The organism is Streptomyces sp. NBC_01390, assembly GCF_045040105.1.
Classification (GTDB): Bacteria; Actinomycetota; Actinomycetes; order Streptomycetales; family Streptomycetaceae; genus Streptomyces.
The window spans coordinates 10214624-10675996 of record NZ_CP109551.1 but is presented as its reverse complement, the minus strand read 5'-3'; the positions used below and the strand labels follow the sequence as shown (position 1 = coordinate 10675996).

The 461373-nt window shown below is 70.0% G+C and carries 373 protein-coding genes, 3 tRNA genes, 9 pseudogenes and 1 riboswitch (2 of these 386 only partly in view); of the genes and pseudogenes, 187 read left to right on the top strand and 198 right to left on the bottom strand.

Annotated elements, in window-relative coordinates:
- Positions 1–639 carry the 5' portion of an SDR family NAD(P)-dependent oxidoreductase gene (locus OG241_RS47605; protein ID WP_405825115.1) on the bottom strand. 153 nt of this gene lie to the left of the window's left edge, so the window shows 639 of its 792 coding nt (coding positions 1–639); it begins with the start codon at positions 637–639; its stop codon lies off the left edge, out of view.
- Between the two features lie 193 nt (positions 640–832).
- Between OG241_RS47605 and OG241_RS47600 the strand changes: the two genes are divergently transcribed.
- Entirely contained in the window at positions 833–1411 is a 579-nt protein-coding gene (locus OG241_RS47600) for a TetR/AcrR family transcriptional regulator (RefSeq protein WP_405825113.1), read from the top strand.
- Between the two features lie 171 nt (positions 1412–1582).
- Here the strand turns inward: OG241_RS47600 and OG241_RS47595 are convergent, their stop codons facing one another.
- The 5 genes from OG241_RS47595 to OG241_RS47575 form a co-directional block, all read right to left on the bottom strand.
- Positions 1583–2593 carry an enoyl-CoA hydratase/isomerase family protein gene (locus OG241_RS47595; RefSeq protein WP_405825111.1) on the bottom strand — a complete coding sequence of 337 codons (1011 nt, stop codon included), beginning with the start codon at positions 2591–2593 and terminating at the stop codon, positions 1583–1585.
- Positions 2594–2693: 100 nt separating this feature from the next.
- The gene (locus OG241_RS47590; RefSeq protein WP_405825110.1) at positions 2694–3296 is read right to left on the bottom strand and encodes a TetR/AcrR family transcriptional regulator; all 603 of its coding nucleotides are present in this window, start codon (positions 3294–3296) and stop codon (positions 2694–2696) included.
- 186 nt (positions 3297–3482) lie between these two features.
- On the bottom strand, positions 3483–4289 hold the full coding sequence (locus tag OG241_RS47585; protein ID WP_405825108.1) for a strictosidine synthase: 807 nt from the start codon (positions 4287–4289) through the stop codon (positions 3483–3485).
- A 33-nt stretch (positions 4290–4322) separates the two neighbouring features.
- Positions 4323–5189, bottom strand: coding sequence for an alpha/beta fold hydrolase (locus tag OG241_RS47580; protein ID WP_405825106.1), 867 nt, complete (start codon positions 5187–5189; stop codon positions 4323–4325).
- An 82-nt stretch (positions 5190–5271) separates the two neighbouring features.
- The gene (locus tag OG241_RS47575; RefSeq protein ID WP_405825104.1) at positions 5272–6267 is read right to left on the bottom strand and encodes an NADP-dependent oxidoreductase; all 996 of its coding nucleotides are present in this window, start codon (positions 6265–6267) and stop codon (positions 5272–5274) included.
- Between the two features lie 148 nt (positions 6268–6415).
- On the opposite strand from OG241_RS47575, the gene OG241_RS47570 reads away from it, so the two are divergent.
- The 4 genes from OG241_RS47570 (at position 6416) to OG241_RS47555 (ending at position 10412) form a co-directional block, all read left to right on the top strand.
- Positions 6416–7054: a TetR/AcrR family transcriptional regulator gene (locus tag OG241_RS47570; RefSeq protein ID WP_405825103.1), complete on the top strand. Its 639-nt coding sequence runs from the start codon at positions 6416–6418 to the stop codon at positions 7052–7054.
- A gap of 125 nt (positions 7055–7179) precedes the next feature.
- Entirely contained in the window at positions 7180–9054 is a 1875-nt protein-coding gene (locus OG241_RS47565) for an AMP-binding protein (RefSeq protein ID WP_405825102.1), read from the top strand.
- A gap of 145 nt (positions 9055–9199) precedes the next feature.
- Entirely contained in the window at positions 9200–9832 is a 633-nt protein-coding gene (locus OG241_RS47560; protein ID WP_405825100.1) for a LysE/ArgO family amino acid transporter, read from the top strand.
- 130 nt (positions 9833–9962) lie between these two features.
- Positions 9963–10412 carry a nitroreductase family deazaflavin-dependent oxidoreductase gene (locus OG241_RS47555; RefSeq protein WP_405825098.1) on the top strand — a complete coding sequence of 150 codons (450 nt, stop codon included), beginning with the start codon at positions 9963–9965 and terminating at the stop codon, positions 10410–10412.
- 68 nt (positions 10413–10480) lie between these two features.
- Here the strand turns inward: OG241_RS47555 and OG241_RS47550 are convergent, their stop codons facing one another.
- The 3 genes from OG241_RS47550 to OG241_RS47540 all read right to left on the bottom strand — a co-directional run bounded on the left by OG241_RS47550 (position 10481) and on the right by OG241_RS47540 (position 12706).
- Positions 10481–11509, bottom strand: coding sequence for a cation diffusion facilitator family transporter (locus OG241_RS47550; RefSeq protein WP_405825096.1), 1029 nt, complete (start codon positions 11507–11509; stop codon positions 10481–10483).
- The gene (locus OG241_RS47545; RefSeq protein ID WP_405825094.1) at positions 11509–11901 is read right to left on the bottom strand and encodes a VOC family protein; all 393 of its coding nucleotides are present in this window, start codon (positions 11899–11901) and stop codon (positions 11509–11511) included. The genes OG241_RS47550 and OG241_RS47545 overlap by 1 nt, the downstream gene beginning before the upstream one ends.
- A 76-nt stretch (positions 11902–11977) precedes the next feature.
- Entirely contained in the window at positions 11978–12706 is a 729-nt protein-coding gene (locus OG241_RS47540; protein WP_405825092.1) for a helix-turn-helix domain-containing protein, read from the bottom strand.
- Positions 12707–12848: 142 nt separating this feature from the next.
- On the opposite strand from OG241_RS47540, the gene OG241_RS47535 reads away from it, so the two are divergent.
- On the top strand, positions 12849–14384 hold the full coding sequence (locus OG241_RS47535) for an APC family permease (RefSeq protein WP_405825090.1): 1536 nt from the start codon (positions 12849–12851) through the stop codon (positions 14382–14384).
- 171 nt (positions 14385–14555) lie between these two features.
- The gene (locus OG241_RS47530) at positions 14556–16187 is read left to right on the top strand and encodes an amidohydrolase (RefSeq protein ID WP_405825089.1); all 1632 of its coding nucleotides are present in this window, start codon (positions 14556–14558) and stop codon (positions 16185–16187) included.
- Positions 16188–16207: 20 nt separating this feature from the next.
- Here the strand turns inward: OG241_RS47530 and OG241_RS47525 are convergent, their stop codons facing one another.
- A complete protein-coding gene (locus tag OG241_RS47525; protein ID WP_405825087.1) occupies positions 16208–16699 on the bottom strand; it encodes a GNAT family N-acetyltransferase in 492 nt (163 codons plus the stop codon).
- A 137-nt stretch (positions 16700–16836) separates the two neighbouring features.
- On the opposite strand from OG241_RS47525, the gene OG241_RS47520 reads away from it, so the two are divergent.
- A complete protein-coding gene (locus OG241_RS47520; RefSeq protein WP_405825085.1) occupies positions 16837–17199 on the top strand; it encodes a DUF1304 domain-containing protein in 363 nt (120 codons plus the stop codon).
- The gene (locus OG241_RS47515; protein WP_405825083.1) at positions 17196–17759 is read left to right on the top strand and encodes a TetR/AcrR family transcriptional regulator; all 564 of its coding nucleotides are present in this window, start codon (positions 17196–17198) and stop codon (positions 17757–17759) included. The genes OG241_RS47520 and OG241_RS47515 overlap by 4 nt, the downstream gene beginning before the upstream one ends.
- Before the next feature lie 95 nt (positions 17760–17854).
- Here OG241_RS47515 and OG241_RS47510 read toward each other — a convergent pair whose 3' ends face one another.
- Together OG241_RS47510 and OG241_RS47505 are read right to left on the bottom strand one after the other, a co-directional pair.
- A complete protein-coding gene (locus OG241_RS47510) occupies positions 17855–19009 on the bottom strand; it encodes an NAD(P)-dependent alcohol dehydrogenase (protein ID WP_405825081.1) in 1155 nt (384 codons plus the stop codon).
- Between the two features lie 40 nt (positions 19010–19049).
- Positions 19050–20504, bottom strand: a complete 1455-nt coding sequence (locus OG241_RS47505) for an aldehyde dehydrogenase family protein (protein WP_405825080.1) — start codon at positions 20502–20504, stop codon at positions 19050–19052.
- Positions 20505–20607: 103 nt separating this feature from the next.
- Between OG241_RS47505 and OG241_RS47500 the strand changes: the two genes are divergently transcribed.
- The 3 genes from OG241_RS47500 (at position 20608) to otr(A) (ending at position 23708) form a co-directional block, all read left to right on the top strand.
- Complete coding sequence (locus OG241_RS47500) at positions 20608–21036, top strand: MarR family winged helix-turn-helix transcriptional regulator (protein WP_405825078.1); 429 nt, start codon at positions 20608–20610, stop codon at positions 21034–21036.
- A 231-nt stretch (positions 21037–21267) separates the two neighbouring features.
- Entirely contained in the window at positions 21268–21648 is a 381-nt protein-coding gene (locus OG241_RS47495; RefSeq protein WP_405825076.1) for an anti-sigma factor antagonist, read from the top strand.
- Positions 21649–21830: 182 nt separating this feature from the next.
- Positions 21831–23708, top strand: a complete 1878-nt coding sequence (gene otr(A) / locus OG241_RS47490) for a tetracycline resistance ribosomal protection protein Otr(A) (protein WP_405825074.1) — start codon at positions 21831–21833, stop codon at positions 23706–23708.
- Positions 23709–23774: 66 nt separating this feature from the next.
- Here the strand turns inward: otr(A) and OG241_RS47485 are convergent.
- Both OG241_RS47485 and OG241_RS47480 read right to left on the bottom strand, forming a co-directional pair.
- Positions 23775–24392: pseudogene (locus OG241_RS47485) on the bottom strand (recombinase family protein).
- Between the two features lie 264 nt (positions 24393–24656).
- Positions 24657–25616 carry an AraC family transcriptional regulator gene (locus OG241_RS47480; protein WP_405825072.1) on the bottom strand — a complete coding sequence of 320 codons (960 nt, stop codon included), beginning with the start codon at positions 25614–25616 and terminating at the stop codon, positions 24657–24659.
- Positions 25617–25729: 113 nt separating this feature from the next.
- Between OG241_RS47480 and OG241_RS47475 the strand changes: the two genes are divergently transcribed.
- Complete coding sequence (locus OG241_RS47475) at positions 25730–26482, top strand: SDR family NAD(P)-dependent oxidoreductase (RefSeq protein ID WP_405825070.1); 753 nt, start codon at positions 25730–25732, stop codon at positions 26480–26482.
- Positions 26483–26837: 355 nt separating this feature from the next.
- Here the strand turns inward: OG241_RS47475 and OG241_RS47470 are convergent, their stop codons facing one another.
- Positions 26838–27179: a DUF4158 domain-containing protein gene (locus tag OG241_RS47470; protein WP_405825068.1), complete on the bottom strand. Its 342-nt coding sequence runs from the start codon at positions 27177–27179 to the stop codon at positions 26838–26840.
- 464 nt (positions 27180–27643) lie between these two features.
- Here OG241_RS47470 and OG241_RS47465 point away from each other — a divergent pair, with 464 nt between their 5' ends.
- Positions 27644–28303, top strand: a complete 660-nt coding sequence (locus OG241_RS47465; RefSeq protein ID WP_405825066.1) for a DUF4230 domain-containing protein — start codon at positions 27644–27646, stop codon at positions 28301–28303.
- Between the two features lie 112 nt (positions 28304–28415).
- Positions 28416–29156 carry a VanZ family protein gene (locus OG241_RS47460; protein WP_405825064.1) on the top strand — a complete coding sequence of 247 codons (741 nt, stop codon included), beginning with the start codon at positions 28416–28418 and terminating at the stop codon, positions 29154–29156.
- A 34-nt stretch (positions 29157–29190) separates the two neighbouring features.
- On the opposite strand, the gene OG241_RS47455 is transcribed toward OG241_RS47460, so the two are convergent.
- Positions 29191–29430 (bottom strand): hypothetical protein, encoded by a 240-nt coding sequence (locus tag OG241_RS47455; RefSeq protein WP_405825062.1) that lies wholly within the window; start codon positions 29428–29430, stop codon positions 29191–29193.
- A gap of 139 nt (positions 29431–29569) precedes the next feature.
- Between OG241_RS47455 and OG241_RS47450 the strand changes: the two genes are divergently transcribed.
- Positions 29570–30670 carry a PHP domain-containing protein gene (locus OG241_RS47450; protein ID WP_405826824.1) on the top strand — a complete coding sequence of 367 codons (1101 nt, stop codon included), beginning with the start codon at positions 29570–29572 and terminating at the stop codon, positions 30668–30670.
- Between the two features lie 39 nt (positions 30671–30709).
- Here OG241_RS47450 and OG241_RS47445 read toward each other — a convergent pair whose 3' ends face one another.
- The 3 genes from OG241_RS47445 to OG241_RS47435 all read right to left on the bottom strand — a co-directional run bounded on the left by OG241_RS47445 (position 30710) and on the right by OG241_RS47435 (position 33311).
- Positions 30710–31372 (bottom strand): M15 family metallopeptidase, encoded by a 663-nt coding sequence (locus OG241_RS47445; protein ID WP_405825061.1) that lies wholly within the window; start codon positions 31370–31372, stop codon positions 30710–30712.
- A gap of 26 nt (positions 31373–31398) precedes the next feature.
- The gene (locus OG241_RS47440) at positions 31399–32349 is read right to left on the bottom strand and encodes a phosphotransferase family protein (protein WP_405825059.1); all 951 of its coding nucleotides are present in this window, start codon (positions 32347–32349) and stop codon (positions 31399–31401) included.
- Positions 32350–32441: 92 nt separating this feature from the next.
- Complete coding sequence (locus OG241_RS47435) at positions 32442–33311, bottom strand: DUF3626 domain-containing protein (protein WP_405825057.1); 870 nt, start codon at positions 33309–33311, stop codon at positions 32442–32444.
- Positions 33312–33471: 160 nt separating this feature from the next.
- Here OG241_RS47435 and OG241_RS47430 point away from each other — a divergent pair, with 160 nt between their 5' ends.
- The 3 genes from OG241_RS47430 (at position 33472) to OG241_RS47420 (ending at position 37174) form a co-directional block, all read left to right on the top strand.
- Entirely contained in the window at positions 33472–34728 is a 1257-nt protein-coding gene (locus OG241_RS47430) for an FUSC family protein (protein ID WP_405825055.1), read from the top strand.
- A gap of 49 nt (positions 34729–34777) precedes the next feature.
- Positions 34778–35821 carry a hypothetical protein gene (locus OG241_RS47425; protein ID WP_405825054.1) on the top strand — a complete coding sequence of 348 codons (1044 nt, stop codon included), beginning with the start codon at positions 34778–34780 and terminating at the stop codon, positions 35819–35821.
- 114 nt (positions 35822–35935) lie between these two features.
- Entirely contained in the window at positions 35936–37174 is a 1239-nt protein-coding gene (locus tag OG241_RS47420) for a lactonase family protein (RefSeq protein ID WP_405825052.1), read from the top strand.
- Here the strand turns inward: OG241_RS47420 and OG241_RS47415 are convergent.
- Positions 37142–37867, bottom strand: a complete 726-nt coding sequence (locus OG241_RS47415) for a DUF2470 domain-containing protein (protein WP_405825051.1) — start codon at positions 37865–37867, stop codon at positions 37142–37144. The two genes, OG241_RS47420 and OG241_RS47415, sit on opposite strands and share 33 nt — an antisense overlap.
- Before the next feature lie 105 nt (positions 37868–37972).
- Positions 37973–38581, bottom strand: coding sequence for a TetR/AcrR family transcriptional regulator (locus OG241_RS47410; protein WP_405825049.1), 609 nt, complete (start codon positions 38579–38581; stop codon positions 37973–37975).
- Between the two features lie 107 nt (positions 38582–38688).
- On the opposite strand from OG241_RS47410, the gene OG241_RS47405 reads away from it, so the two are divergent.
- Together OG241_RS47405 and OG241_RS47400 are read left to right on the top strand one after the other, a co-directional pair.
- Positions 38689–40164, top strand: coding sequence for a cytochrome P450 (locus OG241_RS47405; protein ID WP_405825047.1), 1476 nt, complete (start codon positions 38689–38691; stop codon positions 40162–40164).
- 106 nt (positions 40165–40270) lie between these two features.
- Positions 40271–40471: a DUF5999 family protein gene (locus OG241_RS47400; RefSeq protein WP_405825045.1), complete on the top strand. Its 201-nt coding sequence runs from the start codon at positions 40271–40273 to the stop codon at positions 40469–40471.
- Positions 40472–40485: 14 nt separating this feature from the next.
- Here OG241_RS47400 and OG241_RS47395 read toward each other — a convergent pair whose 3' ends face one another.
- The 8 genes from OG241_RS47395 to OG241_RS47360 form a co-directional block, all read right to left on the bottom strand.
- On the bottom strand, positions 40486–41787 hold the full coding sequence (locus OG241_RS47395; protein WP_405825043.1) for an alpha/beta fold hydrolase: 1302 nt from the start codon (positions 41785–41787) through the stop codon (positions 40486–40488).
- A gap of 124 nt (positions 41788–41911) precedes the next feature.
- Positions 41912–42943, bottom strand: coding sequence for a LacI family DNA-binding transcriptional regulator (locus OG241_RS47390; protein ID WP_405825041.1), 1032 nt, complete (start codon positions 42941–42943; stop codon positions 41912–41914).
- Between the two features lie 91 nt (positions 42944–43034).
- Positions 43035–44459 (bottom strand): BNR repeat-containing protein, encoded by a 1425-nt coding sequence (locus OG241_RS47385; RefSeq protein WP_405825039.1) that lies wholly within the window; start codon positions 44457–44459, stop codon positions 43035–43037.
- 55 nt (positions 44460–44514) lie between these two features.
- The gene (locus tag OG241_RS47380) at positions 44515–44835 is read right to left on the bottom strand and encodes an L-rhamnose mutarotase (RefSeq protein WP_164413693.1); all 321 of its coding nucleotides are present in this window, start codon (positions 44833–44835) and stop codon (positions 44515–44517) included.
- Positions 44836–44867: 32 nt separating this feature from the next.
- Entirely contained in the window at positions 44868–45950 is a 1083-nt protein-coding gene (rhaS, locus tag OG241_RS47375; RefSeq protein WP_405825037.1) for a rhamnose ABC transporter substrate-binding protein, read from the bottom strand.
- 126 nt (positions 45951–46076) lie between these two features.
- Complete coding sequence (locus tag OG241_RS47370; RefSeq protein WP_405825035.1) at positions 46077–47075, bottom strand: ABC transporter permease; 999 nt, start codon at positions 47073–47075, stop codon at positions 46077–46079.
- Positions 47068–48108 (bottom strand): ABC transporter permease, encoded by a 1041-nt coding sequence (locus OG241_RS47365; protein WP_405825033.1) that lies wholly within the window; start codon positions 48106–48108, stop codon positions 47068–47070. Before OG241_RS47365 ends, OG241_RS47370 begins: the two co-directional genes overlap by 8 nt.
- A complete protein-coding gene (locus tag OG241_RS47360; protein ID WP_405825031.1) occupies positions 48105–49622 on the bottom strand; it encodes a sugar ABC transporter ATP-binding protein in 1518 nt (505 codons plus the stop codon). Before OG241_RS47360 ends, OG241_RS47365 begins: the two co-directional genes overlap by 4 nt.
- Before the next feature lie 288 nt (positions 49623–49910).
- On the opposite strand from OG241_RS47360, the gene rhaI reads away from it, so the two are divergent.
- The 8 genes from rhaI to OG241_RS47320 all read left to right on the top strand — a co-directional run bounded on the left by rhaI (position 49911) and on the right by OG241_RS47320 (position 60009).
- Positions 49911–51071: an L-rhamnose isomerase gene (gene rhaI / locus OG241_RS47355; RefSeq protein WP_405825029.1), complete on the top strand. Its 1161-nt coding sequence runs from the start codon at positions 49911–49913 to the stop codon at positions 51069–51071.
- A gap of 134 nt (positions 51072–51205) precedes the next feature.
- Entirely contained in the window at positions 51206–53245 is a 2040-nt protein-coding gene (locus OG241_RS47350; protein WP_405825028.1) for a bifunctional aldolase/short-chain dehydrogenase, read from the top strand.
- On the top strand, positions 53242–54693 hold the full coding sequence (locus OG241_RS47345; RefSeq protein ID WP_405825026.1) for a rhamnulokinase family protein: 1452 nt from the start codon (positions 53242–53244) through the stop codon (positions 54691–54693). Before OG241_RS47350 ends, OG241_RS47345 begins: the two co-directional genes overlap by 4 nt.
- A gap of 71 nt (positions 54694–54764) precedes the next feature.
- A complete protein-coding gene (locus OG241_RS47340; RefSeq protein ID WP_405825024.1) occupies positions 54765–55520 on the top strand; it encodes a (Fe-S)-binding protein in 756 nt (251 codons plus the stop codon).
- Positions 55517–56995 (top strand): LutB/LldF family L-lactate oxidation iron-sulfur protein, encoded by a 1479-nt coding sequence (locus tag OG241_RS47335; protein ID WP_405825022.1) that lies wholly within the window; start codon positions 55517–55519, stop codon positions 56993–56995. The genes OG241_RS47340 and OG241_RS47335 overlap by 4 nt, the downstream gene beginning before the upstream one ends.
- Positions 56992–57648, top strand: coding sequence for a lactate utilization protein C (locus OG241_RS47330; RefSeq protein WP_405825020.1), 657 nt, complete (start codon positions 56992–56994; stop codon positions 57646–57648). The genes OG241_RS47335 and OG241_RS47330 overlap by 4 nt, the downstream gene beginning before the upstream one ends.
- A gap of 127 nt (positions 57649–57775) precedes the next feature.
- A complete protein-coding gene (locus OG241_RS47325) occupies positions 57776–58633 on the top strand; it encodes an AAA family ATPase (protein ID WP_405825018.1) in 858 nt (285 codons plus the stop codon).
- A complete protein-coding gene (locus OG241_RS47320; protein WP_405825017.1) occupies positions 58630–60009 on the top strand; it encodes a vWA domain-containing protein in 1380 nt (459 codons plus the stop codon). The genes OG241_RS47325 and OG241_RS47320 overlap by 4 nt, the downstream gene beginning before the upstream one ends.
- Positions 60010–60016: 7 nt before the next feature.
- Here OG241_RS47320 and OG241_RS47315 read toward each other — a convergent pair whose 3' ends face one another.
- The 4 genes from OG241_RS47315 to OG241_RS47300 all read right to left on the bottom strand — a co-directional run bounded on the left by OG241_RS47315 (position 60017) and on the right by OG241_RS47300 (position 64043).
- Complete coding sequence (locus tag OG241_RS47315) at positions 60017–60385, bottom strand: cupin domain-containing protein (protein ID WP_405825015.1); 369 nt, start codon at positions 60383–60385, stop codon at positions 60017–60019.
- A gap of 97 nt (positions 60386–60482) precedes the next feature.
- The gene (locus OG241_RS47310; RefSeq protein ID WP_405825013.1) at positions 60483–61526 is read right to left on the bottom strand and encodes a ComEC/Rec2 family competence protein; all 1044 of its coding nucleotides are present in this window, start codon (positions 61524–61526) and stop codon (positions 60483–60485) included.
- A 28-nt stretch (positions 61527–61554) separates the two neighbouring features.
- Positions 61555–62838, bottom strand: a complete 1284-nt coding sequence (locus OG241_RS47305) for a hypothetical protein (RefSeq protein ID WP_405825011.1) — start codon at positions 62836–62838, stop codon at positions 61555–61557.
- The gene (locus tag OG241_RS47300) at positions 62835–64043 is read right to left on the bottom strand and encodes a caspase domain-containing protein (protein ID WP_405825009.1); all 1209 of its coding nucleotides are present in this window, start codon (positions 64041–64043) and stop codon (positions 62835–62837) included. Before OG241_RS47300 ends, OG241_RS47305 begins: the two co-directional genes overlap by 4 nt.
- Positions 64044–64154: 111 nt before the next feature.
- On the opposite strand from OG241_RS47300, the gene OG241_RS47295 reads away from it, so the two are divergent.
- A complete protein-coding gene (locus OG241_RS47295; protein ID WP_405825008.1) occupies positions 64155–65216 on the top strand; it encodes a DUF2235 domain-containing protein in 1062 nt (353 codons plus the stop codon).
- A gap of 42 nt (positions 65217–65258) precedes the next feature.
- Here the strand turns inward: OG241_RS47295 and OG241_RS47290 are convergent, their stop codons facing one another.
- The 5 genes from OG241_RS47290 to OG241_RS47270 form a co-directional block, all read right to left on the bottom strand.
- Positions 65259–65924, bottom strand: coding sequence for a response regulator (locus OG241_RS47290; protein WP_405825006.1), 666 nt, complete (start codon positions 65922–65924; stop codon positions 65259–65261).
- A complete protein-coding gene (locus tag OG241_RS47285; protein WP_405825004.1) occupies positions 65921–67204 on the bottom strand; it encodes a sensor histidine kinase in 1284 nt (427 codons plus the stop codon). Before OG241_RS47285 ends, OG241_RS47290 begins: the two co-directional genes overlap by 4 nt.
- Positions 67205–67307: 103 nt before the next feature.
- A complete protein-coding gene (locus OG241_RS47280) occupies positions 67308–68456 on the bottom strand; it encodes an ABC transporter substrate-binding protein (protein WP_405825002.1) in 1149 nt (382 codons plus the stop codon).
- Positions 68457–68602: 146 nt separating this feature from the next.
- Positions 68603–69760, bottom strand: a complete 1158-nt coding sequence (locus tag OG241_RS47275; protein ID WP_405825000.1) for an alpha-hydroxy-acid oxidizing protein — start codon at positions 69758–69760, stop codon at positions 68603–68605.
- A 37-nt stretch (positions 69761–69797) separates the two neighbouring features.
- Positions 69798–70391, bottom strand: a complete 594-nt coding sequence (locus OG241_RS47270; RefSeq protein WP_405826822.1) for a TetR/AcrR family transcriptional regulator — start codon at positions 70389–70391, stop codon at positions 69798–69800.
- 171 nt (positions 70392–70562) lie between these two features.
- On the opposite strand from OG241_RS47270, the gene OG241_RS47265 reads away from it, so the two are divergent.
- The 5 genes from OG241_RS47265 to OG241_RS47245 all read left to right on the top strand — a co-directional run bounded on the left by OG241_RS47265 (position 70563) and on the right by OG241_RS47245 (position 75616).
- Entirely contained in the window at positions 70563–71537 is a 975-nt protein-coding gene (locus OG241_RS47265) for an SMP-30/gluconolactonase/LRE family protein (protein WP_405824998.1), read from the top strand.
- A 107-nt stretch (positions 71538–71644) separates the two neighbouring features.
- Positions 71645–72475, top strand: coding sequence for an SDR family NAD(P)-dependent oxidoreductase (locus OG241_RS47260; RefSeq protein WP_405824996.1), 831 nt, complete (start codon positions 71645–71647; stop codon positions 72473–72475).
- A complete protein-coding gene (locus tag OG241_RS47255) occupies positions 72472–73704 on the top strand; it encodes an amino acid deaminase/aldolase (protein WP_405824994.1) in 1233 nt (410 codons plus the stop codon). Before OG241_RS47260 ends, OG241_RS47255 begins: the two co-directional genes overlap by 4 nt.
- The gene (locus OG241_RS47250) at positions 73701–74480 is read left to right on the top strand and encodes an SDR family NAD(P)-dependent oxidoreductase (protein WP_405824992.1); all 780 of its coding nucleotides are present in this window, start codon (positions 73701–73703) and stop codon (positions 74478–74480) included. The genes OG241_RS47255 and OG241_RS47250 overlap by 4 nt, the downstream gene beginning before the upstream one ends.
- 170 nt (positions 74481–74650) lie before the next feature.
- Positions 74651–75616: a pirin family protein gene (locus OG241_RS47245; RefSeq protein WP_405824990.1), complete on the top strand. Its 966-nt coding sequence runs from the start codon at positions 74651–74653 to the stop codon at positions 75614–75616.
- 284 nt (positions 75617–75900) lie between these two features.
- Here OG241_RS47245 and OG241_RS47240 read toward each other — a convergent pair whose 3' ends face one another.
- Positions 75901–78168 carry a M4 family metallopeptidase gene (locus OG241_RS47240; RefSeq protein ID WP_405824989.1) on the bottom strand — a complete coding sequence of 756 codons (2268 nt, stop codon included), beginning with the start codon at positions 78166–78168 and terminating at the stop codon, positions 75901–75903.
- Between the two features lie 947 nt (positions 78169–79115).
- Here OG241_RS47240 and OG241_RS47235 point away from each other — a divergent pair.
- From OG241_RS47235 to OG241_RS47215, 5 genes are all read left to right on the top strand, one after another.
- Positions 79116–80039 carry a hypothetical protein gene (locus OG241_RS47235; RefSeq protein ID WP_405824987.1) on the top strand — a complete coding sequence of 308 codons (924 nt, stop codon included), beginning with the start codon at positions 79116–79118 and terminating at the stop codon, positions 80037–80039.
- A 117-nt stretch (positions 80040–80156) separates the two neighbouring features.
- Entirely contained in the window at positions 80157–81356 is a 1200-nt protein-coding gene (locus OG241_RS47230; RefSeq protein ID WP_405824985.1) for a permease, read from the top strand.
- Positions 81357–81443: 87 nt separating this feature from the next.
- Positions 81444–82103 carry a class I SAM-dependent methyltransferase gene (locus tag OG241_RS47225; RefSeq protein ID WP_405824983.1) on the top strand — a complete coding sequence of 220 codons (660 nt, stop codon included), beginning with the start codon at positions 81444–81446 and terminating at the stop codon, positions 82101–82103.
- 76 nt (positions 82104–82179) lie between these two features.
- Positions 82180–82383, top strand: a complete 204-nt coding sequence (locus OG241_RS47220; protein ID WP_405824982.1) for a hypothetical protein — start codon at positions 82180–82182, stop codon at positions 82381–82383.
- A gap of 396 nt (positions 82384–82779) precedes the next feature.
- Positions 82780–83319: a hypothetical protein gene (locus OG241_RS47215; protein ID WP_405824981.1), complete on the top strand. Its 540-nt coding sequence runs from the start codon at positions 82780–82782 to the stop codon at positions 83317–83319.
- Positions 83320–83443: 124 nt separating this feature from the next.
- On the opposite strand, the gene OG241_RS47210 is transcribed toward OG241_RS47215, so the two are convergent.
- Positions 83444–85894, bottom strand: coding sequence for a glycoside hydrolase family 2 protein (locus OG241_RS47210; RefSeq protein WP_405824980.1), 2451 nt, complete (start codon positions 85892–85894; stop codon positions 83444–83446).
- 227 nt (positions 85895–86121) lie between these two features.
- On the opposite strand from OG241_RS47210, the gene OG241_RS47205 reads away from it, so the two are divergent.
- Genes OG241_RS47205 through OG241_RS47190 form a run of 4 tightly spaced genes read left to right on the top strand, consistent with a single transcriptional unit; the run spans position 86122 to position 91424 of the window.
- Positions 86122–87804 carry an ABC transporter substrate-binding protein gene (locus OG241_RS47205; RefSeq protein ID WP_405824978.1) on the top strand — a complete coding sequence of 561 codons (1683 nt, stop codon included), beginning with the start codon at positions 86122–86124 and terminating at the stop codon, positions 87802–87804.
- A gap of 9 nt (positions 87805–87813) precedes the next feature.
- A complete protein-coding gene (locus OG241_RS47200; RefSeq protein WP_405824976.1) occupies positions 87814–88803 on the top strand; it encodes an ABC transporter permease in 990 nt (329 codons plus the stop codon).
- A gap of 12 nt (positions 88804–88815) precedes the next feature.
- Positions 88816–90579 (top strand): dipeptide/oligopeptide/nickel ABC transporter permease/ATP-binding protein, encoded by a 1764-nt coding sequence (locus tag OG241_RS47195; RefSeq protein ID WP_405824974.1) that lies wholly within the window; start codon positions 88816–88818, stop codon positions 90577–90579.
- Positions 90576–91424: an ABC transporter ATP-binding protein gene (locus OG241_RS47190; protein WP_405824972.1), complete on the top strand. Its 849-nt coding sequence runs from the start codon at positions 90576–90578 to the stop codon at positions 91422–91424. The genes OG241_RS47195 and OG241_RS47190 overlap by 4 nt, the downstream gene beginning before the upstream one ends.
- A 202-nt stretch (positions 91425–91626) precedes the next feature.
- Here OG241_RS47190 and OG241_RS47185 read toward each other — a convergent pair whose 3' ends face one another.
- On the bottom strand, positions 91627–92880 hold the full coding sequence (locus tag OG241_RS47185; protein WP_405824970.1) for an ROK family protein: 1254 nt from the start codon (positions 92878–92880) through the stop codon (positions 91627–91629).
- Positions 92881–93056: 176 nt separating this feature from the next.
- Here OG241_RS47185 and OG241_RS47180 point away from each other — a divergent pair, with 176 nt between their 5' ends.
- Positions 93057–94577: a cellulase family glycosylhydrolase gene (locus OG241_RS47180; protein WP_405824968.1), complete on the top strand. Its 1521-nt coding sequence runs from the start codon at positions 93057–93059 to the stop codon at positions 94575–94577.
- Positions 94578–94821: 244 nt separating this feature from the next.
- Positions 94822–96495: a CocE/NonD family hydrolase gene (locus tag OG241_RS47175; RefSeq protein ID WP_405824966.1), complete on the top strand. Its 1674-nt coding sequence runs from the start codon at positions 94822–94824 to the stop codon at positions 96493–96495.
- A gap of 159 nt (positions 96496–96654) precedes the next feature.
- On the opposite strand, the gene OG241_RS47170 is transcribed toward OG241_RS47175, so the two are convergent.
- Positions 96655–97515, bottom strand: coding sequence for a response regulator transcription factor (locus OG241_RS47170; protein WP_405824964.1), 861 nt, complete (start codon positions 97513–97515; stop codon positions 96655–96657).
- A gap of 181 nt (positions 97516–97696) precedes the next feature.
- Complete coding sequence (locus OG241_RS47165) at positions 97697–98344, bottom strand: hypothetical protein (protein ID WP_405824962.1); 648 nt, start codon at positions 98342–98344, stop codon at positions 97697–97699.
- A 241-nt stretch (positions 98345–98585) separates the two neighbouring features.
- Here OG241_RS47165 and OG241_RS47160 point away from each other — a divergent pair, with 241 nt between their 5' ends.
- Complete coding sequence (locus OG241_RS47160; RefSeq protein ID WP_405824960.1) at positions 98586–98945, top strand: tetratricopeptide repeat protein; 360 nt, start codon at positions 98586–98588, stop codon at positions 98943–98945.
- A gap of 57 nt (positions 98946–99002) precedes the next feature.
- Here OG241_RS47160 and OG241_RS47155 read toward each other — a convergent pair whose 3' ends face one another.
- Positions 99003–100430, bottom strand: coding sequence for a PepSY-associated TM helix domain-containing protein (locus tag OG241_RS47155; protein ID WP_405824958.1), 1428 nt, complete (start codon positions 100428–100430; stop codon positions 99003–99005).
- Positions 100431–100638: 208 nt separating this feature from the next.
- On the opposite strand from OG241_RS47155, the gene OG241_RS47150 reads away from it, so the two are divergent.
- Positions 100639–101280 carry a peptide deformylase gene (locus OG241_RS47150; protein ID WP_405824956.1) on the top strand — a complete coding sequence of 214 codons (642 nt, stop codon included), beginning with the start codon at positions 100639–100641 and terminating at the stop codon, positions 101278–101280.
- 79 nt (positions 101281–101359) lie between these two features.
- On the opposite strand, the gene OG241_RS47145 is transcribed toward OG241_RS47150, so the two are convergent.
- Positions 101360–102796 carry a dihydrolipoyl dehydrogenase family protein gene (locus OG241_RS47145; RefSeq protein ID WP_405824954.1) on the bottom strand — a complete coding sequence of 479 codons (1437 nt, stop codon included), beginning with the start codon at positions 102794–102796 and terminating at the stop codon, positions 101360–101362.
- A gap of 126 nt (positions 102797–102922) precedes the next feature.
- Here OG241_RS47145 and trxA point away from each other — a divergent pair, with 126 nt between their 5' ends.
- Positions 102923–103300: a thioredoxin gene (gene trxA / locus OG241_RS47140; protein ID WP_405824952.1), complete on the top strand. Its 378-nt coding sequence runs from the start codon at positions 102923–102925 to the stop codon at positions 103298–103300.
- Between the two features lie 107 nt (positions 103301–103407).
- Here the strand turns inward: trxA and OG241_RS47135 are convergent, their stop codons facing one another.
- The 3 genes from OG241_RS47135 to OG241_RS47125 all read right to left on the bottom strand — a co-directional run bounded on the left by OG241_RS47135 (position 103408) and on the right by OG241_RS47125 (position 107105).
- Positions 103408–104853 (bottom strand): benzaldehyde dehydrogenase, encoded by a 1446-nt coding sequence (locus OG241_RS47135; protein WP_405824950.1) that lies wholly within the window; start codon positions 104851–104853, stop codon positions 103408–103410.
- A gap of 225 nt (positions 104854–105078) precedes the next feature.
- Positions 105079–106113, bottom strand: a complete 1035-nt coding sequence (locus OG241_RS47130) for a LacI family DNA-binding transcriptional regulator (protein ID WP_405824948.1) — start codon at positions 106111–106113, stop codon at positions 105079–105081.
- Positions 106114–106412: 299 nt separating this feature from the next.
- Positions 106413–107105, bottom strand: coding sequence for a TetR/AcrR family transcriptional regulator (locus OG241_RS47125; RefSeq protein ID WP_405824946.1), 693 nt, complete (start codon positions 107103–107105; stop codon positions 106413–106415).
- A 118-nt stretch (positions 107106–107223) separates the two neighbouring features.
- On the opposite strand from OG241_RS47125, the gene OG241_RS47120 reads away from it, so the two are divergent.
- Positions 107224–107781, top strand: coding sequence for an NAD(P)H-dependent oxidoreductase (locus OG241_RS47120; RefSeq protein ID WP_405824945.1), 558 nt, complete (start codon positions 107224–107226; stop codon positions 107779–107781).
- 99 nt (positions 107782–107880) lie between these two features.
- Here OG241_RS47120 and OG241_RS47115 read toward each other — a convergent pair whose 3' ends face one another.
- The gene (locus OG241_RS47115) at positions 107881–108762 is read right to left on the bottom strand and encodes an LLM class F420-dependent oxidoreductase (RefSeq protein ID WP_405824943.1); all 882 of its coding nucleotides are present in this window, start codon (positions 108760–108762) and stop codon (positions 107881–107883) included.
- 69 nt (positions 108763–108831) lie between these two features.
- Positions 108832–109803, bottom strand: coding sequence for a TerC family protein (locus OG241_RS47110; protein WP_405824941.1), 972 nt, complete (start codon positions 109801–109803; stop codon positions 108832–108834).
- A 262-nt stretch (positions 109804–110065) separates the two neighbouring features.
- Here OG241_RS47110 and OG241_RS47105 point away from each other — a divergent pair, with 262 nt between their 5' ends.
- Positions 110066–111040, top strand: a complete 975-nt coding sequence (locus tag OG241_RS47105) for an alpha/beta hydrolase (protein WP_405824939.1) — start codon at positions 110066–110068, stop codon at positions 111038–111040.
- A 387-nt stretch (positions 111041–111427) separates the two neighbouring features.
- Complete coding sequence (locus tag OG241_RS47100; protein WP_405824937.1) at positions 111428–112486, top strand: helix-turn-helix domain-containing protein; 1059 nt, start codon at positions 111428–111430, stop codon at positions 112484–112486.
- Between the two features lie 12 nt (positions 112487–112498).
- Here OG241_RS47100 and OG241_RS47095 read toward each other — a convergent pair whose 3' ends face one another.
- Entirely contained in the window at positions 112499–113887 is a 1389-nt protein-coding gene (locus OG241_RS47095; RefSeq protein ID WP_405824935.1) for a glycoside hydrolase family 43 protein, read from the bottom strand.
- A 310-nt stretch (positions 113888–114197) separates the two neighbouring features.
- Here OG241_RS47095 and OG241_RS47090 point away from each other — a divergent pair, with 310 nt between their 5' ends.
- The 3 genes from OG241_RS47090 to OG241_RS47080 all read left to right on the top strand — a co-directional run bounded on the left by OG241_RS47090 (position 114198) and on the right by OG241_RS47080 (position 116604).
- On the top strand, positions 114198–114422 hold the full coding sequence (locus OG241_RS47090) for a hypothetical protein (protein ID WP_405824933.1): 225 nt from the start codon (positions 114198–114200) through the stop codon (positions 114420–114422).
- 174 nt (positions 114423–114596) lie between these two features.
- A complete protein-coding gene (locus OG241_RS47085) occupies positions 114597–116084 on the top strand; it encodes an SPFH domain-containing protein (protein ID WP_405824931.1) in 1488 nt (495 codons plus the stop codon).
- A gap of 73 nt (positions 116085–116157) precedes the next feature.
- Positions 116158–116604, top strand: a complete 447-nt coding sequence (locus OG241_RS47080; RefSeq protein ID WP_405824930.1) for a type II toxin-antitoxin system PemK/MazF family toxin — start codon at positions 116158–116160, stop codon at positions 116602–116604.
- Between the two features lie 229 nt (positions 116605–116833).
- Here OG241_RS47080 and OG241_RS47075 read toward each other — a convergent pair whose 3' ends face one another.
- On the bottom strand, positions 116834–117643 hold the full coding sequence (locus OG241_RS47075) for a TIGR02452 family protein (protein ID WP_405824928.1): 810 nt from the start codon (positions 117641–117643) through the stop codon (positions 116834–116836).
- 279 nt (positions 117644–117922) lie between these two features.
- Here OG241_RS47075 and egtA point away from each other — a divergent pair, with 279 nt between their 5' ends.
- The 4 genes from egtA to egtD are packed head-to-tail and all read left to right on the top strand — an operon-like array spanning position 117923 to position 122320.
- Positions 117923–119239: an ergothioneine biosynthesis glutamate--cysteine ligase EgtA gene (egtA, locus tag OG241_RS47070; RefSeq protein ID WP_405824926.1), complete on the top strand. Its 1317-nt coding sequence runs from the start codon at positions 117923–117925 to the stop codon at positions 119237–119239.
- Positions 119236–120558: an ergothioneine biosynthesis protein EgtB gene (gene egtB / locus OG241_RS47065; protein ID WP_405824925.1), complete on the top strand. Its 1323-nt coding sequence runs from the start codon at positions 119236–119238 to the stop codon at positions 120556–120558. The genes egtA and egtB overlap by 4 nt, the downstream gene beginning before the upstream one ends.
- The gene (egtC, locus tag OG241_RS47060) at positions 120558–121343 is read left to right on the top strand and encodes an ergothioneine biosynthesis protein EgtC (protein WP_405824923.1); all 786 of its coding nucleotides are present in this window, start codon (positions 120558–120560) and stop codon (positions 121341–121343) included. The genes egtB and egtC overlap by 1 nt, the downstream gene beginning before the upstream one ends.
- Entirely contained in the window at positions 121340–122320 is a 981-nt protein-coding gene (egtD, locus tag OG241_RS47055; RefSeq protein WP_405824921.1) for an L-histidine N(alpha)-methyltransferase, read from the top strand. Before egtC ends, egtD begins: the two co-directional genes overlap by 4 nt.
- A 31-nt stretch (positions 122321–122351) precedes the next feature.
- Here egtD and OG241_RS47050 read toward each other — a convergent pair whose 3' ends face one another.
- Both OG241_RS47050 and OG241_RS47045 read right to left on the bottom strand, forming a co-directional pair.
- The gene (locus OG241_RS47050; protein WP_405824920.1) at positions 122352–122966 is read right to left on the bottom strand and encodes a TetR/AcrR family transcriptional regulator C-terminal ligand-binding domain-containing protein; all 615 of its coding nucleotides are present in this window, start codon (positions 122964–122966) and stop codon (positions 122352–122354) included.
- Positions 122963–124552, bottom strand: a complete 1590-nt coding sequence (locus OG241_RS47045; protein WP_405824919.1) for an MFS transporter — start codon at positions 124550–124552, stop codon at positions 122963–122965. Before OG241_RS47045 ends, OG241_RS47050 begins: the two co-directional genes overlap by 4 nt.
- 236 nt (positions 124553–124788) lie before the next feature.
- Here OG241_RS47045 and OG241_RS47040 point away from each other — a divergent pair, with 236 nt between their 5' ends.
- From OG241_RS47040 to OG241_RS47010, 7 genes are all read left to right on the top strand, one after another.
- Positions 124789–126018, top strand: coding sequence for a cytochrome P450 (locus OG241_RS47040; protein ID WP_405824917.1), 1230 nt, complete (start codon positions 124789–124791; stop codon positions 126016–126018).
- Positions 126019–126104: 86 nt separating this feature from the next.
- Positions 126105–126314, top strand: coding sequence for a ferredoxin (locus tag OG241_RS47035; RefSeq protein WP_405824915.1), 210 nt, complete (start codon positions 126105–126107; stop codon positions 126312–126314).
- Positions 126315–126360: 46 nt separating this feature from the next.
- Complete coding sequence (locus OG241_RS47030) at positions 126361–127293, top strand: TIGR03619 family F420-dependent LLM class oxidoreductase (RefSeq protein ID WP_405824913.1); 933 nt, start codon at positions 126361–126363, stop codon at positions 127291–127293.
- A gap of 59 nt (positions 127294–127352) precedes the next feature.
- A complete protein-coding gene (locus OG241_RS47025) occupies positions 127353–128183 on the top strand; it encodes an SDR family NAD(P)-dependent oxidoreductase (RefSeq protein ID WP_405824911.1) in 831 nt (276 codons plus the stop codon).
- A 211-nt stretch (positions 128184–128394) separates the two neighbouring features.
- Positions 128395–129963, top strand: coding sequence for a class I adenylate-forming enzyme family protein (locus OG241_RS47020; protein ID WP_405824909.1), 1569 nt, complete (start codon positions 128395–128397; stop codon positions 129961–129963).
- Positions 129964–130019: 56 nt separating this feature from the next.
- Complete coding sequence (gene hemA, locus OG241_RS47015) at positions 130020–131249, top strand: 5-aminolevulinate synthase (RefSeq protein ID WP_405824907.1); 1230 nt, start codon at positions 130020–130022, stop codon at positions 131247–131249.
- A gap of 65 nt (positions 131250–131314) precedes the next feature.
- Positions 131315–132850 carry a long-chain-fatty-acid--CoA ligase gene (locus tag OG241_RS47010; protein ID WP_405824906.1) on the top strand — a complete coding sequence of 512 codons (1536 nt, stop codon included), beginning with the start codon at positions 131315–131317 and terminating at the stop codon, positions 132848–132850.
- Between the two features lie 48 nt (positions 132851–132898).
- Here the strand turns inward: OG241_RS47010 and OG241_RS47005 are convergent, their stop codons facing one another.
- The 15 genes from OG241_RS47005 to OG241_RS46935 all read right to left on the bottom strand — a co-directional run bounded on the left by OG241_RS47005 (position 132899) and on the right by OG241_RS46935 (position 156828).
- Positions 132899–133573, bottom strand: a complete 675-nt coding sequence (locus OG241_RS47005; protein ID WP_405824904.1) for a response regulator transcription factor — start codon at positions 133571–133573, stop codon at positions 132899–132901.
- Positions 133574–133626: 53 nt separating this feature from the next.
- On the bottom strand, positions 133627–134619 hold the full coding sequence (locus OG241_RS47000; RefSeq protein ID WP_405824902.1) for an AfsA-related hotdog domain-containing protein: 993 nt from the start codon (positions 134617–134619) through the stop codon (positions 133627–133629).
- Positions 134620–134674: 55 nt separating this feature from the next.
- Complete coding sequence (locus tag OG241_RS46995; protein ID WP_405824901.1) at positions 134675–136063, bottom strand: NAD(P)/FAD-dependent oxidoreductase; 1389 nt, start codon at positions 136061–136063, stop codon at positions 134675–134677.
- Positions 136064–136090: 27 nt separating this feature from the next.
- Positions 136091–137095 (bottom strand): beta-ketoacyl-ACP synthase III, encoded by a 1005-nt coding sequence (locus OG241_RS46990; protein WP_405824900.1) that lies wholly within the window; start codon positions 137093–137095, stop codon positions 136091–136093.
- A 29-nt stretch (positions 137096–137124) separates the two neighbouring features.
- Positions 137125–137883 (bottom strand): thioesterase II family protein, encoded by a 759-nt coding sequence (locus OG241_RS46985; protein WP_405824899.1) that lies wholly within the window; start codon positions 137881–137883, stop codon positions 137125–137127.
- On the bottom strand, positions 137880–141002 hold the full coding sequence (locus OG241_RS46980) for a type I polyketide synthase (RefSeq protein WP_405824897.1): 3123 nt from the start codon (positions 141000–141002) through the stop codon (positions 137880–137882). The genes OG241_RS46985 and OG241_RS46980 overlap by 4 nt, the downstream gene beginning before the upstream one ends.
- Complete coding sequence (locus tag OG241_RS46975; protein ID WP_405824896.1) at positions 140999–146920, bottom strand: SDR family NAD(P)-dependent oxidoreductase; 5922 nt, start codon at positions 146918–146920, stop codon at positions 140999–141001. Before OG241_RS46975 ends, OG241_RS46980 begins: the two co-directional genes overlap by 4 nt.
- A complete protein-coding gene (locus OG241_RS46970) occupies positions 146920–148698 on the bottom strand; it encodes a fatty acyl-AMP ligase (protein WP_405824894.1) in 1779 nt (592 codons plus the stop codon). The genes OG241_RS46975 and OG241_RS46970 overlap by 1 nt, the downstream gene beginning before the upstream one ends.
- 268 nt (positions 148699–148966) lie before the next feature.
- Positions 148967–150052, bottom strand: coding sequence for a transposase domain-containing protein (locus OG241_RS46965; protein ID WP_405824892.1), 1086 nt, complete (start codon positions 150050–150052; stop codon positions 148967–148969).
- A gap of 338 nt (positions 150053–150390) precedes the next feature.
- Entirely contained in the window at positions 150391–151239 is an 849-nt protein-coding gene (locus OG241_RS46960; protein WP_405824891.1) for an SDR family NAD(P)-dependent oxidoreductase, read from the bottom strand.
- The gene (locus OG241_RS46955; RefSeq protein WP_405824889.1) at positions 151236–152579 is read right to left on the bottom strand and encodes an FAD-dependent oxidoreductase; all 1344 of its coding nucleotides are present in this window, start codon (positions 152577–152579) and stop codon (positions 151236–151238) included. The genes OG241_RS46960 and OG241_RS46955 overlap by 4 nt, the downstream gene beginning before the upstream one ends.
- Before the next feature lie 76 nt (positions 152580–152655).
- Complete coding sequence (locus OG241_RS46950; protein ID WP_405824888.1) at positions 152656–153615, bottom strand: enoyl-CoA hydratase/isomerase family protein; 960 nt, start codon at positions 153613–153615, stop codon at positions 152656–152658.
- 53 nt (positions 153616–153668) lie between these two features.
- The gene (locus OG241_RS46945; protein ID WP_405824886.1) at positions 153669–155042 is read right to left on the bottom strand and encodes a flavin monoamine oxidase family protein; all 1374 of its coding nucleotides are present in this window, start codon (positions 155040–155042) and stop codon (positions 153669–153671) included.
- Positions 155043–155076: 34 nt separating this feature from the next.
- On the bottom strand, positions 155077–156063 hold the full coding sequence (locus tag OG241_RS46940; RefSeq protein WP_405824884.1) for an oxidoreductase: 987 nt from the start codon (positions 156061–156063) through the stop codon (positions 155077–155079).
- A gap of 282 nt (positions 156064–156345) precedes the next feature.
- Positions 156346–156828: a MarR family winged helix-turn-helix transcriptional regulator gene (locus OG241_RS46935; protein ID WP_405824883.1), complete on the bottom strand. Its 483-nt coding sequence runs from the start codon at positions 156826–156828 to the stop codon at positions 156346–156348.
- Positions 156829–157063: 235 nt separating this feature from the next.
- Here OG241_RS46935 and OG241_RS46930 point away from each other — a divergent pair, with 235 nt between their 5' ends.
- The 3 genes from OG241_RS46930 to OG241_RS46920 are packed head-to-tail and all read left to right on the top strand — an operon-like array spanning position 157064 to position 160853.
- Positions 157064–157639, top strand: a complete 576-nt coding sequence (locus OG241_RS46930; protein WP_405824881.1) for a (2Fe-2S)-binding protein — start codon at positions 157064–157066, stop codon at positions 157637–157639.
- Positions 157639–158616, top strand: a complete 978-nt coding sequence (locus tag OG241_RS46925) for an FAD binding domain-containing protein (RefSeq protein ID WP_405824879.1) — start codon at positions 157639–157641, stop codon at positions 158614–158616. The genes OG241_RS46930 and OG241_RS46925 overlap by 1 nt, the downstream gene beginning before the upstream one ends.
- On the top strand, positions 158613–160853 hold the full coding sequence (locus OG241_RS46920) for a xanthine dehydrogenase family protein molybdopterin-binding subunit (protein ID WP_405824877.1): 2241 nt from the start codon (positions 158613–158615) through the stop codon (positions 160851–160853). The genes OG241_RS46925 and OG241_RS46920 overlap by 4 nt, the downstream gene beginning before the upstream one ends.
- 135 nt (positions 160854–160988) lie before the next feature.
- On the opposite strand, the gene OG241_RS46915 is transcribed toward OG241_RS46920, so the two are convergent.
- On the bottom strand, positions 160989–162431 hold the full coding sequence (locus OG241_RS46915; protein ID WP_405824875.1) for a GMC oxidoreductase: 1443 nt from the start codon (positions 162429–162431) through the stop codon (positions 160989–160991).
- 537 nt (positions 162432–162968) lie between these two features.
- Here OG241_RS46915 and OG241_RS46910 point away from each other — a divergent pair.
- Positions 162969–164129, top strand: coding sequence for an XdhC family protein (locus OG241_RS46910; protein WP_405824873.1), 1161 nt, complete (start codon positions 162969–162971; stop codon positions 164127–164129).
- 198 nt (positions 164130–164327) lie between these two features.
- Positions 164328–164543 (top strand): dodecin, encoded by a 216-nt coding sequence (locus OG241_RS46905; RefSeq protein ID WP_006379393.1) that lies wholly within the window; start codon positions 164328–164330, stop codon positions 164541–164543.
- 18 nt (positions 164544–164561) lie between these two features.
- Here OG241_RS46905 and OG241_RS46900 read toward each other — a convergent pair whose 3' ends face one another.
- On the bottom strand, positions 164562–165095 hold the full coding sequence (locus OG241_RS46900) for a hypothetical protein (protein WP_405824871.1): 534 nt from the start codon (positions 165093–165095) through the stop codon (positions 164562–164564).
- A 98-nt stretch (positions 165096–165193) separates the two neighbouring features.
- Here OG241_RS46900 and OG241_RS46895 point away from each other — a divergent pair, with 98 nt between their 5' ends.
- The 6 genes from OG241_RS46895 to OG241_RS46870 all read left to right on the top strand — a co-directional run bounded on the left by OG241_RS46895 (position 165194) and on the right by OG241_RS46870 (position 175336).
- Positions 165194–166408 (top strand): right-handed parallel beta-helix repeat-containing protein, encoded by a 1215-nt coding sequence (locus OG241_RS46895; protein ID WP_405824869.1) that lies wholly within the window; start codon positions 165194–165196, stop codon positions 166406–166408.
- 200 nt (positions 166409–166608) lie between these two features.
- Positions 166609–168039 carry a family 43 glycosylhydrolase gene (locus OG241_RS46890; RefSeq protein ID WP_405826821.1) on the top strand — a complete coding sequence of 477 codons (1431 nt, stop codon included), beginning with the start codon at positions 166609–166611 and terminating at the stop codon, positions 168037–168039.
- A 52-nt stretch (positions 168040–168091) separates the two neighbouring features.
- On the top strand, positions 168092–170896 hold the full coding sequence (locus OG241_RS46885; RefSeq protein ID WP_405824867.1) for a beta-L-arabinofuranosidase domain-containing protein: 2805 nt from the start codon (positions 168092–168094) through the stop codon (positions 170894–170896).
- A 201-nt stretch (positions 170897–171097) separates the two neighbouring features.
- The gene (locus OG241_RS46880) at positions 171098–173311 is read left to right on the top strand and encodes an MMPL family transporter (protein ID WP_405824865.1); all 2214 of its coding nucleotides are present in this window, start codon (positions 171098–171100) and stop codon (positions 173309–173311) included.
- A gap of 115 nt (positions 173312–173426) precedes the next feature.
- Complete coding sequence (locus OG241_RS46875; protein ID WP_405824863.1) at positions 173427–174656, top strand: sensor histidine kinase; 1230 nt, start codon at positions 173427–173429, stop codon at positions 174654–174656.
- Entirely contained in the window at positions 174653–175336 is a 684-nt protein-coding gene (locus OG241_RS46870) for a response regulator (RefSeq protein WP_405824862.1), read from the top strand. Before OG241_RS46875 ends, OG241_RS46870 begins: the two co-directional genes overlap by 4 nt.
- A gap of 44 nt (positions 175337–175380) precedes the next feature.
- Here the strand turns inward: OG241_RS46870 and OG241_RS46865 are convergent, their stop codons facing one another.
- From OG241_RS46865 to OG241_RS46855, 3 genes are read right to left on the bottom strand one after another with little or no spacing between them, the layout of a single operon-like run.
- On the bottom strand, positions 175381–176613 hold the full coding sequence (locus OG241_RS46865) for a cation:proton antiporter (protein ID WP_405824860.1): 1233 nt from the start codon (positions 176611–176613) through the stop codon (positions 175381–175383).
- Positions 176614–176620: 7 nt separating this feature from the next.
- Positions 176621–177106, bottom strand: coding sequence for a cation:proton antiporter regulatory subunit (locus OG241_RS46860; protein ID WP_405824858.1), 486 nt, complete (start codon positions 177104–177106; stop codon positions 176621–176623).
- A 46-nt stretch (positions 177107–177152) separates the two neighbouring features.
- A complete protein-coding gene (locus OG241_RS46855) occupies positions 177153–177683 on the bottom strand; it encodes a DinB family protein (protein ID WP_405824857.1) in 531 nt (176 codons plus the stop codon).
- A gap of 97 nt (positions 177684–177780) precedes the next feature.
- Here OG241_RS46855 and OG241_RS46850 point away from each other — a divergent pair, with 97 nt between their 5' ends.
- Entirely contained in the window at positions 177781–178839 is a 1059-nt protein-coding gene (locus OG241_RS46850) for an LLM class flavin-dependent oxidoreductase (protein ID WP_405824856.1), read from the top strand.
- Here OG241_RS46850 and OG241_RS46845 read toward each other — a convergent pair.
- The 5 genes from OG241_RS46845 to OG241_RS46825 all read right to left on the bottom strand — a co-directional run bounded on the left by OG241_RS46845 (position 178803) and on the right by OG241_RS46825 (position 184147).
- Positions 178803–179717 (bottom strand): lysophospholipid acyltransferase family protein, encoded by a 915-nt coding sequence (locus OG241_RS46845; RefSeq protein ID WP_405824854.1) that lies wholly within the window; start codon positions 179715–179717, stop codon positions 178803–178805. The two genes, OG241_RS46850 and OG241_RS46845, sit on opposite strands and share 37 nt — an antisense overlap.
- Positions 179717–180490 carry a GNAT family N-acetyltransferase gene (locus OG241_RS46840; protein ID WP_405824853.1) on the bottom strand — a complete coding sequence of 258 codons (774 nt, stop codon included), beginning with the start codon at positions 180488–180490 and terminating at the stop codon, positions 179717–179719. Before OG241_RS46840 ends, OG241_RS46845 begins: the two co-directional genes overlap by 1 nt.
- A 285-nt stretch (positions 180491–180775) precedes the next feature.
- On the bottom strand, positions 180776–181525 hold the full coding sequence (locus OG241_RS46835) for a succinate dehydrogenase/fumarate reductase iron-sulfur subunit (RefSeq protein ID WP_405824851.1): 750 nt from the start codon (positions 181523–181525) through the stop codon (positions 180776–180778).
- Positions 181522–183474: a fumarate reductase/succinate dehydrogenase flavoprotein subunit gene (locus tag OG241_RS46830; protein WP_405824849.1), complete on the bottom strand. Its 1953-nt coding sequence runs from the start codon at positions 183472–183474 to the stop codon at positions 181522–181524. The genes OG241_RS46835 and OG241_RS46830 overlap by 4 nt, the downstream gene beginning before the upstream one ends.
- Before the next feature lies 1 nt (position 183475).
- Complete coding sequence (locus OG241_RS46825; RefSeq protein ID WP_405826819.1) at positions 183476–184147, bottom strand: succinate dehydrogenase; 672 nt, start codon at positions 184145–184147, stop codon at positions 183476–183478.
- Positions 184148–184277: 130 nt separating this feature from the next.
- On the opposite strand from OG241_RS46825, the gene OG241_RS46820 reads away from it, so the two are divergent.
- The gene (locus tag OG241_RS46820; protein WP_405824847.1) at positions 184278–185162 is read left to right on the top strand and encodes a LysR family transcriptional regulator; all 885 of its coding nucleotides are present in this window, start codon (positions 184278–184280) and stop codon (positions 185160–185162) included.
- 87 nt (positions 185163–185249) lie between these two features.
- Here the strand turns inward: OG241_RS46820 and OG241_RS46815 are convergent, their stop codons facing one another.
- The 3 genes from OG241_RS46815 to OG241_RS46805 form a co-directional block, all read right to left on the bottom strand.
- Entirely contained in the window at positions 185250–187394 is a 2145-nt protein-coding gene (locus tag OG241_RS46815) for a putative bifunctional diguanylate cyclase/phosphodiesterase (RefSeq protein WP_405824845.1), read from the bottom strand.
- Positions 187391–188203 carry an SAM-dependent methyltransferase gene (locus OG241_RS46810; protein WP_405824843.1) on the bottom strand — a complete coding sequence of 271 codons (813 nt, stop codon included), beginning with the start codon at positions 188201–188203 and terminating at the stop codon, positions 187391–187393. Before OG241_RS46810 ends, OG241_RS46815 begins: the two co-directional genes overlap by 4 nt.
- A gap of 368 nt (positions 188204–188571) precedes the next feature.
- Positions 188572–189570, bottom strand: coding sequence for an SCO0930 family lipoprotein (locus tag OG241_RS46805; RefSeq protein ID WP_405824841.1), 999 nt, complete (start codon positions 189568–189570; stop codon positions 188572–188574).
- A 273-nt stretch (positions 189571–189843) separates the two neighbouring features.
- Between OG241_RS46805 and OG241_RS46800 the strand changes: the two genes are divergently transcribed.
- From OG241_RS46800 to OG241_RS46790, 3 genes are all read left to right on the top strand, one after another.
- Positions 189844–190581 carry a hypothetical protein gene (locus OG241_RS46800; protein ID WP_405824839.1) on the top strand — a complete coding sequence of 246 codons (738 nt, stop codon included), beginning with the start codon at positions 189844–189846 and terminating at the stop codon, positions 190579–190581.
- A gap of 18 nt (positions 190582–190599) precedes the next feature.
- The gene (locus tag OG241_RS46795) at positions 190600–191364 is read left to right on the top strand and encodes a hypothetical protein (protein WP_405824837.1); all 765 of its coding nucleotides are present in this window, start codon (positions 190600–190602) and stop codon (positions 191362–191364) included.
- Between the two features lie 272 nt (positions 191365–191636).
- Positions 191637–192161, top strand: coding sequence for a hypothetical protein (locus OG241_RS46790; protein WP_405824836.1), 525 nt, complete (start codon positions 191637–191639; stop codon positions 192159–192161).
- Positions 192162–192235: 74 nt separating this feature from the next.
- Here the strand turns inward: OG241_RS46790 and OG241_RS46785 are convergent, their stop codons facing one another.
- The gene (locus OG241_RS46785; protein ID WP_405824834.1) at positions 192236–192724 is read right to left on the bottom strand and encodes a hypothetical protein; all 489 of its coding nucleotides are present in this window, start codon (positions 192722–192724) and stop codon (positions 192236–192238) included.
- 331 nt (positions 192725–193055) lie between these two features.
- Between OG241_RS46785 and OG241_RS46780 the strand changes: the two genes are divergently transcribed.
- On the top strand, positions 193056–193718 hold the full coding sequence (locus OG241_RS46780) for a class F sortase (RefSeq protein WP_405824833.1): 663 nt from the start codon (positions 193056–193058) through the stop codon (positions 193716–193718).
- A gap of 45 nt (positions 193719–193763) precedes the next feature.
- Here the strand turns inward: OG241_RS46780 and OG241_RS46775 are convergent, their stop codons facing one another.
- Positions 193764–194609 (bottom strand): polysaccharide deacetylase family protein, encoded by an 846-nt coding sequence (locus OG241_RS46775; protein WP_405824831.1) that lies wholly within the window; start codon positions 194607–194609, stop codon positions 193764–193766.
- Positions 194610–194753: 144 nt separating this feature from the next.
- On the opposite strand from OG241_RS46775, the gene OG241_RS46770 reads away from it, so the two are divergent.
- From OG241_RS46770 to OG241_RS46755, 4 genes are all read left to right on the top strand, one after another.
- Positions 194754–195230: a universal stress protein gene (locus OG241_RS46770; protein WP_405824829.1), complete on the top strand. Its 477-nt coding sequence runs from the start codon at positions 194754–194756 to the stop codon at positions 195228–195230.
- Positions 195231–195383: 153 nt separating this feature from the next.
- The gene (locus OG241_RS46765) at positions 195384–195932 is read left to right on the top strand and encodes a sigma-70 family RNA polymerase sigma factor (protein ID WP_405824827.1); all 549 of its coding nucleotides are present in this window, start codon (positions 195384–195386) and stop codon (positions 195930–195932) included.
- Between the two features lie 147 nt (positions 195933–196079).
- Positions 196080–196595, top strand: a complete 516-nt coding sequence (locus OG241_RS46760; protein WP_405824825.1) for a hypothetical protein — start codon at positions 196080–196082, stop codon at positions 196593–196595.
- Positions 196596–196734: 139 nt separating this feature from the next.
- Positions 196735–197388, top strand: coding sequence for a zf-HC2 domain-containing protein (locus tag OG241_RS46755; RefSeq protein WP_405824823.1), 654 nt, complete (start codon positions 196735–196737; stop codon positions 197386–197388).
- 78 nt (positions 197389–197466) lie between these two features.
- On the opposite strand, the gene OG241_RS46750 is transcribed toward OG241_RS46755, so the two are convergent.
- The 3 genes from OG241_RS46750 to OG241_RS46740 all read right to left on the bottom strand — a co-directional run bounded on the left by OG241_RS46750 (position 197467) and on the right by OG241_RS46740 (position 200777).
- Positions 197467–198330 carry an Fpg/Nei family DNA glycosylase gene (locus OG241_RS46750; RefSeq protein WP_405824821.1) on the bottom strand — a complete coding sequence of 288 codons (864 nt, stop codon included), beginning with the start codon at positions 198328–198330 and terminating at the stop codon, positions 197467–197469.
- Between the two features lie 31 nt (positions 198331–198361).
- Entirely contained in the window at positions 198362–200449 is a 2088-nt protein-coding gene (locus tag OG241_RS46745) for a SpoIIE family protein phosphatase (protein ID WP_405824819.1), read from the bottom strand.
- A gap of 64 nt (positions 200450–200513) precedes the next feature.
- Positions 200514–200777, bottom strand: coding sequence for a hypothetical protein (locus OG241_RS46740; RefSeq protein ID WP_405824817.1), 264 nt, complete (start codon positions 200775–200777; stop codon positions 200514–200516).
- Between the two features lie 125 nt (positions 200778–200902).
- Between OG241_RS46740 and OG241_RS46735 the strand changes: the two genes are divergently transcribed.
- Positions 200903–202327: a lipase maturation factor family protein gene (locus OG241_RS46735; protein WP_405824815.1), complete on the top strand. Its 1425-nt coding sequence runs from the start codon at positions 200903–200905 to the stop codon at positions 202325–202327.
- Here the strand turns inward: OG241_RS46735 and OG241_RS46730 are convergent.
- From OG241_RS46730 to OG241_RS46695, 8 genes are all read right to left on the bottom strand, one after another.
- Positions 202315–203151, bottom strand: a complete 837-nt coding sequence (locus OG241_RS46730) for an amidohydrolase family protein (RefSeq protein ID WP_405826818.1) — start codon at positions 203149–203151, stop codon at positions 202315–202317. The two genes, OG241_RS46735 and OG241_RS46730, sit on opposite strands and share 13 nt — an antisense overlap.
- An 11-nt stretch (positions 203152–203162) precedes the next feature.
- Positions 203163–203477 carry an L-rhamnose mutarotase gene (locus OG241_RS46725; protein WP_405824813.1) on the bottom strand — a complete coding sequence of 105 codons (315 nt, stop codon included), beginning with the start codon at positions 203475–203477 and terminating at the stop codon, positions 203163–203165.
- Complete coding sequence (locus tag OG241_RS46720) at positions 203474–204457, bottom strand: aldo/keto reductase (RefSeq protein WP_405826817.1); 984 nt, start codon at positions 204455–204457, stop codon at positions 203474–203476. The genes OG241_RS46725 and OG241_RS46720 overlap by 4 nt, the downstream gene beginning before the upstream one ends.
- Before the next feature lie 148 nt (positions 204458–204605).
- Positions 204606–205361 (bottom strand): SDR family NAD(P)-dependent oxidoreductase, encoded by a 756-nt coding sequence (locus OG241_RS46715; RefSeq protein ID WP_405824811.1) that lies wholly within the window; start codon positions 205359–205361, stop codon positions 204606–204608.
- Positions 205358–206716, bottom strand: a complete 1359-nt coding sequence (locus OG241_RS46710) for an L-fuconate dehydratase (RefSeq protein ID WP_405824809.1) — start codon at positions 206714–206716, stop codon at positions 205358–205360. Before OG241_RS46710 ends, OG241_RS46715 begins: the two co-directional genes overlap by 4 nt.
- An 81-nt stretch (positions 206717–206797) precedes the next feature.
- Positions 206798–207820: an ABC transporter permease gene (locus OG241_RS46705; RefSeq protein WP_405824807.1), complete on the bottom strand. Its 1023-nt coding sequence runs from the start codon at positions 207818–207820 to the stop codon at positions 206798–206800.
- The gene (locus tag OG241_RS46700; RefSeq protein WP_405824806.1) at positions 207813–209402 is read right to left on the bottom strand and encodes a sugar ABC transporter ATP-binding protein; all 1590 of its coding nucleotides are present in this window, start codon (positions 209400–209402) and stop codon (positions 207813–207815) included. The genes OG241_RS46705 and OG241_RS46700 overlap by 8 nt, the downstream gene beginning before the upstream one ends.
- A complete protein-coding gene (locus tag OG241_RS46695; protein WP_405824805.1) occupies positions 209399–210481 on the bottom strand; it encodes a sugar ABC transporter substrate-binding protein in 1083 nt (360 codons plus the stop codon). Before OG241_RS46695 ends, OG241_RS46700 begins: the two co-directional genes overlap by 4 nt.
- Before the next feature lie 166 nt (positions 210482–210647).
- Between OG241_RS46695 and OG241_RS46690 the strand changes: the two genes are divergently transcribed.
- Complete coding sequence (locus tag OG241_RS46690) at positions 210648–211385, top strand: FadR/GntR family transcriptional regulator (protein WP_405824803.1); 738 nt, start codon at positions 210648–210650, stop codon at positions 211383–211385.
- A gap of 104 nt (positions 211386–211489) precedes the next feature.
- Here OG241_RS46690 and OG241_RS46685 read toward each other — a convergent pair whose 3' ends face one another.
- Together OG241_RS46685 and OG241_RS46680 are read right to left on the bottom strand one after the other, a co-directional pair.
- Entirely contained in the window at positions 211490–213043 is a 1554-nt protein-coding gene (locus OG241_RS46685) for an alpha-L-fucosidase (RefSeq protein WP_405824802.1), read from the bottom strand.
- A 19-nt stretch (positions 213044–213062) separates the two neighbouring features.
- Positions 213063–214913, bottom strand: a complete 1851-nt coding sequence (locus OG241_RS46680) for a family 20 glycosylhydrolase (protein WP_405824800.1) — start codon at positions 214911–214913, stop codon at positions 213063–213065.
- Between the two features lie 261 nt (positions 214914–215174).
- Between OG241_RS46680 and OG241_RS46675 the strand changes: the two genes are divergently transcribed.
- The gene (locus tag OG241_RS46675) at positions 215175–216518 is read left to right on the top strand and encodes an amidase (RefSeq protein WP_405824798.1); all 1344 of its coding nucleotides are present in this window, start codon (positions 215175–215177) and stop codon (positions 216516–216518) included.
- A gap of 15 nt (positions 216519–216533) precedes the next feature.
- Here OG241_RS46675 and OG241_RS46670 read toward each other — a convergent pair whose 3' ends face one another.
- A complete protein-coding gene (locus OG241_RS46670) occupies positions 216534–217031 on the bottom strand; it encodes a GNAT family N-acetyltransferase (RefSeq protein WP_405824796.1) in 498 nt (165 codons plus the stop codon).
- Between the two features lie 57 nt (positions 217032–217088).
- Positions 217089–217262, bottom strand: coding sequence for a hypothetical protein (locus OG241_RS46665; RefSeq protein WP_405824794.1), 174 nt, complete (start codon positions 217260–217262; stop codon positions 217089–217091).
- Between the two features lie 402 nt (positions 217263–217664).
- Between OG241_RS46665 and OG241_RS46660 the strand changes: the two genes are divergently transcribed.
- Positions 217665–218123 carry a hypothetical protein gene (locus OG241_RS46660; protein WP_405824792.1) on the top strand — a complete coding sequence of 153 codons (459 nt, stop codon included), beginning with the start codon at positions 217665–217667 and terminating at the stop codon, positions 218121–218123.
- A gap of 53 nt (positions 218124–218176) precedes the next feature.
- On the top strand, positions 218177–218977 hold the full coding sequence (locus OG241_RS46655; protein WP_405824790.1) for an SDR family oxidoreductase: 801 nt from the start codon (positions 218177–218179) through the stop codon (positions 218975–218977).
- A gap of 84 nt (positions 218978–219061) precedes the next feature.
- Here the strand turns inward: OG241_RS46655 and OG241_RS46650 are convergent, their stop codons facing one another.
- The 6 genes from OG241_RS46650 to OG241_RS46625 all read right to left on the bottom strand — a co-directional run bounded on the left by OG241_RS46650 (position 219062) and on the right by OG241_RS46625 (position 227966).
- Positions 219062–220582: an SDR family NAD(P)-dependent oxidoreductase gene (locus tag OG241_RS46650; protein WP_405824788.1), complete on the bottom strand. Its 1521-nt coding sequence runs from the start codon at positions 220580–220582 to the stop codon at positions 219062–219064.
- Positions 220583–220696: 114 nt separating this feature from the next.
- Complete coding sequence (locus OG241_RS46645) at positions 220697–222043, bottom strand: wax ester/triacylglycerol synthase family O-acyltransferase (protein ID WP_405824786.1); 1347 nt, start codon at positions 222041–222043, stop codon at positions 220697–220699.
- A 167-nt stretch (positions 222044–222210) separates the two neighbouring features.
- Positions 222211–224514: a GH92 family glycosyl hydrolase gene (locus OG241_RS46640; protein ID WP_405826816.1), complete on the bottom strand. Its 2304-nt coding sequence runs from the start codon at positions 224512–224514 to the stop codon at positions 222211–222213.
- Positions 224515–224741: 227 nt separating this feature from the next.
- Positions 224742–225962, bottom strand: coding sequence for a glucose-1-phosphate adenylyltransferase (gene glgC / locus OG241_RS46635; protein WP_405824785.1), 1221 nt, complete (start codon positions 225960–225962; stop codon positions 224742–224744).
- Between the two features lie 53 nt (positions 225963–226015).
- Positions 226016–227185, bottom strand: coding sequence for a glycogen synthase (gene glgA, locus OG241_RS46630; RefSeq protein WP_405824783.1), 1170 nt, complete (start codon positions 227183–227185; stop codon positions 226016–226018).
- Positions 227186–227222: 37 nt separating this feature from the next.
- The gene (locus OG241_RS46625; protein ID WP_405824782.1) at positions 227223–227966 is read right to left on the bottom strand and encodes an IucA/IucC family C-terminal-domain containing protein; all 744 of its coding nucleotides are present in this window, start codon (positions 227964–227966) and stop codon (positions 227223–227225) included.
- Between the two features lie 227 nt (positions 227967–228193).
- On the opposite strand from OG241_RS46625, the gene OG241_RS46620 reads away from it, so the two are divergent.
- Entirely contained in the window at positions 228194–229321 is a 1128-nt protein-coding gene (locus OG241_RS46620; RefSeq protein ID WP_405824781.1) for a DMT family transporter, read from the top strand.
- Here the strand turns inward: OG241_RS46620 and OG241_RS46615 are convergent.
- A pseudogene (locus tag OG241_RS46615) lies at positions 229311–230030 on the bottom strand (M23 family metallopeptidase); the annotation flags it as partial. The gene OG241_RS46620 and the pseudogene OG241_RS46615 sit on opposite strands and share 11 nt — an antisense overlap.
- 168 nt (positions 230031–230198) lie before the next feature.
- Positions 230199–230360, bottom strand: a pseudogene (locus tag OG241_RS46610) (transglycosylase family protein); the annotation flags it as partial.
- A gap of 472 nt (positions 230361–230832) precedes the next feature.
- Here OG241_RS46610 and gndA point away from each other — a divergent pair.
- On the top strand, positions 230833–232272 hold the full coding sequence (gene gndA / locus OG241_RS46605; protein WP_405824779.1) for an NADP-dependent phosphogluconate dehydrogenase: 1440 nt from the start codon (positions 230833–230835) through the stop codon (positions 232270–232272).
- 437 nt (positions 232273–232709) lie between these two features.
- Here gndA and OG241_RS46600 read toward each other — a convergent pair whose 3' ends face one another.
- The 4 genes from OG241_RS46600 to OG241_RS46585 form a co-directional block, all read right to left on the bottom strand.
- Positions 232710–233375, bottom strand: a complete 666-nt coding sequence (locus tag OG241_RS46600) for an aspartate/glutamate racemase family protein (RefSeq protein ID WP_405824778.1) — start codon at positions 233373–233375, stop codon at positions 232710–232712.
- A 73-nt stretch (positions 233376–233448) separates the two neighbouring features.
- Positions 233449–233793: a GNAT family N-acetyltransferase gene (locus tag OG241_RS46595; protein ID WP_405824776.1), complete on the bottom strand. Its 345-nt coding sequence runs from the start codon at positions 233791–233793 to the stop codon at positions 233449–233451.
- 61 nt (positions 233794–233854) lie between these two features.
- Complete coding sequence (gene panD / locus OG241_RS46590; protein WP_405824774.1) at positions 233855–234274, bottom strand: aspartate 1-decarboxylase; 420 nt, start codon at positions 234272–234274, stop codon at positions 233855–233857.
- Positions 234275–234486: 212 nt separating this feature from the next.
- Positions 234487–234822, bottom strand: a complete 336-nt coding sequence (locus OG241_RS46585) for a hypothetical protein (RefSeq protein ID WP_405824772.1) — start codon at positions 234820–234822, stop codon at positions 234487–234489.
- A gap of 457 nt (positions 234823–235279) precedes the next feature.
- Between OG241_RS46585 and OG241_RS46580 the strand changes: the two genes are divergently transcribed.
- Positions 235280–236143, top strand: coding sequence for a DUF5937 family protein (locus tag OG241_RS46580; protein ID WP_405824771.1), 864 nt, complete (start codon positions 235280–235282; stop codon positions 236141–236143).
- A gap of 16 nt (positions 236144–236159) precedes the next feature.
- Here OG241_RS46580 and OG241_RS46575 read toward each other — a convergent pair whose 3' ends face one another.
- Both OG241_RS46575 and OG241_RS46570 read right to left on the bottom strand, forming a co-directional pair.
- On the bottom strand, positions 236160–236477 hold the full coding sequence (locus OG241_RS46575) for a deoxyxylulose-5-phosphate synthase (RefSeq protein ID WP_405824769.1): 318 nt from the start codon (positions 236475–236477) through the stop codon (positions 236160–236162).
- A gap of 131 nt (positions 236478–236608) precedes the next feature.
- Positions 236609–237469, bottom strand: coding sequence for a helix-turn-helix transcriptional regulator (locus tag OG241_RS46570; RefSeq protein WP_405824768.1), 861 nt, complete (start codon positions 237467–237469; stop codon positions 236609–236611).
- Positions 237470–237644: 175 nt separating this feature from the next.
- On the opposite strand from OG241_RS46570, the gene OG241_RS46565 reads away from it, so the two are divergent.
- Together OG241_RS46565 and OG241_RS46560 are read left to right on the top strand one after the other, a co-directional pair.
- Positions 237645–238454, top strand: a complete 810-nt coding sequence (locus OG241_RS46565) for an SDR family oxidoreductase (RefSeq protein ID WP_405824766.1) — start codon at positions 237645–237647, stop codon at positions 238452–238454.
- Between the two features lie 80 nt (positions 238455–238534).
- Complete coding sequence (locus OG241_RS46560) at positions 238535–238750, top strand: tautomerase family protein (protein WP_405824764.1); 216 nt, start codon at positions 238535–238537, stop codon at positions 238748–238750.
- A gap of 68 nt (positions 238751–238818) precedes the next feature.
- Here the strand turns inward: OG241_RS46560 and OG241_RS46555 are convergent, their stop codons facing one another.
- From OG241_RS46555 to OG241_RS46545, 3 genes are all read right to left on the bottom strand, one after another.
- Positions 238819–239421 carry a hypothetical protein gene (locus OG241_RS46555; protein WP_405824763.1) on the bottom strand — a complete coding sequence of 201 codons (603 nt, stop codon included), beginning with the start codon at positions 239419–239421 and terminating at the stop codon, positions 238819–238821.
- 68 nt (positions 239422–239489) lie between these two features.
- Positions 239490–239894 (bottom strand): hypothetical protein, encoded by a 405-nt coding sequence (locus OG241_RS46550; protein WP_405824762.1) that lies wholly within the window; start codon positions 239892–239894, stop codon positions 239490–239492.
- The gene (locus tag OG241_RS46545) at positions 239891–241036 is read right to left on the bottom strand and encodes a molybdopterin-dependent oxidoreductase (RefSeq protein WP_405824760.1); all 1146 of its coding nucleotides are present in this window, start codon (positions 241034–241036) and stop codon (positions 239891–239893) included. The genes OG241_RS46550 and OG241_RS46545 overlap by 4 nt, the downstream gene beginning before the upstream one ends.
- A gap of 299 nt (positions 241037–241335) precedes the next feature.
- On the opposite strand from OG241_RS46545, the gene OG241_RS46540 reads away from it, so the two are divergent.
- A complete protein-coding gene (locus OG241_RS46540; RefSeq protein ID WP_405824758.1) occupies positions 241336–242844 on the top strand; it encodes a DUF1996 domain-containing protein in 1509 nt (502 codons plus the stop codon).
- Between the two features lie 26 nt (positions 242845–242870).
- Here OG241_RS46540 and OG241_RS46535 read toward each other — a convergent pair whose 3' ends face one another.
- On the bottom strand, positions 242871–244136 hold the full coding sequence (locus tag OG241_RS46535) for a MalY/PatB family protein (RefSeq protein ID WP_405824756.1): 1266 nt from the start codon (positions 244134–244136) through the stop codon (positions 242871–242873).
- Between the two features lie 150 nt (positions 244137–244286).
- Here OG241_RS46535 and OG241_RS46530 point away from each other — a divergent pair, with 150 nt between their 5' ends.
- The 3 genes from OG241_RS46530 to OG241_RS46520 all read left to right on the top strand — a co-directional run bounded on the left by OG241_RS46530 (position 244287) and on the right by OG241_RS46520 (position 247255).
- Positions 244287–245372, top strand: coding sequence for a GDSL-type esterase/lipase family protein (locus OG241_RS46530; protein ID WP_405824754.1), 1086 nt, complete (start codon positions 244287–244289; stop codon positions 245370–245372).
- A 281-nt stretch (positions 245373–245653) separates the two neighbouring features.
- On the top strand, positions 245654–246985 hold the full coding sequence (locus OG241_RS46525) for a Gfo/Idh/MocA family protein (protein WP_405824752.1): 1332 nt from the start codon (positions 245654–245656) through the stop codon (positions 246983–246985).
- Positions 246986–247126: 141 nt separating this feature from the next.
- Positions 247127–247255, top strand: coding sequence for a hypothetical protein (locus OG241_RS46520; protein WP_405824750.1), 129 nt, complete (start codon positions 247127–247129; stop codon positions 247253–247255).
- A gap of 10 nt (positions 247256–247265) precedes the next feature.
- Here the strand turns inward: OG241_RS46520 and OG241_RS46515 are convergent, their stop codons facing one another.
- Positions 247266–248234, bottom strand: a complete 969-nt coding sequence (locus tag OG241_RS46515) for a helix-turn-helix transcriptional regulator (protein ID WP_405824748.1) — start codon at positions 248232–248234, stop codon at positions 247266–247268.
- Between OG241_RS46515 and OG241_RS46510 the strand changes: the two genes are divergently transcribed.
- The 4 genes from OG241_RS46510 (at position 248212) to OG241_RS46495 (ending at position 254168) form a co-directional block, all read left to right on the top strand.
- The gene (locus OG241_RS46510; protein WP_405824746.1) at positions 248212–249684 is read left to right on the top strand and encodes an FAD-binding oxidoreductase; all 1473 of its coding nucleotides are present in this window, start codon (positions 248212–248214) and stop codon (positions 249682–249684) included. The two genes, OG241_RS46515 and OG241_RS46510, sit on opposite strands and share 23 nt — an antisense overlap.
- 24 nt (positions 249685–249708) lie before the next feature.
- Positions 249709–251436, top strand: a complete 1728-nt coding sequence (locus OG241_RS46505; protein ID WP_405824744.1) for an ABC transporter ATP-binding protein — start codon at positions 249709–249711, stop codon at positions 251434–251436.
- Entirely contained in the window at positions 251433–253361 is a 1929-nt protein-coding gene (locus tag OG241_RS46500) for an ABC transporter ATP-binding protein (RefSeq protein ID WP_405824743.1), read from the top strand. Before OG241_RS46505 ends, OG241_RS46500 begins: the two co-directional genes overlap by 4 nt.
- A gap of 297 nt (positions 253362–253658) precedes the next feature.
- Positions 253659–254168 (top strand): ATP-binding protein, encoded by a 510-nt coding sequence (locus OG241_RS46495; RefSeq protein WP_405824741.1) that lies wholly within the window; start codon positions 253659–253661, stop codon positions 254166–254168.
- A gap of 319 nt (positions 254169–254487) precedes the next feature.
- On the opposite strand, the gene OG241_RS46490 is transcribed toward OG241_RS46495, so the two are convergent.
- Positions 254488–256389: an ABC transporter ATP-binding protein gene (locus OG241_RS46490; RefSeq protein ID WP_405826815.1), complete on the bottom strand. Its 1902-nt coding sequence runs from the start codon at positions 256387–256389 to the stop codon at positions 254488–254490.
- A gap of 151 nt (positions 256390–256540) precedes the next feature.
- On the opposite strand from OG241_RS46490, the gene OG241_RS46485 reads away from it, so the two are divergent.
- From OG241_RS46485 to OG241_RS46475, 3 genes are all read left to right on the top strand, one after another.
- Complete coding sequence (locus OG241_RS46485) at positions 256541–257503, top strand: YbhN family protein (protein WP_405824739.1); 963 nt, start codon at positions 256541–256543, stop codon at positions 257501–257503.
- An 82-nt stretch (positions 257504–257585) separates the two neighbouring features.
- Positions 257586–258785 (top strand): GTP-binding protein, encoded by a 1200-nt coding sequence (locus OG241_RS46480; RefSeq protein ID WP_405824737.1) that lies wholly within the window; start codon positions 257586–257588, stop codon positions 258783–258785.
- 209 nt (positions 258786–258994) lie between these two features.
- Complete coding sequence (locus OG241_RS46475) at positions 258995–260119, top strand: mechanosensitive ion channel family protein (RefSeq protein WP_405824735.1); 1125 nt, start codon at positions 258995–258997, stop codon at positions 260117–260119.
- 37 nt (positions 260120–260156) lie between these two features.
- Here the strand turns inward: OG241_RS46475 and OG241_RS46470 are convergent, their stop codons facing one another.
- The gene (locus OG241_RS46470; RefSeq protein ID WP_405824733.1) at positions 260157–261722 is read right to left on the bottom strand and encodes a M1 family metallopeptidase; all 1566 of its coding nucleotides are present in this window, start codon (positions 261720–261722) and stop codon (positions 260157–260159) included.
- A gap of 190 nt (positions 261723–261912) precedes the next feature.
- Between OG241_RS46470 and OG241_RS46465 the strand changes: the two genes are divergently transcribed.
- Complete coding sequence (locus OG241_RS46465; RefSeq protein WP_405824731.1) at positions 261913–264132, top strand: NADP-dependent isocitrate dehydrogenase; 2220 nt, start codon at positions 261913–261915, stop codon at positions 264130–264132.
- Between the two features lie 139 nt (positions 264133–264271).
- Here the strand turns inward: OG241_RS46465 and OG241_RS46460 are convergent, their stop codons facing one another.
- On the bottom strand, positions 264272–264988 hold the full coding sequence (locus OG241_RS46460; RefSeq protein ID WP_405824729.1) for a FadR/GntR family transcriptional regulator: 717 nt from the start codon (positions 264986–264988) through the stop codon (positions 264272–264274).
- Between the two features lie 319 nt (positions 264989–265307).
- Here OG241_RS46460 and OG241_RS46455 point away from each other — a divergent pair, with 319 nt between their 5' ends.
- From OG241_RS46455 to OG241_RS46430, 6 genes are read left to right on the top strand one after another with little or no spacing between them, the layout of a single operon-like run.
- A complete protein-coding gene (locus OG241_RS46455) occupies positions 265308–266204 on the top strand; it encodes a proline iminopeptidase-family hydrolase (protein ID WP_405824727.1) in 897 nt (298 codons plus the stop codon).
- Positions 266205–266260: 56 nt separating this feature from the next.
- Positions 266261–267988 (top strand): ABC transporter substrate-binding protein, encoded by a 1728-nt coding sequence (locus OG241_RS46450; protein ID WP_405824725.1) that lies wholly within the window; start codon positions 266261–266263, stop codon positions 267986–267988.
- Complete coding sequence (locus tag OG241_RS46445; protein ID WP_405824723.1) at positions 267985–269016, top strand: ABC transporter permease; 1032 nt, start codon at positions 267985–267987, stop codon at positions 269014–269016. The genes OG241_RS46450 and OG241_RS46445 overlap by 4 nt, the downstream gene beginning before the upstream one ends.
- A 4-nt stretch (positions 269017–269020) precedes the next feature.
- Positions 269021–269989 carry an ABC transporter permease gene (locus OG241_RS46440; protein WP_405824721.1) on the top strand — a complete coding sequence of 323 codons (969 nt, stop codon included), beginning with the start codon at positions 269021–269023 and terminating at the stop codon, positions 269987–269989.
- A complete protein-coding gene (locus OG241_RS46435; RefSeq protein ID WP_405824720.1) occupies positions 269982–271007 on the top strand; it encodes an ABC transporter ATP-binding protein in 1026 nt (341 codons plus the stop codon). Before OG241_RS46440 ends, OG241_RS46435 begins: the two co-directional genes overlap by 8 nt.
- Positions 271004–272032 (top strand): ABC transporter ATP-binding protein, encoded by a 1029-nt coding sequence (locus OG241_RS46430; RefSeq protein ID WP_405824718.1) that lies wholly within the window; start codon positions 271004–271006, stop codon positions 272030–272032. The genes OG241_RS46435 and OG241_RS46430 overlap by 4 nt, the downstream gene beginning before the upstream one ends.
- A gap of 46 nt (positions 272033–272078) precedes the next feature.
- Here the strand turns inward: OG241_RS46430 and OG241_RS46425 are convergent, their stop codons facing one another.
- Genes OG241_RS46425 through OG241_RS46415 form a run of 3 tightly spaced genes read right to left on the bottom strand, consistent with a single transcriptional unit; the run spans position 272079 to position 274746 of the window.
- Positions 272079–272621, bottom strand: a complete 543-nt coding sequence (locus tag OG241_RS46425; protein WP_405824716.1) for a hypothetical protein — start codon at positions 272619–272621, stop codon at positions 272079–272081.
- Positions 272618–273262, bottom strand: a complete 645-nt coding sequence (locus tag OG241_RS46420) for an RNA polymerase sigma factor (RefSeq protein ID WP_405824714.1) — start codon at positions 273260–273262, stop codon at positions 272618–272620. Before OG241_RS46420 ends, OG241_RS46425 begins: the two co-directional genes overlap by 4 nt.
- A gap of 41 nt (positions 273263–273303) precedes the next feature.
- Positions 273304–274746, bottom strand: coding sequence for a S8/S53 family peptidase (locus OG241_RS46415; protein WP_405824712.1), 1443 nt, complete (start codon positions 274744–274746; stop codon positions 273304–273306).
- Between the two features lie 216 nt (positions 274747–274962).
- Between OG241_RS46415 and OG241_RS46410 the strand changes: the two genes are divergently transcribed.
- Entirely contained in the window at positions 274963–277530 is a 2568-nt protein-coding gene (locus tag OG241_RS46410; RefSeq protein WP_405826813.1) for a CHAT domain-containing protein, read from the top strand.
- A gap of 189 nt (positions 277531–277719) precedes the next feature.
- Here OG241_RS46410 and OG241_RS46405 read toward each other — a convergent pair whose 3' ends face one another.
- On the bottom strand, positions 277720–279567 hold the full coding sequence (locus tag OG241_RS46405) for a LuxR C-terminal-related transcriptional regulator (protein ID WP_405824710.1): 1848 nt from the start codon (positions 279565–279567) through the stop codon (positions 277720–277722).
- Positions 279568–279662: 95 nt separating this feature from the next.
- On the opposite strand from OG241_RS46405, the gene OG241_RS46400 reads away from it, so the two are divergent.
- The gene (locus OG241_RS46400; protein ID WP_405824708.1) at positions 279663–280748 is read left to right on the top strand and encodes a M12 family metallopeptidase; all 1086 of its coding nucleotides are present in this window, start codon (positions 279663–279665) and stop codon (positions 280746–280748) included.
- A gap of 133 nt (positions 280749–280881) precedes the next feature.
- Here OG241_RS46400 and OG241_RS46395 read toward each other — a convergent pair whose 3' ends face one another.
- The 9 genes from OG241_RS46395 to OG241_RS46355 all read right to left on the bottom strand — a co-directional run bounded on the left by OG241_RS46395 (position 280882) and on the right by OG241_RS46355 (position 292734).
- Entirely contained in the window at positions 280882–282258 is a 1377-nt protein-coding gene (locus OG241_RS46395; protein WP_405824707.1) for an NtaA/DmoA family FMN-dependent monooxygenase, read from the bottom strand.
- Between the two features lie 22 nt (positions 282259–282280).
- Positions 282281–283507, bottom strand: coding sequence for an LLM class flavin-dependent oxidoreductase (locus OG241_RS46390; RefSeq protein ID WP_405824705.1), 1227 nt, complete (start codon positions 283505–283507; stop codon positions 282281–282283).
- Between the two features lie 46 nt (positions 283508–283553).
- Positions 283554–283643 carry a putative leader peptide gene (locus OG241_RS46385; protein ID WP_405824704.1) on the bottom strand — a complete coding sequence of 30 codons (90 nt, stop codon included), beginning with the start codon at positions 283641–283643 and terminating at the stop codon, positions 283554–283556.
- A gap of 108 nt (positions 283644–283751) precedes the next feature.
- Positions 283752–284633: a glutathione S-transferase C-terminal domain-containing protein gene (locus tag OG241_RS46380; RefSeq protein ID WP_405824702.1), complete on the bottom strand. Its 882-nt coding sequence runs from the start codon at positions 284631–284633 to the stop codon at positions 283752–283754.
- 87 nt (positions 284634–284720) lie between these two features.
- A complete protein-coding gene (locus OG241_RS46375; protein WP_405824700.1) occupies positions 284721–284840 on the bottom strand; it encodes a putative leader peptide in 120 nt (39 codons plus the stop codon).
- Positions 284841–285107: 267 nt separating this feature from the next.
- Complete coding sequence (locus OG241_RS46370; RefSeq protein WP_405824698.1) at positions 285108–285569, bottom strand: (2Fe-2S)-binding protein; 462 nt, start codon at positions 285567–285569, stop codon at positions 285108–285110.
- Between the two features lie 44 nt (positions 285570–285613).
- Positions 285614–287725, bottom strand: coding sequence for a molybdopterin cofactor-binding domain-containing protein (locus OG241_RS46365; RefSeq protein ID WP_405826811.1), 2112 nt, complete (start codon positions 287723–287725; stop codon positions 285614–285616).
- Between the two features lie 292 nt (positions 287726–288017).
- Complete coding sequence (locus OG241_RS46360; protein WP_405824696.1) at positions 288018–289646, bottom strand: protease pro-enzyme activation domain-containing protein; 1629 nt, start codon at positions 289644–289646, stop codon at positions 288018–288020.
- Between the two features lie 121 nt (positions 289647–289767).
- Complete coding sequence (locus OG241_RS46355; protein ID WP_405824694.1) at positions 289768–292734, bottom strand: AAA family ATPase; 2967 nt, start codon at positions 292732–292734, stop codon at positions 289768–289770.
- Positions 292735–292996: 262 nt separating this feature from the next.
- Here OG241_RS46355 and OG241_RS46350 point away from each other — a divergent pair, with 262 nt between their 5' ends.
- Both OG241_RS46350 and OG241_RS46345 read left to right on the top strand, forming a co-directional pair.
- Positions 292997–293794, top strand: coding sequence for a serine/threonine protein kinase (locus OG241_RS46350; RefSeq protein WP_405824692.1), 798 nt, complete (start codon positions 292997–292999; stop codon positions 293792–293794).
- A 373-nt stretch (positions 293795–294167) separates the two neighbouring features.
- Positions 294168–295100 (top strand): M23 family metallopeptidase, encoded by a 933-nt coding sequence (locus OG241_RS46345; RefSeq protein WP_405824690.1) that lies wholly within the window; start codon positions 294168–294170, stop codon positions 295098–295100.
- A gap of 6 nt (positions 295101–295106) precedes the next feature.
- Here OG241_RS46345 and OG241_RS46340 read toward each other — a convergent pair whose 3' ends face one another.
- Entirely contained in the window at positions 295107–296624 is a 1518-nt protein-coding gene (locus tag OG241_RS46340; protein WP_405824688.1) for a serine/threonine-protein kinase, read from the bottom strand.
- 452 nt (positions 296625–297076) lie between these two features.
- Between OG241_RS46340 and OG241_RS46335 the strand changes: the two genes are divergently transcribed.
- Entirely contained in the window at positions 297077–298021 is a 945-nt protein-coding gene (locus OG241_RS46335) for a LysR family transcriptional regulator (RefSeq protein ID WP_405824686.1), read from the top strand.
- 642 nt (positions 298022–298663) lie between these two features.
- Entirely contained in the window at positions 298664–301552 is a 2889-nt protein-coding gene (locus OG241_RS46330) for an FG-GAP-like repeat-containing protein (protein WP_405824684.1), read from the top strand.
- A 109-nt stretch (positions 301553–301661) separates the two neighbouring features.
- On the opposite strand, the gene OG241_RS46325 is transcribed toward OG241_RS46330, so the two are convergent.
- Positions 301662–301735, bottom strand: a tRNA-Pro gene (locus OG241_RS46325).
- A gap of 271 nt (positions 301736–302006) precedes the next feature.
- Here OG241_RS46325 and OG241_RS46320 point away from each other — a divergent pair.
- Complete coding sequence (locus OG241_RS46320) at positions 302007–302414, top strand: excalibur calcium-binding domain-containing protein (protein WP_405824682.1); 408 nt, start codon at positions 302007–302009, stop codon at positions 302412–302414.
- Positions 302415–302430: 16 nt separating this feature from the next.
- On the opposite strand, the gene OG241_RS46315 is transcribed toward OG241_RS46320, so the two are convergent.
- The 5 genes from OG241_RS46315 to OG241_RS46295 all read right to left on the bottom strand — a co-directional run bounded on the left by OG241_RS46315 (position 302431) and on the right by OG241_RS46295 (position 308106).
- Positions 302431–303198, bottom strand: a complete 768-nt coding sequence (locus OG241_RS46315) for an NPP1 family protein (RefSeq protein WP_405824681.1) — start codon at positions 303196–303198, stop codon at positions 302431–302433.
- A 116-nt stretch (positions 303199–303314) separates the two neighbouring features.
- The gene (locus tag OG241_RS46310; RefSeq protein WP_405824679.1) at positions 303315–304226 is read right to left on the bottom strand and encodes a YceI family protein; all 912 of its coding nucleotides are present in this window, start codon (positions 304224–304226) and stop codon (positions 303315–303317) included.
- A 76-nt stretch (positions 304227–304302) separates the two neighbouring features.
- Positions 304303–305388 carry a maleylacetate reductase gene (locus OG241_RS46305; RefSeq protein WP_405824677.1) on the bottom strand — a complete coding sequence of 362 codons (1086 nt, stop codon included), beginning with the start codon at positions 305386–305388 and terminating at the stop codon, positions 304303–304305.
- Positions 305385–306317 (bottom strand): intradiol ring-cleavage dioxygenase, encoded by a 933-nt coding sequence (locus OG241_RS46300; RefSeq protein ID WP_405824675.1) that lies wholly within the window; start codon positions 306315–306317, stop codon positions 305385–305387. The genes OG241_RS46305 and OG241_RS46300 overlap by 4 nt, the downstream gene beginning before the upstream one ends.
- 49 nt (positions 306318–306366) lie before the next feature.
- Positions 306367–308106 (bottom strand): FAD-dependent oxidoreductase, encoded by a 1740-nt coding sequence (locus OG241_RS46295; protein WP_405824673.1) that lies wholly within the window; start codon positions 308104–308106, stop codon positions 306367–306369.
- A 177-nt stretch (positions 308107–308283) separates the two neighbouring features.
- Between OG241_RS46295 and OG241_RS46290 the strand changes: the two genes are divergently transcribed.
- Complete coding sequence (locus OG241_RS46290; protein WP_405824672.1) at positions 308284–310065, top strand: sigma-54-dependent Fis family transcriptional regulator; 1782 nt, start codon at positions 308284–308286, stop codon at positions 310063–310065.
- Between the two features lie 10 nt (positions 310066–310075).
- Here the strand turns inward: OG241_RS46290 and OG241_RS46285 are convergent, their stop codons facing one another.
- Positions 310076–311086 (bottom strand): LacI family DNA-binding transcriptional regulator, encoded by a 1011-nt coding sequence (locus OG241_RS46285; RefSeq protein ID WP_405824670.1) that lies wholly within the window; start codon positions 311084–311086, stop codon positions 310076–310078.
- A 166-nt stretch (positions 311087–311252) separates the two neighbouring features.
- Here OG241_RS46285 and OG241_RS46280 point away from each other — a divergent pair, with 166 nt between their 5' ends.
- The gene (locus OG241_RS46280; protein WP_405824669.1) at positions 311253–312410 is read left to right on the top strand and encodes a Gfo/Idh/MocA family protein; all 1158 of its coding nucleotides are present in this window, start codon (positions 311253–311255) and stop codon (positions 312408–312410) included.
- A gap of 482 nt (positions 312411–312892) precedes the next feature.
- Here OG241_RS46280 and OG241_RS46275 read toward each other — a convergent pair whose 3' ends face one another.
- Positions 312893–313915: a LacI family DNA-binding transcriptional regulator gene (locus OG241_RS46275; RefSeq protein ID WP_405824667.1), complete on the bottom strand. Its 1023-nt coding sequence runs from the start codon at positions 313913–313915 to the stop codon at positions 312893–312895.
- 114 nt (positions 313916–314029) lie between these two features.
- Here OG241_RS46275 and OG241_RS46270 point away from each other — a divergent pair, with 114 nt between their 5' ends.
- From OG241_RS46270 to OG241_RS46260, 3 genes are all read left to right on the top strand, one after another.
- Positions 314030–315205: a phytanoyl-CoA dioxygenase family protein gene (locus tag OG241_RS46270; RefSeq protein WP_405824665.1), complete on the top strand. Its 1176-nt coding sequence runs from the start codon at positions 314030–314032 to the stop codon at positions 315203–315205.
- A gap of 14 nt (positions 315206–315219) precedes the next feature.
- Positions 315220–315996, top strand: coding sequence for an SDR family oxidoreductase (locus OG241_RS46265; RefSeq protein WP_405824664.1), 777 nt, complete (start codon positions 315220–315222; stop codon positions 315994–315996).
- Between the two features lie 76 nt (positions 315997–316072).
- A complete protein-coding gene (locus OG241_RS46260) occupies positions 316073–317077 on the top strand; it encodes a Gfo/Idh/MocA family oxidoreductase (RefSeq protein ID WP_405824663.1) in 1005 nt (334 codons plus the stop codon).
- A gap of 31 nt (positions 317078–317108) precedes the next feature.
- On the opposite strand, the gene OG241_RS46255 is transcribed toward OG241_RS46260, so the two are convergent.
- From OG241_RS46255 to OG241_RS46240, 4 genes are all read right to left on the bottom strand, one after another.
- Positions 317109–318128, bottom strand: a complete 1020-nt coding sequence (locus tag OG241_RS46255; RefSeq protein ID WP_405824661.1) for a Gfo/Idh/MocA family protein — start codon at positions 318126–318128, stop codon at positions 317109–317111.
- Positions 318129–318251: 123 nt separating this feature from the next.
- The gene (locus tag OG241_RS46250) at positions 318252–319196 is read right to left on the bottom strand and encodes an ATP-binding cassette domain-containing protein (protein ID WP_405824659.1); all 945 of its coding nucleotides are present in this window, start codon (positions 319194–319196) and stop codon (positions 318252–318254) included.
- Positions 319197–319200: 4 nt separating this feature from the next.
- Positions 319201–320274: an ABC transporter permease gene (locus OG241_RS46245; protein ID WP_405814043.1), complete on the bottom strand. Its 1074-nt coding sequence runs from the start codon at positions 320272–320274 to the stop codon at positions 319201–319203.
- 5 nt (positions 320275–320279) lie between these two features.
- Complete coding sequence (locus OG241_RS46240) at positions 320280–321293, bottom strand: substrate-binding domain-containing protein (protein WP_405824657.1); 1014 nt, start codon at positions 321291–321293, stop codon at positions 320280–320282.
- A 286-nt stretch (positions 321294–321579) separates the two neighbouring features.
- Between OG241_RS46240 and iolC the strand changes: the two genes are divergently transcribed.
- The 5 genes and pseudogenes from iolC (at position 321580) to OG241_RS46215 (ending at position 326501) form a co-directional block, all read left to right on the top strand.
- Positions 321580–322569, top strand: a complete 990-nt coding sequence (gene iolC, locus OG241_RS46235) for a 5-dehydro-2-deoxygluconokinase (RefSeq protein WP_405824655.1) — start codon at positions 321580–321582, stop codon at positions 322567–322569.
- Positions 322570–322652: 83 nt separating this feature from the next.
- Positions 322653–322790, top strand: a pseudogene (locus tag OG241_RS46230) (deoxyribose-phosphate aldolase); the annotation flags it as partial.
- A 70-nt stretch (positions 322791–322860) separates the two neighbouring features.
- On the top strand, positions 322861–323757 hold the full coding sequence (gene iolB, locus OG241_RS46225) for a 5-deoxy-glucuronate isomerase (protein ID WP_405824653.1): 897 nt from the start codon (positions 322861–322863) through the stop codon (positions 323755–323757).
- Positions 323757–325634, top strand: a complete 1878-nt coding sequence (gene iolD, locus OG241_RS46220; protein WP_405824651.1) for a 3D-(3,5/4)-trihydroxycyclohexane-1,2-dione acylhydrolase (decyclizing) — start codon at positions 323757–323759, stop codon at positions 325632–325634. The genes iolB and iolD overlap by 1 nt, the downstream gene beginning before the upstream one ends.
- An 81-nt stretch (positions 325635–325715) precedes the next feature.
- Positions 325716–326501 (top strand): GntR family transcriptional regulator, encoded by a 786-nt coding sequence (locus OG241_RS46215; RefSeq protein WP_405824649.1) that lies wholly within the window; start codon positions 325716–325718, stop codon positions 326499–326501.
- A gap of 40 nt (positions 326502–326541) precedes the next feature.
- On the opposite strand, the gene OG241_RS46210 is transcribed toward OG241_RS46215, so the two are convergent.
- The 4 genes from OG241_RS46210 to OG241_RS46195 all read right to left on the bottom strand — a co-directional run bounded on the left by OG241_RS46210 (position 326542) and on the right by OG241_RS46195 (position 347503).
- Positions 326542–326778 carry a hypothetical protein gene (locus OG241_RS46210; RefSeq protein WP_405824647.1) on the bottom strand — a complete coding sequence of 79 codons (237 nt, stop codon included), beginning with the start codon at positions 326776–326778 and terminating at the stop codon, positions 326542–326544.
- Positions 326775–328349 (bottom strand): amidohydrolase, encoded by a 1575-nt coding sequence (locus tag OG241_RS46205; RefSeq protein ID WP_405824645.1) that lies wholly within the window; start codon positions 328347–328349, stop codon positions 326775–326777. Before OG241_RS46205 ends, OG241_RS46210 begins: the two co-directional genes overlap by 4 nt.
- A 75-nt stretch (positions 328350–328424) precedes the next feature.
- Complete coding sequence (locus OG241_RS46200; RefSeq protein ID WP_405824643.1) at positions 328425–328652, bottom strand: MbtH family protein; 228 nt, start codon at positions 328650–328652, stop codon at positions 328425–328427.
- Positions 328653–328699: 47 nt separating this feature from the next.
- The gene (locus OG241_RS46195) at positions 328700–347503 is read right to left on the bottom strand and encodes an amino acid adenylation domain-containing protein (RefSeq protein WP_405824641.1); all 18804 of its coding nucleotides are present in this window, start codon (positions 347501–347503) and stop codon (positions 328700–328702) included.
- 167 nt (positions 347504–347670) lie between these two features.
- Here OG241_RS46195 and OG241_RS46190 point away from each other — a divergent pair, with 167 nt between their 5' ends.
- The 4 genes from OG241_RS46190 to OG241_RS46175 all read left to right on the top strand — a co-directional run bounded on the left by OG241_RS46190 (position 347671) and on the right by OG241_RS46175 (position 351452).
- Positions 347671–348696, top strand: a complete 1026-nt coding sequence (locus OG241_RS46190; protein ID WP_405824639.1) for a FecCD family ABC transporter permease — start codon at positions 347671–347673, stop codon at positions 348694–348696.
- 2 nt (positions 348697–348698) lie between these two features.
- Complete coding sequence (locus OG241_RS46185; RefSeq protein WP_405824637.1) at positions 348699–349799, top strand: FecCD family ABC transporter permease; 1101 nt, start codon at positions 348699–348701, stop codon at positions 349797–349799.
- A 64-nt stretch (positions 349800–349863) separates the two neighbouring features.
- On the top strand, positions 349864–350718 hold the full coding sequence (locus OG241_RS46180; protein WP_405826810.1) for an ABC transporter ATP-binding protein: 855 nt from the start codon (positions 349864–349866) through the stop codon (positions 350716–350718).
- The gene (locus OG241_RS46175) at positions 350715–351452 is read left to right on the top strand and encodes a hypothetical protein (RefSeq protein WP_405824635.1); all 738 of its coding nucleotides are present in this window, start codon (positions 350715–350717) and stop codon (positions 351450–351452) included. Before OG241_RS46180 ends, OG241_RS46175 begins: the two co-directional genes overlap by 4 nt.
- A 17-nt stretch (positions 351453–351469) precedes the next feature.
- Here OG241_RS46175 and OG241_RS46170 read toward each other — a convergent pair whose 3' ends face one another.
- Positions 351470–352015 carry a GNAT family N-acetyltransferase gene (locus tag OG241_RS46170; protein ID WP_405824633.1) on the bottom strand — a complete coding sequence of 182 codons (546 nt, stop codon included), beginning with the start codon at positions 352013–352015 and terminating at the stop codon, positions 351470–351472.
- 79 nt (positions 352016–352094) lie between these two features.
- On the bottom strand, positions 352095–353042 hold the full coding sequence (locus OG241_RS46165) for a methionyl-tRNA formyltransferase (protein ID WP_405824631.1): 948 nt from the start codon (positions 353040–353042) through the stop codon (positions 352095–352097).
- An 85-nt stretch (positions 353043–353127) separates the two neighbouring features.
- Here OG241_RS46165 and OG241_RS46160 point away from each other — a divergent pair, with 85 nt between their 5' ends.
- The 4 genes from OG241_RS46160 to OG241_RS46145 all read left to right on the top strand — a co-directional run bounded on the left by OG241_RS46160 (position 353128) and on the right by OG241_RS46145 (position 359187).
- Positions 353128–354474 (top strand): lysine N(6)-hydroxylase/L-ornithine N(5)-oxygenase family protein, encoded by a 1347-nt coding sequence (locus OG241_RS46160; protein WP_405824629.1) that lies wholly within the window; start codon positions 353128–353130, stop codon positions 354472–354474.
- A 128-nt stretch (positions 354475–354602) separates the two neighbouring features.
- Positions 354603–356300, top strand: a complete 1698-nt coding sequence (locus OG241_RS46155) for an ABC transporter ATP-binding protein (RefSeq protein ID WP_405824627.1) — start codon at positions 354603–354605, stop codon at positions 356298–356300.
- Positions 356297–358126, top strand: coding sequence for an ABC transporter ATP-binding protein (locus OG241_RS46150; protein WP_405824625.1), 1830 nt, complete (start codon positions 356297–356299; stop codon positions 358124–358126). The genes OG241_RS46155 and OG241_RS46150 overlap by 4 nt, the downstream gene beginning before the upstream one ends.
- The gene (locus tag OG241_RS46145) at positions 358126–359187 is read left to right on the top strand and encodes an iron-siderophore ABC transporter substrate-binding protein (protein WP_405824623.1); all 1062 of its coding nucleotides are present in this window, start codon (positions 358126–358128) and stop codon (positions 359185–359187) included. Before OG241_RS46150 ends, OG241_RS46145 begins: the two co-directional genes overlap by 1 nt.
- Before the next feature lie 86 nt (positions 359188–359273).
- Here OG241_RS46145 and OG241_RS46140 read toward each other — a convergent pair whose 3' ends face one another.
- Positions 359274–360761, bottom strand: a complete 1488-nt coding sequence (locus OG241_RS46140; RefSeq protein ID WP_405824621.1) for a family 43 glycosylhydrolase — start codon at positions 360759–360761, stop codon at positions 359274–359276.
- Positions 360762–361046: 285 nt separating this feature from the next.
- Between OG241_RS46140 and OG241_RS46135 the strand changes: the two genes are divergently transcribed.
- Complete coding sequence (locus OG241_RS46135; RefSeq protein WP_405824619.1) at positions 361047–366266, top strand: family 43 glycosylhydrolase; 5220 nt, start codon at positions 361047–361049, stop codon at positions 366264–366266.
- A gap of 104 nt (positions 366267–366370) precedes the next feature.
- Here the strand turns inward: OG241_RS46135 and OG241_RS46130 are convergent, their stop codons facing one another.
- Both OG241_RS46130 and OG241_RS46125 read right to left on the bottom strand, forming a co-directional pair.
- Positions 366371–367345 (bottom strand): arabinan endo-1,5-alpha-L-arabinosidase, encoded by a 975-nt coding sequence (locus OG241_RS46130; RefSeq protein ID WP_405824617.1) that lies wholly within the window; start codon positions 367343–367345, stop codon positions 366371–366373.
- 250 nt (positions 367346–367595) lie between these two features.
- Positions 367596–367669, bottom strand: a tRNA-Pro gene (locus OG241_RS46125).
- A 101-nt stretch (positions 367670–367770) separates the two neighbouring features.
- Between OG241_RS46125 and OG241_RS46120 the strand changes: the two genes are divergently transcribed.
- From OG241_RS46120 to OG241_RS46110, 3 genes are all read left to right on the top strand, one after another.
- Positions 367771–368307 carry a DUF309 domain-containing protein gene (locus OG241_RS46120; RefSeq protein ID WP_405824615.1) on the top strand — a complete coding sequence of 179 codons (537 nt, stop codon included), beginning with the start codon at positions 367771–367773 and terminating at the stop codon, positions 368305–368307.
- 56 nt (positions 368308–368363) lie between these two features.
- Entirely contained in the window at positions 368364–369152 is a 789-nt protein-coding gene (cobF, locus tag OG241_RS46115; protein ID WP_405824613.1) for a precorrin-6A synthase (deacetylating), read from the top strand.
- A 67-nt stretch (positions 369153–369219) separates the two neighbouring features.
- Positions 369220–371319, top strand: coding sequence for an MDR family MFS transporter (locus tag OG241_RS46110; protein ID WP_405824611.1), 2100 nt, complete (start codon positions 369220–369222; stop codon positions 371317–371319).
- Here OG241_RS46110 and OG241_RS46105 read toward each other — a convergent pair whose 3' ends face one another.
- Positions 371320–372132, bottom strand: a complete 813-nt coding sequence (locus OG241_RS46105) for a sulfite exporter TauE/SafE family protein (protein ID WP_405824609.1) — start codon at positions 372130–372132, stop codon at positions 371320–371322.
- 167 nt (positions 372133–372299) lie between these two features.
- Between OG241_RS46105 and OG241_RS46100 the strand changes: the two genes are divergently transcribed.
- The 3 genes from OG241_RS46100 (at position 372300) to OG241_RS46090 (ending at position 374044) form a co-directional block, all read left to right on the top strand.
- Entirely contained in the window at positions 372300–373148 is an 849-nt protein-coding gene (locus OG241_RS46100; RefSeq protein WP_405824607.1) for an alpha/beta hydrolase, read from the top strand.
- An 82-nt stretch (positions 373149–373230) separates the two neighbouring features.
- Positions 373231–373524 (top strand): WhiB family transcriptional regulator, encoded by a 294-nt coding sequence (locus OG241_RS46095; RefSeq protein WP_405824605.1) that lies wholly within the window; start codon positions 373231–373233, stop codon positions 373522–373524.
- A gap of 37 nt (positions 373525–373561) precedes the next feature.
- The gene (locus OG241_RS46090) at positions 373562–374044 is read left to right on the top strand and encodes a Dps family protein (protein WP_405824603.1); all 483 of its coding nucleotides are present in this window, start codon (positions 373562–373564) and stop codon (positions 374042–374044) included.
- 252 nt (positions 374045–374296) lie between these two features.
- Here OG241_RS46090 and OG241_RS46085 read toward each other — a convergent pair whose 3' ends face one another.
- On the bottom strand, positions 374297–375463 hold the full coding sequence (locus OG241_RS46085) for a sensor histidine kinase (RefSeq protein WP_405824601.1): 1167 nt from the start codon (positions 375461–375463) through the stop codon (positions 374297–374299).
- A 152-nt stretch (positions 375464–375615) separates the two neighbouring features.
- Between OG241_RS46085 and OG241_RS46080 the strand changes: the two genes are divergently transcribed.
- From OG241_RS46080 to OG241_RS46060, 5 genes are all read left to right on the top strand, one after another.
- Positions 375616–375984 carry a DUF4333 domain-containing protein gene (locus OG241_RS46080; RefSeq protein WP_405824599.1) on the top strand — a complete coding sequence of 123 codons (369 nt, stop codon included), beginning with the start codon at positions 375616–375618 and terminating at the stop codon, positions 375982–375984.
- Positions 375985–376034: 50 nt separating this feature from the next.
- Complete coding sequence (locus OG241_RS46075; RefSeq protein ID WP_405824597.1) at positions 376035–376721, top strand: ABC transporter ATP-binding protein; 687 nt, start codon at positions 376035–376037, stop codon at positions 376719–376721.
- A gap of 156 nt (positions 376722–376877) precedes the next feature.
- Positions 376878–378884 carry an FtsX-like permease family protein gene (locus OG241_RS46070; protein ID WP_405824595.1) on the top strand — a complete coding sequence of 669 codons (2007 nt, stop codon included), beginning with the start codon at positions 376878–376880 and terminating at the stop codon, positions 378882–378884.
- 60 nt (positions 378885–378944) lie between these two features.
- Positions 378945–379655, top strand: a complete 711-nt coding sequence (locus tag OG241_RS46065) for a response regulator (RefSeq protein ID WP_405824593.1) — start codon at positions 378945–378947, stop codon at positions 379653–379655.
- Between the two features lie 91 nt (positions 379656–379746).
- Positions 379747–380274 carry an NUDIX hydrolase family protein gene (locus OG241_RS46060; RefSeq protein WP_044471876.1) on the top strand — a complete coding sequence of 176 codons (528 nt, stop codon included), beginning with the start codon at positions 379747–379749 and terminating at the stop codon, positions 380272–380274.
- 100 nt (positions 380275–380374) lie between these two features.
- Here the strand turns inward: OG241_RS46060 and OG241_RS46055 are convergent, their stop codons facing one another.
- Both OG241_RS46055 and OG241_RS46050 read right to left on the bottom strand, forming a co-directional pair.
- On the bottom strand, positions 380375–383749 hold the full coding sequence (locus OG241_RS46055; protein WP_405826807.1) for a pyruvate carboxylase: 3375 nt from the start codon (positions 383747–383749) through the stop codon (positions 380375–380377).
- Between the two features lie 99 nt (positions 383750–383848).
- Positions 383849–385663, bottom strand: coding sequence for an ABC transporter ATP-binding protein (locus OG241_RS46050; protein WP_405824591.1), 1815 nt, complete (start codon positions 385661–385663; stop codon positions 383849–383851).
- A gap of 271 nt (positions 385664–385934) precedes the next feature.
- On the opposite strand from OG241_RS46050, the gene OG241_RS46045 reads away from it, so the two are divergent.
- Positions 385935–386936 (top strand): glycoside hydrolase family 43 protein, encoded by a 1002-nt coding sequence (locus OG241_RS46045; RefSeq protein WP_405826805.1) that lies wholly within the window; start codon positions 385935–385937, stop codon positions 386934–386936.
- 374 nt (positions 386937–387310) lie between these two features.
- On the opposite strand, the gene OG241_RS46040 is transcribed toward OG241_RS46045, so the two are convergent.
- The 3 genes from OG241_RS46040 to OG241_RS46030 form a co-directional block, all read right to left on the bottom strand.
- Positions 387311–388063 (bottom strand): DUF5677 domain-containing protein, encoded by a 753-nt coding sequence (locus OG241_RS46040; RefSeq protein WP_405824589.1) that lies wholly within the window; start codon positions 388061–388063, stop codon positions 387311–387313.
- An 84-nt stretch (positions 388064–388147) separates the two neighbouring features.
- The gene (locus tag OG241_RS46035; RefSeq protein WP_405824587.1) at positions 388148–388897 is read right to left on the bottom strand and encodes a hypothetical protein; all 750 of its coding nucleotides are present in this window, start codon (positions 388895–388897) and stop codon (positions 388148–388150) included.
- Between the two features lie 121 nt (positions 388898–389018).
- Entirely contained in the window at positions 389019–390662 is a 1644-nt protein-coding gene (locus tag OG241_RS46030; protein ID WP_405824585.1) for a hypothetical protein, read from the bottom strand.
- Between the two features lie 508 nt (positions 390663–391170).
- Between OG241_RS46030 and OG241_RS46025 the strand changes: the two genes are divergently transcribed.
- The 5 genes from OG241_RS46025 (at position 391171) to OG241_RS46005 (ending at position 397329) form a co-directional block, all read left to right on the top strand.
- A complete protein-coding gene (locus OG241_RS46025; RefSeq protein ID WP_405824583.1) occupies positions 391171–392034 on the top strand; it encodes a single-stranded DNA-binding protein in 864 nt (287 codons plus the stop codon).
- Between the two features lie 810 nt (positions 392035–392844).
- Entirely contained in the window at positions 392845–394317 is a 1473-nt protein-coding gene (locus OG241_RS46020; protein ID WP_405824581.1) for a translation initiation factor IF-2 N-terminal domain-containing protein, read from the top strand.
- Between the two features lie 74 nt (positions 394318–394391).
- Complete coding sequence (locus OG241_RS46015) at positions 394392–395435, top strand: replication-relaxation family protein (RefSeq protein ID WP_405824579.1); 1044 nt, start codon at positions 394392–394394, stop codon at positions 395433–395435.
- On the top strand, positions 395432–396934 hold the full coding sequence (locus OG241_RS46010) for a type IV secretory system conjugative DNA transfer family protein (protein ID WP_405826803.1): 1503 nt from the start codon (positions 395432–395434) through the stop codon (positions 396932–396934). The genes OG241_RS46015 and OG241_RS46010 overlap by 4 nt, the downstream gene beginning before the upstream one ends.
- A 56-nt stretch (positions 396935–396990) precedes the next feature.
- Positions 396991–397329, top strand: a complete 339-nt coding sequence (locus OG241_RS46005; RefSeq protein ID WP_405824577.1) for a hypothetical protein — start codon at positions 396991–396993, stop codon at positions 397327–397329.
- Between the two features lie 99 nt (positions 397330–397428).
- Here OG241_RS46005 and OG241_RS46000 read toward each other — a convergent pair whose 3' ends face one another.
- Both OG241_RS46000 and OG241_RS45995 read right to left on the bottom strand, forming a co-directional pair.
- Entirely contained in the window at positions 397429–398187 is a 759-nt protein-coding gene (locus OG241_RS46000) for a GAF domain-containing protein (protein WP_405824575.1), read from the bottom strand.
- A gap of 1948 nt (positions 398188–400135) precedes the next feature.
- Complete coding sequence (locus tag OG241_RS45995) at positions 400136–400342, bottom strand: hypothetical protein (RefSeq protein WP_405824573.1); 207 nt, start codon at positions 400340–400342, stop codon at positions 400136–400138.
- Positions 400343–400514: 172 nt separating this feature from the next.
- On the opposite strand from OG241_RS45995, the gene OG241_RS45990 reads away from it, so the two are divergent.
- From OG241_RS45990 to OG241_RS45955, 8 genes are all read left to right on the top strand, one after another.
- Positions 400515–401267, top strand: a complete 753-nt coding sequence (locus OG241_RS45990) for a DUF6879 family protein (RefSeq protein ID WP_405824571.1) — start codon at positions 400515–400517, stop codon at positions 401265–401267.
- 19 nt (positions 401268–401286) lie between these two features.
- Positions 401287–402138, top strand: coding sequence for a helix-turn-helix domain-containing protein (locus OG241_RS45985; protein ID WP_405824569.1), 852 nt, complete (start codon positions 401287–401289; stop codon positions 402136–402138).
- A 156-nt stretch (positions 402139–402294) separates the two neighbouring features.
- Positions 402295–403047, top strand: a complete 753-nt coding sequence (locus OG241_RS45980) for a ParA family protein (RefSeq protein WP_405824567.1) — start codon at positions 402295–402297, stop codon at positions 403045–403047.
- 1460 nt (positions 403048–404507) lie between these two features.
- Positions 404508–404753, top strand: a complete 246-nt coding sequence (locus OG241_RS45975) for a helix-turn-helix domain-containing protein (RefSeq protein WP_405824565.1) — start codon at positions 404508–404510, stop codon at positions 404751–404753.
- A gap of 89 nt (positions 404754–404842) precedes the next feature.
- Positions 404843–405940, top strand: a complete 1098-nt coding sequence (locus tag OG241_RS45970) for a phage integrase SAM-like domain-containing protein (protein ID WP_405824563.1) — start codon at positions 404843–404845, stop codon at positions 405938–405940.
- A 50-nt stretch (positions 405941–405990) separates the two neighbouring features.
- The gene (locus OG241_RS45965; protein WP_405816475.1) at positions 405991–407241 is read left to right on the top strand and encodes an IS256 family transposase; all 1251 of its coding nucleotides are present in this window, start codon (positions 405991–405993) and stop codon (positions 407239–407241) included.
- Complete coding sequence (locus OG241_RS45960) at positions 407241–407609, top strand: hypothetical protein (protein ID WP_405816476.1); 369 nt, start codon at positions 407241–407243, stop codon at positions 407607–407609. The genes OG241_RS45965 and OG241_RS45960 overlap by 1 nt, the downstream gene beginning before the upstream one ends.
- 25 nt (positions 407610–407634) lie before the next feature.
- On the top strand, positions 407635–407820 hold the full coding sequence (locus OG241_RS45955; RefSeq protein ID WP_405824561.1) for a tyrosine-type recombinase/integrase: 186 nt from the start codon (positions 407635–407637) through the stop codon (positions 407818–407820).
- Between the two features lie 116 nt (positions 407821–407936).
- Here the strand turns inward: OG241_RS45955 and OG241_RS45950 are convergent.
- Positions 407937–408010, bottom strand: a tRNA-Pro gene (locus OG241_RS45950).
- A gap of 239 nt (positions 408011–408249) precedes the next feature.
- Here OG241_RS45950 and OG241_RS45945 point away from each other — a divergent pair.
- The gene (locus OG241_RS45945; RefSeq protein ID WP_405826801.1) at positions 408250–408900 is read left to right on the top strand and encodes a transketolase; all 651 of its coding nucleotides are present in this window, start codon (positions 408250–408252) and stop codon (positions 408898–408900) included.
- A gap of 71 nt (positions 408901–408971) precedes the next feature.
- Complete coding sequence (locus tag OG241_RS45940) at positions 408972–409868, top strand: transketolase family protein (protein WP_405824559.1); 897 nt, start codon at positions 408972–408974, stop codon at positions 409866–409868.
- A 15-nt stretch (positions 409869–409883) separates the two neighbouring features.
- On the opposite strand, the gene OG241_RS45935 is transcribed toward OG241_RS45940, so the two are convergent.
- The 4 genes from OG241_RS45935 to tdh form a co-directional block, all read right to left on the bottom strand.
- Entirely contained in the window at positions 409884–410243 is a 360-nt protein-coding gene (locus tag OG241_RS45935) for an MmcQ/YjbR family DNA-binding protein (protein WP_405824557.1), read from the bottom strand.
- Between the two features lie 82 nt (positions 410244–410325).
- Positions 410326–411228, bottom strand: a complete 903-nt coding sequence (locus tag OG241_RS45930; RefSeq protein ID WP_405824555.1) for a LysR family transcriptional regulator — start codon at positions 411226–411228, stop codon at positions 410326–410328.
- 55 nt (positions 411229–411283) lie between these two features.
- Positions 411284–412483 (bottom strand): glycine C-acetyltransferase, encoded by a 1200-nt coding sequence (locus OG241_RS45925; protein ID WP_405824553.1) that lies wholly within the window; start codon positions 412481–412483, stop codon positions 411284–411286.
- A gap of 28 nt (positions 412484–412511) precedes the next feature.
- The gene (gene tdh / locus OG241_RS45920) at positions 412512–413540 is read right to left on the bottom strand and encodes an L-threonine 3-dehydrogenase (RefSeq protein WP_405824551.1); all 1029 of its coding nucleotides are present in this window, start codon (positions 413538–413540) and stop codon (positions 412512–412514) included.
- A 394-nt stretch (positions 413541–413934) separates the two neighbouring features.
- On the opposite strand from tdh, the gene OG241_RS45915 reads away from it, so the two are divergent.
- Positions 413935–415821, top strand: coding sequence for a DUF2264 domain-containing protein (locus OG241_RS45915; RefSeq protein WP_405824549.1), 1887 nt, complete (start codon positions 413935–413937; stop codon positions 415819–415821).
- A 27-nt stretch (positions 415822–415848) separates the two neighbouring features.
- On the opposite strand, the gene OG241_RS45910 is transcribed toward OG241_RS45915, so the two are convergent.
- The 8 genes and pseudogenes from OG241_RS45910 to OG241_RS45875 form a co-directional block, all read right to left on the bottom strand.
- On the bottom strand, positions 415849–416430 hold the full coding sequence (locus OG241_RS45910) for a GAF domain-containing protein (protein WP_405824547.1): 582 nt from the start codon (positions 416428–416430) through the stop codon (positions 415849–415851).
- A complete protein-coding gene (locus tag OG241_RS45905; RefSeq protein WP_319091171.1) occupies positions 416427–417035 on the bottom strand; it encodes an ATP/GTP-binding protein in 609 nt (202 codons plus the stop codon). The genes OG241_RS45910 and OG241_RS45905 overlap by 4 nt, the downstream gene beginning before the upstream one ends.
- Positions 417013–417384 (bottom strand): DUF742 domain-containing protein, encoded by a 372-nt coding sequence (locus tag OG241_RS45900; RefSeq protein ID WP_405824545.1) that lies wholly within the window; start codon positions 417382–417384, stop codon positions 417013–417015. Before OG241_RS45900 ends, OG241_RS45905 begins: the two co-directional genes overlap by 23 nt.
- 2 nt (positions 417385–417386) lie before the next feature.
- A complete protein-coding gene (locus OG241_RS45895) occupies positions 417387–417818 on the bottom strand; it encodes a roadblock/LC7 domain-containing protein (RefSeq protein ID WP_105969869.1) in 432 nt (143 codons plus the stop codon).
- Positions 417819–417895: 77 nt separating this feature from the next.
- Complete coding sequence (locus tag OG241_RS45890; RefSeq protein ID WP_405824542.1) at positions 417896–420124, bottom strand: ATP-binding protein; 2229 nt, start codon at positions 420122–420124, stop codon at positions 417896–417898.
- A 372-nt stretch (positions 420125–420496) separates the two neighbouring features.
- Positions 420497–420919: pseudogene (locus tag OG241_RS45885) on the bottom strand (MBL fold metallo-hydrolase); the annotation flags it as partial.
- A gap of 91 nt (positions 420920–421010) precedes the next feature.
- Positions 421011–422993, bottom strand: coding sequence for a protein kinase domain-containing protein (locus OG241_RS45880; protein WP_405824540.1), 1983 nt, complete (start codon positions 422991–422993; stop codon positions 421011–421013).
- A gap of 148 nt (positions 422994–423141) precedes the next feature.
- Positions 423142–423966: a hypothetical protein gene (locus OG241_RS45875; RefSeq protein ID WP_405824538.1), complete on the bottom strand. Its 825-nt coding sequence runs from the start codon at positions 423964–423966 to the stop codon at positions 423142–423144.
- A 339-nt stretch (positions 423967–424305) separates the two neighbouring features.
- On the opposite strand from OG241_RS45875, the pseudogene OG241_RS45870 reads away from it, so the two are divergent.
- Together OG241_RS45870 and OG241_RS45865 are read left to right on the top strand one after the other, a co-directional pair.
- Positions 424306–424560 (top strand): annotated as a pseudogene (locus tag OG241_RS45870) (hypothetical protein); the annotation flags it as partial.
- Positions 424561–424714: 154 nt separating this feature from the next.
- Entirely contained in the window at positions 424715–424921 is a 207-nt protein-coding gene (locus OG241_RS45865; RefSeq protein ID WP_405824536.1) for a transposase family protein, read from the top strand.
- Positions 424922–424953: 32 nt separating this feature from the next.
- On the opposite strand, the gene OG241_RS45860 is transcribed toward OG241_RS45865, so the two are convergent.
- Entirely contained in the window at positions 424954–425136 is a 183-nt protein-coding gene (locus OG241_RS45860) for a hypothetical protein (RefSeq protein WP_405824534.1), read from the bottom strand.
- Positions 425137–425518: 382 nt separating this feature from the next.
- Here OG241_RS45860 and OG241_RS45855 point away from each other — a divergent pair, with 382 nt between their 5' ends.
- Complete coding sequence (locus OG241_RS45855; RefSeq protein WP_405824532.1) at positions 425519–427561, top strand: sel1 repeat family protein; 2043 nt, start codon at positions 425519–425521, stop codon at positions 427559–427561.
- A 149-nt stretch (positions 427562–427710) separates the two neighbouring features.
- On the opposite strand, the gene OG241_RS45850 is transcribed toward OG241_RS45855, so the two are convergent.
- The gene (locus OG241_RS45850) at positions 427711–427875 is read right to left on the bottom strand and encodes a hypothetical protein (RefSeq protein ID WP_405824530.1); all 165 of its coding nucleotides are present in this window, start codon (positions 427873–427875) and stop codon (positions 427711–427713) included.
- A 305-nt stretch (positions 427876–428180) separates the two neighbouring features.
- Here OG241_RS45850 and OG241_RS45845 point away from each other — a divergent pair, with 305 nt between their 5' ends.
- The gene (locus OG241_RS45845) at positions 428181–428972 is read left to right on the top strand and encodes an IS5 family transposase (RefSeq protein ID WP_405812650.1); all 792 of its coding nucleotides are present in this window, start codon (positions 428181–428183) and stop codon (positions 428970–428972) included.
- On the opposite strand, the gene OG241_RS45840 is transcribed toward OG241_RS45845, so the two are convergent.
- The 4 genes and pseudogenes from OG241_RS45840 to OG241_RS45825 all read right to left on the bottom strand — a co-directional run bounded on the left by OG241_RS45840 (position 428929) and on the right by OG241_RS45825 (position 431413).
- Complete coding sequence (locus tag OG241_RS45840) at positions 428929–429480, bottom strand: hypothetical protein (protein ID WP_405812652.1); 552 nt, start codon at positions 429478–429480, stop codon at positions 428929–428931. The genes OG241_RS45845 and OG241_RS45840 overlap by 44 nt on opposite strands.
- 609 nt (positions 429481–430089) lie before the next feature.
- Positions 430090–430470 (bottom strand): annotated as a pseudogene (locus tag OG241_RS45835) (MBL fold metallo-hydrolase); the annotation flags it as partial.
- 152 nt (positions 430471–430622) lie between these two features.
- On the bottom strand, positions 430623–431126 hold the full coding sequence (locus OG241_RS45830; RefSeq protein WP_405824528.1) for a hypothetical protein: 504 nt from the start codon (positions 431124–431126) through the stop codon (positions 430623–430625).
- A gap of 29 nt (positions 431127–431155) precedes the next feature.
- Positions 431156–431413 (bottom strand): NucA/NucB deoxyribonuclease domain-containing protein, encoded by a 258-nt coding sequence (locus OG241_RS45825; protein WP_405824526.1) that lies wholly within the window; start codon positions 431411–431413, stop codon positions 431156–431158.
- Between the two features lie 89 nt (positions 431414–431502).
- On the opposite strand from OG241_RS45825, the gene OG241_RS45820 reads away from it, so the two are divergent.
- The 10 genes and pseudogenes from OG241_RS45820 to OG241_RS45775 all read left to right on the top strand — a co-directional run bounded on the left by OG241_RS45820 (position 431503) and on the right by OG241_RS45775 (position 443005).
- Positions 431503–432390, top strand: coding sequence for an NAD(P)-dependent oxidoreductase (locus OG241_RS45820; RefSeq protein WP_405824524.1), 888 nt, complete (start codon positions 431503–431505; stop codon positions 432388–432390).
- 140 nt (positions 432391–432530) lie between these two features.
- The gene (locus OG241_RS45815; RefSeq protein WP_405824522.1) at positions 432531–433271 is read left to right on the top strand and encodes an IclR family transcriptional regulator; all 741 of its coding nucleotides are present in this window, start codon (positions 432531–432533) and stop codon (positions 433269–433271) included.
- A 44-nt stretch (positions 433272–433315) separates the two neighbouring features.
- Entirely contained in the window at positions 433316–434452 is a 1137-nt protein-coding gene (locus OG241_RS45810; RefSeq protein WP_405824520.1) for a dihydroorotase, read from the top strand.
- Between the two features lie 569 nt (positions 434453–435021).
- Positions 435022–436233, top strand: coding sequence for a cytochrome P450 (locus OG241_RS45805; RefSeq protein ID WP_405824518.1), 1212 nt, complete (start codon positions 435022–435024; stop codon positions 436231–436233).
- 32 nt (positions 436234–436265) lie between these two features.
- Positions 436266–436409, top strand: a pseudogene (locus OG241_RS45800) (IS1380 family transposase); the annotation flags it as partial.
- Between the two features lie 633 nt (positions 436410–437042).
- Positions 437043–438074 (top strand): aminotransferase class I/II-fold pyridoxal phosphate-dependent enzyme, encoded by a 1032-nt coding sequence (locus OG241_RS45795; RefSeq protein WP_405824516.1) that lies wholly within the window; start codon positions 437043–437045, stop codon positions 438072–438074.
- Positions 438071–439090, top strand: coding sequence for a polyprenyl synthetase family protein (locus tag OG241_RS45790; RefSeq protein WP_405824514.1), 1020 nt, complete (start codon positions 438071–438073; stop codon positions 439088–439090). The genes OG241_RS45795 and OG241_RS45790 overlap by 4 nt, the downstream gene beginning before the upstream one ends.
- A gap of 2 nt (positions 439091–439092) precedes the next feature.
- On the top strand, positions 439093–440085 hold the full coding sequence (locus OG241_RS45785; RefSeq protein WP_405824512.1) for a UbiA family prenyltransferase: 993 nt from the start codon (positions 439093–439095) through the stop codon (positions 440083–440085).
- Entirely contained in the window at positions 440082–441749 is a 1668-nt protein-coding gene (locus OG241_RS45780) for a prenyltransferase/squalene oxidase repeat-containing protein (RefSeq protein WP_405824510.1), read from the top strand. The genes OG241_RS45785 and OG241_RS45780 overlap by 4 nt, the downstream gene beginning before the upstream one ends.
- Positions 441746–443005: an FAD-dependent oxidoreductase gene (locus OG241_RS45775; RefSeq protein ID WP_405824508.1), complete on the top strand. Its 1260-nt coding sequence runs from the start codon at positions 441746–441748 to the stop codon at positions 443003–443005. Before OG241_RS45780 ends, OG241_RS45775 begins: the two co-directional genes overlap by 4 nt.
- 6 nt (positions 443006–443011) lie before the next feature.
- Here OG241_RS45775 and OG241_RS45770 read toward each other — a convergent pair whose 3' ends face one another.
- Entirely contained in the window at positions 443012–444031 is a 1020-nt protein-coding gene (locus OG241_RS45770; RefSeq protein ID WP_405824506.1) for a methyltransferase, read from the bottom strand.
- Positions 444032–444234: 203 nt separating this feature from the next.
- Between OG241_RS45770 and OG241_RS45765 the strand changes: the two genes are divergently transcribed.
- The gene (locus tag OG241_RS45765; RefSeq protein WP_405824504.1) at positions 444235–445095 is read left to right on the top strand and encodes a TauD/TfdA dioxygenase family protein; all 861 of its coding nucleotides are present in this window, start codon (positions 444235–444237) and stop codon (positions 445093–445095) included.
- A gap of 161 nt (positions 445096–445256) precedes the next feature.
- On the opposite strand, the gene OG241_RS45760 is transcribed toward OG241_RS45765, so the two are convergent.
- The 3 genes and pseudogenes from OG241_RS45760 to OG241_RS45750 all read right to left on the bottom strand — a co-directional run bounded on the left by OG241_RS45760 (position 445257) and on the right by OG241_RS45750 (position 447372).
- Positions 445257–445409, bottom strand: a complete 153-nt coding sequence (locus tag OG241_RS45760; RefSeq protein WP_405824502.1) for a hypothetical protein — start codon at positions 445407–445409, stop codon at positions 445257–445259.
- 177 nt (positions 445410–445586) lie between these two features.
- Positions 445587–445742 (bottom strand): annotated as a pseudogene (locus OG241_RS45755) (helix-turn-helix domain-containing protein); the annotation flags it as partial.
- A gap of 409 nt (positions 445743–446151) precedes the next feature.
- Positions 446152–447372 carry an MBL fold metallo-hydrolase gene (locus tag OG241_RS45750; protein WP_405824500.1) on the bottom strand — a complete coding sequence of 407 codons (1221 nt, stop codon included), beginning with the start codon at positions 447370–447372 and terminating at the stop codon, positions 446152–446154.
- Positions 447373–447642: 270 nt separating this feature from the next.
- On the opposite strand from OG241_RS45750, the gene OG241_RS45745 reads away from it, so the two are divergent.
- Positions 447643–448833 carry a Glu/Leu/Phe/Val dehydrogenase dimerization domain-containing protein gene (locus OG241_RS45745; protein WP_405824498.1) on the top strand — a complete coding sequence of 397 codons (1191 nt, stop codon included), beginning with the start codon at positions 447643–447645 and terminating at the stop codon, positions 448831–448833.
- 126 nt (positions 448834–448959) lie between these two features.
- Positions 448960–449574, top strand: a complete 615-nt coding sequence (locus OG241_RS45740; protein WP_405824496.1) for a TetR/AcrR family transcriptional regulator — start codon at positions 448960–448962, stop codon at positions 449572–449574.
- A gap of 161 nt (positions 449575–449735) precedes the next feature.
- On the opposite strand, the gene OG241_RS45735 is transcribed toward OG241_RS45740, so the two are convergent.
- The 4 genes from OG241_RS45735 to OG241_RS45720 form a co-directional block, all read right to left on the bottom strand.
- Entirely contained in the window at positions 449736–450521 is a 786-nt protein-coding gene (locus tag OG241_RS45735; protein WP_405826799.1) for an SGNH/GDSL hydrolase family protein, read from the bottom strand.
- A 46-nt stretch (positions 450522–450567) separates the two neighbouring features.
- Complete coding sequence (locus OG241_RS45730; protein ID WP_405824494.1) at positions 450568–450837, bottom strand: DUF6250 domain-containing protein; 270 nt, start codon at positions 450835–450837, stop codon at positions 450568–450570.
- Positions 450838–450868: 31 nt separating this feature from the next.
- Positions 450869–451837: a peptidoglycan DD-metalloendopeptidase family protein gene (locus OG241_RS45725; protein WP_405824492.1), complete on the bottom strand. Its 969-nt coding sequence runs from the start codon at positions 451835–451837 to the stop codon at positions 450869–450871.
- Positions 451838–451841: 4 nt separating this feature from the next.
- A riboswitch (cyclic di-AMP (ydaO/yuaA leader) is annotated at positions 451842–451999 on the bottom strand.
- A 303-nt stretch (positions 452000–452302) separates the two neighbouring features.
- Positions 452303–454396, bottom strand: a complete 2094-nt coding sequence (locus OG241_RS45720; protein WP_405826798.1) for an alpha-galactosidase — start codon at positions 454394–454396, stop codon at positions 452303–452305.
- 170 nt (positions 454397–454566) lie between these two features.
- Here OG241_RS45720 and OG241_RS45715 point away from each other — a divergent pair, with 170 nt between their 5' ends.
- Positions 454567–455364, top strand: coding sequence for a tyrosine-protein phosphatase (locus OG241_RS45715; RefSeq protein WP_405824490.1), 798 nt, complete (start codon positions 454567–454569; stop codon positions 455362–455364).
- A 24-nt stretch (positions 455365–455388) separates the two neighbouring features.
- On the opposite strand, the gene OG241_RS45710 is transcribed toward OG241_RS45715, so the two are convergent.
- The 6 genes from OG241_RS45710 to hpnH all read right to left on the bottom strand — a co-directional run.
- A complete protein-coding gene (locus OG241_RS45710) occupies positions 455389–455511 on the bottom strand; it encodes a DUF6126 family protein (RefSeq protein ID WP_006377565.1) in 123 nt (40 codons plus the stop codon).
- Positions 455508–456146 carry a helix-turn-helix domain-containing protein gene (locus OG241_RS45705; RefSeq protein WP_405824487.1) on the bottom strand — a complete coding sequence of 213 codons (639 nt, stop codon included), beginning with the start codon at positions 456144–456146 and terminating at the stop codon, positions 455508–455510. Before OG241_RS45705 ends, OG241_RS45710 begins: the two co-directional genes overlap by 4 nt.
- Before the next feature lie 65 nt (positions 456147–456211).
- Positions 456212–457621, bottom strand: coding sequence for an aspartate aminotransferase family protein (locus OG241_RS45700; protein ID WP_405824485.1), 1410 nt, complete (start codon positions 457619–457621; stop codon positions 456212–456214).
- Entirely contained in the window at positions 457618–459540 is a 1923-nt protein-coding gene (dxs, locus tag OG241_RS45695) for a 1-deoxy-D-xylulose-5-phosphate synthase (RefSeq protein ID WP_405824483.1), read from the bottom strand. Before dxs ends, OG241_RS45700 begins: the two co-directional genes overlap by 4 nt.
- Before the next feature lie 42 nt (positions 459541–459582).
- The gene (gene ispG / locus OG241_RS45690; RefSeq protein WP_405824481.1) at positions 459583–460740 is read right to left on the bottom strand and encodes a flavodoxin-dependent (E)-4-hydroxy-3-methylbut-2-enyl-diphosphate synthase; all 1158 of its coding nucleotides are present in this window, start codon (positions 460738–460740) and stop codon (positions 459583–459585) included.
- 4 nt (positions 460741–460744) lie between these two features.
- Positions 460745–461373, bottom strand: partial view of an adenosyl-hopene transferase HpnH gene (gene hpnH, locus OG241_RS45685; RefSeq protein WP_405824479.1) — the 3' portion only. The gene runs 394 nt beyond the window's last position; 629 of the gene's 1023 nt are visible here — the last part of the coding sequence; its start codon lies off the right edge, out of view — the gene reads right to left on this strand; the stop codon is at positions 460745–460747.

Here is a 461373-nt window from a genome sequence, read left to right as displayed (position 1 = left end):
CACGTCGTCCGCGCTCATGATCCACTCGTCGGGGAACGCCCCGAGATCGGCGCCGGAGCCGTCCCAGAACTCGGTGCGGACAGCACCCGGCAGCACGGCCTGGACCACGACGGGGCTCTCGGCGAGTTCCTGCTGCAGGGCCTGGGTGAACGTCAGCACGTAGCTCTTGGTGCCGCTGTAGACGGCGCTGACGGGCAGGATGTTGAGAGCGAGGGCAGAGGAGATGTTGACCACGGTGCCGTGCCCGCGGGCCGTCAGACCCGGCAGGACCGCGGTGGTCAGCCTGGTCAGCGAGGTCACGTTGAGGTTGATCAGCGCCTCGGAAACCGCGGCGTCGGAGGTCTCCAGCGGCGTGAACAGCCCCCCGCCGGCGTTGTTGATCAGTACCTCGATGCTCTCGTCGGTACGTAGACGCTCCTCGACCAGGGCGATCTGCGCCGCGTCGGTGAGGTCGGCGGTGACGATGTCCACCGCGCGGCCCGTGCGGCTGCGGATGTCCGCCGCCAGCGTCTCCAGTCGCGCGGTGTTGCGGGCCACCAGGATCAGGTCGTAGCCCCGGTCGGCAAGCCGCTGCGCGTAGGCGCTTCCCAGGCCGGCGGACGCGCCGGTGACGACAGCGGTCTTGTTCTGCGTGGTCATGGGGGGATCTCATTTCTGGGCTTGCGGATGAGTGGTGAGCAGGGGGGGCCAGAGCGTCGGCCCCGCTTTAAATTACGATAGCTATCTAAAGAACTCCGGTCAACGCTGCGCGATCCCCCCAACCACCGCCCACGACCGGAGACCGCTCGCGTACGATAGATGCACATAGCTATCTAACGTGGGCAGGTGAGTGATGAGTCGGGTTTCGCAGGCACAAGCGCTCGAGAACCGCAGGCGCGCGGTCGCCGCGGCCTCGCAGCTGTTCCGGGAACGCGGCGTGAATGGCACCAGCGTCGCCGATCTGATGAAGTCCATCGGGCTGACCACGGGTGGCTTCTACAAGCAGTTCCCGTCCAAGGAGGCTCTGGTGGCCGAGGCTGCTCAAGCCGCTTTCGGGGACCTCGACGTACTCCTGGCGGGGTTCGAAACGGACCACGGCGATCACGACACCGCGCGCGCCGCCCTCGTCGACTTCTACCTGTCGGCTGAGCACCGTGACCAGCCCGGCACCGGTTGCCCCACCGCGGGATTCGCCGGCGACATGGCTCGCGAGCCCATCGCCGAGGAGGTGCGCGAAACGTACGCGACCGGAGTCCGGGAATTCGCCGCGTGGCTGTCGGCCGACGCCAACGACGGCCTCCCCATGGTGGCCACTCTGGTCGGCGCCATCCTGCTCGCCCGGGCCACGGCAGGCACAGAGCTGTCGGAGAAGATCCTGGAATCGACCCAAAGAGCCATGACTGCGTCACAAGGCCCTGAACTGGAATCCTGAGACGGGCTGTTCGACTCGCCAACGCCACGGGTGAGTGAACCTGAGCGCCCTGCGCTTCCTGGACCGCTCCCCCGCCCGCAGTCGCCCCTGGTCAGGCCCTCGCACCCCGCGTGACGTGTCAAGAATGCGATCACGGTGGACGGACAGCCTCGCATGCGTGGGCAGGCATGCTCAGGACAGCAGCGTGGGCCCGCCGAGCGACGCGCGTCGCCAGTTGGGGGTGCGGTCCTTGTCGACCAGGGCCGCACGGACACCCTCCAGGAAGTCCGGCGTGCGGATGGTCGTGCGTGTGAGGGCGAGTTCGGCGTCGAGGCACTCTCGCAGCGTGTGCTGCGTGCCCCGGGCCAGCAGGGCGTGAGTGATGTCCAGGCTCTCCGGCGAAGCGGACTCGAGGGCGGCCAACGCGGCTGCCGCCCAGGGGGTTTCGAGGTGGCGCAGGCGTTTCTCGATCTCACCGAGGGCCGGTGCGCCGAACGCCCAGTCCACGTCCCCGCGTGCCTCCGCCAGTCCACTGCCCGCCACCGGGGAACGGCCGGCCAGGCGGTTCAGGACCACGTCCACCGGGTCGCCGGGGTTGTCGGCCAGGGCCTCCCCGACCGCGTCCAGCCCGTCCGCGGGAACGAAGTGCGTGGCCAGCCCCGTGTACAGCGCGTCGGCCGCGTCGAGCCGGTGCCCGGTCAGTCCCAGGTACATGCCGATCGCGCCGGGCAGCCTCGGCAGGAAGAAGCTGGCCCCGACGTCCGGGAAGAACCCGATCCCGGTCTCCGGCATCGCCAGCACCGCGCGTTCGGTGACGACGCGGAAGCTGCCGTGGACGGACAGACCGAGACCGCCGCCCATGCACAGGCCGTCGATGAGCGACACGACCGGCACGGGATACCCGGCGATCCGGGCGTTGAGCCGGTACTCGGAGGCGAAGAACCGCTCGCTGGCCTCGGCATCCCCGGCGAGGCTGTGCTCGCGGATCGTACGGATGTCTCCACCGGCACAGAACGCCTTCGTGCTGGTACTGGCGATCAGCACAGCGGACAACGGCGTGTCCTCCCACGCGGCGAGCACACGGTCGATGGCAGCGACCATGCCTGTCGTCAGGGCGTTGAGCGCCTTGGGCCGGTTCAGCAGAATGCGGCCGACGCCCCGATGGACATCGGCGAGAATCTCGTCCGCCGCGGTGTCAGTCACGGTCGTCACCTCGCCATCCGTGCGGACCTGCTGTCATGGCCATCACGTTCCTCACCGGGGTGGACACCTCAAGATCCTGACACAGGGCGCGGAGCACCCTTCAGCGAGGCAGGAGGACTTCGACCTGCCGCCGGATGTCCTGCACGAGCTCCTCGACGCTCAAGCCGATGTTCACGCTCACCGCCAAGCTGAGGAACGCCACGGCGGACACGATGTGTGCCAGCGTCGCGGCGTCGCCCTCTGCGACCCGCTCGTCTCGGCGCAGCGCTGCGGCGATGGCCTCCTCGGTCTGCGCGACGATGGCGAGTGCCTCACTGTGTCGGGGCTCCTCGGGGTCACCGAAGATCATCTCTCGCAGGTAGGTACGTCCGTTGTCGATCTGGACGCGGTTGCACTCCACGATCGGCCGGACGATCGCCAGCACCGCGTCCAGCACGTCTGGGACGGTCTCGGCGTCCGCCCGGCCCTGCTCGAGCGCTTTGACGTACTTGGCGTTCTGTACAAGCAGGAGGAGTTCGCCCTTGGTCTTGGCATAAAGGAACAGGGTCCCGGTGCCGATGTCGGCCTTGTCGGCGATCTGTTGGGTCGTGACCTCATCGACGCCGTGTTCGGCGAACAGCTCACTGGCGGCAGCAACGATGCGGTCCAGCTTGTCCCGCTTGTTCCGCTCGCGCCGTCCGACCGAGTGGGAGGCGACAGGCATGGCGGTGTCCTCCAGAGAAAGATTCTGACTGTGATCATTCATGATGGCAGTCACTACCGCGTGGGCTCGAATGTGGCTGCGCTCATTCTCCCACGGCAGGGCAAGAAGCCCTGGCTCGCGGCATCACGCCGGGCCCCCGTGATCCATGGCGCTCTGCTCGCTCATGGTCGGCCGGCTCCGCGCTGCTCATTCCTCGTAGTGCGGGAGGATGTCGCCGTTCTTGACGTAGGTGAGGGCGGCGGCGACGTCGTACGCATGGATCGCGGAGACCTGCGGCGCCAGCCGGTTGGACAGGTGCCCGAGCACGTCACCGGTGAAGAAGGCGTCCCGTGCGGCAATGTCGGTGAACCCGAGGCTGACCGAGGCGTGGAAGTGCTGGTCGCGGGGGTTGTCGTGGGCGACGAGCGGGGTGTCCCAGAGCTTTTTGCTCCAGGGCAGGAACGTCTGTGTGCGCAGTTCCTTCAGTACTCCGGTGCCGACGAGCGCGGGAGCGAGTTCCTCGTTGACGAACTTCCGGAAGGCGCCGGCGCCGACCGCGTCTCCGCGGCGAAGGTAGATCAGAGCGCGGGCACCGACCGGCTGATCGCGGCCTCCGACGTCGTACCACCGAGAGGAGTTCGGCGGGCCGGCGTAGAGGAGGGTGCGGCGGAACACGTTGATCTCGTCGGCGTAGGCCAGCTTCGTCTGCTTGCGCCCTTTCAGGGGTGCGAGCGCCGACTGGAAGGTGACTTCCGCGACGCCGTCGATCTTCCGGTCGGCGGGGATCTCGGTCTGGACCCCGTCGATGGCCGGCCACCGGCCCGTGTTGTGCTCGGCGAGGTGGATCTGCCGGTACTCCTCCAGGCCCGGAGTGGCGGAGATGATGGCCGAGTGCGGGCCCTTCCAGTGGTCCATGCCGGTCTGGCGGGGCTGGTCGGTACGCACCCACAGCAGGATCGAGGAGGTGAGGCGCTTCTTCTCCGCCGGGGGCGCGTCGCCCGGTGACGTGCTCATGGTGTTTCCCTTCTCTTCCTGGTCAGGCGGTGGTCATCGGGCGAGGAACTCGACCGCCAGGGGGGCGAACGCCTCGTGGTACTGGAAGATGCCACCGTGCCCGGAGTCGGGGTAGATGATCACCTCGCTGCCCTTGATGCGCCGGTGCAGGTCCTCCGACAGGACCGACGGCACCATACGGTCGTTGTCGCCGTTGGCGATCAGGGTGGGCTGCGTGATCGACGACAGGTCGTCGGGGGTGGAGCGCCCCCACTTCTTGATCGCCTTCAGCTGCGTCTGGAACGCCTTGTTCTTGATCTTCGCGTCACGGTCGACGGTGCGCTCGGTGAGCCGGTTGACGAATGCGCGCCCGGCCGCCTTGCCGGCCGTGTCGCGGTTGAAGAACAGGAACTCCTTGGGGTCCGACCGGGTCAGGGTGGCGCGCAGGATGTCCCAGTAGGTGGTTCGGGCGACCTTGTCGATGTCCTTGCCGCCCTTGGGCCCGGTGCCGGTGAGAACCAGCTTGCGGATGAGCTCGGGGTGCTTCACCACCAGAGCCTGGGCGACCATGCCGCCGAGGGAGAACGAAAAGACGTCGATCTTGTCGTACCCGAGCGCCTTGATGAAGGTGTAGGCGTCGTCGGCCATCGCCTCGACACTGTCCGGCACCTGGCCGGTGGACGCCCCGACACCGCGGTTGTCGAAGGCGATGACGTGACGGCCCTTCGCGACGGGGTCGATGATGCGGGGGTCCCAGTTGTCCAGGGTGGCGGCGAGGTGGACGAAGAAGACGACGGGGATACCGCCCTTCGGGCCCAGCTCCCGGTAGGCGTAGGTGACGCCACCGGCGCTGACGGTGCGGGCCGGAGCCTTCGCGTAGGAGGTGATGACGGCTTCGTTCGGGGTGTCGGTGCTGCTCATGACGGATTCTCCTGGTCTGTTTTGTGTCGCCCGGTTTTGTGTCGCGGGTTCTGTGTCGCCCGTCGCGGTTGCGGCGGGTCGGTCAGCCGTTGCCGATGACGACCTTGCCGCGGAAGCCACCCTGGGAGAGGGACTGCAGCGCCTGCGGGGTCTGGTCGAAGCCGACCACCTTTCCCACGACCGGGCGCACGACGCCCTGGTCGATGAGGGTGGTGATCTGGCGGAGCTGGTCGCCGCTGGCGCGCATGAGCAGGAACTCGTACGTCACGCCGAGTTTCTCCGCCTGCTTGCGGATCTTGCGGCTCAGGCCTGCGACTGCCAGGCGCAACAGCGGGTTCAGGCCGGCCTCGCGCGCGAACGCGGAGTCCGGAGGACCGGCGACCCCGATGGCCTTGCCGCCGGGCTTGAGCACCCGCAGGGACTTCTCGAGGGTCTCCCCGCCAAGGCTGTCCAACACCAGGTCGTAGCCGGTCAGGAGCTGCTCGAAGTCCTGGGTGCGGTAGTCGATCACCGTGTCCGCGCCGAGCGCCCGTACGAAGTGCGCGTTGGAACCGCTGGCGGTCGTGGCGACGCTCGCACCGAGGTGCGAGGCGAGCTGGATCGCGATCGAACCGAGCCCGCCGGCGCCGGCGTGGATGAGGACCTTGTGCCCGGGCCGCACCCTCCCGCGCTCCACCAGCGCCTGCCACGCAGTGAGCGCCACCAGCGGCAGCGAGCCCGCCTCTTCCATGCTGATCGAAGCGGGCTTGAGCGCCAGGTCGCCCTCCGCGACGGCGATGCGCTCGGCGAAGGTGCCGATGCGGTCCTGGTCGGGCCGGCCGTACACCTCATCTCCGGGCTGGAAGCCGCGAACCGCCGTCCCGACGCTGATGACGGTGCCCGCGACATCGTTGCCCAGGATCAGCGGCAGCTTGTAGGGCAGGATCTGCTTGAACTCACCGGCGCGGATCTTCTCGTCCAGCGGGTTGAGCCCGGCGGCCTCCACCCGCACCAGCACGTCGTGCTCCCCCACGGTGGGCTCGGGGACGTCCGCCTCCTGCAGCGGCTCCTTGTACTTGGTGACGACGAACGCTCTCATGAGGCGCCACTCCTAACCTTGGTCCAATTTATCCAGGTATGAGACCGGGTCGGCCAGTTCGGCGCGACACCCGAGGTCTCGCCTCACTCAGTCGATCCGAGTACACTCAACTATGAGCGCACTCAGAATTCTTGTCAAGGGAGGCCCCATGGGAAGCGGTCACATGCCGATCGGGCGCCGCGAGCTGGCCAAACAGGCCAAGCGCGAGCGCATCATGACCGCGGCCCGCGAGTTGTTCGCCGAACACGGCGTCGGCGGGGTCACGACGCAGCAGATCGCCGACCGAGCCGAGGTCGCGATCGGGACGCTCTACCTGTACGCGTCCACGAAGGCCGAGTTGCTGATCATGGTGCAGAACGAGAAGTTCGCCGCCGCCATCGACGACGGCCTCGCCGCCGCGCACGCCTCCACTGCGCACGCCGCTGCCGGACAGGGCGCGCTGGAGCCTGTCGTCGCTCTCATCCGTCCCGTGGTGGAGTGCGTGAGGGAGCACATCGAGAACGGCCGCACATATCTGCACGAGCTCGTCTTCGGCGACCCGGTCGAGCCCTACCGGAATGCGGGTCTCGCCCTTGGCCGCCGCCTCGAGGACAGCGTCACCGGCCTGCTCACCCGGCACGACCACATCGATACCGCCGACGCGGCAACGCTGGCGCGGGTGATCACCGCGATCATCCACCTCAGCACGACCGCCACGGTGTACCTGCACCACAGCGACGAAGGCGTCATCGCCGACATCCGCGACCAGATCCACGCCACCCTGGCGCCCCACCGACGCGCCGCATGACCACTCGCTCCACGAGCCACCCAACGACCCTGCTCGACCATGTCGGCCGGCATGCGGTACTTGTGTCCGACACAACTCCGCAAGCGGCCCCAACACCATCCCTCGAAGCCACAAAGGAGTGCGCGATGGGAACGTACGAGGATGTCTTCGACGCCAGTACCGAGGACCCGGAGAACTTCTGGCTGAAGGCGGCGGAGGGCATCGACTGGGATGTCGCTCCGCAGCGTGCCCTGGACTCCTCGGGCGCACCGTTCTACCGCTGGTTTCCCGACGGGCGACTCAACGTCTGTTTCAACGCGCTCGACCGGCATGTCGAAGCCGGCCGGGGAGACCAGTCCGCGCTCGTCTACGACTCGCCCGTGACCGGCACCCGGCGCACCTACACCTACACGCGGTTGCGGGACGAGGTGGCGGCCTTCGCCGGAGCACTCGTGCAGCTCGGGGTGGGGCACGGTGACCGGGTGGTGATCTACCTGCCGATGGTTCCCGAGGCCGCCGTCGCCATGCTGGCCTGCGCCCGCATCGGCGCGGTCCACTCGGTCGTCTTCGGCGGGTTCGCCCCGCGCGAGCTCGCCCTCCGTATCGATGACGCGGCCCCCAAGGTGGTCGTGTCCGCCTCCTGCGGGATCGAGGGCGAGCGCGTCATCCCGTACAAGCCACTGCTCGACCGCGCGATCGAACTCGCCGCCCACAAGCCGGAGAAGCGTGTGATCCTGCAACGCCCGCAGGAGCGGGCCGAGTTGGGTCCCGACGATCTCGACTGGGGCGACCTGGTCGCCGCCGCGCAGCCGGCCGGCTGCGTTCCCGTCGCCGCCACCGATCCGCTCTACATCCTCTACACGTCCGGAACGACGGGAAAGCCCAAGGGAGTCGTGCGTGACTGCGGCGGCTACGCGGTCGCCCTGCACTGGTCGATGGGGGCCGTCTACGACGTGGGCCCGGGCGAGACGATGTTCACCGGTTCGGATGTCGGCTGGGTCGTCGGGCACTCGTACATCGTCTACGCGCCCCTGCTGGCCGGCGCGACAACAGTCCTGTACGAGGGCAAGCCGGTCGGTACCCCGGACGCGGGCCAGTTCTGGCGCGTCGCCGCCGAGTACCGGGTCAAGACCATGTTCACGGCACCCACCGCCTTCCGGGCCATCAGGAAGGAGGACCCGAAGGGTGCGCTCATTGCGGGCTACGACCTCTCCCACCTGCGCTACCTCTTCCTCGCGGGCGAGCGCCTCGACCCCGAGACCTATCACTGGGCGAGCGCCCTGCTGGACGTCCCGGTGATCGACCACTGGTGGCAGACCGAGACCGGCTGGCCCATCGTCGCCAACCCGGCCGGGATCGAAGTCGCTCCCCTCAAGCCCGGCTCCCCGACCCGCCCGCTGCCGGGGTGGGAAGTCCGTGTCCTCGACGCTTCGGGCAAGCCCGTGCCCGCGGGCGTGGACGGCGCGATCGTCGTGAAGCTTCCTCTGCCGCCCGGCGCCCTCCCGACTCTCTGGAACGACGACGACCGCTATGTCGCCTCCTACCTCTCCGCCTACGACGGCTACTACCTCACCGGCGACAGCGGACACATCGACAACGACGGCTACGTCTTCGTCATGGGCCGTACCGACGACATCATCAACGTCGCCGGCCACCGGCTGTCCACCGGCAGCATGGAAGAGGCCCTGGCCACCCACCCCGACGTCGCCGAATGCGCCGTCATCGGCGTCGCCGACGCACTCAAGGGACAGATCCCGCGCGGCTTCGTCGTTCTGAAGAGCGGGACCGACCGTGAATCGGGAGAGGTCGAGGCCGAACTCGTCCAGCTCGTGCGCGACCGCATCGGCGCCGTCGCCTCCCTCAAGGACGTCACAGTCGTGGCGGCCCTGCCCAAGACCCGCTCGGGAAAGATCCTGCGCAAGACCATGCGCGGCATCGCCGACGGCCACGACGAACCCATCCCCTCCACGGTGGACGACGCGAACGTCATCGAGGCCCTGCGCCCGGTCCTCCGCCGGTAAATGAGTTGCCGGTAGGCCGGTCCGGCCCGCAGGATCACGCCATGCCCACGATCGAAGCCCCCCGGCCGCTGTCCCCCTCCACCGCTCGTCCGGTGCGGGTCCAGCAGCAGCCCGGCCGCCCCTGGAGGCCCGTGCTTCCCCGGTCATGACAGCCGCGCTCGTCGCGGGGCTTCTCGCGGGGTACGGCATCGCCGTCCCGGTCGGAGCCGTCACGACCTATCTCGTCTCCCTCACCGCACGTACGTCTCTCAGGACCGGCGTCTGCGCAGCGCTCGGTGTCGCCACCGCCGACGGTCTCTACGCGCTGCTCGCCACGCTCGGGGGCAGCGCGCTGGCCGGTGCCCTGCAGCCGGTGCTGGTGCCGCTGCGCTGGGCCTCGGCCGTGGTGCTGGCCGCACTCGCGGTCAGGGGCGCGCTCGGCGCCCTGCGCCAGTACCGCGCCGGGGTCCTTTCCACCCGGGCCGACAGCACACCGCCGAGTCCGGCGCGGGCGTTTCTCATGCTGGTCGGCATCACGCTGCTCAACCCCACCACCGTGATCTACTTCGCCGCGCTGGTGCTCGGCAGCCGGGCCTCCGACGCCGTGTCCCCCTGGGAGCAGGGGGTGTTCGTGCTCGCGGCGTTCCTCGCCTCGGCCAGCTGGCAGGTCCTGATCGCCTCCGGCGGCGCGTTGCTCGGCCGGGCGCTGACGGGCCGGCGCGGACGGCTGGTGACGGCCCTCGTGTCCAGTGCGGTGATCATGGCGCTGGCGGTGCGGATGGTGGTGTCGCCGACGTGAGGGCGGACACGTGGAACCGGCCCGTCCGCCTCGGATGAATCCGGCCCGTTCGGGTGTTGGAACGTCGTACGCGACAGTCAAAACGTCGTATGCGACAGTCAATACGCGACGAGACGATGGGACGAACTCCATGCCTCTTGAGGGCGAGTACGAAGCCAGTCCGACCCAATGGGTGCGTGAGCAGGTGGAGTTGTACGAGAAGTCCGGCGGCACCGAAGGAACGACTCTCCTCGACACCGGTATGCCGGTTGTCCTGCTCACCACCCGGGGCGCCCGGAGCGGCAAGATCCGCAGGACTCCGCTCATGCGGGTGGAGCACGACGGCCTGTACGCGGTGGTCGCCTCGCTGGGCGGCGCGCCCAAGCATCCGGTCTGGTACTTCAACGTCCTCGCCGATCCGCGCGTCGACATCCAGGACGGGCCGGTGCGCCAGGACATGGTCGCCCGTGAGGTGACGGGCGAGGAGAAGTCCCTGTGGTGGGAGCGGGCGGTCGCCGCCTATCCCGAGTACGCCGAATACCAGAAGAAGACCGACCGCGAGATACCCGTGTTCGTCCTCGAACCGCCTGCCGGGAACTGATCCGCACCGGACGGAGAAACAATCCGGTGCCCGGAGGATTGAACTCCTCGCCTCCGGGCACCCGAGCCTCAGGCCCCGCCGCGCTCCCCCGTCGCGGCGGGGCTCCGCGCTGCCTCCTTCGCCGCCGCGTCGGTCACGTCGAGAAAGATCTCGCCGACCTCCGGGACCGCGTGGACGACCGAGCGCTTGATACGTACGGCGACCTCCTCGACCCGCTCGCTGTCGAGCCCGGGGACCAGGTCGATCCGGGCGGCCACCAGGGTGGAGTCGAGCCCCATCTTCATCGTGAACAGCGCCTCCACGCTGTCGATCTCGGGCTGGGCCGCCAGCAGTTCGCGGACCTCGCGGCTCACCTCCGGGTCGGCGGCCTCGCCGATGAGCTGGGCGCGCGCGTCCCGCCCCAGCCAGAAGGCGACGCAGACGAGCAGCACCCCGATGGCGAGGGAGGCCGACGCCTCCCACACGACCTGCCCGGTGACCATGTGCAGCGCCATGCCCACGATGGCGAGCGTCACACCGAGCACCGCGGTGCCGTCCTCCGCGATCACCGTACGCAGGGCGGGATCCCGCAGCGCGCCCGCGGCGCCCGCGCCCTTCGCGCCCTCACCGCGTGCCTGGTGCACCGCCCGCGCAAGTGAAGTGCCCTCCGCGAGCAGCGCCACCCCGAGCACGGCCAGGCCCGCCACATAACCGCCGAAGGACTCCTCCGTGTCGCTTCTGAACGCCTCCACGCCCTGGAAGAAGGAGAAGCAGCCGCCCATGACGAAGATGCCGACGGCCGCCAGCAGCGACCAGAAGAACCGTTCCTTGCCGTAGCCGAAGGGGTGCCGCCGGTCGGCGGGGCGGCGGCTTCGGCGCAGGGCGGCGAGCAGGAAGACCTCGTTGAGGCTGTCCGCCACCGAGTGCGCGGCCTCGGAGAGAAGGGCGGGCGACCCGGTGAGGAGTCCGCCCACGGCCTTGGCGAGGGCGATCAGCAGATTGGCACCCAGCGCCACCAGTACGGTCACCCGCGTCCGCCGGTCCGCGGACGCCGTACCGGCGGCCGCCCGGCTGTCCCTGCTCTCCGTGCTGCTGTCCGTGCTCTGCGTGCGGGCCATCAATGCTGCTTGGGGGCCGTCGGTACGACCTTGAAGAGGGTGAACGAGTGGCCGGCCGGGTCTGCGTAGCCGCGCTCCTCGTACGGGCCGCCGGCGTCCTTCGTCTCCAGCGGGCGACCGCCGAGCCCGATCACCTTGCGTTCCACCTCGTCGAGGTCCTCGACCCGGAAGTCGAGATGGACCTGGAGGGAGTTCTCGGGGCGCGGCCAGCTCGGCGGGGTGGCGTTGACGTCACGGCGGAACGCCATCCGGGTCCCCTCGGCACCGAGGATCTCGATGCGGTTGGCGGTCGCCTCCGTCTCCTCGGCCGCGAGGAGCTCCTTGTAGAAGGCGGCGAGTTTCTCCGGCTCGGCGCAGTCCAGCACCACGACGCCCGCTGTCACCAAGGTCATGCTTCCTCCGTACGGGGATCCGGGGCGGCCCTGTTCGCCGCTGTCCTCTCCGGTTCGGATACCCCGCACGCCGAAATCACACGGTCGGTGGGCCTTCGGACGCGGTGAGGTGGGCGAGACGCGCAGCCGCGGCCGTCAGGAAGAGGTCGAGTGCCGCCGGGTAGGAGCTGTGGCGCATGTCCATCACGAGGTGACGGGCTGTCGCGTTGATGTGAGGGTGGGTGTCGGCGGGAAGCCGGGCGTAGGTCGCCCGCCACACGGCCGTCTCCGCCTCACGGGCGGCCTTGGGCAGCGCCGCGTTCGCCGAGTCGAGGGCTCCGAAGGCGAGCGCCTGGTCGACGAAGGCGTGGTAGATCCGTACCGCCTCGGCGTCCGGGAACCCGGCGCCGCGCAGCACACCGAGGGCGGTCTCCACGGCCTGGATCTCGTACGCCCGTCCGGTCACCCGGTAGGAGCTGAGCACGGCCGCCTGCGGCTGCGCCAGCGCTCCGGCGTGCATCCGCAGGCCGAGGTCACGCAGGTCGGCGAGCCAGTCGCCGCTGGGCCGCCAGGTGCGCAGCGTACGGCCGATCAGCTCGTCGGCGATGGCGAGCATCAGCTCGTCGGTGTCCCGGAAGTAGCGGTACAGGGCGCTCGGGTCGGCGCCGAGGGCGCGGCCGAGGCGGCGCACGGAGAGGGCGTCGGCGCCGTGTTCCCCGAGCAGCCGCATCGCCGTCTCGACGATCAGCTCCTCTGAGAGGACGACGCCGTGCTTGGTGGGGCGCCTGCGACGCCGGGCGGCGGGCGGGACGACACGTTCGCTCACGGACTTCCTCCACGGACTTCCCTCTGCGCGGTGGCCGGTGCGGGCACCTTATGACAACACCGTTGACCTGTTAAGGCCTCGGGCAGTTTCATGTGCGTTCACCGGGGTCGTCCAAGGCCCCCAGGTGTGAGCGGAGACCGCCATGACCGATCCCCAGCGCTATGGAGCTGCCCCACCCGCGTCCGCCGCGTCGGCCGGGCCGCCCGCGCTGCGCAAGACCCTCGGCATGCTGGACGGCGTGGCCATCGCCGCGTCCAGCACGGCGGCAACCACCAGCATCGGCATCGGTCTCGGGGTCACGGCCGGGGTGGTCGGACTGCATCTGCCGGCCATCATGCTGCTGGCCTTCCTGCCGATCCTGGGCATCGCGGGCGCCTACTCCCGGCTGAACAAGGTGGAGCCCAACGCGGGCAACGGCTATGTGTGGGTGGGGCGTTCGCTCAGTCCCTGGCTCGGCTTCATGGTCGGCTGGGTGAACATCGTGGCGGCGGTGGTGTTCCTCGCGTACACCACTGCGGTCACCGGCTCGGCGGTGCTCCAGCTGGCGGGCGACGCGGGTGTGCACCGGGTGGCCGGGCTGGCCCTGGACCCGGGGTCGACCGCGCAGACGACCGGCGTGGGCATCGTGGTCCTGGTCGCCGTCACCCTCACCGCGGTCTCCGGCATCAGAACGGCCGCACGGCTCCAGGGCGGACTGCTGGTCTTCGAGTACGTCGTGCTGCTGGGCTTCTGCGGCTACGGCATCGTCGCCGGCCCGCGCCCCTTCAGCCTGAGCTGGTTCGACCCCTTCCAGATCCCCTCGGCGTCGGCGCTCGCGCAGGGCATGCTGCTGTCGGTGTTCTGCTACTGGGGCTTCGAGGCGGCGTTCAGCGTGAACGAGGAGGTGAAGGACCCGAGGCAGGCGTCGCGGGCCGGGATCACCACCCTGGTGACCATGCTCGGGCTGTTCCTGCTCGGCTCGATCGCCTTCCAACGGGTGCTGTCGGAGGGCGAGTTGGCGGGCCATGGCGCCGAGGGGCTGGCCTTCTTCGGCAACCGGCTCGCCGACCAGCCGCTGGCCGCGCTGCCACTCGTCGCGCTGATGTTCTCGGCGGTGGCCTCGCTGCAGGCCGGGGTGATCCCGACGGCCCGCGCGATGTTCGCGATGAGCCGCGACCGTACCCTCGGCCCGGCCTGGGCCAGGGTCAGCCCCCGGTACGGCACTCCGGCGGCCGGCACGCTGATGATCGGCGCGTTGGCGGCGGCGGTCGCCGGGCTCGCTCTGGTCATCCCGCGCCTCGCCGACATGATCCTTGCGGCGGTCAACGCGATCGGCATGGTCGTCGCCCTGTCGTACGCGCTCACCGCACTCGCCGCCGCCGTACGCTTCCGGGGCCTGCTGCGCGAGAACTGGCGGGACGGTGTACGGGCGGTGGTGCTGCCCGCGTTGAGCGCAGCCACGCTGCTGGGGCTCGGCGGCTATCTCGGCTGGTCCTTCTACACCTCCGCCGACTATCTCGAACTCAGCCCGGACAACGGCTGGTTCCTGCTCCTCGTACCGTCACTGATGGTCGCGTCCGGTTTCCTGGCCGCCGGGTGGGCGAAGTGGGGACGCAAGTCGCCGTACTTCCACACGGGCCGGGGTACCGATGCGGACGCGCCGCAGCTGCTCGCCGTAGGGGAGCCGTCGGTGCGGTGAGCTCAGCGGGGCGGCGGTTCGTTTGCCTGCGGGCCGGTGGGGGCTGATCGCGCAGTTCCCCGCGCCCCTGAAGGGGCGCGACTGCCCACCGTTCCTCACCAGCACCGCCCAGACACCGCATCCGGCCCCCGTCCCCTTCCCTCCACTCCCCACACTTCAAGGAAACGGACCATGCACGCTGACCTCCTCTTCACCGGCGGCCCGGTATTCGCGCCCGGGAGTCCCACGGCCGTCGCGGTCACCGGCGGGCGGATCACCGCCGTGGGCCGGGCCGAGGTGCACGATCTGATCGGGCCGGGGACCGAGGTCGTCGATCTCGCCGGGCGACTGCTGCTGCCCGGCTTCCAGGACGCCCACGTCCATCCACTGCCGGCCGGACTCGAACTGACCCAGTGCGATCTGACCGGCACGAGGACCGCCGAGGACACGGTGGCCGCCGTCCGCACCTACGCCCTGGCGCACCCCGAGCGGGAGTGGATCACGGGTGGCGGCTGGTCCATGGAGGCCTTCGAAGGCGGCACGCCCACCCGGGAGTTGCTGGACTCGGTGGTCCCTGACCGGCCGGTGTACCTGCCCAACCGGGACCATCACGGGGCCTGGGTCAACAGCCGTGCCCTCGAACTCGCGGGGGTCACCCGGGACACCCCGGACCCGGCGGACGGCCGCTTCGAACGGGACGCCTCCGGCGAGCCGACCGGCATGCTCCAGGAAGGGGCCATGGAGTACGTGGGCCGGCTGACCCCGCCGGTCACGGCGGCGGAGCGACTGGCGGCCCTGCTGTCCGCGCAGCGCCGGCTGCACTCGCTCGGTGTCACGGCCTGGCAGGACGCGCTGGTGGGCTCGTTCCTCGGTATGGAGGACCCGTCCGGGACCTACCTCGCCGCCGTCCGGGACGGTTCGCTGACCGCGCGGGTGGTCGGCGCGCTGTGGTGGGACCGGGAGCGCGGGGCCGAGCAGATCCCCGAACTCGTCGAGCGGCGGGCCGAGTTGAGCCGGGGCAGGTTCCGGGCGGGCAGTGTGAAGCTGATGCTGGACGGGGTCGCGGAGACGGGCACGGCCGCGCTGCTCGACCCGTACCTCGACAAGTGCGGCTGCGCCACGGCCAACCGGGGCACGAGCTTCGTGGACGCGGCTGAACTGCCCAAGTACGTCACGCAGTTGGACGCCCTCGGCTTCCAGTGCCACTTCCACGCGCTGGGCGACCGGGCGGTACGCGACGCCCTGGACGCCGTCGAGACGGCGCGCGCCGCCAACGGGCCGAGCGACACCCGACCGCAGCTGGCCCACCTCCAGGTGGTGCACCCGGACGACGTGCCGCGTTTCGCCCGGCTCGGCGCGGTCGCGAACATCCAGGCACTGTGGGCGATGCACGAACCCCAGATGGACGACCTGACGATCCCCTTCCTCGGGCCCGAACGGGCCGCGTGGCAGTACCCGTTCGGCGCGCTGCTGCGCTCCGGGGCCACGCTGGCGGCGGGCAGCGACTGGCCGGTCAGCAGCCCCGACCCACTCCAGGCGATCCATGTCGCCGTCAACCGCGCGGCCCCCGGCTCCCCCTCCTCCCCCGTGTTCCTCCCCGCCGAACGCATCGGCCTGACGGACGCGCTCACCGCATACACCGCGGGTTCGGCCTACGCCAACCATCTGGACGACACGGGCAGCGTCCGCGCCGGGGCGCTGGCCGACCTGACGATCCTCGACCGCGATCCGTACGCCGGACCGCCGGAGGCCATCGCGGAGACGAAGGTGGCGCTCACGTACGTGGGAGGCGAGCGGGTGTACGCGGCGGAGGGGGCCGGCTGAGCGCCGGCCCCGAGGGTCGCTCACAGCCCCCGGCGCAGTGTCACCGCCTGGGGCGCGAAGCCGCCACGCTCGTAGAAACGTATGGCGTCCGTGTTGGCCGCGTAGGCGGTCACCTCGGCGTGCCCGGCGCCCTGCGCGGCCGCCCAGTGGACGAAGGCCTCCACCAAGCGGGCCCCGGCTCCCGAACCCCGGTGGGCGGGACGAACGTACACGCTCATCAGCGTGGCGGCCTTCACCGGGCGCATGGCCGTGGGTTCGGTGAGCAGGCCCATCAGATGACCGACCACCGTGCCGGCATGCTCGGCCGCCAGCACCAGGCGTGCCGGGTCGTCCAGCGCCGCCGCGAACGACGCGGCCGCGTGCTCGCGCGGCCAGTTCGCGTCGACGCCCGGATCACGGGTGCCGGCGTCCTCGGCGAAGAGGCCGGTGCTGGAGGCGACGAGTCCCGGCAGGTCGTCGGCGCGAGCGGAGCGGACGGTGATCGTCGGGTCAGGGGCCGTGTGATCAGTCATGTCCGGCACGCTAGCGGCGAGGTCTGACAACCCGGTCCGCTTGCTGGACACCTGTCCATGTATGCTGGCCGCCTGTCCATGATGGACACCTGTCGAAGAAGTGGCTCTCAGGGGCCTGACGTAGGAGATTGCCGAGCATGGAGACGGTCGCGAACGTGCTGGTCGGTCTGGTGGCCGCGCTGCACCTGTACATCCTGGTGATGGAGATGTTCCTGTGGCAGCGCCCGCCGGGACGCAAGTTCCACGGCTTCGACGCGGAGATGGCCCGCGCGACCTCCGCCATGGCCGCCAACCAGGGGCTGTACAACGGGTTTCTCGCGGCGGGCCTGGTCTGGGGGCTGATCGCCGCCGATCCGACCGGGTTCCGGGCGCAGGTCTTCTTCCTGTCCTGTGTGATCGTGGCGGGCGTCTACGGCGCCGCGACGGCGAACCGGCGCATCCTGTTCGCCCAGGCGCTGCCCGGCGCCATCACCCTGGCCGCCGTCCTCGTCGCGCGGTGACGCGCGGCGCCCCGGAGGACCCGCGGGCCGCTCGCACCCGGGCGAAACTCCGTGCGGCTCTCCTCGCGGAGTGCGCCGAACACCCGCTGGCGGAGATCGGCGTCGCCGCGTTGGTCCGCCGGGCGGGGGTCGGCCGGGCCACGTTCTACGTCCACTACCCCGACCTGGAGGCGCTGGCCGTCGACGCCTGCGCGGACGTCGTACGGGAGGCCGTGGACGCGCTGCACGCCTGGCGCGGCCGGCCCGACCCGATGGTCGCCCCGGCCGCGCTGGTGGAGTTCTTCGCGGACCTCACCCCGCACAGCGCGCTGTACCGGGCACTGCTGAGCCCGGGCGGTGGGGGTCCGCTGGGTCAGGTACTGCACCGGGATCTGCGCGCGCGGAGTCTCGCGGAGCGTGAACTCGCGGGGGCGGCGGATGCTCCGCTGGTTGCCTCGGCGGTGGCCGCGACGTTCGCCGGGGTCCTGGCGGACTGGCTGCACGGGCGGATCGAGGCGACGTCGGAGGGGATCGCCCACCAGGTGTGGCAGTTACTGGTGGCGCTGCATCGCAGCCGGTAGGGGGTTTCTTTCGCCCCCGCCGCCCCTACCCGTCCCATCCCGTTCCTGGGGGCTGCGCCCCCAGACCCCCCATCGGCCCTGAAGGGGCCTCGTCCTCAAACTCCCCCAGAGGGGGGACCCCCAGACGGGCTGAAACTACTCACCCCGAAGGTCAGTACCGGCTTGATCGTTTTGCCCGCGCTCATGTCCCGTACCGCCTGGTCGATGTCCGCGAACGAGTAGGTGCTGATCAGGCGGTCCAGCGGAAGCCTGCCTGCCTTCACCAGGTCGACCAGGTCGGGGATGAAGGACTGCGTCTCGGCGTCGCCCAGGGTGATGCCGACCACGCGCTTGCCGGACAGCATCCCGTTGACGTCCAGGGCGACTTCGGTGCCAAAGGGCGGGGCGCCGACCACCACGAGGGTGCCCCGCTGGGCGAGCGCGTCGACACCCTGGCGCAGGACGGCTACGTTGCCGGTGGTCTCGACTACGCCGTCCGCGCCCTGGCCGTCGGTGATCTCCGCGACGGCCTCGGCGAGATCGGTCTCGCCCGCGTTGATCGTGTGGGTGGCGCCCAACTCCCTGGCCAGCGACAGACGTTCGCCGACCCTGTCCACGGCGATGATCCTGGTCGCGGGGGTGAGTGCCGCCGCCATGACCGCCGAGAGACCCACCGCACCGGCGCCGAGGACGAGGACCGTGCTGCCCAGGCCCGGCTTCAGCACGTTCCAGACTGCGCCGACGCCCGTCTGGACGCCGCAGCCCAGCGGGGCGATGGACTCCAGCGGTACGTCGGGGTCGACCTTGACCAGGCTGCGCTGGTCCACCAACGCCCGCTCCGCGAACGAGGACTGGCCGAAGAAATGGCCGCCCAGCTCCGTGCCGTCACGGCTGATCGTCGCGGTGCCGTCGGCGCGCCGGCCACCGAGGAGGTTCAGCGGCAGCCACGCCACGCAGTACGCGGGGTGCCCGGCACGGCAGTTGCGGCAGGCGCCGCAGGACGTGAAGGACAGGACGACGTGGTCGCCGGGCTCGATGCCGGTGACGGCGGAGCCGACCGCCTCGACGACGCCCGCGCCCTCGTGCCCCAGAACTCCGGGGAGGGGAAAGGGCAGTCCGCCGCTCGCCACGCCGAGGTCCGTGTGACACAGACCGGTGGCGACCAGCCGTACGAGTGCCTCGGTGGGCGCGGGCTCGGCCAGTTGGACGTCGGAGAGGGTGAAGGGTGCGCCGCCGGACTCGACGACGGCGGCGCGGGTGGTGATGGACATCCTGAACTCCCTTTGCGGGCAGACGAATTGACGGGGGCGCTCAGTCGAGCGAGACGACGACGGACTTGACTCTGGTGTAGGCGGCGAGCGCTTCGGGGCCGTACTCCCGGCCGAAGCCGGAGTCCTTGACACCGCCGAAGGGGATCGCGGGATCGAGCATCGCCCAGTCGTTGATCCAGACGATGCCCGCCTGGAGCCGGTTCGCGACCCGGTGGGCGCGGGCCAGGTTGGTGGTCTGGACGCCCGAAGCCAGGCCGTACGAGGTGGAGTTGGCGAGCTGGACCGCCTCGTCCTCGGAGTCGAAGGGCTGCACCGTGAGGACCGGGCCGAAGATCTCCTCCTGGACGACCCGGGAGTCGTTCGTCAGGTCGGCGATCACGGTCGGCTTGTAGTAGTAGCCGCCGTCCAGGTCGAGCCGCTCGCCGCCGCAGACGATCCGCGCGCCCTCCTTGCGGGCCAGCGCCACGTACTCCTCGACCTTGCGCAGATGCTTCTCCCCCGCCATCGGACCGACCACGGTCTCGGGCTGCCGCGGGTCGCCCACCGGCACGCCGGGCACCGCCTCGGCGAGGATGCCGATCAGGGTCTCGTACACCGGGCGCGCGACCAGCAGTCTTGGGCCGCCCATGCAGAACTGGCCGGTGTTGAAGACGAAGCCCTTGATGACCGCGCCGACCGCCTTCTCGACGTCGGCGTCCTCGAACACGATGTGCGCCGCGTTTCCGCCCAGCTCCATGGTGACCGGCTTGAGCGCCTCGCTCGCGGCGCTCGCCACATGGCGGCCGACGGCGGTGGAGCCGGTGAAGGCGATCTTGTCGACGCCGCTGTGCCGCAGCAGCGCCTCGCCGGCCACCGGGCCGGAGCCGGTGACGACGTTGACGACGCCGTCCGGGACACCTGCCTCCTGGAACAGCCTGGCCATGTAGAGGGCGCTGAGCGGGGTCTCGTCGGCGGGCTTGTGCACCACCGTGTTGCCGGCGGCCAGCGCCGGGCCCAGCTTCGTACCGGCCAGGACCAGCGGGAAGTTGAACGGCGTGATCGCGGCGACCACACCGATCGGGTCGCGCTTGGTGTAGGCGAGGGCGTTGTGGACCGTCTCGCGGGTCGCGCCGTCGAGGGAGAAGGCGAGGGCGGCGAAGTACTCGTAGTCGTTGGCCGAGTTCGTCACGTCGACCGCGTGGCACAGGCTGATCGGCTTGCCCACGTCGAGGCTCTCCAGCCGCGCGATCTCGTCCGCGTTCTCCCGGATCAGCTGGGCGACCCGGTTCAGGATCCGGCCGCGCTCACGGCCGGTCGTCGTGGCCCACGGGCCGTTGTCGAAGGCCTCGCGCGCGGCACGTACGGCCGCGTCCACGTCGGCCGCCGAGGCCTCCGCGACGGTCGTGACGACCGTGCCCCGGGACGGGTCGACCACCTCGGTACGTGCTCCGTCCGCCGCCTCGCGCCACTGCCCTCCGACGAACAGTCGCCCGGGTTCGATCTCGAAGGTGGTCATCACCGCTCCTCAGCCTCATTGCCAAGATCTCAATCAACAGGATTCCTGTTGGTCCGCAGTTTGGTTACAGACAGGTTTCCTGTCAATGCTCTAGTCTGAATCCATGGTCAGCACCAAGGCGCCCCCGTCACTGCTCTACATGGTCAAACAAGTGGAGCTCATCGTGCGCTCACATCTGGACGAGCTGGTCAGGCCCGCCGGAATCACCGCACTCCAGTACACCGCGCTCACCGTCCTGGAGCGACACGACGGTCTGTCGGCGGCCCAGCTGGCCCGCGACTCGTTCGTCACCGCGCAGTCCATCGCCGACCTCGTCCGGTCCCTGGAGAACCGCGGGCTGGTGCGCCGCGAGCGCAATCCGCACAATCGCCGCGAGCTGCTGATCCTGCTGACCGACACCGGCCGCGAGCTGCTCGACCGCTTCACGGAGCCCGTGCGGGAGCTGGAGGAGCGGATGATCCGCGACCTCACGTCGCACCAGGCGGAGCAGTTCCGGCAGTCGCTGTCCAAGGCCTGGCACGCCCTGTCGTAGCCCCGCCCCACAGCTCACGCAAAGACGGGTGGAGACACGCGTCAATTTCGAAGACATATGTCAATCGAACATGCTCAAATTCACTCCATCGGGGGTAACTTGCAGGGCGGGGAACTCATCTGCGCTCACCCGGGAACCGGAAGCACGTCCACGCTCGCCGTACGACGTCACGCCGGGCCCGGTGACCGGCGGGTCCCGCCACCACAGCGGCCGGTTGGAGGCGATGTAGTCGTGCAGCAGGATCCTGCACCGCCCACTCGGTATCTGCGTGTCCACCAGGACCGTGGCCACACCGTGCTGGAGTTCCACGGCGAGATCGACATCGCCGCGGCCGTCGAGATCATCCCGCACCTGGACGCGGCCACCGGGCATCCGGACGCCCGGGTCGTGATCGACCTGACGGACGTCGAGTTCTTCGACTGCTCCGGGCTGCGGCTGCTGTACCGGGCCCGGCACCGGGTGCTCGCCCACGACGGCCGGCTCCAGCTGGTCTGCACGCACCCGCTGACGCTGCGCGTCCTCAAGGTGACCGGCCTGGCCAAGGTGCTGCCGCCGGCCGCGTCCCTGGAGGCGGTCCTGGGGCTGCCCGAGGCCACGTCCGGCACCTTATGACCTGACCCGCGTCCACTGTCCGGCTCCGGCCGGAACCCCGGGATATTCGGTTGCGGCCGACCGCGAGGGCCACGCCATGATGGCCCCGGCCGAATCTCCCCGACCTCAGGAGCACGGAATGCGCCGTTTCCTCGGAACCCTCCGCCCATGCCGGATCACCGTTCCCGAGGACTCGACCACCCATGTGCCCTTCGCACCACCCGCACACCCTGAACATCGGGATTCTGGCCCATGTCGACGCCGGTAAGACCAGCCTGACCGAGCGGCTGCTGTTCGACTCCGGCGCCATCGACCGGCTCGGCAGCGTCGACGCCGGTGACACCCGGACGGACGACGGCGCGATCGAGCGGCAGCGCGGGATCACCATCCGCTCTGCGGTCGCCGCGTTCACGGCCGGCGACACCCGGATCAACCTCATCGACACCCCCGGGCACTCCGACTTCATCGCCGAGGTCGAACGCGCTCTGGAGGTCCTGGACGGCGCGGTGCTGCTGCTGTCCGCCGTGGAGGGCGTCCAGGCGCAGACACGCGTGCTGATGAGGACACTGCGGCGGCTGCGGCTGCCCACGCTGATCTTCGTCAACAAGATCGACCGCTCGGGCGCCCGGTCCGACGCGCTGCTCACGGAAATCCGCCGCCGGCTGACCCCGTACGTCGTCCCGCTCAGCGACGTCGACGGCGTGGGCACTCCGGCCGCCCGCGTCCGGCCCCGCCCCCTCACGGCGTCGGCCACGGCGGGGGCGATCGCCGAGGCCGACCCGGCTGTCCTCGCCGCGCTCGTGGACGGCCCCGCACCGACCCCGGACGAGCTGGACAGGGCACTGGCGGCCCGCACCGCCGACGGCTCGCTCCACCCGCTCCTCTTCGGCTCCGCGCTGGGCGGCCAGGGCGTACCCGAACTCGCCCTGGCCCTGACCCGGCTCGTCCCCCGGCCCGCCCCGGCCGCCGCGGGCGCGCCCCCACGCGGCACGGTGTTCGCCGTACGCCCCGCACCGGACGGCACCCGGACGGCGTATCTGCGGCTCTACGAGGGCGAGGTGACGGAACGTCAGCGGCTGACGTTCCTGCGCCGGGAGGCCGACGGCCGGACCACCGAGGTCCGCGGCCGGGTCACCGGTCTCGAGGTGATCGGCGGCGGGGGACCGCTCACCGCCGGGAACATCGCCGCCGTGACCGGTTTCGGCGCCGTCCGTGTCGGCGACCGACTCGGTGAACTCACCGCCCGCGCCCCGCAGTTCGCGCCCCCGACCCTGGAGACCCTGGTGCGGGCCCGGCAGCCCGAGCAGTCGGCGCGTCTGCGCTCCGCCCTGCTGGCCCTGGCCGACCAGGATCCGCTGACCCACGCCCGGCCCGCGGCCGACGGCAGCACCGCGCTGCTGCTCTACGGCGAGGTGCAGAAGGAGGTCCTCGCCGCGACCCTCGCCCAGGACTTCGGTGTCGAGGCCGAGTTCGAGCCGAGCCGGGTCCGGTTCCTGGAGCGGCCCGCGGGCACCGGCCGGGCGTCCGAGGAGAACCCGTGGCTCGACCGCGGTCACTGCTTCGCGACGGTCGGGCTGCGGGTCGAGCCCGGGACGCTCGGCTCGGGCGGGGTGTTCACGTACGAGACCGAACTCGGTGCTCTCCCCCGCGCGTTCCACCAGGCGATCGAGGACACCGTCCACGCGAGCCTGCTCGCCGGCCCGCACGGGTGGCCGGTCACCGACTGCCGGGTCGTCCTGGTCCGCTCCGGGTTCGTCGGACCGCTGAGCACCGCCGCGGACTTCCGGGCGCTCACACCGGTGGTACTGCGCCGCGCCCTGGAGCGGGCCGGGACTCGGGTGTACGAGCCGTACCACGCCTTCGAGTTGGAGATCCCGTCGACCGCGCTGGCGCCGGTGACCGGTCTGCTCGCGTCCCTCGGCGCGGAGTTCGGCCGGACCACGGACGTCGGCGGCGGCTGGCACCTCACCGGCGAACTGGCGGCCCGACGTGTGCGCGAGGCCGAGCTGCGGCTGCCCGGGCTGACGCATGGCGAGGGGGTGTGGTCGTCGCGTGTGTCGGGCGACCGCGCGCTCCGCTAGGACCTGTCCGGCCGATCAAGTCGGGGTGCCGGTAAGAACGCTGTCACCAGCCGCAAACGGCGGTGATCAGTCCTCCGACCGGGTGGGTTGGGGCAGTTCCGGCGTGCTCGTCGCCTCGGCGAGTGCGAGGCGACCACCCTTGAGTTCGGGCACGTAGTTGTAGATGGTGTTGCGGGAGACGCCGAGGAGCTTGGTGATCGAGGTGACGGTGTTCTCCGGGCGGGCGAGTAGGTCGCGGGCGTGACGTACCTGCTCCTCGGTCATCGCCGGCGGGCTGCCGAGTCGGGCGCCGCGGGCGCGGGCGGCGTCCAGGCCTTCGTTGGTGCCCTGCACGATGAGTTCGCGGATGAACTCCGCCAGGGCCGCGAACACGTGGAAGACCAGGCGCCCGCCGGGCGTGGTCGTGTCGAGGGCCTACTGCAGCGAGGTGAAGCCGATCCCACGCTTGCGCAGGCCGGACACGATCGCGATGAGGTCCTGGAGGGAACGGCCGAGCCGGTCCAGCGACGGGACGACGAGGGTGTCGCCCTCGCGCAGGCAGTCGAGGGCCTTCCACAGTTCCTCGCGTTCGGCGTTCTTGCCGGACTTCTTGTCGGAGAAGATCCGGATGCAGCCCGCTGTGTTGAGTGCGTGGATCTGCCGGTCGAGCAACTGCCCCTTGGTGGACACGCGTGCGTATCCCACGAGGCTGCCGGTCCGTACGGCCGGAACGGGGGCGAGGAGATCGGCGGCGTCGTCATCCTGAGGTGGCTGTACCTGCCAGATCGTACAGAAAAGGGTGCTCCTCAAGTTCTTGAGCACATCGACTTTCTGACACCGTTTTATGGGCATGATCCGGCGCCGATCCGGTCGCGCACCGCCACTTACCGATCTTGTTCATCAATCGGTCGACAGGTGAGCGCCACGCAAACGAGCCGTGTGTTCGCGAACATGCGCGACGCCTTTCGGTCACCCGTGCGCTTGTGCGACCTTCGGGTTGTCGGCCCCAGTGCTACTGATCCGGAATTGTTTGGGTGAGGAGCCGACCACGCGACGGAATGCGGTGCTGAACGCGCTCTCGGATTTGTAGCCGATCATGAACGCGAGTTCGGAGATCGTTCGCGTGCCGTGGCTCAGGGCGTCGCGGGCGAGGCTCATTCTCCACTGGATCAGATAGTCCAGCGGGGTGGTTCCGACCCGGCCCTTGAAGGATGAGGCGAACGCGGAACGTGACATGTGGCTGATACCGGCAAGCTCTTTGAGTGTCCAGGGGTGTGCTGCGTCGGTGTGCATGGCGCGAAGGGCTGCACCGATACCGTCGTCGTTGAGCGCTCCCAGCCAGCCGGTGGGCTGATCGGCCTGTTCGGCGTGGGCGCGCAGCATGTGGACGAACAGGACCTGTGCGAGGTGGTTCAGGACGAGAGAGCTGCCGGCGGCGGTCCTGCTCTCGGAGACCAGGAGCTCGCTGAGATGTGCCAGGAGCTTGCCGCGGGGATCTGCGGCACGGACAAGCACGAGCAGCGGTAGGACTTGAGTCAGGACTGGGGCGTTCGTGTCCTCGAACGAGAAGTGCCCGCCGCAGAGGTATGTGTCTTCCTCGGCCTCCGGGCCGATGCGTACGACACCGTCCTTGGCGCTCCCCCACACCGGCTTCGCGGGGCGCGATGGTGCGGTGAGTGTGCTGGCCAGGACGTAAGACGGGGGGTTGCCCAGCAGGTAGAAGTCGCCCTCTTCCAGCAGTACGGGCTTGTGCCCGTCAAGGGTCAGCCAGCATGCGCCGCGCGCGACGACACCAAGCTTGACATGCGAGGACTGATCGAAGCGCAGCGCCCACGGTCCTGCCGCATGAAGACCGGGGTCGATCACGGTGCGAGGGCGCAGAAGACCGATGGCGTCGGCGATCGGATCGCTGGAGCCGAGCACGCCCACCTCCTTTCTGGACGATACGTAAAGAAATACGGACTACACATGATGCACCGTACCGGACTGTTCCTGAAGTATGGCTCGAAGCAGGTCAACACAGAGGCTATGGAGACACTCGCATGGGACAGCTTGAGGGCAGGACAGCTGTGGTCACCGGCGGCAGCACCGGAATCGGTCTGGCCACCGCCGCACGTCTGGCAGACGAGGGCGCGCACGTGTTCATCACAGGCCGGCGCAAGACCGAGTTGGACGCCGCCATCGAGACCATCGGAGCGTCGAGGGCCACCGCGGTGGCCGGCGACATCTCCGAGGCAGCCGACCTGGACCGGCTCTACGACGCGGTCCGGGCCCGGGGACAGGGACTGGACGTGCTCGTCGCGAACGCGGCGGTCGGTGCGTTCGTCATGCTGGAGCAGACCACCGAAGACCACTTCGACCAGACCTTCGGAGTCAACGTCCGGGGCACTGTGTTCACCGTGCAGAAGGCGCTCCCGCTGCTCAATGACGGCGCCTCGGTCATCCTGACCTCATCCACAGCCGCCGACAACGGCATGGAGGCGTTCGGCGCGTACGCGGCGTCCAAGGCCGCCGTCCGGTCATTCGCGCGGACATGGTCCAACGAACTCAAAGGCCGGGGCATCAGGGTCAACGCGGTGTCGCCGGGCGGGGTGGAAACTCCCGGACTCGCCAGCATTTTGGGCGGCGAGGAGACACTGTCCGCTGTTAAGGAGAATGTCGCCGCGACCGTGGCCAAGGGCCGCATAGGGCGTCCTGAGGAAGTCGCCGCCGTCGTGGCGTTCCTCGCTTCCGGACAGAGCAGCTACATCGTCGGCGCGAACATCTACGTCGACGGCGGGCAGAACCAGATCTGAGAACTTGATTCGACTCTTGCTGATCGGTGAGAAACGCCCAGCCTCTGAGCTGCTTCTTCTTCGTTCTTCACGCTCTTGACGCACGGCGGCGGGGGCTGGGAGGCAGGAGGGAAGGGGGGACGGACGGAGTCGGGCGGGGCGGTGGCAGGGGCCTGCCCGAGGTGATCTGTGAGGAACGGTGGACGCCAATGGCTCCGAGATGATGCGCTGGTGCCGGCTTAGTCGGTCGTCCACGCGTCTGATCCGCAGTTCGACGGGAAGCCGTGGCTGACCGCATTTTCGCGCGAGCACCTGGCTGAGCTGGCCGAACAGTGCAAACGGCGCCCGTTCGTAGACGCCGAGCTGGTGGCCCGTGTCACCGGCACCGCGTCGGTGGCGGGACTGGACCGCCCTTACGCGTCCGCACCTTCCTCGGCCGGCTCCTCATCGCCCGCTGTACGAGGGCCTCGGCTGTGCGGCCCGTCCAGTCGTAGGACTCCAGCTCCGAAGCGGGAACCTGCACCTGACGGGCGACGAACTCCACGGCCTCACCGGGCAGCTGTGCCCGGTTCCGGGGAAACCGGCCGTACTGCGTGTAGAACTTCAGCAGCACGGCGAAGCCCAGTCTCGTCACACCACGCTTGCCGGACACAAGCGCCTGCTCGTCCTTCAACAGCGTCCAGTGCTCGACGAGTTCGTCCAGCGGAGTACGGGCCACGATCGCCGATCGTCCTCGCAGAGCTTCACCCACCGCAGCCGTACGGCCCAGGACTCACCCACACAGGTGACGCCGTCGCAAGATCACTGCCGTTTGCGGCTGGTGACAGCATTCCTACCGGCACCCCAGGTCGCAGGAAAGTGGCAGGTCCTGTTCAGCGCCGGTGAGCGGCGTGTGGGGTGTGCAGCTGCAAGGCGGAGGAGGGCGTCGACGCGATGGGGGTCCCCCCGGTCGAGCGCAGCCGAGAGTGGGGGAGTCGGCAACCGACGACAACGCCGCTGGGGGTCCCCCCTCTGGGGGAGCGCGCCCCACACCCCGCGTCTGCGGCATGACCGGCCGGACAGGTCCTGGGGCCGACGGACCCTGGGGCCCCTCTCAATTGTCTCGATACGTCAACAGGACGGTCTGGCAAGGCATTTGGCGGGCATCCGTGTCACTACGAAGAAAGAAGGAGGTCCGTCGCCATGACGACGTCCATCAAGGCCGTGCGGCGCATGCCCCTCTGGGCCAAGGTGCTGAGTGCCGTGGTGCTGGTGTTCGCGCTGCTGCTGGCCGGGCTCCGGCTGGCGGTGCTGCCGGTGCTGGGGGACATCTTCGGTGAGGAGACGCACGACCGTTCGGGGCCCGCGCTCCTCGAATCGATCCAGGACATGAGCCGTTACGACGCGGCGTCCGGCAACTTCCAGGTCGTCGTGGACCTGGAGAAGGACACCAAGTACCTCCCCGACGCGATCAAGGGCACCCGCGTGCTCTATGTGGGTGCCGGCACGGTCGACGCCTATGTCGATCTCGGCAAGGTCGCGAAGAACGACGTGACGGTCAACGGCGACCGCACCTCCGCGACGCTCCGACTGCCGCACGCGGCGCTCGGAAAGCCCGCCCTGGACCCCGACCGCTCCTACGCGGTCTCCAAACAGCGCGGAATCTTCGACCGGATCACCGACCTCTTCTCCGACAACCCGAACGACGAACAGGCGGTCCAGAAGCTGGCGGCCCGGCACATCGGCGACGCTGCGAAGGAGAGCGAACTGACCGCACGCGCCGAGCAGAACACGACCAGCATGCTCAAGGGCCTGCTCGGCTCCCTCGGCTTCACGGAGGTGAAGGTGACGTTCGGGACCTGAGGAACAGCCGGCCCGCCCGGGTCCCGGACCGGGGCGGGCCGGCGCGGATTCCCCGGCCTGTTCGGGGGTAGCTGCCGTTGCACGGGGACCAGTTGAAGACCGGAGGACGTTGATGGCCCGATCAGCTCCGCGCACCCTCGCCGCGCTGCGCCTGCGCCCGGCGAAGGCCGAGAGCAAGCCGCCCGAGAGCCCGCCGAAGTCCGCACCCAAGTCACCGTCGAAGTCCGGGCCGAAGTCCGCACCCAGGTCAGCGACCAGGTCCGACTCCAAGTCCAAGTCCGGGTCCAAGTGGTCGTCGAAGTTCTCGTCGAAGGTCCGGAAGGCCCCGAAGCCTGCCCCGGAACCCGCCCCGAAGGCCTCCCCGCCGCCGAAGCAGGCTCGGCAGAAGCGTCGCCCGTTCGCCTTCCTGGCCCGGGTGCTGACGATTCTGATCGCCTTCGTGTTCATGGTGGCGTTCGCCGTGATCCTGGCCCGGCTGACCCTGGAGCCGTCCCCGGCGTCCGTGGCGCTGACCCACAACAACCTCCATCCGGGCCGTTCGTTGCGCGCCTACCTGGACCAGCCCGAACTGCGCGACGCCGTCCGTCAGATCGGCGGAAACATCCTCCTGGGCGCGCCCTTCGGTGTTCTGATGCCCGTGGTGGCCCCCCGGACGCGCGGAGTTCTGCGGGTGCTGTTCGTGACCGCGATCGTCATGCTCATGGTCGAGGTGGCCCAGGGCGCGCTGATCACCGGACGCGCCTTCGACATCGACGACGTCATCCTCAACACCTCGGGCGCGCTGATCGGATACCTGCTCCTCGGCCGTCGCGTCAGCCGCGCGGTGCACGCACCGAAGCGGCAGCGAGCGTAGCCGGGACACGGTCCGCCGGGTCGGCCGGGGCCGGTTACCTCGACCTCGTCCAGGTGAGCTTGTCTCCGCCGACCCAGCGGACCGTGTCCGGATCGTCGAGGTCATGGACCGTGATGCCGGCCGCGGCGGCCACCTTCAGCACATCGATGAGCGCGCGCGCCGATCCGACCACCTCACCGTCGATCTCCACGATCCGGAACGGCGGGATGCCCGGCTGCACCCCGAGCACCATGATCCGCGGACGGGAGATGTACGGGCTCGCTATTTCGGTCATACATCGAGCGTAGAGCGATTTCGGCCATCATGTACCGGCCACGCAGGGTCTCGGAACGGTCACCTCCGCCCCCCCCTCCGTGGTGCGGAGGCGACGAGCCCGGGCGACGCTGGAGACGGAGGTGACGATGGCCATGGCCATGGATCCCGTCGAGGCGCTGGACCGGATCGCCTTCCTGCTGGAGCGCTCCCTGGCCCCCACGTACCGCGTACGTGCCTTCCGCACCGCGATCGACGTGCTGGCGGAGCTGTCCCCCGAGGAGATCCGGCAGCGGGCCGGCACCGGCACGCTGGAGTCCCTGAAGGGCATCGGCCCGAAGACCGCGCAGGTGGTGCGCGAGGCGCTGGCCGGGCAGGTGCCCGTATATCTGGAGAAGCTGGAGCGCGAGCAGGGGGTGACCCCGCCGCTCCGGGACGGTGAGCGGCTGCGGGCGCTGCTGCGCGGGGACTGTCATCTGCACTCCGACTGGTCGGACGGCGGCAGCCCGGTCGAGGAGATGGGCCGCACGGCGGCCCGGCTCGGGCACGAGTGGGCCGTGCTCACCGATCACTCACCGCGGCTCACGGTGGCGCACGGCCTGTCCGCCGAGCGGTTGCGCGAGCAGCTGGCCCTGGTCGAGCGGCTCAACGCGACCTGGGCGCCCTTCCGGCTGCTCACCGGCATCGAGTGCGACATCCTCGACGACGGCTCCCTGGACCAGGATCCGGAGCTGCTGGAGCTGCTGGACGTCGTGGTGGTGTCGGTGCACTCCAAGCTGCGCATGGACGCGCCCTCGATGACCCGCCGGATGGTGGCCGCCGTACGCGATCCGCACTCGGACGTGCTCGGGCACTGCACCGGGCGGCTGCTCGTCGGGGAGGAGCCCCGGGGCGGCGGTGGCGGGCGGGGCAAGCGGGGCGGGGGCCGGGCGCGGCCCGAGTCGGAGTTCGACGCGGAGGCGGTGTTCGCCGCCTGCGCGGAGACGGGCACGGCCGTGGAGATCAACAGCCGTCCCGAGCGGCTCGACCCACCGCGCCGGCTGCTGCGCCGGGCCGTGGCGGCGGGCGTGCTGTTCGCGGTCGACACCGACGCGCACGCCCCGGGCCAGCTGGACTGGCAGATCCACGGCTGCGCCCGGGCGGAGGAGTGCGGCGTACCGGCCGAGCGGGTGGTCACGACCTGGCCGGTGGACGACCTGTTGGCCTGGGCACGGGAGCGCAAGCTGCCGCCGGGCCTCGGGGAGGGCGGCAGCGCGGCTTGACCTCCAGCGCGCCGCAGTCCTTGCCGAGTCGCCCACTCGTCAGGATGAGTCTGTACCCGGTTCCGCGGGGCCGTACAGCGCGGCGGGGGCGCCGGTTGTCAGGGCCCAGTACCGGTCGCCGTACGACCAGTGCCACCACTCCGTGGGGTAGTTGACCAGTCCCGCTCCGCGCAGTGCCTTGCCCAGGATCTCCCGGTGGGCGCGGGCCTCGGCGCCGATGCCGTCGGCGAGTGTGTAGCAGGCGCCCGCGCTGTCCTCGGGGCTGGCGTTCATGGCGGTGCCCAGGTCGAGTTCGCGGCCGTCGGCGTCGACCAGGGTCAGGTCGACGGCGGCGCCCGCGCTGTGCGGGGCGATCTCGGGCGGGGAGACGTAGCGGCTCGCGGCGGAGCGGAGCCGGTCGGCGGGCCAGTCCGGGTGCTGGGCCCGCAGTTCGGCGGAGTACTCCTCGAAGTACCGGCGTTGCAGGGCAGGCGGCCGGTAGCCCTCGACGAACAGCAGCCGTATGCCGTCGGGAAGCTTCTCCTGCGCGTCGAGCAGCCGGTCGAGGACGCCCTGCCGCAGCTTGAACTGGGCGCCGGCGGACTCGTGTTGCTGTCGGTCGTCGGTGAGCAGGGCGCCTCGCACCTCCACCAGCCGCTCACCGCACTCCTCGACGGGGACAGCGGCGACCTTCGCGTCGGACATCAGGATGATCTCGCTCATGACCCGATCATCTCCCGCCGCACGGGTCAGAGATCGGCCAGCGCGGCCGTCAGCGCGGGTCCCACCACTTCCCGCGTCCACCGCACGCGCTCCTCCCCCACCGCCCGCGGCACCGTCTCGGTCAGCATGATCAGGTAGAGGTAGGCGCGGTACAGGGCGAGTCGTCGGCAGGTCGCGCTGTCGAACTCGACCTGTCCTCCCGCCTCCTGATATCCCGTCAGGAACTCCGCGTCGTCCCTGATGTCCCCCAGCAGCGCCAGCGACACGAAGTCGGCCACCGGGTCGCCCCAGAACATGCGCTCACCGTCGATGAGGCCGCCGACTCGGGGAGCACCCGCCGAACGGTCCACCAGGATGTTCCCGTCCCACAGGTCGAAGTGGACCAACTGGGGCACAGTGACCGCGTCCAGGGCGTCGTACGCGGCCCGGAGGGTACGGGCCACCTCGTCCACCGGGACGGGCAGCCACGCGTCGTAGCGCACGGCGTCGTCGAGCACGGCGTCGAGCATCGCGGTGAACGCCGTACGCCAGTCGGGGGCGAGGGGGCCGAGGGCACCGGAGGGGTAGCCGAAGGCGGACCCGGTGACCTGGTGCAGCCGGGCCACCAGGCCGCCGAGCTCGGCTCGCAGGAGCGCCCGCTCGGCGCCGGTGGTGGAGTCGTCCCAGGGAGCGCCCGGGCAGGCGGTCATCAGCAGGTGACCGTCCCCGACGGCCACGACGCTCGGCGCCGGAACGCCGACCGTGCCGGCGGCTCGGTAGAACTCCGCCTCGGAGACCAGCAGTCGGGACTCGTGGCGCAGCCCCGGCACCGTTTCGGGCGGTGGGATCTTGAGGACGTATCTGCTGCCGTCGACCAGACGGAGGTCCTCGACGGTGTTGTACGTTCCGCCGGTGAGCGGACTGCGGTCCACGAGGCCGTCCGGGGGCAGCCCCGCCGACACCAGGACCTGTCTGGCCCGCTCCCACGAATCGGTCACCGTCCGCGCCTCCCCTGTCCCGTCCGGCGCGCCCGCGCCCTGCGTACGCCCCCACAACAGGGTACGGAACGTGTGCGGGGACGCTCCCGCGGCTACACGGAGACGACGCGGTGGGCGGTCCCCGCGCCCTCGGGGGCGCCGAACCGGGCGAGGCAGTGCCACACCTTCTTCAGGTCCTGCGGTTCGTGCCGGCCGGTGCGGGCCGCGTCACCGATGATCCGCGGGTCGAGGTGCCCGTCGTCGGCGATCCGGGCTCCCAACTCGACGTACTCGGGCCCCCGGTAGTCGGCGTGACGGCGCAACTCGCCTACGGAGAGCCGGTATCCCGGATGCCATTCGAGCGGTACGGGCAGGGCACGCGCCGCCTGTTCCACCGGGGTACCGCGATAACTCGCGTCGAGGACCAACGCCTCGGCGTCCCGGGCGAGTTCGACGGGGCCGTGCACCTGGGCCTCGATGTAGTCGTCGAGCGCGTCCCGCGCGTCCGCCTCCGCGAGGGCGACGAGGGACATGCCGGCGGCGACCCCGAAGTGGACGGGTTCGGCCGCGCTGTCCGGGTAGCAGAAGGTGGCCCGCGCGAGGGCGGCGCCGGTCAGCCGGAAGTGCGAGGAGCCGAACCTCGGGGCGGCGCCCACGACTTGGCGGCGGAAGTTCAACGCCCCGTACACGGGGCGCTGATGGGCGGGCGCGCCGTCGTACGCCTCGGCGAACATGCGGCTCTCCCAGCGCCAGCGGTCGCCGCCGGGGCGGGCGGTGAGCCCGCCGTTGCTGGTGCCCGTGACGAACTGCGAGCGGTAGAAACCGTCCTGTGCCAGCGCCCTCAACAGGTGCAGGTCGCGAAACGTCCGGTCGGGGTGGAAGTTCAGGGTCACCCGCAGGTCCGAGGGCAGGGCCGGGCCGGCGGAGAGGGCCGCGACATGACGGATCGCCTTCGTGTGCGCGGAATCGGGGTCGTGCACCATGCGTACCAGGAGATCATCCGGCGGCCCGGGAGATCCACAATTTTTGGGTCAACGAGGAAACGTCCCTGATCACGTGAGGAATACCTCCTTCCGCATCACGCGCGCCCGCGGGCTTCGGTGAGTACGCTCGGTCCGCTTATGGGAAGGGAGGCGTGCACGAATGCGAGTGGTACCTGATGAGTGGACGGCATCCGTCGTCCGGTTGGTGCGGAAGCGCCACGAGCCCGTGGTCGTCCAGTCCCTGCGGTCGACGGCCGCCGCGACGATCGCGTACGTCGTCGCGCTCCGGTTCAGTCCCGAGGCGGCGCCGCTCACCGCCCCGCTGACCGCGCTCCTGGTCGTCCAGGTGACCCTCTACGCCACGCTCACCACCGGTATCCGCCGGGTGAACTCCGTGGTCACCGGGGTCGTCATCGCGATCGGCTTCAGTGTGCTGGTGGGCCTGACGTGGTGGAGCCTGGGACTGATCATCCTGGCCTCGCTGGCGGTCGGGCATCTGGTGCGGGTCAGTGAGTTCGTGCCCGAGGTGGCGATCAGCGCGATGCTGGTGCTCGGTGTCACCCGGGTCGGGGACACGGCCTGGGCGCGGGTGCTGGAGACCGTGATCGGCGCTGTCGTCGGGCTCGCCTTCAACCTGCTGTTCGCTCCCCCGGTGTGGGTGGACGCGGCCGGTGAGTCCATCGAGGGTCTGGCGCGCCGGGTACGGCAGTTGATGCTGCGCATGGGCGAGGAGGCCGCCGGGCGCACCCCGGTGGACCACGCGACCGCCCGGCTGCACGAGGCCCGCCGGCTCGACCACGACATCGTCGAGGTGGACGCGGCACTGAAGCAGGCCGAGGACAGCCTGCGGCTCAACCCCCGCGTCCGGGAGGGCCTGCTGCACCGGGTGGTGCTGCGCACCGGTCTGGACACCCTGGAGATCTGCACGGTCGTCCTGCGTGTCCTCGCCCGTAGCCTCACCGACCTGGCCAAGGAACGGGAACCCGACCCCCTGTTCGCCCCGGAGACGGGCGCCGCGCTGGAGCGGCTGCTGGCCGAGATCGCCGACGCGGTGGTCAGTTTCGCGGTCCTCGTCACCACCGACGTCAGTGTCAGCGCCGAGTCGGCGGAGAGCCGGCTCGACACCGAACTCCGGGCCGCGACAGCCACCCGCGACAAGCTGGCCCAGCTGCTTCTGGCGGAGATCCAGCAGAATGCCCAGATCGCCGCCCAGTGGCAGCTGCACGGTGCCGTCCTGACCGAGGTCAACCGCATCCTCGACGAGCTGGACACCGAGCACCGCTCCCGGCGGCTGCTGGAGGAGCTGGACCGCTGCACGCGTGAGGAGCGGGAGCGGATGCCGTGGGTGCCCCGGCTGCGGAAGTACGTGCGGGTGCCGGGCCGGAACCGTGAGGCGGTGTCACGTCGTTCTATGTGACGAAGTCACAGAGAACATGAACAGGACGACTGATGTTGGGGGGCTGCGCATGGGTGACTCCGAGGTGCGGATCGAGGGGAACACGCTGCGGCTGCCGGGCGGTGCGGCCGTCCGGTTCATCCGTACTCTCCGGCTGCCGGAGACCGGCACGCACCCGCTGCCGCCGGGGCTCGGCGAGTTCCCGGTCCGCCGGGTCGCCGACTACGCCGACACGGTGCCGGAGGCCTGGCGGGCGCGCGGTGGGGTGATGCTGCCGGTGTATCTGCGCGAGGCGATGTGGCTGAGCTTCGGGGGCACGACACTGCCCACCGCGTTGCAGGTGGGCGTGGGCAAGGTGTGCGCGGTGTCGGGCGAGCCGTGGAGCGACCGGCTGTCCAGGAAGCCGCAGAACTACGTGGTGCTGCCGCGTCAGCCGTGGCTGGACGGGATCAACTCCGGCAAGGGCACGGTCCGGCAGTTCGTGGCGGTGCCGCTCGGGCTGGGTGCGACCGTCGAGGGCCAGGTCACGGGCGAGGAGGTGTGGGGCGGCGTACAGCTCCAGTCGTTCGCGCTGACCGACGCGGAACTGGCGAAGTGGCGCGACGAGGAGCGGCTCAGGGCCGAGCGGACTCGGGCGGCGGTCGCGTCGACCGGGGGGTACGGCGGGGCCGTACCCATGGCGCCGATGGCGATGTCCGCCCCGGCGGCACCCGGTGGCGCGGCGGGGCCGCGGCGGTCGGGGGCGGCGATGGGGCTGGGTGTCGGTGGATCGATGCGCCAGGAGGTCTACCGGGACGACCGGCCGCTCACCGCATGGTCGAAGCGGCCCGCGGGGCGCGTGTTCGTGCATCTGGTGACCCCGCCCGAGTGGCGCCGCATCACCGGTGAGGCCCCGCCCCCGTCGCCCGTGGACCGCGCGGCGTACACCCGGGCCGGCCTGCCCTGGTTCGACTACTTCGACCAGGACGCCGAGGATCTCGCCCCCACGGACCCCCTGGCCGCCGTACAGCCGGTCGGCGACTGGCTCGGCGACGACCACGAGCCCTGGCAGGCGCCCTCGCCCGGGCAGGTGAAGCCGCTGACGGGGAAGCCGGTGGAGGACGGGGACTGGTAAGCCGTTCCGGCATTGCAGCATGTGCAACGTACGTTGCTTCTCTTGCGCGCGACGGGCGATCCGCGTCAGAGTTGCCGGGTGACGGCTGAGGCGACCGAGACCCGGGGTGCAGGTATGAGCGGTGGTACGGAACCGGCGCGGGGCGAGCGCCCCGGCTGGAGCAGGCGCCGGTTCGTGGGTGCGGCGGCGGGCACGGCCGCTACGGCGTCCGTCCCGGCGCGAGCGATGACGGCCGCCCCGGTGGATCCCGCCGCCGCGCCGCAAGCACCCGCGCCGACGCCGACACCTGAGCCCGCGCCCTCCACGCCGACCGTTCCCCGCCCGCTCCTCCTCGGCACGTACACCTCAGTCGAGGGCGGGGGCACCGGCGTCGGTCTCGCGACCTACGATCCGGTCTCGGGCCGGGTCACCGGCGCGGGAACCGTCACGGGTGTGGCGGACCCGTCCTACCTCGCCGCCCACCCGGACGGCCGCACCCTGTACGCGGTGAACGAGCGTCAGGACGGCGGCGTGACCGCGATCCGGCGCGACGGCGAGGGCGGCGGCCCCCAGGTGCTCGGCACACGCGGGACCGGCGGGGCGGGACCCTGCCATCTGTCGGTTCATCCGAGCGGGCGCTGGCTGCTCAGCGCCAACTACGGCTCCGGCAGCGTGGCGGTGCACCCCGTCGACGCCTCGGGCGCGATCGGTGAGCGCACCGACCTGGTCACGCACTCCAGTCCGACCCCGGGCCCGGGTCAACAGGGCCCGCACGCCCACCAGTTCGTCACCAGCCCGGACGGCGGCCATGTGCTCGCGGTCGATCTGGGCACGGACACGGTCTACACCTACCGCCTGGACCTCGGACGCGGCACGCTCACCGAGGTCTCGCGCGCCCGGACCCGCCCGGGCGCCGGCCCCCGCCATCTCACCTTCCACCCCGGCGGCCGGTACGCGTATCTCGCCAACGAGGTGGACAACACGGTCGCCGTCTGTGTCTACTCCCCCGCCACCGGGCGCCTGGACATCGGGGAGGCCCAGCCCACGGGGACGGGAGCGGGCACGAGTTACCCGGCCCAGTTCGTGGTGACCCCGGACGGCCGGTACGCGTATCTGGCGAACCGTGGGCACAACAGCCTGACGCGGTACGCCGTGGAGGCGGGCGGTGCCCGCCTCCGGCTGCTCGACACGGTGCCGGTCGGGGGCGACTTCCCGCGCCACATCGCCCTCGCGCCGGGCGGGAACCTGCTGTTCGCGGCGAACCAGCGGTCGGGTACGGTCAGCGTCTTCCACGTCGACCGGGCGAGCGGTGAACTGCGGCTCGCGGGCGAGCCGTTCGCGTCACCCGTCGTCGTCTGCGCGCTGCCGCTGTAGTGCGCGGGGGCGGGTGGCGGCACTGGCCCGGGTGAGCAGGACGTGCATGCGCTCGGTGAGCTGGGACACCGAGTCGGCGGGCCGGTGGAACGTCAGCCGTACGTCACCGTGGGTGCGGATCCGCTCGATGCGCAGGGTGAGTCCGTGCCGGTCGACGGCGAGCGGCCGGACGTTGACGGCGCCGTGCAGGCTGTCCGGCTCTACCAGGCGGGTGAGTCGCTCGACGGCGTCACCGTGGCAGTCGGCGAGATGGGTCAGCAGTTCGGCCTCGGCGGTGGCCAGCGGGTCGGGCGCGGCGGCGGCGAACTCGGCGAGGTCGACGACGGCGGCACCGGACGTCTGGCGCAGGACCACGCGCGTCGGGCGGAACGCGAGCTGCTCGTCCTCGGCGGTGAACCAGCCGGCCATCCACAGCCGGGCGCGGATCCGGTTGCGTACGGGGACGGGCGAGACGTCGGCGAACTCCAGTACGGCCGACGGCTCACCGCGCGGTGCGCAGACGGCGGCGGCGAGCAGCGCGCTGTCGGCCGGCACGTCCAGGACCACCCGGCCGTCCTCGCCGACGGTGTGCGCGCCGACGAACTCCTCGCGCCCGCCGTCAGCAGTCACCGCGCACGACCACGCGGCGGCAAGCACCGAGCGCGCGCGTTCCGCCGCGGCGGGCGCGGCCGCCCAGGTCTGACTGTCACCCATCCCGAATCTCCTTAGGTAAGCCTTGCCTAACCTATCGAAAATCCGGGTGCACGCCAACCACTTCCCACGATCCCGTGCGATTCCCGGGCCTGAGGCCGCCCGGACTCAGGGCGCCAGGATGCCGAGCAACGACCGCGCGCACAGGTCCCGCACCTGCTGCCGGGTCAGATCCGAACCACGCAGCCACTCCAGGCACACGGCGGTGGTGAACGCCAGCCAGCCGCGGACGGCGAGGCGCAGTTCGGGCCGCTCCGCGGCCGGCCGCCCGAACTCCGGGTCGGCCGCGAGCGCGGCGAGGATCTGCCGCTCCTGTGCGGCCAGCGCCCGCTGATAGACCTTCCGTACGGCCTGGTCGCCGGACGCGTCGGCACGATGGAAGGCGCGATAGCCGTGCGCGTGCTCTTCGACATAGGCGAGGAAGGCGTCGAGGTTCGCGTCCAGCTGCTCACGCGCGGGAACACCCGGCACGGCCGCCGTCATTCGCAGCATGCGCTCGCTCTCGCGCTCCACGACCGCCGCGAAGAAGTTCCGCTTGGTCGGGAAGTAGTGGTAGAGCAGCCCGCGCGAGACCCCGGCGATCTCGGCGACCTGCTCGATCCACACCTCGTCGTACGGACTCTCCGAGAACAGCCTCGCGCCGACCGCCAGAAGCTGCTCCCGGCGCTCGCCGGTACTCAACCGCCGACGTGTACGCTCCCCGCCCCTCGCAGCCATGGCCGCACTTTACTTGACGTCGGTTCAACAGCGGGATCAGACTGACCCCGCTATTGAATCCACGTACAACAGGATCAACACGCGCCTGTATCAAGGGAGATGGCGTCATGACCGAGACGGCGACCAGGACAGCCGCGTCCAGGGGATTTCGCAGTGCCGAGCTGGGCTGGCCGGAGCTGCACCGGATTCCCCGTCCGCCGCACCGGATTCCGCTGCTCGGCGACCTGGTCGGTGTCAGTCCCCGTACGCCTCTCCAGGACTCGATGCGTGTCGGGCGGCAGCTCGGGCCGATCTTCCGGCGCAGGGCGTTCGGCAAGGAGATCGTGTTCGTGTGGGGCGCGGATCTCACCGCCGATCTCGCGGACGAGACCCGTTTCGCCAAACACGTGGGCCTCGGGGTGGCCAACCTCCGCCCGGTCGCCGGGGACGGCCTGTTCACCGCGTACAACGACGAGCCCAACTGGCAGCTGGCACACGACGTTCTCGCCCCCGGTTTCAGTCGCGAGGCGATGGCCGGCTACCACCCGATGATGCTGGCGGTGGCCGGGCAGCTCACGGATCACTGGGACCGCGAACTGGCCGCGGGCCGTGCGGTGGACGTGCCCGGGGACATGACGAAGCTGACCCTGGAGACCATCGCGCGCACCGGCTTCGGGCACGACTTCGGCTCCTTCGAACGGGCCCGCCCGCACCCGTTCGTGACGGCGATGGTGGGCGCCCTGAACCACGCGCAGTATCTGAACATCGTCCCCGCGCCGCTCGCCCCGCTGCTGCTGCGCCGGGCAACACGGCGCAATGAGGCGGCCGTCGCGTATCTGAACCGCACCGTCGACGAGCTCGTACGGGCCCGCCGGGAGTCGGACGGCGGGGGCGGCACCGCCGGTGACCTGCTCGATCGCATGCTCGACACCACCCACCCGGAGACCGGTGAACGCCTCGCGCCGCAGAACGTGCGCCGACAGGTCCTCACCTTCCTCATCGCCGGCCACGAGACGACGTCCGGCGCGCTCTCCTTCGCCCTGCACTACCTCTCCCGGCACCCGGAGATCGCCGACCGCGCCCGCGCCGAGGTGGACCGCGTCTGGGGCGGGGCGGAGGTCCCCGGCTACGACCAGATCGCCAAGCTGCGGTATGTGCGCCGGGTGCTCGACGAGTCGCTGCGGCTGTGGCCGACGGCGCCCGGTTTCGCCCGCGAGGCCCGTCACGACACGGTGCTCGGCGGTGAGCATCCGATGCGCGAGGGTGCCTGGACGCTGGTCCTGGCACCACTGCTGCACCGCGACCCGACGGTCTGGGGCACCGACGCGAACCGTTTCGACCCGGACCGTTTCGACGCGGCGGCCGTGCGCGCCCGCCCCGCCCACGCGTTCAAGCCCTGGGGCACCGGAGCCCGGGCGTGCATCGGCCGCCAGTTCGCCCTGCACGAGGCGACCCTGGTCCTCGGTCTGCTGTTGCGCCGCTACGACCTGAAGCCCGACCCGGACTACCGGCTGCGGGTGGCGGAACGCCTGACGGTGATGCCGGAGGGGCTCCGGCTGCGCCTCGAACGCCGGTCCCCGGGCAAGGAGTTGGCGGCTGCCTGACCCGGCACCTCACAGATGAATTTTCCTGCGTGTCGGGGTCTCCACATACAGAGGTAAACAACCTCCGGTACTACTGGGGCAGACCCCCTGAGACGCGGGAGAGACCATGTGCACACATCAGCCTTCGTGCCCGCCCGTCGACAGTACGGACCACGATGCCGCGGTCATCGTCAAGGCCCACCCCGAGCAGGGCTGGAACCTGCTCTGCAACGGCACCATCGTCTTCGACGACACGGGTGAACTCCTGCCCGACGGACGGGTGGTGGGCCCGCAGCGCGGCGGCGGCGCGCTGTCCGCCGCCGCCTGAGCAACCGGGTGTCGTCACACCTCGTCGCGGGTCAGGGCCAGCAGGCGGTCGAGCACCCGGGGGCCGCCCGCCCGCACCCCGTCGTGCTCGAACTCGTCCGTGACCCAGGTGCGCAGGCCCCGCACGGCGCGGGCCGTCCGCAGGGAGTGGGCGGTGTCGACGTACATGTCGTCGTGGTAGACGGCGGCCGCGACCGGCACCTCGTTGACGGCGAGCCGGCTCGGGTCGTACAGGGGTAGCCAGCCCCGCTCCTCGGCCAGATCTGCCGCGGTCTCCCGCAGCGGGCGCAGCGCGGGGTCGTTGTCGAACATCCAGGGGTGCACGGACTCGCCCGTGAACAGCAGCGGGCTGTCGCCGGTCAGCGTCTTGGCGGCGTCGAACTGCGGGAACTCACCGCGCACCCGCTCCGCCGCCCAGTCCGTGGGGCTCGCGTCCTGGCCGTAGATCGCCTCGTGGAGAAGCGCGTACAGCGGGTGCCCCGCGTACGACAGCAGCCCCTGGACCTCCTCCTGGAAGGAGTCGGACAGGGCGGGGCCCTGCGGGGTGCGGACGAAGGCGTCCTCCAGCAGGAAGTGCAGCCGGTGGCTGCCGTCGCCGCGTCCGAGCACGATGCCCAGCGACTGGAACGCCTCGACGGTGAACCGGTAGCCGTTCGGCAGGACGACGTCGTGCTGGAGAAGGTGCTCGGCGATCCGGCGGGCCCGCTCGACGTCCTGCGGGTAGCGCTCGTAGTGCGCGGCGACCTTGCGCTCGATGCGCGGGTAGGCGGCCCGGTAGACGTCGTCGGCACTCGCGTCGAGGGAGGGCAGTCCGCCGGTGATCAGGACGGTGCTCAGGCCCTCGGGCGCTTCGGACAGATAGGCGACCGCGCAGAAGCCTCCGAAGCTCTGGCCGAGGACGGCCCAGGGCGCGCCGCCGGTGACCTTGCTCCGGATGGCCTCGCAGTCGCGGACGATCGAGTCGGCACGGAAGTGGGCCAGATAGTCGGCCTGTTCGACGGGGCCGCCGCGCAACGGGAGGGTCTGGCGGTTGGCGGGCGTGGAGGCGCCGGTACCGCGCTGGTCCAGGAGCAGCACCCGGTATTCCCGCAGGGCCCGCTCCAGCCAGGCCTCACGGCCGATGAAACGGTTCGCCCCGAAGCCGGGGCCGCCCTGCAGATAGACCAGCCAGGGCAGTTCGGCGTCCGCCTTGTCGCTCGCGACGACCTCGCGGGCGTACAGCCCGATGGTCTCGCCTCCGGGGTCGTCGTGGTTCAGGGGGACGGTGAAACGGCGGTCGGTGAGGACGACACCGGGCTGTCGGTAGCTGGCGGACAACAGGGCTCCTTGAACGTACGAATTCCAGGCCGGTGCCCAGTCCAGCACAGATTCTTCGCCCGGCCGACCCGGTGGATCAAGAAATTCCCAGGAACCTCAACCGAATCCGCTACTGAACGGTGACTCAGCGGGCCGACAGGCTGGAGCGCCGGACCACCAGCTCCGGCTGGAGTACGACCCTGCGGTGCGAGTGCCGCCTCGCGCCGGATTCCGCCTCCGTCTCGGTCTCCTCCAGGAGGAGTTCCGCGGCCAGGGCACCCATGGTCACGGCGGGCTGACGGACGGAGGTGAGCGGAACGGCCGCCGCCGCGGCGAACTCGATGTCGTCGTAGCCGACGATCGCGAGGTCTTCGGGGACGCCGACACCGGCCGCGTACATGGCCTGCAGGACGCCGAGGGCGAGCAGGTCGTTGGCGCAGAAGACCGCCGTCGGACGGTCGGCGAGGCCCAGGAGGCGGGCGCCCGCGTCCCGTCCCGCGGCCACGTCGAGGCGCTCGGTGGGCAGCTCGCGCAGAGCGGTGGGGCCGAGGCCTGCCTCGGCGAGCGCGTTCAGGGCGCCCGTGCGGCGGTCGCGCACCTGGTTGAAGCCGGGCGGTCCGCTGACGTACGCGATCGAGCGGTGTCCGGCGTCGATGAGATGGCGTACGGCCAGTGCGCCGCCCGCCACGTCGTCCACGGACACCGAGCACTCGGTGGTGCCCTCGGCGACCCGGTCGACCAGGACGAACGGGATGCCGTGCCGGCGGAACGACTCGATGTTGCGGCCGGTCGCGTCCGCCGGGGTGAGCAGCACTCCGCGCACCCGCTGCTCGGCGAAGAGCGACAGGTAGTCGGCCTCCTCCCCGGCGCTCTGCGCGCTGTTGCAGACCATCACGCCGAGCCCGGCGTCCCGCGCGGCCCGCTCGGCGCCGCGTGCCACGTCCACGAAGAAGGGGTTGCCCATGTCGAGGACGAGCAGCCCCATGATGCGGCTGCGCCCGGCGCGCAGCTGACGGGCCGACTCGCTGCGGACATAGCCGAGGCGGTCGATCGCGGACAGCACCCGCGCGCGGGTCTCGGTGGCGACCGAGTCCGGGCGGTTGATGACGTTCGAGACCGTTCCGACGGAGACTCCGGCGGCGCGTGCGACGTCCTTGATACCCACCGGCTGGGCCATCAGGCGGGGACCTCCAGGGAAACGAACGGTACCGGGCAGACCCTTACATTAGCGGCCTGCCCGGCTTTGACTAATCCGCCGATCATTCCGGTCACGACGGCAGCCGGAAGTCGACGACGTGGAGCGCCGAGGGGGTCGTACCGCTCGACTTCTCCTGGTAGAGGACGGACAGGACGTTGTCCTGGGCGATTCGCGTCTCGTCGATCACGACCTCACCGAAGGCGTTCAGCCCGCTGCCGTCGAACAGCACCGTCCAGTCGGTGTAACCGGAGGACTTCGAGGCGCCGGCTATGCGGCCGAACGGGAAGATCGCGTAGGCGTTGTCGTACTTGTCGAGGATCAGCTTGGTGCGCTGGCTGGAGCCCAGTACGACCGGGATCTCGGTCTTCTGCCAGCTGCCGGTGGAGTTCTTGCGCAGATGGAAGGCGCGGCCATTGGCGGTGCGGTTGGCGACGTAGTCGGTGGTGCACTGGCCGAAACGGCCGGGTACGTAGCTGATGATCGCGTGCGGCAGCCCGGACGAGTCGGTGAACTGGCTCTCCTGGTTCATCAGGGAGTGGTCCGGGTTGAGCGCGTCGACCACCAGACCGCTGTCCGTCACGGCGACCTTGTCGGAGCCGCCGGTGGTGCCGACGACCGTGCCCGCGTTGTTGCGCCAGGTGCGGCCCCGGTCGTCGGAGTAGACGTAACCGGTGTCGTGGTTGGTGATGCCGCCGCTGTTGCACATGACGGCGCCGTTCTGCTCGCGCCAGGTGAAGAACGAGTGCAGGCGGCCATTCTTGTCGTAGTCGATGCCGTGCAGGTACATGTTGCGGGCCGTCGAGGAGCCGTGCTCGCTGGTGTACGTGCCGGTGGAGCTGGACCACTCGCCGAGGTTGGTCCAGGACGTGCCGTCGTACTCGGCGATGGCGTTGCGGCCGTTGCCGGAGATGCCGACGCGGTAGCTGAGCTGGAGCTTGCCGTCGGGCAGCGAGACGAACTGCGGGTACGTGAACTGCGTGGTGAGCGCGAGTCCGTCGAGTGTCGACTGGGGAGCGCCGAAGCGGGCGGTGGTCCAGCTCAGGCCGGACGGGTTGTCCATGAGCCCGGCCACCGACTTGACGTAGGTGAAGCCGTCGCTGTGCGAGTCCATGTTGAGGTGGAGGCGACCGTCGGTCTTGGAGACGCCCATGGAGATGACGTTGTGCGAGTCGCTCGACTTGAGGGTGTGCCCGACCTGGACCGTCGACCAGGTGCTGCCGCCGAGGACACGGCGGCCTACGACGGCGTTCTTGTCGGCGGTGTACCAGACGGCGTACTGGTAGCCCTTGTAGGTCAGCAGGGCGTTCTTCTGGAACGAGTTGTTGTTGACCAGGCCGTCGTAGGAGACGAAGAAGACGGCCTGTGAGTCGAGTGTGGTGTTACCGGTCTGGGTGACCGAGGGGCCGGGGTCGGCGGCGCGGGCGCTGCCGGCGGCGAAGGCTGGGGCCACCACGGCGCCGGCGAGGGCGGCGCCCAGCAACGTACGTCTGTTCATCTCGGGGACTCCGTTGTCTTGCGAAATGAGAAATGAGAGGGCTGCGGCAGGGGGATCAGGCGAGGTGGAACACCTCGGTGAGGGGCTTCATGGCCTCGTCGGGGCGGGCGCCGTCCAGCGATTCGAAGAACGGCGCCATCTCCGTCTGCCAACGGGCGTTGACCTCGGCGGCTTCCATACCGGCCTGGGCGGCGGCGAAGTCCTCGGTCTCCAAGTAGCCGACCAGGAGGCCGTCTTCGCGCAGGAAGAGCGAGTAGTTGTGCCAGCCGGTGGCCGAGAGCGCGTCGAGCATCTCCGGCCACACGGCGGCGTGCCGCTCGCGGTACTCGTCGAGGCGGTCCGCCCGGACCTTCAGCAGAAAGCACACACGTTGCATCAACAGCCCCCGGGGAATCAGAAGTCGACCTGTCAGAAGTTGAACTGGTCGATGTTGTCCTTGGTGAACACGGTCGGCTTGCCGAGGCTGATCACACCGTCCGCGCCGATCGTGTACTCGCCCATGTCGCCGGCCTTGAAGGTCTCGCCCTCCTTGCCGGTGATCTGACCCGAGGCCAGCGCGACGGCGGTGTACGCGGCCAGCGAGCCGAGCTTCGCCGGGTCCCACAGCTCGAAGCCCTCGACCGTGCCGTTCTTGACGTACTTGCGCATGTCGTTGGGGGTGCCGAGGCCGGTCAGCTTGACCTTGCCCTTGTACTTCGAGCCGGACAGGTACTGGGCGGCGGCCTTGATGCCGACGGTGGTCGGGGAGATGATCCCCTTCAGGTTCGGGTACTCCTGGAGGAGACCCTGGGTCTGCTGGAAGGACTGCTGGGCGTCGTCGTTGCCGTACGCGGTCTTGACCAGCTTGATGTCCTTGTACTTCGGGTCGGCCAGCTCCTTCTTCATGAAGTCGATCCAGACGTTCTGGTTCGTCGCGGTCTGCGCGGCGGACAGGATCGCGATCTCGCCCTTGTAGCCGATCTGCTCGGCGAGCAGCTGCACCTCGGTACGGCCCAGGTCCTCGGCGCTGGCCTGCGAGACGAAGGCGTTGCGACAGTCGGTCTTGGTGTCCGAGTCGTAGGTGACGACCTTGATGCCGTTCTTCATGGCCTGCTTGAGCGCGGTGCACAGGGCGCCCGGGTCCTGCGCGGACACGGCCATCGCGTCGACCTGCTGCTGGGTGAGGGTGTTGACGTACGACACCTGCCCGGAGGTGTCGGTGGCGCTGCTGGGGCCGACCTCCTTGAAGCTGGAGCCCAGCGTCTTCAGCGCGGCCTCGCCGCCCTTGTCCGCGGAGGTGAAGTACGGGTTGTTGACCGCCTTCGGCAGGAAGCCGACGGTCAGACCCTTCTTGGTGGCCGCGTTCGGGTCGGCCTTGCCGGTCGCGGCGGCGGAGGCGCCCTCGTCCTTGACGTCGTTCTTGGTGGTACCGCCACAGGCGGTGAGCGCCAGAGCGAGCGAGGTGGCAGCGGCAAGAGCCGCGGAGGCACGACGGACAGATGATCTACGCATGACGGTTCCTTAAAAGAGAGGGTGAGGAGGAGCGCCCCGAAAGGGGCGCGGGGCTGTTTTCGATGTGCGGCTCCGCCGCGCGGGCGCGACCAGCCACAACGGACCGGCAGCCGACGAACAGCCCTTCTACGTCAGCCTTTGTGAAGCCCGAGCAAGTGAGACCTGCCGAGCGACCCGAGGTCCCAGCACGGAAAGCACCAGCAAGATGCCCGTGACGACGATCTGCGACTGGGCCGAGACATCCTGAAGGCTCATCACGTTCTGCAGCGCGCCGAGCAGGAAGACCCCCGCGATCGCACCGCCGAGCGTCCCCTTGCCCCCGTCGAAGTCGATACCGCCCAGCAACACGGCGGCGATGACGGAGAGTTCGAGCCCGGTGGCGTTGTCGTAGCGCGCGCTGGCGTAGTGCAGCGCCCAGAAGATCCCGGTGAGGGAGGCCGTGAGCCCGGTCACCATGAACAGGATCAGCTTCTGCCGCTTGACCCGGATACCGGCGAACCGGGCGGCCTCCTCACTCGCGCCGATCGCGAACAGCGAGCGGCCGAACGGGGTGGCGTGCAGCACGACCACGGCGATCGCGAGCAGCACGAGGAAGGGGAACAGGGCGTACGGGATGAAGGTGTCGCCTATGCGTCCCGCCGCGAAGTCCAGGTACTGGGTGGGGAAGTCGGTCACCGCGTCGGAGCCGAGCACGATCTGTGCGATGCCCCGGTAGGCGGCCATGGTGCCGATGGTGACGGCGAGGGAGGGCAGCCCGAGCCGGGTGACGAGCAGTCCGTTGACCAGCCCGCAGACCACTCCGAGGAGCAGACAGATCGGGATGATCATCTCGATCGTCAGGCCCTGGTTCCACAGGGCGCCCATCACCGCGCCGGAGAGGCCGGCGGTGGAGGCGACCGACAGATCGATCTCGCCGGAGACGACGAGAAGGGTCATGGGCAGCGCGACGAGGGCGATCGGGAGGGTGTTGCCGATCAGGAAGGACAGGTTGAGCCCGTTGCCGAACCCGTCCACGAACCCGAAGGACAGCAGGAGGACGACGACCAGGAGGGCTCCGACGGCCGAATCCCACCTTTTCAGGGAGGACAAGCGGCCGGCGCCGCGTGCGAACGACGAGTCAGCCATGGCGGGCGTTCCTCTTCTTCAGTGCGGACGCCACGCGCAGGGCGACGATCCGGTCGACCGCGATGGCGAGGATGAGCAGGATGCCGTTGATGGCCATGACCCACACCGAGCTGACGCCGAGGGCGGGCAGCACGCTGTTGATGGAGGTCAGCAGCAGCGCGCCGAGCGCCGCCCCGTAGACGCTGCCGGAGCCGCCGGTGAAGACGACACCGCCGACCACGACCGCGCTGACGACGGTGAGTTCGTACCCGTTGCCCGTGCTGGAGTCGACGTTGCCGAACCGTGCGAGGTACAGCGCGCCGGCGAGTCCGGCGAGGGCGCCGCAGAAGGTGTACGCGATGAGGATCCGCTTGCGCACGGGGATGCCGGCGAGCCGGGCGGCCTCGAGGTTGGAACCGAGGGCGTACAGCTCACGGCCGCTGCCGAACTGCCTGAGGTAGTAGGCGGTGACGACGAGTACGGCGAGCGCGATCAGCGCGAGATACGGGACCGCCGAGATGCCGCCGGAGCCGAAGTCGACGAATCCGTTCGGGAGGTCGGCGGCCGTGATCTGCCGGGAGCCGACCCAGATGGAGTCGATGCCTCGGATGATGTAGAGCGTGCCGAGGGTGACGACGAGGGCGGGTACCTGGCCGAAGCTGACGAGCAGCCCGTTGAGGAGCCCGAAGCCGATACCGAGGAGGATGGCCAGGGCGATGGCCACGACGGGGTTTCCGCCGCCCTGGAGGTAGAGGCCCGCGGCGAAGGCGCTGATGCCGAGGGTGGAGCCGACCGACAGGTCGACGTTGCGGGTGATGACCACCAGCGACTGGCCGGTGGCGACCAGGACCAGGATCGTCGCGTTCAGCAGTAGGTCCTTGATGCCCTGTTCGGACAGGAACTCGCTGTTGCCGGCCTGGGTGACGGCGATCATCACCAGGAAGACGAGCAGGATGGCGAGTTCGCGCATCTTGAAGACGCGGTCCACCAGCCGGGTACTGCTGGACTTCGGCACCTCGGCGGCGGGGGCGGGGTTGGGGGCGGTCACCGTCATGCGGCGGCCCTCCCGGTGGCTGCGGCCATCACCGTTTCCTCGGTTGCTTCGGAGCGCGGGATCTCGGCGGTGAGGCGGCCCTCGTGCATCACGAGCACACGGTCGGCCATACCGAGGATCTCGGGCAGGTCGGAGGAGATCATCAAAATGGCCACGCCGTCGGCGGCCAGTTCACTGAGCAGGCGGTGCACCTCGGCCTTCGTACCGACGTCGATGCCCCGGGTGGGCTCGTCGACGATCAGTACCCGGGGGCCGGTGGCGAGCCACTTGGCCAGGACGACCTTCTGCTGGTTGCCGCCGGACAGCGTGTTGACGGTGTCGGCGATCCGGGCGTACTTCACGTGGAGCTTGACCGCCCAGTCCAGGGAGCGGCTGCGCTCGGCGCCCCGGTCCATGAGTCCGGCCCTGACGGTCGTACGCAGGCCGGTGAGGCCGATGTTCCGCTCGATGGACATGTCCATCACCAGGCCCTGGGCGCGCCGGTCCTCGGGGACGAGGGCGAGCCCGGCGGCCATGGCCGTGGAGGGCGCTCCGTTCGTCAGAACCGTGCCGTCCACCTCGACCTCGCCGGCGTCCCAGCGGTCGATGCCGAAGACGGCCCGGGCCACCTCGGTGCGGCCGGCGCCGACGAGGCCTGCGAGACCGACGATCTCGCCGTGCCGCACCTCGAAGGAGACGTCGGTGAAGACGCCCTCACGGGTCAGCCGGCGCACGCTGAGCGCGACCTCGCCGGACTCGACGTCCTGCTTCGGGTAGAGCTCGTCGAGATCGCGGCCGACCATCCGGCGTACGAGATCGTCCTCGGTCATGCCGTCCAGCGGCTCGCTGGCGATCCAGGCGCCGTCACGCAGTGTCGTCACCCGCCGGCAGATCTTGAAGATCTCCTCCAGCCGGTGCGAGATGAACAGCACGGCGGCGCCCTGTTCGCGCAGGGTGCGGACGACGCCGAAGAGACGGGCGACCTCGCTGCCGGTGAGGGCGGCGGTCGGCTCGTCCATGATCAGGACGCGGGCGTCGAAGGAGAGGGCCTTGGCGATCTCGACGATCTGCTGGTCCGCGATGGACAGGCCGCGCGCGGGGCGGTCGGGGTCGAGTTCCACGCCGAGACGCCGCATCAGGGCGGCGGTCGCCGCGTGGGTGGCCTTGTGGTCGATCCGGCCGAGGGCGCGCCGGGGCTGGCGGCCCATGAAGATGTTCTCGGCGATCGACAGGTCGGGGAAGAGCGTGGGCTCCTGGTAGATCACGGCGATACCCGCGTCGCGGGCGTCGCCTGGGCCGTGGAAGACGACGGGTGCGCCGTCGAGCAGTACCTGGCCTGCGTCCGGTCGGTGCACCCCGGCGAGCGTCTTGATGAGGGTCGACTTGCCGGCACCGTTCTCCCCGGCGAGTGCGTGCACTTCACCGGGAAACAGTTCCAGGGAGACGTCCCGCAGGGCACGCACCGCACCGAAGGACTTCGAGATGTCCTTGAGTGCCAGCACAGGGGCCGGCCCCGGGTCGGACGGGTGGGTCATGAGGGCTCCTCGACGACGCCTGTGGGGCTGGCCTCACGACGTCGTGAAAGGTTTCAACTGGGTTGCCGGGACGTTAGGCATGGTAGCCATGTCACGTCAATGGGTCCGTGTCGAAATTCTTTCGATAATCGAAGGTCACAGCCAAGTCACGGTAAGCCGAATCGGTCAGGGGGCTTGACACCCCTTCGGGGGGCTCATAGCTTCCCGTTCTGAATCGTTTCATCAGATCGTCGTTCAGCGCGCTGTTTCCCAGCAGTCGTTCCGACCCGATGTCACAGGAGTCCTGAAGTGACCGAGCTCAGCGCGGTGAAGGCCGCTCTCAAGGCCCAGGCCATCGAAACGCCGTCGTGGGCGTACGGAAACTCGGGTACCCGTTTCAAGGTGTTCGCACAGCCCGGCGTCCCCCGCGACCCCTTCGAGAAGCTGGATGACGCCGCCCAGGTGCACGCCTTCACCGGGGTGGCCCCGACCGTCGCCCTGCACATTCCGTGGGACAAGGTCGAGGACTACGAGGCTCTTGCCAAGTACGCCGAGGAGCGCGGCCTGAAGCTGGGCGCGATCAACTCGAACACCTTCCAGGACGACGACTACAAGCTCGGCAGCATCTGCCACCCCGACGCGGTGGTGCGGCGCAAGGCGCTCGGTCATCTGCTCGAATGCGTCGACATCATGGACGCCACCGGGTCCAAGGACCTGAAGCTGTGGTTCGCCGACGGGACGAACTATCCCGGCCAGGACGACATCCGTGACCGGCAGGACCGGCTCTCCGAGGCGCTGACCGCGGTGTACGAGCGGCTCGGCGACGACCAGCGAATGCTCCTGGAGTACAAGTTCTTCGAGCCGGCCTTCTACGCGACCGACGTCCCGGACTGGGGCACCGCGTACGCGCACTGCCTCAAGCTCGGCCCGAAGGCGCAGGTCGTGGTCGACACCGGGCACCACGCGCCCGGCACCAACATCGAGTTCATCGTCGCCACGCTGTTGCGGGAGGGGAAGCTCGGCGCGTTCGACTTCAACTCGCGGTTCTACGCCGACGACGACCTGATGGTGGGGTCGGCCGACCCGTTCCAGCTGTTCCGGATCATGTACGAGGTGATCAGGGGCGGGGGGTTCTCGCCCGAGGTCGCGTTCATGCTGGACCAGTGCCACAACATCGAGGCGAAGATTCCGGCGATCATCCGGTCTGTGATGAATGTTCAGGAGGCGACGGCCAAGGCACTCCTTGTTGATGGGGCTGCGTTGGGTGCGGCTCAGCGGGCCGGGGATGTGTTGGCCGCCAACGCGGTGCTCATGGATGCGTACAACACGGATGTTCGGCCGTTGCTGGTGGAGGTTCGGGAGGAGTTGGGGTTGGACGGGGATCCGATCGCTGCGTATGCCCGGAGCGGGTGGGGGGCGAAGATCGTTGCGGAGCGGGTTGGTGGGGAGCAGGCGGGGTGGGGAGCCTGATTCCGGGTTTCGTCTGCCGGGTTCTGTTCGTCGCGGAGTGCCGGTCGTCCGTGGCTGGTCGCGCAGTTCCCCGCGCCCCTAAAAGCGTCTCTCCCCCACCTCTCTCGAACACTTCACGTAAGGATTGATCTCGCATGGCAACCCATCCCGAAGCCGCTGCCCTCATCGCTCGGTCTCGTCGGCTTGGTGCTGACGCCCGTAATACGAACTACGCGGGTGGCAACACGTCCGCGAAGGGGACCGACGTCGATCCCGTCACCGGGGGTGATGTCGAGCTGATGTGGGTGAAGGGGTCCGGGGGTGACCTGGGGACCCTGACCGAGGGTGGGCTGGCCGTGTTGCGGCTGGACCGACTGCACGCGCTCAAGGGTGTGTATCCGGGGGTCGAGCGCGAGGACGAGATGGTCGCCGCGTTCGACTACTGCCTGCACGGCAAGGGCGGGGCGGCGCCGTCCATCGACACCGCCATGCACGGGCTCGTGGACGCCGCCCACGTGGATCACCTCCACCCCGACTCCGGTATCGCGCTGGCCTGCGCGGCCGACGGGGAGAAGCTGACCGCCGAGTGCTTCGGGGACAGTGTGGTGTGGGTGCCGTGGCGACGCCCCGGGTTCCAGCTCGGGCTGGACATCGCCGCCGTGAAGGCCGCCAATCCACAGGCCGTCGGCTGCATTCTCGGCGGGCACGGCATCACCGCCTGGGGCGACACTGCCGAGGCGTGCGAGCAGAACTCGCTGCACATCATCCGTACGGCCGAGGCGTTCCTCGCCGAGCGGGGCAAGGCCGAGCCGTTCGGCCCGGTGATCGAGGGGTACGCGGCCCTCGCGTCCGAGGAGCGGCGGGAGCGGGCCGCCGCTCTCGCCCCGTATGTGCGGGCCATCGCCTCGCAGGACAAGCCGCAGGTCGGGCACTTCAGCGACGCGGACGTCGTGCTGGACTTCGTGTCGCGCGCCGAGCATCCGCGCCTCGCCGCCCTCGGTACCTCCTGCCCGGACCACTTCCTGCGCACCAAGGTCAGGCCGCTGGTCCTCGACCTGCCGGCCTCCGCTCCCCTGGACGAGGCGATCGCGCGCCTCAAGGAGCTGCACGCCGAGTACCGCGAGGAGTACGCCGCCTACTACGGGCGCAACGCCCTGCCCGACTCCCCCGCGATGCGCGGCGCCGACCCGGCGATCGTGCTGATCCCGGGTGTGGGCATGTTCAGCTTCGGCAAGGACAAGCAGACCGCCCGGGTGGCCGGTGAGTTCTACGTCAACGCGATCAACGTGATGCACGGGGCCGAGGCGGTCTCGACGTACGCGCCGATCGAGGAGTCGGAGAAGTTCCGGATCGAGTACTGGGCGCTGGAGGAGGCGAAACTCCAGCGGATGCCCAAGCCCAAGGCACTGGCTACCCGGGTCGCGCTGGTGACCGGCGCCGGCAGCGGGATCGGGAAGGCCATCGCCGAGCGGCTGGTCGCCGAGGGTGCCTGTGTGGTCGTCGCCGACCTCAACGCGGAGAACGCGGCGGCTGTGGCGGAGGAGCTCGGTGGGCCCGACAAGGCCGTGGCCGTCACCGTGGACGTGACCTCCGAGGAACAGATCGCCGAGGCGTTCCGGGCGGCCGTGCTGGCCTTCGGCGGGGTGGACCTCGTCGTCAACAACGCGGGGATCTCCATCTCCAAACCGCTGCTGGAGACCTCGGCGCGGGACTGGGACCTGCAGCACGACATCATGGCGCGCGGTTCGTTCCTCGTCTCGCGTGAGGCGGCCCGGGTGATGATCGCGCAGAAGCTCGGCGGCGACATCATCTACATCGCCTCCAAGAACGCCGTCTTCGCCGGACCGAACAACATCGCGTACTCCGCGACCAAGGCCGACCAGGCCCACCAGGTGCGGCTGCTCGCCGCCGAGCTGGGCGGGCACGGCATCCGGGTCAACGGCGTCAACCCCGACGGTGTGGTGCGCGGCTCCGGGATCTTCGCCGGCGGGTGGGGTGCGCAGCGTGCGGCGACGTACGGCATCGAGGAGGAGAAGCTCGGCGAGTTCTACGCCCAGCGGACCATCCTCAAGCGCGAGGTGCTGCCCTCTCACGTCGCCAACGCCGTGTTCGCGCTGACCGGCGGCGAGCTCACGCACACCACCGGGCTGCATGTCCCGGTCGACGCCGGCGTGGCCGCCGCCTTCCTGCGATGAGCCGGACCCCGAAGTCGTACGCCGCGGTCGACCTCGGCGCGTCCAGTGGGCGCGTCATGGTCGGCCGGGTGGGGCCCGACACGCTGGAGCTGGCCGAGGCGCACCGGTTCGTGAACCGGCCGGTGCGGGTGCCCGAGGGGCTGCGCTGGGACGTTCTGGCGCTGTACGGAGGCGTGCTCGACGGGCTGCGGGCGGCGGGGCAGGTCGACTCGGTCGGCATCGACAGCTGGGCCGTGGACTACGGGCTGCTGGATGCCGACGGCGCCCTGCTCGGCAACCCGGTGCACTACCGCGACGCCCGCACCGAGGGCGTCGCGGAGAAGGTGTGGGCGAGTGTCCCGGCCGCCGAGCTGTACGCGGCGACCGGGTTGCAGTACGCGCCCTTCAACACCCTCTACCAGTTGGCGGCGGCCCGCGACACCCGCCAACTGGCCGCCGCCCGGCGACTGTTGCTCATCCCCGATCTGCTGACGTACTGGCTGACGGGCGAGGCCGGCACCGAGCTGACCAACGCCTCCACCACCCAGCTGATCGACCCCCGTACCCGCGACTGGGCCCATGACATCGCGCGGAGACTGGACATCGACCTCGGGCTGTTCGCGCCGCTGCGGCAGCCCGGTGATCCGGCGGGCGTGCTGCGGGCCGAGGTGCTGGAGGAGACCGGGCTCAGCGGCTCGGTGCCGGTGACCACCGTGGGGTCGCACGACACCGCCTCGGCGGTGGCGGCCGTGCCGGCCGTGGACGAGCGGTTCGCCTACATCTGCACCGGCACCTGGTCCCTGGCCGGTCTGGAGCTGGCGGCGCCCGTCCTCTCCGAGGAGAGCCGGGCCGCCAACTTCACCAACGAGCTGGGGCTCGACGGCACCGTCCGCTATCTGCGCAACATCATGGGGCTGTGGCTGCTCCAGGAGTGCGTACGGGCCTGGGGAAACCCTGACCTGGGCGCGCTGCTGCGGTCGGCGGCCGAGGCGCCGGGGCTGCGGTCCGTGGTGGACGCCGGGGACGCGGCGTTCCTGGCGCCCGGGCGGATGCCGGAGCGGATCGCCGAGGCCTGCCGGGCCTCCGGGCAGCCGGTGCCGGGGACCCCGGGCGAGATCACCCGCTGCATCCTCGACTCCCTCGCCCTCGCCCATCGGCGGGCGGTGGCGGACGCCCAGCGGCTCGCCGGGCACAGTGTCGACGCCGTGCACATCGTCGGGGGCGGGACGCGCAACGCGCTGCTGTGCCAACTCACCGCCGATGCCTGCGGGTTGCCGGTGGTGGCGGGTCCGGCCGAGGCCGCCGCGCTCGGCAACGTCCTCGTCCAGGCGAGGGCCCACGGGCTCGTCGGCGACCGTACGGACATGCGCCGACTGCTCGCCCGTACCCAGCCACTGACCCGCTACGAACCGTCCGGTGACCCGACGGCCTGGCGTGCGGCCCAGGCCCGCCTGTTTGATCCCCGGTGAGCCGGGGATTCCCTGTCGCGTGACCTCCACGTACTCTGCACCCATCCGATGATCGATCGCTAGGAGCCGCGATGCGTGTCGCTCTGTTCCTTACCTGTGTCAACGACACGCTGTATCCGGACACGGGCCACGCCGTGGTGAAACTGCTGACCAGGTTGGGTGTCGAGGTCGACTTCCCGATGGCTCAGACCTGCTGCGGACAGGCGCACTACAACACCGGATACCGGCATGAGGCCGAGCCGCTCGCTCGGCATTTCTCCGATGTATTCGGGGGGTACGAGGCCATCGTCACGCCCTCCGGATCGTGCGGCGCGATGGTGCGGGAGCTGTATCCGCGCCTCGGTGAGCGGGCGCGGGCCGAGGGGCGCGGGGACGGTCTCGCGGCCACCCTGGCGCCCGTGGTCCCCAAGACGTACGAGCTGACGGAGTTCCTGGTGGATGTGCTGGGGGTGACGGACGTGGGCGCCTACTACCCGCACACCGTCACCTACCACCCGACGTGCCACGGGCTGCGCAGCCTCGGACTGGCCGACCGGCCGCTCAGGCTGCTCCAGGCCGTCAAGGGGCTGGAGCTGCGCGAGCTGCCCGGCGCCGACGAGTGCTGTGGCTTCGGCGGCACGTTCGCGCTGAAGAACGCGGATGTCTCGGCGGCGATGGGCGCCGACAAGGTGCGCAACGCCCAGTCGACGGGGGCGGAGGTGCTGTGCGCCGCCGACAACTCATGTCTCATGCACATCGGCGGGACCATGACCCGGCTGAGCACCGGTATGCGGCCGGTGCACATCGCGGAGATCCTGGCGAGCACGGAAGAGGAGCCCCTGGCATGAGCGGGACGTTCGTCGGAATGCCGGCCTTCCCCAAGGCGGCCCACGAGGCGGTGGGCAACCAGACCCTGCGCGCCAATCTGCGGCACGCCACCCACACGATCCGCGGCAAACGGGCGAAGGCCGTCGCCGAGGTGTCCGACTGGGCTCAGCTGCGGGAGGCGGGCAAGCGGATCAAGGACCACACGCTCCGTCATCTCGACCGCTATCTCGTCCAGTTGGAGGAGTCGGTCACGGCGGCGGGCGGTGTCGTGCACTGGGCCGCCGACGCGGACGAGGCCAACCGGATCGTCATCGAGCTGGTGCGGATGACCGGTGAGTCGGAGGTCGTCAAGGTCAAGTCGATGGCCACGCAGGAGATCGGCCTCAACGAGGCCCTGGAGGCCGAGGGCATCCACGCCTACGAGACCGATCTCGCCGAGCTGATCGTGCAGTTGGGCAAGGACCGCCCCTCGCACATCCTCGTCCCGGCGATCCACCGCAACCGGGGTGAGATCCGGGACATCTTCCGCAGGGAGATGAGCGAGTGGGGCCGCCCGGCCCCCGAGGGCCTCACCGACACACCCGCCGAACTGGCCGAAGCGGCACGGCTGCACCTGAGGGAGAAGTTCCTGCGCGCCAAGGTGGGCGTCTCCGGCGCCAACTTCATGGTCGCCGAGACCGGCACCCTGGTCGTGGTCGAGTCGGAGGGCAACGGGCGGATGTGCCTGACGCTGCCCGAGACGCTCATCTCGGTCGTCGGCATCGAGAAGATCGTGCCGACCTGGCAGGACCTGGAGGTCTTCCTCCAGACACTCCCCCGCTCCTCGACCGCCGAGCGCATGAACCCGTACACCTCTACCTGGACCGGTACGACGGACGGGGACGGCCCGCAGGCCTTCCACCTGGTCCTGATCGACAACGGCCGCACCGACACCCTCGCCGACGAGGTCGGCCGTCAGGCCCTGCGCTGTATCCGCTGCTCGGCCTGTCTGAACGTGTGCCCGGTGTACGAGCGGGCCGGCGGCCACGCCTACGGCTCCGTCTATCCCGGCCCGATCGGCGCCATCCTCAGCCCCCAACTCCGGGGCACCGAAAGCGAGATCGACGCCTCGCTCCCGTACGCCTCCTCGCTGTGCGGGGCCTGCTACGAGGTGTGCCCGGTCGCCATCGACATCCCGGAGGTGCTGGTGCATCTGCGCGAGCGCGTCGTCCAGGGCGGGCCGGCCACCCGGGAGGGCAACAAGGTGGTGCTGAAGCCAGCGAAGGGGCATGCCGCCGAGCGGGCCGCGATGCGTGCCGTCCGCTGGGCGTTCAGTCATCCCGGCGCCCTGCGCACCGGCCAGCGCCTCGCCTCCCGCACCCGCCGCTTCCACCCCCGCACGCTGCCCGGGCCCGGCAGGGCCTGGAGCGGCACCCGCGATCTGCCTGCCGTACCGGCGGAGCCGTTCCGCGACTGGTGGCAGCGCACCCACGGCGGAAAGGACACCTCGAAGTGAACAGCCGCGACCTGATCCTGGGCCGGGTGCGCCGCGCCCTCGCCGACGTGCCCCGCGACGACACGCCGTACGACCAGGCCGTCGACCGCGACTATCTGCGCGAGCACGGGAACCGCGATGTCGAGGAGACGGTTGAACTCCTCGCCGAGAACCTGGCGGACTACCGGGCGATCGTGCACCGCTGCAGCGACGCGGAGCTTCCCGTCCTGCTCGCCGGGCTGCTGGCCGCGCACGGGTCGGCTTCGGTGGTTGTGCCCCCCGGGCTCCCGCCCGCGTGGCTGTCGGCCGTGGACATCACCCGGGTCGAGGACCGTGCGGTGAGCACCGCGTACGACCTGGACGAGGTCGACAGCGTCGTCACGGCCTGTGCCCTGGCCATCGCCGAGACCGGCACCATCGTCCTGGACGGCGGTCCGGACCAGGGGCGCCGCCGGATCACTCTGGTCCCCGATCACCACATCTGTGTCGTCCGGGTTCCCGACCAGGTCGTCTCCTCGGTCCCCCAGGCCTTCGAACTCCTCGATCCGGCACGGCCGTTGACCTGGATCTCCGGGCCGTCCGCGACCAGTGACATCGAACTCGACCGGGTCGAGGGGGTGCACGGTCCACGCACCCTGGAGGTGGTGCTGGTGAGCGGTGACGGCCGGGCGTGAACCGGCTTGAGGGGCCGGACGCTACGGCGGCGGAGTGCCGTCGCGCGGATTCGTGCGTGACAGGCGCGGTGAACAAGCGCTTAGATAGTGACTCAGGAACCCGTTCACGCCCGTGCTGGAGGCCCCGTTGTTCACATCCGTCGACGATGTCTCCGCACGCCTGGCCGAGACCGGGTATCTGGCCTCGCCCGCCGTGGCCACCACGGTCTTCCTCGCCGACCGCCTCGGCAAGCCGCTCCTGGTGGAGGGCCCGGCCGGCGTCGGCAAGACCGAGCTGGCCAAGGCCGTCGCCGAGATAGCCGGCGCCGAGCTGATCCGCCTCCAGTGCTACGAGGGGGTCGACGAGTCCAGGGCGCTGTACGAGTGGAACCACGCCAAGCAGCTCCTGCGCATCAGCGCGGGCCGCGACGAGACGTGGGACGCGGCCCGCACGGACATCTTCAGCGAGGAGTTCCTGCTCCCCCGGCCGCTGTTGACCGCCATTCGCGGCGACAACCCGAAGGTGCTGCTGATCGACGAGACCGACAAGGCGGACGTCGAGGTGGAGGGTCTGCTCCTGGAGGTGCTCTCCGACTTCCAGGTCACGGTCCCCGAGCTGGGCACGATCACCGCGACCCGCCGTCCCTTCGTCGTCCTCACCTCGAACGCCACCCGCGAACTGTCCGAGGCCCTGCGCCGCCGCTGTCTCTTCCTCCACATCGATTTCCCGGACCCCGACCTGGAGCGCCGCATCGTACGACTGCGCGTCCCGGAACTGGACGCGGCGCTGGCCGAGTCGGTCGTACGGGTGGTCGGGGCGCTGCGCGCGATGGACCTGCGGAAGGTGCCGTCAGTGGCCGAGACCATCGACTGGGCGCGCACCCTGCTGGCGCTGGGGGCGGACACGCTCGACGAGACGGTTGTACGAGACAGTCTGGGCGTCCTCCTCAAGCACCAGGACGACGTCCTCAAGGCGAACGCCAAGTTGGACCTGGACGCGATGTGAACGCGCCGTCGGCACACGCCGGTTCAGGGGCCGATGTCGCCGAACGGCTGACAGGGCTGGTCGGCGCGCTGCGTGCGCACGGAGTGCGGATCGGCACCGGGGAGACCGTGGACGCGGCGCAGGCGGTGGCCGTACTCGGCTTCTCTGACCGGGAGTTGCTGCGCGAGGGGCTGGCCGCGACCCTGCTGCACGGCACGGACCAGCGCCCGACGTTCGACCCGGTGTTCGACCTGTACTTTCCCCGGGGCGTCGGGGGGCCCGGCACCGGACCCGCCGAGCGGGACGAACTGCGCGACCGGCTCGCCGCCGCGCTGGCCGCGAACGACCAGGCGCTGCTGGCCCGGCTGGCCGCCGAGGCGGTCGACGGATTCGGCGGCTACGGCTCCTCGCCGGGATCGGACGGCTGGTCGTCGTACCAGACGCTGGACCGGCTGCGGCCGCAGACGCTGTTGGCCCGGGTGCGGACGAGCCTGCGGGAGGGCGCCGGGGAGACGGGGTTCGCGGACCGGCTGCTCGACGACGAGATCCGGCGGCGGATCGAGGAGTTCCGGCGGCTGGTCGGCGCGGAGGCGCGGCGCCGGGTGGCCGAGCGGCGCGGCCGGGACGAGATCGCCCGGCGGGCGGTGGCACCGACCGCCGACCGGGTCGACTTCCTGCTCGCCGGGCGTACCCAGCTGGCCGAGCTGCGCCGGACGGTTCAGCCCCTCGCGCGCAAGCTGGCCACGCGGCTGGCGGCCCGCCGCCGCAAGGCCGCACGCGGCTCGATCGATCTGCGGCGCACGGTGCGCGCGTCACTGTCGACGGGCGGGGTGCCGATGCGGCCCGTACTGCGCCGGCGCCGGCCCGCCCGGCCCGAACTGGTGCTGCTGTGCGATGTGTCGGGCTCGGTGGCCGGCTTCTCCGACTTCACGATGCTGCTGGTGCAGGCGCTGCATGACCAGTTCAGCAAGGTCCGTGTGTTCGCCTTCGTCAACCGGGTCGACGAGGTGACCGGCCTGCTCGTGCACGGCGCCGCCGACGCCGAGGGCCTTGGCGCCCGTATCCGCGCGGAGGCGACGCTGACGGGCTGGCACGGCAGCAGCGACTACGGCGTCGCCCTGGGCGAGTTCACCCAGCGGTACGCCGACGCGGTCGGCCCCCGGACGACGGTGTTCGTGCTCGGTGACGCCCGTACGAACATGAGCGACCCGAACCTGCCGGCCGTACGGCAGCTGGCCGAACGGGCCCGTCGCGTCTACTGGTTGAACCCGGAAGGGCGGCCGCAGTGGGGCACGGGCGACTCGGCGGCGCCGGCGTACGCCGAGCTGGTGGAGATGCGCGAGTGCCGCAACGCCCGCCAACTCGGCGCGCTGATCACCCGGTTGCTGCCGGTGTGAGCCCAGGTCAGCTTCCCTTCGCCTTCGCGTAGTCCTGGGCCATGGGTCCCGCGAAGTCGTGGACGATGCACTGTTCGTCGCCGACGACCCACGCGTCATGCCCGGGCGAGCACACGAAGACGTCGCCGGGGCCGACTTCCTGCTCGCCGCCGCCGTCGTCCATGACGATGTGCATTCGGCCCTGGAGGACATAGCCGTTGTGGTGGATCTCGCAGCTCTTCGTGCCCGCGATGGGCCCTACGGACTCGGACCAGCGCCAGCCCGGTTCGAAGGTTCCGATGGCGAAGTCGAGGCCGCTCATGTGTACGGCTTCGACGTGTCCCTTGGGGAAATCGCGCCGCTCGTCCGGCTTCTCTACCGTCTTGATCTCCAGCATGTCCGCTGCCTCCCATTCCCCCCATGACTGTCGGACCCCCGTCTGACTCCATCGTCCGCCCGTCAAGCCGGGGCCGCCATCGGAGGGACCTCCGGTGTCAGAGTTCGAAGGTCACGAAGCCGTCCGCCGCGTCCGGTGCCGGTGCTGTCACCGTGTAGCCGAAGCGGTCCTTGAGGGAGGCGACGTCCCAGAGCTCGGCACGGTCGCGGTAGTTGAAGACGATCTCCTTGCCGGCTCCGCCGTGCTGGAGGATGCGGGACATGGCGATGTCGTCGGGGTGGTTGTGCCGGGCGCCGCTGGTGGAGATCAGGTAGCGGTCGCAGTCCAGGAGGTCCAGCAGCTCGTTGGAGAGGTTGTGGCCGCTGCCGTGGTGGGCGACCTTCAGGACGTCGACGTGGAGCCGTCCGCCCGCCGCCTCGGCACTGGGGCGTAGCGACTCGACGAGCCGGTGGTCGTCCGCGTCGCCGGTGAGGACGATCCGCCGGTCCTGGAACTCGAAGAGCAGTCCGATGCTGGTGAGGTTCGTCGGTGATTTGTCCGGCTTGAACGGTGTCGCGGCAAGCTGCTCCACGTTCACGTCGCCGCCGAAGTGCTCGAAGCCGGGGACGACGGGCGGCTCGTCGGGGTCCCGGCCCGGGATCAGTCCATGGGCGGCGCACTCCTGCACCCACACCGGGGCCAGCTTCTCCAGCTGCCCCCGGTCGGGCGAGAGCACCTCCATCGTGGACCCGTCGTCGAACCACCCGAGCTGCCGCCCGACCTCGGCGCCGCGCCCGCCGAACGCGTCGTTCCAGGGCACCTTCTGTGCGAGCAGCGCGCTGGTGAGTTTCTCTCCGTCCTGGGCGCCGAACCCCTCGGTGTCGAGCAGGTGGTCGAAGCCGTTGAACCACACGTCCCCGATCTCCACCGGCCGCTCCGGGTCGTCGAGGAGGGCGAGCACTCCGAGGATGTGGTCCTGGTCGATGTGCGTGACGACGAGCAGGTCCACCAGCCCGTCCAGGCCGGCGAGCACCGGTTTGACCAGCGGATACGTGCCCGTGCGCCCGCCGTCGACGAGGATCCGCCGGACGAAGGTGTCGTCGCCGTATTCCAGGAGCAGACAGTCGCCGTCCTCGCCGGGCAGCATCGTGAACCGGATCATCGCGGCCTCCCTGGTCGGGTCTCTCGCGCTACTGGGGCACCCCTCGCAGTCCGACGATCACGAACGGCTCGCGCATGTCCACGCGGTAGGACAGCAGCCGGGCCTGGTCGAGGCGGGTGGCGCACTCCGGGTCGTCGGGGAACTCGGAGAGGCCGTGGATGAGGCGGCTCAGGCCCAGGGTGAAGACCGGGACGCCTCGGTCGAAGGCCTCGACGAGCGCGTCCCGTGCCTCGCTCAGCTCGGTCTCGGTGTGGGCCCGGCGCAGATGGCGCATGCCCCACAGCAGCGAGCCGTCGCTCAGCCAGGGGAACTCGCGGCGCAGATGGTCGAGCCAGTCGTCCCAGCGGTGCCGGCGTTCGGTGAGCTCGCTGCCGACCAGGATGTAGGCGCCGGCCACCGCGGCGAGGGGGTTCTCCATCTTGGCGTAGAGCATGTCCTCGGCGTCCTTGACCAGTGCCGCCGCAGTGTCGAAGGCGCCCCGGGCCATGTAGCCGAGGGCGGGCCCCACCCGGCTGTCGCGGACGGTGACGGAGACGGTGCTGCCGGTCGGGCTCTGGCGTTCGTTGACCAGGACCTCGATCTGCGCGTTGCCCCAGGGGGCGGGGAGGGTGACGACGTACTCGGCGCCGGTCAGCGAGACGACCAGGAACTGCCGTTGCCCCGTGGGCCCCTGCCGGGCGGGCTCGCCCTGTTCGTCGAGCGGGCCGTGCGGGCCGAAGCGGTAGAGGCGAGCGGCGGAGTCGCCGAGGTCGAGGCTGGGCACGGTGTGTGGCGCCGAGTGGGCCAGGTCGAGGGCGATCGGTTCCGGTGACGGGCCGCCGGTCAGGGCGAGCATCGTGGGGAAGTGCCAGCTGTCGGGCTTCGGGTCGCCGACCCAGACGGCGCTGCCCGGCGCCACCACCCCGCCCGTCTCCCACACCCCGGAACGCGAGCCCTGCGACCGGGGCACCTCGATCGTCTCGTCGTCGTGATAGGCGCCGTACGACTCGATGTTGCCCATGAGGTACTGCCAGGAGTGCGACTCGTAGGGCGAGGGCGCGGTACGCAGTGTCACATGGGTGTCCCTGCCCTCGCTGACCTCCGCGTCCTTGGAGAGCACGATGCCGGAGGGAAGCGTGGCGGAGACGAGATAGCGCCCGGGGTCGACCTCGTAGCGGGCCGCCGGCGCGGAGGTCCCGCAGGGGAAGAGGACGTCCCGGAGGGCGCTGCCGGTGCCGTCGGCCGGGTAGATGTCGCCGACGACCTTGGCTCCGTAGGGCAGGTCGGACTCGTGGAGGCTCAGCGCCACGGTCACCTGCAGTCCGGTACTCATGACGGCTTCCCCAGCTGGACGCGCCGGAACACCGGACGCACGGTGACCGGTTTTCTCCGCACCTCGTGGTCACCGAGATGTGCCTCGAAGACGTAGTTGCCGAAGCCGAGTTCGATGGCCCACTCGCTCTCGGGGTCGTCCGTGTCGATGTCGCCGGCCGGCCGGCGCAGCCGTTCCGGGCCGTCCTGTCCGCCCTCCCGGCACACGAACTCGGCCTCGGCGTTGTCGCCGGCCGGGTCGCAGCCGACGTACACCGGGACGACCGGGGTCCCGGCCAGCTGGTGGAGGACGAAGACGGGCAGCTCACCGACCGAGGGGACCTGGACGCTCGCGACGGCTCCGGCAAAGCTCGGCTGGTGCATGAAGTGGTCGATGGCCGTGAGGAGTTGGGATGTGTTGACCTGCCAGTCGCCCTCGGGGTCGTCGCTCGCGGCCCCGGCGAGGCTCTTCAGCAGGGCCTCGGTGAACAGGCTGACCTGGCCGGCCCTGCCGTACGACTTGTCGCCGGCCAGGGTGGCGTAGTAGGGGATGTGGAAGCGCCGGGGCAGGTCCAACGGGCGCGCGCCGGCGCCGAGCGGGGTGCAGCCGGCGAAATGGGTACCCGAACTCTCGATCAGCACATCGGAGTTGGCGCGGCAGGCGTCCACGAAGAACACCTGCTGGCCGGCCTTGCACCGCTTGAGGCCGTTCATGAGGCCGGCGAAGTCCAGTGCTCCGTTGAGGGGGTTGTGGTGGTCGGCGAAGACGTCGGCGGCGAGCAGCGCCATGTCCTCGCCCTGGGAGACGCCGTGTCCGCAGAAGTAGAAGAGGAGCCGGTTGTCGACGTGGCTGTCGCCTCGGTCGTACCAGTCGCCGACCGCGGTGACGATGTTGCCGATCGTGGCCTCGTCGACGTCGTGGTCGGTGCTCGTACGGGGGTCGGTGAACGGCGTCGGGTGTTCCTCGCTGAGCAGCAGGGCCACGCTGCCGAGCGGGCGTTCGGGGTCGTTGTACTCGCTGAGCAGCCAGGTGGCGAAGGCGCGGGCCGACACCGGGGGCGAGCTGAGCTGGTGCATCCCGTCGGAGTCGGCGACCGGTGACTCACCGCCGTCGAGGTGCGGGTACTTGCCGACTCCGACGACCAGCGCGTGCGTACGGGGCGGGGCGGCCGCCGCTTCGTCGGCGACGGCGGCCAGATCTTCGAGATGGATCACTGAACCGGCCATGGATCCTCCGGAACACCACCGCTCCCGAGCATGCCCATTGGCATCATTTCTCCTACTATATTTCTTAATGCGCTATATGTCCTGGCATACGTCAGTGAAGGTGAGGCCGCCATGGCCAGGAACCTCGTCATCTGTCTGGACGGCACGGGCAATCAACTCAAGGCGAAGGGCAACACGAACGTCGTACGGCTCTACGAGATGCTGGATCTCTCCGATCCCGCCCGGCAGATCGCGTACTACGACCCCGGGGTAGGCACGTTCTCCTCCGCGGGCGCCGTGACGACCGTGGGCCGCCGGCTGTCGAAGCTCTTCGGGCTCGCCTTCGGTTCCGGGATCAGGGTCAACCTCGCGGAGGCGTACACGTATCTGATGCGGGAGTACGAACCGGGCGACCACATCTACGTGTTCGGCTTCAGCCGGGGCGCGTACACGGCGCGTGCGCTCACCGGCATGCTCAAGGCGGTCGGTCTGCTGCGGCCGGGTCTGGAGAACCTCGTCCCGTACGCCGTGTCGGTCTACGCCAGGAACAAGACCTTCACCGCCGACGACTGGGCTCAACTGCACCATTTCGCGGGCACGTTCAGCATCAAGGTGGAGGCCAGGACCGGTATCCCGGTCGAGTACCTGGGCCTCTGGGACTCCGTGAAGGCGGCCGGCATCCTGCGCTGGAACCTGCGTTGGCCGCACACGCGACAGGTCCCCAACGCCCTCCGGGTCCGGCACGCCGTCTCCATCGACGAGAAACGCACGCCGTACCGCGAGTACCTGGTCACCTCGGGAGAGCAGCCGGCGCTGCCGGAGGGGGTCGAGCAGGTGTGGTTCGCGGGAGTCCACTGCGATGTCGGCGGCACCTTCGAGGACGACCACCGTCTCGCCACCGTCGCCCTCAAGTGGGTGGTTGACGGCGCCCTGGCCCCCGACGGCAAGGGCCTCCTGCTGAAGCCCGGTTCATACCGGCGCGAGGTGCCGGTCGGCCCCGCGTACGCGCTGGGCAAGGTGCACCGGATGGGCTGGATCTGGGCCCTGCTGACCTACCGGCACCGCCGAATACCCCCGTACGCCCGGGTGCATGCGAGCGTCCGCGCCCGCGTCGGTGAACTGCCGGACTACGGTTCCCGCATCCCGAAGACCGTCACCTGGGCGGACGGGGACTGGCTCACCGCCCGGGGCTGACGCCTGGGCGCTCCCCGGACGCGTCCCCAACCTCCGCCCGCCTCAGGTCAGTTCGAGCACACCCCGGCGTACGGCCTCCGAGACCGCCGCCGCCCTGTTGTCGACCTTGAGCTTGCGGTAGACGCGCACGAGATGTGTCTTGACCGTGGCCTCGCTGAGGAACAGCGCCGCGGCGATGGCCCGGTTGCTGAGACCCTCGGCCATCAGCCGTACGACCTCGATCTCGCGTCCGCTCAACTCGTGCTCCGGGCTGACCACTTGGCCGACGAGTTCGCCGACGATCTCCGGTGCCAGTCCCAGCGCCCCGGCGGCGGCCCCGCGCACCGCCCGGAACAGTTCCTCGGGCGGCCCCGCCTTGAGCACATAGCCCCGGGCGCCCGCCTCCAACGCCCTGACGACATCGGCCCGTCCGGCATAGCTGGTCAGCATCACCACCGCCACACCGGGCGCCTCGGCGGCGAGCCGGCGAATCGCCTCGACCCCGTCGATCCCGGTTCCCGGGCTCCCGAAGCGAAGATCCATCAGGGCGACGTCGGGCAGCATCCGGGCGACCAGCCCGACAGCCTCCTCACCGCTGCCGGCCTCGGCGATCACCTCGAGATCGGGTTCGCCCTCCAGGAGCGCGCGCAGACCGGCCCGTACGACGGCGTGGTCGTCCGCGATCAGGACGCGCAACGGGTCGCCCCGGCCGGGCGGGGCCTCGGTCATCGGACGGTCGCCGTGGGGACCGGCTGGGCCGGCACGACGGACCCGGCGGGGAGCTGCGGCCGGGGCCGCGCACAGACCGTGGCCCGGATCCGGGTGCCCCGGCCAGGCGCGCCGCTGACGTCCAGGTCACCGCCGTACTCGCGCAGCCTGGCCCGCGCCGCGGGCAGCCCGAAACCCCGGCCCGGGCCCGGTGACGTACGGGCGAGGACCTCGGCGGGGTCGAACCCGACACCGTCGTCGCTGACTTCGAGGTCCACCTGGTCCGGCCGCCGTCGGCTGAGAGTGACCTGCACGTTCACCGCGTGGGCGTGTTCGCGGACGTTGGCCAGTGTGCTCTGCGCGACGCGGAACAGGGTGGTCGCGGCGTGTTCGTCGAGAACGGGCTGGGGGTCGCCGACCGACCGGAACCGTACCCGCGCCGCCGTCCCGTCGGCCTGGGAGCGCGCGCACAGGACCCGCAGCGCGCCCTCGATGCCGGTCTCGGCGACGGCGGCCGGGGTGAGGTCCCGGATCATACGGCGGGTCTCGGTGAGGTTGGTGCCCAGGCCGTCGGCGACAGCGCGGACACGTGTGCGTGCCACGTCGGGGCGCTCCTCCCAGTCGCGTTCGGCGGCCTGGAGCAGCATCAGCCCGCCGGCGAGTTCCTGGGCGAGGGTGTCGTGCAGATCGCGGGCGATCCTGGTCCGCTCCGCCAGTACACCCGCGCGGCGCTGCTGCCGGGCGACGAGTTCCCGCGTGTCACGCAGTTCCTCGACGAGAAGCCGGCGCGCCTCGGCGTCCCGTTGCTGCACGCGGTAGAGGGCGACGGTTCCCCAGACGGCCGCCACGGGCACCAGCACGGTGTCGATCGCGAACCGGCCGTCGGCGTCGGCCAGTGCCGTGACCAGGACGACGGTGATCAGGGCGTGCGCCGCGGTCGCGGACCGGGGGCCGAGCACGCGCTGCGCGGCGCACGCCAGCGGCAGGGCACACCACACGAAGGCGGAGGTCAACGCGGGCGGGACGAGGAAGAGGAGGAGCCCCCACAGGGCGAGCAGCACCGGAATCCAGGCCGCCCGCCCCGCCGTCCCGAGCCGGTCCCACAGCAGCACTCCGCCCGTGTAGGCGAGCGCGAGCAATCCGCTGACGGTCGCGATGTACCAGCACAACTCACTGTTGAGCCGGGCGAGTTGCAACAGCGCCGACGCCACGATGCAGAAGAACGCCAGATGCGAGACACGTTCCAGGCTCAGCCGACCGCCGACCGTGAGCGGCGAACGGACGGGGACACGGTCGGACACGGGGATCCCCTTGGGCAGACTGATCCAATCGAAAGGACCCCCGAGTCTATCGACCGCTTGTATGACCACCGTGAAGAACTGGTGAACCGCTCAACCGGCGGAGCTACGCGCCGGGGTGCAGCCCCAGCGTGCCGGGAGTCGGCTCCCCCTTCACCTCACCGAAGTACAGCGCGAACGTCTGCTTCCAGCGCTCGATCCCCGCGCGGTCGGCCATGAAGCGGGGGAAGCCGTCGAAGTTGGCGTTCGGGTACTTCCAGACGGGCTGGAGGCCACCCGCGGGGGTGACGTCCGTCCGCACCGACCAGCCGTTGCGGGAGCTCTGCTGCTGGGCGGTGGAGAGCTGCCAGTTGAGGTAGAGCTTGGCGGCCGTGGTGTTCCGGCCCTGTTTGAGGATCGCGGCCCGCTGGCCCCAGGCCATGAACGGGTGTCCTTCGGCGACGCCCCACTGGGTGGGTGCCGTGGCCGACGGCACGAGCGAGCCCGAGCCGCCGACGCCGATCGCCTTCTGCCCGCTGGTGACGGCCAGTCCCGGGCTGTTGCTGCCACGGGCGAACTGCACGTCCTGGGCGGCGAACCTGGCGGCCCAGTCCCAGCCGTAGTGGTCCACGTACAGCTTGAAGAGGTAGAGGACGGCGTCGTCGTCGTGCGGGTAGGACGACGCGATCCGGCCCTTCCACTTCGGGTCGATCAGGTCGAGCGGGGACTTCGGGGCGTCGGCGCCGACCGCGGCGATGTTGTACAGGTAGCTGAAGCCGATCACCGCGATGGCGGTCCAGTGGCCGTGCGGGTCCTTGAGGCTGTCGTACACCTTGGAGAATCCCGCGGGCTTGTAGGGCAGCAGGCGGCCCTGTCCCGCCCAGCGGGTGAAGTCCTGGAGGGTCTGGAGCTGGACGACGTCCGGGACGAGGGTGTCGGTCGCGAACTGGTTGTCGATGCGGACGTCGTGGTACTTGCTGTAGTCCACGACGACCTTGAGGTCGATCTCCGGGAAGCGGGCCGCGAAGCCGCTGCGCACGCCGTTGCCCTGGCTGTCGACATCGCCGCCCTGGTAGAGGACGAGCTTGCCGCCCTCGGCGAGCGCGGCCTGGTACAGCTCGTCAAGCGTCCGGCTCTCCTCGGCGCCCGAGGACGAACGTGACCCGGCGGACGAGGCCGCGGCGGCGGGGGTTCCGGTGGCTCCGAGCGCGCCGACGCCGAGCGCCGCTCCGGCTCCGGTGGCGAGTACACGTCGTCGGCTGAGGAAACTGGACACTCTGCGGGCCTCTCGATGGGGGGGAGTCTTGCTGGGGTTCGAGCCTGACGTGAGCGAGAGGGTCTTCGCGTCGGCTGTACGGAGCCTCATCGGGGCTGGTGGATGAACCCCCGTTCAACCCATCGGTTGAACGGGGTCGCCGGGTGTCAGACGGCCTGGAGCGCCTCGGGGACGAGGTCCTTGAGGGACGGGTATCCGTCGACGGCCATGATCAGGTCCGTCTCGGCGAGCAGGGAGCGCAGGACGTGGACGATCCCGTCGGTGCCGCCGAGGGCGCAGCCGTAGGCGTACGGGCGACCGATCCCGACCGCCGTCGCGCCCAGGGCGAGGGCCTTGACGATGTCGGCGCCGCCGCGCACACCGGAGTCGAAAAGGACGGGCAGGTCACCGGCCGCCTCGACGACGGCGGGCAGGACGTCGAGGGCGGGAAGGCCGCCGTTGGCCTGCCGGCCGCCGTGGTTGGAGCAGTAGATGCCGTCCACTCCCGCGTCGCGGGCGCGGCGCGCGTCCTCGGGGTGGCAGATGCCCTTCACGATCAGCGGGAGGTCGGTCAGCGAGCGCAGCCAGGTCAGGTCGTCCCAGGTGAGCGGGTTGCCGAAGACCTGGGTCCAGTGGAGGATCGCGGACTGCGGGTCCTCCTCCGGCGAGCGGCCGAGCGTGGCCCGGAAGGCCGGGTCGCTGGTGTAGTTGGCCAGGCAGTGGCCGCGCAGCTGGGGGAAGTTGGCGGTCGCCAGGTCCCTCGGGCGCCAGCCGGTGATCCAGGTGTCGAGGGTGACGACGATGCCCCGGTACCCGGCCCGCTCGGCACGGTGGACGAGGCTCTCGGCGATGCTCCGGTCGGTCGGGGTGTAGAGCTGGAAGAAGCCGGGGGTGTCGCCGAGTTCGCCGGCCACGTCCTCCAGCGGGTCGACGGAGAGGGTGGAGGCGACCATCGGGACTCCGGTACGGGCGGCGGCGCGGGCCGTGGCCAGGTCGCCGTGTCCGTCCTGGGCGCACAGTCCGACGACGCCGATCGGGGCGAGGAACACCGGGGACGGGAGTGTCAGACCGAACAGCTCGACGGTCAGATCACGCTGGGCGGCACCGACGAACATGCGCGGGATCAGACCCCAGCGGGCGAAGGCGGCGACGTTGGCCCGCTGGGTGTGCTCGTCGCCGGCGCCTCCGGCGACGTAGGACCAGACGGACGGCGGCAGCGCGGCCCTGGCCCGGTCGGCCAGCTCGGCGAACTCCATGGGGTAAGCGGGCAGGACACCGCCCAGCCCGTTCAGGTAGATCTCGTTCTGGTAGTCGGCGAACGCCATGCGGGCACCCTTTCCCTCAGGTCGAGCGGCTCGTGACTCAGGCGGCTCGTGGCCGGGCATGGAGCAGCAGGTGATCGGCGAGCAGCTCCAGCGCGGCCCGGCTGTCGGCGGTGTTGCGGTCGACCAGCCATGTCATGTTGAGGCCGTCGATCATCGAGTGGACGTACCGCGCGAGCACCGGTACCGGTTCGTTCCACTCGATTCCGGCGTTCTCGGCGGCGAGTTCGAGCAGACCGGCGAAGGCGCGCAGGAAGATCTCGTACTGCTTCCTGGCGACGTCCTCGAAGCCGGGATTGCGCAGCGCGTACTGGGTGAGCTCGTAACTGATCTGGTGTTCGCCGGGGTTGGCCACAAAGCCCTTCCAGAAGGCGTGCAGACTGTCCAGGACGCTGTCCCGGATGTCCTTGTGCGGGGCGAACAGGCCGCGGACCTCGGCGACGTACCGCTCGGTGAGGGTCTCGGTGACGAGTTCGAGCAGCTGCGCCCGGGACTCGAAGCAGTAGTGGAAGGCCCCTAGGGTCATGTCCGCCTCGGTGACCACCGCGCGGGTGGTGGCCTTGGCCACGCCGTCGCGTGCCATCACCCGGATCGCCGCCTCAAGGAGCTCCGCTCTCCGGTCGCTCGCCGCCATGCGGGGCACGCGTTCTCCTCTCCACACCGGTCTCACCTGCGGGTTCGCTCGTCAGGATAGCCAACCCGCCCAGAAGAAGTAAGTCACTCGTCCAGGACGCTTGACTTACTTCTCTCCTCTGGGCCACCGTAGCGGGAAACGGACGGGTACGAGCACCCTCAGGAGGCAGGCGTGCGACCGAGGGCCACAGTCGTTCTGGACGGATTCGGCGTCCTGGAGTCGCTGCGCTGGCACGACGACGCCCTGTGGTTCTGCGACCTCGCCCACGGGACGGTGCACCGCTGGGACACCCGGGGAGAGCCGGAGACGGTCGCCGAGGTCCCCGGCCGGGCGGGGGGCCTGGGCTGGCTGCCCGACGGGCGGCTGCTGGTCGTCTCCATGGACGGGCACTGTGTGTACCGGCGGGAGCCGGACGGTTCCCTGGTCGTGCACGCCGACCTCAAGGGCATCGCCGGGGGTCCCGCCAACGACATGTTCGTCGACCGGCTGGGCCGCGCCTACGTGGGCAACTTCGGCTTCGACTACCACGGCTTCGTCCGCCGGCAGCCCAACTCGATGCTCTACGCCCCGCCGGGACCGCCGAGGACACCCATCGCCTGTTTCTCCCCCGAGGGCGAACTGCTGGGCCTGAGCGAGCCGTTGGTGTTCCCCAACGGCATGTTCCTGATCGACGACGACTCCACGCTGCTCGTCGCCGAGACGCTCGCGATGCGCCTGACCGCACTCCCCGTACTGCCCGACGGGAGGCTGGGCCCGCCCCGGCCCTGGGCTCCGCTGATCCCCTCCGCCCTGTGGACGTCCCTCAACCATCCCGGACTTCGGGGACGCGTCACCCGGCGCGTCTCCGCCTTCCTCGACCGGCCGGCGATCGCCGCCCGCTCCGCCAGTCCCATCGCCCCGGACGGCATGGCGCCGGGCCGGGACGGTACGGCGTGGGTCGCCAACGCGCTGCGCGGCGAGTGCGTCCGGGTGGGACCCGGCGGCGTGATCCTGGACCGGGTCGCCACCAGCAGGCCGACCCTGAGCTGTGTGGTCGGCGGACCCGACGGCAACACCCTGTACGCGGCCACCACACCGACCGACGACCCGGTGCGCGCGGCTCGGCTGAACGGGTCGCGACTGGAGGCGTACGTCCTGCCGTCATAACCGCGCCCCTCGTCGACTCGGCCTGTTTTCCCGGGAGTTCACATGCACGGACAGCGAACGGACGGCGCGCGGCACTCCCGCGCCGACGCTCGGGGCGGGGGCCCGCGATGAGCGTCGTACTGATCACCGGTGCCGCCAGCGGCATCGGTGCGGCGACCGCGCGCGAGGCGGTGCGCCGGGGGCACCGGGTGGCCCTCGCCGACATCGACCTGGCCGGAGCGACCCGGATCGCCGGTCAACTGGGCGACGCCGCCCACGCGTTCGAGCTGGACATCCGTGACGAGGCAGCGTGGGAAGCGGTCTTCGACGCCGTGGCGGAGCGACTCGGCCCGGTCGACGTGCTCGTCAACAACGCCGGGATCATCCACACCGGCTACGCCCGCCAGTTGCCGCCGGCTCAGCACCGGCACATGGTGGAGGTGAACCTGCTCGGACCGATCACCGGCATGCTGGCCGCCCTGCCCCGGATGCGCGCCCAGGGCCACGGGCACATCGTCACCGTGTGCAGCATGACGTCGTTCCTGCCGCTGCCCGGCTACACCACCTACGGCGCGACCAAGCACGGGCTGCGCGCCTTCCACCACAGTGTGGCCATCGAGGAACGCGACGGGCCCGTGACCTTCAGCATCGTCCATCCGCCCGGTACCCGCACCCCCATGCTGGAGCAGGAGATGGCCGATCCCAGCGCGGTGATCACCTTCGCCGAGAAACCGCTCTCCCCCGAGAAGGTGGCCTCGGTGATCGTCGACGCCATCGTGAGAAAGCCGGTAGAAATCGTCCACCCCGCCATCGGCGGACGCGTACAGCGGGTCGCCGGTGTGTTCCCCCGGCTGATGCGCTTCGTGATCCCCAAGGTGGCAGCCATGGCCAAGCGCCGCAGCACGGGCCTCGTCCCGGCACCGACCGCGGTACCCGAACAAGGAGACACCCACCGATGACCATCGACACCACCGCCCCCAGAACCGGTTCGGATCCGATGGCCCAGAGCCATTTCGACGGACTGCGGGCGGCGACCGCCGAGCTCGAACCGCCCTTCGGCGTGATCGACCTGGACGCCTTCGACGCCAACGCCCGCGACCTGGAACGCCGTGCGGGCGGCAAGCCGATCCGGCTGGCCAGCAAGTCGCTGCGCTCCCGTGCCCTCATCAGGCGAGCCCTGGAGCGCCCCGGATTCGAGGGCATCCTCGGTTTCACCCTGCCCGAAGCCCTGTGGCTGGCCGAGGAGTTCGACGACATCCTCGTCGGCTACCCGACCGCCGACCGCACGGCGCTGCGCCAACTGGCCGCCGACGAGCGGCTCACGTCCCGGGTCACCCTGATGGTGGACTGCGTCGAGCATCTCGACCTGATCGACGCCGCGACCGGCCCCCGCGAGACCCGGATCCGCGTCTGCCTGGAACTGGACGCGGCCCTGCGCCTCGCGGGCGGCCGGATCCACCTGGGGCCGCGCAGATCCCCGGTGTACACCCCCGAGGAGGCGGCGGCGTTCGCGCGTGAGATCGCCTCCCGTCCGGGCTTCGAGCTGACGGGCATCATGGGGTACGAGGGGCAGGTCGCCGGTCTCGGCGACAACGTGCCCGGCAACGCCGTCAAGCGGGCCGTCGTACGGGCGATGCAGCGTTCCTCCGTCGAGGAGCTGAGCCACCGCCGGGAAGCCGCGGTGGCGGCCGTACGGGCGGTGACACCGCTGCGGTTCGTCAACGGCGGCGGTACGGGCAGCCTGGAGACCACGACCCGCGAGGACTCGGTCACCGAACTCGCGGCGGGCTCCGGCCTGTACGGTCCGGGCCTGTTCGACTTCTACCGCGCCTTCCGGCCCGTCCCGGCGGCGTACTTCGTGCTGCCCGTCGTACGCCGTCCCTCGTCGTCGGTCGCGACCCTCCTCGGCGGTGGCTGGGTGGCGTCCGGGCCGCTCGGCAAGGACCGGCTGCCCACGCTGGCCTGGCCCCCCGGGCTGCGCGTGACCGCCACCGAGTCCTTCGGCGAGGTGCAGACCCCGCTGGTGGGCAGGGCCGCGAGCGTGCTGAACATCGGGGACCGGGTGTGGCTGCGGCATGCCAAGGCCGGTGAGCTGTGCGAGCGCATCGGCGACCTGCACCTGGTCAGCGGCGGCGCGGTGGTCGACACCGTGCCCACCTACCGCGGTGAGGGCCGCCACTTCCTGTGACCGCCACGACCACCATCACCGGCCGGACGGTCCTGATCGTCGGCGCCTCCTCCGGAATCGGGGCGGCGGTCGCCCGCCAACTGGCCCCGGCGGGCAACCGCCTCGTCCTCACGGCCCGGCGCGCCCCCGAACTGGCCGCCGTGGCCCAGGAGGTACGGGCCGCGGGCAGCGCCTGTCTGGACCTCGCCGCCGACGCCCTGGACCCGGAGGCGGCGGCCGGGGTCGTGGCGGCCGCCGTCGCGGAGTTCGGCACAGTCGACATCGCGCTGCTCAACGCCGGTCAGGGGCCCGACATGGCCATGGACCGGGTGAGCACGGCGGACGTGTCCCGGATCATGGCGTTGAACTACGACGTCGTCGTCAACTACCTGGTCCCGCTGATCCGGTGGATGGGCGAGCAGCCGCACGGCGGACTGATCGCCCACACCAACTCCCTCGCGGGGCTGATGGGCATCCCCCGCCAGGGCCCGTACTCGGCGGCGAAGGCGGCCGTACGCACCCTCCTCGACGCGGCACGCGTCGAACTGGCCCCCCGGGGCATCCGGTTCACCTCGATCCACCCCGGCTTCGTGGGAACGGACCGGGTCGGTACGGACGGTCTGCCCAAGCCCTTCCAGGTCAGTCAGGAGCGCGCCGCGCGGTACGTCGTACGCGCCCTGGAACGGGAACCGGCGCAGGCCTGTTTCCCCTGGCAGACAACGGCGTTGGTCCGGGCGCTGCGTGCCCTGCCCACGCCGGTCTCCGACCGGGTGCTGCGACTGCTGGCGGCGAGGTAGGGCCACCGCGTCACTCCGCCGTCAGGGGCAGCACACCGAACATGTGCCTCTCCCACAGGCGGCGGGATGCCTCCTCCGGGGCGGCCCCAACAGCAAGCCGGGGTTCGCGAAAGCGCGCCAACGGTTCCCTCCCCTGCGCACGGGCCTGCGGGCGCACTAGGTTGTGCGCCATGAGCAACCTTGACCGCGCGCCCGTACCCAGCGTCTGTGGCGGCCGTGGATTCGTCGTCGCCGAACCCGTGCGCGAACTGCTGAGCCCCCGGCGCGTCAAGCTCGGGGAGGGCACCGAGGTACGCCGGCTGCTGCCGAACCTCGGGCGGCGCATGATCGGCGCGTGGGCCTTCGTCGACCACTACGGGCCGGACGACATCGCCGACGAGCCCGGCATGCAGGTGCCGCCGCACCCCCACATGGGCCTGCAGACGGTGAGCTGGCTGCACGAGGGCGAGGTGCTGCACCGCGACTCGACCGGCAGCCTCCAGACGATCCGCCCGCGCGAACTGGGCCTCATGACCTCCGGCCGGGCCATCAGTCACTCCGAGGAGAGCCCCAGGTCCCACGCGCGGTTCCTGCACGGGGCCCAGCTGTGGGTCGCCCTGCCGGACGACCACCGCCACACCGACCCCCGCTTCGAACACCACGCCGATCTGCCCACGGCCACGGCACCCGGCGTGACGGCGACCGTGATCCTGGGCGACCTCGACGGCGCGACCTCGCCCGGCACGACGTACACCCCGATCGTCGGCGCCGACCTGACGCTCGCCGCCGACGCCGACGTACGCCTTCCGCTGGTGCCCGACTTCGAGTACGGGGTGCTGGCGATGTCCGGGGAGGTGCACGTCGACGGGGTCCCGGTGCTGCCGGGCTCGATGCTCTACCTCGGCTGCGGCCGCACCGAACTCCCGCTGCGCGCCGCGTCCGACGCGAGCGTGATGCTGCTGGGCGGTGAGCCGTTCGAGGAGGAGTTGATCATGTGGTGGAACTTCGTCGGCCGGTCCCAGGAAGAGATCGTGCAGGCGCGCGAGGACTGGGCGAAGGGGGCCCGCTTCGGCGAGGTGAAGGGCTACGACGGGGCCCCGCTCCGCGCACCGTCGCTCCCCGATACGCCGCTGAAGCCGCGCGGGAGGGTGCGCTGACCTGGGAAGATGTCGGCCGCTAATCCTGCGTGACGGGGAACGCCTCTTCGCCTGTCCCGCAACGACGAACTCCGGCAAAGTGGCCCCGTCGAGGGCTGCCGCACCAGCGCCTCCGGTGCCGTTCGCGTTCCAGAGTGTGGGCTTCTGCGGGCGACTTCGCCAGGACGAATGCTGACCCATTGCTGACTTACTGACGGGCCGGCGGATGGCACAGTGCCGACGCGCCGGGGTGGCTTCCCGGCGCGGCGGCGTCTGCTGGGGCGGACGGACGGGGTGGAGAGGGATCAGAAGGTGAGGCTCCAGCTGTCGAGGTAGCCGGGGTCGACGGTGAAGATGCCGGGGGTGTTGTCCGTGACGCGGAGCTTCCAGGTGCCGTTGGCGGGAAGCGCCGAGGCGTCGACGGTGAAGGTCGCGTGCAGTTCCGTTCCGGTGTCCCAGACGAAGTCCTTCACCAGCAGCACAGTGCCGTCCTCGCCGACCAGGTTGATGACCTGGCCGCCGATGAAGTCGTGCACCAGATCGACCGTCACCCTCAGTTCACGGGGCGCGTTTCCCTCTCGCCCGGTGACGGTGATCGGGGACTCGATGGTCTGCCAGTTGGGGATGTCGTACCGGTCGGGGTTGATGAAGAAACCACCGCCGGAGCCGAAGACGGGCCAGACGAAGGTCAGGGTCCGTGTCTCCGCCGCGGAGTTCCTGATGACGATGGCCGTCTCGAAGTCACCGGCCGCGGTCGGCGTGCCCGAGATCAGTCCGGTGCCGGGGTCGATCGACAGACCGGTGGGCAGACCGGTGGCGGAGTAGGTCAGACCGCCGGGGCGAGTGGTGGTCGCCTTGATCTGCCGGGCAACCGACTGGCCGACGGCCACGGCGCGGGCGGAAGGGGCCTCGGCGGCGATGTGGTTCACATAGCGCGCACCGACGTTGACCGCGGCCCATGCGTTGCCGACAGCCTCGTACGCATCGCTGGAGCTGCCGAACAGGTCGGCCGCGGCCTGCAGAGTGGCCGTGCGGGCTCCCGCGTAGTCGGTGGTGCTGGTCATGTAGCGGGTCAGCGCCCGGTACCAGACGTTGGTGGCGTTTTCCCGACCGATGCCGGAGACCGGCAGGCCGTCATAGGTCGGGCTGTCGTAGTCGATGCCGTTGATGGTCTTCTTCCCGCTGCCCTCGGCGAGCAGGTAGAAGAAGTGGTTGCCCACGCCGGAACTGAAGTGAGGGTCGAGCTTCCTGGTCTGTGCAGTCCAGTAGTCCTGGGAGGTACCGGCAGCGTTGGTCTCCTTGGAAGGCTGGTCCATGTAGCGCAGCGGCTCGCCGGTGCCGCGGAGGTCGATGAGCTCACCGATGTGGTAGTCCGGTACGTCACCCGCGCTGTGTGCGAAGAACTCGACGGCGGTGCCCATGATGTCGCTGGTGGCCTCGTTGAGCCCACCGGATTCACCGGAGTACACCAGGCCGGCGGTGGCGGAGGTCACGCCGTGGGTCATCTCGTGGCCGGCTATGTCGAGTTCGGTCACCGGCCTGTCGTTGCCGCGCCCGTCGCCGTAGGTCATGCAGAAGCAGGAGTCGAGCCAGAAGGCGTTGGCGTAGCCGACGCCGTAGTGCACGCGGGAGTAGGCGCCGCGTCCGTCGTCCGCGATTCCGTTGCGGCCGAAGCGGTCGTGGTAGAAGTCCCAGGTCTTCGCGACGCCATAGGCGGCGTCCACGGCCGCCGTCTGACGGTCGGACGGTGTTCCGTCACCCCAGACGTCGTCGTCATCGGTGACCAGTGTGCCCTTGTCGAAGGTCCCACCCGCGTCGAACGTCTGGTGGCTGCCGCGCTGAGGGTCGGTCAGCTCGAAGCGGTCGTTGTTCCGCACGCTGCCGACCTGAACCCGACCGTTGTACTGGCTGGTCCCCTCACCGTTCTGGACCTCATCGTGACTCATCAGCCGGGCACCGGTCGTGGCATCGGTCAGGACCTGCAGACGGCTCGGCGTCCCGTCCTCCCGCATACCGCTGACAACGTTTTCCCAGGCCAGTTTCGACTCACCGCCGCCCGCCCAGACGACCAGCCGCGACTGCCCCTTCAGGGCGGCGTCGCGAGTGTCCTCCCGCTTCGCGACGGTCAGAGCGGACTTCTCCGCCTTGGCCGCGGAGACGGCTGCCTCGGTCGTCGGGACGGAGATCGCCTCCCTGGACAGCTTGGTGACCGTACGGGAGCCGCCGCGGTCATGCACCACCAAGTCGCCGCCGAGGACGGGCAGTCCGGCGAAGGTGCGTTCGTAGCGGGTATGCACGGTGCCGTCGGCGTCCTTGACGATGTCCTTGGGTATCAGCTCCTCCTGCCGGCCCAATCGCAGTGCACGGGCAGTGGCGCCGTCCGCGTCGGCCGCCGTCTCGAGCATCTTCTTCCGCTCCACCGGGGCCAGTTGGACCGTTCTGGCACCCGGTCTGGGTTCCGCGGCGATCTGCCGAGGCGCTCGATCCGTGTCGTCCGCCACCGGGGACGCGCCCCAGGCGGGAAGCGCCGATCCGAGCAGTACCGCCGTCGTGCCGACCGCGATCCCCGTCATCCGTCGACGAACGTGGGAGCCACGACGGGAAGGAGGGGAACCATGGAGCGAAGTCGCCCTGTTGGCATGGAAGTTGTTCGTCACTGCTGCAACTCCTTGTGCCCGGCTGCCTGATGGGCAGCCGGTGAGAACGGGAACGGAGAACGGAAGGTCCTCCGCCGAGGAGATGTGCGTTGTGGCGCGCGGGCGTTGAGAAGATCGTTTCAGTCGGCGGGGGCATATGCCAGCAGTGCGGAGACCGTTGTCCGAAATCCGGAGAACCGGCCCTGCCCCGACAGCTTCCCGCCCTGTGGATCACATGCGCCTTTACGTGGCGGCAACACACCCTCGCCATCCCCTTTGGCCGCTTCCCGCCCATGGACCGACGGACAACGTCTCAGCCCGGCACCGGAGTCGAGACGCCGTTCGGGATTCCGGCAGGACACCGCCACCAAGGCCCCTGGGGCCGCGACATGACCGGGGACCGGCCCTCGGCAGCTCTGGCATCGCTGCGACGCAACGACCGCTGCTGCCCGGCCCCTCCGTCCGTTTCCGCCGTGTACCGACGACTTCAGCCGCTCCCCAGCCACTCCCCCCACGCTCGCCCTCCGGACAGTGCTGTCGCTGATCCCGTCGGCCATCACCTTCGTCGGGCCCACCAACGCGCCGCACACGCAGAACATCGTCGGACTCGCCGAACCGACCATCCGCCGGCTCGCGCAGGGACCCAGCGCCGACGTCGTCGACGACGCATTGGCCGCAGCCGCCGCGGTGCGGAAACCCGTGCCCGGATCGCCCTCCGGTTCAGGCTGCTCTTCTCACCGGTCACCGTCACCGCGTGATGTCCCTCAGCGCCGAAGCTGACAGGCACCCGCCGAGGCCCGGCCACCGGCCGGGACCGGCATCGTGCCCTGCCCTCTCCGCGCGCCACCGGTGTGGTGCGCCCACCCGGAAAGACCCCCGCTTCGATGATCTCCTCCTCCCGTCTCATTGCGCGCCGCCGAGCGATCGCCGCGACCGGTGCCGCAGCGGCTCTCGCACTGACCCTGGCCGCCTGCGGCTCCTCCAGCGACTCCTCCTCCATGCCCGGCATGGACCACGTCGGCAAGGCCGCCGCCCCCTCGCCGAGCACCACAGCCTCCATGGGTGACATGCCCGGCATGGATCACACGGCCGCCGGCAACGGCCTGTCCGACACCCAGGACGGCTACCGCCTCACCTCGAAGGACTCCACGCTGCCGGGCGGCAAGCAGACCGCTTACCGGTTCACGGTGACCGGCCCGGACGGCAAGCCGGTCACCGGCTTCGCCGTCGACCAGACCAAGCGGATGCACTTCTACGCCATCCGCTCGGACCTGACCGGCTTCCAGCACGTCCACCCGACCATGGCCGCCGACGGCACCTGGAGCGCCGACCTGGCCTCCCTCGTCCCCGGATCCTGGCGTATGTTCACCTCCTTCACCCCCGGCAGCGGGGCCGGGATGGGCAAGGACTTCGTGCTCAGCCGCACCGTCACCGTCCCGGGCCAGGCCACCAGGACGTCGCTGCCGGCCGCGGCCGGCAGCACGGAGGCCGACGGGTACACCGTGACCGTGCAGGGCGAGCTGATGGCGGGCATGGCGCACCCGCTGACCGTCTCCATCGCCAAGGGCGGCAAGCCGGTCACCGACCTGCAGCCCTACCTGGACACCTACGCCCACCTGACCGCTTTCCACGAGGGCGACGCCGCGTTCGCCCACCTGCATCCGACCACGAAGGTCAACGGGGACCACGGCGGCCCGGACCTGTCCTTCCACGCCGAACTGCCCAGCGCGGGCAACTGGCGGCTGTTCCTGCAGTTCCAGACCGGCGGCAAGCTCCACAGAGCGGCCCTGACCCTGCGCGTCGGCTGAATCCCGGCGGGGGCGCCACCCGCCGGGTGGCGCCCCCCACCCCCGGCTCGCGGACCACGACCCTCGGGTCTGCGCATCCGCGAACCAGGACCTGGCTGAAGGAGGAAGGCTTCACCGATGCACGCCATCCTGCACGCCCTGTCCATCGCCGGATCCATGACCTGGGAAATCACCTGGGCCCTGATCCTGGGCTTCGCCCTGTCCGCCGTCGTCCAGGCCGTGGTCCGCCGGTCCACCGTCGTCTCACTCCTCGGCGACGACCGCCCCCGCACCCTCACGGTCGCCGCCGGCCTGGGCGTGGCGTCCTCCTCCTGCTCCTACGCCGCGGTGGCACTGGCCCGCTCCCTGTTCCGCAAAGGAGCGAACTTCACCGCCGCGATGGCCTTCGAGATCGCCTCCACCAACCTCGTCGTCGAACTCGGTGTGATCCTCGCCCTCCTCATGGGCTGGCAGTTCACCGCAGCCGAGTTCGTCGGCGGCCCCGTCATGATCGTCCTGCTGGCGGTGCTCTTCCGGCTGTTCCTGCGCGACAAGCTGCTGCGCGAGGCTCGCGAGCAGGCCGAGCGCGGGCTGGCCGGGTCGATGGAGGGCCACGCCGCGATGGACATGTCCGTGCAGCGGGAAGGCTCCTTCGCCCGGCGGCTGTTCTCCCGTGAGGGCTTCACCTCCACGAGCCATGTCTTCGTCATGGAATGGGCGGCGATCCTGCGCGACCTGGTCATCGGCCTGCTCATCGCCGGCGCCATCGCCGCATGGGTGCCCGACTCGTTCTGGCGCGCCTTCTTCTTCGACGGCCACCCCCTGGCCTCCAAGCTGTGGGGGCCGGTCATCGGCCCACTGGTGGCGATCGTCTCGTTCGTGTGCTCGATCGGCAACGTCCCGCTGGCCGTGGTGCTGTGGAAGGGAGGCATCAGCTTCGGCGGCGTCGTGGCGTTCATCTTCGCCGACCTGCTGATCCTGCCGATCCTCAACATCTACCGGAAGTACTACGGCGCGAAGATGGCCGCGTTCCTGCTCGGCACCTTCTACCTCGCCGTGGTCATCGCCGGATACATCGTCGAATTCGTCTTCGGCGGCCTCGGCCTGGTCCCCGACCGCGAGGACGCGAAGATCCCCATGGAGGGCATCTCCTGGAACTACACGACCTGGCTCAACATCGCCTTCCTCCTGCTCGCCGCAGCCCTGCTGCTGCGCTTCCTGCGTACCGGCGGTGTGTCCATGCTCCGCATGATGGGCGGCTCACCCGACGGCCATGACCACGGCGACCACGCACAGCACGGTCACGAACCGGGGCAAGCCCACCACGGTCACCACTGAGGCGTTCTCTTCTCCACCCGGGGGCGGGAGCCACGTTCCACCCCCGGGCCGATCCGCGCGGCGCCCTGTACGTGGTGCAGTGGCCCGGTGACCGCCACCTTGCCGCGCACCCTGCCCAGCCCGGACGGCAAACCGCTCCCGCCGCCCGGGAGCGCGGAGGTTTTCCGGGTCTTCGCCCGCGATCTCGCCGCAGGACGACGTCCCTGGACAGCCGAGACCGCCCACTTCATCGCCGACCGGTTCGACCGGCTCGCCGCCGACTGGGACACCACCCAGGCCACCGGCCGCGACGACCCGCTGCTCGACGCCCTCACCCGCGGCGGACCGTTCCCCGCCGGCCCCTGCCTCCAAGTCGGCAGCGGCACCGGCTCCTTCACGCAGCTACTGACTTCCGCCTTCACCAGCGTGACCGGCCTCGACCTGTCCGAGCAGATGCCGCACCGGGCCGCCGGACGCTCGCCGAACCGCGTGCGCGCCGACGCCGGCCACTGCCGCTCGCCGACGCATCAGCAGCGGCCGTCGTCGCCATCGACATGCTGCTCTTTCCCGCAGAAACCGCCCGCGTCCTTGCACCCCACGGCGTCATGCCGTGGATCAACCAACTCGGTCAGGACAGTCCCCTCTACCTGGCCGCCGACGATGCGAGAGGGGCATTGCCCGGACAGTGGCAGGCCCTCGAAGGCGAACGTGATCACCGCGACAGCCACGATGTTCAGCCGGCCGGCCCGGCATAGATCCCCGCTGTGATCGGGATCGTCTCGCCCGGGGCGGGGACGCCGAAGTCCTCCATGAAGACCACGGCGCCGACCGCCCAGTAGCCGTAATGGCCGAGCAACGGGTCGAGGTGGGCCAGCGGGCCCGGCAGTGGCGGCGCCGCACCTGCACCGTACGCCGCGCCCCCGGCGCCCCGGGGCCCGTGCGCCGCTCAGCAGGGCAGGTCGAGGATGACGGCGCGCCCGTGCCCGGTGTTCTCGGCGTGCGTGCTGCCGCCGTGGCCGCTGGCCACCGCGTATACGAAGGCGAGTAGGTAGACGTCGTCGGCCTCTGACCCTGGGCGCCAGGAAGCGTCCCTTCGCCTGTCCCGCTACGACGAACTCCGGCGGCGCGGCCCTTCCGAACAGCCCGCCCATTCGTAACGGTGGGCGTCGCGCAGGATGGCGGGGGTTCATGGGCCGCCCGCGCGGCGGCCGGGAAAGAGCCGGCGGAACGCAGAGTTCATCGGGGTGCGTCGGCAGGGAGTGTGTGAAGGCAGTGTCGGCGCTGGAGCGGCCATTCAAGCCGACTTGAGGCTGTATGTCGCCACGAATGTAAAGGATTCGTGACGGACTCGTGTGCGTGTCGGATGCTGGTTCGGGCTCGAACCAGGGGCCCCGCACCAGTGACCGGCACACACATTCGTCGCGCCTGCCACAAAGGAGTACCCATGAGGAAGTTGCTCCGCCAGGGCATCGTCGGCCTCTCGGCCGCCGCCTCGCTCGCCCTGCTGCCAACAGCCGCCACCCCCGCACAGGCCGCCCCGACCGCCATCCCGTCAGGGATGACCTGGACCGTACTCGCCGAGGGAGCCGCGAACGGCACCGTCAGGGTGGGGGCGGACTCCGGGACCGATCCGTATTACGGCGACACTCCGGCCACCGCCACGCTGCCACTGCTGTGCCTGAGAGTCACCGGCAGTGGCTTACCCAGCGGGATCACCCCGGACTTCTACGCGGGCTGGGCTCGCGGCACCGTCGCCGCCACACCGCCCGTCCTGGGGAGGTCGCTGACCAGCCGCTCTGTCGCCGACAGCCTCTGCGCCCAGTACTACGGAACCGGCTGGCGCATGGCCGAGTTCCACGACGGCCGCTACGGCAGCAACCTGGAGTCGAGCGGCGGCTGGTCGTTCTGGGCGCACGGCTACCTCCCCGAAGCCACGCGTTTCTGGGCAGCCATCGACGACCAGCCCGCGAACCCCTGGAACTGAGCCCCCGGCCACAACTCGTCACAGCTTGTGCGCCCAGCTCACGGGCTGGGCGCACAAACGATGGTCGCCGCGGTCCGTCGCAGGATCCCGGCGACCACGGCAGGGAAGTTCTTCGCCGCCCGTTTCAGAGGTCCTCGGCGGCCCGGGCCACGAGGTTGGCGCAGCACAGCACCTCCGGGCCCAGCAGGGCGGACGGCTCGTGGAGGTTCGTCGACGTGCGTACGAGGAAACTGCGGGTCTCTCTCGCGGGCAAGGAGACGAGCATGTCGTCCACGATCGCGTCGGGCGCGACCTTGTCGGCCAGCAGGGCGAGATCGCGCACGTAGGAGGTGGCTCGTACGTCGATCCGGTAGCCACCGGCCACGGGCAGGACGCGGGCGGTGAACGGCGCCGGGTCGTAGGCGAGGTCGCGGTCCTCGGCGAAGAGGTGATGGGCGCGGGCATCGTCTACGGCTGCGATCAGCACTTCGGTGCGCGGGTCGGCGGGTTTGAGCAGGTCGTCGGCCAGGTCCAGCCGGCCGGTGGACCGGGGTGGCACGGCGAGTGGCAACTCTGCGGTGGCCAGCACCTCGCCGGCGAAGGTCTGCCTCGTCGCGAGGACGGTACCCGTCCACGGCTGGTCGTAGTCGTTGACCGCGACCAGCGTGGGCCTGCCCTCGCGGGGCTGCACGGTGAGCAGCCGTGGCGTGAACGCCTGCCTGATCGCGTAGTAGAGGGGTTTGGGTCGTTCGTCGCTGTCCACCGCGGACCAGGAGATGGCGGGCCAGCAGTCGTTGAGCTGCCAGACGAGTGCCCCGGCGGTGCGTGGCCACCACGAGCGGAAGTGTTCGATGCCGAACCTGACGGCGCGGGCCTGGTTGAGCTGGGTCGCCCAGTGCCAGCGCTCGAGGTCGGTGGGGACCGGCAGATGGGGCTCCAGACCGCGGTGCAGCTTGCCGTTGCCGTCTTCGGCCTTCTGGTGGAGCAGGAGCGCGGGTGAGGCGGGTGTCATCGGCTCGTCGTGGATCCAGCGGTGCAGGGTGGTCCAGGTGGGCGGGCCCTGGAAGCCGAACTCGGAGCAGAACCGCGGCACATGGTCGCGGTAGTGGGTGTAGTCGACCGCGTTCCACACATCCCACTCGTGGCGGGTGCCGTGATGGGCGTCGTTCGGTGGCAGGTCGCCGGGGCTGTAGGGACTGCCGGGTGCGTAGGGGCGGGTGGGGTCCAGTTCGGCGACGAGCCCGGGCAGCAGCTCGGTGTAGTAGCCGAGGCCCCAGCTGCGCCCCTCCAGGCTGTCCCGCCAGTTCCAGTCGGTGTAGGCGGGAAGGTTCTCGTTGTTGCCGTTCCACAGTACGAGCGAGGGGTGGGGCAGGAGCCGGGTGATGTTCTCCCGGGCCTCTGCCTCGACCTCGTGGCGCAGGGGCTCCTCCTCTGCGTAGAAGGCGCAGGAGAAGGGGAAGTCCTGCCAGACCATCACCCCGCGTTCGTCGCAGGCGTCGTAGAAGTCGTCGGTCTCGTAGATGCCGCCGCCCCAGACCCGCAGCATGTTCATGTGCGCGTCGACGGCCTGGTCGATCCGGCGTGCCGTTCGCTGCGCGGTCACGCGGGTGAGGAAGTGGTCGTCAGGGATCCAGTTGGCGCCCTTGGCGAAGACCCGTTTGCCGTTGACGACGAAGGTGAACGGCGTGCCGATCTCGTCCGGCTCGGTGTCCACGGTGACGGTGCGGAACCCGATCCGGTGCCGGAACGAGTCGACGGGCTCCCCGTCGGCCAGGAGTGTGACGGTCAGCTCGTACAGCGGCTGGTCGCCGTAGCCGAGCGGCCACCACAGCCGGACGTCCGGCACGAGGACGGTGGCACGCGCGGTGGTGCCGTGGACCTCGGCCCGGACCTGGTCGTCGCCGATCGTGACGGCCACCGTGTACTCGCGGTCGTCGGCGCTGTCGACGTCCATGCGTACGTCGACGCGGCCGGTGCCGTCGGGGTCGACGGTGACGAGCGGGCGCACCTGGGCCAGCCTGCCTGCGTCCCACCGCTCCAGCCGTACGGGTTTCCAGATGCCGGCGGTCTGCAGGTCCGGTCCCCAGTCCCAGCCGAAGGAACACGCCATCTTCCGGAGGGCGTTGTACGGGTGGGGGTAGGCGCGCTTGCGCCAGCCGAGCTGGGCCTCCGCCTCTTCGGCGTGGGTGAGCGCTGAACTCAGCGACACGGTCAGTTCGTTGAGGCCCTCGCGCAGCGACCCGCGGGCGTCGAACCGGTAGCCGCGGTGCATGTTGGCGGTGTGGCCGAGCACGTCACCGTTCAGCTCGACGGTGGCGATCGTGTCGATGCCCTCGAAGACGAGGTCTGTCCGCTCGCCGGGGCGCGGGCCTGTGGCCCGGAACGTGGTCGTGTACTGCCAGTCGGCGCGATGCATCCAGGTCAGCGCCGCCTCGTTGCGGTCCAGGTAGGGATCCGGGATGAGACCGGCGGCCAGCAGGTCGAGGTGGGTGCTTCCCGGCACTTGAGCGAGTACCCGCCGGTCGGCGAGGGCGTCCGGTACCTGCCCTCCCACGGCCCGCAGACTCCAGCCGTCGTGCAACGTCATCCTGATCATCCGTGCTCTCCTCGTTGGTCGTCGACACGACTTCGAGACGATCACCATGCTTACGTAGCCAACCTAAGTAAGTCAACAGCCAGGGGAAACGCTGAACTTGGCAACCTTTGGAGCAGGTTCCACATCATCACGTCACCAGTATTGACCGCTTTCTTAGCGAACTTAATAATGTCAGGCGTGCTCCCACGTCGCTGCACCCCCGAGCGCCACGACGAGAGGACTTCGCCATGTTGTCGACAGAACGCGGCGCGAGAACGCGTGCCGTGGTGATCCTGGCCGCCATGACGCTCGCCGCAGCGGGATGCCAGGCGTCAGGCACGCCGGCCCAGGGCAGAACGCCGACGCTGATCGCGTACACCGGGCAGGCCAGCGACTACCAGATCAACTTCAACCCGTTCGCCCCGACGGCCATCGGTGGGACCGGGACGATCTTCCAGACGCTGTTCTTCTACAACATCGTCCGCAAGGACACCCCGGTGCCGTGGCTGGGCAGGGCGTTCTCCTGGAACAAGGACGGCACCGAACTGTCGATCACCCTCCGGGACGGGGTGAAGTGGTCCGACGGTCAACGGTTCACCGCCGCCGACGTCGTGTTCACCCTCGACATGATCACCAAGCACAAGGGCATGAACAACGCCGGATACGCGGGCCACGCCACGGCGGTCGACGACACTCATGTGACCATCGCGTTCGACAAACCGTCGTTCGTCGACGGCCCGTCGGTCCTGGGCAAGACCTACATCGTGCCCGAGCACAAGTGGAAGGACCTCGCGGATCCGGCCGTCGCCGTCCTGAAGGATCCGGTCGGCACCGGTCCGTATCTGCTGGACGACTTCAAGCCGCAGGCGTACACGCTGAAGGCGAATCCGGCGTACTGGGGCGGGGCGCCCGCGGTGAAGAGGATCCGCTACCCCGCCCTCTCCGGCAACCAGTCCGGCGTCACCGCGCTCAAGGCCGGGCAGATCGACTGGCAGACGGGGCCGGTGCCGGGCATCAAGGACGTGGCGAAGAACTACCCCGGCTACAAGTCCGTCATCACACCGGTGAACCAGATCGTCCTGGACACCTGCAGCAACGCCGATCTCGGCTGCCAGGGCCCGCAGACCGACCCGGCCGTGCGTCAGGCGATCTACCACGCCATCGACCGGACCCAGCTCAACGCGCTGGCCTTCGACAACACGGCCGGCGACATCTCGCCCGGCTTCCTGCTGCCGAACCGGGACCGTGCCCTCATGTCCGGCAAGCTGCGGAACGCGATCGCGCCCGCGAAGCCGGACGTCGCCGAGGCGCAACGCATCCTGGAGGACGCCGGCTACGCCAAGAATTCCGACGGGATCTACGCGAAGGACGGCAAGCCACTGGCGCTGACGGTCAAAACCGTCTCCGGCTGGACCGACTACATCACCGCGGTCAACACGATCGGCCAGCAACTCAAGAAGGCCGGCATCAAGCTCACTCCGCAGCAGCTGTCCTGGAACGAGTTCGTCGACTCCCGGGACCGCGGCTCCTATCAGCTGATCATCGACTCCCTCTACCAGGGACCCGCGCCGGACCCGTACTACCTCTACACGTACTTCCTCAGCACCGCGCAGACCGCGAAGGTCGGCGCCAAACCCGGCTCGAACTTCAGCCGCTTCTCCGACCCGCGGATCGACCGGGCTCTCGACGCGCTCAAGCACATCAACCCCACCGACAATGCCGCGCGGCAGCCCTACCTGGACACCATCCAGACCCTCGTCGAACAGTCCATGCCGTACATTCCGGTGCTCACCCAGGGCACGATCAACGTCTACCACGACGCGAAGTTCACCGGCTGGCCGACCGACAGCGACCTCTATGCCTTCCCCGCCGTCTGGCAGAGCCCCGACAGCGCGGAGGTCTACCTGCGTCTCAAGCCCGCCGGGAAGTGAGACCGACCCATGCGGTACTACGCGCGCAAACTCGCTTTCTACCTGGTCGCCCTGTGGGCGGCGGTGACGCTGAACTTCTTCATCCCGCGGATGATGCCGGGCGATCCGGCGGACATCCTCATGGCGAAGCTGCAACAGCACGGCGGCGGAGTCGATCCGGCCGCGCGCCGGGCGTACGAGCTTCTGCTCGGTGCCCACACGGACGAGTCGCTGCTCAGTCAGTACGTCGCGTATCTGGGCAACCTGCTGCAAGGTGACTTCGGGATCTCGGTGAGCGACTTCCCGACCCCGGTCTCGACGGTCATCGCCACCTCACTGCCCTGGACCATCGCTCTCGTCGGGATCGCGACGATCCTGGCGGTCGTCTCCGGGATCGTGCTGGGAGTGTTCGTCGGGTGGCGGCGCGGCACCTGGCTGGACTCGCTGGTGCCGGCGACGACCGTACTGTCCGCGGTGCCGTACTTCTGGCTCGCGCTCATCCTGGTCGCCGTCCTCGGCTCGTGGCTGGGCTGGTTTCCGCTTCTGGGTGGGTACGACGTCGCCATCACCCCCGGCCCGTACAACGACTTCATCGGCTCCGCGCTCTACCACGGCATTCTGCCCGCGGTCACCATCGTGATCTCCTCGGTCGGAGGATGGGTACTGGCGACGCGGAACATGATGGTCTCGGCGATGGCCGAGGACTTCGTGCTCACCGCCAAGGCGAAGGGCCTGAGCGATCGACGCGTCATGATCCGGTACGCGGCACGGAACGCGATCCTGCCGTCCGTCGCCGGATTCGCGATCTCCCTCGGCTTCGTCGTCGCCGGCTCGATCGTCACCGAACAGGTCTTCGCCTACCCGGGCATCGGGTCGAAGCTGCTGCAGGCGGTACAGAACAACGACTACGCGCTCATGCAGGCCGTCTTCCTGGTCATCACGGTCACGGTGCTCGCCGCCAACCTCGCCGTCGACCTGCTCTACGGCCTCATCGACCCACGCACCCGGACCAGCGGCTGAGGGGGCACACAGATGACGAACATCAACCCCGGCGTGCTGCCACGCCCCCGCGACGGCGGGCGCGTGCGCCGGTCACCCAAGCTGGCCGTCGGATCCGCCCTGATTCTCGCGATCACCCTGTTCGCTCTCGTCGGCCCGCTGCTGGTCGGCGACCCGGACCGGATCGACAACATCGGTCTGACCTCGCCGGGCAGCGGGCACCTGCTCGGCACCACCCAGACCGGTCAGGACGTACTCGCCCAACTCGCGTACGCCACCCGGGGCTCGCTCTCCATAGGTGTCCTGGTCGGCGTCCTGGCCACCGTGCTCGCAGCGCTGTTCGGCATCGTCGGGGCCTATCTCGGCGGCGTGGTCGACGAGGCGTTCTCGCTGTTCTCCAACGTGATGCTGGTGATCCCCGGCCTTCCCCTGATCATCGTGATCTCCGCGTTCGTCCCGCCGGAACAGCGCGGCTGGTGGACGATCGCACTGGTGCTGGCGATCACCGGCTGGGCAGGGTCGGCCCGCGTCCTGCGCGCCCAGACCCTGTCCCTGCGCAATCGGGACTATGTACTGGCCGCCCGTGTCGCCGGGGAGGGACCCGGGCGGGTCATCGGCGTCGAAGTCCTGCCGAACCTGCTGCCGCTGCTGGCCTCGCAGTTCGTGTTCTCGGTGATCGCCGCGATCCTGAGCGAGGCAGGCCTGTCCTTCCTGGGCCTGGGCGCGTCCTCCTCGTCGACCCTCGGCACGATGCTCTACTACGCGCAGAACGGCTTCGCCCTCCAGCTCGGCGCCTGGTGGTGGTTCGTGCCGCCAGGGCTGGTCATCGCCCTGTTCGGCTGCGGTCTCGCCCTGGTGAACTTCACCCTCGACGAGATCATCAACCCGACACTGCGCAACCGCCCGCGGCGGACAGGACGTACGGCCCGCCCTGCCCCGGTCCTCGAAGCGCACCCCGAGGACGACGTGGTACTCAGCCTCACCGACCTTTCCGTGACCTACCAGGGCGAACAGCCGGTGCGGGCCGTGCGGGACGTGTCACTCACGCTGCGCCGGGGCGAGATCCTCGGCCTGGCCGGAGAGTCGGGCTGCGGCAAGACCACCCTCGCGTACGCGGTCAACCGGCTGCACCTGCCGCCCGCCGAGGTCACCGGCGGCTCCGTGGCCTTCCACGACCGTGACGGCGGCGTACTCGACGTGCTCGCCCTGTCCCCGGGCGAGCTGCGCGCCTTCCGGTGGTCGAAGCTGTCCATGGTCTTCCAGGGCGCCATGAACGCGCTCAACCCCGTCCTGACCATCCGCGCACAGATGGAGGACGTCCTCACCACCCACCGGCCGACGATGTCCCGCGCGGCCCGGCGGGCCCGCTGCGCCGAGCTGCTCACGACGGTCGGCATCGATCCCCGCCGCCTGCGCTCCTACCCGCACGAGCTCTCCGGCGGGATGCGGCAACGGGTGTTGATCGCCATGGCCATGCTGCTCGATCCACAGGTCGTCATCCTGGACGAGCCGACCACCGCGCTCGACGTGGTCGTGCAGCGGGGCATCCTTCAGGAGATCATGCGGCTCCGTGACCAGAGCGGCTTCGCCGTCCTGTTCATCACCCACGACCTTCCCCTGCTGCTGGAGGTCGCGGACCGGATCGCGGTCATGCTCGACGGCCGGATCGTCGAGAACGCGTCGGCCGAGGACATCCGGGGCGGGCCACAACACCCGTACACGCGCCGGCTGCTCGCCTCCTTCCCCAGCCTCACCGGCGAGCGCGGGGCGTTCGTGCGGTCCGGAGGCGCGTCATGACCGTGCTGGAAGTGGCCGACCTGGTCAAGGAGTTCCGGGTACGCGGTGGCCTTCGCCCCACCCGACTGCGGGCCGTCGACCATGTCTCGTTCACCCTCACCCCGGGCCGCACGGTGGCGCTGGTCGGCGAATCCGGGTCGGGCAAGTCCACGATCGCCAGGATCATCGCCCGGCTCGAACAGCCCACCGGCGGCCGGGTCGCCCTCACCGGAGCGGACGGCGCGCCGGTCCCGGATCGCGACTACCGCCACCACGTGCAGATGGTGTTCCAGGACCCGTTCGCCTCGCTGAACCCGTTCCACACCGTCGCGCACCACCTGGCGCGCCCGCTCCGTCTGCACGGTCGCGCCCGGACCCGTACGGAGACCTGGTCCGCGACAGCGGAACTGCTGGAGCGGGTCAGCCTGCCGGCCGGCACCCTCACGCACCGTCGGCCGCACGAACTCTCCGGCGGTCAGCGCCAGCGCGTGGCCATCGCCCGCGCGCTCGCACCCGGTGCGACCGTGCTGGTGGCCGACGAGCCGGTCTCCATGCTGGACGTCTCGATCCGGCTGGACGTGCTCAACCTGCTGGCCCGGCTGCAGCGGGAGGAGAACCTCGCCGTCCTCTACATCACCCACGACCTGGCGACCGCACGGCACTTCGCCGACGACATCCTGGTCCTCTACCGGGGACGAGTCGTCGAGCGAGGCCCCGCGGACAAGGTGATCCGCACCCCGCAACACCCCTACACGAAACTGCTGGCCGCGGCGTCACCCGATCCGACGGCACGGGGCCGCTTCGTGAACATCGACCCCGCGGAGGTGATCAGGGCAGGCGGCATGCCGCCGTACGAGCACCGCTAGGCGCTCCGCTGGAAGTACCGCGGTGGGCCGTCAGCCGTCCGCGGCGCCGTCGTGGCTGGTCGCTCCCCCACTCTCGGCTTCGCTCGAGCGGGGGGACCCCCATCGCGGCGGAGCCGCAGATCGACACAGCCCCGCGCCCCTTCAGGGCGCTGCCGAACCGCAGCGGACTTCGCCCGACCCGCTTGGCAAGGCGGCCGAGGAGTCAGGAGGTCTCACCGGTGCCGGCGAGCAGCGGCCGGGGTCCGTCCTGCGGGTGGGCGAGGGTCAGCTCGCTCTGCAGGACGAGGATCGCGCCACCGATCGCCGCCGCGTCCGAGCCGTTCACCGACGGTACGACCCGCACCGGATGCACTCGGCGCGCGAACGTGCGCCGGTCCACCTCCTGCTGGATCACCGCCTGGTAGATCGAGCCCGCCACGGCGAAGCTCGGCCCCGCCAGCACGATCGTGTCGACATCGAACAGCGTGGCCATGGTGACGGCGGCGTACCCCAGATGGCGAGCCGACCGCTCGACGAGACCCCGGGCCTCGGGGTCACCCGCGTTCGCGGCGGCCGCGATCCGTGCGAACTCGGTGAGGAAGCTGTCGTCGGTCGGACCGAGCGCCAGCCTCTGGGCCAGTCCCGGCATCGCCATGGCCTGCCGGACCAGGGCGGAGGGGCCGGCGTAGTTCTCCAGGCAGCCGATGTTGCCGCACGGGCACTCCTCGCCGTTGACGTCGACGGAGATGTGTCCGATCTCCACGCTGTTCGAGGAGCTGCCGCGGTACACCTCGCCGGCCACCACGACCCCGCCACCGATGCCGGTGGCCATGTAGATGCAGCCATAGGTGCTGCGTGGGGCGACCGCTCCCAGCCAGTACTCGCCGATCGCGGCCGCGGCGGCGTCGTTGTCGAGCAGGACGGGCAGTCCCAGGCTCTCCGCGAGCCTCGGCGCGACCGGGCAGCCCAGCCACTCCTCGGTGGGCTGCGGGGTCAACAGCACACCCGTGCGTCGGTCCTGCGGACCGTAGCCGACCAGGCCCACGCCCAGCACCTTCTCGCGGTCGACCGCCGCGGTGGCCAGCAGCGCCTCCACCTGGGACGCCACCAGCGGCAGCGTCCGATCCGGCGACATCTCCGCGGTGCCCTGGAACGATGTCCGGGCCACCTGCCGACCGGCCAGATCGACCACCACGATCACGCACGTGTTGCGTTCGAGCTGGACTCCGACGCTGTACCGGGCTTGCGGGTTGAGCTGGAGAACCGTGCGCGGCTTGCCGCCCGTCGGCGCGCCGCGGCCGGTTTCGACGACCAGGTCGTCGGCGATGAGCTCCCGCACGACCGCGGAGATCGTCGCACCGGTCAGACCCGTCGCCGCCGCGAGCTCCACCCGACTGGTCGCGCGCGCCGACCTGATCACATCGAGGACCAAGCCGCGCGTCTTCAGCCGGCTTGCCCAGAGGGGGCTGGTCGCCACGTGTTCTCCTTCGTTCCGTGCTTTGTCACCTTAGTTTACTTAGGCCGTGCTGGGACTTTCGCCCCCGACTCGCTTCCCGCTCCAGAAGCCAGTTGCAGGCGCCTTGACTTTCATAAGTTACCGAAATAACGATGGGCATAACTCCCGTCAGTCCCGCACGGCAACGAGGAGATCAGGTGAAACGTAGACACGCCTTAACGGCCATCGGCGCCGCCGGTGCGCTGATCCTGGGTGGCATCGCGGTCGCCGCCCTACCCGCATCGGCAGCCGCCACCGGCTGCTCGGTCACGTACAAGGTGCAGAGCCAATGGTCCGGCGGATTCAACGCGGACGTGGCCATCACCAATCTCGGCGCCGCCGTACGAGGGTGGACCCTCACGTTCGGATTCCCGAACGCCGACCAGAAGGTCACCAACGGCTGGAACGCCACCTGGAGACAGACCGGGACGGAGGTGTCCGCCGCCAGTCTGGACTGGAACCAGACACTGGACACCGGCAAGTCCACCTCCATCGGGTTCACCGGTGCATGGAAGGGCGCCAATCCGGAACCGGCGTCCTTCGCGCTCAACGGCGTGACGTGCACCGGCGCGGTGACGTCCCCCACCCCCACACCCACGCCCACCCCTACCCCCACGCCCACGCCCACTCCGCCCGGCGGCCCCGGCGGTCCGGCCCCGAAGCTGAAGGTCTCCGGCAACAAGATCGTCACCGCGGACAAGAAGCCGTACCGGCTGCTGGGTGTGGACCGCTCCAGCGGTGAATACGCCTGTGTGCAGGGCAAGGGGCTGTGGGACAGCGGCCCGGTCGACCAGGCATCCGTCGACGCGATGAAGACCTGGAACATCCACGCGGTACGCGTGCCGTTGAACGAGGAATGCTGGCTCGGTATCAACGGCTCGCCCAGCGGAGCCACCTACCAGCAGGGCGTCAAGGACTACGTCACTCTGCTGGTGGCCAACGGCATCACTCCGATCCTCGATCTGCACTGGACCCGGGGCGCCTACACCAACGGGCCGGACTGGCACTGCAAGGACGCGACCGCGACATGCCAGAAACCGATGCCTGACGCGCAGTACGCCCCCCAGTTCTGGACCGGTGTCGCAGGCGCGTTCAAGGGCAACGACGCCGTGGTCTTCGACCTGTTCAACGAGCCGTACCCGGAGATCGCCAGTAACTGGGACAAGACCCTCGGCTGGACGTGCTGGCGGGACGGCGGCACCTGCACCGGCCTTCCCTATGAGACCGCCGGCATGCAGGATCTGGTCGACGCGGTGCGGGCCACCGGCGCGACGAACGTCCTCATGCTGGGCGGCCTGGAGTGGGCCAACGACATGCGGGAGTGGCTGACGTACAAGCCCACCGACCCGCTGAACAACCTCGCCGCGTCCTGGCACTCCTACAGCAACAACGCCTGCGCGACCGAGTCCTGCTGGGACAGCCAGGTCGCGCCGCTCGCGCAGCAGGTGCCGATCGTCATCGGTGAGTTCGGCCAGGACAACTGCGGCTTCGACTACATGCAGCGGTTGGTCGACTGGGCCGACGCGCACAGCCTGGGATATCTCGCGTGGACCTGGAACCCGTGGGGCTGCAGCACCGGCGCCGTACTCATCAAGGACTGGGCCGGTACCCCGGAGCCCGGCGTCGGCGAGGGACTGAAGGCCCACCTCCTGAGCCAGGATCCCTACGCAACTCCGTGACCGAGCACCCGCTTGCCCAAGCCGCCCCTGCCCCGGATGTTCCGGTGGGACAGGGGCGGTGCCGGTGAAGACGTACCCGCGCTCGTCGTAGCGGGTGACGTCTGCCCGAGCCTGCGCCAGGCACCAGCGCTCCGGTGCCGTCCGGGTTTCCAGAGTGCGGTTACCCCCGTTCGGGTGTAGTGCGCGACGCGCGCCGGATTCGACCATGTCGTCGGCAGCGTCGTGGCACGCAAAGGAGCGGCACATGGCAGACGTACAGATCGAGTTCGACGTCCCTGCGGAGATGCGTGACGGCACGGTACTGCGCGCCGATGTCTACCGGCCCGGGGGTCCCGGGCCATGGCCGGTGCTGCTGAGCCGGCTGCCGTACGGGAAGCAGATGGCCCTGGCGGTTGTCCTGCTCGATCCCCTGGCGGCGGCCAGGCGCGGCTTCATGGTGGTCATCCAGGACACCCGCGGCCGCTTCGCCTCGGAGGGGCAGTGGGAACCATGGACGTACGAGGAGAACGACGGGTACGACAGCGTGCGCTGGGCCGCCGCCCTCCCCGGCGCGAACGGCTCGGTCGGCATGATCGGTGCCAGCTACTTCGGCAACACGCAGTGGATGGCGGCGCTGTCCAAGCCGCCGGAGCTGAAGGCGATCGCGCCGATCGTCACCTGGTCCGATCCGGACGACGGGCTGTGGACGCGCGGCGGCGCGATCGAGCTCGGCATCACCGCGCCCTGGACCCTCATGATGGGCGCCGACGCGCTGATGCGCCGACACAGCACCGACCCCGCCGCTCTTGTGGGCGGCATCACCGGCCTCGTACAGGATCTCGACGGCCTGGCGGGCGGCGGTTACGGAGAGCTGCCGGCCGGGCGGTTCCCTGCGTTCGCCCGGCACGACCTGCCCGAGCTGGGCTACGAGCGTTCCCGGCGGGAGCCCGACTGGGCGCGGTCCTGCCGGGTGGCGGGCCGGCACGACGAGGTCGACCTGCCCACCTTCCAGGTCGGCGGCTGGTACGACATCTTCTGCCAGGGCACGCTCGACAACTTCACCGCCATGCGCGGTGCCGGCCGGTCCAGCACACTGATCATGGGTCCCTGGAGCCACGCCAACCAGCAGCACGTGATCGGGGACGTCAACTTCGGGTTCGCCGCGAACTCCCAGTTCATGGGTATGCGCGGACGCCTGCACGACATGCAGCTCGACTGGTACCGGCGCACGATCGGCGACGGCGAGGCTCTGGAGCCGGACACGGGCCAGGTGCTGCTGTTCGTCATGGGCGTCAACCAGTGGCGCGAGGAGAAGGAATGGCCCCTGCCACGGGCCGTGGAAACCGACTTCCACCTGCGCGCCGACGGCCGTCTGACCCTGGAGCAGCCGTCCGCCGCCGAGCAGCCCGAGGAGTTCACCTACGACCCCATGGATCCGGTACCCACCACCGGCGGCCCGCTCCTGCTGTCCGACGAGTTCCGACCCGGGCCCCTCGACCAGACGGCCGTGGAGGCGCGCCAGGACGTCCTGGTCTTCACCACCGAACCGCTCGCCGAGGACACCGAGGTGACCGGCCGGGTCCGGGCAGTGCTCTTCGCCGCCACCGACGGCCCCTCGACCGACTGGGTGGCACGCCTGTGCGACGTCGACGAGAACGGTGTCTCCCGCAATGTGACCGACGGCATCGTGCGGGTGCGCGCCGCGACACCGGGCGAGCCTGCCGAGCACGTCGTGGACCTCTGGTCGACCAGCAACGTCTTCCGCGCCGGGCACCGTATACGGGTTCAGATCACCTCCAGCAACTTCCCCCGCTGGGACCGCAACCTCAACACGGGCGAACCCGAGGACAGCGCCACCACGGCCCGAGTGGCCAGCCAGCAGGTCTTCCACGACCCCGATCGGCCCTCCCGGATCGTCCTGCCCGTGGTGCCGGCCTGACAGTGCCCGGCGAAAGATCGACTGATTGGTCGCGTCGGCCTGCGCGCGCCGGACCAGTCACGTTGGTTCTCACGGAGGCGGCCGGGCACTCCGTGAGGACCTCGTGTTCGAGGTCGTAGCCCTGGCCGCCGGGGATGGCTGCGTTCTTCGGTACGCCAGTCAGGGAAGCAGGCCCTGTCGCCGTGCGGCGACCACCGCCTCGAAGCGGGTGCTCGCTCCCAGCTTGCGCATCGCGCTGCGCAGATACGACTTGACCGTTTCCGGAAGCAGCGACAGCCGGCGACCGGCTTCGGCGTTGCTGCATCCCAGTGCCACCTCCGCCAGGACGTCGAGCTCCCGGGGCGCCAGCGCCGGGCCCGGCGCAGCGGGGGCATCGGAGGGCCGGGCCAGCCGCCCGGCCGCGTCGAGCAGCCGGCCGCGCAGGTCACCGTCGGGCACCTGCTGGGCTATGCGCCGCAACTCGGCGTGGACTTGGCGGAGTTCGTCCGGAGCCACGCCTCGGTGTCCGTCGACGGCGCCGCTCCGCGCGGCGTCCAGCAGGCGCAGGCGATGGTCGACCTCATCACGGATGACCAGCTCGGCGGCCAGTCGCCGGGAGGCCGCGGCGACCGCGTCGGCCGCCCTGTCCCCGAGCGGGGCAGGGCCGCGACCGGCCCCGTAGAGCACAGCGCGCACCGCACCCGACACCACGACGGGGACGGCGACGACAGAGCGGATCCCCTCCAGCCGCACGGGGTGGTCGTAGTCGTGCGTGATCGAGCGGGCCGACCTGTAGTCCGTCACTTTGGCCGGCCGCGCCGTGGTGAGGACCTGGCCGCCCAGCCCGGCTTCGGCTCGCACCCTGAGACCGCGCAGACTCGCCGTCCGCACACCGATGAACTGCGACAGGCTCAGCGATGTGTCCTCCACCTGTCCGCCGAACAGGACGGGGATGCCGGAGCGGTCGTGGACCTGGCGCAGTGCCTGCCGGAGCGCGTCACCGTCGTCGGGCCGCAGAAGGGTGTCGGGAGGGGAGTGCATCACCCGTACCCCTTTCCGGGGGGTCGTGCGCCGTCGTCGTGATGCGGAGCATAAACCGCCGTAACAGCACCGTCATAGAGCCGCGGCGGAATCGGAAAGGGGATGGACGTGACCATGAGCGAACGATCGGCGTCGGCGGTGACCGCGGCCGTCGGCGGCCGTCGGCCGAGCGGACCCGGGGTCAGCTGAGGCCGAGCTTGGTGAGCGCGGTGGTCCAGTCGGTGACGATCGCCTGTTGCGCCTGCGCGAGGGTGACCTTGCCGGCGCAGACCGCGGTGTGCAGCTTTGTCTCCACCGGGTCCTTCGCGTTGTTGACCCCGCTGCCCTTCTTGTGGCCCGGGTCGGCCGGCTCCACCCACAGGTTGCGGTAGTCGTTGGGGTCGCCGCCCAGCTGCAGGCTGATCAGGTGGTCGTACTCGGCGTCACGCATGTTCCCGGTGAAGCCGTAGGAGGCGGCGTTGAGCTTCTTCTCCTTGCCGGTTATGTACGTGGAGGGCCGCACGCCGGAGGTGTAGCCGCCCTTGCGGCAGATCGTCGACTTCAGGTTCGTCTGCGTGACGGCAGGGGATATCGCGCCCGGCGTGCACCGGGAGTCCTCCAGCGGCTCCCCCTTCTCGTACCGGTAGTGGCAGCTACCGGCCGCGGGCTGCTGCTGCACCGTGTACTTCTTCTGCGGGCCGGCCCCCACTGCTATCGAGCCGGCCCCGCCTGGAGCACCCGACGCAGACGGCGCCGACGGGTCCGACGTGCCCAACGGGACGGACGAACAGCCCGCCAGAAACAGGCAGGACAGCAGCGCGGGCGAAGCGACCCGGCGGGTGAAGCGCATGACGACCCCTCATGGGCAGGCGACAACTGAGCAGATGCTGCCCTACCGGGAATTCCGTACACCGGGCGGGGTGTCCGGGTGGGAGCACCCACGCCATCCGGCGGGGCGCACGGGCGGCGACCCGGACCGTCCGCGGCCAGGACGTCGCGGGGCCGGTCTCGTGCTGCCGGGCCGTGCCCAGCAGCACGACGGCGGAATGACCGGCCGCCCGAACCGGTTACCGCCTCCGAAGGAGGCAAGAGTGGAGACCACGACGTACACGTACTACGACCACGGAACCGCTGCGGAGCGCTGGGAGCGGGCGGGGCTGTTCTTCGACGCCAAGGACTACGCCGGTGCGGCGCGGGTGCTGGGCGGGCTGGTCGAGGAGGTGCCGGAGCAGACCGCACCCCGGCTGCTGCTGGCCCGCGCCTACTACCACTCGGCCCAACTGCGGCGCGCCGAGGCCGAGTTGCTCGTCCTCGTCGAGCGCGACCCAGTGGAGCAGTACGCCCGGCTGTTGCTGGGACGCACGCTCCAGCGCCAGGGCCGTCACGAGGAGGCCGCGCCGCACATGAAGCTCGCCTCGGCCCTCGCGGGCGACTTCGACAACTTCGAGTAGTCCACGACAGACAATCCGGCCCGGCTTCCCGGTTCAAGGGAGCCGGGCCGTCCCGTACTACCGCGCCCCGGCCCGTTCCCCGTACGTCCGGTTGCCCCGCCGGTGGTCGATCTCGCCCAGAATCACGTCGACGGCGATGAAGGCGGCCAGCGGAATGCCGAGCAGCGGAACGAAGTAGCCCACCACGGCCACGCCCGCCATCAGCGCCACGAGGAGCAGCGGGGGCACCTGCTGCCAGGCGCCGCGCGGGATCGGGCGGCCGAAGGCGGAGGCCCGGCCGCGCAGCCACCACATGCGGTAGCCCCAGACGATGAGCAGGACGAGCGAGAGCGCGAGGGCCATCAGCGCGAGCTGGTTGACGAACCCGAACAGGAGCCCGGTGTGGGCGTCGATGCCCCAGCGGGTCAGCTTCGCGAGTACCGGATAGTCCGCGAACCGGAGGACGTCGAGGACCTCGCCGGTCGACGGGTCCACGGCGACGGCGTCCTGCTTCTCGGGCCAGCTGCGCTGGGTCTGCCGCACCACGTACGCGGAGGACTCGTCGGCGGGCGGGACGATCTCGACCGGGTCGCCCAGCCCTTCGGCGCGGGCGGCGGCCAGCACCTTGTCGAGGCCGACGCCGTGCTCGCCGGCACTCCCGGCGCCGGCCGCCGCGCCATGGCCGGCGTGCTCGCTGCCCGCCGCGGCCGAGACCGACGGGGTGGCCTGGCCGAGGTTCGTGCGCAGGACATCGATGTTGGCACCCGCGTAGGTCGACCAGGTCAGACCGGTCGCGGAGAGGAAGACGAAGCCGGCCGCGGCCCAGACGCCGACGGTGCCGTGCAGACCGAGGGTGCGGCGGCGTCCGCTGGTGCCGCGTACCTTGCGCTGGGTGCGGCGGCGGGCGAACCACAGCACCAGGCCGCCGCCGGCTATCACCCACAGCCAGCTCGCGGCGAGTTCGCTGTAGAGGCGGCCGTTCTCGCCGAGGTGGAGATTGCGGTGGAACTCGCTGATCCAGGTGCGCAGCGGCAGCGCGCCCGACGACCCGTACTGTTCGAGCGCGCCCTCCACCTTCGCGGTGTACGGGTCGACGAACACCGCGAGCGTGTGCCCCTCGCCGACACCGGGGACGCCGGACAGCATGACCCTCGTCGTGGCGTCGTCCTCGGGTGAGGGGCGCACAGCCGCGACGGTGCCCTCGGGGTGGGCCTTGCGGGCGGCGGCCACCTGCTCGGAGATCGGGAGCTTGGTGTCTCCCACGGAGGACACGGTGAGCTCGTCGGCGTAGACGATCTTCTCGGCCTGGAACGAGGCCGCGTACAGGCATCCGGTCAACGCGGCGACCAGCAGGAACGGGGCGACGAGCAGGCCGGCGTAGAAGTGCAGCCGCAGGACCAGCGGGCGGAGCGTGGCGGCGGCGGACGGCTTCGCCGGGGCGGAGGGTTTCGACGCGTCCGGTGAATCCGGGGATTCGTCCGTCGTGGTCGTGGGAGCGGTGGACATCGGCGGCTTCTCCGGTGGGCTGGGGACGGTGAGCGGGGAAGGGGAGCGAGGAAGGCGGCCGTGGGGGCGGCGACCGACTGCGAGCGGCTACGACAGGGGGGGACGGGTCAGTAGTCGGATCGCCCGGTCGTCGAGTTCCCGCCCCCGCATGTGGCGTACGTCACACAAGAGGGCGCCGGGTGTCGGAAGTGCGTGACATCCTGACGCCATGGCAACTCCCCATCACCCGAGCCCCCTTGCCGACCAGGTCGAGCAACTCCTCGCCGTCGGCGGCCCATTGCCGATCGTCGCCGCCGGCGACCCGGTACTGCGCCGGGCGTCCGCGCCCTTCGACGGGCAGCTCAGCGCTGACTTGTTGGCCCGCTTCGTCGAGGCGCTGCGCGAGACGATGCACGCCGCGCCGGGCGTCGGTCTGGCGGCGCCGCAGGTCGGGGTGGGACTGCGGATCGCGGTCATCGAGGACCCGGCGCCGGTACCGGAGGAGGTACAGGTGGCGCGCGGGCGCGTGCCGCTGCCCTTCCGGGTGCTGGTGAACCCGTCGTACGAGGCGGTCGGCACCGAGCGGGCCGCGTTCTTCGAGGGCTGTCTGAGCGTGCCGGGCTGGCAGGCGGTGGTGTCCCGGCCCGCGGCGGTGCGGCTCACGGGCCAGGACGAGTACGGGCGGGCGGTGGACGAGGTGTTCACGGGGTGGCCGGCCCGGATCGTCCAGCACGAGACCGATCATCTGGACGGCACGCTCTATCTCGACCGCGCCGAACTGCGCTCGCTCTCCTCCAACACGGCCATGACGGAGCGCTGGGCCCAGCCGACCCCGGCACGGGCGGCCGAGGAGCTGGGTTTCACCCTCTGACCGCCCGTCTCCTCCGACCGCCCGACCGCTGCGACTCAGCCGACCGCCCGCCTTGTCTGCCTTGTCTGCCTGCCGGTTGCTACTTCGCGTCCCGGAAGGCTTCCAGTAGCCGCAGCCAGACCTCGCTGATCGTCGGATACGACGGCACCGCGTGCCACAGCCGTGCGAGCGGGACCTCGCCGGCGACGGCGACGGTCGCCGAGTGGATCAGTTCACCCACGCCGGGGCCCACGAAGGTCACGCCGAGCAGGGTCTCGCGGTCCAGGTCGACGACCATGCGGGCGCGCCCCCGGTAGCCGTCGGCGTACAGGCCGGCGCCCGCCACCGAGGCGAACTCCACGTCGACCGCGCGCACACTGCGGCCGGACTGCTCCGCCTCGGCGAGGGAGAGACCGACGGACGCCGCCTCCGGGTCGGTGAAGACCACCTGCGGGACGGCGCCGTGGTCGGCGGTCGCCGCGTGGGCGCCCCAGGGGTCGGTCTCCAGGAGGGGTACGCCGGCCGCGCGGGCCGCGATGGCGGCACCCGCGATCCGGGCCTGGTACTTGCCCTGGTGGGTGAGGAGGGCGCGGTGGTTGACGTCGCCGACCGCGTACAGCCACTCGCTGCCGGTGACCCGCAGGCTGTCGTCGACCGGGATCCAGGCGCCCGGTTCGAGGCCGACCGTGTCGAGGCCGATGTCCTCGGTGCGCGGGGCGCGTCCGGTGGCGAAGAGGATCTCGTCGGCCTCGATCCGGTCGCCGGTGTCCGTGACCGCGACGACGGTGCCGTTCTCCCTGGTCACCGACTGGACCGACGTACCGGTGCGGACATCCGTGCCCGCCTCCACCAGGGCTTCGGCGACCAGTTCGCCCGCGAACGGTTCCATGCGCGGCAGCAGGCCCTTGCCGCGGACCAGCAGGGTGACCCGGGAGCCGAGGGCCTGCCAGGCGGTGGCCATCTCGACCGCGACGACACCGCCGCCGACCACGATCAGGCTGCCGGGCACCGACTTGGCGCTGGTCGCCTCCCGGCTCGTCCAGGGCCGGACCTCGGCGAGGCCCGGCAGGTCGGGCAGTTGGGCGCTGGTGCCCGTGCACACGGCGACCGCGTGTCGGGCGGTCAGCGTCCGCGTCGAGCCGTCCTCGCCCTTCACCTTCACGGTGCGGGGCCCGGCCAGGCGCCCCTGGCCGCGGTACAGGTCGGCGCCGATGCTCTCCAGCCAGCGGAGCTGGCCGTCGTCCTGCCAGTTCGAGGTCTCGTAGTCGCGGTGGGCGAGAACCGCTTCAGCGTCCAGGGGACCTTGGACGAGGTGACGCAGGCCGGGTACCCGGCGGGCGTCGGCTCGCGCGATGACCGGGCGCAGCAGGGCCTTGCTGGGCATACAGGCCCAGTAGGAACACTCGCCGCCGACCAGTTCGCTCTCCACGATCGCGGTGGAGAGGCCGGCCGCGCGGGTGCGGTCGGCCACGTTCTCCCCCACGGGTCCGGCACCGAGCACCACGACGTCGTACACGTTGGTTTCCGTTTCCGTCATGGGGGCCAGTCTGGTGGCTGGCATGGCCCGTGGCGACACGGGTAGGGGCGCGGAATAGGCGGCGGCCGGGCCGTGTTGTGCGAGCGCCACCGGTAACGACCCGACAGCAGGAAGAGGAATCAGGTCATGAGCAGCACCGTGGAGCTCACCAAGGAGAACTTCGACCAGACGGTCACGGAGAACGAGTTCGTGCTGATCGACTTCTGGGCGTCCTGGTGCGGGCCGTGCCGTCAGTTCGCCCCGGTGTACGAGAAGGCCGCCGAGGACAACCCCGACCTGGTGTTCGGCAAGATCGACACGGAGGCGCAGCCGGAGCTGGCGCAGGCCTTCGGTATCCAGTCGATCCCGACGCTGATGATCGTCCGGGACCAGGTCGCCGTGTTCGCGCAGCCGGGCGCCCTGCCCGAGGCCGCCCTGACGGACGTCATCGGGCAGGCCCGCAAGCTGGACATGGACGAGGTCCGCAAGTCGGTCGCCGAGCAGCAGGCCCAGCAGGGCCAGTAGCCGGGTCGGGCTCGCGCCCCGCAGGGGCGCGGCCTTAGGGGCGCGGGGAACTGCGCGACCAGCCACAACGGGCCCGCAGGCGACCGTCCGCCCTTCCGACGGAACCTCTAGAAGGGGTACGGGGCGACATCTCCCCGTACCGTCGTCCACCGCACGTCCGTGAACGCCTCCAGGTTGGACTCGCCCCCGAAACGCGCACCCGTGCCGGACGCGGCAACCCCGCCAAACGGAGCGACGGCCTCGTCATTGACCGTCTGGTCATTGATGTGGACGATCCCCGTCGGGATCCGCTCGGCGAGGTCGAGGCCGCGCGAGGTGTCCCGGGTGACGATGCCGAGGGAGAGCCCGTAGGGGCCGGCCGAGGCGAGCGCGGCGGCCTCGTCGAGGGTGCTGAAGGGGCGTACGGGCGCGACCGGACCGAAGACCTCCTCCGCATAGGCGGGGGTCCGGTCGTCTGCGTCGGCGAGAACCGTCGGCCGGTAGAAGAGGTCCTCGTGCGTGCCGCCCGCCGCGAGCTTGGCGCCGCTCGCCGTGCTGGACTCCACCAGGCCGTGGATCTTGGCGAGTTGGGCGCCGTCGATGATCGGGCCGAGGTGGACCTGGGCCCGGTACGGGTCGCCGACGGCGAGGGCGTCGGCCTTGGCGGCGAGCCGCTCGACGTACTCCCCGTACAGCGACTGGTGGACGAGGTGGCGCCCGGTCGTCATGCAGATCTGGCCCTGGTGGAAGAAGGAGCCCCAGGCGGCGGTGGAGATCACCGCGTCGAGGTCGGCGTCCTCCAGGACGATCATGGCGGAGTTGCCGCCGAGTTCGAGGTGGGCGCGCTTGAGGTGGCGGCCGGCCGCCTCACCGACGGCCCGGCCCGCCGCGGTGGAGCCGGTGAAGGAGATGACCGGGACCAGCGGGTCGGCGACCAGTGCCTGTCCCGCGTCCGGGCCGCCCGGCAGGATGTGCAGCAGGTCCGCGGGCAGGCCCGCCTCGGCGAAGACCGCGGCCAGGGAGAGCCCGCCGCAGACCGCCGTGCGCGGGTCCGGCTTCAGGACGACCGCGTTGCCGAGCGCGAGGGCCGGGGCGACGGAGCGGATGGAGAGGATCAGCGGGGCGTTGAACGGCGAGATCACGCCGACCACCCCGACGGGCACCCGCCGGGTGTAGGACAGCCGGGGCGCCTCGGAGGGCAGTACCTGCCCGGCCGGGCGGGAGGCGAGGGCGGCGGCCTCGTAGCACTCCTGGGCGGCGACGTGCAGTTCGAACTCGGCCTTGCCGGGTATGGAACCGGACTCGCGGACGATCCAGTCGCGCAGTTCGTCGGCGTGCGCGGCGAAGAGGTCCCCCGCCTTGCGGAGCACCCCGGCACGGACGAAGTGCGGGGTGCGCGCCCATTCCCGCTGGGCGGCACGGGCGGCCTGCGCGGCCGGTCCGACGTCCTCTCCGGTGGCGAGCACGACCGTACCGAGCGTGTCGCCGGTGGCGGGCTCGGTGACGGCGTACTCGGGGCCCGACAGGGGACGGGCGGCCTGGGACTGCCAGGTCTTGGGGTCGAGCAACGGCATTGCGGCTCTCCGATCAGTCACCGGCGGGACGCGCGGAGCGAACACGGGTCCCGTTGTGGTTCGCGGCCGTTCGTCAGCCGCGGGGCGGGATGCGGTGATCCGGCGCGCGGCAGAGCAGCACGCGGCGTCCGGTGGTCGACGGCATCCCCACTGGTTGAGCGTGCAACATCCTAGTCACGCCGTACGGGAACCGCGCCGCCCAAGTCGCCGCGTACGTATGCCGGCTCAGCTGGAGTCGCGGTGGACGAGTGCCGCTCCGTGGACGTGATAGGTCTCGGCGTCGGCGCCGGGATTGCGCACCGCGCGGTCGACGAGTTCCGCGAGGTCCCGGCCGGCCGGGAGTTCGATGTGCACCGTGCTCAGCCGGGGCCGCAGCAGCCTGCCGAGGACCAGGTCGTCGGCACCGACCACCGCCGTGTCCCCGGGGACGGTGACGCCCGCGTCCTGCAGGGCCCGCATCAGGAGCATCGCGTACTCGTCGTTGAACGCGAAGACGCCGTCCAGGCCGAGTTCGGGCCAGCGGGCGGCGAGGCGGGCCGCGGACTCCTCCTCGTACGCGAGCGGCAGCACGGTCACCGAGGCGTCCGTGCCCTCCAGCGCGCCGCGCACCCCGTCGAGGCGGGGCTTGGAGAAGACCTTCAGGCCCGGCTCCGTGGGCATGACGACGCCGATCCGGCGGCGGCCCCGGGCGTAGAGATGTGCGCCCGCGACGCGGCCGACACCGGCGTGGTCGATGAGCAGGCTGTGGGCGCCCTCGATGCGCTCGGTACCGAGCGTGACGACGGCCCGGGCGCCGGAGCGCTTGAGGACGGCCACACCCTCCGGTCCGATCCCGCCGACGGGCACGAGGACGGCGGCGGGCCGCAGTTCGGCCCAGGCCCGGGCCGCCTCGTCTCCCCGCAGCCCGACCGAGGCGTACTGGACGACGGTGTAGTCGAGGCGGCTGAGCGCCCACTGGAGTTCGTTGATGAACTGGCTGTAGAGCGGGCCGATCGGCACGCTCGGCGCGGGCATCAGCACCATGCGGCTGTGTCCGGCCCGCAGACTGCGTGCCGCCGCGTGCGGAACGTACCCGAGTTCCTTCGCCGCCTCGTGGACGCGGCGGCGGGTGGGTTCGCTGATCCGGACGGCACTGGTGTTGTTGAGGACGTAGGAGACGGTTGCGCGCGAGACGCCGGCCAGGCGTGCCACATCCGCGCTCGTGGGCACGGAGCGCGGCTGGGGTACCGCCGGGGCGGCCGAATTCGGTATCTGCACCATGACGTACGGCATCTTTGCAGAAGCTCGGGGCATAGTTTTGACCGGGGGAACTTCGCAATCGACCCGATAGCAAAGGCGGTTGACGAAAGCGCTTTAGGAAAGCGCTTTACCAATCCGCCTTTGAAAGATCATTTCTGGTTGCCCCGGACCCGTTGGCCAACTGATTCACAGCTGCTCCCCGCGTTGTCACCCACCGAACGCGCTTTCCGGACAGGCGGAGCCAAGTCCCGGACAGGACGCACCGGTTGACCACCGCCGCACACCGTGGCGCGACCGGCGCAATTGGCCGAAACTCGCGCTCAAAGTGACGGCGTGCCGCCCGCGATCCGGTCGACGAGGTCGATCCAGCCCGCCTCCAGACGTGCCGGCGGCATCCCGCACTGCCTGGTCAGGTGATGGATGAGGGCCGGATCCAGATAACCCATCAGTGTTTTCGCGAGGAGTTCGCAGTCGGCGTCCGGAATCGCCTGACGCAGCAGCATGGTGACGTGACTGGACCGGACCAGGTGGGGTGCGGATGCGAAGCGGCGGCCGGGTTCGCCTTCGGCGGCCAGCTGCAGTTCCAGCTCGTCGAAGGCCCGGCGCAGTACCGCCACCCCGAACGCGCGCAGCCGCTCCACGGGCGGCGCCCCTGGTCCGAGTGGCGGCGGCCCGCTCAGGAAGGCGGCCTGGAGCTTTCGCTCCGAGTGGTCGAGCAGGGCCATCAGCAGGCCGGTGCGGTCCCCGAAGCGGCGGAACACGGTCCCTTTGCCCACCTGCGCCGCGGCGGCCACCGCCTCCATGGTCAGGCCGGCCGCGCCGTGCTGCTCCACCAGCCGCCCGGCGGCCTCCAGCAGACGGGCGCGGTTACGGGCGGCGTCGGCGCGCAGACACGGCTCGTCGGCCTCCCCTTCGGTGCCGACCCCGGTGTCGGCGCCGGCCCCCAGTTCCAGCAGCAGGGGTTCGTCGGTCCGCCGCGCGGGCTTCGGGAGGGGCGGCAGGGTGTCGGACATGAAGGCAGCGTAACGCGTCGGAAGAAAACTGGACCACGGTCCGTTTCACTGGTAGAACTTTAAACGGACCTCGGTCCGGATCGTAACGACGATGTTTCAACCCTCAGTGGAGTCCCCCATGTCTGTTCGTATCCTTGCTCTCGTCGGCAGCCTTCGCGCCGGTTCCACCAACCGCCAGCTCGCCGAGGCCGCTGTGAAGCACGCCCCGGAGGGTGCGGAGGTCGTACTGTTCGAAGGCCTCGGTGACATCCCGTTCTACAACGAGGACATCGACGTGGAAGGCAGCCTCCCGGCCGCCGCCGTCGCGCTGCGCGAGGCCGCCAACTCGGCCGACGCGCTGCTGCTCTTCTCCCCCGAGTACAACGGCACGATTCCGGCCGTCCTGAAGAACGCCATCGACTGGCTGTCCCGCCCGTACGGTGCCGGCGCCCTCTCCGACAAGCCGGTCGCCGTGGTCGGCACCGCGTACGGCCAGTTCGGCGGCGTCTGGGCGCAGGACGAGGCCCGCAAGTCCGTGGGCATCGCCGGTGCCAAGGTTGTCGACGTCAAGCTCGCCATCCCCGGCTCGCTGGTCCGTTTCGCCGAGACGCACCCGTCCGACGACGCCGAGGTCGCCGCGCAGCTGGCCGAGGTCATCGGCCTGGTCCACGCCGAGGCCACGTCCGCCGCCGCCTGATCGCCGTAGCGACACGGGCATAGCGACACGGACATGTGGGGAGGGCCGGAGCCCGTACGGGCTCCGGCCCTCCCCACATGTCCCCTGTCTCCCCCGGCCTCAGCCCAGCTCGGCCGCGCGCCGCACCGCCGGGGCCGCGAACTCCTCGATCCAGGCCGCCTGCTCGCCCGTGCGCGGCGCCAGCATCACCGTCTCGATGCCGAACTTCGCGTACCCCTCGATGTCCCGGACGAAGGCGTCGACGTCGTTCTTGTCCGCCGCGTCGCCCATGTAGAGAAGCGTCCTGGCGATGTCGTCGTACGGGCGTCCCACGCTGTCGCAGTGGCCGCGCAGCACGTCGAGCTTGTGCCCGATCTCCTCCGGGGTGCTGGCGAACAGGTTGCAGGCGTCCGCGTACTGGGCGACCAGGCGCAGGGTCTTCCGCTCCCCGCCACCGCCGATCATGATCTCCGGGCGCGGTGAGCTGACGGGGGCCGGGACGCAGAGGGTCTCGGCGAGCCGGTAGTGCGTGCCCTCGAAGGGTCCGTTGTCGTCCGGGTCCCACATCTGGAGACAGATCCGCAGCGTCTCCTCCAGCCGTTCGAACCGTTCGGCCGTCGACGGGTACGGCACCCCCAGGCCCTCGTGCTCCCTGTCGTACCAGGCCGCCCCGATGCCGAGGGTGGCCCGGCCGCCGGAGAGGACGTCGAGCGTGGTGGCGATCTTGGCGAGCAGACCGGGGTGGCGGTACGTCACACCGGTGACCAGCGCGCCGAGGCGGACCGTGGAGGTGTGGGCGGCGAGGAAGCCGAGGGTCGTGTAGGCCTCCAGCATGGGGTCCTCGGCGCCGCCGTTGAACTCCATCTGGAAGTAGTGGTCCATGACCGTCAGCCGGTGGACGCCCGCCGCCTCGGCCGCGGCGCCGACCGCCGCCAGCTCGGCGCCGAGCGCGGGGCCCCCTCCGGAGTGGTTGAACCGAGTGATGTGCACGCCGAGTCGCATGTCCGTCTCCGATCGCCTTCGTCGAGCCGTGTTCCCACAGCGACGCTAGTTCCTGGAGCGCACACGAAGTCAAGACTGCAGCTGGGCGGCTGCCGCTTCCTCCTGCTTCTTCGAGGCCCGCAGGCTCGTCACGGTCGTGACGGCCAGTACGAGGACGATGAAGCCGAGCGAGAAGGGGATGGAGATCTGCGGGACGTGGACGCCCGACTCGTGCAGCGCGTGCAGCACCAGTTTCACGCCGATGAAACCGAGGATGATCGACAGGCCGTAGCTGAGGTGCACCAGCTTCTTCAGGAGGCCGCCGATGAGGAAGTACAGCTGACGCAGGCCCATGAGGGCGAACGCGTTGGCGGTGAAGACGATGTACGGGTCCTGGGTCAGCCCGTAGATGGCGGGGATGGAGTCGAGCGCGAACAGCACGTCCGTGGAGCCGATCGCGAGCATGACGACCATCATCGGCGTCATGATCCGCTTGCCGTTCTCCACGATGAACAGCTTGGTGCCGTGGTACCGGTCCGCGACGCCGAACCTCTGCTCGGCCATCTTGAGCAGCTTGTTCTCCTCGTACTCCTCCTCGTGCGAGCCGGCCCTGGCGTCCTGGACCAGCTTCCACGCGGTCCAGACGAGGAAGGCGCCGAAGACGTAGAAGACCCACGAGAACGTGGTGATGATCGCCGCGCCCGCCGCGATGAACCCGGCCCGCAGGACGAGGGCGACCAGGACGCCGACCATCAGTACCCGCTGCTGGTACTGCGAGGGCACCGCGAACTTGCCCATGATCAGGACGAAGACGAAGAGGTTGTCGACGCTCAGCGACTTCTCGGTGATGTACCCGGCGAAGAACTCACCGGTGGGTTTGGTCCCGCCGTAGATCAGCAGCCCGAGCCCGAACAGACAGGCGAGGACGACCCACACCACGGTCCAGATGCCGGCTTCCTTCAGGGACACGTCGTGCGGCTTGCGGCCGATGAAGAAGTCGACGGCGACCAGGACGCACAGGCCGACGACGGTCAGCGTCCAGACGGTGAGTGAGACGTTCACAGGTGCTCCAGAGGAAAGATGTGCAAATGGCAGCGTTGTCATAGCCGGCGATCACTTCCACCCCCGCACAGTGAACACCAGGTCATCACTCGGCAAAGTCCCGAGGTCACTGCCGTTGGTACGAGTCCGGGCGGGACCAGGCCCGCCCGGGTAACCCGCCGAACGGCGGGCAGGTTCCGCCGGACGGCGGCGTGTACGGCCCCGCCGGGTGCGCGGACCATCGGCGTACGATCCGCCGCACGCAGCATGAGGAGCAGAGGCAATGACGCTTACGCCGCCGCCGTTCGACCCGGAACTCGCCGCCGTCCTGGAGATGATCAAGGACACGCTGCCGCCCAAGCTGACCATGGACGAGATCGCGACCGTGCGCAACGGGCCCGGCATCGACATGCTGGCGGACATGGACCTGACCTCGGGCGGAGCCTTCGAGGTCGAGGACCGGATCGTGCCGGGCCACGAGAACGCGCCCGACATCTCACTGCTGATCTGCCGGCCGGTCGCCCCGGCGACGGAGGGTCCGCTGCCGGTGATCTACCACGTCCACGGCGGCGGCATGGTGATCGGCAACAACCGTGTCGGCGTGGACGCTCCGTTGCGGTGGGCCAAGGAGCTGGGCGCGGTCGTGGTGTCCGTCGAGTACCGGCTGGCGCCTGAGAACCCGTATCCGGCGCCCGTCGACGACGTGTACGCCGGGCTGCTGTGGACCGCCGACCACGCGGCGGAGATCGGCGCCGACCCCGAGCGGATCGTCATCGCGGGGGCGAGCGCGGGCGGTGGCCTGACGGCCGCACTGGCGCTGCTCCTCAGGGACCGCAAGGGTCCGCGGCCGCTCGGCCAGCTGCTGATGTGCCCGATGCTCGACGACCGCAACGACAGCCCCTCCGTGCACCAGATGGAGGGCCTCGGTGTGTGGGACCGCACGGCCAACGACACCGGGTGGACGGCGTTGCTCGGCGCGGAGCGCGGTGGCCCGGACGTCTCCCCGTACGCCGCCCCGGCCCGCGCGGAGGACCTGTCCGGGCTGCCCCCGGCCTTCCTCGACGTCGGCTCCGCCGAGACGTTCCGCGACGAGGTCGTCTCCTACGCCACCCGCCTCTGGCAGGCCGGCGGAATCGCCGAGCTGCACGTCTGGCCAGGCGGCTTCCACGGCTTCGACGGCTTCGCCCCCCAGGCGTCCCTGTCCCAGGCCTGCCAGTCGTCCCAGCTGGCGTGGCTGCGCCGGCTGCTGGCGGAGTAGGACGACGCACCCCAGACGCCCTGAGACGCCGCCGGCCCCGGGGGCTCCGCCCCGAAGGAAACACACCCCCTCAGGGCCGAGCCCTGAGGGGCGCAGCCCTGAGGGGCGCGGGGAACTGCGCGCCCAGCCCCCACCGAGCCCGCACCAGAAGACACACCCCTCCCCCGCGAACCACCCAGCAGGCAGCACACAACCCCACCTAAGGGGCGCGGGGAACGGCGCGACCAGCCCCCACCGGACCCGCAGCAGAAGACCACCCTGCCCCACGGAGCACCCAGCAGGCGGCACGCAACCCCCCAAGGGGCGCGGGGAACGGCGCGACCAGCCCCCACCGGACCCGCAGACAAGGAACCGCACAACCTGCGGAGCAACTGGCACCATGGGGCCATGAAAGAGCTGGCGGGGCGACTGACCGCACTGGATCCGGACGCCGGCGCCGCCGTCCGGGTCATCGCCTACTTCGATCGGCTGGCCGAACACCGGGCGGGCCTGGAGGCGCTGGTGCGCGGAGTCGCCGTACTGGCGGGGTGCCCCGCGCGGCTCGCCGACGCCGGACGGCGGGTGCGGCTGCGGGTCGAGACCGACGGGCGCCGCCGTGACACCGACCAGCCGCCGGACCCGGCCTGGCCGTCCGCCGCGCTGTCCCCGGACGGCACCCCGGCCCTGTGGCTGGAGCGTGCCGGGGCGCCCACCGTCGTCGACGCGGTGATCCTGGAACGGGCGGCTGCCGCCATCCGGGACGTCCTCGACCGCACCCGTGGACGCGCCCCCGCGACCCCCGCCGACGACCCGGCGCTCGTGGAGACCGTGCTCGACGCCACCGCGCCCGAGCAGGTACGGCTGCACGCGGCCCGGCGTCTGGGTCTGGACCCGGGCGCCCCGGCCCGCGCGGTCGCCCCGCTCGACGGCCCGCCCCGCGTTCTCGCCGCCGGAGAGCCGCGCAGGGCGGACTCACCGGCTCAGGCCGAGCCGGCCGCGCCCTCCGACCCCAGATCCGAACGCTCCCCGCTCCCGCCCGGCCGGGCCGGCGTCGGGCCCGCCGTGCCCGTGCTCGAACTGCCGGGCTCCTGGGCCGCCGCCCGCACCGCCCTCCGGTTCACGGCCGACGGCACCCCGCACTCCCCCGGCCCACGGGTCGTGTACGCCGATGAGCTCGGCGGTATCGGACTGCTCGCCGAGCTCGTCGTGCCGGGGGCGGATCCGCCGCCCGATGTCCAGGCGCTGGAGGCGGCGGTCGCGGACGCGCCCTGGATGCTGGCCACGCTGCACGCCGTGGCCTCGACGGCGAGCCTGCGGGGAGCCGCCGTCGAGGTCAACGTCCACCACTCCACGCTCCAGGACCGGTTGGGCCACGCCGAGGCGCTGCTCGGGTGGCCCGTCCGTACCCCACAGGGCCGGCTCAGACTGCAACTGGCCCTGACCATGCGGCATTTGGGGCGAGGATAGCGGGGTCTGCGCCTACGCCCAGGCGGTCACGGGGAGGAAGGAGCTGTCCTGGCGGAAGGTGTCGGTGCCGTCCGTCACGTCCACCCGCAACTGGTAGTTGTAGTGGCGCAGGAAGTAGCCCGGGTAGTTGTACGACTCGAAGCGCACGGACCCCGACGCGGTGCCCGTCCGGGCGATGAACGTGGCGTCCTTCGCGAAGGTCGACGTACCGTCGTTGGCGTCGAAGCGGGCGCGGAAGTCCCAGTGGCGCAGGTAGTTGCCGGAGCTGTCGCGGAACGAGTAGCCGTTGCCGTCGGCCAGTCCCGCGACGACCGTGAAGGTGGACGCCTGCTTGAGCGCGGTGGTGCTGGAGCCGCTCACCACGGGGAGGTTGAGCAGGGAGGACTGCACCTGCCAGTACCGCGTCGAGTAGTTGACCGACTGGAAGGAGCGCGTGACGCCCTTCGAGAGGCTCGGGCCACCGCTGACCGTCTCCTTGACGACCGTGAAGTGGCGCGCCGTGCCGGAGACCGAGGGCAGCGCCTTCGCGGCGGTCCAGGTGGCGAACGTGTCGTAGCTGTCGCTGTAGTAGTACTTCCCGTCGCCGTAGCCGTCGAAGAAGATCCGCCAGCCGCCGTTGTCGAGCTGGATGACGGACGGGCCTTCGCGGTAGCTGCCCCAGCCGGCCCAGTCACCGGTCTTCTTAATCGTGTAGGGGCCGGCGAGGCTGGTGGCGGTGGCGTACTCGATGTACTTCGTCGTCTCGTTCTTCGGGAAGGCGTGGTAGGTCGAGCCGATCTTCACGATGCAGGTGTCGATGTGGTTCGGTCCGATACCCGACAGCGCCACCGGTGAACTCCACGCCGTGAGTGCGGAGTTGGTGGCCTTCAGCAGATACGGGGTGAAGGTCCACTCGTCGCTGGTGACCGAGCAGGACACGATGATGTTCACGCTGCTGTCGCTGTCGACGAAGAACTCGGGGGCCCACGCCCGGGACAGACCGGCGATCGGGACCGTGTAGTCGTACAGGAACGTCCAGTTGACGCGGTCCGAGCTGCGGGCGAAGCCGATGGTGGTGCTGGTGTCCTGCCAGGTGTGCGTGGTGTAGGTGACGTAGTAGTAGCCGTTGGTGTGCTTGAAGACGCTCGCGTCGCGGATGCGGTTGCTCGGCGGGGTGTAGGCCGAGGACTGCACGAGGCGGAAGTCGGTGGCGTCGTCGGACTGGTAGACGTTCACCGTGCCGTCGTTGCTGTTGAGGAACGGCACGATGGTGTAGCGCGTGGCGGAGCCACTGGGCGGGGCCGCCGCGGCGGCGGTGCCGAGCAGTCCGGGGAGTTCGCCCAGGACGAGCGCCGAGACGGGCAGGGCGGCCAGCGCGCGCAGCAGGCTGCGACGGGAGGGCGTGGGGCGGGAACTGGTCACGTACGGGCTCCTTGGTGATCCAACCGACGGCTCTCTACGTTCGACATTGCGAACGCAGTTCGGTAAATCGGTCAGACCGTAAGTCCACGTCGTGTGCGCGTCAATAGTTCGGACGTGCTCCGACCTGTGAACTTCCGGCCCAACACGGCACATTCGACATCTCGCACCGTGCCGCCCGACCGGCTGTCACCGAGCGAAGGTAAACCTGTGCAATCGCTATGGGAAACGCACTGCCGGGGCGCGGGCATGACCGCCGGTCCAGCCGGTCGCCGACTCGACGGCGGCAGATGGGCGCCCCGGCCCTTACCCTGTGGCCATGGACGACGCGCCGATGGTCGGCTTGATGGGGCGGGTGACGGGCACGATCGGGCCGGGGCTGGTGGGCGAGGTCATCGTCCGGGTGCGGGGCGGCGCCGAGCACTTCCTCGCGTATCCCGCCGCGACCCAGGACCGTATCGAGCGCGGGACGGTGGTCATGGTCGTCGAGTACCTGCCGCCGCGCACCGTGTACGTCACCGCCGCCTACGACAGTTGAGCCCGGCGGACGCGCGCCGGTGGAGCCCGTGGAGTCTGTGGGGTCCGTACGTCTGCGGATGATCACGTGTGCGTCAAGCTTGCAACAAGGATTCCTCAGCCGCTGTACCCAGGCCTCGCACAGGAGCACCCTTGCGTCGTTCGGTGCCGAAAGGGCACCAGGCAAAGGGGGCGTATGCCGATGTTCGTCGGCGTCGTTGCGGGGGTCGCGGTAGTTGCCGTCCTCGCACTCATCGGTGTTTTCAAGATGATGTGGCGGGTCGCTGAACCCAACGAGGCACTCATCATCTCCGGTTCGAAACACAGGACCGAAGGCCTTGAGGAAGGCATGGGGTTCCGTATCGTCACCGGGCGGGGCACGCTCGTGCTGCCCGGGATGCAGGCGGTGCGCAAGATCTCGCTCGACCTGAACGAGACCGAGCTGCATGTGGACTGTGTGACCACCCAGGGCATTCCGCTCAAGGTGCGGGGCGTGGTCATCTTCAAGGTGGGCGACGACTTCGTGTCGATCGCCAACGCGGGGCGCCGTTTCCTCGACCAGCAGAAGATGATGGCCGAGCGTGTGCACAACGTGTTCGCCGGTCATCTGCGGTCCATCGTCGGCGGGTTGACCGTCGAGGACATGATCCGCGACCGCGAGAAGCTCACCGGGCAGACCCGGGCCGCGTGCGGCACGGAGATGGAGAAGCTCGGCCTGATCGTCGACTCCCTCCAGATCCACGAGATCGAGGACCCGACCGGGTACATCAAGAACCTCGCCATGCCGCACGCCGCCGCCGTCCAGCGGGACGCGCGGATCGCGCAGGCCGAGGCGAATCGTCTCGCCACCGAGGCCGAGCAGAGGGCCGCGGCTCACATGTCGGAGGCCACCCGGGACAGCGAGATCCTGCAGGCCGGTTACCAGGCCGAGCGCGACAAGGCGGCGGCGAAGGCCCGGCAGGCCGGACCGCTCGCCGACGCCGCCGCCCGGCAGGACGTCGTCATCCAGGAGACGCGCATCGCCGAACTCGACGCCCTGCGCCGGGAACAGCAGCTCCAGGCGGACGTCCGCAAGCCGGCCGACGCGCAGGCCTACGAGACGCGGGCGCGGGCCGAGGCCGAGCGTGACGCGCGTATCTCGGCGGCGCAGGCCAAGGCCAAGGAGACGGAGCTCGCGGCCCTGGCCGAGGCGAACCGGGTCACGACGGCGGCGACCGCCGAGGCCGAGGCGACCAAGGCACGGGGTGTGGCAACCGCCATGGCGACCCGGGCCACGGGTGAGGCCGAGGCCGCCGCGTCCCAGGCCAAGGGACTCGCCGCCGCCGAGGCGACGAAGGCCAAGGGACTCGCGGAGGCGGAGGCCATCAAGGCACGGGCCGCCGCGCTCGCGGAGAACCAGGAAGCGGTGGTCGCCCAGCAACTCGCCGAGAACTGGCCGGAGATCGTCAAGGCCGGTGCGTCCGCGTTCGGCAGCGTCGACAACATGGTGGTGCTCAACGGCGCCGACGGCATGGCGGAGATGCTCGCCAAGGCGCTCACCATGGGCGGTACGGGACTGGGCCTGGCGCGGCAGCTGCTCGCGTCCATGAACCAGAACGGGCAGCCGGCGAACGGGACTTCGGCGCTGAACGGGCTGGCGGCGCCGACGGTTCAGAAGGTGCCGGTGGAGAAGAACGAGGGCTGATGCGGTGAGGGCCGTGCGGTGAGGTGCGGGGCGCTGCCGGGTGGGGTGGTGCGCAGGCTCTAACGTGGGCCTCGTGACCGACCTTTCCCATGACGAAGTCCCGGGCCGCTACGGCCCTTCCGCCACCACCGAGGCCGACCCTCGCGACGTGGGGCGGGTGCGTACGGAGTACTCGCCCGCCCACGACGGCGATCCCGACCCCGGGGAGATCGTGTGGACCTGGGTGCCCTTCGAGGAGAACGACGGGCGGGGAAAGGACCGGCCCGTGCTGGTTGTCGCCCGCGAGACCGCCGGGACGTTCCTCGCCGTGCAGCTGTCCAGCAAGCGGCATGACGGCGATCGGGAGTGGGTCGCGATCGGGAGCGGGCCGTGGGATCGGACCGGGCGTGATTCGTGGGTCGATGTGGACCGGGTGCTGCGGCTGTTCGAGGACGGGATGCGGCGGGAGGCCTGTGCGTTGGATCGGATGCGGTTCAACTCCGTTGTGATGCGGTTGCGGGAGCGGTACGGGTGGAGTTGAGGGGTTCGGTTCTGGGGTGCGTGCGGGCTCGCTGTGGCTGGTCGCGCAGTTCCCCGCGCCCCTAGAAGGTGACGGTTGCGGGAGCGGTACGGGTCGAGTTCAGGAGTTCGGTTCCGGCGTGCGTGCGGGCTCGCTGTGGCTGGTCGCGCAGTTCCCCGCGCCCCTAGAAGGTGACGGTTCCGGGGTGCGGGCGGGTTTGCTGTGGCTGGTCGCGCAGTTCCCCGCGCCCCTAGGGGGTGAACGTACGCTCGAAAGCCGCCTTCGTGGTCGTGGCGCTCGTGCGGTCCAGGATTGCGAAGACGATCTTCTCGAATCTGCCTTCGAAACGGCCGCCCACCAGCAGGTTTCTGAAGGTGGTGGCCACCGTCGCCGGGTCGTTCTGGAAGACTCCGCAGCCCCAGGCACCCAGGACCAGGCGGCGGTAGCCCTCTGTCGCCGCCGTTTCCAGGACCCGTTCCGCGCGGGAGGCCAGGGCCTGGGGGAGGTTCGCCGCCCGATCGGGCGATGTTCGTCGGACGACCCCCGCGTTCGGGGCCGCAGAAGTCAGGAAGCCCGCCTTGTACGGGACGTCCAGGAGGCGGCCCCGGTCGTCGCGGAACACCGGCACCCCGGGTGAGTGGATGACACGGTCCGTGTAGAACGGGTCGCGGTGGGTGCGGTGGTGGTCGTAGAACTCGCGCACCTCCGTCAGGCAGGCGTACAGCGCCGAGGCCCGGCACAGGGCCTCTTCCTGGGCCTGTGCGCCGTTGAGGTATCCGCCGCCCGGGTTGCGGGCCGAGGAGAAGTTCAGGACCGCCACCGGGCCGGGGAGGCGACGGGCGGCCTCCAGGCTGCTCTCGCCGGTGACCTCGAAGGACGTGTCCAGTGGCGCGGCGGCCGGCGGCACGTCCAGTGGGCCCGGGCCGTAGAGGCGCGTGCCCGCTCGGGCGGCCTTGATCGCCACGGCGAGTGACACCTCGCGTCCGTCGGACGCGCGGTAGGAACCGGCCGCGACGATCTCCTCCGTACCACGGGCGAGGTCGCGCAGACGAGCGCTCATGGCGCCACCCCCGTGTGCGCCATGACCGTGCCTGGTGCTCGCTCCCCCGCCGTGCCCATACCGGCATCGTGGGTGATGCTGGACGTGCTGTGCAACAGAGTTTCCCGGGTCGGCGAACAACCTGGAAACACCACGGAAACGGAGATCCGTTGTCCCGAAAGCGCCCATGCGCACCCTTGTGCGATTCGACGCGAGGAGTTTGGGTGGGACGAGTGTTGCCTGGCCGGCCCATCCGAAGCCGGTTCGGGCGACATGAAGGAATCTCAGGAGGATCCCGACATGTCCGATTCGGTAAGTGGCTGTACGAAGCGCCGCACCGCCCTGTCCGAGGCCGAGGTGGAAGCCCTGATCCGGGGCATCTGCTTCAAGACCGGGCCGCCCCGCACCCTCGGGGTCGAGGTGGAATGGCTCGTCCACGAGCTGCGTGACCCGCGGCTCCCCGTGACACCCGCACGGCTCGAAGCGGCCTACGCCGCACTGCGGAACCTGCCTCTCAGGTCGGCGCTCACCGTCGAACCCGGCGGCCAGCTGGAGCTCAGCTCCGCTCCCGCCGACTCCCTGATGGAGTGCATTCAGTCCGTCTCCGCCGATCTGGACGCCGTCCGCGCGGTACTGCGCAAGGACGGTCTCGGCCTCGTCGGCATCGGCCAGGATCCCTGGCACCCGCCCCGCCGTTTCCTGCACGAGCCGCGTTACGACGCCCTGGAGCGGTCCCTCGACCTCACGGGCCCGGCCGGGCGCGCCATGATGTGCACCTCGGCCTCCGTACAGGTGTGCCTGGACGCGGGTCACGAGGAACCTGGCCCGCTGGGGCACGGACGGCGCTGGTGGCTCGCCCACCAGCTCGGCGCGGTCCTGGTGGCCGCCTTCGCCAACTCCCCGATCGCCCGGCGCAGCCCCACCGGCTGGCGTTCCACCCGGCAGGTGCTGTGGGCGGAGATCGGCGCCGGACGGGCCGGCGCGCCCCAGCTGGACGCCGAACCCAGACAGGCGTGGGCCCGCCATGTGCTCGACGCCCCGGTGATGTGCGTACGGCGGGACAGCGGGCCGTGGGACGTCCCGGAGGACGGGCTGACGTTCCGGGAGTGGATCCGGTCCGGGGTGCCCAGACCGCCGACTCAGGAGGATCTCGACTACCACCTGACGACCCTGTTCCCGCCGGTCCGGCCGCGCGGTCACCTCGAACTGCGCATGATCGACGCCCAGCCCGGCGACGACGGCTGGATCGTCCCGCTGGCCGTCACGGCCGCGCTCTTCGACGACCCGGAGGCCGCCGAGGTGGCCTACCGGGCGGTCAAGCCGCTCGCCGAGCGCACCCTGTCCCTCCCGGCCCCGCACAATCCCCTGTGGACCGACGCGGCCCGCTACGGCCTGAGCGATCCCGAGCTGCGGGAAGTCGCTCTCGTCTGCTTCTCGGCCGCACTGGAGGCCCTGCCCCGGCTCGGCGCGAGCGCCGAGGTCGTCGACGCCGTCGACACGTTCCTCAACCGCTTTGTCGTCAAGGGCCGTTGCCCCGCCGACGACCTGCTCGACCGGCTGCCCGGCACGGACCGGCGTGCGCACGGGACCTCGTACGGAAAGGATCTCCGCACATGACCGACCCCGCCCTGGAACCGGCGGTGCTCCGCGAGCGTGCTCTCGCGGCACTCACCACCGCACGGGAGCGGACCGCGCTCCTCACTGCCGTTGACGATCCCGAACTCACCGCGCAGCACTCGCCGTTGATGTCCCCGCTGGTGTGGGACCTCGCGCACATCGGCAACCAGGAGGAGCTGTGGCTGCTGCGCGCGGTCGCCGGCCGGGAGGCGATGCGGCCCGAGATCGACGGCCTGTACGACGCCTTCGAGCACTCGCGCGCCGAACGGCCCACACTGCCGCTGCTGCCGCCCGCCGAGGCCCGTAAGTACGCGGCGGAGGTGCGCGGGCGGGCCCTGGACGTACTGGAGAGCGCCGAGTTCGAAGGTACGGGCGCACAGCTGACCAGGGCCGGGTTCGCCTTCGGGATGATCGCCCAGCACGAACAGCAGCACGACGAGACGATGCTGATCACCCATCAGCTGCGGACGGGGCCTGCGGTTCTCCGGGCCCCCGACCCGGCGCCCGCTCCCCCGTTCAACGGTCCGTCCGAAGTCCTGGTCCCCGGTGGGCCGTTCACGATGGGCACCTCCACCGAGCCGTGGTCCCTGGACAACGAACGGCCCGCGCACCGGCGGGAGGTGGCGCCCTTCTTCATCGACACGACGCCCGTGACGAACGGCGCCTATCAGGCGTTCATCGCGGCCGGCGGCTACGAGGACCAGCGCTGGTGGGCACCGGACGGCTGGGCGCATGTGCGCCAAACCTCGCTGTACGCACCGCAGTTCTGGTTCCGGGACGGCGGGCAGTGGCTGCGGCGGCGGTTCGGGGTCACCGAGGTGGTGCCGCCCGAGGAGCCCGTCGTGCACGTCTGCTGGTACGAGGCGGACGCGTACGCCCGCTGGGCCGGGCGCCGACTGCCCACCGAGCCGGAGTGGGAGAAGGCCGCGCGGCACGACCCGGCGACCGGCCGCTCGACGCGCTACCCGTGGGGCGACGCCGACCCGGGGCCCGAGCACGCCAACCTCGGTCAGCGGCACCTGCGTCCGGCGCCCGCCGGAAGCTATCCGGCCGGGGAATCGCCGCTCGGGATACGGCAGTTGATCGGTGACGTGTGGGAGTGGACGGCCAGCGACTTCGCGCCGTACCCGGGGTTCAGCATGTTTCCGTACAAGGAGTACTCGGAGGTGTTCTTCGGGCCCGAGTACAAGGTGCTGCGCGGCGGTTCGTTCGGCGTGGACGCGGTGGCCTGCCGGGGGACGTTCCGCAACTGGGACTATCCGATCCGGCGGCAGATCTTCTCCGGGTTCCGCACCGCCCGTACCCCGGAGGGTGTCTGATGTGCCGCCAACTGGCCTTTCTGGGGCCCCCGGAGGCGATCGGCGGTGTGGTGGTGGACCCGCCGCACGGGCTGTACCGGCAGTCGTGGGCGCCCCGGCGCCAGCGGCACGGGACGGTCAACGCCGATGGTTTCGGGGTCGGCTGGTACGCCGAGGGTGATCCGGTGCCGGCCCGCTACCGGCGCGCCGGGCCCGTCTGGGCGGACCCGTCCTTCGCCGACCTCGCCCGGGTCGTACGGACCACGGCGCTGCTCGCCGCCGTACGGGACGCGACGCTGGCCGGAGCCGACGGTGAGGCCGCCGCGGCGCCCTTCGCGGCCGGCGCCTGGCTGTTCGGCCACAACGGGGCGGTCAAGGGGTGGCCGGGCTCCCTGGCGCCCCTCGTACAGGCCCTGCCCGGCGAGGAGTTGCTGTCGATGGAGGCACGCACCGACTCGGCGTTCGTCTGGGCCCTGGTGCTGCACCGGCTGCACGCCGGTGACGACGTCGGACAGGCGTTGGCCCGCACCGTCCTGGAGGTCGACGCGGCGGCCCCAGGCTCCCGGCTCAACCTGCTGCTCACCGACGGCGAGACGATCGCGGCGACCACCTGGGGCGACAGCCTCTTCCACCTGACCGGGCCCGGCCCCCGCACGGTGGTGGCCTCGGAGCCGTACGACGACGATCCCCGCTGGCAGGAGGTACCCGACCGCACCCTCGTCATCGCGAGCCGCACCGAGGTACGGCTCACCCCGCTCCAGGACTTGAGCGGCGACCTGGCATCCCTTGAAATGAGGCAGTCATGACCGGCCCCCGCGCCTACGGCTACACCGACACCCTCGACGCCGAGCACTACGCCAAGGCACTGCGCGCCGACATCCGCGGCGGGCTGACCAGCACCCCCAAGTCCACAGCACCCACCTGGTTCTACGACGCCCGGGGCAGCGAACTCTTCGAGGAGATCACCCAGCTCCCGGAATACCCCTTGTGGCGGGCGGAACTGGGGTTGCTGCAGCTCCACGCCCAGGACGTGGCCGCGCTGACCGGAGCGCGCACCATGGTGGAGCTGGGGTCCGGGAGTTCGACGAAATCCAAGCTCATCATCGAGGCGCTGGGGCCCGTCGACCTGCGCTACGTCCCCGTCGACGTCAGTGCGGACGCACTCCATCAGGCAAGCGGGCAACTCGTCCAGGACTATCCCGGCGTCCGGCTGCACGCCCTCCGTGCCGACTTCACGAATGCCCTCGTCCTGCCGGCGATGCCGGAGGAGGGACCACGGCTCATCGCATTTCTCGGCAGCACGCTGGGAAACTTCCGGCGCCCCGGCCGAGGCGCCTTCCTCCGCGGGCTACGGAACCTCCTGCGCCCCGAGGACTACCTTCTCCTCGGCGCCGACCTGGTCAAGCCGGAGCACGAAATGACCGCCGCCTACGACGACGGTCAAGGCGTCACCGCCGAGTTCAACAAGAACCTGCTGCACGTCCTGAACCGTGAACTGGACGCCGACTTCGACCCCGACACCTTCGATCACGTAGCGGTGTGGAACAGCGCGGAGAGTCATATCGAGATGAGGCTGCGCAGTCGGGTCGAGCAGCTCGTCAAGGTCCGGGGACTCGACCTGGCGGTGAGTTTCGGGCGCGGAGAGGAATGGATCACCGAGCGCAGCGCCAAATTCACCGTGCCCGGACTGGAGGCGGAGATGTCCGACGCGGGTCTGCGCACCCAGCAGCTCTGGGCCGACCCGAGCGCCGGCTTCACGCTCACTCTCGCCAAAGCCGTCTGAAAGTGAGCGTGAAGGCCGCCACGTAGGGGCCTCAGCCCTTCGGCCGGACTCCCTGGAGGAACGCGTCGACGACCCGTTCGGCCAGATTTTCCTCCAGCAGCGAGTTCGGCCGCAGGGTCGCCCGGCTGAGGACCGGGCTGACCACCATGTCGACGAGGAGTTCCAGGTCGTCGCCGTACTCGGGGCGGATCTCGCCGTCGGCCAGCCCGCGTTCCAGAATGCGGGCGAAGGCCTGGCGGCGCGGGACGATGAAGGTGTCCCGGTAGGCCTGCCACAACTGCGGGCTGGTGTGGATCTGCGTCAGCATGTTGCGCATCAGGGCCGACTCGTGCTTCGCCAGGCTGCGCTTCCTCGTCGCCTCGACGGCGTTGACCAGGTCCTCGCGCAGCGAACGGCCGGCCGGTTCCGGCAGCGGGTCCTCGATCGCTTCCAGGACGTCCAGGAGCAGGGCGTCCATGGTGGGCCACCGGCGGTACACGGTGGCCCTGCTGACACCGGTCTCCCGGGCGACGGCCACCATGGACAGGTCGCCGAAGCTGACCCCTTCGATGAGCAGCCGCAGGACCGTGTCGACGACCGCGCGGTCGACGGCCACGTTGCGCGGACGTCCGCGCGGCGCGACCGTCTGACCGGGCGGCTCTGTCACTTGTCCGCACCTACCGTCTGCCGCTCGGCCGGGTCGTCACCGGCCGCTTCCTGCGGCTTGGGCTTCGGCGGCAGAGTGAACATCACGACCACAGCGCCCAGGACGGAGACGACGGCGGCGGTCACGGCCGTGATGTGCATGGCGTGGACGAAGGCGTCGTTCGCGGCCCCGACCAGTTCCTGCCCCCGGGGACCGAGTTTCCCGGCGGCGCTGAGGGTCGCCGAGATCGACTCGCCGGCGGCGTGGCGGGCGGATTCGGGGAGCGCGTCGAAGTGGTCCTGGACCTCGCTGCGGTAGACGGTGGACAGCAGGGAGCCGAGCACGGCGATGCCGATGGCCCCGCCGACCTGGCGGAAGACGTTGTTGATCGCGGAGGCGGCACCGGCCTTCTCCCGCGGCAGCGACGTCATGATCATCACGGTGGCGGGCGGCAGGATGTGTGCGAAAGCTGTACCCATCAAGGCGAAGAGTACCGCCAGGACCCAGATCGGCGTGGACCGGCCCAGCACCAGGAAGCCGGCGAAGGCCACGGCGTTGAGGGCGAGTCCGGCAGTGCAGACGGCACGTGGACCGAAGCGCTCGACGACGTGCCGCGCCCGCGGGGCGAAGTACATCTGCGCGGCGGCCAGCGGCAGGAACAGCAGACCGGTCTCCAGGGCGCTGTAGCCGCGTACCGCCTGGGTGTAGAAGACGACGAAGAACGAGACGCCGAGCAGGGCGAAGGAGACCAGCGAGATCGCGGTCACCGCGCCGGAGAAGCGCCGGTTCTTGAAATAGGAGACGTCGAAGGCCGGATGGTCCGTGCGTCGCTCCCACCAGACGAAGAGGCCGAGGGTCGCCAGTCCGCCCAGCGTGCAGCCCCACGCCTCCGGCTCGCCGAAGTCGCCGAGCTGGCCGCCCTTGATGATGCCGAAGACGAGCAGGACCATGCCGGCGATGGACAGCAGGACGCCGAACGGGTCGAGACGGCCCGCCCGTTCGTCCCTCGAGTCCGGGACGAGCACGAACATGGCGACCACGGCGATGATCACGATCGGCACGTTGACCAGGAAGATGGAACCCCACCAGAAGTGCTCGATCAGCGTGCCGCCGACGATCGGGCCCATGGCGACGGCGAAGCCGACGACGCCTGTCCAGATACCGATCGCCTTGGGCTGCTCCTCGCGCTCGAAGACCTGCGTGAGCAACGCGAGGGTCGCGGGCGGGATGAACGCGCTGCCGAAGCCCATCGCGCCCCGGTAGGCGATGAGTTCACCCGGGGAACTCGCGTAGGCGCACAGGGCGGACGTGACGCCGAACACGAGCATGCCGAAGAGCAGGACTTTCTTGCGGCCGAGCCGGTCACCGAGCACGCCACCGGTGAAGAGCAGCCCCGCGAAGACAAGGGTGTAGGCGTTGACCGCCCATTCGAGCTGGCTCTGGCTCGCGCCCAGGCCGTCCGGCGAGGGCTGGGCCAGGGTCTTCATCGCCACGTTGAGGATCGAGTTGTCCAGCACGGTGACGAGCACGCTGAGCAGCAGGACGGCGAGGATCAACCAGCGACGCCGGTGAATGGTCTCCGGGATGCCGGAGTTCTGTAAGGACATGCGGAGCATCGTAGAGTCATTTTCGATACAGTGCTGCCTTGTATCGCAACGATGACGTAAAGATGCCCCCTGGGTGCGAACCAGCGGTGGAATCCGGCCAACCTCGACCGCGCGACGATCGAGGGTTCCTGGCGGCTGGGCGGCCAGGTAGCTTATCAAGCACTTGATTCAAAGCAGCCGACTGGCAACTGCCTGTCATCAGGTAATGAGTTGACCAAGAAGGGCATGAGGCCCGCATGACGTCCACAGAACGTACGGTCACCGAAGATCCGACACATTCCCCACCGCTCGCCTTCCCGGCGCCGAAGGCCGCCGGCTGTCCCTTCGACCCACCGCCGGCCGTCGATCGCGCGCACGCGAAGGCACCGCTCACCCGGGTCACGCTGTGGGACGACTCCTCCGCCTGGCTGATAACCGGCCATCAGCATGTCCGGGAGGTTCTGGGCGATCCGCGGTTCAGCGCCGAGGCCACCCGCCCGGGGTTCCCCTTCCTCGTGGCCGGCGTCCGGGAGCTGGTCCGCACCATGAAGCCGACCTTCTTCCGGCTGGACGATCCGGAACACGCCCGGCTGCGCCGCATGCTCACACCCGACTTCATGACGAAGAAGGTTCAGGCGATGCGCCCGCACATCGAGCGCCTCACCGAGGACCTGCTCGACCGGATGACCGACGGGCGGACGACGGCCGACCTGGTCTCCGAGTTCGCGCTGCCGCTGCCGTCCGTGGTGATCTGCCTGCTGCTCGGCGTCCCGTACGAGGACCACGAGTTCTTCCAGGAGCGCAGTGCGGCGCTGTTCAGTCTGGAGGCGACGGCCGAGGAGGTCCGGAGGTCGCAGGAGGAGCTGATCGCCTACCTGGCCGAGATCGCCGAGCACAAGAAGCGCGAACCCGACGACAGCATCATCAGCAGCCTGGTCGCCCGCGGCGAGCTGGGTGTGGACGAGATCGCCGCCACGGGCCGGCTCCTGCTGGTGGCCGGCCACGAGACGAGCGCGAACATGATCGCGCTGTCGACGCTCGCTCTGCTGCGCCATCCCGAGCAGCTCGAACGGCTGCGCAGGGATCCCTCGCTGACCATGGGCGCGGTAGAGGAGCTGCTGCGCCATCTGACGATCGTCCACAACGGCATCCCCCGGGTCGCCGCCGAGGACGTCACCGTCGGCGGACACACCATCCGGGCCGGCGAGGGCGTGCTGTGCATGGTGAACACCGCCAACCGGGACGAGGAGGTCTTCCCCGGGGGCGCCACGCTCGACATCGGCCGCAACGCACGCCGCCACCTCGCCTTCGGTTTCGGCGTGCACCAGTGTCTCGGGCAGGGTCTCGCCCGGCTGGAGATCGAGATCGCCCTGAACGCACTGCTGCGCAGGCTGCCCGACCTGCGCCTCGCGATCCCTTTCGAGGACGTCGCCTTCCGCCACGACATGGCGATCTACGGACTCGGCTCACTGCCGGTCGCCTGGTGACCGGGCAGGCACCGACGGGCCGGTCCGTCCACGACACCACCATCCGCACCGGCCGCCCGGCGGCCGGACCCGCTCCGGGAGGCACCATGCGCGTACGCGTTGACCAGGACAAGTGCTGTGGAGCCGGCAGCTGTGTGCTGAGCGCGCCGGAGGTCTTCGACCAGGACGACGAGGACGGCCTGGTCCTTCTCCTCGACCCCCATCCCCCGGCGGACCTGCACGAGGCCGTCCGCGAGGCCGCCGCAGTCTGCCCCGCCGAGGTGATCGTCCTCGACCAGACGGAGCGTCCGGCCTGAGGGCGCCCGCCCGCGCCGGTTCCCACGCACACGAAGGAGTGCCCGTATGACGATCAAGATCGGTCTCGGCCTGCCCCAGCTGAAGCAGTACGACGTCGGCCGCGATGTGGCGACGGTCGCACGGGCCGCCGAGGACATCGGCTACGACAGCCTGTGGGTCTTCGAGGTCCTCATGTACCCGACGCCCATGACCCAGGGGTTCCACGGTGTGCCCGGACTGCCCTGGCCCGACTACTTCCGCAGTGTCGCGGACCCGCTGGTCACCCTCAGCCTCGCGGCCGGCGCCACCGACAGAGCCCGGCTCGGCACCGGGGTGCTGGTGGCCCCGTTGCACCTGCCCTACCAGCTGGCACGCTCGCTGGCGTCTCTGGACGCCGCCAGCGGCGGACGGCTCGTCGCGGGATTCGGCACGGGCTGGTCGACCGACCAGACCGCGGCGCTGCCCGTCGCGCCGTTCGAGAAACGCGGTGCGGTGCTGGACGAACTGCTGGACGTGTGCGCGGCCGTGTGGGGACCCAACCCCGTCTCGTACCAGGGTGAGATCACCATGATCGCGCCGTGCGAGGTGGCCCCCAAGCCCGTCGGGCCCATACCGATCTACCTGCCCGCGCTCAGCAACCGGTCGAAGCGGAGGCTGGTGGACCGGGCGGACGGCTGGATGCCGGTGGCGAGTGGGGTCCGGACGCTGGCCGAGGAACAGAAGAAGATCATGGATCTGGCGACCGAGCGAGGACGGGAGCGGCCGCTGGGGCTGATCGTGCGTGTCACCACGACCTGGACCCCCGAACCGGTCGAGGGCAAGGACCGCCGTCTCTTCCACGGCAGCGTCGCGCAGATCACGGAGGACATCGCGGCCCACGCCGAGATACCGGGCATCGACGAGTTCGTCGTCGAACTCCAGGTGACGACGCGCGACGCCGCCGAACTCGTCGACGTCGCGGCCGAGACGTACGCGTCGCTCCGCGCGGCGGGCATCTGACCCACCGCCGGCCCAGCCTGCGAGCACCAGCACCAGCACCCCAGCCATCAGAAGGCAGCATGCTTCCCGTCGATCAGCAGACCGTACTCATCACCGGCGCGACCTCCGGCCTCGGCCGCGGCCTCGCCCAGGAACTCGCCGGGCAGGGCGCCACCCTCGTCCTGCACGGCCGCAGCAAGGAGAAGGGCGAGGAGCTGCTCGCCGAACTGCGCGAGACCACCGGCAACGACAGACTCACCTATCTGCTCGCCGATTTCGCCCGGCTGTCCGACGTGCACCGGCTCGCCGAGGAGGTGTCCGCCCTCGGCCGGCTCGACTCACTGGTCAACAACGCGGGGATCGGCGTCTTCGGCCGGGAGGAGAGCGCCGACGGCCACGAACTCACCTTCCAGGTCGACTACTTGGCCGGCTACGTCCTCGCGGCGAGGCTGGCCCCGCTGCTCGCCCGGTCGGCCCCCGCGCGCATCGTGAACGTGAGCTCGGCGGGCCAGTCGCCCATCGACTTCGACGACCCGATGCTGACCCGCGGCTACGACGGTATCCAGGCCTACTGCCAGGCCAAACTCGCCCAGATCATGCTGGCCTTCGACCTCGCGGAGGCCCTGGGCAGCCAGGGCGTGACCGCCAACGCGGTCCATCCGGCCCCCTACATGCCGACCAACATGGTGGTGGGCCGGTTCCCCGTGCAGAGCACCATCGCCGACGGGGTGCGCAACACCGTGAGGCTGCTCACCGACCCCGCTCTGGAACAGGTCACGGGCCGCTTCTTCAACCAGAGCACCGATGCCGGGGCCGCGGCCCAGGCCTACGACCCACGGGCCCGGGCCCGGCTGCGCGCCCTCAGCGAAGAGCTGACGGGCGTCCCCTTCCCGGCGGGTCCCCTCGGTTAGACGGTCCCCTCGGTCGGGGGCGGGTCCCCGTCCCCGACCCTTCGGCGTACCCGATCGGGTACCCCGGTCCGCCCCGGGCGGCCCGTTGTGGCAGGTCGTTCGAGGATTGTCGCTTCCCAGGGGCCAGGACAGGCTAAGGCGAGTCGGTGGAGGGCAGCGCCCTCCCGACGTGCGTTGCGCACGGAACGGTGCGCACGGAATGGAGATGGACATGACGGTTACGGCCAGTACGGAACTCCAGCAACCCGGCGACTGCTACGCCCTCGACATTCTCTCCGCGCTGACCGACACACCGGACCGGGTGGCGGTGCACTGGCGCGGGCGGGAGATACGGGCCGGCGAACTGGCCCGGTCGGTCGCCGACACGGTCCGCACGCTGCGCAGGCGTGGCATCGGCCCGGGCAACACCGTGGGCATCCTGGTGACTCCCAACAGCCCGGAGATGCTCACCGTGCGGTACGCCACCCACCTGCTGGGCGGCGCCGTCACCTACGTACGCGGCACCAACCCCGGCTCCACCGTCCCCGTGCTGTCGACGGACGCCCAACTGCGCATCCTGTTCGACTCGTCGGCCGCCGTGCTGTACACCGACACGGAGAACTCGGGGCGGGCCAAGGAACTGGCGGACCGCGCGCCCGGCCGGTTCGCGGTCGTCGAGGCCGAGGCCCCGATGACGGTCACGGAACCCGGGGACGTCCGGGAGAGCCTGGGCGAACTGCCCGCCCCCGACCCGCGCGGCCGGGCGCTGATCTCCTTCAGCAGCGGGAGCACCGGACAGCCCAAGGGGGTCTGCGTGTCCACGCGGGTCTGGGAGGGCACGGTGCGCGGGACGGCGCCCCTGGTGGGCGAGCCCAGCCCGCGGCTGCTCGTCGCGACGCCGCTCAGCTTCGTCGTCGGCCCCATGGCCGACGCGGTCCTGCGGCTGGGCGGACTCGTCGTCCTGCACGAGCAGTTCGACGCCACGCAGGTCATGCGGGCCGTGGCCGAACACCGGATCACTCGCACGTTCATGGCGACACCCCACCTGTACCAGTCGCTGGAGGTGGTGAAGGCCGAGGGCACCGACCTTTCCTCGCTGCGCGCACTGGTCTACACGGGCGTCGCCGCGGCCCCCGCCCAGCTCGAGGAAGCGGCACGGGTCTTCGGTCCGGTGCTGCTGCAGGCGTACGGCAGTGCCGAGGCGGGCCGCATCAGCATCCTCCTGCCCGAGGACCACGACGTCGCGCGTCTCAGGTCGTCGGCCGGACGCCCGTTCCCCGAGGTCGAGATCAAAATCTGCGACCAGGTCTCGGGCGAGGAACTGCCCCTCGGCGAGACCGGCGAACTGTGGGTGCGCTCGCCGAACCTGATGGACGGATACCTGGCCGACCCGGCGACGACGGCCCGCGTGCTGCGTGACGGCTGGTACCTCACCGGAGACATCGGGCGGGTCGACGAGCAGGGGTACATCTCGCTGGTCGACCGGGTGGCAGATGTGATCAAGACCGACGGCGTCAAGATCTACCCGGCCGTCGTGGAGCGGGAGATCGGGAGCCTGCCGGGCGTGGCGAACGCCGCTGTCTACGGCGTACGGGACTCCCACAACCTGGAGCACGTGCACGCGGCGGTCGTGCCGAAGCCGGGGGCGCGGCTCTCGGCCGACACCATCCGCACCCACGTCGGCGCGAGGCTCTCCCCCGTCCACGCTCCCGAGCGGATCCGCTTCCTGCCGGAACTCCCCCTCGGAGTCTCCGGCAAGCCGGACAAGCAGCGCCTGCGCCTGCTCGACCAGGCCGGCTGATCGCCGGCCCGTGCGACGAACCCCTCAGAGAGCGACCGCAGAGAGCGAGTTACACGATGACCCAGCACCTGGACTTCTTCGCCTCCGAACTGACGGAGCTCGGCGACCACAGGCGTTCCTTCCTGGAGATAGGTCGCCGCGCCGGCCGGTTCCCGAGCGCCTTCGCCCGCACCCCGGACGAGCCGGCCGACCACGAGGTCAGCGTGTGGTGCAGCAACGACTACCTCGGTATGGGGCAGCACCCGTCGGTGCTGGAGGCCATGAAGGGGGCGATCGACGCCTTCGGCGCGGGCTCCGGCGGCTCCCGGAACATCGGCGGCACCAACAGTTACCACGTCCTGCTGGAACAGGAGCTGGCCGCGCTGCACCGCAAGGAGGCGGCGCTGATCTTTCCGTCCGGCTTCACCGCGAACGACGGGGCGCTGAGCGTCCTGGCCGGCCGGATGCCCGGCACCCTGGTCTTCTCCGACCGGCTCAATCACGCGTCGATCATCGACGGCCTTCGGCACAGCGGGGCCGAGAAGGTGATCTTCCGGCACAACGACGCCCAGCACCTGGCGGAACTGCTCGCCGCCGCCGACCCCGACCGGCCCAAGCTGATCGTCATGGAGTCCGTGTACTCCATGAACGGTGACGTGGCTCCCCTGGCGGAGGTCGCCGAACTGGCCGAACGGTACGGCGCGACCACGTTCGTCGACGAGGTGCACGCGGTCGGCATGTACGGGCCCGAGGGCGCCGGCATCGCCGCGCGCGAGGGCCTCGCCGACCGCTTCACCGTCGTGATGGGCACCCTCGCGAAGGGCTTCGGTACCGCGGGCGGCTACATCGCCGGTCCCGCCGTCCTGATCGAGGCTGTCCGCAGCTTCTCACGGTCCTTCATCTTCACCACGTCGATGCCGCCCGCCACCGCCGCGGGCGCCCTGGCCGCGGTGCAGCACCTGCGGTCCAGCGAGACCGAGCGCCGGCGGCTGCGGGAGAACGCGACGCGTCTGCACCGGCTGCTGAACGAGAGGGAGATCCCGTTCCTCTCGGACCAGTCGCACATCGTCTCCGTGCTGGTCCGGGACGATCTGCTGTGCCAGCAGGCCTCCGAACTGCTGCTGCGGCGGCATGGCATCTACGTCCAGGCGATCAACGCGCCGAGCGTGCCCGAGGGACAGGAGATCCTGCGTATCGCGCCCTCGGCGACGCACACCACGGCCGACGTCGAGAAGTTCGCCGAAGCGCTGGACGGCATCTGGGAGGAACTGGCCGTCCCCCGCAACACGCCCGCGCAGACCCACTGACCGAATCCGCCCGGTGTCCCGGACCGCGCCTCCGGGACACCGGGCGTTCGACGAGCGGAGGTCCTATGTCCATGTCCCTGGCAGCGGTGCTCGCCGAGTCCGCGACCCGTCGCCCGCGTCACCCGGCCGTCGTCCACGGCCGAACACGACTGACGTACGAGACCCTGTGGCGGCACGCCCGGCAGTACGCCACCGCGCTGGCCGGCCGGGGTATCCGGCCCGGCGACCGGGTGGCACTGCTGGTCGGCAACGAACCCGCTTTCCCCATGGCCTACTTCGGCGCGCTGGCACTCGGTGCCGCGGTGGTTCCGGTCAACACACTTCTGAAAGCGCACGAGATCGAGTACGTCCTGCGGGACGCCGCGTGCGCCGCCCTGGTCTGCTCCGGACCGTTCCTCGGGCCGGGGCGCGAAGCCGCGGCCCGAGCGGGAGTGCCCCTGCTGACCGTGTCCGCGCCGGAGGAGCCCGGCACGGTGGCGCTGGACGCACTCGCCGGGCAGGCCGAGCCGGCCGACAGCTGGGTGCCGCGCGAGCCCGGCGATCTGGCACTCGTGCTGTACACCTCCGGGACGACCGGCCGCCCCAAGGGGGCGATGCTGACGCATCTCAGCGTCACCCTGAACGTGACCGTGGGCATGCTCTCGCCCTTCGACTTCCACGAGGACGATGTCCTGCTGGGCTGTCTGCCGCTGTTCCACACCTTCGGACAGATCTGCGGCATGGCCACCTGTTTCCGTGCCGGTGCCACGATGGTGCTCATGGACCGCTTCGACGCGGGCCGGGCCCTTCGGACCATGACGGAGCACGGATGCACGGTCCTCATGGGCGTCCCGACGATGTACATCGAGCTCCTGGATGCGGCGGCGACCGATCCCCGAAGGCCACCGCTCGACCGCGCGTTCAGCGGGGGCTCGGCGCTCCCCGTCCCGGTTCTCGAGAAATTCGAGGAGGTGTTCGGCTGCCGGATCTACGAGGGGTACGGGCTGACGGAGACATCGCCCGTGGTCGCGTACAACCAGCGGGCCTGGCCCTGCCGTCCGGGAACGGTGGGCAAGCCGATCTGGGGCGTGCAGGTGGGGATAGCCCGCGCCGAACGGGAGGACGGCATCGAGTTGCTGGGACGGGACGAGGTGGGCGAGATCGTCGTCCGCGGGCACAACGTGATGGCCGGATACCTGGGGCGTCCCGAGGCCACCGCCGAGGTGCTGATGGACGGCTGGTTCAGGTCGGGGGACCTGGGGGTGCTGGACAAGGACGGTTATCTGTCGGTCGTGGACAGGAAGAAGGACATGGTCCTGCGTGGCGGGTACAACGTGTACCCGCGCGAGGTCGAGGACGTCCTGATGCGTCATCCGGCGGTCGCGCAGGTGGCCGTCGTCGGCGTGCCGCACAGCCGGTACGGCGAGGAGGTCTGCGCGGTCGTGCGGCCCCGGCCGGGCTCCCGGCCGGGGCCGGAACTCGGCGCGGAGCTGGTGGCCTGGAGCCGGGAGCGACTCGCCGCGTACAAGTACCCGCGCCGGGTCGAGTTCGTCGACGACTTCCCGCTCGGCCCGAGCGGCAAGATCCTCAAACGGGAACTGACCGCCCGGCTGAGCGGTTGAGACCCGTGGCGGGACAGCCCGCGCGGCACGCCGGGCGGGCCGTCCCGTTCACACCGCGAGCAGTCCGTCGTCCATCGCCCGTACGACCGCCAGCGTGCGGTTGGGGCAGTTCAGCTTCGCCAGCACGTTGCCCATCAGCCGTTTCACCCCGTGCTCGGAGATCAGCAGCCGGTGCGAGACCTGTTTGTTGCTCAGCCCCTCGGCGACCAGCCGCAGCACCTGCAGTTCACGGGGAGTCAGCGCCGGTGCGACGGGCACCCTGGTGGGGGCAGCGCCCGTGGTGCGGCCGGCGAGGGTGACAAGCCGGTGGGCCAGGGAGGACGAGACGTGGAACTTGCCTGCGGTGACGTCGGCGAGCGCGTCCGCGAGGCGACGCGGCTCCAGCTCCACCCAGTCGAGGAGACCCTGCGCCCGGCAGGCCGCGATCCACGGCGCGTCGAGCGCGTCCGGGCCGTCGACCAGGAGGAGCAGCCGCGGTCCCTGTACGCACAGCACGCGCACCGCCTCGCGGACCGTGTCGGCCTCCAGGTCCGCCGAGGCCGCGAGCAGGACGTCGAACCGTCGGCCGTCGTAGGCGTTGACGCTCTCGCCGCCCGGGTCCACGGGCCGGACCGGGGCGCTTCCGGAGAGTGAGTGGATCATGCCTTCGACGGCGTAGCGGTGCAGGGTGTTGCGGATGAGCAGGGCGACGCGGCATCCGGCGTCGTTCGCCTGGCTTCCCACTGGGCGCTCCTTCGGGCTTCTCACACGGTTCGCGGCAAGCGGCCGCGCCGGACTCAGGGGTACGGGGTGAACTCGATGCTGCCCTCGGCGATCTCCGAGCCGAACTGGTGGAGGCCGACGCGTACCGTGACGCGGTCCCCGGAACCGGGCCTCGCCTCCGCCGAGTACGCGAGGGGGGCCTCGAACTCGCCGAAGTCGGAGAAGGTCGTGGACAGTCCGGTCATGGCGGCGGCGGGGGAAGCCAGCAGTCCCGAGCGGGTGGCCTCGATCAGGGCCGCCTGGCGGAACCCCTCGACCATGAAGGGGCCGGGCACGTGGTCGTAGTCGTGGTCGAAGTAGGAGGGGTGGCCGCGGTCGATGACGAGCGGGTAGCGCGCGGGGCCGGCCGGGTGCGGCAGCGGGGCGGGCTCCCCGACGACCACGTTCCGCTCGTCCCGTCGGCCGACCAGCGCGGGATCGACGGCGGCGGCCGGCTGCCACGGCGGGACGTCCGCGAGCGGCTTGCGGGAGCGCTGGAAGGCGCGCAGTGCCTCGTAGTCTCCTCGCGGCAGGAAGACGACGTCGCCACTGATGGTCATCACGGGGACGCCGTCGATCTGGAGTTCGCCCTCGATGGTCATCGTGCCCGACTCGCCGCCGCGCAGCTCCTGACGCCCGGTGCGGTAGCGCAGCAGCCCCTGAAGCGGCGAGCGGCGATCGTCCCGGTAGGGCCGGTGGTCCGAGGTGACCCGGAATTCGAACCGCTGCAGGCTGAACGGCAGGTCGAGGGGGATGCCGAGATGGCGGTGCACGACCACGAAGCAGCCCTGCCGGGCGGCCTCGGCGATCGAGAAGGGGTCGTGGAACGGTGCCGTCCGGTCGCCCCACAGGCTGTGTGCCCGGGGGATCTGCCAGGCAAGCAGGAACTCGTCGTCGGTGACACGGGCGGAGTCCGTGACGAACACCTCGCCGACGGCCCGCCGGTGCGCGACGGCGCGGGGCACCGTCTGATCGAAGGTCAGTTCGGTATGGACGGGTGAGGGCCGGAGGGTCTCGTTCGTGGTCATGGGGTCCTGTTCTCCTGGTCGTTCGGTCTGTGCCGGGCCGGTGGGCGAAGGGGCGTCAAGAAGCCGGAGTGACGGGTCGGCTGCGGGTCGTGGGCCGGACAGCAGGCCGGCCGGTGGCGGCAACCTCTTCGAGGACGGGACGGCGGCCGGCCCAGCGGCGGCGCACCTCGTCGCGCAGGGTGGTGCCCAGCTCCCTGGCGAAAGCCGGCCGCCCACGTTCGGGGCTCGCCATCCGGCGTGCGGTGGCGCCCAGCACGCGGGCCGGGGTCAACAGATCGGAAGGCCCGGCGTGATGGCTGAACAGGTCGAGGAAGCGGCCGATCTCGCCGGCGCCGTACATTCGGGCGACCACCTCGGGCACGACCGACGGCAACGGCCCCACCCGGCCCAGATCGGTGGCGAGCCAGTAGTACTGCGCGTACTGGCGGTCGCGCCAGCGACCGAAGTCCGCTGTCGCCCGGTCGATCGCCGCATCGGATCCGCGCAGCGCCTTGACGAGCGCCGGCGTGAGCCGCTCGGCCTGGGTGAAGGCGTCGCCGATGCCCCGGCCGGCCGCCGGGTCCTTGAAGTGCCCGGAGTCGCCGATGAGCACCCAGCCGGGTCCGGCGGCCTCCCGAAAGTAGCCTTCGAAGCGTGAGATGCCGTAGATCCGGGTGGCGACCTTGGCCTCGGCGAGCACCTCGGCGACCGGCGGGCAGCTCTGGACATGCTCCATGAGGGAGTCGTGCCGGTTGCTGCGGAAGGCCTCCCTCTCGTGCTGCTGCGGGGACACGCCCACGATGTACAAGCCGCTGTCGGCGGGTCCCGCGAAGATGTGGCGGTCGCCCCAGCGGTGGAAGACGAAGGTGGGGGTGACGGCGAGGTCCGCGCCCTCGAAGTAGGTCCAGTAGTACCGGCGTTCGTTGCGGGTCACGTTGTAGCGGCGGGCGCCGCGCAGCTTCGCGACCGTCGAGTCGCGGCCGTCCGCGCCCACCACGAGCCGGGCACGGATCCGCGACTCCACCCCGCCGCGCACGAACCGTACGCCCGACACCCGGCCGTTCTCCTCCAGCAGGCCGGTCACCTTGGTCCCCATCCTCAGGTCGACGCCGGCCGCCACAGCCGCGTCGCTGAGGATCGGGTCGAGTACGCGCCGGCGTACGCAGGCCGCGCCGCCCACGAATCCGGGGAAGGCCGGGAAGTCCGCGACGAACCGGAAGTCACCGAGCCGGGTGTCGGTCCGGGACATGAAGGGGGCGCCGGTCGCCCGGATCCGGTCGAGTACCCCGAGCCGGTCGAGGAAGGTCAGCGCGTCGGCCTGAAGGACGTGCGAGGACAGAACAGGCTTGAGGTACTCCGACTGTTCCAGTACCGCGACCTTCAGACCGCGTCGCGCGAGCAGCGTGGCCAGCGGGGAACCCGCGACCCGTGCGCCGACCACGACCACGTCGAACTGTTCCGCCATGACATCTCCTTGGGGTTCGGGGCGGCCTCACGGCAGCCGGACGACCTGCGCCGCGTGGGCGAGGCCCGCGCCGAAGGCGAGAAGCAGCGCGAGATCACCGCGCCGGGCCCGGTTCTCGGCGCGCAGCCGGTCCAGAGCGAGCGGGACCGAGGCGGCCGAGGTGTTGCCGCTCTCGACGACGTCCCGGGCCACCACCGTGTCCTCGCTCAGGCTCAGGGACCTGGCGAGCGCGTCCACGATCCGCCGGTTGGCCTGGTGCGGGACGAACACGTCGATGTCCGCCATGGTGAGGCCTGCCTGCTTTACGGCCCGCTCGGCGACCTCGGCCATCTCGGAGACGGCCCACCGGTACACCGCCGGGCCCTCCATCCGCAGCGACGGGGCGGGACCGCTCTGTTGGTGACCTGCCGCGGCGGCCACATGGGTCATCCCGATGACGTCCCGCCGGGTGCCGTCCGAGCCCCAGACGACGGGCCCGATGTCCGGTGTGCCGGAGACTCCGACGAGCGCGGCCCCGGCCCCGTCGCCGAAGAGGAAGGCGGTGGAGCGGTCGGCGGGGTCGACGAGGTCCGTCATCCGCTCGGCGCCGATCAGCAGGACGTGGTCGGCGGTGCCCGCCCGGACCAGGGCGTCGGCAAGCGCTGTCCCGTAGCAGAAACCGGAGCACGCGGCGTTCAGGTCCATCGCCGCCGGCCCCGGAAGGCCGAGTCGCGCCGCCACCTCCGTCGCCACCCCGGGGGTGGCCTGCCGGTGCGAGATGGTCGCGACGATGAGGGCGTTCACCTCATCGGGCGCCACACTCGCGTCGGCGAGGGCGGCACGGCCGGCGGCCTCGGCCATGGCTGCGAGGCTCTCGTCGGCGGACGCGTACCGGCGCGAGCGGATGCCGGAGCGGCTGACGATCCACTCGTCGGTGGAGTCGATGGGGCCGCAGATCTCGTCGTTGCCGACAACGCGGGCGGGCCGGTACGAGCCGGTGCCCAGGATGCGGCTGTGCCTGAGGGATTCAGGCGCTTGGCAGGGTACGGACATGTGCTGCTCGTTCCTCCTCGTGCCGCCGGTCACCGGGCACCGGCCAGCCGGCGCCGGACGACGGCCAGCGCCCGGTTCTCGTCGTCGTCCAGACAGAAGTGGCCTCCGGCCAGCCGGTGGATCTCGCAACCGGCGACCGTGTGGCCGCGCCAGGCCGCCAGCCCGGCGGCGGACACCGACGAATCGCGGTCGCCCGCGAACGCGGTGACGGGGAGGCCGAGCGGGGGGCCTGACCGGTAGGTGTAGGCCAGGGCGAGTTCGAGGTCCGCGCGCAGGACCGGCAGGAAGTACGCGACCAGCTCCGGCACGGCCCGCACCTCGGCGGGGATGCCCGCGTAGTGCCGGTCGACAGCGCGGATGAGCGCCTCGTCGTCGGCGGGTACGGGAAAGACCTCACGGGCGTCGGGGGCCGCGCTCGCGGACACGATCAGATGTGCCGGCGGGCGGCGCCGGCGCTGCAGTTCGCGCGCGGTCTCGAAGGCGAGGGCCGCCCCGAGGCTCTGCCCGAGCAGCGCGTACGGGCCGGGCACGGAGGCCTCGATCGCGTCGGCCGCGTCGGCGACCACCGACTCCCAGCGGTCGGCGAAGGGCTCGTCGGCCCGGGCCGCGCGGCCCGGCAGCACCGCGGACCACACCTCGACGTCCGGGGCGAGCGACCGGGCCCAGCGGTGGAACACGCCGGGGCCCGCTCCGGAGTGGGGGAAGCAGACCACGCGCAGTCGCGCCCGGGGGCAGGGCGCGAGGCGGACGACCGACGCGCCGGTCGTCACCTGCGAGCCGGTGTTCATGAGCCGTCTCCTTCCGCGGCGGGGCCGCCTCCCGCGGAGTACGCCGGGACCGGGCCGTTCTGCGGCGCCAGCCTCCGGGCCACGGTCCGGGCCAGCGCCCGGGGTGTGCCGTCCTCCAGGAGTGCCTGGAGCGGTACGGCGACCGCGAAGTCCCGTTCGATACGGTTTTTCAGTTCGACGATGGCCAGCGACCCCAGGCCCAGCGCCCCGAGGGTGCTGTCCTCGGGCACCTCGGTGGGGCCGCCCAGGTCGAGGGCCTCCGCCAGCCGGCCGCGGACGTACTGGGCGACCGTCTCCTCCAGGTCGGCCCCGGACAGTGCGGGTGTCCCTTGGGCCGGCCGCTCGGGCGCCCGGGTCGGAGCGGCGGTTCCGCCCGGGTCGACCGGCCGCAGGCCGAGCCAGTGGCGGCGGCGCTGCCAGGGGTAGAACGGCAGCGGTACGCGGCGGTCGGCGCGTGGGAACACCTTGTCCCAGCAGAGGTCCAGGCCCGCCCGGTACAGCTCGCCGAGCGCGATGTCCAGCGCGGACCGCGCGGACCTGTCGCGCCGCAGGCTGCCGACGGCCACCCGGCGGACGTCCGAGGGGTCCAGGGGTGCGAGGTGGTCGAGCGTCGCACCGATGTCACGCAGCAGGACAGGGTGCGGGCCGATCTCCAGGAAGACCGTGGCACCGTCCCGGGCCAGCGCGGCCACCGCGCTGCTGAAGAGCACCGGTTCACGCAGGTTGCGGGCCCAGTGGACGGGGCCGAGGTCCCGCGACCGGACATGGTCGCCGGTGACGGTCGAGTACTGCGGCAACCCGCCCTCACACGGTGTCAGCCGGTCGAGGCCGGCCGCGAGTTCGGCGTCGTATCCGTCGAGCAGCGGGCTGTGGAAGGCGTACTCGACGGGCAGTCGCTGGGTCCTCGCCCCCTGCCGTTCGGCTGCGGCCTCGACGAGCGACACCCGGTTCGGGTCGCCCGCGACGACTGTGGAGCACGGCCCGTTGACAGCGGCGACCGAAACCCGTCCGCCGGTCCTCGCGATGATCGCCGCGACCTCGTCGGCCGTCAGGGCGATCTGGGCCATGGCACCGCCCCGGGCTCCCTTCTCGGTGATCCCGGCACGGGTGACGAGCAGGGCGAGAGCCTGCTCGCGGTCCAGCGTCCCGGCGACGCACGCCGCGACGATCTCCCCCATGCTGTGCCCGGTGACGGCATACGGTTCGACACCCCACGAGCGCCACAGTGCGGCCAGCCCGAGCTGCAGGACGGCGATGCAGACCTGGGCGATCTCGGTCTCCCGCAGCCGACTGCCGGGCCCGGGCCGCCGCAGTTCCTCGATCACCGACCAGCCGGCCAACTCCCGGACCAGGGCATCGCAGCGCTCCGCCTCCTCGCGCACCACCGGTTCGTCCAGCAGGTCCCGTCCCATGCCGACCCACTGGGAGCCCTGGCCGCTGAAGACGAACGCCACCCGCTGCCGGGTGGGGTGCGGGCGCAGGAACTCCGGGCGCACCGCGGCCAGTTCACGCACGAGTGCGTCCGGTGAGTCGGCGGCGACCGCCAGCCGGTACGAGTGATGGCTGCGGCCGGTCGCCGCCGCCGCGCAGACCTGCGCCACGGTCCGGGTGTCCAGCCCCGCCAGCCGTTCGGCGTACACCTCGGCCAGCGCGCCGAGCGCGGGGCCGCCCCGCGCCGACAGCGGCAGGAGCAGCCGGGGGCGGCGGATGCCGTCGTGGACGGGCTCCTCGGCGGGCTCCGGTGCCGTCGGCGCCTCCAGGATCACGTGCGCGTTGGTGCCGCCGAACCCGAAGGAACTGACGGCGGCAAGGCGTCGGTCCGCGACGGGCAGCGCGGACAGAGTGGTCGGCACGGTGATGCGAGTGCCGTCCAGCCCGATCTCCGGGTTGAGCCGCTCCAGGTGCAACGTGGGCGGCACCTGGCCGTGTTCGAGGACCAGCATCGTCTTGAGCAGCCCGATGATGCCTGCCGCGGCCTCCTGGTGCCCGAAGTTCGTCTTCACCGAGCCGACCGCGCACGGCTGATCGCCCGTGCCGTACACCTCGCCGATCGCCTCCGCCTCGATCGGGTCGCCGAGCCGGGTGCCGGTGCCGTGGGCCTCGACGTAGAGCACGTCGCACGCGTCGGTCCTGGCGTCGGCCAGCGCCCGGCGCAGCAGGTCCGCCTGGGCGGTGGGGCTGGGCGCGGTGAGGCCGTTGGAGCGCCCGTTGTGGTTGACCGCGGACCCGCGCACCACCGCCCGGACGCGCCGGCCGTGGGCGCGCGCGTCCGCGAGCCGCTCCAGCAGGAGGACTCCGCAGCCCTCGGAACGTACGATCCCGTCGGCCGAGGCGTCGAAGGTGCGGCAGCGGCCGCCGGAGGCCATGGGCAGCACCTTCTCGGTGGCCGTCATCATGGACTCGGCGAGCAGCACGTTGACCCCGCCCACCAGGGCGAAGTCGCACTCCCCGGTGCGCAGGGCGCGCACCGCCAGGTGCAGCGCGACCAAGGAGGACGAGCAGGCGGTGTCCACGGCGAGGCTCGGACCGTGCAGGTCCAGCAGGAACGACAGCCGGTTGGCGGCGATGCTGTGGGCGCTGCCGGGAGCCGTGTAGGCGGTGATGTCGGCCTGTCCGGACAGCTGTGCCGTGAGGTAGTCGGAACCGTACAGCCCGAGGAAGACGCCGGTGGGCCGCTCGCGCAGTCGTTCGGCGGGCAGCCCGGCGTCTTCGACCGCCTCCCACGCCGCCTCGAGTACGAGTCGCTGCTGGGGGTCCAGATGGTCGGCCTCGTCGCCGGACAGGCCGAAGAATCCCGCGTCGAAGCCGTCGACGGAGCGCAGTGACCCGGCCGAGCGGGCTGTGGTGCGGGTGCCGTCGCGCCGGCCCTCGGGGTCGTCCTGCCATGCGGTCACCGTGTCGGTTCCCGAACGCAGCACCTGCCAGAGCGACTCGAGGTCCTCGACCCCGCCGGGGGCACGCAGCGCGGCCCCGACGACGGCGATCGGCTCGTGCCGGGCGCCCTCGGCGGCGGCGAGCCGTGCCCGCGCGTCGTCCAGCTGGGCCCGGGCGTCCTTGAGGCGGCGCAGGGCCTGTTCCAGAAGGTGTCGTTGCTGCTCGTTCGTGGTCGGCGTACTCATCGCTCTCCTTCCGCGTCGAACGCCTCCAGTTCGGCGGCGAGCAGGGCTGCGACCTCGGAGTCGTCCAGGTGGGACAGGTCACCGCCGGGCCCGGCCGGCGTGGCACGGGCCGCGTCGGGGTGGCCGCCGGGTTCCCGGGCCGGCTCGGGTTGGTCCTGGGCCGCTTCCAGCCGGGTGAGCAGCTGGTCGGCGAGGGCGTCGACCGTGGGGTGCGCGTACACCAGCGTCGCGGACAGGCGCAGATTCAGCGCCGCCTCCAGCCTTCCCCGGAGTTCGACCGCCATGAGCGAGTCGAAGCCCAGGTGCTGGAAGGGGACATCGGCTTCGACGCCGTCCGCCCGAGCTCCCAGTACCTGACTCACCTGCTCGATGAGGAAGGCGGAGAGGGTGTGCCGACGGCGGACCGGGGTGACGAGCGCGAGCAGCTCGTCGCGCACAGCGCCGGGCCTCTGGGCACCGCCCCCACCGCCCCCTCGCGTGTCGTCCGCCGTTGTGCCGTCCGACGCCGTGTCCTCGCCGGGCAGCAGCGGGGCCAGCAGGCCGCGGGCCGCGGGCCAGATCCCGGCCCTCAGCAGCCGCTCCGGCGCGAAGGCCGACACCGCCAGGTGGGGAAGGCCGCTGCCCATGGCCTCGTCGAGCAGGGCGAGCGCCTCGTCCGGGTCGAGCGGCGGCACGCCCCGCGCGGCGAGCCGGTCGACACCACCGCCCGTCTCCGCGAGACTCGCGCCGCCCCACGGGCCCCAGTCGATGCTCTGGCCGGGGAGCCCGAGAGCCGCCCGGTGGCGGGCCAGGGCGTCCAGGCAGCTGTTGGCGGCCGCGTAGGCGCCCTGGCCGGGAGAGCCGATCAGGCCGGCGAGCGAGGAGAACAGCACGAACAGCTCGACGGGTTCGTCGCGGGTCAGTTCGTGCAGGTTCCACGCCCCGGCCGCCTTTCCCGCGCAGGCCCGGGCCAGGGCCCGCTCGTCGAGGTCTGGCAGGAGCGCGTCCTCCAGCACGCCTGCCAGGTGGAAGACGCCGCCGACGGGGGGATGGTCCACGTGTCGGCCCGGGGTGCCCTTGAGTGCCGCGCGCAGTTCGGCGGGGTTCGCGAGGTCCACGCCGGCGACCCGGACCTCGCATCCGGCGGCTCGCAGGTTCGCGATGTGCCGTTCCGCCTCGGGCGAGGGCGCGGAGCGGCCCAGCAGGAGCAGATGGCGTGCGCCGCGCTCGGCCAGCCGGCGGGCCAGGCGCAGGCCGAGCGCGCCCAGACCGCCGGTGATGACGTGGGTCCGTTCGGATCGTGGGGTGGGCGCGTCGTCCGGTCGGCGCGGCAGCTCGCCGAGGACGGGGGCGACGAGGATGCCGTCGCGCACGGCCACCTCGGTCGGCGGCTCCCGCGTGAGCAGGACGGCGACCGCCGCGTCCAGGTCCCGTGCGGTTCCGGGCTGTTCCAGCTCGACGAGCGAACAGCCCTGCTCGGGGAACTCGTTGGCCATGGTCCGGCCGAGGCCCCACCGGACCGCCCTTGCCAGGGCGGCGGCCGGGATCGGGCCGCCGTCCGTCGAGGCACCCGTGGCGAGGAACCACAACCGGGGCGCCGCACCCTGCCACTGCCGTCCGGTGACGGCCTGCACCAGGCGCAGCACGTCGCCCCCGTGCCGGTGCAGTTCGGCGGCCGACGGCAGCCCCGCGGCGCTCCCGGCCGTCGCGGCGGCAGAGGCCTGGGCGTTGACGTGCCGTGGCGAGGCCGTGGCGGAGGTGGGGTCCGTTGGGGTGGCGCGGGTGTCGATGACACCACGCAGGGTGCCGTCGTGTTCGGCGGCGGCGAGCACCGCCTCAAGGTCCGCCGGAAGTCCGGTGCCCAGTGCCGGGCCACCGGGGGTCACGTCCGTTCCGGGGCCGGCCAGGAGGCACCGGGCGCCGGCGTGGGTGAGTCGGTCGGCGAGGTCACGGGCGAAGGCATGGGAGCCGTCGTCGGCGAGGAGCAGCCACCGTCCCGGGTCCGCGGCGGCGGGGCCGGGGTGGTACGGCTGGTGGCTTACCTCGTAGACGCGACCGTCCTCGGGCCGTCGGCGCGGGGCGGTCAGGCGCAACCGGAAGCCGGTGGCGGACCAGAGGGGCCGGTCCATGTCGTCGAGGACGGTGACGTCGGCGACGATGTCGCGGTCGTCCGCCCGCACGACGCGGGCGTGGCACCAGCCCTCCCGCAGTGGCTCCCCCACGGTCCGCGCCCACACGCGCTCGGCGCCGACCGGCAGCGGGACGGCGCCCCGCGGCAACGCCTCGCCCGTCGCGGCGGCGACCGTGTGCAGACAGCTGTCGAGCAGCGCGGGATGCATCGGGGCCGCGCCCGGGCCGAGCCCCGCGGGGAGCCGGACCCGGGCCAGTGCCTCGCCGGTCCCGGCGGTCAGCCGCTCGATGGCGCGCAGCCGTGGGCCGTACCGCAGCCCGGTCGACCGCAGACGCTCGTAGAACTCCTCGACGGACGCCTCGGCGGGGCAACGGGCCGCGATCCGCTTCACGGCCTCCCCCTCGTAAGGGTCCCGGCCCTCGTACAGGGCCTGCCCGTCGGCCGGTACGCCGATCACGCCCGTGGCATGGACGACCGGCTCCCCGGCGGGCGGGCAGGAGACGACGGTGAAGTGCCGCCGGCCGTCCTCGCCCCGCCTGGCGCCGAGCTGAAGGACGGGCTCGGCCCCCTCGACCAGCGGGCAGGGCCGGGTGAACACGACATCGTGCAGCGTGACGTACCCACTGCCGGCCGCCGGACCCGCGGACTCGGCCGCAGCTGTGAGCCAGTACGCGCCGGCGACGACGGGCACGTCCTCGACCACGTGATCAGCGAGTTCGGGCGTGCCGCGCAGTCCGATGGGCAGGTCCCACAGGCGTAGCGCGGGGTCCGGGCCGACGAGGATCCGCTCCCCCAGCAGGGTGCCGTCCCGACGTCCGACATCCCGGGGCGACGGCGCGGTCCGGGCGAGCGGGGGCGGGGCGAGCCGGGTGATCGGGTGGGCGCGATGATTCCAGCCGTGCCGGGGCAGTGGGGTGTGGCCGGGGGTCCCGGGGTGCAGCGCGGCCCAGTCCGGAGAGCCACCCGCGGCGTAGTGGGTGCCGACCGCGGTCAGCAGGGAGCGCAGTTCGTCCTCGCCCCGCCGCAGCGAGGACACCACGAGTACGTCCTCGAGTCCGGTGTCGCTGATCCGGTCCAGGACCGGGCGGGCCAGTACCGGATGCGGGGTGATCTCCACGAAGGTGTCGTAGCCGTCGGCGAGCAGCCGGTCCAGAGCGGGGGCGAAGCGGACGGGCGCCCGGACGTTGGTGACCCAGTAGGCGGGGCCCAGGTCGCCCCCGGCGATCGGTGCACCGGTCACGGTGGAGTACAGCGTGGTGGTGGTGTCGCGTGGGACGAGTCCGTCGAGTGCGGTGGCCAGCCTGGGCTGCAGGGGCTCGACCTGGGGGCTGTGGGCGGCGAACTCGACCGCGATCCGGCGGGCGAAGACGCCGCGGTCGGCCAGCCGGGCAAGGACGTCGTCCAGTGCGGCCACGGTGCCGGACAGCACGGTGGCACGAGGCCCGTTGAGGGCCGCGACGGCCAGCTCGTGCTCGCGGCCCTCGACCAGTTCGGCCGCGTCGTCCGCGTCCAGCTCGACCAGCAGGAGGCCGCCGAGACCGGACAGTTCGGTGAGCAGACGACTGCGTTCGCAGACGATCCTGGCGGCGTCGTCGAGCGACAGGGCGCCCGCCACGTGGGCGGCGGCGATCTCGCCCATGCTGTGGCCGATGACGGCGGCGGGCCGCAGGCCCCACGCCCGCCAGGTCGCGGCCAGGGCGACCTGGGTGGCGAAAAGGGCGGGCTGCACCTGCGCGGTGCCCTCCACGGCCAGTCCGCGTTCGTCGTTCCAGAGGGAGCGCCCCAGGTGGCGGGCGATCGCGGCGTCCGCTTCCCGCATCGTGTCGCGGAACACGGGAACGGTGGCCGCGAGGCGGCGCCCCATACCGGTCCACTGCGGCCCCTGGCCGGGAAAGAGCAGGGCGACCTTGCGTTCCCGGCGGGCGGCCTCGCGCACTCCCACGGTGCCCGGGGCGGGATGACCGGAGGCGACCGCGGCGAGGGCCTCGGCGAGTTCGCCGGCGTCCGCGGCCACGACCGCGGTCCGGTGCCGGGCGTGCTCGACGCGCAGCGCGGCGGCCGCGCCCGCGCGGGCCGTCCAGCCGGGTTCACCGACCCTGGCCCGTGCCTCGGCCGACCAGGCGGCGGCTCGACGCGGCAGTGCCTCGGCGGAACGCGCGGACACGGGCACAAGCCTGGGCAGCGCCTCGTCCGGCGCGTCGCCCGGGCAGGCCGTCGGCGCGGCGGTGAGGACGAGGTGGGAGTTGGTGCCGCCGAAGCCGAACGAGCTGACTCCGGCGGAGGCGGGGCTGCCGTCGGGACGGGTGGGCCATTCCTCGCCCTTCGCCACCACAGTCACCGCAACGCGGTCGAGGCCGAGCAGCGGATTGGGTTTCTGGAAGTGCACGGTTGGCGGAAGGCGCCGGTGGTGCAGGGACAGCGCCGTCTTGATCAGGCCGGTGACTCCCGCGGCGGCCTCCAGATGACCGAGGTTCGACTTGACCGAGCCGATCCGCAGCGGGCGGTCGGCGGGCCGGTTCGGGCCGAGGACCGCGGCCAGCGCCGCGACTTCGATCGGGTCGCCGACCGCGGTGCCCGTGCCGTGCGCCTCGACGTAGCCGACGTCGGCGGCGGTCGGGCCGGCGCCCGCGTACGCCGCGCGCAGCACGGCCTCCTGCGCGGGACCGCTGGGTGCCGTCAGGCCGTTGGTGCGGCCGTCCTGGTTGACCGCGCCACCGCGCACGACGGCGTAGACCCGGTCGCCGTCGGCGAGAGCCCGGGAGAGCGGTTTGAGCACCACGACCCCGACGCCCTCGCTGCGGACGTAGCCGTCCGCGCGGTGGTCGAAGGGCTTGCAGCGGCCATCGGCGGCCATCAGTCCGCCCTGGCTGAAACTCAGCGCGATACGCGGGCTGGTGACGATGTTGACGCCGCCCGCCAGGGCCAGGTCGGCGTCGCCGGCGCGCAGTGCCTGGCAGGCCAGGTGCACCGCCACCAACGACGACGAGCAGGCGGTGTCCACGACCAGGCTGGGGCCGCGCAGGTCCAGGCAGTACGACAGCCGGTTGGCGACGATGCTCAGCGCTCCCCCGGTGCCGTCGTACGGTTCGGGCCGGGCCAGGGAGCTCCACAGCGCGGTGGCGTGATCGAAGGTCGACACGCCCATGTAGACACCGGTGCGTGAGCCGGCCAGTCCGTCCGCCGGGATGCCCGCGTCCTCCAGTGCCTCCCAGGCCACTTCGAGGGCGTGGCGCTGCTGCGGGTCCATACGGGCGGCCTCGCGTGCGGAGATCCCGTGGAACTCCGCGTCGAACCCCTCGACATCGTCCAGGAAGCCACCCCAGCGGGTGTTCATGTGTCCGGGTACGGAGGTGTCGGGGTCGTACAGGGCTCCGGCGTCCCAGCGGTCGGCGGGTACCTCCCGGACGGCGTCCACGCCGTCGGTGAGCAGCCGCCAGAACTCGGCGGGGCCGTTGGCTCCGGGGAGTCGGCAGCCGATACCCACGACGGCGATCGCCGCGGACTCGTCGGTGCCACCGGCCGTGTGCCGGGCTTCGGCGGTCCGGGGTCCGGACGTGCCGTCCCGCCGATCGGCGAGCTTCGCGACGTGCGCGGCGACGGCCTCGATGGAGGGATGGTCGTAGGCGACGGTGGGGCTGAGTTCCACACCTGCCCAGCGCTGCAGCCGGTCGGAGAGCTCGACCGTCTGCATCGAGGAGAGGCCGAGCGCGGTGAAAGGGGCGTCGGTCTCGGCCTCGGGTGCGGTCGGGCCGAGCAGTTCGGCGACGGCCTCGACGAGGAAGGCGACGGTCCGTTGCTGCTCGGGCATCAGGAGATTCCTTCCAGTGCGCGGGCGCGGGGCTCCTGGGCGGGGATGAGTTCGCCGTTCTCGTAGGCCGCCCGGCAGGCCCGGCGCTGGATCTTCCCGCTGGATGTCCTGGGCACCGAGGAGGGCACCACCAGATGCACGTCGTGCAGCCGGATGTCGTGGTCGGCGGCGACCGCCGTCAGCACGGCCCGCCTGATGTCGGCGAGCGACGGTGCGGGCGCGCTGGCCGCTTCGCTGCCCGGACGCCGCGTGTGCACCGGCCTGAGCACCTCCGCGACGACGACGACGACCTGTTCACGTCCGTCGCGTTCGACGGGGAACGCGGCGCTGAAGCCGGGCCGCAGCCATGGGTGGGCGGCCTCTGCGACGGCCTCGATGTCGTGCGGGTAGTGGTTGCGGCCGTCGACGATGACCAGGTCCTTGTGGCGTCCGGTGATGTACAACTCGCCCTGGTGCAGCGCGCCCAGATCGCCGGTGCGCAGAAACGGTCCCTCGCCCGTGTCGGCCGTGTACGCCTCGAAGGTCTCACGGGTGTCCTCGGGCCGCTGCCAGTAACCGAGCGGCACGTCGGGGCCGGTCAGCCAGATCTCGCCCACGGCTCCTTCCTCGCATGTGTTGCGGGTGTCCGGGTCGACGATGAGGACGCCGCGACCCGCCCGGGGCCGGCCGACGCTGATCAGGGGGTGGTCGCCGCCCGCGGCCACTCGGCCCGCGCGCAGTGCGGCGCGGTCGGCGTCGAGCGTGACGGGCACCTCGGAGCTGAACCCTCCGGTGGCGATCAGGGTGATCTCGGCGAGCCCGTACGCCGCCTGCATCGCCCGCGGCGCGAGCCCGTGCCGGGTGTATGCCCGGACGAAGGCGTCGAACGTGGCAGGTCGGATCGGCTCGGCACCGCTGAAGGCGACCCTCCAGGAACTGAGGTCGAACTCGTCCCGGTCCTCTTCCGGGATGCGCCGCACGCACATGTCGTACGCGAAGTTCGGCGCGCCGGACACCGTGCCCCGATAGCGGGTGAGGGCGCGCAGCCAGCGGGCCGGCCGCTGGACGAAGGCGCCGGGCGGCATGAGGACGAGATGGGTGCCGAGGTAGGCGGAGTGGAGCACCTTGCCGATCAGACCCATGTCGTGGAAGAGCGGCAGCCAGGAGACGATCACGTCGTCGGAGGTCGTCCCCATCACGGCGGAGAACATCTCCTCGTTGCGCAGCAGGGCGCGGTGACTGACCATCACGCCCTTGGGCAGCGAGGTCGATCCGGAGGTGTACTGGAGGAACGAGAGATCCTCCGGGCCCACGCGCGGTGCGCGGTGGTCGGCGGCTTCCTCGATCGGCACGGTGTCGACGTCGATCCATTCGAGGGCGGCCAGGTCCGGCGCCAGGTCCCGCAGGGGTTCGCGCAGTGCGGTGGTGCTGCCGGTCAGGACGACGCGGGCACCGCAGTCCGCGGCTATCGCCTGGAGGGTGGCGGCCTTGCGCGGCTGGCGCAGCGGAAGCGGCGGGGCCACGGGAACGGCGACGACGCCGGCGTGCTGGCAGGCCATGAAGGCGCGGATGAAGTGGGCGTTGTCGGTGGCGAGAATCAGTGCGCGTTCACCGGCGCGGACGGAGCGCTGCAGCCGCGCGGCGACGGCCCTGGCCTCGAGGTCGAGGGAGCCGTGTGTCATCACGTCGGTCTCGTCGTGGCCGTTGCCCAGGATCGTGCAGGCCCGCTCGTCGCCCCGGCGTTGCGCGTTCTCCGACAGCAGCGCGGAGACGTTCGGAGCCTTCAATGGCGTTTCCAATTTTCCGCTCCCCAATGTACTGAACGACGGCACAGCGATGTTTTCTGGCATGACGACGCCTGGTCGCACCACTCCATGAATACGGCGGCCCTGACGTCCGGAACCGGGGGCGCTCGGGCCCGCCCGGTCATCCGGAAACCGTTGGGAGTACTCAACGGCGATTTCGGCCGATTGACGGCCGGATACCCTCACGACATTAACCGTGGCAACATCCGGCGGTCAACGACTTTCTGCTTCCCATAAACAAGGGCACATCCGGAACGGTGACTTAAGAAATCCGGTCGTTCACGAGATTGTGGACGGCCTTGTACACCAGCAGATGCGCCCAGAGTTCTTGCTCGATCATTTCCGGCGATCGGGACCGCATGACTTTCTTGCGACTGCCGCGGAAAGCCGCGAGCTGGGCCACGGCCTCGTCGTACAACCACCGGTCGGCATGGACGGCGCGCAGTTCCGCGGCGGGTGCGGCGCGGGCGTCCAGGACGGTCGTCACCAGTCTGCGGGACCCGTCGGCGCTCTCGCCGACCACCCGCACCAGTCCGGGCCCCGTGCCCGTTCGCGGGCCCGGCGCCGCACCGATGTAGGAGTCGTCGGGCAGTAAGTCACCGGACGACGGCGTGGCCGCCGCGGGAAGGTTCCACAGCAGGTCGGCTCCGGTCGCGACCCCGGCCGGCCACAGCTCGGGGCGCGCGTACTCGGCGTCGGCCAGCAGCAGGTCGCCGGGCTGGAGCCGGCGCACGAGAGCGGCCGCGATGTCCGGGACACCGCGCGCGACGGGGGTGATGTCGGCGTCCACCAGCGTCCCCGTGCCGCCCTCGGTCAGCACGGTCACCCGAATCCGCGGTGACGCGGCCTCTGCCGCGTCCGACGACCCGGCGGGGACCTCCCCGTACGCGGCCACGTTCTCGGGGGTGTCGGGCACTTCGACGGCACGGCCGTCCAGGACCCATAATCGCCAGCGGCCGTATCGGGCGCCGGGCGGAGCCGTGTCCTGGGCGGGCGGGCGCCCGGAGGTCTCGGCGAAGAGCGCCTTGAGCGGCTCCACACCCAGGCGCGCCCGGGCCCGCGAGATGGCGGCCGTGGTCGGCACGGCCGTCAGGTTCAGAGGTTCCTGGAACTCCGAGAGGGCCAGCCCCCTGGACAGCAGCCGGGCCACTTCCCCGTAGGCCTCGTTCGGGAAGAGGCACAGGGCCAGTACGTAGTAGACCGTGACCAGTGGGGGCAGCAGGCGGTTGCGCACGCCCATCCGTCCGGTCGCCCGGACGGCCCTTTCGATCACGTCGGGCGGAAATGCCCAGGTCAGTATCCTGACGGCCAGCCGGTCGGACAGCCGTTCTCCACCTAAGTCCTTCAATTTTTCCCCCGTGCACGCCAAGCGGACCGGATTTCAGCGGAATATCCAGTCCAGGTAATTCGCCACCCGACGTCGGACCACTCTGTCCGCCACCGGTGGGCGTCGAACTCGGATCACCCGGATTTCTCGATGAACGACGGTGCGTCCCGGGTGCCCGTGTATGGCGTCTGCCGACTCCTGCGCGAGCCGTTGTTGAATTCGCGACCAAAACTGCATCTGCTCTGACCGGGCCTGATGTCCCACCCCCTCCGCACAACGAGCCGATATTTTTTTCGCGTCGCCGAGATTAGCTCAGGGAACGCGAGGACAACCGCTCGCCGTGCGGTGGTTTCCGGCCGTCAGCCGGGGCGGTGTACGCGCGTCCCGCGGCGCCTCGGAGACCTCAGCCTCGGCAGGATCAGGGTGCGCAGCAGCAGGAAGGTCACGGGGTGCGGCAGATAGCGCCCGGAAAGCCCCTGGAGCCGGGCCATCCTGCCCGGAACCGAGATCCGTCGGCCCCGCTCGGCCGCGAGCAGCGCGGTGCGCGCGACCGTCCCGGGTGTCTGCCAGGCGAACCAGCGGCGCGTCTCGAGTTCCCCGGCACCGCCCACCGTCATGAACTCGGTGCGCACCGGGCCCGGGGCGAGCAGCGTGCAGGTGACGCCGGTACCGCGCAGCTCGCCGTGGAGCGACTCGGCGAAGGTGTTCACGAACGCCTTCGTAGCCGCGTAGGTCGCCGCGCTGGGCACGGGCTGCCAGCCGGCCGTGGAGCCGGTGATCAGCACCGTGCCGCTGCCTCGCGCCAGCATGCCCGGCAGCACGGCGAGCGTCAGCTCGTGCGTGGCGACGACGTTGACCTCCACCTCCTGGGCCTCGCGCAGCGGATCGGCCCCGGACAGCGGACCACAGGTGGTGAAGCCGGCGTTGTTGCCCAGGACGTCGATCTCCAAGGCAGCCAGCTCCCGGCACAGGGACTCCCGCTCGGCACGGTCGGCGAGATCGCACGCATGGATCTCCACCTCGACCCGGTGCAGCGCCCGCAGTTCCGCGGCGAGCCGCGCCAGCCGGTCCTTGCGGCGGGCGACCAGCCTCAACCGGTGCCCACGAGCCGCCAGTTCACGGGCAAGTGCCTCCCCGATCCCCGACGACGCACCGGTCACCACGGCCCAGCCGCCCGGCAGCCCGGCACGGGAGGAGCGGCCGGTCACGACCGCACCGGCCCTGCGGTCGCCAGGTGCTCGGCGAGTTTGCGGCCGGCGGCGTCGCCGGCCCGGGTGCACGCCTCGATGGAGACACCCCACAGGTAGTCGCCGGACAGTTCGAGGCCGGGCAGGCCGTCGACTTCGCGGCGGACGTCACTGAGGAACTCACCGTGGTACGGCAGATAGGCACTGTAGGCGGCAGGCCAGATCCGGCCCACCGAGCGCACCGGCCGGGCCCGGCTCACCCCGAGGTAGCGGGTGAGACGCTGCTCGGCCTCGCCGACCCAGGTGTCCAGCTGCTCCGACGTGAGGTCGGCGCCCCGGGCCCCGGCCCCGCTGAACGTGTAGCGCACGATGTGCCGGTCGTTCATGCCGTACGAGCCGGCGTTGCTGCAGGGGCCGCCGTCGTGCATGGCGAGCGCCCGCACCTCACTGCCGAACACCGGACGGTCGTACTCGACGAGCATGACGCTGGACGGGTTGTAGCGGACCTCGGAAAGCCGCTTGCCGAGGCCGGGCAGTTCACCGCGGACGATGTCGGCGGCCGCGTAGGCGGGCGCGGCGACCACCACACCTGCGTAGTCCTCCTCGCGCACGGGGCCGCCGCTCTCCGACAGGCGCAGCCCGGCGATCCGTCCGCCGCGCACCACCAGGCCCTCGACGGTCGTGTTCAGCCGCACCGTCACCCGGTGGGCGAACGCCTCCAGCGCCGGCTGGATACCGTCGACCAGCTGGTCGTAGTGGTCCAGCAGCAGTGCCAGGTTGGTACCGAATGTGCCCAGGTAGACCTCGTCGGGCTCGGCCCCGTTCATACGGACCGTCATCGGGCGCAGCAGAGTGTCGGACAGTGCCGCGCTGAAGTGGGCGTTCAGGGGTTCGTGGTCGTAGCGGCCGGAGAGCCCGGTGAAGTACTTCGAGCCGAGGAACTTGTTGGACTCGTCTCGGCGGATGCGCGCCACCATGGCGGCCAGCCGCGCGAAGTCCCGGGGTGTGCCCATCTTCCGGATGTTGCCGAGGGAGCGACGGCGGCGGGTGCTGTCCAGGGTGAGGACCTCGTCCTCGCGCATCACGGAGGTGTTGATGCCGAAGGACTCCCAGGTGTAGCTGCCCAGGGTGTCCAGCCAGGTACGGAAGGCCGTGTAGCGCCGTCCGATGTTCTTTCCGCCCATCATGACCGGGCGTTCGCCCAGCCGTCCGATGCCGAAACGGCCGCCCGGCGTGTCCTCGCGTTCGAGGACCTCGACGTCGTACCCGGCGCGTTCCAGCCACAGGGCCGCTGACAGCCCCGAAATGCCGCTGCCGACGACCGCTACCCGCGCTCCGTCTCCGACGTGTTGTCCCAGCATGGTGTATCACTCTCTCGGCGTCGTTGAGTTGAGTGGATGTGTCGGGAGTGCCGGTGCGCTGTTCCTCGGAGGGGCGTCAGGGACGCTCGGTCTCGGCTGTGGTGCCGGACCGCCAGGCGGGCAGACAGGTCGCGGCGAACGCGGCGGGGTCGCCGCCGGTGGTGCGCCGGTGGGTACGGACGTCGTCCAGGTAGCGACGCAGAGTCGCCTGTGTGGACCGCCGGCTGGCCAGGGCGAGAAAGCGTGCCCGTTCCATGGCGAGCCCCCTGCCCAGGGAACGCGAACCGCCGCGGTAGACCGTCTGTTTCACGGCCCGGACCGATCCGGGGGCGCGCCGGGCCAGCCGCCGGGCGGTGTCCATGGCTTCCTCGTCCACCATGCCGTGCGCCACGACACGGTGGACGATTCCGGCCTCCTGCGCCTCTCGGGGTGTGAACAGGCGTCCTTCAAGCAGCTGTTCGACAGCTCGCCCGGCACCGAGCACCCGGGTGAGCAACTGGCTGCCGCCTCCACCGGGCAGCAGCCCGAAGGCGATCTCCATCAGCCCGACCTCGTAGGGCCCGTCACCGATGACGCGGATGTCGCACGCGAGCGCGAGTTCGAAGCCACCGCCGAGCGCGGTCCCCTCGATGGCGGCGACGAAGACCTTGTCACTGTTGCGGATGCGTCGCACGACATCGTGGAAGGCGAGGAGGGCTCGCATTCCGGCAACCGGGGAACGGTCCAGCAGCCGGCGCATCCCCGGCACCCTGTCGAGCGCCGCGACCAGGCGCAGCGGAGCCGGAGCCAGGTACGCCGGGACCTCCATTCCGCCCGCCTCCGCGCCTGCCAGCAGTTCCTCGATGTCGTAATGGCCGAGGAACACGCCGGGGACGGCGCTGCCCAGGACCACGGAGCGGACGGTGGGGTCCCGTTCGGCACGGGCGAGGACGTCGCTCAGTTCGGCGAGGACCGCCCCGGTCAGGAAGTTGAAGGGTTCGTTGCGCAGGCGCACTGTCAGTACCGGACCGTGCCGGTCGGTCACCAACACACTCATCGCAGCCTCTCCGGATCGTTCGGCGTTCTGGAGCCCCCGTGCTGCCGACCGGCTCACACGGGCTGTCCGACTTCTTCTGCCGTGAGCGCGGCGAGCACCTCGGCTGCCGCGCGTTCGCCGGAGGTCACGGCCCCCTCCATGCCTCCGTAGTCCTTGAGCACCGTCTCGGAACCGGCCCAGTGCACCCGTCCGAAGGGCTCGCCCAGGGCACGTGCGGACCGGGCCATGGCGCCGATCGCCGGCAGCCCGAAGTAGCCGCCCCGTGACCAGGGGTCGGCCACCCAGTCCTTCTCGGCGTACGCGTCGGGCGTGCCGGCCCCGGGGCCGAAGAGCCGTGCGAAGGTCGCCAGCACCCGCTGACGGCGCTCGGCCGTCGGCAGGCCCGCCAGGTTCCGGGCCTGCTCGCCGGGCACGAACCCGACCAGCACACCGCGGCCGCCTTCGCCGGGCGGGGAGTTGTCGAAGACGGCGGTCACCGGACCCTGGTCGGTGAGCGCCGTGCCGCTCAGACCCTGCTCGCGCCAGAACGGGCGGTCGTAGACGGCGGACACCTTGACGACCGCACCCATCGGGAGGCTGCGCAGCGCCGCCAGCCGCGCGTGCGGCAGCCCGGGCTCGAACCTGATCGCGGCGGCGAGCTGCGGCGGGACCGCCACGATCACCCGGCGCGCCCGGACGGTGCCCCGGGCGGTGTCGACCTCGACGCCCGCGCCCCTGTGGACGATCGCCCTGACCGGTGCGTCGAGCAGAACCCGCTCGCCGAGACCCTCGGCCAGCCAGTGCGGTACGCGTGCCGCGCCGCCCGTGACGCGGTCCTGGATCTTGGTAGTGGTCATGTTGTCGAAGCGGCCCGTGCTGCCGATGTAGGCCAGCGCCTGCAGCAGGTTGATGTCGTGCGGCGTCGCGCCCCACATGGTGGTGAAGGCGAGGTCCAGCAGCCGCCGTCCCTCCCGGCTGCGCACGGTGCGGTCCAGCCACTCTCCGACACTGCGGCCGTCGAGTTCCTCGGCGTGCGGTGCGCGCCAGGGTGCGCGTACCGGCACCGAGCCGACGAGCCGGTCCAGCCGCAGCCGGGCGAGCGCGACGTCGAGCAGGCCGACCGGACCCAGCGGCGGCACCTTTCCCTGCTGGCGGCGGAGGCGTCCTGAGAGCTCCAGCAGGTCCACGCCCGGCGCGCGGCTGCGAAACAGCGACCCGCCGGCCTGTCGTGCGAGGGCTCCCATACGGGTGTTGCCCTCGGCGAGCCACTGGCCGCCCAGTTCCATGACGGTGCCGTCGGCGAGCGTCTCGTTCAGCGTACGGCCGCCGACCCGGTGGCGGGCCTCCACCACAAGTGGCTCCAGTCCGGCGGCCAGCAACCCGTGGGCCGCGGACAGCCCGGCGAGCCCGGCCCCGACGACGATCACATCTGCTTCCCGGTGTTCCACTGCTCCCCCTTGTCCTCTCGTGTCCGCCGCGCGGTCAGGCACGCTGACGATCGGCGGTGAAGTCGTAGCGAACGCCGGTGGCGGCCTCGGACACCTCCCAGAGCCGGGCGGCGATCCTCGCGTCCGCGGCCCGCCGGTGCGGTCGGACGACGCCCGGGCCGCCCCGGTAACCGCCCAGGCGCCGAGGGCCGACGAACACTCCGCCAGGCAGGTCGGGAAGGGTCGCCGCGCACAGCGTGGGCAGCGCGCCGGCCTGCGGGCCGACGGCGAACAGCGCGTTGCTGACGGCCATCACCGCACGCGTCACCGGCCCCTGCCCGGCCAGTTGCAGATTGGTCGCGGCATAGCCGGGGTGTGCCGCGCAGGAGTGGATCCCGGCGCCGGCGACGGCGGCTCGGTGCTGGAGTTCGGCGGTGAACAGCAGGTTGGCGAGTTTCGACTGCGCGTAGGCACCGTAACGGCGGTAGCGCCGCTCGGCGTGCAGGTCGTCGAGGTCGATCCGGCCGAAGGCGTGGAAGGTGCTGCTCACCGTCACGACGCGGGGCGCGGGCGCGGCCAGCAGCGCGGGCAGGATCAGTCCGGTGAGCGCGAAGTGACCGAGGTGGTTGGTGCCGATCTGCAGTTCGAACCCGTCCGCGGTGGTGCGCCGTGGCGGGGCCATGACGCCCGCGTTGTTGACGAGCAGGTCCACGCGGTCGTGCTCGCGGGCGAAGCGTGTCACGAAACTCCGGACGGACGCGAGGTCGGCGAGGTCGAGTTCCCCCACCTCCAGCCGTGCGCCGGGAGCCGCCGCGGCGATCTCGGCGGCGACGGTCGCGCCCTTAGCGGTGTCCCGGACCGCGAGCACGACGTCCGCGCCCGCCCTGGCCAGCTCGCGTGCGGTGACCAGACCGATTCCGCTGTTCGCACCGGTGACCAGGGCAACGCGTCCGGTCAGGGACGGAATGCGATCGGTGGTCCATCCGGCGGGGATGTCGTGGGTCGCGTCGAAGAGCTGGCCTCGGTCATGGACGGGCGGCATCGAAGGCCTCCAGAGCGTTGCGGTCGTTCTCCTGGGCCGTACACGACCGACACTGACGCGCCCGGACCGGCAATGTCAAGTGCTATACATCCAACAGCCATTTGATGATGAGCATTTGACTGTTCAGCATAAAGCACTTGAGGCAAACGGCAGCAGAGAGGCAACGACGGAGGGGCAAGGCGGAGTCGAACCGACGGAGGCGGACGGCGTAATCGGGGCAGCGACAGACTCCGGAACCGGGCAGCGGGCGACGCGACAGGGGGAGATCGGGGCGGGTGGGGGTCAGTTCGGGGCCGGGGGCCTTGTTCTGCCGCGCACCCGGCCCCCCTGGCGGTTCTCGCCCTCCAGGCCGTCGGCCAGGTCCTCCAGCAGCCGGCGCAGCCGCTCCGAACCGTCGGCGCCCAGGATGCGGGCAATCGTCCGCTCAAGTTCGATCATGGCGGCATCGGCCTCCGCCAGCAGTTCCTCACCCTTGACGGTCACCCACATCTCCACCACGTTGCGGTGGCGGGCGTTGGGCTGACGCTCGATGAGGCCCCGCCGCTCCAGCCGGGCGGTCAGGCCGGCGATGTTCTGTGGGGTCACACTCAGTTCACGCGCCAGCTCGGCACCCATGGCACCCGGGTTCCCGGAGATCGCGGCGAGCAACGAGTAGTGCGCGGAGGACAGTTCAAGAGGGCGCAACTGCCGCTCCTTGGCGCTGCTCAGGGCACGATGCGCCCGCCGCTCCGCCCAGATGACCCGATTGAAGCCCTGATCGTTCATGGCTACAAGATAGCGCCCATAAACCGGTTGTAAAGCACTTGACGCAAGTCAGGCGCTTAGGGAAAGGTCTGAACGGCCGAGCCGTCTCGCCGCCCGTCGCGCGTCAACGCCTCATGAGTGCAGGCGTTTTCGCACGTCAGCTCGACCGTGTCGCCCGCGTTCCGGCACCGCGCGCTCCCACTCGATCTCCCGCTCGATTCCCGCACCCACTTTGCGACAATCTCGGGGAGGATCCATGACGGATTCGTCCGCAGCACCTCAACCGCCCACGCCTGGTCCGCCTTCCGGCCCACCCCGGCCGACCCCGCCGCCGCACCCTTCTTCCTCGGCCCCCGAGGTCGTGGTGCACGTCAACGGGGGCACCGTACGCCTGCGCACCGACGTGCGGACCACCCTGCTCGACGCGCTGCGCGACGGGCTCGGGCTCACCGGCACCAAGAAGGGATGCGACCGGGGCCAGTGCGGAGCCTGCACGGTGCACGTCGACGGCCGCCGCGTCCTGTCCTGCCTCACCCTGGCCGTCACCATGGCCGGCCGAAAGGTCACGACCATCGAGGGTCTGGCCGAGGACGACCGACTGCACCCCGTCCAGCAGGCGTTCCTGGACCACGACGGCTTCCAGTGCGGCTTCTGCACACCGGGCCAGATCATGTCGGCGGTGTCCGCGCTGGAGGAGGGCGCCGCCCACTCGGACGCAGCGCTCCGCGAGGCCATGTCCGGCAACATCTGCCGCTGCGGCGCGTACGAGGGCATCCTGCGCGCCGTCCGGAGCGTCGCACCACCGTCCGTCGCACAGGACGGGGCAGCCTGATGCGCCCCTTCGCGTTCACCGCGCCGCGCTCCGTCCCGGAGGCCCTGTCCGCGTACGGGGAGGACTCCGTCTACCTCGCCGGCGGCACCTCGCTCGTGGACCTCATGAAACTCGACGTGGCCCGTCCACGACGCGTCGTCGACATCAACTCCCTTCCCCTGCACGGCATCACGGCCGACGACGACGGTCTGTGGATCGGCGCGCTGGAGCGCCTCGGCGACATCGCCCGAGACCCCCTCGTCGTCGCCGGCTACCCGGTGCTGCGCCAGGCGCTGCTGGCCAGCGCCTCACCCCAGCTGCGCAACATGGCCAGCCTCGGCGGGAACCTCCTGCAGCGCACCCGGTGCGGCTACTTCCGGGACACGGCAACGCCCTGCAACAAGCGTGCGCCAGGCAGCGGTTGTTCCGCGCTCTCCGGCGAGCACCGCGGGCACGCCGTCCTCGGCACCGGCCCGGCCTGCGTCGCCACGCACCCCAGCGACCCGGCCGTGGCCCTGGTCGCCCTGGGCGCGACCTTGGAACTGCGGGACGGGGAGGGGGTGCGCACCGTGCCGCTGGAAGAGTTCCACCGGCTGCCCGGGGAGACCCCGCACCGCGAGAATGTCCTGCGCGCCGGCGAACTCATCACCCGAGTACGGGTTCCGCGACTGCCGTGGGCGACCAGGTCGCTCTACGTCAAGGTCCGCGACCGGCGCTCCTACGAGTTCGCGCTCGTCTCCGCCGCCGTGGCGCTGGACCTGAGGGAGGGTGTGGTGCGGGACGCACGCATCGCGCTCGGCGGGGTGGGTACCAAGCCGTGGCGGGTGCCCGCCGCCGAAGACGCGCTGCGCGGACGGGAACTGACCCTCCACACCGCCGCCGAGGCCGCCGAACACACCGGTGCCGGTGCCCGCCCGCTGGCGGGCAACGCCTTCAAGATCCGGCTGATGCGGCAGACCGTCACCCACGCCCTCCTCCGGCTGGGAGGCCGTCCATGACTCCTCCGCTCATCGGCAGCCCGATCAACCGCGTCGACGGAACGGAAAAGGTGACCGGCCGGGCCCGGTACGCGGCCGACAGTCACGCGCCTGGCATGGTCCATGCCCAGCTGGTACTGAGTACCGTCGGCCGGGGCTCCGTACGTTCCATGGACACTCGCGCGGCGGAACGGACCGAGGGGGTGCTGGCCGTCTACTCACCGTTCCGCCCGCTGAAGCTGCACAGCATCAAGACCACGCCCGACCTCTGTTTCGTGGGCCAGTTCTGGCTGCCCCTGCAGGACGCCGAGGTGCACCACCACGGTCAGATCATCGCCATGGTGGTGGCCGAGACGTTCGAGCAGGCGCGCCACGCGGCCTCGCTGATCACCACCGAATACACGACCCGGCCGCCGCGGGCGTCCTTCGCCCAGGGGGTGCCGGCCGCCCTGCGGCCGCCCGTGCCGGTCAACTACGAGGATCCGCAGACAGACCTGCTGGCAGAGGGTGTCGACTCGATCGACGAGGCCCTGGCCCTGGGCGCGGTCCAGGTCTCCGCGACCTACACCCAGCCGTCCCAGGTGCCGTTGGCCCTGGAGCCGCACGCCGTCCTCGCCTCCTGGGACGAGGGCAGGCTGACGCTGCGGCTCGGCTCGCAGAGTCCGCTGGGCGGCATGCTCGCCGCGGCGGAGACCATCGGCCTCGGCCTGGACCAGGTCCGGGTGATCAGCCCGTACGTCGGCGGGGCCTTCGGCGGGAAGCTGTACATCTGGCCGCACCCGCTGCTCACGGCCGTCGCGGCCCGGGAACTGGACCGCCCGGTCCGCACCGTACTGACCCAGGAACAGGTCTTCACGACGGTGGGGCACCGCTCCGCCGTCTCCCAGAACCTCGCCCTGGCAGCCGGACAGGACGGCACACTGGTGGCGCTCAAGCACGACGCCGCGTCCAGCCTCTCGCTGTCCGGCGTGATCTACGAGACGGCCGCGCACACCACGTCCCGCTACACCTACAAGTGCCCCAACATCCACGTCGGGCAGAAGGTCGTACCGATGGACACCCCGCCCACGACATGGGTCCGCGCCCCTGGTGAGGCACCGGGGTCGTTCGCGCTGGAGAGCGCGATGGACGAACTGGCCGTCGCGCTGCGGCTCGATCCGGTCGAACTGCGGATGCGCAACTACGCGACTGTCTTTCCCGGCCGGGGCGTGCCCTGGTCCAGCAAGCACCTGGACGAGTGCTACCGGGTGGGCGCCGAGCGCTTCGGCTGGCAACCGCGCACCGGCCCCCGTCCCGCGCCGTCGGACACCGACCCGGACCACGTCTGGCTGACCGGCACGGGCATGGCCGGCGCCACCTACCCCGGCCAGCTCCTGCCCGCCACACAGGCGAACGTACGACTGCTGGCCGACGGCACCGCGTCGGTCGCCTCAGCCACCTCCGACCCGGGCACCGGTATGCGCACCGTGCTCGCCATGACCTGCGCCGACGACCTGGGCATCCCTGTCGATCGCGTCGAGGCGCTGCTCGGCGACTCCACGCTGCCGCCGAACTACGGGTGCTTCGCCTCCATGGGCACGGCGAGTTCGGCCGGCGCCGTGAGGTCCGCGACGTCGGCGGTCATCGGCCGGCTCGTCGAACTGGCCGTCGAGGACGAGCGCTCGCCCTTCCACGGCATGCCGGCGGACGCCGTGACGTATCGGGCCGGCCGGCTGACCGGTGGTGGGCACAGCTTCGGATTCGGCGAACTGCTCACCGCCACGGGCCGGGCGGACCTGGAGTCCCCGGGCGGCTCCGCGCCCGGCGCCGAACGTCTGCGGTACGCCGTCCACTCCTTCGGCGCCCACTTCTGCGAGGCCGAGGTGCACCGCTGGACCGGGGAGATCCGGCTGCGACGCTGGACCACCGTGATCGACGGCGGCACCATCATCAACCGCAAGACCGCGCGCGGCCAGATCGTCGGAGGCATCCTGTTCGGTATCGGCCAGGCACTCATGGAGGGCGTCCGGGTCGAACCCCGTACAGGCCGCTTCGCCAACGCCGGCCTCGGCGACTATCTGGTGCCGGTCCACGCCGACATGCCCGATTTCGACGTGCACTTCCTCGACCGTCCCGACACCAACTTCACCCCGCTGGGCGCGCGGGGCATCGGAGAGCTCGGCACGGTCGGCGCGGCGGCCGCCATCGCCAACGCCGTCCACCATGCGACCGGGCGGCGGGTGCGCGACCTGCCCATCACTGTGGACAAGCTCGTCTGACCGCGGCCCTGCGCGAAATCGCATGAAGGGCCAGGGCGGAAAGGGCGAACGGCCCGGTCGGAATCCTTCCGACCGGGCCGTTCGTCCGCCGTCCGTCCCGCGCGAGCGCCCCATGGAGCCGCCGTGCCCGGCCGGTCAGCCGCTGTGGGCGACGATGTCATCCATCGCCCTCTCGGCGAGCGCCGTGATGAGCAGCGACGGGTTGGCCCCGCCCGCGTTGCCGGGAACCAGCGACCCGTCCAGCGCGTACAGATCGCGGTATCCCTCGACCCGGCCGTACAGGTCCGTCGCCCGGCCCAGGGGACAGCCGCCGAGCGGATGAGCGGTGCCGCCCGTCGGCGGCAGGATCGGGGACGGTCCGGCCACACCCCGTCCGATGATCGTGTTGCTGAAAGCGGCGGCCGCGGCCTCCGGCCCCAGGTTCTTCTCCGGCCCCCAGTCGAGCATCTTCACCTCGTCCGTAGCCTTGTCGTAGGTCCACGTCCCCCGGTTGTCCATGTCGACCGCGACGCTGAACTGTGACAGGTACGGTTCCCCACCGAAGGCCAGCGCGTACCAGTTCTCGATGCGCAGCGGCATCCCGAAGCCGTCCTCCACGAAGACCGCCGACGCACAGGGGGCGCCCTGACTCGCTCCGGTCGGGCCCTCGAAGGCGCGATAGACGAATGCGTCGCCGTTGCCGCCCCAGCAGGTGCCCACATGCTCGTTGAGCTCGGAGAGTTCACCGGTGTCCCGGGCTCTGACCAGCAGCCGGGTGGTGTTCACCGAACCGGCGGCCAGGAAGAGCATGTCGCAGCCGAGTTCGCGGGTCGCGACGATGCCACCGTCGGGCGCGTGCTCGCGGATCCGCACGGTGTAGCCGCGGCCACCGGGTCCGACAGCGATGGATGTCACCTCGGTGAGCTGGCTGATGCGGACGTTCCCGGTGGCAAGGGCGGCGGGCAGGTAGTTCTGCGTCAGGTCGTGCTTCGCACCGTTGCTGTTGCCGAACGACGACTCGCCGATCACTGACGACGGGCGCAGCCGGCCGGCGAGCTCCCCGCGCACCCGGCTCCAGTTGAACGTGGTACGGATCGGCTGGGTCGGGAACCCTGCCCGCTTCAACTGGGCGTCGAAGGCCCGGGAGTGGGTGAACGGGTCGGTCCGGTAGATGTCCTCGGGCATGTAGGAGGCGGACAGCATCTGCCGCACCCGGGGGAAGTGGACCTGGTCGAGCTCCGTGTAGGAGACTCCGGCCGGGAAGAGCGCCTCGAAGTGCCGACGCCTGGGCTGCACGGTCACGCCTGCATAGACCACGGACCCCCCGCCGACGCAGGCGGCCGTGCCGATCTGGATACCCCCCGCGGTCACCACCTCCATGAGCCCGGGCATACGGTCGATGAGCGTGGGCTGCATGGTGAGCCAGATGGCGAAGTCGTTCTGCCAGAACATCTGGCTCATCGGGTTCTGTTCGTTGCCGAAGACCTGCTGGGTGGGGCTGTACGTCCAGTGCCGGCCCCGCTCCAGGACCAGCGTCTGCACTCCGGCCTGTCCCAGCCGCAACGCGGCGACAGCGCCGCCGAATCCGGATCCGATCACAATGGCCCGGTTCTTTTCCGGTGCAGTGGAAATCTGGTCGCCAGAATCTAGGGAAAGTATGCCGCTGGACTGAGCTGACGTCACCTAAAATCTCCTCCAATGCCTTGTCACCCGACCTTGGCACGAGCATCGCATTCAAGAAGACATCAGCTCCGTCGCCCGTGGCAAGCGAAAACCGAGGCGAATGAGCAATTCCGCTTGTCCGGTTGGTGACTTAACCGTGCAGGAGTGGAGTCACGACCCGCACCATTCCGACCGCACAGAATCCCCATAGATTACCCACAGGCCTCTCCAACCCCATCTCCACCTGGCCTTCATCCACACAGAGCGACAACCGAAGGCGCCGGTAACGGTCTTCCGATCGGCGCGTCGAATACCTCTTAAGTCAGCAAGATTTCGCGCGGTGCAATCCAACACACGCCGGATCGTGCAGGTTGACGGTTATTCTGGAAGGCGTCAAGAGCGGTCGGCGGCACGGGATTCCTACCGAATGACTCCCGGTCGTTCCGGGCGACGGTCACGGGGAAAGGGCCCGAAATGCTGGACATCGCGGCGGAACTACGCGAGTGGTGCGAACAGGGGCGCGACTTCGCCGTCGCCACCCTCGTCGGGATCGACGGCAGCGCTCCTCGGCAGCCGGGAGCTTCCCTGGCTGTCGACGCCGCCGGGCACGCCGTCGGCAGTGTCTCCGGCGGATGCGTGGAGGGCGCGGTCTACGAAGCCTGCCGCCAGGCTCTGGTGACCGGCACACCGGAGCTGCTGGAGTTCGGGCCGCGCTCCGACGACCCGTTCGCGGCGCACCTCACTTGCGGAGGCGTCGTCGAACTGCTGACCGTGCCCGTCCTCGCGGACACACGCCGAACGGTGTCCGCCGTCCTGGCCGCGGCCGTCGAGGGCCGTGGTGCGGCCCTGGTCCGGTCGGTCGGGACCAGCGGTGACCTGCTCGGCCGCCCGCTGCTGGTGCACCCGGACGGCTCGTACCAGGGGTCGCTCGGCGGTCCGTCCGCCCTGGACCGACGTACGGCGGACGAGGTGCGGCAGGTACTCGCGGACGGCGTCCGCGTCACGCGGATCGTGCTGGAGGCGCCGGCGGGCCCAGGGGAGGCACCGGCCGAACTCTTCGTGGAGGCGAGTGTTCCGCCGCCCCGGATGCTGGTGTTCGGCGCGATCGACTTCGCGGGCGCCGTGAGCCGCGTCGGCCGGTTCCTGGGCTTCCGCGTGACGGTCTGCGACGCCCGTCCGGTCTTCGCGACACCTGAGCGCTTCCCGGACGCCGACGAGGTGGTCGTCGACTGGCCGCATCGCTATCTGCGGTCCACCGACACCGACGAGCGCACCGTGATCTGCGTCCTCACCCACGATCCAAGGTTCGACATCCCCCTGCTGACGGAGGCACTGGCCCTGAACGTGGCGTACGTCGGCGCGATGGGCAGCCGCCGTACCCACGAGGACCGCACGGCCCGCCTGCGCGCCCACGGGCTCACCGACCGGGAGTTGGCCCGGTTGCGCAGCCCCATCGGGCTCGACCTCGGCGCGCGCACACCGCAGGAGACGGCCCTGTCCATCGCCGCCGAGATCGTTGCCGTGGCCCGCGGCGGCACCGGTGTGCCACTGACGGGTACCTCCTCCGCCATCCACAGACCGGCCCCGGTCCCACAGCCGACCGCCGGCTCCTGCGCCGACCGCGCTCGGCCATGACGACCAGGTTCGCGAACGGACCGGCCTCGTCCTGCCACTGAGCACCACCCGGCGACGACACCTCGCGAACCACCGCCACATGGGGCACGGTGGAACGTGGAACGCCGCCGGCAGGATCCACCGCGGCCGGTTCGTCCAGCCCTGGACGTCCAGCACCGCCAGTCCAGCAGGTTCAGCACCGCGAAGAGGAGCACCCGCATGTCGAACCACACCTATCGGGTCACCGAGATCGTCGGCACCTCGCACGAAGGCGTCGACCAGGCCGTCCGCAACGGCATCAGCCGGGCCTCGCAGACCCTGCGCAACCTGGACTGGTTCGAGATCACGCAGGTCAGGGGCCAGATCGTGGACGGGCAGGTCGAGCACTACCAGGTCGGCCTGAAGGTCGGTTTCCGGCTGGAGGACGGCGAGTAGCCGTACGGGTCGGCCGACTCAGGTCCGGCCCTCGGTCTCCTGCGCCTCCTTCAGCGCGCCCGACTCGGCCGTCCAGCGGGCCCGTACGACGCTGAAGCCCGCGCGTTCCGCGTCCTGGCAGACGAGTTCGTCGTCGTCCACCAGGACGCGGATCTCGCGGCTCTGGGCCAGCCGGCGCAGAGTCTCCAGTTTGGTGCCGCGGGCGGGCCTGCGGTCGTCGTTGCGCCGCATCCAGAGCCGGCCCTCGGGCAGTCCGTGCGCGGCGAGCCAGGCGAGCGTGTCCCGGCGGCAGCGCTCGGGCCGGCCGGTGAGGTAGACGACCTCGCAGTCCCGCGCGCTCTCCAGGGCCAGCGCGACGCCCTCGGTGAGCGGCGGATCGTGCGGCGCGGCGGCGAAGAACGCGTCCCAGTCACGCGGTTTGCGCTCCAGGTACCGCTGTCGGTGCGTGGTGTCCGCGAGCGTGTTGTCGAGGTCGAACACGGCGAGCGGTCGGCCGTTTCTCGGGCCGCTGTTCTTCGGGCTGCTCTGCCTCGGGCTGCTGTTGTGCGTCACGGTCACCGACCCTAGCCAGTCGGCCGGACCCGGCAACCTCCACCGCCTCGGCGGCCACTCCTTGGCGACAACAGCCGAGGCAGAGGCAGGAGCCGTACATGCGCAACGCAGCGATCCGGACGGGAACGGCGGTCCTGGGCACCGCGTTAATGACAGCGGGGATGCTGGTGGGAGCCGCCACAGGAGCGTCCGCCGCGACGACCCTCGTCGTGGCGACAGGCGGCGACGACTCGGCGCCGGGCACGTCCGCGCGCCCCCTGAAGACCATCCAGCGGGCCGTCGACCTGGCGAAACCGGGCGACACGATCACCGTGCGCGGGGGCACCTACGCCCTCACCGACAACATCACCATCGCCACCTCCGGCACCGCCTCCCAGCCCATCACCCTGGGCGCCTACCCGGGCGAGCGGGTCGTGGTCGACGGCGAGCGGCTGCCCGCCAGTCACACGCCGGTCGGGGGCAGCATCCCGCGTGCCGAGCGCGGTGCGATCCACCAGGAGGCCTCCTACTGGCGGATCTCGGGGCTGGAGATCGTGAACGGGCCGTACGGCGTCTACTGCGACGGCTGCAACAACAACGTCTTCGCCCGGCTCGTCACTCACGACAACTACGAGTCCGGATTCCAGCTCCAGGGCGCCTCCGCCAACAACCAGATCCTGGACCTGGACAGTTACGGCAACCGCGACCCCCGCAAGAACGGTGAGAGCGCGGACGGGCTGGCCGTCAAGGAAGGCACCGGGACCGGCAACCTGGTGCGGGGCGCGCGGCTGTGGAACAACGTCGACGACGGCTTCGACGCCTGGAAGTTCACCTCGCCGATCACGATCGAGAACACGATCACGTACGGCAACGGCTTCAACCGCTGGAACTTCCCCGACTTCGCGGGCGACGGCAACGGATTCAAGCTGGGCGGCGGCTCTCCGGCGCCCGCCGTGGCGCATGTCCTGCGCAACACGGCGGCGTATCGGAACGCGGCGCACGGCTTCACGGACAACGGCAACCCGGGCGCTCTCGGCGTCAACCGCAGTACCGCGTACGGGAATGCGGGCACCGGCTTCGACTTCGACGTCTCCGGGGGACACGCCGCCCTCACCGCCGATCTGTCGCTCGCCGACGGACGCGCCGTCGCCCTTGGCTCCGCCACCGTCTCCACCGGCAACTCCTGGGACCTGGGCGGCACTTGGAACGCCGCCTCGGTGCTGAGCACCGACCCGGCGGCGATCACGGCCGGGCGGCGCGCGGACGGTTCACTGCCCGCCGCGCCCGACTTCCTGGTTCCGCGCGCGGGAACGAACATCGGCGCCCGTTTCTAGGTGATCTCCAAAGGGGCGTGAGGAGTCAACCGGAATTTGATCTGTCGGAAACATTGACTCACTCCCGCCCCTTACCTATCTTTCGGTCGAACCTCCGTACGTCGTTCCATATATCGAACAATGTCGGCCCGGGAACAGGCCGCTGAAGGAGACTCGCCGTGGACCGCAGCCGCAATGACGCGACCAGCAGACGCACGCTCCTGAAGGCCTGTACGGCACTGGTCGTCGCCGTGACCGTGCCGGCCGTCGTCGGTACCCCCGCGTTCGCCGCCGTCCCGGCCTCGTCGGCCGTCACCTTCACCAACCCGATCGCCGCGCAGCGCGCCGACCCGCACATCTACAAGCACACCGACGGCTACTACTACTTCACCGCCACGGTCCCCGCGTACGACAGGATCGTGCTGCGCCGCGCGACCACGCTGCAGGGTCTGGCGACCGCCGCCGAGACGACCATCTGGACCAAGCACGCCAGCGGTGACATGGGCGCCCACATCTGGGCTCCGGAGATCCACTTCATCGACGGCAAGTGGTACATCTACTTCGCGGCCGGCGCCTCGAACGACATCTGGAAGATCCGCCCGTGGGTCCTGGAGTCCTCGTCCGCCAACCCGATCACCGGGACGTGGACGGAGAAGGGCCGTATCGCGCTGCCCTTGGACACCTTCTCGCTCGACGCGACCACCTTCGTGGTGAACGGCACCCGCTATCTGAGCTGGGCGCAGAACGACCCGGCCGTCGGTGACGGCACCAACATCTACCTCGCGAAGATGTCCAACCCCTGGACCATCAGCGGCACTCCGGCGATGATCTCCCGGCCCACGCTGTCCTGGGAGATCATCGGGCACACGGTGAACGAGGGCCCCTCCGTCATCCAGCGGAACGGGAAGGTCTTCCTGGCCTACTCGGCGAGCGCCACCGACGCCAACTACTGCCTGGGTCTGCTGACCGCGTCCGCCTCCGCCGATCTGCTCAACCCGGCCTCCTGGACGAAGAGTTCGCAGCCGGTGTTCACGAGCAACGCCTCGACGGGGCAGTACGGGCCGGGCCACAACACCTTCACCGTCTCCGAGGACGGCACGTCCGACGTCCTCGTCTATCACGACCGCGACTACAAGGACATCAGCGGCGATCCGCTCAACGACCCCAACCGGCGCACCCGTTACCAGAAGCTGTACTGGAACGCGGACGGCACCCCGAACTTCGGCATCCCGGTCTCCGACGGTGTCACCCCGGTCCGCCTCTCGTCGTTCAACTACCCGGACCGGTACATCCGGCACTGGGAGTACCGGGCGAAGATCGAGGCGAACGTCACCAACCTCGCCGACTCGCAGTTCCGGTTCGTCACCGGGCTGACCGGCTCCGGGACCGTCTCGCTGGAGTCGGCGAACTTCCCCGGCTACTACCTCCGGCACAAGAACTACGAGCTGTGGGTCGAGAAGAACGACGGCACCGCCACCTTCCTGGCCGACGCCTCCTTCACCCGGCGGGCGGGCCTCGCCGACGCGGCCGGGGTGTCCTTCGAGTCGTACAACTTCCCGGGCCGTTACATCCGGCACTACAACGGCCTCCTCCAGCTCCAGCCGCTCAGCACCTCACTGGACCAGCAGGACGCGACGTACTACGCCGAGTAGAGCCCGGATCAGACACGTCGGACACGTCAGCCACCTCAGAGACGAGGCACCTGTGACCCCCCATCTGTCGAGACGGTTTCTGCTCCAGAACGCGATACTGGCCGCCGCCGCACCCGCGTTCGCCTACGCCGGATCCGGCCGGGCGGCGGCCGCGGCCCTGCCCGCGCCGTCCGCCTGGACGCTCCGCCCCTTCGAGCTGAAGGACGTCGCGCTCGGCCAGGGCGTCTTCGCGAGCAAGCGCCAGCTGATGCTGGACCACGGACGCGGCTACGACGTGAACCGGCTGCTCCAGGTCTTCCGCGCCAACGCGGGCCTCGCCACCGGCGGCGCGGTCGCCCCGGGCGGCTGGGAGGGCCTGGACGGCGAGGCCAACGGCAACCTGCGCGGCCACTACACCGGGCACTTCCTGAGCATGCTGTCGCAGGCGTACGCGAGCACCGGGGACCAGGCCTACGCCGACAAGATCGCCACCATGGTCGGTGCGCTGACCGACGTACGCGCGGCGCTGCGCACCGACCCGCACATGCTCACCGTCACCGGGAAGTGGGGCGGCGCGCACGAGAACGTCCGGGGCTCCAACCAGTACGTGGATCTCCCGGCGGCCGTGCTGGGCGGGGCCGCGGCGATCACCCTGTCGGCCTGGGTGAAGCCCACGCACGACGCCAACTGGCAGCGTGTCTTCGACTTCGGCAACGACACCACCCGGTACATGTACCTGGCCTCCCGCAACGGGAGCGGCGTGCCGCGCTTCGCCATCACCACCAACGGCGCCGGCGGCGAACAGGGCCTCAACGGCACCGCCGCGCTGCCGCTGAACCAGTGGAGCCACCTCGCGGTGACCATCTCGGGCACCACGGGCACTCTCTACGTCAACGGCACCGCCGTGGCCACGAACACTGCGATGACCGTCAACCCGTCCGTCCTGGGCACTCTGACGAACAACTGGCTGGGCCGCTCGAACTACTCCGGCGACCCCGTCTACGCGGGCGCCTTCGACGAGTTCAACGTCTACTCGCGCGCCCTGACGCAGGCCGAGATCACCTCGATGCAGAGCAACGAGGCCAAGAACTCCGCCGCCGGGCTCGGCAACCTCGCCTCGTACTACTTCTCCGCGACCACCGGCGGCACGTTCGGCGACGCCTCCGGGCGCGGGCTGACCGCCACCCTGCGCCGCACCTGGGGCGGCCCGAGCCACCCGGGCTTCCTCGCCGCCTACCCGGAGACGCAGTTCATCGCACTGGAGTCGGCGACAAGCTCCGACTACACCAAGATCTGGGCGCCCTACTACACGGCGCACAAGGTCCTCAAGGGGCTGCTGGACGCCTACCTCGCGACGGACGACGCCCGCGCACTCGACCTCGCGTCGGGCATGTGCGACTGGATGTACTCCCGCCTGTCCAAGCTGCCCGACGCCACCCTGCAGCGGATGTGGGGCATCTTCTCCAGCGGTGAGTTCGGCGGCATCGTCGAGGCGATCGTCGACCTGTACACGATCACCGGCAAGGCCGAACACCTCGCCCTGGCCAAGCTGTTCGACCTGGACTCGCTCATCGACGCGTGCGCGGCGAACACCGACACGCTGAACGGCCTGCACGCCAACCAGCACATCCCGATCTTCACCGGCTATGTCCGGCTGTACGACGCGACGGGCGAGGCGCGCTATCTGACCGCCGCGAAGAACTTCTGGGGCATGGTCATCCCGCAGCGCATGTACGGGATCGGCGGCACCAGCACGGGCGAGTTCTGGAAGGCGCGCGGGGTGATCGCCGGGACAGTCAGCGACACCAACGCCGAGACCTGCTGCGCGTACAACCTGCTCAAGCTGAGCCGGACACTGTTCTTCCACGAGCAGGACCCGAAGTACATGGACTACTACGAGCGGGCGCTGTACAACCAGGTGCTCGGCTCCAAGCAGGACAAGGCCGACGCCGAGAAGCCGCTCGTCACGTACTTCATCGGACTCAACCCCGGCCATGTGCGCGACTACACGCCCAAGCAGGGCACCACCTGCTGCGAGGGCACCGGCATGGAGAGCGCCACGAAGTACCAGGACTCGGTGTACTTCAAGGCGGCCGACGGCACCTCCCTGTACGTCAACCTGTACAGCCCCTCGACCCTGACCTGGGCCGAGAAGGGCGTCACGGTCACCCAGACCACCAACTATCCGCAGGAGCAGGGCACGACGCTCACGATCGGGGGCGGCAGCGCGGCCTTCTCGCTGCGGCTGCGGGTGCCGGTCTGGGCGACGGCCGGGTTCCAGGTGACCGTCAACGGGCAGGCGGTGAGCGGGACCCCGGTCGCCGGGAGCTACTTCGCGGTGTCGCGGACCTGGCAGAGCGGGGATGTCGTACGGATCAGCGTGCCGTTCCGGCTGCGGGTCGAGAAGGCGCTCGACGACCCGTCGCTGCAGACCCTGTTCTACGGGCCGGTGAACCTGGTCGCACGGAGTTCGAGCACCAGCTATCTGTCCGTCGGGCTGTACCTCAACGCGGCGCTCTCGGGCGACCTGCTGCCCTCCCTCACCCCGGTGAGCGGCAAGCCGCTGCACTACACGCTGAACGGCACCGAGTTCGCCCCGTTCTCCGAGGGGACCGAGGACCCGACGCACGCCTACGTCCGGCGCGCCGAGCCGACGGTGGTGTTCGGGACCGTCGACTCGGGGGTCGCCAATCCGGCGAAGACCGACGGCACCACGCTCCTCGACGAGATCTGGGCGGGGGCTCCCTTCGCGAACAAGGCGGCGCTGGTGACGCGGGTCCGGTCGACCACGGCGGCCTGGGTTTCGGCGGGGCTGCTCACACAGGCGGCGGCCGACACGGTGGTCAGCACGGCGCAGGGCGCGTCGTACGTGTCCTGATCCCCGTACGTCTCGCGAGCGCGGCGGGCGGTACCCCTACCTGAGGGGTACCGCCCGTCCTGCGCGCGGAGGACGGGTGGGGGCGCCTCTACTGCGTTCTCAGTAGTCGCGATTGTCGGCAGGCGCACGACGACGGGAGGGGGTCGGTCCCGGGAACCTTGTCGGGTACCCGAGATCCGATGATGTGGAGACCTCCCCCTCGTGGCCACCTTCCTGTACAAGCTGGGCCGACTTGCCTTCCGGCGGCGCTGGTACGTCGCCCTGATGTGGGTGGCGGTGCTGGCAGCCGTCGGTGCCGGTGCCGCGACCGCGCCCGCCGCCCCCGACGCGGACAACTCGATGCCGGGGATCGAGTCCCAGAAGGCCTTCGACCTGATGGACCAGCGGTTCCCCGGCTCCAACGCGCACGGCGCGAACGCCCGGGTGGTGTTCGTGGCGCCGGGCGGCGAGAAGGTCACCGCCACCGAGAACAGGGCGGCGATCGAGAAGTTCGTGGGCGAGGTGGCCGACGGTACGCAGGTCGCGTCCGCCGCCGACCCCTTCCAGGCGCGGGCGGTCAGCGAGGACGCCTCGACGGCGTACGCCACCGTCAACTACACGGCGAAGGCCGACGATCTCACCGACGCCACCAAGGACCACCTCAGGGACGCCATCAAGGAGGCGCAGGGCTCGGGGCTGACCGTGGAGGTCGGCGGTACGGCGCTGGCGACCACGCCCTCGGCGGGCGGCGCGGCCGAGGCGATCGGTATCGCCATCGCGGCCCTCGTCCTGATCGTCACCTTCGGCTCGCTGGCCGCCGCCGGGCTGCCGCTGCTGACCGCGGTCATCGGGGTGGGCGTCAGCATGGCGTCGATCCTGGCGCTGAGCAGCGCGCTCGGCCTGTCCTCGACGACCGGGACGCTCGCCAGCATGCTGGGCCTGGCCTGCGGAATCGACTACGCGGTGTTCATCGTCTCCCGGTACCGGGAGGAGCGCGGCAAGGGGCACGGCCCGCAGGAGGCGGCGGCGCTCGCGACCGGCACCGCCGGATCGGCGGTCGTCTTCGCCGGTCTCACCGTCGTCATCGCGCTGGCCGGGCTCATGGTGGTCGGCGTGCCGATGCTCACCAAGATGGGACTCGCCGCAGCCGGCGCTGTCGGCATCGGGGTGCTCGTCGCCCTGACCCTGGTCCCGGCCCTGGTGGGCTTCTGGCCGAACGCCCTCCTCTCGCGCTCCGCCCGGAAGTCGGGGCAGGTCAAGGCAGCCGTCGAGCACAACGGCGGCACCCGCTGGGCCCGGTTCGTGCTGCGCCGTCCGATCCCGGTGCTGATCGCCTCGGTGGCCGGTCTCGGCGCCCTCGCGATACCCGTGATGGACCTCCAGCTCGGCACGTCCGGCGACGAGGCCAAGCCGACCTCCACCACCGAGCGCCGCGCCTACGACGACCTCGCGACGGCCTTCGGCCCCGGTTTCAACGGCCCCCTGACCATCGTCGTGGACGCCAAGGGGGCCGCAGACACCAAGGGCGCGGTCGCGACGATCTCCCAGCGGATCGCCGACACGAAGGGGGTCGTGTCCGTCTCGCAGGCCCGCTTCAACCCCGCCGGCGACACGGCGATCTTCTCCGCCGTGCCGGCCGACGCGCCGACCAGCACCAAGACGCAGGACCTCGTGAAGAGCATCCGGTCCGAGCGGTCGGCCACGGTGGCCGGCACGGACGCGGAGTTCAGCGTCACCGGCACCACCGCGGCGAACATCGACGTCGCCCAGAAGATGCAGGACGCGCTGGTCCCGTACCTGATCGTGGTCGTGGGTCTGGCGATCGTGCTGCTCCTGCTGGTCTTCCGGTCGATCCTCGTGCCGATCAAGGCGGCCCTCGGCTTCCTGCTCTCCGTCCTGGCGGCGCTCGGTTCCGTGATCGCGGTGTTCCAGTGGGGCTGGGGCGCGGAGTTGCTGGGGGTGGATACCACCGGTCCGATCATGAGCATGATGCCGATCTTCCTGGTGGGCATCGTCTTCGGCCTCGCGATGGACTACGAGGTGTTCCTGGTCGCCCGGATGCGGGAGGCGTACGTCCACGGGGACGGGCCCGCGCAGGCGGTCGTCACCGGCTTCCGGTACAGCGCGCGGGTCGTCGCCGCCGCCGCGCTGATCATGATCGCCGTCTTCTCCGGGTTCATCGGGGCCGGCGAGTCCATGATCAAGATGATCGGCTTCGGACTGGCGGTGGCCGTGCTGTTCGACGCCTTCGTCGTCCGGATGGCGCTCGTCCCCGCCGTGCTGGCGCTGCTCGGCAGGGCTGCCTGGTGGATACCGGGCCGGCTGGACAAGGTGCTTCCCAAGGTCGACGTGGAGGGCGAGGCGCTCGCCCACCGGGCGGCCACACCCGAGGACGGGGCGGACGGAACGGCAGACCGGGAGGCGGTCCAGGTCTGACTTTCAGCCGTACGCCCTGGGGGTCGCCCGTGCTGGACACACGGGCGGCCCTCGCCGGACGTCGTGACCCGCTTTCGTGGACGATGGGTCCACACCCTTTGACCGGAGAGAACCGATGAGCACCAGCGTCGAGCGTTACATCGCGCGTCATCCCCGTGTCGTCGACACGGGGACGGTGGTGACGTTGTTCGTTCTCTTCATGGTCGGCGCCCGGCTCACCCTGCCCGGGGCGACCCTGCGGGAGGATCTGTGGCCCGCCGCGGTCATCGCCGTCACCGCGTGCGCGGGTGTGCTGCTGAGCCGCAGCCGTCCTCGTACGGCCGTCGCGGTGACCACGATCTGCGCCATGACCGCGAGCGCGCTCGGCTATCTGCTCACCGTGCTGACCCTGGCGCCCGCCATGGTCGCGATCTACTGGCTGGCCATCCTCACCGACCGGCGGACGACCCGCTTCTACTGCCTCGGCATGATCGTCCTGCTGGTGGCCACGGACGCACTCCTCGACCCGGTCGACCACCCGGTCGTCCTCACGACGGTCGCCCCCGTCGCCTACGTACTCCTCCCGGTCGCCACCGGCACCGCGCGACGCATGCGCCGCGCCTATCTCGACGCCGTGCACGCCCGCGCCGAGCACGCCGAGCGGACCCGGGAGGAGGAGGCCCGCCACCGGGTCACCGAGGAGCGGATGCGTATCGCCCGGGAGCTGCACGACGTCGTCGCCCATCATCTGGCCCTGGCCAACGCCCAGGCGACGACCGCCGCGCATCTCGCCCACAGCAACCCCGAGCAGACCCGCAGGATGCTCAACGACCTCACCGGCACCACCTCCTCTGCGCTGCGCGAGCTCAAGGCCACCGTCGGTCTGCTGCGCCACGCCGACGACGTCGACGCCCCGCTGGAACCGGCCCCCGGGCTCTCCCGGCTCCCTGAGCTGATCGACACGGTCCAGTCGGCCGGGATCGGGGTCACCCTCACCACCACGGGCCGGGAGCGCCCGCTGTCCCCGGGGGTGGACCTGACGGCGTTCCGGATCGTGCAGGAGGCGCTCACCAACATCACCAAGCACGCCGTCGGAGCGACAGCCCATGTGCGGCTCGCGTACTCGGCGGACCGGCTGACGATCACGGTCACCAACAACACCACCGGCACGGGCCCCACCGGTCCTGTCGTGTCCGAGGTCGTGTCCGAGGCGGCACCCGGCTTCGGCCTCATCGGGATGCGGGAGCGCGCCCACTCCGTCGGCGGCGACCTGGCGGCAGGACTCCGTCCGGAGGGCGGTTTCGAGGTCTCCACGGCGCTGCCCCTGTATCCCCAGCCCTCGGAAGAAGAAGAGCGCACCCCATGACCATTCGCGTCCTGCTCGCCGACGACCAGGCCCTGCTCCGGGCGACGTTCCGGATCCTGATCGACTCCGAGGCCGACATGACGGTGCTCGGCGAGGCCACCGACGGCCGGGAGGCGGTGGAGCTGACCCGCACCCACCTTCCCGACGTGGTCCTCATGGACATCCGCATGCCGGGCACCGACGGTCTGGCCGCCACCACCACGATCTGCGCCGACCCGGAGCTGTCGGCAACGCGGGTGCTGATCCTGACGACGTTCGAGACGGACGAGTACGTGGCCCAGGCACTGCGGGCGGGCGCCAGCGGCTTCCTCGGCAAGGACGTCACCGCCGAGGCGCTGCTCTCCGGCATCCGCACGGTGGCCTCCGGCGATTCCCTTCTCTCCCCCAACGCCACCCGCGCCCTCATCACCACCTTCCTCAACTCCCCCACGCCGGGGACCCGGTTGGCGACCCCGGAGGCGCTCGCCGCGCTCACCACCCGGGAACGGGAGGTGATGTGTCTGGCGGCCGAGGGCGGGTCGAACGACGAGATCGCGGAGAAGCTGTACGTCAGTCCGCTGACCGTCCGCACCCATGTGCACCGCGCGATGACGAAGCTGGGCGCCCGCGACCGGGCCCAACTGGTCGTCATCGCCTACCAGTCGGGGCTGGTGCGGGCCCTCCCGCCGCAGGCGTCCTGAGCCCCGGGACGAACGAGGTCCCCCGTGCCGGTTCGCCCCGCTCGTCAGTCGCCGACCGTCGTGGGCTGCACCGTCTCGTCCGTCGGCGCCGTGGCCGGGGTCTCGGGGCGGGCCCGACCGGCTCGCCATACGCGGGCCCGAGCCGCCAGGGGCTCGGTCCAGCGGGCGGTGAGCGGGCCCAGGACGACCAGGATCAGGACGTACGCCGTCGCCAGCGGGCCGAGATCGGACTCGACGCCGGCGGTGACCGCGAGGCCCGCGATGACGATGGAGAACTCGCCGCGGGCCACCAGCGCACCGCCCGCCCGCCAGCGGCCCTTGACCGAGATTCCGGCACGGCGGGCCGCCCAGTAGCCGGTGGCGATCTTCGTGCCCGCCGTGACGACGGCCAGGGCGAGGGCCGGCAGCAGCACGGGCGGGATGCTCGCCGGGTCGGTGTGCAGCCCGAAGAAGACGAAGAAGATGGCCGCGAACAGATCCCTGAGCGGACTGAGCAGGGTGTGCGCGCCCTCCGCGACCTCCCCCGACAGGGCGATCCCGACGAGGAACGCCCCCACGGCGGCGGACACCTGGAGTTCCTGGGCGATGCCCGCGACGAGGATGGTCAGGCCGAGGACGACCAGCAGGAGTTTCTCGGGGTCGTCGCTGGAGACGAAGCGGGAGATGACCCGGCCGAACCGGACAGCCACGAACAGCACCAGACCGGCCGCCCCCAGCGCGATCGCCAGGGTCACACTGCCGGCGGCGAGCGAGACACCGGCCACCAGCGCGGTGACGATGGGCAGATAGACCGCCATCGCCAGGTCCTCCAGGACCAGGATGCTGAGGATCACCGGGGTTTCACGGTTGCCGACCCGGCCCAGGTCGCCCAGCACCTTGGCAATGACACCGGAGGAGGAGATCCAGGTGACCCCGGCCAGCACGACGGCGGCGACCGGGCCCCAGCCGAGCAGCAGCGCGGCGGCGGCGCCGGGCAGCGCGTTCAGGGTGAAGTCCACCAGGCCGGACGGGTAGTGGGACTTGAGGTTGGAGACGAGATCGCTGGCCGTGTACTCGAGGCCGAGCATCAACAGCAGCAGGATGACGCCGATCTCGGCGCCGGTGGCGATGAACTCCTCGCTCGCGCCGAGCGGCAGGAGGCCGCCTTTGCCGAAGGCGAGACCGGCGAGCAGATAGAGAGGTATCGGGGAGAAACTGAACCGGGCGGCCATCCGGCCTAGCAGCCCGAGGGCCAGGATGACGGCGCCGAACTCGATCAGCAGGACCTGGGAGTGCATGGTGGTGTCACTCCCGTCCGAGTATCGCCGCGGCGGCGTCGACGCCCTCGCGGGTACCGATCACGATGATGACGTCCCCGCCCGCCAGCCGGAAGTCGGGCGTCGGGGAGGGGATCGCCTCGGCGCGGCGCAAGACGGCGACGACGGACGCCCCGGTCTCCGTTCGCATCCGGGTCTCCCCGAGCACCCGCCCGTTCCAGCGCGAGCCCGCGGCCACCTCCACCCGTTCCGCCACCAGACCCAGCGGTGTGGTGGACAGCAGGCTGGAGCTGTGGTGCGAGGGACTCAGCGCGTCGATCAGCGAGGCGGCCTCGGGCGCGGTCAGCCGCAACGACTGGGCGCACGAGTCCGGATCGTCGTCCCGGTACAGGCTCACGGTACGGCCGCCGTCGCGGTGGGCGACCACCGACAGATGGCGTTGCTCGCGCGTGACGAGGTCGTACTGAACCCCGATGCCCGGCAGCGGAGTCGCCCGAAGGCGTGGCGCAGACACGTTGAATCCCCTTGCTGATCGGTGGTGTTGATACCTCTGTGGGGGCTCAGGCCCCGGTGGCCCCGTCGACGAGTTCGCGCAGGAGGTCGGCGTGGCCGTTGTGGCGGGCGTACTCCTCGATCATGTGGACCATGATCCAGCGCAGCGAGAGCCCCTGGGTACCGGCCAGGGCCGCCTCCGCCTCCGACAGCTGCCCGGACTCGTCCAGTGAGTGCGCGGCGGCGACCAGTTCCCGGCCGCGTGCGACCTCCGCCCGCCAGACGGTCAGCGCCTCGTCGAGCCCGCGCCCGGGGACGAGGGTGAAACCGTCGCCCTTGCCCTCCGCGTAGACGGCGGGCACGTCCAGGCCCGCGAACACCCGCTGGAACCAGTTCCGTTCGACCTCGGCCAGGTGCTGGACGAGCCCGAGCAGGGTCATCTCCGAGGGCGCCGCCGAGGCCAGGCGTGACTGCCGGTCGTCGAGGCCCTTGCACTTGAGGGCGAGCGTGGCGCGGTGGAAGTCCAGCCAGGCGCTCAGCATGGCGCGTTCGTCGGCGTTCGCGGGAGGTATGGGACGGCCGTCCGGTGTAGTCGACATGTTCTGCACCCTTCCACAGGTGCCCGGGGAGTCGCGAGGAATACGGGCGTCCGGGAGATCGCTGACACGGACACACCCGAGGACGTCCGGAGCCGTTATGCCGAACCCAGCAGATCAACCGGAGCAGCCGCAGCGACCGGGTCCGGGCGCGGTGCTGTCCGCGACCCGGTTCTCCGTGCTCGACCGGTCCCGTACGCGGGAAGGGCGCCCGGACGCCGAGGCCCTGCGGGACACGGTGGCACTGGCCCGGGAGGCGGAACGGCTCGGCTTCCACCGGTTCTGGGTCTCCGAGCACCACGGCGTGCCCGGGGTCGCCGGTTCCGCGCCGACCGTGCTGGCGGCGGCCGTGGCGGCGGCGACCCGTACGATCCGGGTCGGCACCGGCGGCGTCATGCTGCCCAATCACCAACCCCTGGTCGTGGCCGAGCAGTTCGGGGTCCTGGAGTCCCTGTTCCCGGGCCGGATCGACATGGGGCTCGGCCGCTCGGTGGGCTTCACCGACGGGGTGCGCCGGGCGCTGGGCCGTGACAAGGAGGTGGCCGAGGACTTCTCGGCCCAGCTCGACGAGCTGCTCGGCTGGTTCGGCGGCACCTCACCGACCGGGGTGCACGCCCGTCCCGCGACCAGTCCCTCCGGGGCGATCGCGGTTCCGCCCTTCGTGCTCGCCATGGGCGAGGGCGCCTCGATCGCCGCCCGGGCGGGCCTGCCCATGGTCATCGGGGACCTGCGTTCCCGTGAGCGGATGCTGCGCGGCATCGACACCTACCGTGCCGGTTTCCGGCCCTCGGCCTGGGCGAGCGAGCCCTACGTCGTCATCTCGGGCACGGTCGCGGTGGCCGCCACGACCGAGGAGGCCCGGCGGATCCTCGTCCCGGAGGCCTGGTCGATGGCGTACTCCCGCACGCACGGCACCTTCCCGCCGCTGCCGCCCGCCGACCGGGTCGAGTCCCGCACGATGACCGCCAAGGAGCGCGGCTTCTACGAGTCCGGCCTCGTGGGCCAGCTCGCCGGAACGGCGGACGAGGTGGCCCACGAACTGGAGACGGTGGTGAAGGAGACGGGCGCACAGGAGGTTCTGGTCACGACCAGCACATACGACCGGACAGCCCTGCTGGACTCCTACCAGAGGCTGGCCGGCCTGTTCCGAGCCGGCTGACCGCCCCTGTGAAGGAGTGACGGCGCAGCCAGTCTCTCCTTCACAGGGGCGCGGGGAACTGCGCGACCAGCCACAGCGAGCCCGCACCCGCCCGCAACCGGATGCTGCCCCAGCGGCAGCTGGGCCGCTCGGGCCAGAGCCCGCCGGTCCGGGTGGCTGCCCGGCGCTATGGCGTCCCGTACCCCGACCTCCGCGACCAGCCCACGCGCCGACACCACCCGCCACACCGACGTGAGCAGCGAGTCCTCACCGACGAAGGCGGGCGCCGTACTGGCCGCTCCCCCGGCGAGCCGGTAGTGCAGATGCACCGGCTGGACGGGCACGCCCGCGTCCAGCGCGGCCTGGAACACCGCCCGGCGGAAGTGTCCCTGCGCCTTGCCGCACCAGGTGCTGCCCTCGGGGAAGGCGACGACCGCCGTGCCCTCGCGCAGTGCGTCGGCGATCTTCGCGACGGTCTGCGGCAGCGCCCGCAGCCGGTCGCGCTCGATGAACAGCGCACCGCTGGTCGCGGTGAGCGCGCCCGCCACCGGCCAGTGCCGGATCTCGGCCTTGGCGAGCATCCTGGCCGGCCGTACGGCGGCCAGCAACGGGATGTCCAGCCAGGAGATGTGGTTGGCGACCAGCAGCACGCCCCCGGTGGGCGGGGTGGGGCCGGTCACCCGGAGCCGGACGCCCGCGGCCCGCACGATGGTGCAGGCCCAGCGCCGCACCCACCCGGCAGGGATCAGCCTGCCGAGCGGGCACAGCACGATCCCCGCGAGCAGGACGACCAGGACGGTCACCAGTCGCAGCACGGCCAGGGGTGGGGCCGTCGTGGAACCCTCCGTCTCCACGCACGTCCTCGGGGTGCAGGGCGCGCTGGGCAGCCAGACGCTCATCAGGCCGGGACGAGGGAGAGGAAGTGCCGCAGATAGCGCTGGTTGATCCGGCGCATCGACAGCAGTACGTACAGGTCGGCGACCCCGAAGTCCGGGTCGTGGGCGGGCTCCCCGCAGACCCAGGCGCCGAGGCGGACGTAGCCGCGCAGGAGCGGAGGCAGTTCGGTGCGGCCGGCGGGACGGGTCACACCCTCGGCGGACCAGGGCAGCAGCGGCCGTACCCGGTACTCCTCCGGGGCCAGGTTCTTGGCCTGGACGCGGTCCCAGGTGCCGGCGGCGACGGTGCCACCGTCGGAGAGCGGGATGGAGCAGCAGCCGGCCAGCCAGTCGTGGCCGCGGTCGACCATGTAGCGGGCGATTCCGGCCCAGATGAGGCCGATGACCGCGCCGTCGCGGTGGTCGGGGTGGACGCAGGAGCGGCCGACCTCGACGAGCCCGGGGCGGATCGCGTCGAGCGGGGAGATGTCGAACTCGCCCTCGGAGTACAGGCGTCCGGCGATGGCCGCCCGTTCCGGGGGCAGCAGTCGGTAGGTGCCGACGACCTGGCCGGTGAGGGTGTCGCGGACCAGCAGGTGGTCGCAGTAGGCGTCGAAGGGGTCGATGTCGAGGCCGGGCTGCGGGGAGGACAGCAGGGCGCCGAGCTCACCGGCGAAGACGTCGTGGCGCAGCCGCTGTGCGGCTCGTACGTCGTCCTCGTCGCGGGCGAGGGTGACGGTGTAGCGGGTGGGTGTGGCGGGGAGCGGGGGACGTTCGATGGTGGAAACGCCGGTCATGGCTCTCTCCTGGTCACGGGCCGGGGACGGCGAGGGGTGAGCTGGCCGGTCCCGTTACGTCCGGCCGTATCAGTTCTGCCGACCTCGGCTGTCCTGCGCGTGACTCTCGAAGGGAGAGCGGGTGTGGGCTTGTTGAATGCCAGGGGTGCCTGGCGGGACCGGCAATGAGCACCACTCCCGGTCCCGCCCCGTCGCACCCTTGTCGGCGAACGGTCACTGGAGCCCCCGATAGGGGCGCGGGGAACTGCGCGACCAGCCACGACGGACGCGCACCCGACAACGGCCCTATCGGCTCGCCTCTCTCCGAGCAGCTCGCAGCCACTCCTTGTTCATCCCGGTGATGGAGACGAGGGGGATGCCCTTCGGGCAGGCGGTGGCGCACTCCCCGGCGAGCGTGCAGCCGCCGAAGCCCTCCTCGTCCATCTGGGCGACCATGTCGAGCACCCGGGTCTCGCGCTCGGGCGCCCCCTGCGGCAGCACGTTCAGGTGGTTGACCTTGGCGGAGGTGAAGAGCATGGCCGCGCCGTTCGGGCAGGCGGCCACGCAGGCGCCGCAGCCGATGCACTCGGCGTGTTCGAAGGCGAAGTCGGCGTCCGGTTTCGGTACGGGGGTGGCGTGGGCCTCGGGGGCGGCGCCGGTCGGGGCGGTGACGTAGCCGCCGGCCTGGATGATCCGGTCGAAGGCGGACCGGTCCACGACGAGATCCTTCACCACGGGGAAGGCGGCGGCGCGCCACGGTTCGACGTCGATGGTGTCGCCGTCGGTGAAGGACCGCATGTGGAGCTGGCAGGTGGTGGTGCGCTCGGGCCCGTGCGCGTCGCCGTTGATGACGAGGGAGCAGGCGCCGCAGATGCCCTCGCGGCAGTCGTGGTCGAAGGCGACCGGGTCGTCGCCCTTGAGGATGAGTTCCTCGTTGAGGGTGTCGAGCATCTCCAGGAAGGACATGTCGGCCGAGATGCCGTCCACCTCGTACGTGGACATGGCGCCGTCGGCGTCGGCGTTGCGCTGGCGCCAGACGCGCAGGGTGAGCTTCATGCGTAGCTCCGCTGGGTGGGGTGGACGTACTCGAAGACAAGGACTTCCTTGTGCAGGACGGGAGCCGTGCCCGTCCCGGTGAACTCCCAGGCGGCGGCGTACGAGAACTCGTCGTCCCTGCGCTCCGCCTCGCCGTCCGGGGTCTGGGACTCCTCGCGGAAGTGGCCGCCGCAGGACTCGGCGCGGTGCAGGGCGTCGAGGCACATCAGCTCGGCGAGTTCCAGGTAGTCGACGACGCGGTTGGCCTTCTCCAGCGACTGGTTGAACTCCGCGCCGGTGCCCGGGACCTTGATGCGCCGCCAGAACTCCTCCCGGATCTGCGGGATTCGGCTCAGTGCCTTGCGCAGCCCGCTGTCGCTGCGGGCCATTCCGCACAGCTCCCACATCAGTTCGCCGAGTTCACGGTGGAAGGAGTCGGGGGTGCGGTCGCCGTCGACGGCCAGCAGGAGGTTCAGCCGGTCCTCGGTCTCGGCCAACACCTCCTGTACGACGGGGTGTTCGGCGTCGACGGGGTCCTGGCCGGGGTTGCGGGCCAGGTAGTCGTTGATGGTGGCCGGGAGGACGAAGTAGCCGTCCGCGAGGCCCTGCATCAGCGCGGAGGCGCCGAGCCGGTTCGCGCCGTGGTCGGAGAAGTTGGCCTCGCCGATCGCGAACAGGCCGGGGACGGTGGTCTGGAGGTCGTAGTCGACCCAGAGTCCGCCCATCGTGTAGTGCACGGCGGGGTAGATCCGCATGGGGACCGTGTAGGGATCCTCGGCGGTGATCCGCGCGTACATGTCGAAGAGGTTGCCGTACTTCTCCTCGACCGCTTTTCGTCCCATCCGCCGGACGGCGTCGGCGAAGTCGAGGTAGACACCCTGGCCGCCGGGGCCCACTCCCCTGCCCTCGTCGCACACGTTCTTGGCGGCGCGGGAGGCGATGTCACGCGGTACCAGGTTGCCGAAGGAGGGGTAGATCCGCTCCAGGTAGTAGTCGCGTTCGTCCTCGGGGATCTCGTTCGCGGGCCGCCGGTCCCCCTTGGCCTTCGGCACCCAGATGCGGCCGTCGTTGCGCAGCGACTCGCTCATCAGGGTGAGCTTGGACTGGTGGTCGCCGGTGCGCGGAATACAGGTCGGATGGATCTGGGTGAAGCAGGGGTTGGCGAAGTGGGCGCCGCGCCGGTGCGCCCGCCAGACGGCGGTGGCGTTGGAGTTCATGGCGTTCGTGGACAGGTAGAAGACGTTGCCGTAGCCGCCGGAGGCGAGGACGACCGCGTCCGCGAAGTGGCTGGAGATCTCCCCGGTGATCAAATCCCGGGCGACGATCCCCCGGGCCCGCCCGTCGACGACGATCAGGTCGAGCATCTCTGTGCGGGCGTGCATCTCGATGTTCCCGGCGGCGATCTGCCGGCTCAGTGCCTGGTAGGCGCCGAGCAGCAGTTGCTGTCCGGTCTGGCCGCGGGCGTAGAAGGTCCGGGAGACCTGGACCCCGCCGAAGGAGCGGGTGTCGAGCAGTCCGCCGTACTCACGCGCGAAGGGCACGCCCTGGGCGACGCACTGGTCGATGATCTCGACGGAGATCTGCGCCAGCCGGTGCACGTTGGACTCGCGGGCCCTGAAGTCGCCGCCCTTGACGGTGTCGTAGAACAGCCGGTGGACGGAGTCGCCGTCGTTGCGGTAGTTCTTCGCCGCGTTGATGCCACCTTGGGCGGCGATCGAGTGGGCGCGGCGCGGGGAGTCCTGGTAGCAGAACTGGACGACGTGGTAGCCCTGTTCGGCGAGCGTGGCACCCGCGGAGCCTCCGGCCAGCCCGGTGCCGACGACGATGACGGTGTGCTTGCGGCGGTTGGCGGGGTTGACCAGCTTGGCCTCGAAACGGCGCCTGTCCCAGCGCTCGCCCACGGGGCCGGCGGGCGCTTTGTGGTCGACGAGGGGCTCACCGGTCGTGAACTCGGTGTATTCGGACGTCATTTCAGCTCACCACTCCGGTCATGACGCCCACGGGTACGGCGAGGAAGCCGGCCGTGAGCAGCAGCGCGAGAACGTTGGCGACGGTTTTGAGGGCGCGGTCGCGGGTGCGGCTGCCGACGCCGAGCGTCTGGGCGGCGCTCCAGAAGCCGTGCCGGATGTGCAGGCCGAGGGCGAGCATCGCGACGATGTAGATGACGTTGCCGTACCAGGTGGAGAAGGTGTCGACGACGTTCTGGTAGGGGTGGCCCGGCTGGAAGCCGCCGGAGTGGACGGTGCCAGTGGTCAGGTCGAGGACGTGCCAGACGATGAACAGGCCGAGGATGATCCCGCCCCAGCGCATGGTGCGTGTCGCGTAGCTCGCCCGCGCCTTCCTGTGCACGTACTTGCTGGGGCGGGCCCTCAGGTCGCGGCGGCTGAGCTGGTAGGCGGAGGTGGCGTGGGCGACGACTGCCACCACGAGCGCGACGCGCACGAGCCAGAGCGTCCACTCGTAGTGCATGAAGGGCTCGCCGACCGTGCGCAACCAGTGGGCGTAGTGGTTGAACTCGCCGGGCCCGAAGAAGATCTTCAGGTTGCCGATCATGTGGACGACGAGATACAGCAGCATGATCAGGCCGCTCACGGCCATCACGGTCTTCTTGCCGACGGAGCTGTCCCACACGGTGCGTGCCATGGACGGCCGTCGGTCCGTCCGCGTTGCCAGAGCCATGGGTCAGACGCTAGGCCGCACGCCCCCGATCGGTCCAAGACATGGTCCGGCTCGTTTCCATAGCCACAGCCTATGCAGGGCCTATCCTGAACCCATGCAGTTCCAGCAGCTCCAGTACTTCGTGGCGGTCGCCGAGACGCGGCACTTCACCCGGGCCGCGGATCTCGTCCATGTGGCGCAGCCGTCGCTCTCCCAGCAGATCAAGTCGCTGGAACGGGAGTTGGGGGCCGAGCTGTTCCTGAGAGCGCGCGGCAACATCACCCTCACGGACGCCGGCGAGGCGCTCCTCCCGCTCGCCCGGCGCATCCTGGCCGACGCGGACACGGCCCGGCACGAGGTGCAGGAACTGGTCCAGCTCCGGTCCGGCCGGATCCGGCTGGGCGCGACGCCGAGCCTGTGCACGGGTCTGCTGCCGGACGTGCTGCGCGCCTTCCACGACCGCTATCCCGGCATCCGGCTGCTGATCGAGGAGGGCGGCTCGCACGATCTCGTACGGGAGCTGGCGCGCGGTGCCCTGGACCTGGCCCTGGTCGTCCTCCCGCTGCCGACCCCGTCCCCGGCGCTCACCACGCTGGAGGTCCTGCGCGAGGACCTGGTGGTGGTGTCGTCCCCGGACGCGCCCGCACCCGGCCGGGGCCGGCGGACCGTCCGTGTCGCCGACCTGGAGGGCGAGCGCCTGGTGATGTTCCGGCACGGCTACGACCTGCGCGAGCTGACCGTGGCGGCGTGTCGCTCCGCCGGGTTCGAGCCGGAGTTCGCGGTGGAGGGCGGGGAGATGGACGCGGTGCTGGGTTTTGTGCGGGCGGGGCTGGGCGTGGCCGTCGTACCGCGCATGGTGGCCGGCCGGTCGGGGCGGGGGCTCAGGGTCACGCCTCTTGCCCGGCCCGGGCTGTTCCGGGCAATCGCGCTCGCCCATCGCAGTGATGTGGCTCCGCCTCGGGCGGCTCGGGAGTTGCAGCGGATGCTACTTGAGCGGTAGCGCTGCGCAGGCCAGGGGGCGCGAGGTAGTGGACCCAGTTCCGGTAGTACGTGGCTGGTCGCGCAGTTCCCCGCGCCCCTGGGTGGGTCACCCTGTCGCGTCCACCAAGGCCAGGTCGTGGAGGCGCTCGGGCGGGCCCGGGCGGGCGTAGTACCAGCCCTGGGCCGTGTCGCAGCCCAGTATGCGGAGCTGCTCCGCCTGGGCGCCCGTTTCCACGCCCTCGACCGTGACGGTGAGGTTCAGGCTGTGGGCGAGGGAGACGATCCCCTCGACGATCTTGAGGTCGACGGGGTCCGCCGGGAACTGCTGCATCCCCTGGGTGAAGGAGCGGTCGAGCTTGAGGATGCTCACGGGGAGGCGGCGCAGGTTCGCCAGGTTGGAGTAGCCGGTGCCGAAGTCGTCCAGGGCGATGTCGACGCCCATCTCGGCGAGGCGGCGCAGAGGTTTGAGGAGGTCGTCGTCGGCGCCGATCAACGCCGACTCCGTCACCTCCAGGCACAGCGCCTCGGGTGCCAGGCCCGCCCGTTCCAGGATGTCGACGGTGTCCTGCACCAGCCCGGGGTGGGTGAGCTGACACGGGGACAGGTTGACGTTGATGCGCAGCGGGCCCCCGCCCGGGTGTCCCCCGAACTGCTCCTGCCAGTCGCGGGCCTGACGCACCGACTGCTCCAGGACCCAGCGGCCGAGCGGGACGATCAGGCCGGTGTGTTCGGCGAGCGGGATGAAGCGGTCGGGGCCGAGGACACCGTGCTGCGGGTGCAGCCAGCGCACCAGTGCCTCGGCGCCACTCACGCTGCCGTCACCGAGGTGGACGAGCGGCTGGTACTCGATGAAGAACTCACTGCGGTCCAGGGCGGCCGGCAGCGCGGTGGTGAGACCGTGGCGGGTGATCGCCCTCAAGTCGGCTTCGGGATCGGCGAGTTCGAAGCGGTTGCCGCCCGCCGACTTGGCCCGGTACATGGTGATGTCGGCGCTGCGCAGTACCTCCGCCGGGCCGCGCTCCCCCGCCGGGCCCTCGACGATGCCGATGCTGCCGCGCACGGTCAGCTCCCGGCCGTCGACGCTGACCGGCGCGATCATCGCGTTCATGATGCGGGCGGCGAGGTCGTCGACCTCTCGTTCGGTGTCGGGGCCGGTGGTCAGCGCCACGAACTCGTCACCGCCCAGCCGGGCCACCATCTCGCCCGGCGCGGTCGCACAGGACTGGAGCCGGTCGGCGACCTCGACGAGCAGCCGGTCGCCGGCCGCGTGGCCGAGGCTGTCGTTGATGGTCTTGAAGCCGTCGAGGTCGAGATAGCACAGGCCGAAGCGCTGGCCCTCGCCCGCGGCCAACGCCTTCTCCAGGCGTTCGAAGAACAGGGTGCGGTTGGGCAGCCCGGTGAGCGCGTCGTGCGTGGCCTCGTACCGCAGCCGGAGGTTGAGGAGCCGGCGCTCGGTCGTGTCCTCCATCAGCGCCAGCTGGTACTGCGGACGGCCGTCGGCGTCGCGCAGGAGGGAGACCGTGAGGTTGGTCCACAGGACCGTTCCGTCGGGGCGGTAGAACGCCTTCTCGACGTGGTAGTGCTCGCGTTCGCCGCGGACGAGTTCGTCGTAGAGACGCCAGACCTGCGGGGCGTCGTCCGGGTGGGTCCACTCCGGGACCCTGCGGCCCCGTACGGTCTGCTCCGAGCCGCCGAACATACGTTGCAGCGCGCCGTTGATCTGCAGGATGTTGCCGTCGAGGTCCGCGATGCCGATGCCTATGGCCGCGCCCTCGAAGACGGCACGGAAGCGGGCCTCGCTGTCGTGCAGCGCCTCGGCGACCGCGCTGCGCGCACTCTGCGCGGCCCAGGCGATGGCCTCCTGCTCGGCCAGTGTCCGGTCGCGCAGCGCGCCGGCGTAGCCGGCGGCCATGGCGTGCTGGAGCCTCGACGAGCGGGCGCGCAGGTCCTCCTGCGGGCCGTCCGCACCGCAGTAGAGCACCAGGTAGGCGTCCACGCAGTCGAGCGAGCGCAGAAGCGTCTCGGGGTCGGTGCAGTGCGCGGAGACCAGCGCGGCGCCGACCGCCCGGCCCTCCTCGGCGTCGAACGTCCTGGCTCGCAGCGCCTCGCTCAACCGCCCGGCGAGCGGCAGGAGTTGCTCCTCGAACTCCGGCCGGGTGAGCGAGGTGGAGGTCGCCTGGTACACCGCCCGGCTCCAGATGGTCGCGAACCTGCGCAGTCTGTCCTGGGGGCCGTCCGGCTCCGCGGTCATGCCTTGCGCCCCACGCCGGCGAATCCGGAGAACGCGTACGCGTCGTCGTCCTCCGGTGCCGTCTCCGGCCGCCAGCGCGGCATCGGCACCAGTCCCGGTTCCACCATGTCGTACCCCTCGAAGAACCGCGCGATCGCATCGCGCGAACGCATGACCAGCGGATTGCGAATGTCCTTGTACACGTCGACCGCGCCCTCGGCCCGCTCCGGCGGCAGCGGGATTCCCTCGTACGAGGCATGCGTCAGGACGAGCAGACTGCCGGGCGCGAGCGCGTCGCGCAGCTCGGCGACCGCCGCGTACGGGTCGTCCGTGTCTTCCACGAAGTGCAGTATGGCAACGAGAAGCAGGGCCACTGGCCGGTTTTGGTCGATCAGGCTCTGCACCTGGGGGCTGTCCAGGATCTCCCGGGGCTTGCGCAGATCGGCGGCGAGGACGTCCGCGTGCTCGTCGCCGGCCAGTACCGCCCGGCTGTGGGCGACGGCGACCGGGTCGTGGTCGACGTACATCACCCGCGCCTCGGGGATCACCTCCCGGGCCACTTCGTGGACGCTGCCGAAGGTGGGAATGCCCGAGCCGATGTCGAGGAACTGGGTGATGCCCTCGGCGGCCGCGAAGCGGACGGCCCGGCGCATGAACGCGCGGTTCGCCTGCATGATCTTCGGAAGTCCCGGCATGAACTCCATGGCCCGGCGGGCGGCTTCCCGGTCGACCTCGAAGTTGTGCGATCCGCCCAGGTAGAAGTCGTAGATCCGGGAAACGCTCGGCACCGAGATGTCGATGCCCCGGGGGGCCCAGGCGGGACGCTCCATCTATCTCTCTCCCAGGAGTTGGCAGGCGTTGGCGGACCAGTGTTCGAGCTGAGGTTACTGATCGCCCGCCAAAGGAGCGAGCGGAAACGGAAATTGACCATCCGTTCCCGGTCACTGCCCGCGGCACGTGCCGAATTGACGTACCGCGAACTCTCTACGAAATGTATCCGGAGCATTCCAAAGAGTTCTCAAGGGTTACGAAGTATGGCTGCCGACTCCCGCCGAAATACGGCGAGTCGGGGACGATTCGCCGACAGATCGCCTTACTTACCGGCGAGTTGTGGACATGCCGAAGCGGCCTGCGCCCTTCTTCCCGCACGGAGTGTGCGGGAAGAAGGGCGCAGGCCCGGAGAAGTCCGTTCGCCCTGTTACTGGTTGGGCGCTCCGACCAGCTTGCCGTCGGGTGCCACGGCGTACCAGGTGCCGCCGACGCCCTGGCCGTTGGTGTCGCCGGGCTTCTTGTCGTTGATGAAGGTGTAGATGGGCGAGCAGTTGAGGGTCTGCTGGCTGGCACCGTTGTCGGGCCGGGTGAAGTTCATGTAGCCCTTCTCCGGGATGCCCTTGGTGTCCTTGAAGGCGACCGGTGAGACGACCGGCCACTTGTCCAGGCAGGCGCCGACACAGGCGGACACCGGCTTCGGCCAGGCCTGGTCCTTCAGGAAGCGGTAGACCGTCATGCCCTTCTTGTCGACGACGATCGTGCCGAGCTTGGGGTCGTTGCGGGTGGACAGGCCGGGCAGCGCGGCGAGCGTCGCCTTCTTGCCGTCAGGAGCGAGGCCGTACCACTTGCCGCCCACACCCTGGCCCTTGATGTCGCCGGGCGAGGTGTCCTTGGCGTAGTAGTAGGCGGCCCAGCCGCCGACGGTGAGCTGCTTGGTGCCGTCGGAACGGGTCACCTCGCCCAGGAGCGCGGAATCGACACCGGCTCCGGCCGAGACGTCGTCCGCCGGAACCGGCGGCCACGCGGTGGCGCAGTCGCCGTCACAGTTGGACTTCGGCGGTTCGGCCGTGTCCGCGTCGAAGCGGTAGAGCGTACGGCCGCTGCTGCTGGCCAGCACCTTGCCGACCGCAGCGCTCGCGACCACGTTCAGCTGGCCCGCCGACGCCGAGTTGCCGGCGGCGGCCTGCTCTCCGTTGGCCGCCGCACCGGTGTCAGTACCGGTGTCGGTGCCCGTGTCCGTACCCGTGCCTGTTCCGGCGGTGCTGGTACCGGCCACGGAGCCGTAGCCGCCGCCGGCGGCGGGAGCCGCGGCGCCGACGTTCTGGCTGCTCGTGTCCGTGCCCTTGTCCTGACCGCACGCCGTCGTCAGCACCAGCACGGCCGCAGCTGACGCTACGAGTGAGGCGCTCCGCCAGGAGGTCTTCATTACGTACTCCCCGTAATCGTTAGGGTGTTGCGACGCCCTGCTGGGCCGCCGCACGGTCCTAGATACGGGCGGCGATGGTCACCGTGTTCAACCGCGGCACAAAATTCTTTCCGAAACCTGTGGCCCCACCTGTCACAGCTCGCACACGGGGACGATCAACGGCCGCACCTAGAACGGGTGATCCAAACCGCTGCACCACATATGTCACTCGTTCGGGGCAACCTCCTCGCGCTCCCGCGCGCGCGGGAGCGCCCAGCACACATGATCTTCGTCGTGTATGGACCCACACGGACCCGATTCGCCCCCGCCATACGGGTATTGGCGCTGCTGGGCCTGACCTGGCTGCTCGTCGGCATGCCCGTCGGGACGGCCGAGGCGACGACATGCGTCTCCGTCTCCACCGGCTCGGGCAGCGACACCTCGGTGACGCTCACCGGGAACGGTGCCACGGTCACGGTCGGCACCGGTGTCCCGGTCGACGCCGCGGACGGCTGGTCGGTCAGCGCGGGCAACGGTGGAGCGGCCGTCACCGGGAACGGTACGGCGGTCGTCGTCGGCACCGGTTCCTGGTGCCCGACCCCGACACCGACACCGCCCTGCCCCACACCGACGCCGACTCCCCCACCGACGCCAACGCCCACGCCGGAACCTCCGCCACCCCCGAAACCGAGGCCCACGCCCACTCCCACACCCACCCCGAAGCCCACTCCCCCGCAGAAGCCGACGCCGGCGCCCGAGCCGAAGCCACCGGCCGCGCCGCCCGCCCCGGCACCCCGGCCGACCCCGAGTCCGCCGCCGCCCCCCGCTCCGGCACCCGCACCCGCGCGCACACCGACGCGCACCCCGGAACCGAGCCCGAGCCCGACCGCGTCACCGGCTGCGGTGTCGTATCCGCCCTACCGCGTGTCCGCCCACAAACGGACCGTCCGCGGCGGCCCCTCGCTGGTCTCGTTCACCCTGCTCATCACCCTGCCAGCCGTGATCGCCGTCGCCGCGCTGCGTCCGCGCTGACCCCTTGGAGGCATCCCCTTGTCGGAATGGCTTGTTCTCGCCCTCGCGATCGCGGCCGCGTGCGTGGTCGTCATCCTCATCACCTTCGTACGGGACCGCAGGGCCCCCGAGGACGAGGATCCGTCCGAGACCCCGGACGTGATCGAGTACATGACGATGTGGATCGGCGTGGTGTACGCCATCGTGCTGGGTCTGGCCATCGCCGGCGTCTGGGAGGCGCGCGGCGTCGCCCAGGACCACGTCTCGACTGAGGCCCACGCACTGCACGAGATCTCCGAGCGGGTCCGCGTCTACCCGCCCGACGTCCGTGACCGTATTCGGGACGACGTCAACGCCTATGTCGGACACGTCGTCAAGACCGAGTGGCAGGAGATGGCGGACAACGGCCAGGTCACCAAGCGCGGCGACCACTTGCTGGAGCGCGTCCGCGTCGACGTCACCGACTACGAGCCGACGACGGACTTCCAGGCCCAGGCCTACCAGCCGCTCCTCGACCAGGTGACCACCGCGGACCAGGCACGCGCGGCCCGCGCCGACTCGACCGGGCCGACCATGCCCGGCGTCGTCTGGTTCGGCCTGATCGCGGGTGCCGTGATCACGGTCGGCATGATCTTCGCCCTCCAGATCCGCCGCACACCCCGCGAACTGATCCTGGCCGGGCTCTTCTCCACCCTGATCGCCTTCCTGCTCTTCCTGATCTGGGACTTCGACGCGCCCTACAGTCGCGGCATCACGGCCACGGCGGATCCGTTCCTGGCGCTCTTCCCGGGCGCGGGCCGCTGACCGTCCGAGGACCGGCACCGATGGACTGACCGATCGACTGACGGTTCCTCACCGCACGCCCTGCGGGGGACACGCGCCACACGCGCGTGTCCCCCGCTTCGCTCAACAAGGTCCCCTGAGCGGCCCACATCCATGCCCCATTCGCACGACACCGATCGCGCATACGCACACGCGTTCCTAGCGTTTCGGTCATCGAGGTGCATTCTGGCGCGACCGGTACGGCGCGAGCGGAAGACGTCCGCAGCTGCTCCTCGGGGACCCGGAGGACCCATATGCACGCGATACGCGTCGCCTCGGCCGCACTGCTGGGCGTCACCGCCCTCGCCTTCGCCGCACCCGCCGCCCAGGCCGCCGTCATGAACAACGACGTCACGTCGTTCGGCTTCAGTGTCGTGCCCTCGACCATCGCGGCGGGCGGACAGGTCACCCTGCGCGTGGACGGCTGCAACGACGACACGCGGGTGTCCTCCGGAGTCTTCGATCCGGTCACCATCCCCAAGGGACACAAGTCGGCGCGGGCGAATGTCGACTGGGACGCCAAGCCGGGGGCCTCGTACCGGGTGACGTTCAACTGCGGCGGGGAGAGCGGCCGCACCGACCTCACCATCGCGATCGGGCGCCCCAGCGAGCCGACGCAGTACCCCCTGCCGGTGCAGCGGGGTGTGCACGCGGGCGAGGGCGGCAGCGTCGCCGGCTTCGACCTCAAGGAGATCGGCCTCGGCGCCGCGCTCATCGCGGGGTCCCTGACCGTGGCGTACCGCCTCTCACGCCGCCGCACGGGCGACGACAACGCCTGACGAGCCGGCACGGGCTCAGCCCTTCGCCCCGGACCCTGACGGGTTCCGGGGCGAAGGGCTGAGAATTGCGAGTGTCAGATCCGGGTCTCGGACCGGCGGCGCATCCAGAACACCCCGCCACCGACGAGCGCGGCGGCCACCAGCCCGCCTCCGATCGCCATGTCGGCCGGCGTGGCCCCGGCGGAACTGCTGCCACCGAGCCCGCCCTGGACCCCGCCGATCACCGTGAACACGCTGGTGAAGGTCTTCGTCCGGTTCTCGCAGTTGGTGGTGACGCTGTACGAACCCGCGGTGGCGTTCGAGTTGACGGTCACCGTCGCCGTCGCCGTGTTGCCGCCCATGGACCTGAACCTGGCTGTCGGGAAGGCGTTGGAACTGATGGTGCTGCCTTGCACGGTGCAGGCCGAACCATTGGCCGTGAGCACCAGCTGACCGCCCGGCGCGATGACGCTCGGTGCGGCGGTGACGCTGGACGGCTGGTCCCAGGCCGAGGCCGCCGGGGCGGCGAGCCCCACCGCGGCAGCCGTGGCGGCAGCCACCACCAGGGCACGAGTAGTACGCATGTGAACCTCCGCGGAAGGCGCCCCGGGACCCGTCCCCGGTCGATCGGCGAGAAAACGCCTCCCAGACGAACCCTCAGATGCCGTGCGCGCAGCCGCATTTCGGGAATGGTCCGTCCTGGTGAGAGGACACGCCGAAGGAAGACCGGACAATCAGATATTGCCGCAGGTCACGGACCGTCAGAAAAATACTTTCGGCGCCGACTCGGATGGCTCACCGATGACGGGCCCGCCACCCGTTCGCTGCTGCCCCGTCGCCGGTTTCCCGCCGGGCACTTAGCGTTCTGGTATGCGCGATTGACCGGGCGACGGCCGGGTCGAGAGGGGATGACGAATGTCTGCGTCGGAGCTGGCGGAAGAGGAGCAGCAGCGGAAGAGGCGCGCTCCGTGGGGCGTGATAGCGCTTGTTCTGCTGACCGGCCTCGCGCTCATCCGAAACGGTTCCGGAGAGTTCGACGTCGGTCCGCCGCAGCCCGCGTCGGCGGCGGCAGCGGACAGCCACCTCCCGGGCGGAACCTTCTCCGGTGTCCCGGCCGCACTGCCCTACTCCCTGGTCGACCGGGTGCGGATCCCGGCCATCCGGGTCGACGCCCCCCTTCTGCCGGTGGGTCTGGACGCGGCCGGGTGGGTGGACGCCCCGCCGCCGGAGGACCCCAATCTGGCCGGCTGGTTCACCGGCGCGGTGTCACCGGGTGAGAAGGGCACCGCCGTGATCGTCGGCCATGTCGACAACAAGCAGGGCCCCGCCGTTTTCTACGGACTCGGGGCCCTCAAGAAGGGACATCGCGTCGAGGTCCAGCGCCAGGACGGAAAGGTGGCCGTTTTCGAGATCTACGGCATCGAGGTCTTCGAGAAGAACAACTTCCCCGGCGACCGTGTCTACGGCAGCAAGAACACCCCCGAATTGCGGGTCATCACCTGTGGGGGCGGTTTCTCCAAACAGAACGGCTACGCCGGGAACGTCGTGGTGTTCGCCCGCCTGGTCGAGGTTCGCTGAGCGTTCCTCGGCCGGGCGGGCGAAAGCCCGTGGTCGGCGACGCGGTTATGTGTAATGCCGTGTCGGTACGGTGATGTGGTACCCGGAATCGAGCAGGTCCGGCAGATAGTCGCGCAGCGCCCGGACGCTCTGCGAGCGGTTGCCGCCCGCGTCGTGCGAGAGCACCACGACACCCGGGGCGGCGCCGCGCTCGACCCGGTCGACGATGGTGCGGGCGCCCGGGGCCATCCAGTCGAGGGTGTCGACGGTCCAGGCGAGCGGCTCCATGCCGAGTTCGGCGCCGAGCTGGAAGGCGGCCCGGTTCCAGGCGCCGTAGGGGGCGCGGAACCAGGCGGGCGCCTCGCCACAGGCGTCCTCGATGACCTCGCTGGTGCGTTCCATCTGGGAACGGATCTCGGAGCGGGTGAGGCGCGTCAGCAGCGGGTGGTCCCACGTGTGGTTGCCGACGACGTGCCCGTCGTCGGTCATCTCGGCGAGCAGGTCCTTGTTGCCGACCGCCATCTCCCCGCACACGAAGAACATCGCGCGGACGTCGTGCTCGCGCAGGGTCCGCAGGATGTCCGGGGTGTAGCGGGGGTCGGGGCCGTCGTCGAAGGTCAGCACCATGGTGCGGCCACGTCCCGACACGCGCAGCAGCGGCTCGTGGCGTACCAGGGTGCGTCCGTGGGCGACGTCGTGCGGCGGCCCGTAACCGGTGAGGGGTTCGAGGCGGTACGCGGAGGGCTTGAGCGCTTGGTGGGCCGGGGGGCCCGCGGCGGGGGCGGCGGGCCGGGCGGCCGGGGTCGTGTCCTGGCCGGTGGTGAGCAGCGCGGCCGTACCGGCCGCTCCCACGGCGGCGGCTCCGCCGATCATCAACGCCCGGCGCCGTGTGAGCAACTGATCCTTCGTCATGACTCATCAGTCGCCCGCGCCGGTCCCGGCGCCCCGCATCGACACCGGTGCGGCGGCAGGAAAGCACCCGCCTGGACCAGTACGCCCCGGTCACGCCCTCCCCCGCGCGTCCCGTCCGCCCCCGGCTCCCGATAGCCTCGCAGCGTGACGGAACAGCAGCACTCACCCCAGGACGGGCACCAGTTCGAGCGGGGCACGGACGGTCCGAAGGTCATCGTGGTCGGCGTCGACGGCTCCGACTCGTCGGCCCGTGCCGCCGCCTACGCCGCGGGGCTGGCCCGGCGCCAGCACGCGCTGCTCGCCCTGGTGTACGTACAGCCGGTGATGGCGGCGGGCGCCGCGTTCGGGGCGCCCGTGGCGGAGACGACGGACCGCATCGCGGAGGATCTCATCGCGCAGATCCGGGAGTCGACCGAGCAGGTCAAGGGGATATTCGACATCCGCTGGGAGTTCCACACCTTTCGCGGGGACCCGTACACCGGCCTGGTGAAGGCGGCCGACGACCTCAAGGCGGACGCGGTGGTCGTCGGCGCGTCCGAGCAGGCGGGCCACCGGATCATCGGTTCGGTCGCGATCCGGCTGGTGAAGGCGGGCCGCTGGCCGGTCACGGTCGTGCCGTAGCCCCGACGCCGGCGTCCGGGTCCGCCTCGGTGCCGGATGAGGAACCCGCCGTTCAGACCGTTCGTCGCACCGTTCGTCGACGGGTCCGACCGTCCGCCGCACATTCCGGTCCACGGTCTGTCCCGAATCGGGGCCTTGCGATGCCATACGGCCATGACGGCCGGAACCACCATCACCCACGGGACGACGACCGCCGAGCACGAGCTGGCCGCGCTGCAGCGCGAGCACGGCCGACCGCTCTTCGCCCTGCTGCTGCGTCTGTGCGACGGCGACCGGCAGCGCGCCGAGGACCTGGTGCAGGAGACCCTCGTACGCGCCTGGCAGCACCCCGAGGCGCTGCGCGCCGACGACTTCGAGTCCGTACGGCCATGGCTGCTGACCGTCGGGCGACGGCTCGCCATCGACGCGCGGCGGGCCCGGCAGGCACGGCCCGCCGAGGTCGGCGACGCGATCCTGGAGAGCGCGCGGGTGTGCGCCGATCACGCGGAACGGTCGGCGGCGACGCTGGATGTGCGGGAGGCTGTGAAGACTCTCACTCCCGAGCATCGTGAAGTCCTGGTGCTGGTGTATTTCCAGGGGGCGAGTGTGGCGGAGGCCGCGACGGCACTCGGAATCCCGCCCGGTACGGTGAAGTCTCGCGCGTACTACGCGCTGCGCGCCCTGCGCCGGGTCCTACCGGGTTATGCGGCCGACCTGCGGTGAAACCGACGGTCGGGTCAAGCCTCGGCAAAGTGCCTTGCTGAGGACCATGGTTGAGCAATCAGCTGTCTTCATCGGTGTCCGGACCGGGTGACGGTCCCGGAGCCCGGGGTCGGGCGACGCGCACGCACCGGAGGAAGGCAGGAAGGGATGCTGCACAGAGGTCAAGAGAGCACGGACGGCACCGGCGGGGGCGAACTCACCGTCCCCATGGCCTGGTTGTACGCCGAGTACATCGCCGACGAGCTGTTGCGGACGGGCGACCTGATGCCGCCCACGTCCTTCGAGTTCCGTGCGGGCAGAGACGCGCTGGCCCTCACCATCTTCCTGTCCGACACCAGCGGTGAGCTCTCCGGCATCCGGGTCATCACTCAGCTGGAGAAGTGGCTTTCGCTTACGGCGTACGACCAGCCCTGGCAGGACTGGGTCCGCACACGTATTTCCAGGTTGGCGGCCGACGCACTCGCATCGAGAGCACCGGCCCCGGACTTGGATCTGGCGGCCGCCGCCTGGCGCTGGCTGGAGGAGACCGAGCTGCTCGCCCCGGATCTGGACGCCGTACCGGGTGGCGGGCCCGTGCTCGGTGAGGACGACGGACCGAAGGTGTGGACCCCCGCCTGGCGGCTGGGACTGCCTCTCGGGCATCTGGCGATCCATCTTTTTTAGAATCCGACCAATCCGCGGCCCCCTCCGCTCCGAACACCTTTGGTCTCGATTCGGTATGGGCCTTGAGTGATTCCGCTGCGCGGTGCGTACCGGTGGGAGCAACACCACCCCACCCGTACCATCGGCACGAGGATTCTGCATGAGGTCCCTGGAACGGCATCGCGACGTCGGCGCATACGCGCTCGGCGTGCTCGACGAGGCGGACGCCTTCCGCTTCGAGGACCACCTCATGGAGTGCCCCCAGTGCGCGGCCCATGTGACTGAATTCGGTCCCGCCACACGGCAGTTGCTGCTGTACCGGCGAGCCACGCCGCGCTCCGTGCACCCCATGGCCCAACCCGGTCCCACCCTGCTGGACAGGCTGCTCGGAGAAGTCGCGAACCGGCGGCGCGCCGGCCGGCGGCGCTGGCTGTACGCGGTCGCCGCGGCGGTGGTCTTCGCCGTGGCCGGCCCCGGCATCGCGATCATGGCGAGCGGCGACGCGGACCGGACGCAGCAGGTCGCCGCGACCGACGAGCGGTCGGGCGTCTGGGCACAGGTCACCAGCGAGAACACGGTCTGGGGCAGCCAGATCGAACTGAAGGTCAAGGACGGCGCCGGCCCCCGCGCCTGCCATCTCGTCGCCATCGCGGACGACGGCACGGAAGAGACGCTGACCAACTGGAACGTGCCCAAGCAGGACGCGCGGGCAAGCACGATGATGGGGGCGTCCACGTTTCACCCGGACCAGATCGATCGGTACGAGCTGCGTACGGCCGACGGGCTGCACCTGGTGACGCTCGACGCGCCCTGAGCACCTGCCTTCGCTGTCGTCGGTACTCTGCGGCGCCGTTGTGGCTGGTCGCGCAGTTCCCCGCGCCCCTTCAGGGCGCTACTTCAGCAGGCGTGACAATCTGCGGTCCGCCAGTGGTTTGCCTCCGGTCTGGCAGGTGGGGCAGTACTGGAGCGAGGAGTCGCTGAAGGAGACCTCGCGGACGGTGTCCCCGCACACCGGGCAGGGCTCGCCGGTCCGGCCGTGCACCCTCAGGCCGGTCTTCTTCTCCGCCTTCAGGCGTCCGGCCGCGAGGCCCCGGGAGCGCTCGACCGCCTCGGTGAGCGTCGTGCGCAGTGCCTCGTACAGCCGCCGGTTCTCCTCCGGTGTGAGTGAGGCGGCGAGCTTGAACGGGGACATCCGCGCGGCGTGCAGGATCTCGTCGCTGTAGGCGTTCCCCACCCCCGCCAGCAGGCTCTGGTCGCGCAGCGCGCCCTTCAACTGCCGCCGCTCTCCCGCCAGCAGACCGGCGAGGCGTGCCTCGTCGAAGTCGTCGGCGAGCGGGTCCGGACCGAGGCGGGCCACGCCGGGCACCTCCTGCGGATCGTGTACGACGTACACCGCGAGCCGCTTCTGGGTGCCGGCCTCGGTGAGGTCGAAGCCCTCGCCCGTCTCCAGGGCAACACGCAGTGCGAGCGGGCCTTTTCCGGGTTTCGGCGGGCCGTCGGGGAGGCGGTCGCGCCAGTGCAGCCAGCCCGCGCGGGCCAGGTGGGTCACGAAGTGCGGGCCGCCGTCCACTGTCAGGTCGAGGAACTTGCCGTGCCGGTGCACGGCTGTGACCTCGCGGCCCTCGAGGGCGGTGACCGGTGGGTCGTACGTCTTCAGGACGCTGATCGCGACGGGCAGCACACGGACCACCTCGTGGCCCACGAGCCGTTCGGTGAGGAAGTCCCTGAGCGCTTCGACCTCGGGCAGTTCCGGCATAGGTCCAGAGTGCCACCGCCCGCCCCGGCGCTCAGCTCGTGGGCGGCACCACGAACTCGCACCACACGACCTTGCCGCCGCCCCGCGCCTCGACGCCCCAGTCGTCGCCGAGGAGATCGACCAGGAGCAGACCGCGCCCGGAGACCCCGGACTCCCCCGCATCCCGGCGCCGCGGCAGCGCGCTGGAGGAGTCCTCGACCTCGACCCGCAGCCGACGTTCCGCGCCGCTCAGCACACGCAGCGTGACGACGGCCGCGCCCTCGGTGTGCATCAGGGTGTTGGTGATCAGTTCGTCCGCCACCAGTTCGACCTCGTCGGCCCGCTCATGGGCGCCCCAGGCCCGGACCGCCGCCCCGACCATGTGCCTGGCCTGGCTCAGCGCGTCGGGGTCGGCGGGTGCGACGTGCTGCTGGAGCCGTCCGCCGGACTGTACGGCGGGCAGGCCCTGGCGGCGCAGGAGAAGCAGGGCCACGTCGTCGTCCCCGCTTCGCTCGTCGGCCACCTCGATGAGGGAGTCGGCCATCTTCCAGACGCTGTCCGGGCCTGCCGCGATGAGTGCCATCAGGGTCCGCAGCCCGTCCTCCAGGTCGGCGCCGGGCTGCTCGATGAGTCCGTCGGTGCACAGCACCAGGGTCTCGCCGGGGTCCAGTTCGAGGGTGGCCACGGGGTAGTCGAGGCGCCCGAACTCTGCGGAGAGGCCGAGTGGGAGCCCACCGTCGACCGCGACGCGGCGGCAGGTGCCGTCGGCGCGCCGCACCAGCGGGTCGAGATGACCGGCCCGGACCGCCTGGACCACCCCGGTGGACAGGTCGGCCTCCGCGTACAGGCAGGTCGCGAAACGGTCCGTGTCGAGTTCGTGCAGGAAGACGGAGGCACGGGCCATCACCGTGGCGGGCGGGTGCCCCTCGGTCGCGTAGGCCTTCAGGACGATCCGCAGCTGGCCCATGACGGCCGCGGCGTGCGTGTCGTGGCCCTGGACGTCCCCGATGACCGCGCCGACCCGGCCGCCCGGCAGCGGGATCACGTCGTACCAGTCGCCGCCGATGTCGCGGCCCAGCTGGCCGCCGGAGGAGGCGGCACGGTAGCGGACGGCGATGTCGGCTCCGGGCACGGTGGGGATGGAACGCGGCAGCATGGCCTGCTGAAGGCTCTGCGCGAGGTCCTTCTCCTGCTCGTAGAGCATGGCCCGCTGGAGACTCTGCGCGATGCTGGTGCCGAGCGCCACGAGCACGGCGCGGTCCTCCGCCGAGAAGCCGTACCGGTCGTTGTAGAGCAGGCCCATCGCGCCGATCGGGCGGGCCTGGGCGATGAGCGGCAGATAGGCGGCCGAGGTGATGTTCAGGTCGGTGAGGTGCGGCCACAGGACCGGGTACCCGGCCGCGAACTCCTCCGGCGACTCGATGAAACGCGGGCTGAGGGTCCGTACGACGTCACCCATCGGGTAGGGCTCGTCGATGCGGGTGATGCGGGTGCCGGGCACGGAGGCGCCCACCGGGCCCTCGGCGACGAGCCGGATGCGGCCGGCCTCGACCAGACCCATGACCAGGCTGGCCGCTCCGAGGTGGGGGACGCCGTGGGAGTCGGTGAGGACGTCGATGACGTCCTCGACGGTGCGGGCGTGCGCGAGGGCCGCCGTGATGACCTGCACCACGTTGGTCTGGCGGCGCCTGGCCTCGTCCTGGGCGGCCTGTTCGGTACGGGCCTGGCTGTCCCGCAGCTCCTGTGTGGCGTCGCGGACGAGGCCGATGATCCGGCGCGGGCGGCCTGTCTCGTCACGGCGGATGTAGCCCTGGGTGTGGGTCCAGCGCAGGGTGCCGTCACGGCGGCGGACGCGGAAGTAGGCCCCGTAGTTCTCGCTGCCGTCCTTCATGGCCTCGGCGACGACGGAATCGAGCCGCCTGCCCTCCATCGGAGGCACCCGCACGGCCAGGCTCTCGGGGTGGCCGTCGTATTCCTCGGGGCGCAGATCGAAGATCTCGAACGCCAGGGCGTCCATGTGGAAAAGGCCCGCGTCCAGGTCCCAGTCGAACGTCCCCATGCGATTGAGCGCCAGAACCGGGTCCGGATGGGCGGGCCAGTCGTCCGGGAGTGACAGGGCGCTCGCTCCCCGATCAGCCATGCGCCCACCCTGTCAGTTTTTGGCTGATTCTTCGACTTGTCCGACGTATTTCGGTGGGCAACTCTCACTCGCCGAAGCCCTCGCAGGGGTCGTACGGAACATAGGAGCCGTAAGCGGTGGAGTTCTCGTCGGGAATCAGGCCGCCGCCGTCGGGCAGGTCGGGGATCTCCGGGACGGTGTCGGGGCCGATGTCGTCGCAGGAGTCCTGGGCCGTACCGACACCGAGGTCGTCCGGGGACAGGACCTCCGCTCCCGGCGGGTCGCCGTCCCAGCCGCCGGCGAGCAGCGCCGCGGAGAGTGCACAGGCCGTGACAAGGGTTCGGTGCATCCCTCATTGTCTGCGTCGCCCACACGGCGTACGCAAGCCGAGAAGGTCACCCAGCGTCACACTGGAGGAAGAGAAGGAGGGAAAAGGAGGGAAGAAGGAGAGGAGAGGGAGAGGCGGACTGGAGCATGGAGTGGTTCACCGCACCCGACTACTGGCTGAGCCGTCTGCTCCTCCAGCGTGGCCTGGCCTGCGTCTACCTCGTCGCGTTCCTGGGGGCGGCGCTCCAGTTCCGGGCGCTCATCGGCGAGCGGGGCATGCTGCCGGTCCCCCGGCTGGTCGCCCGGCTGCCTTTCGGACAGGCACCGAGCGTGTTCCAACTCCACTACTCCGACCGGTTCTTCGCCTGCTGGTCCTGGACGGGCTGCGCGGTGTCGGTCGCGCTGCTCGCGGGGTTGGACGGGCAACTTCCCCTCTGGGGCGGGATGTTGCTGTGGCTGCTGCCATGGGCGATGTATCTGTCGATCGTCAACGTCGGTCAGACCTGGTACGGCTTCGGCTGGGAGTCACTGCTCCTGGAGACCGGCTTCCTCGCCGTCTTCCTGGGCAACGACGAGGTCGCGCCGCCGGTCGTCGTGCTGTTCCTGCTGCGCTGGATCCTGTTCCGCGTCGAGTTCGGCGCCGGCCTGATCAAGATGCGCGGCGACGCGTGCTGGCGGGAACTGACCTGCCTCGACTTCCACCATGAGACACAGCCCATGCCGGGCCCGTTGAGCCGGTACTTCCACCGTCTTCCGCGGCCGGTGCACCGGATCGAGACGGCCGCCAACCATCTCACCCAACTCGCCGTCCCCGTCCTGCTGTTCACCCCGCAGCCGGTGGCGACGGCCGCCGCGTCCCTGATGGCCGTCACCCAGTTGTGGCTGGTCCTGTCGGGCAACTTCGCCTGGCTGAACTGGCTCACGATCGTGCTGGCACTGTCGGCGGTGCGTCTCCCGGACACGGCCCCCACGACTGTCCCGCACACCCCGCTCTGGTACGAGATCGTGGTCCTGAGCGTCGCCGTGGCCCTGCTGGCCCTCAGCTACCGACCGGTCCGCAACATGCTCTCGCACCGGCAGGTCATGAACCGCTCCTTCGACCCGCTTCATCTGGTCAACAGTTACGGCGCCTTCGGCAGCGTCAGCCGTATCCGGTACGAGGTGATCGTCGAGGGCACGGCCGACGACGTACCGCGCGAGGACTCCGGCTGGCTGGAGTACGAGTTCAAGGGCAAGCCGGGTGAACCAGGGCGCCGGCCACGCCAGTTCGCGCCCTACCATCTGCGGCTCGACTGGATGATGTGGTTCGCCGCGCTGTCGCCCGCCTACGCCGGCTCATGGTTCGGCGCGATGGTGGAGCGGCTCCTGGAGAACGACCCCGACACGCTCCGGCTGCTGCGCCGCTCCCCGTTCCCGCCCGACGCGCCCCCGCGCTTTGTCCGCGCCCGCCTCTTCCGGTACCGGTTCACGACCTTCCGGGAGCAGCGGGCGACGGGTGCGTACTGGGAGCGGGTGTACGTACGGGAGTTCATGCCGCCGACGCGGCTGGCCGGGCCGGTTCAGAGGCGGTAGACGCGGGTCGCTGTGCCCGCGAAGACCTGCTCGCGTTCGTCCGTGTCGAGGGAGGCGGTGAACTCCTGGGCCAGGGACATCACTTGGCCGTAGGACGCGGCGAGCGTGCACACCGGCCAGTCCGAGCCGAACATCAGCCGGCCGGGGCCGAACGCCTCCAGCGCCGTGTCGGCGTACGGCCGCACGTCCTCGGGCGTCCAGGAGGCGTGGTCCGCCTCGGTGACCAGGCCGGAGAGTTTTCCCACCGTGTTGGGCAGGGCGGCCAGGGAGCGGAGGTCCGAGGCCCAGGGTTCCAGCGTGCCGGAGGCGATCGACGGCTTCCCCAAGTGGTCGAGGACGAAGGTGAGTTGCGGCAGTGACTGGGCCGCCTCGACGCATGCGGGCAGCTGGTACGCAAGGACGATCAGGTCGTACACCAGGCCCGCCTCGGCGACGGCGGCAAGGCCCCGGCGCACGTCGGGGCGCAGCAGCCACGCCGGATCCGGCTCGCCCTGAACCTGGTGGCGGATCCCCTTCAGGTACTCGCCGCCGGGGAGTTCACGCAGCCTGGCCAGCTCGTCGGCGATGTCGGCACGAGTCAGGTCCGTCCAGCCGACGACGCCCGCGATCGGCTCGTACCGCGCCGCCAGCGTCAGGAACTCCGGGGTCTCCTCGGGCACCGTGACCGTCTGGACGAGGACCGTACGGCCGACTCCGGCCGCGCGGGCCTGCGGCGCGAGGTCCTCCATGGTGAAGTCCCGGCGCAGTGGGCTGTCCTCGGCGATCCAGTCCTGGTCCCGGACGGAGAGGTCCCAGACGTGATGGTGGGCGTCGACCGCTCCCATGACCGGGAAGCTCACGGCAGCTCCCAGACGACCGGCAGCCCCGAGTCCGCACCCTCGGTGGAGTAGTCGTGCACCACGTCGAGGAGTTCGGCCATCCGTGCCTGCCAGGCCACGTTGACCGGCAGTTTCTCCAACTCGGCGAGGAGGCGGCCGTAGTCCTCGCACTCCAGGACGTGGAAGAGGTCGGTGCCGCTGCGCCAGATCGTCCAGGAGGTGGCCCCGGCGGCGCGGATGGCGTCGGTCAGCTCGACCGGCACCTCACGGTGGGCGGCGTCGTACTCGGCGACGCGGTCGGCGCGGACCCTGGTGTGCAGGGCGACTCTCATGACGGCTCCTGGGACGGCTCGTCGGCGGACAGCAGGCCGGTGTCCTGGAGCTCCTGCCAGAAGGCCGGGGGCACGGACACGGTGAACTGCTCTGCGCAGTCGCGGACTTCGGCGGCGGAACGGGTGCCGACGAGGACCCCGGCGACGGCCGGGTGGGCCGCGCAGAAGGCGAGCGCGGCGGCGCGCAGCGTGATGCCGTGGCGGTCGGCGACGGCCTTCATGCGCAGGGCGCGGTCCAGCAACTCACCTGAGGCGGTGGTGTAGTTGTAGGTCGCTCCGGGCCTGGGGTCCGCCAGCAGACCGGAGTTGAAGGCGCCGCCGATCACCACGGACTTTCCGCGTTCGACCGCGGCGGGCAGGAGTTCGGTGAGCGCGCTCCGGTCGAGGAGCGTGTAGCGGCCGGCGCACAGAACCACGTCGACGTCCGTGTCCCGGACGAAGCGGGTGAGCATCCCGGTCTGGTTCATCCCCGCGCCGATGGCGCGCACGACGCCTTCCGAGCGTAGTTTCTCCAGCGCCGGATAGGCCTCGCCGAAGGCCTCCTCGGCGTGGTCGTCGGGGTCGTGGAGGTAGACGACGTCGACGTGGTCGACGCCGAGCCGCTCCAGACTCGCCTCCAGGGTGCGGCGCACGCCGTCGGCGCTGAAGTCCCAGACCCGGGTGTGGGTGGCGGGGACCGCGAAGCCGTTGGCGAGGTCGTCGCCGGCCGGGGTCTCGGCGGGCTCCAGGCGTCGGCCGACCTTCGTGGAGAGGGTGTACGCCGAGCGTGGGTGCTCGCGCAGGGCCGCGCCGAGGCGTCGTTCGGAGAGGCCGATGCCGTAGTGCGGTGCGGTGTCGAAGTAGCGGATGCCCGCGTCCCAGGCGGCGGACACGGCGTCGTGCGCCTGTTCCTCGGTGACCTCGGTGAAGAGGTTGCCGATGGCGGCGGCGCCGAAGGCCAGGCCGGTGATCTCGACGCCGCTGCGGCCCAGCGTGTGCACCGGCATGGGCGCGGGTGCGGAGCCGGGGGCGCTCCCTGGCGTGCTGTTCGGCGTGTTCACTCGGATTCCCTCACGTTGTCCGCGCCGGTCGCTCCCGCTGACCGGAAGTTCTGCTGGAGGTCCCGGGGCTGTCCTCCGGGAAATGCGGTCACCGGCCGGCCGGGCGCAGCCGCAGGCCCTGCATACCGCCGTCGACGGCGAGTGCCGTGCCGGTGGTGGCGCCGGACAGGGGGCTCGCCAAGTAGGCGATGGCGCCCGCGACTTCGGCTGCCGAGACCAGGCGGCCGGTGGGCTGGCGGGACTCCAGCGCGGTGCGTTCGGCGGCGGAGTCGGGGGCCGCGTCGAGGAGGCGGCCGACCCAGGGAGTGTCGACCGTCCCCGGGTTGACGCAGTTCACGCGCACTCCCTCACGCACGTGATCGGCGGCCATGGCCAGGGTCAGCGAGTACACGGCGCCCTTGGTGGCGCTGTACAGGGCGCGCTGCGGCAGGCCGGCCGTGGCCGCGATCGAGCAGGTGTTCACTATGGCGGCGTGCGCCGAGTTCCGCAGATGCGGCAGTGCGGCGCGGGCGACACGGACCATGCCGAGCACGTTGACGTCGAAGACGTGGTGCCATTCCTCGTCGTCGTTGTCCTCGACGGTGCCCTGGGCGCCGATGCCGGCGTTGTTGACGAGGATGTCGAGGCCGCCGAGGTCGGCCACGGCCGCGGCGACCGCCTCCCGCACGGACGTGTCGTCGGTGACGTCCGCCTTGTGTCCGAGCAGCGGTTCCTCGACCGACGACGGGTCCAGGTCGAGGACGGCGACCCGGGCGCCGCGCGCCGCCAGCAGTTCCGCCGTCGCCCGGCCGATGCCGGACGCGCCGCCCGTGACCAGCGCCTTGAGACCCTCGAAGTCGGTCATGCGGCCTGCCCCTTCTCCTTCGCCAGGTCGGCGGCCCAGAAGGTGCCGCCGGGGAACGTGAACTCCGCGATGGACTCCGGCCGCATGGTCGCGGAGAAGCCCGGCGCGGTCGGTGCCAGGTAATGACCCTGCCTGATCACCACGGGGTCGAGGAAGTGGCCGTGCAGATGATCGACGTACTCGATGACCCGGTTCTCGGTCGTGCCGGCGAGGGCGACGTAGTCGAACATCGACAGGTGCTGGACGAGTTCGCACAGGCCGACGCCACCCGCGTGCGGGCAGACGGGGACGCCGAACTTGGCGGCGAGCAGCAGGATGGCGAGGTTCTCGTTGACACCGCCGACGCGGGCCGCGTCGATCTGCACGATGTCGAGGGCGTCGGCCTGGAGGAGTTGCTTGAAGACGACGCGGTTCTGGACGTGTTCGCCGGTGGCGACCTTGACGGGTGCGACGGCCCGGCGGATCGTGGCGTGGCCGAGGATGTCGTCGGGGCTGGTGGGCTCCTCGATCCAGTACGGGTCGAACTCGGCGAGCGCCTTCGTCCAGCGGATCGCCTCGTCGACGTCCCAGCGCTGGTTGGCGTCGATCGCCATGCGGATGTCGGGGCCGACGACGGCGCGGGCGACCCGGCAGCGGCGCATGTCGTCGTCGAGGTCCGCTCCGACCTTCAGCTTGATCTGCGTGAAGCCGTCGGCGACGGCCTCGGCGGCGAGCCGGGTGAGCTTCTCGTCGTCGTAGCCGAGCCAGCCGGCGGAGGTGGTGTAGGCGGGGAATCCCGTCGCCAGCAGCTCGGCCGTGCGTTCGGCGGCGCCCTCCCGGCCCCGGCGCAGCAGGTCGAGGGCTTCCTCGGGGGTGAGCGCGTCCGTGAGGTAGCGGAAGTCGACCTGCCGGACGAGCCACTCGGGTTCGGCCTCCGCGAGCAGCCGCCACAGCGGCTGACCTGCCCTTTTGGCTGCGAGATCCCAGACGGCGTTGACGACGGCGCCGATCGCCATGTGCATCACGCCCTTCTCGGGTCCGAGCCAGCGCAGCTGGCTGTCGCCGATCAGGTCGCGGTTCAGGGTGCCCGGGTCCGCGCACAGCTCGTCGACGGACCGGCCGATCACATGACCGCGCAGCGCGTCGATCGCGGCGACCTGGACCTCGTTGCCCCGCCCGATGGTGAAGGTGAACCCGTGCCCCTCGTGCCCGTCGCCGGCGTCGGTACGCAGCACGACGTAGGCCGCCGAGTAGTCGGGGTCGGGGTTCATCGCATCGGAGCCGTCGAGCTCCCGCGAGGTGGGGAACCGGATGTCGTAGGTGTCGACCGCGGTGACGCGGGCGGAGGGGCCGGGGGGACCGGGGGTCGGGGACACGGGATGCCTTTCGTCAGTGGCAGGGGCTCCACCAGGGGAACCTCAGGGGTACGTCAGGTACGTCAGGGGTGTGGCTCGGGATCAGTCCTGCGCACGTCCTGTCGTCAGACGGGCGATCATCAGCGCCACCAGGATGATTCCGCCGTAGATCGCCTGGATCCAGAACGACGGCACCTGGGCCAGAGTCAGCAGGTTCTGCACCACACCCAGCAGGAGTACGCCGGTCAGCGCACCGAACATCGTGCCCTTGCCGCCGTCGAGGCTGATGCCGCCGATGACGGCCGCCGCGAAGACGGTGAAGATCATGTTGTTGCCCTGGTTGGCGCTGATCGCGCCCACATACCCGGTCTGCATGATCCCGCCGACGGAGGCGAGCACACCGGCGACGACGAACACGCCGAGCATCACCCGTTCGACCCGGATTCCGGCGGCCCGGGCCGCGTCCGCGTTGCCGCCGATCGCGTACAGAGCACGGCCGACGCGGTGGTACTTGAGGACGAGTCCGGCGACCGCGAAGCAGGCCCCGGCGACCCACACCGACATGGGGACGTTGAGGAAGGTGGTGGTGGCGAGGGAGTAGAAGGAGTCGGGCATGCCGAACAGGGTCTTGCCCTTGGTCGCGCCGACGAGCAGCCCACGCAGCACGATCAGCATCGCGAGGGTCACGATGAACGCGTTGAGCTTGAACTTGACGACCAGGATGCCGTTGAACGCGCCGATCACTCCGCCGACGACGAGGATCGCCAACAGGGCCAGTACAGCAGGCAGTTCGGTCCCCCACCCGGACTGTGCGACCGGCAGCACGAGCAGCGCGCCGACGGCCGGGGCGATGCCGACGACCGACTCCAGGGAGAGGTCGAACTTGCCGGTGATGAGGACGAGCGACTCGGCCAGCACGACCATCGCGAGTGCGGCGGAGGCACCGAGGATCGAGATCAGGTTGCGTTCGGTCAGGAACGAGTCGTTGACCACCGTACCCAGCACCATGAGCAGCAACAGAGCCGGTACCAGGGCGAGTTCGCGCGCGCGGCGCAGCAGTACGGTCTTGGCCGAGCGCGGGTCCGGAGCCCGAACGGGCGTGCGCGGCACCTGCATCTCAGTCATCCCGGGCCTGCTCTCCTCGGCCGGGGGTCCGGGGGTCGTCCCCCGGGGAGCCGCTGTAGCCATGGTCCACTCCTTCGATGGAGGCGATCAGCTCGTGGTCGCGCCAGCCCGCCGGATGTTCGGCGACGACGCGGCCGTGGAAGAGGACGAGGACGCGGTCGCAGCGGCGCAGGTCGTCGAGTTCGTCGGAGACGACCAGGACCGCGGTGCCGTCCTCGCTGGCGCTGTCCATGCGGGCGAGGAGGGACTCCTTGGACTTCACGTCGACGCCCGCGGTGGGGTTGATCAGGACGAGCAGCTTGGGGTCGGAGGCGAGCGCGCGGGCCATGACGACCTTCTGCGCGTTGCCGCCGGACAGGTCGGACACCGGCTGGTCGGGGCCCTCGGTGTGAATGTCGAGACGGTCGATGAGGGCGGCGGAGAAACCGCGTTTGCGGGCCTCGGACACGAAGCCGTACCGGCCCAGACGGCGCAGCACGCTCATGGTGGCGTTGTCGCCGACGGTCATGCCGGAGACCAGTCCCTGTTCGTGCCGGTCACGCGGCACACAGGCGACGCCCGCGGTCAACGCCGCCTGCACATCGCCGAACGGCAGCAGTCCGCCGTCGAGCCGGGCGCTGCCACTGGTGGGTGTGCGCAGTCCGGCGAACGACTCGGCCAGCTCGATCTTGCCGCTGGCGCTGGAGCCGGCGAGCCCGACGACCTCACCCCGGCGCACGGTCAGGTCGATGTTCTCGTACGCCGGTGAGGTGAGCCCCTCCGCTGCCAGCAGCACCGGCGCCCCGGGCTCGACTCCCTTGGGGGTGAAGGCCTGTTCGGCGATCGACTCGCCGGCCATGGCCTCCACCAGGGCCTGGCGCGGAAGGTCGGCGACGGGTGCGGTGATGATCCAGCGGGCGTCGCGCAGGACGGTCACCGTCTGGCACACCTCGTACACCTCCTGGAGGTGGTGCGAGATGAACAGGAAGGTGACGCCGGAGTCCTGGAGTGCGCGCATCCGGCTGAAGAGCCGGTCGATCTCCCGGCTGTCGAGCTGGGCGGTCGGTTCGTCGAGGACGATGAACCGGGCGCCGATGCTCAACGCCCGTGCGATCTCCACCATTTGGCGGTCCTCGACCTTGAGGTCGGAGGTGTGGGCCTCCGGGTCGACGTGGACGTCCCAGGTGTCGAGGAGTTCGGCGGCCTCGGTGCGCAGCCGACGCCAGTTGATCGCTCCGCCGCGGCCGGTCGGCTGCCGGTTGATGAAGAGGTTCTCGGCGACCGTCAACTCGGGGACGACAGTGGGCTTCTGGTAGACGCAGGCCACCTTGGAGCGCCAGGCGTCGCGGTCGGCGAGCGGGGGCGCGGGCCGGCCGTCGAAGCTGACCGTGCCCTCGTCGGGTGCCTGGAGGCCGGTGAGGATGGTGACCAGGGTGGACTTTCCGGCGCCGTTGCGGCCGACGAGGGCGTGCGACTCACCCGGCAGGACGGTGAGCCGACCGCCCTGGAGTGCGGTGGTGGGGCCGTACCGCTTGGTGATGTCGCGCGCCTCGACGAGCGGTACGGCGGGGGTGTCCGGGTTGTCCCGTGGCTGGCTGTTCATCCGACCGTGTTGCCCCAGAGCGCGGTGTCGTCGACGTTGTCCTTGGTGACCAGGGGCGCGGGCAGCTGGTCCTCCAGGATGCCGCTGGGCAGCTTGACGATCGTGGAACCGTGGTCGGTCGGGCCCGGCTTGAAGGTCTTTCCCTCCATCGCGGCCTTGATGTAGAACATGCCGTACTTGGCGTAGAGGTCCGCGGGCTGCGAGACGGTCGCGTCGATCTCACCCTTGCGGATGGCGTCGAACTCCTGCGGGATGCCGTCGTTCGAGACGATCGCGATATGCCCGGGCTGGCCGGTCTTCTTCAGCATCCCCTTGGACTTCAGGGTCTGGAGGGTGGGCGCCAGGTAGACACCGCCGGCCTGCATGTAGATGCCCTTGAGGTCCGGGTTGGCGTTGAGCAGCGTGTCGAGCTTGGAGGCCGCGGTGTCCGACTCCCACTTGGCCGGGATCTCCAGCACCTTGAGCTTCGGGAACTTCGCCTTCACACAGGCCCGGAACGCCTCCGACCGGTCACGGCCGTTCACCGACGCGAGATCGCCCATGATCTGGACGACCTTGCCCGAGGTGATGTGCTTGCCGAGGTACTCGCAGGCCTGCTCGCCGTACGCGACGTTGTTGGCGCGTACGACCATGGCGACCTTGCCCTTCTCGGGCGCCACGTCGACGGCCACGACGGGCACGCCCTTGCGTTCGGCCTGGTCGAGCCCCGCCTCGATGGCGGCGCTGTCGAGAGGCGCGACCACCAGGCCCTTCACTCCCTGGTTGAGCTGGTTGTTGATGTCGGTGATCTGCTGAGCGGGGTCGCTGTTGGAGTTGACGGTCTTCAGCGTGTCGACGCCCTCGGCCTTGGCCATCTTCGGTACGTAGTCGTTGTACGCCTGCCAGAACGGCGACGTGAGCAGCGGCAGGATCACTCCGACCTTGCCGGTCCCGTCACCGCTGTCGCCACCCGAGGCGACGCTGTCCTTGGTGCTGCCGCAGGCGCTGAGCACCAGACCGGCACAGGCGGCCACAGCCACCGCGCCGACGGCCCTCGTCGTGCGTCGCCTCTTCGGATTCCCCACTGTTCTGTCGAACATCTGACAGCTCCTCATTGAGCGTGATCGAGCGGATGCCCGCATATTTATCAGACCACTTCCAGGTTAGAACACCCCACAGGGCCAAATTTTCCTCGATTCAGCCAGTAGTGGTCCGACCAACCTGCTGGTTAGACTGCGGCGGCACCCGGCGACAGGAGGACACGGCGTGGACGAGATCCCGGCCGTCAGCACAGCGGCCGCCCCGCAGAAGGGCTCCGTGACGCAGCGCGCCATCGAGCAGATAAAGGCGATGATCGGCGAGGGCCGCCTGGAACCCGGGCAGCGACTGCCCACGGAGCGCGATCTCGCCGTCCGGCTGGGCATCTCGCGCAGCTCGATGCGGGAGGCGATCCGGGCGCTCACCGTGATGGGCGTCCTGGAGGCCCGGCACGGCTCGGGCATCTACGTGACCCAGCTGGAGGCCGGCGATCTGCTGGAGACCTTCGGTGTGGTCGCGGATCTCTCGCGGGGCCCGCGACTGGCCGAGCTGCTGGAGGTCCGGCGCATCCTGGAGTCGACGGCGACCGCGCTGGCCGCCGCACGGATCACCCCGGACCAGCTCGCGAAGGTGGAGAAGCACCTCACGGCGATGAACGCCACCGACGATCCCGAGGAGATCCTCGCCCACGACCTGGCCTTCCATCGCGAGATCACCGCCGCGGCCGGCAACGACAGCATGGCGGCGATCCTGGAGGGCCTCTCCTCCCGCACCTTCCGCGCCCGTGTCTGGCGCGCCTACCAGGAAGAGGGCGCGTTCACACGCACACGGCGTGAGCATGCGGCGATCCACCGTGCGCTCGTCGCCCGCGACCCGGAGGCGGCCCGGGCAGCGGCGGCGGCGCACGTGGGCGAGGTGGAGCAGTGGTTGCGGGGCCAGCCTGACGTTCCACTGGGGAGGCCGTGATTCGTCCGCGGGTCCGGTCGGGGCTGGTCGCGCCCCGCGGCGGAGCCGCAGATCGTGACGGCCCGCGCCCCTCGCAGGGCGCGCGGGGCGCCCCGCCACGATCGTCAGCCCTTCGCGGACCTGTACAGCCCGAACTCCGCGATCCGCACCTCCGAGCGTGACCGTGTCACCCGGACCCGCCACCGCCGGGCCCGGACCGGTGCCGTCAGCAAAAGGATCCGGCTCGCACCGACGGTGCCCGCCCCTGCCACCCGGGTCCAGCGGCCCCCGGTGAACGCCTCGACGACGAAGTCCTCGACCTGCTGTCCGTACCGAATGTCCTCCGCGAGCCGAACCCGGTCCACCTCCCGCTCCCTGCCGAGGTCGACGGTGACGGTCCCCGGAGTCCGTGTCACCTGAGCCCCGAGCGTCAGGTCGGCCGGCAGCTCCCGGTCGACGCGCTCCCGGAACTCCCGTAGCCGGGTGACGTCGGAGGCGGCGAGGCGGCCGTCCGTGTCCGGCGGGACGTTGAGAAGGAGTACGGCGTTGCGGCCGACCGAGCCGAAGTAGATCTCGGTCAACTGGTCGACAGTCTTGGGCTGTTGGTCGGCGTGGTAGAACCAGCCGTCCCTGATCGACACATCGCACTCGGCCGGCCACCACTGGACGTAGTCGGCCACCCCACGAGCCGCGACGAGCGCGTCCCGGCCGCCCATGTCCGCAGCGTCGTACGAGAGCGCGAAGTCGGTGCGGCCGTAGTCCTTCTCGGTGACCGGTACGACGCTCCACTCGTTCTCGCGCGCCAGGCCGCCCTCGTTGCCGACCCAGCGGACATCGGGGCCGGAGACTGCGATCGTGGCGTCCGGGGCGAGGGTGCGGACGAGGGTGTACCAGCTGTCCCAGTCGTACTTCTCGACCTTGTCCGGCGGGATGCGCCCCTGGGCGCCGTCGAACCAGACCTCGTCTACGGGCCCGTACTCGGTGAGAACCTCGTAGAGCTGGTCGAGCATATGGGCGCCGTAGTCGGTGGCGGGGAGGGTGAACACCGGGCCGTCCGGCCGGTCGTCGTTTCCGACCGGCGTCGGGATGGTGTGCTCGGTGCGCGCGCTGCCGTTGGCGTAGACGCCGTGCAGATACTGGTTCTCGTCGGCCGGGGAGATGTACACACCGACCTTCAGCCCGTACCGCCGCATGGAGTCGGCGAACGAGCGCAGTACGTCGCCCTGGCCGCTTCTCCAACTGCTCGATGCCACCGAGTGGTTGGTGTACCGGGAGGGGTAGAGGACGAAGCCGTCGTGGTGCTTGACGGTGAGAATGGCGAGCTTGAAGCCGCCGTCGCGCAGGGCCCGCGCCCACTGGTCGGTGTCGAGGCCGGCCGGCTGGAAGACGTCCGGGTCCTCGTCGCCCGTGCCCCATTCGAGGCCGGTGAAGGTATTGACGCCGAAGTGCAGGAACGCGGTCCGCTCCAGCCGCTGCCAGGCGATCTGCCGTGCGGTGGGCCGCACTTGGGATGCCTTGCGGACAAGGACCTCGGCGGAGTCGGTGGGGCCGACGGGGATACGGAACACCGGCTCATCCGCGACCGGAGCCGCTGCCGGGGCGGCGAGGGCCGCCGAGGTGCCCCTGGAGGCGGCGATCGCGGCGGCCGCCGTGACGAAGAGACGTCTGGAGACTGTCATGGGGGAACGACTCCTCGGGTCAGTTGGCGGTGGTCAAGTGCCAGACAGCGGGCGGGTGTTGGTCCGGCGGGTACTGCACGAGACGACCGTCGTCGGTCACCCGCACCGCCATCCGTGTGATCGCGCTGACGAGGTGGTAGCCCCCTGCGGACTGCTCCAACTCCCAGCGCTGCAGGGTGTTCGCGGCGTCACAGGCCTGCGCGGTGAGCTCGACGCCGGGCTGGAGCGGGGTGTTGAGCGTGAGCTTTCCGCCGCGCACCTCCAGGCAGCCGTCGCCGGTGCGCAGGGTGACGTATCCGTCGGGTGTGCGGCGCACCTCGGCGGTGAGGGAGTCGGCACCCGCCGCCGTGAAGGTGTACGTCCCGTCCGTGACCGGCACCCGGGTCAGGTCCCGCCAACCGGGTGCGTGCCCGACGGCCGTCCCCCGCGCGGTGAACCGGGCGTACGTGGCGTCGGGATGCGGATCGCCCCAGGTGGCCTGCGCGAGCTGCCGCAGCGCCGGGCCGGTGTCGACGGCGACCTCGTTCTCGGTCTCGCCGCGCCCGTTGTCCGGCCAGAGGCTGATCTTCGCGCCGGTGATGCCCTCGCTGGTGGCGAGCTTCTCGCCCTCGAAGCTGCGCGGGTCCCAACTCTGGTCGTACAGGCCCTTGGTGTCACTGTGGAAGCCGCCCCGGACGAGATACAGGGCGTAGGCCGCGTTCATCAACGGGTAGCCCTGGGCGCGGAGTTGGCTCGGTTTCACGGCCACGTTCAGCCAGTGCTCGACCGTGGTGCCGACGGTCACCGGCACGGTGTTGGCGCCGGTGAGCCCGTCGTTCCAGATGCGCAGCTTCTTACCCTTGGCGGCCAGGTGGGCCTGGACACGGTTGACGAAGTCGATGAAGGCGTCCTGGGGTGTGGCGTTCGCCCCGAACCTCTCCCGGGCGTACCGGAGCATCTGCGGGTACTTGGCGAAGTCGGAGCCGAGCATGTACTCGTCGGCGCCCATGTGCCAGGAGCGGCCGGTGAACACCTGCGCGTACTCGTCGATCAGGCTCGTGTAGTAGTCGAAGGCGGCCGACTGGGTGATGTCGAGCCTGCTGGTCTGCTTGGCGCCGTCGGAGTCGGTGAGCTGGAGATCGGGGCGGTTCTCGATCCAGGGGTCCATGTGGCCCGGGGAGTTGATCTCCGGGATGATCTCCACGTGGTACCTGTCACCGAGGGCGACGAGCCGCCGTATCTCGTCCTTGGTGTAGTAGCCCCAGGTGTTGGCCTCGGGGTGGGTGTCGCTCTTCACCTTGAGTTCCAGGAGCAGCTGGTTGAGCTTGTGGTACGCCATGTCGCGTACGAGGTTCTCCAGCCACCCCGTCGAGATGTGGATGTAGCAGGCGCACACGCCGACGCCCCGTTCGGCGTACCGGGGTACGTCGACCGTGCGTCCGGCGGGGATCCGGTCGCCCTGGGCAAGGAGCTGGAGCAGGGTACGGGTGCCGTAGAAGGCGCCGCGCTCGGTCGCACCGGTCACCGACAGCCGTGCACCCGCCCGGAGTTCGTATCCCTCGGCGCCCAGTGCGGTCCGCCCCGGAGCCACGTCGATAACGATGTCACCGGCATGCGCACCGCCGCTCACCACGGGTACGGTGCCATGGCCCGCCTCCCTCAGATCGTCGGCGAGGGTGTCGGCGACTCTGCGCTCGGGCACGGAGTCGGCGACCAACCTGGCAGAGCCGAGGTACCGGTAACTCCCCTGCTCCGGCGTCCAGTTCGCGAGGGCCGGCACGGTGACGGGGACGCTCGCCGCAGCGGTGCGCGCGACGGCCGGGACCGGGGCGGCCAGCAGCAGCAAGGCCACCAGCACACCCAGAAGCCGACCTCTTGGATACCTACTCATCTGGAAGCTCCCATTCATCGGAGGTGTGATGATTGAGCGCACCCCAAAGGCTGTCAATGGGGCCCGAAGCCATGACAGTTGGGCCAGTGATCGGATGACCAGCGGCTCCACGTCGGAACCTGGCGGCCCGCACGCCAGAAAAGTCCAAGCGACCCGGCCCGAATGTCCAAGCTCGACGACACTCGACGGCCCCTGTACTCACGAGTAGCCTCATCGCCTCACGCGTAGCACGATGTGTCGTATCCACCCCGAGGAGCCCCCGTGACCAGCTGGGCCGGCCGTACCGCCGTCGAGATCGCCGCCGCCGTACGCGAGAAGCGCGTCACACCGCGCGAAGTCGTGGCCGAGCATCTCGCGCGCATCGAACTGCTGGATGCTCGCGTCGGTGCGTTCCGCCGGCTGCGGGCCCAGGAGGCGCTGGCCGAGGCGGACGAGGTGGCGGGCCGCGCGGACCTGGCGGACCTCCCGCTCGCGGGCGTGCCCATCGCAGTGAAGGACAACCTGGGCGTGCGCGGCGAGTCGACACGGCACGGCTCCCCCGCGTCGCCGGACACCCCCGCCGACCACGACCACATCACCGTGGCCCGGCTCCGCGCGGCGGGCGCGATCGTCGTCGGGGTCACCAATGTGCCCGAGCTGTGCATCTGGGGCACGACGGAGGGCCCGCTCGGCACGGCCCGCAACCCCTGGGACACCACCCGCACGGCGGGCGGTTCCTCGGGCGGCAGCGCCGCGGCCGTCGGGGCCGGGATGGTGCCGATCGCGCTGGGCAACGACGGTATGGGCTCACTGCGGATCCCCGCCGCCAACTGCGGTGCCGTCACCATCAAGCCGGGCCTCGGGGTCGTCCCGGCGGGCATCGGCAACGGCGACTGGTTCGGCATGTCGGAGAACGGCCCGCTGGCGACGACGGTCGAGGACGCCCGCCTGATGCTGTCGGTCCTCGCGGACACGGAGTTCGTACGGTCGGACGCGCACGCCGGCCGCAGGATCGCCCTCTCCGTCCGCAGCCCCATCGCCGGCGTCACCATCAGCAGGCCGTTCACATCGGCCGCGCGTGAGGCCGCCGCGCTGCTGGACAGCGCCGGTCACGAGGTGCGGCCCGCCGACCCGCCCTACCCGCTGTCGATCGGCGTCACCTCGTTCACGCACTGGACGGCGGGCACGGCACGGGACGCGGAGGGCTTCGACCGGAGCGGACTGAGCCGGCGCACCCGGGTCCACGCGGCCGTCGGGCGCCGGTTCGTCGGGTACGTCGAGCGGGGGCAGCACAAGGAACAGCTCCGCCGGCGCCTGGAGCCGTTCTTCGCCGAGCACGACGTGCTGCTCACCCCGGCACTCGCCCGGCGTTCGCCCGCCGCGGCGGCCTGGCACGAGCGGGGCTGGCTGCGCAACGTCCTCGCCAACACGAACTACTCGCCGATGACGCCCCCGTGGAACCTGACGGGCTGGCCGGCGATGGCCGTACCGTTCGGCACCCTGCCCTCGGGCGCGCCCTGCTCCGTACAGCTGGTGGGCCGCCCGGGCTCGGAGGCCGTACTCCTCGACGTGGCCCAGCAGTTGGAGGAGCTCCACCCCTGGCGGCGAACGGCCCCGCTCGCCTAGAAGCGGTGGAACCGCTCAGTCGCCGAGGGCCTTGTGCATGATGTGCAGGCCCACCCGGCCGTGGCGGGGATGGTCGAACGCGTCCGGCACGGTACCCAGGATCGTGAAACCGAGCGAGGTCCACAGCTTGACCGCGGGGTTGGTCTCGACGACGGCGTTGAAGACCATGCCCCGGTAGCCGTGGGCCTCGGCCTCGCTCAGGACGTGTTCGGCGAGGGCTCGGCCGATGCCACGGCCGCCGCAGTCGGGGTCGACCATGAAGCCGGCGTTGGCGACGCGGGCCGCGGGACCGCCGTAGTTGGGGGTGAGGAACGCGGAGCCCACGACGGCTCCGGCACTGTCCTCGGCGACGTACACCTGCTTGGCCGGGCTCATCCACAGGTCGCGGGCCGCTTCCTCGGAGGTGTCCGGGGCCCAGGCGTAGGTCTCGGCGGCGGCGACGACGCGGTGCCAGAACGGCCAGATCCGGGGCCAGTCGTCGGCCGTGGCCCGCCGGATCTCTGTGCTCAGCATGGGCGCAAGTCTGGCACGCCCATGCTGACGGCGATCTCTGCAGGTCCTGTCGGGGCGTCAGTCGACGCTGGGCAGGATGTGGGGCTCGGCGAGGTCGTCCTCGTAGCCCGCCAGGCGGATCGGGGCCGACCTGGCCCACACGTCGAGGCTGCCGAGCCGGTCGCTTCGGTCGCCGGGGGCCGCCGTGCGTTCTTCAGGGCCTTGTTCGAGATCCGTCTTCTTCGGTGTCACCGCGCACTCCTTATGTGTCGGTCACCCTCGGGACTTCGGGACCAGTCTGATGCCGGCCGCTCCACATCCACTCGGGTCTGGGTCGAGAACAGTCAGGACGCGGTGGCGCCGGTAACGGACCGTGGGTGTGGGTGGAACCCAGTCGTGCTGCCCGTCCGCACCAGTATTAACCAAATGAGCGGGCGCCCGCTCGATGGGGTGAAAACAAGGAGTAAAGAACTCAAGTCGCTCAGTGTTCATTGAGCCATAATCTGCGGTTGTTTGTAACGTTGAGAGCGTTTTGCGCATCACTCGTACGGCTCAACCGGCAGTTCAGCTTCCGTTGGCCCGCGCGCAAGTCGGCCATGGTCTGCTGCCGACGGCAACGGCTGGTCCCGCGGTGGAACTCGGGAGGACTGACGTATGGAGCTGCGCGGCGTCGAGGAACTGATGGATCTGCTGCACGCCTGCCGGGGCACCCCGGCGCACGACGGCGGCACCTCCGGTCCGGTCGACCTGCACGAGCACGCCCTCCAGACGGCTGCCCTGCTGCGCCGAAGTCGCCCCGCCGACAAGGAACTCCAGGTGGCGGGCCTGGTCCATGTCATCGGCCGGCTCCTCGTACCCGGCGCCCCCACCCGGCACGCCCGGTTCGCGGCCGACGCCGTCCGGCACCTGCTCGGCGAACGGGTCGCCCGCCTCGTACACGACAGCCCGCACGCCTCGGACCTGGACCCGCACACGGAAGCCGACACGCTGGCCCTGCGCCAGGCGGACGAGGCCGGCCGGGTCCCGGGCTTCGACGCGGGGGTCCTGGAGGACTGGCGCACCCTGCTGGAGCTGGTCGCGGAGCAGCACTCCCGGCTGGGCGCAGTCGACTGACCCCCTGGGTCCAGGGGCTGTTGGCTGACGGTCCGTCATGAGACGGTACGCGGATGACGTCGCCGTACGGACTTGAGGGGCGGGTCGCCCTGATCACCGGGGGCACGCGCGGGATCGGGCTGGCCGTCGCCCGGGCGCTGACGCGGGCGGGGGCGCGGGTGTGTGTGACGGCCCGCGACCCGGACGGGGTGCTGCGGGCCGCCGAGGAACTCGGTGGGGTCGGGCTGGCGGGCAGTGTCGCCGATCCGGCACACCTGTCGGCGTTGACCGAGTTCACACTCGACGCGTTCGGGCGGCTCGACATCGTCGTGAACAACGCGGCAACCAACCAGCCCTACGGCCCGCTCATGGACGCCGACCCCGACATCTGGCGTGCGGCGTTCACCGTCAACGTCGAAGCCCCCCTGCGGCTGACGCAGTACGTGTGGCGGGCGTGGATGCGCGAACACGGCGGCACCGTGATCAACATCTGCACGGAGGGCGCCACGCATGTCGGCCCCCACGTCGGCGCGTACGGCACCAGCAAGGCCGCACTCCTGCACCTCACCCAGCAGCTCGCGGGCGAACTGGCCCCGAAGGTACGGGTCAACTCGGTCTCCCCCGGCCTCGTCCGCACGGAGATGGCCCGCTTCGTGTGGGAGCCGGGCGAGAAGGAAATCGCCACAGGCCTACCACTCGGCCGAATCGGCGAGCCCGAGGACATCGCCCGAGCGGTCCTCTGGCTGGCCTCGGACGCGGCGGAATGGGTAACGGGAACAGACCTACTGGTGGACGGCGGAACCCGAGTACGCCCAGCACACCCGGCAGCGACACAAACGGTTCATGACCACATGCGGCTGCACAAACCCACCTAGGGGCGCGGGGCTGTGTCGATATGCGGCTCCGCCGCGTGGGCGCGACCAGCCCCCACAGCCCCGCAGACGCACGAGGACGCCCGCCTACCACTTCCCGGGCGCGTAGTCCTTCATGAAGACCCCGTACAGATCCTCCCCCGCCTCACCCCGCACGATCGGGTCGTACACCCGCGCCGCACCGTCCACAAGGTCGAGCGGCGCATGAAACCCCTCGTCGGCCAAGCGCAGCTTGTCGTAGTGCGGACGCTCGTCGGTGATCCACCCCGTGTCGACCGAGGTCATCAGAATCCCGTCCGCCTCGAACATCTCCTGCGCACTGGTCCGCGTCACCATGTTCATCGCGGCCTTCGCGGCATTCGTGTTCGGATGCCCCGCACCCTTGTAGCCGCGGCCGAACACGCCCTCCATCGCGGACACGTTGACGACGTACGCGCGCTTGCTGACCGCCTCGCGCGCCGCCCCGGACATCGCCGGCCGCAGCTTGCTGATCAGGATGAACGGCGCCGTGTAGTTGCACAGCTGGGTTTCGAGGAGCTCCACCGGGGAGATCTGCTCGATGGTCTGCACCCAGGTGTTGGTGTCGACGACGTCGGGCACGAGACCGCCCGCGTCGATGGCCGTGCCGTCGAGGTGCCGGGCGACGCTGGCGTTGCCCGCGACCAGGGCGAGATCCGCGACCTTCTGCGCGTCGAGGCCGCTGATGCCGACGGGCAGCGCGGTCAGTCCGTCGACCGCGCCGGAGTTGAAGGCGCCGATGACGTGGTGGGCGGGCAGTTCACCGGCGGGCAGCGGAGCGCTCTCCGCCTCGACCAGCGCGGCGTACGCGGAGGGCAGCCGGCGTACCGTCTGGGTCGCGTTGTTGATCAGGATGTCGAGCGGGCCCTGTGCGGCGATCCGGTCGGCCAGGGCCACGACCTGCGCGGGGTCGCGCAGGTCGGTGCCGACGACCTCCAGGCGGTGCAGCCAGTCCCCCGAGTCGTCCATGGCCTTGAAGCGGCGGATGGCGTCCTTGGGGAAGCGCGTGGTGATCGTGGTGTGCGCGCCGTCGCGCAGCAGCCGCAGCGCGATGTACATGCCGATCTTGGCCCGGCCGCCGGTGAGCAGCGCGCGCTTGCCGGTGAGGTCGGTGCGGGCGTCGCGGCGGGAGCGGTTCTCGGCGGCGCAGTTCTGGCAGAGCTGGTGGTAGAAGTAGTCGACCTCGACGTAGCGGGCCTTGCAGGTGTAGCAGGAGCGCGGGCGCTGGAGTATCCCCGCGATCTTGCCCTCCTCGGTCACCGACGACGGCAGGATGCCCTCGGTCTCGTCGTCGATGCGCTGGGCGGAGCCGGTCGCCGTGGCCTCGGTGACCGCCTTGTCGTGGGCGGTCTTGGACGCCCGGCGCTCCTGACGGCGGCGCTGCTTGACCGTGCGGTAGACGCCGGCGGTGGCGCGGCGCACGGCGATGGCGTCGGGGTGGTCGACGTCCAGCTTGTCGAGTTCTTCGAGCACGCTGAGGCAGACGGCCATGCGCTCGGGGTCGATGCCGGGACCGTAGGAGACGTCGACCACGCCGGCCACGTCGTCCATGCCGTCCACGGCCGTCGGGCCGTCCTCTGTCACCGTCATCGCGCTGCCGTTCCCTGGGTCGCCCTCGCGGCGCTCGACCGCGCCGGCTCTCGAACAGGCGATTTTACGGAAGCCCGGGCCCAGTCACCAAACCCGCGACGATCATGACGCAGGTCACAGGGCGCAGGCGGCGACCAGTGTCTCCACCTCGGCGGCCAGCGCGGCGGCGAACCGATCGAGGTCCGGGACGGCTTCCGCGTCCGCGACGAGCCCGAAGTGGACCTGCCCCCGGTAGGTGGAGATGGCGACCGCCAGTGACTGGCCCTGGGCGAGCGGGGCGAAGGGGTAGACCTCGGTGAGCGGGTTGCCGCCGAGCCTGAGGCCCAGGCTGGGCAGCGGCACGCTGGTGACGAGGATGTCGAACCAGAGCCGGGCGGCCTGCTTGACCAGCGGCCCGCCGAGCCGGTGCGCGAGCGCCGGCACATGGTCGGCGAGCAACGCGATCGCCCCCGCACCCCGCTCGGGCCCCGCCTCCTTGCGGCGGTCCATGACCATGCGTACGGCGTTGAGGCGCCCCAGCGGGTCGGGATCGTTGACGGGCAGCCGCATCAGGTACCCGGAGAGCCTGTTGCCCTGCGGATGCGCGGTGCGCGGACGCCGCTTGGAGACGGGGATCAGCGCACGCGGCGCTACTCCCTCGCTCCCGTCGCCGCGCTCGTCGAGCCAGCGCCGCAGGGCTCCGGAGACGACGGCGATGAGTACGTCGTTCACGGTACCGCCGACGGTCTTGCGCACGATGTGGACGTCGTCGAGGTCGAGAGCGACCCCGGCGGTGCGGCGGGTGCCCGTGGACTCGGCGACGAGCGCGGCCGACGAGCGGGGGTTCAGGTTGTCCAGGCCGGAGAGGGCGACGGAGGCCCCGATGTCGAGGGCGCGGCCCACGTCCGACAGGGCGCCGCGCACCAGGCCGGGCAGTCTCCGCACGTCCGGGAAGAGGCCGGCGGAGGGCTGTTCGGGGCGCGGGCGCGGCGCGGGCAGGTCGAGGGGGTCCATGACGCCGGCGGCGAGGGTCAGTGCGCGCAGACCGTCGGCCAGGGCGTGGTGGAACTTGAACAGCACGGCGAAGGAGGTGCCGTCCTCGCCGGGCAGCACATGGGCCTCCCAGGGCGGTCGACCGCGTTCGAGCGAGCGTTCCATGAGACGTCCGGCCTCGGCGTGGAAGTCGGCCGTCGGGGCGTGCAGCCGGACGTGGTCGAGCGGGTCGAAGTCCGGCGCCGGCTCGCGGGTGGCACCCCCGAAGGCCAGCGGGAACAGGGGCCGCCAGACGTCCCGGATGCGCATACGCAGTCCGGGTACGGCGACGGCGCGGGCGGCGAGCAGATCGGCCGCGTGGGCCCCGGCGGTGGGCGAGTGGGCCGAGAAGACCCCGAGGGCGCCCAGGTGCATGGGGTGCAGATCGGAGTCGATGTTCCAGAACGCCAGGTCGAGGGGGGCGAGCAGGTCCGAGGTCTCAGAGGTCAAGGGATCGCTCTCGCGTCGACGACGGGTGAGTCAGCAGTCAATCTCTCGCGGGCGATTACGGTCAAGTACGATCAAGCTACGCTCAGTTAACAACGCGTTACGTCCCGCCGCCACGGAAGCGGCGGGACTTCGGTAACTCACAGCGTTGCCAAGGGCCGCGGGGGTGCCTATGTCAGGGCCGGCGGCGCCGCATCCTCGCCGGTACCCCACCCGGACGGCTCCGGGCCGACCGTGAAGTCGAGCGAGCGGGCGCCCCTCAAGAGCCCGCTCGTCACATACGTACGGCTGTACGAGGAGCCGTCGACGGCCACCGACTGGACGTACCGTCGGCTGTCCGACGTACCCGGTGCCGTCACCGTGAGGGCGCCGAGGGGGTAGTAGCGGGGGTCGAGGGTGAGGTCGATCCGGTCGAAGACGGGTGTGGACAGTCCCCAGGTGTCGTAGCCGGGCTGCACCGGGAAGATCCCGATCGCGGACAGGACATGCCAGGCGGACATGGTGCCCAGGTCGTCGTTGCCGGTCATCCCGGTCGGGCCGTCCGTGTAGAGGGTCATGGCGGCGTGCACGACCTCGGTCGTCTTCCAGGGCTGGCCGGTGGAGAGGTAGGTGTACGGGGCGGTCAGGTCGACCTCGTTCTGCGGGTTGTACTTGTCCGCGTTGTAGTAGGCGTACGGGCCGTTCACCCACACCTCGCGGGCCGTCCCGGCCGGGTCCGCCGTCAGTTTGTCGTAGGCGAAGAAGGCGTCGAGCCGCTCGTTGGCCGCCTGTCTGCCGCCGAGCAGGTCCACCAGGCCCGGCAGGTCCTGCGGAACCAGCCACTGGTACTGCCAGGCCGTGCCCTCGTGGAACCCCTCGCCCTTCGCCGGATCGGGGTCGCCCGCGAAGGCGCCCGAGCCGTCCCGGGGCCGGAAGAAGCCGGTCGAGGCGTCGAAGACGTGCCGGTAGTTCTGCGCCCGGGCCGCGTAGCGGTCGGCGTCGGCGTCGTGGCCCAGCTCGCGTGCCATCCGGGCCAGCATCGCGTCGGACAGGGCGTATTCGAGGGTGACGGACGCGCCCCAGTGGTAGTCCGAGTCGCCGGGCTTGGTGCGCGGGCGGCCCTTGAGATAGGGCGCGTAGCCGTTCTCGATGTACTCCTGGTTCGCCTCGCGCCCGAGCATGGGCAGGGCGGCGGGCGGCACGCCGTCGGCGTTCTTCCTCAGGGCGCGGTAGGCCCGCTCCTCGTGGCCGTGCAGCAGCCCCTGCTGGTAGGCGTGGGTGAGGAACGGGGTGACCGGGTCGCCGGTCATGATGTTCGTCTCGACCGTGCCGTAGCCCCACTTGGGCAGCCAGCCGCCCTCCTCGTCGATCTTCAGCACCGAGAGCGCCATGTCCCGGGCCTCGCGGGGCGCGAGCAGCGACAGGAGCTGCGCCTGGGTGCGGTATGTGTCCCACAGGGACCAGTTCTGGTAGTACGTGAAGTCCCGCGCGCGGTGGGTCTTCAGGTCCCAGCCGGTGTAGCGGCCGTCGGCGTCGCTGCCGGTGTTGGGCGCGAGGAAGCTGCGGTAGAGGGACGAGTAGAAGGTCCGGCGCAGCGTGTCCGAGCCGCCGGTCACACCCACGTCGTCGAGGCGTGCCTCCCAGGCGTCCCGGGCCGCCTCCCGCACCTCGTCGAACGGGCGTCCGCCCTCGGCGCGCAGGTTGCCGGCCGCGCCGTCCGCGTCGACGTACGACAGGGCGGTGGTCGCCTCGACGGTACGGTCCCCGTCCGTCGTGTCGAAGCGGACGTAGGCGCCGTCGCCCCCGGTACGGGAGCCGCCGGTGACCGTGGTGCCGTCCCAGGTGCCGTACTCGGTGAAGGGCCGGTCGAAGCGGGTGACCGTGTGGACGGTGTACGGCTTGGTGCCCCGGCAGAAACCGGAGCCCGTGATCGTCGTGCGCACGGTCCGGTCGTCGAGGATCTCGACCTGGTTCGCCACCTTCGTGTGCAGCGACTGGCCCGCGTTGAGCAGCACGTTGGCCTGGGTGGTCGCCGGGAAGGTGTAACGCTGGACGCCGGTGCGGGCGGTCGCCGTCAGCTCGGCGTCGATGCCCGATTTCAGGCCGACCCGGTAGTAGCCGGGGCTCGCGGACTCGGTGTCGTGGGTGAACTCGGTGGCGTAGGCCGCGTAGTCGGTGCTCGTGATGTCGCCGGTGGTGGGCAGGACGGGCAGGTCGCCGCCAATGCGGCAGCCGACGCCGGAGAGGTGGACGAGAGAGAAGCCCCGGATCCGGGGCTGGGAGTAGCGGTAGCCGGTCGTGTGCCCGGTGTCGGGCGAGAGCTGCACCATCCCGAAGGGCACGGTCGCGCCGGGGAAGGTGTTGCCCTCGTTCTCCGTACCGATGAACGGGTTGACGAGGTCGGTGAGCCGCTCGTCACGGGCTTGGGCGGCCGGGGTGGCGAGCGCGCCCGCGAACAGGGCGGCGGCCGTCACCACCCCGGCGGTACGCAGCATCCATCTCACAGGAAAGACCTCCGTACGGTCGGGTCGGATGCCCGGGACCGTGTCCCGGATCCGTTCCTCGCCGGCCGCCGCGATCCGCGCCGCGCCGCGCACGGTCACCTCGGGGCCGTACGGCAACAGCCCGTTCGGCCCACGCGCCGGACCCCGGACACGCCGTCGGCCCCGGTGAGCACGGGCTCACCGGGGCCGACGGCACAAGCCGGGCGGCGTATCCGGGGCTACGACACGTGCTGGCCCTTCCCGAGGCCGATCACACCGCCCTTGGAGACGGTGTACAGGTCGGCGTCCCGCTCCGGGTTGACGCCGATCGTGGCGCCCGGCGGGACCTCGACGTTCTTGTCCAGGACGGCCCCGCGCACGATCGCGCCCCGCCCGATGCGCACGTTGTCGTGCAGGATCGACCCCTGCACCACGGCACCCGGATCGACGCGCACCCCGGGCGAGAGGACCGAGCGCGAGACCTGGCCCCGGATCAGGCACCCCGCACTGATGATCGACTCGCTGGCGATGCCGCCGGCGTTGAAACGCGCGGGCGACAGCTGGCCGGAGTGGGTGTAGACGGGCCAGTCTCGGTTGTAGAGGTTGAAGGCGGGCCGCTCGGCGATCAGGTCCATGTGGGCGTCGTAGTACGCGTCGAGCGTGCCCACGTCCCGCCAGTAGCCCTGGTCGCGGGTGGTCTCGCCGGGGACGTGGTTCCCGCTGAAGTCGTACAGCTGGGCCTCGCCCCGGTCGGTGAGCGAGGGCAGTATCGAACCGCCCATGTCGTGCACGGAGTCACCGTCCTCGGCGTCCCGCTGCAGGGCCTCTATCAGCGCCTTGGTGGTGAAGATGTAGTTGCCCATCGAGGCGAACACGCACCCGGGGTCGTCGGGCAGACCGGGCGGGTCCAGGGGCTTCTCCAGGAAGCCCTGCACGCTCTGGCCGTCCGAGCCGGGACTGATCACGCCGAAGGACGACGACTCGGCGCGCGGCACCCGTATGCCCGCGACCGTGACCCCCGCGCCGCTCTCGATGTGCTGGTTGAGCATCTGGCGGGGGTCCATGCGGTAGACGTGGTCGGCGCCGAACACCGCGACGTAGTCGGGCTGTTCGTCGTGCACGAGGTTGAGGGACTGGAGGATGGCGTCGGCACTGCCCAGGTACCAGCGCGGGCCCAGGCGCTGCTGGGCGGGAACCGGGGTGACGTAGTTGCCGAGCAGACTGGACATCCGCCAGGTGGTGGTGATGTGGCGGTCCAGCGAGTGCGACTTGTACTGCGTGAGCACGCAGATGCGCATGATGTCACCGTTGACGAGGTTGGACAGGACGAAGTCGACCAGGCGATACGTTCCGCCAAAGGTCACCGCCGGTTTCGCGCGGTCCGCGGTCAAGGGCATCAGACGTTTGCCCTCTCCGCCCGCCAGCACGATTCCGAGCACAGAAGGCCCACCACGACGCATCGCCGCTCCCCTCACCGTGGTTGTGCACGATGCTTGCCCGTACGCCGGTCGGGCTAAGCCTGTTGACCTTGTTTGAGGATCTCCTCATAGAGTCCTGCCGTCCGCCGGGCCACCGCGTCCCAGCCGAACTCCCCCACCGCGCGCTCCCGTCCGGCGTCCCCCATGCGCCGCGCGGCCTCCGGATCACCGATCACGGAGTCCAGGGCACGCGCGAGGTCCGCCTCGAAGATCCCCGAGTCGTCGTCCAGGGACACCAGTACCCCGGTTTTCCCGTCCTCCACCACCTCGGGGATGCCCCCGACCCGGGAGGCCACGACGGGAGTTCCGCAGGCCATCGCCTCCAGGTTGACGATGCCCAGGGGCTCGTACACCGAAGGACAGACGAACACGGCGGCGTGCGTGAGGAGCTGGATGACGTCAGGACGCGGCAGCATCTGCGGGATCCAGAAGACGCCCTCGCGTACGGCGCTCAGTTCCTGGAAGAGTTCGCGGAACTCCCGGTCGATCTCCGGTGTGTCGGGGGCGCCGGCGCACAGCACGACCTGGGCCGCCGGGTCGATGTCCCGTACCGCGCGCAGCAGATGGGGGACGCCCTTCTGGCGGGTGATGCGGCCGACGAACAGGACGTAGGGCCGGTCGGGGTCGACGCCGATCCGGGTGAGGGCGTCCGTGCCGTGGTCGGGCTGGTAAAGGGTGGTGTCGATGCCGTTGTGCACGACGTGGACGGTGGCCGGGTCGAGGGCCGGGTAGCAGGCGAGGATGTCCTCGCGCATCGCCCCGGACACGGCGATCACGGCGTCGGCGGCCTCGATGGCGGTGCGCTCGGCCCAGCTCGACAGGGCGTAGCCGCCGCCGAGCTGCTCGGCCTTCCAGGGGCGCAGGGGCTCCAGGGAGTGCGCGGTCATCACGTGCGGAATGCCGTACAGGAGCTTGGCGAAGTGGCCGGCGAGGTTGGCGTACCAGGTGTGGGAGTGGACGAGTTCGCGGCCCTCGAGGGCGGCGGCGATGGAGAGGTCCGTGGAGAAGGTGCGCAGCGCGTCATTGCTCCCGTCGAGCGCCGGCCAGGACCGGTGCCGGATGACGCCGACGCCGCGGCCCTCACCCCAGCAGTGCACCTCCAGGTCGGTGAGGGCGCCCAACTCCCGGGCGAGGAATTCGACATGGACGCCCGCGCCGCCGTACACATCCGGCGGGTACTCCCGGGTCAGCAGGCCCACACGCACCCAAAACTCCCTGTCTCGGCGGTTGGTTCCCACATGGTCACCCAGATGCGGCGTCCGGGGAAGACCATGGGGTCCTGGTGAAGCAGCAGTCGCCGCAGATTCCGCCTCCGGGCACGCGGTAGTAGAGGCAGCAGCTGCGCCGCCGGAAGGCGGTGCCGGTGAGGGTTCCGGTCGGGGCGAGGCGGGGGTGGGTGAACAGTTCGACGGCCAGGGCGCGGGCCCGGGTGCCGGCGTCGGTGCCCGCCCCGCGCGGTCCGCCCGCCCAGCGGTCGAGTTCGCGGACCGCGCCGGCCAGCGCCGAGCCCGCGTTGCCCCACAGCAGGCCCTCGGCGACGCGGTAGCGGGCGTGCAGGGCGGCCGCGAGGGGTTCCAGGTGGTCTCGTACGACGAGGTCCGCGATCGTTGCCGCGTCGGCCGCTCTGGGGCGCACCGACGACAGCCACAGGTCGTCGGGGGCGGACGCGGCGGCGTCCCAGTGGAGCAGACGCGGATCGAGGTCGGGGACGCTGCCGTACAGGACGGCGCAGCCGAGGGCCACGGACCACAGTCGGGCCGCGAGCGCCTGTTGGGCGATCGACGCGGAAACCCGCAGCTCAGAGGCGCGGAGACGATCCGTGACCGTCTGGACACGAAAAGTTATGGAATCCGCGTAAACGTCCTCTCCGCGATGTGCGTACGCCTGCGCGAGTGTCGGCGGCGGATCGGCGGGGGCTCCGGCCGTGCGTAGTACGAAGAAGCCGCCGAGCGGTCGGAGCGCCGCGAGATCGGGGTCGAGGTCCACGAAAGGCAGTAGTACCAGGTCGGGCGGGAACTGTGCGCAGCCGCTGCGCCCCCGCGTCGCCCACCCTGGGGAGGACGTGCGCAGCGGTGTACTCCATCGGCAGTAGGACCCAATGAGTGCTCTGGTACGACGACAGGGGGACCGCGAGGGGGGATCGTATTGACCATGGAAGCCGACCGTTCGCCGCGCCGGGCCCCGCGCCCTCGCTGCACGCAGAGGAGTTGCTCATGAGCGCCCTCGCGTTGTCCATTCTGCTGTCGCTCGTCTCCGCTGTCGCCTACGCGGGCGGAGCGATCCTGCAGGAACGTGTCGCTGATTCCGAACACGCCCGCTCCTACGCCGCCATACGCAGGCCGGTCTGGTGGGCCGCCGTGGCGCTGAACGGGTTCGGTGGAGTGCTGCACGTGGTGGCGCTGGCCTTCGGCCCGCTGAGCGTCGTCCAGCCGATGGGCGCGCTGACCATCGTGTTCGCCCTGCCGATGGCGGCCCTGTTCGTGCGCCGCAGGGCCGGGGCGGCCGCGTGGCGGGGCGCGATCATGGCGACGCTCGGACTGGCGGGTCTGCTGTCCCTGGTCGGCACGTCCGAGGCGCAGTCCCTGGGCACCACCGAACGCGTGCTGCTGGCCGTCTTCACCGGCGCGGCGGTGGTGACGCTGATGGTGGCGGCCCGCGCCGCGCACCGGCATCCGGCGGTGCGCAGCACTCTGCTCGCGATCGCGTCCGGTATCGCCTTCGGTATGTCGTCGGTGTTCACGAAGGTGGTCGCCGTGGACTGGTCCGGTGGCCTCACGGCCGCGGATCTGCCCTCGCTGGCCCTGATCGGCGTGCTCGGTGCCTCCGGTCTGCTGCTCTCGCAGGCGGCCTACCGGGGCGGCGGCCTCACGGCCCCGCTCGCGACGCTGACGGTCGTGAACCCGGTGGTGGCGGCGGCGGTCGGCATCACGATGTTCGGCGAAACCTTCCGCTACGGCACCACGGGCACCATCCTCGCGCTGAGCTGCGGTGTGGTCGCGGCCGGCGGGCTGATCCTGCTCACCACGGAGCGGCTGCAGCACGGCGCCCACGCCCCCGCCCACGCCGACGCCCACCCGCTGCCCTCCGCCTTTCCTGCCCCTGCTTCCGCTGCTTCGGTACTCGCGGCACCGGTACCGGAGCAGGCAGGGCTCGCCCACGAGGAGGAGGCGGCGGTGACCGAGGAGCCCGCCCGGCCGATTCCGGCCGCAGCAGTGACAGCGGCACCCTCGCAGGACACGTTCGACGAGGAGCCCCTCCACTACGGAGCCTTCTACGGCATCCCTTACGTGCCGATCCCGATTCCCGCCCGGGACCGGCACCGTATGCGGGTCAAATCCTGACGCCTCCGGCCCGGAGATAGGCCACCGGGTCGATGTCGCTGCCGAAGCCAGGCCCCGTCCGCACCTCGAAGTGCAGATGCGGGCCCGTGCTGTTGCCCGTGGAACCGGACCGCCCGATGCGCTGCCCGGCCGACACCGACTGCCCGGCCCGCACGGAGATCGCGGACAGATGGGCGTACTGCGAGTAGCGCCCGTCGGCGTGCCGGATCACCACCTGGTAGCCGAAGGACCCGCCCCAGCCCGCGTCGACGACCTCGCCCACCCCGACGGCCCGTACGGAGGTGCCGGTGGGCACCGGGAAGTCGACGCCCGTGTGGTAGCCCTTCGACCAGGAGGAACCCGCCTTGTGGTACTGCGTCCCGGTCGCGGCGTTCACGGGCGAAATGAGCGTGCTGGTGGTCGGCGCCTTGGGAGCCTTCGTCGCCGCGGGCCTCTCGGCGGTGCGCGAAGGGGCCTTCTCCGGCCGGGACTTGTGGGCGGGCTTGGCGGGGGCGCCCGGTGCGGCCTTCGTACGGAGGTTCAGCCGCTGGCCGGGGACGATGAGGTCCGGGTCGGCGCCGATCGTCTTGCGGTTGCCGGCGTACAGGCGCTGCCAGCCGCCCCGGACGGCGCGGTCGTCCGCGATGCCGGAGAGGGTGTCGCCGTGCACGACCGTGTACATCTCGGCGGTGCCCGCCTGGGACTGGGGTGTGGTCTGCGGTTTCACGTCACGGACGGTCCGCTGGGACGTCCGTTCCACGCCGACCGAGTCGCCCCGGCCGCCCGCGGGGTGGATGTCCGGAGTGTCGCCGCCCCGGGTGAGGCCCGCGCGGACCGAGCAGGCGGGCCAGGCGCCGGGGCCCTGCGCCTTGAGCACCTTCTCGGCCACGGCGACCTGCTGGTCCCGGGTGGCCAGATCCGCGCGCCCCGCGTAGGCGGTGCCGCCGTACGCCTCCCAGGTGGACTGGCTGAACTGGAGTCCGCCGTAGTACCCGTTACCGGTGTTGATGCTCCAGTTGTTCGTCGACTCGCAGGCGGCGACCTTGTTCCAGGTCGCCATGTCCGCCGCGTCCGCCACTCCGGCGCCGACGAACGGGAGCGCTATACCGGCGCCACCTGCGGTGACGGTGAGAGAGGCGCGGTTGATCCTGTTCGGTTGGTACCGGCGGTGCTTGCCGCGTACGGCCATGGAAGAGCCCCCTCACCTGTGCCAGGAGCCGCAAAAGTAAACGCTGCGAACAGGCCACACAAGCGGCAAACCAGCCTCTGTGCGGCCGAAGTACGTCTGCAGTACGTCTGCGACGAGGTCGAAGTGGCCGGGAATACGGGCCGGTTGCGTAAGTGCTGAGGCAGGTGGGGGTTCTGGTGCGTATCTGCGTACGCAGGAACGGCGAACCCGGATGTGCGGTCTGCGTACGGGCACGTCAGGATGGTCCGCAAGGGCAATACTGGCGAGCACGACACGAACGGCACCACCGGTTCCAGGACCCACCGGCACCACCGTTTTCCAGGACCCACTAGGAGTCATCCGCATGAGCAACTCAGCCCAGATCGGCGTCACGGGACTCGCGGTGATGGGCCGCAACCTCGCCCGCAACTTCGCGCGCAACGGCTACACGGTCGCGCTGCACAACCGGACGGCGGCACGCACGCACGCCCTGGTCGAGGAGTTCGGGACCGAGGGCGACTTCATCGCGGCCGACACCGCCAAGGAGTTCGTGGCCGCGCTGGAACGGCCGCGCCGTCTGGTCGTCATGGTGAAGGCCGGTGAGCCGACCGACGCGGTGATCCAGGAGTTCGCCCCGCTCCTCGAGCCCGGCGACATGATCATCGACGGCGGCAACGCGCACTTCGCGGACACCCGGCGCCGGGAGCGCGACCTGCGCGAGCAGGGCATCCACTTCGTCGGCATGGGCGTCTCCGGCGGCGAGGAGGGCGCGCTGCTCGGCCCGAGCATCATGCCGGGCGGCCCGGTCGAGTCGTACGACTCCCTCGGCCCGATGCTGGAGAAGATCTCCGCGAAGGCCGAGGACGGCACCCCCTGCGTCTCGCACGTGGGTCCCGACGGCGCCGGGCACTTCGTGAAGATGGTCCACAACGGCATCGAGTACGCCGACATGCAGCTGATCGGCGAGGCGTACCAGCTGCTGCGCGATGTCGCCGGGTACTCCCCCGCGCAGATCGCCGACATCTTCCGCACCTGGAACACGGGCCGTCTCGACTCCTACCTGATCGAGATCACCGCCGAGGTGCTGTCGCACGTGGACGCGGCGACGGGCAAGCCGTTCGTGGACGTGGTGGTGGACCAGGCCGAGCAGAAGGGCACCGGCCGCTGGACCGTGCAGATCGCCCTCGACCTGGGTGTTCCGGTCTCGGGCATCGCCGAGGCGGTGTTCGCCCGCTCGCTGTCCGGGCACGCGGCGCTGCGTGAGGCCTCGCGCGGTCTGGCCGGCCCGAAGGCGACCCCGCTGAGCGAGTCGGAGGCGGCGGCCTTCGCCGACCGCGTCGAGCAGGCGCTGTACGCGTCGAAGATCGTGTCGTACACGCAGGGCTTCCACGAGATCGCGGCGGGTGGCGCCGAGTACGACTGGGACATCGACCTCGGAGCCGTCTCCGCCCTCTGGCGCGGCGGCTGCATCATCCGGGCGGCCTTCCTGGACCGTATCCGCGCCGCGTACGACGCGCGGGCGGACCTGCCGAGCCTGCTGTCGGACGACACGTTCGCGCAGGAGATCGCGGCAGCGCAGGACGACTGGCGCGAGGTGCTGGTCGCGGCGACCCGCCAGGGTGTCCCGACGCCGGGCTTCGGCGCGGCCCTCGCGTACTACGACGCGCTGCGCGCGGAGCGGTTGCCTGCGGCGCTTACGCAGGGGCAGCGGGACTTCTTCGGGGCACACACGTACCGGCGCACGGACCGTGAGGGGGCGTTCCACACCCTGTGGGGCGGCGACCGGTCCGAGGTCACTGGCTAGGTCGCTCCGCGGGCTGGCCGTTGTTGGCCGCGGGCTCGTAGGGGTTGTTCGCGCAGTTCCCCGCGCCCCTTAAGGGGGCGCGTAAGGGTGGGCGGTCGGGTTTTCCGGCCGCCCACCTGGCGTTTTCGTCCCGTCGCTGGGTCAGTACAGGGGTGGGCCCGGTTCGGGGTCGGGTACCGGCTCTGGGCCCGGAGGTTGCGGGATCGGCGACGGGTCCGGGGGCGGTACGGGAGTCGGCCCCGGGGGCTGGGGTTGCGGGTCGGGGCCCGGCGGCGGACCCGGGGTCGGGTCCGGGTAGGGGCCGGGGGTGGGGCCCGGCGGGACAGGGCGGGGATGCGGGTCCGGTTGCGTCACTGTGTCCTCCAGCCAGTGGGTGCGTCGGCTCTGGACTTCTCCCCCGCGTACCCGGCGCACGCGCCCCCACTCACTCCTTCGCGCTACGCGCGCCGGTGGGCCGGTCCGGCCGCCCGTGTCGCCGCCGCGCCCGCCGCCAGGCCCAGCCGTGGGCTGGACAGCACCGGCACCGCGGTGGTCGTCAGCGGCTGTGCCGGGGCCATGGAGGCCTGGGCGAGGATGATCGCGTCGGCGCTGTCGCCGGGGACGGAGTCCACCGCGTCGGCCACCGAACGGACGTAGCCCTCCGTGTCGCCCGCCTGGAAGAAGGCCCAGGCGCCGCCCACGAACAGGGTCCGTACGTCGGCGGGGAGCCCGGCACGACGCGCTTCCTCCTCGACGAGGGCGACCGTGGGCCCGAACGTGCTCTCCGAGGTCGCGACGACGACCACCCTCGGGCCGATGGCCACGGCCGCGGCGGCCATCGGACGGTCGACCCGCAGCACCGGCACCCCGACCTCCTCGGCGGCGGCCTCCGCGACCCCGCCGATGGAGGAGCAGGTGCAGAGCACGGCCAGGGCCCCGTCCGCGACGGCCTGTTCAAGGACGGCTCGGACATCGTCGGCCACGGCGTCGGGACTCTCGGCCCGCGCCCTGGTCAGCAGGTCCTCGTGGACGAGGTGGGCGAGGCGCAGGCCCGAGTGGTCCTCGTCGCGCAGGGCGTCGAACACCGGGACGTGGAGGGGCGAGGTGTGCAGGAGGGCGAGCACGGGTGCGGAGGGTCCCCTTGTCGGACTGTCGACTTGTCGGACTGTCGACTTGTCGGACTGTCGACGAGGTCGGTCAGAAGCGGTCGGGGTTCGCCGCGAGCCACTCCTTGGCGGCGCGGAGAAGGTCGGGGTCCGCCACCGGGGCCTCGGCGGGGTGGCGCTCGGCCCACTTCACGACGTACGGGCAGAGGGGTGCCACGGCGATGCCCTCACGGGCGGCCATGAGGTAGAGCTCGCGGGCCAGTGAGCCCGCGATGCCCTTTCCCTCGTGTGCCGGCTCGACGATCGTGTGGACCGGGACCAGCGCGCGTCCCCGCGCGGCCAGCACGAAGTACGCGATGTGGCCCACGACCTCCCCCGCCGCCACCGCTTCCAGGCGGCCCGCCGGCCGGTCGTCACGGATCTCGATGTCGCTCATGGGCACTCCTCGTCGGATCGTCACATCGCCGGACGCGCCTGCCCGCCGGCTCGCCGGCCGGTCAGGCCGTGACCGCCTGCGGGCTGCGCTCCTGGTCCGAGCCCGGCACCGGCTCGGCCGGGTCGGCGCCCAGCGCCACGACGCGGTTGCCCTGGTCCACATGGACCACCTTCGGCCGCAGCGCCCGCGCCTCGGCGTCGGTCACCTGAGCGTAACTGATGATGATCACCAGATCTCCGGGATGGACAAGGTGGGCCGCCGCCCCGTTGATCCCGACGACACCGGACCCCCGTTCGCCCTCGATGACGTACGTCTCCAGCCGGGCGCCGTTGGTGATGTCGACGATGTGCACGAGCTCGCCGGGCAGCAGGTCGGCGGCGTCGAGGAGGTCGGCGTCAATGGTCACGGAGCCGACGTAGTGCAGGTCGGCCTGGGTGACGGTGGCGCGGTGGATCTTGGATTTGAACATGGTCCGCAGCATTCTGGACTCCTGAAAGACGGCTCCCTGCCTGCTTTCTGCAGGTCAAGGGCGTTCTTCAATGTACACCGGCCCGCTTTCGCCCCGAAGCCCTTCGAACGCATCGTGCGGCGCAACCACGTGTGCCCATGCGACGCACCACGTCCAACGTGGTGCGTCGCATGGGTGTGCCCGTCCGGTGTGGGCCGCGGCCTTCTGGTCCGTGGCCTTCGGTCTCAGTAGGCCGTGCGCCCGCCGCGGGTGCCGCCGCCGTTCGTGGTCACGAAGTAGAACGTGGTGCCGTCCAGCACGTCACTGGCCACCACCTTGTAGCCGGCGTCCTCCGTGACCAGGGTCCAGTGGTCCTGGCAGTAGCCGTGAGCGGCCCAGCACACGGCCACCCACTGGTTGCCGCCGGAGTCGATCCGCAGGTTGATGTCGTTGCAGCGCGAACTCGTCGTGTAGGTGCCGCTGTAGCCGTTCGGCGGCAGACTGATCGCCACCGATCCGCCGTAACAGGTGACCGCCGCCTGGTCGGCCCCGGCGGTGCTCGCCGACGCGGTGACCGGCACCAGAAAAGAGAGGAACAGTGTGCTCGCGGCCAGTATCCCAAGCCGACGTGTACGGAAACCTCTCTCCCGTATACGACCCATGATCTGTCCTTTCCGTTCGAAGAATGGTGATCGAATTCCAGTCGCCGAATTACGGTCGCTACAGAACCGTCCCGGTGTTTCCTTTGTGGCTGGCTTGAAGGCATGTTCCCAACGCCCGACTCGGACTGTCATGCTCGTTCGATTCCAGTGAAGATTCGCAGGTGCATCTGGGGGGAGGCAGCGGATGCTCCGCTTCCATTTCACTGCCGAGGACTTGGCGCGAACCCGGGTGGCGGCCTCGCCTCATCCGTTGTGGGAGATCGCCTGCAGCCTCCACAGATTCCAGACGCGGAGCGGTAGATGGAAATACGCGGACTGGTATGAACGTGCCTGCGGAAACCTTGAGGAAGCAGGTCTCGCGCAACCGGTGAGAACGATGTTGCTGCCACTCTTCCCGCGTGCCCGCTATTTCGCCGACTTTCTCACGCCGTTCGAAGGCGTCGACGGTCTGGAGCCCGCGCTGGAGGCCATACTCGCGACACCTGACGGGCAGGTGAACCATGAGATGGCGAGGGCGGCCAGGGCGAGCCGGGTGCCGTCCTGGACGTCACGGGTCGCCGAGAAGCCGCTGCGCGGCGACCTGGTGAACCTGTTGCGCGCCTACCACCGGACAGTCATCGCTCCCCACGAGGAGGACATCCAGGAGACCTTCCAGGCGGAGCGCGCCCGTCACGCCCGGAACATGCTGGCCGAGGGAACCGCCGGACTCCTGGCCGGCCTCTCACCGGCGGTCCGCTGGCGGCACCCGGTACTGGAGGTCCCGGACTATCCCGACGAGAACGATGTGCGGCTGAACGGCCGCGGGCTGCTGCTCATCCCGTCCTACTTCTGCTGGAAGTCACCCATCGCCCTGGCGGATCCGGGACTTCCGCCGGTGCTCGTCTACTCCGTCCACCATGTACTGACGGCCGCCTGCCCCCAGAACGAGGCCGCCCTGAACGCCCTCCTCGGCCGTACCCGCGCTGTCATCCTGCGAGCCGCCGTCACCGGGGTCACCACCAGTGAGGCGGCACGCCGGGCCGGCGTCTCCTCCGGAACCGCCACCCACCACACCACGGCCTTGCGGGACTCCGGCCTCATCACCACCCACCGGAACGCCAACAGCGCCCTGCACACCCTCACCACACTGGGAGCGGCCCTTCTTGGTCGCGGAGCGGGGACCATGACGGCGGGAAGGGGTGCACCATCCGGTGAAGCCGAGGGTCGATCGGTCGACTCGGTCTACGACTGCGGGAGTTGAGCCCCGCCCGACCCCGCTACCGGACGAGCGACCTCGCGATGGGCTCGCCACTGCGTCGGGCGTACGTCATCCGCTCGCGCACCTCCCTGAGGGTGCGGGGGCGGTAACCGGGCCCACCACAGCAGCTCTTGTGGAAGCGCACGCCGGCGTGCAGCAGTACGGACAGCGTCCGCCAGGCCGCGGTGTCACGGCGACGGGGTGCGGCGAAGGCGGAGCCCACATGGATCAGCGGCTGCGCGCAGCGGGGGCAGCTCCGCTGCCTGTGCGGGTCGTAGGGCTGCTTGTACGAGGCCCGGCAGGGCAAGCAGACGTACGACGTCTTCGCGTGGGACATGCCAGCAGGGTAGGCGTCGTCCGGGCGGAACTCGACGGAGTTTCCGCGCGGGCCGCGCGCCTCCCCGGCCTGCCCTGGCCGGCCTCCGCCCCGGGCGACGTAACGCCAGGCCATCGCCGGAAGGAGCACTCCTACCGGAGGGTGCTCTCGTCGGTGGTCATGTCCTGGGTGCCGATGACGGAGAGCAGTTCCAGCTGGGCGGCGCCCTCTGTGCCGGGCGGGGCGCTGAACCACAGGAGGCGCTGGCGTCCGTCCTCGCTGAACAGGTTGTGGCAGTCGAGTTCCACGACCCCCAGGGTGGGGTGGACGATGCGTTTGTGGTCGGTCCGCCGCAGGGCCACGTCGTGCGTGTCCCACAGGGCGGCGAACTCCTCGCTCTGACGCCGTAGTTCGGCCACCATCCCGGCGACCTCCGGATCCCGGCCGCGCCGGGCCGCGACGGCCTGGAGGTCGGCGACGAAGGCCCGGGAGTGCTGCGGGTGGTCCTCGACGGGATAGAGCAAGCGGGAGTCGGGATCGGTGAACCACCGGTACACGAAGCTCGCCGCCGCACCACGTCGCGCGGGAGCGCGGCCGAGCAGCGCGGCGGCCAACTCGTTCTGTACGAGGGTCTCGTGCAGGTCGGTGATGATCTGCGCGGGCGTCGTGGTGAGCCGGTCGAGCAGGCCCAGGAGGGCAGGCTGGGCATGGGCGTTCGGGCTGTGGGCCGTCGAGGGGACGGGCCGGTCGGCAAGATGGAACAGGTGGTCGCGTTCGTCGCCGCCGAGCCGCAGTGCCCGTGCCAGCGCGGCCAGCACCTGCGCCGAGGGCTGGACATCGCCCCCGCGTTCGAGCTCCGTGTAGTAGTCCGCCGACAGCCCGGCCAGCTGGGCGACCTCCTCACGTCGCAGACCGGGGACCCTGCGGCGCGGCCCGGTGGGCAGTCCGACGTCGGAGGGCCGTACCCGGTCGCGCCGGGACCTCAGGAACGCGGCGAGTTCAGGAAGGTTCACCTTCCCATCATCACGCGCGGGGCCGGGCGCAGCCAGGGGACGTCAACCCCAGGGTGGACAGAGCCCTGGCTGATCGTCCCGCCCGGGACGACTGTGGTGTGCACGGCGGGCCGAGCCGACGGCTTCGGGCCCGCAGCCCCACCACACCCGCTTCCTTCGCACACCGGAGATTTCCATGCCGAATCCGAATCCCACCGCCCATCAATCCGGCGATGTCAGTGCTGCCGGTGCAGTCGACTTCGCCCCCGACCCCGACCGTCCGCGCGTCGCCGTCGTCACCGGCGGCTCCCGAGGTATCGGGCGCCGAGCCGTGACCCGACTGGCCGCCGACGGATTCGCGGTGGTGGTCGGCTACGCGGGCAACCAGAAGCTCGCCGAGGCCGCCGTCGAAGAGGTCACCGCCGCGGGCGGCCGAGCCGTCGCCGTACGCGCAGACGTCGCCGACGAGCGGGCGGTGGCCGACCTGTTCGACACCGCCGCCTCGGAGTACGGCGGTGTCGACGTCGTCGTCCACGCGGCCGGCCGGGCCCATACGGCGCTCATCGCCGACCTGGATCTGACGGAACTGGACGCGTTGCACCGCACCAACATCCGCGGCACCTTCGTCGTCGCCCAGCAGGCCGCCCGCACGGTGCGCCGGGGCGGGGCTGTCGTCTTGTTCTCCACGTCCGTGGTGGGGCTGGCGTTCCCTGGTTACGGCGCCTACAGCGCGAGCAAGGGCGCGGTGGAGGCGGTGACGCTCATCCTGGCCCGCGAGCTGCGCGGCCGGGACGTGACCGTCAACGCCGTCGCGCCCGGCCCCACCGCCACCGACCTGTTCCTCGACGGCAAGGACGAGGAGACGGTGGCCCGGCTGGCCGCACAGCCACCGCTGGAACGACTCGGTACCCCGTCCGACATCGCCGAGACCGTCGCCTTCCTGACGTCCCCGGCCGGTCACTGGATCAACGGCCAGGTCGTCCGCGCCAACGGCGGCATCGTCTGACCCGGCCGACCGGCCGGCGGCATCCCCACGACGCCCCGCACACAGTCCCGTACAGAACTGCTCGCAGAGAGAGAACCGTCATGCCGTTCGCGAATTTCAAGGTCCCCGCCGGCACCCTCACCGAGAAGCAGAAGGAGCAGATCATCACCCGCACGACCGAGCTCTACGTCGACATCTACGGCGAACGAGCCCGCGCCACCACCCTCGTCCTGGTCGAGGAGGTCACCGACGGCGGCTGGGGCATCGGCGGCAACGTGCTGACCCTCGCCGCGCTCCAGCAGGCGCCGGAGAACTGAGAGCTGACCGGGGCGCCGTACGGCGTCAATCGGCGCCGGTGCAGGCGGAGTTCCTCGGGTTCTCGGAGTTACCGCACCGGCACCTCCTCGGCGGGCCGGGTCGCCGCCACCGTCAGGAGGGCGAACGCCAGAGCGAAGCCGAGCATGGTGAACACCCCCTTGGGCCAGAAGATGTGGCTGTCGACGAACGACCAGCAGGCCGCGGACAGCACGGCGGCGCCGGGCAGCACCCGCACCCCGTGCCGCCGCCCGAGCACCGCACAGGTGGCGAACGAGGCGACGGCGAGCCCGTACACACCGGCCCGGCCCAGTTCGTCTCCCACGGCGAACAGGTGGCCGGCCGCGCCGTGGACGCCGTGGTCCACCACGGTGCCGGCGGAGATGCCGGCCACCGCGTCAAGACCGGAGTAGTAGGCGGCGAACCAGAGGCAGCCGGCCCACGAGAGAACCGTCAGGGCCCCCTCCGCGTCCCGGCGCGGCCTGCCCCACAGGGGAACGACCAGTCCGAGGACGAGGAGCGGGAAGACGGGCAGCAGGACGATGTGCAGCCCGGCCCAGTGGCCGGCCGTCGCCGCCGTCAGATGCCGGGGATGCATCAGACCGGCGGCGGCCAGCAGGAGCGGAGCGGCGGTGACCAGAACGGTCACACGCACGGTACGGAGGGATCGCATCCGGTCAAGCTAGGCGGCCGTCCGCTGTTCGAACGGCCGCGGTCATCACACGTAAGACCTCCGTAACCTCATGCGACGGGCCTACGACGGCTGTGCCTGACTTTCCGCACGATCAGCCACACCGCCGTCACCGACGCCACGACCACCAGCGCGACCAGCCAGTTGCGTGGATAGTCCAGCGGCAGCACCGACGAGTTGGCCTTCCGGCCCGGCCGTAGCAGCACCGGCAGCGCCACCGCCGTCAGCGCACCCGCGACCAGCAGCGCCCCGCGGACGGGCCCGCGTACACCGCCCCGCACCAGCGCCATCCCGATCAGCAGCACCACCGGGGCGATCAGCACGTCGTGCAGCACGATCGCCCCGCCCAGCCACACCAGCACACCGGGCAGGTCACGGACGTCCGTCAGCAGGGACACGCCGACACCCATGAGGGCCAGGCCCGCCGCCCCTGCCACCACTCGCAGCGTCCTCATGCCAGCACCTCCAGTCGGCCGACCCACTTGGTCTGCAGCACACCCGGCCGGTTGGGGGCGATGAGCCGCGCCGGATAGCCGTGGTCGGGTTCGAGTTCCGCACCGTTCAGACGCAGGGCCAGCAGGGTGAGCGGGTCACGGGCATGCGCGTGGCCCATCTCCGACACCCGGTAGCCACCGCGCAGCTGCAACGACATCACCCGCACGCGCGCGTCCTCCGGCGCCCCCGCCCGCTCCAGCAGGTCCACCACACGTACGCCGGTCCAGTGCGCCGACTTGCTCCAGCCCTCCACACAGGCGATCGGCAACTCCACCTCGTGCTGCGGCAGAGCCCGCAGCTCGTCCAGGGTGAGGGTGTAGGGGCGCGGACCCGCCACGACCAGGCGGTACTCCTCGGCGGAGACCCGGCCGACCCCCGCCGCAGCGGCGGTCCGGTTGACCGGCAGGCCCTGGGGCCCCTTGTCCGGGTCACGGGGCGCGAACAGGATGAAGTCCTTCAACGGGGTGAACGCCTGTCCGACGGTGGTGAGGGTGACGGCCCCGACGGCCGCGCCCACCGCTGCCAGCAGCGAACGCCGGTCCGGGCCGTCCTGCGCGGGCAGCGCGAGTGTTCCGGGCGACCGGCGGCTCCAATGCGCCTTGATCTCAGGCGCCTTGACCGCGATGTGCAGGACCAGTGCCCCTACGACCAGCCACGCCACGGCGTAGTGCACGGGCACGAACGAGAACGGCCACGGATACCACTGGGCCGCGTTCAGCAGCCCCGTCGCCAGCTCGAAGACGGCGCCGGCCACGAGCACGGCGACCGACAGCCGCTCCAGGGCATGCCGAACCGAACGCAACGGCGGCCACGCGAACAACCGCGGGTACACCGTCCACAGCTTGGCCAGCAGCAGCGGTACCGCCGCGATTCCCGAGGCGACATGCAGTCCCTGGGTGAGCCGATAGCCCCACGAGGGGCGACTCGGCAGGCTGTCGGCCAGCCATCCCGGGGGATGCTGCATGAGGTGACTGAGCAGGCCGGTGAGGAAGCACAGGACGAATGCCGGCCCCAGCCACCGACCGATCACGGTCGCCGTGCGGGCGTCGTGCAGTCTGCCCCTGAACTCGGGTGGAGAGACACTCAGTTTCATGCCTTCCATCCCACTCCGCGCACGGCCGTTTCGGAACGATTGAACTCTTACGGAACAGGGACATCCGACGGCGGACCAGCCTCTTCGGGGGGCCTGGCGCATGAGCGGATCCGCGGAGCAGCAAGTTCTTACGGAGGCATGACATGCCGCGAAGGACCCGCCCTCACGCTGGTCCCACCCGTAACGATGGCCACAGCCGAACACCCCATGCCTGACAGCGAGTTGCCTGCCACGGCGTGTCCGGGGTCCGCACGGACCAAGCCGATTTCATCCGCACTCACCTGATTCGAACCCCGCAGAGGAATCCCATGCGACGCAATATGCGCAAGCGATCGAAGACGACGCAGCGAGCCGTGGCCGCCGCGGCAGGCCTGGCCCTGGGGGCGGGAGGGCTCATAGCGGTCAACGTGTACGCGTCCGCCCACGAGAGTGGCGACGGCGGCTCGGGGTACCGCGCGTCCCAGGGGCAGGCGAACCAGGTCCTGGCGGCCGGAGCCTCCACCATCAGCTGTCCCGACGTCCGCATGAAGCTGCCCGGGGTCCCCGACCAGGCCCGAGGACAGGTCGACAGGGAACTCGCACTCCTCGACCAGCAGGTGGCCGAGGCGTACCAACGACTGCGGAATTCGGCCCGGGCCATCCAGCAGGACAGCAACTTCGCCAACAACGCGATCATGGGTCCTCTCAGGGACAAGCGGGCCGCGACCATCGACCGGATCGCGATCGCCATCGGCAGGTCGGGCGCCAGGCCGCAGGGCCTCGAAGCCCTCGCCACCTGCTCACTGCGCGCCGCCGGCAACCAGCAGGGCACCGGCCAAGGGCAGGGACAGGGCAACGGCGCCGGTCAGAACGGAAACGGCGGCAACAGCGGCAGCGGTGGTGACGGTAATGCCGGCAACGGTCCGGTGGCCGCCGACTTCGTGGACATCACCAAGGTCCAGCCGAACGTGCGCAGCCCACGCCCCTCACGCGGTGCTTCCACGGGCACCTTCACCACGCGGTGCGGGGTCAACGCGAACAAGCTGTACAACTCCGACAACATCATCGTCGCCCCCGGTGTGACCAACGGCGCGCACCACACGCACGACTACGTCGGCAACCAGGACAACGACGCGTTCACCACCAACGACGAGTTCGCCGCCGCCGCGACGACTTGCCGCAACCAGGGCGACAAGTCGACCTACTACTGGCCCGTGCTGCGCCTGCAGGACGGCACCCGCGAGTTCGACGCCAAGCAGCTCGGCGGCGGCGCCGAGGGCAACACCGGCCGGATCCTGACCGCCTCGCGCGTCACCCTGAACTTCGTCGGCAGCCCGCGCGGCAAGGTCGTGGCGATGCCCAAGTTCCTGCGGATCATCACCGGCGACGCCAAGGCGTTCACCAACGGGACCGCGAACGCCAACGCGGCCTGGAGCTGCACGGGATTCGAGAACCGGCAGCTGACGGACAGGTACCCGATCTGCCCCCAGGGCAGCAGCCTGGTCCGTACGTCCTCGTTCCAGAGCTGCTGGGACGGGCGGACCCTGAACATCGACAGCGCCAACCACCGCGCCCACGTCGCGTTCGCCGACCGGCGGACCGGTGCCTGCCCGACCGGCTTCAAGGCCATCCCGCAGCTGGTCCAGCGCCTCGTCTACGACGTGAAGGCTCCCAGCCTCAACGACAACGGAAAGACCAGCCCGTTCTACGCGGTGGACGGCTTCCCGGAGCAGATGCACAAGCCGATCACGGACCATGGCGACTTCATCAACGTCTTCGACGACAGCCTCATGAACCAGCTGGTCCAGTGCGTCAACACCGGCCGAAAGTGCCGATGACCTCACACCACGAGTAGTCGGAGTGGTCAAAGTAGAGCGGCGGTGCGTCCCATGCGGGTGACCGCCTCGGTGAGGACGGACTGGGAGGTGGCGAAGTTGAGGCGGACGTGCCCCGCTCCTCCCGTTCCGAAGATGTGGCCGGAGGAGAGAGCCACCTTGGCGTGCTCCAGGAACAGCCGTGCGGGCCCGGCCTGGTCGGTGACCACCGCGAGGTCCGTGGTTTCCTCGTCCGGGCTGAGGGCGAGGGACCGGCAGTCGAGCCACGCCAGATAGGTTCCCTCCGGCCTGGCGTAGCCGACCCCGGGCAGGTGTTCGGCGACCAGCCGGCCCAGCAGGGTGCGGTTGGCGTCGAGCCCGGCCAGCAGCGCGTCGAGCCACGCGTCGCCGTGCCGGAAGGCCGCCGTGTGGGCGATGACGCCCAGGAGACTGGCGCCGTGGTGCACCTCCTCGGGCATCCGGCGTAGCTCTGCGGCGGCCTCGGGCCCTGCCACGGCGAGCGCGGCCTTGATGCCGGCGAGGTTCCATCCCTTGGTCGCCGACATGAGCGAGAAGGCGTCCTCGGCCCCGGGCACGCTGAGGTAGGGCGTGAACTCCGCGCCCGGCAGTACGAGCGGGGCGTGGATCTCGTCGGCGACGACACGGACCCCGTAGCGGCGGGCCAATGCGGCCACGGCAGCGAGCTCCTCGTACGTGTGGACCGTGCCGGTCGGGTTGTGCGGATTGCTGAGGAGATAGGCGATCCTGCCTTTGCCCCTCTGTTCCCGGGCATGCCGGAACGTCTTGTCGAGCGTTTCCAGGTCGATCCGGTGGTCCTGACCCAGTGGCGCTTCGACGATCCGGCGGTCGTCGTGGGTGACGAAGGCGTAGAAGGGTGCGTACACCGGGGAGTTGACGACGACCGGGTCACCGGGCTCGGTGATCAGCCGCAGGACCTGGACCGCACCCATCATCACGTCCGGGATCAGGGCGACCCGGTCGACGGCCACTCCGTGCCAGTTCCAGCGCCGCGCGGCGAATTCGGCCAGTGCCTCGGCGAACTCGGTTCCGACGGGGTACCCGGTGTCACCGGTCTCGACAGCTTCGTGCAGCGCGTCCGCGACCGCCGGGGCGAGCGGGACGTCCATCTCCGCCACCCACAGGGGCAGGACGTCAGCCGGATACGTACGCCATTTCATGCTCCGGCGCCGACGGAGTTGTCCGAGCGAGAGCTCTTCCAGAGGGTTCACCGGCTCTCCGCCACCCGCACCGCCACCAGCCGAACCACGCCCTCCACATGCCGTCACCTTCAGCATTGGACCGCCATCCCGATCTCGACGCAAGCGCCCGGAAGCGCACCCTTCTTGACGCGTAACTGACAACAGTGGCTTGATGTACTGGAACGTGGGAGCGCTCCCACGACTCACTCGCGGTGAGCCGACAACACAGCCAGGGAAGGGATCACCATGCGAAGTACCCGCAACCTGTCCCCCTTACGGATCTTTCTGGCCACGCTCCTGCTGTCCCTCGGCGTGGCACTCGCACCCCCCGCCGCCGCGGCACCCGAAGCCGCGGCGGCCGTGCGCATCATGCCGCTGGGCGACTCGATCACCGGCTCGCCGGGCTGCTGGCGGGCCATCCTGTGGAACAGTCTGCAGAGCGCCGGATACACGAACATCGATTTCGTCGGCACCCTCAACCAGCAGGGCTGCGCCCAGGCACACGACGGCGACAACGAGGGTCACGGCGGCGAACAGGTGACCGCCGTGGCGGATCAGAACCTACTTCCGGCCCGCCTCGCCGCCACCCGGCCCGATATCGTTGTCATGCACTTCGGCACGAACGACGTGTGGAGCAGCCTCACCCCTGACCGCATCCTCGCCGCCTACACCACACTGGTGCAGCAGATGCGGGCGTCCAACCCGGACATGAAGATCCTCGTCGCCCAGTTGATCCCGATGAACCCCGACAACTGCACGGCCTGTGCCCAGCGTGTCGTCGACTTCAACGCGCGGATCCCCGACTGGACCCGCGCGACGAGCACCGGCCGCTCCCCCGTGACGGTCGTCGACCAGTGGACGGGCTTCAACACCGCCACGGACACCTACGACGGCGTGCACCCCTCCGACGCCGGCAACCAGAAGATCGCCGCGCGCTGGTACCCGGCCCTGAGCGCACTCCTCGTCAAGGGCGTGCCGGGCGACCCCGGTGACCCGGGTGGCGAGGAGCCCGCCTGTACGGCCACCTTCCGGGCCGTCTCCTCCTGGCAGGGCGGCTACCAGGGCGAGGTGACGGTCACCAACGCGTCCGTCTCCCCCGTCTCGGGCTGGACCGCGACCGTCGTACCCGCCACGGGCGCACGCCTCACCCAGCTCTGGAACGGCAGCCTCACCACGGCCGCCGACGGCAGCACCACCGTCACCAACGCGGCCTGGAACGGCACCCTGGCTCCGGGCGCGAGCGCCACCTTCGGCTTCATAGCCACCACCCCGGCGACGGCCGGGACCCCCTCGGCCACCGTCGGCTGCACCGCGCGAGCCTCCGTTTCCTGACGGGCGAAGCGGGCACTTCGACCACCTCGGCCATCTTCCGGCGAGCGCCTCACGCACCCTGTCCGCGAGTGCGTGAGGGGCTCACGAGTCGGGGATCCTCTCTCGGTGCTCGGTGCTCGGTGCTCGGTGCTCGGTGAGGAAGCCGCGCGTGCACGCGCACGGTGGGGAGATGACGGGCCGACCCGACCCGCACAACACCGGCAGCGGTGTACGGCCTTGAGTGCCAGGCAGACTGGGAGGCCGAGCGGTACACGTCGTTCTCCCCACCGAATGGAGACAGCATGTCCTCCGCCACCGCACGCCGCCGCGCAGCGGTGGTCGGTCTGGGTGCCCGTGCCCGGCTGTTCACCCGGGCTCTGGCCGGTCCCTACGCGGACCGGTTCGAGCTGGCCGGCTTCTGCGATGTCAACTCCCACCGGATGGCGGTCCACAACGGCTGGCTGGCGGACGCCGATCCCGGCCGGACTCCTGTACCGGCGTACGCCGCCGAGGACTTCGACGAGATGCTGCGCCGCGAACGGATCGACCTCGTCGTGGTCTGCTCCGTGGACCGCACCCACGACGACTACATCGTGCGCGCCCTGGAGGCGGGCTGCGACGTGGTCACCGAGAAGCCGATGACGACCGACGCCGACCGGGCCCGGCGCATCCTGGACGCCGTCCGGCGCACCGGCCGCGAGGTGCGGGTGGCGTTCAACTACCGCTACAACCCGGTGCATTCGGCCGTACGGGAACTGATCGCGGCCGGGGAGATCGGCGAGGTCGGCTCGGTCCACTTCGAGTGGCTGCTCGATCTCAGCCACGGCGCCGACTACTTCCGGCGCTGGCACCGCGACAAGGCCGACTCGGGTGGCCTCATGGTCCACAAGGCAACCCACCACTTCGACCTGGTCAACTGGTGGCTCGGCTCCCGGCCGGAGACCGTCTTCGCGCAGGGCGGCCTCTTCTTCTACGGCGACGAGGCCGGCCGGCGCCGGAAACTCGCCCGGGACTACACCCGCGCCCACGGCTCCCCGGCGGCCCGGGACGACCCCTTCGCCGTACATCTGGAGGACTCGCCGGTGCTCAGCGCGCTGTACCTGGAGGCGGAGGCGGAGGACGGCTACCACCGCGACCAGAACGTGTTCGGCCCCGGCGTGACCATCGAGGACGACATGGCGGTCCTGGTGCGCTATGCGACCGGCGCGACACTGACGTACCACCTGACGGCGTACGCGCCCTGGGAGGGATACCGGATCGCCTTCAACGGCAGCGAAGGGCGGCTGGAGCTGCTGGTGGAGGAGTCGACGTGGACGCGTCCACGCCTCCGGACGATCGGCTCCGATCCCGTGCTGCGCGGCGCGGAGGCCGACGACACCGCCGGCCGTACCGAGTTGACGCTGCGCCGCTTCTGGGAGGAACCGCGCGCGATCGAGGTCACCACCGGCGAGGGCGGCCACGGGGGCGGCGACGCGCGCATGCTCCAGGATGTGTTCGGCATCCGGGTCCAGGACCCCCTCCACCGTGCGGCGGACGCGGCCGACGGCGCCCGTTCGCTGGTCACCGGTCTGGCGGCGAACCGCTCCTTCGAAACGGGCCTGCCGGTACGGACACGGGATCTGCTGGACCTCTGACGAAGGTCGGAGGTCTCGTACGGCGGGCCCGGGCCTCCCGGTAGTCGTCCCCCTGGTGGTGTCCGCCCTGCCGAATCGGGAGGACTCTGGGCAATGTTGCGCTGGCGAGCTTGTCGGTGCCGGTCGGTCGAAGGAGATGTGATGACCGCGGTTCCCGCTGGCAACAACCCGCAGCAGAAGGTGGGACAGGAGGCTCTCCACCCGCGCTACGAGTGGCGGCTGCAGGAGCTGATGGCTGTCCGCAAGAACTGGTACAGCACGACGTCCTAGCTGTTGCGGGTCAGGGCGTTGGTGGCGGCGCGTAGTGGTGGGCGAGGTCGGTGGCGAGGACGCGGAGGCGAGCCCTGGCTTCGGTGGGGCCGTGCACCGTGATGGTGCTCCCGAACTGCAGGAGTGCTCGCACGTCCTCCAGGTGCAGGAAGCGGATGGTCACCTTGTGGCCGGTGGCGGATTCTTCGTGGTCGTCCCGGACGAGTCGTTGGCCGAAGATCCGTTGCGCTCGCTCGATCTGCGTCTGGTCGATGGTGGCGCTGACCTCTGTCGCGTGGTCGTGTTCCCACTGAGTGATGAGCGCCGCGGCGACGGTGGCCAGGGTCTGGTCCTCGCGGATCCGTCGTGGCTGGTCGACCTCTCTCCACGTCGTGATCCGTTCGAGTCGGTACAGCCGTGGCACCCGGGCACAGTCGGCGACGAGGTACCAGGTGCCGGCCTTGGCGAACAGCCCGTAGGGATCCACGACCAGGTCGCGTGGGCATGGCTCGCGTGTGCTGTCGTACTCGATCCACAGCCGGCGGCCTCGCCGCACCGCGCCGATCAGCGCAGCCGGAGTCGTGCCGGAAGCTCGTACCTGATGCCAGGGGCGGCTGTCCACGTGCACCACGTCGGTGAGCGGAAGGAGCTGCTCATGAACTCGATGTGGCTGTGCAGCGGCGATCTTGGAGAGCGCGCGCCGGCTCTCGACCGATGCGTCGAGCTCCGCACGCTGCTTCTCGTCCAGCCCGGTGAGCGACAGCTGATCACGCTCGCCCGGTGTGAGTCGCGTGAGGTCGAGCCCGGATCCGGGCAGCAGGGTCACGCCTCCGAGACGGCCCCGTTGCGCGGTCACCGGCAGACCGGCGTCGCGGAGCCAGTTCAGATCCCGGGTGATGGTTCGAAGGGACACCCCGAGCGCTGAGGCGAGTTCCTGTGTGGTCACGGCACCCCGCGATGTGAGGAGCAGCATCAGGTTGAAGAAGCGATCTGGGGTCACACACCCGATCTTTACAGGAATTGCGACACGATGCGGCGCATATTCCGGTCAGGCTGGTGGCCGCGTACCTACGACCTGCCTGTTCGCCGAGTGGGTGCGCGCATGCACCCGCCGATCCAGAAAGGTGCTCGCGATGAGTGCCAGCACTACCGACGCCGAATCACCGGTGGCGTACCACCCAGGGTCTGCCGAGTACGACGAGCACCGTGCCGGCTTCCAGTTGCGGGAGCGACATCGGCCGGCCCACGTGGTGGCGGCACGGGATGCCGACGACGTCGTGGCGGCTGTCCGGCACGCCGCGGAGGCAAGTATGCCGATCGCGGTCCAGGCCACAGGGCATGGACTCGCCAACCCGCTCGCCGGTGAAGGTGTATTGGTGTCGACGCGAAGGATGGACAACGTCGATGTCGACCCCGGCGCCGGCACCGCACGGGTGGGCGCTGGAGCGCGGTGGCGCGACGTGATCGAGGCCGCCGCACGCTACGGTCTGGCACCGCTGTCCGGGAGCATGTCCGGCGTCGGCGCTGTCTCCTACACGCTCGGCGGCGGCATCGGGCTCATGGCTCGTCGCTACGGCTTCGCCGCGGACCATGTCACGCGCTTGGAACTGGTCACCGCCGACGGCTCCCTGCTGACGGTTTCGGAACACGAGGAGCCGGACCTGTTCTGGGCGCTCCGCGGCGGTGGCGGGAGCTTCGGCATCGTGACCGCGCTGGAGATCGCTTTGATGCCGGTCGCCAGGCTGGTCGGGGGCGGTCTGATGTTCGACCTGGGCGAGACGCCGGAGGTGGCCTCAACCTGGTTGCACTGGACGGCGACAATGCCCCAGGAGATGACCTCGGCGATGACCACGCTTGAGGTTTCCAAGCGGCACATGGCCCATGTCCAGATCGCCTTCCTGGGTTCGGCTGCGGAGGCCGACGAGTTGGTGGCCCCGTTGCGGGCGTTGAAACCTGCGTACGACGGTTTGCGGGAGATCCCGTACCGGCGGTCCGACACCGTCTTCAGTGAACCGGATCAGCCGCATGCGTATGTCGCCGACAACGTCCTGTTGCGGGCGATCGACGAGGAACACCTCCGCGACGCCATCGCCACCTCGGCGCCGGGCCGGTCGGTTCCCTCCATCATCTCGGTTCGTCATCTCGGTGGGGCGCTGTCCACTCCGCCGAGGGTGCCGAACGCAGTCAGCCACCGCGAGGCGAAGTACCTGCTGTGTGCGGTGGCCCCGACAACCAAGTCGAACGGCGCAAGTGCGCGGGCGCTGCAGGATGAACTGTTGGCCGGCTGGTCCGGGACCGCCGTAGGAAGCTCGCCGAACTTCACCCTCGGACGACCCGACCAACGTACCGCCGCAGCGCCGTTCGACGCCGGGCGTCGTGACCGATTGCTGCAGCTGGCCCGTAAGTACGACCCCGCCGGACTGTTGCACCCCAGCTTCGTCATCGCCTGAGCACCTCCTACGAAAGGTTGACCGATGCGGCTGGTCCTTGCTCAGTTCGCCAAGCACCGACGGTGGTTCACCGGCCTGATCGTCTTCCAGTTGGTCAGCGTCATCGCCACCCTGTATCTGCCGACGATCAATGCGGATCTGATCGACAACGGCCTACTGCGCACGGACGTCGGGCACATCTGGACGGCCGGCGGGTGGATGGCGGTCGTCAGTGTCGTCCAGTTGCTGGCAGCGGCGATCTCGTCCTATGCCGGAACGCGCGCGGCCACAAACGCTGCGCACGACCTGCGGTCAGACGTCTACGACAAGATCGCGACTTTCTCCAGCCGGGAACATCAGGACTTCGGCACGCCGACGCTGATCACTCGCAGCACCGACGACGTGCAGCAGGTACAAGCGTTTCTGCTCACCCTCGGCACAGTGGCGGCCGCCGCACCGATCACGATGCTCGGCGGGGCCTATATGGCGTTGCGTGCGGATGCCGGCCTGTCCCTTCTCATCGTCGTGGCAGCCGTCGTACTGGGTGTGGCGTTGGCGGTGATCCTTCGCTGGATGACGCGGGTGTCGTGCCGGATGCAGGACCGGCTGGATGCGATCAACCGGGTCCTGCGCGAGCAGTTGATGGGTCTCACGGTGATTCGCGCGTTCACCCGTGAGCGCTTCGAGGCCGAGCGGTTCGGGCAGGTGAACAACGAGCTGGCGGTGGCAACCCGGTCAATGGGGCTGCTGAACGGGACGTTCGTTCCGGCCGTCATGCTGATCACCGATCTGTCGATCTTGGCCGTGGTGTGGTTCGGTGGCCACCGGGTCGAGTCGGGACATCTGCTGATCGGCGGTCTGACGGCCTACGTCACCTACCTGGGCCTGATCCTCGGCGCAGCCATGATGGCCGCCTCGGCGGTGATGATGTTGCCAAGAGTGATGGTCGCGGCGGAACGTGTTCAGGCGGTGCTCGACTCCACCCCTGTGCTACGGCCATCGGGCGTACCCGCCAGGCCGGTCCCGATTCGCGGCGAGTTGGAGCTGCGCGGCGTCGCGCTGCGGTACCCGGGCGCCGATGCTGACGTCCTGTCCGGCATCGACCTACGGGTTGAGCCCGGCGGCACGGTGGCGATCGTCGGATCGATGGGTGCCGGCAAGACCACCCTGCTGTCGATCGTCGCGAGACTTCAGGACGCGACCTCCGGATCCGTCCGGCTGGACGGCGTTGATCTGCGCACCATCGATCTCACTGTGCTGCGCGGTCAGCTCGCGATCGTTCCGCAGCGTTCGCTGCTTTTCAGAGGTACGGTCGCAAGCAATCTGCGGCTCGCCAGGCCGGACGCCACTGACGCCGAACTCTGGGAGGCGCTGGAGGTCGCGCAGGCTCGCGAGTTCGTCGCCGCGATGGACGACGGACTCGAGTCACCGATCGTCCAGGGTGGAACGAATGTCTCCGGCGGCCAGCGGCAACGGTTGTGCATCGCCCGCGCACTCGTTGCCGCCCCGCGGGTCCTCCTCCTCGACGATCCGGTCTCGGCGCTCGATCCCGAAACATCCGCACGGCTACTGGCAGCGCTGCGCACAGCCACGGCCGACGCGACAGTCCTGCTGGTGTCGCAGCGGACCGCCGGTATCCACAGTGCCGAACGGATCGTGGTGCTCCACGAGGGCAGCATCGTCGGCGACGGGACACATCAGTCACTGATGGACAGCTGTCAGACGTACGAGGAGCTCGTGGCTTCGCAGGACGCGATCGGGGCATCGATATGAGCCGCCAGGAGCGTGGTCGGCTCGAAGACGGCGCGAGCTTCGCCGCAACGTCGCGCCGGATGGCAGGCCTGTTCCGGCAAGTCCGGATGTCGGTGATCGGTTCGCTCGCTCTGGCTGTGTTCGGCGTACTGGCCTACCTGGTCGGCCCGCGGATCTGGGGCCGTGCGATCGATGCGGTGCTGGCCGGCACCCTGGGCGCCGGTTTGCCAACAGGACAGACCAAAGAGGCTGCCGCGCAGGCGCTGCGCGACAGCGGCCGAAACAGCTTCGCGGACATTGTCGAGAAGCTGAACGTCACGCCCGGGTCCGGCATCGACTTCGGTTATGTAGGACATCTACTGCTGATAGCCGCCGGCCTGTACTGCCTCGGCACCCTGGCGGGATTCGGCCAGCAGTACATCCAGAACAGCGCGATCGCTCGCATCATGCAAACTCTGCGCAACGACGTTGAGGCGAAGCTCAATCGGCTTCCGGTCCGCTACCTCAACGGCTCTTCACGCGGCGAGCTGCTGTCACGGATGACCAACGACATCGACAACATCGCGACCTCGCTCAGCCAGACGCTGACCCAGTTGCTCTTCGGTCTGCTCACGGTCGTCGGCGCACTGGCCATGATGCTGAGCATCTCACCCCTGCTGACACTGCTTGCGTTGATCTCGATACCGCTGACCTTCGCTATTGGGGCCGTGATGGCGAAGCGAAGCCAACGGCTGTTCGGCGACCAGTGGCGACTGACCGGAGAACTCAACGCACATATCGAGGAGTCCTACTCCGGCCACGAACTCGTCACCGTGTTTGACCGCGGAGGCGCGTTCCGCGAGACGTTCGCGAACAGGAACGCCGAGGTGAAGAAGGCGAGCCATCTCGCGCAGTTCGTGTCCGGCCTGATCGCCCCACTGGTGCTGTTCATCGGAAACCTGAGTTACGTCCTGCTCTGCGTCGTCGGTGCCTTCAGCGTGATCAGCGGGCAGCTGACCCTGGGCGGAGTCGTCGCGTTCGTCCAGTACTCGAGACAGTACTCACAGCCACTCGGAATGCTCGCCTCGATGTCCAACCTGTTCCAGTCGGGTATCGCGTCGGCTGCCCGCGTGTTCGCCCTTCTCGACGAGCCGGAGGAGGACCCTGGCAGCCAGGGACGGCTGCCGGTCGTTCGGCCGCGCCGGATCACGTTCGAGCAGGTGTCGTTCGGCTACGACCGCGAGCTGACCATCAAGGACCTCGACCTGGTCATCGAGCCGGGGCGGACCGCGGCGATCGTCGGCACGTCGGGCGCCGGGAAGACGACCCTGATGAACCTGCTGATGCGGTTCTACGACGTTGGCAGTGGACGCATCCTCGTCGACGGCACGGACATCACCTCGGTGTCACGGGACGCGTTGCGCTCCGAGATCGGGCTCGTTCCTCAAGAGCCGTGGCTGTTCGGCGGGACCATTCGCGACAACATCGCCTACGGGCGGCCGGATGCCACGCCTGAGGAGGTCGAGCAGGCCGCTCATGCCTGTGGTGTCAGCCGCGTCGTGAACGCTCTTCCACAGGGCTACGACACGGAGGTCGACAGTGGGAACGGACGCCTGAGCGAGGGCGAGCGACAGCTGATCTGCATCGCGCGCGCGTTCATCGCCGACCCAGCCGTGCTGATCCTCGACGAGGCCACCAGTGCGGTTGACGCCCGCACCGAGCTCCTCCTGCAACGGGCGACCTCGCGGCTGCGTCATGGCCGCACATGCCTGGTGATCGCTCATCGGCTCTCCACCATCCGCGACGCCGACGTCATCGTCGTACTGCAGGACGGTCGGATCGCGGAGAAGGGAACGCACACGCAGCTACTGCGAGCCGGCGGTGCGTATCACCGGCTCAGTCAGTACCAGTTTCACGAGCCGAGCACCTTGCCGGCGCTGGCACCCGACCAGCATTCGTCGCGATGAGGAGTTCGAGGGGAGACTCGACCTGCCGATGACGCCGCACCGGGCGCGCCTTGTCAATTTCGGGGGAGACAAAGCGATCGCGTCGCGGGGCCTTGGGCGGCCAAGTCTCCTGAGCCATCCAGCGGGTTCCCTGTGACAGCCATACCCAGAGACCCCCGGCCCGCCGATCTTACGAATGACCAGCTCAGACCCACATCAGTCGACAGGATGTACTGGAACGAACGAGGGCCTTGAGCTGGCCGTGGTTGTCTTGCTCATCACCTTGGACATCAGGAGCGTCTCCGGCACATCAGCCGTTTGAGGATCCGCCCGTGTCCCTCGTCCACGGCGGTCATCGCACAAGCGCAGGCCCTGGGCGAGGACCAGCCGTGGACACGGGCGTCCTTCATCGACGAGATCGTCGCCCTGCAGCGACAGCGAGAGTTGGAGGCCACCGGTCCTGTTCAGGTGTTCGACCGTTCACCCGTCTGCACCCACGCCCTCGCCACCTACCTGGGGTGGCCGGTGTCTCCAACGCTGGCCGCGGAACTCGAACGGATCACCTCGGAAGGGGTCTACGAGCGGCAAGTGTTCTTCGTCCGCAATCTAGGGTTCTGCGAGCCGACAGCGGCTCGGCGGATCAGTTTCCAGGAATCCCTGGCTTTCGAAAGGATCCACGAAGACAGCTACCGCGCGTTCGGCTACGAGCTCGTCGCCATCCCTGCGAGCGACCTGGCTTCATCGCGTCGCCATGGTGAGCTCAATGATCGCGCCCCTGCCGAAGGAACCCACAGGATGAGTCGCATCACAGCGACTCTCTCGGAATGACAGGGTCTGCCGCACGATCGGGTGACAATCTGTCACCCGCATCAGCCCCCCGGCCAGCGGCCGTGGTGGCCTGCGCTGACCACATCCATCACGGCGAGCCAGCCGTAGCCTGATCCGACCCCGTCGAATTGTCCGACCAGGAACCCTGCCCGTATCGATGCCCGGGCTACATACCCGCCCCAACCTGTGAGAGCAGCTTGGAAGAGGCTCACAGATCGTGACGACACCGGGAGGTATCGGCATCCAAGAGCATTGCTCTCCGCCGGCACGGCCTGCGGAAACCGCGGTATGTCCGCAGGCCGCTCCCTTCCCCAGTTCCCTAGGCAGTTACCTGGGCGGCCTCCGCCACCTCCGCCGGCTCCCCGTGCCGCTGCGTGAACTGTGTCCGGTACAGCTCGGCGTATCGCCCGTCCAGGGCGAGCAGTTCGTCGTGGGTGCCGCGTTCCAGGATCTGGCCGGCCTCGATCACGAGGATCAGGTCGGCCGTGCGGATCGTGGAGAGGCGGTGGGCGATCACCACGGCCGTGCGGTCGGCCAGGGCCTCCGTCAGGGCCTCCTGGACGGCCGCCTCCGAGGTGTTGTCGAGGTGGGCCGTCGCCTCGTCGAGGATGACGACGCGCTGGCGGGCCAGCAGCAGCCGGGCGATGGTCATGCGCTGGCGTTCGCCGCCGGAGAGGCGGTAGCCGCGTTCGCCGACCACCGTGTCCAGGCCGTCGGGCAGTTCGCGGACCAGTTCGTCGAGGCGGGCCCGGGTCAACGCCTCCCACAGTTCGTCGTCCGTGGCCGTGGGGCGGGCCAGCAGCAGGTTGGCTCGCACGGTGTCGTGGAAGAGGTGGCCGTCCTGGGTGACCATGCCGAGGGTGGCCTGCAGTGACGCGGCGCTCAGGTCTCGGACGTCGACCCCGCCGATGCGTACGGCGCCCTCGTCGGTGTCGTACAGGCGCGGCAGGAGTTGTGCGATGGTCGACTTGCCGGCACCGGAGGAACCGACCAGGGCGATCGTCTGACCGGGTTCGGCGCGGAAGCTCACGCCGTGCAGGACCTCCGTACCGCCCCTGGTGTCCAGGGCGGCGACCTCCTCAAGGGAGGCGAGGGAGACGCGGTCGGCGGCGGGGTAGGCGAAGCGGACGTTGTCGAACTCGACCGCGACCGGGCCCTCGGGGGCCTCACGGGCGTCCGGCTTCTCCTCGATGAGGGGCTTCAGGTCGAGCACCTCGAAGACGCGCTCGAAGCTCACGAGGGCGCTCATCACCTCGACGCGCGCCCCTGCGAGTGACGTGAGCGGCGCGTACATGCGGGTCAGGAGGAGGGCGAGCGCGACGACCGCGCCCGGTTCCAGGCTGCCGCGCAGCGCGTACCAGCCGCCGAGCCCGTACACCAGGGCGAGCGCGAGGGCGGAGACCAGGGTGAGGGCGGTGATGAAGACCGACTGCGCGAGGGCCGTCCGTACGCCGATGTCCCGTACCCGGCGGGCGCGGGCCGCGAACTGGGCGGACTCCTCGTCGGGCCGTCCGAAGAGCTTGACGAGGGTGGCGCCCGGGGCCGAGAAGCGCTCGGTCATCCGGGTGCCCATCGACGCGTTCAGGTCGGCGGCCTCGCGCTGGAGCTTGGCCATGCGGCTGCCCATCCGGCGAGCGGGGATGACGAACACCGGCAGCAGGACCAGGGCGAGCAGGGTGATCTGCCAGGACAGGGTGAGCATCACGACGAGCGTGAGCACCAGGGTGACCAGGTTGCTCACCACACCGGACAGGGTGTTGCTGAACGCGCGCTGCGCGCCGATGACATCGTTGTTGAGCCGGGACACCAGTGCTCCCGTGCGGGTGCGGGTGAAGAACGCGACCGGCATGCGCTGCACATGATCGAACACAGCCGTCCGCAGATCGAGGATCAGCCCTTCCCCGAGCGTCGACGAGAGCCAGCGGCCGAGAATCCCGAGGACCGCCTCGGCGACCGCGATGACCGCGATCAGCAGCGCAAGCCGGACGACCGTGCTCTCGTCGCCGCCCGACACGATCGTGTCGACAACGCGGCCGGCGAGGACGGGGGTCGCGACGGCGAGCAGTGCGGTCAGCACGCTCAGGACGACGAAGCGGATGATGCGGCGGCGGTGCGGGCGTGTGAACTCCGCGATGCGGCGCAGGGTCGCGGGGTCGAAGGGGCGCCGGTCCTGCTGGGAATTCATGACGCTGTGCAACTGCATCCAGGCTGTGGTCTCCATACTCATGCAGTGACCGTACGACCTCAAGCAACCTTGAGGTCAAGGTCGGCCTCCGGGGTGGCGAAGGTCCGCGTGCCGTTGCCCGGCGCTTCGGCCGGTGGCCGTGCGTCCGCAACCCGGTGTTGGTGCGGCACGGAGAACCTCTCCGGTTGTGACAGCCGTTCTCTCTCCCCCGGCCCGGCGCCGACGCTTTCCGGTACGGCAGGTCCTCTGCCTGCTCCCGCTCCTCCTTGTCTCCGTGGTCGCGGTGCGCCACCGGCAGGTGCTCGCCGAGGGCTTCGGCCAGCTGGCGTCGGCCAAGTGGCCCTGGCTGCTGGCAGCGGCCGGAGCGACATGTCTGACCTGGGTGGCCGCCGCCGTCAGCCGGCAGGGGGCCGTCCTGGAGCGGCTGCCCAGACTGCGACTGCTCGCCACCCAGTTCGCAGCGGGCTCGGCCAACCATCTGCTGCCGACGGGGCTCGGCGCGGGGGCGGTCAATCTGCGGTTCATGACGGTGTGCGGTCTGCCACTGGCCCGTTCCTCGGCGGCGCTCGCCCTGTACATGCTCGCGGAGATCGTCGGCCGACTGGGCCTGCTGGCCGCGCTGCTGATCGCGTTCCCCCACGCCCTGCGGCTCGGAACTCTCGTTCCCGGCACGGCGCTCGGCCCGCTGCTCATCGGCGTGTGCGTGGTGCTGTCGGTGGCGGCGGGCGCGCTGATATCCGTACGGCGGCTGCGCACTGCCGTTGCCTCCTTTCTGCGCACGGCGCTCGGCGAGGCCCGTTCCGTGCACATGCGGCCGTCCCGGGCACTGGCGCTGTGGGGCGGCTCGCTGGCGTTTCCGGCGTTGCAGGCCGCCGGACTGGCCGCGGTGGGGACGGCGCTGGGGCTGCCGGTGCCGGCCTGGCACATGGCGCTCGCGTACCTCGCCGCGACGGTCGCGGTCGCACTGATCCCCACGCCCGGCGGTATCGGCTCCGTCGAGGCGGCGCTGATCGTGGCCCTGGTCGCGGTGGGCGGGCCGGTGGCCGTCGCCACGGCGGTAGTGCTCGCGTTCCGGATCATCACCGTCTGGGTGCCGCTGCTGCCGGGGGCGCTGACTCTGGGGGCACTGGTGCGGCTGAAGGTGATCTGACGGCCACCTCGGCGGCGGCCCCAGCGGCAACCCCGGGAAGCCGTTTGTGAAAATGGTTTCCAATAAGCTAGCGTATGCGGGCATGCCCACCACTTCCAGTGACCCCCGCCTGCCCGTGACCGTGCTCTCCGGATTCCTCGGCGCCGGAAAGACGACGCTGCTCAACCATGTTCTCGGCAACCGTCAGGGCCTGCGGGTCGCGGTCATCGTGAACGACATGAGCGAGATCAACATCGACGCGGCCCTAGTCCGGGACGGCGGCACCCTCTCCCGTACGGAGGAGCGGCTGGTCGAGATGACCAACGGCTGCATCTGCTGCACCCTGCGGGACGATCTCCTGGAGGAGGTCGAGAAGCTGGCCCGCGCGGGCCGTTTCGACTACCTGCTCATCGAATCGTCCGGGATCTCGGAGCCCATGCCGGTGGCCGCCACCTTCGCCTTCGCGCGGGACGACGGTGCGAGTCTGCTCGACATCTCGCGCCTGGACACCATGGTCACGGTCGTGGACGCGGTGAACTTCCTGCCGGAGCTGGACCGCGGCGACGACCTACTGGAGCGCGGGATCACTCCGGTCGAGGGCGACGAACGCACGGTGAGCGATCTCCTCATCGACCAGATCGAGTTCGCCGACGTCATCCTCCTCAACAAGACCGACCTGGTCTCCGAGGAGGCGGCCGATCGCCTGGAGGCGACCCTGCGGCGCCTCAACCCGGCCGCCCACGTCCACCGCACCGTCCGCGGCACGATCGACCCCGCCGAACTCCTCGGCACGGGACTGTTCGACCTGGAGAAGGCGGAGCAGGCGCCGGGCTGGGTGGCCGAGTTGAACGGCGACCATGTGCCGGAGACGGAGGAGTACGGCATCTCCTCGCTCGTGCTGCGCGACCCGCGCCCCTTCCATCCGGGCCGCCTCTGGGACCTGGTCACTGGCCCGCTCGGCGCGGGCGACTACGGCCAGGTGCTGCGCTCCAAAGGCTTCTTCACCCTTGCCTCCCGCCCCGGCACCACGGGCCTGTGGTCCCAGGCCGGTTCGGTGGCCCGCTTCGAGCCGATCGCGACGGGTGACACCCAGGGTGGCGAATCCCCCGTACAGGGGCAGGAGTTGGTGTTCATCGGCACCGATCTGCGTCGCCAGACGCTGCGACTCGCTCTGTCACGCTGCCTGTTGACGGAGGAGGAACTGGCCGCGGGCGCAGCGGACTTGGCGCACATGGCGGACGAGGACCCCTTCCCCGCATGGGAGGTGCACCCGGCGGACGTCTGCGATGCGCTCCCCGCCTGAGCTGCTCAATGGCGGGTTTGCCACTGCTCGGTGACGATCGGTCGGCCGGATGCGGCAGGATGAGCGGTCGCCGGACGTCGTACAGACGTCCGGGGACTGATCGCACATTCAGAACTTTTCGCACATTCGAACAGGTGGCAAGTGACGAGACTTCACATCCGGCCGTCGGTGGCGCGGGGCGCCGCGGAACCACTCCTCGGAGGTGAGCGGTGAAGCGAGAACTCACCGTGGACGATCTGGTCGTCGCGGGCATCGCCCTCGCCGTGGGCCTGCTGGCGGCCTTCCTGCTGCGCATGCTGCTGCGCTGGCTGGGCAGGCACGCGGACCGCACCCGCTGGAGCGGGGACGACGTCATCGTGGACGCGCTGCGCACGGTGGTGCCGTGGTCGGCGTTCACCGGGGGCGCGGCGGCGGCAGCGGCCGCGCTGCCCCTGACGAAGACCGTCGGGCACAACGTCAACCAGACTTTGACCGTGCTGCTGATCGCCGTCACCACGCTGACGACCGCGAGAGTGGTCAGCACGCTGGTGCGCACGGTCACCCAGTCCCGGTCGGCGGTGGCCGGCTCGGCGACGATCTTCGTCAACATCATCAGGGTCGTCATCCTCGCCCTGGGCTTCCTGGTCGTGCTGCAGACGCTGGGCGTGTCCATAGCGCCGATGCTCACCGCCCTGGGAGTCGGCGGTCTGGCCGTCGCGCTCGCCCTCCAGGACACCCTGGCGAACCTCTTCGCGGGCATCCACATCCTGGCCTCGAAGACCGTCCAGCCCGGTGACTACATCAAGCTGAGCAGCGGCGAGGAGGGATACGTCGTCGACATCAACTGGCGCCAGACGACGATCCGCCAGCTCTCCAACAACCTGGTCATCATCCCGAACGGGCAGCTCGCCGGGACCAACATGACCAACTTCAACCGCCCCGAGCAGATGCTGACGATCCTGGTCCAGGTCGGCGTCGCCTACGACAGCGACCTGGAGCAGGTCGAGCGGGTCACCTGCGAGGTCGTGACCGAGGTGATGACGGAGATCACCGGCGCCGTCCCGGAGCACGAGCCGCTGGTGCGCTTCCACACCTTCGGCGACTCGCGGATCGGCTTCACGGTGATCCTGGGGGTCGGCGAGTTCAGCGACCAGTTCCGGATCAAGCACGAGTTCATCAAGCGACTGCACCGGCGTTACCGGGCGGAGGGCATCAGCATCCCGGCGCCCGCGCGGACGGTCGCCCTGCAGCAGGGCGCGGTGGTCATTCCGCAGCAGCGGAACGGCCACGACGAACCCGACCTCGGGCTCGGCCTGGAGCAGGGCGGAGCGACGTCCGCCCTGTTCGACCGATGAGACGGACGTCTCAGCTGTCAGTCCCGGAGTCCAGGGATCAGAGGGTCGCGGAGTTGTCGTGATGACCGGCCGTACGGTTCTTCGGCGCGAGCAGTGACGTGGACACCGGGGTGACCGTCCAGTCCGGGTGACCGGGCATCCGTGGTGTCGTCGTGCCGTACAGCCAGTCCCGCAGGAAGCCGGAGAGGTCCTGGCCGGCGATCTCGGAGGCGACCGAGATGTAGTTCTCGGTCGTCGCCGAGGCGTTGCGGTAGCGGTCGAGGAAGGTGCGCTCGATCGCGGTGAAGGTGGTGTCGCCGACGAACTCGCGCAGCGCGTAGAGGACGAGGACGCCGCCCAGGTAGCGCTGACTGTCGAAGAGGTTGGCCTCGTTGGGGGCCGCGACCGGCCCGGAGGTGCGGCGCCACTGGTCGCCGCGCGCGTACGTGTTCTTCATCCGCGCTTCCATGGTGGTCAGGCCGAGGGAGTCGGTCCAGCCGCGCTCGTAGCGGTAGAGCAGTCCGTAGAAGTCGGCGTGGCCCTCGTTGAGCCAGAGGTCGGCCCAGGTGCCGGGGCTGACGCTGTTGCCGAAGTAGGAGTGGACCAGCTCGTGCATCATGTGCGAGCCGATGAACTTCTCCTCCTGGAGGAGGTAGTTCGGCTTGTAGAGCGTGAGGGTCTGCGTCTCCAGGCCGGTGAAGTCGAAGGCAGCCGGGTCGTCCGAGTTGCACGGCAGCAGGCCGTACGTCTCGAACGGGTAGGCACCGAGCCGCTGTTCGAGCCATGCCACCAGGCCGGGGGTGAGCGCCAGCGCCGGTTCGAGGGCCGCGGCGCGCGCGACCGGGACGACGTCCCGCAGCGCCAGCCCGTGCGGGCCCTGCCGGTCCTTAACCACGTAGTCACCGACGGTGATCTGCACGAGCTCGGTCGCGATCGGCGAGCCCGAGCGGTAGGTGTACGCGGTCCGGTCGCCCGCCAGGCTCTCCGTGCTCACGAGGGCACCGCTGGCGACTCCGCGCAGGCCGTTCGGAACAGTGATCCGGCATGTGAAGTCGGCCTTGTCGACCGGGTGGTCGTTGCACGGGAAGACGGTGTGCGCCGAGTTGGGCTGCGGGCACACGGCGAAGCCGTCGGGGGTGGGGACCCAGGCGGTGTGGGTCAGGGCGCGGCGCGGGTCGGCGCCGTACTCGACACAGACCGTCGTCCAGGTCTGCGCCGGCAGCGTCCGGGCCGGCGTGATCCGCAGTTTCTCGTCGACCTGCTCGTACGTGGCCGCACGGCCGGCGACGCGGACGGCGCGGATGTCCAGGCCGAAGGCGTCGAGGGAGAGGCGGGTGAGTGCCTGGGTGGTGCGGATGCGCAGGGTCGCCTCGCCCTCGACCAGCTTGGTCGTGGCGTCGTAGGCGAGGTCGAGGTGGTAGGCGGCGACGCGGTAGCCGTCGTTCCCCAGACCCGGGAAGACGGGGTCACCGAGGGTCTCGGGACCCGGGGCGGCGGTGTCGTCCCCCGAAGCCGCCCTGGCTGTTCCCCCGGACGCGGCGTGGGCCGAGGAGGCCAGGGTGGTGGCCGCGGCCGTACCGAGCAGGGCTGCCGCGGGGGCCGTCAGTCTGGTGCGATATCTCATGGGTCGCTTTCGCTCTGGCAGCCGGCTGGTCAGGTCCGGCTGTCGATCAGGTGTGCGGGTCTGCCCCCTAGACCACAAGATCGGCGAAGTCGGTTGCCTCACCGTCCGAACAGATCCCGAGCGACTTCCGCGCCGGGCTCTGAGATATCTTGATGTCGAGCAATGTTGCAGACGTGGAGCGGAGCACCCGGTGACTGACTCGACCATCATTTACACGCACACTGACGAGGCGCCCGCACTGGCGACGCACTCGTTCCTGCCCGTGATCCAGGCGTACGCCTCGCAGGCCGGGGTGAACGTCGAGACCCGGGACATCTCGCTGGCCGGGCGCATCATCGCCGTCTTCCCGGAGTACCTGGAGGAGGGGCAGCGCATCGCGGACGCCCTCTCCGAGCTCGGTGAGCTGGCGAAGACGCCCGAGGCGAACATCATCAAGCTGCCGAACGTGTCGGCGTCGATCCCCCAGCTCAAGGCGGCCGTCGCCGAGCTGCAGAGCCAGGGCTACGCGCTGCCGGACTACCCGGACGACCCGAAGTCGGACGAGGAGCGCGACATCCGCGCCCGGTACGACAAGATCAAGGGTTCCGCCGTGAACCCGGTGCTGCGCGAGGGCAACTCCGACCGCCGCGCCCCCGCCTCGGTGAAAAACTACGCCAAGACCCACCCGCACCGCATGGGCGCCTGGACCCCCGAGTCCAAGACGAACGTCGCGACGATGGGGCAGGACGACTTCCGCTCCACCGAGAAGTCCGTGGTGATCTCCGAGGCCGGTTCGCTGCGCATCGAGCTGGTCGGCGAGGACGGCTCGACCAGCGTCCTGCGCGAGTCCGTACCCGTCCTCGCGGACGAGGTCGTCGACGCCTCCGTCCTGCATGTCGCCGCGCTGCGCGAGTTCCTCACCGCGCAGATCGCCCGCGCCAAGGCGGAGGGTGTGCTGTTCTCCGTGCACCTCAAGGCCACGATGATGAAGGTCTCGGACCCGATCATCTTCGGCCACGTCGTGCGCGCCTTCTTCCCGAAGACGTTCGCCCAGTACGGCGAGACCCTCGCCGCGGTCGGCCTGTCCCCGAACGACGGGCTCGGCGGCATCTACAAGGGCCTGGAGGCGCTGCCCGAGGGTGCCGCGATCAAGGCGTCCTTCGACGCCGAGCTGGCCGAGGGCCCGGAGCTGGCCATGGTCGACTCCGACAAGGGCATCACCAACCTGCACGTCCCGTCCGACGTCATCGTCGACGCCTCGATGCCGGCCATGATCCGCACCTCCGGCCACATGTGGGGCCCGGACGGCAGCGAGGCCGACACCCTGGCGGTCCTCCCGGACTCCTCGTACGCCGGTGTCTACCAGGTCGCGATCGACGACTGCCGCGCCAACGGCGCCTACGACCCGTCGACCATGGGCTCGGTCCCGAACGTCGGTCTGATGGCGCAGAAGGCCGAGGAGTACGGCAGCCACGACAAGACCTTCGAGATCCCGGCCGCCGGTACGGTCCGCCTCGTCGACCAGGCCGGCAACGTGCTGATCGAGCAGCCGGTCGCCGCCGGTGACATCTTCCGCGCCTGCCAGACCAAGGACGCGCCGATCAGGGACTGGGTGAAGCTGGCCGTCACCCGCGCCCGCGCCACCGGCGACCCGGCGGTGTTCTGGCTGGACGAGACCCGCGCCCACGACGCCAACCTGATCGCCAAGGTCAACGCGTACCTGCCGGAGCACGACACCGAGGGCCTGGACATCCGTGTCCTGAACCCGGTCGAGGCGACCAAGCTGTCGGTGGAGCGCATCCGGCGCGGCGAGGACACCATCTCGGTGACCGGCAACGTGCTGCGCGACTACCTGACCGACCTGTTCCCGATCCTGGAGCTGGGCACCAGCGCCAAGATGCTGTCGGTCGTCCCGCTGATGGCGGGCGGCGGCCTGTTCGAGACGGGTGCCGGCGGCTCCGCCCCGAAGCACGTCCAGCAGCTCGTCAAGGAGAACTACCTGCGCTGGGACAGCCTGGGTGAGTTCTTCGCGCTGGCGGCCAGCTTCGAGCACCTCGCGACCACCACGGGCAACGCGCGTGCCCAGGTGCTCGCCGACACGCTCGACCGTGCGACGGCGACCTTCCTCAACGAGGACAAGTCGCCGACCCGCCGTGTCGGCGGCATCGACAACCGTGGCAGCCACTTCTTCCTGTCCCTGTACTGGGCGCAGGAGCTGGCGGCGCAGACGGACGACGCGGATCTGGCGAAGGGGTTCGCCTCGTTCGCCGAGGCGCTCACCGCGAACGCGGAGACGATTGTGGCCGAGCTGATCGCGGTTCAGGGGAAGCCGGCGGACATCGGTGGGTACTACCAGCCGGACGTGGAGAAGGCGAAGACGGTCATGCGGCCGTCGGTTACCTGGAACGAGACGCTGGCGACGTTGAGCTAGCGCTCGGCGGGGTGGTTCGGTCGTTTGTTGGGCGCGGGCCCGGTGGGGGCTTGTCGCGCAGTTCCCCGCGCCCCTGAAACGCCCCCCCCGCTCACCGTCTGGCCCCCGGGACGCGTATCTGCGTCCCGGGGGCCGGTTTTTATGACGGGTTGATGTTCCTGACCCTTGCCAGGACGTCTCGGATCATGTCGGCGCTGATGGTGAAGTGGGCGCGGGCGATTTCTTCCGCCTTCTCCGGGTCGCCGGCCGCTACCGCCTCGTAGAGGGCCTTGTGGTCCTCGCCGCCTCGGTGGAAGTGGGTACGTTCGCCCTTGCCCCAGGGTTCGACCGGGAAGCCGAGGCTGGCGCGGGCCAGCAGGTCGCGGCTGAGCATGGCGATCTGGGGGTTGTGCGTGGCGTCGCAGATGCTGCGGTGGAAGGCACTGTCGGCGGCGTGTTCCTCGCGCGGGTCGCGCGCGGACAGGTAGGCCGTCAGGGCGTCACGCATGGGTACGAGGTCCTCGGGGCGCCGTCGCCTGGCCGCCGTAGCCGCCACCATTCCCTCCACCAGCCCGCGCAGGTCGAAGAGTTGCTCGAACTCCGCCCAGCGCGGCACCAGGGTGCGCCGGACGGCGGCACCGGAGGACTCGGTCCAGCTGTCGCGCACATAGGCGCCGCCGTTGCGGCCCCGGCGGATCTCGATGACACCGACCGCCTGGAGCCGGCCGACCGCCTCACGCACCGTGGGACGGCTCACCCCCAGCAGCGTGATCAGCTCGCGCTCCACCGGCAGCCGCTCCCCCGGCAGGAAGTCTCCGACGGCGATCGCGGTGAGCAGCCGGTCGGAGACCTCGTCGACCGCCGAGGCCACACGCACCGGGCGCAGTTCGGGCGAGGGGGCGCCACCGCCCGACAGGGCACGGTCGAAGACCCGCGAGAACTCGTCGCCGACGCCTGGTCGGTCCGGCGGCTCGGGCGGTTGTGGTGACTCCGGTGCGACGGTCAGCGGTCCTCCCCGGTCGGTCGCGGGTTCCGGGCGCGTGAACGCGCGGTTACTTCTGCCGGGCCACCGCTAAGAAGCCTTAAAAGGTCTTGTGGACTGAGCATTTACCCAAACAGTATGTCAGCCATCCCCGAACACCAATCCTTTTCAGACGCCGACTGGCTTGATTCTGCCCTGCCCCGGAGGCTCTTCAGTGGCGATCCCCGAACCGAACCACACCGGGACCATCGACTTCAACGGCTGGTCCACCTGGTACCGCGTCACCGGTGAACCCGGCAGGACACCACTGGTGGTCCTGCACGGCGGCCCCGGCGCCGGTCACGACTACACGCTCCGCATCGCCGGCATCGCCCAGCAGGGCCGCCCGGTGGTGCACTACGACCAGCTCGGCATCGGACGGTCCACCCATCTGCCCGACGAGGGCGCCGACTTCTGGACCGTCCAGCTGTTCCTCGACGAACTCGACAACCTGCTGGGGAAGTTGGGCTTCGCCGACGCCTACCACCTCCTCGGTCAGTCGTGGGGCGGCATGCTCGCCGCCGAGCACGCCGTGCGCCGGCCGGCCGGGCTGCGCGGGCTGGTCATCGCCAACTCCCCCGCCTCCATGGAGCTCTGGCTGGCGGGCGCCGCCGAACTGCGCTCCGCGCTCCCGCCCGAGGTCCAGGAGACCCTGCTCGCCCACGAGACGGCCGGGACCACCGACCACCCCGACTACCACGCGGCCGAGCAGGTCTTCTACGAGCGCCATGTGTGCCGTACGGTCCCGGCGCCCCCCGAGGTCCAGGCCACCTGGGACAATATCGCGGCCGACCCGACCGTGTACCACACCATGAACGGGCCGAACGAGTTCCATGTGATCGGGACCATGAAGGAGTGGTCGGTCGTCGACCGGCTGCACCTGATCGACGTGCCGACGCTGCTGGTGTCCGGCCGCCACGACGAGGCGACGCCCGACACGCTCCGGCCCTTCGCCGACCTCGTTCCCGATGTGCGCTGGCACATGTTCGAGCACTCCAGCCATATGCCGCACGTCGAGGAGGAGGAGCTGTACCTCCAGGTCGTCGGCGACTTCCTCGACTCGACCGACTGAGTCGCCCAAACCCCCCGCGCCTTCAACGCCCGCTTCTCCGACGGGAGTTCCCGCCCATGCCCCGGATCACCAGACGCACCGCCCTCGCCGCGGTGACCGCCGCCCTTGCCCTCACCGCGACCGCCTGTTCGTCCTCCGACGACGGCGGCTCGTCGAACCCGACCTCCACCGCCACCGGCGGCGCCCAGTCGGCCGCGTTCCAGCCCGCGCACAAGGGCGGCACGCTGAAACTGGTCGCCCACGCGGCCGCCGGAACCTTCGACCCGCAGGTCAACTACACGCTCCAGTACTGGCAGTTGTACCAGTCGATGTACGACGGGTTGCTGGCGTTCAAGAAGACCGGCGGGCAGGAGTCGTTCACCGTCGTCCCCGATCTGGCGGCGGCCATGCCGGTGGTCGGCGACGGCGGGAAGACGTACACCTTCACGCTCCGCAAGGGCATCAAGTTCTCCACCGGCAAGCCCGTGACCACCGACGACGTGGTGGCGTCCTTCCAGCGGATCTTCAAGGTGTCCAGCCCGACCGCCGGCACCTTCTACAACGGGATCGTCGGCGCGGACGCCTGTCTCAAGACGCCGGCCTCCTGCACGCTCGCCAAGGGCGTCGTCGGTGACGCGGCGGCCGGCACGGTCACCGTCCATCTGACCGCGCCGGACCCGGAGTTCGCGTACAAGCTGGCCGTTCCGCACGCGAGCATCCTGCCGAAGGACTCGCCGGTGAAGGACGCGGGCACCAAGCCCCTCCCGACGACCGGCCCGTACATGGCGGCCTCGTACGATCCGAACCGGGCGCTCAAGCTGGTCCGCAACCCGTACTTCAAGGAGTGGTCCCGCGAGGCCCAGCCCCAGGCCTACGCCGACGACGTCGACTACACCTTCGGGCAGACCGTCGAGTCCGAGGTGACCGCCGTACAGAACGGCTCGGCGGACTGGATGTACGACCCGCCGCCCTCCGACCGGCTGAGCGAGATCGGCACGAAGTACGCCTCGCAGGCGCACGTCAATCCGCTGACCGCGTTCTGGTACGTCACGCTGAACGTCAACTCGGCCCCGTTCAACAACAAGTTGGCGCGCCAGGCCATCAACTGGGCGGTCGACCGGGACGCGGTGGTCGGGCTGTACGGCGGCAAGAACCTCGCCTCGCCCGCGTGCACGATCCTGCCGCCGGGCTTCCCCGGGCACGTCGACAAGTGCCAGTACACCAAGGGCGGCGGGAAGACCTGGTCGGCGCCGGACCTCGCCAAGGCGAAGGCGCTGGTCAAGCAGTCGGGGACGGCCGGGCAGGAGGTCGGCATCGTCGTCCAGGACGACGAGGTGAACAAGTCGATCGGGCAGTATCTGCAGAGTCTGCTGACCCAGCTCGGCTACAAGGCGACGCTCAAGCCGCTGTCCGGGAACATCCAGTTCACCTACATCCAGAACACCAAGAACAAGGTGCAGTTGGCGCTGACGTCCTGGTACCAGGACTACCCGGCCGCCTCCGACTTCCTCAACGTGCTGCTGTCGTGTGCCTCGTTCCACCCGGGCAGTGACTCCAGCATCAACATCTCCGGGTTCTGCGACAAGGGCATCGACGCGCGGATGCAGACCGCGCTGAAGACCGGGCAGACCGACCAGAAGGCCGCCGACCAGCAGTGGGGCACGATCGACCAGGACATCATGGCGCAGTCCCCGGTGGTCCCGGTGATCAACCCGAAGCTCGTCGACTTCACTTCGAAGCGGGTCGGCAACTACCGGTTCAGCAAGCAGTTCTACATGCTCGTCGGGCAGCTGTGGGTCAAGTGAGCGGCATCGCGACCCAGTTGGCCGCCCCAGAGGCCCGGCGACGTTCGCCGGGCCCCTGGCGGACCGCCGCCGCCGACCTGCTGCGCAACAGGTCGGCGGTGGCCGCGGCCCTCGTCCTGCTCGCCGTCGTCACGGTGACCCTGTGCGCTCCGCTGTACGCCGACCACATCGCGCACACCGACCCGTTCCAGTCGCATGTCTCCGGTACGACGGTCGTGGGGGGAAAAACCGTGCCGGTGCTGACGCCCAGCACCACCGGCCTCGGTCTCGGCGTCACGCCCATCGGCCCCACCTGGGACTTCAGCCACTACTTCCTCGGCTCCGACAACCAGGGCCGGGACGTCATGGCCCGGCTGCTCTACGGCGGCCGTACGAGCCTGTTCATCGGGGTCGCGGCGGCGCTGGTGTGCTGCGTGGTCGGTACGGCCGTCGGGGTCGTCGCCGGGTACGCGGGCGGGTTCGTCGACGCGGTCATCTCCCGTGTGCTGGACGTGATCTGGGCCTTCCCGGTCTATCTGCTGGCCATCTGTCTGTCCGTCGTACTGCTCACGGACGGGCTCAGTCTCGGACCGGTCACCGTCGAGGCGGGGAGTCTGTGGCTGCCCGTCGTGATCATCGCGGCGATCTACGTCCCGTACGTGGCCCGGCCGATGCGCGGGCAGGTGCTGGTGCTGCGGAACAAGGAGTTCATCCAGGCGTCCATCGGGTCGGGCGCGCCCGCGCTGCGGGTCATGCGACGGGAGGTGCTGCCCAACGTGCTGCCCACCGCGATCGTGTTCCTGCCGCTGATGACCGCGCTGGCGATGCTCACGGAGTCGGCGCTGTCCTTCCTGTCGGTGGGCGTCCAGGCGCCCGACGCCAGTTGGGGAACGATCATCGAGGACGGCCTCGGGCTGCTGTACACCCGTCCGACGGTGACGATCGCGCCCGGGCTGCTCATCGCGCTGACGACGGCCGCCCTCAACGTGCTCGGCGACGGAGTGCGCGACGCCCTCGACCCGAACGCCCGACTGCGCGGAGGGGTGTGATCCGATGCTGTACTTCGCGCTCCGGCGCTTCCTCTCCGCGCTCCTGGTGATGTTCGCGATCAGTGTGCTGGTGTTCCTGATCTTCTTCGCCACCCCGGGAGTCGACCCCGCCGCCCGTATCGCGGGCCGCAACGCCGACCCGGCCACCCTCGCCCAGGTACGGCACTCCTTCGGCCTCGACCGGCCGCTGCCCGTGCGCTATCTGCTGATGATGCGGCACCTCTTGATCGACCGGGACCTGGAGTCGTTCGTCAACCGCGGCTCGAAGGTCATCCCGCAGATCACGCAGGCCATGCCTGTGACGCTGTCGCTGGTGATCGGGGCGGCGGTCATCTGGATGACGGTCGGCATCCTCATGGGCACGGTGGCCGCCGCCCTGCGCGGCACGGCCGCCGACCCGCTGATCATGCTGGTCGGGGTCGTCGGCGTCTCGCTGCCCGCCTACTGGCTCGGCGAGGTCGTCAACCTCCTCACCCAGAAGCGGCTGCACGACTCGGTGTTCTCCTGGGTACCGCCACCCGGGTACGTGGACCTGACCAAGGACCCCGGCCAGTGGGCGCTGCACCTGCTCTTCCCTTGGCTCACCCTGGCGCTGCTGTACGCCGGTATCTACGCCCGGCTGCTGCGCGGCGAGGTCGTCAGCGCGCTCGGCGAGGACTACGTACGCACCGCCCGTGCCAAGGGACTGTCCGAGCGGCGGATCCTGGTCCGGCACGCGCTGCGCTGCTCGCTCATCCCGATCGTGTCGCTGTTCGGCCTGGACTTCGGCGCGCTGGTGGGCGGCGCGGCCCTGCTGACCGAGGTCGTCTTCGGCCTGCCAGGCGTCGGCAAGCTCACCTTCGACGCGCTGCAGAACCTGGACCTGCCCGTGATCATGGGGACGGTCATGTACGCGGCGTTCTTCGTGGTCCTCGCCAACGCGCTGGTCGACATCCTGTACGCGCGACTCGATCCGAGGGCCCGCCATGTCTGAACCTTCTGAACCCCTGCTCGACGTACGGGATCTGCGGATCTCCTTCCGTACCCGCACCGGCACGGTCACGGCCGTGGACGGGTTGTCCTTCTCGGTCGTCCCCGGCGAGATCCTGGGCGTGGTCGGCGAGTCGGGCTCCGGCAAGAGCGTCTCGATGCTGGCCGTGCTGCGGCTGCTCACCAGTCCGAACGTCACCGTCACGGGCGAAGTCCGCTTCCGTGGGCGGGACTTGCTCACCCTCCCCGACAAGGAGATGCGGTCGGTGCGCGGCCGGGAGATCGCCATGGTCTTCCAGGACCCGATGACCGCGCTGACCCCGGTCTACACGGTCGGCTGGCAGATCGCCGAGCAGATCAGGGCGCACGAGAAGGTGTCCCGGAAGGAGGCGCTCGCGCGGGCGGTCGACCTGCTGTCCGACGTGGGCATCCCGGACGCCGCCTCGCGTGTCGACGCCTACCCGCACGAGTTCTCGGGCGGGATGCGGCAGCGGGCGGTCATCGCGATGGCCCTCGCCTGCGGTCCGGCGCTGCTGATCGCCGACGAGCCGACCACCGCGCTCGATGTGACGATCCAGGCCCAGATCCTCGACCTGATGCGGGAGTTGAACCAGCGCGGTTCGGCGGTGGTCCTCATCACGCACGACATGGGTGTGGTGTCCGAGATCGCCGACCGGGTGCTGGTGATGTACGGCGGGCGGGCGGCCGAGGAGGGGCCGCGCCGGGCCGTGTTCCACGGCCCCCGGCATCCGTACACCTGGGGGCTGCTCGACTCGGTGCCCCGGGTCGGCGGGCCTCGGCTGCGCCGGCTGCCCACCATCGCGGGCGTGCCCGTGTCGCCGGACAGCCTGCCGGAGGGGTGCGCGTTCGCGCCGAGGTGCCCGGCGCGGCACGACCGGTGCGCCGAACGCCCGGTACTGCGCGGCGAGTCGGGGCACCTCGACGCCTGCTGGCTGCCGGCCGAGGAGCGCGCGTCGGCCCGTACGGCGCACTCCACACTGGACAGAAAGGCGGCACCGTGACCACGGCCCCCCAGACCGGAACCGGCGGCGCCGACGTGCTGTTGCGCGCCACCGACGTCACCAAGCACTACCCCCTGCGCGGCGACTCCCTCACCCGGCGCCGCAAGGTACTGCGAGCCGTGGACGGGGTCTCGCTGGAGGTGCGGCGGGGTGAGACCCTCGGCATCGTCGGCGAGTCCGGCTGCGGGAAGTCGACGCTCGGCCGCTGTCTGGTCCGGCTCACCGACATCACCGGCGGGCGGGTCGAGTTCGACGGGCAGGACATCACCACCCTGTCCGCACGCCGACTGCGCCCCGTACGACCGGGGATGCAGCTCGTCTTCCAGGATCCGCAGGCCTCCCTGAACCCGCGCCGCCGGGCCGGGGACATCGTCGCAGAGCCGCTGCTCATCCACCGGTACGGGGATGCCGCCGCCGTCCGGCGCCGGGTGGCCGAGCTGTTCGACGTGGTGGGGCTGGCGGCGGCCCATCTGGACCGGTACCCGCACGAGTTCTCGGGCGGTCAGCGTCAACGCATCGGTATCGCGCGGGCGTTGGCGACGTCCCCGAAGCTGGTCGTCGCCGACGAACCGGTGTCCGCGCTCGATGTGTCGATCCAGGCGCAGGTGCTGAACCTGTTCGCCGATCTCCAGGACGAGTTCGGGCTGACGTACGTCTTCATCGCGCACGACCTGGGCGTGGTCCGTCATGTGTCGGACCGGATCGCGGTCATGTATCTCGGTGAGATCGTCGAACTCGCCGACACGGAGACGCTGTACGGGGCTCCCGCGCACCCCTACACCGAGGCGCTGATGTCGGCGGTCCCGGAGATCGACGACGGGACGGGCGCCCCGGACGCGCCGCGCCGTGAGCGGATCGTCCTCACCGGGGACGTACCCAATCCGGTGGCCAAACCGGCCGGCTGCACCTTCCACACGCGGTGTCCGTACGCGCGGGAGGTGTGCGCCGTGGAGCGGCCCCCGCTGGTCACGACGGCGGCGGGGAGTGCGGTCGCCTGCCACTACCCGTTGGTGGCCGTGGGGTGAGAGCGGTTGCCGGGGGCGGGTCCGCCCCCGGCTCTCGTGCGTCGCGTCAGACGCGCAGCCACTCCGTCACGACGACCTCCGCGTCCGTCCGCAGCCGGAGCGCGAAGGGGCCGGTGACATGCAGGTCGCTGGTGAAGCGGCCCATGCCGTCGGCGGTGAGGGTGGGAGGCGAGGCGAGCTGCGGACCGCTCAGCACCTCGATCCTGGCCTCCTGCGGCGGTAACACCTGCCCCATCAGACCGTGTGCGCTCACCTCGATGTCGACCGTCAGTTCGTCCGTGTGGAAGGTCAGCATGCGGGGCGGGGCCATTTCGCCTCTGACCGGGATTCCGTGGACGAGCGAGTCGAAGGTCAGCTCCGCCAGCCGGGTGTCGAGCGAGTACAGGGCGTAGGCCTCGACCGCGGTCTGCTGGAGCTGCGCCGGGACCGGATCCATGACGGCGGCGGCCTGGCTCAGTGTCTCCTGCAGAAGGTCGTTGTCCAGCGAGTCGTCGCCCTCGAACTCCGGCAGGTCGTCGGCGTCGTCGATGTCGTCGTCGAATCCCTCGGGGTCCTGGGGCAGTCCGTCGCCGTCGTGTGCGTTGTTCACAGCACCCCCCGGGCGGCCAGTCGTACCCGCAGCCGGCGCAGGCAGCGCTGGCGCAGGGGGCCGATGCTGCCGACGGCGATACCGAGGCCGGCGGAGATCTCCTGGTAGCTCGGTGGCGGCGAGGACATCAGGATGCGCAGCAACTGCCTGCAGCGGGCGCCGAGTTCCTCGAACTCCTGCCATAACCGCCGGACGCGCTCCGCCTCGGCGGAGGCCTCCTCGGACTGGATCACCCACTGTTCGGGCGTACGGTCGTCGCTGATCCGGTCGAGCAGCTGGGCGTCGTCCGTCGGTGTCATCCGCTGGGTGCTCCTGATGACCTTGAGGCACTCGTGCCGGGCCGTGCTGGCGAGCCAGGAGCCCGCCTTCTCCGGTTCCCGGATCCGGCCCAGATGCTGGGCGAAGCGGAACCAGACGGTCGAGTAGACCTCGTGCGCGTCGGCGTCGGACAGCCGGTGGGCGCGTGCCACCGACCACACCAACGGGCTCAGCCCCTCCACCAGCGCCTTCCAGCCCGCCGCGTCACCGTCGACGGCAGACTGGACCAAGGCGCCGACCGCAGCTCGGTCCACGTCCCCACCCCTCGTGTACGGCCAGTCATCGTACGCCGTGGAAGGGGGTGCTCCACTCGTCCTACGCATGGTCCTCACTCGATTTGTCCTTGTACGGAGGCATGTTGACCTCATGGGGCGGGCTGGAGGTTCACGACCGGCACCGGGCTCCAGGTGGGCGGGATCAGCGCGGGTACGACCGCGCCCCGGACCTCGGCGAACTCGGTGTTCGCCGCGAGGAGTTGCTGCCGGGCGACGCGCGGGTCGGCCTCCTTGTGTGCGGTCATGTGGGCGGCGATCATCGCGGCGACCACCGGGGTGGCGAACGAGGTGCCGCTCCACTGGGCGAACCCCTCGAACATCACCTGGTCCGGGGTGCCCGAGGCGGTCTCGGTGTCTCCCGAGAGCACACCGAGGTGCGCGGGGGCCTGGCAGGTGCAGGCGTAGGTGAAGTGGTGCCGGCAGGTGGCGTACGTGCTGTGCTGGTAGATGTACGGCACCGGTGTCCCGAAGCCGGTGAGAGCACCGGTGAGACGCTCACCGGGGGCGTAGACCTTCACCCACGCGCCGTGGTTGCTGAAGCAGGCGCCGAACTCGCCGTCGCTGCGCAGGGCGCCCACGGAGATCACCGACTGGGCGTACTCGGGCTTGTCGGCGTAGGCGGCGGGCCAGAAGGGGGTGGCGCTGGCGTTGTTGCCGGCGGCGGCGACCAGCAGGGTGCGGGGCTGTTGGCGCAGGGCCTCCATGAACGCGGTGAGGCCGAGCAGGCCTTCCGTGCTGCCGTTCGACGTGCCGGCGGAGAGGCTGATGATGGGGGGCCAGCCGTCGCGCTCGACGGCCTCGAAGAGTTTGTCGCCGAACTCGGACTCCAGGATCGCGCCGGCGTCGTTGAGGGTGTTGCGGGAGACGATGTTCGTGTTGGGGGCGACGGCCGCGACAAGGCCCGAGATGAACGTGCCGTGCCCGGCGTACTGCTGGAGCACGCCGTTCGCGTCGCACTCGTCGAGCTGGGTGTCGCCCTGGACGTGGGCCATCGCCGGGTAGGACGCGTAGTCGTGCATGAGGCCGGTGTCGACGACCAGGACGCCGACCGCGCTCTCCGGGTCGTAACCGCTCTCCGCGACCGCCGGGTTGGGTCCCGCGGCGAAGGGGACAGGCACGGGCTCGTCGCCGGGACAGGCGTTGACAGGGGCGATGTGCACCACGTGGTTGCGGCTGACCAGGCGCCGCCCCGCGTTGCCCTCCGTCTCCCTGAGCGCACGCAGCGCGCCCGCCACCGCGCGGTCGCCGTGCCGGCCGCCCTGGGCCGGGTCGCCGACCCGGATCCGGGTGATGCCCGACCGGTTGGTCTGCGGGCTCGCGCGGCGCACGTCGTCGGCGGCGAGGCCGGCGAACGTGGTGAAGTGCGCGCGTACGGTGTCCTCCACGATCCGCGCCTCCTCGCCGTCGCGGGCGAGGACGACACCCTTCTCGTAGATGAACTCGGCGGCGTCGTCGGGCCCCATCGCCAGCTCGACGCCGGGCATGGAGCGCTGGATCTGGTCGAACTGCTCCTGGAAACGCTGAGGTGCCATGGAAATGCCCTCCCCCTTGAACCGATCCCCTGTTGCCACAATGAAGAGCCGTCCGGCCGCCGCGTGATACAGGGGTCGCGGCACGTTTCTTGATACAGGGATCGTTCAGCGATGGACAGCGAGTTATCCATGGCCAAACCTGTGTGACGCGGGGCGCGGAGCACTACCATCCGTTGGGTGACAGCGGGAAGCGACACGGTCCTCGAACTGCTCCCAATGGTGTTCGCCCGACCGAAGGACGCCCTCGCGCGCGCGGAGAACGTCCTCGGCAGCGATCCGACGCCGTTGCACGCCTCCGTCGCCCATCAGGTGATCGGTATGTGGCAGCGGGACTTCGGCGACATGCGCGTCGCCCTGCGTCATCTGCGGCGCGCCCGCGATCTCGCGGCGGACGCCGGTTCGGCGGAGCGTGAGGCGGACGTCCTCGGCACGCTCGGTGTGGCGCTGGTCCACGCGGGCCGTACCCGGCAGGGCCTGGAGGCCTTCGAGCAGGGCGTCGACCGGGGCACGGGCCATACACGCGCGCGCGTGCTGTACCGGCGGGCGTACGCCTGGTGGGTGCTGGGCCATCATCGCGAGGCCCTGGAGGACGTACGGCGGGCCATTCCCGTGCTGCGGCAGGCGGACGACACCATCTGGACGGCGCGGGCGCTGACCCTGCGGGCGACCGTGCATCTAGCGCTGGGCCGACCCGAGCGGGCCGACGCCGACTTCACGGCCGCCGAGCAGCTGTGGGACACCACCGGCCAGGAGCACGACAAGGCCGACGTCGTCGAGAGCCGGGCGCTGGCCGCCTACCGGGCCGGGGACATTCCGGCGGCGCTGCGCCTGTTCGACGAGGCGGCCGAGCGCTACGACCGGCTGGGCACGCCGATCTTCGTGTTCTACATCCGGCGCTGCGAGGTGCTGATGGCGGCCGGGCTGGTGCCGGAGGCGGTCGCGGAGGCCGACGCGGCGCTCTCCGTGCTCGACGGCATCGGCGGACAGAGCACCCGCAAGGCGGAGCTGCTGCTGACCGCCGCGAAGGCCGCCCGCCTCGCGGACGATCCGCACACCGCGATCGCCCGCGCGGCGGTGGCCGTACGTCTGTTCGCCGGGCAGCGGCGCAGCTGGTGGGAGGCGCACGCCCGGCTGGTGCTGCTGGAAGCGCGGGTCGCGACCGGGCGGACGTCGGGCAGGCTCGTCGCGGACGCGGCGGCGGTGGCCGACCGTCTCGCCGCCTTCGGGTCGCCGGCCGCGCCGGAGGCATCGCTGCTCGCGGGCCGGATCGCGCTCAAGCTGGGCTGGACCGAGGACGCGGAGAAGCATCTGAAGGTGGCCGCCCGCAGCCGGCGCGTCGGGCCACCGCTGGCCCGGATGACGGGCTGGGCGGCGCAGGCGCTGCGCGCGGAGGCGGCCGGGTCGGGGCGCGGCGTGCTGGAGGCCTGCCGGCGCGGGCTCGCCGTCCTGGACGACCACCGGATGACGCTCGGCGCCTCGGAGCTGCGGGCCCGGGCCACGGCTCAGGGTGCCGAACTGGCCGCCCTGGCACAGCGGGCGACCCTGGTGTCCGGGGGGCCGCGGCGGCTGCTGGTGTGGAGCGAGCGGTGGCGGGCCACGGTCCTGTCGGCGCCGCCCGCCCGGCCGCCCGACGATCCGGCGCTCGTCCAGAGTCTGACCGCGTTCCGGGAGATCGCCTCCCGCGCGGAGGAGGCCCGGATCGACGGCCGCCCGGTTCCCGCGCTGGAGCGTGAACAGCGTCGCCTGGAACGGGAGGTGCGCTCGCGCACCCTCCACATCAGCGGCGAGTCCCCCGGCGGCGGGCGCAGCTTCGACCCCGGTCGGCTGCTCGAACACCTGGGCAGCGGTGGGCGGTTGATCGAGATCGCCGTCGTCGACGGCAGGGTGCAGGTGCTGCTCTGTGGTGAGGGGCGGGTACGCCGCTTCGAGGCGGGGCGGCTCGCGGACGCGGTGACGGAGGCGGAGCACGTCCAGGCGGGTCTGCGGCGGCTCGCGCATCCGGGGGCGGAGGGCAGGCTGCCGGTCCTCGAGGCGTCGGGGCGCCGGCTGGAGGAACTGCTGCTGGGCGCCGCCGTTCCGTATCTGGGCCAGGGCCCGGTGGTCGTGGTCCCACCGGGGAGGCTGCACCGGGTTCCCTGGGCGCTGCTGCCCTCCCTCCGGGAGCGGGTGCTCAGTGTGTCCCCGTCGGCGAGCAGTTGGCTGCGCGCCCAGGAGACCGGGCCTCCGTCGGGCGGCCGGCATGTCCTGGTCCGGGGGCCGGGGCTGGCGAGCGGCGGGGCGGAGGTGCCCGACCTGGTCGACCGGTACGGCAGGCCGACGGTCCTCGAACACGAAGGCGCGCGGGTTCCGGCGGTGCTGGAGGCGCTGGACGGGGCCGCGCTGGCCCATATCGCCGCCCACGGCACCTTCCGGGCGGACAGTCCGCTCTTCTCGTCGCTGCGGATGGCCGACGGTCCGCTGATCGTGCACGACTTCGAGCGCCTCGGCCGCAGCCCGTACCGGATCATCCTGTCCAGCTGCGACACGGGCCGCCTCGCGACCGTCGGCGCGGACGAACTCCTCGGTCTGGTCACGGCGTTGCTCCCGCTGGGCACGGCGGGCGTGGTGGCGAGCAGCGCGCCGGTCAACGACGCGGCCGTGGTCCCGCTGATGCTGGCCCTGCACAAGGGCCTCAGCGTGGGCCTCTCCCTCGCCGAAGCCCTCCGCGACGCCCGCGCCGCCCTGCCCGGGGACGCCACCCACCAGGCGACGGGCTGGGCCTTCTCGGCGTTCGGCGCCGCCTGAGCCCGCCTAGGGGCCTGCGCCCCTGGACGGCGGCCACGTGAGCTGCGCGCGAGGCGTCGAGGCGCTCAGCATGCCGACCGGCTCGCGCCCCCTGTTCGGGAGCGGCGGGAGCCCGGCGCAGGGCAGCGCCCGAGCCCCGGCGGCGATCGTGCGGGCTGCGCCGAGAGCCGGGTCATCCCCGGACCGCGATCACGCGGGCTGCGCGGCCGGGGTGTCCTCCAGCAGCCAGGGCAGGGCGGCCCGGTCGCTCGCGCCGAGTCGGGTGTACGCGCTGTACAGGTGGTTTCCGACCGTACGGATGGACAGGGTGAGCCGGTCCGCGATCTGGCGGTTGCTCAGGCCGGTCGCCGCCAGGGTGACGATCTGGCGCTGGCGCGCGGTGAGTTCGCCGAGGACGAGACCGGACAGCGCAGGGGTACGGGCGCCCTGGCAGCGCCGGGCCAGAGTCATCGCACGGGAGCGGGACCTGCGCGCGGCGCTCGGGTCACGGTGCACCGGGACGGCCTGGGCGTGCGCCTCGGCCGCGAAGAGCAACAGGCCCCGGCGTTCGAGCAGTTCGGCGGCGCGGTCCAGCGCCGGGCCGTCCTGGCGGACGAGCGCGTCGGCGTGCCGGGCCAGGGGTTCGGCGCCCGCGCCGGGCAGTCGGGCGAGCCGGTCCGCGACCAGGTGCGGGGCCCCGAGGCGTACGGCGTCGTACAGGGTGTACGCCTCCCCCGCGCCGCCCTTGGGGTCCGTGACCGACTCCAGTGCCCCGGCGAGGTCGCCGTGCGCCGCCCGCAGCCAGGGGGTCGCGTGCCCGGGGGACGCGGTCGCCGCCTCGCTCGACTGGGCTGCCGCCAGCGCCAGTTCCGTACGGCAGGACGGGTCGTCCGGGTCGGCGAGCAGGCCTTCCCGGGCCCAGGACAGTGCTTCGCGCAGTTCTCCGCGCAGTCGGGCGAAGCGGGCCCGGACGGTCGCGTAGCCGACCGATACGGCTGGGTGCGGTCCCGTGTTCTCGGCCGTCAGCCAGTCCCCGACGGGGCCGGCCGGCTCCTGGACGTCGGTGCGTTCGATCCGGTCGGCCAGTTCGGCGCGCTCGGCCTCCAGGGCCGACGCGCACTCGGCCGGGGTACGGGACAGTCGCCTGGCCCGGAGTTGTCCGGCGCCCGCGCGCAGGACGGGGCCGTGCAGGGGGTGGGCGAGGCGGACCTCGGTCATGGCGTCGACGCTGATCAGACCATCGGCTTCGAGGCGTTCGAGGGCGTACAGGTCCAGGTCGGCGAGGTCCAGTGCGAGCGGTTCACTGAACGCCAGACGGTCCAGCGCGTCCCGTTCCGCGGTGCAGGAGCGGTTCAGTGCCTGGGCGGCTCTCTCACGTACCGCGGCGGTCACGGGAACCGGGCCTCGCCACTTCAACTCGTCCGATTCCAGGGCGAGTTCGCCGCGTCCGAGCACCGCGCCGATCAGGTCGCGCAGCAGCCGCAGGTCGCCCTGGCAGAGGTGGTGCAGACGGCGGGCGGTGAGCGGCTCGACCGGGCCGCCGACAGCGGCCGCGACCAGCTGGGCGGTCTCCTCACGGGGCAGCGGCTCAAGGGCGAGACGCGGCAGCACCTCGCCGGTCCACAAGCGGGACACCGCACCGGGCGCCGCACTGCCGTCGGTTGCCACGACGAGCAGCCGGGTACGTCCGTGGACCGCGAGCTGGTGGACCAGGGCGGCCGAGGAGTCGTCCAGCAGATGGGCGTCGTCGACCAGCAACGTCCGTACTCCGGTGAGGAGTTGGACCGCGCGATGCAGGGTCACCTGCTCCGGGAGGAGGTGGGCGAACGCGGCGAAGGGGATGTCCCGGGTCTCGGGCATGCCGGTCACCTTCGGGCACTCGATGCCCCGGACGGCCTCCGTGACGAGCCGGGTCTTGCCGCGTCCGGCCGGACCCGTCACCACGACGCCCCGCCGTTCGGCCGCCAATGACCGGCGGACCAGCTCCAGTTCGTCGTCCCGGCCGGTGAACGGCCAGGGCAGTTCCAGGGTCCTGGCATCCCGTTCGAAAGTCGTCACGTGAACAAGAGCGGGGCTACTCAGCTTTGATACAGGGTGACTTGAGTAGCCCCCGACTCAGGCGCCCGAGCGCCGCGACCCGCAGTCTGTTCCCCATGAACGCACGGTTCTGCTCACTTCCGCAGCAGCCGGCCCCCACGTTCGCACCGGGGCTGCCTGCCGAGCGGCTCAGTGCGCTCCTTTCGGGGCGCCTGATGTGGGTGAACGGCACCGTGCTCCACTACTACTTCTTCGACCGGGACAGCGACGGCTCGGTCATCCCTCTGCCGGGGACCGGGGAGACACGGTGGGAGTCATGGGTCGGCGCCGAAGCACAGCGCGACGTCGTCCGTGACTGCTTCCGGGAGTGGCTCGGCCTGGGGATCGGGCTGTCGTTCGTCGAGGTGCGCGACCGTTCAGAGGCAGAACTGCGCATCGGTTTCCAGACCGGTGACGGTTCGTACTCCACGGTCGGGCGGGACGCACTCTCGGTGGGTCTGGGGCGGCGCACGATGAACTTCGGCTGGGACCTGACCGCGCTTGGGGAGCGCGCGACGGCCCTGCACGAGATCGGGCACGCCCTGGGCCTGCTCCACGAGCACCAGAACCCGTTCGCCGGTATCCACTGGGACGACGAGGCCGTGTACGACGACCTGGCAGGTCCGCCGAACTTCTGGGGCCGCGACAGGACGAACGCCAACATCCTGAGCAAGCTCGACCCGGACGAGGTGAACGGCTCCGTCTGGGACCCGCTGTCGATCATGCAGTTCCCGTTCTCGGCGGGGCTGATCCTCGAACCGGAGCAGTTGCGCTCCGGGGTGCGGCCACCGGGGACACTCTCCCCGGCCGACAAGGAGTGCGTGCTCCGCTGGTATCCGCCGACGGGCTCGGGCAGGCCCGCCGAACTGGTGCCGTTCAGGTCGGCGCCCCTGCGTCTCGGCGCGGGCGAGCAGGCCGACTTCGGCATCGCGCCGCCGGAGACCCGCGACTACACCGTGGGGACCTTCGGGGAGAGCGACACGGTCGTCGCGGTCTTCGAGGAGATCGACGGCGAGCCCCGCTATCTGTCCGCCGACGACGACGGCGGCACTCCGCACAACGCCCATGTAAGGGTCCGGCTCGTCAAGGGCCGCCACTACTTCGTCCGCGTACGCCTCTACTCCACCTGGGGATCGGGGGAAACGGCCGTCATGTGCTGGTGATGCTGGGGGCAGAGACCAGCACATGACGGCCGCCGCGAACGACACAGACCACCTTCGGGCACCCGGGGGAGCGGTCGAGGACGTCACCTTCATGGGGGAGGGTGACGTCCTCGACCACGCCATGTACGAAGGTTCAGGACGCCGCCCGCTCCCCCGCTGCCTCGGCGTCGGGGTGGGCGAGGCCGAGCCGGTCGCGGAGGGTGGTGCCCTCGTAATCCGTGCGGAAGACGCCCCGCTCCTGGAGCAGCGGGACCACCGTGTCGGCGAAGCCGTCGAGGCCGCCCGGAGTGATGTGCGGGACCAGGATGTAGCCGTCGCTCGCGTCGGCCTGGACGAAGTCGTTGATCGTGGCAGCGACCGTGGCCGGGGAGCCGACGAAGTTCTGCCGGTTGCCAGTCTCGATGACCAGGTCACGGATCGACCAGTTGTTGGCCTCCGCCTTCTCGCGCCATTCGCGGGCGGTGGCCAGCGGGTCGCGGTACATCCGCACCTGGGCCCGGCCCCGGGAGACGGTGTGCTCGCCGAGGTCGGGATCGATGTCAGGCAGCGGTCCGTCCGGGTCGTAGGCGGACAGGTCCCGGTTCCACACGAACTCCAGATGCTTGATCGCGGTGGCCCCGCTGACCTGCAACCGCCGCACCTCGCGGGCCAGTTCCTCCGCCTCGGCGTCCGTGTCCCCCAGGACGAAACTCGCGGCAGGCAGGATCTTCAGTTCCTCCGCGTGGCGGCCGTACTTGGCCAGGCGGTTCTTGACGTCCGTGTAGAACTCCTGCCCCTCCTTGAGAGTCGCGTACCGGCTGAAGATCGCATCCGCGGTCGACGCGGCGAACTCACGGCCCTCGTCCGAATCGCCGGCCTGGAAGATGACCGGGCGGCCCTGCGGGGAGCGGGGGACGTTGAACTGGCCCTCGATGTCGAAGTGCTGCCCTTGGTGGGTGAAGGCGCCGGCTTTGGCGTCGTGCAGGAAGGTGCCGGTGGGCTGGTCGGCGAGGATCTCCTCGCCGTGCCAGGAGTCGAAGAGTTCCCCCGCCGTCTGCAGGAACTCCTTGGCCCGGGAGTAGCGCTCGTCCTGGGGCAGGAAGCCGCCGCGGCGGAAGTTCTCGCCGGTGAATGCGTCCCAGGAGGTGACGACGTTCCAGGCGGCGCGGCCGGCGGAGAGGTGGTCGAGGCTGGCGAACTGGCGGGCCACCTCGTAGGGCTCGTTGAAGGTGGAGTTGATGGTGCCGGTCAGCCCGAGGTGTTCGGTGACGGCGGCGAGCGCGGCCAGCACCGTGAACGTGTCGGGCCGTCCCACGACGTCCAGGTCGTAGATTTTTCCGCCCTGTTCCCGCAGCCGCAGTCCTTCGGCGAGGAACAGGAAGTCGAACTTGGCGCGTTCGGCGGTCTGGGCGAAGTGGACGAAGGAGCTGAACTCGATGTGGCTGCCGGCCTGCGGGTCGCTCCAAACGGTGGTGTTGTTGACGCCGGGGAAGTGCGCGGCCAGGTGGATCTGCTTCAGCGGCTTGCTCATGGGATTGTGGGGTCCTTCCGACTCAGGCGCTGGGAGCAGCGGTGGCGTAGCGGTTGGCGGGGCGGGCGAGGCGGAGGAGCCCGCGCAGGGTGTCGGCCTCGTACGTCTGCCGGAAGGCGCCCCGGCGCTGGAGTTCGGGGACCAGCTTCTGGGTGATCGCCGGGAGGTCGTGTCCGGCGACGGCGGGCCGCAGCCGGAACCCGGACAGCCCCGCCGACGCGAACTCCTGCAGCAGGTCGGCGAGTTGCGCGGCCGTGCCGGTGAAGATCCGGGCGTCGCTGGTGTACTCGTACCCCGCCAGGGCGTCCAGGCGCTCGCGGCGGGCCGTGGCCTCGGCCGGGTCGTCGTCGAGGAAGACGACCAAGTCGCCGAAGACGTGCAGGAGTTCACCGGCACGGCCGGCCGCCGCCTGCTCGGCGCGGATCTCCTCGACGATGGCGCGGGCCTGCCCGGCGTCGTGCGGAGTGACGTAACCGACGTCCGCCGCCCGGGCCACCAGCCGGTACGGGACGGTGTCGTGGGCCAGCGCCGTCACGACCGGCTGGCCCTGCGGCGGGCGAGGCGTGATGGACGGGCCCTTTACGCTGAAGTGCGGGCCCTCGAAGTCGATGTAGTGCAGCTTCTCCCGGTCGACGAAGCGGCCGGTGGCGATGTCACGGATCTCCGCGTCGTCCTCCCAGCTGTCCCACAGCCGACGCACCACCTCGACGTAATCGGCGGCCTCGTCGAAGAGGGCGGCCACGGAATCCCAGGCCCGTGGGTCGTTCAGCGGGTCGATGTGGGGTATCGAGCGGCGGCCGAAGTGGGCGGCCTCGTTCTGGCGGGCGCTGATCTGGACGCGCAGACCCGCGCGGCCGGTGCTCACATAGTCGAGGGTGGCGATCGCCTTGGAGAGGTGGAACGGCTCCGTGTGGGTGACGACGGCGGTCGGGACGATGCCGATGTGCCGGGTCAGCGGGGCGATGCGGGCCGCGATCAGGACCGCGTCGAGGCGGCCCCGGACCTGGTCGGTGCGGTCGTCCGGTTCGATGGGGTGCGAGGACTGGAGGCCGAGGCCGTCCTCGATGGTCACGAAGTCGAGCAGCCCGCGCTCGGCCTCCGCGACCAGGTCGGCCCAGTAGCGGGCGGTGAACAGTTCGGCCGGCCGGGCGACGGGTTCGCGCCAGGCGGCCGGGTGCCAGCCGGCGCCGTCCAGGGCGACGGCGAGGTGGAGGGGGGCGGAGGGATCGGGCGAAGCTGATGCGGACACGACGGGGTGCCTTCCTGATCGACCGTACGAAGGGGCGGGACAGCGGTCAGGAGCGACAGAGCGCGCCGGCGACGCGCAGGAGGTCGATGTGCCGCCGCGAGTACAGCCTCGGACGGCACGGAATGGGCTTCAGCACGACGTGGTCAACAAGGCGAGGCCATCGCGTGTTCCGGCTCTCTGTGTCAACCAGATGAACACCGGCCGGGTTCAGGAGCGTCTCGAAGGGGGCGCGGCAGCGAACGGCCTAGCCGACGGAGCGTTCGGCGGAGCGCTCCGCGTGCGCCGCCCAGTCCAGGATCTGGACGGCGGCCCCGGCGGACTCAAGTCCCTGGCAGTGGGCGTGGTGCCGGCGGGCGATGGCGTCGAGGTCGAGGTGGGGGCCGAAGGACGGGTGGGCGGCGAGGCGGCGGGCGTAGGCCCACAGGGAGGGGTGGTCGGCGACACGGTGCACGGCGGCGGCGTCCAGGTGCCAGCGGTGCACGGTGTCCAGGCGTACCAGCGAGACCCACAACTCCACGTCAGCCGCGGTCAGTTGGTCACCCAGCAGGTAGGGATCCGCCGCGAGCCGGGCGTTCAGCGAGCCCAGGGTGCGCAGCAGGGAGGCGAGCGCGTCCGCACGGTCGGCGTCCTCGACGGCGGCGTCTCCGGCCCGCTGGGCCGACGCGTCGATGCCCTGGGCGCAGAGCCGCTCGACGGCCTCGATCTCCGGCTCCAGGCCGCACGGGTACAGCGTGGGACGGCCGCCGCCGAAGTGCCGGGACAGGTCGCGCAGGATGTCCGGGGTGTGGGTGCTGACGATCCGCCCCGACCAGTCGTCGCTGAGCACCGGGACCGTGGCCGCGCCGGAGTAGCGGTGCGCGCTCGCCTCGTACAGCGGGCGCAGGGCGGAGTGTTCGCCGCCGGGGGCGTCGGGTACGGCGGGCAGTTCGGTCACCGGACAGGCCGCGCCGAGACCGAGCAGGCTGTGGGTGACGGCGATCCGGAGGCAGTCCGGGTCGGCCGGGGACAGGTGGAGGCGATAGCGGCGCGGCACGGCGTAGTGGCCGCTGCGCGCGTCCCGGCCGAGCCGGCCGCGGAAGGCCGGGGCGGGACAGGCAGAGGTGGCGGCCAGTGGTGTGACGGTCATGAGTCTCCCCAGGTGTGTGCGCAGACGTACGCGCGGCGGAAGGCGTAGTCGGGGGCCACCGGTGTGGCGCGGGGTGGGCGGCCGGGGTCAGCGCAGGGGGCTGATGGCGCTGCAGACGCGCTGGAGGTCGATGTGTCGGCGGGACGTCAGCAGCGGGGTCGGCCGGGGTGTGTGAACCACCCGACTGGCGTTCGACTCCACGCGCATCTCGTTTCCCTACCTTTTCACTAGGATTCCCACTGGGGAGTGTCGATCGGCTCGCGGCCCACGTCAAGGGCGTCTCGTACGGCGGACGGTGCGGGCCGCCGTAGCCGCTGCCCGGCCCCGCCCCTGGAGAGACGCCGGTGCCGGCGGGCCGGGGGCCTTCGCGCGCGCTCGAAGCGGCACGGGCGCGGCGGGCGCCGGGCGCAGTCGCTCACCCTGGCCGGGCGTGGCGACGACCGGGCGCCGGGCGACCTGTTTCCGCCCCGCGGATCAGCCCTCGGTCGCCTCGGCGGCCTGTTTGACGGCCTCGCGGATCCGGCAGTACGTGCCGCAGCGGCAGACGTTCTCGATCCGGTCGATGTCCGCGTCGGTCGGCTCGGAGGTCCGCCGGAGCAGCGCCACCGCCGCCATGATCTGGCCCGGCTGGCAGAAACCGCACTGCGCGACATCCTGGTCGAGCCACGCCTGCTGGACGGGGTGCAGGGTGTCGCCGTCGGCCAGCCCCTCGATGGTGGTGACCTTGCGGCCCGCGCAGTCGGCGACGGGCACGACGCAGGGCTGGATCTCCGCGTCGTCGAGATGGCTGGTGCAGGCGCGGCAGACCCCGACCCCGCAGCCGTACTTGGGGCCGGTCACGTGGAGCAGGTCGCGCAGCACCCACAGCAGCGGCATGTCGGCCGGGGCCTCGACGGTGACCGGTTCGCCGTTGAGGTCGAAGGTGTAGCGGGGCATCAGTACCTCTCGGAGGGCGCGTAGGAGTGGCGGTTGCCGGCTGGTCAGAAGGTGAGCGGGAAGCGGCGGGGCTTGCTGCCGGTCGCCCGGGCGTAGGCGTTGGCGACCGCGCCCGCCGCGGCCGGCACCCCGAGTTCTCCGGCGCCGCCGGGCTCCCCCGTGGACGGCATGATGTGCGCCTCGAAACGGAGGGGAGCGTGCCGCTGGCGGGCATAGCGGAAGTCGTCGAAGCTGCCCTCGCGGATCGCGCCCCGGTCGACGTGGAGGCCGGCCCGCAGCACGGTGGAGATGCCGTCGATCGTGGCGCCCATGAGCTGGGCCTCGAGTCCGCGTGGATTCACGGCCGTTCCGACGTCGGCCGCCAGCACCGCCCTGGTCACCCGGGGGTTCTTCGGGTCGGTGGCGTCGATCTCGATCAGACAGGCCACGCAGGATCCGTACTCCTCGTGGACCGCCATGCCCTGTCCGTGTCCGGCCGGGAGGGTCCGCCCCCAACTCCCCGCGGACGCCGCCTTGTCGAGTACGGCGCGCACGGAGCTGCTCCGGAGCACGGTGCGCCGGAAGGCGACCGGGTCCTTGCCGAGGCTGCGGGCGATCTCGTCGACCATGATCTCCTCGACGGTTCGGCTCGTCCCGGAGTCCACCGACCGCCAGGCGCCGAGCGGGATCGCCGCCAGCGGCACATCGCCCGAATCCCCGGAGAGCCGGCCGAAGTTGTACAGCCCGCTGTCGCTGGGCACCGGGCCCGCCGCCGCGCGTCCCGTCCGCACGGCCAAGGACGTCACCCCGCCCTGCGCGGCGAGGCCCTCCCCCTCCCACGACTCGCTCACCGAGGACGTCGCGTGGACGAAGGCCACCACCCGGCCGCCTTTGTGGCTCGCTCTGATCCGGTGGTGGGTGGCCGGGCGCATCCTGCCGTGCCGCAGGTCGTCGCCGCGGCTCCACATCAGCTTGACCGGCCGGCGGGCCGCCTTGGAGACGAGGGCGGCCTCGATCGCGAAGTCGTGGTTCAGCCGCCGCCCGAACGAGCCGCCGCCCCGCATGACATGGACCTTGACCTTCGACGCCGGGAGTCCGACCGCCGAGGCGATGGCATCACGGGCGTCCATCGGCGTCTGGGTGGAGAACCACAGCTCGGCCCGGTCCGCGCGGACGTCCGCCACCGTGGTCAGCACCTCCATCGGTGCATGGCTGACGAACGCGAACTCGAACTCCCCGGTCACCTGCGTCGATCCGCTCGGCGCGGTACCCAGCGGCGGGACGGCGGCGCGCAGCCGGGCTCTGATCGCCGGGTCGGACAGCGCGGCCAGCGGGCCGGGCGCCCAGGTGATCCGCAGGGCGTCCCGGGCCTGGAAGGCATGGTGGAAGGTGTCCGCGACCACGGCGACTCCGCCCGCGACCCGCACGACGGCACGGACGCCCGGCATCGCGCGGGCCGCCCGGTCGTCGACGGCGCGGATCTTTCCGCCGAGCGTCGGCGGCCGGGCCACCACGGTCGGTTTGGCGTCGGCCACCGTCAGGTCACCGGCGTACCGCGCCCTGCCGGTGATGATGTCCCGGGCGTCGATCCGGGTCGTGGGCTTCCCGATCACCTTGTGCCGGGAGGGCGGTTTGGGTTTGCCGGACACGGCCGGTCGGGTGACCTTCGCGGCGGCGGCGGTCAGTGACCCGAAGGTGGCCGTACGGCCGTCCGGTGCCACCACCATGGTGTTCCGGGTCCGCAGCGTGCGTGCGGGCAGGCGCCACTGCCGGGCGGCGGCGGTCACCAGCCGGGCGCGCGCGGTGGCGGCCAGCGCCCGGGCGGGTCCGTACAGCGAGCTGACCGAGTTCGAACCGCCGGTGTACTGGCTGCCCCTGGTGCGGGCGTCGGCGAGCGGGATGTCGACGTCGGCCAGGCGGGCGTCCAGTTCCTCGGCGATCATCATGGCGACCGCGGTGGTGACCCCCTGGCCGACCTCGACGCGCGGCAGCCGGACGACGACCCGGTTCGCGGCGGTGACCTCCAGGACCAGCATCTCGTCGTCGTCACCGGTGACCACGACGCCGGGCCGGGTGCTCGCGTCCGCCGCCAGGTGTTCGGCGCCCTCCGCGGAGGACGTGTCGCAGCCGATCGGCGCGGCCACGGTGAGGGTGGTCGCGGCCAGCGTGTAGACCATGAACCTCCGACGGGACCACTGCCGCTCCATCGCCACCCCTGCCGATTCCTGTCGGTTCCTACCGCTGTCCGCCTGTTTCCGGCGGTCCGTCGACGCACCAGCTGTCGGTGCGTCTTCTGTGTAGGAGGGGTGAGGGGGCTTCGTGGTTGCGTGCCGGCACCGGCCGGTCCGGGCGCCCCTCCCCCGGGCCCCCGGGTCCCGGTCGGCCGGAGCGGCTCGCACGCCGGACAACGGACGAAGCGCGGGCCGGGAGTGATCCCGGTCCGCGCTTCGTTTCCGTCATCCAGTGGTGTCAGCCGAGCAGCTTGGTCGCCAGGGTCGCCGCGTTGTACGAGCCCCAGCCAGTGGTGAAGTCCCAGCCGGTGGCGGCGGAGTAGGCGCCGTTGCTGCCACTGGTGATGTCGTGGAAGCCGGTGCCGCTCGCCGTGTAGAGGGCGGGGTTGGCGAAGCCGAGGTTGGCCTTGCCGGCCGCCGCGGCCTGCTGGTTGTAGAGCGCGGCGAACGCCGCCCACTCGGGCGCCGCGGCGCTGGTGCCGCCGACCGTGCCCCACGAGCCCTGGGAGTAGATCGAGACGCCGGGGCTGGGGTTGGCGTGCGCCGAGACGTCCGGGACCTGGCGGAAGCCGCCGCCGGCGGTCTTCTGCACCGCGGTCTGCCAGCTGGGGATCTTGAAGACGGAGGACTTGCCGCCCCCGCCGCCGGACCAGGCCACCTCCGTGCTGAAGGCGTTGGCCGAGGTGACGGTCAGCTTGGTACCGCCGACGCCGGTGACGTACGGGTCGCTGGCCGGGTAGTCGACGGTGGTGGTGCCGTCACCCGCGTCGTCCGAGCCGTCGTCGCCGGAGGCCGCGTAGAAGCCGAGTCCCTGGGCGGCTCCCGCCTTGAAGACGGCGTCCACGGCGTTGATGTTGGAGGTGGTGCGGGCGCTCTCGGAGGCGCCCCAGCTGATCGACGTGGTCGGAATGCCGCTGTCGACGATCGCCTGGTAGGTGTCAACCTCACCGGCGTCGGAGTTGGGGCCCTCGAAGACGGTGACGTTCGCCTTGGGTGCGATGGCGTGCAGGACCTCGATGTCCAGCTCGACCTCGACCTGACCGTCACCGAGCGCGCCGGAGCCGCCGTCCACCTTGGACACGGTCGGGGTGGGCGAACCCAGGCTGTAGTTGGTGTCGTACTTGGTGATGTTGGCCTGCTGGAACCCGTCGAACTCCAGCAGCGCGATCTTCTGGCCGCTGCCGGTGTACGTACCGGACACGTTGTAGCCGCCCTTGAGCTGGGCCGGGGTGTAGCCGCCGCCCGGGCCGTTGCGGGGGGCGACACGGGAGGACGACTGGTGGTGCAGCTGGGTGCGGTTGTTGAGGCCGGCGACGTCGCTCACCAGGGAGGCGACGGAGGCGGGCAGGGTCGGCGCGGCGTCGTTGGCGTAGAAGGAGCGACCCGACGACGCGTCCTTCCAGGTCGACAGCCTGGTGCCGAAGGCCTTCTCCAGCTGGGCGGCGGTGCCGCTCGCGTCGACGAGCAGGTTGCCCGAGTGCACCTTCCCGACGGTGAGGCCCTGGGCCCGCAGGTAGTCCTTGAGCTGCTTGACCTCGGCGTGGGTCCGGCCGAAGCGGGCGGCGAACCGGCTCTTCGTCAGGTAGTGGCCGTAGGAACTCGACCGGGGGTCGCTGACCTTGGCCACGAAGGTGTCGAGCGCCTTGGCGTTTCGGGGAGCCAGGCTGATCGCCACCGATATCCGCTTTCCGGCGGCGAGCTTGCCGGTCCGGGTCGCGCTCTTGCTCAGGCCCTTGAGGACGTCTCCGGTGACAGCGGCGCGCGTGGCGTGCGGCTGTGCGATGTTGGCCGCGTAGGCGGTGGGGACCGCGGCGGCGAGCAGCACCGGTGCGGCGACCAGGCCGAGCAGTTTCAGGCGTGACTTCACTGAGGTCCTCCGGAGAGTGGGGGGCGTGTCCCGGAAGCGGAACGTCTTCACCGTAGGAACGGCGGCCCCACCCCCGTAAGCGGGGGAACCCTTGCTCTACGTGTTAACTGCACATGTCATGTCAACGGCGTGTGTCCGGCGCCCGGGCCGGCCGGATCCGGCCGGGCTGACTCATCGTCACTCCCGGTGGCACCGGGGTGACTTGGTCGTCGTCGCTGTACGTCACGGCGGCGCCGGAGGCGAGGACGGCGACCGCCATGGCGTGGGCGAGCGCGGTGCGCGAGCGGACCCCGAGCTTGCGGTAGACCCGGGAGAGGGCGCCCTCCACCGTCTTGACGCTGATGAACAGCTTCGCGGCGACTTCCCTGTTGGTGGCCCCGCCGCCGACCAGTTCGGCGATCCTGGCCTCCGTCGGGGTGAGTTCGGGTTCGCCCGTGCCTGTCTCACCGGCGCGGTCCCTGGCGTCCAGCCGCGCCAGCTCGTCCCAGGCCCGTGCCGCCAGCGGAGCGGCGCCGATCCGCTTCGCGATGTCCAACGCCTCGTGGAGGACCGTTCGCGCAGCGCTTCTGCGCCGCGAGCGGCGTTCGACCGTGCCGAGGGCGATCAGGGTGCGGACCAGCTCGACGGGCAACGGCAGCCGGCGCAGCCGGTCCACGGCGCGACGCAGGTGCAGCGCCCCCTCCTTCGCCCGGCCGAGCGCCGCCTCTCGCAGCCCCTCCGCCCGTTCCAGAGCCGCCAGTACGCTGCCGGGCGCGTCGGCGGACAGCAGTGCGCGGGCGTCGTGGAGCACGGTTCCGGCCGCATCCGTCTCGCCCAGGACCACCAGGGCCTCGGTCAGATCCGCGTACCAGTGCAGCAGCGGCGGGTCGGCCGCGCACATCGTCTCGCCGAGCCGCTTGACGCGTCCCAGCACCTCGACCGCGGCGGCGGCGCCCGGCGGGTCGCCGGCGAGCAGTTCGGCCTGGCCGAGCACCGCCAGCGCGCGCAGCAGGAACAGCCGGTCGCCGTCCGCCTCCGAGGCGCGTACCGCCTGCTCGGCGAGAGACCGGGCCTCGTCCGCGCTGCTGGCCGCCGTCGCCGCGAGGGCCGCCGCGTAGAGCGCCGGCGCGGCCAGTACGCCCGACTCGGCCAGGATGTCCGAGCAGTGGGCGGCGGTGCGCAGTGCCTCTCGGCAGTGCCCGGCGCGCACCTGGATACGGGTCAGCGCGACCAGGGTCGCCATGACCTCCTCGACCCCCGCGTACTCGCCGATCTCCGCCAGCAGCCGGGTGACCCGCTCCCCCGCCTCGGTGACCCGGTCGGAGTCCAGGGCGAGGATCGCCCCCATCCGGATCAGTCCCCAGCTCTCCGGGCCGGTGTCGGCGCCGCCGGCCAGCGCGAGGGCCTCCTCCAGGGCCGCGTCGGCGGCGACCGCCTCTCCGGCCAGGGACCGCACTCGGGCGAGAGTGGCGAGGGCCCCGATCCCGGTGTCCGTGTCACCGGCCAGCTCCGCCTGCCGGGCCGCGCGCCGGGCGTGCCGGGCCGCGTCCGTCAACTCCCCGCACAGCAGGCCTCGTACGGCCGCCCAGTAGTGCAGCCAGGCTTCCGACCCGGGATCGCCGGCGGCCTCCCTCAGTCCCTCCTCGATCAGGTCACGGGTGCCTTCGAGGGCCTGTCCCGCGTTGCGCAGCAGGATCACCCGGGCCCGTGTCCGCTGCCGCGCGGAGCCCGACCCGGCGAGGACGGTGGCGGCCGCCTGTCCCGCCTCCTGCGACAGACCGCCGTCGCAGGCGTACTCGGCGGCGGCGAGCAGTCGTTCGACGCGGTCCGCGGTGCGGTCGGCGGGAGTGCGCAGGGCGGCGAGCGCGGCCAGCTCGAAGGCGGCTTCGGGTGTGCCGTCGCGGCGCGCCGACTCGGCCGCGGACATCAGCGTGCGGGCGGTGGTCTCGTCCTCGTGCGGGTGGGCGAGGGCGAGGTGGCGGGCGCGCTCCACCGGCTCGGTGACCGCGCCGGCCAGCAGGGTGTGCGCCGCACGGCGGCCGTACTCCGGCGCGTCGGCGTACACGGCGGCCCGGACCAGCGGATGCCGGAATCGTACGGTTCCGTCGGCGCCGGCCGTGGCGACGCCGAGCCGTTCGGCCTCCGCGAGGGCGTCGGCGGCGTCGGGGAGCCCGGCGGCGCGCAGGACGGTGAGGGTGGGGTGGGCGGCGGCGCTCGCGACCAGGAGGGTGTGCCGGGCCGTCGGCGGCAGCGAGCGCGCCTCGTCGAGGAGCCGGTCGCGCAGGCCTCGGGGCACCGGCAGCGGGCGGGCGAGGCCGAGGGACGCCGCGTCGCGCGGGGCCGTCCGCGCCAACTCCAGTGCGTACGACGGGTTTCCGGCGGCGGTGTCCTGGATCGCCCGCAGCACGCCCGGTGGTGACTCGGCGCCGACGACGGTGCGTACGAGTTCGGCCACCTCGTCGTCGTCCAGGGGCGGCACGAGGAGTTCGAGGGTGTCCGGCGGGCAGCAGCGCCGCCGTTCGGGCCGCTCGCCGTCGGACACGCGCTCGGCGGTCAGCACCCGGATGTCGAGGCCCCCGACCCGTCGTAGCGCGAAGGCGAGCACCTCGGCGGTCGGCTCGTCGAGCCACTGGAGGCCGTCGACGACCAGCAGGACGGGGCCGGCGGCGGCGAGCGCGCGCAGTACGTCGAGGACGGCGACGCGCACCGCGAGGCGGGCGCGGTCGTCGGCCGGTTCGCGCTCGTGCAGCAAGGCGGCTCTCAGTGCCGCCCGGGGTTCGGGCGCCAGTGCCTCCAGGCAGCTCTCCGGTACCCGCGCGAACAGGTCGACGAGGCCGACGAAGGGAAGCCCGGCTTCCTCGGCGGCGGGCGAGCAGCGCAGCACCGTTCCGGACGGCTGGGCACGCTCGGCCGAGGCCGCCACGAGGGACGCCACGAGAGCGGACTTGCCGATCCCGGCGGGACCGTGGAGGAGGACTCCCTGACGGCCTGCCAACTCGGCCCGGGCGGCGCCGAACAGCTCGCGGCGACCGGTCACGGACGGGACGCCCATGGCGGCGGCCCGGCCTCGGCCGTGGCGCGGCAGGTCACGGGGCAGGTCCCGAGGCACTTGATCATGCGCTCATGACAACCTTGGTGGATTCGGGTTGTCAATCGTTCAACACAGCCCACGCGAAGGTCCGTCCGGAGCCGGCGGGTCGCCTTTCCTCGCCCCCGCTCGACGTGAGCGGACCGTCGGCGACGGTGATCGAGGCGGAACTCGCCCTGCGGCCATACGTGTTGGAGGTGGCCGCGCCGTCTCCGCGGCAGCCGGAAACCGACCGTACAATCCTCGCGACCAAATCGGGGGCGACATCAGCGGGGGAGTCCGCGTGGAAACAATCATCGTGCAGTTGCCCGGTACCGCCCAGTGGGGTGTGGACGAGACGGACAGTCCCGAACTGATCCATCTGGGGCCGGGGGAAATCGCGGACTTCGGGCGCGGCGGGACGGGGGTCCGTATCGTCCTCACCGACCCGGGGATATCCCGCAGAGCCGGGCAACTGGAAGCCGCGGAGGACTACTGGCGGCTGTCCAACTTCAGCCGCAGCGTGTCGTACGTGGTGGAGAACCTGGAGGGGGCGGGTGAGTACCTCACCGTCGCACCGGGACGGCTCGGGGCGCCCGTGCCCTTCGAGTTCTCGCGCGTGGTGCTGCCCGCCCTGTCCGGCGACGCCACGTTCAAGGTGTTCGCACCCCAACACGCCTATCTCAGCGAGCAGTCCGTGCCCGGTCGCGGCGAACAGACCGTGCACCCCTTCGCCCTGGACCCGACGTCGAAGTACTTCCGCGTCCTGGTGGCCCTGTGCGAACCCAGGCTGCGCGACCCGTCCGACACGGCGCTGCCCGGCGTCGGGCAGATCGTGGAACGGCTACGGCCGCTGGAGTCCTGCCGGGACCTGACGCGCTCCGCGGTCAACTACCACATCGACTATCTCGCCTTCACCAAGCTGCGCCTGGACCCCGGCGAGGAGTCCACGACCGCGACCGACGGCGGCCGCACCGGCGCCAAGCGCACCAGGCTCGCCTCCGTCGCCCTGCGCTTCGGTCTGGTGCGCGAGGAGCACCTCAGCCTGCTGCCGCCCCGCGGCACCGGCCGCCTCACCACCGCTCAGGAGGCCGGCGCATAGCGACGCCCTCAGTCGCTGTCGCTTCAGGTGTCCGTCCCCCGAAGGACCGGGGTGGGACATCTCCCTTGTCCCAGGTGGTGGCCCCTGACGTATGTCAGGGGCCACCACCCCTTTGGCCTGCCTAAGGTGCGAGGCGAGCCCGGACGGCGCGGATCGCCTCGGGCCGGCCGGCTGAACAGGCGCAGAGGGTTTCGACCGGGCTCCTCCCCGACCAGTCGACCGCGCCAGGTGGCATCCGCCTCAGAAGCGACGCGACCGGCGGCGCGACCCGGCAGCGGTCACGCCACGAACCCTCCGGGTCCGCCCGGTCCGGCCCGGATCACCGTACGAAACGACCACCCGGCACCGAGCCGGGCTGGCAAGGAGGGATTCCATGCGCACATCCCGCAGCAGACGCGCCTTCGGGTCGCCGCTGCCCAGGCCCTTACTCCTCGTCCTCGCGACCGTCCTCGCGGTGTTCGGGCTGTCGACCGCTTCCGGGGCCGCCCCGGCGACCGCCAATGCGTCACAGGTGAGCGCGGGAGCCCGGCCCGACTTCCGGCTGCCCTTCGCCTGCGGCCAGACATGGAAGTTGCAGACGTACCTGGGACACGCTCCCGACGACAAGAAGCTCGACATGTACCGCGTCGACGGGCAGACCCTCGGCGCCTCGGTCGTCGCCTCGGCCGCCGGCACGGTCACGGAGCGCTTCCCACCCGGCGGCCTGGAGATCAACCACGGAGGCGGCTGGTTCTCCGTGTACCTGCACATGGACCGCATCGACGTGACCGTGGGCCAGCAGGTCTCCTCGGGCACGCCGCTCGGCAGGCTCGGACTGGTCGGGACCGACTCCGCCCACCTGCACTACGAGCAGCTGTACGACACCAACGGCGACAACGACGGTGAGACGGACGAAATGGTGTACCCGGTGATCCAGAACACCGAGTACCGCCTCTCCCCCTCCGGGCCGTTCCCCGACGTCACCAGCACCAACGCGTGCGGCGGCAACCCGCCCACTCCGAACCGGTTCTGGGTGGACACCTTCGCCGACGCCCCCGGCTACGCCGCCGTCGACTGTGTCGGCGACACCAGCCCCCGCTGCGCGGTCCAGGGCAAGCTGCTCAATGGCACCAACTACGTCCTGTGCAAGAAGAAGGGCGCCGAGGTCCGCGTGGGGAACTCCTACAACCACTGGTGGCTGCTCACCGACCTCGACGAGGTGGCACCGGGCGGCTCGGGCCGCGCGTACGTCTCCGCGTACTACCTCCAGCGCTGGGGGAACAACGAGGCGAAGGACAACGACGGGCGCGACATCGACCTCTGCTGACCCGGATCAGCTCGGAGAGGGCCGGGCCGGGCACTCGGCCAGCGCCGGACGGTCCTTCGTCCGCACGGCCGGCAGCCAGGCCGTGGTCCGGCCCTTCTCCGCCGTGAGACGCACCCTGTACCACCGCACCGAGCGCGTGCCCGCCTCGTCGGCCACCGGCATCCCCTGCGGGAACTGGCAGTCGGCGGTCAGTACGTCGCCGCCCCAGACCCTGGTCCGCACGACGTTGTCGATGTCGTACGGCAGCGAGGGGTCGATCGCGAGTCCGAGGCTGCACAGGTTGTGCCGCTCACCGAGCGTGCGGCACGACCGCTCGGCGTTGTACACCTCTATACGCGCGTTCGCCACGACGCTCACCGTCGCCCCGCCCCGCCCGGGCGCGGCGCCCCCGCCCGATGACCGGTCCTCGTCGTCGAACTGGAGCCACCCGGCGGCGCCAGCGGCCCCCACCCCGCCCGCGACCACCGTCAGTGCGGCGGCTGCCAGGACCCTGCGCCTGCGCAGTGTTCCCGGCGGCGCCACGGCCCGCTCCTGTTCGGCCCTGATACGGCCCAGCAGGCTTTCGGCGGTGTGCGCGGCCCGGTCGGTGTGCGCCGGGCTGAGGCAGTCGGCCGCCAGCTCACGCCAGAAGGGCGGCATCCGCAAATCCATGCGCAGCGGTGCCCGTCCGTCGGCGTACTCCTGGGCGGCGGCTCCACGAGCCGCCGGCGTGGCTCCGGGAAAGGGCAGGACGCCTCCGGTGAAGACCTGATGGATCATCACGCCGAGCGCCCAGATGTCGGTGCTCTGCCGTACCTGCACGCCCCGTTCGCCCAGCGACGCCTGCCGGCGTTCCGGCGGCAGGTAGTCAAGGGTGCCCAGGGGCGGTACGTAGGCGTGGGTGCCGGTCAGTTCCACCGAGAGGCCGAAATCCGCCAGCCGTACCGATCCGTCCGCCATGAGCAGGACGTTGTCGGGCTTGAGGTCGCCGTGCACCCAGCCCAGTTCGTGCAGGTGCGCCAGCCCTTCGCAGATCTCGGTGAGCAGCCGCGCTCCCTCCCGCACCGACAGCGGCTCCTCTCCGGACGGCGAGGAGCCGGACCGGCCGGAGGCGGACGAGGCCTCCAGCCGTTCGCGCAGGCTTTGTTCGGCCCGCTCCATCACGAGCACCACGGCCCCGTCGAAGGCCGAGCCGGCGGACTCGCCGAGGGTGATGGAGTCGAACAGCCGGATGAGCCGGGGGTGCCGGGTGCGCCGGCTGAACTCGGTCTCGCGCCGCCCGGTCTCCACCAGTCCGCGCGCCTGACGCGGCGCGAGCCCGGCCGTGGGCAGAAACTTGAGCGCGACCTCCGCCGGGGCGGTCTCCCCACCCGCAGCCGACCCACTCCCGTCGTCGCTGACGTTCCCGTCCTCACCGGCATCGACGGCGGCGGCGCGCCGGGCTGCGTATACGGTCCCCCATCCCCCGGCCCCGATCAGGTCGGTGACCTCCCACTCGCCGACCCGGTAGCCGCGCGGGACCACCTCCACGGATCCGCTGTTCACTCTCCCGCCACCCCCGTCCCCTGAAGCGACGCTCTCCTCGACGGCAGGCGAACCAGTACGCCGCGCATGCTCTCCTTCTCCTCCTCGTGTTCCTGATGCCCATGCCCACACGGTCCCGGTCCGGACGGAACTCCGCTCCAGGGCTGTGGGATTCGGCCCGGCCGGGTGCGGAACTCCGACGCCGGCGTCGATCGGATTTCCGCCCACACCGAAGGCGTGCCGGGGGCTAAGAGGCGACGGCGGCGGTACTGGTTCCCGGCCGTGGGACACGGTCACGTTCGGTCCCCCTGATTCCCTGCAACGACCGAGTACGGCAGTGCCCGGCGGCCCCGAGCCAGGATGGTCGGTCCCGCGACCAGGGCAGCGATCAGAACATTCACACGACAGCACCCCCGTTGTCATGGGATTCAGGCATGCGGAATCTCAACCCGTCGATAAGGTAATCCTCATGAATGAGAAAACGGGCAACTGCCATAGCCGGTAACAGATCCGAGCGGCCCGCTGAACCGAGCGTCCATCAGTTGCGGCTGTTCGTGGTGCTCAGTGAGGAACTCCATTTCCGGCGCACCGCCACACGTCTGTTCATCACGCAGTCCGCACTCAGCCAGCAGATCCGGGACCTGGAACAGCGCCTGGGAGTAAGGCTGTTCGAGCGCACCAGCCGGGCCGTCGCGCTCACCGCCGCCGGACGGGCCCTGCTCCCCGAGGCACGAGCGGCCGTCGACGCCGTCGCCCGGGTGCGGAGAACGGCCGACGCCCAGGCACGCCAGCTCTCCGGCCGGCTCGTCGCGGGAACCATCGGGGCCGAGGCCGCCATGCCGCACACCCGCGCCGTCCTGAGCACGCTGCTGGACCGGCACCCCCGGATGACACTGCAGGTGGTCAGCCTCAACTTCGCCGACCACTTCGCCGCTCTCCTCCGGCAGGAGGTCGACGTGATGTTCCTACGGCCCCCCGTCCCGGCCGGCATAGAGATACACCGACTCGCCACCGAGCCCCGCGTGGCCTGCCTTTCCGCGAGCGACCCGCTGGCCTCGCTGCCCAGCGTCTCCCTGGCGCAGTTCGCCGGCCGACCCGTGGTCGCCATGCCCGAGCAGGTGCCGCGGGTGTGGTGGGACTTCTGGGCGGAGGACCCGCGCCCCGACGGCAGCCCCGTACGGTACGGGCCAGTGGTCACCGACATGGAGTCCCTGCTGCACGCCGTGGCCGGCGGAGAGGCGATGTGCTTCCTCCCGGCGGCCGCACGCGACTTGTTCCCCCGCCCCGGCATCCGCTACGTCGACGTCACCGACCTCACCCCCTGCAACGCCGCCCTGGCCTGGCTCGCCACGAGACGCGACGAACCGAACATCGCCGCCGTACGGGAGGCGGCCCGTACGGTTCTCCGGAGCCGGTGAGGTACGGGAGAAATCCCCACCGGATCCCCCACCCCCGCAGGCTTCGCCCGGCCGCGCGGAAAGCCTGCACGGCGAGCCAGGACGAGGGACCGCGAACTGCGGGCGCTCCAGAACGCCGGCGCCCCCCAACGTCAGAACGTCGAAGGCTGACCAGCCCCGCCAAGCCCGGCTCGGTCTCGCTGCGCGTCGCCCTCACCGACGTCGATGGCGACCGTCCGCCCCAGACCGTCCACCGCGCCTACCGCACCACCAAGTAGACGGGCGGTCCTCGGAGTTGCCCCCTGCCGGGCGACCCGCAGGGGGCGACCGCGGTGCCGAGCCGGCATCGCGCGTGTGGTCGCGACCCGCGCACCGACCTGGCCTTCTAATCATTAATACGTATTAACGCCTACGATTCACCGGTGCTCGACCAAGCGTGCTCCGGTTCGAAGTCGCGCACCCTGGGCGCGCCGTGCGGCCTGCCCTGTCTGATGCCTGCTCAGGACTCTTCGCCACCCGCACTTCCTCACCCCCGCCGAGGCGACCGTCGCCTTGCGCAACGGACAACAATCAGGAGGCCCCGTGACTGTCCCGCATCACCCTGGCGGAAGGTCGGTGAGCAGATCCCCCATCGGCCTTGTCCCGCATGGAGGGAGGCTCGTGGTGGCGCTCCTCGTGGCGTTGAGCGCCATCGTGGCGCTGCTGACCGTCGTGCCCGCTCCGCCAGCTGCGGCTGTCGATGATGACACGGGCAGAGACCTGGTCAGCGGCTCGTGGAACATGCAGGGAGAACGTGATGGAACCGGTGGGCCGCCTGAGTCCCGATGGCTGACCGGTGTCCGGCAGATGTTTCGCGACGGCGTGGACGTGGCGGCGTTGCAGGAGGCGGGGTCCGGCCCGCCGGGTTCGTCGACGCAGACCGATCGTGTCTTCAGCGAGCCAGGTGTGACCGAGCATGTGTACCGCTTCGGCAGTACCGACGTGGTGAACATCTACTGGGCCGATGTCGGCCAGCAGCGCAACGGTCTGGCGATCGTGACGCGGGAGACCGTCCAGGACGCCGTCATGCTGCTGGTGCACAGTGGTCGTGAGTCCCGGCCGATGATGGGTGTGCTGATCGATGGGACCTGGTACTTCAGTGTTCACGCCCTCTCGCGTGGCGGCGTCGATGCCGCGGCGATCCTCGACAGGGCGTACAACTTCGTCAGGCTGCGCTCACCGGGTGCCCAATGGCAGGTGTTGGGAGACTTCAACCGTAACCCCGCAGGGATGGCCTCCCGGTTCCAGCGACACATCGTGCGTTCGGACGAGCCGACTCAATACAGCGGCGACGAACTCGACTTCGGTTTCTTCAGCAATGGGACCGACAGGACGGTCACTGCCCAACGGAGGGGTGCCGATTCCGATCACTGGTACGTCCGGTTCTCCTTCAACGCCGGCTGCCGTGGCCTGCGGGCGGCGGCAGCGACGAGCGTGTCGAGTGGCGAGGAGTGCGACGGCCCGGTGCCCGGCACGACCTACCGGGTGCGGGCGACCTCCGGCAAGTGGTCCGACCAGGTCATCACGAGCGGGGAGTCGCTCTACGGGGATATTCCGTTCACAGACCAGGTGAACGGGGATGCCACCAGCCAGACCGTCGAGGTCCTGTTCAGCGTCCGGCCGGGCCGATATGTCCTCAGGATGGGCAAAGACCGGTGTATCACACGTGATCAGTGGTCACAGGCCGTCTGGTACGAGTGCGCACGCCAAGACAAGGACTCCGACTGGGTGTTCTCCGGCGGGAACATCGTGGATCCGAACGCCAATGGACCCAGCTTTCTGCAGCCGGTGGCGAACAGCGACTTTCCCGACGACCCGTACCTGATGGCCAGAACAGAGCCGTACCACTGGCAGTTCGAGGAAATCGAGGACAACCGGAACAGGCTCGATATCCGTGCGATGCCTTTGGGTGACTCGATCACCGCGGGCGTGGCGAGTTCGGACGGCGACGGCTATCGCAGCGTGCTGTACTCCGCTCTGGAGGACACGGTCGGTGCCGGCCGGGTCGACTTCGTCGGCTCAGCCCGCAGAGGCAGAATGTCCGACCCCGACAACGAGGGCCATCCGGGCCGACGCATCGACGAGATCGCGTCGATCGCCGACTGCACCGTGGACGAGTACCAGCCGAACGTGATCACGCTGCACGCCGGGACCAACGACTTCAACCAGAACTTCGCCCTGTCGTCGGCCCCTCAGCGCATGAAGAACCTGATCACACAGGCGCTGGCGGACTCGCCGAAGGCCGTGGTCGTGGTCGCGAAGGTCATCACGACCGGGAAACCCGGCCTGCAACCCCGTATCGACGCCTTCAACGCCACGTTGCCCGGCATCGTGTCCGACCTCCGCGCAGACGGCAAGCACGTGGTGCTGGTGGAGACCAGCGACATCGAAGTCAGCGAGGGTCTGCAGAACGACGCCCACCCCGACGACGGCGGCTACGCGAAACTCGGCGGCGACTTCTACCAGGGCGTCATGGAAGCCGCGGACCAGGGCTGGATCAAGAAGCCCGACCCCCAGAAGTCGGCCTCTGGATGCCAGGCGCAGGACGATCCGTCGGACGACCCGTCGAGCGGTACCGCACTCGGCGACGGATGGCGCAGGCTGGGTGTCATCGCGCCCGGTATGCAACGACCCGCGTCCTACGACCGCACGGAGCTCGCCGAGATGAACGGCGACGACCGGGCCGACTACGTCCAGATCCGCAAGGACGGCTCGATCCGCGTCGCGATCAACACCAAGGCCCAGCCCGGGAAGCCCGACTGGAAGAACTGGGGCGGCGGCACGGGAGAGTTCTCCCCCGCCGGGACCGCCGGCACGCCGGACTCGAACTTGGGCTCCTACGTCCGGTTCGCCGACATCGACGGCAACGGCCGGGACGACTACCTTGTCGTACTCGGTTCCGACGACGAGTCCATGCTGGTGGACGTCTGGCTCAACCTCTCCGGTGACGACGGCCGGCCGACCTGGTCGGACGGGATGCCGCGTCTGCGCATACCGATGAAGAACGCCAAGCTCGACCACATCCGCTTCGCCGACGTCACCGGCGACGGCCGCGACGACGTGCTGCGCGTGGGCGACACCGGCGAAGTGCACGCCTACTTCAACATTCGTACACCGGGCAGCCTCCAGCCGCTCTGGTCGGAGAAGCTGAGCTGGGCACCAGGAGTTGCCGGCGCCAACCTGAACCTTCTCCGGTTCGCCGACGTCGACAACGACGGCAAGGCCGACTACCTCATGGTCGGCGCGGACGGCTCCGTCCACGCCTATCTCAACAAGGGCGGCAAGGACGCCGGCGGCTTCGAGGGGCACCGCAACTTCGCCAACGCATCCAACTACCCACGCAAATATGTGCAGTTCAAGGACATCAGTGGCGACGGCAGGGCCGACTACGTCGTCATCTATGACGGCGGGGCGATCCGCGCCTGGCTCAACCGCGGCGGCAACACCCCACCGCCTCCAGGACCGGTGACCGAACCGGAAGACCCCCCGCAGGGACCGAACGCCAGCCCGTAGAAGCCCCAGAGGAAGCCAGGCTCGCCGGTCCCCGACCGGTCTCCAAAAATGATCAAGGGGCCGTTTCAGATCTTCTCTGAAACGGCCCCTGACCTACGACTTCGAAAAGTCGGGACGACAGGATTTGAACCTGCGACCCCTTGACCCCCAGTCAAGTGCGCTACCAAGCTGCGCCACGTCCCGGTGCGTCGACCCGCGGTTGTCCCGCGTGATCGCACAGACAAACCCTACCGCACACCCGCCCTGCCTCCGAGCGGTTACGGAACGGTCACCGAGACATCAAAGGCCCCTTACCGCCTCATCCGCCGCACTACCGTCGTCCCACCCGAAACACAACAGGGGGACGATCATGAGCAACCCGTACAACACTCCCGGGAACGTGCCGCCTGCTCCGATACCCGGGCCGACGCCGGGCCGTCAGGGTCAGGGTCCGAGATGGGCTCGTAAGAGATTCGTGCTGCCCGCCCTCGGGCTCGTGTTCTTCATCGGCGTCGGCATCGGCGGAAGCGGTCAGGACGACGGCAAGGACCCGGTGGCCGCCGCCCCGACGCCCACGGCGACCGTGACGGCGACGGCGACCGCCACGGTCACGGTCACGAGCACCGTGACAGCCACGCCCGAACCCGCCCCCACCGTCACCGTGCGGGCGACCAGGACAGTGACGGCCGAGCCGGCCGTCGACACCAACAGCGACACCGGCTCCGGCACGGGATCGGACGACGGCTCCGGGTCCGGCGACGACAGCGTGTACTACGAGAACTGCGCGGCCGCCCGCGCCGCCGGCGCCGCCCCGGTGCATGTCGGTGATCCCGGCTACGCACCGCATCTCGACCGGGACGGCGACGGCGTCGGCTGCGAGTGACGGGCTGGGGCAGCTGTCAGGCGTTCGGGTCGAACGCGATGCCCGCCGGCATGGCCGCCGCCAGGTGGGAGGCGAAGTTGCCGTCCTTGAGGCCGAAGTTGGCGCTGCCCCAGTCGGCGGAGGTCAGCTTGTCGCGGATGCCTGACGGATAGCCGTTCCAGCCGACCAGCGCCGGGAACTGCCAGGTTCCCTTGTGGTTCTCCGGCGGCTCGTCGTTGGTGTTCGCGAGGCGGAAGCAGTGCGTTCTGATGCCGTCCTTGTGATAGACGATCTTGGGGTGTGTGCCGTCCCAGCGGACCGTGTCCCGGGTGTGGACGGTGAAGCTGCCGTGGTTGGAGGTCGAGACGTACTCCGCCACGCCGTCCCGCACCCACACCACCACGTGCTCCCAGTCGTGCCGGTGGCCCCCGATACTGCTGCCGGCGAGTGCCTGGTCCTTCTCGAAGTAGAGGCCGTAGATGATCGCGCACCAGCCGTTGTTGCACTTGTAGCGGGAGTAGCCGTTGGTGTTGTCGAGGTCGGAGGCGTCCCTGCACTGCCCGTTGAGGGAACCGGTCGGATTGAGGCCGCCGTTGAGGGTGCCCGTGGGACCGATGGCGGGGGTGGAGTAGCAGCCGTCCGTGTCGTAGTCGTAGGCCGGCTGGTACGTCTGCTCGGTGCCGTCCGCGTTGGCCGGGAGGGCTCCGGGCGGGGCGGCGAGGGCGGTGCCGGGAAAGGCGACGACCAGCGCGACCGCGCTGCCGAGGACGAGCGAGGCTCTGCGGGTGCGCACAGGTCTCTTCACGGGGGCCTCCTGATCGATGCCGTGCGGGATACGACGGTTCGGTCAGATTGGCATGCCCATATCACGGAGCGGTCACTCGGAAGGAAAGGTTCGAGGGCGCCCGGCTGAAGTGCGGGCTACTCCGGCGGCGTCGGCGTGTCACGCGTCCGGTACATCGCCTGTACGTCCAGCTCCAGTTGGACGGTCGGCCCGACCACCGCGATGCCCCGGGCCAGCATCGAACGCCAGTTAAGGGTGTAGTCCTCGCGGTGCAGTTCCGCGCGGGCGTGGGCGGCGCAGCGCAACTCCTCGCCGTAGCCGCCGTTGACGGACCCCAGGTAGGTCGTGTCCAGCGACATCGAGCGGCTCACCCCGTGCATCGACAGCGAGCCCTGCACCGCCCACTTCGCACCGGCCCGGTAGGAGAAACGCGAGCTCACGAAGTCGATGTACGGATAGCGCTCGACGTCCAGGAAGTCGGCCGATCTCAGGTGGTTGTCCCGGGTTCGGTTGCCGGTGGTGATGCTCGATGCGTCGATACGGACCTGCACCCGGGACTCGGCCATCGACTGCGCCACCTGGATGCCGCCCTCGAACCGCTCGAAGCGGCCGTGCACATGGCCCATTCCGACATGCTTGGCGATGAACCGGATCGCGGTGTGCGGCGGATCGAACAGCCAGGTGCCGGGCACCGGGAGGTCCAGCGGCCGGGCCGGCTCCAGCTGGACGCGCCGCGTCGGAAGCATCGCCCCGTCGACGAGATCGACCGTCTCGCGGTACGGCGTCAGGCCCTCGGCCATCACCATGAGGCTGTAGCGGCCCGCGGGCAGCACCGCGAGGAAGTAGCCGTACGGGTCCGTCGTACCGCGTGCCATCACCTGGTGGGCGTCGGTCGCGCTCACCGTCACATCGGCGCCGCCCATGGGCTGGCCCAACGGGTCGAGTACCTCGCAGCCGAGGGCGCCCGCACCGGACGGCAGGGAGAGTGAGAGGCCCTCACGGTCGGGGGCGCCTTTGGACCTCAGTCGTCTGAGCAGTGCGAGGGCCATCGGGGTTGGTCGCCTTTCTGTCGTTCTTCTCTCGGCACTTGACCGTGAAGGGCTGGGTCGGTGACGTACCGGGGCCTCAGCCCGCCGTCCCGGGCGCCGCGCCCCGGTACGCCGCCCGCAGCAGACCGAGCACACCCTCGGGCGTGACCTCGCGCGGGTTGGCGTACGGCCGCTGCCCGGCGACCTGGGCCGCCGCCACCGCCACATCGGCCTCGGTGAGGCCCAGTTCGGCCAGGGAACGCGGGGCGCCGAGACGTCCGGCCAGCTCCCACAGGGCGGTCGGGGCATCGGTCGCGCCGCCCAGCGCACTGGCGACGGCGTCGGCCGCGTCGGGTGCGGCGGGCGCGTTGTAGGCCAGGGCGTGCGGCAGGACCACCGTGTGGGTCTCGGCGTGCGGCAGGCCGAAGGTGCCGCCGAGGACGTGGCACAGCTTGTGGTGCAGGCCCATGGTCGTGGCGCCGAGGCAGGAGCCGCACAGCCACGCCGCGTACAGGGCCCGGCCGCGCGCGTCGAGGGACACCGGGTCGGCGGCCACGGCCGGGAGCGCCTCGGCCATCGCCCGTACGCCCTCCCGCGCCATCAGGGAGACGAGCGGCGAGCCGTCGGGTGCGTAGAGGGCCTCCACGGCGTGGGCGATCGCGTTGATGCCGCTGGTGACCGAGAGCGGGACCGGCAGGGAGAGGGTCAGCTCGGGGTCGTACACCACGCTGCGCGGGAGGACCGATCGGTCGCGGCCGGTGGTTTTCACGCCCTGCTCGGTCAGGCCCCAGACGGGGGTCATCTCCGAGCCGGAGTAGGTGGAGGGCACGGCGATCAGCGGCAGGCCTGTGCGCAGCGCGATCGCCTTGCCGAGGCCGATCGCGGAGCCGCCGCCGACCGCCACACACCCGTCGGCGCCCATCGCGAGCGCCACTTCGACGGCCCGGTCGGCGACTTCGACGGGTACGTGCATCCGCGCCTCGGCGTGCAGACCCGCCAGGGCCGGTCCGAGTGAGTCGGCGACCGCCTGCGCGGTCTCCCTTCCACGCCCGCCGCACACCACCAACAGCCGCCGCAGGCCCAGCCGTTCGGCCTCCCCGGCCGTCGCGGTCACGGCGGCCCCGGCCCGCAGCACGACCCGCGTCGGCTGGGCCTCGTAGACGAAGTCCGTCTCGCCCCTCACGCCTTCTTCTCCGGCTTCTCCGACTTGTCCAGTTCCAGTACGAGATCGAAGCGTGCGTGGCGGAAGGGGTTCGGTACGCCGAACTCCCTTGCCAGGGACGGGTCGTCGGTCTCGCTGAAGTCCTGGACCAGGCTCTCCTTCACCGCGAACACGGCGTCCGAGTCGAGGTATTGACTGCCCGCGACGAAGATGTGGGTGGTGACGGGCTCGTGGCCGTCGGCGGTGGCGATGAAGTGGATGTGGGCGGGGCGGTAGGGGTGCCGGGCGGTGGCGTGGAGCAGTTCGCCGACCGGGCCGTCCGTCGGGATGGGGTACGGGCTCGGCACACAGGTGCGGAACCAGAAGCGGCCCTCCTCGTCCGCGGTGAAGAGCCCGCGACCGTTGCCCGGCGGCTGGACGTCCGGCTGCTGGACGTCGTAGTAGCCCTCGGCGTCGGCCTGCCAGACGTCAAGCAGCGCACCGGGCAACGGAGTTCCGTCCCGATCGAGCACCCGGCCGCTGACCACGCACGGCTCGCCGGAGCCCACCAGGTCGATGTCGGCGCCCAGTTCACGTACCGGCGACTCGGTCATGTGGAAGGGACCGAGCACGGTCGACTCGGTGGCGCCCGCGTCCCCTTGGCCGTTGATGGTCTCCACGAGCATCGAGACACCGAGGACGTCCGACAGGAGGATGAACTCCTGCCGGGTGTCGGTGCAGGTCTGCCCGGTCGCCGTCAGGAAGCCGATGGCCCGCTCCCACTCGGCCATCGTCGGCTCGGTCTCCCGGACGAAGGCGTGCAGGTGGCGGGTGAGAGCGGTGAGCAGCTCGCGCAGGCGCGGGTCGGCGGTCCCGCTCATGCTGTCGACGACCGCTTCGGTGACGGCGGTCGTGAATCCCGCGCCGTCACCGCCCTCACCGCCGTCACGTGGGCTGGGTTCAGTGGTCATGCCGCGCTCTCCGTCCTGTGCGTCCTGCCGTCCTGCCCGGCCTGTCCCGTCAGGCATGTCCGAGGATCTGTCGCAGCGCGTCCGTCAGCAACTGTTCGGCGTTCTCGGCGGCTTCGGCGTGTCGGAACGCGACGAACCCGTCCGGGCGTACGAGGAGCACGCCGGCGTCGGACACCTCGCTGAGGCCGGCCCAGTCGCCGTAGGGGTCCTCGTACTCCTGGCCGGGGCCGACGACGACCGTGGCGATGTCGAGGGGCTGTGCCTTCGCCGCGCGCACCCAGGCGTCGCCGCCGATGCCGGTGAGGAGGGTGAAGCGGCCCCCGCCCACGATGTCGAGGGTGGACAGGGTGCGGGTGCCGGAGGTGAGCCAGGCGTGCGGGATCCGGGCTCCGGGGCGGGTGGTGGGCTGGTGGTGCAGCTCGGGGTCGCGGGTGAAGCCGGGGTCGGGGGTGCCGTCGGGGACGATCGCGGCGGACTCGTAGCGCTGGTTGAGGTCGACTCCGTGGGCGTTGAACTCGTACACCTTGGCGGCGATCGCCGCACGCAGCCGGGCGCGCTGTCCGGCGGCGGCCTCGGTGGCGTCCTTGCGGGCGGCGATGTTGGCCCACAGCTCCTCCGGGGTCTGCGGGGAGAGTCCGTCGAGCGCCTCGAAGATGGGTGCGGTCTCGGCGATGGACTTGTTGGCGCGGGTGACGATCTGCTTGCCCACGGGGGCCCGTTCGGCGGTGTAGCTGTCGAGCAGCGAGGGGGCGGCGACGCCGTCGAGGACCAGTTTCAGCTTCCAGGCCAGGTTGTAGGCGTCCTGGATGGAGGTGTTCGAGCCGAGCCCGTTGGACGGCGGGTGCCGGTGGACGGCGTCGCCGGCGCAGAGGACGCGTCCGTTGGCGTAGGTCTCCGCGTACATCTCGTTGACCGTCCAGGCCGAGGACGACTTGATGGTGACGGGGATGTCGTCGTCGCCGACGAGCCTGCGGACGATCGATTCGGCGTACTCGGTGGTGAGGTCGGGGGCGCCGGCGGTCACGTCGTAGCCCCAGACGATCATCCACTCGTTCCAGGGGCGGACGTTGCGGACGAGGCCCGCGCCGATGCCGCCGACGGTGGCGCCGGGGGCGAGGACCCAGTAGAGGGTGGAGGGGCGGTGGGCCGTGTACCGGGTGAGGTCGGCGTCGAAGACGATGTTGATGCTGCCCGCGACGCCCATCTGGCCGCCCATGGGCAGTCCGGCGTCCTCGGCGACCTTGGACCGGCCGCCGTCGGCGCCGATCAGGTAGCGGGCGCGGATCTCGTACGTGTCGCCGCGCAGCCGGTCGCGGACGGTGGCCGTGACACCGGCGTCGTCCTGAGTGTGCGTCAGGTACTCGGTCTGGAACCGGAGTTGGGTGCCGCGTGCGACGGCGGCGTCGACCAGGACCGGTTCCATCAGATGCTGCGGCAGGTCGCACATGCGGGTGGGACTGGCCAGTTCGTGCGCGGCCTGGACGAGCGGGTCGTTGCCCCAGGAGCGGACCCGGCCCAGTTCCTCGCCGGCCAGGCTGGTGCAGAAGGTGGTGTTGCCCATCAGGTGCTGGGGCGTCGCTCTGGCGACCACGTCCCGCTCGACGCCGAGGTCGCGCAGGACCTCCATCGTGCGCTGGTTGGTGATGTGCGCGCGGGGTGTGTCGGCGAGGCTCGCGTACCGGGTGACGACGATGTTGGGTACGCCGTAGGTGCTCAGCGCGAGCGCGGCCGACGCCCCGGCCGGGCCGCTGCCCACGATCAGTACGTCGGTGTCGACAACGGTATGCACGGGAAGCACTCCAAACGGTGGACAGGCCGCGTCCGGGAACAGCCGGGCGGCCAACCATGATCGTGGAGCGGTATGGCCGTGCGTGGGTGTCTCAATACGAGACACCCGGTACTTCCCGGATTCTCACCGCACCACCGGGGCGGCACGCGAACCCGGCCCGATACGGTGAGTCGTGCCATGACCACCGCCGAAGAATCTCCCGCCCTCCTCCTGCTCAGTCAGGCACGCCAGCGGTTCCTGACCGGGCACCCCCTGCCCGACGACGTCCCGGACGAGACCGTCGCTGCCTGGCGGCGCGCCCGCTTCCTCGGCGTACGGCACGACGTGCGTCAGACCGGCCCCGTCGACGGCCGGGCCTTCGGATCGGCCCTGCTGGCGGCGGCCCGGCCCGTCCTCGAACGGCTCGCCCCGGCCCTCGGCGGCGGGACGGCGCTGCTGCTCACCGACGAACGGCTGCGGGTGCTGTGGGCTAAGGGCGGCGTGCCCGGGGGCGAGTTGCGCCGTGATCTGGCCGAGCGGGAGGTCGGGCACAACAGTGCGGCGCTCGCCCTGCGGGTCCGGCGGCGCGCCGAGGTGCACGGTCCCGAGCACTTCCTCGACGTGTGGCAGGACGTGTCGGCGGTCAGCGTGCCGGTGTTCGCCCCGGAGTCCGGCCGGCCCCTCGGCACGATCACGGTCGTCTCCGAACTGTGCGCCGGCGCGGGTCCGCATCCCGGCGCCGCCCTCGCCGAGGCGGCTGCGGCGGCGGTGGAGGCGGAGTTGCTGGCGGGTTCCCGCTCGGCCGAGCGGGCCCTTGTGGACGCCTACGCACGGGCGGCGCGCGTGCCGGAGGGGGAGCACCGAGGCGGGAACGGTATCGGGAACGGTGGCGGGCCGGAGCGCGCGGTGGTGGCGCTGGACGGGCGCGGCCGGCTGGTCAGCGAGGCGGCGGTGCGACTGGTGTCGCCGCAGGTGCTGGAGTGGCTGGAGCGGGGCGCACGGGCGCTGTTGCAGTCGTCGGCGCCCGTCTCGTCGTACGACATCGTCCTGCCCGAAGGGGCGGGCTGCAGCGCCGAGTTCCGTCCGGTGCGGGAGCGGGACGGTGGCCGGGTGGTCGGGATCGTCGCCGTGCTGGAGGCGGACACGGAGAGGGCGGTGACCCGGGCGGCTGTACGGTCGGTGCCGCGGCCTGCGACGGGGCGGCTGGCCGGGAGTTCGGTGCCGTGGCTCCACGCGGTGGGCCGGGCCCAGGAGTTGGCGGGCGGCAGCGAACCGATCCTGCTCACCGGGGAGCGCGGATCGGGCAAGACCGCGCTGGCCCGCGAACTGCTGGACGGCGCCGAGCCGCTGGTCCTCGACGCCGCCGAGGAGCCGGAACTCGGTCTGAGGCACGGCGAGTTGACCGGAGACCGGCCGCTCCTCCTCCGGCATGCCGAGCGTCTCGCCCAGTCGGACGTCGCCGCGCTCAACGGGCTCCTCGACGAGCGTCCGGACGTCCGTCTGCTGGTCACCTACACACCCGGCACTCCCCCGGGTCCCTGTCTTCAGCGGTTCCTGGACACGCTGGGCGCCCGCTCCGTCGTCCTGCCCGCGCTGCGTGAACGCCCTGAGGACATCCGCGAGTTGCTCCCGGCCCTGGCACCGAGGCCGGCCGACGGCACACCGCCGCTCACCTGGACGCTGGACGCGCTGCGGGCTCTGGAGCGCTATCCGTGGCCGGGGAATGTCACCGAACTCGCGCACCTGGTAAGGACGTTGGCGGACAACCGACGGGCGTCGGGGCCGGTAGGACGGGCCGAACTCCCGGACCCGGTAAGGGCAGGACCGCCGGTACGCCCGCTCAGCCCGATGGAGCACGCCGAGCGCACCGCGATCCTGGAGGCGCTGCGCCGCAACGGCGGCAACAAGGCCCGCACGGCGACGGCCCTGGGCATCGCCCGCGCCACGCTGTACCGGAAACTGCGCGAGTACGGGCCCTGAGAGGGCTTCTTCACGGGATTTCGGCAGGTGCTGCCGTCGTCCCCCGGATCTCCAGTGCCGGGGCGGCGAGGTGGACGCTGCCCGGGGCGCCGGGCGTGTCGAGCCGGTCGAGGAGGCAGCGGGCGGCGCGGCGGCCGACCTCGTGGCTGGCGCTGTCCACGGTGGTGAGCCAGACGTGGCGCAGCCGGGAGATGTTCGTGTTGTCGTAGCCGATGACGGACAGGTCGCGCGGGACGCCCATCCCCAGTTCCTCGGCGGCGGAGATCGCGCCGACGGCGGTCATGTCGTTGACGGCGAAGACGGCGGTGGGCCGCTCGGCGGGGTTGCCGAGCAGTCGGACGGTACTCCGGTAGCCGCCCTCCTCGGTGAGGTCGCCGGCCTCGACGAGGGCGCTGTCCGCCAGACCGTGCGCGCGCATCGTCGCCTCGAAGCCGCGTCGGCGCAGCTCACCGACGGCGCCGTACCCGGCGATGTGGGCGATCCTGCGGTGCCCGAGCCCGAGGAGGTACTCGGTGGCGATCCTGGCGCCGTGCTCGTCGTCGTTGGCGACCACGTCGACGCCGGGCAGCTCTGGCTCGCGGGCGCCCGCGACGACGACCGGGAGGCGCTCGGCGAGGGTGCCCAGGACCGCAGGGTCGGGGAGGGTGCCGACGACGACCAGGGCGTCGACGCCGAGGTCGCGGAAGGGGCCGGTGAGGTCCTGGCCGCTACGTCGGTTGAGGCGGGCGTCGGCGAGCAGCATGTGCAGGCCGTTGTCGTGGAGGAGGGAGCCCAGGCCGTCGAGAAGGTCGACGAACCAGGGGTTGCGCAGGTCGTTGAGGAGGACTCCGACGGTCCGCGTGCGCTGCTCGCTGAGGCTGCGAGCGGCCGCGTTCGGCCGGTAGCCCAGTTCGCGTACCGCGACCAGGACGGCCTCCCGCTTCTCGGGCCGCACCTGGCCGGAACCGCGCAGCACCAGCGAGACCAGGGATTTCGACACCCCGGCTCGTTCGGCGACGTCTCGGATGGTCGGCGGTCTCATGGGTTGGACCGTTCCACAGCCTGCCATCCTCTGTCAAAGGTGCAGATCGAGGGTCCGATCATCGCTTGGGAGGGGAGAGGGAGAGCTGAGGGAGGGTTGACAGCGGCGGCAGGCGGGCCCGAGGGTGAGTGGGAAATGTTCTGGACCGGTCCAAAGAGGGGCTGTCATGGCAAGTACGCTCGGTGTCGCCGTCGTGGGGTTCGGCTGGATGGGACGGGTGCACACGCAGGCATACGTCCGTCTGGCGCACCACTTCCCCCAACTGGGCCTGCGGCCCGAACTGGTCATGGTCGCCGAGGAAGTGCCGGGCCGGGCCGAGGAGGCCGCCGCGCAGTTCGGCTTCGCCTCGACGACCCGTGACTGGCGTGCCGTGGCCGCCGACCCGCGCGTGCAGGCCGTGAGCATCACCGCGCCGAACTTCCTGCACCGGGAGATCGGCGTCGCGATGGCCGAGGCGGGCAAGCACATCTGGATCGAGAAGCCGGTGGGCCTGTCGGCGGCCGACGCGGGCGCGGTCGCCGACGCGGTCGCCAAGGCCGGCGTCCAGGGCACGGTCGGCTTCAACTACCGCAACGCGCCCGCCGTGGAACGCGCCCGGCAGCTCATCGCGTCCGGCGACATCGGCACGGTCACGCATGTCCGCGTCCGTCTGTTCAGCGACTACGCGGCCCACCCGGACGGCGCGCTGACCTGGCGGTACGAGCGTGAGCGCGGCGGCAGCGGGGTGCTGGGCGACCTCGCCTCGCACGGCGCGGACCTGGCCCGTTTCCTGCTCGGCGACATCGCCGCGCTCACCGCCGACACGGCCGTCTTCGTGCCCGAGCGGTCCCGTCCGACGGGTGCCACGGCCGGTCACACGCTTGCGGCGGGCGGTGAGCGCGGTCCGGTGGAGAACGAGGACTACGTCTCCTGCCTGCTGCGGTTCGCCTCCGGCGCGCGCGGGGTCCTGGAGGCGTGCCGGGTGTCGGTGGGCGAGCAGAACAACTACGGCTTCGAGGTGCACGGCACGAAGGGTGCGGTGTTGTGGGACTTCCGCCGGATGAACGAGCTGGGCGTGAGCACCGGCACGTCGTACCAGGACCAGCCGGTCAGCACGGTGTTCGTGGGGCCGGGCGACGGGGAGTTCGGGGCGTTTCAGCCGGGGGCGGCGAACGCGATGGGGTACGACGATCTGAAGGTCATCGAGGCGCAGCGGTTTGTGCGGTCGGTGGGTGAGGGGACTCCGTACGGGGCGACGTTGGTGGATGCGGTGCGGAGCGCTGCCGCGGTGGATGCGATGGGGCGGTCGGTGGAGTCGGGGGGGTGGGTGTCGCTCGGGGGGTGAAGGGGTTGGAGCTGCTCGCGAAGGAGTGTGTACAGGGCCGAATTAGCTCGATCGTGTGATCGTCCACGTGCGGGCTTGCGGTGGTCTGGGCTGTTCGGGCTAACGTGATCGTGCGGCCTGGCCAGTGGGTACGGCGTCAGCGTGCGGGGCCCCTGCTCCACCAGAGGATGGTTCAGGGCCTCCCCGCCGCCCTCTGGCCGTACCCACTGGCCAGGCCGCACAGGGAACTGGCCTCCCGGGCCCGGACCACGCACACGATGCGTGTCGCCACCCGGGGTCGAGTACGCCGGGGACCAGCTCGCCCAAGACCGTTCGGGGCGCGCGGCTGAACGGACTCACCCCCGCCCAGTCCACAGGAACGGTGCGGTGGCTTGTGTGGTGGAGTCATTGCGGGTGCGTTGCGGCTGGGCGCGCAGTTCCCCGCGCCCCTGGCGGGGGCGCGGGGTCGCGCCCCCGGGTTCCGCGGAACGGCTTGGAGGGGGTCAGCGTGGGGGCATGTTGTATGGGGTCACTACCTGGATCGCGGACGGGAGGGTGGGGCCGGCGGGTGGGAGGGCGCCGTGGGTGCGCATGATGGTGCGGCAGGCCTCGTGCATGTCCTGGCGGAGGTCGTGGTGGAGGACGCAGGACAGGCGGTGTTCGCGCAGCAGGCGGGTGTTGTCGTGGTCGAGGTCGTGAGCGACGAACACGGCGCACTCCCGTCCGAGGTCCGCGAAGGCCCGTAGTGTCGCGATGTTGCCGCCGCCTATCGAGTACACGGCGCGGATGTCCGGGTCGCGTTTCAGGGCGTCCCGGACCAGGTCGTACTGGGTGGCGTCCAGGCCCTGCCCCTCGGTGATCTCGACCAGGGCGCGCTCGGGGTGCCGGGCCCGCATCGCGCCCCGGAAGCCCATCTCGCGCTCCTCCTCGTTGCGGAAGAAGCCGCTGCTCAGGCTGGTGAGCACGTTGCCGGGGCGGTCGCCGAGCCACTGGCCCATCAGATAAGCGGCGGTGGCCCCGGCGGCCCGGTTGTCGATGCCCACGTACGCGAGACGGGCGCTGGAGGGCAGGTCGGTCACCAGGGTGACGACCGGGATACCGGCGGCGACCAGGCGGCCGACGGCGGCGGTGATCTCGGGCACGTCCGGTGCCTTGATGATGACGCCCTGCGAGCCGCGCCGGGCGATGCGGTCGAGGCCCGCCGCCAGCTCCGCCACCGGGCCGGTCTCGCGGAAGTGGAAGCGGGAGCGCACGACGGCCGGGTGGAGGGCGGGCAGCTCGGCCTCCAGGGCTGCCCGGACCGCGGTGGTGAACCGCTCGGGCGCCTGCATCACGATGTCGATCATGAACGTACGGCCGACCAGCCGGACTTGGGTGCGCTGTCGGTCCAGGTCGGCGATGGCCTGCCGCACCTCCCGCCGGGTGCTCTCGCGCACGCCGCCCCTGCCGTTGAGGACGCGGTCGACGGTGGCCTCGCTGAGGCCGGCCTGACGCGCGATCTCCCGGATCGGAAAGGGGTGGCCCATGGGGAGGTTCCTCGGCTTCCGCTTGAGGGGTTTTTGATGGCCGTCTGCTGGTTGTTTGACGAGTTTGTCATGACAACAATGACAGCAACACCGAGAGTCGAGAGAAGGACGACGATGTCCCTCAGCGCCGCACAGCGCCCCGCGTGGCTGTCCGAACAGGACTGCGATCTCGACGCCTTCCGCGCCGAGGTCGAGCGCACGACCGACGCCGCCGACTACCCGTACGCGACCGCCGTCCGCGACAACGTCCTCGTCTACGACAGTGAGCGGCTGCGCGCCGTCACCGCACCGGACGGACGCCGGGAGGTCCTGGCGGAGCTGGTGCGGGCGCTCACCGACGGACCCGGCGTCGTGGTACTCCAGCGGGCCTTCGCCGATCTGTCGGTCGTGGACCGGGCGACCGCCGCCTTCGAGGCGCTCATCGCCGACCAGCGCGCCGCGGGGACGGTGGCAGGCGACCACTTCGCCAGGCCGGGCGCCAACGACCGGGTGTGGAACGCCCTGGAGAAGACGGCCCTGCGCGCGCCGGAGGCGTTCGCCGACTACTACGCCAACGACATGATCGCCCTCGTCTCGACGGCCTGGCTCGGCCCCGGCTACCAGGTCACCTCGCAGATCAATGTGGTCAACCCCGGTGGCGCCGCGCAGAGCCCGCACCGCGACTACCATCTCGGTTTCCTGTCCAACGAGGCCGCCGCCACCTATCCCGCGCACGTCCACCGGCTGTCCCCCGTGCTGACGCTGCAGGGCGCGGTCGCCCACTGCGACATGCCCGTCGAGTCCGGCCCGACCCTGTATCTGCCGTACTCGCACTCGTACGAGCCCGGGTACCTGGCCTGGCGACTGCCTCGGTTCGCGGCGTACTTCGACGCCCACCATGTGCAGCTGCCGCTGTCCAAGGGCGACGCCGTGTTCTTCAACCCGGCGCTCTTCCATGCGGCCGGCACCAACCGCTCCGCGGACATCCGCCGGATGGCGAACCTCCTTCAGGTGTCCTCCGCGTTCGGGCGGGCCATGGAGACGGTGGACCGGGAAGCGATCGTGAACGCGGTCTATCCGGTGCTGCTCGCCCGCAAGGCCGAGGGAGCGGGCGACGCATGGCTGCATGCGGTCGTCGCGGCCTCGGCCGAGGGCTACCCCTTTCCCACCAACCTCGACCGGGATCCGCCGGTCGACGGCCTGGCCCCGCCCTCGCAGGCGGACCTCGTGCGGCGTGCGCTGCGCGAGGAGTGGACCCCCGAGGCGCTCCGCGACGCACTGCGGTCCGGCGCCGAACGACAGATGAGCTGAGGAACGAGAACAGCATGGGACTTCTTCAGGACAAGGTCGTCCTCGTCAACGGCGGCAGCCAGGGCGTCGGGGCGGCCATCGCCCGCGCCGCCGTCCGCGAGGGCGCCGTCGTCGCGGTCACCGGACGGCGTCCGGAACCGGGCGAGGCGCTGGTCGCGGAGCTGACGGCGGCGGGCGGCAAGGCCATGTACGTACGCGTCGACCTGTCGGACGCCGAGCAGGCGAAGGCGTCCGTGGCCGAGGTGATCGCCGCGCACGGCCGGATCGACTGCCTGGTCAACTCGGCGGGCCTGACCTCGCGCGGCACGCTGCTCGACACCACGCCCGAGCTGTTCGACGCGCACATCGCGATCAACCTCAAGGGCCCGTTCTTCGCCATGCAGGCGGCGGTGGCGGACATGGTGGGCCGTAAGGCGCCAGGCACGGTCGTCAACATCATCACGTCCTCGGCGCACGGCGGGCAGTCCTTCCTGGCCCCGTACGTCGCCGCCAAGGCCGGTCTCATCGGGCTGACCCGCAACGCGGCGCACGCCCACCGCTGGGACCGGGTCCGGATCAACGGCCTGAACATCGGCTGGACCGCGACGGAGGGCGAGGACGCAACCCAGCGGGCCTTCCACGGAGCGGGCGACGACTGGCTCGACCAGGCCGCCGAACGCCTCCCCATGGGCAAGCTCGGCCAGCCGGACGAGATCGCCGACTTCGTGGTCCTCCTGCTGTCCGACCGGTCGGGCGTGGTCACCGGTTCGGTGATCGACTGGGACCAGAACGTCCTCGGCGGACTGGACTGACCCCCGCCCCCTTACCTCCGCCCCTCGCACCACGCTCGTACCGCACCCGCACCACACCCAAGGAGCACCACAGCCCATGCGTATCGGAATCCTCGGCCTCGGCCGCATCGGCGCCTTCCACGCCGAGACCCTCTCCGGTCTCGACGCCGTCGACTCCCTCGTCTTCAGCGACCCGTTCGCGGACGCCGCGAAGACCGCCGCCGAGCGCTTCGGCGCCCAGGTGGCGGACTCCCCCGAGGCCCTGCTGGCCGCCGGTGTCGACGGCATCGTGATCGCCGCCGCGACCGACGCCCACCCGGCCCTGATCCTCGCCGCCGTCGAGGCGGGTGTCCCGGTGTTCTGCGAGAAGCCGGTGGCCCGCACGATGGCCGAGGGCGTCGCGGTACTCAACGCCGTCAAGGACAGCGGCGTCGAGATCCAGATCGGCTACAACCGCCGCTTCGACGCGGGCTTCGTCGCCGCACGGGCCGCCGTGCGCAGCGGTGAGCTGGGCCAACTGCACACGGTCCGGTCGACCACGCTGGACCCGGCGCCGCCGCCGGCCGCGTACATCGCCTCGTCCGGTGGCATCTTCCGGGACTGTTCGGTGCACGACTTCGACATCATCCGCTGGGTGACGGGCCGCGAGGTCACCGAGGTGTACGCGGTGGGCTCCAACAACGGCGCCGAATACATCAAGGAGGCGGGCGACGCCGACACCACCGGCGCCATCCTCACCCTGGACGACGGCACGATCGCCGTGGTCTCCAACTCCCGCCACAATGCCCGGGGTTACGACGTCCGTATGGAGATCCACGGCTTCCAGGACAGTATCGCCGTCGGCCTGGAGGACAAGCTCCCGCTGCGCTCCGTGGAGCCGGGCGTGACCTTCCCGGCGGGCGTCCCGCACGACTTCTTCATGGACCGCTTCATCCCCGCCTACCGCGCCGAACTGACCGAGTTCACGGAGGTCGTCGCGGGCAACCGCACGTCCCCGTGCACCGTCGCCGACGCGCTGGAGGCGGGCTGGATCGCGGACGCGTGCACGCTCTCGCTCCAGGAGCACCGCCCGGTGCGCATCGAGGACGTACGCACGGTCTGAGCATCGTCCACTCGAACGGCCCGCGCTGCCCTCACCGGTACAGCGCTGGCCGTTCGACGAGTTCCACCTCCACGCGCCGGCCCTCGGCCCGCGCGCGTACGCCGGCCTCGCAGACGGCGGCCACCGCGTAGCCGTCCCAGACACAGGGCCCGGTGACCTCGCCGCGCCGGGTGGCGTCGACCCATGCCTGGACCTCACGGTCGTACGCGTCCTCGAACCGCTCGACGAAGTCCTGGGCGATGCTTCCGCCCCAGTGACCGGCCGAGTTGACGACCATGCCGTGCCCGTCGCCGATCCGCGCGGTCCCGCGCTCGCAGACCACCTCGGCCTGCACCTGGTATCCGAAGCCGCAGTTGACGTTGATCTCGACGTCGACGATCGCGCCGCCCTCGGTCTCCATCACGACGAACTGCGGGTCCTGAAGTCCGTCCGGCGCGTTCCGGGACGGCCTCGGACACAGCACGGTGACCGCGGTGATCTCCTGGTCGAGGAGCCACCGGGTCACGTCCATCTCGTGCACCACGGAGTCGTTGATGTGCATCTCGCTGGTCCACCAGGGCGGTGAGGCCAGATTGCGATGCCGGTTGTGCAGCATGAGGGGGCGCCCCAACTGCCCTGTGTCGAGCAGTGACTTGAGCTTCAGGTACTCGGCGTCGTACCGCCGCATGAACCCGACCTGGACCCGCCGGTGCCCCAGCCTCAGCTCGGCCTCCAGCACCCGCAGTGCGGACGCCGCGTCGGGCGTGAGGGGCTTCTCGCACAGCACCGGCAGGTCGTACGAGAACGCCGCGAGAAGGGCCGCCTCGTGAGCGGCCCCGGGCGAGGCGATGAGCACGGCGTCGACATCGGCGGACGCCATGGCGGCGCGGGGGTCGGTGTGGGCCGTACAGCCGTCGACACCGGCCGCGATCGACCGGGCCCGCTCCTGGTCGACGTCCACGACGCCGACCACCCGGGCCCCACTGGTGACTTCCTGGATACGACGAACGTGATCGGCACCCATCTTGCCGGTGCCGATCACGAGAACGCCGAGCGTGCCATGGTTTTCCATGGAGATGCGGTGCCCCTTCAACAGGCGGCGCGGCGGAGCTCGCTCAGGGGCGCGGGGACCTGCGCGACCAGCCACAACCGACCCGCGCCCGCCGAACTACCGCTCATTCCCCCACGCTACGCGCTACGCCGACTTTCCCTGCGAGGAGGTGGCGACGGAAGCCTTGAGGTCCTTCGCCTCGGGGAGTTCTTCGACGTCGACGCCGCGTACCTGGGCCAGCTCGTGTTTGAGGGCTGCGAGTTCGGCGCCGCCGGCCATGTGGTTGGTGAGTTCTTCGAGACTGACGTCGCTGCGGGCGGCGGAGAGTTCCATGGTGCCCAGGCGCAGGACGCTGAAGTGGTCGCCGACCATGTAGGCGTGGTGCGGGTTGTGGGTGATGAAGATGACGCCCAGGCCCTTGTCGCGGGCTGCGGCGATGTACTTCAGCACGACACCGGACTGCTTGACGCCGAGGGCGGCGGTGGGCTCGTCGAGGATGAGGACGCGGGCGCCGAAGTAGACGGCGCGGGCGATGGCCACGGACTGGCGCTGGCCGCCGGAGAGGGTGCCGATGGGCTGGTCGAGGTCGTCCAGGACGATGCCCATGTTGCGCAGTTCCGCGTCCGCGGTCTGCTTCATCTTCTCGATGTCGAGGCGGCGTACGGGCCAGGGGCCCTTCGTCATCTCGGAGCCGAGGAAGAAGTTGCGCCACACCGGCATCAGCGGGACGGTCGCCAGGTCCTGGTAGACGGTGGCGATACCGGCGTCCAGGGCTTCGCGGGGTGTGGCGAAGTGGACGGGGCTGCCGTCGATGAGGAGTTCGCCCTCGGTGTGCTGGTGCAGCCCGGAGATGATTTTGATCAGCGTCGACTTGCCGGCGCCGTTGTCGCCCAGCACGCAGGTGACCTGACCGGAGCGGACCGCGAGGTTCACGCCGTGCAGGGCACGGACGTTGCCGTACGACTTGCCGGTGTCGCGCAGTTCGACGATCGGCCGCGCGTCCTTCGGCGCGTCGCTCTGCGGCGAACTCTCGTCGGTGAGGGTGTCGTTGGGCGAGACACCATTGGGGGAGGTTTCGTTGGTTGTCATCAGTTCACCTCCGGGTCGCCTGGCGGCGGACCCACAGATTGACGAGGGCGGCGACCAGGAGCATCACGCCGAGGAACGCCTTGAACCAGTCCGGGTTCCAGTTGGCGTAGACGATGCCCTGGGAGACCATGCCGAAGATGAAGGCCCCGATGACCGCGCCGACGGCCGAGCCGTAGCCGCCGGTCAGCAGACAGCCGCCGATGACGGCCGCGATGATGTACAGGAACTCGTTGCCCACGCCCTGGCCGGACTGCACCGTGTTGAACGAGAACAGCAGGTGCATGCCCACGAACCAGGCGCCCGCGCCCACGCCCATGAACAGGGCGATCTTCGTGAAGTTGACCGGGACGCCGACCGCGCGGGCGCTGTCGTTGCTGCCGCCGACCGCGAAGATCCAGTTGCCGAACTTGGTGCGCAGCAGGAGCCAGGTGGCGAGCGCGGCGAACACCAGCCAGTACACGATCGTGATCTTGAAGCTGACGTCACCGATGGTGAACTCGGAGGCGAAGACCTTCTTGGCCTGGTCGAATCCGTCCATGTCGGCGATCGAGTCGGACGCCACGTTCCCGGTGAAGATCTTCGTGACGGCGAGGTTGGCGCCCTGCAGGATCAGGAAGGACGCCAGTGTCACCAGGAAGCTCGGCAGTCCCGTCCTGATCAGCAGCCAGCCGTTGAACGCTCCCACGGCGAGGGAGACGATCAGGGCGACGAACACGCCGGTCCACACGTTCATGGACAGCTGGAAGCTGAGGATCGCGGCGGTCAGTGCCGAGGTGGTGACCGCGACGCCGGCGGACAGGTCGAACTCCCCGCCGATCATCAGCAGGGCCACCGGCAGCGCCATGATGCCCATCACGGACGCCTGGTAGAGCACCGTCGCCAGCGCGCTGGTCTCACGGAACGAAGGCGCCGCCGCGAAGAAGAACACGTACACGAGGATGGCGGCGATGAGAGCGCCGACCTCGGGGCGGCCGAGCAGCCGGCGTCCCAGGGAACGCTGGTTGGTGCGGCCGTCCTTCTGAATGGCCGGCGGAGCCGGCGGCGAGGAGCTCGCCGCCGGTGCCGTGGTCTGACTCATCGACATCACCGAGTACCCTTCGCCGCGAACGCGGCGATCTTCTCGACGTTGGACTTGTCGACGAAGGCGGGACCGGTCAGCACGGGCTGCTCACCGCCACCGCTGTAGTTGCCGTTGTTCTTGAAGAGCCACTGCGAGTCGACGGCCAGGTAGCCCTGGAGGTAGGGCTGCTGGTCGACCGCGAACTGGACGTCGCCCTTCGTGATGGCGTCCGTCATCTCCTTGTTGAGGTCGAAGGTCGCGACCTTGGCCTTGCTGTTGGCGTCGGACACCGACTGCACCGCGGTCAGCGCGTAGCTGGCACCGAGCGCGACCACGTAGTCGATGGCCTTGTCCTGGTTGAGCTTCGCGGTGATGGTCGACTTCACGGACGGCATGTCGGTGCCGTTGACGTTGAGGATCTCCAGCGTGCCGGTGAACGTCTTCTTCACACCGTCACAGCGCTGGGTGAGGCCGACGTTGCCCTGCTCCTGGATCACACAGACGGCTTTCTTGGAGCCGACTTCGTTCAGCTTCTTGCCGAACGCCTCGCCCGCGACGGACTCGTCCTGGCCGAAGAACTGCTGAAGACCGAGCTTCTTCCAGTCGCTCAGGCCGGAGTTGAGGCCGACCACGGGGATGCCCGCGGCCGTGGCCTTGGCGACGACGTCCTTCATCGCGTCCGGCTTCGCCAGCGTGATGGCGATGCCGTCGACCTTCTGGTCGATCGCGTTCTGGACAAGGTTGGCCTGGTTGCCCGCGTCAGGGTCGGCCGAGTAGACGAGCTTGATGTTGTCCTTGTCCGCGGCGGCCTGAGCACCCTTGCGGACGATGTCCCAGAAGGCGTCACCGGGCGCCTGGTGGGTGACAAGGGCGACGGTCATCCGGGGGGTCGTGGCCTTGCCCGCAGAAGCGTCTGCGCCACCGTCCTCGGACTTCTTGCCGCCGGAACTGCTGGAGCAGCCCGCGAGGACCAAGGCTGCTGCCGCGGCAGCGGCAACAACGGGGGCGATTCTGCGGGAGCGAGAAGAGCGAGCCATCTTTCCTGCACCTCACTGTGCGACCGGGGAGAGGGTGGGGATCCTGGTGATCCCGGGCCCGGGTCCCGGAACTCCGGGCCGTGTGCCGCGAAACACGGCAGTTCGTGTTGGGACCGAATCCAATTCCTTGGACCTGTCCGCTGTCAAGACTTTGTTAAGACATTATTTCACTAGCAGGTCAGAATGTAAGAACAAACTCTTGACAGCGTCACCCTCCGAGTCCTACACCTGGGGGGACGACAGGCCCCTCGGGACCCGCATCCTCCGCAGCTCGAAGGAGCATCGCATGACCGAGTCAGCCCCGCCCTTCGACCTGGTCACCCTGGGCCGCATCGGAGTGGATCTCTATCCGCTGCAGTCCGGAGTACCGCTGACCCTAGTGCAGACGTTCGGTAAATTTCTCGGTGGGTCTGCGGCCAACGTCGCGGTCGCGGCGGCCCGTCTGGGCCGTTCCTCGGCCGTCATCACCCGTACCGGCGCGGATGCCTTCGGCGACTATCTGCACCAGGCGCTCGGGGAGTTCGGGGTCGACGACCGCTGGGTGACGCCGGTCGACGGACTGTCCACTCCGGTCACGTTCTGCGAGCTCTTCCCGCCGGACGACTTCCCGCTGCACTTCTACCGCCAGCCTACCGCCCCTGACCTGCGGATACGTACCGACGAGCTGGATTTCTTCGGCATCCGGGCCGCCCGCGTCTTCTGGATCACCGGCACCGGCCTGAGCGAGGAACCGAGCCGTTCGGCGACCCTCGCCGCCCTCAAGGCCCGCGACCGGACGGGTATCACGGTCTTCGACCTGGACTGGCGGCCGGGGCTGTGGAGCGAGACAGCCGAGACAGCCTGGAGCGACCCGGAGGACGCCCGCCCGTACTACGCGGAGGCCCTGCGCCACGCGACCGTCGCGGTGGGCAACCTCGACGAGTGCGAGGTCGCCACCGGCGTACGCGAACCACGGGCCTGCGCCGAGGCGTTGCTGGCGGCCGGGGTCGAGCTGGCCGTCGTCAAGCAGGGCCCCAAGGGCGTACTGGCGATGCACCGCGACGGCACCGTCGCCGAGGTCGCGCCGGTCCCCGTCGAGGTGGTCAACGGCCTGGGCGCGGGTGACGCGTTCGGCGGCGCCCTGTGCCACGGGCTGCTGTCCGGCTGGGAGCTGGAGCGGACGATCCACTACGCCAACGCGGCCGGCGCCCTCGTCGCCTCCCGTCTCGCGTGCTCGTCCGCGATGCCGACCGAGTCCGAGGTCGACGCTCTCCTCGCGAGCGGATCGCCCCGATGAGCGAACGCCCGACCGCGCCGATCCCGGGGGCGACGATCCCGGGGGCGGCCGAACGGGCGCCCCGAACCCCTGGCCGACCTGGCAAAGAGGGCGCGTACGAGCGCCGGCGCAAGGCGCTGCGGCTGCCGACCGTGCAGGCTCCGGTCGTCGGCCGGTCGCTGCTCCACCCGGCTTCGGGCAGTGTGGAGGCTGCCGTGGACACGGCGGTGGGACTGCTGTGAACCGAGACATCCCAAGGACGGCCGTGAACAGGGTCAACACGGGACCCGCTGTGAACAGGAGCGACAGATCATGACCACCGCCTACCACCTCCCGGCCGGCAAGGCTCTCGGCGGCCCGTACGTCGTCGACGTCAACCCCAAGAGGGCGGGCTGGGGCTATTCCAGCCTCCGGGTGCTGGAGCTGCCCCCGGGCGGCTCGCACACTTTCTCCACCGGCGACAGCGAGTGGATCGCGCTGTCCCTGAACGGCGCCTGCACGGTCGACACGACGGACGATTTCGGCCACTCCACCTTCGAGGTGCAGGGCCGCGACAGCGTGTTCAGCGGCGTCAGCGACTTCGTATACATGCCCCGCGACGCCCGTACGACCATCACGTCGGCCGCGGGCGGGCGCTTCGCGCTCACCGGCGCCCGCTGCACCCGGCGGCTGCCCGCCCGCTACGGGCCTGCCTCCTCGGTTCCGGTGGAGCTGCGCGGCACCGGGAACTCGTCCCGGCAGGTCAACAACTTCGGCGCGGCCGGCGTCTTCGAGTGCGACAAGCTGATCGCCGTCGAGGTGATCACCCCCGGCGGGAACTGGTCGTCCTTCCCGCCGCACAAGCACGACGAGCACCGGCCGGGCGAGGAGTCCGTCCTCGAGGAGATCTACTACTTCGAGTTCGCCGAACACGAGGGCACGCCCGGCCTCGGCTACCAGCGGGTGTCCCCGTCCGGGCAGGGCCGGAACACGGATGTGCTGGCCGAGGTGCGCGGCGGGGACGTCGTCCTCATCCCGGACGGCTGGCACGGACCTTCCATGGCCGTGCCCGGCCATCACATGTACTACCTCAACGTCATGGCGGGCCCCGAGGCCGACCGCGCCTGGCTGATCTGCGACCACCCCGATCACGCCTGGGTCCGCGGCACCTGGCCCGAGACGCCCGTCGACCCCCGTCTGCCCCTCTACACGGCCCCGGAGAAGTCCTGATGAGCACCACCCCTGTCCGCCGTCTGACCGTCGCCCAGGCGCTGGTGCGGTTCCTGTCCGTCCAGTACACCGAGCGCGACGGTGTCCGCCACCGGCTGATCGCCGGCACGTGGGGCATTTTCGGCCACGGCAATGTGGCCGGCCTCGGTCAGGCGCTGCTGGAGGCCGGTGAGGACGCGATGCCGTTCCACCAGGGCCGCAACGAGCAGGCGATGGTCCACGCGGCCGTCGGTTACGCCCGCCAGCTGAACCGGCTCTCGACGCAGGCCGTCACCACCTCCATCGGCCCGGGTGCCACCAACCTCGTCACGGGCGCCGCGCTCGCCACGATCAACCGCCTCCCGGTGCTGTTGCTGCCCGGCGACTACTTCGCGACGCGCAGCGCCGACCCGCTGCTCCAGCAGCTGGAGCACCCGGTCGAGGCCGACCTGTCGGTCAACGACACCCTGCGCCCGGTGTCGCGTTACTTCGACCGGGTGACGCGCCCCGAGGCGCTGATCCCGTCCGCGCTGAACGCCGTACGCGTCCTCACGGACCCGGTGGAGACCGGTGCCGTCACGCTCGCGCTGCCGCAGGACGTGCAGGCGGAGGCGTACGACTGGCCGGAGGAGTTCTTCGCCGAGCGCGTCTGGCACGTCCGGCGCCCCGCGCCCGACCCGTACGAGCTGGCCGAGGCGGTCGCGGCGATCCGGGCCGCCGAGCGCCCGTTGATCGTCGCGGGCGGCGGGATCCACCACAGCCAGGCCGAGGAGGCGCTCAAGGCCCTGGTGGACGCCACCGGCATCCCCGTGGCCTCCACCCAGGCCGGCAAAGGCTCCCTGCGCTACGACCACCCGGCCGACCTGGGCGGCATCGGCCACACCGGTACGGCGGTCTGCGACGACCTGGCCCGTACCGCCGATCTGATCATCGGCGTCGGCACGCGCTACACGGACTTCACGACCGCCTCGAACACTCTGTTCCAGAACCCCGGCGTGCGGTTCCTCAACCTCAACATCGCCGCCTTCGACGCCCACAAGCTGGCGGCCCGGACGCTCGTCTGCGACGCCCGCGCGGGCCTGACAGCGTTGACGGAGGCGTTGTCCGGTCTCCGTGTGAACTCGGCTTACGAGGCTGAGTACCGCGCCGGTAAGGATCGTTGGGAACAGGTTGTCGAGACGGCTTTCAGCGGTGCCGACGAGCACGCCGTGCCCACCCAGACGCAGGTGCTGGGCGCCCTGGACTCGGTCGTCGGCGACGACGACGTGATCATCAACGCCGCCGGTTCCCTCCCGGGCGACCTGCACAAACTGTGGCGGGCCCGCAGCCCCCGCCAGTACCACCTGGAGTACGGCTACTCCTGCATGGGCTACGAAATCCCGGCCGGCATCGGCGTCCAGCAGGCGGCGCCGGACACCCCGGTCTGGTCGCTGGTCGGCGACGGCACCTATCTGATGATGCCGACCGAGATCGTCACCGCCGTCCAGGAGGGCCTGCCGGTCAACCTGGTCCTCATCCAGAACCACGGGTACGCCTCCATCGGCGGTCTCTCCGAGTCGGTCGGCGGCGAGCGCTTCGGTACCCCCTACCGCTACCGGGCCGCCGACGGCACCTTCACCGGCGACCCGCTGCCGGTGGACCTCGCGGCGAACGCGGCCAGCCTCGGCATGGACGTCCTGCGCGCCAAGACCGTGGGCGAGCTGCGCACGGCCCTGGCCACGGCCCGCGCCTCGGACCGGCCGACCTGCGTGTACGTGGAGACCGATCCGGCGCCGACCGCGCCCCCGGCGGAGGCCTGGTGGGACGTACCGGTCGCGGAGACCGCCACCCGCGAGTCCGCCGTACGGGCCCGGGAGGAGTACGACCGCCAGGTCGGCGACCGCCGCAGGCACCTCTGACCCCCAGGTGGGCAGCGGCCTCAACCTCGTTTCCCCCAGCCACTCCTGACGCATCGTCATCAACTGAAGGGAGGTGTCCCCGTGGCGACACCCGGTGATCGTGCCCGTGCGGTGTCCGGCTCCCCGCTCGACACCCTGGACTTCACGCTGGACCGCTCCAGCCCTGTACCGCTCTACTACCAGCTGGCCCAGCAGCTGGAGGCGGCGATCGAGCACGGCGTCCTGGCGCCGGGCAATCTGCTGGGCAACGAGATCGATCTCTCGGTCCGCCTCGGCCTGTCCAGGCCCACGGTCCGCCAGGCGATCCAGTCCCTGGTGGACAAGGGCCTGCTGGTACGCCGGCGAGGCGTCGGCACGCAGGTGGTGCACAGCCAGGTCAAGCGTCCGCTCGAACTGAGCAGTCTCTACGACGACCTGGAGACCGCCGGACAGGGGCCCACCACCCAGGTCCTGCGCGACGAGCGGCAGCCGGCGTCCGCCGAGGTCGCCGCCGCCCTCGGGGTGAAGGAGGGCAGCGAGGTCGTCGTGCTGGAGCGGCTGCGCTGCGCACACGGCGAGCCGGTGGCGTTCCTCTGCAACTACCTGCCCTCGGGACTCCTCGAACTTGACGCCTCCCGGCTGGAGTCGACGGGCCTGTACCGGATGATGCGGAGCGCCGGCATCACCCTGCACAGCGCCCGCCAGACGGTCGGCGCCCGCTCGGCCACCGAGGCGGAGGCCAAACGCCTGGAGGAGCCGGAGGGCGCGGCCCTGCTCACCATGCAGCGCACGGCGTACGACGACACCGGACGGGCCGTGGAGTTCGGCACGCACATCTACCGCGCGTCGCGCTACGCCTTCGACTTCCAGTTGCTGATGCGCTCCTGAGGCACCCCCGCCGCCGCCCCTGCTCCCGTCGGCCGTACGGCTATCGGGAGCAGGGGCGGCCCGGGTACTCCCTGCTCTCCGGTACGCCCGCCGCGCGCATCCGGCGCAGTACCTCGCCCCGGATCGCCTCGTCGTCGATGTAGAGGGGGCAGTTGACGTCCCGGTCGAACACCAACACGTCCCCGGCGGTGTCCCAGAGGACCCATCGGGGGGCGTGGGGCGAGTCCTGCCACAGCCGGGTGTATTCGCCGATGGTGTCCGTCGTCGGAGCGCTCACAGCTTTCCCTCCACTGTCTCCCGGCCGTCGACGAGTGTCGCCACGACCTCGATGTCCCCGATGCGTGAACTGTCGACGCTCCGGGGGTCGTCTCCCAGCACGACCAGATCGGCCCGCTTGCCGGGGGTGATGCTGCCCGCGCTGTCCTCCCAGTGACAGGCGTGGGCGCCTTCGACGGTGTACGCGCGCAGCGCCTCGTCGACGGTGATGCTCTCGTCCGGCCCGATCAACTGCCCCGACAGCGAGGCCCGTTCGACCATGAACTGCACGGCCCGCAGCGGCGACCCGTCCGCCACCGGCCGGTCGGAACTCCCCACCAGCCGGATGCCGTGCTCCAGGAACCCCCGCCCCCGGTACAGCCAGGGCGCCCGCTCCTCCCCCATGATCGACGCGTAGTCGTCGCCGAAGTACCGCAGGAAGTTGGGCTGTACGACGGCTGCCGCACCGAGCCGCGCCATCCTGGGCAGCTGGTCGGGCCGGATCAGTCCGGCGTGCTCGATCCGGTGCCGGGCGCCCGGCCGGGGCCGCAGGCGCTGTGCCTCCTCCAGCGCGTCCAGCGCGACGTCGGCGGCGCGGTCGCCGATGGCGTGCACGGCGAGCTGCCAGCCGGCGAGATGCCCGTCCACGATGGTGCGCCTGAGGAGTTCGGGCTCCTCCTGCAACTGCCCTGCAGTGTCGAGCCCTTGGTAGGGGTTGCTGAGGGCGGCGGTGCGGGCCATCATGCCGCCGTCGGTGTACACCTTCAGCGCCCCGACGGACAGCCAGTCGTCGCCGAAGCCGGTACGCAGCCCGAGGTCGAGGGCGCGCGGGATGCCGTCGGCCTCGTGGGCGGTGACGGAGTGCAGCCGGTCAGCGGCCACCATCAGCTGGACCCTCAGGGGCAACAGGCCGCGTTCCCGGGCCAGTTGGTAGGCGCCGAGCTCGACCGGGCTGTTGCCGAGCAGGGCGCCGCCGATACCCGCCTCGGCGCACGCCGTGACACCCTCGGCAAGGCAGGCTCGGGCGGCGCGTCCGATCGCCTCCGCCAACTCCTCCTGGGAGTGGGGCAGTCGAAGCGCGCGGGCTGCACCCATGGCTCCCTCGGCGAGGAAGGCCCCCTCGTGCGGGACCACGCCGGGCAGATGCTCCAGCACCGGGCTGCTGACCGCGCACCCGTGTCCGGAGTCGTGCATCAGGAGCACCTTGCGCCCGGCGGCGGCCCGGTCCAGCTCGGCGAGGGTCAGATGCCGGCCGAGCCCTCGCTGGTCGTACCCCGCGACGTCCACCCAGGCACCGGGCGGCACCTGCGCCGCGGCGTCCGCGACGACCGCGAGCACGTCCTCGACCCGGACGCACGGCGCCACCGTGGGCGTCGCCGCCTTGAACCCCGCCCAGGCCAGGTGGACATGGCTGTCGATGAATCCGGGCAGCACGGTCGCACCCTGGAGGTCGATCACCCGCTGCGCGGGCAGCCCGGTCACCGCCTCGTCCAGGCCCACGATCCGGCCCCGCCAGATGCCCACGTCGTGAGCGACGGGGTGGTCGGGGTCCATGGTGAGGACGCGGGCGTTGGTCAGTCGCGTGGTGAGCATGGGGAGTCGGTTCCTCGTTCCGGGTCCTGAGCCGATCCGATCGTTCCGATCGTCGCGATCGATCCGATCATGGACTCAGCCGCTCCGCTCCATGCGCTCGGCGAGGCTCCTGGGCCGCATGTCCGTCCAGTTGGTCTCGATGTGGTCCAGGCACTCCTGGCGGGGCGCGGGGCCGTGGGCGACGGTCCAGCCGGCCGGTACGTCGACGAATTCGGGCCACAGGCTGTGCTGGCCCTCGTCGTTGACGAGCACGGAGTAGACGCCGTCGGGGTTCTCGAAGGGGTTGGTGCTGCTGCCGCTCATGCGGGTTCTCCTCGGTCGGGGTGAATGAGTGGGGTGAGTGTGCGTGGTCAGTTCTGGTCGAGGTTTTCGGCGCGGGCGACCAGGGACTTGAGTGCCCGGAACCAGGTCTCCGCCAGATCCCGTACCGCCTCCTCGGACAGGACGGCGGCGGGCCAGGACCAGTGGGCGGCCAGGACGGGCCCGTCGGCACGGTCCTCGGTGACGACGTTGATGCCGAGGGCGTGCCCCTCCCGCATCTCCGGCTCGGCGCCGATGTCCGAGACGTCCTCCTCCGGGGCGTACGACCAGTCCGTCGCCTCGGGGATGCCGAAGCGGCCGAGGTAGTTGAACTCGATCGGCGGAGCCGCGAAGCCCGCCAGGACCGGGGCCGTACGGGGATTGAGGTGGCGGAGCATGCCGTAACCGGCGCCGTTCGCGGGCAGCGAGGCCAGGTGGGCGCGCACCCGGGCGAGCGCCTCCTCGATCTCGGGGCCGCCCGCGAGGGCCGCGTCCAGGTCGACGGGACCGGGATCGAGCAGGACCGGGAAGACGCTGGTGAACCAGCCGACCGTACGGGAGAGATCGGCGTCCCCCGCCAACTCCTCGTCGCGGCCGTGGCTTTCGAGGTCGACCAGGGCCGGCCCGCCCTCGGTGTCCCCGTGGCGCCGCCGCCAGTCGGCGACGGCGAGGCCGAGGCCGGTGAGCAGTACGTCGTTGACGTTCGCGGTGAAGGCGGACGGCACGGCGGACAGCAGCGGGCCGGTGATATCGGCGGGCAGTCGCAGTTCCAGGTTCCGTACCGTGCCTGCCGTGTCGCGGGCCGGGTCGAGCGGCCGGTCGAGCGGAAGGGGCGCGGCTCCTTCGAGTACGCCGGTCCAGAACGGCAGTTCAGCCTCTCGGGCCGGGTCCTGGGCCAGCTCTTCGAGCCTGCGGGACCAGGTGCGGAAGGAGGTGTCGACGGGCGCGAGGGTCGCGGGGCGCCCGGCCTCGACTTCGGTCCAGGCGGCGGCCAGGTCGGGCAGCAGGATCCGCCAGGACACGCCGTCGGTGACGAGGTGGTGGGCCATGAGGAGGAGCCGTCCGGGTTCCGTGCCCGCGTCGAACCACACGCCTCGCACCATGGCGCCGGTGTCCGGGTCCAGTGCCGCGCGGGCGGCGTGGGCGCGGTCCGCGACGACCGCCCTCAGCTCCTCCGCGTCGAGTCCGGCGACGTCCACGCGCTCGATCCACGTCCCGGTGTCCACCGTTCCGACCTCCGGTACCTCCAGGGTCCAGTGACCGGTCTCCGTGCGGACGAGGGTTCCGCGCAGCATGGCGTGCCGGTCGGCGAGTGCCAGGAGGACGGCGGCGAGCTTCGGCCGGTCCAGGGCGGCGGGCGTCTGGACGAGGGCCGACTGGTGGTAGCTCCGATACGGGCCGCCGAGTTCGCGCAGCCAGTGCATGACCGGCGTGAGCGGCACGGTGCCGGTTCCGTCGTCGACGGGCCGGGCGACGGCGGAGCCGGTCGTGGTCGCGACCTCGGCGAGACGGGCCACCGTGCGGTGGCGCAGCACGAGTCGCGGAGTGATCCGTACGCCCACCGCCCGTGCCCTGCTGACCAGTTGCATCGCCATGATGCTGTCGCCGCCGAGCGCGAAGAAGTCGTCGTCGACGCCGATCTCGTCCAGACCGAGCACGTCGGCCAGGACCCCGCACAGTGCCTTCTCCAGCTCGGAGCCGGGTGCCCGGCCCGTGGAGAGCGCGGCGAAGTCCGGTGCGGGCAGGGCGGATCGGTCCAGCTTGCCGTTGGCGAGTTCGGGCAGCCGGTCGAGGAGGACGACGGCCGCCGGAACCATGTGGTCGGGCAGTTGGCGACCCAGCTGGGCGCGCAGCCGCCCCGAGTCCGGCAGTTGTCCCGGTACGGGGACCACGTACGCCACCAGGAGCTTGTGCGCGCCTTCCTGACGCACCGTCACTACTGCCTGGGCGACGTCCGGTTCGGCAGCGAGCACGGACTCGATCTCGCCGGGTTCGATACGGAACCCGCGGATCTTGACCTGGTTGTCGGCCCGGCCGAGGTAGTCCAGGTGTCCGTCGGCGGTCCAGCGTGCCAGGTCACCGGTCCGGTAGAGACGGGAGCCCGGTGTGCCGAACGGATCGGCGACGAACCGCTCGGCGGTCAGCGCGGGGCGGCCTAGATAGCCGCGGGCGAGGCCGCCGCCGGCCAGATACAGCTCGCCCGTCACGCCGGGCGGCACGGGCTGCAGCCGGTCGTCGAGGACGTACGCCCGGGTGCCCGCCACGGGGCGTCCGACGAGCGGCCGGTCGCTGTCGCGCACCCGGGCCACCAGGGCGTCGACGGTGGACTCGGTGGGCCCGTACAGGTTGAACGCCTCGGTGCCGGTCAGGCGCCCGAGCCGCTCCCACAGCGCCACGGGGACGGCTTCGCCGCCGACGCCGACGACGGCGAGAGGGCAGCTCCCGTCGTCACGGACCAGGCCCGTCTCGGCCATCTGTGCGAAGAACGACGGGGTGACCTCCAGGAAGTCGAAGCCGTGCTCGATGACGGCTGCCGCGAGCAGCTCCGGGTCGCGGCGGGTCTCGTCCGACACGACATGGACGCAGTGACCGTCCAGCAGCCACAGCTGGGGCTGCCAGGAGGCGTCGAAGGAGAACGCCCAGGCGTGTCCGGCCCGCAGGTGACGGCGGCCGGTGGCGGCCTTCGCCGGGGCGTACAGCGTCTCGCGGTGGCTGTGGAAGAGGTTGCCGACGCTCTCGTGGGTGACGACCACGCCCTTGGGGCGGCCGGTGGAGCCGGAGGTGTAGATGACGTACGCCGGGTGGCGTGGGGTGAGGGGTGCGAGGCGGTCGCCGTCGAGGAGGTCGGCCGTGTCCTGGACGGCGAGCAGGTCGACGGTCGCCGGGGCGTCCAGCTCCAGCGTCGGCGGGCCGTCGGCGGGCAGCAGCCGGGCGATGTTGCCGGTGGTGAGGGTCAGCACCGGGCGGGCGTCGTCGAGCGTGTCGCGGAGGTGGGCGGCCGGTGCGTCCGGGTCGAGCGGCAGATAGGCGGCGCCCGCCTTGTGCACGGCGAGGACGGCCAGCAGGGTGCGGGCGGTCCGGGGCAGGGCGAGCGCCACGAGGCGCTCCGGGCCGGCGCCCCGCGCGACGAGCAGCCGGGCGAGCCGGTTGGCCTCGGCGTTGAGCCGCGCGTACGTCAGCTCGATGCCGTCGGAGGCCACGGCGGGCGCGTCCGGGGACAGCGCGGCCTGCCGCTCGAAGAGGGCCGGGACCGTGGTCGGGTCGGAGAGGAGCGGCCGGGCGTTCCACTCGGTCAGGATCCGGTGGCGTTCGGCGGTGCCGAGGATGTCGATCCGGCCGATCGGGGTGTCGGGGGCGACGGCCACCGCCTGCAGGAGGCGGACCAGGCGCTCGGCGATCGTCGCGGCGGTCGCGGGGTCGAAGAGGTCCGCGCTGTACTCCAGCACACCGTCGACGCCGTCACCTCCGGCACGTTCCACGAAGTCGAAGGAGAGGTCGAACTTGGCGGTGTCCGCGCCGAGTTCCTCCCGCCGCGACTCCAGACCGGCGAGGCCGGCCCCGTCGACGCCCGCGGCCAGGTACACGACCATGACCTGGAAGAGCGGGTGCCGGGAAAGTGACCGGGCGGGGTTGAGGGCGTCCACCACCCGCTCGAACGGTACGTCCTGGTGGTCGAAGGCGGCCAGGTCGGTCTCCCGTACCCGGGCGAGCAGTTCACGGAAGGCGGGATCGCCCGAGGTGTCGGTGCGCAGCACCAGGGTGTTGAGGAAGAATCCGACCAGATCCTCGAGAGCCTCTTCGGAACGTCCGGCGATGGGGCTGCCGAGCGGGATGTCCGTACCGGCACCGAGGCGGGTCAGCAGTGCGGCCACGGCCGCCTGGACGACCATGAACATACTGACGTTGCTCGACCTGGCCAACTCGCGTAGCCCGGCAGTCAGTTCGGCGTCCAGGTGGATGGTCGCGGCGCCACCTCGGTAGGTGGCCTCCAGCGGGCGCGGGCGGTCGATGGGCAGCGCGAGTTCCTCGGGGAGCCCGGCCAAGGTCCGCTTCCAGAAGGCCAGTTGACGGAAGGCCAGGCTTTCCGGGTCCTGCTCGTCACCGAGCATCGCCCGCTGCCACAGGCTGTAGTCGGCGTACTGCACCGGCAGCGGCGCCCGCTCCGGCGCCCGGCCCGCCACACGCGCCTCGTAGGCGACGGCCAGGTCGCGGTTGAGGGGCGCGTCGGACCACTCGTCGCCAGCGATGTGGTGCAGCAGGAGCAGCAGTACGTGCTCGTCCTCGGCGGTGCGGAAGAGGTGCGCGCGCAGCGGGGCTTCCCGGTCCAGCTCGAAGCCGTGGGCGGCGGCCTCGGCGAGCCGCTCGGCGAGTTCCTCCTCGTCGCGGACGGTCTCGGTCGCCAGCTCGACGCGGGACTGTCCCGGCTCCAGGATCAGCTGGTACGCCCGCCCGTCCTCCTCCGGGAAGACGGTGCGCAGCGGTTCGTGGCGGGCCACCAGGTCGTCGACGGCCAGTTGCAGCGCGGCGGCGTCGAGCCGTCCGGTGAGCCGCCAGGCGAGCGGGATGTTGTACGTGGGGCTGGGGCCCTCCACCCGGTACAGCACCCACAGGCGCTGCTGGGCGAAGGAGAGCGGCAACCGCTCCGGCCGCTCGGCCGGTGCGAGGACGGGCAGGCCCGCACCCATCTCCTCGCCGCTCTCCACGCCGGTCCCCTTGAGACGCTCGGCGAGCCGGGCGACCGTGGGCGCCTCGAACACGGTCCGCAGGGAGACGTCGGCGGCGAGCGTGGCCCGGATACGGGCGGCCAGCCGCATCGCGACGAGGGAGTGCCCGCCGAGGGTGAAGAAGTCGTCGTGGATGCCGACGCGGGCGAGACCCAGGACGTCCGCGAACAGGCTGCAGAGGATCTCCTCGCGCGGGGTGCGCGGCAGGCCTTCGCCCGTCCCGGCCGCCGACGCCGTCGCCGTGAAGTCGGGGGCGGGGAGGGCCCTGCGGTCGAGCTTGCCGTTGGGGGTGAGCGGCAGCGCGTCGAGGACGACGAAGGCCGCGGGGATCATGTGCCCGGGGAGCGCGGCGGCCGTGTGTCGGCGCAGCGTGGCGGTGTCGACGCCGACGGAAGCGACAGAAACGGCGGACGCGGCGGAAGTGGCTGGGACGACGTGGGCGGCGGGCACGACGTAGGCGACGAGTTGCTGGTCGCGGGCGACGACGCTGACCTGGGCGACGGTGTCGTGGCGGGTGAGCACGGCCTCGATCTCGCCCAGCTCGATACGGAAACCCCGGATCTTCACCTGGTCGTCGGTCCGGCCCAGGTATTCGAGCGTTCCCTCAGTTGTCCAGCGTGCCAGGTCACCTGTGCGGTACATGCGTGAACCGGGTTCACCGAACGGGTCGGCTGTGAACCGTTCGGCCGTGAGTTCCGGGCGCCCGAGATAGCCACGGGCCAGCTGCACACCGGCCAGGTACAGCTCCCCCGCCACACCCGGCGGCACCGGTCGCAGCCCGGCGTCGAGCACATACGCACGCGTGTTCCATACCGGCCGACCGATCGACACCCGCCCGGCCGACTCGCTGACCTGGGTCGCGGTGACGTCGACCGACGCCTCCGTGGGCCCGTACAGGTTGTGCAGCTCCGCCGGCAGTACGGCACGGAACCGCTGGGCCAGCTCGTCGGGCAGCGCCTCTCCGCTGCACATCACCCGTCGCAGCCCGAGGCAGCCCGCAGCCGTGGGCTCCTCCAGGAACAGCTGGAGCATGGACGGTACGAAGTGCACGGTCGTGATGCCCTGCTCCTGGATCAGCCCGGCCAGGTAGAAGGGGTCCTTGTGCCCCTCGGGCTTGGCGACCACGAGGGCCGCGCCGGTGATCAGCGGCCAGAAGAACTCCCACACCGACACGTCGAAACTGGACGGCGTCTTCTGCAGGACACGGTCGTCGCCGGTCAGCCCGTACTCCCCCTGCATCCACAGCAGACGGTTGACGATGCCCTCGTGCGGCACGACAACGCCCTTGGGGGTGCCGGTCGAACCGGAGGTGTAGATGACGTACGCGGGGCTCAACGGATCGTAGGACACGGGGAGTTCGCCAACCGGCGCCCCCTCCGGAAGCACATCCCGGATCACCGCCACCGGACGGGCGTCCGCCAGCATGAACGCCAGCCGCTCCTCCGGGTAGTCGGCATCGAGGGGCAGATACGCCCCGCCCGCCCGGTGCACGGCCAGCAGCGCGACCACCAGCTCCACGGACCGGGGCAGGGCAACGGCGACCGTACGTTCCGGGCCCACGCCGAGGCCGGCCAGCACTCGGGCGGTCCGCTCGACGCGCTCGTCCAACTCTGCGTACGTCAGCCGCTGTTCGCCGAAGACCAGCGCCAACGCGTCCGGGATACGGGCCACCTGGGCCCTGAACAACTCCGGAAGGCTCTGGGACGTCACCTCACGAGCGGTGGCGTTCCAGTCCCCCAGAACAGCCCGCCGCTCCGACTCCCCCAGTACCTCCAAGTCCCGCACCAGCAGATCAGGTCGGCTCGCCACTTGTTCCAGCAGCTGCACCAGCCGCGCGGCCGTCCGAGTGGCCGTCGGTTCGTCGCAGAGGTCGGTCGCGTACTCCAGGAGAAGGGTCAGGCGGTCCGGCTCGTCCACGAAGGTGAAGTGGAGGTCGAACTTGGCCATACCGGTGTCCATGTCGAACCACTCGGTCGGCATGCCGAACATGTCGGGGTCGCCGTCCGGGCGGTAGTGGTAACCCAGCATGACCTGGAAGAGCGGGTTGCGACCGGGCACACGGGCTGGGTTGAGCGCCTCGACGACCTGGTCGAAGGGCAGGTCCTGGTGCTCGAACGCGGCGAGCGACGATTCCCTTACGCGCGCGAGGAGTTGCCGGAAGGTCAGTTCACCGCCCGACAGGTCCGTCCGCAGCACGAGCGTGTTCACGAAGAAGCCGACCAGGTCGTCGAGGGCGTCGTCCGTGCGGCCGGCGATGGGAGCGCCGAGGGGGATGTCGTCAGCGGCACCGAGGCGGTGCAGGAGGGCGGCCGTGGCGGCCTGGAACAGCATGAACATGCTGGTGCCGGTGGTGCCGGACAGGTCACGCAGGGCCTGTCCGGTGTCCGCGGGCAGCTCCAGGCGTACCTTGCCGCCGCGCCCCGTGGGCTCGGCGGGGCGGGGCCGGTCACGAGGCAGCGGCAGTTCCTCAGGGAGGGCGCTCAAAGTCTCGGTCCAGTGGGCGAGTTGGTCGGCACCGACCTCGCCGAGCAGCTCGTCCTGCCACAGGGTGTAGTCCGCGTACTGGACCGGCAGCGGCGCCCACTCGGGGGCGCGGCCCGCGCGCCGGGTCCGGTAGGCGGTGGTGAGGTCGGCCAGGAACGGGCGGTCGGACCACTCGTCGGTGGTGATGTGGTGGAGGACGACAGCCACGACGTGATCGGCCGGCCCGAGCCTCAACACCTCGCAGCGCAGTGGGAGTTCTGAGGTGAGGTCGAAGGGGCGGCGCTGGGCGGCCTCTATACGCTCGGCCAGCTCCCCCTCCCCGCAGTCCGTCACGGTGAACGCGGGGTCGGCCTCGGCCGCCGCGACGATCAGCTGGTACGGCTCCCCGTCCTGCTCGGGGAACAAGGTCCTCAGCGCCTCATGGCGTCCCACCACGTCCCGTACGGCTGCCCGGAGGGCGTCGAGGTCCAGGGCGCCACGGAGGCGGAAGACGAGGGGGAAGTTGTAGGCGACGCCGCTGCCGGTGATCCGTTCGACCAGCCACAGGCGGCGCTGTGCGGCCGAGAGCGGGATGCGCTCGGGACGTGCGGTGACGGTGACGGCCGGGCGGGCCGGGCGTGAGGTGTCGGCGCGGGATGCCAGGTGCTCGGGCGTGGGTGCCTCGAACAGGTCCCGGATGGCCAGTTCGGCGCCGAGCTCGGTGCGGGCACGGCTGATGAGGCGGGTAGCGAGCAGGGAGTGGCCGCCGAGGTCGAAGAAGCTGTCCTCGGCGCCGACTTCGGGCAGGCCGAGCACCTCCGCGAAGAGCCGGCAGAGCACCTCTTCACGCGGGGTGCGCGGTCCCCGGCCGGTGCCGAGGGCGACGGCCGGTTCGGCGTCGGGCAGGGCGCGGACGTCCAGCTTGCCGTTGTCGTTCATGGGCAGCCGGTCGAGGGTGACGAACGCGGCCGGGACCATGTAGTCGGGCAGCCGCTGCTTGAGGTCGTCGCGGAGCTGTCGGATCAGGCTGCCCGCGTCTCGGGCGGCCGTCGGGGCGTTGGCGTACGGGGCCGCTCCGCCGCCGGGGAGGTAGAGCCCTGCGGTCAGCGGTGGTACCTCGCCCGTGACGAACACGGCGTCGTACGTGCCGGGTTGACCGGACCAGGTGGTCAGGACGCGATACCCGAGTTCGGCGGCGAGGTCGCGGAGCGTCTCCGGGTCGACTCCCCCGGCGGCGCCAATACGGGCGTCGGGGATGCCGGTGAGGCGTACCGGGGCGACAGCGAGCAGACCCGCCAAGTCACCGCTCTCGAGAGCGACTTGCCGCGCGTCGAAGGGGACGGCCGGGACACCGGTCAGCCGCAGGCCCGGCTCGTCGGCGTACAGCACGGCGTCGTAGCGGTAGCGGGTGAGTTCGTTGTGGTGGCGGGCCTGCTTGGTGCGGAGGTCGACGCCGTAGCCGAGGGTGGTGAAGTAGTCGGGGTCGACGAGGAGTTCCTTCTCCAGGCGCAGGCCGCGTTCCACGGCTCGGGCCAGCGCGTCGCCGGTGACGCCCTTCGCCTCCTGGATCTCCGTCTGGAAGGTGCGGGCGAGCCGCAGGTTGCGGACGTCTCCGACGAACAGCGCGCCGCCGGGGGCGAGCAGCTCCATCGCGCCCCGGATCACCGAGGTCAGGTAGTCGATGCTGGGGAAGTACTGGATGACGGAGTTGATGACGATGGTGTCGAACCAGCCGTCGCCGGGCAGGCCGGTGAGGTCGTCGGCGGGCTGGGCGCGGAGCGTGACCCTGGAGGCCAACTCCGGGTCCTGGAGCAGCTCCTGGCCGATCTTGCGGATGACGGGGGCCGCGAAGTCGGTGGCCCAGTAGGCCTCCGCGTCCGGGGCGAGCTTGGACAGCAGCAGGCCCGAGCCGACGCCGATCTCGAGAATCCTGCGGGGTCGCAGGGAGCGGATGCGCTCCACCGTCGCCTCGCGCCACTCCCGCATGTGGTCGAAGGGGATGGGCCGACCATCGTAGGAAGAATCCCAGCCGGCGTACTCCTCGGTGAAGACGGCGGTGCTGATCTCCTCGTACTCGTCGGAGTAGATCTCCTGCCACTCGCCGACCTGGTCGAGTTCGGCGAAGGCCCGGTCGGTGTCGGTGAGCCCGGTGGGGACGACGTAGCCCACGAGGCGTTCGTCGCGGACGATCACGGCGGCGTGGGCGACCCGGTCGTGCTGGGCGAGGGCGGTCTCGATCTCGCCCAGCTCGACGCGGTAGCCGCGGATCTTCACCTGGTCGTCGGTCCGGCCGAGGAAATCGAGGTTGCCGTCGGGATTGCGGCGGACCAGGTCACCGGTGCGGTACATGCGCTCGCCGGGTTCACCGAACGGGTCGGCGACGAACCGTTCGGCGCTGAGGGACGGCCGGTTCAGATAGCCGCGGGCCAGGCCGATGCCGGCGATGTACAGCTCGCCCGGCACGCCCTCGGGGACCGGACGCAGCCAGGCGTCCAGGATGTGGGCGCGGGTGCCACGGATCGGACGGCCGACGGTCGGGGTCGCGCTGTCGAGAGTGCCGCCGCCCAGGGTGTTGATGGTGTACTCGGTGGGCCCGTACAGGTTGTAGCCGTAGGTGCCCTCGGTGTCGCGCAGCCGGTTCCACACCGTCTCCGACACCGCCTCGCCGCCGAGCAGTACCAGCGGCGGGCGGTGGCCCTCCAACAACCCTTCTTCGATGAGGAGATGGGCGTAGGTCGGGGTCACGTTCACGACGTCGACGCGATGACGCTCGCAGTAGGCGACCAGGGCCTCGGCGTCGCGCCTCAACTCCTCGTCGCAGATGTGGACTTCATGCCCCTCGACCAGCCACAGCAACTCCTCCCACGACATGTCGAAGGCGAAGGACACGGTGTGCGCGATACGCAGTCGGCGTCCGCCGGCCGATGCGGTCGCCGGTTCGAAGATCTCCTTCTGGTGGTTGAGCTGCATGTTGGTCAGCCCCCGGTACGGCGTGACGACGCCCTTGGGGCGGCCGGTGGAACCGGAGGTGTAGATGACGTACGCCGGGTGTTCCAGGCTGAAGGTGACGGAGACCAAGTCGCCTGGCAGTGCGGCGAGTTCGGCGGCGATCGCCGGGTCGTCGAGCAGCACGCGGGGGGTCTCGCCCACCAGTCGCGCGGACACGGCCGCCGTGGACAGCAGCATCGCCGGGCGGGCGTCGTCGAGCATCGCGGCAAGCCGGTCGTCCGGGTAGTCCAGTTCCAGCGGCAGATAGGCGGCGCCCGTGCGCAGTACGGCGAACAGGGCGACGACCATGTCGAGGGAGCGGGGCAGTCCGAGAGCCACGACCCGCTCGGGGGCGGCGCCCCGCGCGATCAGCAGTCGGGCCATCCGGTTGATGCGGGTGTCGAGTTCGGCGTAGGTCAGGGTGCGGTCACCGAAGACGACGGCCGTGGCGTCGGGGGTGGCAGCGGCCTGGGCCGCCAGCAGATCGGCGATCGTGTCCGTGGGGTCGGGGACCCGTCCGGCGGCCCGCTCCTGCTCCAACTCGGTGTGCTCGGCCGGGAGTAGCGGGTCAAGACCGCCTACCGGGGCGTCGAGGTCGAGGGTGAGCCGGTCCAGGAGGAGGGTGAAGCGGTCGAGCAGGTCCTGGGCCCGGGGGCGGGCGATCACGTCGGCCCGGTGGGTCAGGGTGACCTGGATGGAGCGGCCGGGGGTGACGACGAGGTTGACCGGATAGTGGGTCGCGTCGACGTTGGCAACGGCAGTGGCGCCGTGCCGCTCGCTGAGCTCCGCGAGCCGCTCCTCGGTGTCGTTGTTGCGCAGCACGAACAGCGTGTCGAAGAGACGCCGGTGGCCGGTGTCGGCCTGCAGCACACCCAGGCCGAGATACTCGTACGGCATGACGGCGAGCCGCTCGTCCTGGACTCGGCGCAGCAGCCCGAGGACCGGTTCGGCCGGGTCGTAGGCGATGCGGGCGGGGACGGTGTTGAGGAACATGCCGATGACGTTCTCGATGTCCGGCACCTCGCTCGGCCGGCCGGCGACGGTCGTGCCGAAGACGACGTCGGTACGGCCGGTGGCGCTCGCCAGGGTGAGTCCCCAGGCCGCGTTGAGCACGGTGTTGAGGGTCAGCCCGTGCCGCCGTCCGATGGTGCGCAGCCGTTCGCCCACCTCGTCGGGGACGAGGACGTCGAGGCTCTCCGGGATGTCCGGTTCGAGGCCCTGGTCGGCGGCGGCGAGCAGGGTGGGCTCGTCGAGTCCGGCGAGGGCGCAGCGCCAGGCGTCGGTGGCGACGGCCGTGTCCTGGACCTCCAGCCAGGTCAGGTAGTCACGGTAGTTGCCTGGTGCGGGCAGGGTGCTCGCGTCGCCGCCGTTCTCGTACAGGGCGAAGAGCTGGTCGAGGAAGATCCAGGCGGACCAGCCGTCCCAGAGGAGCAGATGGCGCCCGACGATCAGCCGATCGCCCCGGTCCGCGCCGAGACGGACGAGGAGCATACGGAAGAGCAGCGGCCTGGTGAGGTCGAAGCGGCGGGAGCGCTCGGCCTCGGTCAACTCCCGCAGCCGCACGTCCTGTTCGGCTTCCCGCAGCCCGGACAGGTCGACCTCTTCGAGGGGGATCTCGGGGTCGCGCACGATGAACTGCACCGGCTGGCGCAGGCCCTCACTGGTGAACCCGGCGCGCAGGCTGGGGTTGCGGGCCAGCAACACCCTTACGGCGTCGCGGAGTCGGCCGGTGTCGAGGGGATCGGCGAGGTCGAAGGACTCGTGGACGGTGTAGACGTCCAGGGCGCTGTCGTCGTACGTGGAGTGGAAGAACAGGCCTTCCTGGAGCGGGGCGAGCGGCCAGATGTCCTCGACGGGGGCGGGGCTGAGCCGGTGGACGCGCTCGGTCTCCTCGGCCGTGAGGGCGAACGAGGAGCGCGGGGCGGCCACTTCGGCCACGGGCGCCGCCGCTGCCGCGAGGGCGGCCGGGGTGCGGTGCTCGAAGACGTCACGCGGGCCCAGGTCCAGGCCCGCCCGGCGGGCGCGGCTGGAGACGCCGATGGAGGTGATGCTGTCGCCGCCGAGCATGAAGAAGTCGTCGTCGACACCGACGTCTTCGAGCTTCAGTACGGCGGCGAAGATCTCGGTGAGGGCGTGTTCCCGCTCGTTGCGGGGCGCGCGCGTCTCCGTTCGTACCGCCTGCGGGGCGGGCAGGGCGGCCCGGTCGAGCTTGCCGCTCGGGGTGAGCGGGAGGGCTTCGAGGACGACGTAGGCGGCCGGGATGACGGCTGCGGGCAACTCCTGGGCAAGTGCGGCCCGGAGTTCGGCGGGCGGCGGGACGTCTGCGTCGCTGGCGGGCACGACGTAGGCGACCAACTGGCCGCCGCTGACGGTGACGGCGGCCTGGGCGACGGTCGACTGACGGCTCAACGCGGCCTCGATCTCGCCGAGTTCGATCCGGTTGCCGCGGATCTTCACCTGGCGGTCGGTGCGGCCGAGGTACTCGATCACACCGTCCGTGCGGCGGCGCACAAGGTCCCCGGTGCGGTACATGCGCGTGCCGGGTTCCCCGTAGGGGTCGGCGACGAACCGTTCGGCGGTCAGGCCCGGCCTGGCGTGGTAGCCGCGTGCCAGCTGGACCCCGGTCAGGTACAGCTCGCCGGGCACGCCTTCGGGCGTGGGGCGCAGGCAGGAGTCGAGGACGCGCAGGCCCGTGTTCCACACAGGACGCCCGATGGGCACGGTGGTGCCGGGTGCGCCGTCATAGGCGTGGTGCGCCACGTCGACGGCGGCCTCGGTGGGGCCGTACAGGTTGTGCAGCGGTACGCCGGTCAGCGCGTGCCAGCGAGCGGCGGCCGCGGCGGGCAGCGCCTCGCCGCTGCTGAAGACGTTGCGCAGGGAAGCGGCCCAGGCCGGGTCTGCGGTGATCTCGTCGGACTGGAGGAAGGCCTCCAGCATCGACGGCACGAAGTGCAGGGTGGTGACGCCCTGTTGGCGGATCAGCCCGGCGAGGTAGGCGGGGTCGCGGTGTCCGTCCGGGAGGGCGAGGACCACGGCGGCGCCCTCGCACAGCGCCCAGAAGAACTCCCAGACGCTGACGTCGAAGCTGGCCGGGGTCTTCTGCAACACCCGGTCGGCGGCGGTCAGTCCGTAGGCGCCCTGCATCCAGGACAGCCGGTTGAGGACGGCCCGGTGGGTGACGACGACACCCTTGGGGCGGCCCGTGGAGCCGGAGGTGTAGATCAGGTAGGCCGGGTCGTCGGGGTGGGCGGGGAGCGGTTCGGGGCCGCTCTCCTCGGACGGAGTGTCGAGCAGCAGAAGAGCCTGGCCGGACGGGAGTTGGGGGGCGGTCGCCGAGGTGGTCACCACCGTCGTGGCACCGGAGTCGGCGAGCATGTGGGCCACCCGGTCTGCGGGATAGTCCACGTCGACCGGGAGATAGGCGGCGCCCGACTTCAGGACGCCGAGCAGCGCGACCATCAGTTCGGCCGAGCGCGGTACGGCGACGGCGACGACCGTACCGGGCCCGGCGCCCCGGACGGTCAGCCGGCGTGCCAACTCCGCTGCTCTGGCGTCGAGTTCGCGATAGGTGAGCGTCTCACCCTCGTACACGACCGAGGTCGCGTCCGGGCTGCGAGCCACCTGTGCCTCGAAGGCCGCCGCGAGGGTCGTGCCGGGAACGTCCCGGTGTTCGCCGGTCGGGTGGGCGTCGAGGAGCTCGTCCGCCGACAGGAGTTCCACGTCGGCGACGCGCTGCCCGGGGTCTGCGGCGAGGGCGTGCAGGATGCGGGAGAGCCGGTCCGCGATCCGGCGTACGGCGTCGGCGTCGAGCCGCTGGGCGTGGTGCTTGAGCCGCAGGTCGAGTCGTCGGCCGGGCTTGACGATCAGGGCGAGCGGATAGTGGACGGCGTCGTGGAACTCGTGACCCGTCAGCCGAAGGGTGCCCGTCGGGTCGGCGAGGTCGGTCGCGGCCGGGTAGTTCTCGAAGACGACGAGCGTGTCGAAGAGTTCGCCCGCGCCCGCGAGGCCGGCGACGCGCTGGAGTTCGGTCAGGCCGAGGTGCTGGTGGTCCAGCAACTGGGCCTGTTCGTCCTGGAGGCGGACGAAGAGGTCGGCGAGGGTGTCGGAGGGCTCCCAACGGAAGCGTGTCGGGAGGGTGTTGATGAACAGGCCGACCATGGACTCGATGCCCTCGACCTCGGCGTCACGCCCCGAGACCGTCGTACCGAACACCACGTCCTGGCGTGCCGTGAGCCGCCCGACGAGCAGTCCCCAGGCGCCCTGGACGACCGTGCCCAGGGTCACTCCGTGCTCGCGCGCCCGGGCCGCGAGTCGGGCGGTCACCTGCTCGGACAGTTCGAGACGGATCTGCGCGGGTTCTACACGGGTGCCGTCCGCGGGCGACTCGACGAGCCGCGTGGGCTCCTCGACCCCCGCGAGAGCCGTGCGCCAGGCGGTGCGGGCGGCCTCGCGGTCGGCGGTGGCCAGACGGCGCAGATAGGCGCTGTAGGGCGCGGGCTGCGGCAGCGCGGCCGGGGTGTCCCCGTAGGAGGCCATCAGTTCGCGGTGCAGGACGGGCAACGACCAGCCGTCGGCGACGATGTGATGGAACGTCAGCAGCAGTCGGCTGCGGTGGTCGTCGAGTCGGACGAGCGCACAGCGCATGAGGGGCGGGTTGGCGAGGTCGAAGCGGTGGGCTCGTTCGGCGGCGGCGACCGCGTCGGCCAGCGGTGCGCGGGCGGGTCCGTCGTGGACGGTCAGGTCGACTTCGCGCCAGGGCAGTTCGAGGTCCGCGGCGATGATCTGCACGGGCTGCCCGTCGGGGAGCCGGCGGAAGCAGGCGCGCAGCGGGGCGTGCCGGTCCAGGACACGCTGGGCGGCGCGGCGCAGGGCTTCGCCGTCGACGGGACCTGTCAGGTCGAGGGCCTGCTGGACGACGTAGGCGTCGAGATCCGCGCCGTCGACGAGGGAGTGGAACCAGAAGCCCTCCTGGAGGGGGCTCAGCGGCAGCACCTCCTCGACGGTGACCGGGAACTCGGCCCGGATCTCGGCGAGTTCGGCCTCGGTGAGGGTGATCAGCGGGGCGCTCGGCTCCGTGTCCTGCCGGACCACCGCAGCTGCCGCCGCCGCGAGCGCGGCGACCGTGCGGTGTTTGAAGACGTCCCGGGAACTGAGGCGGAGGCCCGCGCGGCGGGCGTGGACGAGGAGTTGGATGGCGGTGATGCTGTCGCCGCCGAGGGCGAAGAAGTCGTCGTCGATGGTCGCCGAGCGCAGTCCGAGGACGTCGGCGTAGGCCGCGCACAGCAGTTCCTCGCGGGCGTCACGGGGCGGCCGGCCGGCACTGAGGGCGCCGCGATCGGGGATCGGCAGCGCGGCGGCGTCGAGCTTGCCACTGGGGGTGACCGGAAGACGGTCGAGGGGGACGACGGCGGCGGGGACCATGTATTCGGGGAGATGGTCGGCCGCGTACGAACGCAGCGCCCGCATCAGGGCGTTGACATCCCGGAAGGGCGCCGGGCGGTTGGCGTGCGGGCCGGAGCCGGAGGGGCGGTAGAGGCCGGTGAGCGGGGTGTCGCCGAGGGCGAACACGACGTCGAGGCTGCCGTCGTCGGCACTGCCGTTCCAGGTGACGGCGGTGCGGTGACCGTACCGGGCGCCGAGCGCGTGGAAGACCTCGGGGTCCGGGGCGTCCGCCGTACGGCTGCTGTCGTCCAGGGCGGACAGCGCGGCCAGGTCCTCGGCGAGCCGGGCGTTGGGCACGCCGGTGACCCGGAGCAGTGCGGGCCGCTCGGCGAGGCGGGCTTCGAGGGCCTCCGGCCCGCTCCAGACAACCTCCTCGACGTCGATGGGCTCCGAGGCGAGGGCGTGCTTGCTGAGCACGACGTCGTAGCGGTACCGCGTCAGTTCGTTGTGGTGTGCGCCCCGCTTGATGTGGATCTCGGCGTCGAAGCCGTCGAGGGCCGCGAAGTAGTCGGGGTCCAGGAGGAGTTCGCCTTCCCAGGCGATCGACCGCTCGACAGCGGCCCGCAGGGCCTGCTTGTCCTGCGGGTCGCGGGTGCGGCGGCTTTCGACGGCCGCGCGCAGGCAGCGCAGCAGCCGGGCGTTGCGCACATCGCCGATGAACAACCGGCCGCCGGGAGCGAGGAGCGACCCGACCGCATGGACGACGTCGGTCAGATAGTCGGCGCTCGGGAAGTACTGGGCGACGGAGTTGATGACGACGGTGTCGAAGCGGCCCTGCGGCAACCCCGTGGTGTCGTGAGCGGGTTGGGCGGACAGCCGGACCCTGTCGGCGAGTTCCGGTATCGCATCGACCTGGTCGCGCAGGGCGCGTACCGCTTCCTCGGAGAGGTCGGTGCCCCAGTACTCGGCGCAGTGGGGCGCGACGCGGGAGAGGATCAGACCGCTGCCGACGCCGATCTCCAGGACGCGTCGGGGCGAGAGTTCCTCGATGCGGGCGACGGTCGCCGCGCGCCACTCGCGCATCTCGCCGACAGGGATGGGCAGTCCGTCGTACATGCTGTTCCAGCCCGCGAAGTTCTCGCGGAACCCGGTCAGTTGCTCCTGACCGCCCTCCGATCCGGCAGCCGTGTACAGGAGTTCGTGGAGGTCCTTCCATTCCCCGACCTGCTCGGTGGCGTCCGGGACGGTCTCACCGTCCAGGGCCGGGACGACGTAGGCGGCGAGGCGTCGGTCGCCGGGCCGGTCCTCGCGGACGACGACCGCCACCTGGTCGACGGCCGGGTGGCCGCGCAGGACGGACTCGATCTCGCCCGGTTCGATGCGGAAGCCGCGGATCTTGACCTGGGAGTCGGCACGGCCCAGGAACACCAACCGGCCGTCGGCCTGCCAACGCACCAGGTCGCCGGTGCGGTAGAGGCGTTCGCCCGGGGCGCCGAACGGGTCCGCGACGAACCGCTCGGCGGTCAGGTCGGGCCGCCCGAGGTAGCCGCGGGCGAGCCCGGCGCCGCCGAGGTAGAGCTCCCCCGGAACACCGGCCGGGACGGGCTTCAGACGGGCGTCGAGGACGTACGCACGCGTGCCGGGGTCCGCGATGCCGATGGGAACGACGGAACCGGCCGGGATGTCGGGATCGCACAGGCCGAGGGTGGAGTTGGTGGTGGCCTCGGTGGGGCCGTACGCGTTGAACATCGCCCTGCCGCGCGCGTACCGCCCGACCAGTTCGGGCGAGACGCGTTCGGTGCCCGCGAGCAGGGTGGCGGGCGGGAGTTCGACGTCCTCGGGCATGGCGGCGAGCAGCGCGGGCGGCAGGATCATGAAGGTGATGCCGTGCGCGTGGGCGTAGTCGGCCAGGGCAGGGCCGGGCACCCGACGCTCGGACGGTACGACGACGAGCCGGCCGCCGGACAGCAGGCCGAGGCACAGGTCCCAGAACGCCACGTCGAAGCTGGGCGAGGCGAACTGGAGCACCCGGCTGTGCGATCCGATCCCGAACCGCTCGGTCTGGGTGGCGACCAGCTTGGCCACGCCCGCGTGCGTGAGGACGACACCCTTGGGGCGGCCGGTGGAGCCGGAGGTGTAGATGACGTAGGCGGCGTTGGCGACGGTCAGCGCGCTCGCGTCGGCGCCTGCCGACTGCCCGTCCCGCAACTCCCGCACCACGTCCGGCGAGTCGAGGACGACGACTGCCGTGCCGTCGTTCACCGGGATGTCCTCGGCGACTTCCTCGGTGGTGACCAGGCAGACGGGGCCGGCGTCGGCGAGCATGTAGGAGATGCGGTCGGCCGGGTAGTCGGTGTCGACCGGCAGATAGGCGGCGCCCGACTTCAGCACGGCGACCTCGGCGACGATCAGCTCCGCCGAGCGGGGCACGGCGAGGGCGACCACCCGCTCGGGTCCGGCGCCCCGGGCGATCAGGGCGGCTGCCAACCGGCCCGCACGGTCGTCGAGTTCGGCGTAGGTGAGGGTGATGTCCTCGAAGACCAGCGCGATGTCGTCAGGGCGCTGCCGTACCTGGTCGGCGAACATCTCGGGCCAGGTGCGCGGCGGGATGTCGTGGTCGGTGTCGTTCCACTCCCGCAGGACGCGGTGGCGCTCCTCGGCGCCGAGCAGCTCCAACTCGCCCACGGGGGCGTGCGGGTGGGCCAGCGCGTCGGCGAGGAGGGTCGTGTAGTGGTCGGCGACGCGTTCGGCGGTGGCGGTCTCGAAGAGATCCCCGCGGTATGTCACGCACAGGTCGCCGGCGCGGACTTCGAGGGCGAGGTCGAGGTCGAAGCGGGCGCCGTCGGCCGGCCCGGCACCGAAGGCCGTGTTGAACAGCAGGCCGCCGCCCCGGGTGGGTTCCGGGCTCAACCAGTCGACGAGCGCGGCGCGTTCGACGCGGTGGGCCCGCGCCTCCTCCTGGGCCGTGGTCACCTGCCCTACGAGGTCCGCGAAGGAGGTACCGCCGTCCACGGCGATCCGGAGCGGCAGACCGTCGTGTCCGAAGGTGATGTCGTGGCCGCCGCTGTAGCGGTGCAGGAGCGCGGCGTACGTGGCCAGAAGGATCGGTTCGTCGGCTGTCGCCGTCAACGGGCGGCGGAGGGTGTGCCGTTCACCGGTCGGGCGCAGCGGGTACGGGAAGTCGACCGGGAGAGCGGTCTCCTGCGGGAGCGGGTCGAGGCGCCGCAGCCAGAAGGCCGCGAGCGCGCCTTCCGCTTCGTCGTCGACACCGAGCACACGTACTTCGAAACCGGACACAGGCGACCGTGCCTCCATGGTGTACGGACCGGCTGAGCCGGAGGACCGGGCGCAATACTAAGGTAAGCATTACCTAACCAAAAGACCCCAGTCCCGGCAGACCCGCTTCCCACCCCTACTATTAAGGCCTGCCTAACCTAAGGGAGTTATCCGTTGGAGACCGCACGGTGACGCGGGGCAGAAGCGTTCGCCCCGTACTTCTCGTGGCAGTGCTCGGTGCCGTTCTGCTCGGACTGTGTCTTGCGTCACTAGCCCTCGGCGCGGCCAGCATTCCACCCGATCAGGTGATGCGGGCTCTGCTGGGTGACGCGCCCAGCCGGTTCGTGGACAACGTCATCTGGTCGGCGCGGGTACCCCGTACGGCGCTCGGGCTGGCGGCCGGGGCGGCGCTCGGGCTGTCGGGCGCGCTGATGCAGGCACTGACGCGCAATCCGCTCGCGGACCCCGGAATCCTCGGGGTGAGCGCCGGTGCCTCGTTCGCGATCGTGCTGGCTGTCGGAGTGCTCGGCATCGGTTCGTTCTACGGATACGTGTGGTTCGCGTTCGCGGGCGCGATGGCGGCCAGCATCCTGGTGTACTTCCTGGGCAGGCTCGGGCGCTCCGGGCTCACACCGGTCAAACTGGCGCTCTCCGGCATCGCGGTGACCTCTCTGCTGTCCTCCCTGACCAGCGCGATCGCGCTGACCGACGCCGACGCGCTCAACCGCTACCGCTTCTGGTCGGCCGGTTCGATGGCGGACCAGGACGGCGAGACCGTCCTCAGGATCCTGCCCTTCCTCGCCGTGGGCGCGGTGCTGGCGTTCGCCAGTGCGCCCGCCCTCAACAGCATGGCCCTGGGTGACGACGTGGCGGCCTCCCTCGGCCGGCGGCTGGGTCTGGTCCGGCTCCAGGGCGTCACCGCGGTCACCCTGCTGACCGGAGCCGCCGTCGCGGTCATCGGCCCGGTCGTCTTCATCGGGCTCGTCGTGCCCCATGTCGCGCGTGTGCTGGCCCAGTTGGCGGGCATCGGCCCCGACCAGCGGTGGCTGCTGCCGTTGTCCGCCGCCCTCGCGCCGAGCCTGCTGCTCGCCGCCGACATCATCGGCCGTCTGGTGGCCCGGCCCGTCGAGGTCCAGGCCGGCGTGATCGTCGCCTTCATCGGCGGGCCGTTCTTCATCGCCCTGGTGCGGCGGCGGAAACTGGCGGAGGTGTGAGGATGACGAACCCCGAGTCCGCAGGTGACGCTGCCGTGTTGGCGCCCGCTCCGCCCTCCCCCCGCGACCGGCGCACCTACCGGCTGACCGTCCCCCCGGTCTCCGGGATCCTCCGGCCCCGTCTGGTGACGGTCGCCGCCCTGCTCGCCGTCGGCACGCTCCTCCTCTTCTGCTGGAGTCTGACGATCGGCGACTACCCGATCGCGTTCACCGACGTCGTACGCGCCCTGACCGGCTCCGGCGATCCCGGAACCGTGCTCGTCGTGCAGGAACTGCGGCTGCCGCGCTCCCTGGTGGGACTGCTGGCCGGGATCGCGTTCGGCGTGTCCGGCGGGCTGTTCCAGACCATGACCCGCAATCCGCTGGCCAGCCCCGACATGATCGGCCTCACCCAGGGAGCGGGCACCTTCGTCGTCGCGGGCATCGTCCTGGGCTGGGACGGCGGTCTCGGCACCCAGACGCTCGGGCTGCTCGGCGCGCTGACCACGGCCCTCGTCGTGTACGCGCTGGCCTGGCGGCGCGGCACCACCGGCTACCGGATCATCCTCGTCGGCATCGGCGTCGCCTGGATCTGCACCAGCGCCACCGACTACCTGGTCGCCAGGGGCGGCCGGTTCCAGGCGCAGGCCGCGCTGGGCTGGCTGGTCGGCAACCTCAACGGCCGTACGTGGTCGGACGTCGGCCCGCTCGCGATCGCCCTGGCCGTCCTCCTGCCGACGGCACTTCTCCTCGGCCGGCTGCTGCGCACGCTCCAGCTGGGCGACGACGTGGCGATCGGCCTCGGCACCCGCGTCCAGCCCGTCCGGCTCGCCGTCCTGCTCTCCGGCGTCGGTCTGATCGCCTTCGCGACCGCCGCCGCAGGGCCGGTCGCCTTCGTGGCGCTGGCCGCCCCACAGATCGCCCAGCGCCTCGCCCGCACCGCCTGGCCGCCCACGCTCGCCTCGGGACTGACCGGGGCGCTGATGGTCCTGGGCAGCGACCTGATCGCCCGTACGGTCATCTCCGGCACGGAACTGCCGGTCGGAATCGTCACCGGCGTGCTCGGCGCGCCCGTCCTGCTCTGGCTGCTCGTCCGCGCCAACCGCGCGGGTTCAGGAGGCTGACCCCATGTCGACGAACCCCAAGGCCACCACGACCACCACGACCACCACGACCACCGAGGACGCCATGCCGGTCGCCCCCCTGCCCAGCACCGCGCAGCCGGCCGCGGACCCGGACCTCAGGGCGACGGGACTGCGGCTGTCGTACGACAACCGGGTGGTCGTGGACGGCCTCGACCTGGCCGTGCCGCCGGGCCGGATCACGGCCATCGTCGGCGCCAACGCCTGTGGGAAGTCGACGCTGTTGCGGGCCCTGGCCCGACTGCTCGCCCCCCGCGAGGGCACCGTCCACCTGGACGGCCGGGCCCTCCAGTCCATCCCCACCCGGGAGTTGGCGCAGCGCCTGGGCATCCTGCCCCAAGGCCCCGTCGCGCCCGAGGGGTTGACGGTCGTCGACCTCGTCAACCGGGGCCGTTCACCGCACCAGACGTGGTGGCGTCAGTGGTCGAAGGCCGACGAACAGGCCGTGCACGAGGCGCTCGCCGCGACCAACATGACCGACCTCGCCGATCGCCCGGTGGACGAGCTGTCCGGCGGCCAGCGGCAGCGGGCGTGGATCGCGATGGCGGTCGCCCAGGGCACGCCCGTACTCCTCCTCGACGAACCGACGACGTATCTCGACCTGGCCCACCAGATCGACGTACTGGACCTGATCACGGACCTCAACCGCCGCGAGAACCGCACGGTCGTGATGGTCCTGCACGACCTCAACCAGGCCTGCAGGTACGCCGATCACGTCGTCGCCATGAAGTCCGGCCGGATCGTGGCGGAGGGGCCGCCGGCGGAGGTCATCACGGCGGAGACGGTCGAGGACGTCTTCGACCTGACGTGCCGCATCACCCTCGACCCGGTCAGCAACACCCCCATGGTGATCCCGATGGGCCGCCACCATCAGGATGTACGTGCTAAGACGTCCCCATGATCTTGAGAGCCGAGCGAACCGACGCGCGCACCTGGCCTGTTGAGCACCTGAAGGAACTCTTCAGCGAGAGCTTCCCGGAGTTCATCACGGCTGACCGGCTGGTGTCGGAGTACATAGGCCGGGTCCGGGAGTGGTTCCCTGCCTGGGACCTCACGTTGGTGGACGAGCGTGAAGTGCCGGTGGCGGCGGGTTGGGGCGTACCGGTCCGCTGGGACGGGTCGGTCGAGGACCTGCCGTCCGGATACACGGACTCGCTGGTGCGGGCCGTCGAGGGACGGGAGCGGGGCGTGGCACCGGACACGCTGGTGATCTGCGGCGCGGTCGTCACGCCCGCGCTGACGGGGCGTGGGCTGGCCGGCGAGACGCTGATGGCGCTGCGCGGGGCCGCCCTGGAGGCCAGGCTGGTCCGGGTCGTCGCGCCCGTCCGTCCGACTACCAAGGCGCGCTATCCCCTGACGCCCGTCGAGACCTTCATGCGCTGGCGCCGCCCCGACGGGTCGGCCCTCGACCCGTGGATCCGTACGCACGAGCGACTCGGTGCCGAGATCCTCGCCGCGGCCCCCGTCTCCCAGACGATGACCGGCACGGTCGCCCAGTGGGAGAAGTGGACCGGGCTCGACCTTCCCGAGTCGGGCGAGTACGTCATCCCGGACGGCCTGGGGCTGCTGCGCGTCGACCGTGCCCGCGACGAGGGCATCTACCAGGAGCCCAACGTCTGGATGCGGCACCTCTGACACCCACCAGGGGTCGGCTAGAGCCAGGCGCCGGCCCGGATCCCGTAGACCACGTTCCGGCGCAGCGGTCCTTCCGGGACTGTCGGGTCGTCGAAGTCCTTGGCCGGGGCGTGGGTCATGCCGAGGCGGCGCATCACCGCCTGCGAACGCAGGTTGGTGGCCGTCGTGATCGCCAGGACCTCTTCGAGGCCGAGGCCCTTCTCGTCGAAGGCGTGGGCCAGCACCGCGCGGGCGGCCTCAGTCGCGTATCCGTGCCCCCACGCCCGCCGGGCCAGCCGCCAGCCCGCCTCGACGCCGTCGAACGCCATGTCTGCGTCCACCGGATCCAGCCCGGCGAAGCCGACGAACTCCCCCGTACCGGTGACCTCCACCGCCCACCAGCCCCAGCCCCGTTCGTCGAGGTCGGCCTGGAAGCCGGCGGCGGAGGCCTCGCTCTGCTCGCGGGTGAGGATGCCCCCGAGGTGCTCGCGGACCTCGGGGTCAGCGTTCATGGCCGCCCAGGGAGCGAGATCGGAGTCGCTCCAGGAGCGGAGGACGAGGCGTTGGGTTCGCAGATCAGGCATGACGCCATCCTGACGTGATCACGCACCCGCGTCGAACGGGAATCGGTCCGCCCGCACGCCCCACCGCCCCTCCCCCGGGTCAGGGCCGTGCCGTCAGATACCCGCCCATCGTGCGGAAGTACTCCGTCGCCGCGATCTCCGACCCGCCCTCGGTCCGCACCCGCTTCACCAGCAGGCCCCGCAGCCGCCCGTTCCGGGCCTCCGTGCCCGCGACCACGACGATCCCGTCGCCCTCGCGGATGAAGATCCGGCCCGGTGTGCCGCCGTAGCAGCCCTCGGACACCTCGGCCTCGACGATCCGTATCCGCTGCCCCTTGTGATGCGTGAAGGCGTTGGGGTACGGGTCCGACTGGGCGCGGATCAGGCGTTCCAGGTCCTCGGCCGGCCAGGTCCAGTCGATGCGGCTGTCTTCCAGGGACCGCTTGTGGAAGAAGCTCGCCCTGCTGCGGTCCTGGGGGATCCACTCCGCGCGGCCGGAGGCGATGAGCCCGAGGGACTCATGGACGACCGGTGTGATCAAGTCCACAGTGCGATGGAAGAGGTCGGTCACCGTGTCGCGCGCACCGACCGGCACCGCCCGCTGAAGCAGCACGTCACCGGCGTCCAGCTCGGCGTTCATCCGGTGAGCGGTGACACCGACCTCCCGTTCGCCGTTGATCAGCGCCCAGATCAGCGGGGAGAAGCCCGCGTACGCCGGGAGCAGCGAGTCGTGGATGTTGAGCGTGCCGTGCGCCGGGAGGTCGAAGATCTCGGGGGGCAGGACTGTGCGCCAGTTGTTGGCGACGATCAGGTCCGGCGCCAACTCCCGCAGTGCGGCGAGGAGTTCGGGGTCGTCCGGACGGTTCCGCAGCAGGACCGGAATGCCGTGCTTCTCGGCGAGGTCGGCCACCGAGTCGTCCCAGATCTTCTCGTACACGTGGTCGCTCTTGGGGTGGGTGACCGCCATGACCACCTCGTGATCGGAGTCCAGCAGCGCCTGGAGCGTGCGATGCCCCCAGGTCTGATAGCCGAACATGACGACCCGCATAGTCGATCCTTCCGTAGGACACACCATTGCAAGGTAAGGCTAACCTTATTTAACATCAGTGGCGCCTAGGGGAAGGGAAGTTGCGGTGAACGCACTGCACGATGAACCGGACGCCGTCCATGACGTGCTCGGTATCGGCTTCGGTCCGTCAAATCTGGCGCTGGCCATAGCCATCGCGGAACACAACGCACAAGCCGCGCCCGAGGAGCGGATTCGCGCCGAGTTCCTGGAACGCCAGCCACGGTTCGGCTGGCACCGGGGCATGCTCATCGACGACGCGACCATGCAGGTGTCCTTTCTCAAGGACCTGGTCACCATGCGCAACCCGACCAGCGACTTCAGCTTCCTGTGCTTCCTGCGGGACCGCGGCCGGCTGGTGGACTTCCTCAACGCGAAGACGCTCTTCCCGCTGCGGATCGAGTTCCACGAGTACTTCGAGTGGGCGGCGGCCCGGGTCGCGGACCAGGTGACGTACGACGCCGAAGTGGTCTCCGTGGAGCCCGTGCTGACGGAGAGCGGCGAGGTCCGCTGGTTCGACGTCGTCACCGGCGTGCCGGGCGATCCGGAGCGTACGGTGGTGCGCCGGGCCCGCAACATCTCGGTGGCCGTCGGTCTCGAACCGCATGTCCCGCCGGGAACCGCACTGTCGGACCGCATCTGGCACAACAGCGAACTGGTGCCCCGCACCAGCGAGTTGACCGCCACGGGTGCCTCGGTGGGCCGCATTCTCGTGCTCGGCGCGGGTCAGAGCGGTGCCGAGGCGGTCGACTATCTGCACCGCTCCTTCCCCGGCACCGAGGTCTGCGCGGTGTTCGCCAAGTACGGCTACACACCCGCCGACGACAGCCCCTTCGCCAACCGGATCTTCGACCCGGAGGCGGTGGACGTCTACTTCCGGTCGCGGCCGGAGGTGAAGCAGTCCCTGCACGACTACCACCGCAGCACCAACTACTCGGTGGTCGACATGGACCTGATCGAGACGCTGTACGCCACCATGTACCGCGAGAAGGTCCAGGGCACCGAGCGGCTGCGGATGCGCAACGTCTCCCGCATCCGGGACGTCGAGCAGCTGGACGACCGGCTGGACGTCACCGTCGAGTATCTCCCCACCGGAGAACGGGAGGTGCTCTCCTGCGACGTGCTCGTGCACGCCACCGGCTACCGCCCCCGGGACCTCGACACCCTGCTCGGCAGAGCGGCCAAGCTCTGTCTGCGGGACGACAACGACGCCGTACGGGTCGGCCGTGACCACCGGGTCGAGGCCGCACCCGAGGTCACCGCAGGGATCTACCTCCAGGGTGCGACCGAGCACACGCACGGTCTCACCTCGACCCTGCTGTCGACGACCGCCGTGCGCTCGGGAGAGATCCTCGACTCCCTGCTCACGCGTCGCAGCGGTGACGTCGTCGCCAGCACTGGGCAAGCGCTGTAAACTTAGGGTAGCCTCACCTACGTTTTGGGCCCGCCCGAGTGCACGCGCACACCCGTACTCAGGCAGGCCTCAGCCCCCAACTCGGGCCTTTCCGGCCTCCACTGTCGTCCGATCCCGGAGGGGTACGGGTGAGTAGTCCTTCACAGCCGTCGGGGCGGGACGTCCTGCGCCAGTCGGTCCGTGGACAGCGGCGTGACGTCGCGCTCGGCGCGCTCCTCGGCTCCGGCCACCAACTGGGCGAAGTGCTGGTGCCGGTCGTGATCGGCCTGGTCATCGACCGCGCCGTCACGGGCTCCGACACCGGCGCCCTGCTGAGCTGGCTCGCCGCACTCGCCGTCATCTACGTCGGCCTCGCGCTCAGCTGGCGTTTCGGCGCCTGGTCCACCGAGCGGGCCGCCGCCCAGGCCGAACACACCCTCCGCATCACCCTCGTCCGCCGGATCCTGGCTCCCGGGGGCGGCGCCGAGGAGGGCCGGCTGCCCGGCGCCCTCGCCAACATCGCCACCGAGGACGCCAAACGCGTAGGCGCCGTCAACATGGCCGCCATGGCCGGGATTTCGGCCCTCGCGGGCATCCTCGTGGGCGCGGTCGTCCTGCTGCGCATGTCCGTCACTCTCGGCCTGGTCGTACTGCTCGGCACGCCCGTGCTGCTGTGGCTGGGCCATCTGCTGAGCAAGCCGCTGGAAGCACGCAGCGAGGCCGAACAGGAACGGGCCGCGCACGCCTCGGCCGTCGCCGCCGACCTGGTGGCCGGCCTGCGTGTCCTCAAGGGCATCGGCGGCGAGTCCACCGCGCTGGCCCGCTACCGCGCCACCAGCGGCGACTCCCTCCAGGCCACCCTGAAAGCCGCCCGCGCACAGGCCTTCCAGAGCGGCATGGTGCTCGGCCTCACCGGGTGCCTGATTGCCGCCGTCGCTCTGGTCGGCGGCCGGCTCGCCGCCCAAGGGGACATCAGTCTGGGCCAGTTGGTGTCGTCGGTCGGGCTCGCCCTGTTCCTTCTGGGCCCGCTGGAGGTGCTCGCGTGGGTCAACGCCGAGCTCGCCCAGGGCCGGGCCTCCGCGACCCGGATCGCCGAAGTACTGGCCGCCCCGCACGCCGTCACCCCGGGCGCGGGCACCCTGGCCCGGCCGGTGCGCGGCGCGGTCCGCCTCACCGGTGTCAGCCACGGCGGCCTGAGGGGCGTCGACCTCGACATCGCACCGGGTGAGCTGCTCGGCGTGGTCGCGACCGACCCCGCGCACGCTACCGACCTGCTGCGCTGCCTGGCCCGGCAGTGCGACCCGGAGGCGGGCACCGTCGAACTGGACGGCATACCCCTGCGGGACCTCGACCCCGCCGAACTGCGCACCGCCCTGCTGGTGGCCGAGCACGACGCCGACCTCTTCGAGGGCACCGTCCGAGGCAACGTCACGGCCGCCGCCCCCGACGACGCCGACCCCGAACCGGCGATGACCGCGGCCGGCGTCGCCCAGGTCGCGCAGACCCTCCCGGACGGCGAGAACACGGCGGTCAGTGAACGGGGCCGCTCACTCTCCGGAGGGCAGCGTCAACGCGTCGCACTGGCACGGGCGTTGGCGGCCGAGCGGCCCGTCCTGGTGGTCCACGATCCGACCACCGCCGTCGACGCGGTCACCGAGGCGGGCATCGCCACCGGCGTCCGGGAGCTGCGCAAGGGCCGTACGACGGTCCTGGTGACCAACAGTCCCGCGCTGCTGTCGGTCACCGACCGGGTCGTACTGCTGGAGAACGGGCGGGTCACCGACACGGCCTCGCACGCGGATCTGATCCACCGTCATGAGGCCTACAGAGCGGCGGTGCTGGCATGAGCGACAACGAACTGACCGCCGGATCACGGGAGTTGCTTCCCACCGCGACCACGGCCCGTACCCGCGCCGCCGTCCGTGAACTGGTCCGCCCGCACCGCCCCCTCGCCATCGGCGCCTTCGCCGTGCTGGTCGCGGCGACCGCGGTCGGGCTGCTCGTCCAGCCGCTGCTCGGCCGCATGGTGGACCTCGTCGCCGAGCACCGTCCGCCCGACGATCTCACCCTCCCCGCCGTCCTCCTCATCCTGGTGGCCGTCGCCCAGGGCGCCGCCACCGCGCTCGGGCTGTCCCTGGTGTCCCGGCTCGGGGAGACCGTGCTGGCCCAGTTGCGCGAGCGGTTCGTCGAGCGGGCACTGCGGCTGCCCCTGGAGCAGGTGGAGAAGGCCGGCTCCGGCGACCTCAACGCCCGTGTCACCAGGGATGTCTCGGTGGTCGGCGAGGCGGTGCGGGGGGCGCTGCCCGAGCTGGCCCGCTCGCTGCTCGCCATCGTGCTGACCTTCGCCGCCCTGGCCGTCCTGGACTGGCGCTTCCTGCTGGCCGCGCTGCTCGCGGTGCCCATCCAGGCGGGAACCGCACGCTGGTACGTACGCAACGCCGTCCCCCTGTACGCCGAGCAGCGCATCGCCACGGGCGCCCAGCAGCAGCAGTTGCTGGACACCATCGCGGGCGCCGGCACCGTACGGGCGTTCGGGCTGGAGGAGTCGCACACCGGGTCCGTCACCCGGCGCTCGTCCGCCGCCGTCGCGTTGACGATGCGGGGCGTGCGGCTGGTGCTCGACTTCTACAACCGGCTGCACATCGCCGAGTACACCGGCCTCACGGCGGTCCTGGTCACCGGGTTCCTGCTGGTGCGCGCCGACTCCGTGTCCATCGGTACCGCCACGGCCGCCGCGCTCTACTTCCACAGCCTCTTCGGCCCGGTCAACCAGGCCCTCGCGCTGCTCGACGACGCCCAGTCAGCGACAGCGGCACTGGCCCGGCTGGTCGGCGTCACGGACATACCGGCCGCCGAGTCCGCTCCCCCGGCCCCCACGGCGCAGCACCGCGAGGCGGGCACGGTCACCGTCACCGGCGTCCACCACGAGTACGTGTCCGGGCGTCCCGTCCTTCGGGACGTGCATCTCACGCTGGCCGCCGGGGAGCGGGTCGCGCTGGTGGGGTCGAGCGGCGCGGGCAAGACGACGCTCGCCAAGCTCATCGCGGGTGTGCACGAGCCGACCTCCGGCACGGTCCGGCTCACCGGCGCCTCGACGTCCCCCGGCGGTCTGCCGGTTGCCCTCGTCACCCAGGAGACGCATGTCTTCGCGGGCCCGCTCGCCGACGACCTGCGGCTCGCCCGCGCCGACGCGACGGACGAGGCCCTGCGTGCGGCCCTGACCGAAGTGGCCGCGCTGGACTGGGTGTCGGCGCTGCCCGAGGGCCTGGCCACCGTCGTCGGCGAGGGCGGGCACCGGCTCACCGCCGCCCAGGTGCAGCAACTCGCCCTGGCCCGGCTGGTGCTGGCGGATCCGCCGGTCGCCGTGCTGGACGAGGCGACGGCCGAGGCCGGCAGTTCCGGCGCACGCCTGCTGGAGAAGGCGGCCGACCGGGCGATCGAGGGCCGTACCGCGCTCGTGGTCGCCCACCGGCTCACCCAGGCCGCCGACGCGGACCGGATCGTCGTCATGGACGGCGGCCGGATCGTGGAGAGCGGCACCCATGACGAGCTGTGCGCGGCGGCCGGAACCTATGCCCTGCTCTGGCAGGCCTGGTCCGGCACCCGTTCGCCGGCCGAGAAGCCCCCCACGCGTCCCCGCACCGATACGACCACCACCGTGAAGGACCACTGATGTTCGGCTCTCCCAGAGGCACTCGGCTCGCCGCGGCGCTCACCTCCGTACTGCTTCTCTTCGGCACCGCAGCCGCCTGCGGCTCGGGCGACGACTCCGGCGCGGCGGGCCCCGCCGCCGACGCGTCCGCCAACTCCGCCTTCCCGGTGACCCTTTCGCACAAGTACGGCAGCACCACGATCAAGTCCGAGCCCAAGCGGATCGTCACGGTGGGACTGACCGACCAGGACGCCGTGCTCGCGCTGGGCAAGGTGCCGGTCGGTACGACCGAGTGGCTGGGCGGCTACAAGGGCGCGATCGGCCCCTGGGCGGCGGACAAGCTGGGCAGCGCGGCGGCGCCGACCGTCCTGAAGGACACCGGCACCGGCCCGCAGACCGAGAAGATCGCCGCGCTCCGGCCGGACCTGATCCTGGCCGTCTACGGCGGTCTGACGAAGGCACAGTACGACACACTGTCGAAGTTCGCCCCGGTGGTGGCCCAGCCGAAGGAGTACAACGACTACGGCGTGCCGTGGCAGAACCAGACCGAGATCATCGGCAAGGCGCTCGGCCAGGAGTCCAAGGCGAAGGAACTGGTCGCCGGGGTCGAGTCCGACTTCAAGAAGGCCGCGGCCGAACACCCCGACTTCGCCGGTGCCACCGCCGTGATGGCGACCCCGTACGAGGGCATCTTCGTCTACGGCAGTCAGGACTCGCGCTCGCGCGTCCTCACGGACCTCGGTTTCAAGCTGCCCACCGACCTGGACAAGGTCATCGGTGACGAGTTCGGGGCCAACATCAGCAAGGAGCGCACCGATCTCCTCGACACGGACGCGATCGTGTGGATCGTCTCCGACACCACCAAGGACAAGGCGGCGCTGCGCAAGAACGCCCTGTACGCGGACCTGAAGGTGGCCAAGGAGGACCGCGAGGTCTTCGTCAAGGAGACCAGCGACTACGGCAACTCCGTGTCGTTCGTGTCGGTGCTGAGCCTGCCGTACATGCTGGAGCGGCTCGTCCCGCAGCTGTCGGCGGCCGTCGACGGCAAGACGGCCACGAAGGTGACCGAACCGGCCGGCTGACGAGCTGACGTGGTGACGGTTCGTCACATGGTGGTGGCCCGGCCGGAGTTCCGGCCGGGCCACCGCCGTCCGTCAGTACCTGCGGCTCAGGTGGTGGGCTTGATCTGCCACTGCTGGCAGTTGTTGCCCAGCCAGGACCACTGGCGTACGTCGGCGCCGTTCGTGGTGGAGCAGTCGGCGACGTCGGCGACCTTGCCGGTGGACTCGTTGACGATCCGGACGTAGTCGCCGGTGGCCGTGTAGACGAGCCTGAACTTCTGGCAGTTGTTGTTCAGCCAGGACCACTGGCGCAGATCGGTGCCGTCCGCCGTGGCGCAGGCCGCGGTGTCCATCACCTTGCCGGTGGCGACGTTGACCAGTCGACTGGTGTCGTCGGCCTGGTCCTCGATGCGCCACTTCTGGTTGGTGCCGCCGTTGCAGGTCCACTGAAGAATGTTGGTGCCGTCGGCGGTGTTCCCGCCCTCCACGTCAAGGCACTTGCCGCTGTTGCGGTTGACCAGCGTGTACGCGGTCGGGGTCACGGCACTCTCGCCGGACGGGCCGGGCGATGTCGTACCGAGGGCCACCGGAGTACCGAAGTTCGGTGTGCCGTCCGCGTTCCAGGTGAACTTCTGGGCTCGGGTGGTGCGGCCGTTGCCGCAGCCGCCCGAGGCCGAGTCGTTGGCGTGGTAGACGATCCAGTTCTCGGTGCCGTCGGGCGAGGTGAAGAACCCGTTGTGGCCCGGCCCGTAGACCCCGGCGGCGTCGTTGCGCTGGAAGACGGGCGTCTGCTTCTTCGTCCAGGAGGACGCCAACAGCGGGTTGGTGCCCGTGAGTTCGAGCTGACCAAGCTTGTAGTCGGGGGTCTGGCAGTAGCTCGCGGAGAAGGTGAGGAAGGTCCGGCCGTCGTGGTAGAGCGGTTCGGGTCCCTCGTTGACAGCTGCCCCGGAGGTCTCCCAGCTCAGCGTGGGCTGGGAGATGAGGCTGAAGGTGGAGCCGCTGACCGTGTACGGGTTGGTCATCGGCGCGATGACCAGGCTCTGCCTGCTGCCGCCGATGGCGCCGCTGCCGACCAGGTAGAGCTTGTTGTTGTACGTGAGCACGGTGGCGTCGATGAGCCAGCCGCCCGGGTCGAGGTTGGACCCGGTGAGCTGGTTCTTGAAGGTGTACGGGCCCATCGGATCGGTGCCGGCGCTCTCCACCACGTAGGTCCGCTGCTGGTCACAGCAGGCGGCGCCGATCGGCGCGCCGGAGTAGTACAGGTACCAGTGGCCGTCGAAGAAGTGCAGTTCGGGCGCCCAGAAGTTGTTGTTGCGGGTCGAGGTGGTGTCACTCCAGACCTGCACGCTGGGAGCCGTCGCGAGCCCGGCCAGAGTCGGCGACTTGCGCATGGTCAGGACGCCGGTGAAGGACGTGGTGACCAGGTAGTAGCTGCCGTTGTAGTACTCGAGCCAGGGGTCGGCGCCCTTCTGCGACTTGACGGGGTTCGTGTACGGACGCCCCTCGGCCGCGGCGGCGGGCTGCAGGCCGACGACAGGTACGAGCAGCGCCAGCAGCGCCGCCAGGAGGGTCAGCCAGTGACGGGTACGAAACACGAATGGCCCCTTCTCATGGTCACATTGTTCGAAATTCCGGACGTCGTGCGTAACTTCGACCAGAACATAGGTACACGGGTTGCATACGTCAACGGTTGTGGCAGGTTCCGTTCCGTTTGGCATGTCTCGCGCGGAAAACAAGTTGTCCGACCTGTCGAACGTCGTTCGAAAACTCTTGACGCCCCTGGTCGCACCGATTGACACTCTCGCAACGCGCGGACACACAGACGAAATCTGCTGTCTCCCGTTACCGCACCCCGTGTCCGAGCAGAGGAAGCCGAAACGATGCAACTCGCGAGATCACGCGGCCGCAGCAGACCCTGGTCGGAGAGGCTCGCCGGCGTGACCGCCGCATCGCTTCTGCTGGGCCTCGCGGGGCCGTTGGCCCTGGCCGTGCCCGCTCACGCCGCCGCGTCGGACATCACCGACGGTCTGGCCCTCTGGTACAAGCTCGACGCAGCTTCCGGCACCACGGTCACCGACTCCTCGGGCAACGGCCGTACGGGCACGGTGAACGGGACCACCGGCTGGTCCAACTCCGGTGACGGGCTTGCCTTCAACGGTTCCGACACCTACATCAAGGTGCCGGACAACATCATGAGCGGGATGAACTCGATCTCCGTCTCGATGGACGTGAAGGTCGACTCCACCCAGTCCAACCCGTACTTCATCTACGGCTTCGGCAACACCAGCGGCACCGCCGGCAACGGCTACCTGTTCACCACGGGCAACTCGTACCGGACCTCCATCGCCAGCGGCAACTGGTCGACGGAGCAGACGACACGGACCGCGGGCACCAACCTGCAGCGCGCGGTCTGGAAGCAGATCACGTACACGCAGACCGGCAACACGGGCGTGCTCTACGAGGACGGCGTGGAGGTGGGTCGCAACACGGCGATCACCCTCACCCCCGGCTCCATCGGCTCGGGCACGACCACCGCCAACTACATAGGCAAGTCGGTCTACCCCGGCGACAACCTGTTCAAGGGCAACATCCGCGACTTCCGGGTCTACGACCGGGCGCTGGCGAGCACGGAGGTCGAGGAACTCTCCCTCCCCATCGCCGCGCAGGGCGTCGCCGCCGACAAGGCGGCCCTCACACTGGGCGACACGAGCGCTGTGACCGCAGACCTGACGCTGCCGAGCGCGGGCCCGGCGGGCGGCTCCGTCATCACCTGGGCGACCGACAGCGCCTCCGTGGTCTCGTCCTCCGGCGCGGTCACCCGCCCGGCCGCCGGTCAGCCGGACGGCCACGCCACGCTCACGGCGACCCTGAAGAAGGGCCCGGTGAGCGACACCAAGACCTTCGACGTCACGGTCCCGGCCACCTTCGACGACACGACGGCCACCCAGCAGGCCGCCGACGCGCTGACCGTCCCGAACCTCGACGACATCCGCGGGAACGTCACGCTGCCGTCAACGGGCGCCTACGGCACGGCGGTTACCTGGTCCTCGGCGAACCCGGACGTCATCGCCACCGACGGTGTGGTCCACCGCCCCGCGCACGGCGCCGGCGGCACCACGGTCGACCTGACGGCGACGATCACCAAGGGCACCGCCACCGCGACCCGCACCCTGACGGCCAAGGTCCCCGAACTCCCCGCGAAGGCAGCCCTCAAGGGCTACATGTTCAGCTACTTCACCGGCGAGGGCACCTCGGACGGCGAACAGCTCTACGCGGCCCTCAGCAAGGGTAACGACCCGTTGAAGTGGCGGGAGTTGAACGACGGCAAGCCCGTCCTGACCTCCACGCTCGGCGAGAAGGGCCTGCGCGACCCGTTCATCATCCGCTCCCCCGAGGGCGACAAGTTCTACCAGATCGCCACCGACCTCAGGATCTACGGCAACGGCGACTGGGACGCCTCCCAGCGCACCGGCAGCAAGTCCATCATGGTGTGGGAGTCCACCGACCTGGTCCACTGGACCGACCAGCGCCTGGTGAAGATCTCCCCCGACTCGGCCGGCAACACCTGGGCGCCGGAGGCCTTCTACGACGCCAAGCTCGGCTCGTACGTGGTCTTCTGGGCCTCGAAGCTGTACGACAACGCCGACCACTCCGGCGACACGTACAACCGCATGATGTACGCGACCACCCGGGACTTCCGTACCTTCAGTGAGCCCAAGGTGTGGATCGACCGCGGCTACTCGGTCATCGACTCCACGATGATCAAGGACAAGGACACCTACTACCGCTTCTCCAAGGACGAGCGGAACAACTCCTCCTCGACGCCCAACAGCAAGTTCATCTTCGAGGAGAAGAGCGACTCGATCCTCAACCCGTCCTACGACTTCGTCGCCGAGGGCATCGGCAAGGGCGCGATGAGCGCGGCCGAGGGGCCGCTGGTCTTCAAGTCCAACTCCGAGGAGAAGTGGTACCTGTTCGCCGACGAGTTCGGCGGGCGCGGCTACATCCCGTTCGAGTCGACGGACCTCGCGTCGGGTGTGTGGACTCCGTCCACGGGCTACGACCTCCCCTCGAAACCCCGCCACGGCACGGTACTTCCGGTCACGCAGGCGGAGTACGACCGGCTGCTGAGCACCTACCAGCCGGACCAGATCATCACGAGCGCGGAGAACGTCAAGGTCGAGACGCGCATCGGTGAGGCCCCCGTCCTCCCGGCCACCGTCATCGCCGAGTCCGCGGACGGCGTGAAGCGGCCCGTCGCGGTCACCTGGGGACACGTGGACCCGTCGCAGTACGCGCAGGCCGGCACCTTCACGGTGACGGGCGACCTCGCGGGCGACTCCGCCATCGCGGTCAGCGCCGAGATCACGGTCTCCGCCGAGGGCCCCGACATCCCGGCCGACCTGCTTCTGCACTACGACTTCGACGAGACCGGCGGCAGCATCGCCCGCGACTCCAGCGGCCACGGCTTCCACGGCACCTACGTCCGTACGCCCGACTTCGGTACCGGCGTGCACGGCGGCTCGTTCAAGATGTCCGGCGGCAACAGCAGCTCCAGCTCGCCTTACGTGAAGATCCCCAACGGGGTTCTCAAGGGCACCACCAGCGTGACCGTCTCCACGTACGTCAAGTGGAAGGGCGGCGACAACTTCCAGTGGCTCTTCGGTCTCGGCCCGGACAACAACAAGTACCTGTTCGCCTCGCCCTCCAACGGCGCCGGCAAGCTGTTCTCCGCGATCACCAAGGCCACCTGGTCCGGTGAGAAGCAGATGATCGGCGGCTCCCCGCTCACCGCCGGCGAGTGGCAGCACGTCACCGTCACCCTGGACGGCGCGACCGAGACGGCGATCCTCTACCTGAACGGCGCCGAGACGGCCCGCGTGAGCGGTGTCACCATCAAGCCGTCCGAGCTGTACGACGCCTCGAAGGACTACTCCGGCTACATCGGCAAGTCGATGTACTCCCCGGACCCCTACTTCGGCGGCGAGGTCGACGACTTCCGGATCTACAACCGGGCCCTCACGCCCGCCGAGGTCCTGGAGCTCGGCGGCAACACCACCGGGATCGCCGCGGTGACCCACCCGGCGCTCAAGGTCGACGCGATCATCAACGACAAGGACAGCAAGGTCGTCCTGCCGCTCAACCCGGGCAGTGACGTCAAGGCCCTGGCGCCGCAGTTCACCCTGGCCCACGGCGCGAGCATCAGCCCCGCCTCCGGCACCCTGCGCGACTTCAGCAAGCCGCTGACGTACGAGGTCACCGGTTCGGACGGCAAGAAGCGCACCTGGACCGTGTCGGCTGTGGAGATGAGGAGCCCGGTGCTGCCGGGTCTGAACGCCGACCCGAACATCGTGCGCTTCGGCGACACCTTCTACATCTACCCGACCACCGACGGCTTCGAGGGCTGGAGCGGTACGCAGTTCAAGGCGTACTCCTCCACCGACCTGGTCCACTGGAAGGACCACGGCGTCATCCTGGACCTCGGTCCCGACGTCAGCTGGGCCGACAGCCGCGCCTGGGCGCCGACCATGGAGGAGCGGAACGGCAAGTACTACTTCTACTTCTGCGCCGACGCGAACATCGGCGTGGCGGTCTCGGACTCCCCGACCGGCCCGTTCAAGGACGCCCTGGGCAAGCCGCTGCTGAAGGCGGGTGACCACCCGGGCCAGATGATCGACCCGGCGGTCTTCACCGACGACGACGGCCAGTCGTACCTGTACTGGGGCAACGGCCGCGCCTACGTGGTCCCGCTCAACAACGACATGGTCTCCTTCGACGCCTCGAAGATCACCGACATCACCCCGAGCGGCTACAACGAGGGCTCGTTCGTCATCAAGCGGGGCTCCACCTACTACTTCATGTGGTCGGAGAACGACACCCGCGACGAGAACTACCAGGTGGCGTACGCGACCGGTTCCTCGCCGACGGGCCCCTGGACCAAGCGCGGGGTGATCCTGCAGAAGGACCTCTCCCTGGGCATCAAGGGCACCGGCCACCACTCGGTGGTCCACGTCCCGAACACCGACGACTGGTACATCGCCTACCACCGCTTCGCCATCCCCGGCGGTGACGGCATGCACCGCGAAACGACCATCGACAAGCTGGAGTTCGACGCCGACGGTCTGATCAAGAAGGTCGTCCCGACCCTGTCGAGCATCGACCCGGTGACGATCGTCCACGCGGGCGCGGACACGACGGGACCGGAAGGCAGCGCGATCCCGCTCACGGGCAGCATCTCCGGGGCAGGAACCCCGAGTTGGAGCGTGAGCGCGGCGACCCCCTGCACGTTCTCCAGCCGGACCACGATCCCGACCACCATCACCTGCCGGGACAACGGCACGTACGAGGTCACACTGACGGGCGGTCGCAGCACGGACACCCTGACGGTCACGGTCTCGAACGCGCCCCCGTCGATCACCTCGGTCCAGGGCCCGAAGACCCCGGTCCAGGCCGGCAAGAACACCCCGGCCCGTATCTCGGCGAAGTTCACCGACCCGGGCAGCGCCGACACCCACACCTGCACGATCGACTGGAAGGACGGCACCACCCCGACGGCCGGCAAGGTCACGGGCGGCACCTGCGAGGCGAGCCACGCCTATCTGAAGGCGGGAATCCTCCGCCCGACGATCACGGTGACGGACGACGACAAGGCCTCGGCCACCGCTCAGCTCCCCGAGCTGATCGTGTACGACCCCAAGGCCGGCTCGGTCACGGGCAACGGTGTGATCGCTTCCCGGCCGGGCGCCTACCCGGCCGACCCGAAGCTGACCGCCAAGGCGGCCTTCTCCTTCGGCGCCTCCTACGGAAAGGGCGGCGCAGTCCCGACAGGCACGGCTTCCTTCGACCTGAAGGCACCCGGGAAGTCCAAGGCAGCGGTGCAACTGCGCGGCACGTCCTCGGACTGGCTGGTGATCACCGGTTCCACGGCGGTCTACCAGGGTTCCGGCAAGGTCAACGGCAAGGACGGCTACGCCTTCCGCATCACGGCGACGGACAAGCCGGACACGTTCCGCATCCAGATCTGGAAGAAGTCCTCGGGCGTCGTCGTGTACGACAACCGCACGGGGACCGCGACCAAGGGCATCGTCCTCCGCCGCTAGGCCGGCGGCACAGGTAGCGCCGGACAGCTGGAACTGAGGGCGCGCACACCGAGTCGGGCTTCATCGCCCACTCGATGTGCGCGCCCTCTCCTCGTCCGGTGCGGTCACTGGGCGACGGGCCATCCGCTGCTCCAGTTCAGAAGGTTGATGCCGAGCTTCGGAGCACCGTTGCCCTGGCCGTCGTAGTAGTGATAGACGATCAGATCGCCGTCCGCGTCGTGCATGACCGACTGTCCGCCGGGGCCGATGTACCGGCCGTGCGACTCCAGCACGGGCGTCCCGCCGTTGTTCATCATGGCGACGCCGTTCCTGTCGTAGTACGGGCCGGTGACCCGCGTGGCCCGGCCGACCTTGACCTTGTACGTGGAGCTGGTGCCGGCGCAGCAGGTGTCGTACGAGGCGAACAGGTAGTAGTAGCCGTTCCGTTCGACGAGGTAGGGAGCCTCGACGGCCTTGGTTCCCGTGGGGCGTGCGGCGAGCGAGTAGCGGGCGGTGTCGGAGGAGAGCTGTTTTCCGGTCGCCGGGTCGATCTGGACCATTTTGATCCCGGTCCACCAACTGCCGAAAGACAGCCACCACTTGCCGTCGTCGTCGACGAAGAGGTTGGGGTCGATGGCGTTGTAGTCGTTCGACGGACTGGAGGTGTACACGATGCCCTGGTCGGTCCAGTTGCCTGGTCGGCCGCTCGGCGATGTCGCCAGCCCGATGGCCGAGTTCTGCGAGCCGAAGGACGAGACGGAGTAGTACATCAGGTACTGGCCGCCGTGGAACGAGATGTCGGGGGCCCAGGCCTCCGGCACGGAGGAGTAGGTGCGCCACCAGCTCGGCCTGACGGAGAAGGCGTCCGCGCCGCCACTGAAGGAGACGCGATCGCTGGAAGCACGATTGCCGATACCTCCGCCGGTGGCATAGAGCAGATACTGGCCGGACGAGGTACGGATCATCGTCGGGTCGTGGACCACGATCGAGCCGGTGACACTGCCCGGATTCGGATACGCGGACGCCGAGCTCGGGACGAGCGCGAGCAGGATCGCCGCGGGGACGGCGAGGAGAGCGGTTCTGCGGGAGGTGGGGCTCACGCGGATCCTCCTTGTGTGCGGGGACGAGGGGGGACGCTCCCGTTCAGGCAAATCCAGCCATGTTCGAAATGGTGAACACCGGTCACGGCATCGAACGGGACCGTAGAGACGAACCCCTTGCGCGTCAACGGTTCGCGCAACGACTCCCCCGGCACGACCGGCGTCGGATCACGTGGTCACCAGGAAACCTCGACCAGGACGAACACAAAAACGGGCCTGCCGCTTCCGGCAGACCCGCTGATGAACACCGTCGGGACGACAGGATTTGAACCTGCGACCCCTTGACCCCCAGTCAAGTGCGCTACCAAGCTGCGCCACGTCCCGGTGTGATGACCCGCGGTTGCCCCGCGTGATCACGCGAACAGAACCTTACCCCACGTTAGCGGCTGCCCCGAAGGCGGCGGGGAGCGCGCGACAATCGGGGTATGAGCGGTGCGTCGGAGGATCGGGCAGCAGTGGACGGGCGGGACCGGGACGAGGAGGGGCGGGCACGCAACGCACGGCCGCGGGACGGCCTCGGGCGTCCGCTGCCGTACGGCGAGCGCGGGGTCGCCCGGCAGCCCGAGGGCGTCGTACGCCGTCCCGAGGACAGCGTCGCCGAGGCGCAGGCGTTGCTGGACGCGGGGAAACCGTTCCACGCGCACGAGGTTTTCGAGGACGCCTGGAAGTCGGGGCCAGAAGAGGAGCGCGGCCTGTGGCGGGGGCTCGCGCAGCTGGCCGTGGGACTCACGCACGCCGCACGAGGGAACGTCACAGGCGGCGTCCGGCTGTTGCGGCGCGGGGCCGGCGCGGTCGAGGAGTGGGCGGCGGTGGGTGCGCGCCCGCAGCCGTACGGGATGGACCTCGCCGGTGTCGTCGCCTGGGCACGGGAGCTGGCCGCGGAGGTCGAGCAGGAGGAGGCCCCGGTCGTCGATGCGGGAGACCGGGCGCCCCGGTTGTCGAGCCGTACCGTCGGCGGCTGACCCGGCCCGCCTGCCGTGTCGTCCGGTTGTCAGTGGGGTGCGGCAGACTCGGGGGCGTGCGAAGGATCCAGGTCATCGGTATCGGCGCGGGCGACCCCGACCAGCTCACCCTGCAGGCGGTCAGGGCGCTGCGGAGCACCGACGTGTTCTTCGTCCTCGACAAGGGCGAGGCCCGGTCCGACCTCGTGGGGCTGCGCCGGCACCTGCTCGACACGCATGTGCCGGAGGGGACGTATCGCCTGGTCGAGGTACGCGATCCGGACCGGGACCGGACGGCCGGGAACGCCGCGTACTCCCGCGCGGTCGGCGACTGGCGCCGTGCCCGGGCCGAGATCTACGAGCGGCTGATAGCCGGGGAGCTCGGCGCGGACGAGAGCGGGGCTTTCCTGGTGTGGGGCGATCCCTCGTTGTACGACAGCACGCTCGGGATCCTGGAGGACGTCCTCGGGCGGGGCACGGTGGAGTTCGGGTACGGCGTCGTGCCCGGCATCAGCGGCGTCTCCGCGCTCGCCGCCCGTCATCGCACGGGCCTCAACCGGGTCGGACGTCCCGTCCAGATCACCACCGGGCGGCGGCTCGCCGAGGAGTTTCCGGCAGGGGTCGACGACGTGGTGGTGATGCTGGACGCCCATCAGGCCTTCCGGGAGCACACCGACGAGGACATCGACATCTTCTGGGGCGCCTACCTGGGCACCCCGGACGAACTCCTCGTCTCCGGGCCGATCGCCGAGGCCGCGCCGCGTATCGAGCGCCTGCGCGCACGGGCCCGTGAGCGCAAGGGCTGGATCATGGACACGTATCTGCTGCGACGGAACGCCGGGGGCAGCGGGCCCGGGCAACCGTAGGCATCGTGGGGAACCCGAGCGGGCCGTCCCCCTTGCAGTGGTGGTGCACCGGTGTGATCGTGACCTCGTGACAGCCGTCGAGGACACCACCGCACCGCCCGCCGCCGCGCAGCCGCCCGTGCTGGACTCCCGCCGCCGCAACGTCGTCTTCGTCACGATCATGCTCGGCATGCTCCTTGCCGCCCTGGACCAGACGATCGTCGGCACCGCTCTGCCGACGATCGTGTCGGACCTGGGCGGCGCCGAGCACATGTCGTGGGTGGTGACGTCGTATCTGCTGGCGGAGACCGTGGCCACGGTGCTGGTCGGCAAGTTCGGCGACCTGTTCGGCCGCAAGGTGGTCTTCCAGGTCTCGGCGATCGTCTTCATCACCGGATCGTTCCTGTGCGGACTCGCCACGAACATGACGCTGTTGATCGTCTGGCGGGCCATGCAGGGCGTCGGCGCGGGCGGGCTGATGGTCACGGCGATGGCCCTGATCGCCGACGTCATCCCGCTGCGGGAGCGCGGCAAGTACCAGGGCGCGATCGGTGCCGTGTTCGGTGTGGCGACGGTCATCGGGCCGCTGCTCGGCGGCCTGTTCACCGACCATCTGACCTGGCGCTGGGCCTTCTACGTCAACGTGCCGATCGCGATCGTGGTGGTCATCGCCGCGGCCCGCACCATTCCGGTGGTGAAATCGGCGGTGCGGCCGGTCATCGACTATCTGGGCATCGCGTTCGTCGCGATCGGCGCCAGCGCGCTGATCCTGGCGACGAGTTGGGGCGGCAACCAGTACGCGTGGGATTCCGGCGTCATCATCGCGCTGTTCGTCGGCGGCGCGGTCTCGCTCGGCCTGTTCTGCTGGGCGGAGTCCCGCGCGGCCGAACCGATGCTTCCCATGCGGCTGTTCGGCAACCCCGTCTTCACGGTGTGCTCGATCCTCAGCTTCATCGTCGGCTTCGCGATGCTCGGCGCGATGACCTACCTCCCGACCTTCCTCCAGTACGTCGACGGCGACTCGGCGACGGTCTCCGGCGTACGCACCCTGCCCATGGTGCTGGGCCTGCTGATCGCCTCCGTCTTCAGCGGCAACGTGGTCAGCAAGACCGGCAAGTACCGCCTCTTCCCGGTCATCGGCCTGGCGGTGATGGGCCTGGGCCTGTATCTCCTCTCCCTGATGGACGCCTCGACCAGCGCCTGGCTGTCCTCGCTCTACATGTTCGTCCTCGGCACCGGGATCGGCCTGGGCATGCAGGTGCTGACGATCGCCGTCCAGAACACCGTCGAGTACGCCGACCTGGGCACCGCGACCTCCGGCGTCACCTTCTTCCGTACGCTGGGCAGTTCGTTCGGCACCGCGGTCTTCGGCACGCTCTACACCAACTCGCTGACACCGAACCTCTCCGACGGCATCGCGGAGGCCGCCCGCACGGGCGCGGCGGACCAGGCCGCCATCGTCGGCGCGGCAACGAGCCCGGCAGGCCTGCACCACCTCCCCGCCCGGGCGGCCGAGCCGATCATCGACGCCTACGCGGACACCATCCAGACCGTCTTCCTGTGGACCGTGCCGGTCGCGCTCATCGGTTTCGTCGTCGCCCTGTTCCTCAAGCAGGTGCAGCTGCGCGACAGTGCGCGGATGGCTTCGACGGACATGGGTGACGGCTTCGGTACGCCGACCAGCCCGGACTCGCGCCGTCTGCTGGAAGCCTCCGTCGGCAAGATCATCGGCAGCACCGACCTGGACACCGCGCGCCGGATCGTCAGCGACTCCGACACCCGTCTGGACATCGCGGGCGCCTGGGCCGTGATGCAGGTCGAGCTGTTCACCCGGATGGTCGGCCATGCCGGTCTCGGTCTGATCGCCGCCCGTCGTCACATGCCGCCCGAGGTACTCCTGCCGGTCTTCGACCGCATGGTCGAGGAGGGCTATCTGACCCGCACCGGCTCCTTCTTCTCCCACACCGAGGCGGGTACCCGCGAGGCCGGGGTGATCGGCGGCGCCTGGGGCTCCTGGCTGGCCGAACGAGTGGAGCAGGACCTCGGCCGCCCCTCGGGCGACGACCTGCGCGCCGCGGTGGACGCCATCTCCAAACGCCTCCTGGTGGAGGACCTCAGCAGCAGCCTGCCGAGCCGACCTGCGGCGCTGGCGGGCTCAGGCGACCGGCGGAACCCGGAGAGCCGCTGATCAGCGCAGCAGCAACTGGGCTCCGCCCACCACCGTGGCCGCGATCACCAACTGCTCGAACAGCCGCTGGTTGATCCGGCTCACAGCCCATTTGCCGAGAAACGCGCCGGGGACGACGAACAGCACGAGCGCCGCGTCGAGCAGGAGCGAGTGGCCGTCGATGAGACCGAGGCCGGCACTGAAGGGGACCTTCGAGACGTTCACGATCAGGAAGAAGAACGCCGACGTCCCCAGGAAGCCGAGTTTCCGGAATCCGGCCGACAGGAGGTACATCGACATGACGGGGCCGCCCGCATTGGCGACCATCGTCGTGAAGCCGCCGAGGACACCGTACGAGCGGGCCTTGAGTTGTCCGGCGCGAGTGCTCACCGCCTCCGGCTCGTCCTCCTCCCGCTCTTCCTCTCCCTCCTCCTCCCGCTTCGCCTCCGCTTCCGCCCGCCGTCGGCGCCACACCGTCACCCCGGCCATCAGCAGCAGGATCGCCCCGATCGAGGTCCGTACGACCTCGTCGTCCGCCCACACCAGGAACACCGTGCCGACGACCACCCCCACTGCGACCGCCGGGAACAGCCGCCACAGGGTCGGCCAGTGGGCATGTCTGCGGTAGGTCAGTACGGCCAGTACGTCCCCGGCGATCAGGATCGGCAGCAGCACACCCGTGGACTCGCGGGCGGGCAGAACGGCCGCGAAGATCGCCAGACTGACCGTGTTGGCCCCGCTGACAGCGGTCTTGGAGAAGCCGACCAGCACCGCTGCGGCGGCGAGAGCGGCGAATTCCCAGTGCGTTATGTGCCAGAGCGTCATCGTGTTCATGCGGACACCGATGCTAAGCCCACCCAACTGCCACCGTCAGGACCGTCTCGCCAGGTGACACCTGCCCCACCCCGACGCGTCACCGTGGACCGGCCTCGCGAGTCCTGGGAAGATCCACGCACACCACGCTCACCACCCACGCCTTCAACGACGCACCCGGAGAAGCCATGGCCGAGTCCCGCGAGTACGTCCTCACCGGCAGCCGAGGCGAGATCGCCGTGCGCGAGTGGTCCCGGCCCGCTCCCAGTGACTCCGAACGTCCGCTCGATCCGCCCCGCTATCTCGCCCTCCTCTCGCACGGGTACGGGGAACACACGGGCCGCTACGAGGACCTCGCCGGCGTCCTCGTGGACCACGGCGCGACCGTTCTCGGCCCCGATCACCAAGGACACGGCCGGTCGGCGGGCGAGCGGGCGGTGATCGCGGACTTCGAGGACGTCGTCACCGATCTGCACGCCGTGGCCGAACTCGCCCGGTCCGTCCACCCGGACGTGCCCGTCGTCCTCATCGGCCACTCCACCGGCGGCCTGATCGCGGCCCGCTTCGCACAGCGGTGCGGCGCCGAACTCGCCGCGCTCGTCCTGTCGGCGCCCGTACTCGGCAGCTGGGACCTCCCGGAGCGGCTGCTCGAACTGGACGAGATCCCCGACCGGCCCATCAACCCGGCCGCGCTGTCCCGCGATCCCGCGGTCGGCGCGGCGTACGCGGCGGACCCGCTGGTCTGGCACGGTCCGATGAGACGGCCGACGCTGGAGGCATTCGTACGGACGCTGGAGACCGTGGCCAAGGGCGGTGACATCGGACCGCTGCCGCTGCTGTGGCTGCACGGCGACGACGACCGGCTCGTCCCGCTCGCCGGAAGCCGCGTCGGCATCGAGGAACTGCGGGGCACCGACTGGACCGAACGGATCTTTCCGGGCGCCCGGCACGACATCTTCCTGGAGACGGACCGGGCCGAGGCCTTCGCCGAGCTGACCGCCTTCGTGGACCGGGTACTCGCGCGCCGGCCCCACTGATCCCTCCCTTCTCCGCCTGATCACCTTCCTCTCCACCTGTTCGTTCTCTCTTCCCGCCGCCGATCGCTCTCCGTCGCCCCCGATGGCCTGTTCCGTCACGTTTCCGCCCCTCCGACCTGGGCACCCGCGTTCCATGGAGTGGTTGCGGCGAGCGGCCTGTGTGGGAGAGGACCCGGAACTGTTCTTCCCCATAGGCACGAAGGGGCCGGCGGTGCGCGACACCGCTGCCGCGAAACGCGTGTGCGCCCACTGCCCGGTGACCCCGCAGTGCCTGGACTGGGCCCTGCGCAGCGGTCAGACCTCGGGTGTCTGGGGCGGCACCTGCGAGGAGGAACGGGCCGCGCTGCTCCGTCCCACGAGAGAACGGGTCCGGTAGCCAGAACCCGGGCCGAGCCACGAGGAGGAGTTACCCCATGACTGTAGTGAAGAGCAGCCTGCCGGAGCCGGAACGCAAGATCACCGGTGACGCCCTGCAGGCGACCCTGGTGGATCTGCTGGCGCTGTCGCTGATCGGGAAGCAGGCCCACTGGAACATCGTGGGGCCGAGGTTCCGTTCGATCCATCTGCACCTCGACGAAGTGGTGTCGGCCGCCCGTGCGTTCTCCGACACCGTGGCGGAGCGCTCGGCGGCGCTCGGCGTGCCGCCGGACGGCCGCCCGGAGACCGTCGCCTCGGCTTCCGTGTTCCAGAGCCCGAAGGACGGCTGGATCCAGGACACGGATGTCGTCCAGCTGCTCGTCGAGGCACTGGCGACGGCGATCGAGCGTCTGCGCGAACGCATCGACGCGACGGAAGAGGCGGACCCGGTGACCCAGGATCTGCTGATCGGCATCACGGCCGAACTCGAGAAGCAGCGCTGGATGTTCGAGGCGGAAAACGCGACCCGCGGCGACTGACCGGGCCCTCCCCTCTTCTCGGTCGACTCACCCTCACCCTCGTCACCCCAACAGCCATCCCCGGCAACGAGGGTGCCGACGAGGCCGGTCACGTCGGCTTCGACGGTCGCCACCGCCATCGCGCCCGGTAGGCCCCTTCCTCGACCTGGCCGCTGAACGACCAACACCCCTTCGAGGTCAGGTCTCCTCGAAGGGGTGGTCGTGTGCTCCGGCGACGTCGTGCACCGGCGCCCATCGGAGACCCTTGCCGCGTCATGTCTTCCCCGTGGGGAAGAGTGCCCGCACCTCCCACCCCTGCGTCCGCCCGGCCGGCGGCCCGGCGCGCAGGTCCCCGCCCAGTGCCGTGACACGTTCCGTGAGGCCGACCAGGCCGAAGCCACCTCCGTGAGCGGCGGCCGGGAGCTGGGTGCCGCCCCGTCCGTCGTCGGTCACCCCGACCTCCAGGCTGCGGCCGTCGTGGCGGAGCCGGACGGTGATCTCGGTGGCGTCGGCCGCATGCCGCCGTACGTTCGTCAGCGCTTCCTGCACCACCCGGAACGCGGCGGCCTGCACCTCGTGCGGGAGGTCGTCGGGGACGGTGGGGTCACGGTCAAGGGTGACGTGCTGGAGCGGGTTCGCGAAGCCTTCCGCCAGTTCCGCGATGCCGTCCAGGTCGCCGACGGGCCGGCGGTCCGCGGCGTCGGGCCCGGTGTCGCGCAGCACGCCGACGGTACGGCGCATCGACGCCAGCGCCTCCGTGGCCGCGCGTTCGATGCCCGCAAGGACGGTGTCCAGGCGCTCCGGCTGGGTGGTCGCCATCATGCGGGCCATCTGGGTCTGGACGAGGATCCCGGTCACATGGTGGGCGACGAAGTCGTGCAGGTCGGCGGCGATCGCCACCCGTTCCGCCCGCCGGGTGGCGACGACCGCTGCGGCCCGCCGGTGGTCCAGCGCACGCAGATACCCCGCGAGACCGGCGACAAAGCCGATCAGAACGAGCTCCACCAGCATGAATCCGAGCAGGCTGGTCCGGTCGTCCCGGTAGAAGCGCACGGGGGTGCCCAGCAGCGCGGCGGCGTTCAGCGTCGCGCAGATGACGGCCCAGGGCTGCGGGCACTGGTGTACCGCCATGAACAGCAGAATCAGCAGCACGAGCGTCTCGCCCGGACCGAACGGGGCCTGCTGGTCCAGCAGCAGCGAACCCGCCGTGAACAGCAGTGAGACGACGGCCGGTACGCCCGTGCGCAGTTGCGGGGTGAACCACCGCGGCCGCCGGCTGCTCGGCCACAGCAGAGCGGCGTACCCGAGCGCCAGGACGAGCACGTGGGGCCAGACCACGTAGCCACTGTCCGTCGCGTCGAGGACGTCGACAGCCCCGGCCATGACCAGGAGTGCGACGACGAAGGCCCGGGCGCAGTTGCGGGGCGAGTCCGATGTCATGCGGATCACCGTATGCGTGGACGGGAACGGCGGGATCGGCCGAATGGCCGAGGAGCCGGTCCGCAAGGGTGGCCGGACGGCTGAGGCGCGCACTCGTGCCCGCGGGACAGAGTGGAGCCAATTCCACCCGGTCCGACCTTCAGGAGTACGAGATGCAGCGCAAGGCCCTCATCAGCGTGATCGGCGGTGCGACCGCCGCGGTCGCCCTGGCCGGCGTAGGTACCCATCTGCTCGCGGGCACCGAGTCGACAACCGCTCTGGACAAGTACACGGCGGTGACGGTGGACGGCCACAGGGCCCTGTCGGCAGACATCGTCGCGGGGCGCGCCCAGAGCAAGTTCCACCCACTGCCCTGGGTGGGCACGAAGGTCTCCCGGGTGTCCTGCCCGACCGGTCTGAAGGCCGTGGCCGGCGCGAGCATCACATGCTCCGGCCACACCGGCAAGGGCAAGGACATCGACATACCGGTGACGGTGGTCAAGGCGACGAACACCTCCGTGACCTGGAAGTTCGAGCGCTGAGCAACGGCTAGCTGAGCAACGGCGAAGAGACCAAGGAGAACGAAGAGACGATGAGCACTGTCCTGGCCGGTGTCGGCCTCACCAAGAAGTACGGCTCCACCACTGCTCTGCACGGCGTGGACGTGAAGGTCGGTGTCCGCGAGTCGCTGGCGATCATGGGTCCGTCCGGGTCCGGGAAATCGACCCTCCTGCACACGCTTGCCGGAGTGGTCCGTCCGGACGGCGGCGAGGTCCTCCTGCACAGCGGGCGTATCGACAACCTGGGTGAGAACCGGCTGAGCGAACTGCGTCGCAAGCAGTTCGGATTCGTCTTCCAGTTCGGCCAGTTGCTGCCCGAACTGCCCGCAGAGGAGAACATCGCCCTGCCGCTGATGCTGGACGGCATGCCCCGTGCCCGGGCCGTCTCCCTCGCCCGGCGCTGGTTCGCCCCGCTCGGCCTCGACGGTCTGGAGAATCGCCGCCCTGGTCAGCTGTCCGGTGGTCAGGCCCAGAGAGTCGCGATAGCCCGCGCCCTGGTCGTCCAGCCGGACGTCGTCTTCGCCGACGAGCCGACAGGCGCGCTGGACCAGGTCACCAGCGAGGAGGTCATCCGGCTGCTGACCTCCGTCACCCGTGAGCAGGGTGCCTCCCTGGTGATGGTCACCCACGATCCGGACGTAGCCGCCCACTGCGACCGCGTCCTCCAGGTCCGTGACGGCCGCATCACCGGCCATCACCAGTACACCGTCACTCCTTGAGTCACGGTCCGCAGTACACGGTCACCGTCACCGTCGCACCCTGAGCCACGTTCCTCGCCGCTCCAACGCCCCTTCTCCTGGCACTGGTTCGTCCTCGCCGCCCCCTTCTGCCCGATCACCGGCCGCCGCGCCCTTCCCGAGCCTCCCGGAGCCCTCATGTCCTCGCCCATCCCCCGGTTGACGTGGTTTCTCGCATGCCGCTCCGGCCGCCGCGGTCTGCACAGCCAGTTGCTGGCGGCCGGCGCCGCGGCGGTCGGCGCGCTGATCCTCCTGGTGCTCACGGCCGCCTACTTCGGCAGCGGCACCCGCGCTCACGACACGGCCTGGCGCACTCCCGCCCCCGACCGGCACGGCACCGCCGTCCAGACACTCGGCACGACCTATCTCGGCGACCGGCCGGTCACCGTGGTCTCCCTGGCCCAGCTGCCGGGCCGGAAGGCCACTCCGGCGCCCCCGGGGCTGACCGAGTTCCCCGAGCCCGGGCAGGTGTACGTCTCGCCCGCCCTGGCCGACCTGCTGAACCGGACGCCGGCGACTCAACTCGCCGACCGCTTTCCGAGGGTGTCCTCGTACGGCGCCATCGGCGCCGCCGGTCTCGCGGCGCCCCAGGAGCTGGTGGCCGTCGTGGGGAAGGCCGCGTCCGATCCCACAATCTCCTCCGCGGCCGAGCCGCTCGGCCTGTTCGGCCAGTTCGGCGGGTTGACCGCCCGCTCGGTGATCTCCGGCTTCGACGGCACCGATGTCAGCGTGTTCACCTCGGCGGACAAGCCGGCGGTGTCGGTCGGTGTGGCGATCGTCGCCGTTCCCGTGATCGTGCTGGCGGCTGCCGCCGGACGGCTCGGCGCGGCCCGGCGTGAGCAGCGGCTCGCCGCGCTGCGCCTGGCCGGGGCGACACCTCGACAGATCCTCGCGATGACCGGACTGGAGTCGGCGGTCGTCGGAGCGGCCGGGGCGCTGACCGGCGCGCTGGCCTACTGTCTGCTGCTGCCCGCGCTCGCGAAGATCCCGTTCGGCATCGGCAGCTGGTACACGGGTCAGTTGTGGGTGGGGCTGCCGTGGCTGCTGGCGGTCACGGTGTTCGTGGCAGGCCTGATCGCGGTGAGCGCCATGATGACGCTGCGTCAGGTGGCGGTCTCTCCGCTGGGCGTGGCACAGCAGGCGAACCCGCGCCGCACCCGCCTCATCCGTCTGGTCCTCTTCGCGGCAACCCTGCTCTACATCTACGTGACAGCCTCCTCGGGCAGCACGGGCCCCGGCAAGCAGCTCGCGATGCTGCTCATGTTCTACGGCGCCTTCTGGCTCCTCGGTCCCTGGGTCGTGGACCGTCTCGGCCGGATCACGGCCCACTTCGCCCGCCGTCCGGCGACCCTGCTGGCGGCGCGCCGGCTCAGCGACGACCCGCGCGGCTCATGGCGCACCGTCAGCGGACTGGTCCTCGCCGGGTTCGTGGCCGGGTTCTTCACCGTGGGCAACGTGGGTATCGACGACTACCACTTCCCCGCTCAGGTCGCCGTACCCACCACGAGCACCGCCACTGCCCGCACCGCCGCGACCGAGGCCCGGTCACTGCTCGACGCGGCCGGAGTGAAGGCGACCGTCACCACGAGCAAGGGCGGCGACGATTTGCTGGGCACTTCCACCGGAGTGCTGGTCCACGTCTCCGGCGGGACGGAGCAGCTCGACACAGCCGTCACCGCACTCTCGAACCTGGTGCCGGGCCAGTTGCCGTACACCCAGGAGTACGCCAACGCCGAGAACGACGCCTTCACCGGTCGGCTGGGCGAACTCGGCACCGCCGCCCTCGCGGTCAGTTTCCTCGTCGCGACCGCCTCCGCCGGGCTGACCGCCGCCGCGAACGTCCTCGACCGGCGACGTGTCTACGCCCTGCTGCGGCTGGCCGGCACTCCGCTGAAACTCCTCGACCGGGCCAGGTTCCGTGAGACGGTCCTCCCGCTGGTCGTCCTCGCCGGCGGCACCACCGCCGCCGGGATCTACGCCGCCTTCCAGGTCAACAAGATGTTCGACAGCACGATCAGCACCTCGGGAGCGGTGACCCTCGCGGTGTGCATAGCTGTGGGCGCGCTGGCCATGTTCGCGGCGATCGGAGCGAGCAGGCCCTTGCTACGGGCGGTCACGGAGAACGCCGCGCAGACGGCGGACTGAGAACAAAAGACGATGCTGCACCCCACTCCTCCCCTTCCACCCCTGAGGCATGATCGAGCCATGACTGCCGCCCCGCCCAGCCCACCGATCCGCGTCCTCATCGCGGACGACCAGGACATGGTTCGTACCGGCTTCCGCTTCTTCCTGGACGCCCAGCCCGACATCACCGTCGTCGCCGAGGCCTCCAACGGTGAGGAGGCCGTGGCGCTGGCCCGCCGTGAGCGTCCTGACGTATGTCTGCTGGACATCCGGATGCCCAAGCTCGACGGCCTGGAGGCGACCCGGCTTCTGGCCGGCCCCGGGGTCACCGACCCGATGCGAGTCGTCGTCGTCACCACCTTCGACCTCGACGAGTACGTGTACGGGGCACTGCGTGGCGGCGCCTGTGGGTTCCTGCTCAAGGACTCGGGGCCCACCCTGCTCGCGGAGGCGGTACGGGCCGCGGCGGCCGGTGACTCCCTGGTGTCGCCGTCGATCACGGTCCGTCTGCTCCAGCACATCACCGCCCCGCAGGCCACCGCGTCCCGCCCGGCAGCTCCGCCCCAGGTCTCCGCCGCGACGCTCACGGAACCGCTCACCGACCGTGAACTCGACGTGGTCCGGTTGGTCGCACTCGGTCACACCAATGCCGAGATCGCCGCCTCACTGTTCGTCTCCCTCTCCACGGTCAAGACGCATCTGTCGAGTGTTCAGCTGAAACTGGCCGCACGGAACCGGGTAGAGATCGCGGCCTGGGCATGGCAGAACGGGCACGCGCGTCCGGAGGTCTGACAGCGTCCGTACAGCCGGATGTGGCGCGTTCGACGTGCAGAGGCTCTGCAGAAACAGGACGACTTGAAAGTACGATCAGCCAATGTCTGAAATGATCGAAACCACGCCCGGCTGGTTGGCACCCGACGAACTCGAGCAGTCTCGCGCCCGGATGCCGATCCTGTACGTGGAGGCCGTGCCGGTGCGCGTCGACGACAACGGCGAAGTCACCAGCATCGGCCTGCTCCTGCGCATCGGATCGGACGGCAACGTCAGCCGCGCTCTGGTGTCGGGCCGCGTTCTCCACCACGAGCGCGTGCGCGACGCCCTCATGCGCAATCTGGAGAAGGATCTCGGCCCGGTGGCCCTGCCCAGGATCCCGGCCTCCCCGCAGCCCTTCACCGTCGCGGAGTATTTCCCGACGCTGGGGGTCACCCCGTTCCACGACCCGCGCCAGCACGCGGTGTCCCTCGCCTACATCGTCCCGGTGGCCGGCGACTGCCGTCCACGCCAGGACGCCCTCGATCTGGTCTGGTTCAGTCCGGAGGAGGCGTCCTCCCCCGTGGTCCAGAACGAGATGCCGGGCGGTCAGGGAATGCTCCTCAAGCAGGCCCTGGCCCATGTCGGCCGCCTGTCCTGAACAGGCTCGGTGGGGCGGCTCGGGGGTGACAATCCCCGAGCCGCCCGCCCCCGTCGACAACCGTTGTCCGTACGCCCGGGAGGAGCCGGCCGTTCCGGATTCAGGCGATCTCGACGAGCAGGTCGCCGCCCTCCACCTGCTGGATCCTGTTGATGGCGAGCCTTGTCACCTTGCCGGCCTTCGAGGCGGTGACCGCGGCTTCCATCTTCATCGCCTCGATGGTGGCCACCGTGGCGCCGACCGCCACCTCGTCCCCCTCGGCGACGGCGAGCGTCACCACTCCGGCGAACGGCGCGGCGACATGTCCGGGGTTGGCCCGGTCGGCTTTCTCCGTGGCCGGGATGTCGGAGGACACGGCGGTGTCGCGTACCTGGATCGGCCGCAGTTGGCCGTTCAGCGTGGACATCACCGTGCGCATGCCACGTTCGTCGGCCTCGCCCACGGCCTCCAGCTCGATGAGGAGCCTGACCCCCGGTTCGAGGTCGACCGAGTACTCCGTCCCGGGACGCAGCCCGTAGAAGAAGTCCTTGCTGGCCAGCACGCTGGTGTCGCCGTAGGTCTGACGGTGGGTCTCGAACTCGCGTGCGGGGCCGGGGAACAGTAGCCGGTTGAGCGTCCCCCGACGGTCTTTCGCCAGCCCTGTTCGGTCGTCCGAGGTCAGTTCCACCATGGGCCTGGGTGCGGCCCGGCCCTCCAGTGCCTTGGTGCGGAACGGCTCCGGCCAGCCGCCGGGCGGGTTGCCCAGCTCACCGCGCAGGAACCCGATGACGGAGTCGGGGATGTCGAACCTGTTCGGCGTCGCCTCGAAGTCCTCCGGCGAGACGTCGGCGCCGACGAGGTGGAGGGCGAGGTCGCCGACCACCTTCGACGACGGGGTGACCTTCACCAGCCGGCCGAGGATCCGGTCCGCGGCGGCGTACATCGCCTCGATCGCCTCGAAGCGGTCACCGAGGCCCAGCGCGACCGCCTGGGTGCGCAGGTTGGACAGCTGCCCGCCGGGGATCTCGTGGTGGTAGACCCGCCCGGTCGGCGAGGCGAGGCCCGCCTCGAACGGTGCGTAGATCTTCCGGACGCTCTCCCAGTACGGCTCCAGGTCGCCCACGGCCTGCAGGCTCAGCCCGGTGGGCCGCTCGGAGTAGTCGGTCGCGGCGACGATGCCCGACAGCGACGGCTGCGAGGTGGTGCCCGCCATCGACGCCACCGCTCCGTCCACCGCGTCCGCGCCGGCCTGGATCGCGGCGAGGTAGGTGGCGAGCTGGCCGCCCGCGGTGTCGTGGGTGTGGAGGTGCACCGGCAGATCGAACTCGCGGCGCAGCGCCGACACAAGGGTCGCGGCGGCCGGGGCGCGCAGCAGCCCCGCCATGTCCTTGACGGCCAGGACATGGGCGCCCGCCTCGACGATCTGCTCGGCGAGGCGCAGGTAGTAGTCGAGGGTGTAGAGCCGCTCGGACGGGTCGGAGAGGTCGGACGTGTAGCACAGGGCGACCTCGGCGATGGCCGTGCCCGTCTCGCGTACAGCGTCGATGGCGGGCCGCATCTGCCCGACGTCGTTGAGCGCGTCGAAGATCCGGAAGATGTCGATGCTGGTGGCCGCGGCCTCCTGTACGAAGGCGTCGGTCACCTCGGTCGGGTACGGCGTGTAGCCCACGGTGTTGCGGCCGCGCAGCAGCATCTGCAGGCAGATGTTCGGCACGGCCTCACGCAGCGCGGCCAGGCGCTCCCAGGGGTCCTCGGCGAGGAAACGCAGCGCGACGTCGTAGGTGGCGCCGCCCCAGCACTCCAGGGACAGCAGCTCGGGCAGGGTCCGGGCCACCACCGGGGCGATGGCGAGCATGTCCTTGGTACGGACCCGGGTGGCGAGCAGTGACTGGTGGGCGTCGCGGAACGTGGTGTCGGTGACGCCGATGGTCGGCGACGCGCGCAGCCACCGGGCGAAGCCCTCCGGGCCCAGTTCGACGAGCCGCTGCCGGGAGCCCGCGGGCGGCTCCGAGTCCGGCAGCTGCGGGACCTTGGTGACCGGGTCGATCAGTTCGGGGCGTTCGCCGTGCGGCTTGTTCACGGTGACGTCGGCGAGGTAGGTGAGCAGTTTCGTGCCGCGGTCGGCGGAGTGACGTGCCGTGAGCAGGTGCGGCCGTCGCTCGATGAACGAGGTCGTGACCCGACCGGCCCGGAAGTCCGGGTCGTCGAGCACGGCCTGCAGGAACGGGATGTTGGTGGCCACGCCACGGATGCGGAACTCGGCCACGGCACGCCGGGCCCGGCTGATCGCGGTCCCGAAGTCACGGCCCCGGCAGGTGAGTTTGACCAGCATCGAGTCGAAGTGCGCGCTGATCTCCGTACCGGCGTGGGTGGTGCCACCGTCGAGCCGGATGCCGGAGCCGCCGGGCGAGCGGTAGGCGCTGATCCTGCCGGTGTCCGGGCGGAAGCCGTTGGCGGGGTCCTCGGTCGTGATACGGCACTGCAGTGCGGCGCCGTGCAGGGTGACGGTCTCCTGGGAGAGCCCGAGGTCCGCCAGTGTCTCGCCGGAGGCGATGCGCAGCTGCGACTGGACGAGGTCGACGTCGGTGACCTCCTCGGTGACCGTGTGCTCGACCTGGATACGGGGGTTCATCTCGATGAAGACGTGGTTGCCGTCGCGGTCGAGCAGGAACTCCACGGTGCCCGCGTTGCGGTAGCCGATCTCCCGGGCGAACCGCACGGCGTCGGCGCAGATCCGGTCGCGCAGCTCCGGGTCGAGGTTCGGCGCGGGCGCCATCTCGACCACTTTCTGGTGGCGTCGCTGCACCGAGCAGTCACGTTCGAACAGGTGGATGACGTTGCCCTGGCCGTCGGCGAGGATCTGTACCTCGATGTGGCGTGGCTCGACGACCGCCTTCTCCAGGAAGACCGTGGAGTCACCGAACGCGGAGGCCGCCTCGCGGGCCGCGGCCTCGATGGACTCGCGCAGCTGGGCGGGTTCCTCGACCCGTCGCATGCCGCGCCCGCCACCGCCGGCGACGGCCTTGACGAACACCGGGAAGCCGATGTCGTCGGCGGCGCGGACGAGTTCGTCCACGTCGGCGGAGGGCGCCGAGGAGGCCAGCACCGGTACGCCGGCCGCGCGGGCGGCGGCCACCGCGCTCGCCTTGTTGCCGGTCAGCTCCAGCGTGTCGGCGCTGGGCCCGACGAAGGTGATGCCGCCCTCCTCGCAGGCGCGCGCCAGATCGGGGTTCTCGGACAGGAACCCGTAACCGGGGTACACCGCGTCCGCGCCTGCCTGTCGCGCCGCGCGGACGATCTCCTCCACGGAGAGGTACGCCCGGACGGGGTGTCCGGGACTGCCGATCTCGTAGGCCTCGTCGGCCTTCAACCGGTGCAGTGAATTGCGATCCTCGTGCGGGAAGACGGCCACGGTCCTCGCGCCCAGCTCAAAGCTGGCGCGGAACGCGCGAATCGCGATCTCACCACGGTTGGCGACCAGCACCTTGCGGAACATCCTGGATCCCTTCAGCCTGCCGGTGACGCGCCCCATGGTGTCGGCCGGGCCCGGCTCGCGCCATGTGAGCCGGGCCACTCACACCCACCAGGGGCACGTTCAGCGGAGGTCGGCCGAGGCAGGGGCGTCGTCCAGGAAGCCCCCCGACTGGTGCTGCCACAGCTTGGCGTAGGCACCCTCAGCCGCGAGCAGCTCCTGGTGCGTGCCCTGCTCGACGATCCTTCCGCGGTCGAGGACGACAAGCCGGTCCATACCGGCGACCGTGCTCAGCCGGTGCGCCACCACGAGCGCCGTGCGCCCCTCCATGAGCCGCCACAAAGCCTCCTGAACGAGGATCTCGCTCTCGGAGTCCAGGGCGCTGGTGGCCTCGTCGAGCAGCAGGATCGGAGCGTCGCGCAGGATCGCCCGGGCGAGGGCGACCCGCTGTCGCTGTCCGCCGGACAGCTTGACTCCGCGTTCGCCGACCATGGTGTCGAAGCCGTCCGGCAGCGCGTCGGCGAACTCCGTGACGTGCGCCGCCTCGGCCGCACGGCGGATCTCGGCTTCGGTGGCGTCGGGGCGGGCGAACTGGATGTTGTCGCGGAGCGTGCGGTGGAACATCGCCGGGTCCTGCGGCACGTAGGCGATCAGGCTGCGCAGGTCCCGCTGGCGCAGCCGGCTGATGTCCTGGCCTCCGATCATGATCCGCCCGGCGTCGATGTCGGTCATCCGCAGCAGCAGGCGGCTGAGGGTGGTTTTCCCCCCGCCGGAACGGCCGACGAGGCCGATCTTCGCTCCGCCGGCCACCGCCAGGTCGAGACCCTCGAAGAGCGGCTCGGCACCGGCGTGGGCGAAGGTGACGTTCTCGAAGCGGACGTCGGCAGCCCTGGACCGCAGGGCTTCCGGCGCCGGGGGGTCGACCACGGTCGGCGAGGTCAGCAGCAGTTCGGTGAACTGCGCGGCCTCCGTCATCGAGCTTTCCAGCCGGCGGTAGATCTGGTTGAACTCGAACATGATCCGGGTGGCGTTCGAGTAGTACGTGAAGGCGACCACGACCGTCTCCACACCGTGCCCGTTCCCGGCGAGGGTGACCGCGAGCAGCAGGCCCAGGGCGTTGGTGAGCACGGACAGTGGTGCGACCAGCGTGTCGATGCGCAGGTTGCCGTAGTCCCACGACCTGAGCATGAGCCGCCGTGACGCCGCGACCCGGGACCGGTGCTCGGCGGCCTCACGTTCCTCGGCGGCGAACGCCCTGACCGTGTCCATGTTCATCAGGCTGTCGGCGACATGGCCCGACACCCGAGCGATCGCCTCCTCTCGCTTGTCGACGAGTGCCTGGCGGCGCCGGATGAGGGGCACCACGCACAGCGCCGTCAGTGCGATCATCACCAACAGACCGACCACCAGCATCGGTTCGTAGCGCCACAGCACCACCGACCCGAACACGAGTGGCACGAGACTGCCCACGACCTGGAACGTGAGGGTGTCGACGAACTCCTCGAACCGGGAGGCGAAGCTCAGGACCCGTTTGGTCAGCGACCCGGCGAAGTTGTCGTGGAAGAACGCGGCGTCCTTGGCGAACAACTCGTCCATGCCGATCACGTACAGGTGCTCGATGCCACCGGCGTCGACGCGGTTCAGGCAGTGCAGGCCGATTCGCCAGAGCACCTCCGAGAGCAGCATGACGCCGGCGAAGGCGATGACGTAGGGCAGTGCCGAGCCGGCGGTGACGCCGTTGTCGTCGGCGATGCGGCCGACGAGCTTCGCGACGATCAGCGGCGCGACGTAGTTGAGGCCGATGTTGCCCAGCGCGGGCAACATCATCGCGGGCACCGTCAGCAGGCGGAGACGGGTCAACTCCCGTCCGTAGTAACGAAGGGCGAGGAGCACAGGCCCCTTGCCCGGTGGATCCTTGGGCGATTCAGGCGATCCCATTCCAACCCTGTGGTGTCGTAGGGTGGCCGGCCACTCGCCTTCGCCGGGGTCGTCCGGGCAGGCGGGCGCGACGGCGCCGCCGCCACGAAGCTCGCGGCGGCGCCGAAGTACGAGTAGGGGCAGGCCAGAAGTCGCAGTGTCCCGCGTCGGCTTCCCCGCGGTCCACGCGTTTTTCTCAGCCAACGGCATGCCCGAACACGGGTGCGACCCCAGGTCGGAGCGGTGTGTTTATCCTTCGACCGTGGCTGACACCGACACCGACAACACCCCGATGCGGCTTCCCGACATGCCGCTGCACGATCCGTTCGTCGTCGCCGACAACAGGACCCGCACCTACTACCTCTACACGTCCAACGACCCGTCCGTATCGGGCGTGGACGGCACCGGCACGATGGTCTACCGCAGCCACGACCTGCGGGACTGGACGCGCCCCGTGGTGGTCTTCCTGGCCGCCGAGCAGAAGGAGATCTGGGCGACCGACGGCGGCTGGGCGCCCGAGGTGCACGAATGGGACGGCCGGTACTACCTGTTCACCACGTTGCACGACGAGAACAGACCGCTTCCGGTCCCTCCGCCGAACCGGTGGGGCACGCCGTTCCAGATCCCGGCCTACATGCGCGGCACGATCACGGCCGTCTCGTCCTCGCTGCTGGGCCCGTTCACCGTCGTCGACCCCGCACGCCCCACCCCGCCCGAGAACCTGATGACGCTCGACGGCACGCTCCACGTCGACCCGTCCGGACAGCCCTGGATGGTGTACGCGCACGAGTGGCTGCAGACGATCGACGGAACGATGGAAGCCATCCGGCTCGCCCCGGACCTGTCCCGGACCATCGGAGATCCGGTCTTCCTGTTCAAGGGCTCGGACGCGTCCTGGCTCGCCGAGCAGATCCCCGGCGGCCTGCCGAACCAGCTCCCGCCGTACGTCACCGACGGCCCGCAGCTCCACCGCGCCCCTGACGGCTCGCTGCTCATGCTGTGGTCGACGTACGAAAAGAACGCCGTCGGCCGGGACGGGACCATCAGCGGCGGCTATGTGCAGACCTACGCCACCTCGGCGTCCGGCGCCGTCACGGGGCCGTGGCAGCAGCACCGGCCGCTGGTCCGCGAGGACAGCGGGCACGGGATGCTCTTCCACACGTTCGACGACCGGCTGATGATGGTGCTCCACCGCCCCTTCGACAACGCGCGGGGCAAGCTGTACGAGATGGAGATCGTCGGCCATGAGCTGCGGGTGCTCCGCCGGCGCGCCGACCTCGACGGCGGCGGCTGACACCCCGGTACGAAAACGCCGGAGGCCGTCTCCTCATCGCTGAGAAAACGGCCTCCGGACTCCGACTTCACAAGTCGGGACGACAGGATTTGAACCTGCGACCCCTTGACCCCCAGAAACTGATGCCCGGTCTTTCTCGTCCGTCCAGTCCACACAGTCCGCAAACGTCCAGGTCAGGGGACTGGACTCCGGGGTACGGGTTGGGGTGCGTGACACATCGGTGACACGTCGGGGCCCAGTCCGGGTGTGCCCTACGGGGTCACCAGAGCCTCCAGGAAGCCGGGCGCGGGCGTCGGTCGACTACTTGATCATGGAGCGCGAAGCGCTCGCGTAGTGGATCTATACGGCCCGCAGAACTGGCACACGGTTTGCGGCTACCGCTTCTTCACGTCGTCCGGCTCCTGCCACTGCGGGAGCGTCGTGGTGAACCCGTACTCCTTGGCGATCTCCTCAAGGTCGGTGGTCCATGGCTTCCCGGTGAGCACCTCGTTGAAGGCCAGCATCGCGAAGTGGAAGATCCATAGGCAGTACAGTTGACAGGCCACGAGCTCTTCGTAGATCGGCACCTGACTGACGTGGAAGTCCTTGCCATCGTCCTTGAAAAACATCTGTGCACCCGTGAGCGTCGGGTGCGAGAAGCGCGAATCGACCTGGTAGAACGTCCGCTCCATCGTCAGGCGGTAGCCCTCCATCAGGTGCTCGATCTTGGCCAGTCGCTCGTTTGGATCCGCCGGGATAGTCTCTTTCACCGTCTTCACGGTCTTGACCATGATCTCGTAGGCGTCCTTGTAGCGGTCCTTCGTACCGTCCGCCTTGAGGGCCTTGGCGAGTTGGATCTGGTCGGCCCCGAGCTTCCGGTTATAGATGTCGCCCATCCGGTCGCCTTGGTCCACACACCATCGCAGCGTGATGGCGTACTCCAGAGCGCTCCGTCGGTTCGGGGAAGCTGCGCCGCACGCGCCGGCCTGGTGCAGGGTGAGGATCGCACAGACCTGGTGAGCCACGTTGAAGAAGAGGCCCCAGCCGATGACTGCGGCTCGGCTCATGGGATCGATACGCCTGTCCAGATCGCCCGAGATCAAGTTCTCAAGACGGATCAAGGCTTCACCAGAGTTCGGTTCTGTCATGAGTGGCATCATGTCGAGGCTCGGGTCGGCTCCGCTACACGTTTTCTGTATCGTCCGGAGCCGCAACGCTCGCCGATCTCTGTGCTACGGCTTCCCAGCGGCGGGCAGCAAGATCGACGCACATGTGAGTTTGTCGGATTTTCCTGGTTGGCAAGTTGCCGTAGGCTCATTGGTTCCGCCTTGCGCAACCTGGATGGTGAGGCGTGTCGCCTCACCAGCTTGCCACACAACTTCCATCGTTTGCTTGATGTCACCATTACCGTCAGGACGAAGCACGGCTTTATAGACTGGCTTGTCATCTAGAGCAACTTCGCCTTTGAAGCCTTGAGCTTCCACGACCACTGCTTGACTGTTGGGTACACCATCGGCATCTACCGTGAAGTTGATTTTCACCGGAGAGCCAGGAACGACAGATAGGTTCGTGATGTTAGGTCGGCCATGGTCCGTCGCATAGCCTGCGACACCCGTGAGAGCGACATATAGTGCCGCGAGGTATGCGCCAGTTCCAATCGAAAGAACCAACACTTGAATCCAATTTTGGAGTGTGCTACTTCCGAGAAATAGTGACGCCATACTCAAAGCCACAGCACCAAGACCGAGCCCGATCACCCACCTGAAACGCTCCGGGTCGTTATTGATTGCGGCCAGTAGATTTTCCTGCGAGATCCCAAAGGTAGTTCCGACACCTGCAACCGCAGCGAACACACCGGCTAGGGTTTTTGCGATTCCGGCCAGATTTTTGTCTACTACCTTTTCTCTTTCCTTCGCTTGCGGTTCAGTTGACGATGCAGGTGCAGCCGGCGGTGGAGTATACCCGGCTCCCGAGTCAATCATAGCGTTCATACTCACCAGAGAACGACTGGTGACTACGCTTGTCAACGCAGATGATCCATTCGAGTGAATGACTCTGGTGCGGAAGCACTCGGAATAAGTACCGCAAGTCTCCGGCGCATCGCTACGGCGTTGCCCAAATTAGGCGCCAAAAGTACAGGGAAGTAGCTGTCGCCAACAAAACAAAGAGTTCTACCAGCAAGAACGAGTGTCGCAGTCTTTTAATCCGCATAGCTAGCGTCGATGTTTCTCTAACGAGCAAAAATGCAGCCACGAAAGCTACAGGGATGAGGATGACTGCGGCATCCTTTGCAGTGATGCCATGCGTGAAGTCTTCTTTTTGCATCTCATTGATGCTTCTGGGAGGCGCATCATGAGAGTCGAGTACACCACGCCAAATCAGGAGAGCAATTGCGCCACCCGTTATAGCCATGGCAAGATATAGGAACGCAGACGTCAGGCGCGTGAGCCGCAGGTGACATTTGACCCAGATACGCTTGGGGCGATCCGGTGTTGAGTCTTGCCGTAGATAGAGTTCGGCCGTTTTTTCCTCTTCATCCGGATGCTCCCGGATCGGTTCACACTTATCTCCAAGAACTAGGTGATCACCTCGCTCATGATGAAGCTTAACTGCGGTATCCGACACCCTGATACTCAAATGGTTCGTCTCGGCATCATTGAATGAAATCATCTTCCAAGCCGTTTTCCCGTAGTGCCCGGTGATCGGAAAGAGCTTCCCCCTGTTTGGCCTGGTGTGCCACTTTGCAGTAAAGTGAATTGGGCGCGTCTCTTCTAGCGTGACAATGAATTTTTCATTTCGCGGCACGGCGCACTTCGCAAAGACCATCCAGCGTAGACCATTGATGGCATATGTAGATAGGAACCCTTTAGCCGATTTCCTCTCATCACAACTACCACGCTTTTGTTTCTTGCGAGCCTCTCGCAGAACTTTACGCAACTCTTCGAGTACGTCGGTGATCATCTCTTTAGTAACCTTTTCATCCCGAAGGCGCCGCATCTCCCTAGCGAATTGCGGAAGTGCAACAAGAGGGTTCTCGCAGGAGCTCTTATAGTCCGCAGGCTCAAATTTCCGCACAATCTTTCCGATTTTAGAAGAGTATCCCTTCCAAGTTTCGTAAGTTGACTTGTCGACCTTGAACCCCAGAATAGAACTGCATTCTTTCAAATATTCACGTACGGGGTCTGCGTTCGCCACCCTTCCTTTTGACCAGTGGTACCAGCTCCCTGGACTCCAAACGTTTAGCTGGTTGTACTTGTTCCAGAACTCCCCGTACTCCTTCGACGGGAAATAGAATAGTGCACTTAGCAAAACAAGGAGGATTTCACTTACTTCGAACCCTGCAACCTTTGCCAATCGGCCGACATATTTGGCGTGGATCCAGGAACCTTCATCCAAGGGGATCCGGTAGACCTGCTTTTCGGCTACCGTGATGCGAAGGTCCAAGATGGGAACTCTTGGTAGGTACGCAATAGGTAGAATGAGATCTATTTCTTTTACATCTGGGTCTTCCGACTGGACGTCTGTGAGACTCTCCCTGAGTCCATCGTGTGCCGTGGGCGTGGAATATTCACTACTGTCTTTGAGTGACGTTACCAAATTCGGGAACTCCTTCACATGAATTTCTCGCACATGCTCAGCCCACAGCTCGCTTGACAGATCGATTCGTTCGATAGCGCGAAGGCGCCATGAAGGCAGAATATCGATTAGGCCGATAGCAATCTCCTCTAGCTTCTCATTTTCAGTCATTCTTTACTCACTCCTTTTTATGGATGGAATACCATGCAGGAGTAATCTTTTCACGGCTTCACAGCTATCGCACTCCGAGCGCACCCAACCAGGTGACGGATCATCGATGTAAATCCTCTAGATATTTAGGGGATTGACGCGATTCGAGAACATACCTGTATAATAGTTCTATATGCCAGAAGGAGGATCGAAGTCGGAGAAACAAACAGGGTTCGATGTTGACAAGGAGTTCCATAAGATAGTGGTTGAGAAACGCGCTAAAGCAGGACTCTCGCCACTTGAATTACCAAGAAATCCTGCCCTTCCTCCATGGGGAAAGAAGGAGGAGAAACGTTGGCGCAAGCAGCTCAGGAGGGCCGGTACTCTTCGAGGTTGATGCTGTTTGTAATCTACCGTACATCTTTCCTCGCTCCTGCCTCCTATAATCCGTTCTCATATGGCAGAACGAGCAAGACCTACATTTGATAAAGCAGCCGTCGCGAGGGCGCTTGGCACTCAGGCTCAAGCGGTGACCGATCCCGCGTACGGCGAGGGCCAGCACTTTCAGGTGCGAAGCAACGGCACCTTTCTGAGTCTGGATACCTTTCCTGAGCGAGGCGTTTCCCGCATCACCACCAAGGGTGCTCGTATCGAGCTCTTCGGCGACATGCTGCCCCGCGTCGAGGACGAGGGGATCGTCTTCCTACAAAAGGACCAGGGGCACGAGCACTCCACGGCGACCATTCATCCCGATGGTGGCTTGACGTTTGGCTACCAGGTCGATGCCGGGCCGGTTGCGGTCTCTGGCCTCCCGCAGGACCTGGAAGACACCGAGCAGATCATCACGCGCCATGAGGCCGTCCAGGCCCCGGCCGAGGAGGACGAGCCGCCTGTCACCGTGCAGGGAGCGAAGCCTCCGGAGAAGCCCCGGCCGGAACCATCCCGGGCACTTGGTGCCTTCCCTGATGTGCGCCCGATGATCCAGCAGGTGCAGGCCGAAGCCACGCCCGAGCCCGCCAAGCCCACGGAAGGCGCGCCACAGCAGGAGCAAGGCGCGAAGGAGGAGTCGGAGGCCGGCGAGGCCGAGCGTCAGCGAGTCAAGTTGGTTGGCCGACTGGGGCGTACCCCCACGGTGCGGGAAACTGCGGGCGGCAGGCTCGTTGGGAAGTTCCCCCTGGCCGTCCATCTCGACGACGGCACGACCAAGTGGCACAACATATTGGCGTTCGGCAAGCGCGCAGCAGCACTCAAGACGCGCACCGAGGCCGGTGAGTTGGTCAAGGGAAACGAGATCGAGGTCGTGGGCTACCTCCACGAGCGGGAGTACCAGGGCAGAGACGGCACGACCAAGATGGCGCAGGAGATCTACTCAGTTGCGGTAACACGACACTGAGAGCAAGTCTTCGGGCTTGGCCGTGGATGGCGCGTCGGCGCCTCTATTTACTTTTCTACCATGAAACAGTGGGGTCTCCCTGCGCATTTTTTTGGGACGACACAATCCTGTCGTCCCTTTTTGCTTCTTGACACCCATGTGTCAAATATGAGAAAAACAGCTATATATGTCAGAAGGTGGAGAAGGGCAACAACCGGACAGCGAAGAGGTGCAGACATCGAAACGGGTCGAGCGGCTTCCTGTTGAATCCGTATTTTCTTCCGAAGGTGCAAAGAACTTGCTACCCTACGTGGCTGGTGAGCTCCAACATATTGCGGAAGAAAAAGGCTCACTCGACGAGCGAGCCGTCAGCAGCGCGAACCAGACCCCAGCAGGAATCTTGCTTGAAGACATGCACGATCTTGGAGTTGGCACATATAACTCTTGGTTGAACCAGCGAGAGACGGGAGTGACAGAAACTCCCTCAGGCCATCCGGATGCGTACCCGGAGGCCTACGCTGATATGTCTGCGGCAACAGCTGCTTATACCCTTCTTGCATACCCCCGTTTGAGCGCGATGGAGCAAGGTCGAACCATTGATTGGGCGTTGCAAGAAGTGAAGACTTGGGGGACGCACCGTGCGGAGCGTGGAGGTAATGGAATTTGGTTGGGGTACAAAGGTGCGGAGCTTGTCCAGTCCTTGACGGAGCGCACAGGGCTACAGGGACGCTCGTTTGTTTCCACCCTGCAACCGGGGAAGACGCGGATGCATTCGCACGAGACGTCAAGGTCGAGCCACGACCCTGCGAAGATTCACCACGTAGCATTTCCTTGAACCCCATAGGCCAGCTTCTTGAGGGGAAGCATGAGTCCAGTGATGTGCAAGCCCTAGTCAGGCGGTTCCTTGATCCTATTGTTAACGGTATTGCGTACTCAAAATATGCCGGAGCGCAGATGATTCAAGGAAAACGTCTTCTGGAGGCGTTGTTGATTGATGTGATGAAGCGCAGCCTCTCGCCTGATTCCCCAGAGTTTCGCATTCGTGCCGCTGAGATCGCATATCAGTACCGCGACTACCTCAGAGTTGACTACGAATCCACTGATGGGAGCTCGTTCTCCCTTCCATGGAGCTGGGAGCAATGGAGACAAGACTTGGTCCGCCGTATAGTCGCAGGTGATCCGCAACCACTCCATGATTCGCAAGTATATGCCCGTATCAAGCAGGACCTTGACATGAAGCTTAGGGAACATCTCATTTCCTCCGAGTTGGCACTTTGGCGCTACAGCCGTCGAGAGACGCTGCTGCGCGAACATGCAGAGAAAGTGCATCCATTTCTCAGGAACCTGTGCGATCTTTGTGAGCTTCTGGCTGCAGAGCCTGTTTATACCTCCGTACCCGGGCATAGCGGCCGGCCTGCACAGACCTATGCTGATGCGCAGGCCGAGCTGTCGAACGCCATCAAGGGACTCCCCAACTACTTTGCGTTCGTCCGTCTGCGCACCGATCCGGTGCAGGTTTCCCGTGTCCGGCTCTCTCCTCCTGGCAATCCATTTCGTGATGAGCTTGAATCAGACGAACATCGCGAAGAGGTCATATGGCGTGCAATACATCTACGCGGCTCCTCAACACTTGTGATTGCCGCCGACGGTTCTCTTAGCTGGGGTGATAGTGAGGAGCGAGAAGAGAGGCGGAAACGATGGGAGGAGAGGGATTTTCGAAGTCTGAAGGATCGTAGCTCCGAAGAATTTGGAACCCCTCGTGAGACTGTTGACGCGGAGATCAGGGACAGGCGAGCGCGCCTCTTTGGACAACACGGCCCAGAATCACCAGTCAGTGCCAAGAAGTCAGCGTCGCTCCCAGTTGATCTGGCCCAGGCGACCGCACGGGCGAAGTGGCAGCGGGAACATCCAAAGACCCCGGAGACTTCCTCTCGTCAGCCGCCGGTACATGAGCAATCTGATGGGAGTTCCTCAAGGCACCCTTCCATCGGCAGGAGGTCCCCCAAACGTCGCGATGCCGCGCCTCAACAGCAGGTAGAAGAGGCCGGGAAACGACGGCAACCTCTTGGCGGTGCGGATATGCCCCGGGCGAGCCGGCCAAGCGTTGCATCGGCACTTGAACGACTCTCGTCGAGAGGCAACATGCGCATTTGCGAGTTCGCCGAAGAACTAGGTGTCGAGAGTCAGGTTGTTTTGGATGAGCTTGACAATCTGGGTCTGTTCGTCCGTTCGCCGGATTCAACTCTGAAGGCATCTGCCGTGCATAAGTTGATCGTCGCCTTCCGGAAACACCCGAAGTCTTGAGAGGGCCGACTCTCTTACGGGAGTCTTACGGCCTTGCCATGCAAGTTCTCACACGTGTTTGGCAAAGTGACTCAATGAACGACTCACTTCATACTTCCAGCGCCGCGCCGCATGGCCCGCTTCGTATCGGAGCCGTGGACGAGGAGATTCTCCGTGCCATCAACCGGTTGCAGTACATGACCGCCGCCCAGGTCGGCCGACTGCTGTATCCCGACCAGCACGACGACAATCGGTATGTTCAGCGTCGCCTTCGTAGCTTGGTCGAGGCCGGCTACCTTCTCAGGCTCCGCGAGCTGCCCACGCCTCGCATCGGTTCTGCGCCCCACGTCTTTACGCTTGCCGACCGGGGCCGGCGCTTTGTCGCGGGTCGTGGCGAGGTGCTTGCCAGTTCGTACTACCGACCGTCTGAGGAGCGGGCGAAGGCGCGAGACAACCCGTTCATGGAGCACACCCTTGCCGCCGTGGACGTTCTGGTTGCCGCCGAGAGCCTGTGCCGCAGGTTCCAGGTGTCGATGCCCCGCTTGCTTAATGAGCGCCAGCTCAAGCGGAGCAGTGTCCGGGTGCAACCCGCTGGCCGCCCCGCTCCCCGTGTCGCCGTCATTCCCGACGCATGGTTTGAGCTTCAGGTCTCAGACGATCCCTCGGTGGCAATCACCCTGGAACTCGACCGGGCCACGGAAGGCCAGAAGCACTGGCGCCGCAAGATCGCCGCCCTCACGGCCTGGGCCGAGGGCCCGTATCGGCAGGCCTTCGGGGCCGACAACCTCACGGTGGCCGTCGCAGCCCCAAGTACGCCACGTCGTGAGCAGCTCAGCGCCTGGACACATGAGGAACTTGAGGACATCGGCAAGGCGGAGCTGGCTGACATCTTCCTCTTCACCGAGGCGTCCCCCGTTGAGACTGACCCCTTCGAGCTGTTCTTCACCCCTTGCTGGTACCCAGCAGGCCAAGACGACGCTGTGAGCCTGCTCGACCCCCTGCCAGAGACGCCGGAGGCAGATGCGACCGCCACCGTTCACCCTGCCGCGGCGTCGAAGCCGGACGAGACAGCGAGTCCACCTAAGTTCACTTGGGCGCTGATGGATGTAGAAGAGGAGGTGGAGCGGGAACCCGAATGATCTTCTTTCCTGCCCGCCCACAGCCACGCATCCCGCTTGGCACCTACCGCAGGTGGCTTCTCCCCCGCACGCTCTATCTGCCGCTCAATGAAGCCCGCGTCCACATGCATGTGTTGGGCAAGACGGGATCAGGCAAGAGCTACTTCCTCGCCTCCCTCTTTCTCTCCCTCTTCCTGGCGGGCCAGCCCGTCACGCTCATCGACCCCCATGGTGATCTGGCCCAGTTGGTCTTGGCCCATCTCGTCCAGGCCGCACAGCTCGTCACCCCAGAGCAGCGCGCCCGGCTCATGTATCTGGACGTCCCCGCAGCCGCCGTTGAGGGCCGCTTCCTGCCGTTTAACTTCCTCTCCCAGCCGTACGACGACCATGCGATGGCCGAGCACGTCGCCGAAGCCGCCAGGCGGGCCTGGCCCGAGCTGGCCCATGGTGCACCGACCTTTGAGAACATCCTCAAGCACTCGGTCGTGGCACTGCGCGAGGCTGGGCTTCCGCTGACCCGCCTGTCGGATCTGCTGACGGACAAGGCCCTACGGGACGAGCTCTTGACCCATGTTCACGATCCGCAGGTGATTCGCTTCTTCAAGCTGCGCATGGATCAGTGGGGACGAGACGCACCCCGGATGAAAGAGTCAACGCTCAACCGGGCGGATCTCCTCACCCTCTCCCCCATCCTCCGCTACGCCCTGGGCAACGAGCGGAACGTCCTGGACTTTCGAGCCATCATCGACTCGGGTACGTCCCTCATCGTCAATCTGGCCGTCGCCTCACCCGACGCCCGCCGGCTTTTTGGGTGTCTCCTCACCGTGGGCATGGAGACCGCAGCACTCAGCCGGGCCAACGTCCGGGCCGCAGGATCAGGCCGTGCCCCGCATTTTCTGATCTTGGACGAGTTCTCGCAGTTCATGGCCCAGAGCGAGGAGAGCCTCACCCGCATGCTCTCGGAAACCCGCAAGTATAACCTGTTCTGTGTCATGGCTCACCAGAACTGGAGCCAGGCATCAGACCGGCTCAAGGGAGCCCTTCAGAACGTCGGCATGGAGGTCATCCTCAAGGCCGGGAGGCCCGACGCCGAGCATTCGGCCCGCCTCTTCGGCACCGTCGACCCGGACGCCGTCAAGCACATCGTCACCGACCACACCGCCGAGGAGCGCACGCATCCGACGTACTACGCCCTCCAGGAGCAGTGGGAGCGACAAGTCCAGTCCATCCAGCAACTGCGCGTCGGGCAGGCATTCATCAGGCTGCCAAGCGATGAAGTCCGAAAGGTCACCACCCCCACACTTCCCAACCTCACCGAACCACCCGAGGGCCTGGCCGAAGTCGAGCAGTACTACCTTGACCGCTACTTCGAGCCACCCGATGTCGCGGCCCCTCTCGTGACCACCACCACGCAGGCCCCGGCTCTGGCAGCCTCTATTGCCCGACGCCGTAGGACTCCCATGGGCAAGACCGGGGCAACCGTCTACCGCTTTCCGCCCGAGGCAAAAGCGTCCAGGTAGGACGCGATTTTGCCCGTTGAATCCGGTATGTAGATTTGATATAAATAAAGCATCCTATGTTTACTGAAGAACAATTGAATCAACTGCGCGGCCTCTTGTCCCCCATCGAGAAACGACTAGGCACGCTAGAGCAGGGGCAAGATGCCTTAGAGCAAGGGCAGCGAACCCTTCTCGCCCGAACCGAATCCATCGAGGCTCGTATGGGAAATTTTGAAACGAAGGTTGATGATCTCCATAAGGGACAACGTCAACTTGCAGTGAAAATCGATGCGCTTGCCCAGACGTCCGAAGAGCAGCATAAGGGAATCTTTGACGCAGTACTCGGGCTGAATGACATCGCGCACACGCGCATCGCCCGCGTTGAGAAGCACCTCAACTTACCACCCCTAGAGTAAGGTCCCTTGACCAACCTTTCCCTTTTTCCTCCCTTAATTGACGTCCCCTTGCGGGCTTTCCTCTCGCGTCACGGATTGGCGGAGCCGGCTTGCGAAGTCTTATCTGGCGACTACTGCATGGAGTCCAGCTGCGAGGAGTTGAGCAGTTACTCGGAGCAATCGCGCGTCTTCCCGAACAAGAGCACCTGGCGCACCTGCATCCATAGTTAACACCCCCCACTTTTTGCCGTTTGAACAGACACCAGCAGACATAAAAGTTGTGTACTCATTCCATCCAGGCGCAAGCCACTCAGGGGGCGGATTTTCGAAACTAGAGCCTGGGCTCGTAACGTCCTTGACGTAGATGGGCTCGCTATCGCGCTGAGCCATCCACTCCAGTAGGTAGTCTCCAGGGCCGGTTCTACCCAGGAACTTAACTTTGGACTTACTGTCACGACCAGCGTGGAACTCATCCCCATCGCATGTCAGGCGAGGAGGGTTATTCTTCGAGCCTTGGTGGTATTCGTAGAAAGAAACCCTGACGTCTGTGCCGAACGACTGAGCAAGCTGTCGCACGAAGTCCTCTTTGAGGTGCTGGCGAATCGTATTCTCAGTTCCCGAACTGATACGGACTAGTCGCTGCACCTTTGTCGCCAGGGGTTCCAGGAGATCCGCGAGGCGCTCACGCTCGGCGAGTGCAGCAGCATCTCGTTCTTGTTCCAGGCGCTCGCGCTCATGCTTGCTTTTCTCCTCTAGTTCCTGCCGTTCCTTGATTGCTTGTCTTGCTGGCATGACAATAGCCACCAGTGTGCAGACTGCACCTGGGATGCCGAACTGCGGCTCATCGACAACTTGTAGGAAATATGCGATTGCCGACACGACACCACTCAGAGCGGTGATTACGCCCCAGCGCCGCCAGTTCCATGGGTTTCCCCACCTAAGCCAATGCCATGCCACTGAACTCTATTACCACGAACTCCACCTCTCCAAACTCGCCCAAGCAGGTGACCACTTGACACAAGAGGGCAGATTGTTTATAAGGAACTAGTGCTCTAGCGCAGATAGCGCACTACCGTACCAACCCGATGAAAAATGAGCGTTACAACCTTCCCCCAGAGCCACAACTACCCAAGTGGTCTTACAAAGAAATCAAGTCGTATCCTCACGACTGGGCTTGGCGATTACACGACTGGGAAAAGGAAGCATTCAAAGGTTCCGGCGTCGAGAGAATACGCGCATGGGATCGTCGCAGGGAGAAGGTTCGACGCCTCATTCGTCGCCAGGAGAGGCGCGAATCCTTAGAGAGCATTCGACACTTCGTGGACGTTCGGCACGAGGTGCTGGTATTTCTAGGTCGACAACAACCACGGATTGAAAAGTATGTAAGATGTCCGTGCTTTAAAAGGCCCTGCCAGCACGGCAACCCCAACTCAGTCTAACTCTTCTTTCCCTTCCCTCCCTTAATTGACGTTCTCTTGCGGCTTGCCTCTCGGGTCAAGGATCGGCGGAGCCGGCTTGCGAAGTCCTTGACGCGTAGGAAAACCGCGGCATCATAACGCCATAGGGAGGAAGGCTGTCCTATAGCTCAGAGGTTCTTAGAGGCCTCATGTCGCAGAAGAAATGTTCCTCGACAGGATTTTGAGGCTGACACCCTACTCAGGACAGTTAGGTGGGTCCTATAGCAGTGGTGTCAGCCTCAGTGGTTCTTGCGTTTCTTCTCTTGTGGCTCTTCTTCGCTTTAGCTGTTACGTGAGCCTAGAGCTTTTCACTCCTCTTTGATCGATACGCTGAAGTTTCGATTGCGGATTAGAACGCGCTCGACCTCATCGCTGATCTCGAACTTGCCTTCCACGTCCGTGGGCGTGATGACTTGCGGGACGGACCCACTTGGCTCGTCTTCAGTCAGGTTCAGGTGTAGTTCGTCAGGGGTTGGAACGATCGGTGGGGGTGCAAGTTCCAACTTGAGTTTGAATTCGGGGGTTTGGCACGAACACGTGCCCTTCACCGTAACCCAGCGTCTACCCTTGCCATCTCGGTATGCCGTGGCAGTGAAGTCTTGAGCACCAGCTTTGCAGGCGAAGCCGTTCGTAGACTCAGACATGGCTACTTCCCGTCGTCTACTCGTTGCTTGACAGGTCACACGCGCATCCAGTGTCAGCACGCTTGATGACTGTCGCAATCGGAGGCGAGGTTTTCATCCATGTGGCTGCGCCTATTTTGTGGAACCTTTCGCGCGGTGGTAAGCACCAAAAGGGCCCTGAGCCTTTACCCACCTCCCTCGTAGTGGGGCCCGACGCGGGAAGACCAAATCGGACACTAAAGGGCAGCTGGAATGCTGCCCGATCCGCTGGCGAGCGTAAGGCCTTCCCGCTCCCACCACGATGCAGGCCACCGGCCAAAGCCTCAGGCCCAAGAGCCTTCCGGTTTACGACTTGCGGTCGTACGTGTGGCACGGGCACGTGCAACGGCGTACGAGCAGGATGCCGCTGGCACCAGGAAGCGGGATGTCTTCGATCTGGCGGCATCTGGTGTGCAGATCCGTGTAGTCAGGACGAGCAGCGAGGGCGCACTCAGCAGACCGCGTTTCGAGGTCGTCGGCAGCAGTCGTACTCATCCGAACCTCTGCGCCCGATTGAGTTCGGTGACGCGGGCCCGCAGCGCTTCCGTCTCAGTCGCCGGCCTGACCTTGTCGGGGTTCGCGTCCCACTCAACTCCCCCGCCCGGTGCACGCAGTTGAACGTATGGCCCTCGTGTCCCATCACGTATCCGATCTTGTCTTCCTTCGAGGTGTCAACGACCAGGGCGTCAACCGGGTGCTCCGTTGTCATCACTCACGGCCCCCTCGCCGTAGGGCGTCCGCCAGTCGCACGGCTACATCGGCGCGCACCCGTCCGAGATCAACGAGCTTCAAGTCCGGCGACACGTGGTCGACCGCGAGAGACGGAAAGACGATGCCGCCCGCCTCGTATAGCGCCTCGCGCAGGGACTCCATCGCCGTGTGCGGGTCGACGTCCCGCGTCATGTCTTTGGCCATGAACAGGACGCTAGAAAAGGGGCGTTGGGGACCGCTACGGAAGTTGCATGAAGTTGCTTGACGACTCGGGAAAGTTGCGGGATGTTGTCGACGCAGGGCAACGGAACTTCTCCCGCTGAGTGTTGGTCTCGGGGAAGCTTGGGAGATCAGTCCCCGACGAAAGGCACTGATCATGGCGCGACGACTGCGCTTCAACGGCACAGGGAGCGGTGACACCGGGTGCCCTGCCGTGCATGAAGATCTCGACACGCGAGAGGTCATCGTGCACGGTCCGCCGCTCACGGACCCCGAGGACATCGCCCGGCTTCAGCACCTGGGCCCTGGTGAAGTGCCGATCGTGGTACCGCGTGAACTTCTCGTGGACTGGGGCCCCAAGGACATGACGCGCGACGCTGAAATCATCGACCTGGACGCCTTCAACCGGCTGTTCGAGATCTTCGAGCACTCGGCATGGCGTCTGGAGACACGGCGCCGCTACGCCTCGGACGAAGCCACGGACACCTACACCCAGTTCGCTGCTACCGGCCGTGTCACCTGGGACATGGACTCCTGGTACTGCAACACCATCCGGACCCAGGTCGCTGCGGGTAAGTCCGTCGGGCGTGTACGTGTCGTCGACAACCCGCCGACCGACGGGCAGCGGTATCTCATGATCAACGCGGAGCGGAACGCGCAACTCGGCGAGAACATGTGCAACGTCTGGCGCGAGGACGCAGAGCGGCTGAACCTCGGCGATCAGGACTTCTGGATCTTTGACAGCCGCCTGGTGGCCGTCCTGAACTTCACCGACGACGACCAGTTGACCGACATTGAACTCATCACGGAACCGGGCGAGGTTGTCCGGCATTCCATGCTGCGTGATGCCGCCGTGCATCACGCCATCCCCTACGAGCGCTTCGCGGCCCTACTGCCCGCGAAGGAGTGAAACAGGCAGGTGAGTGCCGGTGGGCACGGACTATCAACAGGCGCGGGCAGCGCTCGGGCTACGCCTGAGGGAACTGCGGCTCTCGGCCCCCGGAGGCCGGCTCACCGGTACTCAGCTTGCTGAGCAACACGGCTGGCACAAGTCCAAGGTCAGCAGGCTCGAAAACGGAAAGATCACCCCGACTCCTGACGATCTGCGCTTGTGGGTCGACGCCACCGGCCAGCCCCAGGCGTACGACGAGCTGCTGTCCAGGCTCAAGGGTTTCGAGTCGCACATCCGCTCATGGCGCCGTCAGCTCGCCGCCGGGCATCAGCCCGTGCAACAGACGATCGCAGCCGAATACGCACGGTCCAGCGTCGTGCACGGCTTCGAGAGCGTCACCGTGCCGGGTATTTTCCAGATCCCCGACTATGCCCGATCGATCTTCCAGCGGTACGCGGAGCTCCAGCGCTCCCCCCGCGACACGGAAGACGCCGTGCGAGCGCGACTCCAGCGGCAAGAGCTGCTGTACACCAGGGGCAAGCGCTTCAAGATCCTCATCGGCGAGACGGCGCTTCGCTCACTGATCTGTCCGCCCTCCGTGCTAGCCGCTCAGCTGGACAGACTGACGGGGCTCATCGGCACAGACACGGTGCAGCTCGGCGTCATCCCCTTCACAGCCTCGCTGAAGATCCCACCTACAGGCGGCTTCTGGATCCATGACGAACGGCTGGTCACTGTCGAGACATGGCACGCCGAACTGTGGGTCGACGACGCGGACGCCATCGCCGCCTACCTGCGAACGTGGCGCACACTCCAGGAGTCCGCCGTCTACAGCGCCGACGCGCAGAACGTCATCAACGCCGCGCGTCGGGCGCTCAACTCACACTGAACAACGAGGGATTCTCAGTGTGGGTCCCCGCTTTCGGCGGGGCCTTTTCTAATATTCCCCCATTGACACAATACTGCACAATTCGCTATTCTAGGGTCAGTTTGAGAAATTGCGCCGAAATAACCCGTTTGGGTTTTCGGTGGATTTAACTTACCTATGGTCATTTCAATCGCATCACAGAAAGGAGGTGTCGGAAAGACATCATCTACCATCTCGTTGGCCGCAGGCCTGGCCCGCAAAGGCAAGCGCGTCTTGCTTGTTGACATCGACTCCCAGGCCAACAGTAGCAAGGTGCTCCTTCACAATTATCCGCAGGTCACCAAACAGCAGACCGTTTTTGCGACGATTCTTGAGCGCAGCCCCCTCCCTACCCACGAGACAGGCGTTCCCAACCTTCATATCGTTCCGTCACACATCCTGCTCTCCAACACAGATGTCGAGCTGACAACGGCCATCGACCACCGAGAGGAGCGGCTCAAAAAAGAACTCGATGCACTCAAAGGGAACTATGATTACGTTTTTATTGACTGTCCCCCTACTCTCTCGTGGCTTACCATCAACGCCTTTACCGCCTCAGACAAAGTGATTGTCGTTGTATCACCCGGCTACTTCGAGCTTGATTCGATTGTCCAGATCAGCAAGACGATCAAAGAGGTAAAGGAGTATTTTAATCCGCACCTTGAGCTCGCCGGCTTCCTGTTTACCATGAGTGATCCGACCGTCAACAGCAAAACCTCGCTTCAGATCTTGCGACAAACCTACACCGGCTCGGTGTTCAATACGGTGATCCCTCGCAATACCGATCTGCGTGACGCGCACTTCAACCGGCAGGATGTCTTTTCGTTCAATCCCCGATCGACAGCAGCACTCGCCTACAACAAGTTGATTGGCGAGCTTTTTGATGTATGAACAAGATTCTCAACACCGACGCAATACAAAACGATCTGGAAGAATCGGCCTTCTTTCGCCAAAGGAAGAATGATTCCGTACTACCGGTACCCCCCGTACGGGAGGTACCCCCAGGACTACCCGTACCCCTCGTCAAGCGAGTGATGAAACAGCGGCATCCGTTTGATATCTGGCGAGATCAGTATGAGTCTCTGCAACAGCTTTCCCTTGAAGAGAGAAGACGGGGCGAGGTAGGGAGCATGTCCGCCTTTGTTCGCGAGGCAATCGACAAGCTTCTCCTTGAAAGACGTCAATCGTCAAAATAGCTCACCTCAATATCGCTTACCCCGTACTACCCGTACCCCTAGTACCCCCGTACCTCTAGTACGGGCCGGCCCGTACGGGTCGTACGTTCCGTACGGAACTAGGCAAGGCCCATGTCGATTTGCTTATATCAATAAGCAGACCAGGCAGCCGCCGTCTCCCCCGCGCAAGTGGGGTTTGCGACTAAAGACGGACTAGCCTGCCGTGATCGAAGTGACCGACTGACCGAAGCAAACACGATCGATCCAGTAAGTACTGGATCTTTCTAGGACGCTGGTTCACTACCAGTCAATCTGAGTTACCTCATCGACCGAAGGTCGATAGGCAAGCGAAGGGAACGAGGGAGCCAAGAGAACGGGAAATAGGGGAGCCACCAAGGGGGACCTTAGGGGGAAGGTTCGTCGTACCCAAAAACGGTGCACGTGGCTACGAGCTTGGTTCGTAGTGAGTCACAAGATTGATCGTTTATCTTCCGTACTCGGTTTTGAGTAGGTCGGGTGTCGTACCGTCTCAGGCCGGTACGACAGGCGGTACACGAGAAGCGGGTCAGTGGAAGCGTCCTGCGGACGGTTGTAGCTGGAAGGAATGGCCCGCTGACCAGCGGGTTCGGGGTGGTCATCGGACGGGGGGAGTCAGCCGCGCCAGAGGTAAAGCTCAGCCTCCCATGCGGTCGGTGGCGCGGCTGACTCCCCCCGTCCTCTCCACCAGCACACAAGGTCTACGACCAGCCCTTCGGGTGTGTGCCGGCTCCGAGTCCACCCCCCAAGGGGGGCCACAGTGGCCACCCGACGGCATTCCTTCCAGACCTTCCTTCCGTCGGGTGGCGATAAGCCGCTAACGCGGTAGAACGGATCGCGGTGCGATCACCAAATTGGTCGCTTCGCGAAAACCGAGGGTGACTCGGTACCCGAGTAGGGGACTGATGGGTTGATGGCCTGCCGGAGGTTGCGCGGGGCGTTTTCGTCCTCTGTCGGTGGTACGGCGCGGCTGGTAAAAATGGGGAGGAGACACAAGGGCAAAAGAATCTTCCCCTTGCGTCCCTTTTCGCCCGATATTGCTTGGGTTTTGGCGGCTGGCCGGATAAAATAGAGGGAGCAGGCTGACCCTCTTCTTGTGCAGCCGAGCATCCTCATATCTCCACCAACGGTCTGTTGGGAATGTTCGCCACCACCCGCACTGGGCGGTGTCGCCAAGGAGTGATCACCTTGCAACCCACTCTTGATGAGATTCGCTCGTGGGCAGCCACGATTGATGTGTGTCAGGCCGCTTTGGCCCTGGGAATTTCCAAATCTCACTTGTACGAGTTGATCAAGCGGGGTGAAGTCCCGTTTCGGGTTGTGGCGTTTGGCAGCCGTTACCGGGTACTAACCGCCTCCTTGGTTCGGTACCTCGAAGCCCTCTAAGAGGGCGGGGGAGCCTGTTGCTTTTGTCCCGCGTCAGGCTCACAATCTGAGCACCACCTCGGGGGGTCAACCGAGAAGCAGGTGACACCGTGGGTGATCCAATCAAGAAGATCACGCTTGCGGACGGTACGGTGCGATACCGCTTCGTCACGGACGGCCCGCGTCAGGGCAGTGGTAGAAGACGCCAGATCAGAAAGACCTTCGACACCAAAAAAGAGGCTCGCGCGGAGTTGGCCCGCATTCGGCATCAGTCCACGACCGGTACGTTCGTGGTGCCGACAAAGGTCACCGTTGACGAGCTTCTCGATCTGTGGCTCAAGAGCGCGATCCGAGGCGTCGAGGACGCAACCGCCTCCAACTACGACAATGCCATCCGCCCTGCTCGGTTGTTTCTCGGGGACAAGCGGCTTCAGCTGCTGACCGAGGAGGACGTTGAGGCATTTGTTGACTGGATGCTCACCCGTGGTCGGCAGCGTGGTGGAAAGCCGGGCACAGGTCTGAGCCTTCGCTCCGTACGGCTTACCCTCGGTCGGCTTCGGTCTGCACTGCACCTTGCGGTTCGTCGAGGGTGGGTGGCGCGCAATGTCGCCGAGCACGTTCGGGTGTCTCGTGACGCCGTACGCAAAGCCGCCCGGGATGACGCTCAGCGTCGCCCCTGGGACGAATCAGAGGTCAAGGCGTTTATCGAGGCGACCAAAGGTGACCGCCTCTTTGGCGTGATGCTTCTGACGCTTATCGCCGAGCGGCCCGCCGAGGTGTGCGGTACTCGCTGGGAGCAGGACGTTGACCTCACTGGGGATGGCACCATCGCTGTGGGGAATACGCGCACCATTGTGTATGACCGGAGTCTGCCGAAGGGGCAGCGGAACAAGGTGGTCGAGAAAGACCCCAAGACTCAAAACGGGAAGCGTATCCTCCCGCTGCCCACGCTTCTCCAAGCAGCGCTTGTTACCTTCCGCACTCGGCAGGCGGAGGAGAAACTCGCTGCGGGTCAAGCGTACGAGGACAGCGGTTATGTCGTCGTTGACGAGCTGGGACGCCCCTTTAAGACGGACAAGCTGCGCCGTGAGGCTCACCGGCTGATGGCCGAGGCCGGTGTTCGCAAGGTGCGTCGAGCAATGCTCAGGACTTGTGGATCGGTTCCGGGAGGGCGTGCGAAGGGCGTACCTTCCCGAATGATCCTTTGATGGTCACCGAGTAGGCCCGCGTTCGCAGCGCGGGTCGGGAAGGCACGCCCGTGCTCAGCGTAGTGAACGCCGATGGCTCGACCGAGACCGGCTCCCTGATCGACGAGATCGTCCGCGAGGGCGCCCGCCGGATGCTGGCCGCCGCCTTGGAGGCCGAAGTCAACCAGTACATAGCCGAGTTGACGACCGAGACCGACGAGCGGGGGCGTCGGCTCGTGGTCCGCAACGGTCATCACCGGCCCCGGACCGTGGTCACCGCAGCCGGGCCGGTCGAGGTCACCGCGCCTCGGGTGAACGACCGTCGAGTGGACGAGGCCACCGGTGAGCGCAAGCGGTTCTCGTCGAAGATCCTTGCGCCGTGGTGCCGCAAGTCGCCCAAGGTCAGCGAGGTGCTGCCGCTGCTCTACCTGCACGGACTGTCCTCTGGGGACTTCGTGCCGGCGCTGGAGCAGTTCCTCGGCTCGGCCGCCGGACTGTCGTCGGCCACCGTGACCCGGCTGACGAAGCAGTGGGGCGACGACCACGCCGCCTTCCAGGCCCGTGACCTGTCCGACCGGGACTTCGTCTACGTGTGGGCTGACGGGGTGCACCCCAAGGTCCGGCTCGGGCAGGCGCACTCATGCGTCCTGGTCCTGCTCGGGGTGCGCGTCGACGGCACGAAGGAGCTGATCGCGATCGCGGAGGGGCTGCGTGAGTCCACGGAGTCGTGGGCCGACCTGCTGCGCGATTGCCGCCGGCGCGGCATGCGCGACCCGGAGCTGGTGGTCGGTGACGGCGCGATGGGGCTGTGGCGGGCCCTGGCCGAGGTCTTCCCCGCAGCCAGGCATCAGAGGTGCTGGGTTCACAAGGCCCGAAATGTCACGAACGCCCTGCCGAAGTCCGCGCAGCCGGGCGCGACGAAGGCGATGCAGGAGATCTACAACGCCGAGGACCGCACGCACGCCGAGAAGGCAATCGACGCGTTCGCGAAGACCTACGGGCAGAAGTGGCCCAAGGCCGTCGCGAAGATCCTCGACGACCGGGAGGAACTGCTGGCGTTCTACGACTTCCCGGCCGAGCACTGGATCCATCTGCGGACCACAAATCCGATCGAGTCCACGTTCTCCACGGTCAAGCTCCGCACCAAGGTCACTCGCGGCGCTGGCAGCCCAGCCGCGGCCCTCGCCATGGTGTTCAAGCTCGTGGAGTCCGCCCAGGCCCGCTGGCGGGCGATCACCGGCGCACACCTGGTCCCGCTGGTCCGCGCGGGCGCGAGGTTCGAGAATGGCCAGCTCGTGGAGCGAAACGAGGTCGCGGCCTGATGACCGCCCTGGATCCCCTCACCGACGAGGAACTGGACGAACTCGACGAGCTGGCAGGGGCCGCGACTCCGGGCCCGTGGTTCGTCCGCAGCCTCGACGATGCCGACGCCATGAGCCTTGTCGCCGTGAGCACAGTGCCCGACACCGGCCTCGGCGAGCGGTGGCCGGGCTTCGACCACCGCGAAATCGTGGCGGCGACCCTCATCCAACAACCCCGCTACGTCGATGCCGTCGATGAGCGATGGGACGAGAACGCGCACTTCATCGCGGCCACCCGCGGCACCGTCCCCCGCCTCGTCGCCGAAATCAGGCGTCTGCGCCAACAGCTGGAGGCCACCAGTCCTACGAATGGTCAAGAAGCGAACTGATCCACAACTATTGACAATTGCTCAGGTGCGTCTCTACGACGCCCGCCATGCGTGCCTCTCGTGGATGGCCAACAACGGCGTACCCGACACCGTGGTCTCCGCCTGGGCGGGGCACAGCGACTTGTCCTTCACCAAGCGGGTCTACGTGCACCCCGATCCGCAGAGCCTCAAGGCCGGTTCGGACAAGCTCGGGGAGTTGTTCGCCGCTTGAGGAAGATCCACCAGGCTTGTGACCAAATGTGACACGACAGCCCGGAAAACGATCAAGGGCCCTGGCTCACCGAAGTGAGCCAGGGCCCTGACCTGCGACTATCAGTGTTTCTCTAGTCGGGACGACAGGATTTGAACCTGCGACCCCTTGACCCCCAGTCAAGTGCGCTACCAAGCTGCGCCACGTCCCGATGCTGTCTGACCTGGGCTTTCCCCTGGCCGAACACGCATGGAAACAATACCGCACTCGGGTCGATGGTCGCGCACCCCTTTATTCGCACGTCCGGCGCTTGACCTCAAGTTTGGTTGAGGTCACAGGATCGTCTCCATGACAGCCACAGCCACGCACACCGACCCGTCCGGGACACACGACGCACACGGCACACCCGACCGGTACGGCACACACGGATACGCCGAGCTGCCCGGACTGATGGGGCTGCTGACCGGCGACGAGAAGCACGGGCCGGCGGCGACCTCCACCCTGGACGTGCTCTGGGTCCTCTACGACCGGGTCCTGCGTGTCGGCCCGGACCGGATGACGGCCCCGGAGCGTGACCGGTTCCTGCTGTCCAAGGGGCACGGGCCCATGGCCTACTACGCGGTACTCGCCGCCAAGGGCTTCCTGCCCGTGGACTGGCTGCCGGGCTTCGGCTCGTACGACTCGCCGCTGGGCCACCACCCCGACCGGGTGCTCGTGCCGGGAGCCGAGATCGGCAGCGGTTCGCTCGGGCACGGCCTGCCGATCGCCGTCGGTACGGCGCTCGGGCTGCGCGCCCAGCGGCTCGACGGGCCCGCGGTCTGGGTCCTGGTCGGCGACGCCGAACTGGACGAGGGCAGCAACCACGAGGCGATCGCCTTCGCCGGCCCGGCCGGCCTCGAACGCCTGCACACCGTCGTCGTCGACAACTCGTCCGCAAGCCACGCCCGGCCCGGCGGTATCGCCGCCCGCTTCGAGGCCGCGGGCTGGTCCACGGCCACGGTCGACGGCCGTGACCACGAGGCCCTCTACACCGCCTTCACCACGCCGCACCCCGGCCGCCCGCACGCGGTCGTGGCACGGGTCGAACCGAAGTCCGCATGACCTGCACCGGCACACCCCATCTGTCCGACCTGTCAAACCGTTCTCATCGACCCGAAGGGATCCACTCCCCCATGGACACCATGCGTGACCGCTTCGCCCCCGTGATGACCAGGCTGCTCGACGACGACCCACGCGTCGCCGTCGTCCTCGCCGAGATCGGCGCGGACGCGTTCGCCCGGGCGCGGGCCCGGCATCCCGACCGGGTGATCAACGTGGGCATCCGTGAGCAGCTGCTCGTCGGCGCGGGCGCCGGTCTGGCGCTATCCGGTATGCGCCCGGTCGTGCACACGTTCGCGAGCTTCCTCGTGGAGCGCCCCTTCGAGCAGGTCAAGCTCGACCTCGGCCACCAGGACGTCGGCGCCGTACTGGTGAGCGCCGCCGCCTCCTTCGACTGGCCGGCGGGCGGTTTCACGCACATGGCACCCGGTGACGTGGCCCTTCTCGACACCTTGGACGGCTGGACCGTCCATGTGCCGGGGCACCCCGACGAGGCCGAGACGCTGCTGCGGCACGCGGTCGCCGCGGGGGACGACAAGGTGTACGTCCGGCTGTCGGCGCAGTCCAACGCGGAGGGGCTCGCGGTCGACGGCGCACGGTTCCTCACCGTCCGCGAGGGCCGCTCCGGTGTCGTGATCGCCGTCGGACCGATGCTCGACACCGTGCTGGCCGCCACGGAAGGGCTAGACGTCACCGTCCTGTACGCGACGACCGTACGGCCCTTCGACACCGCCACGCTGCTCCGGGCCACAAGGGCGGCGGGCACCGACGTCGTCCTCGTCGAGCCGTATCTCGCGGGCACGTCGACGGCCGTCGTGAACGACGCGCTCCCCGATCTGCCGCACCGGGTGCTGGGCCTGGGCGTCGGCCGGCGCGAACTGCGCAGGTACGGGGAGGTCGACGAGCACGTCGCCGCGCACGGGCTCGACGCACGGACGCTCCGGGAGCGGATCCAGGGGTTCGTGGCCTGAGCCCGCCCTCCGGGTTCAGCCGGCACCCGGAGCCCCCAACTCCGGGTAGGCGTCCAGCAGTCGGGGCGGGGCCGCCTGGCGCCAGGAGTCGACGAGGATGTCCCGCAGTTCGCCCTCGTCCTCCAACGCGGCCAGGCGCACTCTCACCCAGGCGAAGGCCGCCTCGTGGTCGGCGATCCAGAACTTGTCGGGCTCGGCCAGGACCAGCTCGTCGCGCTCCTCCTTGGGACAGCGCACCGCGATGGAGGTCTCGTTCTCGGGCATGGTGGCGAACATCTTCCCCGCCACCCGGAACGTGGGCATGCTCCAGGCGATCTTCTCCGAGGTGTCCGGCAGGGAGAGGGAGATACGGCGTACGTCTTCGGCTTCCGACATGCAAGGCACCGTAGCCAATGCCACTGACAATCACTCGCGCTCCCCTGGCGAGAAGGCCCGCTCCCCCTGCCGGACGGCACGCCTAGGTCTGCGCGGCGGCGCCGAGTGCCTCCAGCACAGGCCGGATCAGCGGGTGTTCCTCCGCTCCCCTGCGGACGGCCGCGAAGACCCTCCGGGTGGGTGCCACCCCGTCGACCGGGCGTACGACCACCCCCGTCAGCTCCATGCCGCGCAGCGCCGAACGCGGCACGAGGGCCACACCGGCGTCGGCGGAGGCGAGGGCCACGACCGCCCGGAAGTCGTCGGAGGAGTGTTCGAGGCGGGGCCGGAAGCCCGCGTTCTCGCAGGCCAGGACGACCACCTCATGACAGGGATTGCCGGGGTAGGGCCCGATCCACGCGTCCTTGGCCAACTCGGCGAGCGGCACCTCGCGGGCGTCGGCGAGGCGGTGGGTGACCGGGACGACCGCGTCGAAGGGCTCGGCGTAGAGCGGGACGTGGGTGAGCCGGGGGTCGTCGGCGGGCGGCGCTCCCCGGTACTCGACGGCCACCGCGACGTCGACCTGCCGGTCGAGCACCATCGGCAGGCTGGCGTCACCCTCGGCGTCCTGGACGCGGACCCGGATGCCGGGGGCGGTCTCCGCGAGGCGGGCCAGGGCGGGGGCGACGACCAGGGCGATGCCGGTCGCGAAGGCGGCGACGGTGACCGTACCGGCATCGCCGGAGTCGTACGCGGCCAACTCGGCCTCCGCCCGCTCCAGTTGGGCGAGGACCAGATTGGTGTGCGCGAGCAGGATCTCGCCGGCCGGGGTCAGCCGTACGCCCTTGGCGCCGCGCTCCACGAGCCGGTGGCCGGTCTCCTGCTCCAGGGCGGCCAGCTGCTGGGAGACGGCGGAGGGGGTGAGGTACAGCGCGGCGGCAGCGGCCGTCACCGTACGGTGGTCGGCCACCGCACGCAGGATGTGGAGCCGCCGCGCTTCGATCATGCAGTCGATTATCCAGCACGTCCGGGGCGGTATGCCCTGAACGGTCCCGGTCCGGTCAGCCCGCCAGCTCCGCCCGGGCGGCGACGAAGGCGTCGACAGCACGGTTCACGTCCTCGGTGGAGTGCCCGGCGGAGAGCTGGACACGGATCCGGGCCTGCCCCTGCGGCACCACCGGGTACGAGAAACCGATCACGTACACGCCCCGCTCCAGCAGCAGCTCCGCCATCCGGCCGGCCTCCGTGGCGTCACCGATCATCACGGGCGCGATGGCGTGGTCACCCGCCAGGATGTCGAAACCCTCCTCGGTCATCCGGCGGCGGAACAGGGCCGTGTTCTCGGCGAGCCGGATCCGCAGGTCGTCCGCCGACTCCAGCAGGTCGAGCACCTTCAGCGAGGCGGCGGCGATCACCGGGGCAAGCGTGTTCGAGAAGAGATACGGCCGGGAGCGCTGCCGCAGAAGCGCGACGATCTCGGCGCGCGCGGCCACATAACCCCCGGACGCACCGCCCAGCGCCTTGCCCAGCGTGCCGGTGACGATGTCCACGCGGTCCATGACGCCGTGCAGCTCAGGGGTGCCCCGGCCGCCGGGGCCGACGAAACCGACGGCGTGCGAGTCGTCGACCATGACCATGGCGTCGTGGCGCTCGGCGAGATCGCAGATCTCGCGCAGCGGGGCCACATAGCCGTCCATGGAGAACACGCCGTCGGTGACGATCAGCTTCCGGCGCGCCCCGCCCTCCGTCGCCTCCTTCAGCTGTCGTTCCAGGTCGGCCATGTCGCGGTTGGCGTACCGGAAGCGGCGGGCCTTGGACAGGCGGATGCCGTCGATGATCGAGGCGTGGTTGAGGGCGTCGGAGATCACCGCGTCCTCGGCGTCGAGGAGGGTCTCGAAGACGCCGCCGTTGGCGTCGAAGCAGGAGGAGTAGAGGATCGTGTCCTCCTGGCCGAGAAACGCCGACAGCCGGGCCTCCAGTTCCTTGTGCACCTCCTGCGTACCGCAGATGAAGCGCACGGAGGCCATGCCGTAGCCCCAGCGGTCGAGGGCCTCGTGGGCGGCGGCGACGACCTCGGGATGGTCGGCGAGGCCGAGGTAGTTGTTGGCGCAGAAGTTGAGCACCTCGCCGGGGCGCCCGCCCGCGGTCACGGAGACGGTCGCGGACTGCGGGCTGCCGATGACCCGCTCGGGCTTGTGCAGACCGGCGGCGCGGATCTCGTCGAGGGTGGCGCGCAGGTCGTCGCGCACGGAGTCGAACATGGCAGAAGCTCCTGAAGGGGTGTGGGAGTTACGTGGTCCAGTCGAGGATGACCTTGCCGCCCCGGCCGCTCGCCGCGTCCGCGAACGCGGCCTCGTGGTCGCGGTGGTCGTACCGGCCGGTGATGACCGGGGAGAGGTCGAGGCCCCCCTCCAGGAGCACCGACATCGCGTACCAGGTCTCGAACATCTCACGGCCGTAGATCCCCTTGATGGTGATCATCGAGGTGACGATCCGGGACCAGTCGACCGGGAACTCCTGGGTCGGCAGGCCCAGCATGGCGATGCGTCCGCCGTGTGTCATGTTGGCGATCATGTCGCGCAGAGCCTCGGGGCGCCCGGACATCTCCAGGCCGATGTCGAAGCCCTCGCGCAGACCGAGGGCGCGCTGACCGTCCGCGACGGTCGCCCCGGAGACGTTCAGTGCCAGGCTCGCGCCGATCTTGCGGGCCAGTTCGAGCCGTTCCTCGCTGATGTCGGTGACGACCACGTTCCGCGCCCCGGCGTGCCGGGCCACCGCTGCCGCCATCAGGCCGATCGGGCCGGCCCCGGTGATCAGGACGTCCTCGCCCACCAGGGGGAAGGACAGGGCGGTGTGCACGGCGTTGCCGAACGGGTCGAAGATCGCCGCCACGTCGAGGTCGACGGGTACCCGGTGCACCCACACGTTGGCGGCGGGCAGCACCACGTACTCGGCGAAGGCCCCGTCCCGCCCGACGCCGAGCCCCACCGTGGCCCGGCACAGATGGCGGCGCCCGGCGAGGCAGTTGCGGCACCGGCCGCACACGAGGTGCCCCTCGCCGCTGACCCGGTCGCCGACCCCGATGTCGGGGACGTCGCGCCCTGTCTCGACGACCTCGCCGACGAACTCGTGCCCCAGCACCAGCGGCGTACGGATCGCCTGCCGCGCCCAGCCGTCCCAGGCTCGGATGTGCAGGTCGGTGCCGCAGATCCCGGTTCTGAGCACCTTGATCAGTACGTCACCGGGGCCGACCGCCGGTTCCGGCACGTCCGCGAGCCACAGCCCGGGCTCCGCCTTCTTCTTGACCAGCGCCTTCAACGCAACGGCTCCTGTGGGTAGGCCCTCGGGGCAGGGCACGCCGAAGGCGCCCGTGGCGGGGAGGGGGGGTGACGTCGACGGCAGGACCGACGAGAACGCGTGTCTGAGAACGCGAGACGAAATCTGCCGTACGGCGGCTCCCGGGTCCATCGAGGTTTTCTTAAGCGCCGCCGCAGCTTTCCTTCACGCGTCCGCACCAGGTCGGGCATCGCCGTGCGGGACGACGTCTGGCATATCCCCATTGGCCGGAAGAGCGACAACAGCCGCGCCTCTGTTGATCCGACCGGAACCATCAGCCGTATCCCCTCGGAGAAACCGTGCGAACCGACAGCTCGGCCGACAACTGAACCGACAGCCGCGCCCCGTCGGGGCCGTAAGGAGTCAGGAACCCGTCATGCCCGCACCGCACTTGGCGCTTCCGCCCAACGACCGGGTCCTGTCGCTGTTCACCGGCTGGACCCGGGCGCACTGGGAAGCGCTCGCAGACCGGCAGCTGGAGGCGCTGGTCCCCTATGCGACGCCGGGTCTCGCGCAGTACCGGCTGCCCGGCCGGAACTCCTCGGCGGGCGTGGTGTCGGACGGACTCGAGGGTTTCGCGCGGTCATTTCTGCTGGCCTCCTTCCGGATCGCGGGAGCGGCGGGCGAGGTGGATTCCCGTCTCGTGGAACGCTACGCGCAGGGTCTGACAACGGGCACGGACCGTGACAGCGGCGAGGCCTGGCCCGAACTCACCGACTGTTCCCAGCCGATGACCGAGGCGGCCTCGATCGCCATCGGGCTGCACGAGAGCCGTCCGTGGATCTGGGACCGGCTCGACGTGGATGTGCAGGAACGAATCGTCGACTGGCTGTGGGGTTTCGTGGGCCGCCGCACCCGGGACGACAGCGGGCGGCTGTGCCAGGTGGTCGCCGAGCAGTTCCTGGCCTCCGTCGGGGCGCCGCACCGCCAGGAGGACATCGACGGCGGCCTCGACCGGATCGACGACTGGTATGTGGGCGGCGGCTGGTACAGCGACGGCGACGGCCGTACGTTCGACTATCACGTGGGCTGGTCGCTGCACCTGTATCCGCTGCTGTGGTGCCGGATGACGGGCGGCGAGGACGGCGGACGCGGCCGGGTCCACCGTCGCCGCCTCGCCCAGTTCCTCGCCTCCTACCCGCACTTCTTCGGGGCGGACGGCGCCCCCGTACACCAGGGCCGCTCCCTGACGTATCGTTTCGCCGCGACCGCTCCCGTCTGGCTGGGCGCTCTGGCGGAGTGCACCCCCCTGGCTCCGGGGCTGACCCGGCGGCTGGCCTCCGGCGCGGTGGCGCACTTCGTGGAGCGCGGGGTGCCCGACGAGCGAGGACTGCTGCCGCTGGGCTGGTACGGCACGTTTCTGCCCGCGACCCAGGCGCACTCGGGGCCCGGGTCGCCGTACTGGTCCAGCATGGCCTTCCTCGGCCTGCTGCTGCCCCCGGAGGACCAGGTGTGGACCGCCAGGGAACGCCCACTACCCGTCGAGGAGTCCGACCAGTTCACGGCGTTGCCGGGACCGGGCTGGCTGCTGCACGGCACCCGGCACGACGGCATCGTGCGCCTCGTCAACCACGGCAGCGACCGCAACCCGATGGAGGGACCCGCCGACGACGATCCGCACTACGCGAAGTTCGGCTACTCGACGGCCTCCGCACCGGAGACGGGCTCGCCGGCCTGGGAGCGCAACGTGGACGGCCATCTGGCGCTTCTCGCCCCCGACGGCACGGCGTCACGCCGGCGCAGAATCCTTCCGCTGCACTGCTCGGGACGGGTCGCCGCCTCCCGGCACGAGGCCGAACTCCCCGGCGTGGAGGGCCGGTTCCGGATCGAGTCGACGAGTGTGCTGCACGGCTCCTGGGAGATCCGCGTGCACCGCGTCCAGGCACCGGCCGACGCGGCGGTCCGCGAGGGCGGGTACGCGGTGGCCGACACCGCCCTGCCCGAGGTCGAGCGGGGTGACGGCTGGGCCCTGACCCGTACCGCCTCCGGACTGACCAGCGTGGTCGTCGCGCTGCACGGCTGGGACGAGGCCACGGGTGTGGCCCGCGAGGTCGACGCGAACGCCTTCGGCCCGCACTCGGCGACACCGTACCTCCAGCGCGCGGCGCAATCCCCGGGCGCGAGCAGGCTGTTCGTGACGCTGGTCGCGCTGACCCGGGACGCCGTGCATCCGCAGGCCCTGCGCGAGGCGGTGTCGTGCGCGGTGACGGAGGAGGGCCGCGCCCTGATCATGTTCCCGGACGGCGAGACGGTCTCCGTGTGACGGAGCAGCCCCTCGGAGAGCCGCCCCTCAGAGAGGGGCCTCCCCCGGAGCGAGCTGCCCGACCAGTTCCGCCGCCATCGCCTTGATGGTTTCCAGCCCCGCTCTCCCCCACGGGCGCGGCCCGAAGTCGGCGACGCACACCGTGCCCAGCGCCATGCCCGCGGTGTCGATGAGCGGCGCGCCCAGATAGGAGCGGATGCCGAACTCGTCGACGACCGGGTTGCCCGCGAACCGCGGATAGTCGCGGACGTCCTCCAGGACGAGCGCCTTGCGCCGGACCACCACGTGCGGGCAGAACCCGTGGTCGCGCGGCAGCCGTCGGCCCACCCGCGGCTTCACCTCGTCGGAGTCGGCGCCGGTGTCCCGACCGGGGCCGGCATCCGCGGGAACATGGAGCCCGGCGAAGAACTGCCGTTCCTCACCGATGAAGTTGACCATCGCGTACGGCGCGCCGACCAGCGCCGCGAGGCGGTCCGCGAAGGCGTCGAGGGCGGGCTCGGGCCGTTCCCCGAAGCCCAGTCCACGCAGTCGCCGGGCGCGGGCCGGGGCCTCGTTGTCCTCGGGGGTCAGCAGCAGACGACCTGCCGGGCGTGGCGGGTCGTAGCTCATGGGCGGGCTCCCTCACTGTGGGCGCTGGGTGCGGGGGCGGGCGCATGGGCGAGCAGGTGCCGTACGAGGGTGAGCAGGGTCTGCACCCCCGAACTGGAGATCCTGGCGTCGCAGCGCACGATCGGGATCTCGGGGTCGAGGTCGATGGCGGCGCGCACCTCCTCGGGGTCGTAGCGGTACGAGCCGTCGAACTCGTTGATCGCGACGATGAAGCCGAGGCCGCGCTGCTCGAAGAAGTCGACGGCCGCGAAGCAGTCCTCCAGGCGCCTGGTGTCGGCGAGGATCACCGCTCCGAGCGCGCCTTCGGAGAGCTCGTCCCACATGAACCAGAACCGCTCCTGTCCGGGCGTTCCGAACAGATAGAGGACGTGTTGCGGGTCCAGGGTGATGCGGCCGAAGTCCATCGCCACGGTGGTCTCGACCTTGTTCTCGATACCTTCGAGACTGTCGGTCGAGGCGCTCACCGTGGTGAGAAGTTCCTCCGTACTGAGCGGCGCGATCTCGCTCACCGCACCGACCAGGGTCGTCTTGCCGACTCCGAACCCTCCGGCCACCAGGATCTTCAAGGCGGTGGGGAAGGGATCAGAGCTGTCGTCGTAGTCCATCGAGCACTGCCTCCAGAAGAGACCGGTCAGTGGGGTTGTGGTAGAACTCGGGCGGTTTGGTGGTGAGTGCGCCGCAGTCGACGAGGTCGGACAGCAGCACCTTGGTGACCACCGCCGGCAACTTCAGCTGGGCGGCCATCTCGGCGACCGAGACGGGCCTGCGGCACAGGTCGAGAGCCTGTGCATGCTCGGGGCCGAGATAGCCGAGAGGTGTCGCTCCGGTGGCCATCACCTGGGACATGAGGTCGAGGGCGGTGCTCGGCCTGGTCCGGCCGTTGCTGACGGTGTAGGGACGCACGAGCCTTCCGGCCGCTTCGTCGAGCCAGGGCCCGTCGCCGGCCGCCGTCACGCTCAAGGCCTCATCGCCGAGGGTTCGGCCGACTGCCGGGGAGCGGTCATCAGATACGGGCGGACGCTCTTGACCAGCATCGCCATCTCGTAGCCGAGGACCGCGGCATCGGCCTCACGGCCTGCCAGTACGGCGAGACAGGTGCCGGAGCCCGCGGTGGTGACGAACAGCAGGGTCGAGTCGAGTTCGACGACGACCTGGCGCACCTCGCCGCCGTCTCCGAAGCGGACGCCCGCGCTGCGTCCGAGGGAGTAGAGACCGGAGGCCAGGGCGGCCATGTGGTCGGCACTGTCCGGGTCGAGTCCGTGCACGGACTTGACGAGTCCGTCGCAGGACAGGAGTACCGCGCTCGTGGTGTGCGGTACGCGCTGGACAAGGCCGCTCATCAGCCAGTCGAGATCGGATACATGGCCGGTCGGCACATCGCTCGCCATGGTGGATCGACTCCTTGGGGTACGAAGGTCTGCGGGAGCGCTGGGGGTGGGGGCAGGGGTGGTGCTGCGGGGGGTGGTCATCCGGCCGGTGCGCTCCCGTCGTGCCGGGCAGTGAGGTCCAGGTCGTGTCCGGGCGCGCGCAGCCGGTGCGCCTCGGGTATCGGGGACGTGTCCGGCGGCGGTACGTCCATGGCGTCCGGCAAAGACGCGACGGCATCGGCGCGGCCCTCGACCGGGCCTGTCGGAGGGATGCCCGGTCCGGTCGGCCGCGCGGAGATCCGCTCCATGAACACCGGCTCCGTCGGCATCGGCTCCGTGGATACGGGCTCCAGCGGCGCCGGTACGGCGGCGGCCGGGTGGGCGGGCTCCCCGTACGTCGGCTCCCCGTACGTCGGCTCCGAGGGTGCCGGTTGCCTGTCGGGCGTTCTGGTGTGCGCCGGCTGCCCGTAGTGCGCCTCGTACTCCCTCTCCATCGCCGCCAGCGCCGGGTCCGTGTAGTCCGAGTCCAGTTGACGTGCCTCGGCGAGCCCGATGCCGCGCTGGAAGGCGGCCATGAGGCCGGGGTCGTGCCCGACGACGTGTTCGCTCTCCGGCCGGGGAGCCGCCGGGCCACCGCGCAGTTGGGGCGCGAGGTGTTCCTGGGCGCGGCGGCGGGGCAGTTGGGGTTTGCCCATGGTGCCGCGCACCGCGCCGGTCCGGGGGGTGGGTGGCGCGCCCACGTTGTCCGCGACGGTCCGCCGGTCGTCGGGGCGGATGCCGGGCATCGCCTCGGCGGGGTTGGGCCGCTCCACGCGGGCCCCCCGGACGGGCAACGGAGCCGGGCCCCGGCCGTCCGGCCCCGGTGCGGTGGGCCGGGGTGCCTCCGGGCGTCGCCGGGTCGAACCGCCGGCCCGTGTGCCGGGGCCGGACGTGGTGGGGCCGGACGTGGTGGGCGCCGGGGGCCGCTCCTCGTGGCCGGCGGCAGACGGGCGCTGCCGGGGCGGCTCGGCCACCCTCCGCATGCTCCCGGTGTCCTGGGTCCGGGCCGGGGTGGGGGCGTTGGGCTGAGGCATCGCCTGAGACCTCGGCTGGGGTACGCCCCCGGTCCTGCCCGGCCCCGTGTCCATGCCCAGCAGCCCCTGGGGTACGACCAGTACGGCCTGCACGCCGCCGTAGATGTTGGTCTGGAGCCGGACGTGGATGCCGTGCCGGCGGGCGAGCTGGGAGACGACGAAGAGGCCGATGCGGCCGTCCTGGAGCAGGCTGGCGACGTTGACCTGGTCGGGGTCGGTGAGCAGCGTGTTCATCTTGTGCTGCTCTTCCACGGGCATGCCGAGGCCGCGGTCCTCGACCTCGATGGCGAGCCCCGAGGTGACGAGGTTGGCGCGCAGCAGCACCTGGGTGTGCGGGGCGGAGAACACAGTGGCGTTCTCGACGAGTTCGGCGAGCAGGTGGATGACGTCGGCGACGGCGTGGCCGCGCAGGGTGCCGTCGATCGGGGGCACGAGCTTGACCCGCGAGTACTGCTCGACCTCGGCGATGGCCGAGCGGAGCACCTCCGTCATGGAGACCGGGTTGCTCCACTGACGGCGCGAGACGGCGCCGCCGAGGACGGCGAGGTTCTCGGCGTGCCGGCGGATACGGGTGGCGAGATGGTCGACGTGGAAGAGGCCCTTGAGCAGGTCGGGGTCCTCGATCTCGTGTTCCAGCTCGTCGAGGATGGAGATCTCACGGTGCACGAGTGACTGAAGGCGCCGGGCGAGGTTGACGAAGACCTCGACCTTCTGTTCGCTGCCCGCCTGGCTGGAGAGCTGCGAGGCCTGGACGACCGCGGTGACGGCGCCGTCGTGGGCGCGGGCGATGTCGTTGCCGAGGAGCTCGAAGTCGTCGGCGTCGGGCGCCGGGGCGCCGCGCGTGGCGCGGGCCGGGGGTGCGTCGCCGCGGCGCAGCGCCTCGACGAGGGCGCGCAGGTCGGTTTCGCTGCGGGCGCTGACGCGGCGCAGGGCGGCGAGGCGTTCGTGCACGGATCCGGCGGCGCGGTCGGCGGCGACCAGGGCGATCACGACGCCCCCGAGGGCCACACCGACCGCCCCGGCGATCACGGCGAACAGGGTGAGGGTGGGCCGCACCTCGGAGGATCGGACGATGAACAGGACGGCCGCGCAGGCGCTGAGGGCGACCGCGAGCGGCGGCAGTACGGCGAGCCGCATGAGCTGGGGCCGTATGTGGGTCTCGGGCAGCGAGGGGACGGTACGGGCGACCGGCCGACCGTGCCGCCCGCCCTCACGGCGGTCTGCGCGGGGGGCCGGTGCTCGGAGGTGAGACATCTTCGTCCTCGTACTGGTGCGTCGGGACCTGGGGATCGCGCGTCTGCGCGACTCGGGCGTGCGCCATCGCGGTGCCGGTCGGGAGCCGAGAAAAACGGCCCTGTGTTGCCCGGCGGCCACTCACAGTAGTCGGGAAGGAATCAGGTGCGGTGGGCAGTTGACAAACTCCTCCGGGAGGCGGCCCGCTCTGCTATGAGGCTTCGCACGGCAGACCGATAAGCTTTTCGGACGCGCGTTCCCCCACCCCGCCGAATCGATCGGGCCTGGTCAGAACCGGTCACGAACAGACGGCGAGGGCCGGGGAGTCAGATGCTCCCCGGCCCTCGCCGTTCGTACGCTTGTGCGTCTGCCGTGCGTTCTCTCCCGTGGGCGTCAGCCCGCCGAAACGGCCTTGGGCTCTCCGCTGCCGTCGGCAGTACCCCCCTGGATTTCACCGGGCGTGTCGATCCGCACCTCGTCCACATCAGCCGTACGAGTGACATCCGCCGCCCGAGGGACTTCGGCTGCCCCGCCCGCGTCGACCGCCGGCCACCCGCCCACCGGGAGCACCGCCACTTCCCGCCACCAGGGAGCCGAGGGGACGGCCTCGGCGGCGGGCTCGCCGGGGTGCGGCAGCGCGATCCGCGCGTTCGCGTCGCGGGCCGCCGCGATCGTGCCCTCGCCGGGGTCGGACCACGCGTGCGCCGCCAGGTTGAAGGTGCCCCAGTGGATCGGCAGCATCAGACCGGCGGCCGCCCCGCCCTGGAGATCGAGGTGGGCGCGCATGCCCTCCTCGGGGGTCATGTGGATGTCGGGCAACATGACGCCCTATCAGGCGTGACAACTTCGGCCACGCACGAGTCGGCACCTGGTCGCTGACGAGGCCCTAGATTGAGGCTCGGGAGGATCAGCTCGCGCAGTTGGCGACGGCGCCCCAGCGAAGAAGCTCCGTACCGCCAGCGCCGTCGAGGACCGCAACCGCGTACCGGGCGTAGGCCCACTCCGGCCGGGCGCGGGATTCGGTGAGCACTGACTCGCAGGCCACTTCTGCGGCGGTCTGCCCCCATTCAGCCCGCGTACTTGGGTTCCACTCGGGCTTGGTCGCCCACACATACATCACGCCTTCGTGTGGAGCGAAGCCGATGCTGGTGTTCTCGTCGCTGATGTAGCGGGCGTCATGAAGCAGCCGGGAATTGCCGTTCCACTCCATGAAGAGATTGTTGACTGCCTCGGTTGCCACTCGGATCTCGGCCTTGTCGACGCTCGGGATCTGTGCTGCCGCCAGGCCGGCTTCGGTGGGATGCCAGTTAGGGTCCTGTCCCTGGTCCGTGGTGTTGCGTTCAATGGCCTGCGTAGCGCATCCGGTGTTGGCGCGGAAGTCGTCCTCCCACACGATCGTTGGTGCCGTTCCGGTCGTGTTGTCCACCAGGGCGTACTCGTCGTAGGGAAGCTCCTCATAGATGTCCGCCATCATGCGCAGGGTGAGACATGCGTTGCTCGCCGCTCCTTGGATGACGCGTGACTCGATATGCGGGCCGCTGATGGCGATGTAGATCTCTCTCCTCGACTGGGCGTAGCTCACCTTGTACTGGCCGCTGTAGTTGTATTCCTCACCTACTCCCAGGCTGACATCGTGCCCGAGTGCGGCCTCGGTCTCGATCTCTGCCTCTCCCTTGGCGCGACGGGCCGCACGCCATGTGGTGATGGTCGCCTCGTCGGCGTCTGCGGGTGGTGATGACAGACCTTCCGGTGTCTGGGGACCTGCCACCGCTGAAACGGGAGGCGAGGTATCGGCGATCGTGGTGGAGGACGCACCGACGTGGGGACGGGAGGTTGGCGACGTTGCCTCTGTCCTGCCGGGCTGAAGGGCCAGCACTCCGCCTGCCAGGCCACCGATGACGACGCTCGCGACTACGGCGATGCCCGCGAGGCGTCTGCTTGAGCGGGCGGGATGGCGCCAGGTCGGGTCGTTCGCGGCAGGGACATCCCACTCGGCCGCAACGAGATCACCGACCAGTGTCGGTTCCCCACCGGCCGGGATGACCTGAGTGGCCTGAGCCGAGAGAAGAACGGCGCATTCCTCGGCAGCGTCCCTCGCGGTGGTTCGGCTACCCGGCTCCTTGGCTAGGGCGGTCTTCACAATTTCGTGGAGTTCGCCGGGAAGTCCGCGGAGTTCAGGCTCCAGGGACATGACACGGTAGGCAACCACGTCAGGGGCTCCCACACCGAAAGGCACACGGCCGGTCGCCGCGTAGGCAACGAGTGCACCCCAGGCGAACATGTCGCCCTCGGGGCCCGTGGTACCGACGCGGTAGCCCTCAGGGCTGATCCAGCCGGGGGTGCCGGTCATGATGCCGGTACGGGTCACGGAGGTGCCGTCGGTGGCATGAGCGATGCCGAAGTCCAGGACGCGGGGGCCGGCCGGAGTAAGGATGACGTTCTGCGGCTTGACGTCCCGGTGGACGACACCAGCAGCATGCACGGCCGCGAGAGCCGCGGCGGTGCCAGCGGCGAAGGCATACAAGGTGATTCCAGCCAGCGGACCGTACGTGGCAAGGTGCCGATCGAGAGTGAGCCCTGGGGCGTAGGCGGTGGCCAACCACGGCAAGTCAGCCTCGGCATCGGCCGCGAGTAGGGGTATGAGGCACGGCCCCTGCACGCGGGCGGACAACTGAACTTCGCGGCGGAAGCGGGCCCGGAACTCTGGGTCTTCGGCCTGCGCGGGATGGACGACCTTGACCGCCACCCGCAGGCCGGCGGCGTCGAGACCGGCATGCACGGTGCCCATGCCGCCCGAACCGAGACGGCCGATGATCCGGTAGGGACCGACCCGCTTGGGATCACCAGAGCGGGCGGGCAGCACCCGGCCACCGGAGCGAGCACTGCTCACAGGCTTCCATTCTCCTTGAGCTACGGAACGTGCCATGGCCGGGCGCACGCCGGAAGGATACGTCCGTGCCTGGAAGCTGGATGCTAGCCGTGCGTCGGCGCAACGAGCACTGCCCTCTCAGACACCCTCGGGCGCATCAGTCACAGAACTACGCAGTTCCGCTGGGTGAGTTACCGCTGGTGGCCGAGCTTGTCGTCGTTGTGGCGGTTGCGCTCTGCTGTTGCTGCACGCCTTGGGCCTGCTGTCCCGCGCTGCCACCTGAGGCCGGTGGCGACGTGCCCGTCGAGGAGGGTAAGTTGGCGGCGGAAGCAGAGTTACGGGTCTTCCACGCGGCCCACAGCCCCAGGATGACGGCCAGGGCCCCCGCGAGAAGGGCCAACTCCTCAAGCATCTTCTTCACCCAGCCGTACAGATCCGCAAACCAGGCGAACGGCCCCTCATCCTTAGGTGCCGCCTTCACTTTCGCCTGCACGATGATCGGTGGCTTTTCGTACAGGACGGTTTCCGTGTCCTCGTAGTACGAGGTCACGGTGAGAGCAAAGCGTGCCGTTCCGGCCTTCTTCGGGGTCACTTCCCAAACCCACGCGGTTGCCTCCTTGAAACGGCGATCACCCGTCACCAGCTGACGCTTCGAAGAAATAGGAGTGCACGTGGCAGCTCCAGAGCAGTGGAGGGCTACCTTAACCTGGCCACCCACAGCCACCTTTGCACTCGCCCGGCCCTTCTGCACTGCATTCCAGCGACCAGAAATCTGAGCATGGAAATAAACTGGCTTTTCGACCGCGAGATGAAGCGTCGCGGGTTTTGTGTAGTCGAGGCGACCGGTGAACAGCTGCTGTCGAGCACGGTTGAGCTCTTCGATGAAGTCCCCTTCGCCCCTGCCTTGCCAGTCCGGTTCACATGATGCTCCAGCGGTGCACTGTCCTTCCCCGGCTGTCATGATCGATAGCACGCTGCCAAGACTGGCAGCCATGAGACCCCCCAAGACAGCCGCGATGAGATTCCTCGAGACCCCGCCACGAAGTCTGGATATAGCGGAGGTCCACCCGAACCTCGCCCTAGATTCGCTTCCTGCCGGTCTGGGATCGCGCTCACCGTTTTTGCTGGGTTGATACACGTGGCCCCTCCGTGAAATTCGCACCGACCCGGCAGGCGACAGGGGTTCGCGTGTGCGGCAACTACTCTACCGGCGTCACGCACGGTGCGGAATCTGATGTTGAAGCTGCCGAGCAGGTGTCCATCGGACTGACTACCGCGCCGGGCGGTGTAGGAACTACCGGACGGACCAAGCCTGTTGCGCAGTTACACCCATTTGAATCCGGTGGAGGGCATCTGGTCTCTGTTACGGCGCGGCCTGCTGGCCAACACCGCCTTCACCGACGACGAGCACCTCGAACGCACTCTCCGCCGGGGCCTGCGCCATATCCAGCTCCGGCCCGACCTCATCGACGGCTGCCTCGGCGGCACCGGACTCACCTCATCCAGCACCCGACAACAATCCGACGAGCTCAGTAGGCCCTCTGCAGAACCGACGGGCGGCCAGGGAATCTTCGCTCTGCCGGTTTGACGGCTCCTGGCGAGCAGGACAGGCACGGCTTCCAAGATCATGGAGTTCACTGCGCCCCGTGACCTGCCTGGAAGACCGTTCCTGCCAGCGCATCATCGCTGATCCCATCTGCCCTTGAACAGCTCCGCAAGCGGCTCCAGGTTGCGCCAGGAGGGTGCAGGGTCTGCTGGAACGGCTGGCCGAGGTGCCAGATCCTCGCGATCCGCGCGGGGTTCGACACGCCCCGGCCGTCTTGCTCGCGCCAGCCGCGGGTGCGGTGTTGGCCGGGGCAACCTCACTGCTCGCGGTCAGCGAGTGGATCACGGCCGCACCACCGCAGGTGCTAGAACAACTCGGCTCGCAGATCTGGATCAGGCCGTGAGCGTGGCGTCGTTCGCCGGGCGAACTGGGCTTTCAGCGGTAGGCACTGACGCCCGACAGGTACACGGCGAAGACCGAGACGACAGCACTGCCGCCGACAAGGACTGATGCCGGCGGGCTGGTTCCGGCTCGCCGGGCGATGAAAGCGGCGGCGCTGCCGATGTGGAGGGCGACGGACACGGCGAGCAACAGCGCGATCACGTGAGGGGTGGACATGTGGGGCGCCTCCTTGACAGCGAGGGATTGATGATGAAGCGGCTGATGTGGAGGTTGCCTGTCCGGCGACGTGTCCTGCTGCTTTCCGCCACCGGATTGGACGTTCGGCCGTGCCATCGGGGAGAAGTTGCCTACGATCCCGGTGTCCGGTCATGTCCGTTCCGGACAGTACAAGGCACTGGAGTGGCTAGTAGTGGGAAGCAGTTCGACCATTCTTGACGACTTACGTCGCGTCGGGATGTTCAAACGAGATCGGCTGAGCGGAAGGCCGTCCGACAACGTCTTGTCCAAAGTGCCGGTTCCGGATGTCTCCCGTGACACGGTCGGGGCGTGGCTGCGCGGGCGCCGGTTACCTCAGCGCCTGGATCCTCTGCTGGCCATCGTGGGGCGCATTCGGGTCGAGGCCGCTGGCCGCGGCGTGCTGCATGAGCGGGTGGATGGTTCTTCGGGCGAAACAGCCGAGGAACTGCTGGACGAGGCCCGGTGGCGGACTCTGTGGGAGGCCGAGCAGCACAGTCGTGTCCGGGTTGTCAGGGGCGGCGTCGAGCGGCGTCAGGCCCTCAGAGCGCTGGAAGACGAGGAACGGCGGGCGCGGCAGGCTGTGTTGGCCGACCGCCCCCGTCCGGTGCGTTCGTGGTCCCAGCAACGGCTCGGTGTGCATCCCTCCATCCCCGGGCGGGGAGTTGCTGCGACGGGGTTCGTCCTGCCCACCTTCGTGCCACGGCCCCATGACGCGCGGTTCCGCGAGACGGTGTCCGCGGCTTGTGCCGAAGGGGCCTCCCCCCGGTTCGTGGTCGTGTGCGGCGCATCGTGCACCGGGAAGTCCCGCACCGCCTGCGAGGCCTTGGCCGCTGTCCCCGACGACTTCGACCTGATCTTCCCCGCCGACGCCGAGGGGCTCCTGGCCGCTCTGGCCGCCGACGCGCTCGGTCCCCGCACGGTGCTGTGGCTCAACGAGGCCCACCGCTACTTCGACACCCCCGTCGGCAACGCCGTTGCGGCCGCGCTCCTGCGCCGCCTCGACGGGAACGGCCCGTTCCTCGTGATCGCCACGCTGTGGCCCGATCAGATGGATGCCCTCACCACCCGACGCCTGGGCCCGGAACAGGACAACCCCCACCGCAGCGCGAGGGACCTGTTCCGGCAGGCCCGCCGCATCGACCTGCCCCGGTCGTTCGCCGACGACCTCGACGCCGTCCGGCGCGCGGCCACCCAGGACGCGTCGTTGGCCACAGCTCTGGAAATCGGCGGGGAGAACCTCACCCAGGTCCTCGCCGCGGGACCGGACCTCGTGCGCCATTACGAGCAACCGGCAGGCGAGCACGGCATCTACGGCAGCGCGCTGCTCGCCGTGGCCATGGACGCTCATCGTCTGGGCCTGCCCCTTCTCCCGCTGTCCTTCCTTGAGGCCGCCGCCCCCGGCTACCTGACCGACCAGCAGCGCAGCGAGGCCGGTCCCGACTGGTTCACCGGTGCGCTCACGTATGTCCGAACCCTCATCAAAGACACCACCCGCCCTCTGCAGGAAGTACCGCGCCCCTCCGGCATGGGCGCCCTGCCTGGTGTGCTGCGTCTGGCCGACTACCTCCAGCAGCACGGCCGCCAGACCCGATGGGCGCGCTGCCCGCCGCCCTCCTTCTGGGAGGCCGCCTCCGTCCATCTCACCAACGGCGCCGATCTCACCCGGCTCGCCGACGAGGCGCAGGCTCGAGGCCGCTTCCGGTACGCGTCGCTGCTCTACGGCGCCGCTGTCAGGATGGGCAGTCTGGAAGCGCGAGTGGTGCTGGCAAGGACAAGGGAGTACGCGGGCGACCGGGAAGGCGCGCTGCGGGTCGTCCGCCCCGCGGCCGAGCAGGGGTACACAGGTGCCATGGTTCTGCTCGCGTTCCTGCACAACCGGGCCGGGGACCGGCCAACTGCCCTCGGGATCGCTCATGCCGCCGCCAGAAGCGGTGCCCCTTACGCGAGCCTGGCACTCGGACTCCTTCGGCAGGGAGGAACGGTGCAGCGCCCATGGGAGATGATGCCGTCACCGCCTTGGGACCCGGAGTCCTGGTACGAGCGTGAGCTGCGCCCCCTCATCCAGTCCCTGACAGGACAAGCGTTGTTCGCTGGCAGGTATCGCAAACTTGACCAGGCGAAGCACCTCGCCTACGACGCCGCCAAAGCCGGTGCCCCGTACGCCCTGGCCCGGATCGCCCTCCTGCTGAAATGGCGGGGAGACGAGCAGGGCGCAGCCCGGTTGTACCGGCTCGCCGTCGACGCCGGGCACCTCGGCGCTCTGGGAGGGCTGGCCCGGATCCACAACGAATCCCCGGATGCGTACATGCGCCTCGGACTCGAAACGGACGGCTCCCTCGCCACCCCCTGGACCTGGGACGACCCGGACTCACCCCCAGCCGACCACACCCCCGGCCCAAACTGAAGAAGGGCACAAGCCTGATCCCAGCCGCCCCTGCGCCGCGCGCGACCTGCTCATCCGCGCACGACAGTACCCGCTGGCCGGATCGTCTTGGGCTTGCGGGAGCCACCTCGGCCGTCGACGAGCGCGGCAATCAGTTCAGCGGACTCGGGCTACTGATCTTCACTCAGGTAACAGATGCCCTCACCCTCCGGCGGGGTGCCGGTCTCCTTGCCGAGCGAGTGGCGCTGGCTGACGGCGGTCCGCCAGCTGTAGCGCTCGTCCCACACCAGGGCAGGTGTGCCGGCTCCAGTCAGCAGCACAGCACCAGCGGGCACGTCGCCCTCCAAACGCTGCACCCGGACGTCCTGCTCTCAGTAGCTGTTGTCGTTCCGATCTTGAGGGGTGTGAGTCGAACGGGAGTCTCGATCGGGTGGTTGGCGCCGGCTGCGGGCATGAAGGCAGGGCCTCTTGGTAGCTCGGGGTTGCGAAGCCAACCGAGATCCAGGAGACCCTGTTGCCGCAGTTGTACGTGCACACGCCGGTGGAGTTCAACTCGGCTGCACCGACGTGTGATTGTGTCGCCCACCGGTTCGGAAACGCAGCCGATCACCCGGAACGTGTTCGGCGGTATCCCTCGGACATGACGGACGCGGAGTGGACCGTGGCCCGGCCGCTGCTGCCCGTGCCGGGCTGGCTGCGCGGCCGGGGCGGACAGCCGGAGGCGTACTGCCACCGGGCAATACTCGACGCGATCCGCTACCTGGTCGACAACGGCATCAAGTGGCGGGCCATGCCCGCCGACTTCCCGCCGTGGGACCGGGTCTACGCGTTCTTCCGCCGCTGGCGCGACCACTGGCTGGTCAAGGAGTTCCACGACCGGCTGCGCGCAAGGATCCGCGAAAGGGACGGGCGCGACACGGAGCCGACGGCTGGCGTGATCGACTCGCAGTCCGTCAAGGCGGACGCCGTCGTCGGTGCGGACAGCCGCGGCTTCGACGGCGGAAAGCTGGTCAACGGGCGCAAGCGGCACGTCGTGGTCGACACGCTCGGCCTGCTGCTGGGCGTGATGGTCACCGCCGCGGACACCGGCGACCGCGCCGCCGCCCAGGTCCTGCTGCGGCAGGTCGCCGACGCCCACCACCGGCTGGAGCTGGTCTGGGCCGACGGCGGCTACACCGGCAGCCTCGTCGAGCGCTGCCTCACCGTGCTCGCCCTGGTCCTCGCGATCGTCAGACGCAGCGACGACATGCGCGGCTTCGTGGTCCTGCCCAAACGGTGGATCGTCGAGCGCCTCTTCGCCCACCTGATGCGCACCCGCCGCCTGGCACGCGACTACGAACGCCGCACCACCAGCGCCGAAGCGATGATCTACTGGTCGATGACCCTGCTCATGACCCGCCGCCTCGCCCGGCCACACCCGCAGCGAGCGTGAACCGTCCCGGCTGCCCCTCGGCCAGCCAGCCCCGCGCGACCAGTCGCTTCGCCTTCGACCGCAGCGCCTCCACCTTGGCCGGCACCACGTCAAGACCGAACAACACGGCCAACTCCTGGCAGGTCAGCGGACCTTGACGGAGCCGGTCCCGGTCCGCGAGCGCGGTGAGGATGCGCTGATAGTCCACCGACAGCACCGACCAGGCCAGCCCCTCACGCCACATCGGAACCTGCGACTTCCTCTTCGCTGCCTCCGGCACCTGCGGCGTCTTTCCGGTCTGCTCCCCGGCGGCTGGCGCGGTCCCCTCGGCCCGGGCGGGGTCCTGCCCGCTCTCGTCCACGGGGGCCAGCACCTCGCCGACCCGCGAGCAGGCGATGGCCCACTCCCTCCATTCCCGCTCGGCCACGGCCAACTCGGCCTGGACACGGTCGGCTTCCTCCCGCAGCTCGTCAACACGACGGCGAGCACCCAGCTCACGCTGTTCCAACAGCCCAACCACCGACGGCATCCACGACCTCCCGGGCAGCGACAACACGACAGGCCACAACTCCCACGGGATCGCCGACCCTACGCCTGACCAGCGGAAACGCAGTCCTCAAGTCCGGAAAGACAACAGCTTCTCAGTCAGCCCAGCGCCGACCAGGACTTCGGTGATGCGCTGCAGGTACGGCTGGACCTGCCAGGCGCGCAACTCGGTGGAGGCGCTGCCCAGAGCCGTGCACTGCACCGCGTCGGATATCCGAGCCTGGCAGCGGCGTCCTCGGGAGACAGGTCCGGTTCGCCCTGCAGCAGGTCGGCGATGCGCTCTCCCCGTAGCCGCGGCAGTGCACGCGCGGCCGCGGCATGGGACAAGCCGACATGCTCCTGAACGGCTCCGATCGTCAGAGCCAGGTCGTTGTCGAGCAGGTCGCCGACCCGGGTCACAGACGCTACGCGCCAATCACCTTCACTCGAACCAGCACCCCTCTACGCCCCACGGGCGGCAGCGGCCGGTACTCCAACGCCCGCTCCTGTTCCTCCCGACGCACGAGCCCGTCGATGGCTCGAAACGCCTGATTCCGCTCAGCCACCGACAAGGCGACAAGAGCTTCCGTCACACGCCGCAGCTCGTCCACGCTCAGACCTCGCCCACCAGATCAAGGTCCTCACGAACCGTCTTCGCAGCGATCTCAGGTACAGGCCACTCGTGATCCGGCACGTACCCCACACCCCGCCACCACGCCTCGACAGGAAGCACCCCGGCCGGCTCGAACGGCTGACCCGGAACAGGAAGAGCAACCGCCTGCCCCACCCCATCAGCAGCAGCCTTCGTCCACTCACCCGGCTCAGCCCACGGATGACCCGACAGATTGAAAGTCCCCCAATGGATCGGCAGCAACACCCCACCCACATCGCCCTGCTGCAGATCAAGATGCGACCGAACCCCGTCGACAGGACTCATGTGAATGTCCGGCCACGCCCCCGGCAACGGCATAGAATCCGTGTGGTTCTTGGGCCACAAGCCGTACTCGGCGCATGGAGTTCAAATACGGCGCCCGTAACGGGGGTACCGGTTGATCCACAAGTCTTGAGTGTTGCTCTCCGGTTGGCCACAAGGCACTCAGACATCTGCCCGCCCACTTGGTAGCGGCGGGCAGATTAGTCAGCGGCTCAGCCCGACCGTACTGACGCCCCATAAGCGTCACTCTGGCGAAACACTGTCACCGCTGCGACGGGTGCCGGCCATACCTGGATGAGGTACCACTCGGTGACCTCATCGGGCGCAAGGTCGACTGCGGTGTCCCGGCCGCGGGCGTGAATGCGCAGCCGGTAGTCCCCGGAGCCGGTGAAGGACAGGACGGGGAGTTCCTCGTCCAGGTCGGCCATCAGGCTGCGGACCATGAGATCGCCCGACGCGGAGTGCGCCGAGATCTCCACGATCTCCTGCCAGTCCCTGCTGTCCGGCGCGGGTTCGGCCTCGAAGAGCGTGACAAGGACATCCACGTCGCCGGTGTGGATGCCGGTCAGGACGATGGCGACGCCGTCGGTAACCTGCACAAGTCCGTTGTGCTTGTAGCTCAAGTCGGGGCCGGTCGGCCCGTCCTCGTCGCTGATGTTGAACTGGTGATACTGGACCGGGACAGGTCCGCTGGCCCGTTCGACCTCATCGCTCATCTCGCAGTCCTCGGCCTGACGGTGTGTCCTTACTTGATCCACACCAGGAACCGGTCTCTTTCGATGATGCGGTTGTACACGTAGAAACGGCCCAGTGCCTGGCCGCCATTCCTGTTCTGCACCGCGTCGATCATGCGCCGACTGTAGCTACCGCCGGTGTTGGCACCCTGCCAGATCGAGGCGAAGGGGTACTCGTCGCCCTCGCGGGTGACCACGCACGTGTCGCGTTGTTCGGCGAGCGCTGCGATGTCCGCGCATGTCAGGTGTTCGCCACTGATCGCGATCATCCGAGCGCCATGATCCGGATCGAAGCACGGGCCCCGGCACGGTGTCCACGCCTCGTCCGAGGGGCGGCAGGGGCGTATATGATCCGGCGATGCTTCGGATCGGACTCATCGGTTTCGGGCGCATGGGTGCTCCCATCTGCGCCAATCTCGTTAAAGCCGGCCATCCTGTAGCCGTGTTCGACGCGGATCCCGACCGCGAGAGTGCGGTGATCGAGTGCGGCGCGACGTGGCGGCCCTCGCCCTTCGAGGTCGCGGCGAATGCCGAAGCGTTCATCACCGTGCTGCCGGGTTCCGCCGAGGTCGACGCGGTGATGAGCGACGCGGTGCTCGACGCCCTCGAGCCGGGTGCCACCTGGATCGACATGAGCAGCAACACGCCCACCGCCGCGGCGGTGATCCGCGAACATGCGCACGCTCGCGGCGTCGATGTCCTGGAAGCCCCGATGGGCGGCGGCCCCGACGACGCCGACGCCGGCACACTGCGGCTGTTCGTCGGTGGCGACAGCGAACTGCTCGCGCGGCATCGGCCACTGCTGGAAGTCATCGCGGACCCGAACAAGATCGTCCACACGGGCGGCCCCGGCACGGGCTACACGCTCAAGCTCCTGGTCAACCTCTTGTGGTTCGGCCAGGCCGTGGCCACAGCCGAAGCACTTCTGCTCGGACACCGCGCCGGCATCGCCCTCGACGTACTGCACGACACCCTTGCGGGCAGCGCCGCGAGCAGCGAATTCATCCGCCGGGACCTGCCCGGGCTGTTGGCCGGCGACTATCTCGCCTCGTTCGGACTCGATCACATCCACGACCAACTCGCAATCGTCACCTCGCTCGCGCGCGACCTCCACACCCCGCACGACGTCGCCGACGCCGTCCGCCGAATCCATCAGCTCGCTCTGGAGCGCTTCGGACCGGTTGACGGCGAACTCCTGGCCGTCGCGCTCCTGGAAGAACAAGCCGGGCTCCGACTGCGCCGGTGATGCCGAGTTCATTCTCATTTGCTGAGAACGCTGTTACATCTGTCGAAAGTTCTCCCGGCCGCTCTTGCTCATCGGGACAGTGACGGTCTTACTGAACCTCAGCACCGACGGAAGTCCGTGGTGAATTGAGGTGAGACGGTATGGAGCAGCATTCAGCGCTCGGCAGAGGCATGGACGTGCTGACCGCGGTCGGTGAGCTCGCCCCCACTACCGTCGAGGCTCTCGCGGCGAAGGTCGGCCTGCCGACCAGCACCACTTATCGCTACGTGAGAATGCTGCGCGAGCTCGGGTTCATCGAACAGTACGAGGGCTACTACGACGTCGGTGTGCGGATGCTCGGCCTGGTGTGGGACATACGCGCACAGGACGCGCTGGCCCGGCTGGCGTCACGGCTGCTGTTCGAGCTCGTGGGGAGGACCTCGGAGACCGCGAGTCTCGTCGTACGCGAGGGCCACTTCGCCCGCACCGCGATATCGGTCGAACCGCACAGGCCCGTTCGCCTGTCCTTCCGGACCGGTACGACCCTTCCCCTGCATTCGGGTGCGCCCGCCAAGATGCTGCTCGCGTGTATGCCTGACGCCTTTCGGCTCGACTACTTGGCCAAAACCGCGATCGAGACGCTCGGCGAGCAACTGATCGCCATCCGGGAAGCCGGGGTGTGCATCACGCAAGGAGAAGTGGACGCGAATGCCGTCGGTGTCGCCGCGCCCGTGTTCCGACACGAGGAACTGGTCGCCGCGATCAGTGTCGCCGGCCCTGCGGACCGCCTGCGCGGCAAACGGTTGCTTGAAACCGAACAGCTGGTCAGGACTGCCGCTCGCCAGGTCGAAGGATTACTGGACGGCACGATCGACACCCATGAGGCATCTCTCGGCGCCTAGACGCCCTGTTTCGTTCGAGCCGCACCTGTTCAAGGAATGGAACCGTGAGCACTCCAGCTTCTTTGTTCGACGTCGTCCTGACCGGTCTGCTGCCTGGTGAGGACGGCGTCTGGTCCAGGCGGGAGATCGGGGTCCGCGACGGCGTCATCGCCGCGATCGGCGCACCCGGATCGCTCCTCGGCTCGCGCGCGCTCGATGCGGGTGACGCCATGCTGCTGCCGGGCATGGTCGACGCGCACGTGCACAGTCTGAGCCACTCGGGAGAGGGAATCGCGGCTTCGACTCGTGCGGCTGCCGCCGGAGGTGTCACCACGATCGTCGAGATGCCCTTCGACGCGACGGGCCCGATCAACTCCGCGGACCGGCTCGCCCGCAAGAAGGACCTGGTCGCCGACGAGGCACACGTCGATGTCGCGCTCCTCGGGACGGTCGCGCCCGAGGGTGGCTGGCGCTCGGTCGACGCGCTGCGCGAGCACGGCGTGGTCGGGCTCAAGGTCTCGATGTTCCTCACCGATCCGAACAGGTTCCCGCGCATACCCGATCCGGAACTGGTCAACGTGTTCTCCGCCGCTCAGGCGAACGGCCTTCCGGTCTGCGTGCACGCCGAGAACGACGAGATCGTCCGCACGCTGATCGGCCGGTTCCGGCCCGAGGGGGCCGATCCGCTGGCCCACTGCCGCAGCCGGCCGCCGGTCGCTGAGACCACGGCGATCCTCACCGCGCTCGAGTTGGCGGCGCACACCGGTGTGAAACTGCACGTCTGCCATACGAGCCTGCCGCGCTCGGTCGATCTGGTCCGCGTGTTCGCCGAGCTCGGGGCGGACGCGAGCCTGGAGACCTGCCCGCACTACATGCTGCTCGACGAGCAGCACATGGCGCGCCGCGGCACTCGGCTCAAGATCAACCCTCCGCTGCGGTCACCCGCCGACCGGGAGGGGCTGTGGGATCGCCTGCGGCTCGGCGTCATCGATGTCATCAGCTCCGATCACGCGCCCTGGCCGGTCGAGTGGAAGACCCGGCCGAACGTGTTCGACAACCACTCCGGCGCCCCCGGGGTAGAGACCGTCTATCCGCTGGTCCTGGGCGAGGCCCACAAGCGCGGCCCGGGGGTCTTCGACGCGGCGGTGCGAGCGATGCGCCGAAGCGGCGTACTTCGGGAAGACCTTCGGCCGACCGGTTGAGCCGCCGCCGTTCTGGTTCGCGGGGGTTGTCGAGCCGAACACACCGACCTGTGGGCGACCGCCGACGAGACGCGTGAGCAGATCGTCGACGACTACCGCCGGGTGTGCGCTCACTCGGACGGAGACTGCTTGCCCGACGTCGGCGTGCTGCGGGCCGAGCCGGATGTGTTCGGCCCGCCGGCCCCGCCCGACCCCGCCGGCAGCCTCGAACTCGCCCGCAGCCGCTGCTGTTTCCGCGCCCACATCCCCGAACGCCACGACCTCGCCCACCTCTCCGCGCGCATCCACGACGGGCGCCAAGTCGCCGTCGGCACCGTGGAGATCACCGGCGCAGCCGAGCACGTCCTCGAAGACGGCACCGCACGCGGCCCGTTGGTCGCCCGCGATCCGCGGCCGCGCCCGGGCAATCTCCCTCGGCTTCGGAGACGAACGCCTGTGAACAATCGGGGGAAATTGGCCAACCTTGACGGTAAACCGTTTGGATCTTGGCTGAGCGGACAGCGTATGCACACCCCGCACTGCACACCAGTACGAGAATTCACCACTTCTCACAGGAGGGGAATCCGTCCATGCCAGAGACCAGGCCCGCCCGCATGGCCGTACCCATACCGAAGGAACGCTCGCGGGGCTGCCCCTTCGATCCCCCGGCGGCCCTGCGCGACCTTCGGGAGGAGGACCCCGTCTGTCCCGTCACCCTGGCGGACGGCAGCAGCGGCTGGCTCCTCACCCGGCACGAGGACGTGCACGACGTCCTCGGCGACTACCAGCGGTTCAGCTCCCGCGGCGAACTCCGCAACTCCGCCCTCGACGGCCAGGTCACCGCCGCCCGGCAGGCAAAACCCGGTGAGATCAACGGAGTTGACCCACCGGAGCACACCCGGCTGCGCCGCAAGCTCGGCGGCAAGTTCACCACCAGCCGCATGACCCAGCTCACCGACAGCATCACGGACATCGTCGACGACGTCCTGAATGTCATGGAGCAACTGACCGGCCCGGTCGATCTGGTGCAGGTCTTCGCGCTGCCCGTCCCGTCCCTCGTCATCTGCGAGTTGATGGGCGTCGACTACGCGGAACGCGAGGTCTTCCAGGAGAAGACCACGAACATGCTGGCCCTGTCCGCCACCCCCGAGCAGTACATGGCGGCCCTCGACGACATCTACTCGTACGTCAACGACCTCGTCGTCCGCAAACGCGCCCGCCCCACGGACGACATCCTCAGCAACCTCGCCGCCGACGAGGAACTGACGGAGGAGGAGGTCTCCCGGATGGGCCTGGCGCTGCTCGCGGCCGGGCACGAAACAACGGCCCACATGCTCGCCCTCGGCACCTTCGCCCTGCTCCAGAACCCGGACCAACTCGCCGCCCTGCGCGCCGATCCCGCCCTGATCACCGGTGCGGTCGAGGAACTCCTGCGCTACCTCACCATCGCCCAGTACGGCGCCGAACGCTCGGCGACCGAGGACGTCGAGGTGGGCGGCCGGCTCATCAAGAGGGGCGACGTGGTCGTGCCCGCCCTGATGGCCGCCAACCGCGACCCGCGCCGCTTCGACCAACCTGACGCCCTCGACATCACCCGCCGCACGGCCGGGCACATGGCGTTCGGCTTCGGCATCCACCAGTGCGTGGGCCAGCAACTCGCCCGCGTCGAGCTGAAGATCGCCTACCAGGCACTCATCCGACGCTTCCCGAACCTGCGGCTCGCCGTACCGCCGGAGCAAGTACCCCTGCGCACCGACTCCGTCACGTACGGGCTGGTGGCACTCCCGGTCATCTGGGACTGAGTTGACGATGTCCGTTGCGGTTCGGCGGCTCCCTGGACGCGGCGATATCGGCGGCACCGGCGCCGTGGCGCAAGCCGCGGGCCGTGCATGATCCGGGCGAGATCCTGCTGGATACGGCCTCGGCCGTCACACTCGGCCGAGACTGCCTGTCCGACGTCGGCATGTTGCGGTCCGAGATCGAGGCTAAAAGGACACCCTTACGACCGGAAGGTCAAAAGGGGAGGCGCCCCGCAACGAAAGGCGCACAGCGCACACACATTCCATGCATATTTCCGGACACTGGCACGGAAACGGGAAGAGAAAGGAACCGAAAAGAGATCGCAAAGAGAATGCTGCGACGCCCCACCCGCAGCGCCCAACCGACCAGCACGCGGCAGTAGCCGCCGGCATCACCGCAGACCAGACACTTTGGCGCGTGACATATCGGACTGTTTCCGTCTTTCAGTAGATCCACGCTCCAGAAAATCGTGACAACCAGCATGCGCGAGTGTTCTCGGGGCGCCCCTCTACCGGACCACGCACCGGGCATTTCAGACTTCGGCGACCGCTACACGATGGCCGAACCACCGTCTCCTTTCGGCCAGAAGCCGTCTCCCGGGCCGTGAAATCGCATGCTTGCGTGACGCGCCGTTCCGTGATGCGATTTATGGACGGTCGGCTCCGGCATACGCGGCAGGCAAATCCTGCGCCCCCACCCCCCACCCTCACCCCCGACTGATCCCCATTTCCTTCACGACATCGTTGTCGGCATTTTCCGAGCTTTGCCGTATCGATCCCTCTGCTTGCCCCCAATTCAGGGAGGTCTCGTCGTGGTCGCGGTAATTCACCAGCTTGCCCTGAACGAAAACCATTCATCGCTGCTGCCCGGAGTGGCCGAGGCCGTCCGTGAGGTCGGCGAACGCGCCAACCTCACCCTCGACCCCCTCGCCACCGGCCTCACCCAGGAACTGGCCGGCCGGCTCGGTGTACCGGCCGACCGTGTGGTGGCCGGCGCGGGATCGGGCGCGCTGCTCCAGCAGTTCCTGAGTGCCCACACCGGGCCGGGCACCGAAGTGGTGCACGCCTGGCCCTCGTTCGAGATGTATCCCCTGCTCGTGCGCAACGCCCATGCCGAATCGATCGCGGTGCCGCTGCGCGGGCACGGCCACGATCTGGCGGCCATGGCCGACGCCGTGACGCCACGCACCCGTGTCGTCCTGCTGTGCAATCCGAACAACCCGACCGGTGAGGTGCTCGACCACGGTCAACTGACCGATTTCCTGGCCGCGTTACCGTCCGACGTCCTCGTCCTGGTCGACGAGGCCTACCGCGAGTTCGCCGAGCCCGGTGCACTCGCCGACGCCCTGGCGCTGGCAGCGGACGACGAACGCGTCGCCGTGGTACGCACCTTCTCCAAGTCGCACGGCCTGCTCGGGCTGCGCGTCGGCCATCTGGTCGCCGCCGCGTCCGTCACCGCCCCGCTGCGCAGCACGAGCCCGTTCTTCCGGGTGAGCACGCCCGCACAGGCCGCGGCGCACGCCGCCCTGGCGGCCGAGGAGCGGATGCGGGAGCAGTGCGCGGAGGTCGCCCGGGAGCGCGACCGGGTCCGGGCCGGGCTGCTCGACCTCGGCTGGGACGTGCCGCCCAGCGGCGGCAACTTCCTCTGGGTGCCGCTCGGCGACCGCAACCAGGCGTTCGTGAGCCACTTGGCGGCCCACGGCGTCGCGGTCCGGGAGATCGCGGGCGCCGGCGTGCGGGTGAGCACCGGTTCCCCGGAGGCCAACGACGCGGTCCTCACGCTCGCCAAGGAGTTCGCCGCCCGGAAAACGTCCGACACCGCCGCGAAGGGGCCCGTCATATGACCGCCAAGGCGGTGGCTCCCCGCACGCCCGCCCAAACCCTGTCCCCGACGGCCGACGCGCTGCGCCGTGAGCTCGACAGCCGCAGGCCGGCCGACGGCGACCGGATGCAGGAGATCGCCCGCTACGCACTGCTCGCCCCGGGGAAACTGCTGCGGCCGGTGCTCCTCGTCGCCGCTGCGGAGGCGACCGGCGGCTCGCGCGACCAGGTGGTGCCGGCCGCCCTGGCCGTGGAGTACCTGCATGTCGCCTCCCTCGTCCACGACGACGTCATCGACGGCGACGACCTGCGCCGCGGCCAGGACTCCGTGCACGCCCGCTACGGCGTCCCGGACGCGATAGCCATCGGTGACGCCCTGCTCTTCCAGGTCTTCTCGGCCGTGTCCGAATGCGCCGCGCTGGGCGTGCCGGACGCCGCCGTCCTCGCCGCGGTCGGGGTGCTGGCCCAGGCCGGCGAGGAGCTGTGCCGGGGCCAGCTGCAGGAGGCGCTGCTGACCGCCGCCGGGCCGCGGGGCTGCGGTCTGGACGCCTACCGGGAGATGGCCTCGCTGAAGACCGGTGCCCTGCTGCGCGGCGCCTGCCGGGCCGGTGCGCTGCTCAGCGGGGGCACGCCGGAGGAGACCGAGGCGGTCACGGCGTTCGGGGGGCACATTGGACTCGCCTTCCAGATGTACGACGACCTGCTGCCCTATCTCGCGGACGAGACGGTCACCGGCAAACCCGGCATGAGCGACGCCGTCAACCTGCGGCCGACCTTCCCGGTGCTGCTCGCCTACCGCACCGGCACCGCGGCCGACCGGCGCCGCCTGGAACGGGTCCTGCGCGGCGGCCTGAGCCCGGAGGCCACCTTCGCCGCGCTGCGCGAGGTGATCACCGCGACCGGCAGCCTGGAGCTCGCCCAGGACCAGGCCCGAGGTGAGGCCGCGGAGGCCAGGGCCCGGCTGGACGCGCTGCCGCCGACCGAGGCCGCCGACGTGCTCGCGGCGGTCGCGGACCTCACCGTACGCCGGGACCGCTAGCCGTGCCCGGCCTGCGGGAGTACACCCGCACGAGCATCGTCGCCCATGTGCAGACCTGGCGCCCGTACACCACCTGCTACCCCGCACTGCTCGGCCTCGCCGGTGCCGCCTGGGCCGGGGGCGCGGGGCCCGGGGAGCTGCTGACAGCCGTCGTGGCGCCCGCGTTGGGCTGGCTGTCGGGGCACTATCTGGGCGACTGGATGGACCGGGACCTCGACGCGATCGGCAAACCGCAGCGGCCGATCCCGTCGGGGCGGCTGTCGCCCGGTGCCGCCCTTTGGAGCGGGATCGGGTGCGCGGTGGTGAGCGCCGTCCTGGCCGTGGGCGCCAACTGGCGGATCCTGCCGCTGTTCCTGCTCGCGATGGCCGGGATCGTGAGCTACAGCCGCGTGTTCAAGAAGCGCGGCCTGTCCGGGAACGTGGCCCGGGGCGTCCTGACCGCCCTGGCCGTCGTCATCGGCGCCATGGTCGCTCAGCCGTTTCCGCCGTGGTCGCTGCTGCCGGTCGCCGCCGGGTTCCTGCTGCACGACACCTCGTCCAACCTCGTCGGCACGGTGCGGGACGTGGACGGCGACCGGGCCGGCGGATACCGGTCGGTGCCGGTGCGGCGCGGGGTACGGCACGCGGTCCGGCTGGCTCTCGCCCTCTACGTCTGCGGCCTCACCCTCCTCGCGTCGGCCGCCGCGGGCACGCCCGCGGACCCGGCGGGGTACCTCGCGTTCCTCGCCTTGGCCGCGGTGATCGGCGCCGCCGCCTTCGTCCCCCTGCTCCGGTCGGGCACGCGGATCGGGCAACGCGCCGCGCTGCGCGGCCACGAGGTGCTGGTCGCCGAGCGGCTGGTGCTGGCTGCGGGCGTCGTCGCCGGCGCGCTCGGTCCGGCCACCGCGGCCCTCGCCGTCGTACCCGTCCTGCTGTTCTCGCTCGTCACCCAGAAGCTCATGCGCGCGGGCCACGAGTTCCCGCCCGCCCTCGTACGAAAGGAGCCTGTGACATGAGTACACCCCTGCTCATGGACGAGGTCTCGGAGGCGATCGACGCGGCCGCCGAAGCCCTGTTCGCCGCGCAGCGGCCGGACGGCGTGTTCATCTACGGGATCGGGTCGTCGGCCACCACGCTCAGCACCGTCGGCGCTGTCAGCGCGTTGCACTTCGCCGACCCCGAGGGCTCCGCGGACCTCGTACGGCGGGGCGTCGACTGGCTCGTCGCCGCGCAGGCCGAAGACGGCGGCTGGAGCATGGTGCCGGGCCAGGAGTCCGAGGCCGGCCCGACGGCGGTCGCCACCGCCGTACTCCAGCTCGTCGCCGCCGACGCGGCGGCCGGCCAGGTCAAAGCGGGCCAGGACTGGATGCACCACTACGGCGGCCTGGACGCCATCCCGCACCTCGAAGTCGTCGCGTGGTGCCGCCAGTTCTACGGGTACGTCGGCTGGATCGACCCGCGCGACATGCGCCGCTTCCCGCTGGAACTGGCGCTGCTGCCCGGACTGTACCGGCGGCTGTTCGACCTGCGGGCCCCGATGGTCTCCGCCCTCGCCCTCGCCCAGACCCGGCACAAGCCGTTGACCAACTTCCAGCGCAGACTGGCGCGTTGGGCCGAGCCGAACGCCCTCTCCGTGATCCGGCAGGTCTACGAGCACGAGGGCAGCACCGGCGGCTGGTGCGAGGACGCCTGGGTGACCGGGCTGATCGTCGCGGGGCTGGCCCGCGCCGGGCTCGGCCGGGACATGGTCGAGGCAGCGGTGCGCTGGTTCCGGGAGCAGATCAACCCGGACGGTTCCTGGAGCTCCGGTCCCCTGGACCTGACGTGGACCATGTACGCGGCCCGCGGTCTGCTCGCCGCGGGCTACGCCGACGACGAGCGGCTGCGGCCCGTCAAGGCGCTCTTCCTGCGGCTTCAGCAGCACGAGCCGTTCACCGCGTTCGGCTGCCCGCCCGGCTTCTGGGGCTGGTCGGGCACGCACGGCTGGCCGGCCACCCTGGAGACCGGTGAGATCGTCTCCGTACTGTCCCGGCTGCCCGGCGACGACCAGGCCGACGCGATCCGCGACGGGGCCGGCTGGCTCACCCGCCAGCAGGACAGCCGCGGCTCGTGGGGACTGTGCGTGCGCAACACCAAGGTCGCCAACAGCGGCCCGTGCCCGCACATGACCGCGCAGGCCCTCGACGGACTCCTCGACTCCGGAGTGCCCGCCGACGACCGCCGGATCCGCAGGGCACTCGGCTGGCTGGCCAAAGCCCAGCAGCCGGACGGCAGTTACCAGTCGGTGTGGTACCGCATGCACACCGCGGGGACCTCCGCCGTCCTACAGACCCTGGTCCGGGCGGGCGCCGGGAACTCCCCCGCGGCCGTACGCGCCCGGCAGTGGCTGGAGCGGACACAGCGCGACGACGGCTCCTGGGGCACCGGCCTTCCCACGGATCCGGGCACGGTCGAGGAGACCGCGTGGGCCGTGCGGGGACTGCTGGCCGCCGGGGCGGACCCGGCGGCACTCCTGCCCGGCGTACGTTGGCTGCTGGCCGCCCGGTTGCCCGACGGCGGCTGGCCTGCGGCTCCGGTCAACGAGTACGTGCGGTACGTGTCGCGCTACCCGATGCCGCCCCTCGCCCAGGGCCTCGCACTGCGCGCCCTGTCGCACTACCGCCAGGCGGTGGCCCGATGAGCGGCACCGACGTCGTGGTCTGCGGCGCGGGGGTCGGGGGCCTGGCGACCGCCTGTGCGCTGGGCGGGCTCGGCCTGCGGGTGCTGCTCGTGGACAAGCAGCCCGAGATCCGTCCGGTGGCCAAGGGCGAGGTCTTCCAACCGGGTTCGCTGCCCATGCTGCGTGCGTGGGGTGTGGCCGGGCACCTCGAGAAGGCGGGCGCGCTGCGGCTCGACCGGCTGGTCGCCCGGGATCCGGACGGCACCGCACGGATGACGCTGGACTACGGGCTGCTGCCCACCGGCAGCGGCAACTGGCTGCTGGCGCACGACTATCCGGCCATCCTGCGCGCCTTCACCGACGCCCTGCCGCCGTCGGCCGAGCTGCGGCGGGGCACGGTGGTCGACGACCTGCTCGGCGCCGCCGACGGCCGGGTCACAGGTGTACGGCTGCGCGACGGCGAGGAGGTGAAGGCGGCACTGGTGGTCGCGGCGGACGGGATCTCCTCACGACTGCGCCGGGCGGCCGGGCTCGATGTGGAGCGGGTGGAGTACCCGCACCGCCTGGTCGCCATGGAACTGACCGACGCCCCCGAGGTAGACCCCGACTTCTCCGCGTACGTCACCCCGCGCGGCCTGCGGCTGCGGTACGCGCTGCCCGGCGGCCGAGTCCGTCTGTACGCGCAGGTGGCGCCCGACGAGTTGCGCGGGGCGGACGAGAGCCGGCTGGCGAGCTGGGTGGCCGGTCTGGTCCGGGACACCCCGGCGCTCGCCCCGCTTCAGGAGGCGCTGCGCGCTGCCGTGCCCCGGCGCCAGACGCTGCCGGTGGCACGTGCGCTCGCGCCACAACTCACCGTCCCGGGGCTGGCGTTGGTCGGCGACAGCGGGCACGTCGTCCACCCGATGGCCGCGCAGGGCATGAACAGCGCGGTCGCCGACGCCCACTGCCTGGCAGAACTGGTCGGCCGGTGCGGTGAGTTGACGGCCACGGCGGTGGACCACGCACTCCTCGGCTACGGACGGCGGCGCCACGCCGATCTGACGCTGGTCGGCCGGACCAGTCACAACGCGGCACGGATGGTGACCGACCTGTCGTGGGCGGGACGGCTGCTGGGGCAGCGTGCGCTGCGGCACACCGGCGCCAACGCCCGGATCCGCTACACCGTCATGCACAACATGGCGGGGCTGGGCGCGCATCCGCTCACCCCGTTGGACCGGCTCCACCAGATCGGGCTGCTGCCGGACCCGAGGGCCCGGCAGCAGCCGGCCTGGGCGTAGCCCGTGTCAGGCGGCGCCCCGCCCGGGGGCAGGCTGTGCGCATTCGACGAGCAGCAGGCCGCCGGGCAGGTGGCGGGTCGACAGGACGGCGAGGTCGGCGGCCGCGGCCAGGGCGTGGAAGTCCCCGGCGGTGCGCTCCCGGCCGCCGAGCAGGGTCAGGGACTGGAGGTCGAACGAGGAGTTGTTCTTGGCGTGTTCCGCACCGGCGAGCACTTCCACGATCAGCACCTTCCCGTCGGCACCGGCGGCCTCGGCGCAGCGTGCCAGGATCCGGGTCGCGTCCTGGTCGCTCCAGTCGGTGAGGACCCGGGAGACCATCAGGACGTCGTAGCCGGTGGGCAGCGGGTCGAGGAAGCTGCCGCCGACGAACTCCGCACGCTCGGCCAGCCCGGCCTCGGCGAGCGCCTGGTTCGCTTCGGGCGCCACCTCGGGCAGGTCGAGCACCGCGCCCCGCAGGTGCGGGTGCTTGTGCAGGACCTCGCTCAGCAACGCGCCGATGCCGCCGCCGACGTCGATGACCCTGCGCACGGGCTCCCAGTCGTACTCGGCGGCGACGGCGGGGCCGGTCTGCCAGGCGTGCCCGGCCATGATGGCGCCGAAGAACAGGCGCAGCCGCTCGTCGCGCTGGTAGTCCTCCCAGAACGGCACGCCGTGCGCCGTGTGATAGGCGGACTCGCCGGTGCGGATCGAGTGCAGCATGCCGGTGTAGGCGAGGTCCATCTTGGTGCCGGGGCCGTCGATGTCGAGCCAGGCCAGCTGCCACTGGTTGTCCTCGGCGAGCAACTCCCGGGTCAGTGTGGTGGGTTCGTACCGGTCCGGCTCGGGCTGCTCGAACAGCCCGATGGCGACCAGGTGGTTGAGCAGCCGGGCCAGCGAGCTCTCGTGGACGTCCGCGGCGCGGGCCAGCCCCGCCAGGTCCCTCGTCCCTGCCTCGACCAGTTGGGGCAGCCTCAGGCTTACGGCAGTGCGGATGGCGAACGGGGTCGCCAGGTCGACGAGCCGGGAGATTTCAGCGCGAGGATCCATGACCGTGAGATTCCTTCCGATTCCTACAGGAGAGCGCCGCCAAAAACGGCGCGAACACAAAATCATCCTGCCCGCGGAAAACAATTCCAGTCAATAATTCCACCGACGTCGCGACCAATTTTTCAAAAGGCCGCGAAGTTAATTCATCCTGCCTGGAATTCCAGATGCAGAAAAAGCGAAGAGAAGAGAATGGTGATGCCGTGATGGCGAACTCCGGAAGTCGATTCCAGGTCCGTCCGGTGTCGGGGGCGCTGGGCGCCGAGGTGTTCGGGGTGCCGTTCGGCAGGCTCACCGACGCCGACCTCGCCACCGTACGGGAGCTGCTCCTCGAACATCTGGTGCTGTTCTTCCCGGACGCGGCGGAGCTGGAACCGGAGGCGCACAAGGAGTTCGGCCGGGGGTTCGGGAAGCTGGAGGTGCATCCGTTCCTGGCGAAGCTTCCCGGGCACGACGAGCTCGTGGTGCTGGACTCGGAACAGGGGGCCAAGGCAGACGTGTGGCACACCGACGTCACGTTCTCGGACTCGCCGCCCGTCGCGTCCGTCCTGCAGATCGTCCAGTGCCCGCCTGCCGGCGGCGACACCATGTGGAGCAATCAGTACCTGGCCTACGAGGCGGTGTCCGCACCGCTGAGGGATCTGCTCGACGGGCTCACCGCCGTGCACGTCTTCGAGCATCCCGGCACCTCGTACCGGGCGGAGGCCGAGCACCCGGTGGTCCGCACCCACCCCGAGACAGGCCGCCGCTCCCTGTACGTCAACCGACTCTTCACCCGTCGGATCCCCCAACTCGCTCCGGTCGAGAGCGAGTTGATACTCCGCCACCTTTTCGAACTGTCGGAGAGCCCGCAACGGGTGTGCCGCTTCCGCTGGCAGCCGGGCGCGATCGCCATGTGGGACAACCGCGCCACCCAGCACTACGCGGTCAACGACTACGTCGGCCGCCGAGTGGGCCGCCGGGTCACCATCCTCGGCGACAAGCCGGAGGGCGAGGCGCCGCGGTGGGGAGCGTGGACAGCCGAGACCGCCGGCAACGGTGTCCGGGACACGATGGCGCGCGCCTGAGATCAACGCCGCTACACCTCCGGGTCGGCCCTGGACTGCACACCTGTCAGCACCGCGCACCTGACTCCGTTTGGAGGACGACGCCGTCATGAGGTGCGCACCGGCGTGACCGAATGCCTTACCCGGCCCAGAACCTCGGCGCAGGCCGGCGCACGGACGCGTCACGTGCCGCCGGGACCCGGTCCCGGATGCCGTTCCACCAGCGCGGGCGTCGCCATCTTCCGGCCCGGGGTCACCTCGCCGGGACTCGGCGGCGGTTCCGCTGCCGCCGTCGCCGCAGCGGCGGGCACCGCGGAGACGACGACGGCGGGCACCGCTCTCCCGCGAGGGCTCGCAGCCAGGAAGACATAACGCGTCGTGCCCAGATGTTCAGGACTACGGTCACGCGCTGCTCTCAGTGGAGGCCTCATCGGCCCGGGTCCAGAAAGGCGTCGCAGTCCCGCACTCGAACAGTCCGGTGCGGGCGGTCCCCGCTACGGAAGCTGTTGCCAAGGAATTCGGCAGGCCAGGCCGATCTCATCGAACCGGTGGATCACGTTCCGGACGGTGTCCTCGTCGGCCTGCATCAGCTGGGCGATCACCGGCACCCGGTTCCCGCCGGCCGAGGCCAGCAGCATCACCGCCCGCCGAAAGCGCACCGTGCTGGTCGGCCGGTCCGGGCGGCAAACGCCGTGCAGCTCCGCACGTGGAGGAGAAGCACGCCGATCCGGAATGGAAGCTTTCTTTCTTGCGGGCCCATCCGACGCGGGGATTCCGCACATCGACGCTACGGCTCAGTCTCCGCCGAGGGACAGCTCAAGGATCGCCACGCACTCCATGTGACGCGTCATCGCCAAAAGATCAACACAAGGCCGACGTATCACGGAAGCTACGCGCCAATCACCTTCACTCGAACCGTCACCCCTCTACGCCCCACGGACGGCAACGGCCGGTACTCCAACGCCCGCTCCTGTTCCTCCCGACGCACGGGCCCGTCGATGACTCGAAGCGCCTGACTCCGCTCAGCCACCGACAACGCGACAAGAGCATCCGTCACACGCCGCAGCTCGTCCACGCTCAGACCTCGCCCACCAGATCAAGGTCCTCACGAACCGTCTTCACAGCGATCTCAGGTACAGGCCACGCGTGATCGGGCACGTACCCCACACCCCGCCACCACGCCTCGACAGGAAGCACCCCAGCAGGCTCGAACGGCTGACCCGGAACAGGAAGAGCAACCGCCTGCCCCACCCCATCAGCAGCAGCCTTCGTCCACTCACCAGGCTCAGCCCACGGATGGCCCGACAGGTTGAAAGTCCCCCAATGGATCGGCAGCAGCACCCCACCCACATCGCCCTGCTGCAGATCAAGATGCGACTGAACCCCCTGAACAGGGCTCATGTGGATGTCCGGCCACGCACCCGGCAGCGGCGAAGACTCCGTGTGGTTCTTGGGCCAGAAGTCGCTGTAGGCCCCGATCTGGATCATCGTGGCGTCGAACGGGCCGTGGTCGGCGCCGATGTCCCGGAAGCCCTCGAAGTACCCGGTGTCGCCGCTGTGGTAGACGCGGTGCTCCTCACCGGCGACGACCCAGGAGGCCCACAGGGTGTGCTGCGTGTTGCGCAGGCCACGGCCGCAGAAGTGGCGGGCCGGCGTGGCGGTCAGGGTCAGGCCGCCGACCTTCGTCGCCTCGTGCCAGTCCAGCTCGCGCAGCCGGTCGGCCGAGACTCCCCAGCGCTCCAGATGGGCGCCGACTCCGAGCGGCACCGCGAACAGGGTGTCCGTGCCGGCCAGCGCCTTGATCGTGGGCATGTCCAGGTGGTCGTAGTGGTCGTGCGAGATGACGACGACGTCGACCGGGCCGAGCTCGGCCAGCGGCACGGGCACCGGGTGCAGCCGCTTGGGACCGGCGAAGGCGAACGGCGAACAGCGCTCGCCCCAGACGGGGTCGAAGAGCACCCGGTGTCCGTCGATCTCGGTGAGCACGCTGGAGTGGCCCATCCAGGTCAGCCGGAGACCGCTCACCGGAGGCTTGGCGAGGTCGGCGAGCGTCGTGGCGTGCACCGGCACCGTGCCGGCCGGGGCGCGGCGGACCCGGTCCTCCTTGCGCAGGGAGGACTTGGCGAACTCGAGCATGGCGCCGTCGGGCCGGGGGGTGCCCGGCGGATTCTGGAAGACACCGTCCGCGAAGTGCGGCGATCTGCGGATCCGGGCGAGGCGCTCCCCACTCGCGTCCGCACCGAAGGCCTCGGGCCGCAGTGCGCGCAGCCTGGAGCTCGGAGAGGGGAATCCGGTCACGGTACCTCCAGGAAAAAGTCGGTCAGGCATTCCATTATGGTCGCTCCCCACGACACTCCGGCGTCGGGCGTGTGTCGGCCGGGTCCTCGCGAACCACGACCGACGTCCTCAACGGCGGGTCGAGGCCGACGAAGGGCGGAACGCGGCCAGAGGGACACACCTGGTAGCCGGGGCCGACGGGCCGCAGTACACCCCGTCGGGCGGCATAGGCGGCCGACGACGCACGGCGGCTCGGGCAGCAACTGAACGGTGAGTCAGTATATTGCCCTCATGGCAACCCCTCGGAGCGCTCCGCTCCTCTCCCTCACCTGGACGGATCACCTCACCGGCCGCCAGGGCTTCCTCGTCGTGGACAGACTGGTGCGGGGCGTGTCGAGCGGCGGGCTGCGGATGCGCGAGGGCTGCACCCTCGACGAGGTCGCCGGGCTGGCCCGCGGCATGACCATGAAGGAAGCCCTGCACTACGCCCCCGAGGGCCGGTACATCCCCCTCGGCGGCGCCAAGGGCGGCGTCGACTGCGATCCCCGGGACCCGGGGGCGTACGACCTGCTGGTGCGGTACCTGCGCGCGATGCGGCCGTACGTCGAGAGTGTCTGGACCACGGGCGAGGACCTGGGCCTCACCCAGGACCTCGTCGACCGGGCGGCGACCGAGGCGGGGCTCGTGTCGTCGATCCAGGCGGTCTATCCGCTGCTGGACGACGAGACCGTGGCCCGGGAGCGGCTCGCGGAGGCGTTCGGGGTCGAGGTGGACGGCATCGGGCTGGACGAGCTGGTCGGCGGCTGCGGGGTCGCCGAGTCGGTGCTAGCGGCGCTCGACCGGGCCCAGGTGCCGTACGCCGGGACACGGGTCGCCGTACAGGGGCTCGGCACGATGGGCGGGGCCACGGCACGCTTCCTCACGCGCGCGGGACTGTCGGTGGTGGCCGTCGCCGACGTCAAGGGGACGATCGCCAACCCGGCGGGCCTCGACGTCGAAGCGCTGCTCGCCGCCCGGGACGCGTACGGCACCGTGGACCGCGCGGTGCTGCGGCCCGACGACCGCGAACTGCCGGGCGAGGCCTGGCTGTCGATGGAGGCGGAGGTGCTGGTGCCGGCTGCAGTCTCGTACGCCGTAGACAGCGGGAACCAGGAGGGGATCACCGCGCGTTGGATCGTCGAGGCCGCCAACATGCCCGTGCTGCCGGAGGCCGAGGAGCTGCTCGCGGCGCGCGGCATCGTCGTACTGCCGGACGTGGTCGTCAACTCCGGGACGAACGCCTGGTGGTGGTGGACGCTGTTCGGGGACATCGGCGCGGATCCCGAGGAGGCGTTCGCGCACACCCGGCGCGCGATGCGCACCCTGATCGACCAGATGCTCGCGCGAGCGGAGGCCGACGGGACGACACCGCGGGCGGCGGCGCACGCGATCGTCGAGGACCGGCTGCCGGTGATCGCGGAGAGGTTCGGGTGGTACCGGTGACGGTGGTTCCGGTGATGGTGCCCGGCTCCGGGTGCCTTCGCCGACAACCGGCCGTATTGGCGGGGATTCACGGACATTGAGGGGGCTGGCCCGACATCGTGTCCGGTGACGGATTAGTGTGGCCGCGTGGCAAGGGTGCGGTTGAGCGTGGCCGAGCGGCGCGAGGACTTGTTGCGGGCCGCCATCGAGCAGATCGAGGCGCGCGGTGTGGCGGCGGTCAGGATCGCCGACGTGGCCGCCGTCCTCGGGGTGAGCAACGCGCTGGTGCTGTACCACTTCTCGACGAAGGAGAAGCTGGTCGCTGCCGCCTTCCGGTACGCCGCGGAGGCCGATCTCACCCACCTGGGCAAACTCCTCGGCCGCCGTTCCCCGGCGCTGCGCCGTCTGCGGTCCGCCGTGCGCTGGTACGCGCCGACCGGTCAGGCCAAGGGCTGGCGGCTGTGGATCGAGGGCTGGGCGGTGTCCCTGCGCGACCCGGCGCTGCGGGAGGTCGCCGGCGACCTGGACCGGCGCTGGAAGGCCGCGATCACCGAGGTCATCGCGGAGGGGGTGGCCGCGGGCGAGTTCGAGTGCCCCGACCCCGCCGGCACGGCACTGCGGCTCACGGCGCTGCTGGACGGGCTGGCCGTCCAGCTGACGGCGTACGACGGGGTGTCACGGACGCGCGCCGAGCAGTGGGTGGACGCTGCGCTGGCCGGGGAACTGGGCCTTGAGCGGGCGGCGTTGACCGGCCCCAGGTGAGTGACCTGGTCGTCGACCTGGGGCTGCGCCCCTGGACCCCCGCTTCGGCCATCGGCCTTCGGCTTGAACGGCCTCGTCCTCAAACGCCGGACGGGCTGTGGATGCCCGCCCGGCGCCGAGAAGTGTCGAAGCCCCGCGATCGACTCACGCGAACGACTCGCTCACGCGACCCAGTCGATACGGCTCTTGATGTCGTCGGGCGACAGATGCCCCTTGGCCGTCACGGTGTCCCCCGACGACTCTCCCCTCAGCCGCCGCCCGATCCACGGGACCAGGTACTCGCGGGCCCACTGGACGTCGTCGCGGCGGATCTCCAAGGTGCCCCGGGGAGGCAGCAACGGCCAGGGCTGGTCCGGGTCGGCCGGGATTTCGAGGCCGAGCACCTGCCCCGCGCGCAGCGCCACGCGCGTGTGGCCCTCCGCCGACAGATGGAGCCGGTCGCCGTCCCAGGCCCTGCGGTCCTGGATGGTCTTCAGGGACCACAGGTCGAGGACCGGACAGTTGTACCGGTCGGCGATGGCCCGGAGGTGGCCGTTGTACGTGGCGATCTTGCCGCGCATGTGCTTCAGGACAGGGACGTTGCGGGTGTCGAACCCGGTCGTCACCATCACGGTGCCGACCTCCGAGGTGAGGCCGATCACCGCCCGCTCGAATCGCTCGGCGACCTCGTCCGGGTCGCTGCCGGGCCGGATGATGTCATTGCCACCCGCGCAGAAGGAGACCAGGTCCGGCGCCTGCTCCCTGGCGACGGGGAGCTGTTCGGCCACGATCTGGTCGAGCAGCCTCCCGCGTACCGCGAGGTTCGTGTAGTCGAAGTCGCCCTCGGGGCGCCGGTCGGCGAGCAGAACCGCGAAGCGGTCCGCCCAGCCGACGAACGCCCCGTCGGGGCCGGGGTCGCCGACGCCCTCGGTGAAGCTGTCCCCCACCGCCACGTACGACCCGATCACTGCTCTGCTGTCATTCTTCGAATCGTCTGCCACATCGGCCCATGATTCACCTTCCGATGTGAGCTACGCGACCGTAGGAAGGGGTTGACGTGTGGTGAGATAAGCCACGTGTCAAGTGTTGGTCAACCCGGAATAACGGGGAGACGCAGCTCACGGACGCTGAAGTCGGTGATCCTGAAGTGGCGTAACGGCGCAGCCGGGTCGCGGTGTTGGCGTTGGCGCCGCAGCCGACGTAGTACGTCGGAGACCGCCGAAGACCGGACCCGGGATCGGGGCCGGCCTTCGGTGGATGTACGTGGATGCACTGGGTGGACATCCTTGACGGACGTCCGTGCACGAGGTGCGCGTCAGCCGACGGCGACACCCTTCGAGCGGAGGTAGCCGACCGGGTCGATGTCGGATCCGTAGTCCGGAGTGGTGCGGATCTCGAAGTGCAGGTGCGGTCCGGTCACGTTGCCCGTGGCGCCGGAGAGACCGATCTGCTGCCCCTCGCTCACGGTCTGGCCGGCCGAGACGGAGAGCTGGGAGAGGTGGCCGTACTGGGCGTAGTAGCCGTCGGCGAGCTTGATGACGACCTGGTTGCCGTACGCGCCGCCCCAGCCGGCGGAGACGACGGTGCCGGCGCCGACCGCCTTGAGGGAGGTGCCGGTCGGGACGACGAAGTCGACGCCCGTGTGGTAGCCGCTGGACCACATGCTGCCCGCCACGTGGTAACCGGTGCCGATGGTGGCGCCGGTCACGGGAAGGGTGAAGCCGCTGGAACTGCTGGAGCTACTGGTGTCGGCGGCCTCGGTCGTCGTGGAGGTGTCGGCCGTCGCGCTCTCGGCGGCAGGCTTGGACTCCGTCTTCCGCGTGGACTTCGAGGAGGACGAGGACTCCACGGCGGACGACGAGGTCGACGCGGCCTTCTTGCCGATCGTCAGCTTCAGACCGGGGTGGATCAGGCTCGGGTCGGCGCCGATGGCGGTCCGGTTGTCCGAGTAGAGCTTCTGCCAGCCACCGCTGACGCTCTCCTCATGGGCGATCTTCGAGAGGTAGTCGCCGGACCGGACCGCGTAGGTCCTGACGCCCGACTTCTTCGCTGCGGCAGCCTTTTCGGTCTTTGCCGTGTGCACGGAAACGGAATCGGCCGTTACGGACTTGGCTGATTCCGAAAGCGACTGAACAGCCTGAGTCGTGGACTCCGCCGTGGCCGCATGGGCGCCGGTGGCTCCCAGCAACGGCAGGGCGAGAGCCGCTCCGCCGGTTCCGGCGACGGCTATCGAGCGAGTGAATCGCTGGGACTTCGGACGGCGGTGCTTACCCTTCGCGGGCATGACGAATTCCTCTCCGTCGCCTGCGAGGTGAGCTGTCGGGTGCGGACTGGAGATGTCCGGCCACGCCTGAACGTGACTTAACCCCAAGCCTGTTCCAGAGACCGGAACAGGCGTTCTACCTGTGGGTCCCCCGCTCCTGCCGTACTCGGGTGTTCGATGGGGGCTCCGGGCGGCGGCAGGATTGGGCGTCCGTCCGGATTGGTGGCGAACGTAAGCGACCAAGACGCACGGAAACAAGCTTCAGGTTCCCTGTGTACGGGTTTCCTGTGATCCTCCCCGGAATTCCCGGTCACTGTCCGTGAATTCCGGATCTTTCAGCCCCTTGAACTTCCTTTAATCACGCCGAAATTACGTGAACATGACGGCGACACACCGTCACGAATATGACCCTGCTCACGCGCCCGATTCACAGCAACCCCCATTTCCCGGCGAGTTGTAATTAAGGCGCCATAACGGACAGAAGTGTCAGATGCGACGCAGTCGGAAAACTGCCGCATCGAGGTCACCCTTCAGCCCGGTTCGCAGGCCGCGATGCAACAGCACGGCCCCTCTGTGGATTTCGCCCGTTTCGCGGCATTCATACGTCGCCGACGGGTCGAGCCCGCGCAGCCGCAGCGCCGGAAGCGGCTCACCGTGGTGCTGCGCCTGGAGCCAGGCGAGGACGACGGTCTCGTCCCCGAGCACGTACTGCACCGCGCTCAGTCCACCGGTCGGCCGCCGCAGCCGGTAGAGGTCGCCGCGCTGTACGACGGGCCGGATCTCCTTGTAGAGCCCCACCCACTCCCCGGCCTCGGTCAGCTCCTCCTCCGTCCACCGGGCGAGGTCGCCGCCGACGCCGAGCACCCCGGCCATCGCACTCACGAACCGGAAGCGCAACGAGCTGACCCGGCCGTTGAGCTGGGTGTTCGGGCTGTCCGTGACCCAGGCGGCCATGACCCGCGCCGGATGGATCTGGCTGAAGCCCTCCTGGATGGCGAGGCGGTCCAGCGGGTCGGTGTTGTCGGAGGTCCACACCTGGTCCGTACGGGCGAGGACCCCCAGGTCGATCCGGCCGCCGCCACCGGAGCAGGACTCGAAGGCCACCGTGGGGTGGGCCGCCCGCAACCGGTCCAGCAGGGCGTACAGCCCGTGCACGTGGTCGACCCACAGCCGCTGGGGGTAGTCCTCGCCGGGCCAGCCGGCGTCGGTGAAGCAACGGTTGAAGTCCCACTTCACATAGTCGATCGGGGCACTGGAGAGCAGCCCGTCGAGCTGCTCCCAGAGGTACTCGCGGACATCCTCACGGGCGAGGTTCAGGACGAGTTGATTGCGAAACTCCGTCCGCTTCCGTCCCTGCTGAAACTGCACCCAGTCGGGGTGCGCGCGGTACAGGTCACTGTCGGGGTTGACCATCTCCGGCTCGACCCAGATGCCGAACCGCATACCCAGGGCCTGCACGTACTCGGCGAGCGGTTTGACACCCGCCGGGAAGCGGTCCGGGTTCGGCGTCCAGTCACCGAGACCGGCCCGGTCGCTGGTCCGGGCCCCGAACCAGCCGTCGTCCACGACGAACAGCTCGACACCGATCGCGGCGGCCCGCCGGGCCAGCGTCCCCTGCTGCTCCTCGGAGATGTCGAACTCCGTGGCCTCCCAGGAGTTGTAGAGCACGGGCCGGTCCCGGTCCGCGTCGGGGACGACGAACGCGCGCTGGTACGTGTGCCACGCCCGGCTCGCCCCGCCGTGCCCCGAGTCGGTCCACAGCCCCGCGAAGACGGGCGTGGTGAAGGACTCGCCCGCCGCCAGGCGCAGCAGGCCGGAGTCGTCGTATCCGGCGCCGCCGGTGATCTGCACACGCGCGTCGGGCAGCTGGGCGACGGCGATCCGCCAGGAGCCGGACCAGCCGAGCGCGCACGCGTACACCTCGCCCTGCTCCTCGGTCGCGTCGGTGTCGAGCGCCACCCAGGGCAGGTGATGGTGCCCGGTGTGGCCGCGCCGGCTGCCGATGACCTTCTCACCGTAGGTGAGGTCCGTCCGCACGAGACGGGACTCGGCGGCCCAGCGTCCATGGAGCTGGGAGAGGCGCCAGCCGTCGCGCTCGGGAAGCGTCCAGGTGGCGGAGTCCGCACGGAGCAGCTCCAGCGGGCCGGCTCCCTCGGGCGCGTCATGGGCGAGGGTCACCCAGCGCTCCACCACGTCGTGGCGCATCCGGTAGTGGAGCGTGATCGCCAGCCCCGCGTCACGGAACCGAAGCCGCAGTTCGTCCCCGTCGTCGCCGCCCTCGGTCTCGTACGCCTCGAAGCGCCACTCGGTGCCCCGGCGCTCGTCGCTCCGGACGGACAGCGCGGGCCGTACGAAGCGGGGGCCGCCCTCGACCGGGTACTCCTCATGGCCGTCCAGCGGGGCCTCGAAGGGCCAGTAGTCCGGCAGCGGACGGACGGCGAGCGCCTCGGCGTCCGCGAGGGCGATCCTCGGGCCCCAGTGCAGATGGAGCAGTTCGTCGTCCTCGGTGAGATGGACGGCGTAGCTGCTCGTGGGCCCCGAGAGGAGCCACGTACGACCGGTTCCGGCAATTTCCAGCATCATGTCCCCACAGATCCGAACAGGCACGCTCAAGCATCAACATCATCAGCGCCACGGCGGCCGACGGCAACGCCTGTGGAAAACTCATTGGCCTGCTCACCCATGTCGTATCGTCGAAGCGCGCCCGTCGACGAGCAGCGTCCGCGGGGCGGTGTGGGAGGGGAGCCCCCGTGACGCAGCAGGTCCCGTCGACCGAGCCCGAGCTGGGCGGCGTACGCAACTTCCGTGACGTGGGCGGGCTCCCGACGGTGGACGGCCGGCGTGTGGCGCCCGGACGGCTGTTCCGCAGCGGTCATCTCGCGCACGCGACCGACGAGGACGCGGCGTTTCTCGGTTCTCTCGGGCTGCACACGATCTTCGACTTCCGCAACGCGGCGGACATCAAGCTGGAGGGGCCGGACGTCGAGCTACCGGGCGTGCGCAATGTGAACATCCCGCTGTCCGACCCGGCGCACGGCGCGGAGTTCTGGAAGATGGTCCGGGAGGGCGATCTGGACGAACTGCGCAGCCTGCTGGCCGACGGCAAGGGTGAGCAGCGGATGATCAACTCCTACCGCGAGATCGTCAGGGACCGCACGGCCGAGCACTCCCGGATGCTTCACGCGCTGGCCGAGGACAGCGTCCCGGCCCTGATGCACTGCGCGGCCGGCAAGGACCGCGCGGGCCTGTCCATCGCGGTGACGCTGCTCGCCGTCGGCGTGGAGCGCGAGGCCATCGTGGCCGACTACATGGAGTCGAACGCGGCGCACCGCCGGTACAAGGTGCGCCGGAGCGGCTCCGAGGCCAAGGCCTACAGCCCCGAGGTCCTGGAACTCCTCAACCCGCTCTTCGGCACCCGCCCCGAGTATCTGACGGCGGCCATGGAGATGGTCGAGGAGACCTGGGGAAGCGTCGACGGCTATCTGGAGCAGGGTCTCGGCCTCACCCCTGAGGTGCGGGAACGGCTGCGGGAGCGGTTCCTCGACTGAGGCCGAACCCGCCGTCCGTGGCCGCTACTGCTTCGCGCCCACCTCGAACAGCAGGTAGATGAAGCCGGCGAAGAGGTGCCCGACCGCGATGTAGATGATCAGCCGGACCCACAGGGCCCGGGGGAACTTCTCCTCCATGTCCGTCATGGCGTCACTCCGGTGGTAGGGCCGATGCAGAGGCCGGCGGTGGGGCTCTGCAGCAGGGTGTGGACGAAGAGCAGGTCGGTGCCGTCCCGGCCGTCGGCGGCGAGGCGGTGCGGGGTCAGCGAGTCGAAGTGCGCGCTGTCGCCGGCTGCGAGGACGTGCGTGGTGTCCCCGAGGCTCAGCCGCAGCCGCCCCGTGAGGACGTACAGCCACTCCTCACCGGGGTGGACGCGCACGATGTCGCCCTGCGCCCCGTGCGGCACATGGACGCGCAGGGCCTGCATTCCGCGTCCGGACGCACCGGCCTGCCAGTAGGACCAGCCGCCCGCGGCCGTGGGCTCCATGTCCGCGGCACGCACAATGGCGTCCCGGTCGGCGACGGTCTCGCCGAGGAGTTCGGAAACCGTCGTGCCGTAGATACGGGCGAGCCCCAGCAGCATCGGCAGGGAGGGCTGACGCTGCCCGGTCTCCAGGCGGGAGAGATGGGCCGGCGACAGCCCGGCTGCCCTGGCCGCGGCCTCCAGGGTGAGGGAGGCCCGGCGGCGCAGCACACGCAGTTGCGGTGCGAGAATGGGTAGGTCCTCGACCGACCCGGTGTCAGCCCCGGGCGTCCGCAGGGGTTCGGCGGGAAAGCTCATGCCCTCCATTCAGCCGCACCCTTGCCTCTGGGGCAAATTTATTGCCCCAGAGGCAAAAACGAGGCCTACCTGTTGGCCACCGCCTGCTTGACCAGCGTCTTCCCGAAGTCCCACATCAGCCCGCTCCCGCTGTGCGCGTCGTCCATCACGGCGGTGAAGGCGTCCACGAACCGGTCCACCTCCCTCTCGCCGACGACCAGCGGCGGAATCAGCTTGATCACCTCCAGGTGATCGCCGGAGACCTGGGTCAGGATCCGGTGCCGTTGCAGCAGCGGTACGACGACCATCTGCGCGAACAGCCCCTTGCGCGCGGCCTGCAGCATCGTCCAGCGGCTGCGCAGCTTCAGCGACTTGGGCTTCCCGAACTCGATGCCGATCATCAGGCCCCGGCCACGTACGTCGGCCAGCAGCTCGTACTTGTCGACGAGCGCCGCCAGCCGGGACCTCAGCTGGTCCCCCGTGGCCCGGGCGCCCGCCACGATCTGCTCGTTCTCCATGACCGACAGCACGGCGAGGCCCGCCGCCATGGCCTGGGCGTTGCCGCCGAAGCTGGCCGAGTGCACGAGGACGCGGTCGATCGACGAGTAGACCTTCTTGAAGATCCACTCCTTGCCGATCGTGGCGCCCACGGGCACGTATCCGCCGGACAGCGCCTTCGCCACGCACACCAGGTCGGGCTCGACCCCGTCCTCGTGCTGGTAGGCGTAGAAGTCGCCGGTCCGCCCGAGACCGGTCTGCACCTCGTCCGCGATGAGCAGTGCCTTGTGCCTGTGCAGCAACTCCTGGGCGGCGCGCAGATATCCGGGGGGTGTCTCGTGCACGCCCTTGCCCTGGATCGGCTCGACGATCAGGGCGGCCACGTCGCCCTTCTTCAACTCCCTTGCCAGGGCGTCGAGATCACCGAGGGGGACGGCGGTGTCGGGCAGCAGCGGGGCGAAGCCGTCCCGGAAACCGTCCTCGCCGTTGACCGACAGCGACCCGGTGGTCAGGCCGTGGAAGGCGTGCGTGCAGTACAGGACGCGCGGCTTCCCGGTGGCGTACCGGGCGAACTTGAGCGCGGTCTCCACCGCCTCGGTGCCGCTGTTGCCGAAGAACACCCGGTCCAGGTGCGGACTGTGGGTGAGGAGCCGCTCCGCGAGCAGCCCGGGCAGCGGCGGGCAGTCGAAGCGGGTGAGGTCGGCGAGCCGGGCGTCGAGGACGTCGTGCAGCGCCTTGCGGACGACGGGGTGATGGCGGCCGAGGCCCATCACCCCGAACCCGGCCAGCATGTCGAGGTAGTCGTTGCCGTCCGCGTCCCAGAAGTACGCGCCCTCGGCCCGCTCGTAGACCTTGTCGAAGCCGATGGTGTGCAGCATGCGCGGGAGCTGGTGGTTGAGATGCCTGGCGTGCAGCTCGTAGCGTTCGGCGCCGCGCTCGGCGAGCAGGGCGCCGAGATCGAACTCCCCCGCCGGGGAACCGGGTTCAGCGGTTGTCATTCCTGTTTCTCCTTGGACGTCCCCTTGTGCTTACGCTGGGACAGCTCTTCCTTGGCGGCCAGCCCGGCGCCGATGCGTCCGGCGATCTCGACGGGTGTGAGACCGATGTCGGCGAGCAGCTCGCCGCGCTTGCCGTGCGCGAGGAACTGCTCCGGTATGCCGAACCGCCGTACGGGCACGTCGACTTCGGCGTCTCCCAGTGCCAGCGCCACGGCGGCCCCGACCCCGGACGCACGGCTGTTGTCCTCGACGACGGCCACCATGCGGTGCTCGGCGGCCAGGCCCGGCAGCGCGGGGTCGACGGGCTTGACCCAACGCGGGTCCACGACCGTGCAGTTGATGCCACGCGCGGCCAGAAGGTCGGCGGCCTGCAAGCACACCGGAGCCATCACGCCGACGGCCACCAACAGCACGTCGGCTGCCTCCTCCGACCGGTGCAGCACATGCATCCCGCCCACATGGCCGACCGCCTCGATCGCCGGCCCCACCGACTCCTTGGGGAACCGGATCAGCGTGGGCGCGTCGTCGACGGCCACCGCCTCCCGCAGCTGGGCGCGGAGCTGGTCGGCGTCGCGCGGTGCGGCGATTCTCAGGCCGGGCACGACCTGAAGGATGGACATGTCCCACATACCGTTGTGCGACGCCCCGTCGACTCCCGTGACTCCGGCGCGGTCCAGCACGAACGTCACCCCGCACCGGTGCAGTGCGACGTCCATCAGCAGTTGGTCGAAGGCGCGGTTGAGGAAGGTGGCGTAGACGGCGACGACGGGATGCAGACCTCCGGTGGCGAGGCCCGCCGCCGACACCGCCGCGTGCTGCTCGGCGATCCCGACGTCCCACACCCGGTCGGGGAACCGCTCCGCGAACCTGCCAAGGCCCACGGGATGCAGCATGGCCGCCGTGATGGCGACGACGTCGTCCCGTTCCTCCCCGATCCGGACGATCTCGTCGCCGAACACCGAGGTCCAGGAAGGGCCGTTGGAAGGGGCGAGCGGTTCGCAGGTGAGCGGGTCCATCACCCCGACGGTGTGGAAGTGGTCCTCCTCGTGCGAGCGCGCGGGTTCGTAGCCGCGCCCCTTCTCCGTGAGGCAGTGGACGAGCACGGGCCCGTGGAACCGCTTCGCGCGCCGCAGCGCGGACTCCACCGCCCCGATGTCGTGCCCGTCGATGGGACCGACGTACTTCAGGCCGAGGTCCTCGAACATGCCCTGCGGATTGAAGGCGTCCTTGAATCCCTTCTTCGCGCCGTGCAGCGACTCGTAGAGGGTGTTGCCGATGACAGGTGTACGCAGCAGTACGCCCTTGCCCCAGGCCAGCACCTGCTCGTAGCTGTCCGTCGTGCGCAGGGTCGCAAGGTGGTTGGCGAGACCGCCGATGGTGGGCGAGTAGGAGCGTTCGTTGTCGTTGACGACGATGATCAGGGGCCGGTCCTTGGCCGCCGCGATGTTGTTGAGCGCCTCCCAGGCCATCCCGCCGGTGAGCGCGCCGTCACCGATGACCGCGACGACATGCCCCTTCTCGCCCTGTACCTGGCGGGCCTTGGCGAGCCCGTCGGCCCAGCCGAGCGCGGTGGACGCGTGGCTGTTCTCGATGACGTCGTGCTCGGACTCCGCACGCGAGGGATAGCCGGACAGGCCGCCCTTGCCGCGCAGCTTCGAGAAGTCCTGACGCCCTGTCAGAAGTTTGTGGACGTAGCTCTGATGCCCGGTGTCCCACAGGATGCGGTCGACCGGTGACTCGAAGACCCGGTGGAGCGCGACGGTCAGTTCCACCACTCCCAGGTTGGGCCCGAGATGGCCGCCCGTCCTGGCCACCGCGTGCACCAGGAACTCCCGTATCTCGTCGGACAGTTCACCGAGTTCCGTCTCGGACAGCGCCTTCAGGTCGCGTGGTCCCCGGATGTTCTCCAGAATCGTCACGCTCGGGCCCCCTTCTCTTCCGTACGCTTCAGGCCGTGCTGTTCAGCTCACGGTGACCGCCGGTTCGCCCGACGCGACGCCGTCCTGCTCCATCTGTTCGGCGATCTTCATCGCCTCCTCGATCAGGGTCTCCACGATCTTCGACTCGGGGACGGTCTTGATGACCTCGCCCTTCACGAAGATCTGGCCCTTGCCGTTGCCGGAGGCGACGCCGAGGTCGGCCTCGCGGGCCTCGCCGGGGCCGTTCACCACGCAGCCCATGACCGCGACACGCAGGGGCACCTCCATGCCCTCAAGGCCTGCCGTGACCTGGTCGGCGAGCTTGTAGACGTCGACCTGGGCCCGCCCACAGGACGGACAGGACACGATCTCCAGCCGCCGTTGCCGCAGGTTCAGCGATTCCAGGATCTGGATGCCGACCTTGACCTCCTCGACCGGCGGCGCCGACAGCGAGACCCGGATGGTGTCCCCGATGCCCTCGCTCAGCAACGCCCCGAAGGCGACAGCGGACTTGATGGTCCCCTGGAAAGCCGGACCGGCCTCGGTGACGCCCAGGTGGAGCGGGTAGTCGCACCGTTCGGCGAGCAGCCGGTAGGCGTTGACCATGATCACCGGGTCGTTGTGCTTGACCGAGATCTTGATGTCCCGGAAGCCGTGCTCCTCGAAGAGCGACGCCTCCCACAGCGCCGACTCCACGAGCGCCTCCGGTGTCGCCTTCCCGTACTTCTGGAGGAGTCGGCGGTCCAGCGAACCGGCGTTGACGCCGATCCGGATCGGCGTGCCGTGATCGTTGGCCGCCCGGGCGATCTCCCTCACCTTGTCGTCGAACTGCTTGATGTTGCCGGGATTGACGCGAACGGCCGCGCAGCCGGCCTCGATCGCGGCGAACACGTACTTCGGCTGGAAGTGGATGTCGGCGATCACCGGGATCTGCGACTTGCGCGCGATGGTCGCCAGCGCGTCCGCGTCGTCCTGCGTGGGGCACGCCACCCGCACGATCTGGCAGCCGGACGCGGTGAGTTCGGCGATCTGCTGGAGCGTGGCGCCGATGTCCGACGTACGTGTCGTCGTCATCGACTGCACCGACACCGGGGCCCCGCCCCCGACCACCACCGGCCCGACCTCGATCCGCCGGGAGACCCGGCGATCGGCGATCGGACGGACCGGTACCTCGGGAACGCCCAAGGAGACGGCGGTCACGACGTCACTCCCTGTTTCCGGCGACGGTCTCACGCATGGCGCGCAGGGACTCCTTGAGGGACCCCATGGTGGCCATGACGGCCGTCGGCTCGTAGCCGCAGTGCGCCATGCAGTTGGCGCACCGGTCGTCCTTGCCGCGGCCGTAGGAGTCCCAGTCGGTCTTCTCGATGAGGTCCTTGTACGTCGTCACGTACCCGTCGCTCATCAGGTAGCAGGGCTTCTGCCAGCCGAACAGCGAGTAGTTCGGGATCGCCCACGCCGTGCACGGGAAGTCGACCTTGCCCTCCAGGAAGTCCAGGAAGAGCGGGGAGTGGTTGAGCCGCCAGCGTCGACGGTTGCCGCCCCCGAAAGCCTTCTTGAACAGCTCGCGGGTCTGCTCGACGCCGAGGAAGTGCTCCTGGTCGGGTGCCTTCTCGTAGGCGTAGGCAGGCGAGATCATCATCTCGTCGACCTGGAGGTCGTCGTTGAGGAAGTTGAGCACCTCGATGATGGTCTGCGGGGTGTCGGTGTTGAAGAAGGTCGAGTTGGTGGTGACGCGGAAACCGCGCTTCTTGGCCTCCTTGATGGCGGCCACCGCCTCGTCGAACACCCCCTCCTTCGCCACGGACTCGTCGTGCCGCTCGCGCAGGCCGT

Excerpts from the sequence above, each read along its gene's own strand:
- OG241_RS47600 (WP_405825113.1), top strand. The coding sequence starts at position 833 with ATGAGTCGGGTTTCGCAGGCACAAGCGCTCGAGAACCGCAGGCGCGCG.
- OG241_RS47590 (WP_405825110.1), bottom strand. The coding sequence starts at position 3,296 with ATGCCTGTCGCCTCCCACTCGGTCGGACGGCGCGAGCGGAACAAGCGG.
- OG241_RS47585 (WP_405825108.1), bottom strand. The coding sequence starts at position 4,289 with ATGAGCACGTCACCGGGCGACGCGCCCCCGGCGGAGAAGAAGCGCCTC.
- OG241_RS47580 (WP_405825106.1), bottom strand. The coding sequence starts at position 5,189 with ATGAGCAGCACCGACACCCCGAACGAAGCCGTCATCACCTCCTACGCG.
- OG241_RS47575 (WP_405825104.1), bottom strand. The coding sequence starts at position 6,267 with ATGAGAGCGTTCGTCGTCACCAAGTACAAGGAGCCGCTGCAGGAGGCG.
- OG241_RS47570 (WP_405825103.1), top strand. The coding sequence starts at position 6,416 with ATGGGAAGCGGTCACATGCCGATCGGGCGCCGCGAGCTGGCCAAACAG.
- OG241_RS47565 (WP_405825102.1), top strand. The coding sequence starts at position 7,180 with ATGGGAACGTACGAGGATGTCTTCGACGCCAGTACCGAGGACCCGGAG.
- OG241_RS47560 (WP_405825100.1), top strand. The coding sequence starts at position 9,200 with ATGACAGCCGCGCTCGTCGCGGGGCTTCTCGCGGGGTACGGCATCGCC.
- OG241_RS47555 (WP_405825098.1), top strand. The coding sequence starts at position 9,963 with ATGCCTCTTGAGGGCGAGTACGAAGCCAGTCCGACCCAATGGGTGCGT.
- OG241_RS47550 (WP_405825096.1), bottom strand. The coding sequence starts at position 11,509 with ATGGCCCGCACGCAGAGCACGGACAGCAGCACGGAGAGCAGGGACAGC.
- OG241_RS47545 (WP_405825094.1), bottom strand. The coding sequence starts at position 11,901 with ATGACCTTGGTGACAGCGGGCGTCGTGGTGCTGGACTGCGCCGAGCCG.
- OG241_RS47535 (WP_405825090.1), top strand. The coding sequence starts at position 12,849 with ATGACCGATCCCCAGCGCTATGGAGCTGCCCCACCCGCGTCCGCCGCG.
- OG241_RS47530 (WP_405825089.1), top strand. The coding sequence starts at position 14,556 with ATGCACGCTGACCTCCTCTTCACCGGCGGCCCGGTATTCGCGCCCGGG.
- OG241_RS47525 (WP_405825087.1), bottom strand. The coding sequence starts at position 16,699 with ATGACTGATCACACGGCCCCTGACCCGACGATCACCGTCCGCTCCGCT.
- OG241_RS47520 (WP_405825085.1), top strand. The coding sequence starts at position 16,837 with ATGGAGACGGTCGCGAACGTGCTGGTCGGTCTGGTGGCCGCGCTGCAC.
- OG241_RS47510 (WP_405825081.1), bottom strand. The coding sequence starts at position 19,009 with ATGTCCATCACCACCCGCGCCGCCGTCGTCGAGTCCGGCGGCGCACCC.
- OG241_RS47505 (WP_405825080.1), bottom strand. The coding sequence starts at position 20,504 with ATGACCACCTTCGAGATCGAACCCGGGCGACTGTTCGTCGGAGGGCAG.
- OG241_RS47500 (WP_405825078.1), top strand. The coding sequence starts at position 20,608 with ATGGTCAGCACCAAGGCGCCCCCGTCACTGCTCTACATGGTCAAACAA.
- OG241_RS47475 (WP_405825070.1), top strand. The coding sequence starts at position 25,730 with ATGGGACAGCTTGAGGGCAGGACAGCTGTGGTCACCGGCGGCAGCACC.
- OG241_RS47465 (WP_405825066.1), top strand. The coding sequence starts at position 27,644 with ATGACGACGTCCATCAAGGCCGTGCGGCGCATGCCCCTCTGGGCCAAG.
- OG241_RS47460 (WP_405825064.1), top strand. The coding sequence starts at position 28,416 with ATGGCCCGATCAGCTCCGCGCACCCTCGCCGCGCTGCGCCTGCGCCCG.
- OG241_RS47455 (WP_405825062.1), bottom strand. The coding sequence starts at position 29,430 with ATGACCGAAATAGCGAGCCCGTACATCTCCCGTCCGCGGATCATGGTG.
- OG241_RS47450 (WP_405826824.1), top strand. The coding sequence starts at position 29,570 with ATGGATCCCGTCGAGGCGCTGGACCGGATCGCCTTCCTGCTGGAGCGC.
- OG241_RS47445 (WP_405825061.1), bottom strand. The coding sequence starts at position 31,372 with ATGAGCGAGATCATCCTGATGTCCGACGCGAAGGTCGCCGCTGTCCCC.
- OG241_RS47435 (WP_405825057.1), bottom strand. The coding sequence starts at position 33,311 with ATGGTGCACGACCCCGATTCCGCGCACACGAAGGCGATCCGTCATGTC.
- OG241_RS47430 (WP_405825055.1), top strand. The coding sequence starts at position 33,472 with ATGCGAGTGGTACCTGATGAGTGGACGGCATCCGTCGTCCGGTTGGTG.
- OG241_RS47425 (WP_405825054.1), top strand. The coding sequence starts at position 34,778 with ATGGGTGACTCCGAGGTGCGGATCGAGGGGAACACGCTGCGGCTGCCG.
- OG241_RS47420 (WP_405825052.1), top strand. The coding sequence starts at position 35,936 with ATGAGCGGTGGTACGGAACCGGCGCGGGGCGAGCGCCCCGGCTGGAGC.
- OG241_RS47415 (WP_405825051.1), bottom strand. The coding sequence starts at position 37,867 with ATGGGTGACAGTCAGACCTGGGCGGCCGCGCCCGCCGCGGCGGAACGC.
- OG241_RS47410 (WP_405825049.1), bottom strand. The coding sequence starts at position 38,581 with ATGGCTGCGAGGGGCGGGGAGCGTACACGTCGGCGGTTGAGTACCGGC.
- OG241_RS47405 (WP_405825047.1), top strand. The coding sequence starts at position 38,689 with ATGACCGAGACGGCGACCAGGACAGCCGCGTCCAGGGGATTTCGCAGT.
- OG241_RS47400 (WP_405825045.1), top strand. The coding sequence starts at position 40,271 with ATGTGCACACATCAGCCTTCGTGCCCGCCCGTCGACAGTACGGACCAC.
- OG241_RS47390 (WP_405825041.1), bottom strand. The coding sequence starts at position 42,943 with ATGGCCCAGCCGGTGGGTATCAAGGACGTCGCACGCGCCGCCGGAGTC.
- OG241_RS47385 (WP_405825039.1), bottom strand. The coding sequence starts at position 44,459 with ATGAACAGACGTACGTTGCTGGGCGCCGCCCTCGCCGGCGCCGTGGTG.
- OG241_RS47380 (WP_164413693.1), bottom strand. The coding sequence starts at position 44,835 with ATGCAACGTGTGTGCTTTCTGCTGAAGGTCCGGGCGGACCGCCTCGAC.
- rhaS (WP_405825037.1), bottom strand. The coding sequence starts at position 45,950 with ATGCGTAGATCATCTGTCCGTCGTGCCTCCGCGGCTCTTGCCGCTGCC.
- OG241_RS47370 (WP_405825035.1), bottom strand. The coding sequence starts at position 47,075 with ATGGCTGACTCGTCGTTCGCACGCGGCGCCGGCCGCTTGTCCTCCCTG.
- OG241_RS47365 (WP_405825033.1), bottom strand. The coding sequence starts at position 48,108 with ATGACGGTGACCGCCCCCAACCCCGCCCCCGCCGCCGAGGTGCCGAAG.
- OG241_RS47360 (WP_405825031.1), bottom strand. The coding sequence starts at position 49,622 with ATGACCCACCCGTCCGACCCGGGGCCGGCCCCTGTGCTGGCACTCAAG.
- OG241_RS47350 (WP_405825028.1), top strand. The coding sequence starts at position 51,206 with ATGGCAACCCATCCCGAAGCCGCTGCCCTCATCGCTCGGTCTCGTCGG.
- OG241_RS47345 (WP_405825026.1), top strand. The coding sequence starts at position 53,242 with ATGAGCCGGACCCCGAAGTCGTACGCCGCGGTCGACCTCGGCGCGTCC.
- OG241_RS47340 (WP_405825024.1), top strand. The coding sequence starts at position 54,765 with ATGCGTGTCGCTCTGTTCCTTACCTGTGTCAACGACACGCTGTATCCG.
- OG241_RS47335 (WP_405825022.1), top strand. The coding sequence starts at position 55,517 with ATGAGCGGGACGTTCGTCGGAATGCCGGCCTTCCCCAAGGCGGCCCAC.
- OG241_RS47315 (WP_405825015.1), bottom strand. The coding sequence starts at position 60,385 with ATGCTGGAGATCAAGACGGTAGAGAAGCCGGACGAGCGGCGCGATTTC.
- OG241_RS47310 (WP_405825013.1), bottom strand. The coding sequence starts at position 61,526 with ATGATCCGGTTCACGATGCTGCCCGGCGAGGACGGCGACTGTCTGCTC.
- OG241_RS47305 (WP_405825011.1), bottom strand. The coding sequence starts at position 62,838 with ATGAGTACCGGACTGCAGGTGACCGTGGCGCTGAGCCTCCACGAGTCC.
- OG241_RS47300 (WP_405825009.1), bottom strand. The coding sequence starts at position 64,043 with ATGGCCGGTTCAGTGATCCATCTCGAAGATCTGGCCGCCGTCGCCGAC.
- OG241_RS47295 (WP_405825008.1), top strand. The coding sequence starts at position 64,155 with ATGGCCAGGAACCTCGTCATCTGTCTGGACGGCACGGGCAATCAACTC.
- OG241_RS47290 (WP_405825006.1), bottom strand. The coding sequence starts at position 65,924 with ATGACCGAGGCCCCGCCCGGCCGGGGCGACCCGTTGCGCGTCCTGATC.
- OG241_RS47275 (WP_405825000.1), bottom strand. The coding sequence starts at position 69,760 with ATGGCGTTCGCCGACTACCAGAACGAGATCTACCTGAACGGGCTGGGC.
- OG241_RS47270 (WP_405826822.1), bottom strand. The coding sequence starts at position 70,391 with ATGGCGGCGAGCGACCGGAGAGCGGAGCTCCTTGAGGCGGCGATCCGG.
- OG241_RS47260 (WP_405824996.1), top strand. The coding sequence starts at position 71,645 with ATGAGCGTCGTACTGATCACCGGTGCCGCCAGCGGCATCGGTGCGGCG.
- OG241_RS47255 (WP_405824994.1), top strand. The coding sequence starts at position 72,472 with ATGACCATCGACACCACCGCCCCCAGAACCGGTTCGGATCCGATGGCC.
- OG241_RS47245 (WP_405824990.1), top strand. The coding sequence starts at position 74,651 with ATGAGCAACCTTGACCGCGCGCCCGTACCCAGCGTCTGTGGCGGCCGT.
- OG241_RS47240 (WP_405824989.1), bottom strand. The coding sequence starts at position 78,168 with ATGACGGGGATCGCGGTCGGCACGACGGCGGTACTGCTCGGATCGGCG.
- OG241_RS47235 (WP_405824987.1), top strand. The coding sequence starts at position 79,116 with ATGATCTCCTCCTCCCGTCTCATTGCGCGCCGCCGAGCGATCGCCGCG.
- OG241_RS47230 (WP_405824985.1), top strand. The coding sequence starts at position 80,157 with ATGCACGCCATCCTGCACGCCCTGTCCATCGCCGGATCCATGACCTGG.
- OG241_RS47220 (WP_405824982.1), top strand. The coding sequence starts at position 82,180 with ATGGCCGAGCAACGGGTCGAGGTGGGCCAGCGGGCCCGGCAGTGGCGG.
- OG241_RS47215 (WP_405824981.1), top strand. The coding sequence starts at position 82,780 with ATGAGGAAGTTGCTCCGCCAGGGCATCGTCGGCCTCTCGGCCGCCGCC.
- OG241_RS47210 (WP_405824980.1), bottom strand. The coding sequence starts at position 85,894 with ATGATCAGGATGACGTTGCACGACGGCTGGAGTCTGCGGGCCGTGGGA.
- OG241_RS47205 (WP_405824978.1), top strand. The coding sequence starts at position 86,122 with ATGTTGTCGACAGAACGCGGCGCGAGAACGCGTGCCGTGGTGATCCTG.
- OG241_RS47200 (WP_405824976.1), top strand. The coding sequence starts at position 87,814 with ATGCGGTACTACGCGCGCAAACTCGCTTTCTACCTGGTCGCCCTGTGG.
- OG241_RS47195 (WP_405824974.1), top strand. The coding sequence starts at position 88,816 with ATGACGAACATCAACCCCGGCGTGCTGCCACGCCCCCGCGACGGCGGG.
- OG241_RS47190 (WP_405824972.1), top strand. The coding sequence starts at position 90,576 with ATGACCGTGCTGGAAGTGGCCGACCTGGTCAAGGAGTTCCGGGTACGC.
- OG241_RS47175 (WP_405824966.1), top strand. The coding sequence starts at position 94,822 with ATGGCAGACGTACAGATCGAGTTCGACGTCCCTGCGGAGATGCGTGAC.
- OG241_RS47170 (WP_405824964.1), bottom strand. The coding sequence starts at position 97,515 with ATGCACTCCCCTCCCGACACCCTTCTGCGGCCCGACGACGGTGACGCG.
- OG241_RS47165 (WP_405824962.1), bottom strand. The coding sequence starts at position 98,344 with ATGCGCTTCACCCGCCGGGTCGCTTCGCCCGCGCTGCTGTCCTGCCTG.
- OG241_RS47155 (WP_405824958.1), bottom strand. The coding sequence starts at position 100,430 with ATGTCCACCGCTCCCACGACCACGACGGACGAATCCCCGGATTCACCG.
- OG241_RS47150 (WP_405824956.1), top strand. The coding sequence starts at position 100,639 with ATGGCAACTCCCCATCACCCGAGCCCCCTTGCCGACCAGGTCGAGCAA.
- OG241_RS47145 (WP_405824954.1), bottom strand. The coding sequence starts at position 102,796 with ATGACGGAAACGGAAACCAACGTGTACGACGTCGTGGTGCTCGGTGCC.
- trxA (WP_405824952.1), top strand. The coding sequence starts at position 102,923 with ATGAGCAGCACCGTGGAGCTCACCAAGGAGAACTTCGACCAGACGGTC.
- OG241_RS47135 (WP_405824950.1), bottom strand. The coding sequence starts at position 104,853 with ATGCCGTTGCTCGACCCCAAGACCTGGCAGTCCCAGGCCGCCCGTCCC.
- OG241_RS47130 (WP_405824948.1), bottom strand. The coding sequence starts at position 106,113 with ATGGTGCAGATACCGAATTCGGCCGCCCCGGCGGTACCCCAGCCGCGC.
- OG241_RS47125 (WP_405824946.1), bottom strand. The coding sequence starts at position 107,105 with ATGTCCGACACCCTGCCGCCCCTCCCGAAGCCCGCGCGGCGGACCGAC.
- OG241_RS47120 (WP_405824945.1), top strand. The coding sequence starts at position 107,224 with ATGTCTGTTCGTATCCTTGCTCTCGTCGGCAGCCTTCGCGCCGGTTCC.
- OG241_RS47115 (WP_405824943.1), bottom strand. The coding sequence starts at position 108,762 with ATGCGACTCGGCGTGCACATCACTCGGTTCAACCACTCCGGAGGGGGC.
- OG241_RS47105 (WP_405824939.1), top strand. The coding sequence starts at position 110,066 with ATGACGCTTACGCCGCCGCCGTTCGACCCGGAACTCGCCGCCGTCCTG.
- OG241_RS47100 (WP_405824937.1), top strand. The coding sequence starts at position 111,428 with ATGAAAGAGCTGGCGGGGCGACTGACCGCACTGGATCCGGACGCCGGC.
- OG241_RS47085 (WP_405824931.1), top strand. The coding sequence starts at position 114,597 with ATGCCGATGTTCGTCGGCGTCGTTGCGGGGGTCGCGGTAGTTGCCGTC.
- OG241_RS47075 (WP_405824928.1), bottom strand. The coding sequence starts at position 117,643 with ATGAGCGCTCGTCTGCGCGACCTCGCCCGTGGTACGGAGGAGATCGTC.
- egtA (WP_405824926.1), top strand. The coding sequence starts at position 117,923 with ATGTCCGATTCGGTAAGTGGCTGTACGAAGCGCCGCACCGCCCTGTCC.
- egtB (WP_405824925.1), top strand. The coding sequence starts at position 119,236 with ATGACCGACCCCGCCCTGGAACCGGCGGTGCTCCGCGAGCGTGCTCTC.
- egtC (WP_405824923.1), top strand. The coding sequence starts at position 120,558 with ATGTGCCGCCAACTGGCCTTTCTGGGGCCCCCGGAGGCGATCGGCGGT.
- egtD (WP_405824921.1), top strand. The coding sequence starts at position 121,340 with ATGACCGGCCCCCGCGCCTACGGCTACACCGACACCCTCGACGCCGAG.
- OG241_RS47045 (WP_405824919.1), bottom strand. The coding sequence starts at position 124,552 with ATGTCCTTACAGAACTCCGGCATCCCGGAGACCATTCACCGGCGTCGC.
- OG241_RS47040 (WP_405824917.1), top strand. The coding sequence starts at position 124,789 with ATGACGTCCACAGAACGTACGGTCACCGAAGATCCGACACATTCCCCA.
- OG241_RS47035 (WP_405824915.1), top strand. The coding sequence starts at position 126,105 with ATGCGCGTACGCGTTGACCAGGACAAGTGCTGTGGAGCCGGCAGCTGT.
- OG241_RS47030 (WP_405824913.1), top strand. The coding sequence starts at position 126,361 with ATGACGATCAAGATCGGTCTCGGCCTGCCCCAGCTGAAGCAGTACGAC.
- OG241_RS47025 (WP_405824911.1), top strand. The coding sequence starts at position 127,353 with ATGCTTCCCGTCGATCAGCAGACCGTACTCATCACCGGCGCGACCTCC.
- OG241_RS47020 (WP_405824909.1), top strand. The coding sequence starts at position 128,395 with ATGACGGTTACGGCCAGTACGGAACTCCAGCAACCCGGCGACTGCTAC.
- hemA (WP_405824907.1), top strand. The coding sequence starts at position 130,020 with ATGACCCAGCACCTGGACTTCTTCGCCTCCGAACTGACGGAGCTCGGC.
- OG241_RS47010 (WP_405824906.1), top strand. The coding sequence starts at position 131,315 with ATGTCCATGTCCCTGGCAGCGGTGCTCGCCGAGTCCGCGACCCGTCGC.
- OG241_RS47000 (WP_405824902.1), bottom strand. The coding sequence starts at position 134,619 with ATGACCACGAACGAGACCCTCCGGCCCTCACCCGTCCATACCGAACTG.
- OG241_RS46995 (WP_405824901.1), bottom strand. The coding sequence starts at position 136,063 with ATGGCGGAACAGTTCGACGTGGTCGTGGTCGGCGCACGGGTCGCGGGT.
- OG241_RS46990 (WP_405824900.1), bottom strand. The coding sequence starts at position 137,095 with ATGTCCGTACCCTGCCAAGCGCCTGAATCCCTCAGGCACAGCCGCATC.
- OG241_RS46985 (WP_405824899.1), bottom strand. The coding sequence starts at position 137,883 with ATGAACACCGGCTCGCAGGTGACGACCGGCGCGTCGGTCGTCCGCCTC.
- OG241_RS46980 (WP_405824897.1), bottom strand. The coding sequence starts at position 141,002 with ATGAGTACGCCGACCACGAACGAGCAGCAACGACACCTTCTGGAACAG.
- OG241_RS46975 (WP_405824896.1), bottom strand. The coding sequence starts at position 146,920 with ATGCCCGAGCAGCAACGGACCGTCGCCTTCCTCGTCGAGGCCGTCGCC.
- OG241_RS46955 (WP_405824889.1), bottom strand. The coding sequence starts at position 152,579 with ATGCTGGGACAACACGTCGGAGACGGAGCGCGGGTAGCGGTCGTCGGC.
- OG241_RS46950 (WP_405824888.1), bottom strand. The coding sequence starts at position 153,615 with ATGAGTGTGTTGGTGACCGACCGGCACGGTCCGGTACTGACAGTGCGC.
- OG241_RS46940 (WP_405824884.1), bottom strand. The coding sequence starts at position 156,063 with ATGCCGCCCGTCCATGACCGAGGCCAGCTCTTCGACGCGACCCACGAC.
- OG241_RS46935 (WP_405824883.1), bottom strand. The coding sequence starts at position 156,828 with ATGAACGATCAGGGCTTCAATCGGGTCATCTGGGCGGAGCGGCGGGCG.
- OG241_RS46930 (WP_405824881.1), top strand. The coding sequence starts at position 157,064 with ATGACGGATTCGTCCGCAGCACCTCAACCGCCCACGCCTGGTCCGCCT.
- OG241_RS46925 (WP_405824879.1), top strand. The coding sequence starts at position 157,639 with ATGCGCCCCTTCGCGTTCACCGCGCCGCGCTCCGTCCCGGAGGCCCTG.
- OG241_RS46920 (WP_405824877.1), top strand. The coding sequence starts at position 158,613 with ATGACTCCTCCGCTCATCGGCAGCCCGATCAACCGCGTCGACGGAACG.
- OG241_RS46910 (WP_405824873.1), top strand. The coding sequence starts at position 162,969 with ATGCTGGACATCGCGGCGGAACTACGCGAGTGGTGCGAACAGGGGCGC.
- OG241_RS46905 (WP_006379393.1), top strand. The coding sequence starts at position 164,328 with ATGTCGAACCACACCTATCGGGTCACCGAGATCGTCGGCACCTCGCAC.
- OG241_RS46895 (WP_405824869.1), top strand. The coding sequence starts at position 165,194 with ATGCGCAACGCAGCGATCCGGACGGGAACGGCGGTCCTGGGCACCGCG.
- OG241_RS46875 (WP_405824863.1), top strand. The coding sequence starts at position 173,427 with ATGAGCACCAGCGTCGAGCGTTACATCGCGCGTCATCCCCGTGTCGTC.
- OG241_RS46870 (WP_405824862.1), top strand. The coding sequence starts at position 174,653 with ATGACCATTCGCGTCCTGCTCGCCGACGACCAGGCCCTGCTCCGGGCG.
- OG241_RS46865 (WP_405824860.1), bottom strand. The coding sequence starts at position 176,613 with ATGCACTCCCAGGTCCTGCTGATCGAGTTCGGCGCCGTCATCCTGGCC.
- OG241_RS46855 (WP_405824857.1), bottom strand. The coding sequence starts at position 177,683 with ATGTCGACTACACCGGACGGCCGTCCCATACCTCCCGCGAACGCCGAC.
- OG241_RS46850 (WP_405824856.1), top strand. The coding sequence starts at position 177,781 with ATGCCGAACCCAGCAGATCAACCGGAGCAGCCGCAGCGACCGGGTCCG.
- OG241_RS46845 (WP_405824854.1), bottom strand. The coding sequence starts at position 179,717 with ATGAGCGTCTGGCTGCCCAGCGCGCCCTGCACCCCGAGGACGTGCGTG.
- OG241_RS46840 (WP_405824853.1), bottom strand. The coding sequence starts at position 180,490 with ATGACCGGCGTTTCCACCATCGAACGTCCCCCGCTCCCCGCCACACCC.
- OG241_RS46835 (WP_405824851.1), bottom strand. The coding sequence starts at position 181,525 with ATGAAGCTCACCCTGCGCGTCTGGCGCCAGCGCAACGCCGACGCCGAC.
- OG241_RS46830 (WP_405824849.1), bottom strand. The coding sequence starts at position 183,474 with ATGACGTCCGAATACACCGAGTTCACGACCGGTGAGCCCCTCGTCGAC.
- OG241_RS46825 (WP_405826819.1), bottom strand. The coding sequence starts at position 184,147 with ATGGCACGCACCGTGTGGGACAGCTCCGTCGGCAAGAAGACCGTGATG.
- OG241_RS46820 (WP_405824847.1), top strand. The coding sequence starts at position 184,278 with ATGCAGTTCCAGCAGCTCCAGTACTTCGTGGCGGTCGCCGAGACGCGG.
- OG241_RS46815 (WP_405824845.1), bottom strand. The coding sequence starts at position 187,394 with ATGACCGCGGAGCCGGACGGCCCCCAGGACAGACTGCGCAGGTTCGCG.
- OG241_RS46810 (WP_405824843.1), bottom strand. The coding sequence starts at position 188,203 with ATGGAGCGTCCCGCCTGGGCCCCCCGGGGCATCGACATCTCGGTGCCG.
- OG241_RS46805 (WP_405824841.1), bottom strand. The coding sequence starts at position 189,570 with ATGAAGACCTCCTGGCGGAGCGCCTCACTCGTAGCGTCAGCTGCGGCC.
- OG241_RS46790 (WP_405824836.1), top strand. The coding sequence starts at position 191,637 with ATGCACGCGATACGCGTCGCCTCGGCCGCACTGCTGGGCGTCACCGCC.
- OG241_RS46785 (WP_405824834.1), bottom strand. The coding sequence starts at position 192,724 with ATGCGTACTACTCGTGCCCTGGTGGTGGCTGCCGCCACGGCTGCCGCG.
- OG241_RS46780 (WP_405824833.1), top strand. The coding sequence starts at position 193,056 with ATGTCTGCGTCGGAGCTGGCGGAAGAGGAGCAGCAGCGGAAGAGGCGC.
- OG241_RS46775 (WP_405824831.1), bottom strand. The coding sequence starts at position 194,609 with ATGACGAAGGATCAGTTGCTCACACGGCGCCGGGCGTTGATGATCGGC.
- OG241_RS46765 (WP_405824827.1), top strand. The coding sequence starts at position 195,384 with ATGACGGCCGGAACCACCATCACCCACGGGACGACGACCGCCGAGCAC.
- OG241_RS46760 (WP_405824825.1), top strand. The coding sequence starts at position 196,080 with ATGCTGCACAGAGGTCAAGAGAGCACGGACGGCACCGGCGGGGGCGAA.
- OG241_RS46755 (WP_405824823.1), top strand. The coding sequence starts at position 196,735 with ATGAGGTCCCTGGAACGGCATCGCGACGTCGGCGCATACGCGCTCGGC.
- OG241_RS46750 (WP_405824821.1), bottom strand. The coding sequence starts at position 198,330 with ATGCCGGAACTGCCCGAGGTCGAAGCGCTCAGGGACTTCCTCACCGAA.
- OG241_RS46745 (WP_405824819.1), bottom strand. The coding sequence starts at position 200,449 with ATGGCTGATCGGGGAGCGAGCGCCCTGTCACTCCCGGACGACTGGCCC.
- OG241_RS46740 (WP_405824817.1), bottom strand. The coding sequence starts at position 200,777 with ATGCACCGAACCCTTGTCACGGCCTGTGCACTCTCCGCGGCGCTGCTC.
- OG241_RS46735 (WP_405824815.1), top strand. The coding sequence starts at position 200,903 with ATGGAGTGGTTCACCGCACCCGACTACTGGCTGAGCCGTCTGCTCCTC.
- OG241_RS46730 (WP_405826818.1), bottom strand. The coding sequence starts at position 203,151 with ATGGGAGCGGTCGACGCCCACCATCACGTCTGGGACCTCTCCGTCCGG.
- OG241_RS46725 (WP_405824813.1), bottom strand. The coding sequence starts at position 203,477 with ATGAGAGTCGCCCTGCACACCAGGGTCCGCGCCGACCGCGTCGCCGAG.
- OG241_RS46715 (WP_405824811.1), bottom strand. The coding sequence starts at position 205,361 with ATGACCGACTTCGAGGGTCTCAAGGCGCTGGTCACGGGCGGCGCGTCC.
- OG241_RS46705 (WP_405824807.1), bottom strand. The coding sequence starts at position 207,820 with ATGACTGAGATGCAGGTGCCGCGCACGCCCGTTCGGGCTCCGGACCCG.
- OG241_RS46700 (WP_405824806.1), bottom strand. The coding sequence starts at position 209,402 with ATGAACAGCCAGCCACGGGACAACCCGGACACCCCCGCCGTACCGCTC.
- OG241_RS46695 (WP_405824805.1), bottom strand. The coding sequence starts at position 210,481 with ATGTTCGACAGAACAGTGGGGAATCCGAAGAGGCGACGCACGACGAGG.
- OG241_RS46685 (WP_405824802.1), bottom strand. The coding sequence starts at position 213,043 with ATGACAGTCTCCAGACGTCTCTTCGTCACGGCGGCCGCCGCGATCGCC.
- OG241_RS46680 (WP_405824800.1), bottom strand. The coding sequence starts at position 214,913 with ATGAGTAGGTATCCAAGAGGTCGGCTTCTGGGTGTGCTGGTGGCCTTG.
- OG241_RS46670 (WP_405824796.1), bottom strand. The coding sequence starts at position 217,031 with ATGCTGAGCACAGAGATCCGGCGGGCCACGGCCGACGACTGGCCCCGG.
- OG241_RS46660 (WP_405824792.1), top strand. The coding sequence starts at position 217,665 with ATGGAGCTGCGCGGCGTCGAGGAACTGATGGATCTGCTGCACGCCTGC.
- OG241_RS46655 (WP_405824790.1), top strand. The coding sequence starts at position 218,177 with ATGACGTCGCCGTACGGACTTGAGGGGCGGGTCGCCCTGATCACCGGG.
- OG241_RS46650 (WP_405824788.1), bottom strand. The coding sequence starts at position 220,582 with ATGACGGTGACAGAGGACGGCCCGACGGCCGTGGACGGCATGGACGAC.
- OG241_RS46640 (WP_405826816.1), bottom strand. The coding sequence starts at position 224,514 with ATGCTGCGTACCGCCGGGGTGGTGACGGCCGCCGCCCTGTTCGCGGGC.
- glgC (WP_405824785.1), bottom strand. The coding sequence starts at position 225,962 with ATGCGTCGTGGTGGGCCTTCTGTGCTCGGAATCGTGCTGGCGGGCGGA.
- OG241_RS46620 (WP_405824781.1), top strand. The coding sequence starts at position 228,194 with ATGAGCGCCCTCGCGTTGTCCATTCTGCTGTCGCTCGTCTCCGCTGTC.
- gndA (WP_405824779.1), top strand. The coding sequence starts at position 230,833 with ATGAGCAACTCAGCCCAGATCGGCGTCACGGGACTCGCGGTGATGGGC.
- OG241_RS46595 (WP_405824776.1), bottom strand. The coding sequence starts at position 233,793 with ATGAGCGACATCGAGATCCGTGACGACCGGCCGGCGGGCCGCCTGGAA.
- panD (WP_405824774.1), bottom strand. The coding sequence starts at position 234,274 with ATGCTGCGGACCATGTTCAAATCCAAGATCCACCGCGCCACCGTCACC.
- OG241_RS46580 (WP_405824771.1), top strand. The coding sequence starts at position 235,280 with ATGTTGCTGCCACTCTTCCCGCGTGCCCGCTATTTCGCCGACTTTCTC.
- OG241_RS46575 (WP_405824769.1), bottom strand. The coding sequence starts at position 236,477 with ATGTCCCACGCGAAGACGTCGTACGTCTGCTTGCCCTGCCGGGCCTCG.
- OG241_RS46565 (WP_405824766.1), top strand. The coding sequence starts at position 237,645 with ATGCCGAATCCGAATCCCACCGCCCATCAATCCGGCGATGTCAGTGCT.
- OG241_RS46560 (WP_405824764.1), top strand. The coding sequence starts at position 238,535 with ATGCCGTTCGCGAATTTCAAGGTCCCCGCCGGCACCCTCACCGAGAAG.
- OG241_RS46555 (WP_405824763.1), bottom strand. The coding sequence starts at position 239,421 with ATGCGATCCCTCCGTACCGTGCGTGTGACCGTTCTGGTCACCGCCGCT.
- OG241_RS46550 (WP_405824762.1), bottom strand. The coding sequence starts at position 239,894 with ATGAGGACGCTGCGAGTGGTGGCAGGGGCGGCGGGCCTGGCCCTCATG.
- OG241_RS46545 (WP_405824760.1), bottom strand. The coding sequence starts at position 241,036 with ATGGAAGGCATGAAACTGAGTGTCTCTCCACCCGAGTTCAGGGGCAGA.
- OG241_RS46540 (WP_405824758.1), top strand. The coding sequence starts at position 241,336 with ATGCGACGCAATATGCGCAAGCGATCGAAGACGACGCAGCGAGCCGTG.
- OG241_RS46535 (WP_405824756.1), bottom strand. The coding sequence starts at position 244,136 with ATGCTGAAGGTGACGGCATGTGGAGGGCGTGGTTCGGCTGGTGGCGGT.
- OG241_RS46530 (WP_405824754.1), top strand. The coding sequence starts at position 244,287 with ATGCGAAGTACCCGCAACCTGTCCCCCTTACGGATCTTTCTGGCCACG.
- OG241_RS46525 (WP_405824752.1), top strand. The coding sequence starts at position 245,654 with ATGTCCTCCGCCACCGCACGCCGCCGCGCAGCGGTGGTCGGTCTGGGT.
- OG241_RS46520 (WP_405824750.1), top strand. The coding sequence starts at position 247,127 with ATGACCGCGGTTCCCGCTGGCAACAACCCGCAGCAGAAGGTGGGACAG.
- OG241_RS46505 (WP_405824744.1), top strand. The coding sequence starts at position 249,709 with ATGCGGCTGGTCCTTGCTCAGTTCGCCAAGCACCGACGGTGGTTCACC.
- OG241_RS46500 (WP_405824743.1), top strand. The coding sequence starts at position 251,433 with ATGAGCCGCCAGGAGCGTGGTCGGCTCGAAGACGGCGCGAGCTTCGCC.
- OG241_RS46490 (WP_405826815.1), bottom strand. The coding sequence starts at position 256,389 with ATGGAGACCACAGCCTGGATGCAGTTGCACAGCGTCATGAATTCCCAG.
- OG241_RS46480 (WP_405824737.1), top strand. The coding sequence starts at position 257,586 with ATGCCCACCACTTCCAGTGACCCCCGCCTGCCCGTGACCGTGCTCTCC.
- OG241_RS46470 (WP_405824733.1), bottom strand. The coding sequence starts at position 261,722 with ATGAGATATCGCACCAGACTGACGGCCCCCGCGGCAGCCCTGCTCGGT.
- OG241_RS46450 (WP_405824725.1), top strand. The coding sequence starts at position 266,261 with ATGCCCCGGATCACCAGACGCACCGCCCTCGCCGCGGTGACCGCCGCC.
- OG241_RS46440 (WP_405824721.1), top strand. The coding sequence starts at position 269,021 with ATGCTGTACTTCGCGCTCCGGCGCTTCCTCTCCGCGCTCCTGGTGATG.
- OG241_RS46435 (WP_405824720.1), top strand. The coding sequence starts at position 269,982 with ATGTCTGAACCTTCTGAACCCCTGCTCGACGTACGGGATCTGCGGATC.
- OG241_RS46420 (WP_405824714.1), bottom strand. The coding sequence starts at position 273,262 with ATGCGTAGGACGAGTGGAGCACCCCCTTCCACGGCGTACGATGACTGG.
- OG241_RS46415 (WP_405824712.1), bottom strand. The coding sequence starts at position 274,746 with ATGGCACCTCAGCGTTTCCAGGAGCAGTTCGACCAGATCCAGCGCTCC.
- OG241_RS46410 (WP_405826813.1), top strand. The coding sequence starts at position 274,963 with ATGGTGTTCGCCCGACCGAAGGACGCCCTCGCGCGCGCGGAGAACGTC.
- OG241_RS46400 (WP_405824708.1), top strand. The coding sequence starts at position 279,663 with ATGAACGCACGGTTCTGCTCACTTCCGCAGCAGCCGGCCCCCACGTTC.
- OG241_RS46395 (WP_405824707.1), bottom strand. The coding sequence starts at position 282,258 with ATGAGCAAGCCGCTGAAGCAGATCCACCTGGCCGCGCACTTCCCCGGC.
- OG241_RS46380 (WP_405824702.1), bottom strand. The coding sequence starts at position 284,633 with ATGACCGTCACACCACTGGCCGCCACCTCTGCCTGTCCCGCCCCGGCC.
- OG241_RS46375 (WP_405824700.1), bottom strand. The coding sequence starts at position 284,840 with ATGCGCGTGGAGTCGAACGCCAGTCGGGTGGTTCACACACCCCGGCCG.
- OG241_RS46370 (WP_405824698.1), bottom strand. The coding sequence starts at position 285,569 with ATGCCCCGCTACACCTTCGACCTCAACGGCGAACCGGTCACCGTCGAG.
- OG241_RS46365 (WP_405826811.1), bottom strand. The coding sequence starts at position 287,725 with ATGGTCTACACGCTGGCCGCGACCACCCTCACCGTGGCCGCGCCGATC.
- OG241_RS46345 (WP_405824690.1), top strand. The coding sequence starts at position 294,168 with ATGCGCACATCCCGCAGCAGACGCGCCTTCGGGTCGCCGCTGCCCAGG.
- OG241_RS46335 (WP_405824686.1), top strand. The coding sequence starts at position 297,077 with ATGAGAAAACGGGCAACTGCCATAGCCGGTAACAGATCCGAGCGGCCC.
- OG241_RS46310 (WP_405824679.1), bottom strand. The coding sequence starts at position 304,226 with ATGGCCCTCGCACTGCTCAGACGACTGAGGTCCAAAGGCGCCCCCGAC.
- OG241_RS46300 (WP_405824675.1), bottom strand. The coding sequence starts at position 306,317 with ATGACCACTGAACCCAGCCCACGTGACGGCGGTGAGGGCGGTGACGGC.
- OG241_RS46290 (WP_405824672.1), top strand. The coding sequence starts at position 308,284 with ATGACCACCGCCGAAGAATCTCCCGCCCTCCTCCTGCTCAGTCAGGCA.
- OG241_RS46285 (WP_405824670.1), bottom strand. The coding sequence starts at position 311,086 with ATGAGACCGCCGACCATCCGAGACGTCGCCGAACGAGCCGGGGTGTCG.
- OG241_RS46280 (WP_405824669.1), top strand. The coding sequence starts at position 311,253 with ATGGCAAGTACGCTCGGTGTCGCCGTCGTGGGGTTCGGCTGGATGGGA.
- OG241_RS46275 (WP_405824667.1), bottom strand. The coding sequence starts at position 313,915 with ATGGGCCACCCCTTTCCGATCCGGGAGATCGCGCGTCAGGCCGGCCTC.
- OG241_RS46270 (WP_405824665.1), top strand. The coding sequence starts at position 314,030 with ATGTCCCTCAGCGCCGCACAGCGCCCCGCGTGGCTGTCCGAACAGGAC.
- OG241_RS46265 (WP_405824664.1), top strand. The coding sequence starts at position 315,220 with ATGGGACTTCTTCAGGACAAGGTCGTCCTCGTCAACGGCGGCAGCCAG.
- OG241_RS46260 (WP_405824663.1), top strand. The coding sequence starts at position 316,073 with ATGCGTATCGGAATCCTCGGCCTCGGCCGCATCGGCGCCTTCCACGCC.
- OG241_RS46255 (WP_405824661.1), bottom strand. The coding sequence starts at position 318,128 with ATGGAAAACCATGGCACGCTCGGCGTTCTCGTGATCGGCACCGGCAAG.
- OG241_RS46250 (WP_405824659.1), bottom strand. The coding sequence starts at position 319,196 with ATGACAACCAACGAAACCTCCCCCAATGGTGTCTCGCCCAACGACACC.
- OG241_RS46245 (WP_405814043.1), bottom strand. The coding sequence starts at position 320,274 with ATGAGTCAGACCACGGCACCGGCGGCGAGCTCCTCGCCGCCGGCTCCG.
- OG241_RS46240 (WP_405824657.1), bottom strand. The coding sequence starts at position 321,293 with ATGGCTCGCTCTTCTCGCTCCCGCAGAATCGCCCCCGTTGTTGCCGCT.
- iolC (WP_405824655.1), top strand. The coding sequence starts at position 321,580 with ATGACCGAGTCAGCCCCGCCCTTCGACCTGGTCACCCTGGGCCGCATC.
- iolB (WP_405824653.1), top strand. The coding sequence starts at position 322,861 with ATGACCACCGCCTACCACCTCCCGGCCGGCAAGGCTCTCGGCGGCCCG.
- iolD (WP_405824651.1), top strand. The coding sequence starts at position 323,757 with ATGAGCACCACCCCTGTCCGCCGTCTGACCGTCGCCCAGGCGCTGGTG.
- OG241_RS46205 (WP_405824645.1), bottom strand. The coding sequence starts at position 328,349 with ATGCTCACCACGCGACTGACCAACGCCCGCGTCCTCACCATGGACCCC.
- OG241_RS46200 (WP_405824643.1), bottom strand. The coding sequence starts at position 328,652 with ATGAGCGGCAGCAGCACCAACCCCTTCGAGAACCCCGACGGCGTCTAC.
- OG241_RS46185 (WP_405824637.1), top strand. The coding sequence starts at position 348,699 with ATGACGAACCCCGAGTCCGCAGGTGACGCTGCCGTGTTGGCGCCCGCT.
- OG241_RS46180 (WP_405826810.1), top strand. The coding sequence starts at position 349,864 with ATGCCGGTCGCCCCCCTGCCCAGCACCGCGCAGCCGGCCGCGGACCCG.
- OG241_RS46175 (WP_405824635.1), top strand. The coding sequence starts at position 350,715 with ATGATCTTGAGAGCCGAGCGAACCGACGCGCGCACCTGGCCTGTTGAG.
- OG241_RS46170 (WP_405824633.1), bottom strand. The coding sequence starts at position 352,015 with ATGCCTGATCTGCGAACCCAACGCCTCGTCCTCCGCTCCTGGAGCGAC.
- OG241_RS46165 (WP_405824631.1), bottom strand. The coding sequence starts at position 353,042 with ATGCGGGTCGTCATGTTCGGCTATCAGACCTGGGGGCATCGCACGCTC.
- OG241_RS46150 (WP_405824625.1), top strand. The coding sequence starts at position 356,297 with ATGAGCGACAACGAACTGACCGCCGGATCACGGGAGTTGCTTCCCACC.
- OG241_RS46145 (WP_405824623.1), top strand. The coding sequence starts at position 358,126 with ATGTTCGGCTCTCCCAGAGGCACTCGGCTCGCCGCGGCGCTCACCTCC.
- OG241_RS46135 (WP_405824619.1), top strand. The coding sequence starts at position 361,047 with ATGCAACTCGCGAGATCACGCGGCCGCAGCAGACCCTGGTCGGAGAGG.
- OG241_RS46120 (WP_405824615.1), top strand. The coding sequence starts at position 367,771 with ATGAGCGGTGCGTCGGAGGATCGGGCAGCAGTGGACGGGCGGGACCGG.
- OG241_RS46105 (WP_405824609.1), bottom strand. The coding sequence starts at position 372,132 with ATGAACACGATGACGCTCTGGCACATAACGCACTGGGAATTCGCCGCT.
- OG241_RS46100 (WP_405824607.1), top strand. The coding sequence starts at position 372,300 with ATGGCCGAGTCCCGCGAGTACGTCCTCACCGGCAGCCGAGGCGAGATC.
- OG241_RS46095 (WP_405824605.1), top strand. The coding sequence starts at position 373,231 with ATGGCCTGTTCCGTCACGTTTCCGCCCCTCCGACCTGGGCACCCGCGT.
- OG241_RS46090 (WP_405824603.1), top strand. The coding sequence starts at position 373,562 with ATGACTGTAGTGAAGAGCAGCCTGCCGGAGCCGGAACGCAAGATCACC.
- OG241_RS46085 (WP_405824601.1), bottom strand. The coding sequence starts at position 375,463 with ATGACATCGGACTCGCCCCGCAACTGCGCCCGGGCCTTCGTCGTCGCA.
- OG241_RS46080 (WP_405824599.1), top strand. The coding sequence starts at position 375,616 with ATGCAGCGCAAGGCCCTCATCAGCGTGATCGGCGGTGCGACCGCCGCG.
- OG241_RS46075 (WP_405824597.1), top strand. The coding sequence starts at position 376,035 with ATGAGCACTGTCCTGGCCGGTGTCGGCCTCACCAAGAAGTACGGCTCC.
- OG241_RS46070 (WP_405824595.1), top strand. The coding sequence starts at position 376,878 with ATGTCCTCGCCCATCCCCCGGTTGACGTGGTTTCTCGCATGCCGCTCC.
- OG241_RS46065 (WP_405824593.1), top strand. The coding sequence starts at position 378,945 with ATGACTGCCGCCCCGCCCAGCCCACCGATCCGCGTCCTCATCGCGGAC.
- OG241_RS46060 (WP_044471876.1), top strand. The coding sequence starts at position 379,747 with ATGATCGAAACCACGCCCGGCTGGTTGGCACCCGACGAACTCGAGCAG.
- OG241_RS46055 (WP_405826807.1), bottom strand. The coding sequence starts at position 383,749 with ATGTTCCGCAAGGTGCTGGTCGCCAACCGTGGTGAGATCGCGATTCGC.
- OG241_RS46050 (WP_405824591.1), bottom strand. The coding sequence starts at position 385,663 with ATGGGATCGCCTGAATCGCCCAAGGATCCACCGGGCAAGGGGCCTGTG.
- OG241_RS46045 (WP_405826805.1), top strand. The coding sequence starts at position 385,935 with ATGCGGCTTCCCGACATGCCGCTGCACGATCCGTTCGTCGTCGCCGAC.
- OG241_RS46040 (WP_405824589.1), bottom strand. The coding sequence starts at position 388,063 with ATGACAGAACCGAACTCTGGTGAAGCCTTGATCCGTCTTGAGAACTTG.
- OG241_RS46035 (WP_405824587.1), bottom strand. The coding sequence starts at position 388,897 with ATGATTGACTCGGGAGCCGGGTATACTCCACCGCCGGCTGCACCTGCA.
- OG241_RS46030 (WP_405824585.1), bottom strand. The coding sequence starts at position 390,662 with ATGACTGAAAATGAGAAGCTAGAGGAGATTGCTATCGGCCTAATCGAT.
- OG241_RS46015 (WP_405824579.1), top strand. The coding sequence starts at position 394,392 with ATGAACGACTCACTTCATACTTCCAGCGCCGCGCCGCATGGCCCGCTT.
- OG241_RS46010 (WP_405826803.1), top strand. The coding sequence starts at position 395,432 with ATGATCTTCTTTCCTGCCCGCCCACAGCCACGCATCCCGCTTGGCACC.
- OG241_RS46005 (WP_405824577.1), top strand. The coding sequence starts at position 396,991 with ATGTTTACTGAAGAACAATTGAATCAACTGCGCGGCCTCTTGTCCCCC.
- OG241_RS45995 (WP_405824573.1), bottom strand. The coding sequence starts at position 400,342 with ATGGCCAAAGACATGACGCGGGACGTCGACCCGCACACGGCGATGGAG.
- OG241_RS45990 (WP_405824571.1), top strand. The coding sequence starts at position 400,515 with ATGGCGCGACGACTGCGCTTCAACGGCACAGGGAGCGGTGACACCGGG.
- OG241_RS45980 (WP_405824567.1), top strand. The coding sequence starts at position 402,295 with ATGGTCATTTCAATCGCATCACAGAAAGGAGGTGTCGGAAAGACATCA.
- OG241_RS45975 (WP_405824565.1), top strand. The coding sequence starts at position 404,508 with ATGTTCGCCACCACCCGCACTGGGCGGTGTCGCCAAGGAGTGATCACC.
- OG241_RS45960 (WP_405816476.1), top strand. The coding sequence starts at position 407,241 with ATGACCGCCCTGGATCCCCTCACCGACGAGGAACTGGACGAACTCGAC.
- OG241_RS45945 (WP_405826801.1), top strand. The coding sequence starts at position 408,250 with ATGGGGCTGCTGACCGGCGACGAGAAGCACGGGCCGGCGGCGACCTCC.
- OG241_RS45940 (WP_405824559.1), top strand. The coding sequence starts at position 408,972 with ATGGACACCATGCGTGACCGCTTCGCCCCCGTGATGACCAGGCTGCTC.
- OG241_RS45935 (WP_405824557.1), bottom strand. The coding sequence starts at position 410,243 with ATGTCGGAAGCCGAAGACGTACGCCGTATCTCCCTCTCCCTGCCGGAC.
- OG241_RS45930 (WP_405824555.1), bottom strand. The coding sequence starts at position 411,228 with ATGATCGAAGCGCGGCGGCTCCACATCCTGCGTGCGGTGGCCGACCAC.
- OG241_RS45925 (WP_405824553.1), bottom strand. The coding sequence starts at position 412,483 with ATGTTCGACTCCGTGCGCGACGACCTGCGCGCCACCCTCGACGAGATC.
- OG241_RS45915 (WP_405824549.1), top strand. The coding sequence starts at position 413,935 with ATGCCCGCACCGCACTTGGCGCTTCCGCCCAACGACCGGGTCCTGTCG.
- OG241_RS45910 (WP_405824547.1), bottom strand. The coding sequence starts at position 416,430 with ATGAGCTACGACCCGCCACGCCCGGCAGGTCGTCTGCTGCTGACCCCC.
- OG241_RS45905 (WP_319091171.1), bottom strand. The coding sequence starts at position 417,035 with ATGGACTACGACGACAGCTCTGATCCCTTCCCCACCGCCTTGAAGATC.
- OG241_RS45895 (WP_105969869.1), bottom strand. The coding sequence starts at position 417,818 with ATGGCGAGCGATGTGCCGACCGGCCATGTATCCGATCTCGACTGGCTG.
- OG241_RS45890 (WP_405824542.1), bottom strand. The coding sequence starts at position 420,124 with ATGTCTCACCTCCGAGCACCGGCCCCCCGCGCAGACCGCCGTGAGGGC.
- OG241_RS45875 (WP_405824538.1), bottom strand. The coding sequence starts at position 423,966 with ATGGCTGCCAGTCTTGGCAGCGTGCTATCGATCATGACAGCCGGGGAA.
- OG241_RS45860 (WP_405824534.1), bottom strand. The coding sequence starts at position 425,136 with ATGTCCACCCCTCACGTGATCGCGCTGTTGCTCGCCGTGTCCGTCGCC.
- OG241_RS45845 (WP_405812650.1), top strand. The coding sequence starts at position 428,181 with ATGACGGACGCGGAGTGGACCGTGGCCCGGCCGCTGCTGCCCGTGCCG.
- OG241_RS45840 (WP_405812652.1), bottom strand. The coding sequence starts at position 429,480 with ATGCCGTCGGTGGTTGGGCTGTTGGAACAGCGTGAGCTGGGTGCTCGC.
- OG241_RS45830 (WP_405824528.1), bottom strand. The coding sequence starts at position 431,126 with ATGAGCGATGAGGTCGAACGGGCCAGCGGACCTGTCCCGGTCCAGTAT.
- OG241_RS45825 (WP_405824526.1), bottom strand. The coding sequence starts at position 431,413 with ATGATCGCGATCAGTGGCGAACACCTGACATGCGCGGACATCGCAGCG.
- OG241_RS45820 (WP_405824524.1), top strand. The coding sequence starts at position 431,503 with ATGCTTCGGATCGGACTCATCGGTTTCGGGCGCATGGGTGCTCCCATC.
- OG241_RS45815 (WP_405824522.1), top strand. The coding sequence starts at position 432,531 with ATGGAGCAGCATTCAGCGCTCGGCAGAGGCATGGACGTGCTGACCGCG.
- OG241_RS45805 (WP_405824518.1), top strand. The coding sequence starts at position 435,022 with ATGCCAGAGACCAGGCCCGCCCGCATGGCCGTACCCATACCGAAGGAA.
- OG241_RS45790 (WP_405824514.1), top strand. The coding sequence starts at position 438,071 with ATGACCGCCAAGGCGGTGGCTCCCCGCACGCCCGCCCAAACCCTGTCC.
- OG241_RS45780 (WP_405824510.1), top strand. The coding sequence starts at position 440,082 with ATGAGTACACCCCTGCTCATGGACGAGGTCTCGGAGGCGATCGACGCG.
- OG241_RS45775 (WP_405824508.1), top strand. The coding sequence starts at position 441,746 with ATGAGCGGCACCGACGTCGTGGTCTGCGGCGCGGGGGTCGGGGGCCTG.
- OG241_RS45770 (WP_405824506.1), bottom strand. The coding sequence starts at position 444,031 with ATGGATCCTCGCGCTGAAATCTCCCGGCTCGTCGACCTGGCGACCCCG.
- OG241_RS45765 (WP_405824504.1), top strand. The coding sequence starts at position 444,235 with ATGGCGAACTCCGGAAGTCGATTCCAGGTCCGTCCGGTGTCGGGGGCG.
- OG241_RS45745 (WP_405824498.1), top strand. The coding sequence starts at position 447,643 with ATGGCAACCCCTCGGAGCGCTCCGCTCCTCTCCCTCACCTGGACGGAT.
- OG241_RS45730 (WP_405824494.1), bottom strand. The coding sequence starts at position 450,837 with ATGTCCACCCAGTGCATCCACGTACATCCACCGAAGGCCGGCCCCGAT.
- OG241_RS45725 (WP_405824492.1), bottom strand. The coding sequence starts at position 451,837 with ATGCCCGCGAAGGGTAAGCACCGCCGTCCGAAGTCCCAGCGATTCACT.
- OG241_RS45720 (WP_405826798.1), bottom strand. The coding sequence starts at position 454,396 with ATGCTGGAAATTGCCGGAACCGGTCGTACGTGGCTCCTCTCGGGGCCC.
- OG241_RS45710 (WP_006377565.1), bottom strand. The coding sequence starts at position 455,511 with ATGACGGACATGGAGGAGAAGTTCCCCCGGGCCCTGTGGGTCCGGCTG.
- OG241_RS45705 (WP_405824487.1), bottom strand. The coding sequence starts at position 456,146 with ATGAGCTTTCCCGCCGAACCCCTGCGGACGCCCGGGGCTGACACCGGG.
- OG241_RS45700 (WP_405824485.1), bottom strand. The coding sequence starts at position 457,621 with ATGACAACCGCTGAACCCGGTTCCCCGGCGGGGGAGTTCGATCTCGGC.